This is a genomic window from Emticicia sp. CRIBPO, assembly GCF_009905725.1.
Classification (GTDB): Bacteria; Bacteroidota; Bacteroidia; order Cytophagales; family Spirosomataceae; genus Leadbetterella.
This window is the reverse complement of record NZ_JAAAKV010000003.1, coordinates 115,343-521,865: the sequence shown is the minus strand read 5'-3', so window position 1 is coordinate 521,865 and position 406,523 is coordinate 115,343. Positions and strand designations below refer to the sequence as shown.

329 protein-coding genes and 2 tRNA genes (1 of these 331 cut by a window edge) are annotated in these 406,523 nt (G+C 44.4%); 151 read left to right on the top strand and 180 right to left on the bottom strand.

Translation table 11 applies throughout. The features are described 5' to 3' along the window. Positions 1 to 124 precede the first annotated feature (124 nt). The 6 genes from GVN16_RS09000 to GVN16_RS08975 all read right to left on the bottom strand — a co-directional run bounded on the left by GVN16_RS09000 (position 125) and on the right by GVN16_RS08975 (position 9,065). Positions 125 to 1,888, bottom strand: coding sequence for an ABC transporter ATP-binding protein (locus GVN16_RS09000; protein WP_166563533.1), 1,764 nt, complete (start codon positions 1,886 to 1,888; stop codon positions 125 to 127). Between the two features lie 458 nt (positions 1,889 to 2,346). Further along, positions 2,347 to 3,315, bottom strand: coding sequence for a glycosyltransferase family 2 protein (locus GVN16_RS08995; protein WP_166563532.1), 969 nt, complete (start codon positions 3,313 to 3,315; stop codon positions 2,347 to 2,349). Next, positions 3,315 to 4,607, bottom strand: a complete 1,293-nt coding sequence (gene hemL / locus GVN16_RS08990) for a glutamate-1-semialdehyde 2,1-aminomutase (protein WP_166563531.1) — start codon at positions 4,605 to 4,607, stop codon at positions 3,315 to 3,317. The genes GVN16_RS08995 and hemL overlap by 1 nt, the downstream gene beginning before the upstream one ends. Position 4,608: 1 nt before the next feature. Further along, positions 4,609 to 6,276 carry an ABC transporter substrate-binding protein gene (locus GVN16_RS08985; protein WP_166563530.1) on the bottom strand — a complete coding sequence of 556 codons (1,668 nt, stop codon included), beginning with the start codon at positions 6,274 to 6,276 and terminating at the stop codon, positions 4,609 to 4,611. Positions 6,277 to 6,372: 96 nt separating this feature from the next. Next, positions 6,373 to 8,244 (bottom strand): membrane protein insertase YidC, encoded by a 1,872-nt coding sequence (gene yidC / locus GVN16_RS08980; RefSeq protein ID WP_166563529.1) that lies wholly within the window; start codon positions 8,242 to 8,244, stop codon positions 6,373 to 6,375. Positions 8,245 to 8,327: 83 nt separating this feature from the next. After that, positions 8,328 to 9,065, bottom strand: coding sequence for an RNA methyltransferase (locus GVN16_RS08975; protein WP_166563528.1), 738 nt, complete (start codon positions 9,063 to 9,065; stop codon positions 8,328 to 8,330). Positions 9,066 to 9,112: 47 nt separating this feature from the next. On the opposite strand from GVN16_RS08975, the gene GVN16_RS08970 reads away from it, so the two are divergent. The 6 genes from GVN16_RS08970 (at position 9,113) to secG (ending at position 15,848) form a co-directional block, all read left to right on the top strand. Then, positions 9,113 to 11,647: a BamA/TamA family outer membrane protein gene (locus tag GVN16_RS08970; protein WP_166563527.1), complete on the top strand. Its 2,535-nt coding sequence runs from the start codon at positions 9,113 to 9,115 to the stop codon at positions 11,645 to 11,647. A gap of 95 nt (positions 11,648 to 11,742) precedes the next feature. Then, positions 11,743 to 13,194 (top strand): tRNA (N6-isopentenyl adenosine(37)-C2)-methylthiotransferase MiaB, encoded by a 1,452-nt coding sequence (miaB, locus tag GVN16_RS08965; protein WP_166563526.1) that lies wholly within the window; start codon positions 11,743 to 11,745, stop codon positions 13,192 to 13,194. After that, on the top strand, positions 13,191 to 14,507 hold the full coding sequence (locus GVN16_RS08960) for a sigma 54-interacting transcriptional regulator (protein WP_166563525.1): 1,317 nt from the start codon (positions 13,191 to 13,193) through the stop codon (positions 14,505 to 14,507). Before miaB ends, GVN16_RS08960 begins: the two co-directional genes overlap by 4 nt. Then, positions 14,497 to 15,015 (top strand): LptE family protein, encoded by a 519-nt coding sequence (locus tag GVN16_RS08955; protein WP_166563524.1) that lies wholly within the window; start codon positions 14,497 to 14,499, stop codon positions 15,013 to 15,015. The genes GVN16_RS08960 and GVN16_RS08955 overlap by 11 nt, the downstream gene beginning before the upstream one ends. Further along, positions 15,015 to 15,380, top strand: coding sequence for a hypothetical protein (locus GVN16_RS08950; protein WP_166563523.1), 366 nt, complete (start codon positions 15,015 to 15,017; stop codon positions 15,378 to 15,380). The genes GVN16_RS08955 and GVN16_RS08950 overlap by 1 nt, the downstream gene beginning before the upstream one ends. A 99-nt stretch (positions 15,381 to 15,479) precedes the next feature. Further along, a complete protein-coding gene (secG, locus tag GVN16_RS08945) occupies positions 15,480 to 15,848 on the top strand; it encodes a preprotein translocase subunit SecG (RefSeq protein ID WP_166563522.1) in 369 nt (122 codons plus the stop codon). A gap of 80 nt (positions 15,849 to 15,928) precedes the next feature. Here the strand turns inward: secG and GVN16_RS08940 are convergent, their stop codons facing one another. The 9 genes from GVN16_RS08940 to GVN16_RS08900 form a co-directional block, all read right to left on the bottom strand. Further along, the gene (locus GVN16_RS08940) at positions 15,929 to 16,699 is read right to left on the bottom strand and encodes an oxygenase MpaB family protein (RefSeq protein ID WP_205748815.1); all 771 of its coding nucleotides are present in this window, start codon (positions 16,697 to 16,699) and stop codon (positions 15,929 to 15,931) included. 21 nt (positions 16,700 to 16,720) lie between these two features. Then, the gene (locus GVN16_RS08935) at positions 16,721 to 17,113 is read right to left on the bottom strand and encodes a DUF2809 domain-containing protein (RefSeq protein WP_166563521.1); all 393 of its coding nucleotides are present in this window, start codon (positions 17,111 to 17,113) and stop codon (positions 16,721 to 16,723) included. Between the two features lie 33 nt (positions 17,114 to 17,146). Beyond that, the gene (locus GVN16_RS08930; RefSeq protein ID WP_166563520.1) at positions 17,147 to 17,323 is read right to left on the bottom strand and encodes a hypothetical protein; all 177 of its coding nucleotides are present in this window, start codon (positions 17,321 to 17,323) and stop codon (positions 17,147 to 17,149) included. A gap of 39 nt (positions 17,324 to 17,362) precedes the next feature. Next, positions 17,363 to 17,656 (bottom strand): hypothetical protein, encoded by a 294-nt coding sequence (locus tag GVN16_RS08925; protein WP_166563519.1) that lies wholly within the window; start codon positions 17,654 to 17,656, stop codon positions 17,363 to 17,365. A gap of 156 nt (positions 17,657 to 17,812) precedes the next feature. Then, positions 17,813 to 18,223, bottom strand: a complete 411-nt coding sequence (locus GVN16_RS08920; protein ID WP_166563518.1) for a DUF1761 domain-containing protein — start codon at positions 18,221 to 18,223, stop codon at positions 17,813 to 17,815. A gap of 146 nt (positions 18,224 to 18,369) precedes the next feature. Then, on the bottom strand, positions 18,370 to 18,861 hold the full coding sequence (locus tag GVN16_RS08915; RefSeq protein WP_166563517.1) for a DUF6252 family protein: 492 nt from the start codon (positions 18,859 to 18,861) through the stop codon (positions 18,370 to 18,372). Positions 18,862 to 18,902: 41 nt separating this feature from the next. Continuing rightward, positions 18,903 to 19,667: a ThuA domain-containing protein gene (locus tag GVN16_RS08910; RefSeq protein ID WP_166563516.1), complete on the bottom strand. Its 765-nt coding sequence runs from the start codon at positions 19,665 to 19,667 to the stop codon at positions 18,903 to 18,905. 948 nt (positions 19,668 to 20,615) lie between these two features. Then, positions 20,616 to 22,676: an NAD-dependent DNA ligase LigA gene (gene ligA, locus GVN16_RS08905; protein WP_166563515.1), complete on the bottom strand. Its 2,061-nt coding sequence runs from the start codon at positions 22,674 to 22,676 to the stop codon at positions 20,616 to 20,618. 250 nt (positions 22,677 to 22,926) lie between these two features. Next, positions 22,927 to 23,304 (bottom strand): LytTR family transcriptional regulator DNA-binding domain-containing protein, encoded by a 378-nt coding sequence (locus GVN16_RS08900; protein ID WP_166563514.1) that lies wholly within the window; start codon positions 23,302 to 23,304, stop codon positions 22,927 to 22,929. A 241-nt stretch (positions 23,305 to 23,545) separates the two neighbouring features. Between GVN16_RS08900 and rpe the strand changes: the two genes are divergently transcribed. Continuing rightward, positions 23,546 to 24,199: a ribulose-phosphate 3-epimerase gene (gene rpe, locus GVN16_RS08895; protein ID WP_166563513.1), complete on the top strand. Its 654-nt coding sequence runs from the start codon at positions 23,546 to 23,548 to the stop codon at positions 24,197 to 24,199. A 74-nt stretch (positions 24,200 to 24,273) separates the two neighbouring features. Here the strand turns inward: rpe and GVN16_RS08890 are convergent, their stop codons facing one another. Beyond that, entirely contained in the window at positions 24,274 to 24,675 is a 402-nt protein-coding gene (locus GVN16_RS08890) for a Dabb family protein (protein ID WP_166563512.1), read from the bottom strand. A 646-nt stretch (positions 24,676 to 25,321) separates the two neighbouring features. On the opposite strand from GVN16_RS08890, the gene GVN16_RS08885 reads away from it, so the two are divergent. The 3 genes from GVN16_RS08885 to GVN16_RS08875 all read left to right on the top strand — a co-directional run bounded on the left by GVN16_RS08885 (position 25,322) and on the right by GVN16_RS08875 (position 29,524). Continuing rightward, positions 25,322 to 25,960 carry a gluconate 2-dehydrogenase subunit 3 family protein gene (locus tag GVN16_RS08885; RefSeq protein WP_166563511.1) on the top strand — a complete coding sequence of 213 codons (639 nt, stop codon included), beginning with the start codon at positions 25,322 to 25,324 and terminating at the stop codon, positions 25,958 to 25,960. Between the two features lie 66 nt (positions 25,961 to 26,026). Continuing rightward, a complete protein-coding gene (locus GVN16_RS08880; protein ID WP_166563510.1) occupies positions 26,027 to 27,730 on the top strand; it encodes an FAD-dependent oxidoreductase in 1,704 nt (567 codons plus the stop codon). 84 nt (positions 27,731 to 27,814) lie between these two features. Continuing rightward, positions 27,815 to 29,524, top strand: coding sequence for a GMC oxidoreductase (locus GVN16_RS08875; protein ID WP_166563509.1), 1,710 nt, complete (start codon positions 27,815 to 27,817; stop codon positions 29,522 to 29,524). An 89-nt stretch (positions 29,525 to 29,613) separates the two neighbouring features. Here the strand turns inward: GVN16_RS08875 and GVN16_RS08870 are convergent, their stop codons facing one another. Together GVN16_RS08870 and GVN16_RS08865 are read right to left on the bottom strand one after the other, a co-directional pair. After that, positions 29,614 to 31,377 (bottom strand): RagB/SusD family nutrient uptake outer membrane protein, encoded by a 1,764-nt coding sequence (locus GVN16_RS08870; RefSeq protein ID WP_166563508.1) that lies wholly within the window; start codon positions 31,375 to 31,377, stop codon positions 29,614 to 29,616. 26 nt (positions 31,378 to 31,403) lie between these two features. Continuing rightward, entirely contained in the window at positions 31,404 to 34,658 is a 3,255-nt protein-coding gene (locus tag GVN16_RS08865) for a TonB-dependent receptor (RefSeq protein ID WP_166563507.1), read from the bottom strand. Between the two features lie 221 nt (positions 34,659 to 34,879). Between GVN16_RS08865 and GVN16_RS08860 the strand changes: the two genes are divergently transcribed. Further along, positions 34,880 to 36,586 (top strand): GMC oxidoreductase, encoded by a 1,707-nt coding sequence (locus GVN16_RS08860; RefSeq protein ID WP_166563506.1) that lies wholly within the window; start codon positions 34,880 to 34,882, stop codon positions 36,584 to 36,586. On the opposite strand, the gene GVN16_RS08855 is transcribed toward GVN16_RS08860, so the two are convergent. From GVN16_RS08855 to GVN16_RS08845, 3 genes are all read right to left on the bottom strand, one after another. Further along, positions 36,581 to 36,823, bottom strand: coding sequence for a hypothetical protein (locus GVN16_RS08855; protein ID WP_166563505.1), 243 nt, complete (start codon positions 36,821 to 36,823; stop codon positions 36,581 to 36,583). The two genes, GVN16_RS08860 and GVN16_RS08855, sit on opposite strands and share 6 nt — an antisense overlap. After that, positions 36,820 to 37,476 carry a hypothetical protein gene (locus GVN16_RS08850; protein WP_166563504.1) on the bottom strand — a complete coding sequence of 219 codons (657 nt, stop codon included), beginning with the start codon at positions 37,474 to 37,476 and terminating at the stop codon, positions 36,820 to 36,822. Before GVN16_RS08850 ends, GVN16_RS08855 begins: the two co-directional genes overlap by 4 nt. 167 nt (positions 37,477 to 37,643) lie before the next feature. Then, positions 37,644 to 39,170 carry an aldehyde dehydrogenase family protein gene (locus tag GVN16_RS08845; protein WP_166563503.1) on the bottom strand — a complete coding sequence of 509 codons (1,527 nt, stop codon included), beginning with the start codon at positions 39,168 to 39,170 and terminating at the stop codon, positions 37,644 to 37,646. A gap of 200 nt (positions 39,171 to 39,370) precedes the next feature. Here GVN16_RS08845 and GVN16_RS08840 point away from each other — a divergent pair, with 200 nt between their 5' ends. From GVN16_RS08840 to GVN16_RS08830, 3 genes are all read left to right on the top strand, one after another. Continuing rightward, positions 39,371 to 40,501 carry a P1 family peptidase gene (locus tag GVN16_RS08840; RefSeq protein ID WP_205748824.1) on the top strand — a complete coding sequence of 377 codons (1,131 nt, stop codon included), beginning with the start codon at positions 39,371 to 39,373 and terminating at the stop codon, positions 40,499 to 40,501. A gap of 51 nt (positions 40,502 to 40,552) precedes the next feature. Next, positions 40,553 to 41,539, top strand: coding sequence for a zinc dependent phospholipase C family protein (locus GVN16_RS08835; protein WP_166563501.1), 987 nt, complete (start codon positions 40,553 to 40,555; stop codon positions 41,537 to 41,539). Positions 41,540 to 41,672: 133 nt separating this feature from the next. Further along, positions 41,673 to 42,677: a hypothetical protein gene (locus GVN16_RS08830; RefSeq protein ID WP_166563500.1), complete on the top strand. Its 1,005-nt coding sequence runs from the start codon at positions 41,673 to 41,675 to the stop codon at positions 42,675 to 42,677. Here the strand turns inward: GVN16_RS08830 and GVN16_RS08825 are convergent. The 4 genes from GVN16_RS08825 to GVN16_RS08810 all read right to left on the bottom strand — a co-directional run bounded on the left by GVN16_RS08825 (position 42,674) and on the right by GVN16_RS08810 (position 47,004). Continuing rightward, the gene (locus tag GVN16_RS08825; protein ID WP_166563499.1) at positions 42,674 to 43,507 is read right to left on the bottom strand and encodes a sterol desaturase family protein; all 834 of its coding nucleotides are present in this window, start codon (positions 43,505 to 43,507) and stop codon (positions 42,674 to 42,676) included. The two genes, GVN16_RS08830 and GVN16_RS08825, sit on opposite strands and share 4 nt — an antisense overlap. A gap of 794 nt (positions 43,508 to 44,301) precedes the next feature. Next, the gene (locus tag GVN16_RS08820) at positions 44,302 to 44,931 is read right to left on the bottom strand and encodes a polysaccharide deacetylase family protein (RefSeq protein WP_166563498.1); all 630 of its coding nucleotides are present in this window, start codon (positions 44,929 to 44,931) and stop codon (positions 44,302 to 44,304) included. Further along, complete coding sequence (locus GVN16_RS08815) at positions 44,931 to 46,064, bottom strand: glycosyltransferase (protein ID WP_166563497.1); 1,134 nt, start codon at positions 46,062 to 46,064, stop codon at positions 44,931 to 44,933. Before GVN16_RS08815 ends, GVN16_RS08820 begins: the two co-directional genes overlap by 1 nt. Beyond that, complete coding sequence (locus GVN16_RS08810) at positions 46,057 to 47,004, bottom strand: lysylphosphatidylglycerol synthase domain-containing protein (RefSeq protein ID WP_255490247.1); 948 nt, start codon at positions 47,002 to 47,004, stop codon at positions 46,057 to 46,059. Before GVN16_RS08810 ends, GVN16_RS08815 begins: the two co-directional genes overlap by 8 nt. A gap of 51 nt (positions 47,005 to 47,055) precedes the next feature. Here GVN16_RS08810 and ruvC point away from each other — a divergent pair, with 51 nt between their 5' ends. Beyond that, entirely contained in the window at positions 47,056 to 47,643 is a 588-nt protein-coding gene (ruvC, locus tag GVN16_RS08805) for a crossover junction endodeoxyribonuclease RuvC (RefSeq protein ID WP_166563495.1), read from the top strand. Between the two features lie 279 nt (positions 47,644 to 47,922). Then, on the top strand, positions 47,923 to 49,125 hold the full coding sequence (locus GVN16_RS08800) for an FAD-binding oxidoreductase (RefSeq protein WP_166563494.1): 1,203 nt from the start codon (positions 47,923 to 47,925) through the stop codon (positions 49,123 to 49,125). A gap of 35 nt (positions 49,126 to 49,160) precedes the next feature. Here GVN16_RS08800 and GVN16_RS08795 read toward each other — a convergent pair whose 3' ends face one another. The 3 genes from GVN16_RS08795 to GVN16_RS08785 form a co-directional block, all read right to left on the bottom strand. Continuing rightward, positions 49,161 to 51,611, bottom strand: coding sequence for a TonB-dependent receptor (locus tag GVN16_RS08795; RefSeq protein WP_166563493.1), 2,451 nt, complete (start codon positions 51,609 to 51,611; stop codon positions 49,161 to 49,163). 224 nt (positions 51,612 to 51,835) lie between these two features. Continuing rightward, positions 51,836 to 54,157, bottom strand: a complete 2,322-nt coding sequence (locus GVN16_RS08790) for a M56 family metallopeptidase (protein ID WP_166563492.1) — start codon at positions 54,155 to 54,157, stop codon at positions 51,836 to 51,838. A gap of 6 nt (positions 54,158 to 54,163) precedes the next feature. Beyond that, positions 54,164 to 54,544, bottom strand: coding sequence for a BlaI/MecI/CopY family transcriptional regulator (locus GVN16_RS08785; RefSeq protein ID WP_166563491.1), 381 nt, complete (start codon positions 54,542 to 54,544; stop codon positions 54,164 to 54,166). Positions 54,545 to 54,789: 245 nt separating this feature from the next. On the opposite strand from GVN16_RS08785, the gene ddlA reads away from it, so the two are divergent. From ddlA to GVN16_RS08725, 12 genes are all read left to right on the top strand, one after another. Beyond that, complete coding sequence (ddlA, locus tag GVN16_RS08780; protein WP_166563490.1) at positions 54,790 to 55,884, top strand: D-alanine--D-alanine ligase; 1,095 nt, start codon at positions 54,790 to 54,792, stop codon at positions 55,882 to 55,884. 5 nt (positions 55,885 to 55,889) lie between these two features. Next, positions 55,890 to 56,360: a RidA family protein gene (locus tag GVN16_RS08775; RefSeq protein ID WP_166563489.1), complete on the top strand. Its 471-nt coding sequence runs from the start codon at positions 55,890 to 55,892 to the stop codon at positions 56,358 to 56,360. 269 nt (positions 56,361 to 56,629) lie between these two features. Beyond that, positions 56,630 to 57,172 (top strand): RNA polymerase sigma factor, encoded by a 543-nt coding sequence (locus GVN16_RS08770; protein ID WP_166563488.1) that lies wholly within the window; start codon positions 56,630 to 56,632, stop codon positions 57,170 to 57,172. 4 nt (positions 57,173 to 57,176) lie between these two features. Beyond that, a complete protein-coding gene (locus GVN16_RS08765; protein ID WP_166563487.1) occupies positions 57,177 to 57,506 on the top strand; it encodes a hypothetical protein in 330 nt (109 codons plus the stop codon). Positions 57,507 to 57,654: 148 nt separating this feature from the next. Beyond that, complete coding sequence (locus GVN16_RS08760; protein WP_166563486.1) at positions 57,655 to 57,915, top strand: hypothetical protein; 261 nt, start codon at positions 57,655 to 57,657, stop codon at positions 57,913 to 57,915. Between the two features lie 2 nt (positions 57,916 to 57,917). Then, positions 57,918 to 58,097 (top strand): hypothetical protein, encoded by a 180-nt coding sequence (locus GVN16_RS08755; RefSeq protein WP_166563485.1) that lies wholly within the window; start codon positions 57,918 to 57,920, stop codon positions 58,095 to 58,097. Between the two features lie 35 nt (positions 58,098 to 58,132). Further along, positions 58,133 to 58,552: an Hsp20/alpha crystallin family protein gene (locus GVN16_RS08750; protein ID WP_166563484.1), complete on the top strand. Its 420-nt coding sequence runs from the start codon at positions 58,133 to 58,135 to the stop codon at positions 58,550 to 58,552. 130 nt (positions 58,553 to 58,682) lie between these two features. Next, entirely contained in the window at positions 58,683 to 59,717 is a 1,035-nt protein-coding gene (locus GVN16_RS08745; RefSeq protein ID WP_166563483.1) for an acyltransferase, read from the top strand. An 82-nt stretch (positions 59,718 to 59,799) separates the two neighbouring features. Further along, positions 59,800 to 60,516 carry a DNA alkylation repair protein gene (locus GVN16_RS08740; RefSeq protein ID WP_166563482.1) on the top strand — a complete coding sequence of 239 codons (717 nt, stop codon included), beginning with the start codon at positions 59,800 to 59,802 and terminating at the stop codon, positions 60,514 to 60,516. Beyond that, positions 60,513 to 60,965 (top strand): hypothetical protein, encoded by a 453-nt coding sequence (locus GVN16_RS08735; RefSeq protein ID WP_166563481.1) that lies wholly within the window; start codon positions 60,513 to 60,515, stop codon positions 60,963 to 60,965. The genes GVN16_RS08740 and GVN16_RS08735 overlap by 4 nt, the downstream gene beginning before the upstream one ends. A gap of 4 nt (positions 60,966 to 60,969) precedes the next feature. Beyond that, on the top strand, positions 60,970 to 61,362 hold the full coding sequence (locus GVN16_RS08730) for a hypothetical protein (protein WP_166563480.1): 393 nt from the start codon (positions 60,970 to 60,972) through the stop codon (positions 61,360 to 61,362). A 73-nt stretch (positions 61,363 to 61,435) separates the two neighbouring features. Further along, complete coding sequence (locus GVN16_RS08725; RefSeq protein ID WP_166563479.1) at positions 61,436 to 61,636, top strand: hypothetical protein; 201 nt, start codon at positions 61,436 to 61,438, stop codon at positions 61,634 to 61,636. 224 nt (positions 61,637 to 61,860) lie between these two features. Here GVN16_RS08725 and GVN16_RS08720 read toward each other — a convergent pair whose 3' ends face one another. The 7 genes from GVN16_RS08720 to GVN16_RS08690 form a co-directional block, all read right to left on the bottom strand. Continuing rightward, positions 61,861 to 63,135, bottom strand: a complete 1,275-nt coding sequence (locus tag GVN16_RS08720; RefSeq protein ID WP_166563478.1) for a PAS domain-containing sensor histidine kinase — start codon at positions 63,133 to 63,135, stop codon at positions 61,861 to 61,863. Positions 63,136 to 63,139: 4 nt separating this feature from the next. Then, entirely contained in the window at positions 63,140 to 64,516 is a 1,377-nt protein-coding gene (locus tag GVN16_RS08715) for a sigma-54 dependent transcriptional regulator (RefSeq protein ID WP_166563477.1), read from the bottom strand. A gap of 229 nt (positions 64,517 to 64,745) precedes the next feature. Further along, positions 64,746 to 65,912 (bottom strand): ABC transporter permease, encoded by a 1,167-nt coding sequence (locus GVN16_RS08710; RefSeq protein ID WP_166563476.1) that lies wholly within the window; start codon positions 65,910 to 65,912, stop codon positions 64,746 to 64,748. Positions 65,913 to 65,974: 62 nt separating this feature from the next. Then, a complete protein-coding gene (locus GVN16_RS08705; protein WP_166563475.1) occupies positions 65,975 to 67,219 on the bottom strand; it encodes an ABC transporter permease in 1,245 nt (414 codons plus the stop codon). Positions 67,220 to 67,309: 90 nt separating this feature from the next. Next, positions 67,310 to 67,972: an ABC transporter ATP-binding protein gene (locus GVN16_RS08700; RefSeq protein WP_166563474.1), complete on the bottom strand. Its 663-nt coding sequence runs from the start codon at positions 67,970 to 67,972 to the stop codon at positions 67,310 to 67,312. A 15-nt stretch (positions 67,973 to 67,987) separates the two neighbouring features. Beyond that, on the bottom strand, positions 67,988 to 69,436 hold the full coding sequence (locus GVN16_RS08695; RefSeq protein WP_166563473.1) for a TolC family protein: 1,449 nt from the start codon (positions 69,434 to 69,436) through the stop codon (positions 67,988 to 67,990). A gap of 10 nt (positions 69,437 to 69,446) precedes the next feature. Further along, positions 69,447 to 70,697: an efflux RND transporter periplasmic adaptor subunit gene (locus GVN16_RS08690; protein WP_166563472.1), complete on the bottom strand. Its 1,251-nt coding sequence runs from the start codon at positions 70,695 to 70,697 to the stop codon at positions 69,447 to 69,449. A gap of 263 nt (positions 70,698 to 70,960) precedes the next feature. Here GVN16_RS08690 and GVN16_RS08685 point away from each other — a divergent pair, with 263 nt between their 5' ends. The 4 genes from GVN16_RS08685 to GVN16_RS08670 all read left to right on the top strand — a co-directional run bounded on the left by GVN16_RS08685 (position 70,961) and on the right by GVN16_RS08670 (position 74,329). Beyond that, positions 70,961 to 72,805 (top strand): peptidase M61, encoded by a 1,845-nt coding sequence (locus GVN16_RS08685; RefSeq protein WP_166563471.1) that lies wholly within the window; start codon positions 70,961 to 70,963, stop codon positions 72,803 to 72,805. A gap of 127 nt (positions 72,806 to 72,932) precedes the next feature. Beyond that, the gene (locus GVN16_RS08680; RefSeq protein ID WP_166563470.1) at positions 72,933 to 73,178 is read left to right on the top strand and encodes a hypothetical protein; all 246 of its coding nucleotides are present in this window, start codon (positions 72,933 to 72,935) and stop codon (positions 73,176 to 73,178) included. A 121-nt stretch (positions 73,179 to 73,299) separates the two neighbouring features. Continuing rightward, positions 73,300 to 73,881 (top strand): Panacea domain-containing protein, encoded by a 582-nt coding sequence (locus GVN16_RS08675; RefSeq protein WP_166563469.1) that lies wholly within the window; start codon positions 73,300 to 73,302, stop codon positions 73,879 to 73,881. A 1-nt stretch (position 73,882) separates the two neighbouring features. Beyond that, positions 73,883 to 74,329, top strand: coding sequence for a hypothetical protein (locus GVN16_RS08670; protein ID WP_166563468.1), 447 nt, complete (start codon positions 73,883 to 73,885; stop codon positions 74,327 to 74,329). A 2-nt stretch (positions 74,330 to 74,331) separates the two neighbouring features. Here the strand turns inward: GVN16_RS08670 and GVN16_RS08665 are convergent, their stop codons facing one another. The 5 genes from GVN16_RS08665 to GVN16_RS08645 all read right to left on the bottom strand — a co-directional run bounded on the left by GVN16_RS08665 (position 74,332) and on the right by GVN16_RS08645 (position 84,484). Next, positions 74,332 to 75,654 carry an alpha/beta fold hydrolase gene (locus GVN16_RS08665; protein WP_166563467.1) on the bottom strand — a complete coding sequence of 441 codons (1,323 nt, stop codon included), beginning with the start codon at positions 75,652 to 75,654 and terminating at the stop codon, positions 74,332 to 74,334. 68 nt (positions 75,655 to 75,722) lie between these two features. Further along, the gene (locus tag GVN16_RS08660) at positions 75,723 to 78,167 is read right to left on the bottom strand and encodes an outer membrane beta-barrel protein (protein WP_166563466.1); all 2,445 of its coding nucleotides are present in this window, start codon (positions 78,165 to 78,167) and stop codon (positions 75,723 to 75,725) included. Between the two features lie 14 nt (positions 78,168 to 78,181). Further along, entirely contained in the window at positions 78,182 to 80,617 is a 2,436-nt protein-coding gene (locus GVN16_RS08655) for a TonB-dependent receptor (protein WP_166563465.1), read from the bottom strand. A gap of 93 nt (positions 80,618 to 80,710) precedes the next feature. Beyond that, positions 80,711 to 81,358: a response regulator transcription factor gene (locus tag GVN16_RS08650; RefSeq protein WP_166563464.1), complete on the bottom strand. Its 648-nt coding sequence runs from the start codon at positions 81,356 to 81,358 to the stop codon at positions 80,711 to 80,713. Positions 81,359 to 81,400: 42 nt separating this feature from the next. Next, complete coding sequence (locus tag GVN16_RS08645; RefSeq protein WP_166563463.1) at positions 81,401 to 84,484, bottom strand: sensor histidine kinase; 3,084 nt, start codon at positions 84,482 to 84,484, stop codon at positions 81,401 to 81,403. A 235-nt stretch (positions 84,485 to 84,719) separates the two neighbouring features. On the opposite strand from GVN16_RS08645, the gene GVN16_RS08640 reads away from it, so the two are divergent. Further along, positions 84,720 to 85,901, top strand: coding sequence for a sorbosone dehydrogenase family protein (locus tag GVN16_RS08640; RefSeq protein ID WP_166563462.1), 1,182 nt, complete (start codon positions 84,720 to 84,722; stop codon positions 85,899 to 85,901). Positions 85,902 to 86,090: 189 nt separating this feature from the next. Then, positions 86,091 to 87,281, top strand: coding sequence for a sorbosone dehydrogenase family protein (locus tag GVN16_RS08635; protein WP_229244100.1), 1,191 nt, complete (start codon positions 86,091 to 86,093; stop codon positions 87,279 to 87,281). 54 nt (positions 87,282 to 87,335) lie between these two features. Here the strand turns inward: GVN16_RS08635 and GVN16_RS08630 are convergent, their stop codons facing one another. The 5 genes from GVN16_RS08630 to GVN16_RS08610 form a co-directional block, all read right to left on the bottom strand. Beyond that, positions 87,336 to 88,634, bottom strand: coding sequence for a TolC family protein (locus tag GVN16_RS08630; protein ID WP_166563461.1), 1,299 nt, complete (start codon positions 88,632 to 88,634; stop codon positions 87,336 to 87,338). Positions 88,635 to 88,662: 28 nt separating this feature from the next. Continuing rightward, entirely contained in the window at positions 88,663 to 89,325 is a 663-nt protein-coding gene (locus tag GVN16_RS08625; RefSeq protein WP_166563460.1) for an ABC transporter ATP-binding protein, read from the bottom strand. A gap of 2,023 nt (positions 89,326 to 91,348) precedes the next feature. Beyond that, on the bottom strand, positions 91,349 to 92,122 hold the full coding sequence (locus GVN16_RS08620) for a pentapeptide repeat-containing protein (protein ID WP_166563459.1): 774 nt from the start codon (positions 92,120 to 92,122) through the stop codon (positions 91,349 to 91,351). 21 nt (positions 92,123 to 92,143) lie between these two features. After that, positions 92,144 to 93,178, bottom strand: a complete 1,035-nt coding sequence (locus GVN16_RS08615) for a DUF4097 family beta strand repeat-containing protein (RefSeq protein WP_166563458.1) — start codon at positions 93,176 to 93,178, stop codon at positions 92,144 to 92,146. Between the two features lie 163 nt (positions 93,179 to 93,341). Beyond that, on the bottom strand, positions 93,342 to 95,717 hold the full coding sequence (locus GVN16_RS08610) for an ABC transporter permease (RefSeq protein ID WP_166563457.1): 2,376 nt from the start codon (positions 95,715 to 95,717) through the stop codon (positions 93,342 to 93,344). Between the two features lie 371 nt (positions 95,718 to 96,088). Between GVN16_RS08610 and GVN16_RS08605 the strand changes: the two genes are divergently transcribed. After that, positions 96,089 to 96,880: a PIG-L family deacetylase gene (locus tag GVN16_RS08605; RefSeq protein WP_166563456.1), complete on the top strand. Its 792-nt coding sequence runs from the start codon at positions 96,089 to 96,091 to the stop codon at positions 96,878 to 96,880. Between the two features lie 278 nt (positions 96,881 to 97,158). Next, positions 97,159 to 97,632: a hypothetical protein gene (locus tag GVN16_RS08600; RefSeq protein ID WP_166563455.1), complete on the top strand. Its 474-nt coding sequence runs from the start codon at positions 97,159 to 97,161 to the stop codon at positions 97,630 to 97,632. 57 nt (positions 97,633 to 97,689) lie between these two features. On the opposite strand, the gene GVN16_RS08595 is transcribed toward GVN16_RS08600, so the two are convergent. The 9 genes from GVN16_RS08595 to GVN16_RS08555 form a co-directional block, all read right to left on the bottom strand. Further along, positions 97,690 to 100,128, bottom strand: coding sequence for an ABC transporter permease (locus GVN16_RS08595; RefSeq protein WP_166563454.1), 2,439 nt, complete (start codon positions 100,126 to 100,128; stop codon positions 97,690 to 97,692). A 235-nt stretch (positions 100,129 to 100,363) separates the two neighbouring features. Next, complete coding sequence (locus GVN16_RS08590; protein WP_166563453.1) at positions 100,364 to 102,727, bottom strand: ABC transporter permease; 2,364 nt, start codon at positions 102,725 to 102,727, stop codon at positions 100,364 to 100,366. Between the two features lie 112 nt (positions 102,728 to 102,839). Continuing rightward, entirely contained in the window at positions 102,840 to 105,269 is a 2,430-nt protein-coding gene (locus tag GVN16_RS08585) for an ABC transporter permease (RefSeq protein WP_166563452.1), read from the bottom strand. A gap of 272 nt (positions 105,270 to 105,541) precedes the next feature. Next, positions 105,542 to 108,034, bottom strand: a complete 2,493-nt coding sequence (locus GVN16_RS08580) for a DUF5916 domain-containing protein (protein ID WP_205748814.1) — start codon at positions 108,032 to 108,034, stop codon at positions 105,542 to 105,544. A 378-nt stretch (positions 108,035 to 108,412) separates the two neighbouring features. Then, complete coding sequence (locus GVN16_RS08575) at positions 108,413 to 110,785, bottom strand: ABC transporter permease (RefSeq protein ID WP_166563451.1); 2,373 nt, start codon at positions 110,783 to 110,785, stop codon at positions 108,413 to 108,415. A 260-nt stretch (positions 110,786 to 111,045) separates the two neighbouring features. Then, positions 111,046 to 113,469 carry an ABC transporter permease gene (locus tag GVN16_RS08570; RefSeq protein ID WP_166563450.1) on the bottom strand — a complete coding sequence of 808 codons (2,424 nt, stop codon included), beginning with the start codon at positions 113,467 to 113,469 and terminating at the stop codon, positions 111,046 to 111,048. 241 nt (positions 113,470 to 113,710) lie between these two features. Next, positions 113,711 to 116,119: an ABC transporter permease gene (locus GVN16_RS08565; RefSeq protein WP_166563449.1), complete on the bottom strand. Its 2,409-nt coding sequence runs from the start codon at positions 116,117 to 116,119 to the stop codon at positions 113,711 to 113,713. Between the two features lie 203 nt (positions 116,120 to 116,322). After that, positions 116,323 to 118,776: an ABC transporter permease gene (locus GVN16_RS08560; RefSeq protein ID WP_166563448.1), complete on the bottom strand. Its 2,454-nt coding sequence runs from the start codon at positions 118,774 to 118,776 to the stop codon at positions 116,323 to 116,325. 43 nt (positions 118,777 to 118,819) lie between these two features. Continuing rightward, positions 118,820 to 119,392 (bottom strand): hypothetical protein, encoded by a 573-nt coding sequence (locus tag GVN16_RS08555; protein ID WP_166563447.1) that lies wholly within the window; start codon positions 119,390 to 119,392, stop codon positions 118,820 to 118,822. Between the two features lie 465 nt (positions 119,393 to 119,857). Between GVN16_RS08555 and GVN16_RS08550 the strand changes: the two genes are divergently transcribed. Further along, a complete protein-coding gene (locus GVN16_RS08550; RefSeq protein ID WP_166563446.1) occupies positions 119,858 to 120,916 on the top strand; it encodes a sensor histidine kinase in 1,059 nt (352 codons plus the stop codon). Between the two features lie 117 nt (positions 120,917 to 121,033). Continuing rightward, a complete protein-coding gene (locus GVN16_RS08545) occupies positions 121,034 to 121,669 on the top strand; it encodes a response regulator transcription factor (RefSeq protein ID WP_166563445.1) in 636 nt (211 codons plus the stop codon). Between the two features lie 637 nt (positions 121,670 to 122,306). Here GVN16_RS08545 and GVN16_RS08540 read toward each other — a convergent pair. Further along, entirely contained in the window at positions 122,307 to 122,597 is a 291-nt protein-coding gene (locus GVN16_RS08540) for a hypothetical protein (RefSeq protein ID WP_166563444.1), read from the bottom strand. 27 nt (positions 122,598 to 122,624) lie between these two features. Here GVN16_RS08540 and GVN16_RS08535 point away from each other — a divergent pair, with 27 nt between their 5' ends. Further along, positions 122,625 to 123,296, top strand: a complete 672-nt coding sequence (locus GVN16_RS08535; protein WP_166563443.1) for a C39 family peptidase — start codon at positions 122,625 to 122,627, stop codon at positions 123,294 to 123,296. A 4-nt stretch (positions 123,297 to 123,300) separates the two neighbouring features. Continuing rightward, positions 123,301 to 123,930 carry a hypothetical protein gene (locus GVN16_RS08530; RefSeq protein WP_166563442.1) on the top strand — a complete coding sequence of 210 codons (630 nt, stop codon included), beginning with the start codon at positions 123,301 to 123,303 and terminating at the stop codon, positions 123,928 to 123,930. A 130-nt stretch (positions 123,931 to 124,060) separates the two neighbouring features. Here GVN16_RS08530 and GVN16_RS08525 read toward each other — a convergent pair whose 3' ends face one another. The 4 genes from GVN16_RS08525 to GVN16_RS08510 form a co-directional block, all read right to left on the bottom strand. Beyond that, positions 124,061 to 124,261, bottom strand: coding sequence for a hypothetical protein (locus GVN16_RS08525; RefSeq protein WP_166563441.1), 201 nt, complete (start codon positions 124,259 to 124,261; stop codon positions 124,061 to 124,063). A gap of 268 nt (positions 124,262 to 124,529) precedes the next feature. Next, a complete protein-coding gene (locus tag GVN16_RS08520) occupies positions 124,530 to 125,015 on the bottom strand; it encodes a hypothetical protein (protein ID WP_166563440.1) in 486 nt (161 codons plus the stop codon). 110 nt (positions 125,016 to 125,125) lie between these two features. Continuing rightward, entirely contained in the window at positions 125,126 to 125,542 is a 417-nt protein-coding gene (locus GVN16_RS08515) for an OsmC family peroxiredoxin (RefSeq protein ID WP_166563439.1), read from the bottom strand. 86 nt (positions 125,543 to 125,628) lie between these two features. After that, complete coding sequence (locus tag GVN16_RS08510) at positions 125,629 to 126,483, bottom strand: AraC family transcriptional regulator (RefSeq protein ID WP_166563438.1); 855 nt, start codon at positions 126,481 to 126,483, stop codon at positions 125,629 to 125,631. Positions 126,484 to 126,720: 237 nt separating this feature from the next. On the opposite strand from GVN16_RS08510, the gene GVN16_RS08505 reads away from it, so the two are divergent. From GVN16_RS08505 to GVN16_RS26250, 4 genes are all read left to right on the top strand, one after another. Beyond that, on the top strand, positions 126,721 to 127,110 hold the full coding sequence (locus GVN16_RS08505) for a hypothetical protein (protein ID WP_166563437.1): 390 nt from the start codon (positions 126,721 to 126,723) through the stop codon (positions 127,108 to 127,110). A 107-nt stretch (positions 127,111 to 127,217) separates the two neighbouring features. After that, positions 127,218 to 127,577, top strand: coding sequence for a hypothetical protein (locus tag GVN16_RS08500; RefSeq protein WP_166563436.1), 360 nt, complete (start codon positions 127,218 to 127,220; stop codon positions 127,575 to 127,577). After that, positions 127,574 to 127,963, top strand: a complete 390-nt coding sequence (locus tag GVN16_RS08495) for a hypothetical protein (protein ID WP_166563435.1) — start codon at positions 127,574 to 127,576, stop codon at positions 127,961 to 127,963. The genes GVN16_RS08500 and GVN16_RS08495 overlap by 4 nt, the downstream gene beginning before the upstream one ends. A 216-nt stretch (positions 127,964 to 128,179) precedes the next feature. Next, complete coding sequence (locus tag GVN16_RS26250; RefSeq protein ID WP_166563434.1) at positions 128,180 to 128,917, top strand: collagen-like protein; 738 nt, start codon at positions 128,180 to 128,182, stop codon at positions 128,915 to 128,917. Positions 128,918 to 129,001: 84 nt separating this feature from the next. Here GVN16_RS26250 and GVN16_RS08485 read toward each other — a convergent pair whose 3' ends face one another. The 5 genes from GVN16_RS08485 to GVN16_RS08465 form a co-directional block, all read right to left on the bottom strand. Further along, positions 129,002 to 131,422, bottom strand: a complete 2,421-nt coding sequence (locus tag GVN16_RS08485; RefSeq protein WP_166563433.1) for a TonB-dependent receptor — start codon at positions 131,420 to 131,422, stop codon at positions 129,002 to 129,004. Between the two features lie 823 nt (positions 131,423 to 132,245). Continuing rightward, positions 132,246 to 133,064, bottom strand: coding sequence for a DUF4097 family beta strand repeat-containing protein (locus GVN16_RS08480; protein ID WP_166563432.1), 819 nt, complete (start codon positions 133,062 to 133,064; stop codon positions 132,246 to 132,248). A 5-nt stretch (positions 133,065 to 133,069) separates the two neighbouring features. Continuing rightward, positions 133,070 to 133,936 (bottom strand): hypothetical protein, encoded by an 867-nt coding sequence (locus GVN16_RS08475; protein ID WP_166563431.1) that lies wholly within the window; start codon positions 133,934 to 133,936, stop codon positions 133,070 to 133,072. A 60-nt stretch (positions 133,937 to 133,996) separates the two neighbouring features. Next, positions 133,997 to 134,812 carry a HEAT repeat domain-containing protein gene (locus GVN16_RS08470; protein ID WP_166563430.1) on the bottom strand — a complete coding sequence of 272 codons (816 nt, stop codon included), beginning with the start codon at positions 134,810 to 134,812 and terminating at the stop codon, positions 133,997 to 133,999. A gap of 3 nt (positions 134,813 to 134,815) precedes the next feature. Continuing rightward, positions 134,816 to 135,334 (bottom strand): RNA polymerase sigma factor, encoded by a 519-nt coding sequence (locus tag GVN16_RS08465; protein ID WP_166563550.1) that lies wholly within the window; start codon positions 135,332 to 135,334, stop codon positions 134,816 to 134,818. A gap of 276 nt (positions 135,335 to 135,610) precedes the next feature. Here GVN16_RS08465 and GVN16_RS08460 point away from each other — a divergent pair, with 276 nt between their 5' ends. Then, positions 135,611 to 136,216: a DUF6134 family protein gene (locus tag GVN16_RS08460; protein ID WP_166563429.1), complete on the top strand. Its 606-nt coding sequence runs from the start codon at positions 135,611 to 135,613 to the stop codon at positions 136,214 to 136,216. Positions 136,217 to 136,442: 226 nt separating this feature from the next. Here the strand turns inward: GVN16_RS08460 and GVN16_RS08455 are convergent, their stop codons facing one another. The 11 genes from GVN16_RS08455 to GVN16_RS08405 all read right to left on the bottom strand — a co-directional run bounded on the left by GVN16_RS08455 (position 136,443) and on the right by GVN16_RS08405 (position 162,009). Then, complete coding sequence (locus GVN16_RS08455; RefSeq protein WP_166563428.1) at positions 136,443 to 138,833, bottom strand: ABC transporter permease; 2,391 nt, start codon at positions 138,831 to 138,833, stop codon at positions 136,443 to 136,445. An 86-nt stretch (positions 138,834 to 138,919) separates the two neighbouring features. After that, on the bottom strand, positions 138,920 to 141,292 hold the full coding sequence (locus tag GVN16_RS08450) for an ABC transporter permease (protein ID WP_166563427.1): 2,373 nt from the start codon (positions 141,290 to 141,292) through the stop codon (positions 138,920 to 138,922). Positions 141,293 to 141,310: 18 nt separating this feature from the next. Continuing rightward, a complete protein-coding gene (locus GVN16_RS08445) occupies positions 141,311 to 143,734 on the bottom strand; it encodes an ABC transporter permease (protein ID WP_166563426.1) in 2,424 nt (807 codons plus the stop codon). Positions 143,735 to 143,777: 43 nt separating this feature from the next. Continuing rightward, entirely contained in the window at positions 143,778 to 146,162 is a 2,385-nt protein-coding gene (locus tag GVN16_RS08440; RefSeq protein WP_166563425.1) for an ABC transporter permease, read from the bottom strand. 77 nt (positions 146,163 to 146,239) lie between these two features. Beyond that, positions 146,240 to 148,660 carry an ABC transporter permease gene (locus tag GVN16_RS08435; RefSeq protein ID WP_166563424.1) on the bottom strand — a complete coding sequence of 807 codons (2,421 nt, stop codon included), beginning with the start codon at positions 148,658 to 148,660 and terminating at the stop codon, positions 146,240 to 146,242. Between the two features lie 47 nt (positions 148,661 to 148,707). Further along, entirely contained in the window at positions 148,708 to 151,167 is a 2,460-nt protein-coding gene (locus tag GVN16_RS08430; protein ID WP_166563423.1) for an ABC transporter permease, read from the bottom strand. A 79-nt stretch (positions 151,168 to 151,246) separates the two neighbouring features. Then, on the bottom strand, positions 151,247 to 153,706 hold the full coding sequence (locus GVN16_RS08425; RefSeq protein WP_166563422.1) for an ABC transporter permease: 2,460 nt from the start codon (positions 153,704 to 153,706) through the stop codon (positions 151,247 to 151,249). A 30-nt stretch (positions 153,707 to 153,736) separates the two neighbouring features. After that, entirely contained in the window at positions 153,737 to 156,136 is a 2,400-nt protein-coding gene (locus tag GVN16_RS08420; protein ID WP_166563421.1) for an ABC transporter permease, read from the bottom strand. A gap of 48 nt (positions 156,137 to 156,184) precedes the next feature. Continuing rightward, entirely contained in the window at positions 156,185 to 158,584 is a 2,400-nt protein-coding gene (locus GVN16_RS08415) for an ABC transporter permease (RefSeq protein WP_166563420.1), read from the bottom strand. A gap of 161 nt (positions 158,585 to 158,745) precedes the next feature. Further along, entirely contained in the window at positions 158,746 to 161,145 is a 2,400-nt protein-coding gene (locus GVN16_RS08410) for an ABC transporter permease (RefSeq protein WP_166563419.1), read from the bottom strand. Positions 161,146 to 161,331: 186 nt separating this feature from the next. Further along, positions 161,332 to 162,009, bottom strand: coding sequence for an ABC transporter ATP-binding protein (locus GVN16_RS08405; protein ID WP_166563418.1), 678 nt, complete (start codon positions 162,007 to 162,009; stop codon positions 161,332 to 161,334). Positions 162,010 to 162,133: 124 nt separating this feature from the next. On the opposite strand from GVN16_RS08405, the gene GVN16_RS08400 reads away from it, so the two are divergent. Then, the gene (locus GVN16_RS08400; RefSeq protein WP_166563417.1) at positions 162,134 to 162,496 is read left to right on the top strand and encodes a four helix bundle protein; all 363 of its coding nucleotides are present in this window, start codon (positions 162,134 to 162,136) and stop codon (positions 162,494 to 162,496) included. A gap of 44 nt (positions 162,497 to 162,540) precedes the next feature. On the opposite strand, the gene GVN16_RS08395 is transcribed toward GVN16_RS08400, so the two are convergent. After that, positions 162,541 to 163,788 (bottom strand): efflux RND transporter periplasmic adaptor subunit, encoded by a 1,248-nt coding sequence (locus tag GVN16_RS08395; RefSeq protein WP_166563416.1) that lies wholly within the window; start codon positions 163,786 to 163,788, stop codon positions 162,541 to 162,543. Between the two features lie 288 nt (positions 163,789 to 164,076). Here GVN16_RS08395 and GVN16_RS08390 point away from each other — a divergent pair, with 288 nt between their 5' ends. Both GVN16_RS08390 and GVN16_RS08385 read left to right on the top strand, forming a co-directional pair. Continuing rightward, on the top strand, positions 164,077 to 165,435 hold the full coding sequence (locus tag GVN16_RS08390) for a sigma-54 dependent transcriptional regulator (protein ID WP_166563415.1): 1,359 nt from the start codon (positions 164,077 to 164,079) through the stop codon (positions 165,433 to 165,435). 3 nt (positions 165,436 to 165,438) lie between these two features. Then, positions 165,439 to 166,776: a PAS domain-containing sensor histidine kinase gene (locus tag GVN16_RS08385; RefSeq protein ID WP_166563414.1), complete on the top strand. Its 1,338-nt coding sequence runs from the start codon at positions 165,439 to 165,441 to the stop codon at positions 166,774 to 166,776. On the opposite strand, the gene GVN16_RS08380 is transcribed toward GVN16_RS08385, so the two are convergent. Further along, complete coding sequence (locus GVN16_RS08380; RefSeq protein WP_166563413.1) at positions 166,745 to 167,665, bottom strand: S-adenosyl-l-methionine hydroxide adenosyltransferase family protein; 921 nt, start codon at positions 167,663 to 167,665, stop codon at positions 166,745 to 166,747. The two genes, GVN16_RS08385 and GVN16_RS08380, sit on opposite strands and share 32 nt — an antisense overlap. Positions 167,666 to 167,865: 200 nt before the next feature. On the opposite strand from GVN16_RS08380, the gene GVN16_RS08375 reads away from it, so the two are divergent. Further along, a complete protein-coding gene (locus GVN16_RS08375; protein WP_166563412.1) occupies positions 167,866 to 169,188 on the top strand; it encodes a DUF418 domain-containing protein in 1,323 nt (440 codons plus the stop codon). Positions 169,189 to 169,352: 164 nt separating this feature from the next. Beyond that, positions 169,353 to 172,181, top strand: coding sequence for a T9SS type A sorting domain-containing protein (locus tag GVN16_RS08370; RefSeq protein ID WP_166563411.1), 2,829 nt, complete (start codon positions 169,353 to 169,355; stop codon positions 172,179 to 172,181). Positions 172,182 to 172,235: 54 nt separating this feature from the next. Here GVN16_RS08370 and acs read toward each other — a convergent pair whose 3' ends face one another. Next, complete coding sequence (gene acs, locus GVN16_RS08365) at positions 172,236 to 174,128, bottom strand: acetate--CoA ligase (RefSeq protein WP_166563410.1); 1,893 nt, start codon at positions 174,126 to 174,128, stop codon at positions 172,236 to 172,238. 429 nt (positions 174,129 to 174,557) lie between these two features. Between acs and GVN16_RS08360 the strand changes: the two genes are divergently transcribed. Next, positions 174,558 to 175,796, top strand: a complete 1,239-nt coding sequence (locus tag GVN16_RS08360) for a dicarboxylate/amino acid:cation symporter (RefSeq protein ID WP_166563409.1) — start codon at positions 174,558 to 174,560, stop codon at positions 175,794 to 175,796. A 71-nt stretch (positions 175,797 to 175,867) separates the two neighbouring features. Here GVN16_RS08360 and can read toward each other — a convergent pair whose 3' ends face one another. The 3 genes from can to GVN16_RS08345 form a co-directional block, all read right to left on the bottom strand. After that, entirely contained in the window at positions 175,868 to 176,551 is a 684-nt protein-coding gene (gene can, locus GVN16_RS08355; protein WP_166563408.1) for a carbonate dehydratase, read from the bottom strand. Between the two features lie 11 nt (positions 176,552 to 176,562). Further along, positions 176,563 to 178,095: a SulP family inorganic anion transporter gene (locus GVN16_RS08350; protein ID WP_166563407.1), complete on the bottom strand. Its 1,533-nt coding sequence runs from the start codon at positions 178,093 to 178,095 to the stop codon at positions 176,563 to 176,565. 172 nt (positions 178,096 to 178,267) lie between these two features. Continuing rightward, positions 178,268 to 178,531, bottom strand: a complete 264-nt coding sequence (locus GVN16_RS08345; protein ID WP_166563406.1) for a hypothetical protein — start codon at positions 178,529 to 178,531, stop codon at positions 178,268 to 178,270. 136 nt (positions 178,532 to 178,667) lie between these two features. Here GVN16_RS08345 and GVN16_RS08340 point away from each other — a divergent pair, with 136 nt between their 5' ends. Next, the gene (locus GVN16_RS08340; RefSeq protein WP_166563405.1) at positions 178,668 to 179,885 is read left to right on the top strand and encodes a class I SAM-dependent methyltransferase; all 1,218 of its coding nucleotides are present in this window, start codon (positions 178,668 to 178,670) and stop codon (positions 179,883 to 179,885) included. Between the two features lie 16 nt (positions 179,886 to 179,901). Then, positions 179,902 to 180,771: a hypothetical protein gene (locus GVN16_RS08335; protein WP_166563404.1), complete on the top strand. Its 870-nt coding sequence runs from the start codon at positions 179,902 to 179,904 to the stop codon at positions 180,769 to 180,771. Between the two features lie 24 nt (positions 180,772 to 180,795). Here the strand turns inward: GVN16_RS08335 and dprA are convergent, their stop codons facing one another. The 3 genes from dprA to GVN16_RS08320 form a co-directional block, all read right to left on the bottom strand. Continuing rightward, a complete protein-coding gene (gene dprA / locus GVN16_RS08330) occupies positions 180,796 to 181,905 on the bottom strand; it encodes a DNA-processing protein DprA (RefSeq protein ID WP_166563403.1) in 1,110 nt (369 codons plus the stop codon). Positions 181,906 to 181,911: 6 nt separating this feature from the next. Next, positions 181,912 to 182,223 (bottom strand): MerR family transcriptional regulator, encoded by a 312-nt coding sequence (locus tag GVN16_RS08325; RefSeq protein WP_166563402.1) that lies wholly within the window; start codon positions 182,221 to 182,223, stop codon positions 181,912 to 181,914. Between the two features lie 180 nt (positions 182,224 to 182,403). Next, entirely contained in the window at positions 182,404 to 183,849 is a 1,446-nt protein-coding gene (locus tag GVN16_RS08320; protein WP_166563401.1) for a leucine-rich repeat domain-containing protein, read from the bottom strand. Between the two features lie 158 nt (positions 183,850 to 184,007). Here GVN16_RS08320 and alaS point away from each other — a divergent pair, with 158 nt between their 5' ends. From alaS to GVN16_RS08300, 4 genes are all read left to right on the top strand, one after another. Beyond that, entirely contained in the window at positions 184,008 to 186,680 is a 2,673-nt protein-coding gene (gene alaS, locus GVN16_RS08315) for an alanine--tRNA ligase (protein WP_166563400.1), read from the top strand. Between the two features lie 175 nt (positions 186,681 to 186,855). Then, positions 186,856 to 187,569, top strand: coding sequence for a hypothetical protein (locus GVN16_RS08310; protein ID WP_166563399.1), 714 nt, complete (start codon positions 186,856 to 186,858; stop codon positions 187,567 to 187,569). Between the two features lie 152 nt (positions 187,570 to 187,721). Further along, positions 187,722 to 188,441: a hypothetical protein gene (locus tag GVN16_RS08305; RefSeq protein ID WP_166563398.1), complete on the top strand. Its 720-nt coding sequence runs from the start codon at positions 187,722 to 187,724 to the stop codon at positions 188,439 to 188,441. A gap of 120 nt (positions 188,442 to 188,561) precedes the next feature. Continuing rightward, complete coding sequence (locus tag GVN16_RS08300; RefSeq protein WP_166563397.1) at positions 188,562 to 189,131, top strand: hypothetical protein; 570 nt, start codon at positions 188,562 to 188,564, stop codon at positions 189,129 to 189,131. Positions 189,132 to 189,432: 301 nt separating this feature from the next. Here the strand turns inward: GVN16_RS08300 and GVN16_RS08295 are convergent, their stop codons facing one another. After that, positions 189,433 to 189,981, bottom strand: coding sequence for a hypothetical protein (locus GVN16_RS08295; RefSeq protein WP_166563396.1), 549 nt, complete (start codon positions 189,979 to 189,981; stop codon positions 189,433 to 189,435). Between the two features lie 200 nt (positions 189,982 to 190,181). Continuing rightward, positions 190,182 to 191,420 carry an alkaline phosphatase family protein gene (locus GVN16_RS08290; protein WP_166563395.1) on the bottom strand — a complete coding sequence of 413 codons (1,239 nt, stop codon included), beginning with the start codon at positions 191,418 to 191,420 and terminating at the stop codon, positions 190,182 to 190,184. 195 nt (positions 191,421 to 191,615) lie between these two features. Between GVN16_RS08290 and GVN16_RS08285 the strand changes: the two genes are divergently transcribed. The 12 genes from GVN16_RS08285 to GVN16_RS08230 all read left to right on the top strand — a co-directional run bounded on the left by GVN16_RS08285 (position 191,616) and on the right by GVN16_RS08230 (position 201,137). Further along, positions 191,616 to 191,888 (top strand): hypothetical protein, encoded by a 273-nt coding sequence (locus GVN16_RS08285; RefSeq protein ID WP_166563394.1) that lies wholly within the window; start codon positions 191,616 to 191,618, stop codon positions 191,886 to 191,888. A 6-nt stretch (positions 191,889 to 191,894) separates the two neighbouring features. Beyond that, a complete protein-coding gene (locus GVN16_RS08280) occupies positions 191,895 to 192,206 on the top strand; it encodes a hypothetical protein (RefSeq protein WP_166563393.1) in 312 nt (103 codons plus the stop codon). 4 nt (positions 192,207 to 192,210) lie between these two features. Beyond that, positions 192,211 to 193,005, top strand: coding sequence for a LytTR family DNA-binding domain-containing protein (locus tag GVN16_RS08275; RefSeq protein ID WP_166563392.1), 795 nt, complete (start codon positions 192,211 to 192,213; stop codon positions 193,003 to 193,005). A 98-nt stretch (positions 193,006 to 193,103) separates the two neighbouring features. Further along, on the top strand, positions 193,104 to 193,727 hold the full coding sequence (locus GVN16_RS08270; protein ID WP_166563391.1) for an intradiol ring-cleavage dioxygenase: 624 nt from the start codon (positions 193,104 to 193,106) through the stop codon (positions 193,725 to 193,727). Continuing rightward, positions 193,720 to 194,283 (top strand): YceI family protein, encoded by a 564-nt coding sequence (locus tag GVN16_RS08265; RefSeq protein ID WP_166563390.1) that lies wholly within the window; start codon positions 193,720 to 193,722, stop codon positions 194,281 to 194,283. Before GVN16_RS08270 ends, GVN16_RS08265 begins: the two co-directional genes overlap by 8 nt. A 49-nt stretch (positions 194,284 to 194,332) precedes the next feature. Next, positions 194,333 to 195,400, top strand: a complete 1,068-nt coding sequence (locus GVN16_RS08260) for a winged helix DNA-binding domain-containing protein (protein ID WP_166563389.1) — start codon at positions 194,333 to 194,335, stop codon at positions 195,398 to 195,400. 19 nt (positions 195,401 to 195,419) lie between these two features. Beyond that, positions 195,420 to 196,049, top strand: a complete 630-nt coding sequence (locus GVN16_RS08255) for a hypothetical protein (protein ID WP_166563388.1) — start codon at positions 195,420 to 195,422, stop codon at positions 196,047 to 196,049. A gap of 716 nt (positions 196,050 to 196,765) precedes the next feature. Next, complete coding sequence (locus tag GVN16_RS08250) at positions 196,766 to 197,257, top strand: TlpA family protein disulfide reductase (RefSeq protein ID WP_166563387.1); 492 nt, start codon at positions 196,766 to 196,768, stop codon at positions 197,255 to 197,257. Between the two features lie 5 nt (positions 197,258 to 197,262). Continuing rightward, positions 197,263 to 197,877: a thioredoxin family protein gene (locus tag GVN16_RS08245; RefSeq protein ID WP_166563386.1), complete on the top strand. Its 615-nt coding sequence runs from the start codon at positions 197,263 to 197,265 to the stop codon at positions 197,875 to 197,877. A gap of 179 nt (positions 197,878 to 198,056) precedes the next feature. After that, a complete protein-coding gene (locus GVN16_RS08240) occupies positions 198,057 to 200,132 on the top strand; it encodes a M48 family metallopeptidase (RefSeq protein ID WP_166563385.1) in 2,076 nt (691 codons plus the stop codon). Next, a complete protein-coding gene (locus GVN16_RS08235; protein ID WP_166563384.1) occupies positions 200,110 to 200,403 on the top strand; it encodes a hypothetical protein in 294 nt (97 codons plus the stop codon). The genes GVN16_RS08240 and GVN16_RS08235 overlap by 23 nt, the downstream gene beginning before the upstream one ends. Before the next feature lie 92 nt (positions 200,404 to 200,495). Further along, on the top strand, positions 200,496 to 201,137 hold the full coding sequence (locus GVN16_RS08230; RefSeq protein ID WP_229244097.1) for a YdeI family protein: 642 nt from the start codon (positions 200,496 to 200,498) through the stop codon (positions 201,135 to 201,137). Position 201,138: 1 nt separating this feature from the next. Here the strand turns inward: GVN16_RS08230 and GVN16_RS08225 are convergent, their stop codons facing one another. Genes GVN16_RS08225 through GVN16_RS08205 form a run of 5 tightly spaced genes read right to left on the bottom strand, consistent with a single transcriptional unit; the run spans position 201,139 to position 205,858 of the window. Further along, on the bottom strand, positions 201,139 to 202,026 hold the full coding sequence (locus GVN16_RS08225; RefSeq protein ID WP_166563383.1) for a pirin family protein: 888 nt from the start codon (positions 202,024 to 202,026) through the stop codon (positions 201,139 to 201,141). Between the two features lie 60 nt (positions 202,027 to 202,086). Further along, the gene (locus GVN16_RS08220; RefSeq protein WP_166563382.1) at positions 202,087 to 202,836 is read right to left on the bottom strand and encodes a hypothetical protein; all 750 of its coding nucleotides are present in this window, start codon (positions 202,834 to 202,836) and stop codon (positions 202,087 to 202,089) included. An 18-nt stretch (positions 202,837 to 202,854) separates the two neighbouring features. Further along, on the bottom strand, positions 202,855 to 203,859 hold the full coding sequence (locus GVN16_RS08215) for a bestrophin family protein (protein WP_166563381.1): 1,005 nt from the start codon (positions 203,857 to 203,859) through the stop codon (positions 202,855 to 202,857). Positions 203,860 to 203,861: 2 nt separating this feature from the next. Next, positions 203,862 to 205,472 (bottom strand): Na+/H+ antiporter, encoded by a 1,611-nt coding sequence (locus tag GVN16_RS08210; RefSeq protein WP_166563380.1) that lies wholly within the window; start codon positions 205,470 to 205,472, stop codon positions 203,862 to 203,864. A 26-nt stretch (positions 205,473 to 205,498) separates the two neighbouring features. Continuing rightward, the gene (locus GVN16_RS08205) at positions 205,499 to 205,858 is read right to left on the bottom strand and encodes a DoxX family protein (RefSeq protein ID WP_310587421.1); all 360 of its coding nucleotides are present in this window, start codon (positions 205,856 to 205,858) and stop codon (positions 205,499 to 205,501) included. A 173-nt stretch (positions 205,859 to 206,031) separates the two neighbouring features. Between GVN16_RS08205 and GVN16_RS08200 the strand changes: the two genes are divergently transcribed. The 7 genes from GVN16_RS08200 to GVN16_RS08170 all read left to right on the top strand — a co-directional run bounded on the left by GVN16_RS08200 (position 206,032) and on the right by GVN16_RS08170 (position 212,601). Continuing rightward, positions 206,032 to 206,322: a Dabb family protein gene (locus GVN16_RS08200; protein WP_166563379.1), complete on the top strand. Its 291-nt coding sequence runs from the start codon at positions 206,032 to 206,034 to the stop codon at positions 206,320 to 206,322. Positions 206,323 to 206,351: 29 nt separating this feature from the next. After that, positions 206,352 to 207,989 (top strand): serine hydrolase, encoded by a 1,638-nt coding sequence (locus tag GVN16_RS08195; protein WP_166563378.1) that lies wholly within the window; start codon positions 206,352 to 206,354, stop codon positions 207,987 to 207,989. Positions 207,990 to 208,057: 68 nt separating this feature from the next. Beyond that, the gene (locus GVN16_RS08190; RefSeq protein WP_166563377.1) at positions 208,058 to 209,407 is read left to right on the top strand and encodes a hypothetical protein; all 1,350 of its coding nucleotides are present in this window, start codon (positions 208,058 to 208,060) and stop codon (positions 209,405 to 209,407) included. A gap of 54 nt (positions 209,408 to 209,461) precedes the next feature. Further along, positions 209,462 to 210,292: an alpha/beta hydrolase gene (locus tag GVN16_RS08185; protein ID WP_166563376.1), complete on the top strand. Its 831-nt coding sequence runs from the start codon at positions 209,462 to 209,464 to the stop codon at positions 210,290 to 210,292. 188 nt (positions 210,293 to 210,480) lie between these two features. Then, positions 210,481 to 211,296, top strand: coding sequence for a DUF6597 domain-containing transcriptional factor (locus GVN16_RS08180; RefSeq protein WP_166563375.1), 816 nt, complete (start codon positions 210,481 to 210,483; stop codon positions 211,294 to 211,296). Between the two features lie 92 nt (positions 211,297 to 211,388). Beyond that, the gene (locus tag GVN16_RS08175; protein ID WP_166563374.1) at positions 211,389 to 211,826 is read left to right on the top strand and encodes an ester cyclase; all 438 of its coding nucleotides are present in this window, start codon (positions 211,389 to 211,391) and stop codon (positions 211,824 to 211,826) included. 169 nt (positions 211,827 to 211,995) lie between these two features. Beyond that, positions 211,996 to 212,601, top strand: coding sequence for a DinB family protein (locus tag GVN16_RS08170; protein WP_166563373.1), 606 nt, complete (start codon positions 211,996 to 211,998; stop codon positions 212,599 to 212,601). An 87-nt stretch (positions 212,602 to 212,688) separates the two neighbouring features. Here the strand turns inward: GVN16_RS08170 and GVN16_RS08165 are convergent, their stop codons facing one another. Continuing rightward, positions 212,689 to 213,477: a DUF3575 domain-containing protein gene (locus GVN16_RS08165; protein WP_166563372.1), complete on the bottom strand. Its 789-nt coding sequence runs from the start codon at positions 213,475 to 213,477 to the stop codon at positions 212,689 to 212,691. After that, entirely contained in the window at positions 213,477 to 214,499 is a 1,023-nt protein-coding gene (locus GVN16_RS08160) for a low specificity L-threonine aldolase (protein WP_166563371.1), read from the bottom strand. Before GVN16_RS08160 ends, GVN16_RS08165 begins: the two co-directional genes overlap by 1 nt. Before the next feature lie 78 nt (positions 214,500 to 214,577). Between GVN16_RS08160 and GVN16_RS08155 the strand changes: the two genes are divergently transcribed. The 7 genes from GVN16_RS08155 to GVN16_RS08125 all read left to right on the top strand — a co-directional run bounded on the left by GVN16_RS08155 (position 214,578) and on the right by GVN16_RS08125 (position 222,664). Beyond that, positions 214,578 to 215,048 (top strand): (2Fe-2S)-binding protein, encoded by a 471-nt coding sequence (locus GVN16_RS08155; protein ID WP_166563370.1) that lies wholly within the window; start codon positions 214,578 to 214,580, stop codon positions 215,046 to 215,048. A 24-nt stretch (positions 215,049 to 215,072) separates the two neighbouring features. Continuing rightward, entirely contained in the window at positions 215,073 to 217,232 is a 2,160-nt protein-coding gene (locus GVN16_RS08150; RefSeq protein ID WP_166563369.1) for a molybdopterin cofactor-binding domain-containing protein, read from the top strand. Positions 217,233 to 217,530: 298 nt separating this feature from the next. Further along, positions 217,531 to 218,742 carry a saccharopine dehydrogenase family protein gene (locus tag GVN16_RS08145; protein ID WP_166563368.1) on the top strand — a complete coding sequence of 404 codons (1,212 nt, stop codon included), beginning with the start codon at positions 217,531 to 217,533 and terminating at the stop codon, positions 218,740 to 218,742. Positions 218,743 to 218,920: 178 nt separating this feature from the next. Further along, positions 218,921 to 220,057: a carboxynorspermidine decarboxylase gene (nspC, locus tag GVN16_RS08140; RefSeq protein WP_166563367.1), complete on the top strand. Its 1,137-nt coding sequence runs from the start codon at positions 218,921 to 218,923 to the stop codon at positions 220,055 to 220,057. A 58-nt stretch (positions 220,058 to 220,115) separates the two neighbouring features. Then, the gene (locus GVN16_RS08135) at positions 220,116 to 220,865 is read left to right on the top strand and encodes a hypothetical protein (RefSeq protein WP_166563366.1); all 750 of its coding nucleotides are present in this window, start codon (positions 220,116 to 220,118) and stop codon (positions 220,863 to 220,865) included. A 181-nt stretch (positions 220,866 to 221,046) separates the two neighbouring features. After that, entirely contained in the window at positions 221,047 to 221,784 is a 738-nt protein-coding gene (locus GVN16_RS08130) for a hypothetical protein (RefSeq protein ID WP_166563365.1), read from the top strand. A 133-nt stretch (positions 221,785 to 221,917) separates the two neighbouring features. Further along, positions 221,918 to 222,664 carry a hypothetical protein gene (locus GVN16_RS08125; protein WP_166563364.1) on the top strand — a complete coding sequence of 249 codons (747 nt, stop codon included), beginning with the start codon at positions 221,918 to 221,920 and terminating at the stop codon, positions 222,662 to 222,664. A gap of 44 nt (positions 222,665 to 222,708) precedes the next feature. Here the strand turns inward: GVN16_RS08125 and gpmI are convergent, their stop codons facing one another. Then, the gene (gene gpmI, locus GVN16_RS08120; RefSeq protein ID WP_166563363.1) at positions 222,709 to 224,244 is read right to left on the bottom strand and encodes a 2,3-bisphosphoglycerate-independent phosphoglycerate mutase; all 1,536 of its coding nucleotides are present in this window, start codon (positions 224,242 to 224,244) and stop codon (positions 222,709 to 222,711) included. Positions 224,245 to 224,285: 41 nt separating this feature from the next. Continuing rightward, entirely contained in the window at positions 224,286 to 225,521 is a 1,236-nt protein-coding gene (locus GVN16_RS08115; RefSeq protein ID WP_166563362.1) for a pitrilysin family protein, read from the bottom strand. 111 nt (positions 225,522 to 225,632) lie between these two features. Here GVN16_RS08115 and ispF point away from each other — a divergent pair, with 111 nt between their 5' ends. Together ispF and GVN16_RS08105 are read left to right on the top strand one after the other, a co-directional pair. After that, a complete protein-coding gene (gene ispF / locus GVN16_RS08110; protein ID WP_166563361.1) occupies positions 225,633 to 226,109 on the top strand; it encodes a 2-C-methyl-D-erythritol 2,4-cyclodiphosphate synthase in 477 nt (158 codons plus the stop codon). 104 nt (positions 226,110 to 226,213) lie between these two features. After that, entirely contained in the window at positions 226,214 to 227,362 is a 1,149-nt protein-coding gene (locus GVN16_RS08105) for an amidohydrolase family protein (RefSeq protein WP_166563360.1), read from the top strand. A 112-nt stretch (positions 227,363 to 227,474) separates the two neighbouring features. On the opposite strand, the gene GVN16_RS08100 is transcribed toward GVN16_RS08105, so the two are convergent. Then, positions 227,475 to 228,467, bottom strand: a complete 993-nt coding sequence (locus GVN16_RS08100) for a sterol desaturase family protein (protein WP_166563359.1) — start codon at positions 228,465 to 228,467, stop codon at positions 227,475 to 227,477. 311 nt (positions 228,468 to 228,778) lie between these two features. Here GVN16_RS08100 and GVN16_RS08095 point away from each other — a divergent pair, with 311 nt between their 5' ends. From GVN16_RS08095 to GVN16_RS08080, 4 genes are all read left to right on the top strand, one after another. Next, positions 228,779 to 230,263 carry a xylulokinase gene (locus GVN16_RS08095; RefSeq protein WP_166563358.1) on the top strand — a complete coding sequence of 495 codons (1,485 nt, stop codon included), beginning with the start codon at positions 228,779 to 228,781 and terminating at the stop codon, positions 230,261 to 230,263. A gap of 239 nt (positions 230,264 to 230,502) precedes the next feature. After that, positions 230,503 to 231,927, top strand: coding sequence for an ATP-binding protein (locus tag GVN16_RS08090; RefSeq protein ID WP_166563357.1), 1,425 nt, complete (start codon positions 230,503 to 230,505; stop codon positions 231,925 to 231,927). A gap of 117 nt (positions 231,928 to 232,044) precedes the next feature. Further along, positions 232,045 to 233,316, top strand: a complete 1,272-nt coding sequence (locus GVN16_RS08085) for a DEAD/DEAH box helicase (protein ID WP_166563356.1) — start codon at positions 232,045 to 232,047, stop codon at positions 233,314 to 233,316. 185 nt (positions 233,317 to 233,501) lie between these two features. Next, on the top strand, positions 233,502 to 233,975 hold the full coding sequence (locus tag GVN16_RS08080; RefSeq protein WP_166563355.1) for a hypothetical protein: 474 nt from the start codon (positions 233,502 to 233,504) through the stop codon (positions 233,973 to 233,975). On the opposite strand, the gene purN is transcribed toward GVN16_RS08080, so the two are convergent. Together purN and GVN16_RS08070 are read right to left on the bottom strand one after the other, a co-directional pair. Continuing rightward, positions 233,976 to 234,566, bottom strand: a complete 591-nt coding sequence (gene purN / locus GVN16_RS08075) for a phosphoribosylglycinamide formyltransferase (RefSeq protein ID WP_166563354.1) — start codon at positions 234,564 to 234,566, stop codon at positions 233,976 to 233,978. It lies immediately after the preceding gene. Between the two features lie 10 nt (positions 234,567 to 234,576). Beyond that, positions 234,577 to 235,428, bottom strand: a complete 852-nt coding sequence (locus tag GVN16_RS08070) for a geranylgeranylglycerol-phosphate geranylgeranyltransferase (protein ID WP_229244096.1) — start codon at positions 235,426 to 235,428, stop codon at positions 234,577 to 234,579. Positions 235,429 to 235,561: 133 nt separating this feature from the next. Here GVN16_RS08070 and bshA point away from each other — a divergent pair, with 133 nt between their 5' ends. The 5 genes from bshA to hxpB all read left to right on the top strand — a co-directional run bounded on the left by bshA (position 235,562) and on the right by hxpB (position 241,212). Beyond that, positions 235,562 to 236,707, top strand: a complete 1,146-nt coding sequence (bshA, locus tag GVN16_RS08065) for an N-acetyl-alpha-D-glucosaminyl L-malate synthase BshA (RefSeq protein ID WP_166563353.1) — start codon at positions 235,562 to 235,564, stop codon at positions 236,705 to 236,707. 24 nt (positions 236,708 to 236,731) lie between these two features. Further along, positions 236,732 to 238,048, top strand: a complete 1,317-nt coding sequence (locus GVN16_RS08060; RefSeq protein ID WP_166563352.1) for an NAD(P)/FAD-dependent oxidoreductase — start codon at positions 236,732 to 236,734, stop codon at positions 238,046 to 238,048. Then, the gene (locus tag GVN16_RS08055) at positions 238,045 to 239,826 is read left to right on the top strand and encodes an ABC transporter ATP-binding protein (RefSeq protein ID WP_166563351.1); all 1,782 of its coding nucleotides are present in this window, start codon (positions 238,045 to 238,047) and stop codon (positions 239,824 to 239,826) included. The genes GVN16_RS08060 and GVN16_RS08055 overlap by 4 nt, the downstream gene beginning before the upstream one ends. 146 nt (positions 239,827 to 239,972) lie before the next feature. Then, positions 239,973 to 240,551, top strand: a complete 579-nt coding sequence (locus GVN16_RS08050) for a hypothetical protein (protein ID WP_166563350.1) — start codon at positions 239,973 to 239,975, stop codon at positions 240,549 to 240,551. After that, positions 240,541 to 241,212, top strand: coding sequence for a hexitol phosphatase HxpB (gene hxpB / locus GVN16_RS08045; protein ID WP_310587420.1), 672 nt, complete (start codon positions 240,541 to 240,543; stop codon positions 241,210 to 241,212). Before GVN16_RS08050 ends, hxpB begins: the two co-directional genes overlap by 11 nt. Before the next feature lie 73 nt (positions 241,213 to 241,285). On the opposite strand, the gene GVN16_RS08040 is transcribed toward hxpB, so the two are convergent. Continuing rightward, a complete protein-coding gene (locus tag GVN16_RS08040) occupies positions 241,286 to 241,756 on the bottom strand; it encodes a hypothetical protein (protein WP_166563349.1) in 471 nt (156 codons plus the stop codon). A 245-nt stretch (positions 241,757 to 242,001) separates the two neighbouring features. Then, entirely contained in the window at positions 242,002 to 244,446 is a 2,445-nt protein-coding gene (locus GVN16_RS08035) for an outer membrane beta-barrel family protein (RefSeq protein ID WP_166563348.1), read from the bottom strand. A gap of 301 nt (positions 244,447 to 244,747) precedes the next feature. On the opposite strand from GVN16_RS08035, the gene GVN16_RS08030 reads away from it, so the two are divergent. Beyond that, positions 244,748 to 245,608 carry an SMP-30/gluconolactonase/LRE family protein gene (locus GVN16_RS08030; protein WP_166563347.1) on the top strand — a complete coding sequence of 287 codons (861 nt, stop codon included), beginning with the start codon at positions 244,748 to 244,750 and terminating at the stop codon, positions 245,606 to 245,608. A gap of 8 nt (positions 245,609 to 245,616) precedes the next feature. Then, the gene (locus GVN16_RS08025) at positions 245,617 to 246,612 is read left to right on the top strand and encodes a cyanophycinase (RefSeq protein WP_166563346.1); all 996 of its coding nucleotides are present in this window, start codon (positions 245,617 to 245,619) and stop codon (positions 246,610 to 246,612) included. A gap of 54 nt (positions 246,613 to 246,666) precedes the next feature. On the opposite strand, the gene GVN16_RS08020 is transcribed toward GVN16_RS08025, so the two are convergent. Then, positions 246,667 to 249,315 carry a sodium-translocating pyrophosphatase gene (locus GVN16_RS08020; RefSeq protein WP_166563345.1) on the bottom strand — a complete coding sequence of 883 codons (2,649 nt, stop codon included), beginning with the start codon at positions 249,313 to 249,315 and terminating at the stop codon, positions 246,667 to 246,669. Between the two features lie 363 nt (positions 249,316 to 249,678). Here GVN16_RS08020 and GVN16_RS08015 point away from each other — a divergent pair, with 363 nt between their 5' ends. The 6 genes from GVN16_RS08015 to GVN16_RS07990 are packed head-to-tail and all read left to right on the top strand — an operon-like array spanning position 249,679 to position 256,492. Further along, positions 249,679 to 252,162 carry a PIG-L family deacetylase gene (locus GVN16_RS08015; RefSeq protein WP_166563344.1) on the top strand — a complete coding sequence of 828 codons (2,484 nt, stop codon included), beginning with the start codon at positions 249,679 to 249,681 and terminating at the stop codon, positions 252,160 to 252,162. Continuing rightward, a complete protein-coding gene (locus GVN16_RS08010) occupies positions 252,162 to 253,124 on the top strand; it encodes a VWA domain-containing protein (RefSeq protein ID WP_166563343.1) in 963 nt (320 codons plus the stop codon). The genes GVN16_RS08015 and GVN16_RS08010 overlap by 1 nt, the downstream gene beginning before the upstream one ends. Positions 253,125 to 253,126: 2 nt before the next feature. Further along, positions 253,127 to 253,774 (top strand): tetratricopeptide repeat protein, encoded by a 648-nt coding sequence (locus GVN16_RS08005; protein WP_166563342.1) that lies wholly within the window; start codon positions 253,127 to 253,129, stop codon positions 253,772 to 253,774. 39 nt (positions 253,775 to 253,813) lie between these two features. Next, positions 253,814 to 254,758: a phosphoribosylaminoimidazolesuccinocarboxamide synthase gene (locus GVN16_RS08000; protein ID WP_166563341.1), complete on the top strand. Its 945-nt coding sequence runs from the start codon at positions 253,814 to 253,816 to the stop codon at positions 254,756 to 254,758. A 1-nt stretch (position 254,759) separates the two neighbouring features. Then, positions 254,760 to 256,004, top strand: coding sequence for a pyridoxal phosphate-dependent aminotransferase (locus GVN16_RS07995; protein WP_166563340.1), 1,245 nt, complete (start codon positions 254,760 to 254,762; stop codon positions 256,002 to 256,004). A 2-nt stretch (positions 256,005 to 256,006) separates the two neighbouring features. Beyond that, positions 256,007 to 256,492 (top strand): DUF456 domain-containing protein, encoded by a 486-nt coding sequence (locus GVN16_RS07990; RefSeq protein WP_166563339.1) that lies wholly within the window; start codon positions 256,007 to 256,009, stop codon positions 256,490 to 256,492. Between the two features lie 233 nt (positions 256,493 to 256,725). Here GVN16_RS07990 and GVN16_RS07985 read toward each other — a convergent pair whose 3' ends face one another. The 4 genes from GVN16_RS07985 to GVN16_RS07970 all read right to left on the bottom strand — a co-directional run bounded on the left by GVN16_RS07985 (position 256,726) and on the right by GVN16_RS07970 (position 262,039). Further along, positions 256,726 to 258,483 carry a LysM peptidoglycan-binding domain-containing protein gene (locus tag GVN16_RS07985; protein ID WP_166563338.1) on the bottom strand — a complete coding sequence of 586 codons (1,758 nt, stop codon included), beginning with the start codon at positions 258,481 to 258,483 and terminating at the stop codon, positions 256,726 to 256,728. Positions 258,484 to 258,726: 243 nt separating this feature from the next. Continuing rightward, the gene (gene pgi, locus GVN16_RS07980; RefSeq protein WP_166563337.1) at positions 258,727 to 260,379 is read right to left on the bottom strand and encodes a glucose-6-phosphate isomerase; all 1,653 of its coding nucleotides are present in this window, start codon (positions 260,377 to 260,379) and stop codon (positions 258,727 to 258,729) included. A gap of 83 nt (positions 260,380 to 260,462) precedes the next feature. Beyond that, the gene (locus GVN16_RS07975; protein WP_310587419.1) at positions 260,463 to 261,263 is read right to left on the bottom strand and encodes a GH25 family lysozyme; all 801 of its coding nucleotides are present in this window, start codon (positions 261,261 to 261,263) and stop codon (positions 260,463 to 260,465) included. A 140-nt stretch (positions 261,264 to 261,403) separates the two neighbouring features. Further along, positions 261,404 to 262,039 carry a peroxiredoxin gene (locus tag GVN16_RS07970; protein WP_166563336.1) on the bottom strand — a complete coding sequence of 212 codons (636 nt, stop codon included), beginning with the start codon at positions 262,037 to 262,039 and terminating at the stop codon, positions 261,404 to 261,406. Between the two features lie 325 nt (positions 262,040 to 262,364). Between GVN16_RS07970 and GVN16_RS07965 the strand changes: the two genes are divergently transcribed. The 5 genes from GVN16_RS07965 to GVN16_RS07945 all read left to right on the top strand — a co-directional run bounded on the left by GVN16_RS07965 (position 262,365) and on the right by GVN16_RS07945 (position 265,761). Next, entirely contained in the window at positions 262,365 to 262,991 is a 627-nt protein-coding gene (locus GVN16_RS07965; RefSeq protein WP_166563335.1) for an ABC transporter ATP-binding protein, read from the top strand. A 2-nt stretch (positions 262,992 to 262,993) separates the two neighbouring features. Continuing rightward, positions 262,994 to 264,172, top strand: coding sequence for an ABC transporter permease (locus GVN16_RS07960; protein WP_166563334.1), 1,179 nt, complete (start codon positions 262,994 to 262,996; stop codon positions 264,170 to 264,172). A 42-nt stretch (positions 264,173 to 264,214) separates the two neighbouring features. Then, positions 264,215 to 264,667, top strand: coding sequence for a DUF3299 domain-containing protein (locus GVN16_RS07955; protein ID WP_166563333.1), 453 nt, complete (start codon positions 264,215 to 264,217; stop codon positions 264,665 to 264,667). A gap of 5 nt (positions 264,668 to 264,672) precedes the next feature. After that, the gene (locus GVN16_RS07950) at positions 264,673 to 265,206 is read left to right on the top strand and encodes a hypothetical protein (RefSeq protein WP_166563332.1); all 534 of its coding nucleotides are present in this window, start codon (positions 264,673 to 264,675) and stop codon (positions 265,204 to 265,206) included. 228 nt (positions 265,207 to 265,434) lie between these two features. Continuing rightward, positions 265,435 to 265,761, top strand: coding sequence for a LytTR family DNA-binding domain-containing protein (locus GVN16_RS07945; protein WP_166563331.1), 327 nt, complete (start codon positions 265,435 to 265,437; stop codon positions 265,759 to 265,761). A gap of 32 nt (positions 265,762 to 265,793) precedes the next feature. Here GVN16_RS07945 and GVN16_RS07940 read toward each other — a convergent pair whose 3' ends face one another. From GVN16_RS07940 to GVN16_RS07925, 4 genes are all read right to left on the bottom strand, one after another. Next, positions 265,794 to 267,077 (bottom strand): citrate synthase, encoded by a 1,284-nt coding sequence (locus tag GVN16_RS07940; RefSeq protein WP_166563330.1) that lies wholly within the window; start codon positions 267,075 to 267,077, stop codon positions 265,794 to 265,796. Between the two features lie 317 nt (positions 267,078 to 267,394). Beyond that, positions 267,395 to 268,996 (bottom strand): ThuA domain-containing protein, encoded by a 1,602-nt coding sequence (locus GVN16_RS07935; RefSeq protein WP_166563329.1) that lies wholly within the window; start codon positions 268,994 to 268,996, stop codon positions 267,395 to 267,397. A 51-nt stretch (positions 268,997 to 269,047) separates the two neighbouring features. Then, on the bottom strand, positions 269,048 to 269,977 hold the full coding sequence (gene miaA / locus GVN16_RS07930; protein ID WP_166563328.1) for a tRNA (adenosine(37)-N6)-dimethylallyltransferase MiaA: 930 nt from the start codon (positions 269,975 to 269,977) through the stop codon (positions 269,048 to 269,050). Beyond that, positions 269,974 to 270,804 (bottom strand): hypothetical protein, encoded by an 831-nt coding sequence (locus GVN16_RS07925; protein WP_166563327.1) that lies wholly within the window; start codon positions 270,802 to 270,804, stop codon positions 269,974 to 269,976. The genes miaA and GVN16_RS07925 overlap by 4 nt, the downstream gene beginning before the upstream one ends. 232 nt (positions 270,805 to 271,036) lie before the next feature. Between GVN16_RS07925 and GVN16_RS07920 the strand changes: the two genes are divergently transcribed. Further along, positions 271,037 to 271,651 (top strand): hypothetical protein, encoded by a 615-nt coding sequence (locus GVN16_RS07920; RefSeq protein ID WP_166563326.1) that lies wholly within the window; start codon positions 271,037 to 271,039, stop codon positions 271,649 to 271,651. 47 nt (positions 271,652 to 271,698) lie between these two features. Here the strand turns inward: GVN16_RS07920 and GVN16_RS07915 are convergent, their stop codons facing one another. After that, a complete protein-coding gene (locus GVN16_RS07915; protein ID WP_166563325.1) occupies positions 271,699 to 274,446 on the bottom strand; it encodes a glycoside hydrolase family 2 protein in 2,748 nt (915 codons plus the stop codon). A gap of 469 nt (positions 274,447 to 274,915) precedes the next feature. Between GVN16_RS07915 and GVN16_RS07910 the strand changes: the two genes are divergently transcribed. Next, entirely contained in the window at positions 274,916 to 276,385 is a 1,470-nt protein-coding gene (locus tag GVN16_RS07910; protein ID WP_166563324.1) for a Gfo/Idh/MocA family protein, read from the top strand. 113 nt (positions 276,386 to 276,498) lie between these two features. On the opposite strand, the gene GVN16_RS07905 is transcribed toward GVN16_RS07910, so the two are convergent. Further along, positions 276,499 to 276,915 carry a DUF1801 domain-containing protein gene (locus tag GVN16_RS07905; RefSeq protein ID WP_166563323.1) on the bottom strand — a complete coding sequence of 139 codons (417 nt, stop codon included), beginning with the start codon at positions 276,913 to 276,915 and terminating at the stop codon, positions 276,499 to 276,501. 29 nt (positions 276,916 to 276,944) lie between these two features. Further along, complete coding sequence (locus GVN16_RS07900; protein ID WP_166563322.1) at positions 276,945 to 277,466, bottom strand: DNA-3-methyladenine glycosylase I; 522 nt, start codon at positions 277,464 to 277,466, stop codon at positions 276,945 to 276,947. 80 nt (positions 277,467 to 277,546) lie between these two features. Between GVN16_RS07900 and GVN16_RS07895 the strand changes: the two genes are divergently transcribed. Beyond that, complete coding sequence (locus GVN16_RS07895) at positions 277,547 to 278,707, top strand: iron-containing alcohol dehydrogenase (RefSeq protein WP_166563321.1); 1,161 nt, start codon at positions 277,547 to 277,549, stop codon at positions 278,705 to 278,707. A gap of 30 nt (positions 278,708 to 278,737) precedes the next feature. Here GVN16_RS07895 and GVN16_RS07890 read toward each other — a convergent pair whose 3' ends face one another. Next, positions 278,738 to 279,418, bottom strand: coding sequence for an NUDIX hydrolase (locus GVN16_RS07890; protein ID WP_166563320.1), 681 nt, complete (start codon positions 279,416 to 279,418; stop codon positions 278,738 to 278,740). A gap of 509 nt (positions 279,419 to 279,927) precedes the next feature. On the opposite strand from GVN16_RS07890, the gene GVN16_RS07885 reads away from it, so the two are divergent. Further along, positions 279,928 to 280,305, top strand: coding sequence for a DUF4388 domain-containing protein (locus GVN16_RS07885; protein ID WP_166563319.1), 378 nt, complete (start codon positions 279,928 to 279,930; stop codon positions 280,303 to 280,305). A gap of 127 nt (positions 280,306 to 280,432) precedes the next feature. Here GVN16_RS07885 and GVN16_RS07880 read toward each other — a convergent pair whose 3' ends face one another. Together GVN16_RS07880 and GVN16_RS07875 are read right to left on the bottom strand one after the other, a co-directional pair. Further along, the gene (locus tag GVN16_RS07880) at positions 280,433 to 280,789 is read right to left on the bottom strand and encodes a DUF779 domain-containing protein (RefSeq protein WP_166563318.1); all 357 of its coding nucleotides are present in this window, start codon (positions 280,787 to 280,789) and stop codon (positions 280,433 to 280,435) included. A gap of 48 nt (positions 280,790 to 280,837) precedes the next feature. After that, on the bottom strand, positions 280,838 to 282,361 hold the full coding sequence (locus tag GVN16_RS07875) for an aldehyde dehydrogenase family protein (protein WP_166563317.1): 1,524 nt from the start codon (positions 282,359 to 282,361) through the stop codon (positions 280,838 to 280,840). Between the two features lie 233 nt (positions 282,362 to 282,594). On the opposite strand from GVN16_RS07875, the gene GVN16_RS07870 reads away from it, so the two are divergent. Next, entirely contained in the window at positions 282,595 to 283,521 is a 927-nt protein-coding gene (locus GVN16_RS07870) for an AraC family transcriptional regulator (protein WP_166563316.1), read from the top strand. Here GVN16_RS07870 and GVN16_RS07865 read toward each other — a convergent pair. Then, positions 283,502 to 283,732: a DUF3820 family protein gene (locus GVN16_RS07865; RefSeq protein ID WP_205748812.1), complete on the bottom strand. Its 231-nt coding sequence runs from the start codon at positions 283,730 to 283,732 to the stop codon at positions 283,502 to 283,504. The two genes, GVN16_RS07870 and GVN16_RS07865, sit on opposite strands and share 20 nt — an antisense overlap. A 73-nt stretch (positions 283,733 to 283,805) precedes the next feature. Here GVN16_RS07865 and GVN16_RS07860 point away from each other — a divergent pair, with 73 nt between their 5' ends. Continuing rightward, on the top strand, positions 283,806 to 284,879 hold the full coding sequence (locus tag GVN16_RS07860; protein ID WP_166563315.1) for a Fic family protein: 1,074 nt from the start codon (positions 283,806 to 283,808) through the stop codon (positions 284,877 to 284,879). Positions 284,880 to 284,891: 12 nt separating this feature from the next. Here GVN16_RS07860 and GVN16_RS07855 read toward each other — a convergent pair whose 3' ends face one another. From GVN16_RS07855 to GVN16_RS07780, 16 genes are all read right to left on the bottom strand, one after another. After that, positions 284,892 to 286,136, bottom strand: a complete 1,245-nt coding sequence (locus GVN16_RS07855; protein WP_166563314.1) for a cyclopropane-fatty-acyl-phospholipid synthase family protein — start codon at positions 286,134 to 286,136, stop codon at positions 284,892 to 284,894. A gap of 18 nt (positions 286,137 to 286,154) precedes the next feature. Continuing rightward, on the bottom strand, positions 286,155 to 286,943 hold the full coding sequence (locus tag GVN16_RS07850; RefSeq protein ID WP_166563313.1) for a DUF1365 domain-containing protein: 789 nt from the start codon (positions 286,941 to 286,943) through the stop codon (positions 286,155 to 286,157). Beyond that, positions 286,924 to 288,189, bottom strand: coding sequence for an NAD(P)/FAD-dependent oxidoreductase (locus tag GVN16_RS07845; protein WP_166563312.1), 1,266 nt, complete (start codon positions 288,187 to 288,189; stop codon positions 286,924 to 286,926). The genes GVN16_RS07850 and GVN16_RS07845 overlap by 20 nt, the downstream gene beginning before the upstream one ends. After that, positions 288,177 to 289,289, bottom strand: coding sequence for an alpha/beta hydrolase (locus GVN16_RS07840; protein WP_166563311.1), 1,113 nt, complete (start codon positions 289,287 to 289,289; stop codon positions 288,177 to 288,179). Before GVN16_RS07840 ends, GVN16_RS07845 begins: the two co-directional genes overlap by 13 nt. Beyond that, positions 289,286 to 290,314 carry a cyclopropane-fatty-acyl-phospholipid synthase family protein gene (locus GVN16_RS07835; RefSeq protein WP_166563310.1) on the bottom strand — a complete coding sequence of 343 codons (1,029 nt, stop codon included), beginning with the start codon at positions 290,312 to 290,314 and terminating at the stop codon, positions 289,286 to 289,288. Before GVN16_RS07835 ends, GVN16_RS07840 begins: the two co-directional genes overlap by 4 nt. Positions 290,315 to 290,316: 2 nt before the next feature. Beyond that, positions 290,317 to 291,111 (bottom strand): DUF1295 domain-containing protein, encoded by a 795-nt coding sequence (locus GVN16_RS07830; protein ID WP_166563309.1) that lies wholly within the window; start codon positions 291,109 to 291,111, stop codon positions 290,317 to 290,319. A 3-nt stretch (positions 291,112 to 291,114) separates the two neighbouring features. Then, positions 291,115 to 291,447: a DUF1475 family protein gene (locus GVN16_RS07825; RefSeq protein WP_166563308.1), complete on the bottom strand. Its 333-nt coding sequence runs from the start codon at positions 291,445 to 291,447 to the stop codon at positions 291,115 to 291,117. A gap of 161 nt (positions 291,448 to 291,608) precedes the next feature. Continuing rightward, positions 291,609 to 291,992, bottom strand: coding sequence for a DUF3037 domain-containing protein (locus tag GVN16_RS07820; protein ID WP_166563307.1), 384 nt, complete (start codon positions 291,990 to 291,992; stop codon positions 291,609 to 291,611). After that, positions 291,970 to 292,767 (bottom strand): HipA family kinase, encoded by a 798-nt coding sequence (locus tag GVN16_RS07815; protein WP_166563306.1) that lies wholly within the window; start codon positions 292,765 to 292,767, stop codon positions 291,970 to 291,972. The genes GVN16_RS07820 and GVN16_RS07815 overlap by 23 nt, the downstream gene beginning before the upstream one ends. A gap of 248 nt (positions 292,768 to 293,015) precedes the next feature. Next, a complete protein-coding gene (locus GVN16_RS07810; RefSeq protein ID WP_166563305.1) occupies positions 293,016 to 293,675 on the bottom strand; it encodes a bifunctional 4-hydroxy-2-oxoglutarate aldolase/2-dehydro-3-deoxy-phosphogluconate aldolase in 660 nt (219 codons plus the stop codon). Between the two features lie 67 nt (positions 293,676 to 293,742). Then, positions 293,743 to 294,606 carry an esterase family protein gene (locus GVN16_RS07805; protein ID WP_166563304.1) on the bottom strand — a complete coding sequence of 288 codons (864 nt, stop codon included), beginning with the start codon at positions 294,604 to 294,606 and terminating at the stop codon, positions 293,743 to 293,745. A gap of 25 nt (positions 294,607 to 294,631) precedes the next feature. Further along, positions 294,632 to 294,994 (bottom strand): cupin domain-containing protein, encoded by a 363-nt coding sequence (locus GVN16_RS07800; protein ID WP_166563303.1) that lies wholly within the window; start codon positions 294,992 to 294,994, stop codon positions 294,632 to 294,634. A 20-nt stretch (positions 294,995 to 295,014) separates the two neighbouring features. Next, complete coding sequence (locus GVN16_RS07795; protein WP_166563302.1) at positions 295,015 to 295,485, bottom strand: GNAT family N-acetyltransferase; 471 nt, start codon at positions 295,483 to 295,485, stop codon at positions 295,015 to 295,017. After that, positions 295,482 to 296,117, bottom strand: coding sequence for a LysE family translocator (locus GVN16_RS07790; RefSeq protein ID WP_166563301.1), 636 nt, complete (start codon positions 296,115 to 296,117; stop codon positions 295,482 to 295,484). Before GVN16_RS07790 ends, GVN16_RS07795 begins: the two co-directional genes overlap by 4 nt. 164 nt (positions 296,118 to 296,281) lie before the next feature. Then, positions 296,282 to 297,466: an acyltransferase gene (locus GVN16_RS07785; protein ID WP_166563300.1), complete on the bottom strand. Its 1,185-nt coding sequence runs from the start codon at positions 297,464 to 297,466 to the stop codon at positions 296,282 to 296,284. Positions 297,467 to 297,707: 241 nt separating this feature from the next. Beyond that, complete coding sequence (locus tag GVN16_RS07780; protein ID WP_166563299.1) at positions 297,708 to 299,081, bottom strand: MATE family efflux transporter; 1,374 nt, start codon at positions 299,079 to 299,081, stop codon at positions 297,708 to 297,710. Between the two features lie 335 nt (positions 299,082 to 299,416). Between GVN16_RS07780 and GVN16_RS07775 the strand changes: the two genes are divergently transcribed. From GVN16_RS07775 to GVN16_RS07750, 6 genes are all read left to right on the top strand, one after another. After that, complete coding sequence (locus GVN16_RS07775) at positions 299,417 to 299,977, top strand: AraC family transcriptional regulator (protein ID WP_166563298.1); 561 nt, start codon at positions 299,417 to 299,419, stop codon at positions 299,975 to 299,977. A 119-nt stretch (positions 299,978 to 300,096) separates the two neighbouring features. Beyond that, a complete protein-coding gene (locus tag GVN16_RS07770; RefSeq protein ID WP_166563297.1) occupies positions 300,097 to 300,273 on the top strand; it encodes a hypothetical protein in 177 nt (58 codons plus the stop codon). A gap of 118 nt (positions 300,274 to 300,391) precedes the next feature. Beyond that, positions 300,392 to 300,598, top strand: coding sequence for a hypothetical protein (locus GVN16_RS07765; RefSeq protein ID WP_166563296.1), 207 nt, complete (start codon positions 300,392 to 300,394; stop codon positions 300,596 to 300,598). A 260-nt stretch (positions 300,599 to 300,858) separates the two neighbouring features. Continuing rightward, entirely contained in the window at positions 300,859 to 301,320 is a 462-nt protein-coding gene (locus tag GVN16_RS07760) for a hypothetical protein (RefSeq protein WP_166563295.1), read from the top strand. Positions 301,321 to 301,489: 169 nt separating this feature from the next. Beyond that, complete coding sequence (locus GVN16_RS07755) at positions 301,490 to 301,828, top strand: cupin domain-containing protein (RefSeq protein ID WP_166563294.1); 339 nt, start codon at positions 301,490 to 301,492, stop codon at positions 301,826 to 301,828. 74 nt (positions 301,829 to 301,902) lie between these two features. Further along, on the top strand, positions 301,903 to 302,217 hold the full coding sequence (locus tag GVN16_RS07750) for a BON domain-containing protein (RefSeq protein WP_166563293.1): 315 nt from the start codon (positions 301,903 to 301,905) through the stop codon (positions 302,215 to 302,217). 19 nt (positions 302,218 to 302,236) lie between these two features. On the opposite strand, the gene GVN16_RS07745 is transcribed toward GVN16_RS07750, so the two are convergent. Continuing rightward, positions 302,237 to 302,473, bottom strand: a complete 237-nt coding sequence (locus tag GVN16_RS07745; RefSeq protein ID WP_166563292.1) for a hypothetical protein — start codon at positions 302,471 to 302,473, stop codon at positions 302,237 to 302,239. A 516-nt stretch (positions 302,474 to 302,989) separates the two neighbouring features. On the opposite strand from GVN16_RS07745, the gene GVN16_RS07740 reads away from it, so the two are divergent. The 3 genes from GVN16_RS07740 to GVN16_RS07730 all read left to right on the top strand — a co-directional run bounded on the left by GVN16_RS07740 (position 302,990) and on the right by GVN16_RS07730 (position 306,687). Further along, positions 302,990 to 305,239, top strand: a complete 2,250-nt coding sequence (locus GVN16_RS07740; RefSeq protein ID WP_166563291.1) for an acyl-CoA dehydrogenase — start codon at positions 302,990 to 302,992, stop codon at positions 305,237 to 305,239. A gap of 200 nt (positions 305,240 to 305,439) precedes the next feature. Next, positions 305,440 to 306,477: a hypothetical protein gene (locus GVN16_RS07735; RefSeq protein ID WP_166563290.1), complete on the top strand. Its 1,038-nt coding sequence runs from the start codon at positions 305,440 to 305,442 to the stop codon at positions 306,475 to 306,477. Positions 306,478 to 306,519: 42 nt separating this feature from the next. Then, entirely contained in the window at positions 306,520 to 306,687 is a 168-nt protein-coding gene (locus GVN16_RS07730) for a hypothetical protein (RefSeq protein ID WP_166563289.1), read from the top strand. A gap of 80 nt (positions 306,688 to 306,767) precedes the next feature. Here GVN16_RS07730 and rhuM (GVN16_RS07725) read toward each other — a convergent pair whose 3' ends face one another. Continuing rightward, positions 306,768 to 307,739: a RhuM family protein gene (rhuM, locus tag GVN16_RS07725; RefSeq protein WP_166563288.1), complete on the bottom strand. Its 972-nt coding sequence runs from the start codon at positions 307,737 to 307,739 to the stop codon at positions 306,768 to 306,770. A gap of 42 nt (positions 307,740 to 307,781) precedes the next feature. Beyond that, positions 307,782 to 308,099: a RhuM family protein gene (rhuM, locus tag GVN16_RS26325; protein ID WP_205748811.1), complete on the bottom strand. Its 318-nt coding sequence runs from the start codon at positions 308,097 to 308,099 to the stop codon at positions 307,782 to 307,784. A 304-nt stretch (positions 308,100 to 308,403) separates the two neighbouring features. On the opposite strand from rhuM (GVN16_RS26325), the gene GVN16_RS07715 reads away from it, so the two are divergent. Both GVN16_RS07715 and GVN16_RS07710 read left to right on the top strand, forming a co-directional pair. Continuing rightward, positions 308,404 to 308,730: a helix-turn-helix transcriptional regulator gene (locus GVN16_RS07715; RefSeq protein WP_166563287.1), complete on the top strand. Its 327-nt coding sequence runs from the start codon at positions 308,404 to 308,406 to the stop codon at positions 308,728 to 308,730. Further along, the gene (locus GVN16_RS07710; RefSeq protein WP_166563286.1) at positions 308,727 to 309,239 is read left to right on the top strand and encodes an SRPBCC domain-containing protein; all 513 of its coding nucleotides are present in this window, start codon (positions 308,727 to 308,729) and stop codon (positions 309,237 to 309,239) included. Before GVN16_RS07715 ends, GVN16_RS07710 begins: the two co-directional genes overlap by 4 nt. 120 nt (positions 309,240 to 309,359) lie before the next feature. On the opposite strand, the gene GVN16_RS07705 is transcribed toward GVN16_RS07710, so the two are convergent. Beyond that, a complete protein-coding gene (locus GVN16_RS07705; protein ID WP_166563285.1) occupies positions 309,360 to 309,908 on the bottom strand; it encodes a hypothetical protein in 549 nt (182 codons plus the stop codon). A 55-nt stretch (positions 309,909 to 309,963) separates the two neighbouring features. After that, complete coding sequence (gene mnmE, locus GVN16_RS07700) at positions 309,964 to 311,313, bottom strand: tRNA uridine-5-carboxymethylaminomethyl(34) synthesis GTPase MnmE (protein WP_205748810.1); 1,350 nt, start codon at positions 311,311 to 311,313, stop codon at positions 309,964 to 309,966. A gap of 193 nt (positions 311,314 to 311,506) precedes the next feature. Between mnmE and GVN16_RS07695 the strand changes: the two genes are divergently transcribed. Next, entirely contained in the window at positions 311,507 to 312,877 is a 1,371-nt protein-coding gene (locus GVN16_RS07695; RefSeq protein WP_166563284.1) for an MBOAT family protein, read from the top strand. Further along, the gene (locus GVN16_RS07690; RefSeq protein WP_166563283.1) at positions 312,877 to 313,872 is read left to right on the top strand and encodes a hypothetical protein; all 996 of its coding nucleotides are present in this window, start codon (positions 312,877 to 312,879) and stop codon (positions 313,870 to 313,872) included. The genes GVN16_RS07695 and GVN16_RS07690 overlap by 1 nt, the downstream gene beginning before the upstream one ends. A 7-nt stretch (positions 313,873 to 313,879) precedes the next feature. Here the strand turns inward: GVN16_RS07690 and GVN16_RS07685 are convergent, their stop codons facing one another. The 8 genes from GVN16_RS07685 to GVN16_RS07650 form a co-directional block, all read right to left on the bottom strand. After that, on the bottom strand, positions 313,880 to 315,043 hold the full coding sequence (locus tag GVN16_RS07685) for a glycosyltransferase (RefSeq protein WP_166563282.1): 1,164 nt from the start codon (positions 315,041 to 315,043) through the stop codon (positions 313,880 to 313,882). Positions 315,044 to 315,079: 36 nt separating this feature from the next. Further along, positions 315,080 to 315,154, bottom strand: a tRNA-Val gene (locus tag GVN16_RS07680). 87 nt (positions 315,155 to 315,241) lie between these two features. Continuing rightward, positions 315,242 to 316,546: an MFS transporter gene (locus GVN16_RS07675; protein ID WP_166563281.1), complete on the bottom strand. Its 1,305-nt coding sequence runs from the start codon at positions 316,544 to 316,546 to the stop codon at positions 315,242 to 315,244. A gap of 106 nt (positions 316,547 to 316,652) precedes the next feature. After that, on the bottom strand, positions 316,653 to 317,453 hold the full coding sequence (locus GVN16_RS07670; RefSeq protein ID WP_166563280.1) for a sialate O-acetylesterase: 801 nt from the start codon (positions 317,451 to 317,453) through the stop codon (positions 316,653 to 316,655). A 148-nt stretch (positions 317,454 to 317,601) separates the two neighbouring features. Beyond that, positions 317,602 to 318,321: a DUF937 domain-containing protein gene (locus GVN16_RS26195; RefSeq protein WP_166563279.1), complete on the bottom strand. Its 720-nt coding sequence runs from the start codon at positions 318,319 to 318,321 to the stop codon at positions 317,602 to 317,604. Between the two features lie 176 nt (positions 318,322 to 318,497). Continuing rightward, positions 318,498 to 318,584, bottom strand: a tRNA-Ser gene (locus tag GVN16_RS07660). A 101-nt stretch (positions 318,585 to 318,685) separates the two neighbouring features. Continuing rightward, the gene (locus GVN16_RS07655; RefSeq protein WP_166563278.1) at positions 318,686 to 319,753 is read right to left on the bottom strand and encodes an asparaginase; all 1,068 of its coding nucleotides are present in this window, start codon (positions 319,751 to 319,753) and stop codon (positions 318,686 to 318,688) included. Further along, positions 319,746 to 320,072 carry a tetratricopeptide repeat protein gene (locus tag GVN16_RS07650; protein ID WP_166563277.1) on the bottom strand — a complete coding sequence of 109 codons (327 nt, stop codon included), beginning with the start codon at positions 320,070 to 320,072 and terminating at the stop codon, positions 319,746 to 319,748. Before GVN16_RS07650 ends, GVN16_RS07655 begins: the two co-directional genes overlap by 8 nt. Before the next feature lie 113 nt (positions 320,073 to 320,185). Between GVN16_RS07650 and GVN16_RS07645 the strand changes: the two genes are divergently transcribed. The 10 genes from GVN16_RS07645 (at position 320,186) to GVN16_RS07600 (ending at position 333,029) form a co-directional block, all read left to right on the top strand. Continuing rightward, positions 320,186 to 320,920: an electron transfer flavoprotein subunit beta/FixA family protein gene (locus GVN16_RS07645; protein ID WP_166563276.1), complete on the top strand. Its 735-nt coding sequence runs from the start codon at positions 320,186 to 320,188 to the stop codon at positions 320,918 to 320,920. 37 nt (positions 320,921 to 320,957) lie between these two features. Then, complete coding sequence (locus GVN16_RS07640; RefSeq protein WP_166563275.1) at positions 320,958 to 321,920, top strand: electron transfer flavoprotein subunit alpha/FixB family protein; 963 nt, start codon at positions 320,958 to 320,960, stop codon at positions 321,918 to 321,920. A 208-nt stretch (positions 321,921 to 322,128) separates the two neighbouring features. Then, positions 322,129 to 323,628 carry a DUF1501 domain-containing protein gene (locus GVN16_RS07635; protein WP_166563274.1) on the top strand — a complete coding sequence of 500 codons (1,500 nt, stop codon included), beginning with the start codon at positions 322,129 to 322,131 and terminating at the stop codon, positions 323,626 to 323,628. Positions 323,629 to 323,681: 53 nt separating this feature from the next. Further along, positions 323,682 to 325,751 (top strand): OmpA family protein, encoded by a 2,070-nt coding sequence (locus GVN16_RS07630; protein WP_166563273.1) that lies wholly within the window; start codon positions 323,682 to 323,684, stop codon positions 325,749 to 325,751. Positions 325,752 to 325,873: 122 nt separating this feature from the next. After that, entirely contained in the window at positions 325,874 to 326,833 is a 960-nt protein-coding gene (locus GVN16_RS07625) for a glycosyltransferase family 2 protein (RefSeq protein ID WP_166563272.1), read from the top strand. A 170-nt stretch (positions 326,834 to 327,003) separates the two neighbouring features. Next, entirely contained in the window at positions 327,004 to 328,746 is a 1,743-nt protein-coding gene (locus tag GVN16_RS07620) for a glycosyltransferase family 39 protein (RefSeq protein WP_166563271.1), read from the top strand. A gap of 284 nt (positions 328,747 to 329,030) precedes the next feature. Beyond that, on the top strand, positions 329,031 to 330,773 hold the full coding sequence (locus GVN16_RS07615) for a glycosyltransferase family 39 protein (RefSeq protein ID WP_166563270.1): 1,743 nt from the start codon (positions 329,031 to 329,033) through the stop codon (positions 330,771 to 330,773). 10 nt (positions 330,774 to 330,783) lie between these two features. Beyond that, positions 330,784 to 331,716 (top strand): glycosyltransferase, encoded by a 933-nt coding sequence (locus GVN16_RS07610; protein ID WP_166563269.1) that lies wholly within the window; start codon positions 330,784 to 330,786, stop codon positions 331,714 to 331,716. Between the two features lie 7 nt (positions 331,717 to 331,723). After that, on the top strand, positions 331,724 to 332,845 hold the full coding sequence (locus tag GVN16_RS07605) for an acyltransferase (protein ID WP_166563268.1): 1,122 nt from the start codon (positions 331,724 to 331,726) through the stop codon (positions 332,843 to 332,845). A gap of 1 nt (position 332,846) precedes the next feature. After that, complete coding sequence (locus GVN16_RS07600) at positions 332,847 to 333,029, top strand: hypothetical protein (RefSeq protein ID WP_166563267.1); 183 nt, start codon at positions 332,847 to 332,849, stop codon at positions 333,027 to 333,029. Between the two features lie 4 nt (positions 333,030 to 333,033). Here GVN16_RS07600 and GVN16_RS07595 read toward each other — a convergent pair whose 3' ends face one another. Next, positions 333,034 to 334,488, bottom strand: a complete 1,455-nt coding sequence (locus tag GVN16_RS07595) for a S41 family peptidase (RefSeq protein ID WP_166563266.1) — start codon at positions 334,486 to 334,488, stop codon at positions 333,034 to 333,036. A 155-nt stretch (positions 334,489 to 334,643) separates the two neighbouring features. Between GVN16_RS07595 and nusB the strand changes: the two genes are divergently transcribed. The 6 genes from nusB to GVN16_RS07565 all read left to right on the top strand — a co-directional run bounded on the left by nusB (position 334,644) and on the right by GVN16_RS07565 (position 338,195). Continuing rightward, positions 334,644 to 335,750 carry a transcription antitermination factor NusB gene (gene nusB, locus GVN16_RS07590; RefSeq protein ID WP_229244094.1) on the top strand — a complete coding sequence of 369 codons (1,107 nt, stop codon included), beginning with the start codon at positions 334,644 to 334,646 and terminating at the stop codon, positions 335,748 to 335,750. A gap of 60 nt (positions 335,751 to 335,810) precedes the next feature. Beyond that, entirely contained in the window at positions 335,811 to 336,131 is a 321-nt protein-coding gene (locus GVN16_RS07585) for a YtxH domain-containing protein (RefSeq protein ID WP_166563264.1), read from the top strand. Next, the gene (locus tag GVN16_RS07580) at positions 336,131 to 336,568 is read left to right on the top strand and encodes a DUF1573 domain-containing protein (protein WP_166563263.1); all 438 of its coding nucleotides are present in this window, start codon (positions 336,131 to 336,133) and stop codon (positions 336,566 to 336,568) included. The genes GVN16_RS07585 and GVN16_RS07580 overlap by 1 nt, the downstream gene beginning before the upstream one ends. Positions 336,569 to 336,579: 11 nt before the next feature. After that, on the top strand, positions 336,580 to 336,858 hold the full coding sequence (gene yajC / locus GVN16_RS07575; protein ID WP_166563262.1) for a preprotein translocase subunit YajC: 279 nt from the start codon (positions 336,580 to 336,582) through the stop codon (positions 336,856 to 336,858). 105 nt (positions 336,859 to 336,963) lie between these two features. After that, positions 336,964 to 337,230 (top strand): DUF721 domain-containing protein, encoded by a 267-nt coding sequence (locus tag GVN16_RS07570; protein WP_166563261.1) that lies wholly within the window; start codon positions 336,964 to 336,966, stop codon positions 337,228 to 337,230. A 44-nt stretch (positions 337,231 to 337,274) separates the two neighbouring features. Beyond that, on the top strand, positions 337,275 to 338,195 hold the full coding sequence (locus GVN16_RS07565) for an LD-carboxypeptidase (protein ID WP_166563260.1): 921 nt from the start codon (positions 337,275 to 337,277) through the stop codon (positions 338,193 to 338,195). Between the two features lies 1 nt (position 338,196). Here GVN16_RS07565 and GVN16_RS07560 read toward each other — a convergent pair whose 3' ends face one another. Continuing rightward, positions 338,197 to 338,892, bottom strand: coding sequence for a membrane or secreted protein (locus GVN16_RS07560; RefSeq protein WP_166563259.1), 696 nt, complete (start codon positions 338,890 to 338,892; stop codon positions 338,197 to 338,199). A 512-nt stretch (positions 338,893 to 339,404) separates the two neighbouring features. On the opposite strand from GVN16_RS07560, the gene GVN16_RS07555 reads away from it, so the two are divergent. Both GVN16_RS07555 and GVN16_RS07550 read left to right on the top strand, forming a co-directional pair. Beyond that, on the top strand, positions 339,405 to 347,663 hold the full coding sequence (locus tag GVN16_RS07555) for an immunoglobulin domain-containing protein (RefSeq protein ID WP_166563258.1): 8,259 nt from the start codon (positions 339,405 to 339,407) through the stop codon (positions 347,661 to 347,663). A gap of 26 nt (positions 347,664 to 347,689) precedes the next feature. Beyond that, positions 347,690 to 348,532 (top strand): KilA-N domain-containing protein, encoded by an 843-nt coding sequence (locus tag GVN16_RS07550; RefSeq protein WP_166563542.1) that lies wholly within the window; start codon positions 347,690 to 347,692, stop codon positions 348,530 to 348,532. A 40-nt stretch (positions 348,533 to 348,572) separates the two neighbouring features. Here GVN16_RS07550 and GVN16_RS07545 read toward each other — a convergent pair whose 3' ends face one another. From GVN16_RS07545 to GVN16_RS07520, 6 genes are all read right to left on the bottom strand, one after another. Further along, entirely contained in the window at positions 348,573 to 349,841 is a 1,269-nt protein-coding gene (locus GVN16_RS07545) for a voltage-gated chloride channel family protein (protein ID WP_166563257.1), read from the bottom strand. 124 nt (positions 349,842 to 349,965) lie between these two features. Next, the gene (locus GVN16_RS07540) at positions 349,966 to 353,082 is read right to left on the bottom strand and encodes an efflux RND transporter permease subunit (protein WP_166563256.1); all 3,117 of its coding nucleotides are present in this window, start codon (positions 353,080 to 353,082) and stop codon (positions 349,966 to 349,968) included. A 54-nt stretch (positions 353,083 to 353,136) separates the two neighbouring features. Then, complete coding sequence (locus GVN16_RS07535) at positions 353,137 to 354,219, bottom strand: efflux RND transporter periplasmic adaptor subunit (protein WP_166563255.1); 1,083 nt, start codon at positions 354,217 to 354,219, stop codon at positions 353,137 to 353,139. A gap of 100 nt (positions 354,220 to 354,319) precedes the next feature. Next, positions 354,320 to 355,576, bottom strand: a complete 1,257-nt coding sequence (locus GVN16_RS07530) for a TolC family protein (RefSeq protein ID WP_166563254.1) — start codon at positions 355,574 to 355,576, stop codon at positions 354,320 to 354,322. A 127-nt stretch (positions 355,577 to 355,703) separates the two neighbouring features. Beyond that, on the bottom strand, positions 355,704 to 357,059 hold the full coding sequence (locus GVN16_RS07525) for a HAMP domain-containing sensor histidine kinase (RefSeq protein ID WP_166563253.1): 1,356 nt from the start codon (positions 357,057 to 357,059) through the stop codon (positions 355,704 to 355,706). 53 nt (positions 357,060 to 357,112) lie between these two features. Beyond that, entirely contained in the window at positions 357,113 to 357,796 is a 684-nt protein-coding gene (locus tag GVN16_RS07520; protein WP_166563252.1) for a response regulator transcription factor, read from the bottom strand. A gap of 274 nt (positions 357,797 to 358,070) precedes the next feature. On the opposite strand from GVN16_RS07520, the gene GVN16_RS07515 reads away from it, so the two are divergent. Continuing rightward, complete coding sequence (locus GVN16_RS07515; protein WP_310587422.1) at positions 358,071 to 358,322, top strand: type II toxin-antitoxin system RelE/ParE family toxin; 252 nt, start codon at positions 358,071 to 358,073, stop codon at positions 358,320 to 358,322. Continuing rightward, positions 358,319 to 358,639 (top strand): helix-turn-helix domain-containing protein, encoded by a 321-nt coding sequence (locus GVN16_RS07510; RefSeq protein WP_166563251.1) that lies wholly within the window; start codon positions 358,319 to 358,321, stop codon positions 358,637 to 358,639. The genes GVN16_RS07515 and GVN16_RS07510 overlap by 4 nt, the downstream gene beginning before the upstream one ends. 13 nt (positions 358,640 to 358,652) lie before the next feature. Here GVN16_RS07510 and kbl read toward each other — a convergent pair whose 3' ends face one another. Together kbl and GVN16_RS07500 are read right to left on the bottom strand one after the other, a co-directional pair. Beyond that, positions 358,653 to 359,840, bottom strand: a complete 1,188-nt coding sequence (kbl, locus tag GVN16_RS07505) for a glycine C-acetyltransferase (protein WP_166563250.1) — start codon at positions 359,838 to 359,840, stop codon at positions 358,653 to 358,655. 19 nt (positions 359,841 to 359,859) lie between these two features. Next, complete coding sequence (locus tag GVN16_RS07500; protein WP_166563249.1) at positions 359,860 to 360,819, bottom strand: NAD-dependent epimerase/dehydratase family protein; 960 nt, start codon at positions 360,817 to 360,819, stop codon at positions 359,860 to 359,862. A gap of 208 nt (positions 360,820 to 361,027) precedes the next feature. On the opposite strand from GVN16_RS07500, the gene GVN16_RS07495 reads away from it, so the two are divergent. Further along, positions 361,028 to 361,492 carry an Lrp/AsnC family transcriptional regulator gene (locus GVN16_RS07495; protein ID WP_166563248.1) on the top strand — a complete coding sequence of 155 codons (465 nt, stop codon included), beginning with the start codon at positions 361,028 to 361,030 and terminating at the stop codon, positions 361,490 to 361,492. Between the two features lie 19 nt (positions 361,493 to 361,511). Here the strand turns inward: GVN16_RS07495 and GVN16_RS07490 are convergent, their stop codons facing one another. From GVN16_RS07490 to GVN16_RS07480, 3 genes are all read right to left on the bottom strand, one after another. Further along, on the bottom strand, positions 361,512 to 362,294 hold the full coding sequence (locus tag GVN16_RS07490) for an aminoglycoside 6-adenylyltransferase (protein ID WP_166563247.1): 783 nt from the start codon (positions 362,292 to 362,294) through the stop codon (positions 361,512 to 361,514). A gap of 106 nt (positions 362,295 to 362,400) precedes the next feature. Continuing rightward, positions 362,401 to 363,474, bottom strand: coding sequence for a serine hydrolase (locus tag GVN16_RS07485; RefSeq protein WP_166563246.1), 1,074 nt, complete (start codon positions 363,472 to 363,474; stop codon positions 362,401 to 362,403). A 78-nt stretch (positions 363,475 to 363,552) separates the two neighbouring features. Next, complete coding sequence (locus tag GVN16_RS07480) at positions 363,553 to 366,171, bottom strand: DUF5686 and carboxypeptidase regulatory-like domain-containing protein (protein ID WP_166563245.1); 2,619 nt, start codon at positions 366,169 to 366,171, stop codon at positions 363,553 to 363,555. A 348-nt stretch (positions 366,172 to 366,519) separates the two neighbouring features. Between GVN16_RS07480 and GVN16_RS07475 the strand changes: the two genes are divergently transcribed. Continuing rightward, positions 366,520 to 366,933: a nuclear transport factor 2 family protein gene (locus GVN16_RS07475; protein WP_166563244.1), complete on the top strand. Its 414-nt coding sequence runs from the start codon at positions 366,520 to 366,522 to the stop codon at positions 366,931 to 366,933. A gap of 28 nt (positions 366,934 to 366,961) precedes the next feature. On the opposite strand, the gene GVN16_RS07470 is transcribed toward GVN16_RS07475, so the two are convergent. The 15 genes from GVN16_RS07470 to GVN16_RS07400 form a co-directional block, all read right to left on the bottom strand. Continuing rightward, positions 366,962 to 367,555: a hypothetical protein gene (locus GVN16_RS07470; protein ID WP_166563243.1), complete on the bottom strand. Its 594-nt coding sequence runs from the start codon at positions 367,553 to 367,555 to the stop codon at positions 366,962 to 366,964. Continuing rightward, entirely contained in the window at positions 367,539 to 368,015 is a 477-nt protein-coding gene (locus GVN16_RS07465; protein ID WP_166563242.1) for an RNA polymerase sigma factor, read from the bottom strand. Before GVN16_RS07465 ends, GVN16_RS07470 begins: the two co-directional genes overlap by 17 nt. 7 nt (positions 368,016 to 368,022) lie before the next feature. Then, on the bottom strand, positions 368,023 to 368,853 hold the full coding sequence (locus tag GVN16_RS07460) for an alpha/beta fold hydrolase (protein WP_166563241.1): 831 nt from the start codon (positions 368,851 to 368,853) through the stop codon (positions 368,023 to 368,025). Positions 368,854 to 369,006: 153 nt separating this feature from the next. Then, positions 369,007 to 369,750: an RraA family protein gene (locus tag GVN16_RS07455; RefSeq protein ID WP_166563240.1), complete on the bottom strand. Its 744-nt coding sequence runs from the start codon at positions 369,748 to 369,750 to the stop codon at positions 369,007 to 369,009. A gap of 19 nt (positions 369,751 to 369,769) precedes the next feature. Beyond that, positions 369,770 to 370,615, bottom strand: a complete 846-nt coding sequence (locus GVN16_RS07450) for an SMP-30/gluconolactonase/LRE family protein (protein ID WP_166563239.1) — start codon at positions 370,613 to 370,615, stop codon at positions 369,770 to 369,772. A 1-nt stretch (position 370,616) separates the two neighbouring features. Next, positions 370,617 to 371,903 carry an MFS transporter gene (locus tag GVN16_RS07445; protein ID WP_166563238.1) on the bottom strand — a complete coding sequence of 429 codons (1,287 nt, stop codon included), beginning with the start codon at positions 371,901 to 371,903 and terminating at the stop codon, positions 370,617 to 370,619. Next, complete coding sequence (locus GVN16_RS07440; RefSeq protein ID WP_166563237.1) at positions 371,900 to 374,752, bottom strand: glycoside hydrolase family 2 protein; 2,853 nt, start codon at positions 374,750 to 374,752, stop codon at positions 371,900 to 371,902. Before GVN16_RS07440 ends, GVN16_RS07445 begins: the two co-directional genes overlap by 4 nt. 13 nt (positions 374,753 to 374,765) lie before the next feature. Beyond that, a complete protein-coding gene (locus tag GVN16_RS07435) occupies positions 374,766 to 375,737 on the bottom strand; it encodes a mannonate dehydratase (protein WP_166563236.1) in 972 nt (323 codons plus the stop codon). Positions 375,738 to 375,787: 50 nt separating this feature from the next. After that, positions 375,788 to 376,576: an SDR family NAD(P)-dependent oxidoreductase gene (locus GVN16_RS07430; protein WP_166563235.1), complete on the bottom strand. Its 789-nt coding sequence runs from the start codon at positions 376,574 to 376,576 to the stop codon at positions 375,788 to 375,790. Beyond that, positions 376,557 to 377,303 carry a LamG domain-containing protein gene (locus GVN16_RS07425; protein ID WP_166563234.1) on the bottom strand — a complete coding sequence of 249 codons (747 nt, stop codon included), beginning with the start codon at positions 377,301 to 377,303 and terminating at the stop codon, positions 376,557 to 376,559. The genes GVN16_RS07430 and GVN16_RS07425 overlap by 20 nt, the downstream gene beginning before the upstream one ends. Beyond that, on the bottom strand, positions 377,300 to 378,742 hold the full coding sequence (locus GVN16_RS07420; protein WP_229244093.1) for a hypothetical protein: 1,443 nt from the start codon (positions 378,740 to 378,742) through the stop codon (positions 377,300 to 377,302). Before GVN16_RS07420 ends, GVN16_RS07425 begins: the two co-directional genes overlap by 4 nt. Before the next feature lie 77 nt (positions 378,743 to 378,819). Beyond that, positions 378,820 to 380,277, bottom strand: a complete 1,458-nt coding sequence (locus tag GVN16_RS07415; RefSeq protein WP_166563233.1) for a RagB/SusD family nutrient uptake outer membrane protein — start codon at positions 380,275 to 380,277, stop codon at positions 378,820 to 378,822. Positions 380,278 to 380,305: 28 nt separating this feature from the next. Continuing rightward, positions 380,306 to 383,296 (bottom strand): TonB-dependent receptor, encoded by a 2,991-nt coding sequence (locus tag GVN16_RS07410; RefSeq protein WP_166563232.1) that lies wholly within the window; start codon positions 383,294 to 383,296, stop codon positions 380,306 to 380,308. A gap of 166 nt (positions 383,297 to 383,462) precedes the next feature. After that, entirely contained in the window at positions 383,463 to 384,197 is a 735-nt protein-coding gene (locus GVN16_RS07405; RefSeq protein ID WP_166563231.1) for an IclR family transcriptional regulator, read from the bottom strand. Positions 384,198 to 384,833: 636 nt separating this feature from the next. Further along, positions 384,834 to 385,754 carry a hydroxypyruvate isomerase family protein gene (locus GVN16_RS07400; protein WP_166563230.1) on the bottom strand — a complete coding sequence of 307 codons (921 nt, stop codon included), beginning with the start codon at positions 385,752 to 385,754 and terminating at the stop codon, positions 384,834 to 384,836. A gap of 300 nt (positions 385,755 to 386,054) precedes the next feature. Here GVN16_RS07400 and GVN16_RS07395 point away from each other — a divergent pair, with 300 nt between their 5' ends. Further along, on the top strand, positions 386,055 to 386,663 hold the full coding sequence (locus GVN16_RS07395) for a 2'-5' RNA ligase family protein (RefSeq protein ID WP_166563229.1): 609 nt from the start codon (positions 386,055 to 386,057) through the stop codon (positions 386,661 to 386,663). A gap of 2 nt (positions 386,664 to 386,665) precedes the next feature. On the opposite strand, the gene GVN16_RS07390 is transcribed toward GVN16_RS07395, so the two are convergent. Both GVN16_RS07390 and GVN16_RS07385 read right to left on the bottom strand, forming a co-directional pair. Further along, positions 386,666 to 388,693 (bottom strand): patatin-like phospholipase family protein, encoded by a 2,028-nt coding sequence (locus GVN16_RS07390; protein WP_166563228.1) that lies wholly within the window; start codon positions 388,691 to 388,693, stop codon positions 386,666 to 386,668. A gap of 559 nt (positions 388,694 to 389,252) precedes the next feature. After that, positions 389,253 to 397,895, bottom strand: coding sequence for a GH36-type glycosyl hydrolase domain-containing protein (locus GVN16_RS07385; protein WP_205748809.1), 8,643 nt, complete (start codon positions 397,893 to 397,895; stop codon positions 389,253 to 389,255). A gap of 568 nt (positions 397,896 to 398,463) precedes the next feature. Between GVN16_RS07385 and GVN16_RS07380 the strand changes: the two genes are divergently transcribed. Further along, complete coding sequence (locus GVN16_RS07380; protein WP_166563227.1) at positions 398,464 to 399,054, top strand: O-methyltransferase; 591 nt, start codon at positions 398,464 to 398,466, stop codon at positions 399,052 to 399,054. A gap of 30 nt (positions 399,055 to 399,084) precedes the next feature. Here the strand turns inward: GVN16_RS07380 and GVN16_RS07375 are convergent, their stop codons facing one another. Together GVN16_RS07375 and GVN16_RS07370 are read right to left on the bottom strand one after the other, a co-directional pair. Beyond that, positions 399,085 to 400,506, bottom strand: coding sequence for an RtcB family protein (locus GVN16_RS07375; protein ID WP_166563226.1), 1,422 nt, complete (start codon positions 400,504 to 400,506; stop codon positions 399,085 to 399,087). A 4-nt stretch (positions 400,507 to 400,510) separates the two neighbouring features. Further along, a complete protein-coding gene (locus GVN16_RS07370) occupies positions 400,511 to 401,605 on the bottom strand; it encodes a slipin family protein (protein ID WP_166563225.1) in 1,095 nt (364 codons plus the stop codon). A gap of 790 nt (positions 401,606 to 402,395) precedes the next feature. On the opposite strand from GVN16_RS07370, the gene GVN16_RS07365 reads away from it, so the two are divergent. Beyond that, on the top strand, positions 402,396 to 403,418 hold the full coding sequence (locus GVN16_RS07365; protein ID WP_166563224.1) for a YafY family protein: 1,023 nt from the start codon (positions 402,396 to 402,398) through the stop codon (positions 403,416 to 403,418). Between the two features lie 5 nt (positions 403,419 to 403,423). On the opposite strand, the gene GVN16_RS07360 is transcribed toward GVN16_RS07365, so the two are convergent. From GVN16_RS07360 to GVN16_RS07350, 3 genes are all read right to left on the bottom strand, one after another. After that, complete coding sequence (locus tag GVN16_RS07360) at positions 403,424 to 404,203, bottom strand: TIGR03915 family putative DNA repair protein (RefSeq protein WP_166563223.1); 780 nt, start codon at positions 404,201 to 404,203, stop codon at positions 403,424 to 403,426. Next, the gene (locus tag GVN16_RS07355; protein WP_166563222.1) at positions 404,203 to 405,456 is read right to left on the bottom strand and encodes a putative DNA modification/repair radical SAM protein; all 1,254 of its coding nucleotides are present in this window, start codon (positions 405,454 to 405,456) and stop codon (positions 404,203 to 404,205) included. Before GVN16_RS07355 ends, GVN16_RS07360 begins: the two co-directional genes overlap by 1 nt. Positions 405,457 to 405,667: 211 nt before the next feature. Continuing rightward, positions 405,668 to 406,523: the 3' portion of a two-component regulator propeller domain-containing protein gene (locus GVN16_RS07350; RefSeq protein ID WP_166563221.1), read on the bottom strand. The gene runs 293 nt beyond the window's last position; 856 of the gene's 1,149 nt are visible here — the last part of the coding sequence; its start codon lies beyond the right edge, outside the window; the stop codon is at positions 405,668 to 405,670.

Below are 406,523 nucleotides of genomic sequence, written 5' to 3'. Positions count from 1 at the left end.
CACAGAAATTGATTAACCGGGCGGTTGTTCTAAATATACGGCCGGTTCAATATCATGAGAAAAACTTCAACACAACGGGTTGAAAAAACAATGGGAAGTAAAATTTACGGTACTAAATTCTGCCTTAAACCAAAGCTGAAGCGTACTGTATCTGGTAAAGGTTATTGTAAAATCCGTTCTCGATGGTCAGGAGGTCTTCATGAGATCCTTGTTCAACAATATGACCTTTATCGATCACAATGATCTTATCTGCCTTCTGGATGGTGCTTAAGCGGTGAGCAATCACAATGGCCGTTCTACCTTTCATAAGTTTGTCGATGGCATTCTGGATCATTTCTTCAGATTCGGAATCGATAGAAGACGTGGCTTCGTCGAGTATCATGATTTTCGGGTTCTGAACCAGAGCCCGCACAAAGGAGATCAGCTGGCGTTGCCCTACAGACAAGGTGGCTCCGCGTTCCATCACTTTGTAATCGTAATCGCCCGGCAGCTGCATGATAAAATCATGAACTCCCACAAGTTTAGCGGCCTCAACGACCTGTTCACGGGAAATGGACTCATCGCCCAGCGTGATATTATATTCAATGCTGTCTGAAAACAAAAACACATCCTGCAGCACCATACCGATTTGTTTACGAAGCACCTGCAGATTGTATTCTTTCACCGGAACCCCGTCAATGAGCACTTCGCCTTTGCTGATGTCGTAAAACCTCGGCAGCAGGTTGATGATCGAAGACTTACCCGCTCCGGTAGCTCCCACAAAAGCTATGGTCTCACCTTCTTTAGCTTCGAAGGTAATACCCTTTAAAACATAATTATCGTTGTTATAGGCAAACCACACATTTTCGAAGTTTACTTTTCCTTCGATGTGCCGGGTTACTTCGCCGCCTTCCATTTTATTATCAGAACTGTCCAGGATATCGAGGATCCTCGAAGTACTCACCACCCCCATCTGAAGGGTATTGACGCGGTCAGCGATCATGCGGATCGGCCTGAAAAACTGGTTGATAAACATGATGAAGGCCGTGATGGTACCGTAAGAAGCCTGTTCATTCAGGATTTCTTTGGCTCCGTACCAGACCACGAGTCCGGTACCCAGGGCAGAAATCACATCGGCCACCGGATAATAAACCGAATAGTAGAGGATAGACCTGATATTCTCATCCCTGTGTTTGGCATTGATCTTTTCAAATTTGTCGAATTCAGTTTTCTCCGAATTGAAGATCTGCACAAGGCTCATGCCTGTCAGGTGTTCCTGGACAAAGGTATTGAGATTGGCGACTGCATTTCTGACAAGGTTGAAAGACTTTTTGATCTTCTCCTTAAACACGTATGTACTGATGAGTAAAAGCGGTACTGTAGCAAGGCTGATCAGCGACAAACGCCAGTCCGTATAAAACATAACGGCAATGATCAGAATCAGTTGGAGGATGTCACCGGCAATGGCCGCAAAACCCGAACTGAAAACATCGGAAAGAGTCTCCACATCTGAGATGGTCCTGGTGACCAGGCGGCCGATGGGCGTATCATCAAAAAACTTCAGCTTAAGTTTAACGATCTTTTCATAGACCTGCACGCGGATGTCACGGATCACGTGCTGGCTAAGCCATCCCGCCAGGTAAGTGTTAAAGAAAGCCACTACAGAACTGAAAACGAGCAGCAAAACCATGGCCAGAAGGGCCATAGACAAGCCCTGGTAGTCTCCTTCAGAAACCGGACCATCAATGGCATACTGGATAAGCAATGGCAATAAAGGTGAAGTTACCGCTCCGACGAGAATGGTCAATACCAAAAGGTAAAACCTGAATTCATAGGGTTTGATGAACTTGTAAAGCCTTTTCAGGATAACACTGTCTACAATTTTACCGCTGTACTTTTCTTCTTGCAAAATGAAATATTTGATGAATAATTAAAAAACTAATCCCGGGCTGATTTCGTTCGGAGGCTTCAAAAATATGTTGCTTCTGAAAACGTCTTAAACCGGTAAACCCTGCAAATATAAGCCCAATATACAGAATTTAATATGGATTTTCCTTTGAATTGCGTAGCTAAATGGTTAATTTTGTATTCAAACCTTACCTATGGTTTGATGATGAAAATTTACTGTCCAAAATGTAATTGGAAACCTAAAAAGAGAACTCGCTGGAAGTGCCTTTGCGGATGTGAGTTTGACCCCTTCGAAAACATTTCCAAATGTCCTTCGTGTAATTACTCCCATGAATTTACAGAATGTCTTAACCTGGAATGCGGGAAAATAAGCCCTCATTTAAACTGGTATTCAGGACTGGACAATAACGTCACCAGACTGATCTATGAAGTAAAAATGGGCAAAAAAAATCATTGATTTCAAGCCTTGGACTTGCCTTTAAGGCCCTCACTGATAAAACCGCATCCATAGGCAAACAACTGAATAAAACAGGCAGTTATGCTGAGGAAACCTACTTTCAGGCTGCTGTTCTGAACCGTTGAATGTAAAAAAATAACGAGAAAATAGAACAGGAAAACCGAGACAGAGAGGAAAAATAAGGGTTTATAAACAAAAAACTGGACCGGTATAGAAAATACGAACAGTGTAAATACCAATGGAAAAAGATGCACGATCTTCAGCTCTTTCGGGAAAAACCTTGAGATGTTGATCCTGGCTCTTCCGAAGAAAAATAACTGCTTGTAAAACTGGGTAAAACTCGTTCTTCTTTTGTGGTAAATAAAGGCTTCCGGAATCAACCCAACTTTAAAACCGGCCTCTATCATCCTGATACTGAATTCGATATCCTCCCCCATCCTGGTGATTTTGTAGCCCCCCACTTTGTTCCAGACTTCTCTTGAAAACCCGAAATTGAAGCTCCTGGGATGAAATTGCCCCCCGAGATTGTTCTTTTTACCCCTGATGCCCCCGGTAGTAAATACCGAGGTCATGGCATAATTAACGGCTTTCTGAATGGGTGTAAAGCTTTCGTGGGCTGCATCAGGACCACCATACGCATCCAGGTAATCTGTATTGAGGCGTTGTTCTACTGCTTCAAAATAAGTTTCGGGAATGATGGCGTCTGAGTCGAGCTGCACAAAATAGTCGCCCTTCGCTCTTTCAAAGCCGTAATTGCGGGAAAAACCTTGTCCTGAATTTTCCTTAAAAAAGTAATGCAGCTCAAGCTGGCCTGAAAATGACCTGCAAACGTCCTCACAGGTATTTTTTGAGCCGTCTTCCACAATCAGCACTTCAAAATTCCTGTAGGTTTGCTTAGCCAGGCTTTCAAGTAACTCCCTGACCTCATCGGGGCGGTTGTATACCGGAATAATGACGGAATATTTACGCATTACTTAGTGATAGAAATCAGGCTTTCACGATTAGCCTTCAATATCTTTTTGATGAGTTTATCGTCTATTTTGGTAGAAATAAACAGGGTCTCAAACTGAGAAGGTGCCAGGTAAACGCCTCTGTTCAGCATCTCGTGGAAATACTTTCCGAACAAAGCGGTGTCAGAGGTTTTAGCTGTTTCAAAATCCACCACGTCCACCTCCGTGAAAAACAAACTGTACATAGATCCCACCCAGTTGATGGAATAGTTCAGTCCCAGTTCGAGTAAGGTCCTTCTGATACCGTTAACGATCTCGAAACCGGTTTCATCCAGCTGGGTATAAATATCTTTGTTCTTCTTCAGATGTTTCAACATCGCCAGTCCCGCAGACATGGCAATGGGGTTTCCGGAAAGCGTTCCTGCCTGATAAACAGGGCCCTGGGGAGAAACATAATCCATGATCTCCGTTTTTCCGCCGTAAGCTCCTACAGGCATGCCTCCGCCTATAATCTTGCCGAGGGTCGTCAGATCGGGGGTTACACCAAATCTTTCCTGTGCACCACCCGGTGCAAGCCTGAAACCTGTCATCACCTCATCGAAGATGAAGACGACTCCATGCTGTGTACACAATTCACGAAGTCCTTTCAGATATTCGGGTTTAGGCAAAACGCAACCCATGTTGCCTACGACAGGCTCTATGATCAGAGCGGCGATCTCACCCGGATTGGCTTCCATGATTTTCTTCACGGCTTCCAGGTCGTTGAACGGAGCCAGCAAGGTGTCTTTGGCTGTGGCAGCCGTAACACCGGGGCTATCGGGCGTTCCCATCGTAATGGCTCCGCTACCTGCCGAAATCAGGAATGAGTCACCGTGGCCATGGTAACAGCCTTCAAATTTGACGATCTTATCTCTTTTAGTATATCCTCTTGCTAATCTTATCGCAGACATGGTAGCTTCCGTGCCCGAATTCACCATTCTTACTTTCTCTACCGAAGGCACCATTTCTGCAATCAGATCAGCCATTTCCACTTCTTTCCTGGTAGGTGCCCCGAAAGAAAATGAATTTTTAATCGCTTTTTTTACAGCCTTCTCTACAGGCGGAAAGGCATGACCCAGGATCATCGGACCCCATGAATTGATCATGTCTATGTACTTGTTATGGTCTTCATCAACGAGGTAGGCTCCTTTTGCATTTTTAATGAAGATCGGGTGACCACCCACAGATTTGAACGCTCTGACAGGTGAATTGACACCACCCGGAATATATTCTTTCGCTTTCTCGAATAAATTTTTACTTTTCTTAAGTCCCATTTTATCTGAATATTTCTACAAACTTCCCATCCTCAAACTTAACGATAGGAACAATTTCATTTTCATTTTTATTACCTCTGAAGTCAAACCCTCCCAGCGTAAAATCTTCTGTGTAAGCTTTGGCATCCAGGTTCAGGCTCATAATGTCCTTTCCGTCTTTCAGCATCCTGGCAAAATACAGCACAAGGTCATAACCGGAATAACTGAAGTAAGAAGGCACAGAGCCCATTTTGATCAGGTATTTCTTATTAAAATCAACCACTTCTTTCTTCTCGGAATCCACAAACTCAGGGTAGATAATATTGATGTCCCTCGTCAGGATATCAGGAGATACTTTTTCGAAGTTAAACGCCGAAGAATTACAGATCACCTTGGCCTTGATCTTTTGCTGACCCAAACCCTGTACAAATTTCACCCCCAGGTTATTATCCCCTGAGAAAAACACATGACCCGGAGCCTGCCCGGGTTTGATGGAATTAAAAGTCACAAACTTTTTAATCTCCAATACCTTATATCCTTTTTTCTCCGCTTCTGTTTTGTAGACAAAGGCAAACAGAGAATCTTTTTTTGAAGGGCCGAAATAGATCGACAGGTTTTTATTCAGGTTGCTTTCTTTCACAAACTCAAGTGTCCTCCTGGCCTGCTGGGTATAGGACGGCTGCACCAGGAATATGTTTTTGCTGTCTTTCAGTAAAGAAACATTGTTTGACAAGGGGTGCACCTGGAATATTTTGTGCCTGATGGCAAACTCTACGGCTTCATTGTTAGGCTCAGGATAAAGCGGCCCTACAAACAGGTCGATCTTATTAAAATTGGGGTCTTTTTCCAGTTTTACAAAATCCTCTTTGCGTTTCTCTACATCGAACGCAAACAGCTTGATGTCAATTCCCTCCGCCTTAAGTTCTTCAGCGGCCAGTCTCATCCCGGCATACAGGTCATAGACGTACTGGTTTGTTTTCAGGTTACTTCCCAGCCCGACTTCTTTGATATTGAACGGCAATAAGACTCCGAAGTCTATGACATTATCATCTGAATTGCGTCCTTTTCCTCTTTTGGGTTCTTTTGAATCGTTTCCTGAAGGAGCATTCAATTTAAACCTGTTGGTCAGTACATCTGAAAGCTCAAGATCTGCTTTGGTATTGACCCTTTTCTCCTGGATTCTCTTTACCAGGGTTTTGGCGATAACGACCTGGCCGGGAAACTTACCGTAAAGATCTTTCAGCAATTCCACATTCTTGATGGGAGGTATCGTGGTGTTGATAAGACCTGTCACTGCAGGCTTAAACTGCGGATCCTGGATTCTCTCCAGGCTCTTTATCCCTTCTTCGTAGTAGTTTTCAGAAAGGTTTACTTCCGCGTAAAGCAGATAGGCTTCTTCCATTTTATCCCAGTCAGGAAATCTCTCAAACAATTGTCTTAAGATCACCCTCGACTGGTAATTCTGGCCCAGTTTTTTAGTACTCAATGCATAGTAGTACATCGAGTAAGGTACAACGGGATTATTGTAAGATTTGGAAGTAAGTGGGATCAGTCTGGTGTTGGCAGCTTCATACTGACTGTCAGCAAAAAGTTGGACGGCTTTTTTATATTCTATCAGGTATTTCTCATCGGGCATCTGTCCGAAAACAGCTGAAATACAGATAAAATATAGAATCAACGTTTTTTTCATTGTAGATTATTTTTTTGACTCAAACGTTTGAGTTTATATAAAGATTGAATTTATAAAAAAATGTTCTACAATTAAAGCTTGCAGAACATTTTTGTTTTATTTCTTTTTCGACTTCTTCTTGAGGTCTTCACTTTGCTTTTTCATTTCCTCTGAAGCCTGGAGTTGTTTCTGCAGATACTCCCCGAACTTGTTTCTCTTCTGAGGTTTGGTATGATAAGTCTTTTTATTATTCTCGAGCACTGCCCGGATTTTATCTTCGTCAATAAACTTCCGGACAATCAGCTGCTGACCGATCGTCACAAGGTTGGACACCAGGTAGTAGAAACTCAGGGCTGCCGGGAAGCTGTTCAACACGAAGAAGAACACCAGCGGGAAGATATAAGAAATCTTCTTCATATCTATCGGTCCTGGCTGAGCCGGTGTGATCTGGTTGTTATAATAGGTAAAGGCAAGACTTGAAAGTGTCATCAATACCACGAACAAACTGATGTGATTGCCTATAACAGGAAGGTGTGTAGCCCAGCTGATCGGTGCATCATAAGTAGAAAGGTCGTTGGCCCAAAGGAATGTTTTCTGACGGAACATGATCATGTTCGGGAAGAGGAAGAAAACAGACATCAGGATAGGCATCTGAAGCAACAAAGGCACACAGCCGCTTAACGGGCTGACACCCACCTGCTGATACAGCTTCATGGTTTCCTGCTGAACCTTCACCTGGTCATCTCCCACCCTTTCTTTGATCTCGTTGATCTCAGGGGCAAGTAATCTCATTTTGGCTGAACTCACATACGATTTGTAGATCAACGGCGTCAGAGCGGTTTTGATGATCAGTACCACCAGGATGATCAGCAGACCATAATTGGTAATAAAGCTCTCTACCCACTCAAAAAGCGGCACAAAAACAAAACGGTTGATCGGCTTCACGATGTCGTATCCGAGGTAAACGTTCTTGTGAAATCCGTCGGCCACTTTCAATACCTCTTCATAATCATTCGGTCCGGCATAGAACCTGAAGTTACCTTTGCCTTCAATAATGTTTTTATATGGTAATTCTACTTTCGCTTCAGCAATTTTAACCGTGGTCGAATCTCCAACCGGCGTAGTCAAAGTAAAGCTGGCGTTCTGAAAAGGGGCGTTTTTTGAAACAAACCCGCCTACGAAATATTTTTGTTTGTAAGCAAACCATTTAACCGGCCGCTCTGCTTTTTCTTCTTCATTGTCAACACTACCGAAACCGACGTCTTCAAAATTGTCTTCCGAATCCAGGTAGTTGACCTGGGCAGCCTTCTGGTTTTCAGCGAGGTCGTTTTCCAGTACTTTCAGCTTGTCTTTCCAGTAGAATGAAACCGGCTGGTCGGAAATCAATCCGTGGGTGTTGTTGAATTTCAGGTCATAATCGATAGAGAAGCCTTTGCCCCCCACTGTATATACCTGGTCAACACTTCTGCCGTCTCCAAGGCTCACCGAATATTTAACTTCATATTTACCTTCTCCGTTTACTTTACCTGAAACGGCTGAAGTCTGGTAGTAAAGGCCCTTCAGGTCAATTTTGCCTTTAGGAGTCTGAACTTCCAGTTTCATTTCAGAATTTTCTTCATCAAGAATCACCATCGGTTTACCCGTCTTTTTGGTGTAGTCACCGAAAGTCTGATAATTTTTAAGGGTAATTTTTTTGATCGCTCCACCTTTCGATGAAAAAACGATAATGGCATCTTCGTTTTCAACTGTCACTTCCTGCTCTGTTCCTACTGCTGCTGAAGCGAAATCGCCGAACTGGCTTTTCAGTTTCAAGGTATCCTGAGTAAGAACGGCCGCAGATTTAGCGGTGGACGGGCTGGCTTTTGCAGTTGATTTTTGCTGGGTAGTTTCGGGAGTCGCTGGTGTTCCGGGATTGAAATACATGTATGTCCCGTACATTAAAAACAATAGAACAAAACCTATAATATAATTTTTATCGAATTTTTCCATTTAGGATGATTGGTTATTAAAAATTTCCGCAAAAATCGGAAAAAACTTTTAGTTAAAGTAATTATTATTGAAATTGTTTGCCTTTACTTGTTTCTTTTGAGATTATCCAGCACTATAGCGGTGGCATTGGCCGCATTCAGCGATTCTGCCAGTCCGAACCGTGGAATAGTCACCCGGAAATCTATCCTCTCTTTCATCGCATCCGATATACCGTGAGACTCGCTTCCGATTACTAAATAACCAGAAGGCGGGAAAATAAATTCATGTACATTTTGTCCTTCCAGAAAAGTGCCGGTCAGAGGCAGTTCAATTCCTTCGAAATAAGTCGTCAGCGAAGTGTAATAACAGTGAATCCTTGTAAACGAACCCATCGTGGAAGCAATCACTTTAGGATTATAAAACTCGACGGTTTCTTCCGAACAAACGATGTTTTTCAAACCATACCAGTCGGCCAGCCTGATAATGGTCCCCAGGTTACCGGGATCCCGGATGTCGTCAAGGACCAGGATAATCTCATCTTTGCCACAGTAAACCGGCCTGTTGGGCTTTGATCTGACGACAGCCACCCCCGAAGAATTATTTTTTAAGGTACTGATTTTCCCGATTTCATCCCCGCTTCCTTCTGCCACCTTTACTTTATAACCTGCGGAATCAATTTCTGCCGCAAGTTCCGGAGAACAAAAGACAATTTCGACTTCAAAATCAGAGTTTAATAATTCAAGAATGCTTTTTTCGCCTTCAACCAAAAAACGCTCATTTTCTGTACGGTATTTTTTATTATGCAAAGATTGGACGTATTTTTGCTGTTGCTTTGAGATCATTATACAGTAATTATCAATTACATTTATTTAAAAAAACGGGCAATCCTTTGAATAAAATCATTAAAAATATCCTATTCACTTTTGTGGGAGCCCTTCTGTTTTTCTCTTGTCGATACAACGTCCCGCTCGAAAAAGACGAGTATCTGTTGTGGCGACAGAACTTCAAAGGTAATCAAAAAGTATTAACGGAAGAGCTTGAAACCCTCATTCCTGTTGATCAGAAAGAAAACACCAAGCCTTTTAATCTTCCTTTTACACCCAGGGTCAGGTGGTACAGCTTCGGTAAAAACGTGTTTAACGTTCAGAAACAGGAACGGAAACTCACCCGCCAGCTGACCAGGCTCAACCAGCTTCCACAGACCTTCGAAAGCATCAAGATCACACGTAAAAAACAAAAAATAGAGAAAAAAGTCAGCCGTCTCAATGAAAACCTTAACCAGCAGGTAGCTTGGTTCTGGCGGAATATCGGTGAAATTCCGGCCACCGTCAAGCGGGAAGAAATAGAAGAAACCTCGAAAAAAATAGAGAAATTTCTGATGGACATCGGTTACCGTGAAGCGTCCGTAAATTTCAGGATCGACTCAACAATTTCCAAAAATCCCAGGAAAATCCTGCTCACTTACCAGATCAAAGAAAATGAGCCCTATCTGATTGACTCGGTCATTTATAACATCCCTGACCCACACATCGACAGCCTTATCAGGGCCAATGAAAAAAACAAACTGATACAGCCCGGCAACCGTTTTGACAAACGCCTGGTTGACGCCGAAAGACTCAGAATTGAATCCCTGCTTAAGAATAACGGCTATTATAACTTCTCCGGCATTTACCTTACCCACGGGGCTTCCAACGCCCAGGGAGATTATGAGTTGTTCAAATCACTGAAAAGAGGTAATCTTTATTTTGAGATCAGCAACCCTCCGGGCAGGGACATCCACGAAAAATTTACGGTCAAAGAAGTCGTATTCAAAGCTTTTGACCCTAATGCCACACAAGTCAACCTGCAACCGGACACACTGGTTTACAATGGTATCAGGTTCATCACACTCGACAAAAGAATACCGATTTCGATTGTAAGCAACAGGGTACTGACCCGTGCAGGGAAAGAATACAAAATAGATGACATCATAGAGACACAAAGGCAAATGGGCCTGATGAACCAGTTTGCGTTTGCCAGTTCACAAGTCAAGGTAACTGCCCCCAACAGTCTTTCGCTGGAGTATTTTGCCCCTTTGCTTGAAAAATACACGGTGGGTACATCACCTGGTCTGAACAGTATTTCGAATGACGGGTCCAACTTTTACGGATTCGGTATTCCTGTGTCTCTGACCGTCAGAAACATGCTTAAGCGTCTGGAAGTATTCGAAGGTTCTGTCAAAGCCTCCTATGAAGGCCAGCCCTCACCCCTCATCACCAGCGGTAAGCCGAAAATCAGGGGGAGTCTTGAACTGGGAGCCAACGCCAACCTCTCTTTCCCGACGCTGATTCTGCTACCCCTCAAAAACCAGCTGGTGCATCTGAAAAACCCAAAAACCACCATCGGGCTGGGTTTTAACTATTCAGAACCTTTCTGGGGACAGCGGCTCAACTTCAAGCTGAGTTCAAACTATTCGTTTCAGCCATCAAAATACAGCGTTTTCTATTTCTCGATCCTGGATGCCAACCTGGTCAATACCAACTATTCGGGAAGTCTTGAAGGACGTAATTTTTATAAGAGCCTTGTGGATCAGCAGGCCCTGGGCAACAACCTCAAGGTTACTTTTGACCCCCAGTTTGTATCCAGCATCAACACCAATTTTGTGTTTAACAACCAGGACCTCAGAAAACCTTATGCCACCTCGCGGTTTTTAAGGGTATTCCTTGAATCCGGCGGAACATCCCTCAATTTTCTGAAGAACAAGGAGCGGCTGGGCTTCATCGAGAACCTGTTCCCACTGAGACATGACAATGAGTCTCCGGACAGCGTCCGGGCCTATTTCAGGTTTGTCAAGCTCAACGTTGATTTCCGCAAATATGTGAATGTAAGCCCCTCCAGCAGTCTGGCCTACAGGGTCAACTTCGGGGTAACGAATCCATACGGCCGCAACAAAGCTCTTCCGTATGAAAAGAATTTCTTTGCCGGCGGCAGCAACAGTGTGAGGGCCTGGTCACCCAGGTCATTGGGTGTAGGCTCAGCCAAACCGGACACTACGATTGACGGGAACACGTTTCCGCAACCGGGCGACATCCTGATGGAAGGAAGCGTCGAATACAGGGCTAAAGTGGCCCGTTTTGCGGGTGATATCCAGGTGGCCGCCTTTATTGATGCCGGTAACGTGTGGAAATGGCATGAGGTGAACATCCCTTCCAAAGCCAACAAGGCCAATTTTGATTTCAGCAGGTTCTACAAGGAATTCGCCGTCGGAACAGGACTGGGTCTACGTTGGGACCTCTCTTATTTTCTCTTTCGTTTTGACTGGGGTATCAAAGTCGTTGACCCCTCCAGGGCTGTGGGTGACAGATTTGTCCTGGATGAATTTTCTCTCCGCAGAAAAATGCCTTACGGGCTGCAGTGGAATTTCGGAATCGGCTACCCTTTCTGAGAACTATGTCTTTAAATTTTTAGTTAAATTAACACTGACAATCTGTCAGTTTTGCTTAATTTTGTATTTGAATTAATTATCCGTAAAAATAAGAAATGGGAATAGTTGCCGAATCACTCAAGATCATTAGCGAGGAAGAAAAGAACAGTCTTGATGAACCCATGGTGTCTGTTGACGAGCACAATGCCGGTACAAGAAAATTATATATAGAGAGTTACGGATGCCAGATGAATTTTGCAGACAGTGAAATTGTGGCTTCCATTTTAAGGAATGAGGGTTTCTCAACCACTTCCAACCAGGATGAAGCCGAGCTGATCCTGCTCAACACCTGTGCCATCCGCGACAATGCTGAGCAAAAGGTAAGAAAAAGACTCTCATCGCTGAGTCCGCTGAAGAAAAACAATCCTAATGTCAAAATAGGCGTGCTGGGTTGTATGGCAGAACGCCTGAAGACCAAGCTGCTGGAAGAGGAGAAAATGGTGGATATGGTCGTAGGACCTGACTCTTACCGTGAACTTCCCAACCTGATCGCTGAAGTGGAAGAAGGGCACAAGGCCGTCAACGTATTCCTGTCCAGGGAAGAAACTTATGCCGACATCAGCCCGATCAGGCTGGACTCCAACGGGGTTTCGGCTTTTATTTCGATCATGAGAGGCTGTGATAACATGTGCAGTTTTTGTGTGGTGCCGTATACCCGCGGCCGCGAACGCAGCCGTGACGCCTATACCATTGTCAATGAAGCGGCAGGCTTATTTGAGCAGGGATACCGTGAAGTGACCTTGCTGGGACAAAATGTGGACTCTTATAAATGGGAAAATGCAGACAAAACAGAGAAAGTGAATTTTGCCCGGCTGCTTGAGAAAGTCGCTCTGATCCACCCGGAACTGAGGGTCAGGTTCTCTACCTCACACCCGAAAGACATTACCGACGAAGTGATCTATACCATCAAAAAGTATGATAATGTCTGTAATTACATCCACCTGCCCGCCCAAAGCGGCAGCACCCGTATCCTGGAAATGATGAACAGGACCTATGACAGGGAATGGTACATCAATAAAATTGACAGGATCAGGGAGATTTTAGGAGATAAATGCGGTATTTCGCAGGACATGATCTCCGGCTTTTGTTCTGAAACGGAAGAAGACCACCAGGATAGCTTAAGCCTGATGGATTACGTTAAATTTGACTACGGCTATATGTTCTCATACTCTGAAAGACCAGGAACACCAGCCGCTAAAAAATATGCCGACGATGTTCCGGAAGACGTGAAAAAACGCCGTCTCAACGAAATCATCGCCAAACAGAGAGAACACTCTCACATCAATAATTTAAAAGAAATAGGCAAAGTCCACAGGGTGCTGATTGAAGGGTTTTCCAGGAAATCAGAAGAAGAACTGAAAGGACGAACAGACCAGAATAAAGTGGTGGTTTTCCCGAAATACAATTTCAGAAAGGGAGAATATGTCAATGTTCTGATCACAGCCTGCACCACAGGCACCCTCATCGGTGAAGTGGTGGTAGAAGAAACAGATCTGCAGAAACTATGACAAACAGTGCCGAATTACAATCCGTAAAAAACCGTTTCGGGATCATAGGCAATGCCCCGGCGTTGAACTATGCCCTGAATGTGGCGGTTCAGGTAGCCCCTACCGACCTCACGGTGCTTATCAACGGAGAAAGTGGCAGCGGTAAAGAATCATTCTCCAAAATCATACACGGCCTCAGCCAGAGAAAGCACGGACCTTTCATTGCGATCAACTGCGGGGCCATTCCGGAAGGCACCATCGACTCGGAATTATTCGGGCACGTCAAAGGCTCATTTACCGGTGCTATTGATGACCGTAAAGGTTATTTCGAAACGACCAACGGCGGCACCATATTCCTGGACGAAATCGCTGAAATGCCGATCGGTACACAATCGAGGCTGCTGAGGGTATTGGAAAACGGGGAATACATTCCTGTGGGTTCGTCAAAAGTCAAAACCACCAATGTCAGGGTGGTAGCCGCTACGAATGTCAACCTGATGGGGGCTATTGAAAAAGGATCTTTCAGAGAAGACCTTTACTACAGGCTGAATACCGTGCCGATTGTGGTGCCTCCGCTTCGTGACCGCGGCTTCGACATCGAACTGCTGTTTTTGAAATTCACTTCAGATTTTGCAGAGAAAAACAAGATACAACCAGTAGACCTGACCGAAGATGCCCGTCGCTTGCTGCGGACTTTCCGTTTTCCGGGCAACATCCGTCAGCTGAAAAACATAGCCGAACAGATCACCATCCTGGAACAGGAAAGGATCATCAACCACCAGATCCTCGAAAAATACCTTCCGAAAGAGCAGGCTTCAGGACTTCCCGCCCTGCTGAGAGGCATAGACGGCGGCAAATACAATGATTTTTCAGAAAGGGATATTTTATACAAAGTGTTATTTGACATGAAAAAGGACATGACCGAGCTGAAAAAGCTGGTCTATTCCATCATGCATTCCGGCGGAAATGTCGGGCCGATTATTGAGGCCAACCACGACTTGTTCAAAGACCTCAAAAAAGAAGAAAGTTTTGCCCTGCCTGTCAAAACAGAGGAAACTTATCAGCCCGACCCGGTTTACCCTTCTTATTTGCCGCAGGACTCAGACAATATCCTGACGATCGACGACCTGCAGGAAGACCGTGAAGATATAGAAGACATTACCCATGAAACGGAAGAAGAATCATTATCGCTCGAAAAAAATGAGAAGGAAATGATCATTAAAGCCCTGAGAAAGAATAACTTTAAGAGAAAATATGCGGCCCAGATATTGGGTATATCAGAAAGGACGTTATACAGAAAAATCAAACAATATGACATTGAAGATGAAAAATAGATACCGGGTCCTTTTCTTTTTTCTACTGATATGCGGAAGCCCGGCCATGATCAGTTCCTGTAAGATTTATTCTTTTACGGGAACAACCCTATCAGACGAGCTGAAAACCGTCACCATTCAGAACTTTGTGATGGCTACAGCCGGGGGACCTCAGAACCTTACCCTGAGCTTCAATGAGAAACTGAAAGAATATTACCAGAGAAATACGAGCCTCAAACTCAAGCCTGCTGACGGTGACCTTTTCCTTGAAGGGGCCATTACTGGATACGAAATCACCCCGGTGTCGGCCACAGCCGGTGACAAGGCGGCGATGAACAGGCTCACCATCAAAGTGGAAGTGAGATTCCAGAATAAATTCAGTGAAGAAGAAAATTTCGAGAAGGAGTTTTCATTCTACCAGGACTTTTCGCAGGGACAAACCCTGAGCCAGGTTGAACCGAGCCTGGTACCGAAAATCCTTGATCAGCTGGTTTTGAATATTTTTAACTCAACCGCCGCAACCTGGTAATGGAAGATAAAGAGAAACTTTGGTCGATGCTGAATCCCGAAAAACGGGCTCCGCAAAATGCAGTCAATTTCCTGATAGGACTTTGTCAGAAATATCCTCAGTTCAAAGTTCCTTTTTTTGCCCTTAACAGGCTTCAGGCTGACCTTTTCAACAATGATCTGTGGGTTAAAGCCGATCAGCTGGCTGATAACAACCGGGCCATTGCCCAATTGTTTTTCAGGAAAGCTCCCATGCCCGAGCCGGTGGACATGATATCCGGAAACAAAAAACTGTCATCAGACGAGTTAAAGCTCAGACAGGGCCAGATCATCGAAAAATACATGAGCAACAAGATTTCGTTCACCGAGCCATTTTCAAAAAAATAATTGATAAAAAAAGAAAGAGACACTTATATAATAATTGAAAAATAATGCTATTTTTGCACCTCTTTTGTAAATAGCGATCAATAAAAAACTTAAATAAATATGCTGTTATTAAAAATTATTCTTGTGTTGATGATCATCGTGGCCATTTTGCTTATCGTTATCATTCTGATTCAAAACCCAAAAGGTGGCGGTATTTCTTCTGAATTTGGTGGTGGTGCTACAAGCCAGATGTTTGGTGTTCAGAGAACAGGAGACATTATGGAACAATTGACCTGGGGATTTTTTGCATTTCTTATTGTAGGTGCTTTAGGAACCGGTATCATTTCAAAAATGAACGGCGGTGCAGCTGCGGCTGACAGCGGATTGAACGTTGAACGTGCTACCACTGCTCCGAGTGCATTACCAACAACTACGCCTCCGGCTCAGACAGCTCCGGCTACTCAGCCAGCGACAGTTCCTGCGAAATAATTCAGCAAGACATTCATAAAAAGAGGCCGCTCAATGACTTGAGCGGCCTCTTTTGTTTCCGGAGCTTCTGTTGTTAATAGTCATGAATGATGCTCAGCCAGCCTGTCCAGAGCCATGATCTGCTCCGCATAGCGGGGCGGCAGAAGAAGCTGTTTCAGGAATTTGTCGATCCTTATCTTCTGAGCGTATTTGTAAAGCAGCAGAAAAGGTTTAAGACCCGAGAACTCCCTCAGCCCCAGCAAATGCCTCACATAGGCCGGCACGACCAGCTTCTGCCCTTCGATCAGGATAGCATAGCGAACAAGCCCCAGGTGTTTTTTATATTGCTTGTATAAATCAGCAGTAAAGCCGCTTTTCAGTAGATCCTGACGCATATGATGTTCTCTTGAAAGCAGCCATTCCCGGTAATTCAGGGGCAGGTTTTTAAGGTTCATCCTCAGCCCTACCCTGTTGAACACATCAAAAACTTCCTCTTTTTCAGATTCTTCCAGGTTTCTTTCCAGCAGTTCAAAAGCAGAAATCGAATAATGGATCAGCATAAAAAGTACATCCCGGTATGCCCAGTCCGGAATCTGCATGCCCCGGCTTTGCTCAACAGACTGATGAATGGCCGTGATTTTATCGATGGAATCCAATGCTGTCTTTTCATCTGAGAAGATAATCTTCTGAGCATATACCACCGTGGAAAATAAGCGTCCGAGCGGGTCATTGGGGAGTTTTCCTGTAAAATACAGCCAATCCACAGCTTTGTTTAGGGAAAATTCGGCGGCAGCCCCTCCAAAAATGAAGAGAATGGTATCGGCCTTACCCCAGATTTCACGGACAATTGAGTTTTTACGTACGAAAGTCATGATCATTTAATGTTTATATTGTTAAGACCCTGTCAGGCTTTTTTTAAACCAGGTCTTTCTTTGTTGAAAAAGGAATACCGATAAAATTCCTAAAGTGTAAGCGAGCATATCACGCCAGTCAAATGAACTGCCAAGCACAACGACCAGGATTTTGTATTTTTCAAGACCGGAAAACTTCAGAAAATTGCAGTATTGCAGCAACTCCAGGAAATAAGCAAAGCCCAGGCTTGACCAGATAAGGACGATATCCCGGATATCAAGGAATGATTTCAGGAAAAAATACACGGCAATGACCGCCAGGAAATCACCGAAAAACGGACGGATAACAGCGTCGTGAATAAAAACAGCAATGGCTGCTTCCGTCAAAAACAACAACAAGAAAATAATGAAATACCTGATACGGAATGTAAACATGGGCTACCTTTTTGTTTGAATTACTTTATTGTTTTAATTTAAAATGGCCTTCTCTCTTGCTTCATACAAGCCAATGCCCTGCCTCAATTCTTCCAGATCCAGGTGAATAACCTCTTCAACCTTCCAGTCCCCGACCGGTTTGGTCAATTTCCCGACCCGGTAATGATAAGGCAGTTCAGGCCAGACGTCGGGCGTCCAGATCACAAACATCAGGAAAACAACGGATACAAAAACTGAGAATCCTGCATTTCAGAACATAAAAGCCTGCATTTTCATCTCATCCCCTGCCTCCATTTTGTAACCTAACAAGGCGTGTTTCAGATCATGCGGCTGATACCAGGGTACAAAATCTATTTTCTTTGCGTCCAGCAAATGCCACAAATGTTTGCCTAGTGTGTTTTCAGGTAAAGTCTTTATGTTTTCTTTCAATGCCTTACAATATTGCCTGTCCCCGAAGAGATTAAGCCAGAAGACCCCGAAAGCAAGTTGTGCAGGGAAAATGATTTCATGGGTAACAGATTTCCAGAAGTTGTAGATTTTCATTTTTTTGATTAGTTAAAAAGTACTTTGTTTTACAAAGTAAGTTTTTAAAAATCATCTATCCAAACATTTTGTGGAAAAAATATGAAACTTATTCTCCGGAAACGGAGCGTTTTGAGTTGAGCTGATTCTTGTATGATTTCATTCAAAAGAATGCTCTCACCCTTTCCAAACCGCCAGAATCGCGGAGGTCGCTAAAATACAGAGCAGATACCCTACTGAAATGATCAGGAACAAACGGAACGAAAAAGCCTGGAAAGCATACATCGGCCCGATGATGGCAGCCACAAAGCCCAGCCAGATCAGGATACCGAGCTGAAGACTTTCACCTACGGTCTCATAACCGAGCTTCCTTAAAAGCCACGCCAGTACGAGGGCCATAACGAGATTGCCGAGCAACTGATACGAGGACGCCACAATCGCATTGGGCCCCTGGGCCATTTGTTCCCTGGTCTTACCCAGGTCCTGAATATAGGCTGTTTTAAAAAGTACCGTAAACCAGACAAAACCGATGCCTAAGCTGGCCAGTGCCGATACGATAATAGCGGGGTAATTGAATGAATTTTTCATGGATTTTCATAATAGATTAGTTTTCAATAAGTTAAAAATAATAAACCATGACTTTTCCCACAATAAATCACGAGAAAAATTACTCAGATTGTTGCTGAAAGGCAGCAAAAAACAGGCGATCTCTCCTTAAAGTTACAATCAGACTTTTAAAATATCCGTGTGGACTTTTTTACATCGATATCAAACCGGCCTTCGGTGATTTTTATCTTACGCTTGTTGACATTTCCCTCGACCTCAAATTCAAAAGTTCCTGAAACGATTCCATTGACAGGGTCAATCCGTGTAAAGTTCACACTGCCACTGCCTTGATTGGAGGTAAAATAGTGCCAGAAGTCATTGTCGTAATACACACCAAAAGCCTCTCCTGGCGTATTTTTCAGGGCGTTGTATCCCTTAACTGCCCTGGGAAGGGTAAGCTGGACATGCTCGTTGGTCCCGGCAAGGCTGGTATAAATGAAGATATTGAAGGTGTCTGCCGACAACTGCGAAAAAGTAATGTCAATGGGCCATACCGGCGGAGTTTCGCCCTGCAGGCCATTGGGCTTCCATACCTTTCCGTTGATCTTACATCCGAATGTATTCCGGCCTTCCGTACTTGGTTCGGGCAAAGGGTCTTTACCGCAACTGTTGCAGATCAATCCCGTTATTGTTATAAAAGCAATTATTTTGAGCAGCTGCATTACTTTTTATATTTCAGCACCACATTTTTACCCATGGCATATTGTATCCCTCCCAACAGGTGTTTCATAAACTCCGTATCGGCATAAGCTTCCGGAAAATGACCCAAAGCCGTATAAAATGACCTTCCTCCATCAAATTCATGGTACCAGGCCATAGGATGGCTGACGCCGTTTTCACCCCCTTTGTAGGTGCTTTCATCCACCTTCAGGACCACATGAATATCCGGCTGAATGTCCTTAAAATTGTACAATTCCTCAGTCCGGTTCCAGCGGGCCGGCAGATGCCGGGTTGATGGGTCATTCCGGTCTGTCACCTCAAAAACTGCAGGCTGAGGTGCCGGATGATTGGTAAATGCGGCCCCTAGCAGCTGAAAATACCAGGGCCAGGCTGGTTCTGTGCCCGAAGGCAGGCGATTAAAGGTAGCGGCTGCACAGTGGATACCTACAAATCCGCCGCCTGCCCTGATAAATCGCTCCACGGCTCTCTTGTGCTCAGCATTAAGCGGATTTCCCGAGGTATTGAGAAAGATAATGGCTGCGTATTTCTTCAGGTTGGCATCTGTAAAGTAAAGACTGTCGGTTATGCTGTCAACATCAATATGATTTTCACTTCCGAGTTTCTGAATGGCTTTTACGCCGTCGGGTATAGACTCATGATAGTAGCGGGCGGCCCTGCTGTACAGCAAAACGCGTTTATTGGCAGACTGCCCCCAGACATGCGGCACAAAGGCCAGCAAAAAGAAGGCGAAGGTTATTTTTTTCATATGGTTGAATATACTGATCACCAAATATACGGAACAGCCGTCAAAATCTCAGACATCTCACAAGAAGCTTAACGTCCGCCCTGCCGAAACATTGGATTAAAAAGCAGTATATAAACTTAACCCGGTCTGTATAAAACCAGGAAAAATTAAGGTTGAATAATATTGTCCTGCTGAAAATCCAGACACTCTCCCTGAAAAAACCAGGGGAGTGTCTGATTGATCCCTAAACCCTTAAGAGTTTTCTATTATAAATCTGATTGAATAAATGTTCGTTTTAAATGTGGTTAATATTACTCCTTCTGCCAAGAATAGCGAAAACAAGCAAATACTCCTTTTAAATCATAAATAATAGCCTTTTCATAAAATTCCCTAGGTTAATTAAAGAAGCGTCTATTCACATATCCCCTTCTGAAATTGGCGTTAGTGTGTGGATTTAATCAAATAACTCATGTGTTGATTATCAGATCCATATCTGAAACGCTGACCTGTTTAGCAAGACAAATGTAGATGAATTCAATGCGATCAAAAACACTTATTTTATTTGTAATAATGACACTTCAGTGCAAAGTCGTCAATGCAATCGGGTGAATATTTGTTTTTGTGATCTTTATTAAATTTGCAAATGTTTGCACAACTTAAAGATAATTTGTACTTTTTTTTAATTTTCAAGGGAAGCAAACCAAAAAATTTTACTGTTTTTCATAAGACAGCAACTGATATTTTCTAAAAAACGACGATAATCCGAAAATTAAAGTGCCCTCGTCTGTCATTTTACCGGGTATTTTCCCTCTATTATGTATCCCTTGTTAAGATCCGGCCATAAAAAAAAGAGTGTAACGTGCAGATTTATTGCACCTTACACTCCCCATCCCGGATTCTGATGTCTGGTATCTGTTGTAATCCTATCTCAGCAAGACGGTATTTTTGTACTTTTCTCCGAATCAGGCTTTATGAAACCGGCGGAGTCAGCATTCCTTCAAAATCCGATTCGCTGATCATTTTCACACCCAAGGTTTCAGCTTTGCTGATTTTTGAAGGCCCGGCATTGACTCCGACGATCAGGAAATCCAGTTTCTTGGACACCCCGCTGACCAGTTTTCCTCCGTTGGCTTCTATTTTTTGTTCCAGGGCTTCGCGGCTGTAGTTTTCAAAAGTGCCGCTATACAAGAATGTCTTCCCGTCAAGGGCATTGCCCTCCACCTCCAACGCGACGCTTTCAGACACCATTTGCAACCCGGCCGCTTCCAGCCTTTCCACAAACTGCACATTGGCTTCTTCGCTGAAGTAATCAAGAATACTCTGAGCCACTTTACCTCCGACATCCGGAACGGTCATCAGGGCATCATAAGTCGCCAGTTTTAATTGATTGATATCTTTAAAATAAGCCGCCAGTTTCTGAGCGGTGGTTTCACCCACAAACCGGATGCCTATGGCAAACAGCACCTTACTGAAAGGCTGGCTTTTGGATTTCTCTATGCCGTCCAATATATTCTGTACTGTTTTTTCCTTAAAACTCACCTTCCGCTCTTTCCCGGTCTCTTCATCCACATGTACTTTCTCCAGACCTAAAAGACTGTCGTAATTCAGCCGATACAAGTCCGATGCATCGTCGATCATCCTGTTTTCGATCAGGATTTCTATTTTACCCTCTCCCAGGCTGTCAATGTTCATTGCTTTACGCTGGATAAAATGCTCAATCCGGCCTTTTACCTGGGGCGGGCATGTTTTTTCATTCGGGCAATAATAGGCCGCCTCACCTTCTGTCCTCACCAATCCTGTTCCGCATGACGGGCATGCAGTCGGGAACTGCACTTCCTCCCTGAACAAAGCAGAGGGCCTCGAAGCATCCACACCCGTTACTTTCGGGATGATTTCACCCGCCTTCTCCACAAAAACATAGTCTCCGATACAAAGCCCCAACCTTTTGATTTCATCCGCATTATGTAAGGTAGCCCTTCTGACAGTCGTCATAGAAAGTTCAATGGCCTCCAGTTCTGCCACCGGCGTCACTGCCCCGGTGCGGCCCACCTGGTAGGTCACTCCTTTAAGCAGGGTCGATTTAGATTCTGCTTTGTATTTATAAGCGATCGCCCACCTCGGGCTTTTGGCCGTAAAGCCCAGTTCTTCTCTTTGTCTGTAGGAATTGACCTTGATCACGATTCCGTCAGTGGCACAAGGCAGCGTATGTCTTTTATCACTCCATTCATTGATATACTCTATCACTTCCTGGATCGTATTTACTTTTTTCCAGGACTGAGACACGTTGAATCCCATAGATTTGAGGTCGATCAGGCTTTCTTCATGGGTCTGAAAACGGTCATCCTCACTGATAAACTGGTAGATGAAACAATCCAGGTTCCGGGACGCCACAACACTTGAGTCCTGCATTTTGAAAGTGCCTGATGCCGCATTTCTCGGGTTCGCCAGGGCTGGCTCCCCTATGTCTTCTCTTTCTGCGTTGATTCTCTGGAATTCCTTGTTGGGTAAAAAGCCTTCTCCTCTTATTTCAAAAACGGCTGAGGTCTGTAATTCGGACCTGACTCTTAAAGGCAAAGACCTGATCGTCTTGACATTGGTGGTAATATCATCACCACGCTGCCCGTCTCCCCTGGTCACACCCCTTTTCAGCACCCCGTTTTCGTAAACCATCGAAAGGGAAATACCGTCAAACTTGATTTCACAAATGTACTCGTACGAATCTTTGTCTAGGATTTTGCGGATGCGTTCATCCCAGTCTATCAGCTCCTGTTCACTGTAAGTATTAGACAGTGAAAGCATGGGATACCTGTGGGCCACCGTTTCAAAAGATTTGGTGATGGTACCTCCCACCCTGTGGGTCGGAGAATCTTCCCTGGCCAACTCAGGATATTTCTTTTCAAGCTCTTCGAGTTCTTTGAGCAGGAAATCAAACTCCTGATCTGAGATCAGTGAAACGGCATCCTGGTAATATTTCTGATTGTAATGGTTTAACTGGTCAGAGAGCTCGTCAATTCTTTCTTGAGGGTTCATTTCTTTTACTGATGATAGATTTTAACTCCAAAGTTAATCGTTTGAAATTATTTTTCAGGATTACCATACATAAAAGTTAATAAGCCCCCTTAGCCAAAGCAAAGCTGATTGAGATGGGAAAAATAAGTAGCGTAAGCTGGGGTGTTCTAGCGGAAAGGCGTTCGTCAATAGCAAAAAGCCGGGAAGGGCATTCTCCGGAAACCGGAGAATGCATTGGTCCGTTTCAGGGGTTATCGTGATTTCAACTAATTCAGCAAACCATTTTAAGATCTTCTTTGTCTTTCAAGAAGCTCAGCAATTTCTGACCGCATCTTCTCGACAGCTGAAAGCTTTCGCCGGAAGTAAGAACGGCCCATTTTTTACCTTCCTGATCAATGATCTGATTGATAAAATTCAGGTTGATCAGAAGACCTTTACGCACGAGGAAAAACTCACCTTGCGGCTCAAGTTTCTCACGGTAGTGTTTTAAAGTAAAAGAAGAGCAGATATAACCGTGGTCATGCAATCTGACCATTGAGTAATTTCCGGCAAAGCTCTCGATATATTTGATAGAGCTGGACAGCACCGGCTTTTTACCATAGTTAAATCTCAGGATGTTTCTCGCAGGTAGATTTGTTACATTATTCATAGCGACTCAAAGTTTTTTAGTTAGTTTTCATTTCGATACAAAGTTGAAGAAAAGGCCTCATAGAAATTAGAGTATTTCTACTCGTTTTCTCACGTAGATTTAACTGTTTCTCAAGCTAAAATTATTAAAATAAAAACACCGTAAAGACTGGAATTAGTAGTTGACAGCTTTTATTGAGTGAATGGTTCAAATTGGCAGATAATCGGTAAATGACTACCTTTGTAAAAAAAGCTCAGCACAAATGAATCAAACGATTATCGCTCCATCCGTATTAGCCGCCGATTTTGCCAATTTGCAAAGAGACGTTGAAATGATCAATGCTTCTCAGGCCGATTGGTTTCATATCGATATTATGGATGGGGTATTTGTTCCCAATATTTCATTCGGGATTCCGGTGACAGAAGCCATAAAAAAGCACGCCACCAAACCCCTCGACGTTCACCTGATGATCGTTCAGCCGGAAAAATACATTGAGGCCTTTAAAAAAGCAGGGGCTGATCAGATCACTGTACACTTAGAAGCCTGTCCTCATATACACAGGACCCTGGCCCAGATCAAAGAGGCCGGCTGTAAAGCAGGTGTGGTACTTAATCCCGGTACGCCGGTTTCCCTGCTTGAAGATATCCTGGTTGATTGCGACCTTGTTCTTCTGATGTCTGTTAATCCGGGTTTCGGAGGACAGAAGTTTATCGAAAAGACCTATGATAAGGTAAGAAAGCTGAAAAGCATGATCACTGAACAAAACCTCAGCACCCTCATTGAAATAGACGGCGGTGTAAATCTTGAGACCGGCAAAAAACTGGTAGAAGCAGGGGCGGACGCCCTTGTGGCGGGTAGTTTTGTTTTCTCTTCGGCCAATCCCCTTCAGACCATCGAGGCACTAAAGAATATGTGAGACAAGGTCCTTTAAATACAAAAAAGGCCTGCTTTATTACAAAGCAGGCCTTTTTTTATTCCTGTAGGCCGGTTTTATTTGATCTCCGCCTTCACTTCAAATTCTTTCTCCCACAAATCCTTATGACTGTCCACAAATGATTTGTAAGCAGCACTTTGACGGTATTTCTCAATATCCTCGTCATTTTTAAAGGTAAGATGGTGCATCACATCATAGTCTTTTTTCTGAGGGCTGTCATTTAAAGTAAATCCGGCGGTGTATCCCACGATTTCCTTGCTGTTTCTTTTCAGGTCTTTAAAATCGATCATGTGTTTTTCGATTTTAGCCTGATCTACCTCAGGTTTGAACTTATAACAGATCACCATTTGCTTTTTTGCCGCAGGAGGAGTAAATGCAACACCATATAAAACCATGATTCCGGTAAACACTCCGAAGAGTACGGCAGGAAACAGATAATTCAATAATCTCTTATTCATAAAATTTTTAATTTGTTTTCATTGATACCATAACGAAATAAAATTCTGTTTGGTTTGCAAAATTAAGAAATATTCGTAAATATTTTGCATTTTTTTTATATTATCTTTTAATGATTTTATAAAAATAATATTTCACAGAATATTATTCTGAAATTACTAATTTTCATTTTTAGTTTAATCCCGGATAAAAATGCATTTTCAAACCAAAAATGGCTCATTTTTAAACTTAAAATCTCCGAAAAAATAAAAATTCCCGGATTTGTATTTAATACTTTATCCAAAAATCAGAAAAGTAGCAAAAATGCACCTAAATTAGAATAAGTCTGAATAATGCCTTTCACATAGATTTCTGGAATTTAATTTGGATATTGGTACCCGAAAATAACAGGCAGAAAAGCGATTTTTGAGCTCTCTGCTTTAAGATTATGATATTCAGTAAGTTATATTTTTCAAAATGACCCTGGTTTTTCAGAGCCCGTTCTGTTTCATCTTCTGATCCCGGAATATAATAGGATGAAGAGAAATTCGTTGTTAACTCTGGTATTTCAGGCATGTGATTATTTTCTAAAAACTCCCTGACAAATCATTCTGCCTGAGTGTTTTAACTTATGAAAAATTTTAGTGTCAACCTTAACGTTTTACTACATTGAATAGAAGAGATGCATTACAGAGAGTAGCAGTTCTCATGGGTGGGGCTATTTCAATCCCTACGCTTATTGCCACAATGGAGGGATGTAAATCAAAAACGGCCGCTGAGTCCGGATTTGTCTTATCTAAAGATTATCAGTCCCTGATTGCTGAAATAGCAGAAGTCATTATTCCAAAAACAGATACTCCGGGTGCCAAAGAAGCCGGTGTGGGACCGTTTATTGAAACCATGCTTCGTGATTGTTATTCAGAAATTCAGCAAAACCACTTCCTTAAAGGATTGGAGACTGTTGAAGAAGAATCCAAAAAACTGGGTTCAGGTTTTGTTGCTCTTAAACCCGAGCAAAAAATAGAGGTCATCAAGACGATGCAGACCAAGTCTAACGATGAAGCGGCTAAAAACGAAGAAAAAGCCAAACAGGTAGACGCCGAAACAGGTATTGTTAAAGAAAGTGCAAAAAAGAAAGAAGAAGCGGAAGTTCCTGTTCCATTCTTCAAACTGGCCAAAGAACTGACCCTTTTCGGGTACTTTACTTCTGAGCCGGGAGCTACCAAGGCCCTTGATTTCATCCCGATTCCGGGCAGATATGAAGGTTGTATCAAATTAGAACCAGGCCAGAAAGCGTACGCTCTTTAATCAATTTAACAAAAGTGATTTGTGGATTTCTGTCCGCAACAACCATTTAACCTGTAAAATACTAAAATGAATATTCAAGGAAAAGGAAAAGAACAGATGACCTACGATGCTATCGTGGTAGGTTCGGGGATTTCTGGAGGCTGGTCAGCAAAAGAACTGGCAGAAAAAGGTCTTAAAGTATTAATGCTTGATCGCGGAAGAGACATCGAGCACGTTTCAGGCTACATCACTGCGATGAAAGAGCCGTGGGAATTTACCCACAGAGGAAGAGTAGACAATCAGACTAAAATAGATTACTGGGCGGGTGTAAGAACGGGCTATACTGCCAACGAAGAGCACCGTCATCATTTCGAAAAAGACATTGACCATCCTTATGATGAAACCAGGAGATTTGACTGGATCAGGGGATATCATACCGGAGGCCGCTCACTGATGTGGGGAAGACAAAGCTACCGCTGGAACGAAAGGGATTTCACCGCCAATGCCGAAGACGGACATGGGGTTGACTGGCCTATCCGTTACAAAGACCTTGCTCCGTGGTACGATTACGTCGAAAAATTTGCCGGAATCAGCGGTTCAAGAGACGGACTGGACGTATTACCTGACGGGATATTCCAGCCGGCAATGGAAATGAACTGTGTGGAAAAAGAAGTAAAGAAGGCCGTTGAGAGCAAATTCAAAGGCAGAAATATCACCATCGGACGCGTGGCTCACTTAACTGCCCCTACGCCTGAGCAGGCAGAATTGGGAAGGGCTAACTGCCAGTTCCGTAACCGTTGCATGAGAGGTTGTCCGTACGGTGCTTATTTCAGCACCCAGGCAGCTACACTTCCGGCGGCTAAAAAAACCAATAACTTTACGCTGATCAACGATAAAATCGTTTACCAGGTCATTTTTGATGACGAGAAAAAGAAAGCGGTAGGTGTAAAAGCCATCGATCAGAATACTAAAGAAGAGGTAGAATATTTCGCAAAAATCATCTTCCTGAACGCAAGTGCCATTAACTCGGCATGGATCATGATGCAGTCTAAATCCAAAACCCACCCTAACGGATTGGGTAATGCTTCTGACCAATTGGGCAGAAACATCATGGACCACCACCTTGCAGCCGGAGCAGGAGGAAAATATGAAGGTTTTGAAGACATGTACTATTATGGCAGAAGACCAAATGGTATCTATATCCCGAGATTTGCCAACTGGGGTAGCGATAAGAGAGATTTCGTAAGAGGTTTCGGCTACCAGGGCGGAGCAAGCAGAGGAAGAGGCAACAACGACGGTTTCGGAGCTGACCTTAAAAATGCCAATACCCAGGTAGGTCCGTGGGGCTTCAACATCGGAGGTTTCGGTGAAACTCTGCCGGATGAGAAAAACAGGTTCACCCTGACTGACAAAAAAGACAAGTGGGGACTGCCTATCATCAATTTTGATGCAGCCTGGGGACCTAACGAATACAAAATGAGAGAAGCAATGGTGAACGAAGCGGCCAACATGCTCGAAGCTGCAGGTTTGAAAGACGTCACTATTTATAATGACGCTGAAAAATCTCCGGGTATCGGTATCCACGAAATGGGAACAGCCAGAATGGGTAAAGACCCTAAGACGTCTGTTCTGAACGCCCACAACCAGGTTTGGGGTGCAGAAAACGTTTTCGTGACTGACGGTGCAGCCATGGTTTCTTCTTCTTGTGTCAATCCGTCGCTTACTTACATGGCGTTGTCAGCCAGAGCCGCTGCCTATGCAGTAGATGAATTGAAAAGAATGAACCTTTAATTTTCTGAATTAACTGATTCGAAAAACATAAAAAATGCTCTGAGGTAATCAGGGCATTTTTGCTTTAAAATATTAACCCAAGCTATGCAAATACAAGGAAAATCAAAGGAGCAGATGACCTACGATGCCATCGTCGTCGGCTCGGGCATATCAGGCGGCTGGGCAGCCAAAGAACTGACCGAAAAAGGCTTAAAAGTGCTGATGCTTGACCGTGGCAGGAATATCGAACACATCAAGGATTACACCCATGCCATGAAGGCTCCGTGGGAGTTTCCCCACCACAATGGTAAAATGCCCCTGGAAGAGATGAAAGACTACCCTATCCACGCCAGAACGGGCTTTACGATCACCGAGGCCTCCAAGGATTTCTTTGTGAAAGATGTGGACTACCCCTATCATGAAGAAAAACGCTTCGACTGGATCCGAAGCTGGCAGGTGGGTGGCAAATCGCTGACCTGGGGCCGGGTTGCTTTGCGTTACAGCGACCTCGATTTTGAAGCCAACATCAAGGAGGGCGTCGGAGCCGACTGGCCGATCAGGTACAAGGACATCGCTCCCTGGTATGATTATGCGGAGCGTTTTGCCGGAATTTCGGGAAGCTATGAAGACATCCCGCATCTTCCTAACGGGATATTCCAGAAGCCTTTTGAGCTTACCTGCGTTGAACAGCATCTGAAAGGCGTATTGAAAGAGAAGTTTAAAGACAGACACCTGATACCCCCCAGACAGGCCCACCTTACCGAGCCTACAGAAGAACAAAAGTCACTGGGCAGGGCAAGTTGCCAGTCGAGAGACATGTGCTGGAGAGGCTGCCCGTACGGGGCGTATTTCAGTACCCAGTCGGCGACATTGCCTGCCGCTATGAAAACAGGCAACCTGACCGTAAGGCCATTCTCTATCGTAAGCTCTGTTATATATGATGAACAGAAAGGGAAAGCTTCAGGCGTCAAAGTAATAGACCAGAACACGAAGGAAGAGCTGGAGTTTTTTGCGAAGATCATCTTTGTAAACGCTTCGGCAATGGCCTCCACCTATATTCTGATGAATTCAAAATCAAACCGGTTTCCAAATGGCCTGGGCAACGACAGCGGGGTTTTGGGCCATTATCTGATGGATCACCATTTCTCGGCCGGGGCGTACGCCCGTGTTGAAGGATTCGAAGATCAGTATTATTACGGCAGAAGACCTAATGGTTTCTACATCCCGAGGTTCAGAAATATCGGCGGCGACAAGAGGGATTACCTCAGGGGATTCGGCTATGAAGGTGGCAGCAGCCGCAGACAGCCTGTTTCGGAAGATGGCTTCGGAGCCGATTTCAAAGAAAGAGTAACACATCCGGGCTCATGGCATATGGACCTGGGGGCATTTGCAGAAACTCTCCCCTATTTTGAAAACAAAGTCAGCATCAGCGAAACCCAGAAAGATCAGTGGGGTTTGCCTGTCCTGAGTTTTTCTGCCGAGATCAGGGAGAATGAGATAAAAATGAGAAAAGACATGGCCAATGATGCTGCAGAAATGCTGGAGGCAGGCGGTTATAAAAATGTAACCACTTATGACAACCCTGCAGGATTTGGCAGGTGCATCCATGAGATGGGCACGGCCAGGATGGGGCATACGCCTAAGGAGTCGGTTCTTAACAAGTACAACCAGGTCTGGGGGGCAGAAAATGTTTTTGTGACAGACGGAGCCTCTATGGTGTCTTCCTCCTGCGTAAATCCTTCGTTAACTTACATGGCCCTGACAGCCCGGGCGGCTGATTATGCCGTCAGTGAACTTAAGAAAATGAATCTTTAAGAAACAGAGAAGTTTAACGGAATATAAAAAGATAGAGGCTGCCAAATCAATGACAGCCTCTCTTTTTTGGGTTTTAGGTTATATATATTTTAATAGCCCGGATTCTGAACCAATGTCGGTTTTCCGTCTTTCTGGCTATTGAGGATTTCATCCTGAGGAAGCGGGTAATAGTTATTTTTAGCAGTAAATGTTTTACCGGCCATATAACCCCTCTTACCGAATTTCCTTCCTGAAGGTTCTGTTCCCTGAACCGATTCTTCAGCAATGTATTTGTTCAATACTTTTTCAGCTATGCCCCAGCGAACCAGGTCAAAGAACCTGTGGCCTTCCATGGCGAACTCAAGACGTTGCTCCATGTGAACGGCATTTTTAGCATAGTTAGCTCCTTTAGCAGCAAATGTACCTGCAGGATACGGCTCAACTACATAAGTGACTGATGCATCCTGAACTGAACCGGTTTTAGCACGGTTTCTGATCAGGTTCACATAAGTTTCAGCTGCAGCCAGGTTACCCAATTCAGCTTCACATTCAGCCAGCCAAAGAATAACATGAGACAATTTCAGAAGTCTGAAGTTGTTGTTTACGTTTCTTCTGCTGGTAGAGTGGGTAGTACTTCCTTCCTCACCTGCATAGTACATCCATTTTTTACCTGTGAATGGACCTGCATACACCTGGTCTCTGATCCAGGTTGAACCCGGCATAGGACCCCAGTCAAGGAAGTTAACGCCTCTGCGACCTACTGTCCAGTCTAATCTCGGATCTACCGGCACTGTTTTATCCAATGTAAAGGCAGTAGCGGCAGTGATTCCCTGATCATTCGGAAGATCTACTTTATTGTAAGTATCCAATGAACCGTCAACAGCATCACCGATCATAGGCAGACCATTCTCAGTTTTGAAGGCGTTCACGAGGTTATGAGAAGGCTGGTAGAATCCGCAACATCCTCTGCCCGGTGCAGTTGAAGAATACGGCCAGTTAAGGTTATCACCGGCGTTACCGTTGTTACCGTTGGTACCGTCATTAACAGAGAACTGTACTTCGAAGATCGACTCAGTATTGTTGTTTCCGGCAGTTCTGTAATTGTCATGATAGTTAGCTACCAGTTTTTTGCCAGAATTTTTATATACGTCTTCAAGCAAAGTTTTGGCAGCAGCCCACTTTTTCTGGAACAATAAAGTTTTTGCCAGGTATGTTTTTGCAGCCCACTGTGTAGCTCTTCCTTTCTGAGACTGAACTGCAGGAAGGTTTTTAGCGGCAAAGTCGAAGTCAGCCTCGATGTTAGCCCAGATATCCGTTGTATTCGGTATCTTGGTAGAATTCGGATCTGCAGCGACATAAATTTTCTCATCAATATAAGGCACATTGTTCCATACTTTTTTGGCTTCAAAGTGGTTATGGCCTCTTAAAAAACGAGCTTCGGCAATCACCTGGGTTTTCTCCGCATCGGTCATGTCTTTTACTGCGGCACTGCTCACAATCTGTATAACCTCGTTGGCACGGGCAACCGCGTCATAGTGGTGCCACCATTTACCCAAGAAGTAGGTATTATCAGCCAGCCAGTTGTATTGCTCAATAAAAGACTGCTCAGGTTGGTCACCCGCATCTGTACCTTTCACGGCGTCATCGCTTGAAATACCACCAAAAACATAATTGGAGATGGTTGAAGTACGGCCTGTATTACCTGAACCTACACCGTCCATCAGGGAATAAGCACCGATAAGCAAAGCATTCACACCATTTTTGTTGCTCAGCTGTTCAATGGAAGCCCTACCCTGTGGCTTCACGTCAAAGAAATCATCGGAGCAGGAAAAGCTGAATCCGATTAAGACTATTATTATGAGTATTTTTTTCATTATAAATAAATATTTTTATTTTAAGATTAGAAGCCAAGACGTACTCCGACAAGGTATGATTTCGCTACAGGATATGCTCCTTCATCAATACCCATGTGAATATCCTGGTTATCATTACCCGATCTTCTCAGGTTAATATCAGGATCAAGTCCGGTGTATTTTGTGAATGTGAACAGGTTTTGTCCCTGAACATAAATCTGAGAAGAAGAAAGTCCGATTTTAGATATCCATTTGTTAGGAATGGTATAAGTCAACTGGATGTTCTTGATTCTCATGTACGATCCGTCTTCGATGAAGTAGCTTGAGATCTGCTGGCTGGTGGCATCACCTGAATTCAGACGAGGTAGTTTAGCCACATCTCCCGACTTCTTCCATGAGTTGTACAACATGTCTTTAGACCTGTTACCCTGGAAGGTGTTGAAATCTGTCCAGTATCTCACATAGTTGAAGATCTCATTTCCTTGCGAGCCTTGGGCAAACATTGTCAGATCCCAGTTTTTGTATCCGAAATTAAGGTTGATACCATAAGTGAAATCAGGGTGCGGGTTACCGATGATCGTTCTGTCAGCTGCAGTGATAATACCGTCTCCGTTGATATCCCTGAATTTGAAAGTACCTTCTCTTGTGTAAGTTCCGAACTTAGGAGCTGCATCAGCTTCAGCCTTATCCTTGATAACGCCATCAACGATGTAACCATAGAAACTTGCAATCGGTAAACCTGCTTTGGTAGCAGAAATAGCCGGAAGACGGGTAGTGAAACCGAAGACGGTTGCATTAGGGTCATTGTTCAGTTTCAACACTTCGTTTTTGTAATGTCCGAAACTAACACCTACTGTATAACGGAAATCAGCAATTTTATCTCTGTAATTCAATCCGATATCAAAACCTCTGTTACGTATTTCACCGATGTTGGTGTAAGGAATAGTACCTGTACCGGCTGTTCTAGGGATCTGGATCTGGGTCAACATGTCAGAAGTGATACGGTTATACCAGTCAAACACAAATTCAAGCCTGCTCTTGAACATAACAGCATCAAAACCGATGTTGGTCGAGGTATTGGTTTCCCATTTACCATTGTTGTTACCGAACTGAACAAGGTCAAAACCACCGGTGATAGAAGAACCTGTACCGTTGATGTCATAGGCATTATTCAAAGGATCCGGTGCATAAAGGGTATATGAGTTGTAAACGTTCGGGATCAGCTGGTTACCCGTTTTACCCCAACCTACTCTTACTTTCAGATCATCCACAAACTTCACTTCTTTCATAAAGCTAAGCTCAGTCATACGTAAACCTACAGAGAATGCAGGGAACACCCCGTATCTGTTGGCAGCGGAGAAACGTGAAGAACCGTCACGTCTTAAAGTAAAGTCGGCAAGTACCAGGTCTTTATAGCCGTAGTTGATTTTACCAAACTGAGAGAACAAACGGCTCATGGTAGCACCTCCACCGGCGTTGCTCAATCCTGAAGCAGAACCTGCGTCAAGGTATCTGTAGTCAAGGTCATCAAAAGCAAAACCACTTCTGCTGGCCTGGAAGGCTACAGAGTAAGTACTCACTGCTTCTGTTCCTACCAACACATTGAAGGCGTGATCACCGATGGTTTTGTCATAATTCAATGTATTGAACCAGGTGATGGACTTATCAAAGTTATTGATCACGTTCAAGCTGTTCGCATTTCTTGCTTCAGCAGCTTCAATATCACGGTGGAAATACTCAGATCTGTTGTACTGGTTGTATTCCAGACCGAAACTTGTTCTGGCTTTAAGACCTTTAATGATGTCAATCTCAGCAAAAGCATTACCGAAAGCGTGAGTTCCTTTGGTGATGTTGTCTTTTTCACGATACAAACGGGCAAGCGGGTTAGGAGCATTACCTAAGTTAACCCCTTTACTACCGGCAAAACCATTGTAAGGAGAAGTGTTTGTACCGCCTAAAGCCACAGGACCTCCCGTGATGTCAAATACAGGAATGATAGGGTGAACACGGATCGCAAACATGATCGGGTTCGACTCGTCATTGTTGGTAATACCTTGTCTTTCATCATAGGCGAAAGTAAAGTTCTCACCGATAGTCAGCCTGCCTTTTTTGAAGTCGGTATTGGCTCTTAAAGAGTATCTGTTATACTTGGTGTATTTCAGGATACCGTCCTGCTTGAAATAGTTGGCCGAGATCGCATATTTACCTGAATTGGTTCCTCCGGTTGCACCGATCTGATAGTTCGAAATCGGAGCCGGATCAAAGATAGCATCCTGCCAGTCAGTACCTTCCTTATTAGCCTTGGTAATGTTGAAAGCTGTAGTTCCCAGTTTAGGGTCAGCGATATCATTGGTATAGGTGTAATTGCTCGGTAGAGTACCGTAAACGTTAGGATAGATGTAGTCAGCAATGGTTTGCTCACCGTTTGGTCCGAATTTGTATTGTACGGAAGGAGAAGTCACCGAAGGGTTTTTTCCTGCTCCAAGGTCAGCTTCGTAAAGGTATTGCCCTAACTCCTGGGTGTTAAGAAGGTCAAGCATTTTGCCCGGGGTCTGGGTACCAGTGTAGAAGTCAAACGAAATGTTAGGCTCACCTGCTTTACCTTTTTTGGTGGTGATGATGACTACACCGTTGGCAGCTCTTGCACCATAGATAGAAGCAGCAGAAGCATCTTTCAATACCTGCATCGACTCAATATCATTCGGGTTCAACTGGTTCAGTGTACCCTGAGTAGGCACACCGTCAATAACGTAAAGAGGAGAGTTGTTGTTAATTGAGCCAAATCCACGGATACGAACCATGGTTCCTCCACCCGGAGAGTTGTCATTACCAACCACCACACCTGATGCTCTACCTTGAAGCATCTGGGTAACACTGGCAGCCGGTGTAGCGGTAAGTTCTTTAGGACTTACAACTGTAACCGCACCTGTGATGTCTTTTTTCCTTTGGGTACCATAACCGGTCACAACCACTTCACTTAAAGCTTTTGAATCAGGGGTAAGGGTGATGTTGATTACTGTCTTGTTAGCCACAGCTTCTTCAACGCTCACATAACCGATAGAAGAGAATACCAAAGTTGCACCTGCCGGTACATCGATAGAGTAATTACCATCCGCATTGGCAGAGGTACCTTTTGTGCTGCCTTTAATCAAAATTGTTGCACCTGGCAGACCCGTTCCGGTTTCACCATCAGTGATTTTCCCGGTAACTGTTTTCTGTGCAAAAGAAAGAAATGAACAGAGGAACAGGGAGAGTAGCAATACTCCCTTCCCCATCATTCCTGATGGGTAGTTTTTTTTCATGAGTTTTTTGTTAAAAGGTTAAAAGAATCGGAAGCAATATTAATAAAAAAATTATCTTATATAATTAAAATAAGATAAAATTTTATTAATTGTATATCTGACATTTAATCAATGGCCCAGATGATGTGTAAGTGCCTGAAAATGATTATTTTAATTTCTGATTTTTTTTTGATCAGAATTCATGATATCTTGTCCAAAATAACCTAACTCTAAACAAATTCATGTTTTTAAACGGTAGCGGTGAAACTAAAAATAATTTTGATGCCATTGTTGTCGGCTCCGGAATTTCCGGTGGATGGGCGGCAAAAGAGCTGTCCGAAAAGGGTTTGAAGGTCCTGGTTCTTGAAAGAGGAAGGGCTGTTGAGCACATTACAGACTACCCTACGGCCACCAAAGCACCCTGGGAATTTCCGCACCGGGGACGGATGCCCCTCAAAGATCTCAAAGATTATCCTGTACTTTCAAGGGCCAATAATAAAATCACAGAAGCCACCGCCCACTTCTTTGTCAAGGACATTGATTATCCCTACGTGGAAGAGAAAAGATTCGACTGGATCAGAAGCTGGCAGGAAGGCGGCAAGTCCATTACCTGGGGAAGGATCGCCTTGCGGATGAGTGATATGGATTTTGAGGCCAACGCCAAAGAAGGCATCGCGATAGACTGGCCTATCCGTTATAAAGACCTGCAGCCCTGGTATGATTATGTAGAGAAGTTTGCAGGTATATCAGGCAACAGGGACGGTATCGGGCATTTACCCGACGGTATTTTCCAACCACCCATGCCGCTGAATTGTGTGGAAGAAGCTTTCCGGTCTTCTCTGAAAACGAAGTTTCCGGACAGGCACCTGATCCACGCCAGGCAGGCCCATCTTACCCAACCTACCAAAGAACAAACCGACCTGGGAAGGGCTTCATGCCAGTACAGGAACATGTGCAGCAGGGGCTGCCCTTTCGGTGCCTATTTCAGCAGCCAGGCCGCTACCCTGCCGGCCGCGAAGAAAACTAACAATGTCACTATACGCACAAACGCTATCGTACATTCTGTCATTTATGATTCCAAACTGAAAAAGGCAAGCGGGGTAAGGGTGATTGATCAGCTGACCCATGAGACAATTGAATTTACAGCTAAAATCATCTTTCTGAACGCTTCTGCTTTGGGCTCTACCTATATCATGATGAATTCGATCTCCGACAGATTCCCGAACGGACTGGGTAATGACAGCGGGGTGTTGGGAAAATACCTTATGGATCACCATTTCGGGGTCGGTGCCAAGGGAACTTATGAGGGATTTGAAGACCGCTACTATTACGGCAGAAGACCCAACGGGTTTTATATCCCGAGATTCAGAAACATCGGACCAGAAAAAAGAGACTACCTGAGAGGCTTTGCGTATGAAGGCAACACCAAAAGAGGTTTCGGAGCAGAAACGGAAGGTTTCGGAAAGGAGCTGAAAGAAAGTCATGCCCAGCCGGGCCCATGGACCACACAGCTTTCGGGGTTTGCAGAAACGTTGCCTTACGTGGAGAACCACGTCAGGCTTTCTGCAGATGAGAAAGACAAATGGGGCCTGCCGCAGATGATCATGTCTGCCGAATATAAAGAGAATGAAAGAAAAATGCGGGTCGATATTGAAAATGACGCCGCGGAAATGCTGGAAGCCGGAGGTTTCAAAAACATTTCCACTTTTAACGACTGGAAAGGCTTCGGACTTTGCATCCATGAAATGGGAACGGCCAGAATGGGACATTCGCAGAAAGACTCCATCCTGAACAAAAACAACCAGGTCTGGGGCTGTGAAAATGTCTTTGTGACCGACGGAGCCTGTATGACTTCAGGCTCGGCCGTCAACCCGTCGCTCACCTACATGGCCTTAACAGCCCGTGCCGCTGATTTTGCCGTGAGTGAACTGAAGAAAATGAATTTATGAAGTAAAAATCAAATAAAGACCAAACACAATAAAAGCACCTAAAATAACCAGGAGGATGGTTCCTAAAAGGTTTGTCTTTCTTGTGTTGATCGAATTTCCAGGCATCGGAGCCGGACTGCCGGGATACATCTCATATCCTGAAACCGGTTCTGTCATCCTAGCATCCTCCAGCAAACGGCTCTTCGGAGGTACAGGCTCTCCGGTTTCTTCACTCCCGTTGGTAATGTCTTTACTCATTTTTTTAATGTTAGTTTCACGCTGTCTTTTTTCAATGAATCTCCGGAAAGTACGAACTCACTCTTCCATTTAAGATCAGGAATTTCAAGACTGATATGGATTTGTTCCGTCTTATGATCCTTTTCCCTGATGAAATTGAGCATAAACAGAAAACCTGAAAAGATCAGGATGCTCATGCCGTAAATAAAATATCTCTTAAATTTAAAAAAATGTCTTGCCTTTAAATCATTATTGACCTGATAATTTTCGGCTGAGGCCAGGTATTCGGAAATCAGCCAGTCCGTCAGTTTTTTATCCGCCTCATCCAGGTCTTTGTGATAATCAAGCAGATCGAGCCTGTATTTATCAATCTGCACCGGGCCCGGAATCTCCACGGTCTTAAATCCGGCATCAATATTGGCATAAAACTTAACCGTGTGAAAACCACTGACGATAAAGAGCACAAAACTGATGAAAACCGATGCTAAAAATAAAAAATCCTGAAAAATCCAGCGAGAAAAATCATAGACAGAAACAACATAAAAAAGAATGGAGAACACGCCGGTAAGTAATGCAATAGGAACAGAAATGGCATTGTTAAAATCCTTTCTTCTGTCAATTTCCCGGTAATACAACTCTTTATAGAAAGTGAGGCGTTCTGCAGGTGTTTTCAATGGACTTCAAGTCTGGGTTAAAAGTTTTCTGGCAAACGGCTTATTCTGAATAATTTATCTAAAGTTAAAAAACAATCTTTAAAAAATAAAACAGGATTTCGTAAAAAGTAAAAGGGTCTGAAGCGATGTGCTTCAAACCCCTTTTCAACGCATATTTTTTAAAAAAATCAAAAATCAAATTTGATTCCCTGTGCCAACGGCAGGCTGTTGCCGTAGTTGATCGTATTGGTTTGTCTTCTCATGTAGGCTTTCCAGGCATCTGAACCACTTTCGCGGCCGCCGCCGGTTTCTTTTTCACCACCAAAGGCTCCGCCGATCTCGGCACCGGACGTTCCGATGTTGACATTGGCTATGCCGCAGTCAGACCCCGTCACAGAAAGGAACTGCTCTGTTTCCCGGATATTGAGCGAGAAAATAGCCGAGGAAAGTCCCTGCGGAACGCCGTTCTGAAGCTCAATGGCTTCATCCAGCGTTTTGAATGAAAGGATATACAGAATCGGGGCGAATGTTTCATGACATACCACCGCTGTCTGTGCCTTTGCAGCTATCAGCGTCGGCTCTACATAACAACCGGAAGCCGTGGCATCCGAACTGATCACTTTACCTCCCGACAACACCTCTCCACCCTGGCTGACGGCTTCTTCGATGGCCTTTTTATAGGCCTCCACCGCGTCGGTATCTATCAATGGCCCGACGTGCATGTTCACATCCAAAGGATCACCGATTTTGATCTGACTGTAAGCTGAAACGAGTTTTTGTTTTACTTCTTCTATTATGGTATCCTGGACAATCAGTCTGCGGGTGGTGGTGCAACGCTGACCGGCCGTACCCACCGCCCCGAAAACAACCGCCGGAATGACGAGTTTTAGATCTGCACTTTCTGTCACGATGATGGCGTTATTGCCTCCCAGTTCAAGCAGACTTCTGCCGAGCCTCTCTCCTACTGCCTTACCGACGGCTTTTCCCATCCTTGTGCTTCCTGTGGCAGAAACGAGCGGTATCCTGGTGTCGTTTGAAAACAACTCTCCGATAGTTCTGTCGCCAATGATGACAGACGAAACGCCTTCCGGCACATTATTTTTACGCAAAACTTCCGAGATGATATTCTGACAGGCTATCGCTGACAACGGTGTTTTTTCCGAAGGCTTCCAGATGCAGACGTCGCCGCAAACCCAGCCCAGCATGGTGTTCCATGACCAGACCGCCACCGGGAAATTGAAGGCGGAAATAACACCTACTATTCCGATCGGATGCCATTGTTCATACATCCTGTGAGCGGGTCTTTCGGAGTGCATCGTCAGACCGTACAATTGTCTTGAAAGGCCTACCGCGAAATCACAAATATCGATGATCTCCTGTACCTCACCGAGTCCTTCCTGCAGGCTTTTGCCCATTTCGTAGCTGACCAATTTGCCGAGGGCTTCTTTGTTGGCCCTGAAGGCGTCGCCCATTTGTCTGACGATCTCCCCTCTTTGCGGAGCGGGCTTGGTTCTCCACACTTTAAAGGCTTCCTGTGCTTTGAGCACTACTTTTTCGTAGTCGTCGGCTGAAGCTTGTTTTACTTTTCCGATCACTTTTCCGTCTACCGGCGACCAGGAAGTCAGTTCACTTCCGCTGCCTTCCCAGCTATTTAGTCCGGTGGATACTCCATGATTTGAGGCTTTCAGGCCAAGTTGTTTTAAGATTGACTCCATAATTATATTGATGAACGTTTTTTTACAAAAATAGGAGTTTTAGGCTTATAAAAAATGATTATATTAGCGGAGGATGGAAAAAGGAAAATGGAGGAAAGAGGAAGGAAGGGGTTATCCAATAATCTCACAGGCCGGATTTTATCAGCGGCAGCGACTTACATCAACAGAAACTATTTATTGTAACCATAAATCATTGCATGATGCACAGATTATTACCTGTCTTGCTTTTTGTTTTTTCAGTTCAGACCGTTCATGCTCAGAAAGTGCGGGCGAGGGCTTTAGGCATTGAGCCCGGAATTTTCAAAACAGGTAAGTTAAACACCATTACCGATGTGCCCGGCGTGAAAGTGGGGCATAAAACCCTCGTAGAAGGTGAAACCATCAGGACGGGCGTGACGGCCATTCTGCCGCATGACGGCAATATCTTTCAGAACAAAGTCCCGGCGGCGGTTTATGTAGGCAATGGTTTTGGTAAACTTATGGGTACTACGCAGATTGCGGAGCTCGGGAACATCGAAACACCTATTATATTGACGAGTACTTTGTCTGTGCCCGTAGCAGCACAGGCTGTCATTAAATATACCCTGGGTTTACCTGACAACGCCAACGTAGCTTCCGTCAACCCGGTTATCGGCGAAACCAACGACGGTTTCCTGAACGACAGCCGCAGTTTTCCGATCAAAGAAGAGCATGTACTCGAAGCCATCAGCAAAGCCAAAACAGACAACATTGAAGAAGGTAACGTGGGTGCCGGAACAGGCACCGTATGCTTTGGCTACAAAGGCGGCATCGGCACCTCATCCAGGGTGCTGCCCAAGTCGCTGGGCGGGTACACGGTCGGGGTGATTGTCCAGACCAATTTCGGTGGCGTGCTGACCATAGATGGGGTGAACCTCGCCAAAGAACTGGGCAAATATCCTTTTTACAGGGAAATCCAGAAAGATGCCGACGGCTCCTGCATGATCGTCGTGCTGACCGATGCCCCGCTCTCAGACCGTAACCTCGAAAGACTGGCCAAGCGGGCCTTTATGGGTCTGGCCAAAACCGGCGGCATAGCTTCCAACGGCAGCGGAGATTACGTAGTTGCGGCTTCAACTGCCCCTGAACTGAGGATCAAACACAACCCGGACACCAGGCTGCAATCTGGTGAAGTGCTTCATAATGAAGCAGTGACTCCCCTGTTTGTGGCGGCCATCGAAGCCACCGAAGAAGCCATCATCAATTCACTTTTTATGGCAGAAACCACCACGGCAAAAGGCGGGAAAAAGATCGAAGCCCTGCCTGTTGAAAAAATAAAAGAAATCCTGAAGAAGAATGGAAGGCTAAAATAATTAGTTTTGCGGCGTATATAAGTTTTCACACATTAACTTTTCTGAATCCATATGAAAGGAAAATTCCTTATTCTGACAGCTTTACTTGCATTTTTGATTGCTTCAATGGCCTTCAGGCCCTTCTGGGGATTTTACGCCCACCAGAAAATCACGCGTCTGGCGGTGTTTACGCTGCCTCCAGAACTGGTCGGTTTCTACAAAAAGAACATTGAATACCTGACAGAAAACGCCGTAAATCCTGATAAAAGAAGGTACATCGTCAAAGACGAAGCTCCGAAACATTACATCGACCTTGACATTTACCCTGATTCGGTCAGGAAAAAACTGCCTGGTTTGCTCTGGAATGAGGCCGTTAAAATCTACACTGAAGACACCCTGATGGCGTACGGGATTGTCCCCTGGCAGATCCAGAAAATGAAATATCAGCTGACGGAGGCTTTTACCCAAAAAGACCTGAAGCAGATTCTGAGGATTTCGGCAGACCTGAGCCATTACATCGCAGATGCCAATGTGCCGCTGCACACCACCCACAATTACAACGGTCAGATGACCAACCAGGTGGGTATCCATGCTTTCTGGGAATCGCGGCTTCCCGAGCTTTTCTCTGAAGATTATGATTACTTCACGGGTTCGGCTGAGTACGTTAAAAACCCCTCTAAAAGAGCCTGGAACGCGGTGCTGACAGCCAACGCAGGCCTTGATTCGGTACTTACTTTTGAGAAACAACTGAGCAGCAAAATCCCTGAGGATAAGAAGTTTACCATTGAAGAGCGTAACGGCATCACGGTCAGGAATTACTCCAGGGAGTTTTCGGGAGATTATCACCGGCTATTGCAAAGTCAGGTAGAGCGACAAATGCGGGCGTCCGTCAAAATGATCGGTGATTTCTGGTACACCTGCTGGGTAGATGCCGGGCAGCCTGACCTGGGTGCTTTGCCAAAGTTCACGCCGTCTGAAAAAGAGAACGAAGAAGATAAGGCCCTGATGAAAAGCTGGTTTGACCGGCTGTTGCATGTGCGGAGGGAATCAGATTTTTGACGGGAAACTTGAAAGATAAAGAAATTTAACCTTATATTTATTTCCTTTTAATTTACGTTTGTCAGAAATGATCAGGTCCCTTTTCACCGTTTTTTTATTACTTACTCTGATAAAAACCAATGCACAGTTTGTTTTGGACTTAGTACCCAAAAACAACAGTGAAAAATGCGTGGACTTTTACCTGGCCGAAGTCGTTGACGACCGGCGGTCTGAAGAAGCGGCCCTGGGGTCTATCTACAAACCCAATCTGCAGAAAACCAAAGTGGTATTCCAGGACGGCCCCGAAAAAAGCATCGGCGACTACATCCGGAAAAGCTTCAGACAGGACACCAAGGGCGTACCCGTTCAGGTCAGGATAGATGAATGCTCCATTACCGAAAACCTGTGGGGATCAAGGGAAATCAAAGGAGAAATGAAGCTGGTGATCACCGTATTTTCCATCAAACAGGAAAAATTGATCAAAATATGTGAAGCCCGTTCTAACACCACCTATGAACGTTCTCCTGAGAATGAAATAGAATCACAGTTGTCTGCAGAAATGTCTAAACTCGTCAATTCCGCTTTCGTTTTTGTGATCAGGAACATTGACAAGAATAAGGGCGTGATAGAAGCTTTTGTCAAAGAATCTTATGTGGAGATCCTTCCTTTTTACCAGGCCGAAGATCCCGACACCCTTTATTACCAAAGCCGGAAAGTAAACTGGGATGATTTCAAGGCGGCACCGCGGGCAGGAAGTCAATATGGGGCAGCTATTTTTACCAACTTCGCGATCGACACAAAAATAACGATCAAAGACCGGGTTTTAACTGCCTATGTTCGACCGAAAGTACTGATGGACAAGAACATGTCATGGGCCCGGACAGCAGCAAAAACCATTGACGGACTCAGGCATGAACAGCTGCACTTTGACATCACTTACCTGGTCATGATGGAGTTTCTGAACAAAATAAAAGACTTTAAAGCAGACACAGTAGATGACCTTGGCAGCATGATCCACTTTGAATACCTGGAGTACTACCGCAAAATGAACAAAGTGCAGGAGCGGTACGATAGCGAAACCCGGCACAGCCTCTACCTCAACCAGCAGATCCTGTGGGAAAACAAAATCAATGAACAACTGAAAACCACCAGGCTTTAATTCCCCGTATTTTCTGTCTTTCTGTAAGGCTGGAAAGGGATTTTGAGCAGATTGCCCAGCTGGTCATTCTCTTTAGGGTCCATGTGGGTATCTACCCCGTAAATGATCTTATCCCGCGACAGCGTCCTGAAGGTACCGAAAAGCCTGTCCCAGAACGAAAATATGTTACCATAATTAGAGTCTGTATAAGGCATCACATAATGATGGTGCACCTTGTGCATGTCCGGTGAAATGATGAACCAGCTCAGGAAGTTGTCCAGTTTTTTAGGCAGGACAATATTGGCGTGATTGAACTGCGAAAGCAACACCGACATAGACTGGTACATAAACACCAGCCACATGGGCGTGCCCACAATCAGCACCCCGGCGGTGGTAAACACAAACCTGAAAACACTCTCCCCCGGATGGTGGCGGTTGGCCGAAGTCGTGTCAATCGTGGTATCCGAATGATGGATCAGGTGGAATCTCCACATCCATTTCACTTTATGCTCCGACCAGTGCACAAAATATGCCCCGATGAGGTCAAGCAACAGCAAACCGATGATGGTATAAGCCCACAGCGGCATTTCAGGCAACCATTGCAATATCCCGAAGTTGTTGGCGACGGTCCAGTCCGCTGTTTTGAGCAACAAGAAAGCTAAAGTAAAATTGATGACGATCGTCGTAAGGGTAAAAAAGATGTTGATGCCCGCATGCCTCCACTTCTTATAGCTGAATCGCACCAGCGGAATGGCACTTTCGAGCATCCAGAAAAAGGCGATGCCACCCACCAAAATAGCACTCCTGTGCGAACTGGGAATGTTTTTAAAATATTCTACGATACTTTCCATGCTGATTTCCGGGTCATTGTTGATTAAAAGTAAAAATAATACAAATTTTTAAAAGAACAATGATAGGGAGCAGTTAGCTTTTTAGCGGTTGGCGATTAGCTTGTTTTGCAGTTATTTTAATGTTTTTGTGGGGTGGTGATAGTATCATATGATATTATCATCCTGCTTGCCAAAGTCTCGTAGATAGACATGATCCGCCCGTCTGAGAAGTCAAACGCAAAGTTACATTGAGCTAACGTAAAGTTACGTTGAGCTGACGCAAAGTTACGTTGGGTTAACGCAAAGTTACGTTGAACTAACGCAAAGTTACGTTGTGCTAACGCAAAGTTACGTTGGGCCGACGCAAGATTACGTTGAGCTAACGCAGAGTTACGTTGGGCTAACGTAAAGTTACGTTGGGTTGACGCAAACTTACATTGAGCCGACGTAAAGTTACGTTGGAGCGACGCAAAGTTACGTTGGAGCAACGCAAAGTTACGTTGGGCTGACGCAAAGTTACGTTGGGCCGACGCAAAGTTACGTTGGGCCGACGTAAAGTTACGTTGGGCCGACGCAAAGTTACGTTGGGCTGACGCAAAGTTACGTTGAGCTAACGTAAAGTTACGTTGGAGCAACGTAAAAGGTAAAATCCTGTAAATCCTGCAAATTCTGTAATCCTGTCAAAAAAAGCGTGTAAACCGAACTGTGTCTTCGAGCCTTGGAGGCCATTACTCGCCAATTTTTGGCCACAAAGACACTAAGGCACAAAGGCAATCGACAACGAAAAAAAGTAAGGCAAAGAAATCCATCCACCTTTAATCAATCCCTTCAAAAACAAACCCCCTCCCCGCAAACTCCGATAAAAACCTCTGTAAAACATAAAAGAGATTCTTGCTCGCTTTGAGGCTGTCATGGAAAAGGACTATCGAGCCGCTTCCGGCAGCCCTGATGCTTTTACTCAGACAAGTCTGTTCGTTCAACTCAGCGTTGTAATCCTTCGTCAGCACACTCCACATGATAATCCTGTAATCGTCCAGTAATGGAGCCGCCTGCCTTCTTTTCACCCTGCCATAGGGCGGACGAAAGAGCTTTTTCCGATCCCTTGAATAATATTGATCTATATACTCCTGACACTGCCTGATGTTATCCCAATAAATTTCGTTGTTGTCTGTTTTCCAGCCGTTGAGGTGGTTAAAAGTATGATTCCCGATGCTGTGACCCCGGGCAATCACCTTCTGAAACACCTCCGGGTGCTTCCGGATGTTGTCGCCGATAGAAAAGAACGTGGCCCTGGCATTAAACTCTGCGAGTGTTTCCAGCACAAAATCGGTGATTTCGGGAATAGGCCCGTCGTCAAAAGTCAGGAAAATCTTCTTTTCATCCGTTTTCACTTCCCATTCAAAATGAGGATAGATGAGGGGTAATATTTTGGGGGTCTTTACCATTATTTGAGTTGCCGGTCTTTCCAGGTGTAAGTGTTTCCACCCTGGACAATCAGGCCGAAAAAGAGTACATAAAACGGATAAATCAACTGCGTCAGGGGAATAAACAAAATGCTGCCGTCCTTCTTTAGAAAACGCAAAACAAGAGCGAGGAAAACAAACTCCATCAGCAACCTGAGCAGCACCACTTCAAAATGACCGGTCGCTACCAGGAAAACCGCCGACAGGTTGGCCGCAAAGATAAACACCGCCAGAAAGGCCGGGAGCAAACTCTTATAATGTTTCCATTTACCCGCCCAGCGTTTTCTCTGGCGGTAAAAATGCTGCAGCGTAGGCTGAGATTCGGTCTCGACAATGCACCCCGGCGACTTAAGATAAAACACGCGGTCTTTATAAGCCTTTGCCATTTTATGCATCAGGAACTCATCGTCGCCGGAAGCCAGGTTCTCATTGCCCTTATAACCATCCACTTCATAAAATGCTTTTTTCTGATAGCCGAGGTTCGCCCCGCTGCACATGTTGGGCGTTTTCATGGCCATCGAACAAGCTCCCGAGCCGATCAGCGAAGCAAACTCGACAATCTGCAGCTGGTTCCACAGCTTCGAAAACACGCCCCCATCAGCAGCACTGAAAAAGGTAACCGGAGCTGACAAAAACACCGCGTAAGTGTTCATAAACGCATCCAGATAGGTCTTCAACCAGCTTTCAGGCACTTCACAGTCGCCGTCTGTCGTGACAATAAACTGTCCCTTAGCCTGCCCGACGGCGGTCGAAATGGCTCTTTTCTTGGGTGAAGTATTTTCTTTTTTATCTTCCAGATTAAGGAACACCAGGTTCATGGAAGATTGCCTCTGAAACTCCGTCACCAGGGCGGCTGTACTGTCTGTGCTTTGGTCGTTGACCACCATCACCTCGAAATACCGGTGAGCCAGCGTTTGAGCAGCCAGACCTTTAAGCAATCTGATAATGTTCCTCTCTTCGTTTCTGACGGGAATGATGACCGTGATATACAGCTGTTCTTCCAGGATTTGCTCTCCGGCCGACTTCGAAACATCCGGCATGACCAACCACACGACGATCAGCACGAGCGTAAAGAAAACATACAAAAGCAAAATGTACTCGGCTATGTCAGGCATGTTGTGTCGGTGATTTTAAGGTGGAGATCAGGACGGCTCCGGCCAGAACCGGCAGCAGAATGTTGATGGCCCAGATCAGGAAAGTAGCAAAAGCCACGGCACTGTCAGAAACACCGAACATCCCAAAAAACCAAAGGGCCACGATTTCTCTCAGACTCAGATCGCCCACCACATTCAGGCCTCCACCGACAGTTTTAACCAGAAAGATCAGGTTAACCCCGATAAAAAGCGGAATAAAAGCGAGGTCAAGCCCGCACATCCGGTAAACGAGGATGAACTGCAGCCCGAAAACGAGGTTTCTGAGCAATGAAAGCAGTAATATGTTATAAGTGTCTTTTCCTGACAGATCAGCAATCGAAGCAAAATATTTATTGATTATCCCTTTCAGAAATGCAGGTCTGTTCACAGAACGCAATGAAGCCCTTTTCAGAAGAATGAACAACCCACCCGCAGACGCCAGCACCAGTAAAACCGCCATCAACATCATCCAGGGATTTGATTGGGCAGGATAAATAAAGACGAACATCACCAAGGCCACTGCCCCGAAGAAAATAGCGGCGTAAGTCTGGGTAAAACTATTGAAAAGATTGGCCCCGACGCTTTTCTTTTTGTTTGACGCCTGGAACAGGTAGGCCCTTCCCCAGAAATCACCGATCATTAAAGGTGTAAATATGCCCGCGGCCAGGCCCATCAGCACTCCTTTGAAAGAAGAAGCATAGGTCATTTCTTCGATGTTATCCGTCAACAACTGCCATTTTAGGGCTTCCAGGCCCCAGTTGACCACCATCAGGATCAGGACAATACCGAACCAGGCCAGGTGTAGGGAGTCGGAGAAAAGACCGGATATATTTTGCATTAAGCTCTCCGGATTGATGCCCCTGGATTTAAATTGGGAGAAAAGCGTAAAAAAAATCAAAGCCAAAATGCTTACCTTTACCAACTGGAAAAGTAGAGACTTCGGTTTTTTATATGCTTTCCGGCTTACTTGCAAATGATTAAGAATTTGGAATTGACTACAAAATTAAAGGAAAAAATCATATTAGGCATAGACCCCGGCACAAGAGTCATGGGCTATGGTCTTATATTGGTCAGAGGCAACGCTATTTCCGTCATACAATATGGTGTTTTAAGGCTTGAGAAATACGCTTCCCATGAATTAAAGCTCAAAAAAATATTTGAAAGAATCATACAACTCATTGATGAATACCTGCCCGACGAAATGGCGATTGAAGCTCCTTTTTATGGGGTCAATGTGCAATCAATGCTCAAACTGGGGCGGGCACAGGGCGTAGCGATGGCAGCGGCCTTGTCAAAAGAAATCAGCATTGTGGAATATCTGCCTAAAAAGGTCAAGCAAAGTGTCAGCGGAAACGGGAATGCTACCAAAGAACAGGTGGCTTACATGCTGGAACGACTACTGAATCAGAAACTTGAAACGCAATTCCTGGACGCCACCGATGCCCTGGCCGTGGCGGTCTGTCACTTTATGCACGCCAAAACGAAAGCTCTGACAGGAAATAACTCAAAGAAAAAAGGCTGGGATGCGTTTCTGGGTGAGAATCCGGAGAGGATTAAGTAGCGAGGAAGCCTTAGGCTGTAAGCTGTTAGCAATTAGCTGTTAGCTTCATTGAACACTCCCGGCCCTGAAGAGCCTGTTCACACAAACCGGGCCTTCAGAGTTTATCCCGAGTATCGGGACCCAAAAGTCCTTCGCTTTTTGCCCCGGCTTTCAAACCGGGGAATAGTTTTTTTAATTGGAAGGATAGTTAGTGAGAGAGGAAGTCCATTCTCCCCGTCCGACCTGACGGTCACGCCGGGCTGGCTTTTTCCATTTTCCAATCAAAAAACAACACATCCCATGGACTTAAGATCTGAAAATCCCTTCTGGTTATTGAAAAACGGGTTATTGAATACCTACCCTTCTCTCGAAGAAAACATTGATTGCGAAGTACTGGTGATCGGGGCCGGGATTACCGGGGCTCTGTGCGGTTGGCATCTGGCACAGGCCGGACTCGATGTGGTGCTGGTCGACAGACGTCATGCGGGTTTCGGGAGTACTTCTGCCAGCACTGCTTTACTGCAATATGAGATTGATACCCCGCTGTATGAATTAAGTGAGCTGATCGGTGAGAAAAACGCAGTTAAAAGCTACCTGATGTGCCTCGATGCCATTTATAAAATCAAAGACATAGCAGAACAACTCGGCGATGATACCTTTTGTCTGAAACCCAGTTTCCAATACTCCAGTTTTAAGAAAGACGAGGAAACCACAGAGCAGGAATACAAGATCAGGAAAAAACACGGATTCAAAGCGGATCTGCTGGGCCGGGATGACATCAAAAAAATGTTTGGTTTTGAGTCTGCTAACGGTCTTTATTCGGAGGACGGTGCCCAGGTTGATCCCTTTCACCTGACCTATAAGCTACTGGACGCCATTACCAAAAAAGGCGGAAGGGTGTATGATTCCACCTCAGTGACAACCCTCACCACCGGTGGTAAGTCGGCAGAGCTGATGACCGAACGGGGTAAAAAGATAAAAGCAAAACATGTGGTGATTGCCGCAGGATATGAGTCGCAGCGATACCTGCAGGAAGAAGTGGAAATCCTTAAGTCCAGCTATGTAATTGTGAGTGAGCCCTTTGTGCCTGTCAAAGAATTCTGGCACGAAAACGCCCTGATCTGGGAAACCGCCCATCCTTATCTTTACATGAGAACCACCGACGATCACCGTATTTTAGTGGGTGGCCTGGACGATGATTTCTACAATCCTAAAAAGCGGGACGCCGCCCTGAATAAAAAGAGCAGGCAATTGCACGAAAAGTTCATGAAACTGTTTCCCGGTTCTGTTTTCAAAACAGATTTCAGCTGGGCCGGTACCTTCACTGAAACCAAAGACGGTTTACCCTACATCGGACAGGTCAATTATCTCCCCAATTGCTGGTTTGCTTTAGGGTTCGGCGGAAACGGCATTACTTTCAGTCTGATTGCCGCAGAGATGATTACGGAAGCCATAGTCAAAAACAAAGCGAACATTCCCCCGTTTTTCGGGTTTGACAGATGATCCCGGTTTTGATCCGGAATCATCTACCTCTGAAATCAGTTCTTCACACGATTCTGCTCATCGTCTGCACTACCGCCGCCCTGCCTGGCTTTGGTTTTGAACGATTTGCCGAAACCGTAGGTGAAATTGATGCCCACTACCCTGCTGTCACCGATGTTGTTATAATCAGCGTAGGTGTTTTTCAGGTTATTGATTACCCCTTTATTGATTCTGGTATAAAAGATATCATTGATGGTCAGCTTCACGGTTCCTTTGTCTTTCAAAACTTTCTTCTGTATACCGGCACTCATCTGCCCGAACCCTCCCAGCTTGAACTGGGCGTACACCATACTGCCCCGGTAAAACCCGCTCAGTTCTGCACTCCAGCCGTTTTTAAACTTCAGTTTGTTGTTGATGGAAGCATAACCAAAATTACCGGATGATTCGAGCAATTGTCCGTACAACTGGCTGTTGAAAGTCATGTAGGCATATTGAGCATACACATTGGTGCTCAGCCATTTCGTAAAGTTAATGGTGGCATCCGAACTGAGACTGAAAGTGGTCCCTTTCCCGATGTTACCCGGGCGACTGAAATAGATCCGGTTGTCATCAATCTCGATGGTCTCACCGATGTTGTCCAGGTGTCTGGCATAAGAAAATGTGGTATTCAGAATGCTCTTAAAACTGTGGGTCAGCTCAAGGTTGTGCGAATAACTGGGCTTCAGAAACGGATTACCTGAATAAAACGTGAACTTGTCCAGCGGTCTCACAAACGGGTCAAGGTCCTGGTAATAAGGCCTGTTGATCCTTTTACCGTAAGAGAAGGTCAGCTGATTTCTGGAAGCACTGTCCAGTTTGTAAGATACAAACACGGTCGGAAACAGACTGGTGTACTTCCTGTTGAACTCAGAAGCAGGTTTTTCGGGATTTCCCAGCTGATTACCATCTGAAATGGTATGCTCCAACCTCAGACCTGACTGAAAAGCCAGGCGTTTGAAATTCTTATTGTAGTTCAGATAAGCAGCAGCGATGACCTCTTCGTATTTAAAGTGATTGCTGGTCTGATAATCAGGTTTGGTGACATTTTCTTTGGTGATGAAATAGTCCGCCTTGTTATCGGTGTTGGTCAGACTGGTTTTTACGCCCGCTTCAAACTTCGCATCGCCTTTCAGCGGCAGGGTATAGTCTGATTTGAAAGCATAAATTTTAATGGCCGCAGGGGTGATCCCAGTCAGTTTTTCACGGTCCGTCAGGGTATTTTCAGCGTTGTAGATATAATTCTCAAACGACTGGTCACGGTCGGTGTTGTACACAATATAATCAGCATCAACATTGATGGCCTGGCCGGTACTGTCAAACTGGTGTCTGAAATTGAAGTTGATGCCTTTATTTTTAAAGGTATTGTCCTGGTAATTGTCTGCCAGTACCAGCCCGGTAAGCACGTTCTCTACCGTTCTGAACTCACTCCGGTTGTCGATCTGCTCATTTGAAACACGGTTCAGCCCGTTTAAGACCACACCCCAGGTTGTTTTGTCTGTGGCATAATAATCCATCCCGACTTTGCCGTTAAAAGCCCCGTTGTTGCGGATAATCCATGAATTCTGATAAAAAACCGACTGCGGACTTCCATCCGGAAAGAAATACTTACGGTTGATATCCAGGTCGTTAAAACCCTCCACATAAGAATAACTACCCGTCCCGAAGATGTTGACCTTGTTATACCTGAAGTTAAAGTTAAGACTATGGTTGGTTTTCGGCAGCCTGCCCTGCTGATATCCGGTGTTAATGTTCCCGTTCAACCCCTTGATTTTTGTCTTTTTGGTTTTGATGTTGATGATCCCGGCATTTCCGGCGGCATCGTATTTGGCAGGCGGATTTTCCATGATCTCTATCTGCTCAAGTGTCCCCGCGGGCAAAGATTTCAGATAACTTTCCAGGTCTGAACCGGACAGATAGGTCGGTTTATCATCCACATAAATGACCACGCCCGACTTCCCTTTCAACTGAATGGCTCCGTTCTGGTCTACCGTGATACCCGGTGCACGCTCCAGCACTTCCAGGGCATTGTTTCCGGCGGTTGAAATAAAAGCATCCACATTGATGACCGTCCTGTCGATCTTTCTTTCAACAAAAGGCTTACTGGCCGACACCTTCACTTCTTTGAGTTCTTTTCCGTTGTCCCGGCTCAGCTGGATCACCTGGGTTTCGGTTTGTCCGCTGATGTTCAGCACTTTGCTGAAGTGTTTTTCGTAGCCCATGTTAGTGAGCATCAGCAGGTACTGACCTGCTGCCAGGGCATCGAACTCAAACTTTCCGTCGGCTTCCGTGATCGCGGTCTTGACCATTGCCGAGTCCCTGGCAGTCAGCAGCGACACAATGGCCCCGTCAAAAGGTTTCTTGTTTTCATCCAGCACCTGCCCTTTGACAGAGCCGGTGTTTTGTGCGTTGGTTTCCTGAAAGGAAAAGGTCAGAAGAAGGAGTAATTTTAATAAAAATAGCTTTTTCATAATTGTTAACATTGCGGCTCCGTTGCCGGGGCCTTTCGTGATTTTATAGTTTTTGAATAAGTTTTATGCATACAGCTTCTCAGGGCTGACATGGCTCTGGCTCTTTTTTGCAGGCGTTTCCGGCCTTCAAAAAGGAATACTTTTAATTTCAGAACAGGTGCAAACATTCCTGTGGCCCAGGGGTAGTCAACAGCTTTTTCATTTAACGTTTTATATTATACCTCTTATGGATTGATGATCGTGTAATTGTAATAGACTGCAGATTTCGGGGTTTTGATGTACTTTTCCTTCAGCCTTTTGTGGAGATCCTCCGGCTGCTTTTTGTTATTGACAATCAGCTCATTCGCATCAAGCTTGTAAGACAGCTCCGTCTTGCTTTTGATGGTATTTTCCTTCAACAAGTCTTCAATGACATCGTCGTTCAGTTTCATGACATCAAAGTCTTTGGGAATACTTTCAGACGCAAAACCCGTCTTCTTCCTCACATTACCGTGGGTATCGGTAATGGTGGTCTCAGACATCGATTTTTCAGTTGAGGTAAATAGTTTTAACGGTTCTTTAACTTTATGAGGAAGTGCTCCCATCTTCTCATAATCCGCTTTAGCCAGTGCGGCATGGCTACCGTTTGTGGTTTTACCTGTATAATCATTAGTATAAGGTTTATAATCAGGAGTCTGTGGACTAACCAGCGGCTGCAGGGTTGTATACCGGGCGTTTACAGGTTTGTATTCAGATGCGAGGGCCTTATAATCAGCACGCAACGGGCCAAGCTCTGAAACTTTAGGGTCTAAACCCCCGGGATTTTTCAAAGTGGCATCCGACTGGGCGTTCAGTTTTCTCATGTGATCCGCTTCTTCCTTTTTCAATTCATCCAGGATCTTACGCTCTTCTCCGAACTTCGCTTCCTTTTCCCGGTTATTGGCATTCATTTCCTGGTTAAGCCTGTCCATCATCATCGATATCCTGCTGAGGTATTTCCCGGTTTCTTCTTCAGGCACCGGCTTTCCGTCGATGGTAAATTTCACTACTTTCTGATCCCTGACTTCGACCTCCCAGCCGTCTCTGAAATAAAGCGTAGACTTGCCGTTGACTATGATGCCATCGCTGATTTTCAAGCCCTTATCCGTCATTTCTCCATCACCGCTTGCCTCTGCCCCATCCATCGTCATGATACTGCTTACGCCTTCCGGCTGATATTTTTTTGCTTCAGCAATCAGTTTTCTTACTGTAGGCAGATATGGCTCGCGGTCTTTTCCACTCAGCAACTTACCGTTTACTTTTAACAAACGGATATCCCCTGCCACCTGATAAAGTACCCGCTTGTGTTTGAAGAGGTAATTGACCTCATCTTTGCCCTGGTATTTTCCGGTGAATTGCATGGTGGTACCTTCTCCCACTTCCGCAGGTTTGTAATCACGTGCAAAATAAGGCGAAAGCGTATCGCTGTCCGTAATGGCCTGAGTCAGTTGCTGGTTGATATCTGCAGCCAGCTTTTTTATCGGGGCTTTGATCTCTTCTCCGCCCGAAAAAGCAAACAACAACAGCGTGGAAATAAACAAACTCAGAGATAAAAAAGCCTTTTCAAGTTTATTCAAAGACTTGTTGTTGCTGTAAAGTATGCGTTTGGCCCGGTTCAGCAAGGGTGTTTTCTCATGACCAAAACCCATACTCAGCTGATTAACGGTGAGGTTATACTCCTGGAAAGAAACCAGGGCCCGCACAAACCTGCTTTTGTTCTGAGTGACTGAGATCGCCAGGTCATCACAACAATTTTCCCGCTCTTCCCTGATCAGAGAAGACAACCAGAGCACACCCGGGTTAAAGAAGAAAATCACTTCTCCAAAACATTGGATAAAATTAATGATGTAGTCTTTCCGGCGGATATGGGCCAGTTCATGCAGCAAAATAGCCTCCACCTGGTCGGCAGACATATGACTCAGCATTCCGACCGGCACCAGGATCAGAGGCTTGATAAACCCTGTTACACTGGGCACCGACACCAGTCCGGACTCCATCAGTCTCACATATCTTTTTATCCCTATCAGCTGCCGCAACTCCGACAAACGCGTAATCCATTGTTCGGGCGGCGACTGCGTCCTGTAGTTTCTGAGGCGGTAAATATTCCCTAAATCACGGAGAATGCCGAAGCATTTTACGCTGAAAACCGCAAACCACAATAACACGATGAACACTGCATTGGTATTCAGGAAATCAACAGCCCTTTTGATGTTCCAGGATTGGGTAATGGCTTTTTCAGAAAGAACTTCAATAACAGCCATTTCCTGCTGCACAACATTATTTTCAGAACCCTGCACCAGTTTTGTGGTATTGACAAACCTGTTTTCACCTAATTGATAGAACAACGTCAACCCGGCTGAAATGATAAAACCGAAAAACAGCAGGCAAAGGAGATTATACCTGATTACTGAGGCAGATTTACGGGTGAATAATATCACCAGACCAGCCAGAACGGATAAAACCAGTCCCTGCCACAGAGAGTGGATCAATGTCCAGCTGATGGCTTTGAGTAAATGTTCGTAGTTCATAGCAGGTCAGGCGTTATTTTTGTCAAATTCGTCCAGCAAAGCCCTCAGTTCACTGATTTCTTCTTTCGAAGTCTTCTTGTTGCCCAGCAACTGCATCACGAGGCTGCTTGAAGAGCCGTTGTACATATTATCGACAAACTTTTCGAGCAGGAACTCTTTCGTCTGACCTTCCTCAATCAAAGGAATGTAGATATGTTTCATCTGGCTTTCATCACGGGTCAGCATTTGTTTCTCCGCCATAATCTGCATCAGTTTCAATGTAGAAGTATATTGAACGGCCCTTTTCTGTTCGTTGAGTTTGTCATTGACAAACCGGACGGTCGACGGCCCGTGGTGCCACAGCACCTGCAGGATTTCCAGTTCTGATTTTGTAGGTTCAATTTCCATAATTTGTAGCTTTTTATTTATTAACGAAACAAAGGTAGGAAAAATTTCGTACGAACAAACACCTAGGTTGATTTTTTTTTATTTTTACCGGAGAAAGGAGGATGAAAAAGAAGAAAGAAATATCATGTCCGTTTTCCATTTTCCATTGTCCTTTTCCCCATTCTCCAATATATTTCCACTTACTATTGGAGAATAAATCCCTTCTGTCTTACCTTTAGCGTCAAATAAGCGTAAAACCAATCAAAATGTCTAAAATAAAAGTCGCGATCGTTTTTGGTGGAAAATCCACAGAACATGAGGTTGCCCTGCAATCCGCAAAAAGCATCATCAATGCCATTGACAAACAAAAATATGAGCTATATCTTCTGGGCATAGATAAGTCGGGAAAGTGGCATTTCAATGATCCTGAAAATTATCTCAACAACCCTGACGATCCGAAATTAATACAATTGAATACCTCCGCTCCGGAAGTTATTCTGAGGACTGACGGAAAATCAGCGAACGTTACAGACGCAGCGTCAGGAGCGAAACTCGGGGAAGTGGACGTGGTTTTCCCGGTTATTCACGGGGCCTATGGCGAAGACGGCACCTTACAGGGGGTTTTGAGGGCACTTGAAATTCCTTTTGTGGGCGTCGATATCCTGGCTTCTGCTGTGGGTATGGATAAAGATATAGCCAAGAGACTGTGGAGAGACGCCGGCATTCCGATCGCTCGTTTTTTCACTTATCACAAACATCAGCTGGGCCAGCTGAGCTTCGAAACCGTTTCGGCGGAACTGGGCTTACCCATCTTCGTTAAACCTGCCAACGCCGGTTCGTCTGTGGGTGTAAGCAAGGTAACCGACGCTGCGGGTTATGAGAAAGCTATCAATGAAGCCTTCCAGTATGACCGTAAAATCCTGATTGAGGAAGCCATCGTAGGCAAAGAAGTGGAATGCTCTGTGTTAGGCAATGAAAACCCGAAAGCCTCTGTGATTGGTGAAATCGTGCCAACAAGGGACTTTTATTCTTATGAAGCCAAATATATCGATGCCGACGGAGCAGTCATGAAAATCCCTGCGGACATTACACCTGCCGTAAGTGATGCCCTCAGAGATGCTGCCATCAAAGCATTCTCGGCCATCGGAGGCGAAGGACTTTCCCGTGTCGATTTCTTCCTGAAAGCTGATAATACTTTCGTGCTGAATGAGATCAATACCCTTCCTGGATTCACCAAAATCAGCATGTACCCTAAATTATGGGAAGCAACCGGCCTTAATTACCCCGACCTGATTGACAGCCTGATTGACCTTGCCCTGGACAGACATAAGACCTTGTCGGCTTTGAAAACGGTGAGCTGAAAATTATGAAAACCATATTCCTGCTCCCCCTCTTACTGATCTCCATAACAGGCTTTAGTCAGAAAAAGGCTGAACCTGTCCGTTTCATCAACCCGGCAAAATCTCCGAAACCCAATGGCTATTCCCATGCAGCGGTGATTGACCTGGGCAACAGCTATATGGTGACGATGTCAGGACAGGTGGCACTGGACCAGCAGGGAAACCTTGTGGGTAAAGATGATGTGACCGCCCAAACGCGGCAGGTGTTCATCAACCTGAAAAACATCGTTGAGGAAGCAGGCGGGTCATTGGACAACCTGGTAAAACTTACCTATTTTATCCTTGACGTTTCCCAGATCCAGAAAGTGAGGAACGTCCGGGATGAGTTTATCAATGTACAACATCCTCCGGCCAGTTCCCTGGTAGAAGTGTCGAAACTTTTCCGGGCAGATATCCTGGTCGAGATTGAAGCGACAGCGATTATACCTAAGAAATAAGTAAATGACTGATTCTGAAAGAAGACAAAGTGATGTTAATCTCTGTTTTTTGAAGACGAAACATGAGACGAATAACCTTAAAACGGCCTGACAAAATCAGGCCGTTTTCTTTTGTTATGACCTCTTCCTGAAAATCTGCCAGTAAACATTCAGAATACCCACTCATCTGAAAATCAAATCACTGATAAAAAATCTTTCTACATTTGATCAGGATTTAAAGTAAAAATCCATTTGATTCGTCATCCTTATTTAGTACGAATACCATATTAATGATCGCTCAGAAAAGATTTTCCATTTCAGATACCATCCAGCAATTCGGTAAGAAATTGTTCGGCTTTATCCGTGGAAAAGTCCGGTCAAGAGAAGATGCCGAAGATATCCTGCAGGACGTATGGTACCAGCTCAGCAGTCTGACAGATGCCGAAGAGCTCGAAAACGTCAGTGCCTGGCTCTACAGGGTGGCCAGAAATAAAGTCACCGATAAGTACCGCAAGAAAACCACAGACGCTCTCGACGATTACGAAGACGACGAAGGTCCGGGTTTTAAAGAGATGTTACTCACAGATGAAAGCGAGAGCCCTGAACTGGCCCTTTTCAAAGAACATTTCTGGGAAGAACTCATGAAAGCCCTCGACGAGCTTCCTGAAAAACAGCGGGAGGTTTTTATCCTGAATGAAATAGAAGACCTGACATTGCAGGAAATTGCCGATCAAACCGGTGAAAACCTGAAAACGATCATCAGCCGTAAAGGCTACGCCACCAAACATTTAAGAAACCGGTTGAACTACCTTTACGACGAGCTAAATTTTTAAAATCATGGAAAGAAATTATTTTTATCACCGCAGGAAAAGAAGAGGCTTTTTTGCCTTCTTCATCTTAGCCGCTGTGGCTGTCAGTTCAGCGGCTGTCATGTGGCTGTGGAATGCCATATTACCGGATGTGCTGCATGTAACAAAAATCAATTACTGGCAGGCCCTGGGTATACTGGTGCTGAGCCGGATTCTTTTCGGGGGATTCCGTTTCGGGCCTCCGCGGGGCAGAAGACCGCCGTTCGCCAACCCTGAATTCAGACAGAAATTTATGGACATGAGCCATGAGGAAAGAGCGGCTTTCAAAGAAAAATGGAAAGAGCGTTGCAGAAGATAATTATCAATCAGAGCCATCAGTCACCCGATTGATGGCTTTTTTTATGCCCTCATCCAAAATATTGAAAATAATTTAAAGTAAAATTCCGGCTCACACGTCATCCATTACAGGGACATATTGTCCCGATTAATTTAAAAGAAAAAGCTCAATGACAAATTCAATTTTCAAATCCGTTCTGTTCGGGTTGCTCCTCGGAGCCGCCCTGTTTTTCCTGCCCGTATTTATCCTGGGCATTTTCATTTTCGCGACCATCGCCAGGCTCCTTTTCTTCAGAAGCATGAGAAGAAGGTACTGGGGAGCCTACCAGTTTGCAGACAGGGTCCGTTCTATGTCTGACGAGGAATTCCATCATTTCAGGAATCACGGAGGAAGAAGTAATCATCATCAACCCATAACCATCCATCTGTAATCATGAAAAGAAGACCCAGATTTTTCATCGTATTGGGCGTAGCTGCCCTTACTTTCGGTACGCTGGTGGCCACTTTAGGACCTGCCAGGTTCAATCACCATCTCGGACATCATTTCCGCTCCGGTCATTGTGAAAATACCGACCATAAGCAAGCCGAAAAGCCAGCAAAAGAGCAGTTGTAAGCTCATTATTTATTAACCAATAATCATCAGATAACATGTTTAATCAGCAAAATACAGCCGGCTGTGGTCCGGCATACAGAAGATCTTTCAGAGGTCACCATCCGTTTCATCACTTTTCAGTCATAAAAAGGCCCAAATACAATGTTCCGCTTAATATCACCGACCAGGAAACTGAGTTCGTTGTGCAGGTTTATGCCGTTGGATTTGCTAAAGAAGATATCAAAATAGCTGTCACTGAAGATGTACTTTACATCAGCGGCAGCAAGGAAATTGAGGGCAAACCCGAGTTCAGCTGGCAGGAGTTTCCAGTCAAAAACTTTGAAAGAACACTGAGCCTCAACGGAAAAGTGAAGGTAGAGGAGATTTCTGCCAAAAGTGAAAACGGGATACTCGTCGTCACACTTCCGAAGAACGAAAAAGGCTTGAAAAAGGAACAGACCATTACGGTCAATTAAAACAATTTTCCGCCGGATGAAAAACCTTCACGCTGATGTGCTTTATTTGCATCAGATTAAATCTGTGAGGTAACTAAGACGTACCAGAGATAATCCGGTACGTTTTTTTATTTCTGACCTGTAACAAAGCATGAAGAGACTTCACACGTTGGATTATCTCAGGGGGGCCATCGCCCTCGGAATTATGTCATATCACTATGCTGTCTGGACCAACGGCGTATTTACCGCCGATACCTTCATGGGCAGGCTGGGCATTTACGGTGTGGGCATTTTCTATCTTTTGAGCGGCCTGACCCTCCATTTTGTTTATTACGACAAAACAGAAATCAGCTTCAGAGCCCTCGGAAATTTTTTAAAGAAAAGATTCCTCAGACTTCTCCCCCTGCTTGGCCTGGTCACCCTGATTTCGCTGGTGCTCTATAAAAAAGAATTTGAGGTTCCTGATCTTTTCCTCAACCTCAGCGGGCTTTTTGGCTTTGTCAGATGGGACGTCTATTTCGCGACCGGGGCCTGGTCTATAGGCAATGAATTCGTTTTTTATGCCTTTTTCCCATTCTTCATGATTTTCGCAAAAAACTACAGGGCTTTATTGATTTTATTGTCGGTCGTTTTGTTTTCTCTATATCTGTATTACGCTTTTTATGCCTTAGACAGCCAGGTTGAATTAAGCAACCAATGGAGAATCTATACCAATCCGCTCAACCAGGTTTTCATTTTCATGGCCGGTTTTTTAACAGGTGTATTCCTGAAAGACAGGGAAATAGGCAATACGATAAGCCTTGCCCTGATTTTAATTGGTCTGGTGATTTTTATTTTCTATCCTGCTTCAGGCAATGTTGTTTCTTTGGTTACCGGCCCCGCCCGGCTGGCTTTCACCCTCAGTTGTCTGCTGATTTGCATCGGTTTTTATAAGTTAGACTACACACTGCCCGGTGTGCTGCATCATCCGCTCATATTTCTGGGAGATACCAGTTTCTCTATCTATTTACTCCACCCGATTGTTTACAGGCTCTGCGGAGATTTCCTGATTTACGTGAAAGGATTTTACCCGAAATTCCCGACCCAATACTGGCAGATCGGGGCCATGGCGGTCACATTGCTCGTCAGCTACCTGGTTTATGAATATTTTGAAAAGTTTTTCATGAAATTCGGTCGAAGTAAATGAAATTCTGAGATTTTCTGCCCGATGTCATATCACGTACGTCAACAGGAGCGTATCTTTAACCATTGATTAAAAAGATCTTCAAATGGACAAAGAAATCATTCTCAATCAGCTCAGAAAAGACCTCGAAAGCCAGATTGATTTAAAAATACAGGAAAGCGGCAAAGGCTTTTTCAAGGAAAAAATAAAACTCTACGGCATCAAAACCGGTATTGTGGTTAAAATATCCAAGGAGCATTTCAAGACTGTCAAAAAACAGCCCAAGGCCTTTATCTTCAGCTTATGCGATGATTTATGGGCCTCCGATTATCTCGAAGAATCCATCATTGCCTGCAATTGGTCCTACAGCCTGAAAAAAGACTTTAAACCGGGAGATTTCAAGGTTTTTGAACGCTGGGTTAACGAGGATGTCAACAACTGGGCGTCGTGCGACACCTTGTGTAATCATACCGTCGGTACGTTCCTTGACATGTATCCTGAGTTTTTGTCAGAACTGAAAACCTGGGCGAGATCAGAAAACCGCTGGACAAAACGAGCCGCCGCCGTATCACTGATCATTCCGGGCCGTAATGGCAAGTTCCTGAGCGACATCATCGAAATAGCTGATATTTTACTGCAGGACCCCGACGACCTGGTGCAGAAAGGTTACGGCTGGATGCTGAAAGCCGCCAGCCAGGCTCATGAACAGGAAATTTTTGATTACGTCATGAGCAAAAAGACGGTCATGCCCAGAACCGCTCTGAGGTATGCGATTGAAAAAATGCCGGCTGAACTGAAAACCAAAGCCATGTCAAAGTCATGAAAATGCCGCTGAGTGTTAAATGCCTGATTGCCCTACAACTTTTGCTTGGTCTTGGTGCCATTTATGGTGGTGGCTTGCTGACCTTTGACCCATCGGGAAACATGATCGGCATGCCGGTAAGTCTGCTTCAACACTCGCCCTTCCATAATTTCCTGATCCCCGGCATCATATTGCTGACTTTCCTGGGTTTTATGCCGCTGGGTATTGCCTGGGCCCTGATCACCCGTCAGAAATTTACGCCAGCCGAAAAACTGAATGTTTTTAAAGACAGGCACTGGGCCTGGACCTATTCTCTCTATGCGGGTTTTGCAACCATTATCTGGATCGCCGTGCAACTTTATTTTGTGAGGGAAGCCGGGGTGATTCATGTGGTTTATATTTTCTGGGGTTTGGTGATTCAGATTTTCACGATTTTGCCCAATGTTCAGGCTTATTACTTCAAAAATTAATTTTATGATTAAAAAAATCCCCTTCGAAACGGCGAGAAAAGCCCTGATGGTTATTTTTATATTGGTGGTTATCTTTCACGCTTTTGTGCTGGCGGGGTTGGTGCCCTCTGACATCGTCTGGGGCGGAAAATTTCAGAACCCGGAGGAGCTTAAGCGGTTTGAGGTAGTTTCCATACTCATTAATCTTCTTCTGCTTGGACTTGTGTTTACTCACCCGAAAACTACCAAAGACAGTACACTACGAAAAATCACTACCGGCTTACTCTGGCTGTTTGTAGCCCTGTTTTTCCTGAACACCATAGGCAATCTGTTTGCTGAAAACATACTGGAAACGCTGATTTTCACCCCGGTAACGTTCATTTCGGCTTTGCTTTGCTGGAGGATGGCGGTGAACTGAATTAATCATTAAAGTTTCGAAAGTATCCTTGTATTTATTACTTTTTTGTTTTTTTGTAAAAAAATAAATGTATATGAGTGCAATTGTTTTAGAAGGTAATTCATCACAAAATATTAAGCTTATTATCGCTCTTGCCGAAAAGCTAGGGATAAAAGCACATAAAATAACTGATGCACAATGGGAAGATCATATTCTTGCCACAGAGATAGAAAAGGGGATGAAAACGCAAACTGTTAAAAAAGAAGATGTTTTAAAAGCATTAGGAAAAAAATGAAAATTGCTTTTAAAAATAGTTTCTCTGAACAATCCAACAATTTTGATAATCTGCCTAATCTAAAAAAGTTAAAAGGCTACACATTATTACAGGATACGAACAGGGAACTACCGCATTGGGCTTAAATGGGAGGAAGATGATCAAACATTATATTTTGTAACATTTGACCATCGGAAGGATATTTATAAAAACTTTCCCTGAGACTATACTGACCATTCCTCCAGCTACCAGTTAATCCTGAACACTGTCCAGCCGCCTTCTTCTGTTTTGAGAGAGAAAGTGAATCCGTGGTTCATCAGGATGTCGCGGATAAGTGTGAGGCCGATCCCCTGGCCTTCGGGTTTACTGCTGAAAAACGGAGTAAACAGCCGCTGTTCCACTTCTTCAGGAATAGGGGCTCCGTTGTTCCGGATCAATAGGCTTGTCGTATCTGCTTCCACGATGATTTCCCGGCCGGGAACACAGGCTTCAATGGCATTTTTGATGATATTGACCAAAACCTGCTCCATTTGTTCCGTATCGATCTGCCTGTTCACGTGCTTAGCATTCTTAATTAACGTCAGGTTCAACCCTTTCGCCCGGGCCTGGACGGACATAAGCTGCACGATATTGTCGGTAAGTATAATGACATCTCCGGCCTCTTTGTTAGGCAACGGCAGCCTGACAATGTCTGCAAATCGACGCATAAAATGATTCAGCTTGTCATTCCTTTCAGTAGCAATCGTCAGGGCTTCCGACAGATCTGGATCTTTGACGTGGCTCCTGGTCACATTCAGGATAGAATTCACGGCCCCGATCGAGTTATTGATCTCATGGGCCATCATCCGGATCACCTTTCCGTAGGCTTTCTTCTCAGTTTCCATAATTTCGGCCGTCAGCTCCTCCACCATCAGGAAAGGTCTTGAAAAACCCCTGTCCAGGAAAAACGACCGCTGGATTTTATAAGTTTCAACCCCGTTGATCTGTACCGTTTTTGATTCTCCGTTTTCAACACTTATCAGGTGCGAGACAATCGGATGCTCCACGTTTACAAGTGGTCTGTTCAGAAAAGCATTGTCTTTGAAATGGAAAAGCTCCCTGGCCTTCGGATTCAGGTTGGTGATGTTATTGTCGAAATCCAGGATAATCACTGCAATGGGCGACGCCTGTATCAGTTTGTCCAGGAAATAATGTTGCTCCAGCACCTGCGTTCTTTCGGCTCTCAATTGCTCGATCATGGCATTGTAGACATCAATTAGCTGGTCCATTTCGAGTTTGCCTACTTTCCTGAACTTAACCGTAAAATCGCGGTCACGGATGGCTTCAATGCCGGTCATCAGGAACTTAAGCGGCTGAATAAAGTCATGATAGAGCTGAATCGCAATGAGCAGTGAAATCAGCACCAGCACTTCCGACAGGATAAAATAGAGTTTTTCTTCCTTCAGAAGCCAGAAGATGAGAAAGATGATCACCGCATGAACGATGACTACAAAAGTGATGTATTTGGTTCTGAGTGACAAGAGATTAATTTTCAGGATGATAGGGTATTTCGAACTTTTCGAGTCGCCTGTACAGAGCGAAACGGGTAATGCCGAGTGAACGGGCTACCTTCGAGACTTTGTACTGGTGAAACTCCATCGCTCTTTTGATCATCTGGAATTCCATTTCTTCCAGCGTCATGGTGCCCACTTCCGGCAAGGCTCTCAATGCAGCCGCACTGGTGCCTCCCGTGATGTTCTTTTCAAAATCATGGATCTGCAGTTCATCATCGGGTGTCAGTAAAACCGTTTTCTCCACCAGGTTTTTCAGCTGACGGATGTTGCCCGGCAATGACAAACTCCTGAGCCAGTGAATGGCCTTGGAGCTGATCCGCAGTTGCGGCCTTTCGTAAATTGTTTTAAGATTGTTTACAAACGAAACCGCCAGAGCAGAAATATCTTCAGGCCGCTCTCTCAGAGGCGGAAGTTTAACGGTAATCAGGTTGATCCTGTATAGCAAATCCTCTCTGAAAGTGTTTTTGCTGACCATTTCTTCCAGGTTCCTGTTCGTAGCACAGATGATCCTCACGTCTACCGTCTTGCTTTTGCTGCTTCCAAGAGGCTCAAAAGTACGGTCCTGCAACACCCTCAGCAACTTAACCTGGCTTGACAAATCCAAATCGCCGATTTCGTCCAGGAAAATAGTGCCTTTATTCGCCAGCTCAAACCGGCCAATCCTGTCCGACTTGGCATCGGTAAATGCTCCGCGGGTGTGACCGAAAAGTTCGCTTTCAAATAAAGTGGATGATACCCCTCCGAGGTTGACTTTCACAAACGGCTTGTTTTTACGTTTGCTGTTCTGATGAATGGCCTCTGCAATCAATTCCTTTCCTGTACCGCTTTCTCCCGTAATCAATACCGGAGCCTCGGTCACCGCCACCCTCCCGATCGTCTCCAGGATAGACAGCAACTGAGGGTCCTGCCCTACGATATGGTTAAAATCATATTTCTCATCCAGCTTTTGCCTGTCGGCAGACTGCGGTGTCTGCTGAGACAAATTAAGCGTCGTTTTGATAGATTGCAACAGATAATCATTTTGCCATGGCTTGGTAATGAAATCTTTTGCCCCGATTTTCATCCCTTCTACGGCCAGGTCGATGGTACCCCACCCGGTCAGCAAAATAACCTGAACATTTGGATGAGCCTTACGAATGATTTTCAGGGTTTTCATCCCCTCATCACCCGAGGTCTCTATCGAAAAATTCAGGTCCAGAATAATGAGTTCAGGTTTGTAATCCTGAATGATATCCATAGCCAGCACCGGCGAAGAAGTGGTCTTCACCTGGAAGCCATCCTGTTTCAGCAACAGGGTAAGCGAAGCCTGCACGGCTACATCGTCATCTATGATCAGTATTCTGGACATGTTTTTTAGCTTCAAGCCATAAGCCTTAAGCTGTAAGCTTTTTTTATCAATTAATATTCAACTATTTTATTTCCGGCCCGAAGGCCGGGGCAAAGGGATCAGGGTTTTCTGGCCTGAAGGCCAGGATTTTTCTTATTTGATCAGCCCTATTATTCAATCATCCTTCCTCAACTATCACAACTAAGGAAAAGATCTTATCGCTTATACCTTACCGCTTTTAAGCCAATAATCACTCCTCATGCAATGCCATGGCCGGTTGTATCTTCGCGGCCTGCCGGCTCGGATAATAGGAACAAAGCGTTACGATCAGGAAAATAATAAAGACCGAAAGCAAGATGGCGATGATGTATATCACCGGATCGAGGTCAAAAATACTCATAATCGGAAACTGAACGGCAAACAACAGACCGATAAAAATACCAAAAGCTGCGATTACCCACATTTCACCGACAAATTGGCTTTTAATACTACCTTCGGTAGCTCCGAGTGCCCTCCTTACCCCTATCTCTTCCCTGCGTCTGGCGATGTTGAGATTGAGGATACCAAACAGTCCCATGGCTACATTGATCAGCAAAAATACTGAGATGATCAGGAAAATGATCATCGGCACGAGAGAAAAATTGTGCTGATTTACCCTCTGATCCGACATGTAAGTGACTTCAACGGTCCAGTCTTTCGCCATCGCCCCCAGCTCCCTGATCATTTTTGCCTCAAAATTGGCATCTGTACCCGGCTTTACTTTGGCCAGAATGGTCTTTTCCCAACCACTCTTGCCATCCATCAGCACAAAAATAGCGGGTTTATCAGCAGTATACTCTCCTTTACCTTTAAAATAGTCTACCACACCCACAATCCTCCACTTGTCTTCATTCTCGCTGTCAAATACCTTTCCTACCGGGTTTTCCGTTCCAAATAAGGCGTCTCTCGTGGCCCGGTTGATCACCACCGGCGTATTTTTTGCTACCCTGTCTTCTCTGCCATACCATTTGCCCTGGATCAGGTTCAGACCCAGTGTCTTGGCAAAATGCTCATCCGTGTTATAAATATCAGACATGGTATGAGTTTTCTTGTATGAGATGCCCGTGTTGCTGTTGCTGAACGAGAAAGGGGAATTCCCGGACATCCTGGTGGCCGATTCCACCTCGTTGTAACCGGCCACTTTGCGATACAGCAGGTTCATTTTCCCCGCCACATCAGTAGTGTCCTGGTTGCTGCTGAAGTTTATCGTCCAGATCTTTTCATACTCAAAACCAATGGGTTTGAGATAATTCCCCATATTATAGGTAACGAGGCTCATCACCCCGAACAGCACCAGAAATGAAGCCAGTATCTCGACGATCAGCAGCGTATGGCTCCTTTTTTTATTCCATATCAGTTTAATCAGGTGTCGTATCATGATTCTTTATTTTTAATTAGCGGTTACTCACCGCCAACAGTTAATTTTTTATTTAAAATTTCTTATGCACTTTTGAGGGCATCAATCACCTTCATTTTTGACATCCTGAAAGCCGGCACCACTCCTGACAGCAAACCAAAAACGAAACAGACCACCAGACTGACTCCGAATACATAGAAGTTAATCGTCAGGTCGGCATGCAGTATGAGACCGCTTCCATTGAAAATCATGATGAAAATGAAAGTAAGGATCAGGGCCAGGAACCCGCCTATGAGGGTAATGAAGATGTTCTCTACGATAAACTGCCAGGCGAGAGTCTTCACCGGGGCACCAAATGCCTTTCTTATGCCGATCTCCGAGGCCCTTTCCATAATCCGGCTGACGTTCAGGTTGATCAGGTTGATAGCCGGCAACCCCATAAGCATCAGCATCACCAATGCTACAATGATGTAAAATGTGTTACCGACCGTCGTACGGAGCAGGGGTTTCACCATGTTGTCGACGTATTTTTCTGCGGTTACTTCGAGTACGGAGTATTTAAAGCCGTCTTCATTAGCGGGCAATGGAAACCTGGCAATTACATCATTAAATTCCTCCTGTATTTTCGGCATATCAGATGTGTTCTTTGCCAGCACAATAGCATAGAAGTTCCCTCTGAACCATTTGCTCTGAAAATTACTTTTGGGCATATTGTAAGGAAAAAACACTTCAGAATAGGTCATAAAACGCGTTACAGGGCTTGATTTCACCACGCCGATCACCTTGTACTTCTCATTTTCAATTTCAATGACCTTGCCTACAGCGGGTTCGTTTTCGTTTTCAAAGTACTCTCTCTTGACGAGGTCGGTGATAACCGCTACTTTGTCGCCGTTGGCAATATTCTGTTCGTTAAAGGGCTTCCCTTCCAGGAACTCGAATGTGGCCACTTTCCAGAAATCGGGGTCACAATATTTGGTGCTGACTTTGATCCTCTTCCCGTTAACATAGGTGTTGGCTGCAGTGCTCATCGAACAGATGCCTACTCTTTCCGGGGTTTTGAGCGTTTTAACAAACTGTGTCAGAAATTTGTAGGACATGGGCCCGCTTTGCATCGAGGTCCCGGACGAATCCTGCTGGGTCATGTTCCAGATATAAAGCGATCTTCCTCTGTTTTCTTCAGGATAATGATTCCCGACGAGGTGGTCCAGGAATGAAGTAAGCACCATCAGCACGGTCAGAGTCATGGTAATCCCGAACAGGGTGATAAAGGTATAGAACGGGTGCCTCAGGAGGACTTTCCAGGCGATTTTTATATAATTGAGTATCATAATAGTTAATTTTGAATGATTGAATGACTCAATGACGGAATATCAGGATCCTTTCATTTCTTTTTCAATCCGGTTGAAATTTTATTGTAATCAGGACACCTGTGAGCCGTCAAAGAGGCGGATGAGGCGATGGGTCTTTTTGGCCATGCTTTCATCGTGGGTAACCATGATGATGGTGCTGCCTTCGGCGTTCAACTGAAGCAGGATGTTCAGGATTTCATTTCCCATGGCACTGTCCAGGTTACCTGTCGGCTCATCTGCCAGGATAATTTCCGGATTGCCTACTATGGCTCTTGCAATCGCCACCCTTTGTTTTTGCCCCCCCGAAAGCTGGGTCGGAAAATGCTTCATCCTGTTGCTCAGACCTACTTTTTCAAGGGCTTCGCGGGCAGCGTCCCTGCGGCTTTTGTTGGTTGAAGGCCTGTAAAGCAAAGGTATTTCAACGTTGTCGATCACACTCAGGTCGTTGATCAGGTGAAAACTCTGAAAAATGAAACCGATCTTCTGGTTTCTCAGATGAGCCAGCTCCTTGTCCCTGTATTTCCCGACTTGCTGTCCGCCGATTTCAACGGAGCCGGAAGAGGGCTCATCCAAAAGCCCCATGACATTCAGCAGCGTACTTTTTCCGCATCCAGACGGCCCCATGATAGACACAAAGTCTCCTTTTTTGATGTCGATGTTGATGTTGTTGAGAGCCAGCGTCTCAATCGTACTTGTCCGGTAAACCTTCTCAATGTTTGTTAGCTTTATCATAATTTGTTTATTGTTTTAATTTTTATCCAGAGTCTGATTTGTTTCAAAATCGTAAAGTGTTAAATATCTTAAGGTATAATAGGCCCGCCAGTAATCTCTCAAAGCCACAATATAATCTCTTTTGGCCCTGTCTTTTTCCTGCAGGGCAATACCCAGGTCCGTAATGCTGAGGTCGCTCAGGATAAACCTGTCCTGGGCAATCTGGTACCTCGTGGCAGCTATCTGATCGGTTTCGGCGGTCAGTTTCACCTGGCTCTGCAACATGTCAAACAAAGCCACCTGGGTATAAATTTCCTGCTCAAAAGTCAGTTTTTCCTGCTCCACCGTCTGCCTGGTCAGTTCCAGGTTGGCTTTGGCCGTTTCGGTCCTTGATTTTGACCTGCCCCAGTCCATGATCGGTAAATTGAACTGTATCTCCACAAACTCCCTGTCTTGTGGGTTACGGTAAACATCCAGCGGTCTGTTGCCTCTGTTCGATAAGCCGAAAGCCATGTTCAATGAAGCGTTGAGCCCGTTTTCTGCCTTGGCCTTGTTCAGGTCTCTTTCTGATTCCAGCATCTTCCTGCGGAATGCGATGGCGTCTGCCCGGTTTTTAAAGGCTTCATTAATGGCTTTTCTGACATCTACATTGAACTCCCTGATCTGAAACGGGATAGCGAGGTCCAGCCTTGTCTCGTCCCTGTAACCGATAAAAGACTTCAGCTGCAGCATAGACACCTCCACCTCCTGCCGGGCTGAGGCAAGGTCTTTCTGAGCGTTCAGCACGGTCAGCCTGAGCTGGAGAAGGTCATTCTGCGATATTTTACCCAAAACCAGTCTTTCCTGGGCTATTTTGTAAAGTGTATCGTTGTTTTTGAGGTTCTTTTCTGCAATCTGGTGGTTGACCTGGGCCACCAGCAGGTCAAAATAATAGCTGCTTACATTCATGGCCACCTGTTCCATTGATTCCAGGTAGTTCTGAAGGCTTTCATTATATTTCAGCGGCTCTATCTTCTTGTCCCATCTCATCTGGTTAAACCTGAAAAGGGGTTGAGAAAGCCCGAAAGCGAGAGGAACGCCGTTGTAAAGGGTCGTTTTGCGATCAAAATCATCAAACCTCTGGATCTGCTTTTGCACAAAGACGGTTCCGCCGGTTTTGGAAATACTCTGGCTCAGCGACAGATTCAGAGAAGAGTTGTTGTTGGAGACCGACTGAAAAGCCACGGTTCCGTCCGGTTGTCTTACTTCAATAAATGACCTGGTAAAGCTCGGTAAAGAGCCGTTCAGGCTCAGTTGCGGCTTAAAATCCGACGCGAAAGTCCGCCACCGCCAGTAATCGGTTTGTTTTTGAGTCGAAGCCTGTTTGGAGGCAATCGACTTGTCCCTGGCCATCAAAACGGCTTGTTCCAGGGTAAGTTCATTCTTTTGTGCCTGAGCGAAAGAAATCAGCAGGACCAGGTTAAAAAGGAGATATAGCTTTTTCATAAGGTGTAGGTTATTTCTGGTTTATCCTGATCTCGTTAAGATGCTCAAACTGACTCAGATCCGATACGATCACTTTCTCGCCGGGTTGTAAACCACTTTTGATCTCTACAAAATCAAAGCTTGAAAGTCCGGTTTCCACCTCCCTGCGTTTGCCGACACCGTTTTCCAACACAAATACATAGGTCTTCCTTTTACCATTGAATGCAGGCCCGTTCATCACCCTGACGGCTTTTTCAACCCTCTTCGTAACAATAAACACTTCTACCTTCATATTGGGCCTTAAAGCCGCATTCCTGTTGTCATCCAGCTGGACAGAGAACTGCATGATCCCGTTCTCCACCGAAGGCTTGATCTGGGTAACCATGCCCCTCAGATCGGTTTCATTGATTCTGACGATCACCGGTAAGCCGACTTTCAGCTGGTCTGCATAAACATCCGAGCATGAGCCTTCGATGCGAAAACTGCCCAGATCGGCCAGCCTGGCCAGCATTTCTCCCTCATTGACGGCGGTCCCGATTTTGTCGTTAACCCAGGTCAGCACCCCGGAGCGGTCTGCGACGATGTCTGCCATTTTGAGTTTATGCTCCATTTCTTTCAGGTTCTTGCTTTCGATCTGGGCGTTCAGTTGTGACTCCCTCACATTCGCCCCTACCGATTTACGGTTATAAGCCAGTTCGTTTTCAAGCTGGGCTTTTTCATACTCGGCTATTTTCAGGTTGTTCTCGGCTTTGGTCACATCTTCCTGTGTTCTGCCTCCTACTTTCTGAAGTCTTTTGATATCTTCCAGCTCAGCTTTAAGGCGATTGATAGTCAGCGACTTGATCCTGTCATTTATATCGGCGTCATAAATCTTTTTGTCGAGATCCATCTTCAGTTTATCAACGCTGTTGAGTTTTAAGGCCAGCTGGTCTTTGAGTTTTTCCAGTTCGATTAAAGTAAGCGACTTGTCAAGAGAAACAATAGGCTGCCCCGTTTTCACCTGTGAGCCCGGCGTAAAAAACACCTGTTTGATGCTGGCCCGGATCGGGCTGGTGATGACTTGCTCAAAAGCCGGGATGACCTCACCTGTGGCCGTCAGCGTGTTTTCAACGTTGCCGGTTTCGACTACAGCCACCCTGATTTTTGAAGACTCAACAGAACTCTGAAGTGAATTGCGAAAGTAGTAAATTCCTCCTGCCAGCAGGGCCACGCCGGCTAAACCAACCGCTATGTTTTTTATTTTCTTCCTGTTAATGGTATATTGCGACAATTCTCTGTCCATGGTATCAAAATAGTTTTTTCATCATTTGCGAAGGGATTGTTCCGGTGGTTCCGGACCTGTTCGTCAATAAGTTGTTTCCAAAGGTCGTGCCAACACACAATCTACTCAAAATCAACAAGATACATAAACTACTTAACACCAAAAACGTGCGGTTTCGCACGCCTTGTTTGATATAGAACAGTTTAAAAAAATCTGATAATTACCCCAAAATGGGTGAGTTAAAATTTATATTCATCATTTAATTTTGTAGCATCAATGTTTTTATGAAAAAGCTATTACTTATAATTTTTGCGGGCACGCTGTTTTCAGCCGGTGCACAGGAAAATCAACCGGTACTCCGGTACTCGGTTGATTTGACACAATCTTCCAATGATCAGTTGAGTGTTGAACTGACTTGTCCCTCTTTCAAAAAAAAGGACCTGAAGTTCTTTATTCCCAAAACTGTTCCGGGTACTTATTCAGAAGACGATTATGGTCGTTTTATTGAAGATTTCAAGGCACTGGACAAAAAAGGCAACATTCTCAAAACCAAAAAACTGGATAAAAACGGCTGGCTGATCGAACGTTCGGACAAACTTGTCAAAATCACTTACAGGGTCAATGATACTTTTGATGCTTATGATAAAGCCGACAATACCATTTTTGAGCCCTCCGGCACTTCCATTGAGAAAGACACAGTTTACCTGATCAATAACCACGGATTGTTCGGATATTTTTCGGGGTACGAAAAATCGGCGTACGAAGTGACGATCAAACACACTCCTGATTTTTACGGAAGCACTGCACTCACAGACAGCGACCATTCGAACACGCAGGATGTTTTCCTGACAGATTCCTATAATTTACTGGTAGACAGTCCTATATTGTATTGTAAACCGGACACCACGACGGTCAAAGTAGGCAATACCGATGTCCTGATTTCTGTTTATTCACCTTCCGGCAAGGTTACTTCCAAATTCCTGGCCGAGCAGGTCGATCCTTTACTTCAGGCCCAGGGGAAATACCTTGGAGGCACTCTGCCGGTTGATAAATACGCTTTCCTGGTTTATTTTGACAACAAGCCGGGTTTGTCAGGTTCTGAAGGGGCCCTGGAACATTCATATTCATCCGTTTATTATTTCCAGGAATACCCGCAGGAAGTTTTCGGACCGTATTTTACCGATATTGCCGCTCACGAGTTTTTTCATATCCTGACACCTCTGAACATTCATTCGGAGCAGATTCATGACTTCAATTTCAATTACCCGGAGATGTCGAAGCACCTTTGGCTATATGAAGGCTCCACGGAATACCATGCTCATATTGCCCAGACCAGGTACGGACTGAAATCACCGGAAGAGCTTTATAAAGTGCTGACTGAAAAGATCAACAGCTCTCAGAAGCAGTTTGATGACAGGCTTTCTTTTACTGAAATGAGTAAAGGGGTCCTGAAAAAACACCAGAGTCAGTTTGGTAATGTATACCAGAAAGGAGCCTTGATCTCTTTATGCCTCGATATCCTGCTCAGAGAAGAATCAGGTGGCAAAAAAGGTATCATCGACCTGGTACTTGACCTTTCGAAGAAATTCGGCAAAGACCAGCATTTCCAGGATGATCAGTTGTTTGATGAGATCCAGGCACTGAGCTCACCGGCCATTAAGAACTTCCTGGTGAAATACGTGGAGGGTAGCGAAAAGCTGCCTTTGAAAGAGATATTAAAAAAAGTGGGGCTGGAATACGAAGAAGAAAAAATCATTACGACTTACAACCTCGGCAACATGAGCATGGCTCCTGCCAACGGGAAGTTCAAAGTCATCAATACAGACCAGATGAATGCGGAAGGAAAAGAACTGGGATACCAGGTAGGCGACATCCTTCAGAGCGTCAACGGAGAAGAAATAACGATTCAAAGCTATGCCGAATTCAGAACCAAATGGCTCGAAACCGTCAAAGACGGGGATGATCTGACTGTCGGTGTGCTGAGAAAAAATGAGAACGGCAACGAAGAAACCGTACTGCTTAAAGCGAAAGTGCAGTCATTCAAAGCCATGAGAACAAACGTCATTGCAGAAGATCCAGAGGCTACAGAAGCTCAGGTCAACCTGAGAAAAGCCTGGCTGAATCAATAAAGACAACTAATTATAGTTTAGGTTTTTAATGAAAAATCTCCACCCATTTTGGGTGGATTTTTTTATTTTATACCGCACAGGCTATGTTTAGCCTTACATTTTAAGGTTATTTCCGTATTTTTGCGGCATGTCAAAATGCAGCACAAATAAGCGGGTTTATGCTTCAGAGAGTATCGCCACCGATGCCCTGATTGAAGCCCGCATCCGTTTTGACCACAATACTTCCAAAGCCGTTTACCTTTGTGATGACTGCGGCGGCTGGCATCTCACCTCTCAGGGAGAAATGAATCCCAGGCTCAAAGCTGCCCTCGACAACGGCTCGATCAAAAAAGAAAAGGAGGCTTTTCACTGGCAGAAGAAGTTCAGGTTCTGATGGGGCGGGTATTTTGTTAAATTTTTTGATTGAATTTCCAATCCTGAAAAAAATTAATACATTTGTTGTAAATTAAGATCACATAAACTTTTAGCACTCCATATTTTTAACCTTGGCGACTATGAATTCTGAAGCCGGACAATATCATACTTATTCTAAGGACCAGGTATCTAAAATCGGGAATACCATTATTTATCTTGCCCGGAAAATCAAATCCCCGGCCAAAACTACGATTCTGAAACTGCTGTATATCCTCGACGAAAAATCCATCGAAAAGAGTGGATTACCTTTTCTGAATCTTGAATATAAAGTCTGGAAATTCGGGCCGGTTTCGCAGGATATTTTTGTCGAATTGTCAGACAAGCCCACTTTCCTTAAAGGTTATTTTACCAGGGACGAAACTACCATTGAAGGAAATATCATTCCGGAAAAAGAATTTTGTGACGATGAATTCTCTCAGAATGATTTGGATCTTCTGGACAGTGTAATAGCAGAATTTGGTAACAAAACATCCAAATATCTTGTTGAATACACCCATAAAGAAGGTTCATTGTGGCATACCGCTGCGAAAAAACACGATGTGCTGGACCTGCTCCAAAACGAAAAAATAAACACCACCGACTTCAAAATAGATTTTTCAGAACTCCTTCTTCACGATAAGAAGAAAAAGGGAATCTATGAGGAGTTCTTAGAACACAACTAAAATGCTGCTTGAGGGAAACATTATCCTTTTTAAACCTTTCTATTTCAAAAACGGAACTTACAAACCTAAATTCTTCCTGGTACTTAAACTGGATGGAGATATTAACTTATTAGCTGCACTTCCGAGCAGCAAAGATTATGTTCCTCAATTCTGCGATCATGCCTCAGGCTGTATTGAACTACCGGAATGCGGCTTTAACTGTTACCGGATAGAGAAAGGATTAGAAATCACCACCAACAGGAAGTGTTTTACAAAAGACACCTTTATTTACGGCCATTTACTCGATGACTTTTGCCAGTCAGAACTCCTGGAAAAATACCCGCGGAAAGATATCGATTATGAAGTTTTCGGCACGCTAAACGATGTTGTTTTTGAAGGAATTATTCAATGCCTTCTCAACTCGAAAGTAGTAAAAAAGAAATACCTGAGAATCCTCGGTCGATCTTAAGATCATCTTGATTTAAGCCACTTAACCGTTTCTAAAGCTATCTTTTCATTAAAATTACCTTTCAGATATTCCCGGTCTTTGAAATGCTGATAGGCTTCCTTCCAGTCTTTGCTTTTCATCATAAAATGATCCAGGTCCGGAATTGTCACCTGTTCTGCGTGTCCGGGGTGTGCTTCATTGACAGTTTCCCTGATCATCAGGGGCTCCAGAGGTGAGCATTGCTCATAATCTGCTCCGCCGTGCAGCACCAGCACAGGGCACTTAATCTCCTGCCAGCTTTTAGCGAGGTTAACCGAATCCAGCTGTTGCCAGAATCTCCAGTGCCTCCCCCACATGTTATTGCTGTTTTCCCGATAGTTCAGTTCGCTCTCCACCAGGGCTTTATATTCAGGATTTTCGTGCATCTGGGCAGGTGATTTTTTCAGCACGAAGAATTCATAATAAATCTTCTGAATGCCTTTCATAAACGTCTCCGTCTGCTGATAAGTGAGCCCTTCCATCAAGGGTTTCTGAACCCGGTGCATTTCAGGCAGAAACTCGCTCCAGGGTCTGAACACGCAGGCAAAAACCATCACACCCTTGGGATTGTGCAGCTTTGCCACTTCCGGAGCGATAGTACCTCCCATAGAATGGCCCCAGATGTACAAGCGGGATTTGTCTACGTAAGGCAGGTTTTCCATGTATTTGTACCCGGCATCAAAACTTTCGATATCTGTGGCCAGGTCCACTTCTGTACACGGGGCACAGCCTTCGCTGTCGCCCATCCCTGATTTTTCGATGGTGACTACCGCAAACCCGGCTTCCAGCCAGGCGTTCATCAGTTTACCGTTATAGCTTTGGGAATAACCTTCAATGGACCCGCATCCATATCCCGGTATCAGCAAAATCGCAGGAACATTGGTTTTTCCTTTGGGTTTACGGGTGATGGTCCTCAGATGCCCGTTTTTAAAAGCCACCCAATCATAATCAATATCGGCGATGGCCGAAGTTTCAAAAGGCTTCGGAATGGCTTGGGTTTGAGCTGTTTCTTCCGTATTGTTCCTGAGGTATTTTATCCTGATTCCGTCTTTCTCCCTGATTTTTGCAGCAGCTTTACCCAGGCTTTCCTGGGTGCTTATTGCCTGACCGTTAAGAGATTGCAGAATGTCGCCCTTTTTTATCCGCAAAACAGAAAAGGTGGATTTAGGAGCGACAGAATCTATCACGAAGCCGTTGTCCGCTGGTTTACCGGTTATGCCGATCCAGGCGAGTCTTTTCGGGGTTTGTGCGTTTAATAGGGAGGCGACGGACAAAAGGAACAGTAAAATTACTTTTCCGGGTTTCATAGGTATAATGGGTTTCAGGTTAAAATTCAGTGTTCTCAGCGTTAATCGTCTGATAAAAATAAATAGAATCAGGCAGAAGTCCCTGCCTGAATTCTATTTTTCTCCTCATCCGCACCTCCATTACGTCTTCTTATACCCTGAACGGTCGAGCTTCCGAAATTATAACTGAATGCCACTGTCACGAACCGGCTGTCAAGCCTTCTTCTGAGTTTCATATCCACGTTGGCATACTGAACTGTCATGCGTTGTTTCTGGGTCAGGAAAATATCGTTGGCGTTAAGTCTTAAAGTACCTTTCTTGTTGAAAATTTTCTTCTGAATGCCGGCATTCACCTGGAGTTGTGAGTTGAATACAAAAGTGCCGTACAGTTGTTTGCTGATATAATATCCCCCGAACTCAGCCGTCCAGTCTTTTTTAAGGATCAGGTTATTGCTGGCCTGTATAAAAAATGAACTCTGGCTTCTGTCAAACGACTCCGACTGCACTTTTCCCCAAAGCCTGTCATTCCAGTGATTGAAGAACAGATTGGCTGTCCATTTATTCTTTATAAAATCAACCGGGGCCGAGATATTATATCCCATAGTACGGCCGTCATTGAGATTCAGTTGCGTCTGTGCGGCGACTTTTGTTACGTCATTCTGAGAAAGTACGGTTGATATCGACTTGGTTTCACGGTTCAGGTAAAAATTCACAAATATTTTCTGACTATAGCCGTACGTCAGCTCTGTATTGTAGGAAAATTGCGGCTGCAGATTCGGGTTGCCTTCGCGGTAAGTATAAAGGTCAAGGAAAAACTTAAACGGATTAAGATCCTGGTAATTAGGCCGCTGGATTCTTCTGCCTGTATTGAGGGTAACTGAATGCTTTTTCGCAAAAGTCCTGCTCAGGTAGATGGTCGGAAACAGCTTCAGATAATCTCTCGTAAAAACGGTATCATAAGTCAGCAGGTTACCCTTAAGGTGTGTATATTCACCTCTTAAGCCCAGCTGAACCGTGGTTTTGTTCAGTTCAGTATTGAAATTCAGATAGGCGGCATTGATGTTTTCCTCATACAGAAAATGATTGGTCCGGCTTTGGTCCGCTATTTCACCCTGGTCTGTTTCCAGGTAATATCGGGCGTCACCGTCATTGTCAACAAAACTGGTTTTCAATCCCGCTTCAAACTTCGTTTTCGGCGTCAGCGGATGAACATAATCGGCCTTGAATGACCTGATGTGAATGACAGAAGGGAGGTCTCCCCTGAGGTTATAAGGCGGTATCATTTCTCCTGATCGGGTGTAGGGCGTACTGTTTTCGGAATGCTGGTTCAGATTCTGAAGATAAGCCAGCCAGTCCACATCAAATGTCAGCTCTTTGCCCAGGCTGTCAATGGTATATTTCAGGTTGGCGTTAACGGTATAATTGTTCCATTTGTCCCTGTTGCTCACATCCGAACGGTTTTTCAGCTGAATTTCATCTGAGGCATTCTTTAGGTCGGATAAAGACCAGGTATTGGTGTTAAAATGATTATTGATCAAGCCTATTGACACCCCGGCCACTACCTTTTTATTGAAATAATAATCCCCGGTCAGTTTTGCGTTTTTTGTAAAAAAAGTACTGACAGTGGTGGCTTTCTGATCAAAAAACTGCCTTGTGCTGACCTCCTGTCCGAAATTACGGGTAATGGCGGCCCGGTTTTCTCTTTTGCCCCAGCCTTCCGTCAGGTTGGCTCCCAGGCTGAGTTTATTCTTCCTGTAGTTAAGATTGAACCCGGCATTCTGTCTCAGGTGTAAACCTAAAGCGAGGCTTGTGTTGAAAGAGCCGTTGGTACCGAATCTCTTGTCTTTTTTCATCACCAGGTTGATGATCCCCATGTTTCCGGCGGCATCATATTTGGCGGAAGGATTGGTAATAATCTCTATTTTCTCGATCTGGCTGGCCAGCACTCCCTTCAGGATATTGGCGAGATCTGTGGCAGAAAGATTACTCGGTTTTCCATCCATAAAAATCTGGACGCCTTGTTTTCCATACACCGAAACATTGCCGTCGGCGTCAGTCCTGACGCCCGGAATTTTATCCAGTATCTCCAGGGCATTGTTTCCTGCCATTGAAATATTGCTCTCCACATTCACCACCAGTTTGTCGATTTGCCGCTCAATAAACGGTTTTTTATGGATGACCGTGACTTCATTCAGCTGGTTGACCGACCTGGCGAGCGTGATATTTTTCAGATCTATCACCGGGTTTTCTGCTGAAAGCAAAAAGGCAGGGGATCTGAAAGTCTCAAAACCAACCATTCCTGCTTTTAGAAAATAGGAACCGAAAGGAATTTTAGACAACAGAAACTTCCCGGATTCATCCGAAAATCCGTTTTTGACCAAAGCTGAGTCTTTGGTATGATGTACCGTAATGGAAGTAAATTCCAGGGGTTTACCGTCTTTTTCAGTCACCTGGCCCGAGAGTGTGCCCTCCTGCTGGGCAAAAGCCACGGCAGCAAGCAGCATCAGAAATGTTACATTGAATAGCTTTTTCATATTTTTCGTGTTTATCATCCTACCTGAACCCTTCTTTTTTCTTCTTCAGCTCCGCTGCTGCGTCTTCTTACGGGAGCAACCGTATTTTTCCCGAAACGGTAAGTCAGCGTCACCGTGGCTACGCGGCTGTCACGCTTGCTGACGAAAGTCTCGTTGATGTTCGCAAACTTTGTCCCGCCGCGGGGATAATTCTTCCAGAAAATATCCGATACATTCAACCGGACGGTACCCTGCGATTTCAGGATCTGTTTCTGATATCCCACTGAAAAATTAAAGAAGGGCTGCAGATACGAGATGGTATAAGTTTGCTTATGCAGATAAACTATATTGGCTTCCAGGGTCGATTTTGCAGGCAAAACAAACGAATTGGACGAGTTGATGCTGAACGACGGACTTCCCTGGTTCAGGCTTGCATTGGCTATCACACCTTTGAAATCATTATAAAAGGCATTCAGAGTAGTGTTTGAATTCCACCATTTGCCGATCTTTTTTGAAGCGGAGAATTCAAGGCCGTAATTGTTGGAAGTAGCGATGTTCTTATCTGTCTGGATCGTCACACGGTCAGCGTCATTTTGTAACAATACCGAACCGATGTAATCGGTGGTGCGGTTATAAGACACCGACAAGGTATAAGCCTTATTAAACGTATGAGAAACTTCCGCCGCATAAGTCATCTGGGGCAGCAGGAACGGGTTGCCCTCCTGGTAGGTAGTCGGATCCAGGAAAAACTTAAACGGGTTCAGCTGACGGTAGTTGGGTCTGTCAATCCTCCGGCTGAGCGTCAGGCTGAGGCTGTGCTTTTTTGAATAGTCATAATTGACCGATAAGCTAGGAAAAAACTGCAGGTAATTGCGATGGAAGGCCGAGTCTGTATTGATCTGGTTGCCATTCGCCAGGGTGTGTTCAGCCCTTAATCCAAGCTGCCAGTTGACCTTTTCAGCCTGTGAGATAAAATTCAGATAGGCCGCATTGATGTTTTCATCATATATGAAGTGATTGCTCAGGTTTTTGTTATACTGGTCATTCTCTCCTACCCGGTCAAAAAACTTAATATCGTTATCATTCTTTACAAAACTCGTTTTCAGACCCGTCTCGATCTTATGTTTTTTAGACACGGGCATCACATAATCCGCCTTGAATGACAACAGATTGAGACCGCCTTTCACATCCCCGATCAGGATGGCTCTCCGGAGCAATTCATCTTTGGCATTGAAATAGTCCGTCGTGAAATTCTGGTCGGAAGTATTGAAATACCTGGCATAATCAAAGTCCACTGTGAGCTCCTTGCCGGTAGAGTCAAACGTGTGTTTCAGGTTGGCATTGGCGGCAAAATTATACCAGGAAGACTGCGTGTTATTAACCGTGGCAAAGCTCCCGGTTTTGACCCTTGAGCCGTCCAGCACATCTGTTTTATTGTTCCCACCCGGCGAAAACTCATTGACCAGGCCGCTTACCACCACACCCAGGGTAGTTTTCTTAGTAGCATAATAATCCAGCCCTACCCTCGGAATGAGGCTTTTGACCGGAAAAGAAATGTCATTATTCTGCAAAAACACACCAGTCACTTTGCCGTTCTCAGAGAAATTACGGTCAAGCACCAGGTTATTAAATCCTTTGTTGGCTACGGTATTCAGGTTACCGAAGATATTCAGCTTTTTAGTCCGGTGATTCAGCGTTATTCCGCCGTTCAGTTTATGGTACCTGCCGTGTCCGGCTGAGAGGTTGATGCTGCCGTTCGTGCCCAGGTTTTTCTCTTTTCTCAGCTTGATGTTGATAATGCCCGAGTTGCCTGAAGCGTCGTATTTGGCCGAAGGATTGGCAATCAGTTCCACCTTTTCGATCACATTGGAAGGCAGGCTTCGCAGATACGTAGCGAGGTCGGCAGCAGAAAGCGGAGAAGGCTTGCCGTCAATCATCACAATGACGCCTGAACGCCCCTTGAAAGTAATGCGTCCGTCGGAATCGACAAACAAACCGGGAGATCGCTCCAGCACCTCAATGGCCGTAGCTCCGGCACTCACCAGGCTGTTTTCGACGTTGATGATCACCTTGCCCAGTTCTCTCTCAATAAAGGGCTTGGTGGCCCTCACGGTTACTTCTTTGAGGTTTTTGTCTTCTGTTTTCATCAGCAGGTCGCTGAGATTGACCGTGCTGTTGTTTGTATTGACAAAAAAGGCCGGGGAATAGGTTTTCTGATACCCGATCTGGGAAATGACCACAAAATAATGCCCTTCCGCCACCTTGTCCAATTCAAATCTTCCCTGTGCATCAGTGAGTGTGGCCTTCACAAAAACGGAGTCTGCCGAGCGATGTAAGATGACATTGGCAAACTCCACCATTTTCTGGTCTGAACCCAGCACAGTTCCTTTGACGGTGCCTTCAAATGTAGTCTGGGCGGTTGTACTTATCCACGAAAAGAGTAAGACCCATAAGGGTAATTTTTTAATCATAGCTGTTTCATAATTTATTGAAGCAAAGGTATTTACCCTTACCTCATAAACTATTAACCCAAAATGGGTGATTTGGATGAACGGCAGAACGGATCAGGAAATGTATTTTTCCTTTTTGGCTTTTTCGAGGGCTTCGGCTTTGGAGTGGACTTCGAGTTTCCAGTAGATGTTTTTAATGTGTGTCCTGACGGTTTCTTTTTCGACAAACAGTTCTTCCGCTATGTTGGAATAGCTCTTGCCCTTCGCCAGCAACTCCAGTACCTCGGTTTCCCTGGCCGACAAAGGCGAATGGTGATTTTTCTGAAAGGATGCCACTACTTTCCGGGCAATGTTCGTGCTCATCGGTGCCCCGCCGTTGATGATCTCAAAAATGGCATCACTCAGGTACTGTGAAGGCACGTTTTTGGTCAGATATCCGCCTGCTCCGGCACATAAGGCCTTGAATACCAGGTCGTCGTTTTCATAAACCGTCACCACAATCACCTGTATTTTCGGGTTGATCTTCTTGGCTTTTTCTATGCCTTCGATGCCGTTCATGCCCGGTAATTCGATGTCCATCAGCACCACCTGTGGCTTGTCATTGTTGATATTTTTAAGGAAATCCTCGCAATTGCCATACGTACTGACCACATTGAATTTAGGGGTCTGGTTCAGCAGCACGGAGAATCCTTCCCTGATGATTTCATCGTCTTCAACAAGGCTGATCCTGATAGGATTTATAAGAAAATCTGAGTCTTTCATCTGTTTAATTTTTTTAAAGAAATAAAGATAGTGGTCTTCATTTCATTTGTTTTGTTTAAATGGGGCCCTGAGCATCACTTTCGTCCCTTTGTCCGAATCCAGCGAAAGCACGGACTTTATCCTGTCTGCACGGTTCTTCATATTGGTGAGCCCCAGCCCTTTATTTTCACATCCGGCAAATCCCTTGCCGTTATCTTCCCAGCAGATCAGTACCGAGTCCGTTTCTATTTCAAAACTCAGCTTCACACAGGTGGCTTCCGAGTGTTTCAGGGTGTTCATCACGGCTTCCTTAAAGATCATGACGACATGCCGGCTGGCTCCGGGATTCAGGTTGATTTCACGCATTTTTTCAGAAATGCCTTCGCAATCAAACGTTTTCCCGGAATTATCAAGCACTTCTTCACAAAAATCCTTGATCCGGATCGCCACTTCAAACAAATTATCGTTTTCGGCATTGATCGACCATATAAAATCTTTCGTGCCCTGGTACAGCCTGTTTGAATTATCTGCGATCTTCGTCAGCAAGCTCAGGGCGTCGTCATCTTTTTTCTGATTGATTTTGGCTTTTATCAATTCCGTCAATATCGAAATCCTGGTCAGTGAATTCCCGAACTCATCATGCATGTCCTGTGAAGCGATTTTCCGGACCCTTTCGTTCTCTTCCAGCCTGACGGTCTCCATGGCCACTAAAAACCTGAGCTTGGACTGCAGCCTGTTCCGGTAAAAAAGATAGATGAGAACCGAAACCAGGAGGAACATCAGGGCATAAAAAAGATACGTTCTCCAAAACGGCGGCACAATATGAAGCGGAATCGTCAGGATGTCATGGTCATTCCAGACGTTATTGTTATTAGATGACTTAAGCTCCAGGATGTATTCGCCGTAAGGCAAATCAAAAAACGAAAGCTGACGTTGCTTACCATTGCTTACCCATTGATCGTGAATACCCCTGATCCTGTAGGCATACTCATTTTTTTCTGGGTTGGTAAAGTCGAGAGACGACAACCTGAGCCTGACATTATTCTCATCATAAGGGATTTTCAAAGCCAGCCGGTTGTAAACAAGGCTGTCTATATTCACTTCTTTTTCAGCCAGTTGCAGGGACGAAACCGAGAGTTTCGGAATATGATTATTCTCTATGAATTTATCCGGGTTAAAACTGACCAGGGCGTTTAATCCCCCGAAAAACATTTCGCCTGTACTGCTTTTGGCAAAAGCCCCCGAATTAAACTCATTGCCTCCCAGGCCGTCATTTTCCTGGTAGTTTTTAATGATTCCCGTGGCCGGGTTCAGCACGGCCAGGCCTTTGTTGGTGCTGAACCATAGGTTATTTCCGGCGTCGGTCAGAATCCCGTACACAAATGAATTGGGTAAACCGTTCCTTTCGGTGTAGTGCTTAAACTCTATTTTTCCGTTTACTTTCTCTGCTTTGCTCAGTCCCTTGGTAGTGGCCACCCAGACCTCTTTTTTCGGACTCAGAAATACATCCAGGATGATATTTTCCATCAGGCCTTTAGGATTATCAGGTTTGTACACAAATGCACGGATGATCTTTTTGCCGTCAAATAAGTATAGTCCATGGCTTGTTCCGAGCCAATAGGCATTTTCAGATTCCTGTTCAATATCCCCCACCGTACCGATCTTAAACATTTTCCCTTCAAAAACCACATTCTGGATAATGTCAAACGAGTCATCGGTATTGATCTTCAGAAGATAATCGGACGTGCCGACCCAAATAACCCCGGCCTTGTCTTCAAAGACCTTCATGACCATCGGCATATGCCCGTTGGCGGTTGGGATAGCAAAAGGTTTAAAGGCTTCCCTGGCCCTGTCAAACTGGTACAAACCCTCATTGCTTCCCAGCCACAATCGTCCTTTGCGGTCTTCGAGAATGGACTGGAAGGCATTTCTCTCCGGTCTTTTCGGGTCTGCTATAAACTTTTTGTAACCATCGGCATCTTTATTAAAGCGGAGCAAACCTTCCAGCGTACCGGCCCATACTTCCCCGTTCCGGGCTGCACAAAGGGAGAAGATAGACTTGGAATAAGCCGGTTCATTTTTAAGCAGTTCATGCCAGTGTTTGTAGTTATTTTTGGAACGGCTGAACTGGAAGACCCCGGCTTCGCTGGTTCCTACCCAAACATCGTCATCATTTATTTCTTTGCTTTCATACAGGGTCAGAATCGTTTTCGCTGACAGATTAGGCCTGTCACTTCCCGCTCCAATCCTGTCGAGTTTTTCCGGTGTGCCGTCTTTATTGATTTTATACCTGAATACGCCTTCATTCGTAGACCCAAGCCACAATAACCCGTATTTGTCAATCAGAAGGGTCGTGATCCTTTCCGGAAATGAACCGGCCGGCAAGTTCACTTTGGTGATCACAGACGCCCCTTTTTTAAGGATAAAAAGCTGAAAGCCCGAAACGATCCAAAGGTTCTGCCTGGCATCTTCCTGGCACTTCCTGATCCTGTTTTCTTTGAACTTTATGTCTTCAAACTCGTATTTCCTGTTGCCCGTAATTTCATCATTTTTGTTAAAATTCATCTTGTGAAGACCGGAGGCTTTACAAACCCAATACCCTCCCGACGAACTTTTACCGATATAGTTTACCCTTGATTTAGGATCAGATGGCGGTTCTTTAGGCAAAAGTGAAGCTGAAAGGTATTGATCCCCTTTTTTAGTGACCCTGATGAGGTCGTTGTGCGTTCCTATCAATAAATTCCCGTTCCGAGATTCTGCGATCGTAAACACATAATCGGCCCGTGCTCCTGTGAGTTTAATTCTCTCCACATTTCCTTTTTTAAACGAAAAGCGGTTCAATCCTCTGTTGGTACCTACCCAGATGTCCCGGTTGCTGTCTTCAAAAGTAGTATTGATGATATCGTTCGAGAGGCTTGATTCGTCAAAAGGGTTTCTGACAAACTTTTTAAACTCATAGCCGTCAAATCTGTTGAGCCCGTCCAGGGTGCCAAACCACATCATGCCGTGACTGTCGCGGTTAATGGTCCGGACCTCACTCTGGCTCAGCCCGTCTCCGATAGACCATTGCCTGATGTTATCCGGAACCACTGCATAACAGTACTGCCGGACACACAGCAACAAGAGGACATAAAGGAGTTTTTTCAAAGCTTTTTTCGTCAAAAATAATACTTTTTTTAACTTTTGCTACTCACCCAAAGTGGGTGATATTGGATTGAAAGGAGAAAGGATGAGGGGAGCCGGCCAGGCAGTATGCCGGACGGGAAAAAAGGATGACAGCCTGCCCGGCCCGGATTGACTGAATAAGCGACATTTATTGGTCTTTATGAAAACATACGAAGCTGTTTGCCGTTTAGATAAATATGACCAAAACGTTCTGACCATGAAAAAACTGACACTATTATTCTTATTAAGCCTGCCGCTCAGCAGTTGCAAAGACAAATCCACCGACCCGGAAACAGATCCCGAAACACCGGGAACCACCTTTAAAGGTTTAAAACCGGCTGATGCTTTTCCAAAACTTACTTTTGACATGCCGATAGAATTTACCCACGCAGGCGACGGTACGTCCAAAGTATATGTGGTAGAGCAAAAAGGGATCATCAAAGCATTTGACAACAAAGAAACAGCCGATCAAGCCAGCATTTTCCTGGATATCCGGAGCAAAGTCACTTCGGGCGGAGAGATGGGTTTGCTGGGCCTAGCTTTTCATCCTGATTATAAAAACAACGGTTATTTCTATGTCAACTATAACCGCAGCGAGCCTACCAGGCAAACGGTAATTGCCAGATACAAAGCCACCGGCGGTGTGGCCAATGCCGGCTCTGAAACCATTCTTTTTACGTATGATCAGCCCTATACCAACCATAAAGGAGGTAAAATTGCTTTTGGACCGGATGGCTATCTCTATATAGCAACCGGCGACGGCGGAAGCGGCGGCGATCCGCAAAACAATGCCCAGAACCTCAAAAACCTTCTGGGTAAAATGCTGAGGGTAGACGTAAACGCCACCACCAAAGGCAACTATGGCATCCCGGCTGACAATCCTTTTATAAACAACACAGCTGGCAACAGGGAAGAGATTTTTGCGTATGGTCTTCGTAATCCATGGAAATTCAGCTTCGATCCTGAAACCAAAAACCTTTGGGCCGGAGATGTGGGTCAGAACGAAGTGGAAGAAATTGACATCATTGTAAAAGGGGCTAATTTCGGATGGAAGATCAAGGAAGGTAATGAGTGTTATCAGAACAACGCCAACTGTATCATGTCCAGCCTGATCTCGCCGGTTTTCAGTTATAAACAAGGCAGTGATGGTCGCTCGGTTACAGGCGGAGCCGTTTACAGGGGCAAGAAAATACCTGAACTGGTCGGAAAATATGTATTCGGAGACTATGTGAGCGGTAAAATCTGGGCATTGAATTATGACGGCAAACAGATTGCCACCAAAAGTGACGTGACCATCGACAATGTGAGCACCATTGCGGCATTCGGAGAAGACGCCGATCATGAGCTTTTCCTGATCGATTATTCCGGTGGGAAAATTTATACACTGGTAAAAAAATAATCTGCGGGAGTTGAATCAGAATACAGGATAATCATTTGTATTATAAGCGAATAGCCCTCTAAAAGCGAACAATGAAGACTTTCAGGGGGCTATTCTTTTGTCCCGTTTCAAAAACAGGAGACAAAATACGGGCTTGATAATTAGAAGATTATTGCGGAACTTACCGTAATAAATCTTAAATGATAGTTCATGAAAAAATTCAACCTGGCAATGAGCGTCCTGGCTCTTTCATTCCTGTCTGCCTTCGTTTACAAAAATAAATTTCATCAAACAGAGAGCAGCGTGGCCCCCGGTTATAAAGCAGTTAAGGCTTTTCCTCAGCTTAAATTTGACAATCCTGTCGATTTTACCCATGCCTTTGACGGATCAGACCGGCTTTTTGTCGTAGAACAGGAAGGAGTCATCAAGGTTTTCAGGAATAAACCGGATGTTTCAACGGCTGCCATTTTCCTGGATATTAAAAAGAAAGTACAGTATGGTGGTGAAATGGGACTTCTGGGCCTGGCGTTTCATCCTGATTATGAAAAAAACGGGTACTTCTTTGTAAACTATATCGGAGGCAGGGGCGATAACCGCAAAACGGTGGTTTCCCGCTTCAAAGTGTCTGCCGACAAAACAGTTGCTGATCCTGAAAGCGAAACAATCCTGTTTACTTTTGATGATCCTTACTCCAATCATAACGGCGGGCAGCTGGCTTTCGGGAACGACGGTTTGCTTTACATTTCTACCGGTGATGGCGGCAGCTGGGCCGACCCTCACAATAACTCACAGAACAAAAAGGCCTATCTCGGCAAAATGCTGAGAATAGACGTGAATGCCCGCGACAAAGGGAATTACGGCATTCCTGCAGATAATCCTTATGCAGGCAACAAGGAGGGTTTTGTAGAAGAAATCTATGCCTATGGCCTCAGAAATCCCTGGAGATTCAGTTTTGACCGGACCACCAACACCCTTTGGACCGGAGATGTGGGACAAAACAGTGTGGAAGAAATCGACATCATCGTCAAAGGTGGCAACTACGGCTGGAAAATCATGGAAGCCAATGAATGTTACCACGGCCGCGACAGTAAACCTGATTGCAATACGCCAGGTCTGTTACCTCCTGTCTGGTTCTACAAACAGGGCAGCGATGGCAGGTCAGTGACCGGAGGGTATGTTTACAGGGGAAAAAAATGGCCGGAACTGAAAGGGAAATACATTTTCGGGGATTACGTCAGCGGTAAAATATTTGTACTGGATTATCAGGACGGAAAAGCTACTCCAAGTGCGGTAACCATCAGCGGCACTCCCGCTATCTCGGCATTCGGCGAGGACCTCAATAATGAGTTTTATATCTGTAATCATTCGGATGGGGAGATTTATACACTGGCCAAAAACTGATAAAAAAAGCAGCCCGGTCTTTCCGGGCTGCTTTTATAATGGCTGTGATCTCTCTTACAATGACCAGTTTCCTGAATCAAAGAAATCAAGCAGTTTCTTTTGAAGGAGGTATTGATATTTGGCCTGAACGATCGTTGAATTGGCCCTGTCGTAATTGGTTTTGGCCAGTATGTATTCTATCGTATTGAGGGTTCCTGCATTGATCTGTAACTCTACCGCCTCAAGGTTTTCTTTGTTGATGGCTACCTGCTGCTGAGCCACTTCGTACCTGTCTTTTGCTGCCTGAAATGCCTGCACGGCCAGCTCCACATCCTGTCTCATCAAAAGCTTCGTGGTTTCCAGGCGGTTCTGTGCCAGTTTTTTGCCTACGGTGGCTGTATGGATCGCCGGTTTGGTTTGCAGTCTTCCGAAAATCGGGATATTGACGCCCAGTGAAAACGACCCGCTCCTGGTGGAGTTCAGTTGCTCAAAGAAAGTACCCTCGGGGTTAGACGAGGCATAAAAAGTACCGTAGTCTGCACCGAAGCCTAAGCGGGGAAGGTTTTGTGCCTTGATGGCCTTAACGCGGTAATCGAAACTGTTGATCTCAAAATTAGCAGCTTTTAACTGAGGCAGGCTATTCAGTGCATTCTCATAAACACCCTGTAAAGCCTTTCTGTCTTCAATATTGGAGTTGATAGCTTCAAAAACGACATTGTCATCAGGTTTGGCATTCAGTACCTGGAACAAGGCCAGTCTTAGTGCTTTGTATGCATTTTTGCTGTCGATGAAAGCCAGCTGATCATTACCCAGCTGCGACCTGATCTGAAGCAACTGCGGCTTACCGACTGTTCCGGCATCCACCTGTTTCGATATCCTTTCCATCTGGGCGGTCGAGGTGGCCACCTGTCTTTCTGCGATATCGAGCAGCTCTTTCCCTGCCAGCACTTCAAGATACGCTTTCACGATCCTGGCGGTCAGGTCGTTTTTAGCTATTTCAACATTCAGAATCTGCGATTCTTTCATGGATTCCGCCTGGTTGATCTGGTTTTTTATCCTGAAAAACTGGAATACCGGCATATTCAGACTTACCCCGGCATAGGTCGAATTATAGAGCTGATTGATATAGGTGTTGGTAAACCTGTCAATACTACGTCCGATGTTGGTTCCCTGGTTAATAGAGGCACTCATCTGCGGATAACGAAGGCTTTTGGCCTGCTCTACATCCGCCTGGGAAGACTCAAGGGTCAGTATCCTGTTCTGAATATCAGGATGGTTTTTTATTCCGGTTTCCACACATTCCTGCAAGCTGATGGTTTGGGCGTTACAGAATGAAACCGGCAGAAATGACAGGAAAAAAAATAGCTTTTTCATTTTTTGTTTTTATAGACTTAATACTTCATTAATCAATCCAGCCGTCCTTCAGATTGATGACCCTGTTGCCGTATTCGGCGTTTACTTCGGAGTGGGTTACCTGCACGATCGTGACGTTGTCATTCTCGTTCAGTTCCTTAAACACCTCCATGATTTTTTTGGCATGTTCTGAATGCAGGTTTCCGGTAGGCTCATCGGCAAAAATCACCCTTGGTTCTGTGATGATGGCACGGGCAATACCCACGAGTTGCTGCTGACCTCCTGATAACTGGTTTGGAAAAAGGTCTTTTTTACCTACAATATTGAACCTGTCAAGGATATCCGCCACCTTACTTTTTCTCTCTGAGGAAGAAAGGCCTTTATACAAGAGAGGTGTTTCGATGTTTTCATAAACGGTCAGTTCGTCGATGAGGTGATAGGCCTGGAACACAAAACCGATCTGGGTCCTGTGCAGCTCAGTACGTCTTTTTTCAGAGAGCTTCTGCACCGGATGGTCAAGAAACAGGTATTCGCCTTCAGAAGGCTCTTCCAGCAAGCCAAGGATGTGCAGTAAAGTTGATTTACCCGAGCCTGAAGGCCCCATGATAGAAACAAACTCGCCTTCGTTGATATCCAGGTTGATGTTTCTGAGTACGTATGTTTTGCCGAATCCCGCAGGATAATGTTTTGATACTGAATTTAACTGAATCATTTTTTAGTGTTTTTGAGAATGAAAAGACGTGGTGAAATAAAACATATTATTCTGTTTTTTCAAGTCCGCTGCCCTTTTGATGCTCTTTTATTTAATACCTGTCCCGAGAACTTCCGGAAGTAATTTCACACATCAGGTGTTTCTGTTTTCTGTGCTTCCGTTGTACAGTAAGAATCAAACCCTATGCCAATAATCATAATTTATTTACTATCAACACATTACCTGTTTAAATGAAATATTTTATGTCCGAAATCGGACAGGGTTTGTTCATCGGCGGACAGGCCTGCCCTGTTTCACAAACTCCTCCGTTTCAGTTTTGACAGGATTCCGGGATTGACAGGATATTCCGTCACAGTCCGGATCATAACCCGGCCGAAGCTATCTTATAGCCATTCAAATCCACCTTTGCGAACCCACGATTTAAATCGTGGGCGAGGTGAATCATACTTGCCATCAGGCAAATCATACTTGCCAACACACAAATCATACTCGCCAACACACAAATCATACTCGCCAACACACAAATCATACTTGCCAACACACAAATCATACTTGCCAACACACAAATCATACTCGCCAACACACAAATCATACTTGCCAACACACAAATCATACTTGCAACGAGACAAATCATACTTGCAATGAGGCAAATCATACTTGCAACGAGGCAAATCATACTTGCAACGACACGAATCATACTTGCAACGAGGCAAATCATACTTGCAACGAGGCAAATCATAGTTGCAACGAGACAAATCATACTTGCAACGAGACAAATCATACTTGCAATGAGGCAAATCATACTTGCAACGAGACAAATCATACTTGCAATGAGGCAAATCATAGTTGCTGCGAGACGCTGTCCCGCGTCTCTGACGCACCGGACGGCGTAACGCGGTCTCTGACCGCTCTCAAAAAACAAGACATGATTTTCCCAGCATGTGAACTTACATTTTCCCCATACCGGTCAGAGACCGGGCGACGCCGTCCGGCCCCTGGACAGCATTGCCAACAGAGAAATCTTACTTGCAATGAGGCAAATCATAGTTGCAGCGAGACGCTGTCCCGCGTCTCTGACGCACCGGACGGCGTAACGCGGTCTCTGACCGCTCTCAAAAAACAAGACATGATTTTCCCAGCATGTGAACTTACATTTTCGCCATACCGGTCAGAGACCGGGCGACGCCGTCCGGCGGGTCTGAAGACCCTGGACAGCATTGCCAACAGAGAAATCATAATTACCAACCCACGATTTAAATCGTGGGTAAAGGAAATCGCTTTTGCAGCCGCACAAATCAATCTTCGCGGAGTAGTGCGACCCTGCCAGGGTCGTGTACATGTGGGCCAATTGTTTGCTATAAACATGTGAACCCGTCGGGTTCATTACCGGTTATCAGACCGCTCTCAAAAAACAAGACACGATTTTCCCAGCATGTGAACTTACATTTTCGCCATACCGGTCAGAGACCGGGCGACGCCGTCCGGCGGTCTGAAGACCCTGGACAGCATTGCCAACAGACAAATCTTACTTGCAGCCGCACAAATCAATCTTCGCGGAGTAGTGCGACCCTGTCAGGGTAGTGTACATGTGGGGCCAATTGTTTGCTATAAACAAGTGAACCCCTTGGGTTCATTACCGGTTATCAGATCTTCGATGTTTTATGGCCATGCGTCAATAGACATGTGAATCCTTCGGTTGCATTGCCGGGATTTCATTTACCTTTATCATGAATAGATTATCAGATATTTACAGAGAAATACGACGGTCAAAGACAGGGTGACGCCGACCAGGCGTTTCCGTCCTTGCGTCCCAAACATTGGACAGTACAATGACCCGGAAAGCCCGCCCGACCCGGCGGCCACGTCGGGCGGGGGTCAAATGTTTATAGAAAATTATCAAAATCTACATTTTCCGACCCCAGTGGGGTCGCATGTTCGACGATGATGATGGGATCGCTGAAACAAAAAAAGAGGGCAAAGCCAATGGCTCTGCCCTCTTTGCAATATCATTTTTTCACAATTCTTAATCCATATAACGCTTGCCCTGGGTGTATTTGAAATCGGCAGCGTTTTTAAAACTTGCGTTTACGAAGATGGCTTCGTTGGTGATTTTGGTGTACTTGAAATCTGCGTAGTTGTTAAACTCTGCACTTTTAAAGCTTACCCTGTCACCAAATTTCGCATACTTAAAGTCTGCATAGCCTTCAAAACGGTTTTTGCTGTAAGAAGCGTCCTGATCGTATTTGGCATATTTGAAATTGGCCTCTTTTGCGAACTTGCATTCTCTGAAGTCTACTTTTTCTTCAAAGCTGGCGTATTTGAAATTAGCCACATCCCTGAAGTTCGATCCTTCGAAAGTCACCGTACCGTCAAAATCAGAATACTTGAACTGCATTTCTCCTTCAAAGTTGCAGTTTTTGAAAGCTACCGGTTTTTCGAAATCAGTCGTATACAAAGTATTGTTTCCACCCCAGCTCACTGAAAGGCCACCTGATTTTCTTGATTTTTCGCCTTCTTCGATGCTCTTATACGCTATTACATCGTCTTTAAAAGTACAGTTGACAAACGAAACAGGTACTTCGACAGTGCTTTTGAAACTTTTATTTCCACCGCCTCTGGTTACATCTTTTTTGTTCGAAAGTTCGGTCAGGTCCAGTTCTCCGACAATGACCGCATCATGGATCACCACCTGGTTTTTCTGGTCGATCAGCTGATAAATTTTTTTGGCTGTGATTTGTTCCTGGCCATACACCACCGAGAAACTCATCAGAACGATAGCAAGAGTTAGTTTTTTCATACGTTGAGTTATAGTTTTATATTATCTGCTTATGTTTACATGTCCTGAAGAAGCGGAGATCTTCACATTCTTGCCACCACCGTTGATAGTACCCTGAAGTGTGTTCCTGTCCTTGCGGCCTTCAAAATTAGAAAGGTTTTCAAAGTCAACCTTGTTGCCTCTGATGTCTACATTCAGACCGTCTTTGTTAGAAGGCAGTTTAAGGTTTACTGATCCGGCAGAAGTGTTTAAAGATAAGTTTTCATCCAGTTTCACAATTTCTGCGTTGATACCACCGCCGCTGGTTGAGGCCTTCATGTTGCCGCTTACGCCTTCAAGATTGATTGATCCGCCTGAAGTAGAAACCACTACGTTACCTTTGATACCGTCCACCTCTATACCTCCCCCGCTGGTGGTGGCATCGATCTTACCGGTCAGTTGTTTCAATTTAATACCGCCGCCTGAAGTGACCAGTTTGATGTCGCCGTCACAGCCTTCTGCACGGATACCGCCGCCGCTGGTCTGTACATCTACTTTGTTGTCACAGTTGATCAGCTTGATACCTCCGCCCGAAGTGCTTCCGGTGATGTTTCCGTCAAGGTCAGTCAGTTGCAAACCGCCACCGCTGGTACGGAACTTCAGATTTCCTTTCAGACCGGACAGGTTGATGCCGCCACCTGAGGTATTCAGGTCGGTAGAAGTATTTTTAGGAACAAAAACCTTGAATGTAATGCTCAGGCCTTCTTTCCAGTTCATTTTATTCTCTTTTGCCTTAGCCACACATACGATGGTTGAGCCTTCCTGTTTTACGGATAAAACGTATTTTTCAAGACGTTCGTTGATTTCTTCGTTAGAAATGGTTCTTCCGTTAGAGGAGTTGGAAGGTCTGATGTAAACTTCAACGCGGGACTCGCTGCCGGCTGTGCCGCTTACTGAGATTCCGCCACCTGAGGTAACTATATTAACATCTTTTACTGAAGATGAGGTGAAGGTTTTAACCAGGAATGGTTTTTCGTCTGCAGCAGATGCGTTTAAATACAATAAGGTAACGACAAACGTAAATAATAACTTTTTCATAATTTAAGATTTTTAAAGATTTAAAACAAAGATGTTAAAGCTTGTTAAAAAGTTGCATGACTATTTATATTTTTTATTATTTCTTCTGTAAACGTACCAGGTCCTGAAAATAAAGGACCCGGACAACAGGTCCGGGCACTTTGTGACTCTATATATTCTCTGGTTAATCGGTTCTAAGTGATTTTACAGGATTCATCATCGCGGCTTTAATGGCCTGAAAGCTGACCGTCAGGATGGAAATCAGGATAGCTCCGCCGGCCGACACGGCAAAGAACCACCAGGTTACCTCAATTCTGTAGGCATAGTCCTCCAGCCAGTAATTGCCGGCCAGCCAGGCCAACGGTGAAGCTATGATCAGGGCAATCAGTACCAGCTTGACAAAATCAACGGACAATAAGGTAGAAATGCTAAGGACCGAGGCCCCCAATACTTTCCTGATGCCAATTTCCTTCGTTCTTTTCTGGATGGTCATGGCTGTCAGGCCAAACAACCCGATGCAGGAAATGAATACGGTGATGATCGCGGCCCACGTGATGATCTGTCTCCATCTGAGCTCCTGTTCATAATTATTGACGTTGTCAGCATCCGCAAAAGAGTAATCATACGGACTCAGAGGCATAATTTTCTTTTGAATGGCGGCGAGTTTGCTCATGGTTTCAGGAAGATTTTCCGGCTTGATTTTAATCCATAATTCTCCGTATCCGTAATGAGGGTCAGCCGTAAAGACCAGGGGTTTGATCTTGTCTTTCAGGGAGCCGTAGTGGTAGTCCTTAACCACACCGACTACGGTTTGTTTTTTATTTTTCCACGTAAAATCTATTTGTTTGCCGACGGGATTTTTCCAGCCTGCGGCTTTAACCAGGGCCTCGTTAACCATCACCGACTCGGTTGAATCGGCAGGAAAATCAGGAGAGAAACTCCTTCCGGCCACCAGCCCAATCTGCAGTGTTTTAAGGTAATCAGCGTCAGTTTTGAAATAACCGAACTCTATTTCTTTTCCGTCGACCTGCCCTACTGTGGCGTTCCTGTTTCCGGAGTTTTTTGCTGCCACACTCACTACTGAAGGCACTTTGCTTAATTCATTTTTAAAGAGGTCTATGGTCGATTGTTTTATACCACCTCTCGCGAGGTGCATCACCACCATGTTTTTATCATCATAACCCAGGTCTTTGTGGGTCAGAAAATCAAACTGCCTGTAGATGATGACTGTAGCCACCATGAAAAATCCGGCCAGGGCAAACTGGAAAACCACCAGGCCTTTGGTCAGGAAATTACGCCCCGTAAATCTGAAACGGTCATACAGGGTCTGCACAGGGCTGAATCCGGAAAGAACCAGGGCGGGATAAAACCCGGCCAGACAGGTGGTAACCAGGAATATCAGCACATATCCGCCTATCAGCTGAGCATCCATCAGATAAGACAGGCTCAGTCTTTTATCCGCGAGGTCATTAAATAAAGGGAGCAGCAGCTGGGCAAACAGAAGGGCCAAAACAAAGGAGATCAGGCAAACAAGGGAGGATTCTCCCAAAAACTGGAATATGAGTTGTTTTCTTTCACCGCCAATCGCCTTTCTGAGGCCGATCTCTTTTCCTCTCCGCAACGAATGGGCCACGGTAAGGTTGATAAAATTAATACAGGCAATCAGCAGGATAAAGATGGCGATCGCTGATAATATATAAGAATAGATAGGCTTGCTGGCACTGGTAAGACCACCGTAAAGTTCAGATTCCGATTTGAGGTGAATATCGGTAAACGACTGCAGATCAAAATGATAAACTTCCTTACTGCCATATTCCTTTTTCATTCTTGACAACTCGGCGGCAGCTCTTTTATGAAATACCTGGTCAAGTTTAGGCTGCACTGCAGCTAAATCCGCCTTCGGACTCAGGACAACAAAAGTGTTCAGATAAAACCCGATCCACTCATCGCTGAAATTATCAAAAGGCATCAGGGCCTGAAACTGGATGGAAGAATTGAGGGGCGGGTTGGCAGCGACACCCGTAACAACCTTGTTTTCAAACACTTCTCCCCTTTTCATCTGAAGTATCTTGCCCATCGCATCTGCGGTGCCGAAATACTTAACGGCAGTTTCTTCCGTCAATACAATCCCTCCCGGCTCAGTAAGTGCCGTTTCTGGATTTCCGGCCAGAAGCGGGAAGCTGAAAACAGAAAAGAAGTTGGAATCCACATGCACAATATTCTGGTTATAGTTTTCACCGTCTTTTTTAATGACTGAAAAATCGTCCTGAACCCTGACAAAAGACTCAATTTCGGGAATATCTTCCTGAAACGCGGGTCCGACGGGGCTGTTGGTCGTCTCTCTTTTGGTTGTTTCCTTGTCATTGGTGATCGTAGCCGTTACACGGTAAATCCTGTCTTTTTTCTCATGAAACCGGTCAAAACTGAGTTCATCTTTGGTATAGAGAAAAAGCAGTAGGCAGCAGGTCAGACCCAGGGATAGTCCGGCGATGTTAATCACCGAAACAACGCGATTGCGGAGCAGGTTTCTGAAGGCAATTTTTAAGTAGCTTTGTAACATGACTTGTGATTATTTAATGTCCCGTAATAAAGAAAGAAAGGAAAGGGAACAGATGAATAATATATCATAAAATCCGGCTGTCCGGCCATTCCTTTCGTCTCGAATTAACCCTAAACAATATTTCCTTTCAATGCATAGTCCAATTCTGTGCCAGAAACAATAATACACTAATAATCAACCAACTAAACCATCTTTTACCAGATAATAATGTCCGCTTTCGAACAAATACCGTACAGAAGCGAACAGCGGTACCGTTTGTATTTTACACCTTGAACAGCTTAAAATCTGCACCCGGTCTGTTTTTACTTGATCTGATGTCAATACTTTCCTTTAATTTGTGGTACTTAATTCATTAAAAACATCAATACCCTATGAAGAAGCTCGCATTAACCTTACTCACGCTCCTGTCCCTGATCCCTGCTTTTGCTCAGAATAAGAAGGTTGTCCTGGCCATATTTGCTCATCCGGACGATGAAATAACGGTTTCACCCCTATTGGCTAAACTGGCCAGGGAAGGCTCGGAAGTTTACCTGGCCATCGCTACTGACGGACAAAATGGTGTAACACCCTTTGCCAAAATTCCTGCGGGGGATTCGCTGGCCAGAAAAAGAAAAGAAGAGGCCATTTGTGCTGCAGAAAAGCTGAAAATACATACACCCATTTTCTTCAACCTGGTAGACGGCTCACTTTACGACGCCAAAAATCATCCTTTACTGAAGCAGAAAATACAGGAGACCTTCAAATCACTGAAACCCGACGTGGTACTGACCTGGGGTGCAGAGGGAGGCTACGGCCATCCTGACCATCGTATGGTAAGCAACATGGTCACAGAGGTTTTCCAGGAAGGTTGCGAAAACTGTCCCGCTAAATTGTTCTACGCGGGATTTCCGGTAGAATCCAAAAAAGAGCTGCCGCTTAAAACCCCCGGGGCCATCTGGCTGATGAAGTCCTTCCATTTTGTGCAGGAGAAATACCTGACTTACCAGATCCCTTTTTCTGAAAACGATTTCAAGGCCGCAAGGGAATCATACGCCTGCCATCAATCACAGTACCTTCCCGACACCATCGACGAGATTTTCAAGATCGTAGGGCTGGCTAAAAACAAAACCTACCTGAGACCGTTTGTCAATACCCTGACCTTCTCGGACAACCTCTTCAAATAATTATGACTTCGCAGATACGCATGGCTATGCGTATCTGCGGGATAAAAGTCAGCACATTTACTATAATCATTTACGGCAGGCATTCTGATCGTCGGACGTTGCATGCAAGGTCTCTCCAAATCCTCCAACAATCATCCAATCCCGCCCGGGCAAAGCCCAGGTCGGGCAGGCATTCTATCACTAAATCACTCGTAAAAATCCCCAAATGACCGCTAAATAAAAATGATGATCTGACGGAACACTTTTTTCGTTAGTATCTGTAAATAAACCATAAAACTATGCGAAACATCTTCATTGCTTACATTCTTGTGTTCCTCGTTGCGTATTGTAAATCCGGTGGTCAGGGAGACAAACAGGTCAAAGACACGGTGTTTATCAATACGGATACCCTGCAAATTGATACAACGGCTAAGAAAGTCTACTTTTTCACCAAATATGAGATCAGTAAGACGCCCGTTCCGGAAAATGTGACCCTCAGCTGGCAAAAGCAAAAAGGGGATGAAAGCTACCTTCGCCTGACAGGCATGGGGCATGTTAACCAATATGACGCCACCTATATCATTGACGGTGATGGAAATATGGTTAAAAATGTGGAATTTATTTCCACCCAGCTTGCTTCAACAGATTCCACGGTTATTTCTGCTGAGGCTGAGTTCTTTAAGAATCTCAAAGAAGCCAGGAAAATCCTGATAGGCGACAAGGAAGTGAAGATTCACTGCGGAGAGAAAGAGGTGCTGACTTTTAAAAAATGAGGGATGGTAGGTTCGTGCCTCGAGGCACGAACCTACCATCGAGGCACGAACCCACCATTATTCGCTCTTCAATGATTTGACGGGATTCATCAATGCGGCTTTGACGGACTGGAAACTCACGGTGATGAGAGCAATCGCCACTGATATCAATCCTGCAAGGACAAACATCCACCAGGAAATGGAGATCTTGTTTTCAAAATCCTGGAGCCATTTACCCATCAGATAATAGGCCACCGGGCCGGCAATCAGGATGGCCGCCAACACAAGTTTCACAAAATCTGCAGACAGCAAAGCCGAAAGGTTCAGGACCGAAGCTCCCAGTACTTTCCTGATGCCTATTTCCTTCGTTCTCTGGCGGGCGGTAAAAGTGGCCAGGCCAAACAGTCCAAGGCAGGCAATAAAGATCGTGAGACCTGCAAAAATCTGGTAAAGGAGCGTCATCTGCTGCTCCTGCTGGTAAAAATTCTCGATGTTCTCATCAAAAAAGCTACCGGTGAAAACCACTTCAGGAAAGGAGGCATCGTATTGTTTACGGATATCTTCGACAGATTGCGTCAGGTTTGATGACCCCAGTTTAATAGCCAGTTGCCAGTAATAATCCTTCTTCTGCATGATGATGATGGGCTTTGCCGCTTCTCTGGCCGAATTCGCTTTAAAATCTTTCACAACACCAACAATGGGTTTCCATTGTCCGCCTCCAAGTTTTATGTTCTTTCCAATGGCTTTTTGAGGATCTTTCAGACCAAAACTGTGAAGCAAGGTCTCGTTCACGACATACCCTCGGGTGGTATCTGATGGTTTGTCGGCTTCTCCGGCCAGAAATTCCAGGCCATAAGTTTTGAAATAATCAGGGTCGGCCATTTTTAAAGAAACACTGAAATCCGCATCCTCAGCCCTGTTATCAAAGGCAAAATTACTCGACCAGTTATTGTCGGACGAAGGTTGGTCGGAAGAAAAACTGACTGAACGGATCGCCGGGTTCTTCATCAGCTCATGCTTAAATGATTCAAAACGGCCTGAATATTCAGAATCCAGCGGAACGATATAAACGCCTTCTTTTATAAAGCCAAGATCAAGTTTCTGAATAAAATTCATTTGAGAGACCGTGACGATGGTTCCGATGATCAGAACCTGGGAGATGGCAAACTGGGTTACTATGAGGGCTTTCCTGAGTGAAATCCCCCCGATCGTTTTACCTGATATTTTATTTTTAAGAGCCTCAATGGGCTGAAAACCTGAAACAACCATCGAAGGGTAAAAACCCGCCATAAAACTTACAAAGACCAGGAGTACGGAAATGAACAACCATATCTGGGGATTCAGTAAAATAGGCAGATCGGCGGGCACCTGGGATATCCTGCTCAATAAAGGCAAACTCAGCAGGGCGATAAGAACGCCTAAAACCACGGCTGAAAATACTATAAGAACCGTTTCGGTCATAAACTGGCCCACCAGCTGCCAGCGAAGGCTGCCCAGTGCTTTCCTGACGCCTACTTCCTTCGAACGGCTGACGGATTGTGCCGTGGCCAGGTTGATGAAATTTATACAGGCCATCAAAATAATCAGTGCAGCTATAAGCGACAGGGTCACCAATACACTTTTGTTCACCCTGTGCTCTGAATAATTTTCAAATCTTTCGTCATGGTGCTGATCTGCCAGGGGGCTCAGAAAGTTAAAAACCTTGGTGCCCCTGGCTTCGCCGTCCTGATGTTTATCCGCAAATTGCTGTAAATACCCGTTAAACTGCTTCTCCGAGGCATTTTCAGGGAGTAAGACAAATATCTGATCGTTTGAACTCACCGTTCCCCAGCTGTCAAACCGCCCGAATCCGAACATCAGGAGGTCGGGATTCTTGCGTTTGGTTTCATAAGACACCACGATATCAAGGGGAAAATCAGTATTCAAAGGTATATCATCAAGCACACCCGCTACCTTGACCACTGCTTTATTATTGATCTTAAGGTATTGTCCTACGGCATCTTCCCACTTACCAAAATAGTTCTCAGCCTTCTTTCTGCTTAATACAATGATGTTGGGTTCGGCCAATACTTTGGCATTGCCCTGTAGCCACTTAAAGTCAAACAGATCAAAAAACTCAGGCCCAACCACCATACCGGTGTTGGTTTCCAGGAATTTCTTTTCGTTGGATAGATTGTTAGCGTCCTTACCTAATACGGTGATCTGGGGGTCGATGGTACCAAAAACAGGCACGATCTTCTCAAACTGAGGCACATCCACTTCCAGTGCCGCAATAGCCGGAAGAGGATTACCCGGCGAAAAATTAGAGTTACCGTCTTTACCTTTAACATTCCTGACGACACGGTATATCCGGTCTTTTTTCGCATGGAAATTATCGAAACTTCTTTCATAAGAAATGACGACATACAACAGGATGCACGCAGCTACCCCTATTGAAAGCCCCAGGATGTTCAGGAAAGTATAACTCCTGTTTCTGCTCAGGCTACGCAGTCCGATTTTTAAGTAGTTCTTGATCATTTTCTTGGCTGTTTGGCCCTCAGCATTCAGCGTCCGGCTTTTATTAAAAAATTACTTTATAGCTTTTTATTACCTTTCATTCCACATTCACTCCCGCCCGAACAAAGTTCACGTCGGTCAGGCCCTTCCGAGACAGAGTCTCAGGCCGGGCAGGCATCCTATCAATCTATCGCTCAATCACTCCCGCCCGGGCAAAGCCCAGGTCGGCCATTCATTCATTCTATCATTCTATCATTCACTCACTCCTCAGGCTCTTTGCCGGGTCCATCTGTGCTGCCTGGTAAGTTTTAAGGCCCACGGTAAGGATAGCGATAAAAAACACGGCCACAAAACAGAAAAGAAGCAGACCCGAATTAAGCCCTGTGTGAAAAGTAAACACGTTCAGAAAAGCAAATCCGGCCGCATATCCGAGCGGGAGGGCGATCAGTGCGGCGATCAGCAGCAACTTAAGAAAGCCTCCTGAAAGCAATTTTACAATCTGGCTTACGTCAGCCCCCATCACCTTGCGGATACCGATTTCTTTGGTTCTCTTCTCTGTGCTGTAGGTGACCATGCCCAGCAGTCCCATTACGGCAATGACAAAGGCCACCACTGTGATCATCCCCAGGAATTTCATGTCTTCACCCGGAAAATAACGCTCGTACAGTTCGTCTGAAGACCAGGCAAACACAGCCGCTTCATAGGGGTAAAAATGTTTCCAGACCTTTGTTAACCCTGATTCGAAAGCCGTTTTGGAGACTCCGTCTCCCGTTTTTACTGATAAAATATGAAACCTTGACGGGTTGTACTGCATTACCAGGGGTGCGAGTTCATGATAGTTGGAAAAACAAAAATCCCTGACAACACCCTGCACAATCACCTCAGAGGTTTCGTCCAGGAAAACGGATTTACCGACGGCTTCCTGCGGACTACCCAGGTGAAGAGCTTTGACAGCTCTCTCGTTGAGTACCACAAAACCCGTTGCAGAATCTGAAGTGCTCTCCGGGAGGTTTTCGCCCGACACAAAACTCAGATTCATGTTTTCAACAAAACCCTTGTTCACCGCAAAATAATAAGCCTGGCGGTTTTCATCCCCCTTCTCAGGCTTGATGCGACATTTAGAAGCACCACCTCCAAACGGCCCCGAAGCCGCACCTACCTGCTCCACACCTTTCTGACGGGAGATTTCGTTGGCCAGCAACTGGTAATTATTGTCGGAAAGCGACAGATTAAGGATATTTTTACGGTTGAAATTCTCATTTTCGGTCGCCATATAATCAAACTGGCTGTACATCGTGGTAATGAAGAACATAAAAACCAGCGTCACAACAAACTGGATGACGATGAGGCTTTTCCGGAGACTCAGCTTACCGAAGGTGCGGGGACCGAGTTCGCCTTTCAACACCTGCACAGGCTGAAAAGCCGACAGTATCCTGGCCGGCAAAATTCCCGCTACCGCCCCCGTAAACACGGCAAATCCCAGGAAAATAAGCCACATCAGAAGATTATTGTCCACTTCCCAGGCCAGCCATCCTACATGGATATTCATTTTTAAGAGCTGGAAAGCCAGAAAAGCGATCAGCAAAGCAAAAAGAGCCAGCACCACCGTTTCCGTTAAAAACTGCATGACGAGTTGCCAGCGAACAGCTCCCGTGACTTTTCTTACACCCACTTCCTTTGCCCTGTTCAGCGATTTGGCCAGGGTGAGGTTGACATAATTAAAGCCCGCCAAAAGCATCAGCATAAACGCCATAGAGAAATTGGAAAACAGACTTAAAACCGAATCCACATAAGGATTGTTTTCAAGTCCTTCAAAATCAGGCGAAATATCACTGAGCCGCTGTGGTCTGAACTGGTGGCTGCTTTTCCCGAAACTGACTTCTTTGCGGCTTTTGGCAGCAATTTCAGTTAAGGCACGGTCCAGTACTTCTTTCCCGGCTTTTTTGTCCAGCAACGCAAATGTGAAAGTATCGTAATCCTTCCAGGCAGAAAGCTCATTCTTCTCTTTATGGGTCTGTAAAAACGTGGCCATAGACACCATCACATCGCTCCGGAAGTGTGTGCCCCTGTTTTTAAAAGGCTTCAGAACTCCGGAGATTGTAAATATGCCGAGGTCAGGGTGAGAGATGGTTTTTCCGACAGGATTGGCCGTACCGAAGAATTTCGCAGCCGTTTCATGGGTCAGCACCAGCGTCCGAGGCTCTACCGGGTAGGAACCTTTCTGAAGCGGAAATCCGAAAATCTTAAAGAACTGAGGGTCAACATAAATGCCGTTGACCCGGATAGACTTAAGCCTGTTGTTCAATTCTCCTTCAAAATGCCGGATCACACGGGTAGTCCTTTCGATTCCGGCGTATTCATTTCCCAACTTATCAGAAAGCAAAAAAGGCGAAGCGGCATAAGAAATCTTATCTCCGCCTTCTGTTTTCAGGTCTGTCAGGATCCTGTAAGTCCGCTCGGGATAAGGGTGAAAATTGTCAAATTCAAAGACATTCTGAATCTGAATCAGAGAAATCAGCGAGAACGCCATGGCCAGCCCTAAACCAAAGATATTGATGAAGGAGAACAATTTGTTGTTCCAGAGGCCTCTGAAGGCGATTTTGATGTAGTTTTTTATCATTTTTGCTCCACGCCCCGGGGCGTGGGATTATGGGTTCGGGTCGCTGTACCTTCGTGCCTCGAGGCACGAAGGTACAGCCTCGAGATGCGGCTTCGTGCCTCGAGGCACGAAGTTACTCGCTCTTCAGGGATTTGACCGGATTCATTAAAGCCGCTTTAATGCTTTGAAAACTTATCGTTAAAAAGGCGATTAATATCGAAAACACTCCTACCCCAATCAGCATCCAGAACGAAATGCTGATTTTGTAGGCAAAATCCTGCAGCCAGTAATTCATCACAAAATAAGCAATCGGCGAAGCGATGAAAATGGCAATCAGCACCAGTTTCAGGAAGTCTTTCGACAACAGAGCCGTAATGCTGAAAATACTGGCTCCCAATACTTTCCGGATACCTATTTCTTTGGTTCGTTGCTCTGCGATGTAGGTCACCAAACCGAATAAGCCGAGACAGGCGATGAATATCGTTAAAAAGGCAAATGTCAGAGCTACTTTACCAACCCTTTGCTCAGCCCTGTACATTTCGTCAAAGGCATCGTCCAGGAACCTGTAACTGAAAGGCATTTCCGGGGCCAGGGTATTCCATTTCGCTTCTATTTTCTGAATCAGCCCCGGCACATCAGCCGTGCTCACTCTGAAGGCAGTTTCCCAGTTGTTATTCCCCAGTCTGAAACACAAAGGCCCGACGTTTTTCTTCAGGGATTCGTAATTGAAGTTTTTAACCACCCCGATCACCTCATAAGCCACACTCTGGTTGTTATCGTCCATCGTATAAATGAATTTCCCGATGGGGTCTTTGTGGCCCATGATTTTAGCAGTCGACTCATTGATGATCATCTTGCTGGAATCGGCTCCGAATTCTTTCGAAAAGTTCCTGCCTTTGATCACTTCCATACCCAGGTTCGGAATGTAGTCGTAATCAATTCTCCAGGTCTGCATGTTAAACCCGTTCTTCATGTCCATCACCGGGGTAGTCGAAAAGGTGTTGTCGCTTCTTGAAGAATTGCTGACCGGAAGATATCCTGCAAAAGAACCGCTCTTTACGCCGGCCATTTTCTTGACTTCCTCTTTAAAGACCTCGTCATTGGCCTGAAGGGCATCAGTACCCCTGACCAGCAGCATCTGGTCTTTTTCATACCCTATTTTTGAGTTCTGGATATAGCTGAGCTGCTGATAGATCACGATCGTGCCGATCACAAGAATGATGGAAGTCACAAACTGGAAAGTGACGAGCAGGTTCCTCAGGTTACTTTTTTTGAAGCCCGTCGTGATCTTGCTTTTCAGCACTTCGATCGGCCTGAAAGAAGAAAGGAAAAACGCAGGGTAATAACCCGCCATAAAACCAACCACCAAAGGCAAAAGCAACAAAACAGGTAAAATCTTAGGATCAAGCAGGCTCGTGATCGAAAACTGCTTGGCGGAAATATCATTGAAATACGGAATAGCCAGAACGGTGATCAGTAAGGCAAATGCAAAGCTGATGTAACTCATCAGGCTTGATTCTGCAATAAACTGCCTGATCAGCGTGCCTCTTTCGGTGCCCAGTACTTTACGGATACCCACTTCTTTTGACCTGTTCGCCGACCTTGCGGTCGAAAGGTTCATGAAATTGATACAGGCAATCAAAAGAATGAAAATAGCCACGGCAGAGAAGATGTAGACATACTGCATGCTTCCATTTGGAGAAAGTTCAGCAAATTTATCAGACTTCAGGTGAATATCCGTCAAAGGTATCAGGCTGTATGACAGCTTATTACCGGTTTTTTCAAAGTCCTTCATGGTGTTGATCTGCATGAACTGTTTGGCTTGCGGTAGAATGTACTTCTCCGTAAACGGCTCAAAATTCTTTTCAAATGCCTTATAGTCAACATGATCTTTCAGTAGCAGATAAGTATGGAAATTATGACTCAGGAAATTACCCATCGTATAATTCACATTATCCATCGAAAACAGGAAGTCAAAATTAAAGTGGGAGTTGACCGGCATGTCTTTGATCACGGCCATCACGTTGTATACGGTTTTTTTACCGATGCCTTCTTCTATGCTTTTACCGATAGCGTCTGTCGTTCCGAAATACTTTTTGGCGGCTGTCTCAGATAAAATAACCGAATTAGGTTTATCAAGGGCCGTTTTAGTGTCTCCTGCAATGGAGGGGAAAGTAAATACCTCAAAAAAGGTCGAGTCCACATAAGCGACCTTAGGTTCATTGATGTATTCACTGCCTTTTTTGATGAATTTTGAACCGTCAGAAGCATAAATCCTGGCGTATTGTTCTACCTGCGGGTAATCCTTCTTCAGCGTTGCCCCCATCGGATCTGAAGATACTGCCAGTTTGAGTTCGGTTCCGCCGAACTTGATGTCGGAATGTATCCTGTAAATCCTCGAGGCTTTTTCGTTATAGCGGTCAAAGCTGAGTTCGTCAATCACATACAGCCCTATCAGCATAAAACAGCTCAGGCCGATAGCCAGACCGGCGATGTTAATGAAGGAAAAGGTCTTGTTTTTCAGGAGATTTCTCCAGGCGACTTTCAGGTAATTGCTGATCATAATTTTATAAGAATAAGTGAATAGCTGACTATAGTTGATTTATTACTAACAAACCACATGCCTGAATTCATAAACAGCTGTTTACAAGCATTTTAAAAATAGCAAAAGTTATTAAATGTCCGAAATCGGACACGGGCCTGTACAAAAGCGGACAAGGTTATTATCAATTGAATAACAGCGAATTATCCCTAATCCTGCAAAACAGGTGTATCAAAACAAAAAACGGGAAAATGGATAAACCACTCTCCCGTTTTCAAAACATTGCTGACTCCTTATGATCTGTCCTTTTTCTTCACAAAACTCTTAATCTGAAGATAATCAAGGAAATAAATGACTTTCATTGAAACATTGTTGTTCTGATCCGACTGCAGCGTACTCTGAAGGTTCTCAAAATAAGTATTATTGATTTTAGCCGCATCTGTGAAAGTGGCGTTTTTCCACACCAGGTTAAGGAAACTGCCCGGGGCAAACTGCCAGGTATACACCATGTCGATGTTGAAATAATTGACATTGCGGTTGTAAGCCTCTTCAGGTTTGGCCAGCGGATTTAATCCCCCGGTGTTGTTCAGTGTAAAGTACTCTTTGTTGTTTACTGTACTGGCATAGTGCCTGGCCCTGAAAGTCAGCCCCATTTTATTGGTAAAGTTATATTTCAGGTTCAGGATGTTGTCATAGGTACTGACTTTCCTGATGGCAAAAACAATGTCACCATCCGACTCGATTCCGGTAAAACCAAGACCTCTTGGCCGCGGCTGATAATTAATGGTGTGAGTGATCGAAAACTTGCTGTTAAACCTGTATTTCTGCTGAAGGAATACATCCATCCCGTTGACCCTGTAAAAATTGATAAATACCCTTTCAGCAATTTCGGTATTGAATGAGTACTTCTTAGCCGCATTGGATTCTATCCAGAAACCGGCCATCGCACTTCCGGCTCTTCTGAAAACCATGCCTTCCACCCTTGGTTCATAAAAATCATTCTGAGGCGGGTTATAGTTGAAGAATATACCGGCCCAGTTCAGTTTTTTGGTCTGGGCGTTGATATTCACCTGCAATCTTGACGTCTGGTACTTGGTTTTGATGTCGCCTATCGGAGAAAACAGGGAACTGACATTGGCATTAAAGTTATAGAAAAGCCTGTTGTACCATTTTTTAGGCTCGATGTAGCGGTATCCTACATACAGATAATGATTGATGTAGTTATTGTTCGTAAAATAACCGAGGTCATTGCTGTTAAAACGGGTATCGGTCAATTCCTGGCTGATGTTGTAAACAAACTTCCCGCTGGTTTTACCGAAACCGAAGCTGTGGTTGTAACCGATCCGGTCCTTGCTGTCCGGTTCTTTATAATTCAGACGGCTCAGGGCCACGCTTCCTGTCCAGTTGTAGGTATTTTTCTTGTCAAAGAAATTGAAAAGGGCAGAACTCACATTGGCATTGTAATCCTGGCTTCCCCTGATCACACTCGTATTGATAAAACTCACACTTGAGTTATGCTTCAAAGTCTGGTCTAATACAAAAATATTATAATTCGTCAGGGGATCCGTCTGAACCACCCTTGTATCACCGGTTTCCGTATTCTGGATCACGGCTTCCTGCGAGTGGGTAATGGCATTCAGAAGGCCTATCCCCAGCCCGTTTTTCGATCGTCCGGAGATTTTCGAGGCATTGATCAGTTTCGAAGCATTCGGATTGGTAAGTACCCTTTCATTGGATTTCAGGTCGTCATAAGCCTTGCCGAGGTGAATGGGTGTTCCCCCGATCCGCCTGGAATAAAACAAATTACCTTTGCTGAAAAGCTCTGTTCCTTCGGTAAAAAATGAGCGGTATTCATTGAATTTCACTTCAAACGGCGTCAGGTTCAGCACCTGGTTGTCTGACTGTACCTGCCCGAAATCGGGTATCAGGGTAGCATCCAGCGTAAAGGCCTGGTTAAGTCCCAGTTTCAGGTCCAGTCCGCCCGAAACCTGGCTGGTAAAGTTTTTCTGTCCCGGCGTGTTGACAGGAAAATGATTGCCGTACAAAGAAAAATAAGGCGAGAGCTGCAGCCTCACCGGGGGTTTGATGTCTGCAATGCCTGTCCATAAACCTTCCTGCGTCAGAAACCCGTTTATATTGGGATCAATGGCACTCCAGGTATATTGCTGTTCTGTCTTCCGCCTTCTCCGGGTGATGTTCATCCCCCAGTTCTGGACTTTGTCCTTGCTGAACCTGATGGCTGAGTAAGGCAGGAATATTTCAAACGACCAGCCTTTTTCATGTATCACCACGGCACTTTTCCAGACGGCGTTCCAGCTGAAGTCCTCCCCGCCGTTGTCGCTGTTATAATTGGTCGTCATTTTGGCATCCCACTGCTCACCGAGAGGGGTGACAAAGTATTCAAAACCATTTAACTTGTCATTATACGTATCGAAGATAATCCCGATGTAATCGTTCATCCCGAAACCGTCACGGCCGGCCAGTTCTTTGGAAACACTGTCGGCACTTCGTTCAAAACAGGTACCACCGAAGTAAATACCCTCATCGTCATACATCAGATATGAGTCGGTATGATTGCCTTTTTCTTCCAAACGGCCCACTACAGGGCGAAATTCAACATAATCTGTAATCAAAGGGGCGTCTTTCCAGGCAGCTTCATCGAGTTTACCGTCAATAACGACCTTTTTGTTGGTCCGGTGAGCTGAAACTGATTTGGGAATAATCTGAGCAACAGAGGTCTGGTACGTTAAAAACGCAAGGAGTTTTAAGAGAAATAGTTTTTTCATTTTATAAGTGATAGCTTAAGTGATTTGGGTTCTTCAGGCCCAAATCTATTTCATTTCAGATCTTATTGCACATTAAAATATGTTAATACCGGGAATATTAACAATAATTAGCAACCGGGAATAATCTGTTAATGATGCACAAATTACGTAAAGGTTGCATGGAAATGAAAATTTATTTTTTTTCTGAAGGAGAACGAAGGAAGGAAAACGGAGCAACAGGCGTTAGGCGTTAAGCCCCGATAAATCGGGGCCTAACGCCAGCTCGTCCCGTAGATATACACGGCGGTGCGTATCTGCGGGACGAGCTTACAACAGAGTTTACGTGCACGGTCTCGACAAAAGGCCAACAGCTTAAAGCTCAATGCCTGAAGCTTATAACTATTCGCTTTTCAACGATTCCACCGGATCCATCAGGGCGGCTTTGATGGCCTGGAAACTTACAGTAACCAAAGCAATCACAATGGCCAGTGTCCCGGAAACAGTAAAAGTGGTCCACGAAATATCCGTTTTATACGTAAAATCCTGCAGCCATTTGTCCATCATGTACCAGGCCAGCGGGAAGGCCAGTCCGTTGGCAATCAGCACGAGTTTGATGAAATCTTTGGAAAGCAATACCACCAGGTTACTCACACTGGCACCCAGCACCTTCCTGATGCCGATTTCCTTGGTTTTGATCTCAGCCGTGAAAGTGACAAGTCCGAACAAGCCCATGCAGGCAATAAAAATGGCAAAAGCCGTAAACACCGTAAACATTTTCGACATCCTGATTTCCGTTTTAAATGTCTCGTTAAACGCATCATCAAGGAAATAGTACTCAAAAGGTTTCTCCACCTCATATTTTTTATAAATGGCCTCTATCTTTTCCACTTTGGCTTTCAGGTCTGCTTTAGGGTCGACTTTGGCATAAAGTATCCCTGCAGAACCTTCCCTGGCCAGCAAGTTGGTGGTATCGCCGACCACAAAAAACGCCAGGGGTTCAATTTTCGACTGAAGTGAATTGAAGTGAGCGTCTTTAATGATTCCGCTGACAGACTCTCCTAAAAGTTGCTGTCCAACAGGATTCCCTTTAAAACCCAGGTCAAGAACGGCCTTCTCATTCAGCAGCACCACCCCCCCGTTTTTCCAGGAGTCCGTCTGGGGTTTGGTTTTCCATTCCAGTTGAAATGTCTTGACAAAATTCTGGTCAACACTCATCGACATGAGACCTACATCCTTGTTATTCGTAAAATTCTTGGTGAAATACATGTTATAGCCTTTGAAAATCTCAGTGCTGGCTACGGTTACATCTTCCACCCCGGATTCTTTGGCGATCTCATTGCGTAAAGCGAAAAAATTCTTCCCGGCTGTTTCGCTCAGCGGGATGCTGATGACCTGGTCTTTGTTAAAACCCAGTTTGGTCTGCTGCATAAAATTCAGCTGATCTTTCACAATAAAAGTCGAAATGATCAGGGCTATCGAAACGGTAAACTGAAACACCGTAAAACCTTTCCTGATACCCGATCCTTTCTGCTGGCTCGACAGTCTGCCTTTCAGCACTTCCATCGGTGAAAAACCGGAGAGAATCAGTGCCGGGTAAGAACCCGCAAAAAAAGCACTCAGCAAAAGCAGGCCGAAAATAATGCTGATAAAAAGGGGTGATATCAGGAATGAAGTATCTATGTTAAGGTTGAGTAATTCATAAAACGGCCGCTGGAAAGACTTGGTCATCAGGAAACTCAAAGCGAAGGCAATCAGGCAAACCAGTACCGATTCTACGTAAAACTGCCTGATCAGGCCTCCCCTGCCCGCTCCGGAAACCTTTCTCACTCCAACTTCCTTGGCTCTGAGGGTTGACCTGGCTGTTGTTAAGCTCATGTAATTAAACAAAGCCAGGAAAAGGATCATGACGGCGATACCGGCAAAGATATAGATCAGTCTCGTATTGCCTGAGTCTGAAAAGTTATTGCCCAGGTGAATGGTCGCAAACTGCTCCAGTATGTAATTGGCGGATTCATCAAAAGCCCCGGTTTGTTTTCCGGCAGCCAGGATATTTTTCGTGACTTTGGGAACGGACTTCTCATCATCGAGCAATAAATAAGTATTGAAGATCCCGGCCTTTTCCCACGACATTTTATCACTTTCGCTCAATTGGGGAATGGTGATGGAGGAAGCCAAAAAATCGAAATTAAAGGTCGAGTTTGAAGGAGGGTTTTCTGCCACCCCGGTAATCTCCATCAGGTGTTTGCCTTCGTAAAGCAGGGCTTTGCCGATCGGGTCTTTATCCCCGAAATATTTCTCGGCCATCCTTTCCGAAATGACCATCGTAAAAGGCCTGGTCAGTATTTCATTGACATTACCTTCCTTCAGTTTAAAGCTGAAAACCTTAAAAAATGAAGGGTCGGTGAACATAAAATTAGGTTCATAGAACAATTCGGCACCGGCAGCGGGATTCTTGATCACCACTTTTTTGTAGGCATTTTTTATCCTGACAAAATCTTTCACGCCGGGTGACGACGACTTGATAGCCGGACCGAGCCTGGGCGTAAATGAGTTGAACTGCATTTTCCGGCCATCCATATCCAGCTGGGCCATTATGCGGTAAATCTGCTTATGGTTCTGATGAAACTTATCAAAACTGAACTCGTGCACCACAAACATGAGGATCAGCATCGAGACGGTCATACCGAGAGCCAGACCAAAAATATTGATAAAGCTGTAAACCTTGTTCTTGAACAGGCTTCTGAAGGCGATTTTGATATAATTTTTAATCATGTTTGTTTTGGTTTTAAGCTCTCAGCGGTTAGCTGTCAGCGGTTAGCTGTCAGCTTTGTTTTCTTTCAAGGTATAATTCTGAAATTAGCCTGCCGTCAGCTTTTGGCTTAACTTCGGCTTCAAAGAATGATCGGGCGTCGATCGTGTGGAAAACAGACGTAGCACGTCTTTACCACAAATCCTTCATCACTCCCGCCCGGGCAAAGCCCAGGCCGGGGCATTCAAAATTTATTCAATCATTCTGTCATTCTATCATTCAATCATTCGCTCTTCAACGACTTCACCGGGTTCATCAGGGCGGCTTTGACCGACTGGAAGCTCACGGTACAGAAAGCAATGATCAGGGTCACCACTCCTATGACGGCAAAAACCCACCACGACAACTGCGTTTTGTACTCATAATCCTGCAACCACTTGTTCATCAGGTACCAGGCCACCGGCGAAGCGATGACTATGGCAATCAACACCATCGAAAGGAAGTCTTTTGACAGGAGTCCGACGAGGTTCGGAATGCTGGCTCCCAGCACTTTCCTGATCCCGATTTCCTTGGTTCTCTGGGAGATGATCATGATCGTGATGGCAAACAATCCAAGACAGGATAACAAAATAGTCAGAATGGCAGCACTCATGACGATCTGGGACATCCTTTCTTCTTTTTTATACTGGTTATTCGTGTTTTCATCCAGGAAAGAAGGCATAAATTCAGCTTTCGGGGCTATCTGCTTAAACGCCCTTTCAAGCACTTTCATCGTTTCAGCAGGGCTTTCCGGTGCCACTTTCACAAATATATAGGCTATCCCGAAATCACTCTGAAGGAAATAAGTCATAGGCTCAATCTTCGCTTTAAGTGATTCGAAATGATAATCTTTCACCACACCCACGATGTTTTTACCGAGGCTGTCACCCAGCGGAATGTTTCGTCCGATCGGGTCTTTAAAACCCAGTTGCTTCGCCATGGTTTCGTTGATGACAATTGACCTGTCTTTATCTCCAGCAAACTGCCTTGAAAAATCCCGGCCAGCGATAATCTTCAGGCCGAGGGTTTTGGTATAGTCGTAGTCAATATTCAATCCGTTGGTTTTATAGCTCTTTCCACCCATTTCAAACCCGAAAACCGATTTGTAGCCTGAGCCGTCCTTGCCCCTGCCTATGTTGATGTCAGCTCCCGAGATATCCAGGATTCTTGAATCATTTGCCAGCTCATTCCGCATAAAATCCAGTATTTTTTCGCCGGGAACGCCCACGCCCACGGGAATACTCACCACATGCTCCTTGTCAAAGCCCAGGGGCATATTCTGCAGATAATTGATTTGTTTCCAGATGATCATCGTACAGGTCATCAGCAATATGGCAATACTGAACTGGGCTATGATCAGTGAACTTCTGATCCCTCCGGAACGTGCACTGATTTTCACTTTTCCTTTCAGCACCTCCACGGTGTTAAACTTCGTCACCGACATGGCCGGATAACCACCCGCAATAAAGGTGATCAGCAGAAACCCAAGCACCAGCAGACCTATGACGACAGGGTCCAGCAGGCTTCCGAAACTCAGATGGCTTTTGAACAAGCCGTTGTAGGCAGGCATCAGGCTGGTAGCAATGAGGGTTCCGAGAGCAAAAGCCATCAGGCAGATGATAAACGCCTCGCCCCAGAACTGACCCAGGATCTGGGATTTCAATGCCCCCAGGGCTTTTCTCATCCCTACTTCCCTGGCTCTTGACAACGAACGGGCTATCGACAGATTGATGAAATTAATACAGGCAATAAGAATAACCAGACCGCTGATGATCAGCAGAATGTAAGGATAGGCCGCGTCAATGGCTCCACCGCCCCCTACGTTTTTATTGAAATGCACCTCAGGCAAAGGCAGGAATCTAAGGCTTTTTACCTCCCCTGCTTCGTCAGGCTGTGCCCCGTCTTTTTTAAGCTGCTGAATCGATTCTTTATAATATTTCGCGGTGAAAGTCCTCAGTCTTTTCTCAAAAACATCCTGTTTCACATGGTCTGCCAGCTGAACATAAATATCATGGTAGTCTGAGTCCCACTGATCTTTGGTATTCTGATACTCCGGATTTTTCTCAAATCTCAACAGCATATTGTTATCAATCGTAGAGTTTAGCGGGGCTTTTTCCATGATACCCGTCACCACATAATTCTCAATTTTACCGCCAAAATTAAGGCTGATGGTCTGTCCCATAGCCTCGGCTTCTCCAAAGATTTTTTCGGCCGTTTCCTGGTTCAGCACCACATTATTCACGCCGTCCAGTGCTTTGTCAGCATCGCCTTCTATCATTTTGAAAGAAAACATTTTAAGATAATCCTTATCTACATATTCCAGGTCCTGGTTGATGATCTTTTCGCCTTTCACGACCTGTGTTCCACCTCCCATTAAACGGGTGGCGTACCTGATTTCAGCATCATATTCTGATTTTAAAGCAGGCGTCAGGGGCGTATGCAGGTTGGCTCTGTATTCGACTTTTTCAGGGTGATTGATCTTGAAATAAACCTTAAAAATACGGTCCTTACCGGCCTGGAAATCATCAAAGGTAAACTCAAAATGTGCCGTGAGAAACAACAGGATGGCACACCCGAAGGCAATAGAAAGCCCGAAAATATTAATAAAAGCATAGGACCTGTTTTTCCACAGGTTCCGGAAGGCGATTTTGAGATAGTTTTTAATCATTTCTATTATTTGGAAAAAGGAGGAATGGAAAACGGAAAATGTCATTTTCAAAAACTCTTCCTAATGTTAAAATTCTTTATTTACTCTCCTTGGTAAAAGGAGAACGGAGAAATGGAAAACAATTCCTTTTCTATTACCTCCTCTTTTATCAATTTAATAATCTGTGCACCATGGTTGCATTAAAATCAGACGTAAAACAGTAAGACCGTTCTCCTTTCTCCGTCCTCCTTGTCTCCAGCTCCTAATCGCTCTTCAAAGACTTCACCGGGTTTTCAAGGGCAGCTTTCAGGGTCTGGAACCCTACCAGGAGGGCTACTATCCCTCCGAAAGCCACACCCACTACCGACAGGGTAACCCAGTCGATGTCTACCCTGTAAGCGTAGTTTTTAAGCCATTTCCCTATTAAAGTATAAACCATCGGAAAGGAAACCACTATGGCTATGCCCAGTACGATCATGAATTCTTTCAGGAAAAGCATGATGATACTGCCCCCCGATGCCCCCAGCACTTTCCTGATGCCGAGTTCTTTGGTCCTTCTTGCGATATTCAGCGACACGGTTCCCAAAACACCCAGCAAAACAATCACTATCGAAAGAACGGTAGCCACCTGGGATGCCTTACGAAGCCTGAGTTCTGACTCATACAGCTGCTGAAGGCTGTCATCTATAAATTTATATTCAAACGGTGCACCGGGCATCAATTGATTCCATTTTTTACCGACAGAAGCCAAAGCCGCAGGCAGATCACCTGAACTCAGCCTGATCGACATGTACCGGTAATAGTTGGTACCCATTACATGAAGAAACGCCACAGGACGGATGTTCTGATGCATGGATTCGAAATGAAAATCTTTTACCACGCCATCAATCGTCATCGGGCTGCCGGCAGTCTGCATCCTGATGGTCTGGCCGACGGCCGCTTCAGCATTTTTAAATCCAAGGGCTTTGACGGCTGCTTCATTGAACACCACTTTGTCACGGATTAGAGAATCATTTGCATAGCCGAAGAACTTTCCGGCTACCGTCTTTATCTGGTAGGTCGGGGCAAATTTCTCGTCGGTCTGTAAAACCGGGGCAAAAACCGCCTGGGTCGAGTCCTGGCCTGGCAGATAAAACCCTGCACTGAAGCCTGATCTGCCATTGGGGATTTCGTATGAAAAACTGGCCTCGCTCACTTCAGGCAATGAAGCCAGTTCCTGGCGGATGGTCTCCATTTTACGGGTGCCTTCCGGTGTCCAGTCGCGGGGCACAGGCACAGATAAAACCGATTCTTTGGAATAGCCCAGGTCTTTATTAAAGAAGAAACTGACCTGACGCGAAATGAAAGCAGCACTTCCGAAAACAAACAGAGCGATGGTAAACTGGGATACCACGAGTATCCTTCTGAACAAAACGTTTTCTTTGACGGATCTGAACTTTCCCTTCATGGATTCTATAGAAGGTAAAGAAGATAATATAAAAGCAGGATAAATGCCCGCCAGCACACCGGTAATCAGGGTCAGCACCATCGCTACCCCGATAAAATAAGGAGAACCAGTGAACAGCGAGACGATGGGCTTGCCCAGGACTTCACTGAAAAAGCTCCTGGATGATTCATAAATCACAAAGGAAACCAGTAAGGAAAAAAAGGCTATCAGTACAGATTCTGTCAGAAATTGCCTGATGACCTGGCCTTTTAAGCTCCCCAGAACTTTTCTTACACCGATTTCTTTCAATCTCGAAGATGAACTGCCGATTGAAATATTGACAAAGTTGACGATGGCCATCAGCATGATGAAAAAGGCCACAATACTGAGTGTGGTCACTGTCTTTCTGATCAATCCGTTGTCTGCATCCAGGTAAAGGTCCTGAAGGGACATCAGTTTCACGCTGAGGTTATCACGGACCTGCTCTGAAGCATGGGTATTCATCAGTTGTTTAATGGGCTGATCGAGATCGGCTGGCTTAACTCCCTCCTTAAGTTCGATGTAATTAACCACATATAGATTGTCCCAGCCGTCAAAATTACCACGGTCAAAAAACGCCATGGACGATTCAGACATCAGAATGGGATCATGTTCATGAAACATGTTCAGAATCGAATTGAAGGGCAATTCATCCAGCACACCCGTGATCATAAAATCCCTTTTCTCTCCGGAAAATGAATCTATGGACAAGGTCTGACCCACGACATCGGTTTTACCGAAATACTTATTGGCCGTTTCTGTGGAAATTACGACGGAATTGGGCTGATCAAAAGCTGTTTTTGCATCACCATGCAGCAAAGGAAATCCATACATCCGCAGGATGGTGGAATCTCCGATCTGGATATCTTCCCTGAAGTGGTTATCGCCTTTTGAAACCACGGTCGTAACCGCGTCAAATCGGTAATAATTGCTGACCAGTTCAGGATAAGAAGTTTTGAGAGCTTCGCCCAGGGGAGCAATGGAGGTCTGTTCAAGGCCCATTTCCTTTTTCTTCCATTCTGAGCGGACCATGTATTGGTGATCCTGGTGCTTCAGAGCCGTATTGACCCTGACTTCTGACCAGATATACTGGGTAACCAGCAAGGTAAAAGCCATTCCCACCGATAAACCGAGAATGGTTACCGCTGAGTAAAATTTGCGTTTGGTCAGGTTACGCCAGGCGATTTTAAGATAGTTTAGAATCATTGTTATCTGGAAAAAGGAGACCGGAAAAAGTTTTCGTATCTCTGCTAGTTGTTAAAAATTCTATCGTTCAAATATGGCGATAAGCTCAGACGTTGCATACAACATCCCTACCCAAAATCCAATCAATCATTCAATCCCGCCCGGGGCGAAGCCCAGGTCGGGCAGGCATTCTATCATTCAAAATTCATTCATTCAAAATTCATTCACTCACTCTTAAACGAGTCCACCGGGTTCATCATGGCGGCTTTGACGGCCTGGTAGCCTATCGTAACCAGGGCAATGACAATGGCTCCTGTACCTGCCATCACAAAAATCCACCATTCTATCGTGATTTTATATTTAAAATTATTCAGCCATTCGTTCATAAAATACCAGGCTATCGGGCTGGCTGTCAGCAAAGCGATGAAAACAAGCTTCACAAAGTCCCTTGAAATCAGGGAAGTGATGCCGAAAACTGAAGCTCCGAGCACTTTACGGATACCGATTTCTTTGGTACGCTGCTCGACAGAAAAGGCGATCAGCCCGAACAAACCTAAACACGCCACCGCAATCGACAGGAAGGTAAAAATGCCGAGTACTTTAGCTGTTTTTTCTTCAGAACGGTATAAAGCTTCAAAGTTTTTATCCAGGAAAGAATACGAAAAAGGCACTTCAGGCATAAATTTCTTCCATTTAGCTTCTGCTTTTGCCAGCAGTTTCGCTTCACCACCGGCGGTTGATTTAACCAGCAGATAGTTCTTCGGGGTTTCGTTCATTTTAGAACTCTTATGAAACAATGCAAACGGCGTAATGGCCTCACGGACAGACTGTGCATCAAAATCCTTGACCACTCCAATTACTTTAAACCTGGTATTGTCTCCGCCCGGATACCTGAGATACTGTCCCAGCGGATTTTGCCAGCCTATAGCTTTGACGGCCGTTTCATTCAGGATCACACTCGCTGAATCATTGGTGCCGGTATCAGAAAAGTTTCTCCCCAGCCTGATCCTGACCTGTGTGGTCGGAATAAAGTGTTCATCCACCATATATGAATACAGAGTCAGGTCTTTAGCTACCGGTCTTGTGTCATTTTCAGGTTCGGGTACATAAAAATCTCCGAAAGCACTGCCAGCAGGGATGTCCGTGCTGATAGAAGCATTGACCACCTCCGGTTCTTTGCTGATTTCCTGTCTGAAAGTCTCTTTACCCGGCATATCGAATATATTGGGTAAAATCAGCACATTTTCGTTGACAAAACCCATGTCTTTGTTGCGGGTAAACTGCAGCTGATTGAAAACCACCGTTGAGCAAATGATGAGGGCAATGGAAACCGTAAACTGGAAAACCACCAGTCCGTTTCTCACCAGCCTGCTGCTGAACGAGGTTTTGATATAATTGGCCTTCAGGGTATTGACCGGATTAAAAGAAGTAAGGTAAAATGCCGGGTAACTACCAGAAAGTAAGCCCACAAACACAATGATACCCGCTAAAAGCAAAAGGTTATTCAGCTCAAACACATTTTCAAAAACGAGGCTCTTCCCTGAAATCTGGTTGAAATAAGGGATAAACAAGGAAATGAAGAGCAAGGCCACCAATGTAGCAAGCAGGGTATAAAGGTAAGATTCCGTAAAAAACTGCAGTATGATCCTGGAGCGGTTAGCTCCGAGGGCTTTCTGGATACCCACTTCTTTGGCCCTTTTCACCGAACGGGCGGTGGTCAGGTTCATAAAGTTAATACAGGCCAGTATGATCACAAAAACGGCGATGACCATAAAAATCCTCACTTGCTGAATATCCCCAAGGTTGTCAATGCGTGATTCATAACCTCTCGAATACAGATGAACATCCTTCATAGGTCTGATGGAAAAATTCCATCTGCCGCCTTTTTTAAGGAAAGCTTCAAAGGGCTGACCGATTCTTTCAAAAGCCTCCACTGCATACCGGCTGACCATGCCCGGGAACCTGGTGTTGAGCGATGCTACCTGCTCAGGAGTAATGTTCTTTTTAAGCAGAACATAGGTATCCATCTGCAGCCAAACCCAGCTCCATGAAAAGGCTTCGGTCACCCGCAGGGATTTCATGGGCTTCAAGATCTTAAACTGAATGGAAGTCTGAGCAGGCAATTCTGCCAGTACCCCGGTTATTTTGACGGGATTTCCGTTGAAAAGCAGGATTTTACCGATGGCCGGCTCTGAGGCGAAATATTTCCTGGCCATATCTTCCGTGATTACGGCTGCATCCGGATCTGAAAAGCAGGTCCGGGGGTTACCGGCCAGCATTTTATAATCAAATATCTGCAGGAAATTGGAGTCAACCGCCAGCACTTCCTTTTCGATAAACTGGGTATTTTTAGCAGGGTTGTTGACCACTACCTCGTAAGGTCTGAAAACCCGGGTGAAGGCTTCGATCTCAGGAAACTCCTGTAACATGGTGCTTCCGACCGGTGGCGGGGTGTTGGAAGTCAGGCTTTCGGTCTCCCCCATTTTGGCGTCGAGCGTTACCTGGTAAATGCGGTCTGATTTGCTGAAAGAACGGTCGTAAACCAGCTCATCACGGACATACATGACAATTACCAAGGCTGAGGCAATACCCATGGCAAGTCCGAAAACATTGATGAATGAATACGTCCTGTTTTTCCAAAAATTCCTGATGATGATCTTAAAGTAATTTCTGGCCATGACACTGTTGGTTTTAAAGTAGGTTAACTTTACCCGGTACGGATTAACGCGGCAATCCTATTTCTTTTTCAAACTCTTCTACTATCCTGGCCCTCTTTTGCGGGGTTTCGGCTCCTGAATCTACTGTTTTTTCGGAAATATATTCGACGCCTTCTTTAGAAAAACTGTATTTCATATATAAAACACCGCTCTTAGGGTCAAAACTCACTTCTTTTGAGAAACCCTTGATTTTAGCCTGATTCCTGCTATTTCCGGAGGCATTGGTTCTCTCAAATGACTGGTCAAAATCGTTGTTTACAGAAGATTTCACCACAGGTGGCTTCGACGCGGCCGCATGCCTGGGAGCCTCCGGGGCTACGGGAGGCTCAGGTGCAGAAACACCTGAAATACCTAATTCATTGAGGACTTTACCTTGTAATTCTTCCTTTTCTGCTTTGCTTAAGCCCTCTACATTAAAAGATTTATTGTAATTGACAGGCTTGCCGTTTACAGTACCGTCTATCTGTATATGAAGCGATTTGCCGTTGTCGTTGACAGACTTGCTCAGTGAAACATTCCTTTGAGCCATGCCGGCAAAACTGATCAGGGAAGTGATAATTAAAAGTCCGGTCTTCATTGATGTTAAATTATTTATAAATAGCTTTTTCATAATTCGTGTCGTCTTTTAAATAAGTGCAGGGGTTTTAAACTCCCTGCACTTTATAAGTATTATAGCTTTTCATTCATTTGTATTTCTTTTTATTCAAACGGTATGCCAAAATCACAACATATTGATTATTAATACATTAAAATAATACCTGTTTTCGAAACTGTCCGAAAACGAACACTCCGAGTTCAGCTTCGGACAGTGTCTGATTACACCTATCCGGCAGCAGGTGATCATAAAAAAGGATTTATTTTCCCTGCCAAGTCGTGATTTGAACGCGAATAAGCCGCTTAATTTATGTTGAAAACCCCTGATTGAATAAAAAATCCTGGTGGTTAATGAATAAGCTGACAAAAACTTATTAAACTTAAGCTGATTTTCCAAGCAGGGGCATTTTACCAGGTTGGAAGACGTGACCCAAACCTTAAAAAGAATATGTATAAAATACTCATTTTTATACTTTTCAGCTTACATGCTGTGGCCGGACCCGGTCTCAGTAGGGTATTGGTCAACAACCAGCCTTATGATCTTAAAAAGTCCCCGGTTATTCATCTTGAACCTTCCAATGAACAGCTTTTATTTGAATTTGAACCCTCAAAAGGCGATACCGTATTCTATCATTACAGGCTTGAGGGGCTGCAGTCCAGATGGTTTAAAACTTCGTATCCTGTAGTCAATTTTCAGCACCTGGCTGGTGGTGAATATACTTTCCGTTTCAAATCAGAAAGCGACGGCCTGATGTCGTCGGAAACCAGTGTGCGGATCATCGCCAAGCAGGCTTTTTGGCAAAAATGGTGGTTCTGGCCTCTGATCGCCATTTACGTCATCCTGATTCTCGGAATAGGTATCTATCTGTTTTTCATGTATGACATCCGCCAGAAACTGAGGCTTCACCATGTCAGGAACCAGATTGCTTCTGATTTGCACGACGAAGTAGGTTCCAACCTTAACTCCATCGCTATTTTTGTGGAACTCTTAAGAAAAAAGGTCATGGCAGAAAACCCTGAATTGTTGCCGATCCTGGACAAAATAACCAGCAACTCGGAAGAAACAGTGACTTTGATGAAAGATACCGTCTGGGCTATTAATCCCCTGAACGATTCTACAGAGAAACTCATAGACCGTATGCACTCGTTCGGAGCAGAGATCTTATCCGCCAGAGGCATTGCTTTCGAGTTTGAATCGGAGAAGGACCTGAAGAAGGACATTTTCTCTATGGAACAAAGACGGAATCTCTACCTTGTTTACAAAGAAGCCATCAACAACATCGCCAAGCACTCGTCGGCCAGCCGGGCAAAATGCATGATCACTTATTCAGAAAATGAAGTAAAAGTAGCCATCAGTGATAATGGTAAGGGTTTTGATTTTAAGCAGTCATTTGAAGGCAACGGGCTTAAAAACTTCAAAATCCGCAGTCAGGAAGAGGATTTAAAGGTAAATGTGGAGTCATCTCCCGGAGACGGCACTCAGCTGAATATAACGCTTTATGTTTAGCTTTATCCCCAATATTGGGGATTTACCGGCGTCGGTTTGGGTACTACTTTTACCGTATAATAAAAATACAACATAATGAATGTTAATTAATCATACAGCCGTTAAATTAGACCAATAATGATAAGTATACTCCTTTTTGAAGACAATAAGAACCTGCGGGAAAGTCTTTCGCTCTATCTGGCCGGTACAGACGGATTGTGGCTTTCGGGTGCTTATGCTGATGCGACCGAGGCGGTGAAGTTGGTAAAGAAGTATAAACCCGATGTGGTGCTGATGGACATCCAGATGCCGCACCTGTCCGGAATTGAGGCGATGAGGGCCATCAAAAAGGTGAATCCTGAGGTCAAGGTGCTGATTCAGACTGTTTTTGAAGACGACGATAAGATTTTTGCTGCCATTTGTGCCGGAGCCAACGGGTATATCATCAAAAACCCGAAAGCAGAGACCTACGTACAGGCGGTCACTGATGTATACAACGGAGGGTCACATCTGAGTCCGAGTATAGCGGCCAAGGTGATGAAAATGTTTCAGAACCAGTTTGTGCAAAAAGAGCAGACCTACGTTTCCCTGACCCAACGCGAAAAGGAAGTGCTCCAGTGCATGGTCAAAGGCATGAGTTATAAAATGGTGGCCGATGCCTGTGATATCAGTTTCAATACAGTACACAGTCACGTTAAAAATATTTACGAAAAACTACACGTCAACTCAGCCCCCGAAGCGGTGGTGAAGGCTTTGGAGATGAGGTTGGTCTGAGCAGGTAAATCCCGCGGCCTATAATCAGATTGGCTACGACGAAGGAAAGATTCAGTATAATCAATGAGATTTGAAAGTAATCCGGAGAAGTTTCATACAACTTATATTGAAGCAGCCCCGAAATAAGTGGGAAGACACATCCGATAATAAAACCTGCCGATATCAGGAAAAATGGATTCCTGAATGGTGTTATGTTAAGTTTGAAGAGTTCTTTTCTCATGATGATGATATGCAGGCATATGAAATAGACCTGAATACCAAACCAAGCCTGAGCATCGTATTTTGTCAGGCCGATAAACCAAAAAACGCGTAGAAAAAGGACCACTAAGCCAACAGCAATTATCCAGGGCAATGCTCTTTTCAGCAAAACTATGTTTGTGCTTTTAAATAAAAAATAAGAGACGACTCCAAAAAAATTAGCGTAGTAAAAGGGCGTCAACCAGTAGGAATTCTCATCATAGAAGAAATAAATACAAAAAGTGATCACATCTAACAAAAAACCAACACTAAAATGAAAAAAGAGAATTTGATGGAGGAGAGAAAAACGGCTCCCCTTGAACGCAAAAAGAAGAGGTATCAATGTCGTAAACATCGATACCAAATTACAAACTTCATTGATTTTTGTCCAATTCATATTTCATCCAGGACTCTTGGCTACACCTTGAGGGTTACCACCAATACCTCCACTGTTTTGGCCGTCAAGATAAACAAATATCTGGCCATTTTCAACTGTAATGAAAACTTCGAGCTTGTCATTCGAATAATTGGGAAATTCAGGAACTCCACCCATTTGCTGCAAAACCTCTTCGCGGCTGAAAACATACGAAGTTGTAACTACTTTTTTGCCAAAGAGTCTTCCGATACGGAGATTTTTAAACGCATTGTGCTCGTTACTTAAAAGATTAAGATTCAAGTTTAGATAAGACATGATCGATAAAATTTAAATGTTTAAATAATGAAAATATCGTACACAAAAATACTCTTTTTCCTCGTTTACACGCTATCCCCAATTTTGGGGAGGGGACAGTTACGAGTTATCGAATCCTCATTTTACAAATGTGCTGATCTTGCAAAACTCGACGTCATACCACAAAGGCATCCGCACTGGTGTTTTGCGGCTACAAGCCAGATGGCTCTAACCTATTTTAAGAAGCCCGTAGATTACCAATACAGGATTGCAGAAACCCTTGTAAGTGCTACCAACGTACATAATGATGCCTGCTACACTCAGGCAATCGATATGACAAACATCAGAATTCCTTCGAGTTCAATTGATAATTGGGTCGAATATCTCCAATCTAAAGGGCTACAGAATGCGAGATATCATATTAATATGAATACGAACATTTTGAAAAATCAATTAGACAACTGTAATCCTGTCATAGGCATATTTAATGTTCAGGGAATTAATGATTTTCATGCTATGCTGATCGTTGGGTATATTATAGGAAAAGATAAAGGTTTATTTAGCCTCTTTAAGACATCAAGAACATTCTTTAAAGTGTTGGATCCTTTAGATCCTTGCCAGGGGTGCACCTATTGGATCGAATACGCGAAAGGTGAGTTCAAATCATCCACAATCAACAGAATATATGCAATCAACCAGTCAAGAATGATAACTTTTTAACATTATGAAAATACTACTCCTTTCTATCCTTTTATTTACCTTTTCCGGCAGTTTCGGAAAATCATTTTACGAAAATATAACAGGTAAGGCCAGAAAAGATCTGCAAGAAAGGCTGGGCGACGATGAATTTGCCAGCATGTATTTTATGGCAGATGAGGCTCAACTCAAAATATTGCGTTTATGTCTGAATGACACTTCCCCGGTGGTCATCAAAATAAACGGTCTTAACTACAAGCCAGATACTAGAACCCTGATGCTGGCAACGACAGAGTACCTGGTCATCTTCAGCAATCCGGATGCACCTAAAGAGACAGTCATGATCAGTTATGACAAAAATCTGGTAGCCATAAATGCTGCACCCGGAAGCGGATGTCAGGAACTGCTTTTTGGCCCTGTGCTTCAATTGACAGACCGGAATCTGCAACGCCTCATTGGCAACAGCCCGCAGTACTCAGGGTATGAAATTTTTATTCCTCTAGGCAGCCGGTTCGTACTTAAAGAAAGTCTGTTTTTAGCAACAGAAAATCAAAACAACGTAAAAACCTGGAAAAACCTGGCGACAGGTAAAGTCTTACTATCTTATCCTGATGTCCTAGAGTTTATCGGGCAGCTGGACTTTAGTCAGCAATTTTAGCCTTATCAGACCTTATAGAAATCTCCCTTCCAAATCCCCATCATTGGGGATTTGTTGTTTTATTGGTTCATTTACATAATTGTATGCTTAATGGAAAATAGCATAAAAACCTATCCCCTCACCTTTCAATTCACGGTATTTTGATTTTAAGACCATCCCCACCATACGTCCTTAATTTCAGATAACTGGTGTCAACTAAAATCGTTGGAAGGCCGTTTGAGGTCTCTTTGATGATGGCTTGAGGCTCAGGAGTTTCGTTTTTTGTGCAGGAAGCAATTGCCAGAATTACTGCAACAGCTGCACAGGCAAGGGTTTTAAAGGTTGCTTTCATTTTTTTAAAAATTAAGGATTTACTAATCATAAATTGAAACAGCACATTATAAATCCAATGCTCTGTTTCATTCAAATATCAGTAAAATCCTGACATAAAACAAGTATACGTCAGGGTTTTAAAAGATAAAAAAACAAAGTTTCAAGAAGTCAAACCTTCCTTACAAAGTCCTCTTAATCAGGTATTTTGACTTTATACACTACTGAATTTCGGGTATTATTTCCCTAAATCATATATTATAGAAAAAGACAGTACAGATACTTAACTCTTATCCCTTGTTAATTGCCCGTTGCATCCTGAACTGATAAACTGAACCCGCTACAAAGAGTATAAAAAGGACCAGTAAAGTCTTGGCGATGATAGGATCCGCGGGAGATTCTGCTAACGGATGTCCTATCGGAACTCTCGTAAGTGTTTCGTTGATGGTCGGCACCCATGAAAGGAAAAAGCTGAACGACAGCAGGAAGTTTTCAATATACCTGGCTTTATTGCTTGTCTGCCTTTTTTGAGATAAATAATAAGCTGCAAGCACCAACAATACGATAAACAATGAAAAAACATGCCCCGGGTTGAAACCTCCGTGTTTAGAGATTCCTAACGCCGTAAATGAAGTGATGAGGGTACAATAAAAATAGATCCTACCCGTTAGTCTGCTCAGGTCGATTTTACCATATTTTACCAACGCAACCAGTGCAGCGACAATGGCAGCGATGCCTATCACTGTATGAAAAATGCCTAAGTTTGAGAGTCCCATAGTTTTTGTTTTTTTAAGACCGTTTGTTAAGCATATGTCCGCCGTGCCAACAAGCGGACATATAAACACCATTGAATTTTCTATGGTAAGCTTTTCCCGGCCTTTTTGAGTTAAGATATGAAATGAGCTTCTGAACTGATGGGTACATTCAACGCCTTAGAGATCAAACAATTTTGCTCAGCCCCTTTTGTAACAGCTTCAAATTCGACGGCATCAATACCGGATACTTTGCCCGTGATAGCAAGATGTATGCCTGTAATACCCAAGCCTTCCATCACCAGGGTGGCTTCGGTGCTCAGTGATTCAGGACTCAGGCCTTTTTCTGTAAGAGCATAGCTGACAGCCATGGTGAAGCACCCCGCATGTGCGGCCGCCAGCAGTTCTTCAGGATTGGTACCTTTTTCACCTTCTGCAAAACGGGTTTTAAAACTGTAGTTCGTTTTGTTCAGAATTTCACTTTGGGTGCTTATATCCCCCTTGCCTTCTTTTATGTTGCCTGTCCAGTTTGCTTTTGCAGTACGTTTCATTTTTTTAAATGTAAATGTTTGATTGTCAATATTGACAATGCAAAATTGCATCACAAAAAACGGAAGGGCTTGGCGGATCAGCTCAATTATTTGGCAATTTGGTTCAACCGGTAATGGGTTGGCGTAACATTGAATTTTTCATGAAAACTCCTGGTGAAATTTGCCAGGTCGTTAAATCCGCAATCAAAAGCTATATCTGTGATGCGATTACCGGAAACCAACAGGAGTTCGGCCGCTTTTTCAAGTCTTTTGTTTTTGATATAATTGGCGGGAGAGTCGTTGTAGAGTTTTGTGAATTCCCTCTTAAAGGAGGAAACACTTAGATTGGTCTTACGTGCCAGCTCTTCGATACTCACCTGCGAAAACAAATTAGCTTCAATGATCTGTTTAAAGGTGTAAGTAACCGGAGAGAAAAGTTGCGATAATATGACCTGTACGGTCCCGGCATTTTTTGTTTGTGATAGCAGGAGAATGATTTCTTTCAGTTTTAAAATCAGAATTTCATCATTTATCAAAGATGGGTTTTCAAAATAATACAGCAGGCCTTCCATATATTTCTGAATCAAAAAGTCGTTGCTTATTTTGTCGCTCGACTGATTGGTTACCATATTCCGGGGCGATTGCAGCAATGAAGGAAGTTCTCTTTCATAAATTTTCTTTAAAACATCAGCATGAAAAGTGACAATGACGATTTCACTATTTTCTTTTGAGTCTGATTGGTGAATTTGTTTCCCGGAGTTGATACAATTCAGAAATAAAGAATGGTTGGCAGGAATATCCATGGTTTGACCGTCCATTTCATATTGCATTTCCCCTTTGAGCATATATAAAAAACAAGCCTGTTCTGAAACCGGAAAATTAAATTCAAAAGGCGGGTTTAATGTCCCTCTCTGAACAAACGATTTTCCATACAGATCAATTTTTTTATAGTCAATCATCATTTGCTTCTTAAGTAAAATTGCGGCCAGAGTATTCCCGAGGGACACCACATCCGCATGGCAAATGTACAAAAGTTGACAGAAGCATAAAAATCCAATTCAGCTCTCCGGCAGGATTTTGAGCAGTTCATTGCAAGATTCACACTTATCACATAGCCAGGACACTCCCCAAAATTGGGGATTTGTTGTTTTTACAGACATCCTGATCTTTGGGTATCAATTATTAAAATCAGATACCAGATGAAAACTACCTTTAAATTATTAGCAATCACAGCCATTCTCGCTCTATCATCATGCAAAAAGAAAACCGTCAGTGATCCCTATGCTTTCCTGAAAGGCTCCTGGCGATACTCCAACGGGGCCGAATGTCTTTTTGATGCCGGCACCAAAACTGCCAAGGGAACGAGGGTGCCGGACAATAATGCCGCCTTCAAATTTGTGGTAGGTGAAGACTACTGGAAAAATGTCGTTTCAACCGGAGAGAACACCTGGACATACGACCAGATTGTCAGATTCAGCGACGGCAAAACCGTGGAATACCGCAAAAGTACCCTGTCAAAAAAAGACGAAAATACCTTGAGCATGAGCACACCGGGTCTGAGCGATTCGGAGATGAAGAGGGTAAATTAAGCATTTTATTCTGAATAGTATCACCAGAATTGGGGATACCATGATAACAAAATTTCTAACACCTTTGATTTTAATTATTATGAAACCAAACTTAAAAAAACTAAGAAATGATCATTAACTCCCCAAAATTCGAGGTCAATCTGGGAGGGATAGACCTTACTGCCGAACAGGCAAAATCTCTGGAAAAAGCCATCCAGAATACGACGCTTACTTTTCTGGCTAAGCTGGATGCCGGATTTATGAAAGATGTTTTTGTACTGAAACCTGTGCCGGATGGAGATCCGAATCCACAACCAAGCAAGTTTTTCGCCAGAACTGTGGACAAAAAATGGTGGCTGGGTTATAAGCTCCTGAAACAAGCCCGTGAAAACATGATCGTTCCGACAGATTTCTTTGCTGCGGGAAACGACCTGATTGATGACGGTATAAAATTTAAGCTTGAAAGAGCAGTTTTAAAACAGGCATGAAAACCGGGACACCAATACTCTGCCCGAGTGCCAATCCAAAAGAAGGGGCAATACTTTTGGGGGTAGTTAAGGAAAATGGAGAAGTCTCTATCCTGGAAAACAGACTGGAAATTGATAATGACTTTATTCAAACAGCCTCCGAAGGTAGAGAGCTAACTCATCGTTTCCGTTTTGCAGACACTTGTGCGTCAAAAGGCTGTGCCAACTGGTCAGGAAATCATTGTATGGTACTGGATATTGCCCGTAAATTCTCCAACATTCAGCCAGCATCTTCACTTCCCGATTGTAATATTCGTCCTCAATGCAGGTGGTTCATGCAGGAAGGAGCGGAAGCTTGTAAAATATGCCCCAATATTCAGACAGGGAACATGATAATTGAAGTATAAAAACCGGAGGAGTTAACTTCCCTCCGGATTTTTTTTAAAATCACCTCATCCCCTCCCCTGCTCATTTCATCTGCCGTTACAGGTTAAAATTTACGTTCGGCATGCTTCTTCCAGGTCTTTTAAATGCATGAAGTCGCTTAAAAATCACCCTAATTAGGTATTTCCTTTCTCTGGTATCTTACAGAACTTTGCGAAAAACTAAAACTAATAACAACAATGAAAGCAAAACTATATTCATGCATAGCGGTAATGGTATTGGCCGGAGTGACCTTTTATGCTTGTAAAGGCCCTCAGGGCGACGTTGGCCCGCAAGGAGCTAAGGGTGAAACCGGAGCCCAAGGGCCGGCGGGAGCAGGAGCGACAGGGCCCCAGGGACCGGCAGGCCCGCAAGGCCCTCCGGGTGCACAGGGACAACAAGGCAATGCAGGTCCTCAGGGCCCGGCAGGACCAGTCGGGCCAACAGGGCCACAGGGTCCGGCGGGTACCACAGGAGCAACGGGACCACAGGGGCCACAAGGTCAGACCGGAACGGCAAATGTAATACAGTATAAATTTACCGCCCCCACTAATACCACCAACCCCTATGAGTCACAATATCTTCTGACAGATTTACCTGCCGGCGTTACCACCAATAACTCGCTGGTAATGACGTATGTGCTCCCGCCGGAGACAGACATCGTCAGTGCCAATTGGTGGATAGCACTTCCTTCTTTTCTTCCTACTAATTATACCATCAACAGACCTGGGTTGTACAGTTTCTTTTTTGGAGCCGGGAGTTCGGTTTATATAACACGCCAAAATGTTAACGGCTCGGGAGCATTTGTTTCAGATATTCCAAGATTTGCTGCAAAGATCATTGTAGTTCCTGCAGCCGTGCTAAAAACCGGTCGCTATACTGCAGATTTCTTTCAGGATTACAAACGTGTTCAGGCGGCTTTCAACCTTCCTGATTGATACTGTCACGTGAGTATACTTGTGTTTTAACAAAAAAATCCGGAGAACAAGTCCTCCGGATTTTTTATGGGGTCAGATGGGTTATCACCCGCCCTTGACCCTGTTTTGTTCGTCTTCCGAACCGCTCCTTCTGTCCCTGGCTGCTTTAATCTCGTTGCTGCCAAAACGGTAGTTGAAGTTGACCCTCAGCATCCTTCCTTCAAACTTAAACCTCAGGTCTGTCGCAATTCCGGCATATTCTGAGTGATAACCACCCCTGGCCGTATGCAAAACGTCGCTGAAAGTCAGTTTAAGCGTGGCATTGTCTTTCCAGAACTTCTTTTGTATTCCGGCGTCCATCATCCCCATGCCACTGTTGTAGTCGATGCGGCGATAAGGAGAATTATACCATCCGGATATCTCAAAACTCCAGTTCTTTTTCAGTTTAAAGGTACTCTGGGCATTTCCGTTCAACGCCGTCGTGTGGTTGTCGATCGTCAGGCCATTTTCAAACTCACCTCTCCATTGGTTGTAATATCCGTTCAGACTGACATAGATATTCCACCACTTGGTAAGGTCCGTCGAAAGACTCATGTTGAGGTTTACGCCCTGAGAGTAGTCCATGTTGCGGGCGATGAAATAGGTTCTGCTTTTGTCATAAGGAATACGCAGCCCCACCACTGGAAAACGTGTACGGTAATACCCCAGTGAGGTGGTCAGTTTTCCTTTATAAATATGAGTCAGCTTAAAATTATTGGCGTATTCAGGTCTCAGGAAAGGATTCCCTTTGGAGTAAACCAGCTCATCAATCCGGTATTCAAACGGGTTCAGGTCCTGATAACCCGGACGGTTGATCCTGCGGCTGTAATTAAAATTCAGTGAATGATCTTTAGAGGCTTTGTATGTCAGTGTTCCGCTTGGAAACAGGTTGATATAAGTCGTGTCTACCTTGTCCAGGTCATTGTGTTTGTAGCTGGTCAGGTGTCCGAGTGATTTGGTGCGTTCCATCCTCAGACCAGCCTGTATATCCCATTTTTTATGGAGTGATTTGTTATAATTGACGTATCCTGCATACACCCTTTCAGTGTAGGTAAAATTGTTACTGCGGTCGGTATCCCTGATCTCAACACCGTCTATCTGGTTGAAAAAATCAAAGGTATTATCTGATTTCACATCTGATAATTTAAAGCCGTAGCCCAGTTTTCCTTTTTTGAACGGGTGCTCATAATCTGCCTTAACAGACTGTATGATGATGTCTATCGGGGTTCTGGTAACATAATTTCTTTCGATAGATTCCATGCCGGGGGTATTGAAAGTATATTTATTCGGCTGAAAACTTACCCCCCTGGAATTAAATATCCCGTAATCCGCATCAATGTTCAGCTCCCGGCCTGTGGTGTCGGCATAGCGGTAGTTGAGGTTAAAATTCAGGTTCTTGTTGGTTTCAGGATTGGAAGTACGCGAGTCAAGCACTACCGAGTCAGGCACTGAGGCAAACCTCTTCCCTATCAGGGTCTGGCTTTCACCTCCACCGTTGTGGTTACTTATTCTGCCGTTGGCACTGAAACCGATCGTGTTTTTGGAATTGATAAAATAGTCGGCCCCCACTTTGGCGTTGCTGGACGTATCCCTCCAGATTCCGTTCCAGGTTTTGTCATACTTGATATTGTTCAGTATCTGGTTGTCAAGGGTCTGGTTGTGCCATGCACCCTGATTGTAGCTGTAATTTCCGAAAATGTTGATCTTCTTGTCCCTGTGGTTAAGGTTCAGGGAGGCGTTGTATTTGGGAGAAATCCCGAAGTTACCACCAAGACTTACATTTCCATTGGTACCGATTTTACGGTTTTTCTTCAGGCGGATATTGATGATACCGAGATCTCCCGCCGCATCATATTTGGCAGAAGGGCTCGTGATTACTTCAATGGCTTCAATATCGGCAGAGTTGAGGCTCTTCAGCGTAGAAGCCAGGTCTCTCCCGCTCATCGGGGATGGTCTGCCGTCAATGTAGATCCTTACGCCCGACTTACCGTTGACGAGGATGTTTTCATCCTTGTCAATCTGAACTCCGGGTGCTTTCCGGAGCAATTCAAGGCCATTGGAGCCTGTGGCGTTGATACTTCCTTCCACATTAAAGATGATCTTGTCATGCTGGACTTCAATCAGCGGCTTGGAAGCGACTACCTTGACTTCACCGAGTTGCTGTGCACCTGAACTTAAAATAAACGGCTGAAAATCAATGTCGGCATCCACAATCTCAAAATCAGGAGATTGAAAGGCCGCAAAACCCACCGCGGAAACCTTGATGTAAAACTTACCTTTGGGAATACCTCCCAGCTTAAATCCGCCGCTTTCATTGGCGATGTCCGCCTTCACGAGCGTAGAATCTTTGAAGTTGTGAACCGAAACCGTCGCAAAGGAAACCGCTTCCTTACTTTGACTTTGTACGGTTCCTTTGACACTAAAAGTCTGGGCAAATGTCATGCTGGAAAGGCATGACATCAGAATAATCAGTAAGAGATTTTTCATAATTTTTTTTAAATAGCTTTTTCATAATTTCTATGCCTTCTAGTGATCAGTAAGGTCGGGCAATGTTGCATCAGGTCAAAAAAACATGCTTCATTATAAACCGCTTAACCCTATTGATAAAGTTGTGTTCAAAAAGTGTTGAATCCCTGGTATCATCTCCATTTCCCGGATGAAGATTTCCCCCTTAATTCAACTACGAATTATTTCGTAACAAATATAATACGAAACATTTCGTAGTTCCAATTTTTTCTTCGTTTATTTTACAAATCTCTGTGAAATATTTTTCTGGAATAAGGATCAGCTGCCGGAATGAAGTTCTGCCGTGGGTCATCAAAACCGGAAATCAGGCGGTCAGTGTTTTCATTCACAAAAATAACAGACAACGATTAAGTAAGGCTTTGTAATGACCAATATTAACCCTTTTTAACATTTAATTACATAAGGTTAACCTTCCCGCTCCCGAAACAATGAATTCCTGACTCATCACTTGTTGTTTCCGGCATCTGTAATTTGTGTGGTGTTCCTCTTTTTTATAGCTTTTTCATCATTTCCCCGCCTGAAGTCAATAAGGTTAAAAGAATGTGACGTTAAATCCTCAGGTTCTTCATCAGAAATCCTGTTAACCTTATTGATTTCCCAGGGGGTTTGTTTCAATCAGCATTTTCATTCCCGGATGAAAATCCTATCTTAACCCGATGCGAATTACTTCGCTCATTTTTGTGAATTCCCTTTCACACTAACGCCGATTATTCCGGGTCGAAAACGTAGAACAACTGCAGGTCTCATTTACTTTTTCATTAAGCAAAGCCCCGTCCTTTAAAACTTATTTGCTTTTCCTGATGTAAATATTGCCGTGCATATTTTTCATCATCAGCTCCGGTCCTCCGGCGTTAATTTTGCCATATACCCATTGATCAATATTGACCTTGTAAGTGCCCGGAGAAGAACTCTTGTTTACTTTCGGCTGGTTTCTGTCGATCACGATGTCAAAATCTGTGTAGATCTCTCCGTTATCAGATTTCAGTTTGACATCTGCTTTCAAAGTGGCCGGAAAAGTGATGTCCACGTCCCCGTTCAGGGTAGTAAACGCCATCGGTGCAGTGGCTGTGATGGTCTTGAACGTCGTTTTGATATGTCCGTTGATGGTATTGGCTACCACCGAACCCGAAACACCAGAAAGTGTAATGGCTCCGTTTACATTGGTGACTTCAAGTTCGCCGCTGATATTATCCACCACGATATCGCCGTCATTAATGGTGTGCAATTTTACCGTGGTACTTCCCTGGGGTATTTTGATGGACAGGTTTGTCGGTTTGCTCCAGCCTTCAGAATGAATGGAAACCTTATTGGCTTTTTCTTCTGCCGAAACATTGATACCGTTACCGCTGGAGATCCTTCTCATACCTCCGGAGGTTTCCCTGCCGTCTTCTTTTTTACCATCTGCTTTGGCTGAGGCATCCACAATGATGTCCTTTCCATCATAAAGTGCCACTTTTATAGATCCGGCTATCAGGTTAACATCCAGTGTGAATGGTTTTCCAGGTGTGCTCAGAGGGACAACGAGCTGTTCGGTTTGTGCTGACAAGTTCTGGCATAAAGCCATGGCCATTATCAAAGCCCCTGTGATTCTCAACTTTTTCATATGTTTTATGATTGTTTTTTGATATAAATATTCCCGTTTAACGTTTCAAATTTGTATATTTTGCCACCCTTGCCAATGCGTAGTGAGGTGTCTTTATTCAGCTTGTATACCGTTGCTTTACCGTTTTGCTCTGTGTTTTTAACCACTGCTCCGGGCAGCACTTCTGCATTCTGAAAATCTGTGTAAAACTCTCCATTCATACTTTTCAGCTGGACATCTCCCGAAAAGTCAGCCGGATAAGTGATGTTCATGGTGCCGTTGATCGTATTATAAGTCGATTTTTCAGGCGGCGTGCTGGTATAGGTAACATCCACGTTGCCGTTGACGGTATGCACTTTCGAAGTTCCCTTGGCATTCAGTATGCTGATGGCTCCGTTGACATTGCCCACGTCCAGGCTACCTTCCACGTTCTTCACGCTTACATTTCCCTCATTGATGGTCATCACCCTGAGATTCATCCCGAAAGGCACTTTGACGACAAACTCAAGTTTTACTTTGTAATGCCTGTCTTTTCTTTCATTTCTCCTGTTCCAGTTCATGTTCGGACGTGAATCATACGGTTCTGCCGTGTAAACCACTATACTGTCTGACTTTTCATCGAACTCCAGTCTGAATTCTTTTTTGGCCAGTTCGACCTCTTCGCTGTTTTTGCCGGAAATCGACTTATCGATTTCAATCGTCACTTTGTCTCCCGAATAGCCCTCGACTTTAACCGAGCCAAAAACATTGTAGATGGCCAGGGTACTGCTGGCGGCGGCTGTTTTAAGGCTGAATTCTTTGCTGATGTGCTCCTTAAAATCCTGTGCTTTTGACGTAGTCTGGGCACAAGAGATCACCAATCCCGCTATGCAGGAAATCATTACATTTTTCATAATTTGTTAAGTTTAATTAGCTTTTAGAATATCTGTCAGAGGCCTGTTAAGTCATAAAACTTATATGATCTCGTGAATACTTGATTCGATTTTACTCTTCACAAAACCGTTCAGGTCCTGCTGTTTGAGTAATTTTTTAAGGGGTTTAATGGCTCTTTTCTCCTGTAACTTCACCATTACATCTGCCAGGGCCGACTGTACCAGCGGTGATTCCTGGTGGGTGATAGACTGTACCAGTCCTTCCCTGACCATGGGCTCATTAGCCAGTTTAACGAGGGCTTCGAGGGTCATCAGACGAACGTTGTCGTTGGAGTCATTATTAAGGGTGGTCAGCAAGGCTTCGATGACCTTTTTATCTACTGCCTTGATCTCATTGGTGTAACTCACCGCCCTGATTCTTTCGGTTGCAGACGGGTTTTCAAGCAATGACAACATCATCATCTGTTTCATGTCCTGCACTTCGGACGAGAGGTTCTGTATTTCTTCGTTTTTACCGGATTTCACCAGTTTTTCGTTGACAAAATAACCTAAACCCAAACCAAGCATCAGAATCACGAGGCTGTAAGCCATCTGAAACTTAGGCTGGAAAGACCACATCTGCTGAAATTTCTCCCAAAGTTCTTTTACAACGTTTCTTTTGTCAGCTTCCGAGGCTTTGAAAGTATCAAGCATCGCGTAGAATTTCACCGGTAATGCCGCCGACGGTTCAGGTTCAGGCAACTGCCCCATCATCTCCCATATATGACCCGCCTCGTCACTTTCCTGTCTCATTTCAGCAGACCCGGCAAGGAATTTCTCAAATGCTTCTTTCTCTTTTGCAGTCAGCTCGTTGTTCAGATAACTGATCAGCAGCTCCTTATCTTTTTCACTTTCCATATTCTATTGTTCCAATTTCAGATAAATACTTTTTAATTGCTGGATGGCCCTGTAGACCCTCACTTTTACGTTCCCTTCCGATATTTTGAGAATCCCCGCGATCTCATCATACTTCAGTTCCTGGTAACGGCTCAGGATCAGTACCTCCCTGCTTTCTTCAGGTAAACTGGCAATTGCATTGTTCAGAAGATTGATTTCCTGTTGCTTCTGAATCTCTTCATCTGCCAGTGTGCCCCCTCCTATTCTTGCCTCCACTTCCGATACATCCTGGTGCCTCACCTTGTTCTTTTTGAAATAATCATTGACCACATTCCTGGCCAGATGATACATCCATGTTTTGAATTCACCGTCGCCGGTAAAAGTATTTCTGTACCTGATCATCCGGTAGTATACATTCTGGACCATGTCTTCGCTGGCCTCTTTCTCGCCGGTCATCCGGTAAAGAAAGCCATACAAAGGCCTGTGGTATCGCTCAAAAAGCAGCCCCATTTTGTCCAAATCGCCGGACTTAACTTTTAACATGATGGCATTGTCAGCGAGTGAGTTCAAAAGGACTATTAGTTTTGATATTGATACACCGGAAACCTCAACAGGACGGGAAGGTTACAAAAATATTAAAATATTTTCAAAGGACAGTCAGACAAATACCATAATACACTGAAAACCAACACTATAAATTTATAAAAAACTTTCAATAAAAAATTATATTCCTAAAATCATCTGTAGAAAACGTTGAAATCTTATCTTGCGGGACTTTTCGCCACCGGATAGTATTCACTTAAAACCGCATTTTAAAAAATGAAGAAAATTCTGGTGCCATTTCTGCTCCTTTGCGTAGCTGTTGAAGCTTACGGGCAAACTCCCGTTGAAAAAAGAACCTATAATATTGAAGTGGCTGGTATTACGGTCGGGAAAATGACCGCGACTAAACAAGTCAAAAACGACAAACTAACGGCCTATACCCTCACCAGCGATGTCAAAGTCAATTTCCTGGTGTATGTGCTGCGTATCTTTTACCAGGTCAACACCCTGCAGGGCGAAAACCAGCTCATGAGTGCAAGGGTTGACGCCCATACCAACAAAGGCGATTTCTACACCAAAACCGAAAAGAAGGAAAACGGCTATCATGTGGAGTCTAAACAACATAAATCTGAGATGGATAAGACCATCACCGGAAATATCCATCAGACAGTGGTTAACCTGTTTTTCAGAGAGCCGAATGCCCAGGACATAGCCTATGCCGAATACTACGGCGATTTTTTCAGGATCACCAGGACAGGGGAAGGACGATACACCGCCAAAATGGGTAAATATGAGGACAGCTACTTCTATAAAAACGGTAAACTGCTGAAAATCATCAAGAAGAACCCTGTGAAGGATTTTGTGATGGTTTTGGAGGAATGAAGGAGAAGGGAGGAAAGAAAAAGGGAGAAAGCAGGCACATCTGAGCTGCTATTTTTATTAAGAACCCCGAAGATAAACACGGCTGTGCGTATCTGCGGGGTTCCGGTATTTAAAAAAAAAGCCATTTATTCCTGAATCAGACGTTGCATGCAACGTCTCAATAAAAAATCAGTTTCCGGAGACCGGACATTAACTCATTCAATCATTCATTCAATCACTCATTCATTCAATCACTCTTCAGCGACTTCACCGGATCCATCAGAGAGGCTTTCAGGGCCTGGTATCCTACGGTCAGCACAGCTACCGCCAATGTTCCTGCAATGGTAAGGATGAAGAACCACGGACTGAGACTGATCTGAAACTGGAAGTCTTTCAGCCAGGCACTCATCAGCCACCAGGCCAGCGGACCGGCTGCAATAAAGGCGATCAGCACCAGACGGACGAACTCTTTTCCGAATATCCAGAGAATGTGACTCACCGAACCGCCAAGTACTTTCCGTATGCCAATCTCTTTGGTTTTCTGTGCGACCATGAAGGAAACAAGGCCATATAGCCCGAGACAGCCTATAAAAATAGCGATGAAAGAAAAGACCTGGATCAGCCTGAGCATTGTATCTTCCGTTTCGTAGAATTCTGCGATGTACTGGTCAAGAAACACGTGTTCGTAAATTTCATCAGGATATTTAGCACTCCACATTTTTTCAATTTCGCTCAACGTCGATCTGATGTTTCGGGGATCTACTTTTATGGCGAGGTTTTCTTCCCAGCTGAGGTCGGTGCTGAAACACACGGCGTTGATATCGGCATGGAAAGACAGATCATGAAAGTCTTTGATGACGCCGACGATTTTTCCGACCATGTTACCACCGTCAGCGGCAATGGTTTTGCCCAAAACCTGGTCAGTAGAAGTAAAATTAAGTTTTTTAATAAAGGTTTCATTCACCAGGAACTCCCGTACGGTGTCTGAAGGGAAGACGTTCCTGCCGGCTATCAGTTTCAAACCGAAAGTGGACAAATACCTTTCGTCACCGAACTTCATGCTGGACCTGAATACTTCAGGTTCGGCCCTGTTGTCAAAAACAATTGAATTGTTCCAGTTGGATTGCGAAGAAGGGGCACTGCTACACATTGAGATTTCTTCGACGCCCGGGATACCCGCCAACTGACTTTTCAGGGTTTTAATCTTGGTAAGGGTAGAATCAGACCCCGCAGGCACCATCACAATGGCGTCCTTGTTAAAACCTAAGTCGGATTGTTTGGCATACCGCATTTGTTCGGCGATTACGACCATACCGATAATCAGCACCTGGGAAATAGCGAACTGGGTAATAATCAATGTTCTCCTGGTATTAAAGCCACCGATGTTCTGTTGTGAAAGCTTTCCTTTCAAAGCCATCACCGGCTGAAAACCCGCCAGGATGAGTCCGGGGTAGGATCCCGCAAAAAACACAACGAACAAACACATGCCTGCCACAAACCCCAGCAGCGACCACCCGCCTGAAGAAGCGAAAGTCATCCTGGACTGGAACCACTCATTGACATAAGGTAAAGCCAGTGCTGCGAGGGTCAACGCCCCTGCCACTCCCAGAACCGCGATGATTCCGGTTTCTGAAATAAATTGCCAGAAAAGCTGCGTTCTGACACTTCCGAGTACTTTGCGGACACCTACTTCCTTGGAACGCCTCAGAGCCTGAGCCGTGGCCAGGTTAATGAAGTTGACGCAAGCCGTCACGATCAGGAACAAACCGATGAACGACAAAACCCAGAGATTCTTCTTGTCCATGGCTCCGCCATATTGGGGATTAAAGTGGATATCGGCTAAAGGCTGAAGTTTATAATGGTGTACATTTTTACTGGTAGGGCGGTATTTTTTTACATAAGCAGGCAAGACCCTTTCCACCTGGGCAACACTGATGCCCGGTCGCAGTTTCACATAACATTGCATAGGGCTGGAGATTCCTCCCCAGGAGTCGCTGATAAACCAGGAATTATACGTTTTCAGGGTGAGGAAAGACGCAAATATTTCGGCCCGCCTGTCTGTATTTTCAGGTAGGTTTTTCAGAATGCCGGTTACTTTCAGGGTAACCCTGTTGTCCAGTTTGAAAGACTTATTCATGGCATTCTGCCCTTTAAAGAGCTTTTTTGCCTTGGATTCTGTCAATACAACGGTATTAGGTTCCGTCAGGGCCGTTTTGATATCTCCTTCAATCAGCGGAAAATTAAATATGTCAAAAAACTCAGGCTCAGTAAATGCCACTCCCTCCTCTTCCTTGAATTTGACTACATCCTGCCCCTGACTGACAGTAATGAGCTGATCGTCGAACGTTGCCACCCGGGCCACCTTTTCTCCGAAGGTATGCTCTTCCCTGAATACCTTACCCAAAGGATTGGGCACGGCAAAGGTGTAGTCAATCTGGTCGCGGTGCTGCTCGGTCACAAAACGGTAGATCCTGCCGGAATCTTTATGAAAATTGTCAAAACTCAGGTGATGCCTGACCAGCATAAAAATCAGGATTCCGCAGGTCATACTCAGGGCCAGCCCTGATACATTGATGATGGCATAAGCCCTGTTTTTGCTCAGGGTTCTGAAGGCAATTTTGAGATAGTTTCTTAACATGATGGGTATGAGCTTTTTCTTGGTGATAAAATTTTATTTGCCGGCTTCAAGGCACGAGGGTACTGCCGTGCCTTGAGGCCCAGGGGTTATTCGGATTTGAGGGATTTAACGGGATTCATGGCGGCTGCCCTGAGGGCATGAAAGCTGAGCGTCGCAAAAGCGATCAGGACAGCAAACCCGCCGGAGACAGCAAACACCCACCATTCTATATCAATTTTGTATTCATAGTTCTCCAGGAATTTCTTCATTGCCCAATAGCCCAGGGGTGCTGCAATGACGAAGGCAATTAACACCAGTTTGAGAAAATCTGCCGACAGCAGGGTAAGGATGTTGGTGACGGTTGCCCCCAGGAGTTTCCGGATTCCGATCTCCTTCGTCCTTTGAATCACTACAAATGAGACCAGACCAAACAGCCCCAGACAACCGATAAAAATACCGACGATCGCAAAAAGCTTCAGAAAATTGGCAAGTTTAAGTTCGCTGGTATACGCCGACCTGATGGTGTCGCCGAGGAACCGGTACTTAAAGTAATGGTTGGGAAACTCTGCTTTCCATTCCTTGCTGATAACGTTCAGGGCCTCTTTGCTTTTGTGTGTGTCGATACGGACATTCATCAGTTGGAAATTGCCTTGATGGTAGGCAAAAACATGAGGTATAACCTTATTCTTCAGGTCTTCAGAATGGTAGTCTTTCACCACGCCGACTACGTTCCAGTCTTTTGACCAGAACTTAATCTGTTGCCCCAATACCTGACCCGGATCTCGGAATCCAAGATCACGCATGGCTTTTTCATTGATAATGGCAGAAGAAGATGATGAATCAGCCGCCCTCAGGTTTCGCCCGGCTACTACCGGGATACGATAAAAACCGAAATAGTTTTCATCCACGTGCTGTAATCTGAAAATCTGCTCTCCACCAGGTAAAGCGGGGTGGTTTACGGAGCTCCACCAGTGATTGCGATCGCTGGCCGGGCTTGTTAACCCGAATGAAACCTCCTTTATTTCATGATGACCCAGCAAATGATCTCTTAATCTGTTTCGCATGGCGGTTTCTCCGCGGCGATCGGGTATGCTCACCGTTACGACAGCACTCTGATTAAATCCGAGGTCTTTTTCAGTCATGTATCTGACTTGCTGAATGCCGAATAATGTACAGATAACCAGACCCTGGGCTACCACAAACTGGGTAACGACCAATCCCTGCCTCAGCGAAATGCCCCAGGGCGAAACGGAGCTTATTTTGCTTTTAAACGCTTGAGCGGGCCGCACTCCCGACAACACGAGTCCGGGGTATAATCCGGCGAATAAAGTAACGGCAAGTCCGAGAATCACCAGGAAAAGCACCGTAGAAATATCCCAGACCTCCGAATGGCTCACCCGGGTATTAAGCAGCTGATCAGCCCTGCTGATCAGCCAGGTGCCTAACGTTCCCCCGAAAGCTATCGCGACAAAAACAAGCAGGGCTGTTTCACCCAGAAACTGCAGGATAAGCTGACTTCGGCTGCTTCCCAAAACCTTTCGTACGCCTATTTCCCGGCTGCGTTGGGTAGCCTGGGCTGTGGCAAGATTAATGAAATTAATGCAGGCAATAACAATCAGGAACAAGCCAATGCTGGCCAGTGTATACAACATCCATTCGGGCATATAGTAATTGAACGGATCATTAAAAGCATCAAAATGAGATTTGCTGACTGGCATCATGTCAAAGGACCGGTATTCCGAATCCGCCTGCCTTGTCAGCACCTTTTTAGTCAGTGCAGCTTCTGTTTTTTTAGCATCAGTTCCGGCTTTCAGCATCACATATCCATGCTGAAACGAATCTCCACCACCCCAGTAATCTTCCTGGTAGTGTCCATCCATTCTTTTTTTCGTTTCATAGGAAAGTATGACAGGAAACTGAAAGTCGGAGTTGGCCGGAGCCTTGCTGATCACCCCGCTTACGGTAAGATTCATCGCATTATCCATCTTGATGACCTGTCCCACGGGATCTCCTTTAAAAAAACGACGGGCCGTAGGCTCATCCAATACTACCTGTCCGGGCTTTGTCAGTGAAGTCTGCGGTGATCCGGCAATCCACTTCACATCAATCATTTCCATAAAATCAGGCTCAATGAAGAAAACATAAGGCACGTCAAACAGTTCCCGGCCTGCCTTCAGGGAATTAGGCGGATGCCCGTGTACATTAGCTGATTTTTCAACTCCCGGGATCTCATTTCTGAGGGCATTGATCGCCCCCTGGGGCACATGCGAGCTTACTTCCCCGTATTTATCCACGGCCCTGACACGGTAAAGACGGTCCGCAGCAGCATGATGACGGTCAAAACTATATTCAAACCGCACAATCCAGAACAGCACGATAGCAATACCCAGGCCCAAAGTAAGCCCTGCCAGGTTAATGACAGCGTAACTCTTGTTTCTGACAAGACTACGCCAGGATGTTTTAAAGTAATTAGTTATCATTTTTTTGCTTTTTTTTAGCTACTCGCTCTTGAGCGATTTAACCGGGTTCATCAGGGCCGCTTTCAATGACTGATGGCCTACTGTCAACAATGCAACGCTGATGGCTATTAACCCTGACAGGACAAAGAACCAGACAGACATATCAATTTTATAGGAAAAATTCTTCAGCCATTGACTCATCGCATACCAGGCCAGCGGGAACGCGATAACATTGGCGATAAGAACCAATTTGATGAAGTCTTTGGACAGCAACCCGGTAATACTCCCGGTACTTGCTCCCAGGACCTTCCGGATGCCAATTTCCTTGGTGCGTTGCTCTGCCGAAAATGCAGCAAGACCATATAAACCAAGACAGGCGATCAAAATAGCGATGATGGTAAAATAGATGACAATCTGTGATGTCAGTTGGTCTTTCTCATAGTTTTTCTGGAAGTCCCGGTCCATAAATGAATAGCCAAACGGCAGATCAGCATTGACTTCCTTCCATGATTTTTCAATGGATGAAATAATACCGGCATAATCATCGGTGTTGATAGTAGCTATGGCGTAAGCATATTTATTCCCAAATGACGAGGTCACAAATCCCAAAGGTTTAATGCTCTGATGCAGACTTTGAAAATGAAAATCCTTTATCACCCCCACCACCTGAAGTGTACTTTTCAGGTTATTTAATTCATAATTAATTTTCTTACCAATCGCCGCTGCCGGGGTAAAGCCCAGGGCTTTGACTGCCGTTTCGTTGAGCACGATACCTGCAGAATCTGCTGTGAATTCCCGGGAGAAACTTCTCCCGCTCACCACCTTAAATCCCATGTTCTGAATATAATCGTCATCAACCGTAGAAAGGTTGACGTCGGTTTTGTTCAGCGGCGAACTACCCTCCGGATAAAACAGCATATCTTCTATATTCTCAATGCCGGGATAGGTAGATCCTGCAGTCACTGATTCTACCGTTTTCTGGCTGAGCAGTGCATTTTTAAAGGCCGTATAATTGCCTGCGGCAGACTCACTCGTCAGCGGAATGATGATTCTACGGCTGGCTTCAAACCCTAAAGGTTGATTTTTCAGGTAATTAAGTTGCTTCCAGATGATCAGAGCTCCCAGTATCAGTACAACAGAAACCGTAAACTGAAAGATAACCAGGCCTTTACGCACAAAAAGGGCAGCAAACCCGTTGATAATTTTTCCTTTCAAAACCTCCACCGGCCTGAAAGACGACAAATAAAAAGCCGGATACAGACCTGATAAGACCCCGGTCAGAACAGAAAGTCCTCCCAGCCACAAGAGAAGAGAGGATTCACCGAAAACGCTGAGATTTTTCCCGGTCAGATTATTAAATGGTGGAATGAGGGCTTGCACCAGCAAAAGGGCAATGCCAATGGAAATCAGGCACATCAGCATTGATTCACCCAGAAACTGTGCGATCAGCGATTGTTTACCTGCCCCCATGGCTTTTCTTACTCCCACTTCCCTTGCCCGTTTTTCTGACCGGGCAGTAGAAAGATTCATGAAGTTGATGCAGGCGATTACAAGCAGGAAGGCTGCGATTGATCCGAAAATGTACAAGTAGCTGATATTCCCGTTGGGAGCTACTTCATATTCGACGTCGGAATGCAGGTAGATGTCGGTAACAGGCTGGATAAAGAGGTGTTTCGAAAAGCCAGCTTCCTTCATACTTTTACCGGCCCTTCTTTCGAGAAACGGATCCAGTTTTTTATCAAAAGCCAAAGCATCAGCACCTTCTTTTAACTTCACATAAGTATAAAAAATGCTGTTAGTAGTCCAGCTTTTCCAGCTGTCTATCAGGCTCCCGATATCCGAATTCTTCATAGATATAAAGAAATTGGCGGGTATGTGTGACTTACTTCCGTTATCTCTGAAAACCCCTTTTACAGTGTATGTAAATTCTCCAAAAGGAAGTCCCAGTTTTACGACTTTGTCAAGGGGATTTTCCTTGCCAAAAAGCTTCAAAGCCATTTTTTCAGAAATAACGAGACTGTTGGGTTCACGTAATGCCGAGCGTCCGCTACCGTGTATAAAGTCATACGAAAAAACATTAAAAAAAGAAGCATCGATATAAAAACCACTGGATTCGAAAAAACTCACTTTACGCTTGTCTTTCTGATAGGTCAGCAACATTTTCTCAACCCCGGGAAACCTCAGCATCCGGGTTGATTCTTCAACTTCCGGAAAATCCTCTTTCAATGCAGCAGCCAAAGGGCCGGGTTGTGCCGCCCACTTGTCGGATTTAACGGAGGCCGCCACCCTGAATATCCGGTCAGCACCGCTATGGTGTTTATCATAACCGTTTTCGTCAAAAATATACAGCATTATCAAAAGGCAGGTAGCCAGACCAGCCGACAAGCCAAGGATGTTAATGGCAGAGAACACCTTGTTCTTAACAAGGTTTCTGAAGGCGATTTTGAGATAGTTTCTTAACATGACCTAATCTTTTTACGGTACGGCCGTGCCTCAAGGCACGGGTTTACTCTGATTTGAGGGATTTGACAGGGTTCATCAGGGCCGCCCTGATGGCCTGGAAGCTGGTACTCAGGAAGACAATGACCAGCGACACCACGAAAGTCAGGGCAAAGACACTCCAGCCAATGGATATTTTATAGGTATAATCTTCCAGCCACTTGTTCATTGCATACCAGGCCACAGGAGAGGCCAGTACAAAAGCAATGAAAATAAGCTTCAGAAAATCAACGGATAGCAATTTCACAATACCGGCCACGGAGGCTCCCAGCACTTTCCTGACTCCGATTTCCTTGGTACGTTGCTGAGCCGTAAAGGCAGCAAGACCAAACAAGCCCAGACAGGAAATGAATATGGTCAAAGCGGTGAATATCCCTGTAAGTGAGGCTGTACGTTGCTCGTCCGCAAACTTGGCTTTGTAAGAATCATCCGCAAACGAGTAATCAAAAGGATAGCCGGGATTGTATTTTTTATAGATTTTCTCAGCGATTGCGAGGTTCTGTGCTGTCGTATTACCCGGATTCAAACGTACACTCGCCCACATGTGCGAAACAGGACTTCCCGGGCCTTCGATAATGACAGGATTAACAGATTCATAAGGCGAGGCATAGATAAAGTCCTTTACCACTCCTACTATATGCCTGTCCAGCCTATTGTATTTTATCGTGGTACCAACCGGGTCTTTCAGTCTCATGGCTTTTACGGCGGCTTCGTTTAAAACCACGCCTGTAGAGTCTGTAGGGTATTTGGTCACATCCAGTTCTCTTCCGGCAGCTAACGTAACGCCATTGGTTTTGACAAAATCCTTATCGGCAGCAAACAATACAAATTCCTGGTCTTTGTCTTTCTGGGTACTGCCAGGCCAGGACAAGCCCCACTGCCGCGTATTCAACTGCGTGATCGGGCCCATTGATTTGCTGACGGAAACCACTGCCCCGCTGTTCTCCAGTTCCTGTCTCAGTGCCGTAAGGTTTTTAGCCAGATCGCCGCTCAGATAAGTGAAGATGAGGTTGCTTTTATCGTAACCGTTGCTGCGGTTCTGACCGTAATCAATCTGCCTGTTGATAACCAGTGTGGAAATGATCAGTAAAATAGCGAAAGTAAACTGCATCACTACCAGGCCCTTGCGGGGAGAAAAAGCCGCTTTCACATTTTTAAAAGTGCCTTTCATGACTTTGACAGGCTGAAAACCAGAAAGGTAAAAAGCAGGATAAGCTCCCGCCAGAAGACCGGTCAGTAGGACAAAACCAAGTCCAGAAAGCCAGAAAAGCGATGAGCCGATATTCAATGACAATCGCTTATCCACCAGGTTATTGAAAGCTGGAATGCAAAGGCTGACGATCAGCAAAGCAATCAGACCCGCAAAAAAAGCCAGCAGTACCGACTCACTGATGAACTGAAAAATAAGGCTTGATTTCTGAGCCCCGGCCACCTTGCGGATGCCCACTTCCTTGGCCCTTTTTTCACTTCTGGCCGTGCTCAGGTTCACAAAATTGACACAAGCAATCAGCAGGATAAAGATCGCGATGAGCCCGAACAGTCTCACGGTAATGATCTTTCCGTCCACCAACTGGCCGTTTTCCACTTTAGAATACAAGTGCCACTTATTTGCCGGGAAAAGGAAAATTTCGCGATTCGCCGGATTATCCAGGATGTGAGTCAGGCGGGAAGCGGTGGTCTTCTTAATTTTCTGACTGACCGCATCAGCATCTGCCTTTTCTTTTAAAAGGACATAAGTATAGTAATTGTTCGAATTCCAGTGGTCCATTTCAGACCACCCCAAGGTCATCAGGTAGTTCCAGGGCAGGAAATAGTCAATTCCCGCAAACTGGGAATTATCCGGAATATCCTCTATCACACCTGAAACAGTGAAGTTGTCCTTATGTTCAATCTGTAATGTTTTGCCAAGGGCATCTGCCGTACCAAACATCTTTTCAGCCAGAGACCTGGTGATCACAATGCCATCCAGACTGCCAAGTGCCGATGTTTTATGGCCTGCCGAAAATTTCAGGTCAAAGATGTCCGCAAAACCAGGGTCAACAAAAGCCCCCCTGTTGGTCAGGTGTTTTTCATTGGCAGAAAAGAGAAGATGAACGGGTTTGTATCTTACGGCATCTTCAATGTCGGCATACTCCTGTTTCAGCACCGGAGCCAGGGGCACGGGTGTGGAATCCCAGACAAAAGGCTCGTCGTTGATCACATCCCGGTTAAAAACCTGGTAAATCCTGCCGGTTTTTTCATAAAACCTGTCGAAACTCAATTCACTTTGAATCCAGAGAAAAATCAATACGGCAGCAGCCATTCCGACAGCCAGACCGGCTATATTGATAAAGGCATAACCCTTAGCCCTGCTAAGGTTCCGCCAGGCGATTTTAAGATAATTTCTGATCATGGCCAGCTGTTAGCTTTTGTTTAATAAATTTATTCTGGACGCTTCTGCGGAGTAGGTTGGTGCCGCGAGGCACGGGCCTACTCGGATTTGAGCGATTTAACCGGGTTCATCAGGGCCGCTTTGATGGCCTGGTAACTCACGGTCATTAAAGCCACCAGCACTGCTGACAAGGCCGATCCGGCAAACACCAGCCAGCTGAGGCTGATCTTGTATTCAAAATCCTGCAGCCACTTGTTCATCAGCCAGTAGCCCACCGGGAAAGCAATCAGACAGGCTATCAGTACGAGTTTTATAAAATCTTTTGACAACAGGGCCACAATCTGCGAAACATTAGCCCCCAATACCTTCCGGACACCGATTTCCTTGATCCTCTGTTCGGCAGTGAAAGTAGCCAGACCAAACAAACCAAGACAGGCCACAAAAATGGTAAGACCGGCAAAAATGGTGATGATACTCCCTGTTTTTTGCTCGGAAACAAATGTTTGCTGGAAAAGATCATCCATAAAATCATAGGCAAAAGGCTCCCCGGTTTTAAATTGATTCCATTTATTACCGATATCACTGATCAATACAGGCATATTGTCTGTATTTACCTTTATGATCAGCCCCGGGCTTCTTTCAAGAAACATGGCCAGGGGAGAAATCTGCTCATGAAAAGACTGGAAGTGAAAGTCCTTTACCACACCTATTACTTTGTAAGCCCTGGTCCTGCCTTCATTATTTAAAAAACGATTGATGGTATGCCCGACGGCATTTTTACCCCATCCGAAAATTTTGGCGGTCGTTTCATTGATGATCACACCGCTTGAATCGGTACCGAACGACTTTGAGAAATTCCTTCCTGATACCAGTTTCATTCCCATGGCAGGTACATAATCATAATCAATTCCGTAAACAGTAGTCCTTCTGTTCATATTGACCTCCTGGTCAGGGTAGGTGCCCGACATGCTGTTATAATAGGCTCCCGCCGGAAGATACCCTGAAACAGAAACGCCTTCTATCCTCGGATCTTTCAGCAATTGTTCTTTGAAAACCTCCTGGTTGCCTCCCAGCACACCGGCGCTTCTCAGTACCAGCAGATGATCTTTTTTATAACCTAATTCCTTGTTCTGTATGTAAGAAAGCTGCTGATATACTACCGTCGTTCCGATAATGAGACAAACGGAAATACTGAACTGAAAAACAACAAGGCTGCTTCTCAGACCTATGCTTTTGCCCATGGAGATAAACTTACCTTTCAAAACAGAGACCGGCTTGAATGAAGAGAGGAAAAAGGCCGGGTAACTTCCTGCCAGTACACTGACAAACAGGCCAAACAACAGCAATCCCACCAGTATCTCCGGCTGTGTAATAAAATTGAATACCAGTTCTTTTCCCGAAAGTTCATTGAAGAAAGGCAGCACTGCTTTAACCAGACCCAATGCGATAGCAAGGGCCATGAAGGTTAAGATCAGGGATTCGAGCAAAAACTGACCCACCAACTCCAGTTTAAGGGATCCGAGTACTTTACGGATGCCCACTTCTTTTGCTCTTTTGGATGCTCCGGCAGTAGACAGGTTCATGAAATTAATACACGCAATCAGCAGCATAAAAATGGCTATGGCCCCAAAAATATACACGTACTTGATATTTCCGCCTGCTTCAAGATTTACCGTAAAGTCAGAATAAAGGTGAATTTCCGTCAGTGGCTGCAGATAGAGTCCTACATTATTACCTTTCTTTCTCATTTCCGCCAGGGTTACTCCAAGGGCTTTCTCGATCTGAGGAGCCATATATTTATCGGTAAGCTTAGGCATTTTAGCTTCCAGGTCTTTGTAATTATGACCTTTTTTTAGCAATATGTAGGTAAAGAAATTGGAGTTCATCCAGCTGTCGCTCCGGGCATCGGGCATTCCGGCCATGGAACCGAACAAGTCAAAATGAAAGTGGGAATTGGTAGGTACTTTATCGATCACGCCTGTTACGGTAAATACCTGGTTCCAGTCTTTAAAATCCAGTGTTTTACCAACCGGATCCGCTTTACCGAAATATTTTGCAGCCAGTTCCTGTGTAATAACTACCGTATAAGGCTGATCCAGGGCTGTTTTAACATCCCCTTTGAGCAGGGGTAGTGTGAAAATCCTGAAGAAATTCGGGTCTACATAAGCAAACTTGTCATCCTTAAAAGTATTTTCCTTATAAGTGACCTTAGGAGAGCCGTAATCCCGGAGCCTGGTCGCATCTTCCACTTCAGGGTAATCCGCCATCATGGCAGAAGCCACGGGGGCCATCACTACCGATTCCTTCATGTCTTCCCCGTTCATCTTACCCCTGAAAACCACGCGGGCAATCCTGTCCGCATTTTCGTTAAAGCGGTCATAGCTCAGCTCATGATGCACATACAACATGATAATCAGGCTGGTGGCAATCCCGATAGATAGCCCGAAAATGTTGATAGCAGAAAACGCCTTATTCTTAATAAGGTTTCTGACGGCGATTTTGAAATAGTTCTTTATCATTTTAGCTTTTCATTTATTTCGTCGGTCCGTGCCTCCAGGCATGGACTTTACTCACTTTTAAGCGATTTTACCGGATCTGTCAATGCCGCCTTCATACTCTGGAAACTGATGGTTACGAGAGCGACCACAAAAACGATGATGCCCGCTATACCCAGCATCCACCACCGGATATCAATCCTATAGGCAAAATCCTTGAGCCATTGACTCATCAGGTACCAGCTCAGAGGAGCGGCGATGATCAACGATGCCACCACAAGTTTCATGAAATCAAAGGAGAGCAAACGGACAATGCTGACCACAGATGCTCCCAGCACTTTTCTGACACCGATTTCTTTCAATCTCTGCTGAGCCGTAAAGGTCGTAAGACCCAGCAAGCCAAGGCAAGAGATAATGATAGAAATAACCGTAAAGACATTGACAATGCTTGAGGTACGCTCGTCGGATTTATAGTTACTCTGGAAATCATCATTAACAAAACTGTATTCAAAAGGCTGATCAGGAACCAGGCTTTTCCACTTGCTTTCTATCACCGGTAGGATACCGGCTATGTCCTGTTCCTTTACCTGTACAATCAGGTAATTGAATTCCGTACCCGAGTTTAAGAGGAATGCGTAAGGTTCGATGACTTTGTGAAGGTTTTCGAAATGAAAATCTTTCACCACGCCCACTATTTCCAATGAACTCTGCTCCTCTTCCCCGTTATTGGTAAAGTTGAGTCTCTGCCCAACGGCCTTGTCTGCCGGAATGGCAAATTTTCTGAGGGTAGCTTCATTAACCACTATCTTGTTACTGGTATCTCCGGGAAATTCCGCCGAAAGCATTCTGCCTATCACCAGTTCAAAACCCATGGTTTTCATAAAATCCGGCGAAACCCAGTTGGTTTTAACCATTTTCCCTTCATCAACCGATTGGTCCGGTTTATGCAGGGTCGCATCACTCGGATTAAGAATTCCGGGGTAATATCCTGTTCCGGACGCTCCCGCTACACGATTGTCACGAAGTACTTCATTTCTTAATGCAGTATAAGCTTTTGCTGAAGTTTCGCCTCTGAAGGGAATGACCACTTGCCCGTTCTGCTTAAACCCTAGTGGCGTTTCCTTCATGTATTTCATTTGTTGTTGTATGACGATAGCTCCCACCACCAGCCCAATGGCGATCACAAACTGAAACACCACCAGGCCTTTTCTCAGGACGATAGCGGAAACAGAGTTTTTAAATCTGCCTTTCATCACATCCAGCGGATTAAAGACCGACAAATAAAACGCGGGATAACTACCTGCCAGCAAGCCCGTCAATAAAGCGAGCAATACAAAGGCCAGGCCGATTTCAGGTTTTATCAAGTCTGAGAAGTTCAATAATTTATCTGTCAGATGATTGAATCCCGGTAAAAATACCACCACCAGAATAAGTGAAAAGACCAAAGCCAGGAAAGTAAGCACCATCGATTCACCCAAAAACTGCCATATCAGGCCCCCTCTGTTGGCTCCCAAAACCTTACGAACACCTACCTCAGAAGCCCTCCTCGAGGATCTGGCGGTAGAAAGATTCATGAAATTGATACAGGCAATCAGCAGGGTGAACAGGGCGATAGAACCCAGTACATATAAATAGGTTTTACTGATGGTAGGCGTAACAATCCCGTTGATCTCGCTGAAAAGGTGAATATCAGCCACAGGGAGTAAGTGCATCACTTTCTTGTATCCGCCTGCCTGAATATCTTTCGCGGCATATTTATCAATAAATGCCGGGAATTTCTTCTCCAGCTTAGCTGCATCGGCTTTAGGATTCAGCCTGAGATAGGTATAAAACATATTATTTCCCGAAAAGTCCATCTGGGCATCTCTCAGAAAAGCACCCACCCATCCGGCATTCATTGAAAGGAAAAACCGGGCATCAATGTGTGATCTCTTGCTTTCATCTTTATAAACCCCGGTTACTTTGAAATTCTCATCGTTGCCCGAAGTCCCGCCGATTTTGATCGTCTGATTGATGGCAGAGTTGTCACCAAAAAGCTTGTGGGCCACCTCCTCACATAAAACCACCGAATGGGCATCCATCAGGGCTGTTTTCGGATCTCCCTCCACAAAATCATAAGTAAACACATCAAAGAAAGTAGAATCCACATGATAACCCTTGGTTTCATAGAAGGATACGTTTTTTTGTCCTGCATTCTGAGGTGTGATCAGTGTTTTGCTTTCAAAGAAATTCTGCCACAAACGTGTAGATTGCACCACTTCTTCATACTCATCATTCACCGCCCCGGCATACGGAAAAGGGGCCCTGGGATTTTTTATGATCTCGGCATTGCTCTGTATCCTGTCGCTTCTCAGCAGGTAAATGTCATTGACAAACTCGTGGTGTTTATCAAATGAAACCTCACTCAGGATATAGAGCAGCAGCAACATGCAGCAGGTCATTCCGACAGACAAGCCGAAAATATTGATGGAAGTAAACAGCTTACTCCGAAGCAGGTTCCTCCACGCGATTTTGAAATAGTTTTTTATCATTTTTAGCTTTTCATTTATTTTGTCGGTCCGTGCCTTCAGGCACGGACGTACTTGAGGGCCTGTGCCTCAAGGCACAGGCCTACTCGCTTTTCAGCGATTTTACCGGGTTGCTTAAAGCGGCCTTAATACTTTGGAAACTCACCGTCGCCAGAGCGATCATCACCGCCGCCAGACCAGCCAGAACGAACATCCACCACTGGAGTTCGATATGGTAGGCAAATTCCTGCAGCCATTTGCTTGTTGCCCACCAGGCTACAGGGAAAGCAATGCAATTGGCAATCAACACCAGTTTCAGAAAATCTTTTGAAAGCAAAACCGCCAGGTTCGGAATGCTGGCACCCAGCACTTTTCTGATCCCTATTTCTTTGACCCTTTGCTCAGCTGAGTAAGTGGCCAGGCCGAAAAGTCCCAGGCAGGCAATAAAAATGGTAGCCATCGCCGCCCAGATCAGCATGGATTGGCGGCGGGCATCTTCTGCATAAAACAAGGCCAGCTGCTCATCCAGAAAATGGTACTCAAACAGGTTTTCTCCATCAATCTTTTTCATGATCCCGTCCATCTTTTTTAAGGTGGCATCAATATTCCCTGCTTCCACTCTTGAAGTATAGTAATCAATCGAATGTACCGGGTTCTGCTGATATCCGAGCACCATAGGCCCTATTTTCTCTCTTAAAGTCTGAAAATGAAAGTCCTTGACAATACCGATCACCCTGGCTTTAAACACCTGGTTATCGCGTAAAGGCCTGAAATTTCCGCCCATTGCCCTCATAGGTATCTCAACCACCTGATCTGAAGGCTCGGTGATGTTCAGCATTTTTGCGGCTGTCTCATTAAGCAACACAGAGGATGAATCGGCCTTTCCTGCAAAGTTCTTTCCTTTTACCAGTTCCACTTCGAAGGTCCTGGCGAAATGCTCATCCACACCTAAAAAGTGAGAAGTTTTGAGTTCCTCCGTATTTCCGGCCTGTTTAATTTTCACGGTAGGGATCGTCTTCCACTCACCCGGCACCCTCGAAGTGGTTGAAACCTGTTTAACACCGGGAAGTTTGGCAAATTCTGCTAAAACTACCGGGGCGGCGTCACGGATTTTCCCGCTGTTGATATCCACTACCACCAGTAGATCTTTATTAAAACCAAGGTCTTTGTTGTTGACAAACCGCACCTGCGAAAAAAGGACAATGGTAGCAATGATCATCACCACCGAAACCGTAAACTGGAAGATCACCAGGCCTTTCCGTAGTGAAAAATCAGATTTATTTTGAATTTTAAGGCTCTTTAGTAACAATATGGGACTGAACCTCGACAGCATAAATGCCGGGTATGACCCTGATAACAAACCTGTGGTCAAAGCGGCCACCACCGTGATGAGCCATATTTTATAATCCGTTGTAAAGCCCAGGGAAAGCTCTTTATTGGTAAAATCATTGAAAAACGGAAGGATCAGGTTGACCACCACCACTGCCAGCAGCAATGAAATGAATGTTATCAGCACCGATTCTGCCAGAAATTGAGTAATCAGCTGTCCGCGGAAAGCTCCTACTGCCTTTTTGATGCCTATTTCCTTACTCCGGTTGGAGGCCTTAGCGGTAGTCAGGTTCATATAATTGATACAGGCAATCAGAAGTACAAAAAGGGCTACAATTCCAAAGATTCTGATGTAAAAGACCGATCCTGAGCCGCCTTCTCCTGCATTGGAGTTGGTCGAAAGGTCGCTTATGTTTTCAGAATACAGGTGCATGTCCTGCAATGGCTGCAGCGAAAAAGCCATGGCCACCCCTTGTTCGGGTTTGAAATTGGCATACACCAGGTTTTTCAACTTGGACGATACCCCCTGTGGGTTTGAGTTTTGTTTCAGCAAGGCATACACGGTATAACCGTTGGAAGACCAGTCGGTATTCACATCACTTACATATTCAGCATCCGTAAAATAAGTACTTTCAGAATAAACCGAACTAAAGGTGAAGCTCGAATTTTTTGGGTGGTTTTTAAGCACCGCCGTGATGGTAAACGGCTGTTCCAATCCATCCCATTTCAGGGTTTTTCCGGCCACTTTTGTAGTACCGAAAAGACGCATCGCCAGTTCCTCAACGATAACAATGGAATTAGGTTCTTTTAAAGCTGTTTTGGGACTCCCGTCTACTGCCTGAAAATCAAATATTTCCATCAAACCGTTATTGGCCACCGTGATCATTTCCAGAAATTTCTTCTGGTCAGCCGGATTACCCAGGTTGTCTCTGCCGACGACAGTAACCCTGGCAGTATTTTCAATTTCACCGATGCTTTTCTTCGATTCTTCAGATAATTTATAGCTGACGGCAGCAATGTTCTTATCTTCTGTGGGTGTTTTCCGGTGTTCTATGACCCTGAAAATACGTCCGGCGTTCTGAAACTGCTGGTCGAAGGTAAGTTCATCAAATAAAAATAACCCGATCAGCAAAAAACAGCTCAGGCCAAAAGTAAGGCCGGTGATGTTGAGACCGGTGTAAAGTTTATTCCGCAATAAATTACGGAGGGCGATTTTGAAATAATTTTTTATCATTTTTAGCTTTTCATTTATTTTTTAGTCGGGCTACTCGCTTTTCAGCGATTTTACCGGGTTGGTTAAAGCGGCTTTAATGCTCTGGAAACTTACCGTCATGAAGGCTATCCCTACGGCCAAAGCCCCTGCAAAGGCAAATACGCTCCACCTGATCGGTGTCTTGTAAGCAAAATCTTTGAGCCACCAGTTCATTCCGTACCACGCCAGTGGTGACGCAATAACGATGGCTATGATCACCAATAGTAAAAAGTCTTTCGATAATAATGACACCAGACTGGTGACTGAAGCACCTAATACCTTCCTTACACCAATTTCTTTTATCCTGAGTTCGGCCATAAAAATGGATAAACCCAATAAGCCCAGACAGGAAATGAAAACGGCGATTCCGGCGAAGAAGCCAAAGACCAGTTGCTGCGTTTGTTCACGGGTATACAGCCTTCCGAAACGCTGGTCAAGGAACTCATATTTAAAAGGCGAATCAGGGAAATACTTCTTCCAGACGTCTTCAACCCGGGCCAAAGCCTCGTTGATGTTGCCCCCGGAGATTTGAACGGAAGTCCAGCCAAGGCCCCTCCCGTTCATGAACATGACGATGGGAGCCACTTCCTTGTGGAGAGATTCGAAATGGTAATCTTTGGTCACCCCGATGATCTGACCTGACAATTCACCATAACGGAAGTTTTCTCCGATGGCATTTTCAGGCTTCTGCCAGCCCAGCAGTTTCACCGCCGTTTCGTTCAGGATAAATGCTTTCTCAGTGTCCGACGGAAAGGCCTTCGAGAAATTACGTCCGGATGCCATTTTGATCTTATAGGTAGGAATAAAGTCCTCATCGACCTGGAGCGATTTGATGTTGATATTGGTTTGAGTCATGACCTTGTTCTTCGTCACGTAAGCATTCCATGAGTCCAGGAGGTTGTTTGATGGTATCCTCGAAGACCGTCCCACGCTCTGCACAGCACTGCTTTTCTGCAGTTCCTGTCTTATGGTTTCAAAACCCGTTTGTGTTTCCGGTAAACGAAGAACCACCATCTGGTCTTTTGATAACCCGAGTTTATAGTTCTGAATGTATTCCATCTGGCTGTATACTATGGCTGTACTGATGATCAGCACCACGGCTATTGTAAACTGGGTTACGACCAGCACCTGACGCAGGTTGCCGCTTTTCGCTTTGCCTGTAATCTTGCCTTTCAAAGCCTTTACCGGCTCGAAAGACGTCAGTACAAACGCCGGGTAACTGCCGGCAATCAGGCTGGTTACGACACAAACCACCGCCAGGAAAACAATAAACAAGGGATCGGCCAGGCTGCTGATGCTTAGCTGCTTCTGCGTAATGTCATTAAGAAACGGCAGACAAAACATCATGATAAACAAAGCAATGAGCAAGGACATACCTACGATCAGAAAAGACTCGCTCATAAACTGGTAGATCAGTTGCGACCTTCCAGCCCCGGCCACTTTCCGCATGCCCACTTCTTTCGAACGCTTACCCGAACTGGCCGTAGAAAGGTTCATGTAGTTGATACACGCAATGATCAGGATGAATATCGCAATGGCAGAAAAAAGATATACATACTGGATATCTCCGTTCGACTCAATTTCAGAGTCCAGGTGTGAGTGCAGGTGAATATCTGTCAGTTTCATCAAATCCAGTACCGACCACTCAGAGGCCTTCGGATCTATATGCCTGTTTTGAAAAGCCGGAAATGCGTCAACGATCTTTTTAGGATCCTGACCCTCAGATAAAAGCAGGAAAGTAGAAAATGAATTATTTCCCCAGTTGGTCCTTAACTGCTCCGCTCCGTACACTTTATCATCTGCCAGGGTTGAAAACGAAACCAGGAAATTCGGATGGAAAGTGGATTGCTGCGGAAAAGGCTCAAATACCCCGGTCACCTGATAATCTATCTGATTGTCGAGGCGGATGGTTTTACCCAAAGGGTTCTCTTTTCCGAAATATTTCTCCGCCATAGGCCTGGAAAACATGATGGAGAAGGGATTCTCAAGGGCTTTTTCAGCATTGCCCTGAAGGACATTCACCGTAAAGATCTTAAACAGAGAAGGCTCGGCGGCAAACATCTTTTCTTCCTCAAAAGTCTTTTCCCCGTAACGGACCAGGGCTCCTGTTTCAAGCAGCCTGACCACCTCTTTTACTTCATGAAAATCCTGCCTGATCAAAGGCCCGAAAGGTGGTGCGGCATGACCCAGCCTTAATGAAACCTCCCCTTCTTTCGAAAGGAATGTCCGGGAAAGACGATATATCTGCTCCGCATTGACGTGGTGTTTGTCGTAGCTCAGCTCATCCTTCACATACAAAGCCAGCAAAAGCGAGCAAGCCAGGCCAATGCCTAATCCGGCTACATTAATGGCGGTAAACCCTTTATGGCGGGTGAAATTCCTCCAGGCGATTTTGAAATAATTTTTTATCATTTTTAGCTTTTCATTTTTTTTGTACGTCCGTAACTACAGGCACGGGCTCTACTCGCTTTTCAGGGACTTCACCGGATTCATCAGGGCGGCTTTAATGGCTTGCCAGCTGACCGTCAGCACCGTGATCAGCATCGCCCCGGCTCCTGTCACAGCAAAAACCCACCAGGCAATGTCTGCTTTGTAGACAAAGTCCTCCAGCCAGAATTTCATCGTAAAATAGGCTGCAGGGCTACCAATCATGACAGCCACAAATACGAGTTTCAAAAAGTCTTTGGAGATGAGGTAAGTGATACCTCCCACACTGGCCCCAAGTACTTTCCTGATACCGATCTCTTTGATCCTCTGCTGAATAGAGAAAGTTGCCAGACCCAGCAAACCGAGTGCTGCCAGGAATATGGCCAGGAAGGCAAAAATGCTGAAGGCAGTCCCTGTTCTCATTTCGGTAGTGTACAGGTTGTTGTATTCATCGTCCATAAACCTGTATGAGAACGGATGATGAGGGGCGAGCACCTGCCATTTATCGCGGATGAAGTCAATCGCCTGCGGCATGTTGTTGCCTGACAATTTCACCATAATCACATTCGGATAAGTATCCGGAAAAATAACCAAAGGGGCTATCTTCTGGTGCAATGAAGCAAAGTGGAAGTCTTTAACAACCGCCTTCACTTCGCCGTTTCTGCCTTCACCCAGGTTCATTTTACGTCCTATGGCGTTTTCGTTGGTCCACCCCAGTTTTTTTACCGCCGACTCATTCAGTGTAAAATAATAGTAGTCATTATTGGCATCCTCATTGCCTATCCGGCCCATATCGGCCTTGGTCAGGGGATTGCCTGAAACCAGTTGCAGACTTGCAGTTTCTATAAAATCGTTATCAGCAGGCAAAGCCATGATGTTATTGCTTTTACCGACCGGCATGCCTTCTGTCCAGATAGAATATGATCCGTTAACAGACACCGGGGTCTCATAAGCACCCGAAACACTCAGGACAGACGTACTGGCTTTAAATTCCGATTTGATCGTACTGAGCTGCTTCACAATCTTGCCATCTGTCGGCAATACCAGCACGTGTTCTTTGTTATAACCCAGCTTTTTGTTCTGGATAAAGGCCAGCTGGTTCTTTACAACCAGTGTACCGATGATAAAAAACACCGATATCGAAAACTGGAAAATGATAAGTGTTTTTCTGAGCACCAGTCCTGAAACCGATGTTTTAAATGTCCCCTTCAGCACTTTAAGGGGCTGAAACCCGGAAAGGATCAGGGCAGGATAGCTACCCGCCATCACCGCTATCACCACACAAACGCCGGAGATAAACAGCAGATTCAGAGGAGAAAAAATCACACCCATGGATAAATCCCTTTCCACCAGCCGATTAAAAGGGCCAAGTTCGAAATAAAGCAAGGCAAACGCCAGCAGCAAAGACCCGAAAGTGAGGATCACGGACTCAGAGATAAACTGCCAGAACAGCTGTTTTCTCATCGCCCCGAGTACTTTTCTCATGCCCACTTCCTTAGCCCGCTCTGTAGCTTTGGCGGTCGTAAGGTTCATATAAGTAAAGCACGCTATCCCCAGAATCATCAGGGCAACGGCCAGGAAAATATAAATGTATTTAATGCTCGTATTCGGCTCAAAACTGCTTTCTACCTCAGAATAAAGGTGTACCTTATTGAAAGGCTCCGTATGATAGGTAAGATAATCTCCTGCATTCATCTCATCTTTCGAAAACTGCGAACGCATGTATCCCGGAATTTTAGCTTCCAGGGAATTGAAACTATCTTTGTTTTTCAGCAGCAGGAAAGTAGCCCAGTTGGCATTCCACCAGGTTTCTTCCTTCCTGGCAGCAGGAATAGAAGTAAATGAAGCCAGGAAATCAAACTTGATCTGGGAATTATCAGGACAATCAGCCGCCACTCCGGTCACTGTAAAATCTTTCGTGTCGTTTATCCGGATGATTTTGCCTAAAGGATCCTGATCTCCGAAGTATTTCTTTGCCGTGCTTTCAGACAAAACCACATTGTACGGCCCCTCAAGAGCCTTTGCAGGGTTTCCCTGAAGCAGTTTAAATGAAAAAATATCAAAGAAAGTGGAATCCGCATAGTAGAAATCGGGCTCACTGAATTGCTTCTCACCGTATTTAACCACCAGTTCGCTTTTGTACATCCTGACCCCGTTTTCCACTTCCGGAAATGTCCTTTTAAAAGCCGGGGCCACTTTTGTACCCGTCACATTGATAGAACTGTGACTGTCCCCCATTTTATATTCCATCACCACCCTGGCAATCCTGTCGCCCTTGTCGTGAAACTGGTCATAGCTCAGTTCATAATGGAGATACAATCCGATCAGCATACAAGCCGACAGTCCGACAGATAAACCCAGAATATTGATCAGAGAAAACGTACCGTTCTTGACCAGGTTCCGGAGGGCGATTTTTAAGTAGTTCTTTATCATAATTTTAATGGAAAAAGGAGTAAGGAAAAAGGAAAATGCAATCCTCTTTCCACGATATTCTATTTATTATTTCTCTATTTTATTCTGTATTTAAATTCTTCTTTAGAAAATTAAATCTAATCCACTGTTCTTTTTCCTTTCAAACCTTTTTCATTCTCCTGTTATTCACTCTTCAGCGACGTCACCGGGTTCATCAGTGCTGCTCTTATGCTTTGGAAACTTATCGTAACCAGGGCAATTAAAAGAGCCAATGCACCTCCTGCCACAAACACCCACCACCGGATCGTGATTTTATAGGAGAAGTCCTGCAGCCAGCTGTCGGCAAAATACCAGGCCAGCGGTGAAGCGATCAGGATAGAAATGAGCACCAGTTTCAGGAAGTCAACCGAGAGCAATTGCACAATACCGGCCACAGATGAGCCCAATACTTTGCGGATTCCGATTTCCTTGGTCCTCCGCTCTGCAGAAAACGTGGCAAGACCAAACAGTCCCAGGCATGAGATAAAAGCAGCGATGATAGAGAAGGAATTCAAAAGAGAGGAAGTTCTTTTCTCACTTTTGTACAAAGCATCAAAGCTTTCGTCAAGGAACTTGTATTCCAGAGGCCTCGAAGGCACCAGCTCTGCCCATACTTTCTCGGCTGCTTTGATCGCAGCGGCTTCCTGACCAGGAACAGCCTTCACATACACCCCTCTTCTCCAATCCGGAGCTTCGAAAATAACCAGCGGATCTATTTTTTGTCTTAAACTCTTGTAATGAAAATCTTTTACAACACCAATGACGACCCCTTTCCTGCTTTGAAATTCAAACCTCTGGCCGGCGTATGGTTTTCTGAGTCCCAGTTTTTTAACGGCAGCTTCGTTCAGCACCACATTGTTTAAATCAGCGGTGTTGTTTTCTTCAAACCATCGGCCTTCTGTCATTTTCAGACCAAACATCTTCATATAATTCGGCTCCACTGAAAGCTGACCGACCGTCGGCTGGAAATCTTTCGGTTGTCCGTCCCAGTGCAACGAACCGCTATGAGCACTGTTGATGTTGACAATGTTTCCGTTTGAAGTCGTAACATCAGCAATACTCGACTCCGACTTCAGCCTTTCCTTAATGGTGGCACTTTCCACCTTCGGTTTGAGGTTCCATGGAATCTGGAATTCGAACACATGAGATTTATCATAACCCAGTTTGGCGTTCTGGATGAACTTCATTTGCTGATAGACAATGATCGTAATGATCAGGAAAACAACGGAGACCGTAAACTGCCCGATAACCAGGGTTTTTCTGAAATAACTGTTGCCCGCAGATAATGCTCCCCTGCTGCCTTTCAGCATATTAGACGGTTTAAAAGAACTCAGCAACAAAGAAGGATAGATACCCGTCAGAAGAATAGCCGCCACGGAAGTTCCCAACAACACCGGCCAGACCTGGAAACTCAGCGGATTCAGATAAAATGTTTTACCGGTGATTTCATTAAAAGTTGGAAGAAGAATGAACATCAGCACCAGGGAAACCCCGAAGGCCACAAGACATGTAATGATGGATTCTGTCATGAATTGCTTGAACAAATGAGAGTTTTCTGCCCCGATCAGCTTTTTAACCGTCACTTCTTTGGCCCTGATACTGGCACGGGCAGTAGTGAGGTTTACATAATTGATACAGGCTACCAGGAGTATCACAAGAGCCAGTCCCAGGAAAACATAAGTGGTCCGCAAATCGCCCATATCCGTACCTGATTCTTTTTCAATTCCGTCAAAATGGGTATCGGCCAGCGGTTCCACCTCTAAAGTAATTTCCTTGGCAGGTTTTCCATCTTCATCAACTTTCGCCAGCTGAATCATCCTCGTCAGTTTGTTGCTTAACTTTTTGAGATCAGTGCCTTCTTTATAGACAATGTAAGTCTGATAGTTAAAATTATTCCAGTTGTTATCTCCCTTGTAAATTTCGGGATTGGCCAGATGGGCAGCCAGAGGCACCATAATATCATATTGAAAAGAAGAATTGGCCGGATTGTCTTCATATACTGCTTTTACGGTATAATCGAGAGAGTCAATCCTGATCGTTTTGCCTGTAGCTTTCGCGTCTCCAAACAATTGAATGGCCTTACTCTCAGACATGGCGATACTTCTCAGGTGACTTGTAAAATCTTTAGCTCCGCCATCAACAAACTGATAATCAAACACCTGAAACCAGTTCGAGTCGACGCAAATGGCTTTCTTCTGATTAATCAGTTCATTGTTTACCCTGATAACCAGGCCGTTATAATATGGATTTACCAACCGTGTTACCTCCTCTATTTCGGGCACGGTTTGCGTCTGGGCGGCAAACGGCAGAGGAGTGGCGGCCCAATGCCAGGTCTCTGTTTCGGTGATTTTGTTGTGGGTAATTACCAGGGCAGTCCTGGAAGATTTTTTGTGAAAGGTATCAAAACTGAATTCGTTGTTTACCCACATAAGGATGAGCACCGCGGCGGTCATCCCACCGGCTAAACCAATGATATTAAGGAGTGTGAAAAGCCTGGCATTTACCAGGTTCCTGACCGCGATCTTTATATAATTTTTAAACATAGCATTTTTCGTTTATATGTTTCGGGTATTTTCTAAGGAGGGAGAAAATGTGGAAACCAGGCCATAATGCCTGGATTTTCGGGACACAGAAGATGGCTGCACCAACTCCTGTGTCCTAAATATCAGTTGTTCTGAAAAAAATCCGGTATCGGGGAGAAATACCTGATCAGTTCAGTCATGTAGTTCTTAAACGTGGAAATTCTCTGTTACCACTTTACCATCAAATAAGTTGATGACCCTGTGAGAGAACCCGGCATCATAAGGAGAGTGCGTTACCATCACGATGGTAGTACCCTCATTATTAAGCTCCTGAAGCAATTTCATTACTTCTTCGCCATTGGTAGAGTCAAGGTTACCGGTAGGCTCATCGGCAAGGATCATCTTAGGCTTGGCCACGACGGCACGGGCAATAGCCACACGCTGCTGCTGTCCTCCGGATAGCTGCTGCGGAAAGTGATTACGGCGGTGCATCATGTTCATCCTTTCCAGGGCGATCTCCACTTTCTGTTTCCTTTCGTCGGCAGGTGTTTTCAGGTAAAGCAATGGCAACTCCACGTTTTCATAAACGGTGAGTTCGTCGATCAGGTTAAAGCTCTGGAAAACGAATCCGATAGATCCTTTTCTCAGGCTCGCACGCTGTCTTTCCGACATGTTGGCCACTTCATTACCATAGAAATCATAACTTCCTCCCGAAGGATTGTCGAGGAGACCCAGGATATTCAGAAGCGTAGACTTCCCACATCCGGAAGGACCCATGATGGCCACAAATTCACCATCTTTAATCTCCATAGTTATGCCGTTCAAGGCAGTCGTTTCGACCTCCTCGGTCGTAAAAATCTTCTGAAGGTTTGTTGTTTTTATCATATTTTCTAGCTTTTTAACCTTTAACGGAGAATGGAAAAAGGAACAAGGAAAACGAAAAATATTGTTACCTTTTTTGATTCCTGCGTCTTAATTTTATAAATACTGCTTAACTTTTAATACTTACATGAACAAAATTGAGAAATTCGAAGATCTCTATGTCTGGCAATCAGGTCTTAGCTTATCTATTGAAATCTATAAATCGTTTGCCAACTGTAAAGATCCGAATTTAAAAAATCAGGTACTCAGAGCTGCCGTTTCAATTCCATCCAATATCGCTGAAGGTTTTGAAAGAGGCTACGATGACGAGTTTATCCGTTTCCTTAAAATTGCCAAAGGATCAACCGCCGAACTCAGAACCCAGATCTATATCGCCTCGGCTGTAAATTTCCTGGACAGCGAAACGTCAGAATACCTCATCAACAAAACCTGTCACATATCCTCAATGCTTCAGAAACTCATCAGAACGAGAGAGGAGCATTTCAAATAAAATGACACATTCTCCTTTTTGCCGTCCTCCATTCTCCTTCAAATCTAAAACTCCAGCACCTCATTATCCCCGAAGTTCTCGTACGAACTCGTAATCACCATCTCTCCTACTTCAAGTCCTTCCAGTACTTCGAAATACTCAGGGTTTTTACGGCCCAGGGTGATTTTCCTCTTGCTGGCTTTTTTGCCTGATTTATCTACAACATACACCCAGTTTCCGCCTGTATCAGAGAAGAACCCGCCTACCGGAAGAAGTACTGCTGCTGTGGCCTTACCCAATTCTAGACGAATCGGTGATGACTGACCTCTTTTGATGCCTTCAGGCACACCACCCGCAAAAACCATGTCTACCTGGAAACGTCCGCTTCTGATTTCAGGATATATTTTAGTGATTTCCAGTCTGTATGTTTTTCCGTTATAATCGAATGAACCACCCAACCCGGTAAAGATCCTCGAGTTATAATGCTCATCCACGTCCACCCTCATTTTGAAACCGTTAAGGTCGTCAATTTGTCCGATATTCTGTCCCTGGTTGATGTTCGATCCAACTTCGACGTCAATAGAGGATAAAAGACCGCCCACCGGGGCTTTTACAACCAGGTTCTCGAGTGTTTCACGCCACAACTGCACGTTTTTCTGCGTCCTTTCAAGCGTACCTTCCAGTTGTTTGATCTGCATCACTGAGTTTTCTTCCTGGTATTTCTGCGATTCCGCTTCGATTTCCCTTTGTTTCACCAATCGCTCATAATCCCTTTTGGCTTTCAGGTAATCTGCTTCAGGAATTACTTTATCGCCGTGAAGCCGCTTGTTCCTGTCGTACAGGTCCTTGGCCTGATCTATCTGAAAATCAAGGTCAGACAATGTTTTACGAAGGGTGAATTTCTCCACTTTCAAACGCTGACGGGTATTCTGAAGGTCGTTAACCAGTCGGCTGGCCTCTGTTTCAGACTGAAGAAAATTAAGTTTCAGGTTCTGATTTTCAAGCTTCAGGATCGTCTGCCCCTTAGCCACCATATTTCCGCCGTCCACTACTTTGTCTTTAACATATCCCCCTACAATAGCATCCAATCTGATTGTTTTTAATGGAAGAACCACACCTGTCACCACAATAAACTCATCGAATGTCCCTTTGGTCACTTTCGAAACCGTTGTTTTATCTTTCTCCACGTTAAGCTTTGAGCGTTTATCTGCAAAAGCAAACTGGTACACCAGGAAGCTTAATAACAGTACTCCGCCAACTCCAAGGGTAATTCTTTGTTTATTCCAAAACTTTTTCTGAATTTGTCTGTCCATCTTATTTAATTATGAAAATATCATATTTTAGTTCTGTCAGTTAATTTTCAATTCCTATGCCAAAATCGCAACAATCTAACTATCAGATATTTATATAATGCAATACACATTTCATGTGTCCGTTTTCGGACAAATCTTGTACACTATCGAACATATGCCCAAACACCATTTTAAGGGCATTTTTTAATATACGACTGATAATCAATCTTTTACCCTAAAAATATAATTTTCTCCAGGATCAGGAATAATTTTTGTGCTTTATCCTGGTGTATCAAGAAAGCAGAAAAAATGTCAAAACTATTAATCATTGATGACGATGTTGACGTACTGAGTGCCGCCAAGCTATTTTTGAAGAGGCACTTCGGACAGGTAGACATAGAAAAGAATCCGGAAAAGATCCCCTTTCTGATCACTAACGGCAATTACGATGTCGTGTTGCTAGACATGAACTTTACCCGGGATGTCAATACCGGGAAAGAAGGATTCCAGTGGCTCGACAGGATCCTGGATATCGATCCCCTTATCGCGGTTGTATTGTTTACAGCTTACGGAGATGTTGAAATGGCCGTAAGAGCCATCAAAATGGGGGCTGTTGACTTTGTGCTCAAACCCTGGGACAATGTCAAACTGCTGGAAACCATGAACTCTGCCTTTGAAATCAGGCAGCAAAGAACCGGGAAGACCGTCAAAACCGAGCAAAGCAAGGAAAAGTCCAAAACGCAGGTGATCGGAAAATCCCAGCCCATGCTCAAAATCTTCGAAACCGTTGAACGGGTGGCCTCTACAGATGCCAATATCCTGATCCTCGGCGAAAACGGCACAGGAAAAGACCTCATCGCCAGGATATTACACGAAAATTCAGACCGGGCCAATATGCCTTTCGTGCATGCCGACCTGGGCTCTATTTCTGAAAGCCTGTTTGAGAGTGAGCTCTTCGGCCACGTCAAAGGGGCCTTTACCGATGCCCGGGAAGAACGGACCGGACGTTTTGAAGAAGCCAACGGTGGCACCATTTTCCTCGATGAAATCGGAAATATCCCCTTGTCTTTACAGGCCAAGCTTCTGAATGTGCTGCAAAACCGCAGCGTGACGAAAGTAGGTTCAAACAAGCCTAAAAACATCGACATCCGTTTGATTTGTGCCACCAATGAGCCCATTTATGACCGGGTAAACCAGAAAACTTTCCGTCAGGATTTGCTGTACAGGATCAATACCATCGAAGTAAAGCTGCCGCCCCTGCGTGAAAGAACCGAAGATATTGCCCTGCTGGCCGAGCATTTCCTGAAGATATACAGAAAGAAATACAACCGCCCGGCCAACGCCATCAGCGGAAGCCTGCTGAAACAGCTGCAGCGATACCACTGGTCTGGTAACGTCCGGGAACTGCAGCACGCCATTGAGCGGGCCGTCATTTTATCACAGGGCAACACCCTGCAGGTAGAAGATTTCCATTTTAATGAAGCGGATAATTTCAGGGAAACAGATCAGAATTCAGCCTTTGAAAACACTTATCAGCTCGAAGAAATGGAGAAATCCATGATCCTCAAAGCCTTGAAAAAATACAATGGTAACATCACGGAAGTTTCAAGGGAACTCGGATTGTCCCGCCCGGCGGTTTACAGGAGAATTGAAAAATACGGATTATAAGAAATGAAAAAATACTCCATCATTTTATTATACCGGATTATCTTTCTGATTGTAAGCATTTTGGGATTAACCTGGTTTACGATCCAAATGAAAATGTGGTATTTTGGTATCATCAGCGGAACCATCATCGTGGGTATCCAGACCTATGGGCTGTACCACTACACCCTGAATACCAATCGTAAACTCATCCGTTTCTTTGAATCTATCCAATATTCTGATTTTACGCTTAAATTCCGCTCCGACAATCATATGGGCGAAAGTTTCCAGGACCTCAACAGGCAGCTCAATGATGTCCTCGAGGCCTTCAGACAAGCCCGGGCAGAGCGTGAAGCGAGTTTACATTACATCAACACCATCGTACAGCACGTCAATGTCGGGCTGATCTCCTTCAGTGCCAGCGGCAACATAGAGCTTATCAACAGTGCTGCCTTCAGGATTCTGGGGGTTTACAGACTCAGAAACATATCAGAACTGAACAAAACCCATCCGAACCTGGCCGAAATCCTGAACAACCTCACCGCGGGTGGCAAGTCGCTTTACAGGGCCTCGGAAGAAAACCAGATATCGATCAACTCTACGACCGTCAGCCTGAGAGGCCGGATTGTCAAACTGGTCACTTTCCAGAATATCCAGTCGGAACTCCAGGAAAAAGAGCTGGAAGCCTGGCAAAACCTGACGAAAATCCTTCGTCATGAGATCATGAATTCCATCACGCCGATCGTTTCCCTGATCGACACCATGAAAGACATCATCGAAATGGACCTGTCGGGCAATGAAACCAACAAAGAGGCTATCTATGACCTTCGTGAGGCCCTGCAGACCATCGAAAGCCGCGGAAGGGGGATCATGAGTTTCGTGAACGCTTACCGTGAATTTACCTCCATCCCTACCCCGAAATTCGGAGAGATAGAGATCAAAACCCTGATCAGCGACATTGTTTCACTGATTCAACCGCAATTGAAACAAAACCAGATCACGCTTAAGCTGGAAATTGACGAGCAGCTGCTTATCCTCGCAGACGTGCAGCAAATAGAAATGGTGCTGATCAATATCCTGAGAAATGCCACGGAAGCCCTGGAAAAAACAGAAAAACCTGAGATCATCATCAAGGCTTACACCCTTGACAACCAGAATATTATCCAGATTACAGACAACGGAACCGGTATTGAACACGAGGCTTTGGAAAAGATATTTATTCCTTTCTACACCACCAAAAAAACCGGGTCAGGCATTGGCCTCAGCTTATCCAGACAGATCATGCAGATGAACAAAGGCAACCTGAAAGTGGTATCGGAACTGGGCGAAAGCACTACTTTCCTGATGAATTTCCCTCAGCTGTAATGTCTATCTGCCAGTCAGGACCGCTGAACACGCCGTAGGTTTTAGAGAAATCGCCCATATTGATGCCAAAAGAAAGGTTCATGAGGCTGTTCATGTAGGCCAGGTTTTCGCCTTCTGCCACGTCTCCGAACGAATGGACATAAGGTATGACCAGCTCTGTAACCAGCTTTTTATCCTTAGAAATCTTCACCCTGATCTTTTGTCCGGGCTTTACTTTCAGCTGGTTAAATAACTCCTGGTTCACGTTTGTCCAGACATTTCCATATTGAATATCCAGGACAGGAATGCCCCCGGTGATATGATCTGCAGATAAAACTGCTTTAGGATACACCAGGTGAAGAAGGGATTTTGCCGGCAGCTTTTCGCCCGTTTCTTCAAAAGTCATTACGCCGGATGCCAGTTTTGCACCGGTATAGGCAAAAACATCCCTGCCGTGAAAAGTATAAGACTGATCAGACCCGGGTAGCCGGTTGCTTTTCGATATTTCCCTGACCTCCTCAATACCCTCCCGCTCAGCAATGAGGGTGAATAAGCCGTTATCAGGGCCTACAAAATAATGTCCTTTTCCTGTTTTTAAAACAACGGGCTTACGCTCCGTGCCTACACCCGGATCCACCACACAAACGAAAACCGTTCCTGCTGCCCAGTAAGGAGCCGTCTGGTCGAGCCTGTAAGCCCCTTCCCAGATGTTGAACGCCGGAATTTCGTGCGTAAGATCATGTACCTGCAAATCGCCCGAGACCTGTAAAGCCACCCCTTTCATGGCCGCCACTGCCCCGTCTTTGGTACCAAAATCCGTCAGCAACACCAGGGCTGAATCCTTACGTTCTGCCGGACGGCAGGAAAACAACATATACACTAAAACGGACAGTAAATAAGCTCGTATCATATCTTCATGGTTTTGCTTGCGAAAGTACAAAATCCGGTTGAAAAATACACGTTTTGGCCGGATCATAAAAACGGAGCGTGTACTCCTGAAAAACAGCTGTTTACCGTAAAATAAAATGTTATACGACAGACTGAAAATCACTCTTAAAATTTTTATCTTTAACAAATTTCCCTTTTTTCTATACCCCTAAACTATAGCTTATGAATTCTGCAGACGCTGAAACGGCGGCTATGCCTGTCAGTCAGGCCAATCGCATTCAAATCATCGACATCATCCGCGGATTCGCCTTATTGGGCATCCTGATGATGAATATTCCTTACTTCAGCATGCCGGAGTACTTTTCCGAGCCCTTCAGGACCGACACCACGAGCCTTAATTTCTGGACACATGCCGTAGTAACCGTCCTTTTTGAAGGTAAAATGAGGGCCCTGTTTTCTATGGTCTTCGGGGCCGGAATCCTGCTTTTCACCGCCAAAAAAGAACAGACGAGTAAGTCGGTCACCTGGCTTTTTTACCGCAGGATGTTCTGGCTGGTGTTATTCGGCCTTTTTCATGCCCATGTGATGTTGTGGATGGGCGACATTCTTTATCTTTACGGCGTCTGTGGTATGCTGGTGTTCCTGTTCCGTAAAGTGAAGCCTGTTTACCTGGTCATCGGGGTTCCCCTGGTAGCCATTCTCGGTTTTGTGGCCAGCACCAGTTTTCTCAGGGATTTCCGGGAATCCCGCCTGGCATACCTGGAAGTAAAAAAAGTACAGGACTCAGGCAAAAAACTTACTTCTGCCCAGGAAGAAACCGTTAAAAAATGGAAAGAAAATGAAAAAGAGTTTCTGCCGAACAAAGAGCAGGTCAAAGAAAACACCCGCATCATGAAGTCCGGCTATGCTACCGTCGCCAAAAAGATCCGCAAGATGTCTTTTGACGGTCAGACCAAATACCTTATTTACAGCATATGGGACCCTATTGCCCTGATGTTGCTTGGTATTGCATTGTTTAAATGGGGTTTCTTTAAAGGCGAGTGGCTGCAAAAAAATTATCTTAAAACTGCCCTCATTGGTTATGGTGTTGGCTTACCGCTGGTGATCTGGAATTATTATTATAATTTTGTCCACTTCCCTACCACGGCCTCTTTCATCAGCTATATTGATACCCATGACATCATCTGGATGGATCTTGTTTATCCTGTGCAAAGAATAGCCCTGGTGATGGCCCACGTGGCCCTTTTCATTTTCTGTATAAAAGAAGGTTATTTCAAAAAGGTCTTCAAAGCCCTGGCCGCTGTAGGACAAATGGCTTTTACCAACTACATCATGCATTCGCTGATCTGTACGCTGTTTTTCTTCGGATACGGCCTCAACTATTTTGCAGAGTTACAATACTACCAGCTGTTCTATGTAGTATTCAGCATCTGGGCTTTCCAGCTGATCGTTAGCCCGCTCTGGCTGAAATACTTCCTGTTCGGTCCGCTGGAATGGGTCTGGCGAAGCCTGACGTATTGGAAGGTACAGCCTTTTAAAAGATAATAAAATGCAAAAAAACTCCCCTGCAGCGATGTGGGGGAGTTTTTTATTTAATAATGTCCAAAGTCCGAACCTTTCACATCACAAATTCTTCATTTGCTTTTATACGTATAATCCATTATTATTGTAAGGTTATCCCAATGCCGTAAAATTACTACCCCTTACTCATGCTCAGGACTCTTTTTACTTTTGTTGTCATTTCACTTATTTCATTTTCAGGTTATTCAAACCCCATTTCTTCTACCAAAAATGATTCGGTTGTTGTTCAGCGGAATAATGTCGGGGTGGCGGAAGGTGCCGCTGAGGATGTTTTTGAGTTTGTCGATTTGAAGGATGTATATTGCGATCGAGGACCTCACAAAGTTACCGTCGCTACGAACAAGACCTTTCTTGCCAATAGTATTAGGTTCAATCTGATGCTTCCCAATGGAGAGGTTCCGTTTTCCAGCAATAAAATAGCAATTAAAGAGACTGGTATAATCGAAATCACATTCCAGCTTAATCACGCATACAATGTAAACTATGGAACAGACGTAAGGTTCATTGTTGAAAGTCTTGATAGTAAATTCAAATCCGTTAGTAAACCTGTTATCATACCGATGAGTAGTATTACTCCTGAAACAACAACTCATTGTGAAGGATTTAGCTCTAAATTAAACTTTACCGGAAATTTCCCATATGAAACCATTTCCTGGAGATTTGAGAGCAAAAACGGCACATTATATGTCGGAAATGACCTTAGCGTTGAAGCAAAGGAAGAAGGATATTATTATGCACTAACCCACTTTAAGGGTTGCGTAACATTAAGCCGATCTCAATTTATTTCTAAGAATAAATTACCCTCTGTTTCGCTTAAATATGATCTCAATAACAGTATCTGCAACGACAATCCTGTTCCGGTAATGATCGTTCCCGATGGTAACAGCAAACCATTTCCTTTTACCGAATATCACTTGCTGTTGAATGGCCAACTAATAGAAAAAACGAACGACGATTTTTTTGTCGCCAAAAAACCAGGGAGCTATACTGTCATTCCATTCCAGGGAAAATGTCAGGGTAAATCAGATTCATTAATTATTTCAGGTAATTCATCTATTTCTACACAAATCGAGAATGTTTATGACCACAATATTATTAAGAAGAATAATGTGCTTTTCTCCTGCTCCGGAAACTCGGTCGAACTCAGACAAGTATTTATGAGCAACAATTGGTTTGACTGGTATGCCGGATACTACTCAGCCCCCGAAGAAGAAATCAAATACAAATCTTATTCAGAAGCTTTCCGGAGAGAAAACAATATTTATTTTCAATGGAAAAGGGATGGCGTCGATATCATTGGAGAAAACAACAGGACGATTAAGGTATCACAATCAGGCAAATACACCTTACAGATAAGACAAGGTAGCTGCATTACTAACTCCAATCCCATCGAAATCATCTTCTCGAATAAGATTCAACTTGAGTCTCCACAGAGATATTATCACCCGATTCAGGATCCGAGAACCTATACGAGTTGTGCTGGTCTGTATGTATCAGATATATTTTATCCATATAGATTTTATGAGGATAATAAAATAAAAGTCTATAACAATAATGTAGATATTACCAACGAGCGGTCAGCATCGTATACCTATAGCAAACCAGGGACGTATCAGGCAACTTACAAATTGAATGAGACTTGCTACGTATATTCTGACACTATGACGGTTAAATTTCAGGCTAAGGAAGTCGTACACCCGGTTGAGAAAGTTTATTCATGTAATAACAGCTGGATGCTCCTAACCTGGAGGCACTACGCATCAAAGATAATTTGGAAAAAAGATGGTATTGTCCTACCCTATACAGAAAACGCCCTAACTGTTCAGAACCCTGGATTTTATACTGCCGAAGTCTATTCCGGAGATTGCAAGAATACCTTTCAGTTTCTAACCGAAGTAAACAAGATCGCTGTGCACATCAGGATAAACCAGCCTGACTTTGAAGCTTGTGATGGAGGCTCTCTGCTGTTGAAAGGAATCTATACCGAAGAAAACCAATACTATTCCGGGTTAGGAATTGTTAATTTCAAATTATTCAGAAATGACAGCCTGATTTTACAAAAAGATGGGGCTTATGATGAACCTGACTATCTGTTACCCAACTGGGGAATTCAATATGCAGATTTTTTAGTGGATAAATCAGGCGAATACTCAATCAAAATTAATATCCCTGATTGTGAGACCACCACCAATAAAATCAAAATTGATTTTAAGAAAATAAGCCCTGTAACTGCTCCTGAAATTACCAAACAACCTCAGTGTGTAAATACACTCAAAATTTCTGAAGTCAGTGGTGACCGTTACCGTTGGTATAGAAACAATGAGCTGATAGACCCAATTTACCCGGAACTTAAGGTACCAAGCCCTGGAATATATTTTGCTAAAATAGAACGAGGAGATTGCGTTACATTTACAAGAGAAATGAATATTTACCCTGATTCGCCCTTAACGAGCGGAAATATCTCGGGAGACACATTGGTTGATATCGGAGCCACCGTAAACCTCAAAATGACTTTCACTGGAACTCCTCCGTTCAGCTATAAACTTAGCAACAATGAAGAGGGTATCGCCTCCGCAGGCAATTACTTTCACCCTCTTAAGATACATTCCAATGCCACCTTCAACCTCACATCCGTCAAAAACGTCTGCGGTGAAGGTACCGTCAGCGGCTCTGCCACCATCAAAGTCAACGTCCTCGCCAACGAACCCTCCATCGGGCGGCACATCAGGATTTTCCCGGTGCCAACCACAGGAAGTGTCGAAATTGAATTTGATCAGTTAAACAGGCACGAGCTGAGTTTCCAGGTCATCAATATGTCAGGACAGGTCATTATCAGCGATACCAAACTAAGCGAGCCAAAAAAGAAACTGGATTTGAATCATCTAGTTCCCGGGGAGTACCTTATCAGGATGAATGTAGGGAAAGAGGTGGTTACTAGGAAGATTATCAGGCAATAAAAATACCTCCGGCGGGCAGTCCCACCGGAGGCATTCTCTATAAACTCTGCAATATTACTTTATCGCCCCAGCTTTGATATCTTCTACCACACCCGGATCAAGCAAAGTGGAAATGTCGCCCAGGTTATTGAAGTCTCCTTCAGCCACTTTCCTCAGGATCCTCCTCATGATCTTGCCCGAGCGGGTTTTAGGCAGGCCTGAAACAAATTGTATCTTATCGGGTTTCGCAATCGGCCCGATGATACGGCTTACCGTTGCCAGGATATCCTTCCTGGTCAGTTCAGAATCATGGGAGCTGGCCTCACAAATGACATAGGCGTAAATCCCCTGCCCTTTGATGTCGTGAGGATAACCCACTACGGCAGACTCTACCACCCCTGTGTGCATATTGATCGCATTCTCAACCTCCGCGGTACCGATCCTGTGCCCTGACACGTTGATCACGTCATCTACACGGCCTGTGATGCGGTAATAGCCATCTTCATCACGCATACAACCGTCACCGGTAAAGTACATGTTTTTGTACGTTGAGAAATAAGTGGTGCGGCAACGGTCATGATCACCCCAGGTAGTGCGGATAATGCCCGGCCACGGGAATTTGATACATAAGTTACCATTCACGCCGTTACCCTGTATCTCCTGCCCGTTTTCATCTACCAGCACCGGCTGAACACCCGGCAAAGGCAACGTAGCAAATGAAGGCTTGGTTTTGGTGATATGTGCCAGCGGTGAAATCATGATCCCGGCTGTTTCGGTTTGCCACCAGGTATCCACGATCGGGCAATTGCCTTTTCCTATGTTCTCATTATACCAGTTCCAGGCTTCTTCGTTGATCGGTTCTCCCACAGAACCCAGTACTTTCAGTGAACTCAGGTCTTTATTCTTAAAATACTCAGGCCCGAAACCCATCAGCGAGCGGATGGCCGTAGGGGCGGTATAGAATATGTTTACTTTATGTTTATCAATAATGTCCCAGAAACGCCCTGCGTCAGGATAAGTAGGAATACCTTCAAACAGCACAGAGATCGCTCCCCTCAGCAATGGTCCGTAAACAATGTACGAGTGTCCTGTGATCCAGCCGATATCAGCCGTACAGAAATACACATCACCTGGTTCATACTGGAATACATTCTCAAAGGTATAGGCTGTATACACCATGTAACCACCACAGGTATGTACAACGCCTTTCGGTTTTCCTGTCGAACCGGAAGTATAAAGAATAAACAAAGGATCTTCAGCGTCCATTTCTTCTGCAGGGCATTCTGAAGACACATGTTTCACTTCTTCTTCCCACCAGATGTCACGTCCCTTGATCATCGAAACAGGAGTACGTGTTCTGGTGCTTACGATCACTTTTTCTACCGTCGGGCAGCCAATGAGGGCGTCGTCAACTGTGTCTTTCATAGGGATCTGCTTCGGTCCACGCACAGAACCGTCAGTAGTGATGACCACCTTACAGCCAGCGTCATTGATCCTGTCGGCAATGGACTGGGCAGAAAAACCGCCAAAAACCACCGAGTGGATCGCCCCAACCCTCGCACAGGCCAGAACAGCAATCGCGAGTTCAGGAATCATCGGCATATAAATACAAACGCGATCGCCTTTTACCACGCCGTGTTTTTTCAGCACATTGGCAAACTGACAAACCCGCTCAAAAAGCATTTTGTAGGTCAATGTCGCCGTATCGTCAGATGGATCATTAGGTTCCCAGATGATGGCCGGATGATTCGGCTTTTCTCTCACATGGCGGTCAAGACAGTTTTCTGTAATGTTCATTTTGCCACCAACAAACCACTTCACATTGGGCTCTTCGAAGTTCCAGTCCAATACTTTTTTCCAGGGTTTCTTCCACTCAAAATCCTGGGCTACCTCAGCCCAAAAACCTTCCGGATCGCTAACACTCTGGTCATAAGCGGATTGGTACTCTTCAAAAGTTCTGATTCTCATACGTTTAAATCGGTTCGGTTTTTATTTACTACTGGCCGGAAAATTCACTCCTCCGCCTTTCGAACCAGGCGGAAAATTCCGACAGGCAAAATTATCTTATTTCTTTATATAATGACAAATTATCTACAAAAGATATGATTTAATTTACCTGTTTTTGTCACTTTTTTCGGAATCCGTTTTCCGTGATTCTGCCGTCAGGAAGTGATGGAGGAAGTATTTCTGAAAGGTATTTTTGCAAAATTTCCATTTTCTTCTACCATTTTTCTCTTTTTTAACACCAAATATGACAAAATCAATAATATTATGTTCAAATTCAAACATAATCCCGCAGCTGTTTTGCCTCTTTGTGATTTTTTTATCATTATTGTATAACCTAATCTTTATATTAATTTTACGGATCATCAAATTAAAAATTCAAACCCCAAACGAATGAAACTAAACATTACCTGGAAAATCTTCATCGGCATGACACTCGGCATCATCGTCGGGTATATTCTGAATCAATACTTTGCAGGAGATAAAGAAACCCTCGCAGAATGGGGTAAAAACCTGAATCTACTCAGCAAGATTTTCCTCCGTATGATTAAAATGATTATCGGGCCGCTTATTTTCTCTATTCTGACGGTGGGGATTGCCAAGCTGGGTGATTTTAAACTGGTAGGAAGAATAGGCCTTAAAACCCTCGGATATTTCTATTTTGCAACCATATTGTCTCTTTTAACAGGTCTGATAGCTGTAAACATCCTGAAACCGGGCAGCCAGATGCAGATCCCGCTTCCGGAAGCCGGAGCCGACACCGGGGTAGCTTCTACCAAAATGACGATCGAGAACTTCATCGTGCACCTTTTCCCACAGAGTTTCTTCGAGTCGCTGGCTACCAATGAAATCCTTCAGATCGTTGTTTTCTCTGTCTTTTTCGGGATTGCCACTGCCGCTATCGGCGACCACGGCAAAATCATCATCAGGGGTCTGGATGCCGTCTCTGAAGTCATGTTCAAAATCGTGGAATACGTTATGAAGTTTGCTCCATATGGTGTTTTTGGGGCTGTGGCAGCGGTTATCGCCCAGCAAGGACTCGGTATCCTGAGCGGATACCTTTACCTCATCATATGTTTTTTCATCACCCTCGCGTTTTTCATACTCGTCGTCCTGCCACTCATCTGCATGTTTGTCAAGGTGCCCTACTGGATGCTGCTGAGATACGTTAAAGATGCTTTGTTCTTATCATTCAGTACAGCCAGCTCCGAAGCCTCTATGCCGCTGCAGATCGAGCAATTAAAGAAATTCGGTGTTTCAGAAAGGATCGTAAGCTTTGTTTTACCATTAGGATACTCTTTCAACCTGGACGGTTCAATGATGTACATGACGTTTGCCACCGGCTTCATTGCCCAGACTTATGGCGTTGACCTGAGCATCGGACAGCAGGTAACGATGATGCTTACCCTGCTGATCACCTCCAAAGGTATTGCAGGCGTGCCAAGAGCCTCACTGGTGGTAATTGCCGGTACCATGAGTTTATTCAATCTTCCTGCGGAGGGCCTTATCCTGCTCTTTGCGGTTGACTGGTTGCTTGATATGGGCAGATCGGCTACATCTGTGGCGGGTAATGCCGTGGCTACAGCAGTAGTGGCAAAATGGGAAGGTGAACTTAAATTAGCGGAAAACTAAAATAAACCCTTATAAAAATCAAAAAGCCCGCCTGAAGATTTTCGGGCGGGCTTACTTTTTTATGGCAACAATTATTTCTGATAAACTTCAGCCAGTTTTTCTTCTGCCTGTTTAAGTTTTTCAAAATCGTATCGGTAAACTTTCTCAATGAAATCTGTTTCACCAGGCTGAATTTCAAGAATAGATTTAATCAGACCTGTTTTGAGGTCAAGTACCCATCCGTGAAGGTACGGCATCTGGTTGTTGGCCCAGGCCTTCTGAATGATGGTCGTTTTGGCCAGGTTTCTCACCTGCTCCAGTACATTCAGTTCCACAAGTCTGTCAGCCCTGTCGTTTTCGTCTGCAATGGCTTCCAGTTCATCTTCATATTTGGTATAAACATCCTTGATGTTTCTCAGCCATTTGTTGATCAGACCCAGGTCTTTGTTGGTCATAGAGGCCTTAACCCCTCCGCAACCATAATGACCTACTACCAGTACATGTTTTACCTGGAGTACCTCCACGGCATATTGTAAAACACTCAGCATGTTAAGATCGGTATGAACGACCATGTTGGCTACATTACGGTGTACGAAAACCTCGCCCGGCTGGGTGTTGGTCAGTTCATTGGCCGGGGCACGGCTGTCCGAGCAACCTATCCAAAGGAAGTCAGGCTTCTGCACAGCGGCAAGTTTATTAAAATATTCAGGGTCCTTTTCAACTTTTTCAGCGGCCCACAATTTGTTCTCTAATAATAATTTCTGATATGATTGCATGTTCTTTCTAATTACTTGTTGTTTCTTTTAATTCCTTTTAATTCCACACTTATTCCCTTCGCCACACAGTCCTGTGATACGAAGTCTTCGATAGCCAGATTGATGTCATGATCTATAAAGGTAGCTTTTGTGCCATCAATAATCAAATAATCTCCCTCGTTAACTGTGCTTAAAATTTTAACCAGCTCAGCCCTGTTGTAAAAAAACACGTCCTTGTTCATCTTGAGCAGGATGGTTTTTCCGTCACGGATAGTCGACAATGAAGACTTAAAGTTAGCGTAAATAACATAACCCAGCCCTACCAGTAAACCGATACCAATTCCGGTCAGCAAATCTGTGAATACGATCGCCAGGATGGTTACGACAAATGGTACAAACTGGTCCTGGCCGTCTTTCAGTACTTCCTTAAAGATCGCCGGCTTGGTCAGTTTATAACCTACCATGATCAGTACGGCCGCAAGAGCCGACAACGGAATCAGGTTAAGTACACCAGGGATCAGCAGGGCACAGCCGAAAAGGAGCACCCCGTGAAAGATGGTGGCAAGTTTGGTTTTCCCACCTGCCTGGATATTGGCAGAACTTCTCACCACCACCTGGGTTACCGGAATCCCTCCGATTAATCCTGAAATGATATTAGCTCCACCCTGGGCAAAAAGCTCACGGTTGGTTGGCGTAATACTTTTCTCAGGATCTAATCTGTCGGTAGCCTCCACACAAAGAAGGGTCTCAATACTGGCAATAATCGCTATGACAAAAGCAGTTTTCCAGACGAGGGGGTTAACAAGTGCATTGGAAAAGTCCGGGAAAGTCAAAAAAGAACCGAATTCATGAAGTGAGCTTGCGACTGGTAAACTTACTAGGTGCTCACCGGTTACCCTGAAACCTTCCGCAAAAGCCTGGTTGATCAGAATACCGGCCACCACCACTACCAAGGGCCCCGGGATAAGTGATAGAAATTTATTGTTTTTGATCCATTTTGTGTCCCATACCAGCAGGATAACCATGCAGACCATCCCGATGATCAGGGCAGAAGGAACGAAATAATCCGCGATTTTAAGAAATTCTGAAAAGGTGTTTTCTCCGTCAGCCTGCATGAAGCTGCTGTCACCTTCATGGTCCTGGTCTATACCGAACGCATGAGGAATCTGCTTCAGGATAATGATGATCCCGATCGCTGCCAGCATGCCTTTAATCACTGAAGAGGGAAAATAATAGGCTATTTTACCCGCTCCAACAAAGCCCAGGATAATCTGTATAATACCGCCTATCACCACCGCCACGAGAAACACTTCATAAGTGCCCAGCTCTGTGATGGCGTTCAGAACGATAACGGTCAATCCGGCAGCAGGTCCGCTGACACCCAACGATGAACCGCTGATAAACCCGGCAACGACACCACCCACCATCCCGGCAATGATACCGGAAAACAAAGGAGCTCCCGAGGCGAGTGCCACCCCTAAACAAAGAGGTAAAGCCACCAAAAATACCACAAGTCCGGCAGAAAGATCTTTACTAAGATATTTGAACGAAAATTCTTTTAACATTTTTATATTTATATTTTTGAACTATCTACACCAGAAAATAACAAATGAGTATGATAAAGTATCGGCTGAAAATGGACTTATAACCCAATTCCGCATCAGAAAATCAAATCAAAAATGAATTCCTGAGACGGAAATCATACATTTGTACCAATAAAGAGCGTCTGAAAATAAATCAGATTTCGGGTGGCGGCGAGAAAACAGAAAGATAGAACGGGAAAAATATGACAGGCTTAAAACAAAATACTTTCTGGGACAAAAGCTTTGAGAACAGAAGTGCGAATGGATGGTTGATGCTCAGAAAAACATCGTTGGTTTCAGGTTTGCTTAATTCGTTTGATTTCTCACAGCTGTTATCTCCCTCTTCACAGCAAATTTCAGTTTTAGTCAGGTCAAAAAACTTAGCAAGACCTATTGATTTCAAACTGAATGAAATCATCAGGAAGGCTAGTATTAAGTTTTTAAATTTGACCATAACTTCAGAAAAACGGTTTTAGGCACTCATTTTTAACAAAAATACTAAAAATAAGTTTCCAAAAGATAAAGAAATCATAAAAATAATATTAAAACTCAGAATGTTCAATCAACTTACAGAGGCCAGTAAACTTGCACAAAAAATTAGAATTCAGACGGTTGCGGACTTTATTCTTAAGAATGAATTGAACATTTCGAAGGAAATGTCTGTCATGGTGGCAGAGCAATACATGTTCAGGGAGAAGCTTCAGAGCAAAGTGCCGGAGTGGTTTCAGAACACCGGGGTGCTCGGCCCGAAGAAGGTTTCCATCGAACAGAGCTCGTCTGAATTTACAGCTAAAATCAAAGCGTCTTTTTTCAAAGGAAAATCAGGTATTGACCTCACCGGAGGCATGGGTGTTGACACTTATTTCCTGGCTCGCTCTTTTGACCGCTTTATTTACAATGAAGCCAACCGGGAGCTCGCTGAAATCGTAGCATTCAATTTTGAAAAACTGGGCGTTAAAAATGTTACTTTCAAAAACTCAGATGCCGCTGAGCTTTTCACCCAACTCAATGAGCATTTTGACCTCATTTATCTTGACCCTGCCCGGCGTGATAAAGACAATAAGAAAGTAATCCTGATCGAAGACTGTGAACCTGACCTTATCAGCCTGAAAGATGCCCTTCTGTCGCAATGTGAGTGGTTAATGGTCAAATACTCGCCCTTACTGGACATCAAAAAAGCGATCAGGTCTCTTCAGAATGTTGATAAAATAAAGGTAATTTCAGAGAAAAATGAAGTAAAAGAGCTGGTTTTCATACTTGGGAAAGCAAAAAATGAAGACCCTGAAATTGAATGCATCAACGGCCTTTCATCGGGCGGAACAGAAAGTTTCACTTTTACTTTTCAGGAAGAAACCGATGCTTTTGTAAAATATTCAGGTCCCCTCTCCTATTTATATGAACCCAATGCGTCCATTATGAAGGGCGGGGCTTTCAAATCGGTGGCTCACCGCTTTGGTTTACAGAAACTTTCTCCCAACAGTCACCTTTACACTTCCGGTGAACCGATCGAAGACTTTCCCGGACGAACATTTGTCATCGAAAGCACAGGTAATTTTGACAAGAAGCAGATACTGGCTAAGATTAAAACCGGCAAGGCCAATATCAGTACCAGGAATTTCCCGCTCAAACCCGAAGAGATCAAATCCAAAACAGGATTGAAAGACGGAGGGGATGATTATTTATTCTTTACGCAGGACAACAATAATAAAAAATTAGTACTATTTTGTAAAAAATATCCGGTTCAGGGCCACTCACCATTACCCGGATTATAAATAAATTCTAAAAATTATGAAAACCCAAAAAACAAGAAAAATCCTTTACCTGGCTGCCTTTTTATTTTCAGGCCTGTTTGCAAATGCCCAATCAACTGTGCTTCAAGGGCTTACCCTGATCCAGGACAAACCCACCGACGCTCAGTATGTTTTACTTCATATCGACCAGAAGGATGTCAGTGCGGAAGTCAAAAAATACCTGACAGAATTCGGAAAAGTAGTTGAATCTCCTAAGAATCACTTTAAGGTGGATAATCCGAGGTCTGTAGGAGTTTCTGATCACCTCTCCTCTATCATGGCCAAAGTAGAAGAATACAAGGACCTGACAAAAGTGTACTTCATATTTATGGGGAATGGTAACAAGCCTCTTGAAAAAGCGGAGACAGACGAATACAAATCGGCTCTTTTCGTAGAGAAATTTGGGGTGATGGCTTATAAAAACCTGGAAATCAGGCTTGGAGAACTTGACATCAAACAAGCCGAAGAAAACTACAATGACGCACAGAAAAACGTCAAAAAAATAGAGAAATCCCTGGAATCGAATTTAAAGGACCAGGAAAAGCTGGGCAAAAAACTGGACGCCAGCCCTGAAGCCATGACCAAACTCCTTTCTGAAAAAGAAGAAATCACCAAGAAAATGTATGGTGATAATGAAACGCTGGTGGACAACTCGACCGAGGAAGAACTGAAAAAAGCGGCCCTGAAAAAGGAAAAGGAAATCGTAAAGAATCAGAAAGACAAAGAAAAAACCACCTCAAAGCTTGAAAAGAAAGAAAACGACTTCAACGAGCTTAAAAACAATCTTTTTGAAGCCAAAGCCAGGCTTAAAAACGCGGAGGTTATCCTCGACAACAAAAAATCAAACCTGAGGGTTTTGACCAAATAAAACAGATTCCTTCAGGCTGACGCCTTATTTCAGCCTGAAGGTTTTTCCTGCACTCTGGCTTACAATATCCATAAATTCGAGGTTGAGCAAAACCGAAGCAAGCCTGTTCAGCGGAATCTGTGACTGCCAGCTCAGGTCGTCAATCAGGCATTCTTTTTTCTGCATCAGGATACTGATGACGGCACTCTCATCTTCTGTAAATAAGCTCATGTCCAATTCTCTTCCGGCTTGTCGGGAACAATTCTCTTTTCCTCCGAGCCATTGCATGTTCTCTGCCAGTTGATCAACACCTGTAAAGACGATGGCTTTATTGGATTGAATCAAACCGTTGGTCCCCTCTGCATATTTATGAAAGATGCTTCCCGGAACAGCAAAAACTTCGCGGTGATAATTATTGGCAATCTCGGCTGTCACCATGGCCCCACCCCTTTTACCCGATTCCACAATGATCAGCACATCGCTCAGGGCCGCAATGATCCTGTTTCTGGCCAGGAAAAGTGAGGCCACAGGCAGCGTTCCCACCGGGTTTTCAGAAATCAAAAGGCCGTTACCCAGCATTTCAACAGCACTTTTCTTATGAGAGGAGGGGTAAATAATGTCAAGGCCATTGGCCAGCACACCTATCGTAGACATCTGGTTTTTGAGAGCAGCCCTGTGGGCACTGATGTCAATTCCGTAAGCCAGTCCGCTGATGATCTGAACATCAAACGGCTGCAAAGCCGCCACAATAGACTCTGTAGCCTGCCGGCCGTAATCACTGGCCTGACGGGTGCCTACGATCCCGACGGTCCTTTTGTGATGCAGTGACCCGTTACCTTTGACATACATCAAAGGCGGGGCATCATACAGATTTTTAAACCTGGCCGGATAGTCTTCGTCTTTAAAACTGACTACTTTTACACCTGCTTTGACAGAATTGTTCAGGATGTCTTCTGCTTCCGTAAAGACGTTTTCCTGGTGCAGGATATTCTCGGTAAGGATTTTACCTAGTCCCGGTACTTTCAATAATTTCTCTTTACGGGCTGAAAATACCTGGGAAGCAGATCCGAAGGTATTAACGAGGTGACGAAACAAAACGCCACCGATACCATCCACCCGGGTGAGGGCAATGGTACAGATTTCTTCTGTTGGCATGGATGTTCAATTTTCTATACTATTTTTCAATAGTTCAAGTGTGATTCTGATGTCTTTTAATTTCTGAATAAGTTCTGTGTTATGATCTGCTTTTACCTCTTTGGTTTTCAGCTTTTCTTTGGCTCCTTCAATCGTGTATTTCTCTTCCTCAATCAGTCTGAGAATCTGGTCCAGCTTTTCAATGTCTTTATGGGTATACTTCTTAACCCGGCCTACAGTATTGATTTTCAGGCCGAATTCTTTCACATAATGTCTTATCTGGGATTCGTTCACTCCAAAATGCTTTGCGACTTCTTCCGTTGAATAAAACAATTTCATGGGTACCTGATTGATTTTTGTTCAAATCTACAATTAAATACATATGTTATGCAATTATAGAATAACAAATCTATCAGCAGAGAAACATGACAATGCCTTCCCAACAAATCAGGATCAAATGTACGTCTAATCAAAAGACGATACATCAAAACCTCCATATTGCTAAATTATTCGGCAGTTTCACCGTTTTGCCGCCACCGATTTTTTCTCCAGCTCAGTAATCAGCTCCTTTAATTTAACTGATTTTGATTTATCACCGTTAAACTCATTGGCATTCATAAACACCGATTTCAGTTTCGGAAGCTGTAACAAACCCTGCGGCACTTCGTTCATTTTATTAAAAGAAAAGTCAAATTCTTCCAGTTCCGGGAGGGGTCCCATGCCTGCCGGGTAATCTGTAAACTCATTGTAACCAATATCCAGCAATTTCAATCCTGATGGTAGCTCAGGTAACCTGTCCAGCTTATTATGGTGGGCATAAAGTTTTTTTAGATTTTTAAGTCTGCCGATTTCGTCCGGGAGTTTCCAGAGTTGATTATTCGAAATCGCCAGGGTATTCAGTCTCTTTAATTTCCCGATCTCAGCCGGAACGAACTTAAGCCGGTTATGATAAATATCCAGGGTTTCCACCCATTTCAATTTCCCGATGCTTGGAGGCAATCCCGGAATCCGGCAATGATAAAGGTTAATATTTTTTGCCCTTCTTATTTTTCTTAAATTGCTCTTTTCAAAATTTACCATCGGATTATGAGCAAACCAGGCATACTCGAGTCTCCTGCCGGCTTTTATCCCCTCAGGAATCTTTGCCAACCGGTTATTCATCATTTTGATCATCGTCATTTTACGATATTTACCAAATTCAACCGAAACGTCAACCAGGTCATTTTCACTCAGGTCAATTCCCTTCAGCTTTCTGAGTTTTCCAGGCTTAGCACGAAACTCCGACAGGTAATTTTTTGAAAGATCCAGGAATTTCAGGTTTTTAAAACGGAAAATGACAGGAGGCACTTCCTTCAGCATCAACCCTGAAAAGTTTAATGCTATGACGGTGTCAGGCCTGGTGGTTCTTTGTGCTTCTTCCACTGTCGAAATAATTCTTTTATCCGTGCTCCTAATAAACATTCCTTTAGGGAACAAACTGATATCAAATTGATAGGCATAATCAACCTCCATCGACGGTGTGGTTTCACGGACCATCCTGCCAAGTACTCTCATCAGTTTTTCCTCCTTTTCTGTGGTCAGCTCAACAGCCTCGTTTACCATCGTCGTCCCTGTGAACGTCATTTTATTGGTTTCAAAAAAGCAGTAGTCCGTCTTTTTCTCCGGGCCAACCAGGAAAGTAATGATCAAACGACAATTCTGCTCCATGTCTCCGAAGTCAAGCTGCTCTTCATAAGCATACAATTTAAAAAGTCGCGTCAGCCGGTATTGCTCGCGGGCTTCGGCCACACGCATCGTTTCTCCACTGCCGAAAAGTCTCGAACGGTCTTCTAAAGTCGGGCTCCTATACTCCTCGCTTACACTGAGGATCAGGCTGTCTTTCTCGGTGGCGTGAAATATCCTCTGCTGCGAATAAGCCGTAAAACAGATAAGCAGGCTTACCAGGATTAAAGTAAAGTGTTTCATAGTATTGATATTCGTTTGACCAAACTTACAACTAAAAAATTAGTTACCAAAGATTATTGCCATTTCTATTCTTAAAATTTTCCATAAACCATTGTTTTCAACTATTTTTGCAAACTTCTTTCGGGAAATATTTATTCTTAAACGATTTAATCCAGATTATGACCTCTCATCAGATACGTAAAGCTTTTTTAGATTTTTTCATTTCTAAAGGACACCTTATCGTGCCTTCGGCTCCGCTTGTCGCCAAAAACGACCCCACCCTGATGTTCAACAACTCAGGAATGGCCCAGTTCAAAGATTTCTTCCTGGGAAACGGAACGCCTCCAAGCTCAAGAATCGCCGATACGCAAAAATGTCTGAGGGTAAGTGGAAAGCACAATGACCTGGAAGAAGTGGGTTTTGATACCTACCACCACACCATGTTTGAGATGCTGGGCAACTGGTCGTTTGGAGATTATTTCAAAAAAGAGGCCCTTGAGTGGTCATGGGAATTGTTGACGGAAGTTTACAAATTACCTAAAGAGCGTATTTATGTATCTGTCTTTGAAGGAGACGAAAAAGACGGCGTGCCTTTTGACCAGGAAGCTTTTGACATCTGGAAGAACATCCTGGGTGACGACAGCCGCATCATCATGGGGAACAAAAAAGACAATTTCTGGGAAATGGGTGATGTAGGACCTTGCGGCCCTTGTTCAGAAATCCATATTGACCTCAGAGACCAGGCTGACGTAGACGCTGTTTCAGGAAAAACACTGGTGAATGCCGATCATCCGCAGGTCATCGAAATCTGGAACAATGTATTCATGCAGTTTGAGCGTAAGGCTGACGGCTCATTGCTTCCGTTGCCGGCCCGCCACGTGGATACAGGTATGGGCTTCGAGCGTCTTTGTATGGCCATCCAGGGCAAACAATCGAATTATGATACTGACATATTCCAGAATACTATCCAGGTGCTGGAAACCATGTCGGGTAAAAAATACGGCGAAAACGGCACACTCAGGTCTGACAATTACGTCGACGTAGCCATGCGTGTGATTGCCGATCACCTCAGGGCGGTTTCATTTGCGATCGCAGATGGTCAGCTGCCATCCAACGCCAAGGCCGGTTACGTGATCCGCAGGATTCTCCGCAGGGCGGTGCGTTATGGTTATTCTTACCTTAACTTCAGAGAGCCGTTCATGTCCAAACTGGTGCCGGTGCTGGCCCTTCAGTTCAAAGACGTCTTCCCTGAGCTTCAGGCACAGGTAGAGTTTGTGTCGAAAGTAGTGGAAGAAGAGGAAAAAACATTCCTGAGAACCCTTGAACTGGGACTAAAAAGACTGGACCTCATTTTTGATGAATTAAAAGACAATAAAGTAATAGACGGTGTTACGGTTTTCGAACTGTCCGACACTTTCGGTTTCCCGGTTGACCTGACCGCCCTGATCGCCAGGGAAAAAGGCTTTAGTATTGACGAGGAAGGCTTCAAAAAAGCACTGACCGAGCAGAAAGAAAGAAGCCGTAAGGATGCCACCAAAGAAGCAGCCGACTGGATTGACCTGGGCGACATCGACGGGGTTGAGTTCCTCGGCTATGATTTTGCCGAATCGGATTCGCAACTGGTCAAATACCGCAAGGTGAAAACCAAGGCGGGCGAGGAGTTCCACCTCGTATTAGACCGTACTCCTTTCTATGCCGAAATGGGTGGACAGGTGGGTGACACCGGTGTTTTTGAGCTGGATTATGACGGCCAGACCATCACCATCCCGATCAGTGACACCAAAAAGGAAAATGACCTGTTCCTTCATATCACTACGGACAAAATCGTGGGTTCATTGCTCGAAAATGCAACTGAACCTTTGGCGGTTAAGGCTAAAATAGACAATTTCAGACACCAGGATATTAAAAAGAACCACTCTGCCACTCACCTGATGCTGGCCGGAATGAGACAAGTCCTGGGTTCTCATATCATACAACGCGGTTCTTATCAGAATGATGAGGTAACCCGTTTTGACTTTTCTCACTTCTCAAAAGTGACCGACGAGGAATTGCAGCAGATTGAAGATATCGTCAACGAAAAAATCAGGCTGAACATCGCCCTGGATGAAAAACGCAATGTCCCGATCGATGAAGCCCTTAAACTGGGAGCAACGGCCACTTTTGGCGAAAAATACGGCGATTTTGTAAGGGTCATTACTTTTGAGCCTGGTTTCTCTGTTGAGCTTTGCGGTGGTACACACGTAGGGGCTACCGGCGAGATCGGTTTGTTCAAATTCATTTCTGAAGGTTCTGTTTCTGCAGGGGTAAGACGTGTGGAAGCTGTTACCGGCAAAAAAGCCCTCGAACTGATGCGTGAACAGCAAACCGTGCTGGATACACTCAAACAATTGCTGAAGGGTGCTACTGATTTACCTAAAGCCGTTGAATCACTGATCGAGGAGAAAAACGCCTTACAAAAGAAAATTGAAGTGCTGGAAAATGAAAAACTCCAGGTCATCAAAAAAGAACTTCTGGAAAAAGTGGAAGCCGTCGGAGATGTCAACGTACTGGCTGTGAATGTCAGCCTGCCGTCTGCAGATGCTCTGAAGCAACTGGCATATGAACTGAAAGCAAAACTTGAAAACGCCTATATCGTGATCGGCACCGTTATCAATGAAAAACCCCAGCTGGCCGTCATGATCGACGAGGAAATCATGAAAGCGAAAGGCCTTCATGCAGGCAATATTGTCAAGGAAGCGGCCAAAGAAATGAAAGGCGGAGGAGGCGGACAGCCTCACTTTGCTACAGCCGGAGGAAATGACGCCTCAGGAGTAGACAAGGCGATTGCCAAAGCCAAAAGCTTCGTTATTTAACACACATTTCCGGCTTTGCCTGATAATATCGGGCAAAGCCGGTTATACAATATCACACTTCCCCCATCGTTTTAGGACAAACCGGCCACGATCAGCACATTAAATCCCGGTTCAGAAAGCAACTAAACCTGCTTTTGAGAGTACAATAAAATATACATCCAAACCACGTAAAACAATGAAAAAACCAACTTTCAGACTGCTTGCACTGGCCTGTGCACTTCTTTCAGGCTGCAATCCCAATTATTACATTCCGAATACTCAGAACGCACCTCTGATCAGTGCCAAAGGAGAAACCAACCTGACGGTTTCCGGCAATGCCAACCAGGTGGAATTCCAGGGGGCCTATGGAGCAGGAAACAATTTTGCGATCCAGCTTAACGGCGGGTTGATGAGACCCAAGGACCAGGAGAATGGAGACGGAGGTTCAGGAAAATTTGTAGAGGCCGGTTTGGGGTATTTTAAACCCCTGCAAAACAACTTCGTGTTTGAAACTTACGGATTATTCGGACTGGGGTCTGTTGAAAATCATTTTCCATCCGCTACCACCGCCACCATCAATTCCGGAAAAATCTCCGCCAATTTAATGCGATACGGTATACAGCCCGTGATAGGTTATAAATCAAAGTACTTCTCTGTGGCAGGATCAGCCAGGGTGGTTAACCTGAACTATTCCAACATTTCAGGCAATCTCATTTATCAGAATGAAGATCAAAGGACTTACCTCGAAAATCACAAGTCTAATTTCCTGATCGAACCTGCCCTGACACTGAGAGGTGGTATAGAAAAGGTAAAAATCCAGTTGCAGTTTGTCAAAAGCCTTAACCTTTCCGACAGTGATTTCAAACAGGATTCAGAGATGATGACAGTGGGCCTCAACTTTAAATTTTAATTCAGAATTTGTTAAAGTACCATTAATATACTAGCTTGAATCCTAGAAAAAGGAATACCTGTTTCTGCATCGCTCCGGACAGGCATGCAGAAACAGGTAACATATGCCGTAGCTCACAAACCTTTAAACCACTGATATAAAATAAGTTAACCATGAAAAATCCAGGTATCAAACTACTCGCCATAGCCTGTACCCTTATTTCAGGCTGTCAGCCTAATTATTACATTCCGAATACCCAGAATGTGCCTTTGCTTACTTCCAAAGGCGAAACCAGTCTGACGCTTTCCGGGAACACCAACCAGGTAGAGTTTCTGGGAGCCTACGCCGCAGGCAACCACTTCGGCATTCAGCTCAACGGCGGCCTTATTAAACCCTTCAACCAGAACAAGGAAGCCGGGGGTTCCGGCAAACTGATAGAAGCTGGCCTGGGTTATTTCAAAGAGATGGAAAACAACCTTGTTTTTGAAACCTACGGGCTGTTTGGCCTTGGTTCTGTTGAAAACCATTTCCCTTCTTCCAAATCCTCCGCCACCACTGATCAGGAGACCATTTCCGCCGGCCTGAGAAGATTTGGTGTGCAGCCGGTATTAGGTTTTAAAACAAAATATTTTCAGATAGCCGGGTCTGCAAGACTTGTAAACCTCAGTTATTACAATATTTCCGGCAATCACGTTTATGAAAATGAGCTTCAGACGACCTATCTTGAAAAGAACCGGTCAAGTTTCCTGATAGAACCTGCCGTCACCGTAAAAGGGGGTGTCGAAAATGTTAAATTCCAGTTTCAGCTGGCTTCCAGTGCGAACACGACCAACAGTGACTTCAGGCAGGACAATTTTCTGCTGACCTTAGGACTCAACTTTAATTTTAAATGAAGGAATTCACAGGAAAGCAGGCCTGATGTTTTCATGAACTTATAAAATCCGGAACAAAGACTTAAAAAGATTGTTACTTTAATAAACAAACCATTCAAATACTTTTAAACCATCATACGTATGAAAAACACAATGCTTACCTTTTCCTTCCTGCTTATTACAGCTATTTCTTTTGCCCAGGACAAAAAAATGGACCTGAGAATCGGTTACGGAGTAGTAACGGTGCCACAGATCGTTGAAGGACTCTCAACAGTGCTGGCTACCGGGCTTGTGCCGGGAGGATATTCATCCGTAGACATGTCCGGTTCAGGAGCATTAAACGGCAGCCTGCTCTTTTTCCCGGAAAAACGATTTTCCATGGGCATAGACATGGTAATGGAGAAAAACAAATCTACCTACAGCTATTCCAACGGCAGTAAATCTACTTTGAAGAATTCCTGGTGGACTTTTATGGCCCGGGGAGACTACAAGTATACCAAAGAAGATAATTTTGTCAAGCTCTATGCATCAGCATCGGCCGGAGCATCTTTACTCAGTTCAAAAGGCAGCGGAAAAAAGGATAAGAATACGACTTTTGCCTTCCATGTGACCCCTATCGGTGTCAGAATGGGCAGAAGTTTCGCTTTTTACGCTGAAGGCGGTTTTGGATTCAAGGGACTTTTAAATGCGGGGCTTTCAGCTCAGCTGTGAAAAAGATAATTTTAACTTTTGTTCCTTATCGTCGAAAAACTTTGGAGAGATGTTTAATTCTACTAACCTTCTCTCTTATTATTAAAAAAATAAGTTGAAAGAACTCAACCTTTTTAAGAGTAGGATTCTTTCAACTTATGTGTAATACTATTGTGAATAAATCAGATATTTATTGTCTTTGTTAATTGTCAGATACTTGGTTTAATAATACCTTTTATGTTGTGAGGAAATCTTCAACTTGCAAAACCAGCAGAGAAAATTCAAACATTAATTGGTTCGTCTTCAATAACTTTATAGGTCATTATTTTTTGATTCTATAAAAATCTTCTCCCCATTCTTTATACAGTTCATTATAATTCATTATTCCATAACCCGGACTTTCCATCTTTATAAAACTTATTTTGGTAATAAATTCAAAAATATTATCCGCTAAAAACTTATATCTTTTCCCGTCAGAAAATAAATTCAAATTTTCGAGGTAAATAATGTCATTATTTTCAGAGTTAATTCCAACCAGAAGATTTTTATTCGATCCGCACTCACCAATTGGCCAAAAATCATTTCGACACAAATCATCTTTCTCGTATGAATTATCTGCCAAAGTAATGCTCTCTTCTATAGACAAAAAGTAATCTAAAGTAAATGAGTATTCAGTTTCTATTTGTTGATTTAATATTCCGGCAACTTGATTTATCTGAGTGAGTAAAACGCCTGGTACATGTAGTCTATTAATTCCCACTTCAAATGTTGAGTAAAAGCATTTATACAAAATAGGAAGTCTTGAATCTTCAAACTTTAAAAACTCTTTTCGAGTTCTCAGAACGTCAAACCCTCTTATTATTTCTCCCATTTTCAACCTAGTTATAAGAACGTAAATAAACAATTTAAAACATTTGATTAGTATTTTCTTAGACATATCTGTCCTCCAGCTACTACAGAGCTGTTGAAAAACTCCATTATTATTTTGTTAGAGAGTAATTACGCACGTTTGGAATCTCTATGAGGTCAAAACACATACCCTCATCAAAAATCTTATTACGCTCCATTCATTTATTTCTTCAATACAATCCAGCGGTTTACCATATTGTCTTTGCCTTCTATTACTACCTTATAAAACTCAGAAGGTTTGTTTCTGACATCAATCAGCAGCTGTCTCTGACTCGCAGGCACCTCTCCTACCAGCTCATATTTGTCCTTGCCGCCCGTTTCAAACAAGTTCGTCGTACTTAACCAGACTTTTACATTTCCGGAGGACTGCATGGGCTGCCAGGTAAGATCAAGGTGATCTTTGATCAGGTTTAGTTTGGGATTGACCACTGAAACAGGCCCCGTCATCGGCACACCATCTACTTCTTCCAATGTTTCTTTGGGAATATTAATGCCCAGAAATCTCGCCATGGTAGGCATAATGTCCACAATCCAGGGTTCGTAATATTTCACATAATCATTCAGGATATCTTTGCTGATCACCATCCAGGTACTTCTCTGGCGGTCGGTATGCCCTCCATGATTCATCCCGGTCTTTTCGTCACGGCCGTGATCGGTGGTGATCACCAGCAACCAGTCTTCTTTAAAGTTTTTCTCCCTGTATTGAATCGCTTCGTAGAGTTTACCCATCTGGGTGTCCAGAATTTCAACGGCTTTGTAGTATTCCGGGCTGTCCCCGAATTTATGGCCGAGATCATCAGTGTACTCCAGATACACCCATGAAAGGTCAGGTGACTCCGTTCTGATTCCCTTTACCGCCTCACTGATGACTTTCTCATCGATCTGGTTCATGAATTTTCTGTCCTTGTCATGAGGAAAAGTCAGGGTATCCAGTTCATAGCCGTCGGCATGAAAATCCACTTTAATATTTCCGGCAGCAGGCAAACCTTCAGCCACCAGCTTGGTCCGGTTATCCAGCCAGCTCGAATATACCGCGGTCTTTTTTGAAGGATTGGTCTCTTTTATGACCCTGAAAATGTTTTTATAGTGATAATTCGGATCTTTAATGGCATTATCAGGAATGTTGTGCTTGTTATACCAAACCCCGGTGATCAGGCTGTTGTAACCCACTGCTGAGATGGTAGGCGTCTGAGAATACGCTCCTTTTTCGCCACCTACATGCATCCTGGTGTATTTACCGCCGGCAATGATCTTATCTATATGAGGAGTGTTCAGCTTTTCGATCACATCGGCAGCAATACCGTCGGCAATCACAAAAACCACTTTTTTAGTTCTGCCGGACTGGGCATGTAGTAAACTGATATTTAAAAGCAGGCAAACAAGAAAACTAATTTTTTTCATCAGGTTGGATAAAGACAGATTTAATTATGCTTCAAAGTTAGAGTTTTAATATTATCACAACATTAATTCGGGCAAAATAAAAGTTACTCCCGTATATTTTACCGCAAAGCCCTTCCTGTTATCCGGATACTTGTTTTTTAAGGAACAAAGTTTTAAGTTTGAGTATATATAAATCACTCATTAAATCTTACTGAAATGAAAAAATATCACGGCTTACTCATCGTCTTTTTCTGTGTATTCTTATTGGCGTCCTGTGTTCCTGACGAGTCGACTCCTCATGAATACGGATTTTTCGGAGGGCTTGTCCACGGACTGGTTTTTCCTTTTGCTCTTTTCGCTAAACTTTTCGGGTTAAAATACGGCATTTATGCCTTCAACAACAGCGGCTTCTTCTACTGGCTGGGCTACATTATCGGCGTGGGCGGTCTTGGAGGTGGTGGCGGTATTTTTGCCAGACGTGGAAAATAATGACTTATGACAACGGAGGAACAACACTATATAACATTAGGAAATGAACAAAAGGGTGCCGAACAAAGTCAGATGTTCGGCAAACCTTGTTTTAAAGTGAACGGAAAAGCTTTCATTTCTCTGTTTAACAACACGATGGTCTTTAAACTGAACGGGGAAGCCCATCGCGAAGCCCTGAGCCTTGACAAATCCGTCCTTTTTGACCCGTCCGGCAAAAACCGCCCTATGAAAGAATGGGTACAGGTAGATGCCAGTGATCAGGACAAATGGAGAGCGTTTACAGAAGCGGCGTTTGAGTATGTAAAAACATTGAAATAGACTTATGAATAACCCGATGATGACCATTTCCCAGCTGCTGGAAAAGAAAAAGCTTTTCCTACTGGTCATTGCTCTGTCCGTTTTAGTACTCATGGGTATTGCCCAGGATTACCTGGAGGCTTCTTTTCATCAATATTCCTTTTACATTTCCGAGTCTTTGCTGTTTAAAAGTTTCTGGTTGTTTTTCATCCCGGTCGCCTGGTTTTTCACCCGGTTTGAATACCTGCTAAGCAACAAATGGTATCTGAGACTCCTTACGGTTTTCCTGCTGAGCCTGGCCCATGTGATTCTTTTTGCCCTGACCCTCCATTTCATGTCGGCTCTCAGTCTGCCCCATACCTACAGTTTTATCTGGGCGGTAAAAAAGACCATTGCCGAAGATGTCTATAAATACATCGCCTTCTACGGATTATTGGTTTACTGGAACAGCCGGAATCAAACTGTCGCCGCTGCTCCTGTATCCGAAGCCGGGTATGAAAAGGTCCTCCTCATCGCCAGCGGCAAGAAAAACATCACCGTCCCGGTTTCAGAAATCACCTGTATTGTTTCCGACAGTCCTTACATCGCGGTTTATACCAGGCATGAAAAGCACCTGTACAATTCGAGTCTGAAAGAGCTGATGCTTAAACTGGATCCCGTAGTTTTTATCAAGGTCCACCGTTCTTCTATTGTCAACATCCGGCAGGTTGTTTCTTTCAAATCCCGTTTAAACGGTGACTATGACATTGAACTGAAAAACGGGAAGACCGTCAGAATGAGCCGCAGTTTCAGCAAGGATTTCAGGCAACGGTTTCAATAGTCCACGACTCAGGGTATTTGCTACCCGTCTCAGCCTTTTTCTTAAATACGACATTGATTTTCAGCATAGTTTTGAGGTACAAAAATTTCAGAACAGATATGAAAACCATTTGCTTATTGATGACAGGCCTCCTGCTTTCTGCCGCCTGCAGTCATTCCCAAAACCCGGTCCGGAAAAAAGTGGGTGGCCCCTGTGAGGGCTGTGAAGCCATTTACGAATACGGTCAGAAAAAACTCAGCCCTGCAGACACGCTTCCTGATTATACAGAAAAAGGGATCCAACTCAAAATTACCGGAAAAGTCTTCCTGAAAGACGGCAAAACACCCGCCCGCGATGTTATCCTCTATATCTATCATACCGATCAGGCCGGGTTGTATACTGCCCGTAACCAGGAAAAAGGCTGGGGCAAAAGACACGGATCGCTCAGGGGCTGGATCAGGACGGATGCCTCAGGTCAGTACACCTTTTATACCCTGAGGCCAGTGGCTTATCCTGACAGAAGTGAGCCGGAACATATCCATCTTACCGTAAAGGAACCGGGTAAGAACGAGTATTATCTTGACGATTTCCTTTTTGAGAACGATCCACTCCTTACCGCTGCCAAAAAGGCAAAACTGAAAAACCGTGGCGGTTCGGGTATCACGATCCCTGAAAAAGTGAACGATTACTTCCTGATCAAAAGAAACATCATCCTTGGCCTAAATATCCCTGATTATGAATAAGCCATTAGCATTTCTCAGCTGGCTTTTGTTTTTCCTGCCAATGAGTACTCAGGCTCAGCAAAGGCCTCTGAGCACATCAGCCTCCGTCATCAGATGGAAAGGCACCAAACTGGCCGGAACAGGTAAACACGAAGGTACTCTGGCCCTTAAATCAGGATATCTGACTTTTAAGGAAGATAAACTGACCGGCGGAAAGTTTATTGCGGATATGAATTCCATCAGGATCACCGACATCCCGCCGGACGACTACATCCCGATCCGTAACCTGACCGATCATTTGAAAAGCGATTTCGAAACAGGAAAATACCCGGAGGCAGTGTTTCAGATCACTCAAACTACTTATGCAGGTCAGAACAAAATAAAAGTCAGTGGCAACCTGACCATCAGGTCTGTGACAAAAAAGATCGATTTTACTATTAATGAGTTGACAAAAAGCCATTACGCTGACACCATCCGCATCAACCGGGCTGACTGGGGCATTGGTGAAAAAGGCAGCTGGCTGGAGAAAAAACTGGTTGATCAGGAAATTGAATTACAAATCTCCGTCAAATTATAGGTCAATTAATGGCTCTGCTGTACATTTGATTTATGAATGACGGAGAACTATGACGCATTACGAAATCCTGAGCCACAGGTTACTGAATCAACAGATTATCAGCACAAAATTTACAAAACCGGAAGAAATCGTCCGGTGGATGGTAGCGATGCAGTCGCAGGAATATGCCATGGCTAAATGGGCAATAGGACTTCGCCTGCCTGGATTTAATGATGCGGATATTGAGCAGGTATTCAATGAAGGTAAAATCCTGAGAACCCACCTGATGCGTCCCACCTGGCATTTTGTGGCTCCGGAAGACATCCGGTGGCTGCTGGCCCTGACTGCCCCCAGGGTATCGGCCATCAATAATTACCAGTATAAAAAAGAAGGCCTGGACGCGTCGGTCTTTAAAAAATGTAATGAGGTTGTCGTCAAAAGCCTGGAAGGAGGAAAGTTCCTGATCAGGAACGACATCAAGGCGGAATTGAGCAAAAACGGCATCGAAGCAGACGGGGTAAGACTGACCGGCATTATGATGCAGGCAGAACTTGAAGGACTGATCTGTAGCGGTCCGCGGTCCGGAAAACAATTTACCTATGCCTTGCTGGAAGAACGCGTACCGGCTGTGCCTCCGATGACCAGGGAAGAAGCCCTTCATCAGTTTCTGAACCGTTACTTTGTGACCCGCGGCCCTGCTACGATCCAGGACTTCTGTTACTGGTCAGGATTAAGCCTTACTGAGGCCCGTGCCGGATTGCCTGAGCTCTCCAAAGACTTTGAAAAAAGGCAGATTGATGGCCTGGAGTACATTTTTCTTCCTCAGGATATTTCCGTTGTTCCTAAAACATTGCCTACTTTCCTGATGCCTGATTACGATGAGTATGGCATGTCATATAAAAACAAAGAAGCCATCACCGACAGTGAAATTTCTAAAAAGCAGATTTCTGAAATCTCTTCTTCTTATCACATGATCATTTCTGAAGGAAAACTGGCAGGCACCTGGCAAAAAGCAAAGAAGGGTAAAAGTCTTGAAGTCGAAACCTCGCCTTACACCCCGCTGATTAAAAGGAAGGAAGCATCGCTGAAAAAAGCGGTGCTGAAGTTCAAAGCATTTTCACAAAACACTACAGATTAAAATATTCACTGATACCAACATGAACATTGAAAGTCAGCTGGCCAGCTCACTGGGCCGCAGAGACGAGGTTCCGAACCAGGAACTTGCCGCAAAAATAGCTGCTCAATCCGACACCGGGGCTGTAAAAGAACTCATTGACCTGCTGAAACACAAAAATAAAGACATTCAGAATGACGCCATCAAGGTCCTATATGAAACCGGGACGCTGAACCCCTCGTTGCTTTCTCCTTACTCCGGCATCTTTCTGGGCTTATTAAAGTCTAAAAACAACCGCCTGCAATGGGGTGCCATGACAGCCCTGCAAACCATCACACTTCAAAACCCGGAACTGATTTTTGAATCGTTGCCTGAAATCATCCTGGCTGCCAACAGCGGTTCGGTCATTACGAAAGATTATGCCGTCAATATCCTGATCGACTTGTGCTCACTGGAAAAATACCACTCAGATGCCTTTGAGTTGTTAAAAGAACAGCTTCTGACGAGTCCGGTCAATCAGCTTCCGATGTACGCCGAACGGGCTTTGCCTTTTATCACTAAGGCCACCAAAGAGCGTTTTATACAAACCCTGACTTCTAGAATCTCCGATATAGATAAGGAAAGTAAACAGAAAAGGGTGATCAAAGTGATTAAAAAGGCTCAGTCGATCTGAACCCCGGTTTATTTTGAATGCTATACGCAAGACACAAGGGTTATTCATTTTATAACCCTATTCAAAAAAAATTGTAGAAAAAGAAGAAATACACTGCATTTTCAAGGATAAAGCCTCAAAAAAGCCAATCGAAAAGAATTTGGCCCTTAACTTTGTGCCAATAACTTCAAAAACAAACATAGCCATGGAAGGTGGAAGAATCCGTTCTTCCCGCCGTTATTTCAGTTCGCAAAAACCTGATGTCTCAGGTTTAATATCCTGATATGAAGTTAAAAGACATTTTCAGCTGTAATGGCTGAATGAAAATAAAGATTTTTAAAATCTTTGGTTTAAGCTCTTTTCTTTGACCTTAGCGGTAAAGGAAAATTGCAAAACAGACAACGACCCGGTTTCCGGGGACTTTGTTTAAAAAGAAAACATTTTGAGCCGGGAATCCATCTTCCGGGCTTCAAAATGTATTCAGTTTTACGTATTACTTACATACACCCGCAACTACCGAAACCTGGATTCGTCCAAAAAGCATCAGACCTGTTAACTCTTCGAGTTTGAAAGAGTTAAAAGGTTAAAAGAGCACACTCCCCCGGTTTCCGGGGGAAGTGTTTTATCTGAACCTCCCAAATTTCTTCTTCCCCATACTTCGTATTCAGAGCATAATTATTGTTGATTGTGGTCGTTATTTTTTAAATTTCGTCTTAAAACCAATCTTTTCCGGAGAAATGATAAAATCAAAATGGATCGTCGCTTTTATACTGAGTCTTTTTGTGATGCCGGTAGCATCGGCCCAAAGTGTGAAGGCAATCAAATTTGATGAGCTGGAGAAAATGCTGAAAAGGGACGATGACACCCTGAGAATAGTGAATTTCTGGGCTACCTGGTGTGCTCCCTGTGTCAAAGAGCTTCCTTATTTTGAAAGACTGAACAGCACCTACAAAACTGAAAAAATCAGGGTTATTCTCGTAAGCATGGATTATTTCAGTGATTTGAACAGCAAACTGAAACCCTTTGTGGCTAAAAATAAGATCAGGTCAAAAGTGGTTTTGCTCAATGAACCGGAGCTTGAAAGCTGGGTAGACAAGCTTACCCCTGAATGGCCGGGAGCTGTGCCGATGACGCTGATACTGAACAATCAGAAAAAGCTCAGGCATTTTATAGAAAAACCATTGAATGAGACAGAATTGAATTTACTCGTTAAACAATATAAACAATGAAATTTATGAAAAAGACCATGTCTGCCATGGCCGTTTTAGTGGCCTTGTTGACGATGAGCCTCGGATTTCCGGCAGGAGGTTACAAAATCGGAGATTATGTAAAGGATTTTGAACTGAAAAACGTTGACGGCAAAAAAGTGTCAATGGGCATGAACAAAGAGGTAAAAGGCTATATCATTACTTTCACCTGCAATACCTGCCCTGTGGCAAAAGCCTACGAAGACCGCATCATTGACCTTCACAAAAAGTTTGAAAGCAAAGGTTTTCCGGTGATAGCTATCCAGGCCAACGACGGAGAACGCTCTCCCGGCGACTCCTACACGGCCATGCAGCAAAGAGCAAAGGCCAAAAACTACGGTTTCCCTTATCTGATAGACGAGAGTCAGGAAATTGTGAAAGCATTCGGAGCAACCAACACTCCTCATACTTTCCTGGTTAAAAAGGAAAGCAACGGGTTTAAACTGGTTTATGCCGGAGCCATTGACAACAACTCACAGGATGGGGCCGCGGCCACAAAAAAGTACATTGAAACAGCGATAGAAGAAATCATTGCCAACAAAGAGGTTTCTACACCCTCTGTCAGGGCAGTGGGTTGTGGTATCAAGTGGAAAAGTGTGTGATCAACTTCCTTTGCGTTAAAAATATGAATAGCCGGGTGATTTACCCGGCTATTTTTGTTAAAATATACATGGACAAATTAGAATCCCTGTTAACCCCCAATATTCATGAATAAAAAATGCCTGACTCTTCGTATATTAAAATTTTGATTTTATTTTAGAGCCAAAATAATCATTAATGTATGGAACAAAGAACTGCTGCAATTTCAGAAAATTTCAAAAAAATGACTTTTAAAGCCATTGGGGCAATTATTTTTTTCATACTTACCTATTTATTGCTTGTTACTGCTGCAATTCTGCTTACAGGTCTTTTCGGTTTTGCAGGAGGTGTAATTATCGCGGCAAAGGTGACCGGCATAACATTAATGATCGGAGCCGGCCTGATCAGCATGGGGCTTTTGATTATAATATTTCTGATCAAATTCATTTTTAAAAGACATACCAACGATATTTCTCATCTGACTGAAATCAATCGGGAAGAACAGCCTGAACTTTTCGGATTCATTGAATCTATCGTAAAGGAAGTAAAGACTGACTTTCCGAAAAAAATTTATTTGTCGCCTGAGGTTAATGCTTCGGTTTTTTATGATTCCAGTTTCTGGAGTATGTTTTTCCCGATAAGGAAAAACCTTCAGATCGGATTGGGGCTGGTCAATGTCACCACTGTTAGCGAATTCAAAGCTATTCTTGCTCACGAATTCGGGCACTTTTCACAGCGTACCATGAAAGTCGGCAGTTATGTTTACAATGTCAACATGGTGATTCATAATATGCTGTATGACAACGACTCTTTTGAAAACCTGGCGGGAAAATGGGCCGGCATCAACAGTTATTTCAATTTTTTTATCGGCCTTGCCATGAAGATTCTCAAGGGCATTCAAAAAATTCTCCAGAAGGTTTATGAAATAGTCAATATAAGCTATATGGCATTATCAAGGGAAATGGAGTTTCACGCCGACGAAGTAGCTGCTTGCGTGGCGGGATCAAAGCCTTTAGTTACATCGCTCCTGAGACTTGATATCGCTGATCATTCCTACAACGAAGTAATTAACTATTATAACGGTAAAATCAGTGAATCGGTAATTACAAAAAACATTTTCAGTCATCAGAAACTTGTATTGAATTTTCTCGCCAAAGAAAATAATCTCCCCCTCCAGCATGACCTGCCGCAGGTGACTTCGGACATTCTCGGCAAGTTTGATAAATCAAAATTGGTCATCAAAAACCAGTGGGCCTCACACCCGGGGACTGACGACCGGGTAAAAGAGCTTGAAAGACTGAATATTCCCGAACGCCATCCGGATACAAGACCGGCCTCAGTATTGTTTCAAAATATCGAATATATCCAGGCTCTGATTACTGAAAAGTTATTTCAAAATGTCGATTACACGGAAAAAGTAACTTATGACAACCACGAAATATTCGAACAGGATTTTGTCCGGCAATTCAGAGAAAACGGTTTTGAGCCTGTTTACAATGGTTATTATGACAACAAAGATATTCCTGACCTGAATCTGGAAGAAATCATCAGTAATATATCTGATCATAAAAAAGATGCCAGAGAACTCTTCAGTGATGAAAATACAGATTTGTCTGCTACTGAAATTTCGTTGGAAAGAGATGTTTCCGTTCTCAGGCAAATACAGTCCGGTGAATATAAAATCAAAACCTTTGATTACGATGGAGTTAAATACAACGCAGGAGAGGCCGGAAACCTCATTTCACGACTTGAAAAAGAATTAACTGGCATCAAAGAGACTGTCAGAAAACTTGATGAAGATATCTTTATATACTTCTATCACCTGTCTGAGCAGCAATCTTTGTCAAGGGAATTGCTCTCAAAGTATCAGGACCTAAAAGACCTGAATGCAGACCTTGAAAGGAAATATCAGGTTTATTCCAATATTATGGATCACACCCATTTTATGAGTGTTACTACCTCTTTTTCAAAAATCGAGGAAGGGATTACCGATATGAAAACTCCGGAAGAGGATTTAAAGAAAGAAATCAGAAAAATGCTTGACGCAGACATGTCTTATTCGATAAATGATACTGTAAAAAGTACTTTAAACGATTATCTTTCCAAAGAACGGGTCTATTTTGAAGATGAAAACTATGATAATGACGCCACTTCGAAATTATTTGAATGTATAAATATTTATCGTTACCTGATTTTTAACCAAATTTACATTGCAAAGAAAGATTTACTTGATTTTCAATCTAAGCTGAAAAATAATGCTGCATCATCGACTGACTAAAAATTATACTTTTGCTTTCGAAAAGGAAGGAAAAAAGATCAGGCTGGTCATTCTTGATCAGGACGATGAACAGGCCTGCAGAAGAGAATCAGGGAAAAAGCTGCTGGATTTTCTCAGTATGGATGAATCCCAGGCTTTCAAAGGACGGCTGCGTCTTCTGAAACAAGGAGAAGAAGTCAGTATTTTTTTGAAGGATGAGTGTATCGGAATCGTAAGCCGGACTGACTTTAGCAGGAGTCTTGAGTTATTGAGAACGAGTACTTCACATTAATCACTCCCCGTTCCTGTTCTCCGCTTTTCCGGCCGGTATACTTTTCGTTATGCAGATAGCGTATCTGGATAACGAAACTAAAGTTAATCTGAATGTCTCTGAAAAAACCTGAATCACCAATGAAACACCCCGGCATAGACGCCTATATCCTGAAAGCTGCACCATTTGCCAAACCCATACTGGAATACCTGAGAGAGCTGGTGCACGCCAATTGCCCTGAAGTGACAGAAACCATCAAATGGGGATTCCCGCATTTTGAGTATAATAAAAAGATCCTGTGCAGCATGGCGGCATTCAAGGCCCATTGCTCGTTTGGGTTCTGGAATGCCAAAGACATGAATGATCCCGAAAATATCCTGGAAGACGTAGGCAAGACATCAATGGGACACCTGGGAAGAATTACGGCCATAGAAGACCTCCCCTCTCCGGAGATCCTCTCCCGGTATATCAGGCATGCGATGGAAACCAACAGCACCCTTAAAACTGAAAAGCCTAAAACATCGGTACCCGCAGCCTCCAGAACATTGGTCATTCCCGATGATCTGACAGAAGAACTGGCCCGGAATGAAGAGGCAGCAGCCACTTTCTCAAATTTCAGCTATTCCAACAAGAAGGATTACGTCGACTGGATAACCGAAGCCAAATCACAAGATACCCGCAAAAAGAGGCTTCTTCAGGCCATCGAATGGATGGCTGAAGGCAAAATCAGGAACTGGAAGTACGTCAGGAAATAAGTTATTTCTGAGGTAAAACAGGCGGTGGTAACGGCACAAAATCAGTTTCACCTTCAATTTTCGGGAAAGTCTGTTCCAGCCATTTGGTCTTGGCATCTTCGATCAGTTCGCGGCTGGTAGCTACAAAGTTCCAGAAAATCAACCGCTCCTCAGGAAAAGGCTCCCCTCCGAAAATGTAAATGGTGGTATTGGCCAGCATGGTAAATTCACACAAGGTACTGTCTTTCGCCACCAGTATTCTTTTAGGCTCAAAAACAGCCCCTTCACTTTCAATCCCCCCTTCAAGGATATACAAAGCCGATTCCCCGAAAAGGTGATCTCCCAGCTTTACGGTCTGCTGCCCTGTACTTTTCAGTTCAAGCAGGTATAAAGGACTATAGACGGGTACAGGCGAAGTATGTCCGAGGACAGTTCCCGCAATGAGTTTATACGCAATACCCTCTTCTTCCCAGGCAGGAATTTCTTCTTCATCAGCATGAAAAAACGAAGGCTCCATCTGTTCAAGGTCCTTAGGCAGGGCAATCCAGATCTGAAGGCCGTGAAGCATTTTTTCTGAGTGTCTGAGATACTCAGGGGTCCTTTCAGAATGCACAATGCCTTTTCCGGCGGTCATCCAGTTGACCTGTCCGGGTTTGATTTCCACCGAAGTGCCCAGAGTATCCTTGTGCATCATGTTGCCCTCAAAAAGAAAAGTAAGGGTCGACAAACCGATATGCGGATGCGGAGCCACATCAATGTTCTGGTGGTCATTCATTTGAGCAGGGCCCATATGGTCAATAAAAATGAACGGCCCCACCATTCTTTTGCCTCTGAAAGGCAGGAGACGCCCCACCATGAAATTGCCGATGTTGTGCGGCCTTTCTTCTATAATAAGATTGATATTAGACATATTTTAATTCGGTAAGATCGGAAATAAATAAAACCGCCAATCTGAAAGAATGATTCCGTTTCAGACGGGTTGATGTTCATAGAATTCCTTCATCATGCTCGTTCTTTCGTTGGTCTGCAGATCCAGGTACTCAAACCGTTTGTAGGAACAGAATGAACCCATATCCTTATCTCCGTTGATAAAAATACCTCCGATCAGGATCACATGCCTGCAGGGATAGCTGGTCTTTGCTACCAGTTCCTGTATTCTTTCGTCAATCGCCTCATACATCACTTCAGTAGCTTCAAACACCTGGTTTTCGGCCCGGATGATCCTGTCAGCCTGCCTCAGAAATATCTGCTCAATGGTATTCATCTGGTAGTCCATGTCTGACATGTGGCCCTCCACGATCTCATTGGCCAGCAATTTAGCCAGAGCCCCCCTGGCCGCACCGCAGCAGGCAGAATTGGCCGATTGCCCTATCCGGCTGATCTCCCCTATTTTTCCATCATGGGTAATGCCGATGTGAGGAGCATAAAAAACCACGACGGCACCGTCTTCAGGCACATGGTGGGCGAAGGCGTTCATACCGGTTATCCCGGCAAAAGGAAAGCCGTTCAGACCACCCATGCTGAAAGGACCGAGCATTTCATAAGCCCTGGGAGGGTATTGGATAGAATTGACATCATCACAACACATGGAGTCGGCATGCATCAGCTGGTGGGTTTTATAGCCCAGGAGATGCTCTACCACATCCAGGAATTTGTTGACGGTATCAATGGTGGTTTCGGCATTCGGGTAAAATTTTCTTACAGTTTCAATTGGATTCATGATTTTATCATTTAAGTTTTACATCAGGATATTGTGGCTGGGGGTAATGGCCGGAGGAAGGTCTTTTTCATCCAGCATTTCACGGAGGTCTATTTCGATGGTCCTGCTCATAGAGGTAATGGGGACGTCATTGGCACCGCCCTCAAACGGATTTTCGGTGCTCTCCCCCACTTTCTCCATCGAGGTGAACACCCATGAAACCACGACACTGAACGGAATGGTAAGCCAGACAAAGTGGTCTCCCAGCTTCTGAAACTCGTTGAGCATTCCAAACGGCAGCATGATCACAAAAAGCCAGATAAAAAAGAGATTGATGCTGGCAAATTGTCTCGGATAAGGAAAATTCTTGATCCTTTCGCTTTTGCCCTGCTCGGCAATGAGGGCTACCAGGATATTCTCCAGCTCCACATAATTCAGTAACTCCACATAACCGTGCTCTTTCAGGCTTTTGAGGTGTCCGGATTGCAACGCCATGATCTGAACTGCCCTGTTCTTTTTGCTGAGTACATAATCAGCTTCTTCAGCGGTCAGAAACTTTCTGAGTTCTTCTTCCAGCTTGCCGTCTCTTTCGGCTACGGTATAAAACTTCCTGTATTCTTTGAAATAGCTTTTCTCAAGATTCTCCCAGCTGCGAGGTTCGCGGAGCTGATACCTGAGGGCTGTCAGCCAGGCACAGTGTCTGTAGATCAGCTGTCTGTGAATCTCTGCCGCCTCCTTATCCGGCAGGCTTCCTGCCGTAAAATCCCTTGACATAATGCCCCAGGACCTGCTGAGGTTAACAATCGCTCCCCATATCTGGCGGGCTTCCCACAGCCGGTTGTACGTTTGTGTGTTCTTAAATCCGACAATAAAGGCAGCGGCGGTACCGATCAGGGCAATAGGCACCCACGGAATAGCCAGCCATTTGATATCCAGAACCTGGTAAAGCACCGTGGGGATCAACGCCAGTACGATCAGCGTGTAAATGTCCCGTCTTGTCCAGATCAGGAACTCACTCAGTTTATAATGATTTCCGGTATTCATGCTTAATGTTGGGTTTGAGTGTTTTTGGCTTCGTCAAGATCGAGGTAAGCCTCCTGTTTACGGATCTCTTCATCCGAAAACTCTTTTGATTTCTTCAGTCTGAACAATTCCTTTCTTTTTACCTGGTACAGATCGGCCAGTACCCGGTTATAAACCTCAAGTTCCTGTTTGTCTTTGTCTTCACACTCCAGTGACTCCAGCCACTGACTCGTGCTTGAAATATCATCTTCCAGGTCCTTTTTAAGAAACCTTACCAGCTCATTTTCTTCAATTTCACCGGCATAGTGTTCTGTAAGTCTCGCTAAAGCCGCTTTTTTCAGTTTCAGTTGAATCCCGGCCTCCTGTTCTTCTTCGGGAATAACATCATCAATCTCGACAATGCCAAGCCATTTGATCAGGAACGGAAGCGTTAAACCCTGAAAAACCAGTGTAACCAGGATCACTATAAAGGTAATAACGAGAATAAGGTTACGATGAGGAAAGGGCTGTCCGTTATTCAGTAATACAGGGACAGACAAAGCAGAAGCCAGTGAAACCACGCCACGCATACCGGCCCAGCCCACCACTGTCGGGGCTTTCCAGGTAGGATTTTTATGGTCCATTCTCACTACCTGTCCGAACCATTTCGGCACATAGGCAATCGGGAACACCCACAACATCCTGACCACAATGGCCACGAGGCTGATGATCAGTCCGTAACCGATGGCCTCTCCGACAGAATATCCGCCGAGGTCCGCCACAATCACCGGAAGTTCAAGTCCGATCAGGATAAACACCAGTCCGTTCAATACAAATATGGTAGTAGACCAGACTCCGTAGGCCTGCAGCCGTGTTGAGCCGCTGGTCAGTATTTCATGCGACCGGTATGACAAAAACAAACCTCCGCTCACCACCGCCATAACTCCTGAAAAATGAAATTGCTCAGCGGCCATGTACATAAAATACGGCGTCATCAGCGTCAGGGCCGTATCAATATTGGAGGTGGTCGGGAAAAACCGGTGAATGACATAAACAATATGGGCCACCACCAGGCCGATGACAATACCCATGGCAGACACTACGAAAAAATCCGAAACAGCAGCCTGCAATGAAAACTGACCTGTGATAACCGCCGCCAGGGCAAACCGGAAGACGATCAGACTGGAAGCATCATTGACCAGGCTCTCCCCTTCCAGAATGGTCACTACCCTTTTAGGTACTTTGACATTCTTCAAAACCGAAGTAGCCGCCACAGCATCGGGCGGAGAAATGATCCCTCCCAGTAAAAAGCCAAGGGCCATTGTAAAGCCGGGAATCAGCTGAACCGATACAAATGCCACCACCAGTGAAGTGATAATCACCAGGCCGAACGCCAGCATACCAATCGGGCGTCTCCATTCCCAGAAATCACCCCAGGAAGTAAACCAGGCCGCTTCGTACAAAAGTGGCGGCAGGAAAATAAGGAAGATCAGCTCCGGATCAATACTGACAAGCGGCATGCCGGGGGTAAAACCGATTGCCAAACCTGCCAGAACCAGCAAAATAGGATAAGAAACCTTGATTTTCTGCCCTATCATGATGAGCATGAAAACAATAAAAAGTAAAAACAGTATCAGCAGTAAATTGTGATGCATAATTCAGGATTAAAATAAGTATACAATCAGGACTGTCTGGTCAAAGGATGCTGCAGGTAAATGATCACAAGAGACAAAAACAAAAAAGGCAGTTCAACGGCCACCCCTTTTAAGTCTTTGTGGGTCAGATGCAATGCCATGATAAAAAGTATACCACAGGCGGTGATGAAGTTGCCCCATAAAAATGTCTGTGGTATAAGTGTCAGGACAGCCCCTGAAATGGTAAGGCCACCCAACACCATCACTCCGTTTTTCTGTATGTCCCATTTGCCGAACATAGTGAGCATTTCAGGTTTTCCCGAAGCCATGGCCCAGCCTTGTCTGAGTCCCATATAAACTGCGAAGATGATCAGAATTGCGTTGATGATTTTTAGTATATTTTCCACGGGCTCAGGTGTTTTAGTTTTCGAAAATACAAATAATCTGAAATTTTCATAAAACCTGGCCGGATTAATTTTAAAATTCGAAGATTACCGGTGAAAATACATCTGATTAAAAGCGGGAAGGCATTGATTTTGACACTAAAATAGAGTAGGTTTGATAAAAAAACGATTAAACGATGATACGCCATTCCGTCATTTTAAAACTTAAACATACCCTTGGCTCACAGGAAGAACAACAGTTTTTTGACGAAGTCAGGAAACTGGAAGCCATTCCGGGGGTTAAAAACTTCGAGATACTGAGACAAACCAGCCCGAAAAGCCCTTTCGATTTTGGTATTTCCATGGAATTCGACAACCAGGAGCTATACGATGGCTATTCCAGCCACCCTGACCATGTATATTTTGTAGAGCAATTCTGGAAAAATGAAGTCACTGATTTCCAGGAAATTGATTATATTCCTTATTGAATCACATCAATAACCTTAAAACCAAGCCCATGAAAAAAATCCCTTACTTGTTTATTCTCCTGTTTTATTCACAATTGTTGTTTGCCCAAAGCAAGGAGTCCGTAAAATTCGATCAGCTGCTTGATGAAAAATTCGGAAAAGCACCGTCAGGAGCCACTGCCCTGGTCGCTAAAAACGGCCAGATCATTTATAAAAAAGCCTTAGGTAAAGCCAACATTGAACTGGACATCCCCATGAAAACGGACCATGTTTTCAGGATCGGCTCCATCACCAAGCAGTTTACGGCGGTAGCTATTCTGCAACTCATGGAGCAGGGAAAACTGTCTCTTCAGGACGAAATCACCAAATTTCTGCCGGACTACCCTACCCAGGGCCATAAAATCACCATTGAGCATTTACTGACCCACACTTCAGGCATTAAAAGCTATACCGGCATGAAGGAGTTTATGGACCTGATGCGTAAAGACATGGAACCGCAGGAGCTCATCAATGTTTTCAAAGATCAGCCGATGGAATTCACCCCGGGAACAAAGTGGAAATACAACAACTCAGGCTATTTTTTACTGGGGTATATCATCGAAAAGGTTTCAGGGAAAACCTATCCCGAATATCTGGAAGAAGTATTTTTCAAGCCCTTGGGCATGACGAACTCTTATTACGGAGACAATGACAGGATCATCAGAAACCGTGCTTCCGGATATGACCCGGGCGAAAACGGTGTCAATAACTCCGCTTTTCTGAGCATGAAACTGCCTTATGCGGCCGGTTCGATCATGTCTACCGTTGAAGACCTTTTCAAATGGAATAAGGCCGTTCATGCCTACAAACTGGTCAAAAAAGAAACCCTTCAGCAAGCCTTTAAAAAATACAGACTGGTGGATGGGAAAGATACCAGCTATGGCTACGGCTGGTCTTTAAGCGACATCCAGGGAAGCCCGACCATTGAACACGGTGGCGGTATCAACGGTTTTCTGACCAATGGTATTTATCTGCCACAGGAAGATGTTTTTGTAGCCGTATTCTCCAATTCTACGGGCGTTTCGCCCGACGATGTTTCCATCAGAATCGCAGCAGCCGCTATCGGAAAACCCTATGAAAATAAGGAAATCAGCGTATCTGAATCTGTTCTGAAAGGTTATGAAGGTGTTTTTGTCAATGAAGAAGGGGCAAAAAGGACCATCACTTTTGAAGATAAAAAACTGTATTCCCAGAGAGCAGGAAACCCTAAGTTCCGGATCAAGGCTTATGAAAAAGATAAGTTCTTTTTTGATGATGCTTTTACAAAACTGGAGTTCAGATATGATGATAAAGGAAAAGTGAACAAGGTCATTTCCACTGACCGTGGCTCACAAACGGTATGGAATCTGACGAACGAGAGCACAGCCGCTCCTGCTGAAATAAAGGTAGAGGAAGAAGTATTAAAAACTTACGCCGGCGGTTACGAGCTCGCTCCCGGGTTTGTTCTGACCATTACCAGTGAGGGCTCACGGCTCTTCGGGCAAGCCACAGGCCAGGGGAAAAACGAATTGTTTGCCGAATCTCCGACGAAGTTCTTTCTGAAAGTAGTGGACGCCAAAGTGGAGTTTTTTAAAGATGCTGCAGGGAAAACCGAAAAACTGATCCTGTACCAGGGGGGCAGGCAGATGGAAGGGAAAAAAGTAAAATAAACCCTTACCTTTGAAAAAGTGACCTTTTTGTAAAAATTACGTTTAAAGCGGACCATAATCAACAGGCTATGAAGTACTCTTCTTTTTCACGTCTTTGTATAGCGGCCTTGCTGTCTGCAGGGCTCCTGAATTCCTGTTCGAAAAAGGAAGTCTTAGCAGACGAATCCAGTTTCGGTTTGATCCAGGATAAAATTCTGACGACAAGCTGTGCCGTATCCGGTTGTCATTTGTCGGCAAATGACGCCACTTTTTCACAGCATGGCTTAATACTGGCCAAAGGCAAAGCCTATCAGAATCTTTTCGGGGTTGATCCGAAAAACGCGAATGCAAAACAGGACGGTTTGAAACTGGTAAAAGCCTTCAACTCACTTGGAAGCCTTTTGTATCATAAACTGAACTATGACGATAGTCACCATGCCGCCAAAAGCTACGGCATTGCCATGCCCTTAGGGAAAAGTCCGCTTACGGTCGGACAGGTCGAGTTCATCAGGCGATGGATTGAAGCCGGGGCTCCTGAAAAAGAAAACGTAGCGGATGCCGGCTTACTCGATGACAAAACGCCCTCTGTCGTAACGCCTTTTGCAGCCTTGACTCCCCCCGCCGAAGGAAGCGGCTTCCAGATGAGACTCGAGCCTTTTGAAGTAGCTCCTGATTTTGAGCGTGAATTTTTCGTAAGAAAACCTTTGGGTAATACCGAAACGGTTTACATCAACAGGATACAGCTGAGGATGCGGCCCGGCAGTCACCATTTTATTCTTTACGGTTTCAGAGACCAGAACAACCTGGCCCCGCTGAACACCATCCGTGACCTCCGCAACCCCGACAAAACCATCAGCCTGGCCACGGCATTGCAGATGAGCAACCATGTGTTCAATTTCGGAGGCAGTGAAGCCAACATGGATTACACTTTTCCGGAAGGCACAGCTGTTGAACTACCCGCCAATACCACTTTTGATATGAACTCCCATTATTTCAATAAAGGCATCAGCCCGCTGTTGGGAGAGATATACGTTAATTTATTCAGCACCAAGAAAGAAAATGTGGTTCATGCTCTGAAAGTGCTGGATCTTGGAAACAAAAACCTGACTATCCTGCCGAAACAAAAAACCATCATTTCAAAGGATTTCAGTTTCAACAAGGACGTGAAAATCGTCATGTTGTTCTCACATACCCACAAAATGGGTGAAAAGTTTGAAATTCTGGTCAAAGGCGGAGCGAGAAACGGAGAAGTGGTCTATACCTCCACCGATTGGGAACACCCCGCCAAAATCAACTACAGTCCTTACATTTCGCTCAGAAAAGGGGAAGGCCTCACCTCCAGGATCACCTATAATAACCAGACAGACAAAACCGTTAATTTCGGTCTGACGACAGAAGATGAAATGGGCATTATTTTCGGATATTATTATGAAGAATAAATTTGTTACTTTAGCACTCAACCCTGTCAAAGCCAACATTCAAACCTTATTCCTATGACCCATTCGTCATTTACCCGGACAGATTCAAAAAACAGGAAAATCTTTTATCAGAAATGGATTCCTGAACCACCATGGTCAGGTATGATCGCCCTGGTGCATGGCTTGGGTGAACACAGCGGGCGTTATGGTCACATGGCAGAATATTTCGGTCGTCATGGCCTGGGAATAGTTGCCGTGGACACTTACGGTCACGGACAAACAGAAGGAAAACATGGTCATGCCGATTCAATGGAATCCTATATGGATCAGATCAGCGATTTACTAAAAATTGCAAAAGATGAAGCCCCGGGCAAACCTGTTTTTCTGTATGGTCACAGCATGGGAGGCAACCTCGTCCTGAACTATTTATTCAGACACAAACCCGTTATCAGCGGCGTTATTGCTTCCGCCCCGGCGGTGCGTCCGGGTTTCAGTCCTTCAAAACTATTACTGGCCATCGGCCGTATCGGAAGGATGATCGCCCCCTCACTGACACAACCGAACTCGCTTGACCTTAATAACCTTTCTCATGACGCGGAAGTCATCGAAAAATACAAATCAGATCCTTTGGTCCATAACCAGGTTTCGGGTGTTGTCGGCCTGGGCATTATCGAATGGGGTGAATGGCTGCTGGCCAACGCACACCAGGCTACTGTACCGCTGCTGATCATGCACGGATCTGAAGACCAGCTGACCCATTACGAAACCAGCAAGGAATTCGCCTCGCAGCTGTCTGGCGATGTGACATTCAAAACATGGGAAGGTTTCTATCACGAAATCCACAATGAGCCTGAAAAACAGCAGGTGTTTGATTACACCCTGGATTGGATCAGGGAGCATTCCTGATCCAGCACATCCGTTCCTGAGAACCGTTTAATAAATTTCCACACCAACTGTCCTGCTAAACCATTGTTTATCAGACTAAAAACGACTACTTTTAACATGAGCAGGCTGCCCGTTTCAGATTGACGCCTCCCGTCCTATCCTGAAATAAGCCCTGACATGAAACCGTTTTTGATCAGAACTGAAGCATCATGATTTACAGGAAGATTACCCCGTCACCTTTGTTGACTTCTTATGTAGAATGTTTTTACATCTGGGAATCTGACGTTATGCTCAGCTCTGACATCCTCATTGAATCTCCTCCGACCGGGTACACATCCATGGTCTTCAATTATGGCACTGCCCACAGAATCATCAACAATAAATACAAATCTCAATTCACCCCTGCAGCCTTCATTTCCGGACAATCCACCAGACGCTATCAGTTGCAGATCGGCGGTAAGCTGGGCATGATCGGGGTCGTGTTCAAACCCTCCGCCCTGAACACCCTTTTCGGTATTCCCATGTTTGAAATAACCGACGAGCGGGTTGAAATCAGCCAGGTTTTAGGCAGAGAGGGCTCAGAGCTCTATGAAAGGATACTTGAGAGCGGCACAATTCAGATGAAAGTGGATTGTGTAGAACAATTTCTCCTGCGAAAAGTCAGCCAGAACAAGTCGCCCTTTGATAAAAATGACTTTGTATCCAATCTTATTTTCGAGAAAAAAGGAGTGATTTCCCTGAAAGAACTGCAGGACGACCTGTTCATTTGCAGGAGACAATTTCAGCGTCAGTTTCTCAGAAAAGTCGGCGTCAGTCCGAAGTATTTTGCGAGAATCAGCAGAATCAGCAATCTGTGTGCACTAATGGCCAGGAAAAACTGGAAAATAGAAGACTGGCATGACCTGGTTCTGCAATACGGTTATTACGACCAGTCTCATTTTATCAGGGAATTTACCGAATTTATGGATGAAGTGCCTTCAGTATATGTTAAAAGCAACACCGAACTGGCCAACTACCTGAGATAAAAGTCGTTTTTTTACAATGGAGGGTCCTTCCTTCTTTCTAGTTTTGTCTATCGGGATTTAACAATCCTCATTCAATTTAAAAATATTAAAAAATGGAAACTTTAAAGAAAAACACCCTCAAAGATCCCGTCAGAAAAGGAACATGCATTGAATTTTTCTCCGCCTACCAGGACCTTGAAATTGAAAGAATGATCCACCTGGCCACACCTCAGGCCACTGTCTGGTTTAAGCCGCTCGGCGAGGACGGAAAAGGTTTACTCAGGGTATTCGGCAGAGATGTCTGGACCCTTCTGATCAGCTGTTTCCCTGACCTTGACAACACAATAGACATGCTCAGCACCGATGGTGACGAAATCACCTGCAAGGTCTCTATTTTTGGCACCCAGGCCAGTGAGTTCATGGGCCTGCCGTCTAAAGGCCTGCGTTTTGAAAGCGATCATATTTTTGTTTTCCGGTTTAACGATTCGGACGAAATCACTGATCTGACGATAGACTGGGATCTTACAAACTTTATAAAACAGCTGTCCTGAGCCATCGGGCTCTTCTGATTTTCTCCTCGTATTTTAACAGAAACTCCCTTCACAGATATCCAGCTGCGACAGGAAACCTTTTGCCTTTTTCAAACCCGGATCCAAACGGGCTGAAACCGGAGTAACCCTTCCGGAAAACGCCTGGGAAGGATTCTTAAAATAAATCAAAATGAAAAAAATATCGTTTTTGAGTCTTTGTATCTGTTTTGTATTCAGCATTTCTGCCGGGGCACAGGAAAAACTCTGGACAGAAGAAGACCGGAAGTACACCCTTGACAACCTGAAACGGACCAGGGATGAGCTGGTCAAAGAAACTGAAAACCTGAGTCCCGAACAATGGTCCTTCAGGGAATCACCAGACCGCTGGTCCATCGGTGAAGTGGTAGAACACCTGGCATTATGGGAAGTCATCTGGTGGAGGGAAGTGGTTATGGGTTTCAGCAACAAACCCACTCCCGAACTGGGAAAAACCAGCAGACCCGACAGCTATTACCATGAATTCATCATGGAAGACGCCCCTCACAATTCCTCCCTGAACACAAGGCCCACAGGCTACATCAAAGGAAAAGACAACCTCACTTTCTTCCTGCGGGGCCGGGCGATAGCCATAGATTTGATAGAAACCACGAAAAACGACCTCAGAGCCCATTACGAACTGACGAACACCCCTAACCCAAGGAACATGCACCAGGTGCTGATCTACCAGTGGGGCCATGTGGACAGGCACCTGCGGCAAATCCGCAAAGTAAAAGCCCACGCCAATTATCCGAAATGACGGAAGGTCTGAATAAAAAAGAGATTCACACTCGGGTGTGAATCTCTTCATATGTTGCTCTATACAGTTAAATTCAATAAGACGAGATCAGAAATAATAAAACAAATTCAGTCCAAGCCCTCTCAAACCGAAGTAAGGCACTTTTTTAACTGATTTTATATCTGCCTGTTCATCACCTACAGAAACCCCGTAAAGGCTCTGGTCCAGTTTAAAACGTTCAATCACACTTTGCCTTAGATAGGCTTTTTCATCTTCGGTCAGTTCACCCAAAAGCGAGCTGATGGCTTCTGCTTTCACATCCCTGGCTTTCCCGATATGAGGGCCAATGATCACAAAATCAACGCCAAACCTGTTCCATCTGAACTGCCGTCCGATCAATATTCCGCCTGACATTGTTTTGATGTTGAAGTCCACGGGAGCCTTAAATTCAAACTCGTCACCGCGAATCTTTGCTTTCAGTGAAGCAGGAACCGTCATGTCAAAATTTTCCATTTGCCCGAAAACCGAGACAAAAAAACGGGAAGGTTTGTTGCCGATATAATAACGAAGCTCGGGCGAAAAACCCTTCACCCCAATCTGGGCCTGGTCTATAAAAATATATTCAAAATCAACGCCTGTAAGACCCAGCCCCCGGCTTTTGGCCAGCCTGTCCATCTGCTCTGAGAACAGAAATCCGGATTTCTGTCTGTAAAACCCGGTCAGCGTAAAGCTCAGGTGTTTTGAAAGTCCTTTTTCAAGTTGTACAGAGTAGATTTTAGTGGCTGCAGCAGCCAGGTTGACTTTGATAGCGTCATTATGTATTTCCTTGTTTTGAGAAAAACACAAAGTATACCCCAATAAAGCGGGCATCAGAAACGAAAAAACCTTTAATTTCATCAAAAAGCTTGTTTTAAAACCTGTGTCAAATGTGTCAGCTGATCATCATCAAAATCCAGATGAGTAACCATTCTGACAAGGTTTTTGCCAAAAGTGACCATGTGGACGTTGTGCGATTTCATTACTGAAACGAACTCATTAGGTGAAATCGTTTGTACAGGCTCAAAAATTATAATATTAGTGTCAATCGGATAGACATTTCTGATGTAGCTTTTCCCGGACAGCTCCTTTCCGATCACCTTTGCTCTTTCGTGGTCTTGTTTCAATCTCTCGACGTGATGATCCAGGGCATAGATGCCCGCAGCAGCCAGAAATCCGGCCTGACGCCAGCCTCCGCCCATCGATTTCCTGAATCTCCTGGCTTTCCTGATCATCTCGTGAGTACCCAGCAATAACGACCCCACAGGACATCCCAGTCCTTTGGAAAGGCAGATTGATATGGAATCAAAGGTTTTCCCATATTGCAGGGGAGTTTCGCCTGTTTCAACCAAGGCATTAAACAACCTGGCCCCATCAAGGTGAAAAACCAGGCCGTTTTGCTGACAAACCTCTTTAATGTCATCAAAATCACTGAAGTTATAAAAAGCCCCGCCTCCTTTGTTCATCGTATTTTCAACAGAAACCATGGAACTTACCGGCAAATGAATGTCTTCCGGATTATTAATGGCGTCCTTCACCTGGGCAGCATTGATACGCCCCCGGTCACCGGACAGAAGTTTCACGGAAGAAAACGAATTCGAAGCCACTCCTCCGCCTTCATACAAATAGATATGTGACAATTCGTCACAAATCACTTCACTGCCCGGAAAAGTATGTACTTTAATGGCCAGCTGGTTGGTCATCGTGCCCGAAGCACAAAAAAGGGCCGATTCCATGCCGAAGAGCCGTGCGGCTTTTTCCTCAAGTTGATTGACCGCAGGATCATCTCCAAAAACATCGTCTCCTACAGTGGCTGCCATCATAGCTTCAAGCATCCCGGCAGTGGGTTTTGTGACCGTGTCACTTCGTAAATCAATCCTCATGAGTCAGTTTAAAATAAATTCCAAATTTAGAGAGTAATTGTCCAAAATTCGTATTTTTGGTAAAGTTTAATCATCATCATGGCAGCATACACCCTTAATATTAACAAAAAGAAGACAAAAATCGATGCCGAACCCGATATGCCCCTGCTTTGGGTCATCAGGGACGTAGCCGGTTTGAAAGGCACCAAGTTTGGCTGTGGCATGGCCCAATGCGGGGCATGTACCGTACACATGGACGGTCAGGCCGTAAGGTCCTGCCAGATCCCTGTTTCTACAATCTCCAAAAAGGCTGAGATAACCACCATTGAAGGCATCAGTGAGGCCGGAACGCTTCACATTATCCAGCAGGCCTGGATAGAAGAACAGGTTCCCCAGTGCGGTTATTGCCAGTCGGGACAGATCATGTCGGCATTGGCATTACTGAAAACCAATCCTGAGCCTTCAGATGAAGACATCAAAGGATTTATGAGCGGCAATTTATGCCGTTGCGGTACCTATGAGCGTATCAACAAAGCCATCAAAAAGGCTGCGAAAAACCTGAAAGCCTGAAATTAAACTATTAAACACGGAATCATGAGCAATAATATACAAAGGAGAGACTTCCTCAAAAGCCTCGGTCTGGCCGGTATCGGCTTAGGCATCGGCATTGACGGTTTCTCAAAAACCTCTTCACTCGTCAAAGTAAAACCGGCGTTCTTCTCTCTTGAGATCAACCCGTTCATCATCATAGATAACACCGGAAAAATCACCCTGGTAAACAGCCGCCCCGATATGGGACAGGGTTCAACCCAGGCAGTGCCTTCGCTTCTGGCAGAAGAACTGGAAGTAAGCCTTGACCAGGTAACGATCATCCAGTCTGACGGACGCAGTAAATACGGCAGCCAGCTGTCGGGAGGAAGCAGTTCGGTCAGAGGACTGTGGATGCCCCTCAGGAAAGCAGGAGCCGCTGCCCGTGAACTGCTGATCAAAGCCGCTGCTGAAACCTGGAAAGCTCCGGCATCAGAATGTTATGCAGAAGCCGGAAAAATCATACACAAGCCCTCAGGTAAAAGCCTGGGCTACGGACAACTGGCCGATCTGGCCGCGACCTTCGAGATCCCGAAAAATCCGAAGCTCAAAGACCCCAAAGATTTCAAAATCCTTGGAAAATACAACGCCCGTCTGGATGTACCGGACAGGGTGAGCGGCAAGGCCGTTTATGGCATTGATGTGGAAATTCCGGGGATGGTGTACGCCAAAATGGTGCATTCTCCTAAAATCCATGAGACCATCGTCAGCATTGATGACACCGAAGCGAAGAAAGTAAAAGGCGTTTTACAGGTGATGAAATCCGAAAGGGCGATGCCGCATACCAGGTCTGAAGCGGTCGCTGTGGTAGCCTCCAATTACTGGGCAGCCTTGAAAGGAGCCAAAGCCCTCAAAGTAGAATGGAAAGCCGGCACAAGCACCCTGAATCAGAATTCAGCAGATTACTTTGCGAAAATGTACGAAGAGGCTAAAAAACCGGGCATCAACCACGAAGAAAAAGGAGATTTTGATGCGGTTTACCATGCCGGCGAAAAGAAACTGGAGGCCATTTACGAAACACCTTTCCTGGCTCACGCCCCGATAGAACCTGAAAACGCCACGGTTCATGTCAAAGAAGACGGCAGCGTCGAAATCTGGGCCCCTGTTCAAGGACCGGACGGCACTCTGGCAGAAGTTTCAGGATACCTGAACATACCTGCCGATAAAATCAAAGTCAATGTAACCCTTCTCGGAGGAGCTTTCGGCCGTAAGGCTTATCTTGATTTTGTACTGGAAGCCTGTGATATTTCCAAAAAAATTAATAAACCGGTCAAACTGATCTGGTCAAGGGAAGATGATATCTCCCAAGGGCCTTACCGCCCGGCTATGCTGAGCAAAATGCAGGGTGTACTCGGAAAGAACGGAAGCCCTCAGGCATTACACCATCAGGCCGTCGGAGAATCTATCCTCGGCCAGGTTTTCCAGGGACTGCAGCCTACCCAGGCCGATCCGTGGCTGGGTGAAGAACTGAGCCAGGAAAACCACAAATATGGCTTTCCTGTTCATAAAATGTCTTATTCAAGGGTAAAAACGACCATCCCCATCGTCTGGTGGAGATCTGTGTATGCGTCCAATTTCGGCTGGGGCCAGGAATGTTTCATTGACGAAATGGCTCATCAGGCAGGAAAAAACCCGCTGGCTTTCAGACTGGACCTGCTCAGAGATGCCCCGAGATTTAAAGGTGTGCTCCAGATGCTGGCTGAAAAAAGCAATTGGAATGAAAAGTTACCCGAAGGCAAAGCGAAAGGGCTGGCCATTTTCAGGTCCTTTGACTCCATTTCAGCCGCCTGTGTATTTGTTTCCAAAAAAGACCAGTCCGTAAAAATAGACAAAGTCATTTCGGTGATTGACTGCGGTATGTTTGTCAACCCTGACAATGTAAAAGCCCAAACGGAAGGGAATATAGTGATGGGATTATCTGCGGCCATCAAAGGCGGTATCACCTTCGAGAACGAGACATGTGTCCAGAGCAACTTCCATGACTACCTGATACTCAGGAACAATGAGATGCCTGAAATAGAAACCTATGCGGTAATAAACGAGGAAAAACCCGGCGGCGTCGGCGAACCCGGCCTACCTCCTATTGCTCCTGCACTAGGAAACGCTATATTTGCTTTAACAGGTAAGAGGATACGTAAACTGCCCCTGAACCTTGATGAGGTGTAGAATTTATAAAGAGAGGATGATGACGATCGCTACCAGGAAAAACAGTATAATCTCAAAATTTTGAATTATACCTTTGCTCAACTTTACCATTTTTAATTTTGTTTATAACGCTTATAGAACAAAAATAACACCATTTAATAATTATTTCAAAATTATTTTCCATTTTTAATGAAAATTTATTAATACAATAAAACGAAAGGTAGCAAAAATGTAATTTTACGAGGTTATCCAAAATTAATACCGCAGATTAGTATCTATTTATTAATTTTGCCACTCAATCAAATTATCATTCATATTAATGTCAAAGGTTTTAATTATTGGTGCCGGAGGTGTCGGAACGGTCGTTGCCCACAAATGTGCCCTGAACTCCGGAGTTTTCACCGGAATCATGCTGGCCAGTCGCACACAATCTAAATGTGATAAAATCGCTGCAGATATAAAGGAGATGCATAATGTCGACATCCAGACAGCTAAAGTCGATGCCGACAATGTGCCCGAGCTGGTTGCCCTCATCAAAAGCTTCGGTCCGGAAATGATCATCAATGTGGCCCTGCCTTACCAGGACCTGACCATTATGGACGCTTGTCTTGAAACAGGCGTACATTACCTGGACACCGCCAACTACGAACCCAAAGATGTAGCGAAGTTTGAATACAGCTGGCAATGGGCTTACCAGGAGAGGTTCAAGGAAGCCGGCCTGATGGCTTTGCTGGGTTGTGGTTTTGACCCGGGTGTCACCCAGGTTTATACCGCTTATGCCAACAAGCACTATTTTGACGAAATGCACTACCTGGATATCATTGATTGCAATGCCGGAGATCATGGTAAAGCTTTTGCAACCAATTTTAACCCGGAAATCAATATCAGGGAAATTACCCAGCCCGGCAGATACTGGGAGAACGGCGAGTGGGTTGAAATCCCGGCCATGTCTATCCATAAACCGATAGACTACCCGAATATCGGCCCAAAAGAGTCTTATGTCCTTTATCATGAAGAACTGGAATCGCTGGTTAAGAACTTCCCGACCCTGAAAAGAGCCAGGTTCTGGATGACTTTCGGGCAAGCCTACATCACTCACCTGCAGGTGCTTGAAAATGTGGGAATGACCAGCATCGCCCCTATTAAATTCCAGGGTATGGATGTGGTTCCTCTTGAGTTTTTGAAAGCCGTATTGCCTCCGCCTGAGTCATTGGGTGAGAATTATACCGGACAGACCTCTATCGGATGCCAGATCAAAGGAATCAAAGACGGAAAAGACAGGACTTATTATGTCTGGAACAACTGCGATCATGCTGAGGCCTACAAAGAGGTCCGCTCACAGGCGGTTTCTTATACCACAGGTGTGCCGGCTATGATTGGTGCCATGCTGATGCTGACCAATCCTGAATGGAAAAAACCGGGCGTCTACAATGTGGAAGAGCTTAATCCGGATCCATTCATGGAGCTTCTCAACATCCACGGCCTGCCATGGAACGAAAAAGTAGACATTGAGTTACCTCACGAATATTAAGAAGAAAGAGACGCCTCCGGGCGTTTCTTTTTTATATAAGTTGCTAGCTTTAAATCCGGTAACGGGGAATTCTCTAATAGCGTTACTTTGAAGTGAAGGAGCCCCTTGGCGGGATTTACATTTATTTCATGATTCCATTTCAGCTTTTTACTAACTTTGCACAAATTTTCAAAAACATATGGCAATCGACTTCTCACAAATACCTTCTCCTTGTTATGTTCTGGAGGAAAAACTATTAAAAAGAAATCTGACACTACTGAACGACGTACAAACCAGGTCAGGAGCAGAAATCATTCTCGCTTTGAAAGGTTTTTCGATGTACAGCACTTTTCCGTTGGTAAAAAAATACCTTTCGGGTGCTACCGCCAGTTCATTAAATGAAGCCAGGCTGATTTTTGAAGAAATGAAGTGTTTTGCCCACACTTACGCCCCGGCTTACAAACCGGAAGAATTCGATGAGCTTTTGAGTTACAGTTCTCATATTACTTTCAATTCGCTTTCCCAACTGAATCAATTCAGAAAACAGACAGAAAGCTACGAAAGAAAGATCTCCATAGGCCTGAGGGTCAACCCACAATATGCTGAAGTAGAGACCGACATGTATAATCCGTGCATTGTCGGATCAAGACTGGGCATCACCCGTGAAGCTTTGGGAGATACGCTGCCTGAAGGCGTTGAAGGCCTCCATTTTCATACGATGTGTGAAAACGACTCATTTGTACTGGAACGCACACTGGTGCATGTCGAAGAAAAATTCGGAGATCTGCTGCACCAGGTCAAATGGCTCAACATGGGTGGCGGACACCTGATGACCAGGGCCGGATACGATCACGACCACCTGATCGCACAGGTAAAAAGATTAAAAGAAACCTACAACCTGGATATCATCATGGAGCCGGGCTCTGCCATCGCCTGGCAGACAGGCTACCTGTCCTCAAAAGTGCTGGACATCGTAGATGCCCAGGGTGTTGATGTGGCCATCCTTGATGTATCTTTTGCGGCCCACATGCCGGATACCCTTGAAATGCCCTACAAACCAAAAGTATGGGGGGCTACGGATGCCGTAGCGGGAAAACCGACATACAGACTGGGAGGTATGACCTGTCTGGCCGGGGACTACCTTGGTGATTATTCTTTTGAAAAGCCGCTTCAGATCGGAGATACCTTGATTTTCGACGACATGATCCATTATACCATGGTCAAAACCACCACTTTCAACGGGGTTGGGCTGCCATCTATCGGGGTATGGCGTGAAGATGAGAGCTTTGAGCTTTTGAAAAGCTTTGGTTACGAAACATTTAAGGACAGAATATAGGATTTTACAGGCTTTTTATGTAACTTTGACAACATCACTTATGTTTACCAAAGTTAAAATGAAAAAGCCAGTCATTTTAATCCTCCTATTTGTGTCATATGGTGAGCTGACGGCCCAGAATGACCCCACTACCTATTTTATTGACAGGATGAGCGTGTCATCGTCTAACTCCAGGATAGATGTGAATGCAAAGGGTGATACCGTCCTGATTTCGGAGTTCGACTCAAAAAACATAAAGAACCAGAGTCACCAGGACTTTACGAAAATATATAAAGGGACACCCTATTTCAAAAACAAATGGTTTATCGGGCAGATGCGACTCAAGGACGGCGAGGTTATCAAAGGTAATATGGCTTTTAACCTGGTCAGCAATGTCGTTCACTTTACCCCGTTTTACACTGCCGAAGCCACTGAGCTCCGTCCTGAGGAGATTATCCTGGATGGCCATGTCCTGAGAAAACAGAAAGATTTTTTCAGCAACGCCATGGATTATTATTATGAGATCGTTTACCATGAAAAGAGCCTGATACTGAGCCGGCCGGTTTGCCGCTACCAACCCAAGAGCCAGGCACAGACAACAGGCTATGAGCCTACCGGCGATAACTTTGAGGGGTACTTTGAAAAAACAGAGCAGTTGTTTTTCGGTTCGGATGACAAACTGATTTTAATAAAATCAAATGCCAGGTTCTATGATATTTTCGGGCTTCACAAGAAAGCCATACAGAGTTATGTTATTGATAACAAACTGAATATCAAATTAAAACCGGATATCCTGAAGATCTTCAGGTATTATGATTCTCTGCTCTGAAACGTAAATCCGGCGTAGAAAAAAAAACCGGATTCTTCTTAAAACCGGATCAATCCGAATTGTAAGCTGCACCTGAATTACTTCGTATATTAATTTCCAAAAACACAGGATAGGATTTTATTGATTTTTTATATAAATTTGATCATTACCTTTTCACATCAATCTTTAACCGGAGTTAACAATGAAATATTTAGTCACTTCAGTCCTTATATGCGGGTCACTCTCAGGGCTGATGGCCCAAAGTAGTACATCCCCTTCTTTTGTCAAACAAGCGGATGTGCTCTACAATTCCAGAATTGAAACTAATGCCAGCGGGGATACCGTATTGATTTCTGAACTGAAAACGAGAAACAAGAATCAGCAGGAATTTATCAAAGTACATAAAGGAACGCCTTATTTTAAAAATAAATGGTTTAACGGGAAGATGCGGCTCAAAAACGGGGAGGTTATCAAAGGCAACATGGCTTTCGACCTTGTCAATAATGTTGTTCATTTTACCCCCTTCCGGATTGATGAGGCCACCGAGGTCCGTCCGGAAGAAATTATACTGGATGATCACGTTTTGAAAAGACAGGATGATACGTTCAGGAATGCCATGAATTATTATTATGAGGTCGTTTACAATGAAAAGAGCCTGATACTAAGCCGGCCGGTCTGCCGTTACCGGCCAAAAACCTATGCCCCGAAAACAGGTTATGAACCTGAAGGTGACGATATCGAAGGGTATTTTGAAAAATCGGAGAGCCTCTTTTTTGCCCAGGGTGATAAGCTGGTATTGATAAGGCCAAACGGGAAGTTCTACGAAATGTTCAGTGACCATAAACAGGACATCATAAATTACGTTTCCAATAACAAACTGAATCTCAAATCAAAGTCTGATATTCTCAGGATCATCAGGTACTATGATTCGATCATCTGAAGTGAAAATCCGGGATATTTGCTGTACGTGACTCGCTTCGTATATTAATTTATTGAACAAGTATAGGATTTTATTTATTTTTTATATAAACTTGACAAATCGTTTTCACATCAATCTTTAACCGGAGTCAACAATGAAATATTTAATCACTTTTCTATTAGCCTATACTTCACTTTCCGCAGTGAAAGCTCAGGATTACTTAGATGTTGCTTTTATCCGCAATGCCAATGTACTCTACAGCTCCAGGATTGAAACCAATGCCAACGGTGATACCGTTTTGGTTTCACAACTCAAAACAAAGAACAAGAGCCAGCTGGAATTTATTAAAGTAAACAAAGGGACTCCTTATTTCAAAAACAAATGGTTTACCGGTGAGATACCCCTCCAGAACGGGAAATCCATCAAAGGCAACATCGCTTTTGACCTGGTCAATAATGTTGTTCATTTCACTCCTCTTCATCTTGATAAAACCACTGAGATTCATCCGAAAATGATTGTTCTGGATGACCATGTTTTAAGAAAAGAAAATGAAAACTACACCAATGCGATGAACTATTACTATGAGACCGTTTATGATGGGAAAAGCGTGGTATTGAGTCGTCCGGTTTGCCGCTACAGACCTAAAAGTTATGCCCAGAAAACGGGATATGAACTTAAGGGGGATGGTATGGAAGGATTTTTTGAAAAATCAGAGGACCTTTTTCTCGCTTCAGGCAATAAACTCATTTTAATCCGGTCAAATGCTAAATTCTATGACATTTTTGATGGCTATAAGGAAGCCATCCAGGATTACGTTTGCGAAAACAAACTGGATATCAGGTCAAAACCGGATATTCTCAAAGCCATCAGATATTACGATTCGATCAATATAGAACAGTAAAGGGAGCAGAAGCTCCCTTTATTTTTATTAAAAACACTGCGTTTTTAAACCAATACATTTCCCGTCATTTCTTCAGGAATAGCCAGACCCATGATTTTAAGGATCGTAGGAGCCACATCACCGAGTTTACCTGATTTAGGCTGATAAACTTCGTCCTTGTCTACCACAATAAACGGCACCAGGTTCAATGAGTGAGCCGTATTAACTGATTTATCATCATTGATCATATAATCAGCATTACCGTGGTCGGCAATCACAATAGAAGTGTAACCGTTTTCAAGCCCTGCTTCTACCACATCTTTCAGACAACCGTCTACTGTTTCAACAGCCTTAACGACCGCACTGAATACGCCCGTATGGCCCACCATGTCAGGATTGGCGAAATTAAGGCAGACAAAATCCACTTCCTGCTTTTTCAGCTCCGGAACCAGGTTATCCGCAAGGCTTCTGGCAGCCATTTCAGGTTTCAGGTCATAAGTAGCCACGTCTTTTGGTGACGGCGACAATAACCTGCTTTCACCCACAAATTCGCTCTCTCGTCCTCCCGAGAAGAAGAAGGTAACATGCGGATACTTTTCGGTTTCAGCACTTCTGATCTGCTTTTTACCGGCCTTTTCAAGTACTTCGCCTAATGTATTGTTCAGGTTGTCTTTGTCATAAATGACATGAACATTTCTGTATGTTTCGTCATAATTGGTCATCGTCACATAATAGAGATCCAGGGCTTCCATTTCCTGTTCAGGGAAATTCTTCTGGGTAAGTGCTTCCGTGATTTCACGTCCTCTGTCTGTTCTGAAATTGAAACACATCACCACATCACCTGCCTCTATTTTAGCTATAGGAGCCCCGTTTTCAATTACTACGATCGGTTTAAGGAATTCATCGGTTACATTGGCGTCATACGATTGCTGAATGGTCGCCCCGATCTGATCTGCCGTTACGCTCACTTCACCGATGCCTTTTACCATGGCATCATACGCCAGTTTTACCCTGTCCCAACGCTTATCGCGGTCCATGGCATAATAACGGCCCGTCAGTGAAGCAATCTTGCCACCCGTCTGGTTCAGGCTACTCTGAAGGTCTTCGATAAATGCTTTTCCTGATTTAGGATCACAATCACGGCCATCCAGGAAGGCATGTACAAAAACATCCTTTACTCCGGCTTCGGCAGCTATTTTGCACAGGCCTTTCACATGGTCAATGTGAGAGTGCACTCCACCATCTGAAGTAAGTCCTATAAAGTGGACTTTCTTACTGTTGGCTTTGGCATATTCCAGTGCTTCTGTCAGGACAGGCTCTTTAGCGAGCAAGCCTTCTTCGACAGCCACATTTATTTTTTCAAGTTCCTGGTAAACCACCCTTCCGGCACCCAGGTTGGTATGACCCACCTCAGAGTTCCCCATTTGCCCATTTGGCAAACCTACAGCCCTGCCACAGGCTTCAAGGGTGGCATTAGGATAAGTAGCCACCAAATGTCTGAAATAAGGTACATTGGCCGCCTCAATGGCCGAACGCCATTCTTCACCTGGTTTCGGGATTCCCCAACCATCTAAAATGATTAATATTACTTTCTTACTCAATGTTTTATAAATTAAAATGATTACAAAATTAAAAATCTGTTTTAAACCGCCCTGTAATACATCGTAGAGCAGTTTTCTTTTCTCAGTACTTCAGCAGAGGCTTCAAAAAGGGAGGCCGTCGTTACTGTTCGTATTTTCTTCATGTCTTCATTGACCCACTCCACATTACCTGCATTGGCTGCAAACGCGATATTCATGGCCCTGTTTAGCAATTCGACTTCTGAAAAAGCGATGGTGGACTCTGCCTGGTTTTTCACCTTCTCCAGTTCCTTTTCCTCAAGCGGGCTGGAAATCAATTCTTCCAGGATTTCCTGTATGGCCTGATCACCGGTTTCAATACTGACGCCTTCGTTCAGGTTACCACTGACCACAAATAAACCCGGGTCGAGCGACGAGGTCACATAAGCGGAAATATTGTTAAAAAGCTTCCTTTCCTTGACCAGCTGCTGGTGCAGCCGGGCAGATTTACCTCTGCCCAGTACATCTGAGATCAGGTCGACTTCCTGGAAACCTTCTTCGTATCTTCCCTGGGTATGATAAGCCTTGTAAAGAGCGTTCAACGGCACATGGGCTTCTGTTTCCAGGAACCTCGCCTGCGTTTGCCTGATTTCCTGCGGCAATTTCCTGGTTTTTCTTTCCCGGCTTGGAATATCCCCGAACCACTTCTCACTCAGGGCTTTTACCTGCTTCACCGTGACATCACCCGCTACTACCAAAACAGCATTATTAGGCGAATAGTGCTTAAAAAAGAAAGATCTTACATCCTCCATCGTAGCCTCTTCTATGTGCGAAATCTCCTTGCCGATGGTCGCCCACTTATAAGGATGTACCTCATAAGTCAGGGGCCTGAGTTTTAACCAGACGTCGCCATATGGTTGACTGAGATATCTTTGTTTGAATTCTTCGATGACTACTTTCCGCTGAACTTCCAGCACTTTCGGGTCGAAAGACAGGCTGAGCATGCGGTCTGATTCCAGCCAGAAAGCTGTTTCAATATTGGCAGACGGCAACGTAATATAATAATTGGTAATGTCGGGTGAGGTGAAGGCGTTGTTTTCCCCTCCTACCCTTTGCAGGGGCTCGTCGTAGCTCGGAATATTCACCGAACCTCCGAACATCAGGTGTTCAAACAGGTGAGCAAACCCGGTTTTATCTTCGTCTTCGTCTCTGGAACCTACATTATAACAAATATTAAAAGCGGCCATGGGAGTGGTTTTGTCTTCATGGACATATACTTTCAATCCGTTATCCAACACAAAATGCTCATAATGTATCATAAAGGGCGGTTTTGTTTTGCTTTAACCCGGAATACATTTGCTCCAAGGTTGGGCAAAGTTAAGGTTTTATCCTGTTTTTGGTTAATTTTGCACCACAGAAAATTTAAAAATATGAACATAAGAATTGGACATGGCTATGATGTACATCAGCTGGCAGAAGGTTACGAATTGAGTTTGGGCGGTATTAAAATCCCTCATACGGTCGGCTCGGTAGGTCATTCTGATGCCGATGTCCTGTTGCATGCCATTTGCGACGCACTTCTCGGAGCTGCAGCATTAGGAGATATCGGAAAACACTTCAAAAACACAGATCCTCAATGGAAAGGCATCGACAGTAAAATCCTCCTGAAAAAAGTGTGTGAGATGATCGGAGAACTGGGTTATAAGATCTCGAACATTGATTCGACCCTCATCCTGGAATCACCCAAAATCGGAAAATACGTGCCTGAAATGAAAAAGGCTATCGCTGAAGTTACCGGACTGACCGAAGGCGACATATCCATTAAAGCCACCACTTCTGAGACCATGGGCTTTGTGGGCAGAGGCGAAGGGCTTGAAGCTCACGCAGTTTGCCTGATTTTTAAGTAATTCATCTTTGAAAATGGCCGTAAAGTCGAAAAATTTTCTTCTTTTCAGTTAATAAGATTATATTTATCTGGATAAAAAGCTATCCTTAACCAAAACCTTGATCAATGAAAACAAAGTTTCTGCTCTCTTCTGCTCTTCTCTTATCCCTGAATGCCTCTTTTGCCCAGCAAATTGCGATTGGTGACAACAAAGGTGTCGTAAGTTTTGAAGAATATGACCCCAAATCGACTTTAGTAGTAGAGAAACATGTGCTTACAAAAGCCAAGTTTCCCTTTATTGATGTGCATAATCATCAGTACTCCATGCAGGACGGCAAACCGGTGCTGGATAAGCTGATACAAGACATGAATGCCCTCAATATGGGAGTTATGGTGAACCTCAGCGGAAGGGGGTTCGGGCAGGACGTGAACAAGCAAACGGAGGTGCTGGTCAAAAACATCAACGGAGCCAAAGAAAACTATCCTAAAAGATTCGCGGTATTTACCAATATTGATTTCTCGAAAATCAACGAGCCCAACTGGACCAGAGATGCGGTAAAGCTGCTGGAAGAAGATGTGAAAGTAAGAGGAGCCAACGGCCTTAAGATATTCAAAAACCTGGGATTTAATGTCCGCAACACCGACGGCAGCATCATCAGGGTGGATGATCCGAGGATAGACCCGATCTGGGCCAAAGCAGGTGAACTGGGCATCCCGGTGCTGATCCATACCGCTGACCCGGCTCCGTTCTGGAATCCGCTGGACCGTTTCAACGAAAGATGGCTGGAACTTAAAACGCACCCGGGCAGAAAAAAGGATACCGAAAAAGGGGATTATTCATGGGAGCAACTGATTGAACAGCAGCACAATGTATTCAGAAAACATAAGAAAACCGTTTTCATCAACGCCCACATGGGCTGGTATCCGAACGATCTCAAAAAACTGGACAGTCTTTTAACTGCCCTGCCTAACATGTATGTGGAAATCGGTGCGGTGATTGCGGAGTTGGGAAGACAACCCCGCTCGGCCAATAAATTCTTCACCAAATGGCAGGACCGTATCCTGTTCGGAAAAGATTCGTGGGTGCCTTCTGAGTATGTGACTTATTTCAGGGTACTGGAAACCGAAGATGAATATTTCGAATATCACAAAAAATACCACGCTTTCTGGCCGATGTACGGCATAGGGCTTTCTGATCCTGTCCTGAAGAAAGTATACTACAAAAATGCATTGAAGATCATTCCGGGACTAGACAAGAGCCAGTTTCCTGATTGAACGGCCATTTACGGTTTGTAATTCAAAAAGAAAGAGACGTTGCAAACAACGTCTCTTTCTTTTTGATACCGCAGATACGCACGGCCACCGAAAATTTATATCCTTCTCATTATCAACTCCTTTGCACGGATCCGATATACTCTTCCCTGACCACCCTGGCCGTTTTGTGATCGCCGGTATGACTCCATCCGGGAGGCATAAAAACGTATAAAATTTTGCTCTTCAGGTCGGGGGCATTAGCGATATCATTGCCTAAGGCCATAAATTCGCCAAAATAGACATCAAAAAAATTATTCGGATTCATTTCCCTCGTAATACCATATTCAATCTGCATGTCCCTTTTTTCTTCCTGGTAAGTTTTAAATACCCTGTCCCAGATGTTCAGCAGGTTACAGAAATTGGTATCCATATATAACGGATTTTTTGCGTGATGAACCCTGTGATGAGAGGGTGTTAAAATGACTTTACCTACAAAACCAAAGCGGGCATCTTTGATCAGATCCTCACCGGCATGGATGAAATTACCCCAGGTGCCGTCAACAAACATAATAAAAGCCAGGAGGACCGGGTTAACCCCCAACAGTATACAGACAGTGGTCCGGATGGCATCAGCATAGGGAGCTTCTAAAAAGAAATGGGCAAAAGAAACAGACAGGTTCATATGCTGAGGAGCGTGGTGCGTAGAATGTAAACACCAGAATATCCGCACTTTATGACCAAAGTAATGGTAAATAAAATGCCCGAATTCCCAGACAATATAGCCGTAAATCAACCAGTACCATGTAAAACTGGTTTCGATGATCGCATATTCCAAAAACAGGTTGGTACAGATAGCGACCATCCCGATGGAGATAAAACTTCTGATAAAACCGTTCACAAAAAAAATCAGGAAAGTCATAAAGTACTTCCCCTTTTTGAATTTGTTGTTCAGTATCGTTTTGATCAGTTCAATGACCAGCAGAAACGGAACAATGGGATAAATAAGATTGGAGAACCCTTTAATAGTCTTCAACGAGCTGTAATCTCCGGACTGGTATAGCTTGATTAATCCCCCAAGACCTAAGAAAGAAATAAGCCAATCATAAATTCCCTGTAAAATCTCCATTATTTTAAACTTGATAACTGTTTTAGTATTCTGTTATTTTGCGTTTGAAAATACGAAAAAAAATATATTTACTAAATATTTTTATATTTCAGCAACTATTGAACTCGCATTGTGAAGCTTGTTAATTTTCATAAAGTTCTTACTGACAGGCTATTTATTTCATAAAACCAATAAAAACAGGCGACAAAAAAGTAAGATCAGTACACGGCACACAGCCCCACCCGGCGGAGGAAAAAAGTGTACTATTGACAATTAAAAAACTGTGCTTATATTTACAGCCTGATTCCAATTGAATAGTTTAAAAATACAATATGTTATTACTAGGTCTTGACATAGGGACGTCTTCTATCAAAGCATCGATTGTGGATGCCCAAACCAAACAGGTGGTGAGTTCTGCTCAGTATCCTGACATTGAAACATCGATTTCTTCACCTCAGCCGGGTTGGGCCGAGCAGGACCCCGAAATGTGGTGGGCGAATGTTCAGAAAGCCATTGAAAGAGTCAATGCTTCAGGCAAGTTTGACCCTAAAGACATTGCTTCAATAGGCATCTCTTACCAGATGCATGGCCTGGTAATGGTCGACAAAAACAAAAAAGTACTCAGACCTTCTATCATCTGGTGTGACAGCCGTGCGGTAGAAATCGGGAATAAAGCTTTTGAAGCCATCGGGGCTGAAAAAGCATTGAGTCATTTACTTAACTCTCCGGGAAACTTTACCGCCTCCAAACTGGCGTGGGTAAAGGCCAATGAGCCGCAGATTTTCGACCAGGCCTATAAAATTATGCTCCCGGGCGATTACATCAGCATGATGCTTACCGGAGAGATCACGGCTTCTAATTCAGGTCTTTCTGAAGGTATTTTCTGGGACTTTGTTACCAATTCTGTTTCTGAGGATGTGCTGAAACATTACGGTTTCAGCAGAGACCTTATTCCTGAAATAAAACCTGTATTCTCTAATCATGGCGAGGTTACTTCCGATATTGCTTCTCAACTGGGCTTAAAAGCAGGTATTCCCGTAGCCTATAAAGCCGGTGACCAGCCTAATAACGCCTTGTCACTTAATGTACTCAACCCCGGTGAAATTGCGGCCACTGCCGGAACATCAGGCGTGGTTTATGCGGTAAGTGACCAGGTTTCATATGATCCGCAGTCGAGAATCAACTCTTTTGCTCACGTCAACCACCAGCAGGACGACCAAACCAGGGTCGGGATCCTGCTTTGTATCAACGGCACTGGGATTCTGAACCGCTGGGTGAAAGAAAATGTGGCTAAAAACCTGAGTTATCAGGAAATGAACGCCAAAGCTTCTGAGATCGCTGTAGGCAGCCAGGGACTCAGCATCCTGCCTTTTGGAAATGGGGCCGAGAGAATGCTGAGCAACAAACTGATCGGCTCAAACATCATCGGGCTTGATTTCAACACCCATGCTGATGCTCATATTTACAGAGCAGCCCAGGAAGGCATCGCTTTCTCTTTAAAGTATGGTTTCGACATGATGCAAAACAACGGCGTAGAACCTAAAGTGATCCGTGCCGGACAAGCCAACATGTTTTTAAGCAGTGTTTTCAGTGAATCACTGGTCAATTCCACCCAAACGCCTGTCGAGCTATACGATACCGACGGAGCCAAAGGTGCGGCCCTGGGTGGTGGATATGGTGCTGGGCTTTTTGCCTCACTTTCAGAAACCATGCACGGACTGACCCTCCTCAAAACCATTGAGCCGGATCCTGCACAGGCAGGTGCTTATGCAGCTGCTTACGACCTGTGGAAAAACGAGCTGGAAAAACTGATCTGATTTTACCCTTACCAATATGCATAGGAAGCCCCGGATGGAACATTCCGGGGTTTTCTTTTTTTTAGCCGTAAAGCGTTTAGCTTACTTGCTGCTAATTCTGAGAATTTACCGGAACAAAGCCAATCGCAAAATAAGAGTAAGAAAAAAAGCAAAAATAGCTTATTTTCAAAAAAAATACAAAATAAGATCAATTGATTAATCTTATTTTGTATTTTTGTGCATTATTAATAATAATCACAATGTCTATTCATCCTTTTTCAGAGGAACAAATCACTCAAAGGCTTTTATTTGACAATCCCTGGTGGAGTAAAAATGATGTGGATTCATTTTACAGCAAAATGAAGAAACGCCTTTATTTCGATTTATTCATGAAACTGGTCAGTCAACGCGACATTAACAGGGCCGTAGTCCTCATGGGCCCAAGAAGAGTAGGCAAAACCGTCTTACTATTCCACACTATTCAAAAGCTGATTGACTCCGGCGTTGATTCGAAAAAGATCATTTACCTTTCTGTTGAAACTCCTATTTATAACCGGCTTCCGCTGGAAAGCCTGTTTAATCTAGCGAGGAAAGCACTGAAAGATGAGTCTTATGAAGACTATTATGTTTTTTTTGACGAAATCCAATATCTCAAAGAATGGGAAATCCACTTAAAAACACTGGTCGATTCTTTTAAAACCACCCGTTTCGTAGTTTCCGGCTCTGCAGCTGCTGCTCTTAAACTGAAAAGTGATGAATCGGGAGCAGGAAGGTTTACTGATTTTGCTTTACCTCCGCTTACTTTTCACGAATACATCCATTTACTAGACCTTGAAGGACTGATCATACCAAGCAAAAAAGTCTGGAACGGGACCGAAAGAAATTTCTACAATACTTTTGATATCAACCAATTAAATGATCATTTTATCCGGTACATAAATTTTGGAGGCTACCCTGAAGTAATTTTTTCAGCATCAATGCAGGAAGATGCCGGACGTTATATCAGAAATGACATTGTCGATAAAGTCCTGTTGAGAGACCTGCCCAGCCTTTACGGCATAAGCGATGTCCAGGAATTAAACTCCCTTTTTACCACTATTGCGTACAATTCCGGAGGAGAATTCAGCCTGGAGGAGCTGAATCAATCGTCGCATGTAGAAAAAAACACCATAAAAAGATATCTTCAGTATCTCGAAGCAGCGTTTCTTATCCAGATCATTCATAAAATTGACCAGAATGCGAAAAACTTCAAAAGAGTAAGTCATTTCAAAATATACCTGACTAATCCATCTTTACGAAGTGCTTTATTCTCTCCAATTTCAATAACTGACCCTTTGATTGGTAATATGGTAGAAACTGCCGTTTTTTCCCAATGGCAGCACCGTTCCGATACTTACATTCACTATGCAAGGTGGGCAAAAGGCGAAGTGGATATTGTGGGCCTGAATCAAAGGCAAAAACCTGCATTTGCTATTGAAATTAAATGGAGTAACCGATATTTTGAAAAACCTGCTGATTTAAAAAGCCTGCTAAGCTTTCTCAAAGAAAATCATCTTAAAGAAGCTATCGTCACTACCATTGACAAAACCGGAAGAAAAGACTGGCAAGACCTGGCATTGGAGTATATACCGGCCAGCTTGTACGCCTATACCTTAGGCAGAAACGCTGTAGAAATGAAAAAATAAAAACCGTTTCCGGATTCGGCTTTCTCTCATTTTGAAGCTCTGATAAGGAGATTACGGTAAATAAATCCTAACTTGCAGGATATTTCCGGAAATAGAAGCGGAAACAAAACAATATTTATGTCATTCGAATCACTACAAATCATTCCTTCTATCCTTAAATCACTGGAAGAAGAAGGATATTCCACACCAACGCCCATTCAGGAACAAGCCATACCGATTGTACTGGAAAGAAAAGACTTGTTAGGATGTGCCCAAACCGGGACAGGTAAAACAGCGGCTTTTGCCATCCCGATTTTACAGATATTATCAGAAAACAAGACCAACGAGAAGAAAAGAAAAATCAGGAGCCTTATTCTGACGCCAACCAGGGAGCTTGCTATCCAGATTGCAGAAAGTTTCAAAGCCTATGGCCGTCATACCAACCTCCACTGCACCGTTATTTTCGGAGGTGTTAATCAAAACAAGCAGACAGCTTCCCTTACCGGAGGTACAGACATTCTGATCGCTACGCCGGGACGACTGCTGGACTTAATGAATCAGGGTTTTGTAAGACTTGCCGATATAGAGATTTTTGTGTTGGATGAAGCCGACAGAATGCTCGACATGGGTTTTATTCATGACATCAAAAGAGTACTGAAAGTGTTGCCGCCCAAAAGACAGTCGCTGTTCTTTTCGGCTACCATGCCTCCTACCATTCTCCAGCTGGCCGGTACCATCCTTCAATATCCTGAAAAAGTGGAAGTAACCCCGGTTTCTTCAACTGCCGAAACCATCAATCAGTCGATTTACTTTGTAGATAAAGGCAATAAAAACGCTCTTTTACTCCATATCCTGGAAGACAAAGGTATCAAAACAGCTTTGGTATTTACACGCACCAAACACGGTGCCGACAAAATAGTGAAGGTTTTGGTTAAAAATAACATCACGGCCGAAGCCATTCATGGCAACAAGGCACAAAATGCCCGTCAGCGGGCTTTATCCAACTTTAAGGCACAAACCACCAGGGTTCTGGTGGCGACAGATATTGCCGCCAGGGGTATTGACGTAGACGAACTGGAGTATGTTATTAACTTTGATCTGCCCAATATTGCCGAAACGTATGTTCACCGTATAGGAAGAACAGGAAGAGCCGGAGCCAATGGTTCTGCTTACTCCTTTTGTGATGCCGAAGAAAAAGAATTCCTCAGAGACATTGAGAAGCTGATTTCCCGCAAGATCCCTGTGGTTACAGACCACCCTTATCCATTGCTGAATGACAACGTAGTGGCCGAAAAACCATCTCAGAGAGGCGGATCAGGACATCAGAGACCTTCATTTCCTAAAAAACCAACCCAGTCGTCTTCCGAAAACAAGGGAAAGAGGCCGTGGTTTGAAAGAGGCAGAAAATAATACGTTTTATAAGGGCGGGGCAACGGCTCTGCCTTTATAAAACCCACTCCTATACACAGCAGATATGGTTTTCGCCAGATTTGGTACGGCTTAATAAGAAAACGGGGTATATTCGAAAAGAGGGCGTTTTAATTCGCTTTTTTTTGTAATTTAGCCCGAAGTAACCCTACTTAAAAAGCCTTTTCATGAAAACCAGTAAAATAAAAGCCCTTTTACTCCTTATTTTTATTATCCTTACGTTTTACTACTTTGGTGCAAACGCCACGTACTTTTTCGGAGGCTATGAGTCATGGAAAGAAGTCGGAGCAGCAGAATTTGTCGCTTTTCATGAATTGCAGTATAACCTGGTTTACAATACTATTTTCCTGCCGTTTATATTCCTTACTTCACTGAACCTGGCCCTGATTTTCTTCAGGCCTTCTTATGTGAACCTTGGTCTTCTGCTGATCTCGCTGGCCTTCTGTGCCTGTGACTGGCTGGCTACCTATTACTGGCAGATGCCGTTGTATGACCAGCTAGCCAAAGCCCGCAGCCTGACCCTCATTGAAGAGCTCGTTAAGACGGATATCATCAGGTTTTCTGCCAATTCGGTGCAGTTTTTGTCTGTGGTATTTATGTTGTGGAAAATACTTTCGCAGCTGTCTCCTAAAAAGAGGTAATTATTCGGCAAGCCCAAGGTCCAGTTCCCAGTTGACTACCTTATCGATGATGACCGGAAAATGTTCATATTCCAGCAAATGGATTTTCTGAGCGACGGTCTCGGCGGTGTCATTTTCATCAACGGCACAACTGGCCTGGAAAATAACCTTGCCTTCGTCATATTTTTCGTCGACCATATGGATGGTAATTCCCGATTCTTTTTCGCGGTTATCTACCACTGCCTGGTGCACGTGATGCCCCCACATGCCTTTTCCGCCGTATTTCGGTAATAAGGCCGGGTGAATATTGATGATCCTGTTATGATACGCCCTGATGATATTCTGAGGCACCAGCCATAAAAAGCCGGCCAATATCACCCAGTCAACGGCCTGATACCGGAGAATTTCAACAATCTTATCGGTTTGTGTAAAAGTCTTCCTGTCAAAAATCAGGGTAGGCACACCCAATCTTCTTCCTCTTTCGATCACCCCGGCCTGAGGATTATTGGTAAGAATCATTACCACCTCAACCCCGCCTTTTTTTTCAAAATACTCTATGATCCTTTCTGCATTGCTTCCTGAACCTGAAGCAAAAATTACAATTCTTACCATTATTCTATTTTTAAACAGCCACCATGCTGACTATACCTATGATCATGATCCATTTACAGAGTTTACTTAAATCCGCAAAATGAGATTTTCTGTCGGCTCTGACCAATGCAAAAAACAAATATACTATCAAGGACCCCGGAAAAACAAAGATCATCATCAGTCTGGGGTTATGAAGGTAGGCCCCCATCAGAAAAACAATACAGACAAACGCTACGATGATCAGGTAAAGCAGTCTTTTGGTTTTCCTTACGCCCCATAAAATCGGCAGGGTTTTACAGCCATGGGCTTCGTCCCCTTTCATGTCCTCAATGTCTTTAATGATTTCCCTGATCAGTGAAATAGAGAAGGCAAAAATGGCATATATATTGATCAGTAACTCATTTTGTTTATAAAATACGGAGATCACGATCAGCGAAGCTCCCGTTAACCCTGCCACCAGGAAATTACCGATAAAGGCCTTTTTCTTATAAAAAGAGGCATAATACCACAATAAACTCACCGCCAGGATATTGATGATCAGAACTTTCCAGCCTAAGAAAAGTCCTATAAAAATCCCCATGCCGTTCAGCGTCTGATGGGTCAGTATGGCCGCTCTCCTGGTGATTTTACGGCCGATAATAACAGATTCCGGCTTATTGATCAGGTCAATTTTGACATCAAAGTAATCATTAATAATATAACCCGCAGAAGCGATCAGCAAGGTAGCCAGACTGATGGCCGCCTGGTAAGGATCAAGAATGTAAGATTTCCACTCAGCCGGCGGGCCAACCAGAAATATCCTGGCCATGTATTGCGTAAATACAATGATCAGGAGATTTAGCCACCGGATAAGGCTTAAGAACGCACGGATGTTTTGGATCAATCGGCTTATTTTTAGATCAAAATTACAAAAAACTTCTATCCAAACGAACAATTATAAGTATCCCTCCACATTTGGAATCATTTATTCTATTTTTGATGTTATTGAAGTATAATAAATAAAAGAAAAGTCTTCCATGAAAATAGGAATCGTTTGCTATCCAACCTTCGGGGGCAGCGGAGTTGTCGCCACCGAATTAGGTAAAGCTCTGGCAAAAAAAGGACACCAGGTCCATTTTATCACATATTCGCAACCCATGAGGTTAGACTTTTTTAACGAAAACATATTTTATCATGAAGTAAACATTTCCTCTTATCCTCTTTTTCAATACCCTCCATACGAATCGGCACTGGCCGGTAAAATGGTCGATGTCGTCAAATATGAAAAGCTGGACCTGCTTCATGTGCACTATGCCATCCCTCATGCCAGTTCGGCATTTTTAGCCAAGCAGATATTAAAATCGGAAGGCATTGACATTCCGGTCATTACTACCCTGCACGGCACTGACATTTCGGTAGTGGGCAAAGACAGCACTTACAAACCTGTCATTACATTCAGTATCAATAATTCCGATGGCGTCACTTCTGTCTCAGATGATCTGAGAAAAGAAACCTATGACACCTTCGACATCAGGACGGAAATAGAGGTCATTCCAAATTTCGTGGACCTTGAACGTTTCCATAAACAGGAAAAAGAGCACTTCAAAAGGTTCATTTGTCCCAACGGTGAAAAACTGATCGTACACACTTCCAACTTCAGAAAAGTAAAAAGAATTGACGATATCATTTACGCTTTCAGCAAAATCAAGAAACATGTTCCTTCCAAGCTGCTCCTTGTAGGCGACGGCCCGGAGCGTCCGGCCATGGAAAAACTATGCCGTGACCTTGATATTTGTGATGAAACCAGATTTATTGGTAAATTGGACGCGATTGAAGAAGTATTGTCGGTAGCCGACCTGTTTTTCATGCCGTCTGAAAAAGAAAGTTTTGGTCTGGCCGCCCTGGAAGCCATGGCCTGCCAGGTACCGGTGATCTCAACCAACACAGGTGGATTGCCAGAATTAAACGTCAATGGGGTTACGGGCTTTATGAGCAACGTCGGCGATGTGGATGACATGGTTAAAAATGCCTTGTACATCCTGGATGACGAAAACCTGGAGACTTTCAAACTTAATGCTCTTAAAAGGGCACAGGAATTTGATATTGAGGTGATTGTACCTCATTATGTAAGATATTACCAACAGGTAATTGACAAAACCAAAGAATTACAGCTGATCAGCTGATCCGCTGCTTAAACGTTTACCACTATGTCAGCAAATATTCCGGAAACCTCACAAAAACGTGTCGTTATTGTAGGTGCGGGCTTTGGAGGCCTGGCTTTGGCTCAGGATCTGAGCAAAAAGGATCTACAGGTAGTATTGATCGATAAAAATAATTTCCACCAGTTTCAGCCCTTGTTTTACCAGGTGGCTATGGCTGGCCTGGAACCGAGTTCCATCGCTTTTCCGCTGAGAAAGGTTTTCCATAACAGGAAAAACGTACACATCAGGATTACAGCTGTTGAAAAAGTAGATACAGATAACAAAATCATTTACACCGGTCTCGGTGACATGACTTACGACTATCTCGTCCTTTCAATGGGTGCGAATACCAATTTCTTCGGAATGGAAAACATCATCAATAATGCCATCCCGATGAAGTCTATTGCTGAGGCCATCTACCTGAGAAACCGTGTGCTTCAGAACTTCGAAGATGCCCTGACCGAGAATGATAAAGGCAAAAGAGCGGGCTTAATGACCATCGTCGTAGTCGGCGGCGGGCCAACGGGGGTTGAAGTTTCCGGTACACTCGCAGAAATGAAGAAGCTTATCCTTCCCAAGGATTATCCTGAGCTCAATTTCGATGAGATGAAAATTTATCTTTTCGAGTCTTCTCCCAAAGTCCTGGAAGTGATGTCAGACAATGCCGCATCCAAAAGCCGGGAGTATCTTGAGCACCTGGGCGTTAACCTGAGGCTGGGAGAAAGGATCGTCGATTTTGACGGAGAATACGCCTATACCAGCAACGGCGACAAGATCAGGACCAACAACCTGGTTTGGGCGGCGGGTGTCATCAGTAACAAAATTGAAGGTTTTGCTCCGGAATTATTCGGAAGAGGACGCAGGATGCTGGTCAATGAATTCAGCCAGGTCAATGGCTTTGATAACATTTTTGCTCTGGGTGATATGGCTCTCATGGCCACTGATGAATATCCCAACGGCCACCCGCAGGTAGCCCAGCCGGCTATTCAGCAGGGTAAACTACTGGCTAAAAACCTGTTACGCATCATCAAAGGCGAAACGCCGAAACCTTTCAGGTATAAGGACCTTGGTTCAATGGCTACCGTAGGAAGGCACTTAGCAGTAGTTGATCTTCCTTTCTGGAAATTCCAGGGCATTTTTGCCTGGTACGTCTGGATGTTTGTCCATCTCATGTCTATTCTAGGTGTTAAAAACAAAGTGCTTATATTTGTGAACTGGTTATGGAATTATATCACTTATGACCAATCGCTGAGGCTGATCATCAAACCAAAAGTCATTAAAGCCAAACCAGACCTGATTCCGGAAGAAAACACCATTTCATGAAGCACCTTGCTCATTTAAACAAATACCTTGTCAAATATAAATGGTACCTGATCTGGGGTACCATTTTCACGATCATATCCAATCTTTTCGGAATTATCCCGGCACAAGTCGTGAGGCATGCCCTCGACATGGTCAGGGATAACATCGATGTTTATTTCCTGTTTGAAGGCAGCCGTCTTCAAACCGAAATGTACAGCGTCTTCGCTTTCAGCATTGCCCTGTTTGGCGGCCTCATCCTGGCCATGGCCATCCTGAAGGGCATTTTCCTGTTTGCGGTCAGACAAACGCTTATCGTCATGTCCAGGCACATAGAATATGACCTGAAAAATGAGATTTATGAGCACTATCAGACCTTGCCCCTGAGTTTTTACCGCAAAAACAGCACCGGTGACCTGATGGCCAGGATCTCTGAAGATGTCGGTAAAGTAAGGATGTACATCGGGCCCTCGATCATGTATTTGCTGAACATGGCCGTCCTGGTCATCCTGATCCTGACTTACATGTTTACGGTCAATGCCCGGCTTACCTGGTGGGTTTTGCTGCCTATGCCGTTTTTGTCCCTGTGTATTTTCCTGGTGAGCAGTATTGTCAACAAACGCTCTGAACAGATACAGAAAAGCCTTTCCGATCTTTCTACTTTTGTGCAGGAAGCTTTTTCCGGTATCAGGGTCTTAAAAGCCTTTGCAAAAGAGGATGACTCACTGAAGAAATTCAGGGCAGAAAGCAATTATTTTAAAGAGAAATCATTGGACCTGACCAAGGTGGATGCTTTGTTTTCGCCCACTACCATGTTCCTTATCGGGCTCAGTACTGTCATATGTGTTTTTGTCGGTGGTCAGGAAGTCATTAACGGCACGCTCACGCCCGGAAACATCACGGAGTTCATCATGTATGTTTTTATGCTGACCTGGCCGCTTATTGCCCTCGGATGGACCACCAGCCAGATACAGAGGGCGGCAGCTTCACAGAAAAGAATCAATGAGTTCCTTTACATCAAAAACGACATCGTTTCTGATAAAAAATTCCAAACAGAAATAAAAGGAAATTTAAGCATAAAAGATATCAATTTCACTTATCCTGACTCGGGTATTCACGCCCTGAAAGACTTTTCTGTCCAACTGGATCCGGGAGAATCACTGGCCATTATCGGGTCAACGGGATCGGGTAAAAGCACCATTGCCAATCTTCTGCTCAGGATGTACGATGCTGATTCCGGGGAGATTAAGATTGACGGTGTTCCTGTCAGAGATTACGATATCCAATACCTGAGAAGTCAGATCGGGTATGTTCCGCAGGATGTCTTTTTGTTTTCAGATACCATCAGGAATAACATTAAATTCGGATCACCGGAAATGTCTGACGACCAGATAGACCAGGCAGCGAAAGACGCAGATCTTTATCACAATATCCAGGGTTTTGAAGAAGGATTTGAGACCAGGATCGGAGAACGCGGGGTAACGCTCTCGGGCGGACAAAAGCAGCGTTTGTCGATCGCCAGGGCTATCATCAGGGAGCCTAAACTATTGATTCTTGATGACTGTCTTTCTGCGGTGGATACCAATACCGAGAACATTATCCTTAACAATCTGCAGAGAATTATGCAGGGCAGGACCTCCATCCTGATTTCCCACAGGATTTCAACCGCCAAACTGGCTGACAAAATTGTCGTTCTTGACGAGGGCCGGATGATTGAGTACGGCACCCATGCTTCACTGATGGAAGCTAACGGTTCGTATAAAGAATTGTTTGACAAACAGTTAAGCTCTGAAGAGGTTTAAATAAAAGCTTAAAAGGTTTTGGGGCATTTTTTTCCTTTTTTTTGAAAAATAATCCCAAATACGGCGTATAGTTTCTTTTTAATATACGAATTGACTGCTATTTTTGTGCAGTTTACTTTAGTACGTATATCTCTAATTACAAAATTATGCCCAAAAAACTACCCTTTTTTGTTATTATCTGCTTTTGTTTTAATTCCGTTTACGCCCAGCTTGATTTTAAGATTAACGCCTTTGGTTTAGCCAACAAAAAAATTGAAGCCTCTGTGGAAGCCGGACACGATAAGTTAGGCCTTGAGCTGACGCTGGGATACAGCTACAAACCCTGGGCTGATGGTGTGAGCGTAAATGAAGAAGATGTGTCTATCAAAAGATCAGGTATCCTCCTGGGTTTCAGACCCAATTTTTATGTCAAACCTAAAACTACTTTAAACGGGTTTTATGTCAGTCCGTACACTTATTACAGACGTCTTGTGCTTAAATTTGAAGAACCTTCTGTTCACAACAGAGCAACAGCCGGTCTTATTCTTGGACTGAAAGGACGTATCTATGACGATTTCAGTTTTCATACGGAAGCAGGTCTCGGATATAACTTTATTTACAAGTATCATAATAAAGTAACAGGCGAAAAAGAAAATTGGGAAGAAAGTATTCCTATCTTTGGAAACTTAACAAAAATTGACATTCCGATCAGGGTGTCGGTCATTTACAGAATCGGTGAAAGATAATCAGTTACTGAACGAAGTATTAAAAGATATAAAGGCCATCATATTTGATATGGATGGCCTTTTAGTTGATTCAGAGCCTCATTGGCAGCAAGCTGAAATGGAGGTTTTCAAAAGAGTGGGCGTAGAACTGAGCCTGGAAGACTGCATCAAAACCACGGGTCTTCCGACCAGGGATGTTTTACATTACTGGTTTGAGCAAAGCCCGTGGAAAGGAAAGAGCATTCCTGAGGTGGAACATGAGCTATTCGAAGAAATAAGCAGGCTGCTGAAACTGCACGCTGCGGCCATGCCGGGTGTTTATGAAACAGTTAAAATGGCTAAGGAAAAAGGCCTGAAAATCGGTCTGGCCTCAGCCTCTCCCCTTTTCCTGATCGAAATCGTACTGGAGAAACTGGACCTCAGGCATGAGTTTGATTTTTATCATTCCGCCACACTCGAAAAAAACAACAAACCTCACCCGGACGTGTACCTTACCGTAGCCAGGCATTTGCACATTCCCATTACAGAATGCCTTATCCTCGAAGATTCCTATAATGGTATCAAAGGCGGAAAAGCTTCCGGAGCAAGGGTCGTGGCCGTGCCTGATGCCCATGTTTTTGATGATCTGAAGTTCGACCTCGCAGATTTCAAGATCAGAAGCCTGATTGAATTAAGCAATTGACTCAACAGAATAAAAAAGAATAGACGGCCAAAATGACCGTCTATTAAAAACATACCAAAACTATACTCTCACTTTAAAATCTTCTTCTGCCGTAACGATCATCATTGCTCTGACGATCTCTGTCTCTCAGATCCTTGCTGATCATATGATTAAGGGCATTTAAATCTTCTGTTAATTCTCTTGCTTCGTGTTTTGTCAGACGACCGTTACGCAAATAACGATTCTCTTTTCTTTCAATCTGTTCAGCAAACACCAGCAGTTTTTTAGCCTCATTTGAAGTAATCAAACCTCTTGAAATCCCGTCGGCGATACGGTCTCTTGACTGGCGTTGGAAAGAGTTAATGGCAACAGAACCTCTTCCGCCTCTGATCATATTCCAGTTGTTGTCATATCCCCATGATTCTCCGCGGCGGGTTTCATAAGTATTACGGGTGTTACGGTTGTCGTAACGGTCGTTGTCACGATCATATCCGGATTTCCATTGGGCAAATGAGGTGGTTAAACTTAAACCAATAAAACCGGCAACTAACATTAACTTTTTCATGATTGATATTTATTTAAATGTTAAAACTCTTTTAATCTTGTAATTTGTCTATTAGATGCAGATACAGGATCAAAGGTTTAGCAGCAATATTGTTAATGACTGTTAATGCTAAAAATTAAATTATTTATTGAAAAAACAACATTTATTATCTGTTGATTATCAGTCGGGTGACTAATCAGTAAAATAAAAAGAGGTGCCCTGCCTCAAGCAGAACACCTCTCTGTGTCTCAGTATATCTTTTTGAATTATTGCTCTACCGTCAGTTTTTTAGCTTTTGAAGCTGACTTCGTTTCATTAATCCTGTAGTTAAGTGTCAGGTTGACCTGGCGTCTGCGGTATTGCGAGCGACCTTCCGTATAAAAATTATCCCCTTCGTTGATACTTCTGAAAACCCTGGTATTGAAAATATCCATGACGTTCAGGTTCAGGGTGCCTTTCCCCTTCAGGATATCCTTGCTGGCAGATAAGTCAAAGTAGTACAAAGCCAGCCTTTTCCCCTGGGCTGTTTTCTGAGGTGCTTCATAATTACCTCTCAGCTGTACATCGAGGTTTTTAGGCAATATAAAACGGGAAGTTTGTCTGACAAACCAGCTGTAAGTTTGTCTCTTGTATAATTCACTGATGTTGCTGCCGTCAATCTGTGCCTGGAAGAAGTTGAAGTTCAGGTCCAGTTTCCACCATTTGAACGGAGAATACTGGCTCGAGAATTCCGTTCCGAATGCTTTTTCGCCATTCAGATTCTGAGGCAGGGTTCTTGAATTTCCGGCCTCATCTACCGTTCTGATTCTTTCTATCTTGCCTTTGGTGTCTCTGTAATAAACAGACGAACCTAATGAGCCCTTTTCAAAATATTTGATGTGCCCGATCTCAAACACATCGCTGAATTCAGGATTCAGGTCCGGGTTACCACCCGCAAAGTTCCGGCTGTCGGAAAAAGTAAAGAACGGACTCAGGTCATTATAGAACGGTCTTCTTACCCTGCGGCTGTAACTCAGCTGTATGGCGTTTTGTTTTGGCAGCTCGTAACTCACGTGGGCACTCGGAAACAGGTTGAAGTAATTCCTCGGGTTTACCTCGTTCGTCGTTCTGAGGGTGGTTTTCACATCCGTCCATTCCGCCCTTACCCCTGCCTGGTAGGATATTTTATTGGTTTTATTCCCTAAAATACCGTAGGCAGCGTGGATATTCTCATCATAGATAAAGTAGTTGACCAAACCCGGAATCGGCACCCACTGGCCCTCACTGTTCTTGTTGTTGACCACATAATCATTGACCATGTCTCTGAAACTGCTTCTTAGCCCGGTTTCAAACTTACCTTCTTTACCGATCGGCTGCACATAATCCACCTGGAAAAGCAGTTGTTTCTCGAATTCATCATTCAAAGAGTTCTGAAGGATTGATTTCGACGGATCCGGCACTCCTGCAGCAGATTCAAATCTTTGTGTAAATAACTGGTCGGAAGTTTCCCAGTTGTCCAGGAAACGCACTTCGGCATTAAACTCCTGGCCTTTGCGGTCAAATGTTCTTTTATAACTCAAAACGTATTCAGAATTAGGCTCCGTTTCTTTTTCGTCCTGTCTTCTGAAAGTCGTTCCTTTGAAATTCTGCAGGTTAAAGAGGTAATCCTCATAACGAATGTGGGTTTCCCTGGTCGCTTTGCTTCTTCTGTATAAATAAGAAGCGGTCAGAATGCTCTTTTCACTGAAGAAATAATCCAGTCCTCCACGGATATTGGTATTGAACCCTTCCACCGTACCGTCATTATTTTGTTTTAAAATAGAGGTCGTGTCATTATTATATACTTCCTGGTAGATAGAGCCGATCCCCGGCTGAATCCTGTAGGCCAGGCTGTAGTTGATGAAGAAATTTACTTTACGGTGTCTGTAATTAAGGTTAGCCGCTCCGCCGTAGTTGACCGGATGTCCTGTGATGATCTCCACAGAACCGTTAAATCCTTCTTTTCTTTCTTTTTTAAGGACAATATTGATGATCCCGGCCATACCCTCGGCTTCATACCTGGCTGAAGGATTGGTGATGATTTCAACACGCTCAATCATACTCGCCTGAAGCTGCTGCAATCCTCCACCGCCCTTGAAACTCACTAATCCGGATGGTTTTCCGTCAATCAGGATACGAACATTGTCACTTCCTCTGAGTTTGATGCCGCCGTCGGGATCTACCGACACCGAAGGAATGTTCATCAATATATCCGAAGCTGATCCGCCGGCATTGGCCAGATCTTTTCCTACGTTGAATATTCTTTTGTCAAGTGACAGTTCCATAGAACTCTTCTCAGCCTGCACCACTACCTCATCCAGGGCGTTGGCAGATGATTCCAGTTTCAGTGATCCCAACTGATGTACACTTGCTTCTTTTGAGATAACAAAAACGGGAGTTTTAAGGGTTTTATAGCCCATGTATTCAATCTCTGCGTAAAAGCTGCCATATGGTGTTTCAATGGAAAACTCACCGTTTTCAGCGGAGATGTTACCTGTCGCCAGGGTTTTGTCAGCAGATTTAAAGATACGGATGCTTGAAAAACTAAGAGCGGCCCCGGTCTGGCTGTCTTCCACTTTACCCTTCAGAAAGCCCTTCCCTGCAGATTGTGCGATAGTCATGTGGATATTCAGGAATAATAAAGACAGCATCATTACTCCGGATAATCGCCTTACCTTAATTTCAAATTTCATTATGTTATACTTTGATTGAATAAATCGGAAATTCTTCCAGAAACATGGGCAGATTACCTCCCCAAAAGGGTGGTTCAGAATATCATAACAGGTCTGAATAGAATAATTCTACAAAAATATATGTTTTTGAGCATAATCCATCACTATGATAGATTTACTTGTCTACTCAATCTCTGTCTTCATCTACCAGCTGATTAAGGATGATACCCTATAATAATTTAATGTCCGCTAAACCGGTAAAGCGTCGCCTTATTTTTTATATTTACTGCCTTAAACGCATTTTCAACCAAAACAAAATATCATGAGACCTGCAAAAAAACTGACAGCGTTTGCATTTTCCGCCTTGTTAATCTTAAGCATTTTGCCTTCTTCAGGACAACTAAAACTGACCAAAGTCTGGGAAACCGATACTACGCTGACCACCCCTGAATCGGTGTTTTACAATGAAAAGGATAAAACCATTTATATCTCTTGCATCAACGGCTCTCCAAACGCCCAGAATCACAACAGTTTCGTTTCGAAAATTGATGTGAACGGTAAAATCACCACACTCAAACTGACCGAAGGCCTCAGCTCTACCAAGGGAATAGCCGTGATGGGCAACAAACTGTACGTTTCAGAGCTGCTGAAACTGGTGGAAATTGATCTGAAGTCCGGAAAAGTACTTAATAAATACGATGTCCCTGAAGCTGCGTTCCTTAACGACGTATCAGTTGATGAGGTTAACAAAGTGGTTTATTTTACAGACATGCGTTCTACCCCAGCCAGATTGTGGAAACTTGAAAAGGGAAAAATCATCAAAGTAGCCGAAGGAGCCCCTCTAAGTACCCCAAATGGTGTATTCTATGAAAAAGGCAAACTGATCGTAGGAAACGGCGACGGAAAAGTGCTGGCTTATGACCTGAAAACTGCGAATTATACCACGGTGGCTTCGGGAATGCAAGGCATAGACGGCATTGTTCCGGACGGAAAAGGTGGTTATTTTGCGTCTGAGTGGAGAGGGAAAGTATGGCATGTGTCTCCTGCCGGTGAAATTCAGTTGTTGTTGGACTTTGTCAACGAAAAAGTGAATACGGCTGACATCGACTACATTCCGTCGAAAAAACTTCTGGTGATTCCGACATTCCTTAAAAACAAAGTGCTCGCTTATCGTGTAGACTGATCTTAATATTGAGAAATTTTCTGAAATTATCCCTGCTGCTGACCTTTTTACACGGTTCAACAGCCTATAAACCTGAAATCCAGCCTTACGATTCGTGGATCACGGGTGATCCGGCAGATGTAAAAACGAATCACAAAGGGGGTACTATCCTGATGGGTGGGAGCACTGATGTGGACGAAGCCCACGCCTGGATGCTGCAAAACGCCGATGGCGGCGATGTGGTCGTCATCAGAGCCTCAGGTAAAGATGGTTACAACAAATACCTGTTCAACCTGGGCAAGGTGAATTCTGTTGAAACGCTGATGGTCAACAGCAGGGAAATTGCAGACCTGGATGAGATCGCTGAGAAAGTGAGAAATGCAGAAGCAATTTTCATCGCAGGCGGCGACCAGGGAAATTATGTCAGGTTCTGGAACAACACAAAATTATCCAAGGCCCTCGATTACCTGATCAATGAGAAAAAAGTGACCGTAGGCGGCACCAGTGCAGGATGTGCCATCATGGGCAAACTCTACTTCGGTGCTATGGAAGGATCCGTAACTTCAGAAGAGGCTCTCAGTGATCCGCTGCACCCAGCCATCATCATCGGCAGAAATGACTTCCTGGATGTCAGACCACTTAAAAACACCATCACTGATACCCATTATGATGCCAGAAACAGGATAGGAAGGCACATCGTGTTTATGGCCAGGACGTTAAACGACTGGAAAGTAAAAGCCCGGGGTATCGGTGTCAGCGAAAAAACAGCGGTTTGTGTTGATCCGAAAGGCGTTTCAAAAATCTTCGGGTCGGGAGTTGCGTATTTTTTAAGTGTCAACAAAGGACTTTCAGAACCTTGTCAGAAAAACAAACCTCTAAACTGGCCTGACGGGGTAAAATCAACCGAAATAAAAGGCAGCAAAAGCGGAGAGAACACTTTTGATCTAAAAAAATGGAAACCCGTTTCCGGCACATCGGCGTCTCATATTTATGCTGTTGAATCGGGAGTTCTGAAAAAGATATAAAACAAAAGCCCCGGCCAGAACTGACCGGGGCTTTCTGCTATAAAAAGTAAATCCTTATTTCTTTCTTACACTCACAGCGATACGACGGTTCTGAACACGTCCTTCTTCTGTATCGTTGCTCGCTACCGGATGCTTGTCTCCGTATCCTTCAGACTCCAGCCTGCTCTCTTCAATGCCCATGCCTAAAAGAGCCGATTTAACCGCAGCAGCCCTATCAGAAGACAATTTAAGGTTCGCAGCAGCCTCTCCCGTATTGTCAGTATACCCACCGATTTTAATGGCTACAGCAGGATAAGCTTTCAATATTTCTGCAATATTTTTAACCTCAACCAAAGTATTTTCATCGATTTTAGCACTGCCTGAAGCAAAGTTAAGGTTCACGAAGTTGAACCAGTTTTCTTTTCCTGCTTCAGCATTTTCATCTTCAATGAATTTGATCAGCTGATCTTCGATACCACCTTCCATGAAGTTAAGGTCTACACCTGAAGAAAGTTTCTTAGTCAGGTTAGCAGGCATTACTTCTGTTACAGCTACTACTTCTTCAACCACTTCCGGAGCAGAAGATGTCACTGCGATGTAAGGAGCGATAACCAGTGAAACGATCGACATCAGTTTGATCAGGATGTTCATTGAAGGTCCTGAAGTATCTTTAAACGGATCACCTACGGTATCACCAGTCACTGAAGCCTTATGTGGTTCAGATTTTTTGTAGTACATCTGACCATCGATCAAAACTCCTTTTTCAAATGATTTTTTGGCGTTGTCCCATGCACCACCGGCATTAGACTGGAACATACCCATCAATACCCCTGAAACCGTTACACCGGCCAGCAAACCACCCAGGATTTCAGCTGAGCTCGTTTCTGCGAAAACACCTTTGAAACCGAAACCAACCAGAACAGGCACGATCAAAGCAATGGCACCCGGAAGGATCATTTGCTTGATAGAGGCTTTAGTAGAGATTTCCACACATTTTTCATACTCAGGCTGAGCCTTGTATTCCATGATACCAGGAATCTCTCTGAACTGGCGACGAACTTCATTCACCATTTCCATAGCGGCTTTACCTACTGCTGAGATACAAAGGGCTGAGAAAATGAAAGGAATCATGCCACCGACAAACAAACCTGCCAGAACAGGAGCTTTGTAAATATCAATAGCACTGATACCCGCAATACCTACAAAAGCGGCAAAAAGAGCCAGCGAAGTAAGGGCAGCAGAGGCAATCGCAAAACCTTTACCGGTAGCTGCAGTGGTATTACCAACCGCATCCAGGTTATCTGTTCTTTCACGGACTTCAGGAGGCAACTGAGACATCTCGGCAATACCACCGGCGTTATCCGCGATAGGTCCGAAAGCATCAATAGCCAATTGCATGGCCGTAGTAGCCATCATACCGGCCGCAGCGATAGAAACACCATAAAGACCGGCAAAGCTGTAAGAGAAGATGATACCGGCCGCTAAAACAAGAATAGGAAGCACGGTAGACTCCATACCAACCGCAAGACCGCCGATGATGTTCGTCGCATGTCCTGTACCAGACTTCTGGATGATAGAATTTACCGGACGCTTGCCCATAGCTGTGTAGTATTCTGTGATGATAGACATCAGGGCTCCTACGATCAGACCGACAACAATGGCTCCGAAAACACCATTCGAAGTAAATTCAAACCCTCTCAGGTTCAATGTTTCAGGAAGAATATTTTTAACAAGGAAATAACAGGCAATCAAAGTAATGATGATAGAGGCCCAGTTACCCAGGTTAAGGGCACTTTGTACAGAAGACGTTTCGTTTTTGATCCTTACGAAGAAAGTACTGACCAATGAAGCCAGAAGACCTACACCTGCAATCAGCATCGGCAACAATACCGGAGAGAATCCGCCATAATTATCTGTCACGCTGATTTCCTGACCCAATACCATGGTTGCCAGGATAGTAGCTACATAAGATCCGAAAAGGTCAGCTCCCATACCGGCCACGTCACCCACGTTATCACCCACGTTATCCGCGATGGTGGCAGGGTTACGGACGTCATCTTCAGGAATACCCGCTTCTACTTTACCCACAAGGTCAGCTCCAACATCGGCAGCTTTGGTGTAGATACCACCACCCACACGGGCAAAAAGGGCGATTGATTCTGCTCCCAGAGAGAATCCGGCCAATACCTCGATGGCTTTTCTCATTTCGTCAGAAGTCAGTGCCTGGCCCTGAGCGAAGAGGTTGTAAAATAATATGAATAATCCACCCAAACCTAAAATAGCAAGGCCGGCAACACCCATACCCATCACAGCTCCACCGGTGAATGACACATTCAGGGCTTTGGCTAATGACGTACGGGCTGCATGAGCAGTTCTTACGTTGGCTTTTGTAGCAACTTTCATCCCTACATAACCTGCAAACGCAGAAAAAACTGCTCCGATCAAAAAGGCCACAGCGATGATCGGTGAAGAATGGATCGGATTTTCGACAGTACCTTCATCCATACCCAACCAGGCAAGGATAAGGGCGGTTGGAAGAGCAAACATGGCCAAAACCCGCCATTCTGCTTTTAAAAATGCAATCGCTCCGTCAGCGATGTATCCTGAGAGGCGTTGCATGTTTTCGTCCCCGGCTTCCTGACGCGACACCCAGGAAAATTTCCAGGCGGTGTACAACAACCCGATTATCCCGAAGGCAGGAACTAAGTAAACAATTGAATTCATAAGGTTTATGTTATTTTGGTTTTTTTAAGATTAACAAATTTTAGATTTTCGCAAATTTATGATTCCGGGACACAATTAAAAAGTATTATTCAATAAAAACTAAAAAAAAGATAATTTTCTGTTTTTCTCCAGAGCAATCATTCGTCTTTCAGGGCAATTCAGACCGCAATAATGGCAAAAAAACAGGCAAATGGCGAATGCAGTGCCTAAGTCCCGGCAGATCAGGATTTACAGAGCGGAGTATTATATTTTCTCAATCGCAAAATACTTGCTATTTTGCCTCGCGATTGAACTAAAACCCGCTGATATAAGTAATAAAATGTAAACCTTACTCATTATAACTAAAAGTATTGTCAAAGAAACATGAAAAAACAACTCTTCCTTAGCCTGATTTTCATTTTTGCCTTCAGTTATTCAGAAGCCCAGACCAAAGCACAAAGCAGCAGTGAAATCCTGCAGGGACTTAACAGACTCAAAGTGGTCGGCAACGCCATGTACCTGGCCGCCCACCCCGATGATGAAAACACCCTGCTCATTGCCTGGTTATCAAAAGAAAAAAACGTCAGAACAGCTTATATGTCAATGACCAGGGGCGATGGCGGACAAAACCTGATCGGAACAGAACAGGGGGCTTATACCGGGATTTTAAGAACCCACGAGTTGCTTGAGGCAAGGAAAGTAGACGGAGGAGAGCAATATTTTTCCAGGGCCATTGATTTCGGATTTACCAAAAAAACCGAAGAAGCCCTGAGCACCTGGGGGCATGACAAAGTCCTGGAAGACGTGGTATGGAGGATCCGGAAATTCAAACCGGATGTAATCATCAACCGTTTTCCGCCGGATGAAAGAGCAGGTCACGGTCATCACTCCGCATCAGCAGTTCTTTCGGCCGAAGCTTTTGATCAGGCCGCCGACCCGACCAAATTTCCGGAACAGCTGAAATTTGTAGAACCATGGCAGGCCAAACGTGTGGTCTGGAATTCATTCAGCCGTGGCTTTACCAACAATGCCCCGGAAGCTGAAAGTTTCATTAAACTCTCGTTGGGCGACTACAATGCCCTGCTGGGTAAATCTTATCCGGAAATCGCCGCTGAAGCCCGCAGCATGCACAAAAGCCAGGGCTTCGGTTCTGCTAAAGTCCGCAACGAAAGATTTGATTATGCGATACATATCAAGGGGGAGCCTGCTAAAAATGACCTTTTTGACGGCGTTGACCTGACCTGGAACAGGATTCCGGGAGGCGGAAAAATCGATAAGGCCATCTCTGAAGTGATTGCTGCCTATAATATTTCAAACCCCTCACTGAGTCTTCCCGGGCTACTCAAGATCAGGGAGATGATGGACCAGCTACCGGAATCGATCTATAAAACCAATAAAAAAGAAGAGCTGGACCAGCTGATCATTGCCACGGCCGGTATATTCTATGAAGCCAATCCGACTGCGTACTCGATTTATCCTGGTGAAAAATTCAAGGGCTTTGCTTCTTTCATCAAACGCAGCGATGCGGCTGTGGTGGTTAATAAAATCTCGATCAACGGCCTTGTTAAAAAAGATATGGTACTTAACACCACCCTTTCGAATAACAAACTGCTGGAAATTCCTTTTGAAGCAATATTGCCGGCTTCAGCTCCGATTACACAACCTTACTGGCTGGTAAAAGAGCCTGAAAAAGGATTTTATAAAGTAGATGATCAGCAGCTGGTCGGGTTACCGATGAAACCTGATAACATCAATTGTACCTTTGATGTGACAATCCTTGGTCAGGCTTTCAGCTTCACCACCCCACTGAGATTTAAGTATGTGGAACCGTCGATCGGAGAAATCTACAGGTATTTTGAAGTCAGGCCTGAAGTGATGGTAACCCCCGAGCAAAAGGTTTACACATTTGCTGACAATACCCCTCAGCAGGTTTCTGTCATTGTGAAAGCGGGCAAACCTAATCTTAAGGCATCTGTTAAACTGCAGTTGGGTGCCGGCTGGAAATCCTCTCCGGCTGAAATCCCTGTGGAACTGACAGACAAGAACCAGGAGAAAATAATTACCTTCTCAGTCACTCCCCCGGCCACGGCTTCGGAAATTGACCTGAAAGCTGTTGCAGTCACTTCCAGCGGAACTTACGACAGGGGCATTAAGAACATCAAATACGAGCATATTCCTGAGCTTAACCTTTATCCTTTAGCCACAGCCAAAGCGGTGAGAATAGACCTGAAGAAAAAAGGCACCAAAATAGGCTACATCGCCGGAGCCGGTGATGAAGTGCCGGATGCTCTCAGACAGATCGGCTACGAAGTCGTCAAACTCAACAACGACAATATCAATAAAAACCTGGCCCAATATGACGCCATCCTGATTGGTGTAAGGGCCTATAACACTGAAGACTGGCTGGTCAACTCCTTCGAAACCCTTATGAAATACGTGGAAAACGGAGGCAACGTGATTACCCAGTACCAGACCCAGGCGTTTTATGGCACGGTTAAAACCAAAAACCTGGGACCGCATCCTTTCACCATCGGAAGAGGACGTGTAACAGACGAAAATGCAGAGATCAAAATATTGAACCCGGCACATCCCCTGCTTAACTACCCGAACAAAATCGGTCCGGCCGATTTCAAAGGATGGGTGCAGGAAAGGGGCTTATACTATGCTGACCAGTGGTCTGACAAGTACACCACCATACTGGGCATGCACGATGAAGGTGAGGAAGACCTGGAAGGATCGCTTCTTTATACACCTTATGGCAAAGGCCACTATGTATTTACCGCGTTATCATTTTTCAGACAGCTGCCGGCGGGTGTGCCCGGGGCTTTCAGACTAATGGCTAACCTGATTTCAACCGGCAAAAAATAATGAACTGGAGTAAAACCTTTTCATCCACAGAGTACCTCTTTATTATCATTTTCATCGTGGTGTATCTCATCTATTTCCTGAGGGTGTTTCTCATCTCAAGGAAGTTGAATACAGCAGGGGGCTCTGTGCTGATTAAGTTTTTCTTACGTGCCAGTTATTTTACCTTATTGATACTCGCCCTGCTGGGACCAAGTTTCGGAATTACTGAAACCGAAGCCCGGAGCACCGGAAAGGACATCTACATTGTGCTGGATTTGTCCAATTCCATGAACAGCAACGACGTGCAGCCCTCAAGACTGGACAAGATAAAAATTGAGATCAATAACCTCATCGATCAGTTTAAAACGGACCGGATAGGCCTGATTGTCTTTGGCAGTGAGGCTTATCTGAATACTCCGCTGACCTACGATCTCGAAGCCCTAAAAATTGATATCAGGTCTATCAATACCACTGTTTTGCCTACTAACGGCACTGATTTTAATGCGGCTTTCGAACTCGTTAACAATAAACTGGATAACCTGACCTCAGAAACAGACCGGTCAAAAGTGATACTCCTGGTTACCGACGGCGAAGACTTCGGCAATCTCGACAACCAATGGTTTAAAATCCTGAAAAACAAGAATGTAAAGTCAATGGTTTTGGGGGTAGGAACCGTTGAGGGAGGTAAAATACCCATGAACGGAGGATTCAGGAAGGATGAGTTCGGGATAGAGGTCATCACGCGTCTGAACCTGCAGAACCTCAAAGAACTGGCCACCAAATTAGGAGGAGAGTACTTCCTGATCAACAACCAGACCAATCAGTTGCCCCAGCTCATTGAAAAGCTCAACCTGATACAGGAAGAGAAAATAGACATGAGAAAAGTGATGGTGGCCAACAATAAATACCAGTATTTCTTAATTTTGGCGTTATTACTCATTACGTTTGATTTTCTGATCACCATCAATATCATTAAGCTCTAAAAGTGTTTCAATATATTTTCTATATCATCAATCTGCTGGTCAACTTTCAGTATCTCACCAATATTGAAGAAAAGAACATGCTGAAAGCTGAGTTCAGAAAGAGCTTTGTTCAGAAGGATTATCAGAGGGCCATCATTAAATACAAAGAACTGGAAGACATCAGTTTCCTGATTGAGCCTGAAATGAGAATCAATGTAGCCAATGCGTATTTCCTGATAGGAGATACCATCAATGCCAGGAAAAACTATGGTAAAACACTGGGGCTTGGCGGCTCATCCATTCAATCTGCCAGCCTGAATCAGCTGGGAATCATTGCGGCACAATCAGGCGACAGCCTCAAAGCCCTCGAATATTTTAAACAGGCCATAGAAGTAGAACCTGAAAACAATCCGGCCAGGTATAATTTCGAATACATCAGAAAAAAATACGCTCCGCCCAGCCCGCCGCCCCCGTCTGCTTCTGAAGAACAGCAGATAAGCCAGGGTAAAGTAGAATCGTCGGAAGAAAAAAAGGACGTGCTGGACCCTTATAACCAGGCTAAAATATCCAAGGAAAAAGCCCTGCAGTTGCTGGATAACCTGAAAAACAGCGAGAATAAAAAATTCAAAAAAACGAAAAATAGTCCTTCGAAAATTACAAAAGATTGGTAATTAAACCGAACTTTGCAAAAAATACACCTAAAGTTTTCAATGAGCAGCTTAAAAGAGACCAGTTTTAATTTCCCCGGCCAGCAAGGTTTATATAAAGGTAAAGTCCGTGATGTATATGATTTTGGTGATAAAATCCTGATGATCGCCTCCGACAGAATTTCTGCGTTTGATGTGGTTTTACCCAGAGCTATCCCCTGCAAAGGTCAGGTACTCAACCAGATCGCATCCAAATATCTGAAAGCCACGAGAGATATTGTTCCCAACTGGCTGCTTGAAACTCCTGACCCGAACGTCTCTTTTGGCATCAAGTGCACCACTTTCCCTGTTGAAATGGTGGTCAGAGGTTACCTGGTAGGCCATGCCTGGAGAGAGTACAAATCAGGTAAAAGATCGGTTTGCGGCGTAACGTTGCCGGAAGGACTCAAAGAAAACGACAAGTTTCCGACGCCTATCATCACTCCCACTACCAAGGCTCATGAAGGACATGATGAGGACATTTCAAGGGAAGAAATTATAGCCAGAGGAATTGTAGAAGAAGAAAAATATAAACAACTGGAAGCTTACGCTCTTCAGCTGTTTGCAAGGGGAACTGAGATCGCTGCCAAGAATGGCCTGATTTTAGTAGATACCAAATATGAATTCGGAGAAAAAGACGGTGTCATTTACCTGATCGACGAAGTGCATACACCGGATTCGTCCAGGTATTTTTATGCTGAAAACTATGAGTACAACCAGGAAAACCAGTTGCCTCAGAAACAACTTTCGAAAGAATTTGTGAGAGAGTGGCTGATTGCCAATAATTTCCAGGGCAAGGAAGGGCAAACCGTACCTGAAATGACCGACGAAAAGGTTGAAGAGATAAGTAAGCGATATATTGAACTTTTCGAGAATGTTATGGGCGAAAAGTTTGTTCCTGAAAATGATACGGATATAACGGAAAGGATTGATAAAAACATAAAAAGCTTCCTTGAAAAGCAAAAATAACATGTCAAAACAATTTTTAAAAAGCGACAGGCTCAATAATCTGAGCTACGCTATCAGAGGCCCGGTTTTTGAAAAAGCTCAGCAGCTAGAAGCCATGGGTCAGAAAATCATCAATCTTAACATCGGCAATCCCGCCCCGTTCGGATTTGATGTCCCTGATGAAATTGTTCATGACATGATCCTTAACCTGAGAAACGCCCAGGGCTATTCTCACCATCTTGGCATTTTCTCTGCCAGAAAAGCTATTCAGCACTATACCCAGCAAATCGGTATCAAAGACGTTCAGTTTGAAGATATTTTTGTGGGCAACGGCGTCAGTGAGCTGATCGTCATGACCATGCAGGCCTTGCTGAATCAGGGCGACGAAATACTGATCCCCTCACCGGATTACCCGCTCTGGACCACAGCCGTAGGCTTGTCGGGCGGTAAACCTGTACATTATATATGTGACGAGGAATCCGACTGGAATCCTGATATCCAGGACATGGAAAGCAAGATAACTTCCAAGACCAAAGCCATCGTCATCATCAATCCGAACAACCCTACCGGGGCGGTTTACGAGAAAGATGTATTGAAGCAAATCGTAAAACTGGCCGAAAAACATAACCTGATCATATTCTCAGATGAGATTTATGATAAAATCCTGTATGACGGCAACGTTCATGTTCCTATAGCCACCCTTTCGGAAGACGTGTTTTTCATGACTTTCGGGGGCATCTCCAAAAACTACCGTGCGGCAGGTTTCAGAGGCGGCTGGGTGATCCCGAGCGGGGCCAAGCACCGTGCCAAGTCTTTCCTTGAGGGCCTCAACCTACTGGCCAGCATGAGGTTATGTGCCAATGTACCAACCCAATACGCCATTCAGACCGCTTTAGGCGGATATCAGAGTATCAATGACCTGGTGGCTGAAAACGGCAGACTGAGAAAACAAAGAGACCTGGTGCATTACAAACTGACGGATATTCCGGGAATTACCTGTGTCAAGCCCAAAGGCTCGCTGTATGTCTTCCCGAAAATAGATCTTAAGAAATTCAACCTGGTAGATGATGAACAGTTTGTGCTGGACTTACTGACAGAGCAAAAGGTCTTCGTGGTCTCAGGGAAAGGATTCAACTATCCTGACAAGTCTCACTTCAGGGTGGTATTTTTGCCGGATACCGACACGCTCGAACTGGCTACCAACCGCATCGGAGAATTCCTGAATGAAAAAAGGATCAAATCGACGCCGATCCTGCAGGAAGCCTGATTATGGAAGTAGTCCTGCTTATTCTTGGCATTGCCTGCCTGCTTATCGGGCTGGCAGGAGCTGTTTTACCTCTGCCCGGACCACCTCTGAGTTTCGGAGGCATTCTCTTACTTCATTTTTCTGATTACGCACAGTTCTCTGACAATTTGCTGTTCTGGCTGGGGGCTGCCACAGTCCTGATCACTGTTCTGGACTACTACGTACCCATCTGGGGCACCAAAAAGTTCGGAGGCAGCAAATATGGCGTAACAGGCTCATTCATCGGTATGCTGGCCGGGCTTTTCATGGGACCGTTCGGTATTTTCATCGGGGCTTTTGCCGGGGCATTCCTGGGTGAGATGCTCAATGAAAACAACTTCAACAAGGCCTTTAAAGCCGCCCTGGGAAGCTTCATCGGCTTTTTGGTGGGTATATTCGCCAAAGTGACCTTATGCCTGGTCATGATCTTCTACGCCGGTTCTCAGCTCTACAATCATTTTAACTCCTGAGTTTTTTTGTGATTTGTTTATGATGCAAATCCATCTTTGAGGTTGTATACGACGTTTGCTATCCATGATCAGCACTATTTTGTAATTGACATCCAAAATTTATTCCATGACATGACACCAATCATCCTTTTCCCTTCCTCCTTTTTTCCTTTCTCCATCCCAAAAAAATTAGCCCCGGCCAATGACCAGGGCTAATCGAGCTATCGAGTGAATCTATACTACTTATTACTATCTTAAATGGGCTTAACCCTGATCCTGTCTCCGATCTCGATTGTATTCGATTTCAGGTTATTAAGCTTATATAATTTCTCTACACTTACCTTGTAATTGACCGATATCCGGTATAAGGTTTCTCCCTGCTTTACAATATGATAAATATATCCATCGCTGATTTCTGATCCGGGAATATCTTCTTCAATCACTTTCTTCGGCTCAGGTTTTTTTTCAGCTACCGTGGGTTTAACCTCTTTTTTAGGCTCCTGTTTTATCACCGTGACCGTTTCTTCAGTCTTTGGTTTTTCTACAGGTTTGACCTCTTTCGGAGTTTCTTTAACTACCTCTATGACTTTTTGATCTGCCGGTTTCTGCTCAACGGGCTTCACCTCCGCAGGCTTCTGTGCTTCAGACACCAGTTTTTCTACCGGAATCACCTGCTCCTGCTCTGCAGCAGCCACCACTTCTTCCTCAGGGAAAGTAATCTCTTCTTTCGGCAGCTCCACGTGCTCTACCGGCCTTTTCTTCGATCTTTTCTTTTGTAACCAGATCACCCTTCCGTGCTGAAGCCTTTGTACGGCATCCATACGGTTAAAATCCAGCAGGGTCGACATTTTCACGCCATAAAGCTGAGAAATGTACCAGATCGTCTCTCCTTCCTTTACTATATGAAAAGGAATTTTGGCCTTTCCGTTCTTTTCCTGGAGGTAATACACCTGCCCTACCGTAGTGACGTCTTTCTCCGTCATTTCATTGTAGTCAAGAAATTTCTTCAGGCTCAGATCAGATTTATAGGCTAGTGTCACATGACTGTCACAAAAATCAGCCCTGATCCCCTTTTTATCATTGATCTTATAAAACACCCCGCCTTTTCCTTTTGAATAAGCCGGTGTTTCTTTCAAAACCGGGAAACCTGATTCGTATCCTGATATGCCCAGATTCCGGGACAATTCGGATAGTTTCCTGATCTCATGATATCTTGACGATGGGATCACTACGATAACCGTCGATTTGCGATCCGGCACAAGATTAACCTTCAGCCATTTATTACTTTCGACCAGGTCTTTGGGCTCTACCTGCAGATCAGCCCCGATAAGATTCAGGCTTTTGCCTTTTCCATAGGGGTACTCGTAAACGATCCTGTGTACCTCAGGCCTGAAACCCGGCCAGTCACGTTCCATCACCCATTTAAAGGCCAGAAAATGTATTAAAGAACTATATGCCGGCGAATCCAGTACGATAAACTTATTGCCGTTCCATTTCTTTCCTATGTCCAGAGTTTTGATGACGCTCCTGTCTGCTATGTGAGCAAAAAGAGCAGAACCCCAGCTGTTATAAAGGATATTATTACGTTTTAAACTCACCAGGGCACCGGCCGTGGCCAGCGTAAGGTGTTTTCTTTCATCTACAATGCGGTTGATTTCCAGATCGACATCCAATGCCTTGGCATTGTCCATACACCAGAAAATACCCGGCTCCAATACGGAAACCAAACCTACACTTTTCTGAAATTTTGAATAGACACTTAAAAACTTAAAATCCTCAGGCACGCCGGCATTCCTGATCATAGGATCAATAACGGGCAGATACAAAGATAGTTTTTCTAAATAGTCTTGCTTAATGTGGGGATTCTTGTCTAAATAAGCAATTTCCTGACTGAGCAAATATCTGGCAACATCTGATAACTGAAAAGTTACATCAACAAACCTGATTTCATAAGGTGTTTTCGGCTCAATAGCAACCGGTTGACTTTTAACTTCCGAATGAACTCCAAACATGATAACAAATCCGGCGAAAAACAGCCGGAATGTTATACCAAATTTTATATTAAGGAATGCACGTAAGTCCATTTTTATAACTCCACTCAAACCGTTCATTTGACTAAAATCATCAAACTGATTTGATAGTTCAAACTTAATTTATTGAATTTATATTTCCAAGTAAAAAATCAAAAAATTTAATAAATATTATCTTTTCAATAATTACTGAAAGATTCATATAAAAAAAATAGGCTTAAAAGCCTATTTTCTCCATTTCTTGTAGGTATTGATCAGGCCGTTGGTCGAGCTGTCATGTCCTGAAACCACTTCTTCATCCTGAAGTTCCGGATAAATTTTATTGGCCAGTTGTTTTCCAAGCTCCACACCCCATTGATCAAAGCTGAAAATGTTCCAGATCACACCCTGCACAAAAATCTTGTGCTCATACATGGCGATCAGACTGCCGAGTACTTTCGGCGTGATTTTCTTCACCAGGATTGAGTTGGTTGGTCTGTTACCGGTAAATACTTTATAAGCCTTTAAAAATTCGATTTCTGAATCTGATTTTCCGGCTTTTTTAAACTCTGCCACCACTTCTTCTTCTGATTTTCCGTTCATCAGAGCTTCTGTCTGTGCAAAGAAATTCGACAACAACATTTTATGGTGGTCACCGATCGGATTATGTGAAACCGCCGGGGCAATAAAATCACAAGGGATCAGTTTGGTGCCCTGGTGTATCAGCTGGTAAAAAGCATGCTGACCGTTGGTGCCCGGCTCGCCCCAGATGATCGGACCTGTCTGATAATCAACGGTCTTTCCCGATCGATCTACATACTTACCGTTAGATTCCATGTCTCCCTGCTGAAAATAGGCCGCAAAACGATGCAGATACTGATCATAAGGAAGGATGGCATGGGTTTGTGCATCAAAGAAATTATTATACCAGATGCCCAGCAGACCCAGCAAAACCGGGATGTTCTTTTTAAACGGCGTATTTTTAAAATGAAGGTCCATTTCATGGGCTCCCTGCAATACCTGCACATATTTGTCATAACCCACAAAACAGGCGATAGACAAACCGATAGCACTCCAGAGCGAATACCTGCCCCCTACCCAATCCCAGAAACCGAACATATTCTGGGTATCGATGCCAAATTTAGCCACCCCGTCAGCATTGGTCGAGATAGCCACAAAGTGTTTTTTCACAAATTCAGCGTCAACGGCTTTCTCAAGGAACCAGGTTCTGGCCGAAACCGCATTAGCCATGGTTTCCTGTGTGGTGAAAGTTTTTGAAGCCACCATAAACAAGGTGGTTTCCGGGTTAAGGCCTTTCAGAGCCTCGACGATATGCGTGCCGTCCACATTAGATACAAAATGAACAGAAAGGCCTTTTTTGGCATAAGCTTTCAGGGCTTCTGTGACCATTACAGGACCCAGGTCAGAGCCGCCGATACCGATATTGACAATATCAGTGATGGCTTTACCGGTATAACCTTTCCACTGGCCTGAACGGATAGACTCACTGAAATTCTTCACCTTATCCAGCACCTCATTCACATCAGGCATTACGTCTTTTCCATCTACCAGAACCGGGGTGTTCGACCTGTTTCTGAGGGCAGTGTGCAATACGGCACGGCCTTCAGTGGCATTGATTTCATCACCGGAAAACATTTTTTCAATGGCATCCGACAACTGACATTCTTCAGCCAGCTCAGTCAGGTAAGACAAAGTACGTCCCGTGATATTATTCTTGGAGTAATCAAGGAGTATATCATTGAATTTCAATGAAAATTTAGAAAATCTCTTCGGATCTTCCGCAAAGAGTTCTTTTAGTGGTTTCTTTGAAATAGTCTTATAGTGACTCTTCAGTTTTTTAAACGACTTGGTTTCCGAAAAACTTATGGAATGCAGCATTCTTGAAGGGGTATATTGTAATTATTAAATGTTCAGAAATATCTATTAAAATTATATTTTCAGAATTTACTGAAAATAATATACTAAAATCTCAGTTTATCCAGCTTGAAATCGGAGCCCAGAAATACATTGAAATCCACGTGTCCGTTGATGCCGTCCAGTTTTCCGGTACAGGAGTGTTGCCACAACACGATTTCACCGTCATCATACCCTTCCAGGTCACCCGAATCATACTGCGATATCCACAGGGGATAATCCTTGAAATTATCTTCGATGTATTGGTTATATATAAATCTGTTGGTATAAATAATCGGCTTGATTCCATAATGCGACTCAATGGTGTTCAGCCAGATCCTGACGTTCTCTACCATATTTTCACGCTCCTTTTTGGTCTTCCCGTTGATCTCAAAATCAAGGACGGGGATCAGGTCCCCTTCTTCATGTTTGGCTTTCAGTATAAAATTGAGGGCCTGGAGTTTCGGGTCAGAATAGGGCACAAAAAAGTGATAGGCTCCACGGATAAATCCATGTTTTTTTGCCTGCTTCCAGTTCATGTCAAAATACCTGTCCTGAAGATCTGTGCCCTCTGTAGCTTTGATGAAGGCGAATTTGATATAAGCGTTGTTTTTCTGGGTCTTTTTGACTTTTGCCCAGTCTATCAGTCCATTGTGGTGAGAAACATCGATGCCGTGTATCTGGTGCTTGAGCGGGAGGCTAATCTCGTAAGTATCAACAAATTTCCAGCCTTGTCCATCACTGACAAATATAGGATACATGACTATGATACCCGAAAAGACTAAGAGATACCACAGCCTCCAATGGAAAATCCAGTTGAGCCATTTGTGGTACCATTTCGAATATTTTCTGCTGTAGGAATTCCGCACGGAGAAAATCTTTTTTGGCAAAAATACGATTCTTAAATCGCATTGCAATAAATAAATAATACAAAAACCGGTCGTTCAGAAAAAGTGCCTGTAAAACCCTGGCAATTTCCAATTTCTAAACGACCGGCCCTTTGATTTTATTACTTATTCGGCTGAGGAGTGTACCTCAGATACGGCTTAACGATCTTAACGCCTTTCGGGAATTTGGCGATCGCATCTTCCGTTGAAACTGCCGGCACCACGATAGCATCGTCGCCATCCTGCCAGTCAGCAGGGGTAGCTACTGAATAGTTGGCCGTTAGCTGAAGAGAATCTATAACCCTTAACAATTCCTGGAAATTACGACCTGTTGAAGCCGGGTAAGTCAATGTCAGTTTTACTTTTTTATCTGGTCCGATGATGAACACCGAACGAACTGTCGCTTTTTCAGAAGCATTCGGGTGAATCATATCATAAAGAGTGGCTACGTTGCGGTCCTGATCAGCAATGATCGGGAAATTCATCTTCACACCGTTCACTTCTTCGATATCCGGAACCCATCTGTTATGTGAATCCAGGTCATCTACTGAAACAGCTATTACTTTAACGCCTTTCTTTTCGAATTCGCCTTTCAAAAGAGCGGTTTTACCCAACTCCGTAGTACAAACAGGGGTAAAATCTGCAGGGTGCGAAAATAACAACCCCCAGCTGTTGCCTAACCATTCGTGAAAACTGATAGGCCCCTGAGTAGTTTCGGCCTGAAAATCCGGTGCAATATCTCCTAATCTGAGTGACATATGTTAAAAATTTTAAATGTTTATACCTATACTAGTCTACAAATCTAGTAGGAAATTGGTTCCGGTCAAAATTATCTTCTGTAAAACTTTATAAAGGGGCTGGATGACCAGGAGCTCTTTAACCTACTGTTTATCAGCCTTAAAGATCGGGGAAAGAATCAACCAAAAAAAGCAAAAGAAAATAAATATTAATCCACAGTTTAAGCCGGCTTCTGAGCTGTTTTAACCTGCCGGTCCAGCACAAAGCACATATATTACAAACTTTAAATTCGAAACCCTTCAAAATCTGGCAATACCTCGTATTTTTGTAAAAACTTCATTCTGAATGCTCAATACCCATAAATTAGTTTTCGGATATTCCCGGGATAAAAGTTTCGAATTTCCGGACATCCATTGCAAAAAAGGAGAAACCTGCCTGATTCTGGGCAACTCAGGTACCGGAAAAACGACACTTCTGAACCTCATCGGTCTTCTGCTCAAGCCCACTTCAGGCGAAATCAACCTTGACGGACAAAGTACCGTATCGCTTTCAGCCAAAGAAATGATCGCCTTCAGGGCCAATAATATTGGTATTATTTACCAGAAATCGCATTTTGTCAACTCATTGAATGTGGCAGACAACCTGGTGCTGGCCAATTACCTGGCAGGCAAAGAACAAAACACAGCCCGTGCCCGGGACTTATCCCAAGCCCTGGGTTTTGAAGAGCTGCTTTCTAAACCGATCCAGTTTCTGAGTGGCGGTGAGCAGCAGAGGGTCAGTATAGCCCGTTCGGTCATGAATGCCCCTAAACTTATTCTTGCGGATGAGCCGACCTCCAACCTGGATGATGAAAACTGCGGGAAAGTGATTACCCTGCTGGAAAGTCAGGCCCGTAACATCGGGGCAGCTTTACTGATTGTGACCCATGACCAAAGGCTGAAATCAAAATTTACTAATCAGATCACCCTATAACGATGCTTTTAAAAATAGTTTGGAAAAATATAGCCGCCAAGAAACTCAACAGTTTTCTGTGCATTCTGCTGATGATGTTCGGGATCGCCATCATTTCCCTGATCATGGTGCTGGGCAAACAAATCGAAGAGAAATTCACGAAAAATATTACAGGAATCGACATGGTAGTCGGGGCAAAAGGAAGCCCGCTGCAGCTGATTCTTTCCGGAATTTACCAGATAGACTCCCCTACCGGGAATGTGCCGCTGGAAGACGTGCAGAAACTGACGTCAAACCCGCTGGTTAAGGAGATGATCCCGCTCTCCATGGGTGACAATCACAAAGGTTACAGGATTGTCGGCACCAACAGCAAATACCTTAAAAATTTCAATGCGGTGTTTGCAGAAGGCAAAACATTCTCAGGCGACTTTGAGGCGGTTATCGGCTCCAATACAGCCGCGAACACCGGGTTAAAACTTGGAGATACCTTCAGCGGCTCACACGGACTGGAAAGTGACGGGGATGTGCATGACCACAAGAAATACAAAGTAGTCGGTGTTCTTCAGCAGAACAACTCTGTGATAGATAACCTGGTGATCACCAACCTGGGCAGTGTGTGGGCCATCCATGAGCATGGAGAGGAAGACACCCTGGCCAAAAAAGAAATCACCTGTGCCCTGATCAAATTCAGATCACCGCTGGGGCTGATGACTTTACCCAGAAACATCAACCAGAATACGGTGATGCAGGCGGCCTTACCGGCTATTGAGATCAACCGCCTGTTTGAACTCATGGGCGTAGGCTTTGACACCCTGAAAATCCTGGCTGTGGTTATCATGGTCATTTCGGGCATCAGCGTATTTGTGACACTCTACAATTCACTTAAGGAAAGAAAATATGAAATGGCCCTCATGCTGTCAATGGGTGCCCAAAGATTCAAATTATTCATGATGCTGTTGCTTGAAGGGATATTTTTAAGCCTTACAGGATTCCTTCTGGGAATTATTGTGAGCCGTATCGGCGTTCTTATCCTGTCGGGCCAGCTGAATAAAAACTATCATTATTCATTAAATCAGCTTTCTCTGCAAAGCGAGGAAATATTTCTTTTGATCGGTGCGTTAATTGTAGGTATTTTTGCAGCTGGTATTCCGTCGCTGGGTGTGTACAGAATTAACATTTCGAAAACCCTGGCGGAAGATTAAAAAGACATCATCAGACCGGACTGCCGGATTAAATTTATAAATATGAAAAACAAAATTGTACGTTTCGGATTGGTTCTTTTCTTAATTCCTGCTTTGGCGTTCACGATGGTCGTTGACCCGGTAAAGATCACCTGGGAAAACCTGAGGGATGTTACCTTCAAGAAAAAATGGAATGCAGATGAAGGGATGTTCATCCTTGAACCCCAGTTCGGAGCTAAAGTTTCGGCTCTAAAAGGCAAAGAAGTGGTTTTGACCGGCTATATGATCCCGGTTGACATCGACGCCAATTATTATGTATTGTCAGCGAATCCTTTTGCCTCATGCTTCTTCTGCGGCCAGGCCGGACCGGAATCTGTGGTGTCTGTCAAATTTAAGAAAGTAAGCAAACGTTTTAATACCGATGACCGGGTAACGATCAAAGGGCTTTTCCGTCTCAATGCTGATGACATCAATGATTTGAATTACATTATAGATCAGGCGGTTGCCGAAATTTGAAAATTATGAAAAAAATTACCTTGACCTCTGCCATTGTTTTAATCACTGTGGCCTCCTCTTTCGCACAATATGAAAAAAACTGGGCTTTGGGACTGAGGGTTGGTGAACCGCTGGGACTTAACATCCGGAAATATTTCAGTTTCGGGGAGAGGGCCTTTGATGTCAACATCGGTACATACGGGTTTATGTACGGCAGGGTCAGATCTTATAACAAAGACATTATTTATAACGGAGCCGGTCTGATGTTCCAGGGCATTTACTCCTGGCACACTGAGTTGTTCAACAGCGAGAAATTCCACGGCTATTATGGATTCGGAGGGCAAATCAACTCCCGGAACCGGCCCCTGGAAATCGGCAGCAGGGATTCTTTCAAAGTTATTTCTGTAGGGCCGGCTGCTGCTGCAGGTATAGAATTTGCACTCCCTCAAAACGACCTTGCTATTTTTCTGGACGCGGGTGGTTATTTAGAGATTGCTCCAAAACCTTTCTTCCTTAATCCGCAGATCAGTGCCGGTTTAAGGGTGAACCTCGTTAAATAAAACACTTCCGGGCCGTTATCACGTTGATACGGCCTGGTTTTTAAACATCTTCCAACTTAAAAATTTCTTCCCTATGGCAGGCGTCAACCACATGACCGGCCTTTTTTCACCCCTCATTTCGGTCTTCAGAAAAATAATCGGAAAAATATATTTTCGTTTACAACTCTTTTGTGCCTACGGGGGTCTATAACATAAATCGATTCACATTTTTTATAATACCTTTTAACTATGAATACAAAAGTACATTTGGTTGGGAGAAAGAGTGTTTCACCTGACAGAGTCATTTTGCTGAAAGCAGAAGCAAATTATACCGAAGTATTTCTCATCGACGGAGAAAGTATCGTTCTATCCAAAACACTTAAAGAACTTGAGAAGAGATTTGTAAATTTTTCTTTCTTCAGGACGCATAAGTCCTACCTGATCAACCTTAACTATATCGAACGTTTTTGTCCCAATGAGAGCCAGGAGATTGGTTTGAGGAATAACCTGATTGTAGAGTTAAGCAGAAGGAGAAGAAGCGAATTTATCAGCTTTTACAGAAAAAACAGGGTATAAAAAAAGGCTCCTTTCGGGGAGCCTTTTTTTTATTATCTTTTTTCCAACGGAACGAAATCTCTGACTTCAGGACCAGTGTATATCTGCCTTGGACGGCCGATCGGCTGATTCTGATCTCTCATTTCAAGCCACTGAGCAATCCAGCCCGGCAGACGTCCGATGGCGAACATTACCGTAAACATGTTGGTCGGGATACCCAAAGCTCTGTAGATGATACCAGAGTAGAAATCTACGTTAGGATATAATTTACGAGATACGAAATAATCGTCTTTCAATGCTGCTTCTTCGAGGCCTCTGGCGATGTCCAGCACAGGATCATTCACTCCCAGTTTAGCCAATACGTCATCAGCTGCTTTTTTGATGATTTTCGCACGAGGATCAAAGTTTTTGTAAACCCTGTGTCCGAAACCGAATAATCTGAAGCCTGAAGACTTATCTTTCGCTTTGTCGATATATTTCTGAACATTGCCGCCATCTGCCTTGATTTCTTCAAGCATCTCGATTACCTCCTGGTTGGCACCTCCGTGAAGCGGGCCCCAAAGAGCTGAAATACCGGCTGAAATAGATGAGTAGATGTTAGCTTTTGATGAACCTACCAGTCTTACGGTAGAAGTTGAACAGTTTTGCTCGTGGTCTGCATGCAGGATCAGCAGTTTATTGATGGCAGCAGAAACTACCGGATCAATTTTATAGTCCTCTACAGGCAGGGCAAACATCATCTGAAGGAAGTTGGAACAATAATCCAGGTTGTTTTTAGGATAATTGATCGGGTGCCCCTGCGACTTCTTATAGCACCATGTAGCGATGGTAGGGAATTTAGCCAGTAACCTGATGATATGAAGGTCGGTAGTGTCCGGCGATTTCTCATCAAAAGAATCAGGATAAAAACCACTCATGGCACTCACCAGTGAAGACATGATCCCCATCGGGTGGGCATTTACCGGGAAGCCGTCAAAGATCTTACGCATATCTTCGTTGACCATCGTATGCTTGGTGATCTTGCCTACGAAATTGTCGTACTGCTCCTGGTTAGGAAGCTCTCCGTAAATCAGAAGGTAAGCCACTCCAAGAAAATCAGCCTTATCGGCAAGATCCTCGATAGAATAACCCCTGTATCTCAGGATGCCCTCTTCTCCGTCAAGAAATGTAATTGAACTGGTGGTTGAACCCGTATTTTTGAAGCCTTCGTCAATCGTTATATAACCTGTTTTTGCTCTTAGACTGGAGATGTCAATTGCCTTCTCTTTTTCTGAGCCCTCGATCACAGGAAATTCATATTCTTTGCCTTCAATTAGTAATTTTGCTGACTCGGCCATATAAAAATATTATTTTGTGTTCTTTATATATTATTAATGAAAATTCCGTGTTTTGAACCGCTAAAATAATAAAAATAGTGCAAAAATCAAATAAATAGAATACTTATATCTAAAAAAGCACCGTAAAAAAGTCCATTTTTACCCTGCTTATCTTACCTGATTTTTTTATTTAACTGATTATTAATCAATTATTATTTTAAGGCTTTTAAATGTTAACATATTAAAAACAGAAACCTGCTCTAAAACGCAAGTTCAAATGTAATATATGCCTGTTTATAAAACCTACAGAATCTGAAAAAAGTTTAATGCCGGCCCTGTTACTTCTTCTTTTTTAAGGGCTCAGTCTCTATATTCAGCAAAACAGCGTCTGTCTGACCTGACGCATTTTTCACTTCAAGCGTCACTTTACTGACACCCGGTTTTCTGAAAATAAAAACAGGGTTCTGTACCGATGAAGAATCTTTTTCCGAGAACCTCCATTTATAGCTTAAGGCCTGGTTCTGAAGGTCATGCGACTGGTCGGCTTTAAAACTGACCTTCAACGGCACACTTCCTTTCTGCACATCGGCGGATGCCCTGGCAACAGGTGGAAAAACACCATCCGGGGCATAAACCACTTTCCTGACACCATCTGTTTCAAGCAGGTACAGCTCGCCGTTCAGGCCTATTTCCAGGTCTTTGATTTTATTGATTTTTTTTGAGGTCAGAAACGGTTCCACGTTCAAAAGCTCTCCTCCTCCACCCCGTGTCTCTGCCAGAATTCCCTTGTAGTCGTCATATCTGAAGGTCTTATTCTGATAATATACAGGAAGCCTGACGGCAGATGATTCATAAAGTTCTGGGTGGTAAACGGCCTTACCGGTCATCCCTGGGGTAGCCTGTGTTCCGAAATCGATGATCTCAAAACTCTTGTTGTCCGACATTTTCATCCTTTTGATAGCAACCGAGCCGTCGACAGGCTGGCCGTAAAAATAGATGTAACCGTTGGTTTCAAATTCCGGATCAAAGGAAAAATCAATATGACCTTTCAGCACCGGAAAACTGCCCAGCTCTGTCAGCGACTTGTACTCAAGGTCGTAAACCGACAAACGGCCGTCTGAAAACAGAATAAACATTTGCTTTTTCGGGTTGATCTTTATGGCTACCGGATCGCTGAGTTGCTCCAGCACCTGGTAGATGCCGAAATGTTTATCTTCCGGAATTTCGTCCATGACTGAAGAAGCAAAATCAGGGAGTTTTGAGGAAGAAATTTCCTGCAAACCCGAAAAAATATGATCTATAAAAGCCTGGGTTTTAAAGGCCTGGGGTGTTCCGCCGAATGAAGTATAAAAAGTCTTGTTGCCCAGCCCGGAGAATCCGTACCAGGAACAAACCCTGCCGCCAAGGTCAATCAATACAGGTTTACTTTCGATTCCGGTGTTTTCAAATAACAAGGGCTGATCGTTCAGCTTCCAGAGGGGCGGCAAGTTGATTTTTCCGATAAAGGCATTGGTGATGATATCGTATTGAGCCGGGGTTTCCGGCTGGACAGATTTCAGCCCGGCATTGATCAGTTTCTGATACCAAAGCCAGTTGTAGGAAGATTCGGCCGCTTTATGAATCCCAAGAAACCCTCCTCCGGCTTTAAAAAACCTCAGTAAGACAGATGATTGCCTGAAATCGAGGAGATTGGCACTGGAGTTCAGAAACATCACGGCATGAAACCCTCCGAGTTTTTCTGTATTAAAATCAGAAGGCTGTGTTGTAAAAGTAAGCTCAACCTGGTATCGGGCAGCGTTGGCAGTCAGGGCTTCAATGGCTGCCTGGTTGGCTTCAGCCAGGTCGCCTGCAGAGTTGCTGAACACCATTACTTTTTGCTGAGCAAAGGCAAAAGCATGAAATAAGAGCAAGGTCAGTATGTAAATCCCTGATTTTATCATAATTAGGATTTCCCGGCTAAAGGTACCGGTTAGGATAGATTCAATGGTTGATCATCTAAATGATCCGGAAATATAATTCAGAATTTCGGTTTCAGACAAATTTTCGTCAAACCATTTGATAATAAATCCTTTTTTTTCCATACTCCGGAAGAAAGTCATCTGCCTTTTCGCAAACCGGTGGATCTCCGTTTCCAGCCGGGACACCATGGTTTCATAATCCAATTCGCCGGTCAGAAACTGTGTAATGAGCTTATATTCAAGGCCATAATAAATCAACGTTTCAGGCGAAAGCCCGTTGGCGAGCAAGCTTTCCACTTCACCGGTCATGTTTTGCTGCTCCAGTCTGAACCTGAGCCTCTCACTGATCCTTTTCCTCCTGACTTCCACAGAGGGATTAAGGCCGTATATCCGGTAATTAACAGGCATACGCTGAACTGACGCTTCAAAGTCAGGGTGGTTCTTCAAATATTCGTTCATTTCAATGCCCCTGATGATTCTTTTCCTGGTTGAAGTATCCACCTGTATCTGCTGGTCTACAGATAATTTTTGCAGCAACTTCTCCGTATCAAGCCCCTCCAGGTTCTTCCTCAGTGTTTCGTCAACAGGGATCTGCACCTGGTCAAATGCCGACAAAACACTCTGGATATAGAGGCCTGAACCTCCGCAAAGTATCGGCACAGTGTTCTTACTTCTGATGTCCTGGTAAACTTCAAAAAAATCCGACTGAAACCTGGCCAGGTTATATTTTTCTCCCGCTTCGCAGATGTTGATCAGGTGATAAGGAATATCTTTGCCGTCCAGGTGATATTCAGAAAGATCTTTGCCTGTACCGATATCCATGTTTTTATAAACCTGGCGGCTATCTGCACTGATGATTTCTCCGTTTATGAGAGAAGCAAGCTGCGTAGCCAACCGGGTCTTCCCCGAGGCCGTTGGCCCCAGGATGACGATCAGATCCGGTTTATTTTCGCTTTCTTTCAAAATTCAAGGATGAGTTTAAGACTTCCGCTGTTATAAATATCACCATTTTCAGAACGTTCTCTTTCATTGTTTTCATTCAACCTGAAAGAAATGGGCGGGAGAATCTCCGTCATTTTAAAACCCATCTTTTGGTAGGTTGAGCCGTCAGACCAGTCGGCGTCAGCATAGGTCATGACATTCCCACTCTTTTTTTCTTTCATAAAATGATTCAAAAGCTTGTTCAGCCCTCCTACTACTGAGAAGTTCATCGCCGTTCCAAACCTGATCATTTCGTAGGAATCCACTATTCTATCGTCAAGGTAGAATTTTTTAGGGTTTGAAAATGTCATGACTGCCACGAGGGTTTCTTCCCGGCTTAAATCAAAATCATGGCTCAGCCCCGCGAATAAACGGTAATATCTCTGAGGAACAAACAATCCGTATTTGACCTTACTGCTGACATAACCCTGAAGATGGTTTTTATCCAGAAATGCCTGAGCTTCAACCTTGTCAATCCTCCTGACCTGGCATACCCTGCCCGGCAGTTTTTGATTTCGCCCGGACAAAGAAGTCAGCCGTGAGCAGATCACAGCCTTTTTGTACAACCACTGGTCTTCCCAGATCCTGACAACTCTGAATCCTTTAGCTCTTAAAGCGAAAAGGCTCCTTTGATGCTCTTGAATAGGATGAATGAGATGCGGCCTGAACAGCTCAATGACCAGTTGATGGGATCTGACAAAAATAAAGTCCCGCTCCGGAATATCAGGGTAGCCGGGATCCTCCATTGACGAAACCTCGACTCCAATGGATTTCAGAAAATCAGCTATTTCAAATTTAAAATCGGGCAACAGGATGATAAATTAAACATTTTGAAAAGCCTTAACCTTCACAAAATAAATATATTAGAATTATTTAAGGCCGGTTTTTGTTCTATCAGCAGATTCTGGCAAAAATATTGTTCTATAATTTTGATAAGAATAATTTTTCGACGGAAATTGCGTTTTCAATGATAGAAATGTTTATTCGAAACTTTATATCGGCACAAAGATAAAACTTAAGATTTCTATCCGGGTAATCAATATGAAAAAGACAAAAGTATTTATTCTTGCATTATTTGCGGCCATCCCGGCAACCCTTTACGGGCAGTCAAAGGAATACCTGGTGGAAGATGCTAACCAGTATTTTAAATCGGGCAGGTATTGGGATGCTTTTTTTCTTTACAGAGACATCGCCAAAACCCCTGATTATCAAGGCAATTACGAAATCGAGAATCAAATCAAGAACAGCTCAAGGGCCATGTATCTCTGGAAAAAAACGGAGGATTTCAGGGTCATTAAAAAATACGATCTGGCTAAACAAAACCTTTCAGAACTGATCAGGATCAATCCTTATGATCCGAACCGCGGGCAGTTACCGAGAATCACACTGGAACAAGCTTCGGAACTGCATAAAATGGCCTGGAAACAGCGTACCTATGAGGCAACCAATGAAATGCTGGCAAAAGCCATCAGCTTGTATCACCTCGCCATGACCGAGGGCTTAAAAGACGAATCGGTGCAGACCTTGATCAGGCAGGCAGAATCTTCGATGGAAAAGTCGGGGATACAGGTTAAACAGCCTACTTCTTACGGTATAAACAATAACACGGGCCCTCAACCGGAAAGAACGAGGTCTGTTGAAATCATAAAGAATTAAAAAAAGAGGCACGGTCTGAAACCGTGCCTCTTTGCTTTCAAGGTCTGTTAGTATTGAATCACCACGCTTGGATTCACTGGATATCTTCCGAAATCTTCTCCGTAAATTGCTATTCCCCCCTGAGCTTCTGTCTCCAGTCTCAATTTAAGATAACCTTGTCCGGCTGATTTTTTAAGTTCACCTTTCGATACAGGAATTTTGATCAGGTAACCGTATGAACCGGCCTCTCTCAGTTTCTTGTCCTGCAGCTGATTATGCCACGACAACACACCCCTGTGATCCGCAGGGTCGTCTTCCAGGGTTACCGTCTTCACTTTTTTACCATTGACAGACACCGTCACCACAGAAGGGAACAAGGTTTCATCTGTCATCGGATAAGAGTTCGGATTAAGGTGAGGTGACACTTTTGCCCCTCTCATATAATCCTGGCCCACCACGAATTCCTTGTCTTTGTCTTTTTCAAACAATTCTTTGGCAGACGCTTCTACCAATATATAGGCTTGTTTGATACCTCCCGTTTTCACAACGGAAGTCACCGGGATCTGATATTCAAAAAATCCTTTTCCGGCTCCGTTCACTTTCTTGCCGTCCAACACCTCCCAGTTTTTCAAAGACCACCTGGCTTCTGTAAAATCTTTCGGTTTCACTTCCAGGATCACTGTTTTTTCTTTGTTTTTAGGAGAATCTACGATAAAGTGCATAAAGTTATGATGCAGTTCTTTTCCGGTGAGGTCTTTCAGTCTCAGTTTGACAATACCAATTCCGGCGATATCAGGCACGTTAAATTTAAAAGATTCGAGGGTTTTCTGCATCCATGGCTGATAGTCAAACGGTATTTTACCGGATGTGATGGCCTGGTTTTCACCTGTCTTGTCTGTAAATTCGATTTCATATTCAATCACCAGTTTGTTGTCCTGAACCTGCTTGCCCGACATCACCGAAATGATCAGGGGCACTTCAAGTTCAGCTCCTCCCTTAACGGTTTTCGAGATGTCATTGCCTGTAGAAAGGTAGAAATCAGAGTGGAAATCACGGTCGGTCATACCCGGCATGATCTCTTTCAAACCTGTGAATTTCATGGTTCTGTCAAATCTCCAGTAACCGTTCCATTCGTTGATGACGTCATGATGCTCTGTATACAACCATCCGGCCACTTTCGGGTATTTCCTGAAGGTGTTCAGCATCCTGTGATAATCCCAGCTCCAATCCACATCGCCCGTGCTTCCTTCATAGCCCCAGACATTACCGCATTCGGAGTTGATATTGGGCTGATTACCTTGCTTGAAGTTTTTCTCGAAATTGAACGTACTGCCGTCGAAGGTGTTCTTATCCATGTTCTTTAAATAATTCTCCCACTCCCAGCCAGGTAAATACTCATGCCATGAATTGATGTCAGTCTCCGTATGGCCTCTGCCGCAACAGATAGAGTTATCTTCCACCAACCTGGTCTGATCCAGTGATTTAGCCAGATAGTACATAGAAGCCACCCAGTTGTGCGTTTTCGGCAGATATTCTGCTTTCATTTTGCCGTCCGGCTGAGCTACCTGTGTGGTCAGACCCCAGGTTTCGTTGAACACGATCCATGAGAAAATAGCCGGGTGATTATAGTCCCTCTTGATCATTTCCCTCAGCGTAAACTCGGCTTCTTTCTGCATTTTTTCATCAGGCTCTCCCCATGAGTTAGGCAAATCGGCCATTACCAGGAGACCCAGCTTATCTGCCCAGTACAGTTTTCTCGGGATATCGGCTTTGATGTGGGTCCTCAGGCCGTTTAGTCCAAGGTCTTTACAAAGCTGAATTTCCCTTTTCATAAACTCATCTGTTGGGAAAGTATAGAAACCTTCCGGGTGATATGACTGGTCCAGGGTAAGCTGAACATACACCGGCTGGTTATTCAGGGCAATATAAGGGTAGTTGGTATTCGGCAGTTTGACTACCGATATTTTCCTCATACCAAAATATGATTTAACCACATCGTCGTTGATGGTCACTTCTGCCTCATACAGATAAGGATCTTCAAGTGTCCATAACTTCGGGTCCGGGATGTCAATCTCCAGTTCGGTCTTGTTATTTCCTTTTTTAACCAGGCCTTTTGCGGTAATGGTTGATCCCGGTGTTTTGATCCTTACCTCCACATCCGTATTGGCCTCGATATCTTCTCCGAGGTAAATCCGGGCCTTTACCTTATTCTTATCTATGTCCGGTGAAAAATGAATGGCATCAGCATACGTTTTCCCCCTGGCTTCAAGATAGACGGTTTGCCAAAGGCCACGGGCATTGCCATAACCCTGCTTACCATATAATGCAAATTCTCTTCTTTTATCATCAACTCTGATCACCAGGTTCTGTTGGGTATCATACTTAAGATACTGGGTCAGTTCAAACGAAAACGGTGTGTACCCGCCCTGGTGTTTACCCAGTAAAACGCCATCAAGCCATACGGTGGTTTCCCAGTCTGATGCACCAATGGTCACAAAGGTTCTTTTCTTGTCCCATGACTTCGGAACTGAAATTGTCTTTTTGTACCAGGCATAGTCAGCTTCATTTTTTACGCCTGACAATTGTGATCCCCACGGAAAGGGTACATTGATTTTTTTTGAGAATTTAGCATTCCCTTTCTGCCAGTCTTTGGATTGACCGACCTGTAAACTGTCAAATTCAAAATCCCATTGTCCGTTCAGGTTCACCCAGTCAGTTCTTTCAAAATCAGGGCGGGGATGTTCAGGTAGTGGAATAGTTTGAGCGAAAACTCCTGTCAGACAAAAACAGAGGATTGCTATCAGGCATTTTTTCATAAAGAGAATCAGGTTTAAACGGTTGAATAATTTATAGGAAACTTTTAATCCCGACAAAAATATAAGGAAAAAGCATTCTTTGTATATTTCAATTTTACAATGAAAAAATTAAATTTCAGAAGTTATTTCCCGGAATACACAAAAATGGGTTTATCCTTAGAAGACAAACATTTGCACACATTTGCACAAATCGGCCCGGCAGCGTCATTTTTACCTGAAAAGTGCCAATAAAGAAGGTATATAGATCAAAATCAGTTCGGTATGTTAAACGGATAGCCTGAAATAACGAATTAACAGTAATTTAAAGACATAAATCGCAGACGCCGGCAATCACCCGCATACATTTACTAAACCGTTGCTGCAGACACCTGCAGGATGTGTTTGTTTTCTAATTTATATTGTAAAAAATTTTAAAATATTAACATAAAAAAGTATTATTGTACCAATTATTATTCAATCAAATATCTCTATGGAAAAACAAACACCTGATAACAGTAGAAGAGATTTTATTAAGACCGGTTTATTCGCTGCCGGCTCATTTTTTATAGTTCCCCGCCACGTCCTTGGCAAAGGTTTCAAGGCTCCGAGCGACAAGCTCAACCTGGCCTCTATCGGTGCCGGAGGAAAAGGTTTCGGTGATATCAGCAATGCCTGGAATAACGGAGCCGAAAACGTGGTTGCCCTGTGTGATGTTGACACCAACCAGGCTGCAAGAGCTATAAAAAAATTCCCTAACGCCAAAGTTTTCAGCGATTTCAGGGTGATGTTTGAGCAGATGAAAGGAGATATTGATGCAGTGACTATTTCAACTCCCGATCACGTTCACGGTATTGCAGCCATGACCGCCATGCAGGCCGGAAAACACGTTTATGTTCAAAAACCTCTAACCCATAATATTTACGAAACCCGTCAGTTGACTGAAGCTGCCCGTAAATACAAACTGGTAACCCAAATGGGTAACCAGGGTGCTTCAAACCCGGGTCAGCAACAAATGATCGAGTGGTTCAACAAAGGACTTATCGGTACCGTTGACACCGTTTATGTATGGACCAACCGCCCGGTATGGCCGCAAGGTATCCCTGTTCCGACCGGAAAACCAGAGCTTCCGCCTTCAATGAGCAAAGAAAACTGGGATCTTTTTATCGGACCTGCTGATTATGTGGATTACCACCCGTTATATCACCCGTTCAAATGGAGAGGCTGGTGGAACTTCGGTACCGGTGCTCTTGGCGATATGGGCTGTCACCTGATTGACCCACCGTTCAGAGTACTTGAACTTGGCTATCCAACTGAAGTGGAATGTAGTGTAGGACAGGTATTTACCAAAGACTGGCAGCCGGAATTCATCCCTGAAGGATGTCCTCCGTCGTCACATGTACAGTTGAAGTTCCCTGCGAGCAAAAAGAACAAAAAAGAAATCAAAATGATCTGGTCGGACGGTGGTATCAGACCATTCCACCCGGATCTTATCCCTGCTGACGAATCTATCGGAGAAGAAGGCAGTGCCAACGGTGTAATGATGATCGGTTCTAAAGGTATCATGACGTGCGGTACTTACGGTCTGGTTCCTAAAGTTTACCTTAACAAAGGCGGTAAACTTGAAATGCCGAAGGATTATAAAACCAAGAACAAAAACGAAACGCTTCCTGAATACGGTCACCAGACTTCATGGGTTGAAGCAATCAAAGATGGTTTCGGTAACTCAAAACACAAAGCCCTGACGTCATCATTTGATTATTCAGGTCCTCTTACTGAGACGGTATTGATGGGTAACCTGGCGATCAGAAGCTACGGCTTAAGAACTGCGGCAGGTAACGGCTTCAAATATGACGGACGTAAGAAGTTGCTTTGGGATGGCACGAACATGAAGATCACGAACTTCGACGATGCCAACCAGTTTGTCAACAGAAACTACCGTGAGGGTTGGAAGTTGATCTGATGAAGGTAAACGGAGAAAGGACGACGGAGAAAGGACAATTACTATAATTATATCTATTTCCAACTCCGGACCAATTTATAACGAAAAAAGCCGGCTAAGCCGGCTTTTTTCGTTTATCCGCATTTATCAGATTCGCTTTTAAATCCTATGGAAATCATCTGCCTGAGAATTTCCGGGTCGGCGTCGCTCAGTTTATTCAGATACAGACACGAAACCGCCTTTTTATGTTTGCCGAGCCTCGACAGCAAATCCTCGTATTCAGGATAATCAGAAGAGAGGTACAATGACAAGCTTTGTTTACGGGGGGAAAAGCCAGCTTTGGGCATATCGCCTTCCCAGCCGCTTTCATATTTATAATGGGTGGTCCCGAAACCGATAATCGCCGGCCCCCACATGACCGCTTCTTCGCCGGTTACTTCCCTGAAAATACGGATCAGTTCTTTTGCATCCGATTTTCTCCGTTCGTTTTCCAGTTTATCAATAAATTCGTCCGGGCTGACCGCAGTAGGTTTGGTTTGTATATCTGCCATAGCTGTTTATTTTTAATCTGATATCAGTGTTACAATTTCATGGTTTTAAAATAAATCTCACAGTCAGGGTCATGGGCTCCAGGGAGATACCCGATGCTCATCAGAAATGAATTGACAATTTCTCCTCCGGTAAATTTAAACTTCTTCTTAAATATTTTCACCCATTCTTCTTTAGTAAGCGGGTGAAGATCGTCTATCCAGTTTTTAAAAGAACCGAATTCTTCCTGCAGACCTTTGATGACTTTGGCGTTGTGAATTGCAGCTCCGATTTTCAGCTTATTCCGGATGATGGACGAATCCTGCATCAGACGTTCAAAGTCGTAAGCTTCATAGGTTGAAATAATATCAATATCGAAGTTGTCATAGGCTTTTCTGAATCCTTCTTTCTTTTTAAGAATAATCTCCCAGGAAATGCCCGCCTGGTTGATTTCCAGGATTAACCTGCCGAACAACTCATTGTCTGCTTCTAACGGAAAGCCATACTCAGTATCATGATACACTTTGTGGACGTTGTCCTCCGGTAAGTTTTTACAGAAAATACAATAGCTCATCTCACTATAATTAACTGATTATTTAATAAACCAAAGCGGTCTTAAACATGTTGAATGGATATAAATATAAATTTAACGATATGTTTTCAAATTTTGCTTATTATAATCCCGTAAAAATTCTTTTCGGCAAAGGGCAGATCTCTGTGCTTCCCAAACAGATACCTGCTGATGCCAGGATATTGCTTACTTACGGGGGCGGCAGCATTTTCAAAAACGGGGTCTACGACCAGGTCATCAAGGCTTTAAAAGGATACACTATTATAGAGTTCGGAGGTATTGAAGCTAACCCATATTTCGAGACCCTGATGAAGGCTGTAGAGCTGGGAAGATCCGAAAAGGTTGATTTCATTCTCGCTGTAGGTGGTGGTTCTGTATTGGACGGTTCAAAGTTCATAGCAGCAGCCATTCCTTTCGAGGGCGGTGATGAATGGACCAATATTGTCCTGAACAAAACAAAATATAGCAAGGCCCTTGCCCTGGGCTCTGTTCTGACCTTGCCGGCTACTGGCTCTGAAATGAACCCGGTGGCGGTGATCTCCAAAATGGACACCCACGAAAAAAGAGGCATGAGCAATCCGCTACTGTTCCCGAAGTTTTCTGTACTGGACCCTGAAACGACTTTCTCACTGCCGGAAAAACAGGTTGCGAACGGCCTTGCAGATGCTTTTACACATGTGATGGAACAATACCTGACCTATCCCGTTAATGCGGAAATCCAGGACAGATTTGCAGAATCGATCATGAAAACGCTGATAGAAACAGCTCCGAAAACCATTCAGAACCCGGAAGACTATGAGTCAAGGGCCAATTTTATGTGGGCTGCCACCGTGGCACTTAACGGCTGGATTAACCTGGGGACACCCACAGACTGGGCTACGCACCAGATCGGGCATGAGCTGACAGCCTTTCACGGCATCGACCACGCCAGAACCCTTGCTGTGGTATTACCGCATCTGCTTTCGTTCAAAAAAGAAGATAAAAAAGGTAAACTGATTCAATACGCCAGAAGAGTCTGGGACCTGAGCGGATCTGATGATGAACTGGCCGAAGCCGCTATTCAAAAAACGATTGAATTCTATGAAACCCTGGGTCTTCCGACCAGGGCCTCTCATTATGGCATAGACCAGGAGAGTATTCTGAAGATAAAAGACCGTTTTGCTAAAAGAGGCATGAAGTTCGGAGAGCATGCTGATATCGGCCCGGATGAAGTGGAAAAGATACTTCAGATGAGTATTGCATAAAATAAAAGAGGCCCGGAAGAGGGCCTTTTTTTATGATTTAAGTTTTTTCAGTGAAGCCCAGTCTTCCACATAAGTCAGGTAGAGGTAATCAAGCAGCAGACCGTTGGTATTGTTAATCAGCCTGTGGCCTTCCTCAAACGGAAAAACATGGGTGGTAATCCGCTCAAATTCATAATCTGTTCCCATATTTTTATCCTCGAAAGCCTGTATTTCTTCAGAAGGCAGCTCTATTTCACAAAAATATAAATACATGGCCTCGTCACTGGTTCCTGTGCTGGGAAAAAGCCTTTTATCAGGAGAAAGGTTAATTAACTGGCTTTCTGTAATGTGAATGCCCGTTTCTTCGCGGACTTCCTGAACGGCGATCTCAAGCGGCGTCTGTGTGCCGTCGACCATACCCGCCGGATGCTCATAAGTGTAGCCGCCTTCCGCGATTCTCCGCTGCTTCACCAAAAGAAGATACTTCTGAGCTGTCGCCCTGTCAATCAAAACCACCAAAACACACACCACCTCGCCTTTCAGAAAACATATCGGAGGAATCTTGTCCCCTTCCGGAGTCTCCGCGTCCAGCATCAGGAGTGAGAAAAGCACTTCTCCGTTGTATCTTTTCCTGCTGTACACCTCTTCAATGTTATTGATTTTAAGTCCGTTACCCAGGATGTTCTTTTTCCAGAGTTTGAATTTATGGGCATCTTCCAGTTTTTCTTCCATGCTAATTATGAAATCTTTAATTGATCAGGAAGCAAGTTAAGGAGATCAGGGTTTTAAATCATTATTCCCGAGCCTCAAATTGTTATAAAAATCGGATAAAGTTCCCCCGATATTCCGTAAAAACATGTTCAGGATATCTGAAAAGCTAAACCCACAAAATCTACCATATAACTATTCTAATAATGATTTTACCTATCTGATTTCCTTATCCTATGAAAATATAAAAACTGTACTATTCCGGGAAATGGCCCTTTTAAATATACCATTGCATCTTTTGAACGACTTGTTGCACTATTCCCATAACCATGGTATTTTTTCAAGATTAACGTAGGATCGTGGAATGAACTTTCATTTGACCACTGTTTTATAGTTGACACGTATTCAATATCTTATGTAAGTTTGCATCAACAAAGGTTTTCAGAGGAACAAAAATTAAGCGGTGTTAAACCAAGAATTTTAAAGTTAAATTTCTATTAATTTTTCCAAAAGAAAACAAAACAAAGAAAATTATGAAAAAATCATTTTTAGTAATCGCAGTCCTGATGGGAGTATCAGCTGCAAACGTAAGCGTAGCAAACAACGGTCTTAAAATTGTAGATCTTTCAGCAAGCATTAACAGCGACCTGAACGTTAAAACATTAGACGGTTTGAAATTCAAATTGACAGTAGACAATCTTCAGGGTAAATCATATATATCTATCAAAAATTCAGGCGGAGAAATCCTTCACACTGAATATGTAAACAAAACTGAAGTTTTCAGTAAAGTTTATGATTTATCAAGTCTTCCGGACGGAAACTACACTTTTGTAGTAAACACCGGAAAAGAAACTATTGAGAAACCTTTCGAAATTGCGACGGAAGTGAAGCGTACTGCCACTCCTAAATAATTAAGAAAGATCAACGACAGATATTTTATCTGTCAGATTCTTCACAAAAACCTTTGTAAAACCCCGCAGTCAATGATTGCGGGGTTTTGTTTTTTCAGTGAGCCAATCATTTGAAAATCGTGGGGTTTTATCCTTCCAGCTCAACGGACTCCTGCTCAGAAAACAACCTGGATTTAATCACAAACCTGAGTCCCATCGGAATCTCCAATGAGAAACTCGCCCCTCTTCCTTTTACCACGTCTACTGTCAGCTGGGTGTGTTTCCAGTACTCAAACTGGTCATTAGACATGTAGAAGTCGCATCCGTGTATATTTCCTAGCAGCTTATCCGTTTCGTTGATCATCAACTCCCCTACCTCAAAACACATAGGAGATGATCCGTCACAACAACCGCCGCTCTGATGAAACATCAGCGGCCCGTTTTCTTCCCTCAGTTTGTCTATTACTTCTGCCGCAGCTTCTGTGACCAATACCCTATTTACCATATTTTATGTAACCAGGGGAGCGTCACCACTCCCCTGCTTGTTTAATTCTTAGAAAAACCCCAGTTTGTTCTTATCGTACGAAATCAGCATGTTTTTGGCCTGACGATAATGTGCCAGCATCATTTTGTGTGTTTCCCTGCCGATACCTGATTTTTTATACCCTCCGAACGGTGCGTGAGCCGGGTAGGCATGATAGCAATTGACCCAGACCCTGCCTGCTTTGATGGCCCTTGAAACCTGGTAAGCCTGGTGGGTGTCTCTTGTCCAGACCCCTGCCCCAAGTCCGTATAAGGTATCGTTTGCGATCTCAATCGCTTCTTCTTCCGTTTTGAAAGTAGTAACGCAAACCACCGGTCCGAAAATCTCTTCCTGGAAAATTCTCATTTTGTTGTTTCCCCTGAAGATGGTCGGCTGGATATAATACCCACCTTCGAGTCCTTCGTTGTAGGCGGCAGCTCCCCCTGTGAGCACTTCTGCTCCTTCTTCCTTACCGATTTCGATGTAGTTCAGTATTTTCTCATACTGGTCATTGGAAGCCTGGGCACCCATCATGGTCTGAGGATCAAGCGGATGGCCTAATCTGACGGCTTTAACCCTCTCTACTACCCGCTCAATGAAGGCATCATAAATAGACTCATCCACGAGGATTCTTGAAGGACAGGTGCAGATTTCACCCTGGTTAAGGGCAAACATGGAAGCACCTTCAAGGCACTTATCAAAAAACGCGTCATCAGCATCCATCACACTTTTGAAGAATATATTCGGCGATTTACCTCCCAGTTCCAGTGTTACCGGAATGATGTTTTTAGAGGCGTATTGCATGATCAGCTGACCTGTGGTAGTTTCGCCTGTAAAAGCTATTTTATTAATCCTCGGGCTTGAGGCAAGGGGTTTGCCGGCCTCAATTCCGAATCCGTTGACGATATTCAATACACCCGCAGGCAGTACGTCCTGGATCAGTTCTGCCAGCACAAGTATGCTCACAGGGGTTTGCTCAGCGGGTTTCAGCACCACGCAGTTGCCTGCGGCCAGTGCCGGGGCAATTTTCCAGGTGGCCATCAGGATCGGAAAATTCCACGGGATGATCTGACCTACCACACCCAGGGGCTCAAGGATGGTCAGAGAAACAGTATTGGCATCCAGTTCCGAAGCGGCTCCTTCTTCTGCCCTGATGACTCCGGCAAAATACCTGAAATGATCGATAGCCAGAGGCAAATCGGCGGCACGGGTCTCACGGATCGCTTTTCCGTTGTCCCAGGTTTCAACCCTGGCCAGCAGCTCAAGATTTTTCTCCAGGATATCCGCAATTTTCAAAAGGATATTGCTCCTTTCAGTGGCTGATGAAGTGTTCCATTTTGGTGCGGCCTGCCATGCGGCATCTATCGCCAGGTTAATATCTTCTTCTGTTGACCTGGCCACCTGGGTAAATATTGCCCCGTCAACGGGAGATACATTTTCAAAATACTGGCCTTTGACAGGAGCTACCCATTTACCACCAATGAAGTTTTCATATTGTGTTTTAAAAGATGGTTTTTGTACCAAATTCTCAACATCCATTGCTACTGATGACATATTTCAAATGATTTTAAGATTGATAAATTAATTTGATACAAACAAATCCATATATATTCATATTTTGTAGCACATTTCTCTACAGCTGTTTCATTTTCCTGCATTGTGATTGAACATTTCTTCAAGTGTGTTGAACGATCCTACTTTTTTACAGCCAATCCTGAATTTATTTAGTACAATTTTTTGATAATATATTTATAAACAGTAAGTTTAATATCAATAACAAGGTAGCTATGATAGACTTAAACAGGGATTTTTATAACAACCGTAAACTGGAGAACCTGGTAGAAAACAGGACTATCCATACCCTGAACCATGCTGAACTGAATATTTTTGAGACGCATAAAAGAGCAGAGCAGGTTTACCTCAAGTTCAGCGAGCCTGTGCTGGCGAGTATGATCAAAGGTAAAAAAGTGATGCACCTTAACGACATTCAGCCCTTCGGATTTCTGCCTGGGGAATCGGTTGTCCTGCCGTCTAATGAAGTCATGAGAATCGACTTCCCTGAAGCTGGTGAGCAAAACCCCACGCAATGCCTTGCCCTGGCTTTTTCGGATTCAAAACTGAAGCAGATTGTGGATGTGATGAATGAAAGGTCACCGAAGTCAAACGGGGAACTGTGGAATATGACGGATTATAACTTCCACTTTACCAACGACATAGCCATCACCCAGATATTGCAGCGGCTTATCTTCATTTTTACAGAGAATCATCCCTCCAAGGATATTTTTTCGGATTTCCTGATACAGGAACTGATCATCAGGATTTTACAGACTGAGAACAAAAGCATGATCCTGAAAAAATCAGAAGCGGAGCATAACAGCGAAAGACTGACTTTTGTGATCAACTATATCAGGAATAATATTACGGAGCACCTGAGCATAGAACACCTGAGTGAGAAAGTTTACATGAGTGAATCCAATTTTTACAGAATTTTCAAAAACGAACTGGGGTCTTCTCCCAATGATTTTATTATTGAAGAACGGCTCAAAATAGCCGAAAGCTTACTGAAAGACCCTAAAAGCAGTGTTAAAGAAGCCTATCTCGCGAGCGGATTCAACAGCTTTTCTTACTTCTGCAGAATTTTCAAGAAAAAGAAAAAAATATCACCCAGCGAATATAAAGATCAGGCCACCCGGTTTAAGGGTTTAGCTTTTTGAGTTTCCAGATGATCTCTTCTAGACCATTGATTTTTATTTCATATACTGTAGACAGCTGCATTCCCAGTTTTCCGGGAGGAAAACCGCCCTGCCTGCTAAACCACTCCAGGTAACTTACCGGTAAATCACACAATTTGGTGCCTTTGTATTTTCCGAAAGGCATCTGTACTTTAATTATCTCCAGTAAAATCTCTTTGTTAATATTATCCATTGAACAAATATGAGAAAAAATTGTAAATCCAAAAAATATGACTAATTTTGTCATGATAATATATATCAAAAATATGGAAGATAATCTGGGGAAAGCTCTGAAGGCCTTCAGGAAAGAAAAGAAACTGACGATCGTTGAGGTCAGTGGCCTGACCGGTATTGACCAGGCCCTGCTCTCCAAATACGAAAACAGCAAAAGAACGCCTTCCGAAAACCACCTGAAAAAGATTGCGAGTGGCTTGGAGGTGGATATTGAGGAGCTTAACAAATACCTGCTTGTTGAAAAAATCGTCAATCTGGTCAGATATGAAGCTAATTTCCAATCGGTTATGATGGTGGCTGAGGCCCGGGTCGAATATTTAAGATCGCAGGACGTGTTTGATGTTCCCAAACTTACCCTGGACCAACAACATGAACTATGGCTGATTGACAACCTGAAAGAAAAGTGGCAGAGCGAAAAGCCGCTGAAAGGAATTCAGCTGCAAAAAATGCAGGAATACTTCAACATCAAATATACCTATGACAGTAACCGGATAGAAGGCAATACCTTAAGCCTGCAGGAAACCCAACTCGTTATCAATAAGGGGTTTACTATCAGTGGAAAGTCTATGAAGGAGCATCTGGAAGCCATTAACCATGCTGAAGCCATTGATTTTATGATTGACATGGTGTCCGGTCGTGAAGAAATAAACAAGAGAAACCTCCTGGATATTCACCGGCTTGTGCTGAAAAGTATTGATACTGAAAACGCCGGAAAATACAGGACTGTGCCGGTGATGATTTCAGGCAGTGAACATGTTCCTCCACAACCTTACCTGATAGAAAAAATGATGGAAGATTATTTCAACCATTACGAAAAACAGAAGAAAATCATGCATCCAGTCATTCTTGCGGCTGAAATGCATGAGCGGCTGGTAAGTATCCACCCGTTTATTGACGGGAACGGGCGTACTTCCAGACTTCTGATGAATTTCATCCTGCTAAAAAACGGATATACCGTAGCGATACTTAAAGGCGACCAGGAATCCAGAATAGCATATTACAAAGCCCTGGAAAAGGTACAGACAGATAACGATCCCTCTGCGTTTTATGACATTATCATCAAATGCACACTGGATTCGCTGAAAGAGCATCTCAAGATGGTTTAAGAGCCCTGCCCTTTACCGGGAAGTGGTATTGGGTCTGGCATAAACCAGCTGCATGACATTGATGTTTCGCATCGCAAAGGCGGCTTCGCAATAGCATAAATAATAATTCCATTTGCGGGCGAATGCTTCATCGAAGCCTATTTTGTTAATTTCCTGCCAATTCCTGGCAAATTGTTTCCTCCACTCTGACAGCGTTGCGGCATAATCCAATCCAAGGTCTTTAAGATCAACCAGGGTAAGATCCCCGGTTTTATTCACGGCTTTGTTCATCGCTCCTACAGAAGGCAGCAAAGAGCCGGGGAAAATGTGTTTCTGTATCCAGTCGACTCCTTTCCTGAGGCTGTCGTAGCGGGAATCAGGACAGGTAATGGCCTGAATGGCCAACAATCCGTTCTTTTTCAGGAGTTCGTTGCACTTTTTAAAATAGCCCTGAAGAAACTCATGCCCTACCGCTTCAATCATTTCAATGGAAACGATCTTGTCGAAAACCCCGGTCATGGTACGATAATCCTGCATCAATACGGTGATTTTATCAGACAGTCCTTCTGATTTGATTCTATCCTGAGCGAGGTTAAACTGTTCCTGCGAAATGGTGAGGGTTGTGACCCTGCATCCATAGTTTTTAGCCATATAAATGGCATTACCGCCCCATCCGCTCCCGATTTCAAGCACATGGTCTTTGGATTGGAGGTTCAACTGACGACACAGTCTTTCATATTTTGCCTCCTGGGCCTGCTCCAATGTCATCCCCTCTCTGACAAAATAAGCGGATGAATAGGTCATAGTAGCGTCCAGGAACAATGAGAAGAAGTCATTATTAAGGTCATAATGGGCGGCGATATTCTTTCTTGATCCCGAAATCGTATTGCTGTTCTTAAGATGAGAAACCTTATTGATCAGTTTCAGCAGGTTAAGGCCCAGGGATTTAACGCGGCTGCCGGAAACTCCGGGTGTTTTTTCAATGTTCAGCATAAACCATTTCAACACGTGGGTGATGTTATCGGTATCCCAGTCTCCGTCTACGTAGGCTTCACCGAAACCGATATCTCCGTACAAAATGACTCTTTTAAAAAAGTCTGTATTATTTATCCTGATATGAGCAGATACACTGCCTTCTCCGTTGCCAAAAGTCTGCGTTTCACCATCGGGAAACGTCACTTCAAGTCTGCCATAGGGCATGGCTGACAATAAATTAATTATCGTTTTTTCGAAAAATCCTCTCCGGGTAGAGACCAGTACTGTAGATGCGGTTGCCATGATCAATGCTGTTATATTTTACCTCAATTCATATTTTTTATATACGTCTTTTTGCAAATTCTGGTTTTCCGATTTCTTGTGATAGGGTATTTTTTTTAGCCACAGCAACATGGCCTGCCAATGAATCAGAAAGATTATTTTGAGGGTGATGAATGGAAAACGAATGCTGTAGAGCAACAAATTACTGTTAGTCAGCGGCTTCGCATTACCGGTGAGCGTACTGGAGAAAAAACGCCTCCCGCCCTGATAGTCATCAATTTTTATTCTCAGCTTTTCTCCGGGGAGCGGCAAATCGAAGTCAAAATCGGTATCGTGGTCAATAAAGGGGGAAACATAAAAGAATTTCTTTGTTTCGAGACGAAATTTGTTGCCCGATAAATGTTCTTTTCCTGCCAGGTATGGTTTCATTTCTCCAAAAGTATTATGAACCTCCGCCACGCAGCAAACGGGCTGATTATCCTGGTCAAAGCAAAAGTAAAAAGACACTGGATTAAAGTTATAACCCAGCACGTTCATATTAGTGAGCAACATTACCCGGCCTTTACCCAGGTCAATATTATTCGCAGCCAGATAGCCCAGCAATTGTTCTTTCGTGGTTTTTGAATCGTTTTCAGTCAGCTGCAGGTGTTCTTTATCTCTGAAACTGAAAAAATTGAAACGGTTGAGGCTGAACATCCACAGCTTTTTTTGCAGCATGCCCAGTTCATCCAGGTCAACATAAAACATGTAGACACCATAATGAAACCGGTGTTCCCTGGGAGAGTACCGGTGATGCATGACCCTGGCCTTATAGAGACAACTGTTCATCTTTCAGTGTTTTACAAAGCTGCACGGCACTGGCATAGGCATCCTCATGAAAACCGTATCTGAAATAGCTGCCGCAGAAATAAATGGGGCCGTTTTCATTCAACGTGTATAATTCTTTCTGAGCGGCTACTGCGGGGACATCAAAAAGCGGGTGTTCATATGCTATTTCACGGATGACTTTTGATTCGTCGATGCTTCCCGGCACGGCATTGATAGATACGAAATAATTCTTTTTTTCAGAAACGCCCTGGAGTCTGTTCATCCAGTAAATCGTGCTGGGCATCAGCTTTTCGTCTTTCTCCTCCACACGGTAATTCCAACTGCTCCATACCTTCCTGTTTACGGGCATTACTGACTCATCCGTGTGAACCGTAGCCAGGTTTTTCTGGTATTTGAATGCCCTCAGCAGTTGTTTTTCCGACTCTGTAGGATGAGCAAGCATATTCAGTGCCTGATCGGCATGACTGGCGAAAATGACTTTATCAAAGAATCCGGGTTCACCGTTCCGGGAGTAAACAATGGCTTTCCCGGCTCTACGTTCTACTTTAAAAACAGCATTCCCCACCTGTATCCTGTCTTTGAACGGTTTGATCAGCAGCTCTTTATATGACTGACTGCCTTTGTGCAAAGTATACCACTGGTGCTGGGTATCCAACCCTAAAAAACCATGATTTTTAAAGAATCTGATCAGTGTTACCGCGGGAAAATCAAGCATAGACTCCATCGGGGCTGACCAAACAGCCGCACTCATCGGAATGAGGTATTTCCAGAGCATATCTTCGCTGAAACCGAATTCATCAATGAAATCTCTCAGAGAATGATTTTCATACGCCGGATTGTGAATGATTCTGACTGCGTCTTTATTGAACCTCGAAATCTGCAGCAACATCCTGATGTAAGACAGGTTCACGATATTTCTCTTCTGGGCAAATAACCCTGCTATTCCTGATCCGCAGTACTCCAGACCTGAGGGCAGGTATTGTACACTAAAAGACATGTCCGATTTCTTCACCGGGGCATTGATTTCTTTAAACAACCTGCATAAATTCGGGTAGGTCTCATAATTGAATACCATAAAGCCTGTATCCATGTGTACTTCACCGTCGCCCTCTGCTACGGTGATGGTGTTGGTATGGCCGCCGATGTAGTCATTCTGCTCGTAAATTGTCAGGTCATACTGATCTTTCAATAAATGAGCACAACCCATTCCGGCGATGCCTGTTCCGATGATGGCTATTTTTTCCATGTTACTGAATTGATAAAGTTTTCTACTGCCCTGGTGGTAAGCTGACCATAGGGACCATTAATGTTATAATCACAGCCATGCGTGGCAAGAGGAAGCTTAAGGAAATAGTTTCTGACACCTGCTTCGTTGAGTTTTTTACGGAGGCGGTGTCCGTGATCGAAAGAAACGAGCGGGTCGTTTGTTCCGTGAATAATGAGTGTCGGAGGAGCGTTTTTACTGACATATTCGCAGGCTGAACTCTCTTTGAATTTACCAGGGACTTCATTGTAATTTCCTCCAAAGTAGTTTTTATATATTTTGTCGGTGTCAAGCACCCATTTGTTTACTTTTATTTGTCCTCCCCACACCATATCAGCCGGGCCATAAAAAGAAATAACGCCTTTTACTCCTGGAATGGATTGGCTGTAGGCCGCAGTGAGGCCAATCTGAGCTCCGGCTGAACGCCCCAGGATGACTATGGAGGTGGTGTCAATATTCAGTTTTCCGGCGTTCTTCTTCAGAAAATCAATGGCCTGACGGGTATCTTCCACAGGTGCGGGAGATTTATATTCAGGAGCAAGCCGGTAATTGATAGCGGCCACATGATAGCCTTTCCATGACAGATAGGTGTTCAATTCAGGTAATTGCCGGCTGTCGCCACTTTGCCATGACCCGCCATGAATAACGAGGATTAAAGGTGAAGGTTCTGACGAAATGGAGCGGTAAAAATCCAGGGTCAGTTCGGGAGTTTGTTTGTAAACCATGGATTCGAACTTATCATTCGGAGCCCTGGAAAACATCCTCGTCAGGCTGATGGATGATTCTCCGGATTTTGAAGGAAAAACCTTTTTCATTTCAGTATAGATTGTGGAAGCTCCCCACAAACTCACGAATAAAGGAAGTGTGAAAAAAATCAGACTGCTGAAACTCAGGATAAGCACCAGACCCTGGTATTTTGAAACCCACAGGCCTGAAACGAAACCGAAAAGTGAAAGCCCTATGAAAATGAAAGGAAAACTGGTGATGGCCACATCTGCCAGCCACAAAAAATAAACCGGTGCCCTGAAGATGACCATCAGGGACAGCAGAAACAAAATGGCAGCATAAACCAGTTTAATCATTTCTTATTAAATAAATAGTGACTTACGATCCACTCTTCGCCGTTTCTGTAATTCCAGAGCTCAGCACAGGACATGTAGAAAATCCTCCAGTAAACCCACCATTTTGTCGCGTTTCCGGCACCGTAAGTAGCGGCAAACAAAGGCATGATTTCTTTTTTGTGCTGATCCATGTTCTTCAGCCAGGCCTCCGAGGTCCTGGCATAATGTGTACCGTCAAGCTGCCAGTGGTTTTCGATGCTGAGGTCTTCATTGAAGTATAAAAGAAGATCGTCACTGGGCATTATTCCTCCGCTGAAGAAATATTTGCTCATCCAGTCAGTTTCGTCCACTACTTCATACTTATAAGCGAGTGTTCTGTGGGTGAAAATGTGTACAAACAGTTTTCCCTCGGCATTTAACCAGGAAGCCACTTTTTTCATCAGCAACCTGTAATTTCTCATGTGCTCAAACATTTCCACAGAAACTACGCGGTCAAAAGTCTGCTCAGTATCAAACTCATTCATATCTGCCGTCACTACTGTCAGGTTATCCAGTTTTAACTCAGCGGCTCTTTCATCGATGAATATCTTCTGTGTCCTGGAATTGGAGACCACCGTAAAGCGGCTTTCAGGGTATCTTGCCGCCATAAAAAGGGACAGCGAGCCCCAACCGCAACCCAGCTCAAGGACATTTTGCCCATCGATCAGCCCGGCTCTTTCGCAGGTTAACCGCAACATATCTTCTTCTGAAGTATCCAGATCAACCACCCCATCACGCCAGTATCCGCAACTGTATTTCAGGTTTTTGCCGAGACAATACTGATAAAAGGAAGTCGGCACTTCATAATGCTGCTCATTGGCATCTGCTGTGTTAATAGCGATCGGTGAGTTTTTCAGTTCATCGACCAGCTTCATAAAGTGCTTTTGCTGCAATTCGGCATTAGCCTGATGTTCATCTCTCAGTCGTTGTCTGAGAAACTTCCGGATTCCTGCCCTGATCAGGAAGTCGGGAATCATGTCTTTTTCTAACCAAGTGTTATACCACATCTTTATTTATTTTTAGTTTTAAACCACGGAATAAAAGGACTCGTAGTCTGCTGATATACTTCGTAGGCTTTGCCCTTGCTCCTGAGCGACTGCTCTTCCGTCAAAGGAATTCCTGTTACTTTGAATAAGAGATAAGCAATTGATAACGGGCTTATTATCGCTAACCAGCCAAAAGGAGATGCCAAAGCGAAAATAAAAACACTTACCCAGATCATCAGCTGAAAAAAGTAATTGGGGTGCCTGGAATAATACCAGAGACCTTTGTCACAAACTTTCCCTGCATTGGACTTATCTTTCTTAAAATGAGCCAGTTGCCAATCAGCTACGGCTTCGCCGGTCACAGACACCAACCAAAGACCTGCCCCAAGCCATTCGATCCGGCTGATCTCCTGACTTTTATTCAGGGAAATGATGAAAAAAGGAATACAAAGCCAGATGTTGCTCAAACCCTGGGCCTGAAAAAACAGGAAGAATTTCAGATGAATATTTTCAGCCCATTCTTTACGTAATTGTTTATAACGCCCCTCTTCTTCCTGAATGTGGGAGAATATCCTGCCGGTCAGATGCCAGCCCAAACGCAAACTCCACAAAGCTGAAAGGAAAAACACCAGGCTTTTCCTGGTAGCCAGCCCATCGGCCATAAAGAATATGAATACAGCAACGATCAGGAAATTAAAGGCCCAGAAAGCATCTACAATACTATAGTTTTTAAGTTTTGTGGCCCATACCCAGGCAAGGGCCATCACCAGGCAGACGATGACCAAAGATTGTAGCGGTAAGGCAATCAGCTTGTTCATTTTTTAATTCTTTTGGGTAAACACAGCTTTAAGAGGCTTGCCGTCTTTGATATTCAGCAACTGGATCAATACGTAAGTGCAGGTAGCGATACTTCCCAAAACGCAGAACAATGTGATCCAGACGGCCTTTTTCCAGAGTCTGGATTCTTTGTAACACACCCAGGTACTCAAGACAAGGACATTGGCGTAAAAATCCCAGAGAGTCGCTCTCATCCAGGGGATACTCCCGAGATAATCCCATTCTTTAAAGAGGCTGCTTTCGAGAGAAGTGGTGATGACGACATAAGTAATAAACAGAGTCATCACCCCAAAGAGGGTTATCAGAAATAATCTCACGTCTTTTATGGTTTAGAGTTTGGAGTCAATAAACATGTTGTGCAAGCATTTCTGGCCTGTCTGAAACCGGCATAAAACCCCTTGCTGCTTTACATACGAAGAAATAATAAATGCGGATTAAAAAGTATGGATTTTCTTGAAAAAGAAGAGAATGAGGATTACTAAAGCACCAGCTCTTTGAACAGCTGGTCCAGTTTGTGTTTGGGATCTTTACAAAAACCGGGGTGTACTTTCGACATCTGAACCACCGTACTACGGGTAGCAGTAAGCCAGCGGAACCTGGAAGCGAGCGGCAACTGAGCAATCTGACCGCCCTCTTTGCCCCCTTTGCAGATCAATTTGATGGCCTGCAGGTATTTTTCGTATTCTTCCACGTCGTCTTTTGCAGAGAAAATCCTGAGGCGTTCGAGGTCAAGTTCTGTAACCGCATGAAGAAAAAACTGTGACGGGCAGTACAATATCACACCGACGTTGAGGAATTCCTCCCGCTCCACCCTTGGCACCACCCTGATGACGGCATATTCATATAAGTGACTCTCTTGCATGCTGTGCTTGTTTTACAAAATGATCAGATATAGAAATACGGGTATTCAGAAAACGGGCATATACCTGCCTGCGAACAAACGGCAACTCTTCAAGGGATTCATCTTCCAGCCATTGGTCAGGCACCAAAGCCACAATAGAATTGATCAGGTCGGGAGTCAGAATGCTTTTGAATTTGATATTGACCGCTTCCAATTCAGAAGCATAGGGTAGTAAAACATGATCTTTGACCTGGGCGAAGGCTCTTTTGGATTGTTCTTCCCAATTGTCCCACGAATGATGAAAATAAAGGGAGGCTCCGTGGTCAATCAACCAGAGTTCTTTGTGCCAGAAAAGCATATTGGTGTTGCGTGCCGTGCGGTCCACATTGGTAAGCAGGCAGTCGAGCCAGACAATCTGCGAAGCCAGCAAGGGGTCAATTTTATAAACCACAGGGTCAAAAGTAATGGCTCCTGACAGGTAATGCATGGCCAGGTTAAGGCCTTTGCTGGATTGCAGCAAATCCTGGATTTCTTCATCGGCTTCTGAGCGGCCAAAGGCCTCATCCAGGTTAGCAAAGACGATTTCCGGAATTCTCAGTCCCAGGGCTCTGGCAATTTCTCCGCCTATCAGCTCGGCAATCAGGGCCTTAACACCCTGCCCTGCCCCTCTGAATTTAAGAACATACAAAAACTCATCATCGGCTTCTGCCAGGGCAGGCAAAGAGCCCCCCTCACGAAGCGGAGTGACATATCTTGTTACATTGACGGTCCTGAGCCTGTTATCCTGGTGTTCCATAACCTGTTGCCGCAGCCTGACGCTTCACTGATAACCAGGTGGTTAAAGATTTATTCAGAAATGACGGCGTATTTTTTCGAAAATTAATAAAAAATTGACGGAGTTGCAGGTAAAAAATGGAAATAAGAAATGGGATGTATTATACTCGCCGGCTTAAAAACAGAATTGTGAAACGCGTAAGATTATCAATATATCCATTATTAAAGAGTCAAATTTTTCAACACAGTCGCTTCACGAACATTATCATTTTACCCGATCAATTCCAAAGCCTCCTTCACATGCTGATATATCTGTTCATAATTCTTTTCAGACATTAATTTCTCAGTCACCAGCCAGCTTCCTCCTACAGCAATCACATTTTTCAGACCTGTGTATTCCCTTATATTTCCGGGATTTACCCCTCCCATAGGAATAAATTTTAAATTCAACTGGGCATAAGGTCCTTTCATGGCATTCAGAAACGAGATGCCTCCGACCTGTCCGGCAGGAAACAGCTTTAAGACACTATAGCCCATTTCATAGGAAAGTTCTATTTCAGAGGGTGTCATAACTCCGGGGATAAATGGAAAATCATGATCGAGTGCCGCCCGGCCTACCGAAGGATTAAAACCCGGACTTAAGCCGAATTCGGCTCCGGCGTCTATCGCCTGCCGGATCTGTTCCGGCTTGAGCAACGTCCCCGCTCCTACTTTCATCTCCGGGAAATTGTTCCTGATAGCGGTAATGGCTTTTTCAGCTTCATTGGTACGGAAAGGAACTTCCATTACTTTTAATCCCGCCTTCAGCAGTGCTTCTGCAACAGGTAGAGCATGTGAGGCATCCGCGAAAGTGATGGCGGGTAATAGCTTTGATTTTAAAACTTCCTGAAAATATATTTCTTTGTTGTTATCCATCTGTAAGTTCTTCAATATTTTAAGTAATCTCCGGGGAGGGTATTGTATCCATCCATAATCCGGTTTCAACAATCCGGACTTTTCAGGATCCCCTGAAAGACGCTGAAACAAAAGAAAGCACGGTTGGCAGGGCTGTCCGCCAGTAAGTCCAGGTATGCCCGCCCTCTCTTATTCTAAACTCGTGTGGTATTTCCTTTTTACGCATGGCAATGTGAATCAGGGAATTCATTTCAAACAGGAAATCGTCGTCCCCACAGTCAATATACCATCTGATGGCTTTTTTCTGAGCATCCGGCATATTATTAACCAGGATGAGGGCATTCTGGGTTTCGTAGTATTTTTTTACTTCCTCTTCTGTAGCATCAGGGATGGTCCTTTTTAACCTGACATCCGCGTCTTTCAGATCCACGGGTCCGGCAGAGGCACTCAGCGGGCAGGCCGTCGAAAACAATTCAGGATGACGAAGGGCATACATAAATGTACCACCTCCACCCATAGAAAGCCCGGCAATGGCCCTGTAGAGCTTTTCAGGCTTGGTTCTGTAAGTTTTTTCGATGAATGGCATGAATTCCTTAAAGAAAAAATCTTCGTAATTCCATTTTCCACGTACATCATTGAAATAGCCGCGAACACCGGTATTGGCGTCGGGCATCACGATGATCATCGAGGCCGAAGTACCATCCGCAATGGCTTTATCAGCGATTTGTTTTACCTCACCAAACTGTACCCAACCCGTCTGATCATCGCCTCCTCCGTGCAGAAGATACAACACCGGGTAATTTCTCTTTGAAGTTTCGTAATCAGCGGGTAGATAAACGGCATATTTACGGTCTCCGTTTAAAATTTTGCTGGGAAGCGTCAGGTTGTCATAAACCTTGCCCTGCTGGGCAGAAGCCATTCCTGCAAAAGAAAAGGCAATCAGCCATTGAAGAAAAAAGTTTCTCATCGTTTTATTATATAGGGTTGAATAATCAGATCCTGTCAAGTACCTCTTTGGTCAGTTCTTTGTCTTCAGAGTCGCCGGTGTTGAGTGTGGTTGCCGGTTCAAAAAGCATGATCGAAACTTCCTCTTCAGCCACAGGTCTGTGCTCGACTCCTCTTGGGACCACAATGAACTCATTTTCACTTATCTCAACGGTTTTATCACGGAATTCCATCTTAAAATCGCCTTTGAGCACCAAAAACATTTCGTCTTCATGGTCATGCTTGTGCCACACAAATTCTCCTTTGAACTTGACCAGTTTTACATGCTGACCGTTTAATTCACCCACCACTTTCGGGCTCCAGTATTCAGAGAACAAAGCGAGCTTTTCCGCAATATTTACTTTTTCCATTTTATATTCTTTTGATTGATTTAATGATCGTTTAATCCCAGTCGCATTTCTAACAAATTGCCCTTGAAACCTGCTTTTTCGTAAGCCTTCCTGGCCATGACATTGTCTTCATAAACCTCAAGCCTGATTTCTTTGATGCCCTGACTCAAAGCCCACTGCTTTAGAGATTCGAGGATCAGGCGGTTAATGCCCTTTCCACGATGCTCGGGTTTTACATACATAAATCCGAGATAGGCATAGTGGCTGTGCTGCAGATAATCCTGTGCCTTTCTGATCAGTGCATAGCCCGAACCCAAGACCTCCTGGTCAATTTCAGCGACTACCAGTTCGGCATCAGGCCTGGCTATCAGTTGCACGAGGTCGTAATAATGGATTTCACCTTCTTTTAAGGTACTGTCAAAAGGACGCTCTGCGGCTATAATACCTCTTTCAAATGCCAAAAGTATCTCCAGGTCTGTTTCCGAAGCGGTTCTTATCAGGATGTTTTTCATTTTTGGTCAGTCACAGCTACTTTGATCCCAAGCCCGATTAAACTGAGCCCACAGATCTTATTGATATAGGAAGACGCTTTTTTATTGTTTTTCAGCCTGGCAAAAATAGCTGAGGCAAAGATCGCCAGGATCAGACACCAGGCTGTACCCGTGGCTATAAAGGTGGCTCCCAGCGTTAAAAACGGCGAGACGGTATTTTTCAAAGTCGGATCAATGAACTGAGGCAGAAAAGCGATAAAGAACAGGGCCACTTTGGGATTCAGGATATTGGTCAGGATGGCATCCCGGTATATTTTCCAGTAGTCGGTTTTGTTTTCAACACTTACATCATCCGTATTCAGCTGCGACTTGTCCGTCAGCATTTTGTACCCGATATAAAGTAAATAAGCTGCCCCGGCATATTTAATAATGTTAAACAGAAGTATCGATTTCGCAATGATCAGCGAAAGTCCGAAAGCGGCCAGGATGGTATGTACAATGCTGCCGGTACCGATGCCTAAAGCGGAGACGATTCCGGCTTTTCTGCCTTGTCCGATGCTCCTGGACAAGATAAAAACAGTGTCGTTTCCGGGGGTCAGGTTTAACAGAATGCCTGTCAGCAGGAACGTTTCAAAATGTATAATCCCGTTCATTTACTTTGATAATTTTATTCAGGCTCCATTAGAATGGTGTTTCGGCACCCATTTATCCGGAGTCATCAATGTCCGTTAAGGATGAAAAATGATATCCATCCCCTAAAGTTATATTTTAGTCCTGAAAATTCTTCTATTTTCTTTATTTATCAACATTTCAGGTTTTAAAGATATCTTTTTACAATACTGAATTTCCTGAGAAGAAAACTCACACCCCAGCTCATGCCCAGGGCGACGGCAAACACGATCACAAACTTCAGGAAGGCGGTGATCTGAACATCAAGCAACAAGAACTGAGTCCAGGTAACAAAAATATAATGAACCAGGTAAATCAGGTAGGCGTTTTCGACCAGCGAGTCCCACCACCTTGCTCCGGTTTGAACAAACTTCCTGAAAACCGTAATAAAAGCCAGTGTACTCAATGTGCAGGAGGCTACATAAACCGAGTAATAGATCATCCAGGCATTGAATACCTTCAGTTTGTTTTCCACCACCAATTTGCGGAGAGGTTCATAAATCCCGTTCAATGTCAATAAAGTATAAACGATGACGGCCAGCAAAGCCCAGAGCCACCACAACTTTACCAGGGATGAATCTACCGAAAAAATCCTGGTGTTAAAATCAGCATTTCCTATCACTACCCCTAAGAGAAAATAACCGAAATACAACAAAATACGGCTCAGCTGAAAATCGAAGGGTCCATATCCCGTCCAGGTGCCGGCTCCTATCCGGTGAGCCACCGGAACGTACAATAACCAGGTAAAACCCAGCATCAGTAAAAAGAACAGGAAAGGCTTTTGTTGCCATCCGGAAAGCAATTCTCCGCTTTTCCGGATAAAACCCGCAGCAAACTTATGAATAAACACAAACAAAAGATTAAAGACAAACAGCACCCAGATAAACCAGGGCGGGCCTACCGGCCATTGTTCTGTGGTAAAAAAGTCTTTTACATAGGCCGCAAAATCGGTATTTTCATGGGCCACATAGTAAGAAGGAAAATAAGCCATGAGCATGAAGAAAGTGCCAAGAAATAAAAATGGGATAAACAGGCGGAAGACCCTGTCCTTAATAAACGTCAGCGTTCCTTTTTTGAGGATGCTTTTTGTGAGAAACAGTCCTCCGATCAGAAACATCAGCGACATAAAGAAAACATCATTAAAATTCTCAAAGATATCGAGTCCAATCCACCTTTTCCCGTCTACAATGGCGTGTGTTGAATTGATGTATGCTACTTTGTCAAATCTGGCAAAAGTCGTGTAGGCCAATGAAGAGTGATGGGCCACCACAAGGACGGTCAAGGCAGACCTCAGATAGTCTACCCATAAATTTCTGTTTGTTTTCTCAGGCATTTTCTTCTTAATAATTTGTAATAGCTTCAAAACCTCATCAGAAGGCCTGGGTTTAACTGTTTTATGACTAATTGCTTAAAGAAAGGGCAATGGAAAAACCAGCATCAGCTTTTCATCCATAACAGGGTAAGTCTCAGGTTGAATTCGGTTCTGTCCTTAAAATTAGGCAATTTTATCCAGCCTTAAAACATGATTATTCCGTCATGATGAGAAGATAACCGGGAACTAGAACATTTCTTCCTCATTTGTGAGCCAGAATCACCGCGGGATCGTAAAATCTTTCCTTATAAAATGAGGTATATACGCCCATAAAAAGCAACGTGAGTATTTCTGCCAGCGAACGTGACAACCACACGCCATCCAGACCCATCTCAAAATACCCGGGTAAAACAAGCAGCAGGGTCACCACCAGTACCAGGCCTTTCAGCACGGTAATCAGGGTCGAGGCCACTACTTTCTTAATATTCTGGAGATAGGCCGATAAAATATAGTTGGGTCCCGCGGCAATAAAAAGGATAAAATAAAGCGAGGTGGCTCTTTCGGCCATGGCCACAAAAGCCGCGGATTCTTCCCCTGAAAAAACTTTTACCAGCAAACCTGGAATAAAAAATCCGAGACCGGCAATCACCAAACCAAGGCCAAAACTAAAGGCCACGGCAAACCTGAAAATGCCCAGCACCCGGTGTGGCAGCCCTGCTCCGATATTATAGGACATCACGGGCATAGCGGCGATCATAGCAGCCGTGAGCGGCCTCAGAAAAATAAAGCTCAGGTAATTGATCAGCCCGAATGCCGAAACCGCCAAAGGGCCGTAAGGCACAATGTTGTGATTGATAAGCAATAAACCCGTAGAAAAAGAAATTTCAGAGGCAAAAGAAGGCAAGCCGAAACTTAAGAGGGTTTTCCATTCTCCGAACCTGAGCGTAAACCTGAAACGATCAAAACCAAAATGGGTCTTGCCCTTCTGAATGTAAAAGAACAAATACAAAAGTGATCCCAGCATTGAAAAGAAAGTAGCCACTGCTGCTCCTTTTACGCCCCAGCCCAGGCCGATGATAAAAACGAGATCCAGAAGGATATTTAAGCTTACTGCCACTACCGAAGCATTTCTCGAAATTTTCGGACCGTTGTCATTACTGATAAAATTGCCCCAGATCATTCTTAAAAAGAAAAACGGAATACCCGCCAATTGCCAGAGCATGTAATCTGTGGTGCTTCTGAGCAACAAAGCATTCTCTTTTCCGGCCAGAAATCCGGCCAGCGGCCCGATCATGAAGATACTCATCAGCGAAATACTGACGCCGGCCGTCAGAGCAAGGGTAGTCGCAAACTGGAAAATCTGTTGTGAGTCCTCGTATTTCCTGGCCCCGATACTCTTACCCATCATAATACCTCCGCCAATCATAATAGGTAAACTTAGGGCAATAAATACGGTCACCACCGGACCATACAAACCGACAGCCGCCAGACCCTCTTTTCCTACCTGCTGACCTAGAATAACCCCGTTGATAACCTGATGCAAGGTTACAGAAAGAATACTGATCAATGCCGGGCCGTAATATTTAAAAAACAGGGTTTTGACCGGGGCTTCCCTCAGTTGATTGGCAGTATCCATAAGAAGTTTTTGAAATGAGGGGCAAAGTTAGGGTTAAACCCTGATTATTTGATAAACAACTCAAAGAATTGCACTTGAATCATCATGCATCGCGAAGTTCCACAGAATCTGGTTCTTAGCAGAAAGTTAATCATTCGTTTAGCTGTAAAACCGGATAAATTGCTTAACTTGTACTGTTATTAAAAATCAGTCAAACTATATCAGAACTGATTCATATTTCTCGCGAAAGTAAATCAATCTTACAAAGACATCCATACTGATCATTGCCTATTCTCTTTTATAGCTTTTCTTATAAAAAATTCTTTTTGATACTTCCGGTTTAAAACACTTTACCTATGAAAATCTATATTAAGTATATGGTAAGTACCCGTTGCAAAATGATCGTCAAGTCTGAACTTGACAAGCTTGGTTTAAGCTACGGAAATGTTGAACTGGGAGAGGCTGAGATAAAAGAACAGGTCTCTGCAGAGCAATTTGAAAAACTGAAAGCCGGACTGATCAGATCAGGACTTGAGCTGATGGACGACAAGAAAGCTATGCTGATTGAAAAAATAAAGAACGTCATTATTGAAATGGTGCACTATTCAGACGAGCTTCCGAAAATAAAAAACTCCGATTTTATAAGCACTAAACTGAATCACGACTACACCTATCTGGCCAATCTTTTTTCAGAAGCAACGGGTACGACCATCGAACATTACATCATCAGCCACAAGATAGAGCGGGTAAAAGAACTGATCATTTATGACGAACTGAACCTGACTGAAATAGCCTGGAAACTTCACTACAGCAGTGTGGCCCATCTGTCCAATCAGTTTAAAAAGGTGACCGGACTTACTCCGTCCTTCTACAAAAAACTAAAAGACAAAAGACGCATATCGCTTGAAAATGTGTGAATAATGTAACATATATCGAATATTGTGTAACATTTTCCTTCTCGTTAGCCTCATCTTTGTAAAGTAATCGTTCCCGAAATTACTTCCATCAAGCTTTTGAAACTTAATGCCATCAAACAATGAAAAATTTTACCAACGCCATTATCCGGTTGAATTCCGAGTTGATTCTTTCCAAAAGCAGTCATAAAATGACAAAGGTAAGACTCATCAAAGCCATTCTTCACGATTTTAATACCTCCAAACCTCAAAAGGTAAAACCAAAACATCATGGTTTGCAAAATGCGATAGTGATGTAGTTAACCATTTGATTATTCCAGTCATAAAAGCACCACATTTTGATGGTGCTGTTTATTATCTTTTTTCGATTCACCGTATTATTTTTTGCTTATCCCGATATTTTAAAGATTAAAAAACATGAAAGAGACAGAACGCAATACTGTACCGGCTAACCCGCTTGCTCTGATTCATGACAGCCATGCCACGGCAATAATGGCTTTACCTATTCCCGTTGAGCCCTTCACTATTTTAAAAAAACTGAATCCGTTATTCGGAAAACTGACTTCCGAAGGAAAAGAATTTCTGTTAAGACTTCAGGGATTTATAGAAAAGGGATCTTCCTGATCGCACAAATCCGTTTGCCGTTTCATCAAAATCCGGGTTTCGAATAATTTAATTCGTTAGCTGGAAAGTTATGATAGAATATGGCCGGACCGAATCACATCAGGCCTATGAAACAGCTCCTGACAAACCGGCATTCTGAACTTCGTCAAGCACAACCAGCATCATTAATGTGTGAATTTTACAACTCTTTTTGATTATTATGTAAGGCTTTTGATGAATAACAGACCGATCTTTGTATCAGAAACCAAATGCACAACTTTATGAACAGAATGTGTCTTATTACTGTACGTAATTCTATCCGCAAAGCACGGTTTATCTTTGTGCTTTTTCTTGTTGCTTTAACATGGAGTTCCTGTCAGAAAAAGATACATTTTCTGCCCTCTTCACAGGTTCCCGGGGCCAGGGGATTTGTTACCGTCAAAATCGATAAAGCCCATAATTATACCTTCAAAATTAAACTATCAAAACTGGAAGAAGCGTCTGAAGTCAGGACTCCAAAAGTAAATTACATAGTGTGGATGGAGAGTCATCAGCACGCCATCAAAAAAATGGGGAAACTCTCCACCTACATCCATTATGTATCTAAAAACCTGAACGCTTCTTTTGAAACCCTTACCGAACTCAAACCGGTCAGGATTTTCATTACTGCAGAGACGGCTCCTGTCACTCAAAACAGGGAAGCGAGTGTAATTCTGACGACGGAGAGTTTCAAAATACCCTGATCAGAAAATAATAAAAAATAATAGATGGAAAAAATTGACTACTATTGATTAGTTAAAAGTCTGATACTCTGAATCAGGTCGTTCCGGCTCCAAAAAACGGGATTTCGAAAGATTTTATTGAATTCTGATAACTTATAAATTATTTTCTAAACATTGTCTGATCAATAATATGGATATCAACGAAATCGAAAAATCAAAAATACACATCACTGTAGAAATCATAGAATATGTTCCCAATTCAGTTGTCATCAAAACCATATTGAAAAAATCTACAGGCAACATCAGCGTCATGTCATTTGACAGCGGCGAAGGATTGACTGAAAAAACCACACCCTTTGACACCTATGTACAGGTCATAGAAGGAAAAGCGGAGATCGTGATCAGTGGAAAGTCCAACCTTCTTCTGACGGGGCAATCCATCATCATCCCGGCCCATGAATCTAATTATGTAAAACCAAACGGCAGATTCAAGATGATCATGACCGTTATCAAAAGCGGTTATGAGTGATCCCTCCTGAACCTGGTTCAGGGGAATATAAAAAAAACGGTTAAAATGACTAAACCGCAACTTTGGATAAAAACATGAACAATAAGTTTGTATTCTTCAAACCCGGCCATCCTGAAAGCCAGTTGAGGGTTGCCTATACTATAAGGAAGATAGAAATCCTGCAGTTGAAATGCATAAAAAAAGACAAAGCATTGGCTAAAACAGTAGCCGGTGCCTTGCTTACCCACTGGAAAATAACCGGGGAAAGTATCGCCGTAAAGGTAAAAAACGGATGTGTAAGCCTGGAAGGAAAAGTATTGAGTTCTCATGAGAAAGAAGTCATAATGGCCGGAATACTTAGGATCACAGGCGTCAGAAAAATTTCAGACAACATAGCCGCAGAAAACTAACCGATAAGCCTGTTTTCAGTCATTCTTTTGCCTCAGGTAACCAGGCGTTTCTCATAAAATGTGGAGATTGAAGCTGAGGTTCGAAATAGCCTGCGTGACGGGTTTTCCCGATCAGATCATGCTTATTTTCAGGATGGGCTGGCTTGGTCAGAGGCTCATTCTTTTTCTTCATCTGATGAAAAGAAATAATCCCTGCAACTGCCACGATTTCAAAAAAGAAGTGCCTGGTAAGAAATTTTAATACTTTCGGATTCATTTAATTTTGTTTGATGTGTGTGAAACATATCGCTGCAAATATCAGTTTTTTTTCCCAATATCAGATTACATAATTCGGGATTAATTTTACATCTTTCACACATTTACAGGTGATACCATAGACGTTGGTCCGCAAAAGATAACTGCGTTTTTGCCCGTTGCGTGTATGATTTTGACTGATTAAATGGCGTTCTGATGAAGTTGTCCGTTTTTTTTTCTGATATATTCAGGCACCCTTTTTCACTCCTTGAACTATCATAATTCGGAAATCCTGCTGACAGAAAAAGGTCTTCATTCTCCTCATCTTCTAATTCCTCAAAGTATCGGAAAACACCCCGATACTTTTTTGTATGTCAGTTCATTAAGTCAAAAACGGCACAACATCCGGCTATACTTCCTGACTCATGAGCCCTTTCCTTTTATTTCGATCCGTTTGTGCTCATCACTTTTTTGCCCTATATTGTAATAAATAGCCTGAAAAGGCATCTTTTTTCAACCTTATAGTTCTACGACCGACATGAAAAACCTTAAAACAAATGCCTTCCTCCCTCTTTTTTACCTGGTCTGGTCCGATGACCTTTTAACACAGAAAGAACTCCTTACTTTACAGGAATTTATCCGCTCTCAGGTCTGGCTTTCTGAGGAAGAAAAACAATCGCTGGTTTCCGGAATTGAGATTGCCACGCCGCCGTCCCGCAAACAAATTGCGGACTGGAAAAAAGAAATTGAAGAGGTGGTCTCAGGAGCAGACTCTCTTTTTGATATCTCGCTGGCCCTTTCAAAAAATGACGAAACGGTAAAAGAACATAAAACCGCATTTGAACAACTGGAAAACGATCTCGGTATCCTGGGCGAAGAAGCCATCGGAGTTTTCAAAAGCAAAGCGGACACGTTTACTTCGAAACATAAAACCAGCAGCGGCTTTGATGTAAGCAAGCTGACTGCTATCCTGGACGGTGAGCAGGCCCCGATCATCAACAGGGTGAAATCAATCCTGATCCGACCAGAATTTGCTTATGAAAACTCTACAGATATAGGGGTTTACCGCAGCAAAGTCTACGAATGGTGCAAAATTCTGGCTTCAGAAAACCTGGGCAACATGGCTTATCCCAAAGCTTACGGTGGTGGCGAAAACATGGCAGATTACTTCGCCATCATGGAAACCCTCAGCTACCATGACCTGAGCCTTGTCATCAAATTCGGTGTGCAGTTTGGCCTCTGGGGCATGAGCGTACAATCATTAGGCACAGAAAAACACCATAAAAAATACCTCGAAGACATAGGATCTTTAAAATTGCCGGGGTGTTTTGCCATGACAGAAACCCACCACGGATCCAATGTTAAAGGGCTCGAAACCACCGCCACTTACAATTATCAGGACCAGACCTTTGTCATTCATACGCCTCATGAAAATGCTCAGAAAGAATACATCGGCAATGCCGCCCTGCATGGCCAGATGGCCACGGTCTTTGCCCGCCTGATCATAGATGAAAAGGATTACGGCATCAACGCTTTCGTGGTTCCGCTTCGTGATGCAAAAGGCAAGGCACTTAAAGGAGTTACTATTGGCGACTGCGGTCAAAAAATGGGACTAAACGGGGTTGATAACGGCACCATCCGTTTTGACCAGGTCATTATTCCTAAAGAAAATATGCTGGACAGGTTTGCGTCTGTAAGTAACGAAGGAGCATTTGAAAGTCCGATCCCGAGCGATAACAGGCGTTTCTTTACCATGCTCGGCACCCTTGTCGGTGGCAGGATCGGCATACCCCGTTCAGCTTTGGCTGCAGCCAGATCAGGACTCAGCATAGCCATTATTTACGGCGACCAACGCAGGCAGTTCGGCCCGGAAGGCGGCTCCGAAGTACCCGTATTGAACTATCGCATCCACCAGAGAAGACTTATGCCGCTACTGGCAAAAACTTATGCCTTCCATTTTGCCCTGCAATATCTGACCGGCAGGTTTATCGCTAGAAACGAAGATGAAATGCAGGAAATCGAAGCACTGGCAGCCGGTTTGAAATCATCTGCCACCTGGCATACCAGGGACACATTGCAGGAGTGCCGCGAGGCCTGTGGCGGCAAAGGCTATTTGTCAGAAAACCGTATTGATGCCCTTAAAAACGATACTGAAATATACACGACCTTTGAAGGCGATAATACTGTACTTATGCAGCTGGTGGCCAAAAACCGCCTGGCAGAATTCAGAAAATCATTCGGTCACATGGACGCCATGGGCTTGATCAGTTATGTCTACGAAAATGCCAGAACTGTCGTTTCAGAAAAAAATCCGATTGTCACCAGGAAAACCGACGATGCCCATCTGCTCGATGACCAGTTTCTTCTGCAATCTTTCCAATACCGTGAAAAAACGACTCTGGCTTCAGCAGCCAAACGCCTCAAAAAACTCATCGACAGCGGGCTTGATGCTTATGATGCCTTTAATGTGGCTCAGCATCAGATGATAGACGTGGCTCAGGCTTACATTGACCGGGTGGTGCTCGAACAATTTCAGCTGGCGATCAGATCCGTAGGTGATCAGAAATGCCGGTCAACCCTGAGCAAGCTGAGTCATTTGTACGCCCTGTCCCAGATCGAGAAAAATAAAGGATGGTACCTGGAAGACGGCTACATGGAAGCGGTAAAAACCAAAGCCATCCGCAAAATGGTGAATCAGCTTTGCTGGGAAATCAGGGAAGACGCAGTTCCCCTGGTAGAAGCCTTTGCCATACCTGAAAGCTGCCTCGGGGCTGAAATTCTGACATAAAAGATTAACGCTGTGCAGTCTCATTTTCAATGTGTTGCCGGCCGGCGTAGGGAATAGAATTTTAGAGCAATGGGATATTCCCGATTATCCTCCTTATGCCGACTTCCTTCAACATCCCACCCTGATTATACCCCGGAAAACCGGGGTCTGATATTTTCTGTGGTAATTATAAATAGTTTTAAATCAAAACACACATGGCCATGGAAAAGAAAGAGAGAGAGCAGCAACAAAACAATGAAAATAAACCGGATAACCATCAGGCTACCAGGCCGTTCGGACAACGGACCACACCACAGGAGCTTGAAGATGCTCAATACCACAAAGATCCGGATTACACAGAGAAGGAAAAGAAGGAGCTTTATGAACAAAAAATCAGTCCTTCCGAAAAAAGAACCAAAGATGCCCCTGAAGAGGCTGACCCGGAGGATATAACCGACCCGTATGTCGAATCCGCCGACCTCGAAACCAATGGGCCGCTTTACGACGCCAAAATATCGTTTAACAAAGAAGAAAATGGTCAGGATCTATTCGATGAAGAAAATTCGAGGTATGAAGGTCAGTCAGATAATGAAGATGGTTCACCGCCCTATTACGAAGAACAAGGCATAGCTGACGATGAAAAGTTACATGTCTACAATGAGACTCTCGAATCATATGAAGAAAAGGTCTTGTCTGAAGTAGAACGGTTGAAAAAAGAGCAAACAGCAGCAAATGACGGTGTAGCAGAGCCTTATAAAGAAGCTGAAGAGGATGATATTCAGGCGGATGAGAATGTGTCAATTGACAATCGTGATCAGGAGCTTACTGAGGCTTCGGAGTCTTCCGGCGAAAATTTGCCCCATTCCGATGAAGAACCGCCGGAGGAGAAACCGAATGATGACATAAAAGACCCTCAGCTATCGCCGGTAGAGGATGAACCTATTGATGAAAATACTTTATCGGCCCATCCTGATCAGGGCTTCCGCGAAAGGGAAAAACCTTTTGGCGAAAATTCACCTTCTTATTCGGATTCAGAAGAAAAACGGCCGGACGAACAAACACCCGCTGATAATGACGTAGCAGAATATTACAAGGAGCCTATAGAAGATGATCCAACCGATAAGGATACCTCGCCTTCTGTCGGAGATCCGGGGTATGACGATACCCCGCAACCTTTTGGTGAAACTTCACCGTTTTACCCGGGTTCGGAAGAAAAATGGTTAATCAGCCAACCGGCAGCCAATGATGTTGTATCATAAGCCATCGGAGATGATCTGGCGATTGAAAACAGATCGAAGGCCGTGGATGATCCCACATATGATGACATGCCACGGCCTTTCGGTAAAGAACACTCTTCTTACGTACTGGAAGATGACCTGGCTAACGCTGTCGAGGTGGCTGATGATGGATACGCTGCACAAATGGTTCAGAAACAGCAAGCTCCGAAAGAAGAAAAAGCAGGGGTATAATTTTAAATTTGTCAAAGACAATGATACGGTCCTTTATGATTTTTCATTTAGCCTGAGAGATTTATGCTGATCAGGTCAATCTATTGGTTGCGGTTAAGTACGCTGATGATCAGCCGCTTGACCGTTTCCATTTCTTCCGGTTTACTGGCCGCCACAAACAAGGTCAGGCTGGCGAGAGCTTCATTACTCAGTATCAGTCCGCCATGCCTGGTGGTCAATAAGCTGTTTTCTTTCAGGAAAAGCAGAAAACAAGCTGCCGCAATTCTCTTATTTCCATCCACAAATGAATGGTTCTTAATAACGAGGTAAAGCAAAGTAGCAGCTTTTTCTTCCAGCGTCGGATAAAAATCTTCTTCATCAAAACCTTTGCTGATCTGGATCACAGAGCTTTGAAAACCTTCATCTTTTTCTTTTCCAAAAATACCCGAATCAAAGTCCGCTTTCATCATATGGATGATCTGTTGATAGTCTTCTATCGATGGATAACGGGCTTTTTGTGTGCTGGTACCTTTCTGATCCAGGCTTTCGTGATCATAGTCATCCAGTAGTTCAAGCCCTTTGGCAAACTGTGAAAGCCACAAATTGTCCTGACTATCCACTTTTTCCTCAATTGCCCGGCTAAGTATCCTGATACCGTCTTTGAGAATGTGAATTTCCTGTTTCTTTTGTGCCAGTCTTTTTTCGTTGATAGCATAACCCTGGATCAGATAATCTTTGAGGCGTTGGGTGGCCCATTGACGGAATTGAGTGGCTCTGCTTGAATTCACCCTATAACCTATTGATAATATCATATCTAAATTATAGACATCTAATTTCCGGCTTACCTTTCGCAACCCTTCAAACTGAACTATTTCCATTTTGGAAACAGTTAAATCAGCCTTCAGCTCTCCATCTTTATAAATATTCTTAGTATGCTTGTTAATAGCCGGAATCTCAGTACCAAATAGAGAAGCTATTTGCTTTTGAGTCAACCAAATAGTTTCTTCCCTGAATTTAACTTCAATCTGGGTCTGGCCATCATTACTTTGATAAATTTCAATCTGGTTTTCCATTGTGTTTCATTTTTTTGTTGTAAAAATTCTTTTTGATTTCTTTTAGTTATTCGGGTTTCTTACTGTTTTTGGACCAGTCGTTTTTCGTTGATGGCATAACCCCGGATCAGATGATCTTTGGAGGCGTTGAGTGGCCCAGATTCGAAATTGGGTACCCTGAAATGATTTTACCCTGTACCCTACTGAAATAATCGTATCGAGATTATAAAACGTTATTAAACGGTTTACTTTCCTCTTTCCTTCGGCTTGAACCATCAAGTATTCCTTGACAGTTCCATGTTCCTCTAGTTCTCCTTCTTTATAGATATTATTAATATACAAGCTAATATTTTGTTTCGTTGCACTAAACAACACGGCCATCTGCACTTGAGACAGTCAAACAGTTTCATTATCCAACGTTACCTGAATCTGAGTTTTCCCGTCCGGGCTTTGATAAATTTCAATCTGGTTTTCCATTGTGTTTCAAAAGTTATTGTGAATTCCGGTCATAAAAGTAGTATTTCCGTAACCAATCACCACATATTGTTACAGAATGCTAAAATTTCTACCATCACACCTTAACCTCACCCTGCATCCTATACTTTTTATTGATAAAAAAAATCAGGAAAAAATTTGTGCAAGCAAATACTTGCATATATATTTGCAAGCAAAACCTTGCATAATAATGAAAATCAAACGGGATGCCTTCCATGCTATTGCCGATCCGACACGAAGAGGGATCATAGAAATGCTGACGCAACAACCCCTGCACCTTAATGCCATCGCTGAAAACTTTGATGTCAGCCGCCAGGCAGTATCATTGCATGTGAAGGTGTTACAGGAATGCGGGCTTATTGTGATCAAAAAACAAGGCAGGGAAAGATATTGCGAAGCTCAACTCGACAAACTCAATGAAGTAAGCGACTGGGTAGCTCAGCAAAAACAATTCTGGACAGTGAAATTTAACGCTCTTGATACATATCTGAACAAAATTCAAACCAACGAAAAATGAATAAGCAACAAACCAACGAACATCAGAACTTCAGTTTCACTTATGAGTTCAATGCACCTAAAGCACTCGTCTTCAACGCCTTCAGTACAGCCGAAGCACTGAATGAATGGTGGGGCCCTGCAGAAACGGTCAACAGTACCATCAAACTTGATTTTACACCCGGCGGTATTTTCCATTTTAAAATGGACTACCAGGGCCATGCCAGCTACGGTCGCTTTCTATTCGGGCAGATCAACCCCTACGACCTGTTGGAGTTCAGCAATGCCTTTGCCGATGAAAACGCTAATGTCATCAAGGCTCCGTTTGAAGTGAACCTACCACTTGAGATTTTCTACAGGCTCACTTTTACGGAGAACAACGGCAAAACCACCTTGTTCATGACCGGCGAACCTTTAAACGGCAGCGACGATGAAATAGCCGGATTTAACTCTATCGCTGACAGCATGCAGGAAGGCTTCGGAGCTACGTTTGACAAGTTGGTGGTTTATTTGGAGAGAGTGCAGGGTTGAACTTTGCATAAATAGAGTCCTTGAATTTAATCAAATATTAGTGTAATAGCTTATGACAGGTTGCTCATCAGAATATTTTTCAGGTTGATGAGCACCTTCCTTAATAACTCATTGACTCAACTAGTAAAAAATACGATCTTTATCTACAATCCTCTTCGGTTTTCCTAAAAAGCTAATTCCTCCTTCTGGGAATGGCGTATATTTTAACTTTAAATTCAGATTATCACCTTCATATTTTACGGTGACTATTCCATGAGGAATTCTCATATCAGATTCTTTGAATTGATCGAAATCAAAGTCCCTAAAAACCCATATCCATCCTTGGTATGGATATTTTCCATCAATTATATAATCCCCCTCACGCAATCCCCTTTTACTACTATAAAGTTCTATCCTCATCAAATCTCCTTTTTTTGAGAACCAGTTGTCAGGTCGGCCATTCAAACCCACTTCTTTATTTTTAAAAATAAAGACATATTTAGCTTGATCCCAGTTTGCATCCATGTAAGATATCTGATATGCTTCATCTATGTCCAATGTATCATCTTCATATATAAAAGTATTTTCAATGATTAACATTTCATTTTCTTCTTCCTTTTCCGGAAGAACTTTCTTGCAATTAGCTAAAGCTAAAGAAAACGCAATAGCAATCAGAAAAATGTTTTTCATAGTCATTTATTAATCGATCAGGTGAAAAAGGTATTTTAATAGTCAAGCATCTAAATCACTTCCCAATACAAAACTTCCCAAAAATATTCGCCAGCAGATCATCCGTAGTAATCGTGCCGGTGATCTCACCGAGGTGATGCAGCGATAGGCGGATGTCCTGGGCCAGGAAGTCGCCGGTGATGCCGCTGCCGAGGCCTGAAAGTACTTCGTCAAGGGCTTCATTGGCTTTCGTCAGGTGGGTGTAGTGGCGAAGGTTGGTAACGGTGGTGTCTGAACTCTTCACATTTTTGACCCTCGACACGATATGCTTCTTCAATTCCTCAATACCGATGCCTTTTTTGGCTGAAATCCTGATTTCACCTTCCGTTGTTATTTTCTCTGCTCCCGGAATGAGGTCTATCTTGTTTTTTACCCAGATGATTTCCTTGGCCTCGTGCACTTCCTGCTCCAGGTTTTCAAGGAACGCCCTGTCTTCTTCATTGTCATGCAGCATGATCAGGATATCAGCACTTTGCATGGCTTTCCTGGACCGTTCAATCCCGATGGCCTCTACCACGTCTTTAGTTTCACGGATACCGGCCGTATCGATAAACCTGAACTTCATGCCGTCAATAAACATCACGTCTTCGATGACGTCACGGGTCGTTCCGGCAATTTCGGTAACAATGGCTTTTTCTTCATTCAGAAGGGTATTCAGCAAGGTGGACTTGCCGGCATTGGGTGCTCCGATAATGGCTACCGGCACGCCTTGTTTAATCGCATTGCCGCTTTCAAACGAATCGATCAAAGGGATCAGCTGTCCCTGTATGTCATAAATCAGTTTTCTCAAATCATCGCGGTCGGCAAACTCCACGTCTTCTTCACCGAAATCAAGCTCCAGCTCAACCAGGCTGGCAAAGTGTATGAGTTCTTCTCTCAGTGTCGAAAGCTTGCGGGAAAAACCTCCCCGCATCTGGTTCATGGCGGCTTTGTGAGCGGCTTCTGAATCTGCAGCAATCAGGTCGGCAACCGCCTCGGCCTGCACCAGGTCAAACTGCCCGTTGAGAAAAGCCCTCTGGGTAAACTCTCCCGGCTTGGCCATTTCACAGCCGTTTTTGACCAGCAGCTTAAGTATATAGCGGATAATATAATCACTTCCATGGGTCGAAATCTCTACCGTATCTTCTTTGGTGAAGGATTTCGGAGACCGGAACACACTGATCAGTACCTCATCCACGATCTTCTCCCCATCACGTATCGTCCCGAAATGGATGGTGTTCCCTTTGGCCTGGCTCAGGTCCTTGCCTTTAAAAATCTGGTTGACGATCCTGAAAGTGTCTGCTCCGGACACCCTGATAACGGCAATGGCTCCAACTCCCGGGGCCGTAGCCAAAGCACAGATGGTTTCCTGATGGATAATGGACATGGTTCAGTTTAAGTGATTATTTCGTGGCTCATAAACGCATAAAATCTCATGCAAAATTAGTTTAATTTTCAGTAAAAAAACGGAATTATTGAGAGAGGCAGACTCAGTCAAAAAAATATTTGCTATTTTTGGTACTTTATCGCAGAATCCAGACGATAAATTCATTAAAACTGAAACCATTTAGAACCCGGGAATGCTTTTTAACTCCTTACAATTCGTCTTCTTTTTCATAGTTGTTACAATACTCTACTTTGCTCTCAGACAAAGAGGGAGAGTCTGGTTGTTGCTCCTGGCGAGTTGTTATTTCTACATGGCATTCAAGCCAGTCTATATTCTTATCCTCCTGGTTACCATTCTTATCGACTACTTCGCGGGGATCTGGATTGAAAAAAGCGAAGGGAAAAAGCGAAAGTGGCTGTTGATTCTGAGTCTCATTACGAACATCGGGTTTCTTGCTTTTTTTAAATACTTTAACTTCATCCTCAGCATTTTCGGTTGGGAAAATCCTATCGAAAACTATCCGACAGAGCTGCCGATTGGCTTGTCGTTTCATACGTTCCAGGCCATGAGTTACACAATTGAGGTATATCGCCGCAATCAGAAAACGGAGAAAGATTTCATCATATATTCTCTTTACGTGATGTTTTATCCTCAGTTGGTGGCCGGTCCGATCGAAAGGCCGCAGAACCTGCTATGGCAATTTCATTCTTTCTTTAAATATAACTTCGACAACATCAAGGAAGGCCTTATCCGTGTGGCCTGGGGGATGTTCAAAAAGGTGGTGATTGCCGACAGACTCGCGATGATGGTAGATTATTGTTTTGATAACCCATCCTCGCACTCCGGACTGACTTTGCTGATTGCTACTATTTTCTTTTCTATCTATATTTATTGTGATTTTTCAGGATATTCAGATATCGCCATCGGCACAGCCAGGGTGATGGGATTCAAACTCATGGAAAACTTCGAGGCTCCCTACCTCTCCAAAAGCATTTCAGAATTCTGGAAAAGATGGCACATTTCATTATCAGGCTGGTTCAGGGATTACCTCTACATTCCACTGGGAGGAAACCGGTCGGGAGAGTTTAGACTTTACCTCAACGTTTTTATCGTTTTTATGGTCAGCGGCTTGTGGCACGGAGCTGCCTGGACTTACATCATCTGGGGCTCATTGCACGGCATTTACCAGATCATGGCCAGGTTCAGGGACAAGTACCTGCCTTTCAAACTACCCGCCATGCCGGTCCTGTCGATGATATTTACTTTTATACTCGTATCCATCACCTGGGTGTTTTTCAGGGCAAGGGGCGTTCACAATGCCAAAACTATCCTCACCAGGATTTTTACGATGGACGTCACTGAAGGGTTTACGATGCCGTTCAGCACAACAGAATTTGTATTTTGCTGGATCTTGATTCTTTTCCTCTTCCTGAAAGATATTTATGCCAGGACCATCTCCACAGAAAACACACCGATGTTCTATCTTAAGTTCTGCGGACTGGTGCTGGCCTGTTATTTCCTGGGTGTTTTTAATGCTAACCAGTTTATTTATTTCCAATTCTGATGAGAACCTGGCTGAGATACATACTGATTCTTGTTTTCGGACTGCTGTGGTTCGCGGGTTGTTCTACGGACTTTGCGAAATTGTTGTATAAAAACGACATCATCCATGATGACTACCGCTACGGTGATCTGTACCGTTTATCCAACCTGCCGCAGTTTAAAGTGCCGATAGAGAAATGTGCGGTTCCGAAAAGTGAGAGATCAAAAAACATTCAACTGGTTTTAGCCGGAGACAGCTTTACGGAAGAGGGCAGAATTGAACAGGACCATTTCGATGTAAAGGTTTTTGACCGCACCAAGGTTTTTGCTCCATATGAAGTAAAGAAGCAGGATGGCTTAAAAAGAATCCTTATCATAGAAACCACTGAAAGGCACTTCAGAGAACGTTTTACAAAACCCTGGGACCAGGTAAAACTGGTAAACCACCCGGTAACAGAGCGTAAAAAGGAATTTAAATGGACAACCGATGACTTGCTTGAGCTCAGGATTCCCTACGAAACCGAACGGCATGAGGCTGTTTTATTCAGTTCGGACCTTATGCTGATGTTTAAAGAATGGAAAGCCATGCTGAACTACAGGATTTTTGACCGGGTCAGTGAAAACGTAAAACTGAGTTCGGACGGGAAAAACATTTTTTACGGTGTGGATTCCAAACCCGGCATCAGTTCGTGTTTTGATAAAATTGAAGATAAAGAGATTAATCAGTTGGTAAACAATGTCAACACTACTTATGCCCTTTACAGGAAAATAGGTTTTGATGAAGTTTACCTGAGCATTATCCCCAATAAAACCTCTATACTCGGGCAGGACCTGGGGGTTTATAACCACCTCGTACAAAGAATTCAAAGCCATCCGGCCCTGCAGATGCCACACATCGATATGCTGAAGCCTTTGCAGAAAGGTGGTGAAAAGCTGTTTGACAAAGGTGATTCCCACTGGAATTGTGAAGGAAAACAAATCTGGATAAATGAAGTAAACAGGCTATTGGTAAAATAAGTCGGCTTTACAGATCCAGTAGGGTTTTCACATAAGCTTCGCGGTCATGGGCCTTGTAATAAGCCTGACCATCGATCTGCCTGTTTTGAGGGCCGGCAAGGAAATACAATATCTTTTCTTTGATCCCGGAAATAGAATACGGATCGACCAGCTCCCCTAATTTATATTTTTCGGTCAGCTCAGCTACAATACCGAAATCAGAAACAATACTCGGTTTATTATACTTAGCCGCTGTGCCGATGATCCCGCTTGAGCCAAAGAAATTGATGTTCATCCTGAGGCTGACATCACATTGCTCAAAAACCGACTCCATCTCACTGTCACTCACAAACTGATCGTTCATCACCACCTGGTATGCTTTCTCCTGTTTGAATTCACTGGTCAGTATTTTCTGAAAACCAGGAGCAAATTTTCCGATAATCAGCAGACAGACTTTCTCTGCATCCTTATCCTCCAGGGTATTGAGGGCCCTGATGATATTCTGCACATTCTTACGCTCGTCAATATATCCGAAAAGCAGGAATACGACCCTCCCCTCTTCAATATCATAGGCTTTTCTGACGTTAAACCCGGCATCATGAGGATAATCAAACACAGGATCAGGCAGATAAAAAAAGCGTTGGTGACAACGGTGATTCATCTGGTCTACCACCTTATTATCATTCAGAACAAACACTTTCTGAAGATTCCTGTTTCTCAGTGCCGACCTGATCAGCACTTCCTTCTGAATCATCCAGAGCTTGTGTTTCAGTACGTCTTTGATGGTATTGTGCTCGGGAAGCGACCTGCAATGTGGCCTGAACCAAATGCCGCTGATCTCAAAAGGACTGGCTTTTCTACCCAATGCCACCTGGTACAAATCGAGCTCCATCAGTATCAGGCGGTCAATTTCCAACCGGCTGCAGTAAGCAGAAATAAACTGCCATTGGAGGGATGATTTCTTCAGCAATTTGGATTCCAGGTCAGAAGCCGATTGCTCTGCATCTGTGAGACAGATGATCCTGATGTTTTCTTTTGCCGGATTTTTCAATACGAATTCCGGGGATTTATTGACCAGGAAGTAAAACGAATGAGGGTAATTTTCTTCTGAAAGGTAATCAATGATGTTCTGAACAAAACCGTATTTATGTCCGTCCAGTTTGATATTGAGGTCCGCAATCAGGTAATTCATATGATCATCGACAGTAAAAGCAGAAAGATGAAAGAGTAGGACGTAGCGGATTCGAACCGCTGACCTTCGCCCTGTCAAGGCGACGCTCTAAACCAACTGAGCTAACATCCTTTGAATCGTAAAGGACTGCAAAATTAATGGAGAAATCTAAAACTGCAACCCTGCTCCTGAAAATATCCTTACTTTTCAGAGCATTCTTCAATCCCTGTATACATGCTTAGACGGAATTTTGATCAGGATAATAAAGCCTATCACAAATAAAACGAGGATAAACAAGACCGAATATCTCATATTTCCCGTGACCTGGATGATAAACCCGAAAATAAAAGTCCCGATCGAAATGGCCAGTTTTTCTGTGACATCATAAAAACTGAAATAGGCGGCGGTGTTGTCTGTGTTTTCAGGAATCAGCTTGGCGAAGGTAGACCTCGATAACGACTGTATCCCGCCCATTACCAGACCCACAACAGCAGCAATCACATAAAACTGCCCGGTAGTAGTCGTAAAATAAGCAGCCAGGGGAACAGTTGACCAGATCAGGATTTCAATTCTCAGTGCGATGGTGTTCCCGAACTTTTCAGAAAGGTAGGAAGCAAGATAAGACCCGGGAATGGCCACCAGCTGAATCAGCAGAAGCGTGATGATCAGACCGTCTCTCGGGATGTTAAGCTCTTTATCAGCAAAAATCGTGGCAATGTAAATAACTGTCATCACGCCCATGTCATAGACAAAAAAGGCCATAAGGAATTTTTTAAGCAGATTGCGTTCCTTTATCTCGTTGAAAGTCTTCTTAAGCTCACCAAAGCCTTTGATCAGCCACCTGGAATTGAAGTTTTTAGGCTGGTCTTTAGGCAAAACATAAAAAGGAATCTGGGCAAACAAGGCCCACCAGATACCCACCGTCAGAAAGGCAATCCTGGAAGTAAACCCTGATTTGGAATCTTCCGCCGTCAATCCCAGCCATTCCGGCTTCATGATCATCAGCAGGTTAAACACCAGTAATAGCACGCTACCGATGTAACCAAATGCAAATCCCCTGGCACTCAGCTGGTCATACTTGTCTTCTGTGGCGATCTGTGGTAAAAATGAGTTATAAAACACAAGGCTTCCACCCCATCCGATGATGGATAAACCAAACGCAATCACGATGCTGGTAACATTCCCTTTATTGAAAAAGAAAAAATAGGCACATGAGGCCGCCCCCAGGTAACAGAATATCTTCATAAACAGCTTCTTACGACCGCTGTAATCAGCAATACCGCTCAGAATCGGATTAAGAATAACCAGGAGAATAGAGGCAATAGAAATGGTATAACTGTATAAAACGTCATTATTGACCTCAAAACCGAAGAATTTGATCAGATCACCGCCTTGCTCATTGACCGCGTTGGCGTGGTAATAAATCGGGAAAATAACGGTAATGATAACGAGATTATGAACGGAGTTGGCCCAGTCGTACATGCACCAGGCATTCCAGACCTTCTTGATATTTTTTACTTCCATTTTGGGATAAGGCTTATTTTTAGGGTAACCATTACAGCAAAAATAGTAATTTGAGGGGAAGTTTCAATAGTGGTGTCTAAAATAAAAGATACTGTACACCCCAGCCCTATTTCTTAAGTCTTTCAGCAACAATCCTGTAACCCAGGGCGTACCTTTTTCCCAGCTCACGTAGAGACGCTGTGTCGAAATGAGTAGCATCGCCTTTGTCTGTCAGGCCGGATGAGGACACGCAATAAACGTTCGTTTTTTTGCTGGCTATGCGGTGAAAAATCTCATTGATCCGAAGGCCTTCTTTATTTTTCTCCTGGGAGGTATAAAATGTCCCCAGTTCTCCTGTGATTACAGGAATTTTATCCAGGTTGACGTCCAGGTCCCTGGACAAATGACGAAGAAGGGCATAGAACTTCTCTTCATAAAGGGCTGCAGCACGCTCGTTAGAATCAGATTCACCCTGGTGCCATAAAATCCCTTTGAGTTGACCTGATTTCAAGGCCAGCACCGCCCTTTTGACGGCGTCATCATATGGCATCGTTCCAGTGGCTTTGTCTGTAGCCCCCGGCATCCAGGCATCAATAGAACTTCCGCCCACGGCACATGGAATAAGACCTATTTTACGGGGCGATGTTTTTAACAGGTCTGATGCAAAAGAAAATGCCAGTCCTGCACCCGCCACAGGTTTGTCAAAATGAAGGGGTTCTGTCGCAATGACCCACTCATTGTTTTTATTGAGAACCCATATACTGTCGGATTTTACGGGCAGACTGTCAAGTTTACCTCTGCCAGCCATATTAGATTGCCCTATAAGAAGAAAAAGATCAAGGCCTTGTTTTGTATCCTGCCGCTGAGTCTGACTCACTCCGCTATTGACACATAAAATTATCAGAAGATAAAAATACAGACCTTTCATTGCTTGATTAATTGTTTTCTTCCATGATCGCCGAAACTGCTTCCTGGATGATCAGATGCATTTTCAGAGGTTATTCCTATTGACTCATAAATATAAAATTCCCCGGGATGCCTGATTCAGAACCTTCCCGGGGAATAAATCATATTGTTTATTTTCCAAACAAACCAGCCAGAGAGTCAAGCACATTGCCACCTTGAGCAGGATTGCTTTTCTGCTTGAAAAACTCACCCGCAAGATCAGCCAAAACTCCTAAACCACCTCCGGCTGACGGAGATTCCTGCTGCTGTTGACCGCCTCCGAGAACATTACCGAGCAGGCCACCGATCAGATCACCGGCACCGCCGCTTTGTTGTCCGCCGCCCAGTAAACTACCGATCAGGTCTCCGGCACCACCACCCTGCTGGCCGCCACCCAAAAGACCGCCTATCAGGTCACCAATTCCGCCGCCTGAAGACTGAGCCTGTTTCTGCTGACCCAGGTAGCCCATCACCACCGGAGCCAAAACCGACAGGACACTGCCTATCTGTCCTGAAGAAAGTCCTGTTTTTTGGGAAAGGTTATCAGTTACATAGCCCGTGTTGTTTCCGAAGATGTGTCCTACGATCTTGTTGCCGTCATCGGCCACTCCTCCTGAGAACAGGCCGCCCAGATTATCTAAAAGGCCTCCTCCGGAATGCTGGTCAAGAGCATTGTCGATATTGGCCGCCTGGCCTTTGTTTTTGGCATTATAATTCAATGCTGCAATCATCAGCGGAACGGCCGCCGACACGATCCATTTGGCTTTGCTTTCTTCAATGCCAAGTGTTTTGGCAACGGTAGAACTGACTACTGAGCCAATTCCTCCACCGATTAAATCTGTGATGTTCATACTATTGGGTTTATATAAAAATTAAGTGAATTGAAAATACGCCTCACCCAGAGACATAATCACCGTGAAATAATAAAAAAATTTTAATATTATTCGGGAATAATCCATTATTTTCTTCCGGCTCATACATTTGAAATAAAAAAAGCGTAAACCATATGCATGATCTACGCTTTCAGCAGAGAGGAAGAGATTCGAACTCTCGATACAGTTACCCGCATACTACCTTTCCAGGGTAGCTCCTTCAACCACTCGGACACCTCTCTGTTTCAGACTGCAAAATAAGGCAAAATATCGGGCAACAAAAAATTAATTTTCAAAAATCCTGACACAAACCTTACTTAACACCATTTTAAAATCAGTTCCTTTATATCAAATCCATTTCACCGGCCAGTGGTGTTTCCAGCAATATTTTCACTTTTTCTATGTCCGGTTCAGTGCCCAGAAGGAACATCATTTTGGTAATCGCGGCCTCGGTGGTAATGTCTTTGCCCGAAATCACCCCGATTTCCTGCAGCCCCCTGCTGGTTTCATATTTACCCTGGATCACCCTTCCGCCGGTACATTGCGACACATTCATGATCACTATCCCCTGCTCTGTGGCCTTTCTCAGCTCATCAAGAAACCAAGGTTTTGAAGGGGCATTGCCCGCTCCGAAAGTTTCCATCACCACTCCTTTCAGATGGCTCAGTTTAAAAAAGTGGCTGACCACCTCCGCACTCATTCCCGGAAAAATCTTCAATATGGCCACATGCGGATTCATCTGCTCATGGACTTTCAGCGGCAGATCCGGTAAATAAGGGCGGATGTAAGGAAATTTAAAATCTATCGTCACCCCCACATCGGCCAGAAACGGGTAATTTTCCGAATTAAAGGCATCAAACTGTGAACTTTCCTGTTTTTTAGCCCGGTTTCCCCTGATCAGCCTCCCGTTAAAATAAATGGATACTTCCGGCACAATGGTCCGGCCGTCGATGCTCGAAGAGGCTATCTCCAGGGCTGTAATCAGGTTTTCACGGGCATCAGTTCTTGCCAGACCTATCGGCAATTGTGCTCCGGTAAATATAACCGGCTTGCTGAGGTTTTCCAGCAGGAAACTCAGGGCCGAGGCCGAGTATGCCATGGTATCAGTGCCATGCAGAATCACAAACCCGTCGAAAAGGTCGTAGCGGTCACGGATGATCGCTGCCAGCTCAAGCCAGATCTCGGTGGAGACATTCGAAGAATCGATCGGTTCAGGCAAAGCCAGGATACTTAATTCAAAATCCAGCCGTTGTATTTCAGGAAGGTTGTTGAGTATCTGGTTGAAATTAAAAGGAACCAGGCTTTTGACCGTGTTATCGTAAACCATCCCGAAAGTGCCGCCTGTATAGATCAGAAGTATCTTTTTTGAGTTCTGATTGATATTAAAAGTGTTGATCTGATAGTTAATCATCTGTTTCGTCTTTGAATTGCTGGTAGGCTCCTTTGAGCTCTTTGAGTGTTTTGAGATTATTCAGTTTTTCAGCCAGCTGAATTCCTTGGAGATAAAGAGCCTCCGCTTTTTGATTTTCATCCTGCTCAAAAAAGAAACCGGCAGCATGATAATAAGCGGGAAGGTACTCCGGAAAAAGCTCCAGCAGGTCAGAAAAGTACCTTTCAGCGGCTGTTTTGTCCGTTTTTTGATACTCAAGAGCCAGGGCATAATAGTTGAACGGGTCCTCCGGATTTTCCTTCAGATCATCCAGTAAAAATTTTAAACGTTCTGCTTGCATACTATTTTATTAGCTTTTACATTTGTAATTGTTATGCTTGCATAACAATTTTCTTTTCAGTGCAACTGTGTTTGCAAATATCAACATTAATCAAAACATAACCATATTATACAATGAAAATACTCGTTTGTATATCCTCAGTCCCAGATACAACCTCCAAAATTTCATTTACCGACGGAGATACCCAATTCAACAAAACCGGTATCCAATACATCATCGGGCCGTATGACGATTACGCCCTGGCCAGAGCCGTTGAACTCAAAGAAAGTTTAGGCGGAACGGTTACGGTGCTTAATGTAGGCCTGGCTGATGCAGAACCACAGATCCGTAAAGCACTGGCCATTGGGGCTGATGATGCGATCAGGGTAGATGTGGAGCCTACCGATTCTTATTTTGTGGCTGAGCAGATTGCCCGGATCGCGAAGGCTGAAAACTATGACCTGATCCTGATGGGCCGCGAAACCACTGATTACAATTCAGGTGTGGTGCATGGCATCGTAGGTGAATTGCTGGGAGTGGCTTCTTTTTCTCCGGTAATGGAACTGAGCATTGAAGGCAACCATGCCAAAATGACCCGTGAAATTGAAGGTGGGAAAGAGAAACTGGAAGCGAGCTTACCGCTGGTACTGGGATGTCAGGAGCCCATTGCTGAATGGAAAATCCCGAACATGAGAGGAATCATGACCGCCAGGACAAAACCTTTGAAAGTGGTAGCCCCAAGTGGTGAATCACTGACTTCGATAGACAAATACAATCTTCCTCCGGCCAAAGGAGCAGTTAAAATGATCCCTGCAGAAGATGCCGGGCAATTGATCAGATTGCTGCAAACGGAAGCCAAAGTATTGTAATCAGTTAAATTATCCGGAATCAAAAAACAAAAAGATCATGTCAGTATTAGTTTATATAGAATTAGCTGAAGGCAGCATCAAAAAAACATCATTTGAGGCCATATTTTATGCTTCAAAAGTAGCAGAAATGACCGGTGGATCAGTGACGGCACTGGCTATCGGAGAGGCATCTGCTGCCGAACTGGGCAAAGCCGGAAACTACGGAGCAGCCAAAGTGCTGCACGCAGGAGACAGCAGCTTGTTTCAGTCGAACATTATCGCTTATTCAAAAGTATTGCTGGAAGCGGTCAGCAAAACCGGGGCAAAAATCATCGTGACCGCCAAGTCTTCACTGGCTGACGCCGTGACGGCCCGTGCAGCCGGAGCCCTGAAAGCAGGTGTGGTGGGTAATGTCACAGAACTTCCTGATCTTTCGTCAGGATTTAAGGTCAAAAGAAGCATTTTCTCCGGAAAAGCTTTTGCCCTTACCCAGATCAGCAGCGACATCAAGGTCATTGCGATCAAGAAGAATGCCATTTCAACTGTAGAAACTTCGTCAGAAGCTGCTGTTGAGAGTTTCAGCATTTCATTGGATGCTTCGGTATTTGATGCCAAGGTAACTGAGACGGTAAAAGCATCAGGAGCTGTTTCGTTGCCTGAAGCCGACCTTGTGGTGTCGGGAGGAAGAGGAATGAAAGGCCCTGAACACTGGCAGCCACTCCTTGACCTGGCCGAAGCCCTGGGAGCAGCAACCGCTTGTTCGAAGCCGGTTTCTGACCTTGACTGGAGACCTCATCATGAGCACGTAGGACAAACGGGGGTTAAAGTAGCCCCTAATCTTTATATCGCCTGTGGTATTTCAGGAGCTATTCAGCACCTTGCGGGGGTTAACTCGTCAAAGGTGATCGTTGTCATCAACAAAGACCCTGAAGCTCCGTTCTTTAAGGCAGCCGATTATGGTATTGTAGGTGATGTATTTGACGTTTTGCCAAAACTTACAGCTGCTGTTAAAGCATTGTAAAATAAGCAATTACACTTTATTAACATCAAAAAAAACAGTTTATTAACTATAGAGGTAAAAGAGGGTAAAAAAGGTGTTGCCGTTTCGGCGGCACCTTTTTCTTTGTATGCCAGGGGACCGGGTTTTTAAAATATTTTTCAATTATTGGCCTTTAAAAACCGTTATTTTCTGCAAAATCGTTAAATTGGATTTTTATTCAACTAACAAAATGCAGAAACTCCTCAGAGAATTTGAATTGGCCAGACTAGAAGCTGAGACCAGAAGGCACTTCCTTAAAAAGTGTACGACAGGTTTGGGAGCCATGGCTTTAAATTCGATGATCCTTTCGGGCTGCGAAAGTCCGGCCAAATCTGCCGTTTCAGGCGACCCGAACCACCTGGCGGGCATTGATCCGACACTGCCTAAAGCCCCTCATTTTCCGTCCAAAGCCAAGAGAGTCATTTATATTCATATGGCCGGGGCTCCTTCCCAGCTTGAATTGTTTGATTATAAACCTGAACTGATCAAGTATGACGGGGTAGACTGCCCCAAGGAATTCCTGGAAGGAAAAAAGTTTGCCTTCATCAGGGGTGTTCCTAAAATGCTGGGCTCTATTGCCAATTTCAGCCAGCATGGCCGCTCAGGAGCGTGGATTTCGGATTTTATGCCCTATCTGCCTGAAATGGCCGATGATCTGACCTTCCTGAAGGCGATGTACACCGACCAGTTTAATCATGCCCCGGCACAGCTCATGATGCACACCGGAAGCCCGAGATTAGGCCGGCCAAGCCTGGGATCATGGTCTATTTATGGTCTGGGCAGTGAAAATCAGAACCTTCCGGGCTTTATTGTACTGGCTTCAGGCGGTAAAAGTCCGGATGCAGGAAAAAGTGTCTGGGGCAGTGGGTTTCTCCCCTCTATTTACCAGGGGGTTCAATGCAGAACCGGGGCAGATCCGGTTTTATATGTTTCCAATCCGGACGGTTTGTCAACCGATATCCGTAAAAATACGATTTCGGCAATCAACGAAATCAACAAAAAACAATACGAAGAAGTGAAAGATCCTGAGATACTGACCAGGATCTCACAATACGAAATGGCCTTCAAAATGCAGATGTCTGTACCCGAAGTGATGGACATCAGCAGAGAACCGGAATGGGTCAGAGAAATGTACGGAGCGGAAGTAGGAGCCGCTTCTTTTAATAACAATTGCCTTTTAGCCAGGAGGTTAGTAGAAAGTGGCGTGAGATTTGTACAGTTATTTCACTGGGGCTGGGATTCGCATGGAACGGACAAGAACCTTTCGCTTGACGGCGGCTTTAAAGACCTCTGCTCTGTTACCGACAAAGGAGTAACGGCTTTGCTCAAAGACCTTAAAATGAGCGGATTACTTGACGAAACACTGGTAGTCTGGGGAGGAGAATTCGGCCGGACACCGATGCAGGAAAACCGCGACGGGCAAACCCTGGCGTTCAAAGGCCGTGATCACCACCTGGAGGCATTTACGGTCTGGATGGCCGGTGCAGGACTCAAAAAAGGCGTGAGTATCGGTGAAACGGACGAACTTGGCTATAATGGAGTCAAAGACAGGACCCACGTGCATGATTTACAAGCCACCATTCTGAACCTGATGGGCTTTGACCATGAGAAACTGACTTATAATTTCCAGGGCAGGCCGTTCAGACTCACGGATGTCGGAGGCAAGGTCATTGATAAGATATTGGTATAATTTACCACACAAAACACTATAAATAGGTAACCCAAAAGAAGATTTTTGATTAAATGTTAAGGATTATTATTTTATTGTTGATAGTCACCGGTCAGGACGCTTTTTCCCAGGAAGTGCTTTGGGCAAGTAAGGTTTTAGAAAAATCCTCTGAAACTGCTGATGACAACTATAGTCCTAAACATCAGGCCGTTCAGATATTAGGCAGACCCAACGTACTTCCCCAGACCATCAGCTCGCCCTGTGCATGGCGGCCTACCGGGTCAAATTTTGGAGAAGATTACATTAAAGTGGGTTTTGAAAAAGGTACAAAAGTAAAGCAGATCGCCATTGCTGAAAACGTCAATCCAGGGGCCATAGGGAGGATTTTCGGGTACAACAGCAAAAACGAAGAATTCCTGCTTTATCAGAATGCAGAAGACGAGCCCAAATCAAGCGGCCGGCTCTGGAATATCAGCATTCCCGAAACAGATTTTGAGGTAGTAGCTCTTAAGATATTGGTGGTACATTCTATCAAAAAGGGATTTAAGGAATATGACGCTATAGGCATTTCCGGTTCAGACTCCCCTATCCGGGCCACCATCAACATTGCAGAGAAGATCCCCGAAAAACTGGAAAAAGAAAACCTGGGGACCAATGTCAATTCAAAATTTGGCGAAGTGGCCCCTATTGTTGCCCCGGATGGTAAAACGCTGTTTTTTACCCGTTTAAACCACCCCAATAACATTACCGAAAAAACCGGGAAACAAGATAAGAATGCAGAAATAGCCCAGGACATCTGGTTTTCAAAACTGGCCAAAAACGGTACCTGGGAACCGGCTGAAAACATCGGTCAGCCCATCAATAACTCCTCCAATAACGCAGCCGCGACGATATCGGCAGACGGCAAGAGTCTTTTTGTACTGAATGTTTACCTGCCCAACGGGAAATTCATTGCCGGCTTGTCCAGATCGACCAGGAAAGCCAATAAATGGAGTATGCCTGAACAGATCATTATCGAAGATTTCCAGGCCCTGGATGTGTATGACGAAAGATTAAGGATTAAAAAAACCGATACCGAATATGCCATCAGCTCAGATGAAAGTATCCTGATCATGGGATTGAGAAGGATGCAGTCTTTTGGAGACAAAGACCTGTATGTTTCGTTCAAAAAACCAGATGGAAGCTACTCCAAACCTCAGAATCTCGGCCCTGATGTCAATTCAGCGGCCAGTGAAGGTTCCCCGTTTTTAGCAGCAGACAATAAAACCTTGTATTTCAATTCCAAAGGGCATTCAGGCTACGGCGACGCTGATATATTTGTCAGCACCCGGCTGGACGACACCTGGAAAAACTGGACTACCCCGGTAAACCTGGGTCCCCAGATCAATTCACCGCAATGGGACGGCTATATTACCATCCCTGCATCAGGAGAATTCGCCTATCTCAGTTCGTCCAAAAACTCGATCGGCGGTGAAGATATATTCAGGGTCAAGCTTTTTCCTTCCATCAAACCGGAGCCGCTGGCGATGCTGAATTTCCAGTTTGCAGACATGATGGGTGGCACGGCCCTTCAACCCAAAGTAAGCCTTATGAGCTCCGATGTCAAGGCAGACTCGCTTTTATGGTCGTATGACGAAGATCTTCATGAATATAAATCCATCTTAAAACTAGGTGAAAAATATACCTTAAAAGCCTCTTTGCCAGGGTATGTGGATGTACTCGAAATCATGGACCTTTCAAAAGAAAAGGCCTACATGGAAATAAAGAAGACTTTCAACATGATGCCCCTGAAAACCGGCCAGAAGATGATTCTTCAGAACCTGTTTTTTGATCAGGGGAAATTTGAAATCAGGGAAGATTCCTACGCCGAACTGACCCGCATCATCGGCTTCATGCAGGAAAACCCTACAATTGAGATATTGCTCGAAGGACACACTGATAACCAGGGAGATATCATGCTCAACATCAAGCTGGCTGAAAACCGTGTCAAGGCAGTCAAATCCTATCTTGTAGAGAAAGGAGACATAGCCGAAAGCAGGATCAGCATCAAATCCTGGGGCCCTACCCGGCCGCTGAACAGCAACTCAACAGACGAATCCAGAAAGAAAAATCGGAGAGTTGAGTTCACCATTACGAAAATGTAGCTATTTTTGCGTACCTTAATTCATTGCATCATAGTTACTAAAACTCATCTGATAGTCAAAATGATCAAAGTCCATTTCAATTTAATAAAATTCAAAACGGCCATAGCCTCAATTTCCAATAAATGAATTCAAAACTTTTATTGATAGTACCTTGCTACAACGAGCAGGAGGTTTTAGAAAAAACCTACGAACGACTTAACAATTACATCCAGCAACTTGTTGATAAAAATCTGTTGTCTGATACCAGTAAAATCTGTTTTGTAAATGACGGAAGCCGTGACAGGACCTGGCAGATGATCGAAGAACTCTGCCGCAAAAACTCCAGGATTACCGGGATTAAATTCTCAAGGAACTTCGGCCATCAAAGTGCCATTCTTGCGGGACTACTCGAAAATGTAAACCAATACGATTGTTATATCACGATTGACGCAGATCTTCAGGACGACATCGAGGCCATTGGTATGATGGTTGAAAAATACCAGGAAGGGGCCTCAGTGGTTTACGGGGTCAGGAACGACCGTACTTCAGACTCCTGGTTCAAGAGGTTTACCGCGGAAAGTTTTTACAAAATCATGCAGAAAATGGGCGTACCTGTCATTTTTAACCACGCTGATTTCCGTTTGATTGACAACAATGTCCTGGTCGAGCTTGACAATTACCGTGAAGTTAACATGTTTATCAGGGGAATTATCCCGACGATAGGGTTCAAATCTGAAAATGTCTACTACAAAAGAGCCGAGCGTGAAGCGGGCGAAAGCAAGTATCCGATCAAAAAAATGATCTCTTTCGCCTGGGGAGGCGTTACTTCTTTCTCTACTTTCCCGATGCGTATGGTCCTTTGGTTCGGGTTCTTTAACTTCTTTGTGGCATTCGGCATCGGGCTTTTCGTACTTATCAGCAAATTTACAGGATTCACTGTGGCGGGCTGGACTTCCATAGTGCTGCCCATGGCATTTTTCAGCGGTTCCAACATGATCGCTATCGGACTTATAGGCGAATACATCGGTAAGATTTACCAGGAAGTAAAAGCCCGTCCGAGATATATTATCGAGAAATTTACGGAAACTCCCGGCAAGTCCTGAATTTCCCCGGCAATAAAAAAATAACCCAAAAAATATAATAATTACCGTTCTCTGGTCGTGGTATGTATTCAGTACGTTTAAAAGCATCGATAATCGGAGGCTTCCGGTTATTACTGCTTTCATTATAAACCCTTAATCATCCATAAAACCTGTAAAACATAATACCAGTTATGTCAATACTTAAAAATGTTAAATCCAGCTATTTTTTAGCATTGTTTTTATTCGCCGCCTTTTTTTTAAGAATTACCAACATCAACGAAAGAGGTTTAGCCGGAGATGAAAAATACAGTTTGTTTGTCAGCCAGTTCATTGTTTATGATGGTAATAATCAGTTAAATTCCGTCCGCAAACCCCATAATGAAGCCTTTACCCCCAAAGAATTCTGGAGTAAAAAAGGCACAAAAGATTTCCTAGAAGCCATCGCCCGGCTCGACAACGGAAACGGAGCCCTGTATCTCCTGGTTTTACGCGGATGGACTAAAATGGTAGGCACCACCGACGGCTGGATAAGACTGCTGCCCGTCATATTTAACCTCGCTACCATTCCCCTGATATTCCATTTTGTAAGGTTTCACTTCAGAAGCAGGAATGTAGCTCTTATAGCCTCCTTCCTGGCCACCATATCACCTTTTTTTATAGTTTACTCCCAGGTCAACAGGACTTATACACTGCTCTTTTTCCTGGCCCTGCTGTCCACGCATTTGTTCCTTCTGACGATAGACAAGCTGAAGGACGGCGGAAAAGCCACCAGTTGGCTCATTTTATATGGCTTCAGCGTGTCGGCATGCCTGTTTTGCCATGTAGCTATTTTTCCTTTGTTTTTTATACACGGACTTCACCTGATGCTTTTCCACAGAGACCTCAGGACCATTGCTTTTTTTACAGCGGCTATGCTCATTCCTGTTGCGACGATGTCGTCATGGCTGGTGCTTGACGGTGGAAAATACATGTACAAATTTGTCAAAAACAGCACAGATACCTATAATCAGCTTGCAGAAACAGCCCCTAATGATTTTCTGTCCAAATCCACCCCAAAAAATATCGCCTTACAGATCCGGCATGTGATATCCTTGATGTTTATTTCTGCGGAAGGTTTGTACAGAAATACAGTAGGTATGGTCAACATTCTCTTATCCATAACCGCTGCCGGTATTGCTGTTCTTGTTTTTAACCTGAGAAAACTTACTGCTGCTCAGAAAACAGTGATCATTCTCGTAGCCACTGTGGCTCTCTTCTCGTTTATTACGATCAATAAATTTCACTTTCTGATACTTTCATTTAACCTGACTTTACCGCTCATCTGCTTCAGGTACATCAGGACCCAGTCAGATCCGGATTTAAAGCCCAAGCTGGTATTTCTGGCTTTACTGTCCTTCATTTCTATCATATCATTGGTCGGATTCGCGTTAATGGATGGCAACACCTTCAGGATCATCACCAGGTATCCTGGCTATGCCTACAGTTTTAATCTTTGCCTGCTGGCCCTTATTATCAACTGGGTTTATATTTCGAAACCGGACTATTCTGCACTTTTCTGGACCTCCCTGGCACTACAGTTGTCAAATATAGTGTCCGTTATCTCTTCTGTTTATGACGACAGGGCACCGCACTATTTTGCAGAATACGGTGAACCGAGGATGAAAAACCCTTACATCACCATATCGAAATTCATCCGGAACAATTATGCCAAAAACGATACCATTTTCTATCCGTCGCATGGTACTTTCATCAATGATGCCGGAAAGATAACCCCGTCGGTCGTAGATGCCCAGCTTGTAAACATCTACCTCCCGAAAAACGCCGATTATATTCAGAAAATCGATTATCACGAAAAAAACAAAGTCATTCTGAAGAAATCCGATGGCAAAAGGATTGTTATTTTTGATTTTAAAGACTCCAGATACAGATACTGACAACCAACCTTAACCCATGTATTCTCTTCATGGGTAAAAAAACATAAGCGATCAGCTTTTTTATGCTTATCTCCCACATTTACAGCAGACTGCAGAATCTGCTGTAAATGTCTTTTTTTTGTTGTTTCCGTCAAGTTTATTAATTTTACCGCCGCAGGATGAGTTATATCGTTCCGGCTGTAACGTAAATCTCGCATGATTCAAACGACGCTTACAGACCAGGGCACCCGGTTAGCGAAATCCTGCACCCTAAAAAACAGACCCAAACTGACGATTATTAAGAGATGAAACAAAATTACCTGTTGGTTCTTCTGCTTCTGTTTGCATTTGGATTGAGAGTGTTCAATCTTGATAAGTACGGACTATATATCGATGAAAAATTCACCATTCTGAATGCCCACGGTATCTGTGTCGGGGGGATCAATCAGCCGGAAGTAATCTATCAGAAATATTTCACTCCCAGAGATTTCTGGCAACCTAAAACCTCAGAAGATTTTTTCAATGCCGTAGCCAGGTCCGATTTCGGGACGCACATCGTTTATAATTATGTATTAAACACCTGGGTAAAGGTTTTCGGCATTTCGGATTTCTCCCTGAGATTCCCCAGCGTTATCTTCAATGTTGCTTTGATCGCATTGGTGTACTACATTGTCAGGAAGTATCTTAAAGACACCAAAACGGCTCTGTTCGCCGCTCTTTTACTCGCTATTGAACCTCTTAACATTGCCCTGAGTCATTTTGCGAGGAGTTATACCCTGTCGTTTCTTCTGCTGATGGCCAGCACTTATTTTTTCATAGAGATCATACGTTATCCGAAAATCGATAAAAGAAAATACCTGCTGGTCGTTGTTTACGGCTTACTCGTTACCCTAAGCCTCCTTAATCACTATCTGAATTTCCTGGTACCTGTCTGTCATGTGGTTGTGTTTCTTATTTACGAAAGAAGGATCAAAAACTGGGTGCTGATGAGCCTGGCGGCCGCCTTTACAGGAGGCGTCATGTTTTGGTGGTTTACAGCCGGGGGCGGGCAGTGGTCTATGCAGTTTCTTAAAGATAAAAACGCCCTTCACCTGAAACTGGCCACCCTTCATCCTGATGAAAATCCGATGGCGGGCACGGTCGATCCAAGCACGTTCAAGAACGTTTCCATGAAAACCCTGCCCCTGTTTTTCGACCTGAACCCAGTGTCAAACGGTCTTTTCAAGGCCATAATGGGCATAAAGAACCTGGTTATTTTATCCGTTATATTCATTTTCTTTATCGTCGGAATCAGGAACGTGGAGGCTAAAAAATATACTGTTTCAGGTGCCTCTTTGCTGATTATTTTAGCCTTATCGTGGCTGTACACCGGAAAAAAATCCGGGATTCTGCTGAGTCTGCTGATCTACTTCCTGCTTTATCTCTTTGTCCGGTGGTGGCGGATCCGGCATAAGTCTTTGAGCCTGGAAGCCAGATCATTGATCATCATTTCTTTCATGATGATGTTTCTTCCGCTGATTTATATTGTAGCGGACGCCTTTAAAAGCGGTCATACCACTAGTTTGTCCCAGCGTTATATCGGGTTTTCCATCCCTTTTGTAGCCATCATCCTTGCCGTAGGCATTTCAGAACTGACTACACAGCCCCGCCTGATCCGGTATTTCATGTATGCGATCATGGCCTACCAGGGCATTAACCTGTATCATGAGCTGAAAGATCTGTATGAAGACAGATCTCCCAAGTATACTTTTGTCGCAAACCCCAGGATTCCTAATCCTTATAAAAGCATCGCCGACCAGATCATGAGCCGATATGTTAAAGGTGATACTGTACTTATTCCTTCAAAAAATGAAACGATTTACTCATCCGTCCTGAAGAAAAATGAAATTGACTTTAATGATGCCCAGAACCTGAACGTTTATTTCCCGAAAGATTCAGACATCCCGGAGAGGATTGATATAAATGAACATAATAAGTTTTATGTCGTTCACCGTGACGGCACAAAAGAGCTGATATTCGATATGCAAGGAACCAAATACCGGTATTAATATTTAACCCATGACCAAAAATATAAAAGTAGTGATTCCGGTCTTCAACGACTGGGAGGCTTTAAAGCTTTTACTGGAAAATACCCGGCAGTTATATACCAATACCGATATCAGGTTGAGCTTCCTGATCGTTAATGACAGTTCCACACTGCCTTATCACCCTTCGGCCTTCAAAGATTTTCCGGTTGAAGTCATTCACCTGATCAGGAACATCGGTCACCAAAGGGCCATAGCCATAGGACTTTCTTACCTGGCCCATAACGATGGCTATGACAAGGTGATCGTGATGGACGGCGACGGAGAAGATAAGCCTGAGGACATTGCCAAACTGGTGGCCCGGTCGGATCAGCAGCACGAGCACATTATTTTTGCAGAAAGAAGCAAGAGATCGGAAGGCCCGACCTTCAGAATCTTCTATTTTTTTTACCGCCTGGTCTTTAAGATGCTGACGGGTAAAGCCATCACTTTCGGGAATTTTTGCATTATCCCCGAAAACAAGGTTAAAAAAACAGCCTTCGTTTCAGAAATCTGGAACAATTTCCCGGGCGGCGTTATCCGGTCCAGGCTGCTTTATTCCTCTGTCCCCATCAACCGCGGCAAGCGACTGGCAGGTAAATCAAAAATGAACTTTGTTTCCCTCATTTTACATGGCCTGAGTGCCGTTTCCGTGCTTTTTGACACTGCCGCCGTCAGAATATTGATTTTTGTTTCGATTATGATAGGTTGCTCGGCGGTCGGGACTATCATCGTGCTTTATCTCAAATTTATCGCTAATGAAGCCACTCCTGGCTGGGCCTCGTCATTGATCCTGGCTTTTTTCACCATTTCATTACAAGGGTTTTTTATATCACTTTTTATCCTTTTCAATGTTTTGAATACCCGTACAAGCAATAATTTTATACCTTTGGAGGAATATGGCAGATACATAGATTACATTGAATAAAAATAACTTGAACAACAACTCTTACATAAAATCTCTCGACGGTGTTCGTTTCTGGGCCGTTTCTCTTGTTTTAGCAGATCACTGGTCAGGTGATAAACTGGGTTTCCCGGCTGGTTATCTGGGCGTTTGCCTCTTCTTCGTTCTGAGTGGATTTCTCATCACCGGCATCCTCATGGACGCCAAAAAGAAAGATGAAAACCTGGGCAGGGCCCATGGTTTCTCACTGAAACAATTTTATATCAGAAGAACCCTCCGGATTTTCCCGCTGTATTATATTACGCTTGCTGTGCTGTTTTTACTCAATATTCCGCCGGTGAGAGAAAAATTCTGGTGGCTGGTCACTTACATGACCAATAACTACATGGCCATTTATCAAACCTGGATGGGCTCAGTCGACCACCTCTGGTCTCTGGCTGTGGAAGAACAGTTCTATATTTTCTTCCCGTTCCTGGTCCTGTTTTTACCTCTTGGTAAAATTAGGAACGTACTGGTCTTTTTTATTCCGCTGGCCATCGGCCTCAGATTATATTTATTTCTTCATCAGGCTTCCTGGATCAGCTCTTATGTATTGATGCCCACCTGCCTTGATGCCTTTGGCCTGGGAGGCTTGCTGGCGTACTGGAGAAAGACCGGCAATGATAAAATGCTCAGCCTTTTCAAAAGCAACATCTACCTGGCTATCAGCCTTTTGATTTATATTTTCGTGGTACTTCTTTACAGAAATCAGGGGACCAACCATAATTTCTACGATATGGTTGTTTTAAGATTCGCTGAGGCTCTTTTTTCGGTTTTCCTGATCGGAAGGCTGTTATTTATCGACAGAGCAGCCTCAAAAGATACTTTTTTCAAGTATTTTTCTGAAAACAACGTAGCCGTTTATATCGGAAAAATAAGTTATGGTGTTTATCTTCTTCATAACTTTGTTTTCAATGAATACCACAGCGGGGCAAACCATCCGACAAGAAAACTGCTGGAACATTTAGGGGCTGTCTGGCCGGGATTCGGTACAGGAAATCTCGTGATCCTGAAAATAATTTTACTCTATGTCATTACCATCGCCATTGCTTCGCTTTCATGGTATGCCATCGAAAGGCCTGTTAATCGTTTAAAAGACAAATTCGGATACTGATATGAGTTTTGAAGAATACCTTGTTCAGAAGAAAATCAACGGAGAAGTTTTCCGCGAAAAGAAACCTGCCCTTTATGCAGAATGGAAGACTTTATTTGAGCAAGTCCATCCGGAAAGCTTTACTCTTCAAAAGAAATTTCTGATCAACAACATCCGCAGGGAATTCCTGCTTCCGGCACAGTAAGCCTTTATAAGTTACTTGCCCTGATCATATTGACTGTAAACTTCAATACGGTGTCTTCCCTTTTGAGGAAATCGTTAAAGCCATACCCAACATAGTAATCAGGTTCGATAAAAAAGCCTTTGATCCTGCCTTTGGGCTGGGCATGAACGATCTTATAAAGCGGCATATGGATTTTAATCCTTGAGTTCGGAAGCTTGAAATTGTCCCATTCTCCTGCAAAACTACCCCAGTTGGCTCCACCGGGCCTTGTCCCGATAAAAGTACCCAGGTTCATGTCATAGGCCAGTCCAAGTGTAAAAGTAGTAGCTGAATAAGAGCCTCCGTCCATCAAAAAATACAATTTGCCATCAAAATGGTTTTCCTTGTAAGGCTTGTGTTTTTTCGGATTCCGGTTCACAAGGTAGCGGTGGCGGCTGTCAAGCTTCCTGAATAAAAAGGAGGCAACAATTGGCGGACCAATGGTATAAAAAGGGAAGAGTTTGTTAAAGGCTTTCCTCCTGAACATCATCGTGTCGATCAGCTTGAAAGGTTCCGGCGAAATATACTTCATCAGTCTTGATATATTGGGAATATACCCTCCCCCATTCCCCCGTAAATCAATAATAAGATGCTTAATGCCCGTTTTCTCAATCGCCACAAAACGTTTTCTCAGCTCTTTTTTAAACCGGCTTTGGGTAAGGTCGAAATACTTTCCTTTGAGCGTAAAAGAACTGATGTCCAGCCGGGCCACCTTGTTGAGTGAATCCAGGATAACAAAGTCAAAGTTCTTCCTCAGGGCGTTTTTGTAGCGTTCCGACAAGGTTTTCAGCAATATCTTATTGGTTTCCATCGCTATTTTCCTGACAAAAACAGTATCATTGGCAGGTAGTCTGTAACTTACCGAAACACTGTCCGGCATACCATAATACCTCAGATAATAGGAGGCAAAGGCCTTTTCCGCATAATATTCCTTACTGGTCTCATTGCCGTTATCCGTACCGTAAAGGGTCTGAAGGTTCCTATAAATGTCAATCACCGGCTCCTGGTTTATCCTGACAATTTCGGACGTCCGGATGATGGTGGTATCGGAGCTGCCATTTAAGTGAACAAAAAAACGGTCTCCGAACCGGCGGACAATCAGCGGAAATACTTTCGGGTTTTTGCCATACTTATTTTTAGGAAAATCAAAACTCGTGTGCAGGTCTTTAATATCGGTAATCATGGGAGCCATTCCTGTAAAAAAGTCTTTAAAATCTGTCTCTTTTTCAAAGTCGCGGTTCAATTGCTGAAAATGTTCCTCGTACTTCAGACTGTCATTGTAACGGTACAAACCGGGGTGCAATAGCTGAAGCCTGTCTTTAAGATACCTCAGATCTTCCTTCATCTGTTCGGGTTTCAGTTTCACCTGGGCACTCACCGGAAAAACAAGAATACAGAGCAAAAACAGTGGGAAGGCCTTCTTTAAATTGTACAATTTCATTGAGTTACAGGGAATCTGATGGTATATTTTTGAAAATTACGTATTGATTTTTAAATATCCTCGAAAAAAAAAACTTCTTTTACTATCTTTGTGGTCTAAAACAATTCGTTCTTTGAACGCGTATGCTTAACAGACGCCTAATTCGTATTCGAGCCATGCAAGCCCTTTATGCTTATGAAAAAGCTAAAGGTGCCAATTTCCTTCTTGCTCAGGACATCATTGAGGAGTGCTTCGCTCCCGATCTCAACTCCATGGAAAAACAGGATAAATCCAGACTTCAGGGTTTATCAAAACTAGCCCAGAACATCTTCCAGGATGAAAATTCCTTAAAACCTTCCAACGAAGAGTTTGATGCTCCGTCAGAAGTGACTGCAGCTTTGAAAAAAGCCAGGGATTTTTTCAAGATCAAAAACAAAAAAGACTATGACAATTATAGCCTTCAATGCATCATGGATGCGGAGAAAGTCTATGATCACTATCTGTCATTGCTTAATCTTTTGATTCTGATTGCTAAAAAACATGACCAGCCAGGTAAAGACCCCGGCTATTCTGGATTACATAAGAACAAAATCATCAAGGCTTTAACTGAGTCCAAAGAGCTGGAAACCCTTACATTGAAAAGAGGGGCCAACTGGGAGAAAGACCAGGTGTTTATCAACAAGTTTTTTAACGAAGCCATTAAAAACAACGCTAAAGTTGTTGAATATTCAGCCAAAGTAAATCATACAGCCGAAGAAGACCTGGCCATCATTAAATACCTGGTTAAGAATGTTCTGCTTAAACATGAGCTGGCTTCTGAACATTTTGAGAAAGTCGACATTTACTGGTCTGAAGACAGAGATATCCTGAGATCAATGATCACGCACACCTTGCAGGATTTTCCGGATATTCAGCACATAGATATTCAAAAACTGGATGAGACCTGGGACGACAGCAGGGAATTCCTGACCACCCTTTTCAGACAAACCATCCTTAAAGACGACGAACTCCTGGAGTATCTTGTGCCGGTATTGAAAAACTGGGACTTTGACAGGATTTCTGAAACAGACCGTATCCTCCTTAAAATGGGGATCATAGAAATGATCAATTATCCGGCTATTCCGGTCAAAGTGACGATCAACGAAATCATTGAAATATCCAAGAATTTCAGCACCCCGAAAAGCGGCCAGTTCGTGAACGGGATCCTTGACACGGTGTCCAAAAACCTGGTAAAAGATGGCATCATCAAAAAGTCAGGAAGAGGAATGCTGGATAATAAATAAGAGAAAATGGTTTGGCTTTAATTTTTTTTGAGATAATTTTATTGAAAATTTATAGATATTATGAGTAATTCTTCAAAATCATTTTTTGCATTTTTAGCCGGTTTGGCAGCAGGTACGGCCATTGGAATCTTATTCGCCCCCGAAAAAGGTGAAGTGACCAGAGAAAAACTTGGTTCAAAACTTTCCCAATACAGAGAACAGCTTGAAGCTTTTATTGCTGACCTGATCGAAAGAGGCGACGAAGTGGCTCTTGAAATGGCAGGCGGAGACAGCCAGGCTAAGGTTGAAGGACAAAAAGTGGTCAATGAAGCCCGTCAGAAAGCCGAAAAGCTTCTGGAAGACGTAGAAAACCTGATGACCCAAATCAAATCCAAGGCCTGATGAAGCAATTGCTGATTTCTGCAGGTTTATTAGCGGGCATCGCAGGTATTGGTTGCTCAGGCTCCGATTCTGCCAAAGACAAAAACGCGTCAGCGATGTCTGATTCTGCCAAAATAGAGTTCGGAGAAATTTCCCATAACTTTGGAGAAATTAAGGAAGGTGAAGTCGTGTCGACCGTATACAAATTTAAAAATACGGGAACCAGGCCACTTGAAATCCTTGATGTGCAGGTCTCATGTGGCTGTACAGTGGCGGAGAAACCTGAGAAGCCCGTAGGTGTAGGCCAGACGGGTGAAATCAAAGTCAATTTCAACAGCGAAGGCAAGCCGGGAGTGAACAAGAAATACGTTAATGTCATTTCTAACGCCTCCAACTCTAATGTCGCCCTGAGTTTCAGCGTGATCGTTAATATGAAAGAAGAAGTTAAAACAAATTAATCTTAAAAAATATGGTACTCTTACAAGCAGGTGGAAGCAACTACAGCTTTTTAATTCTAATGGGCGGTATGTTTGTTGTCATGTATTTTTTCATGATCAGACCACAGCAGAAAAAACAAAAAGATCAGCAGAAAATGGTTGATGAATTAAAGCCTGGCGATGAGGTAATCACAGCAGGTGGATTGCATGGAAAAGTTTTGACAAACGACGAAACCACCATCACGATATCAGCCGGAGGCGGAGCAAGATTAACTTTCGAAAAATCTTCGATTTCTAAGAAAAAAGCCTAATATTTTTTAGTAAATTTAGGGTAATGTTCATAACGGGCATTACCCTTTATTTTTTAATCCTGAGATAAATTGTCATACACTGCCCGAAATACAAAATCGATACCCATGAAAGATGCTTTTGAATCTTTCCTGAAAACTTTTAACTTAAAATCCAAGTTCAACGAGTCGTACCTGGTCACTTACTGGGAAAAAATCATGGGGCCTTCCATTGCCGGAAGAACCGAAAAAATCTACATCAGCAAAGGTGTCCTCTTCCTTCAGATCACCTCCGCCCCCCTGAGACAGGAATTAATTCTGGCGAAATCCAAACTCATCAAAATGCTCAATGAAGAAATTGGTGAAAATGTTATCAATGAAGTAGTCTTTATCTGATTCTTTTGCTTTATTTTTAATTTTCAGATAAAAATCCTGTTTCCATGATCAGCAAAATACCACTTGCTCCTCCGTTTTTAAACAGAAATGATACCATTGCCATTTCGGCCATGGCCAGTAAATTAGACAGGTCGTCGATTGATGAGGCGATCAGGATATTTACAGAAGACTGGGGCCTGAGGGTGGTTACCGGCCACACAGTTGGAAGTTCATATTATAACTTTTCCGATACTGACAATGCCAGGCTCTCTGAATTACAGGGTTTTCTGAATGATCCTGAAATCAAAGCGGTATTTTCTGCCAGAGGTGGCTACGGGTCATCCAGGATCATCGACAGGCTTGACTTTACTGCCTTTTATAATTCTCCGAAATGGGTCATTGGTTTTTCAGACATTACCGCCCTGCACCTTGAAATTCAGTCAATTGGCTTTCAGAGTATCCACGGCCCGATGCCCAAGACAATGGGCTTTGACAGTTTTTCAAATGAAACATTGAAAAAAGCTCTTTTCGGAGAAAATCTTAATTATCAGTTCTCCTCTGATGCTCCCAACAGAACCGGTGAGGGCACCGGGCAGGTCACAGGCGGAAATCTGTGCATGCTGGCTCATTCTATCGGCTCAAAGTCAGACAGGACCTATGATGGGAAAATATTGCTGCTTGAAGATATTTCCGAATACCTGTACAACATTGACCGGATGATGGTTCAACTGAAAAGGGCAAAAAAACTGGACAAACTGGCCGGTCTGATCATCGGTGACTTTTCAGATTGCAAAGACAATGATGAACCTTTCGGTAAAAATGCCCGCGAGATTATTCTGGAACATACGGAAGGGCTTGATTTCCCCATTGCTTTTGGCTTCCCGTTCGGCCATGAAAAGAAAAACCATGCCCTGAGGCTCGGAGAAATCATGCACCTCAATACAGAAGCCAGTCAAAGCACACTTTCTTCAACCCTGATCGCCTGATTTACTTCGGTACCTGTTTCGTCCAGACTTCTTTGATAGGGCTTCCCTGCGAGCTTTTACCGGAATGTATCCATTCGTTTCCTTTGACTTCTGCATTAAAAGAAAGACTGGCCCCTACCCTGGTGCTGTCTTTCGGGAAATATTCGATGGTTTCTGTGTATTTTCCGTCTTTTAACGTGTAGGTTCCTCCCCCTGTACCAAAAAGCTCTTTACTCATCGGATTGATGGCAAACCACTGGAACCGGGTGCCTGTAATCATTTTAAGCGTTTTTCTGGGGCCGCCCTGCATCTGGTTGATCTGACCGTCTTCGCCGGCCCTTCCGGTGATTCTCCACAGCCCGGCCAGGGCAGTTTCCGACCCGTTGTCTGCTCTTTCAAATTTAGCTCCGTCAAACTCCAGGCTTTTTTTCTTTGTCTTCAGGATATAGGTCTGACTGGTCCCCACCATAGCCACGCTGGCGGTGTTGAACTCAACATCTATCGTCACCTGATCTCCGTTCAGCATATATTTCCCACCCCAGGTGTTCTCAAATTTCTTATTGGTCAGGTCATAGGAGGTGACGACGAGATAGTCCTCATTAGCGAGTATAACGGCCATGTTATTGTCACTTTTCAATTCCCATGCCCCTTTGATATTTTGTGCGTTGGCCAGGAAATTCATGCACAAAAAAGTACAGATCATTACTATTTTTTTCATTGTTGCTCCGGGTTAATAAGACTTAAAACGAACCGATCAATAAATAAGTTACTTATTATCAGCAAAAAAACCGTTTTTAATCATCCTAAAAAAACTCATTTACGTAAATATAATATACCCTGAAAAAATTCAGGTGTTTTAACTTTTTAAATTGCGTATTTCTACTCTAAAAAAAAATCTTAATACGCTGTTACTTTGTAATCGAAACCCCGTCTAAATATTATGAGAGATCTACTACTAATAGAATCATTTGAAGAACTAGGTTATTCATTTGGTCATATGATATCACTTGTTATTCTCCCGATTCTCTTGATTCTGGGATGTTATGAAATATATCTCCTGAAAAAAGCGAAGGAGAAAAAGAATTTTTATTACAATAAAAGAAACTAAATCAATCTTTTGTTTAGGTTAATTTAATGGTTAGGGCTAGATACAAAAAACCGGTGATATCACCGGTTTTTTTGTTTAAGTAGAGACTCCTCTTTTTTCGCACAATAAACACACAAAGTAAAATGAATAGACTTTACGTCCACATCGTTTGGTTATTTCTTGTATTACACCACGTGTCGGCTCAGACCGGCACTTCTATGTTTTTTACGTCAAACCTGACAGCAGACAAAACCTACATCTGCCCCGGCGGCTCTGTAAAATTATCTGCAGCAGTCAGCGGTGCAGCTTATTTTCAGTTCCAGTTTAAAGAAGCCGGGCAGTCCTGGCAGGAGGTATCCGGGGCATCCGGCGATCCGAAAGCCACTTCCGGAAACATCTCCCTGGACTTGTCAGACGTCAATTCGCTCAAGGCTTACCGGGTGATGATCACGGATTCAAGCTCTTCTGACACCCTTTTCAGCAATGAATCAGCCATTTTTGCTCAGAAAACCGAAATCAGTATCCAGCCGCAGTCGCTCACCCAATGTAATGGCTCGGGTGTTGAGTTCAGGGCTTCTGCCAGCAGTTCCGGGCCATTGACGTACCAGTGGCAGATCCTTAAAAACGGCGGATTCACGGATCTGGCCACAAGTTCAAAAATTCCGGACGTCAATTCCGGAAACCTGAAGGTCAACAGCCTGACCAATGCTGAACACGGGAGTGTCTATCGTTGCAGGATAACCGATCAGGGTGGGTGTACCACCTATACCCATGAAGCCGGTCTGTTTGTAAACCAACTCAGCACCACCATTCAGCCCACCTTATCACACCAGTTTTGTGAAGGAGACAATGCTGAATTTTTCCCGGCTTCTGTCGATGGAGAAGTGCTGTCTTACCAATGGCTGATGAAATCCGGGGGTTCTTCTTACAATGCCCTGACCGAATCGGACCGTTTCATAGGTGTCAACAATGAAAAACTGACAGTCAAAGGTATTCTGCCGTCAGAAAACGCCTTCCAGGTAAAAGTTAATTTTAAAAATGTGCTGCAGGGGCCCGGAGGCAACCTGACAGAAGGTACGTGTTTAAAAACGGCAGCCAGAACAGCCTACGTCATTAACCCAAGACCTGAAATGCCTGCGGCCATCAGTCCTGTCGAACGCTGTGGTCCCGGCACCATTCATGCGGCTGTTCAAGGCACTTCTGCTTCCTTTTTCTGGTATGACAATCCTTCCGGGCCTCCTTTGGCATCATCCGTTTCAGCATTTGACAGCCCTGTAATCAACACCTCCAACACGTTTTATGTAAGCAGTAAAGATGATAAAGGCTGCGAAAGCCTGAAGCGTGAATTCAACGCTATGGTTCACACCCGCCCCGCGATAAATATGAAAACAGACTATGAGGCCTGCCCGGGTTCTGAAAATGTGTTTTTGGAGTTCAATACTGTAACCGGCTCTCCTGCTATATTCAGTTTCACACCAGGTGAACAGAAACTTACCGGCTTTAATACTGTAGTGAACCAGGCTTTTACAGAGGCCTCTCCTTTACCGGTTTCCCTTCCTGTTGCGAAAACTCCGGGAGATTACAATTTCTATTTTCAATTGAAGGATCCTGCCACTCAATGTACCTCAGACAGCCTTAAAGTTCATATTAAAATAAATGACAAGCCTTTTGTTACCAAGAATCCGCTGTCACAAACCCTGTGTGAAGAAAATACTCTGAAATTAACAGTAGAGGTGTCTGGTGGCGGCCAGATAAGATATCAATGGATGAAAGACAACCAGAATATAGCAGGGCAAAACTCTTCTGAGCTGATCATTCATGCCGTTCAGCTGCAGGACGCCGGGCAGTACCGGTGTGAGGTCAGCTCAGATTGCGGATCTGACACATCCGGGGTTGCGGTGATCAAAGTGTTGCCAAAAATTCAGATACATAAGCACCCTCAGGATCAGCAGGCATGTGAAGGAGGCAATGTGGCTTTCAATATCAATGCCACAGGAAGTGTCGCTTTACATTATCAATGGATGAAAAACGGACAAGCCATCGGAACCGACACCACAGAGTTGGTTTTGGGTAATCTCGCTTTTGCAGATAACAACGCCGAGGTATGGTGTGAAATCAAAGATGCCTGCGACCAGGTTTTCAGGACCAACCCGGCCAGAATAAGCGTTTTGAAACTTCCGGAACCTCCCGGGATATCCGGAAAAAGTGGTTATTGTAAAGGTGAAAAAACAGAAGCCCTTACCGCTATTCCGGCAGAAGGTAATCTTCTTAAATGGTATACCTCCGGCGACCAGGGTTCACCGGCGAGTGAAACACCATTTACTCCGGATTCTCAAACTGCTGGTAAGCAATATTATTTTGTGAGTCAGACTGATCTGCATCAATGCGAAAGTAAAAAGGCCGGAATTGAAATAACCATATCAGCACCGCTGACGGTTAAAATCAACCCTTCCATCAGTGCTTTGTGTGCGACCGGTAATCTGAACCGGAAAGCTCAACTGTTCGCGGAGATCAATACAGAAACAGGCCATCAGAAGCCTCCCATTTATTCCTGGAAATCCGATTCATTATTAGTCAATGATCAGAATACAGGGAAAATCAGCATCAATACCCCGGGAAAATACGAAGTGACTGTAAAACAAGGCTTCTGTACTGCCAATGCCGAGATTCAACTTAATAGTATCCACCCGGAACTTAACACTTTACCACTGGTTTCTGATACTGAGGTTTGTCCGGGCGGAACAGCCACACTTACGGCCTCCGGCGGAGAATCCTTCAGATGGTGGGATTCAGAAACAGGTAACAACCATGTATCTGAACAAAACCCTTTTATGGTATCTCACAATCTGACACCGTCTGCTTTTTATGTTTCTTACGTCAAAACATCAGATAATGTAACTTGCGAAGGCCCAAGGAAAAAGGTAAGTATCGGTATTATCCCTCACTTGAACTTAAGCATCGCCCTTGAAAAAGTAAGCTGCCCAGACAAATCAGACGGAAAGATAAGCATCAAAACCTTGTCAGGAAAAGCACCGTTTATGTTCAGTATCAATTCAGGATTATTTAAAAATGACGGAGAGTTTACAGGATTAATCACCGGTAATTACCAGGTGAGTGTCAAAGATTCCAATAGTTGCATTACAACAAAAGACACCACATTAACCGCAAATCCGTTGCCCGAAATACAGACACAGCCGTTGTCACAAGCCGATTGCAAAGGCAATGCTGTCGATTTTACGATTGTTGCAAGCGGTTATACTTCCTTGCAATGGCAGAAAAAACTTCCGGGTGGCTCCTTTGAGGATATTCCGGGAGAAAATCAAAATAAGTTGAAAATCAGCCAGGTGGGTTCTGAGATTAACCCCGAACAAACCATTTTCAGGGTCGTACTTTTTACGAGCCATTGCCAGATTTTTTCCGAAGAGGCAAAATTATCGGTCAATTCCATCACCGGAACCCTCACTGCAAAAACCGTTTGTGAAGGGACAGGCACTGAATTCAACCTGAATGCATTGACCATATCCGGAAAAGCAGAGTCTTATCTATGGCAGTTCAGAGCCGGAACATCAGGAAGCTGGGAAAACATCGACCAGGCAAATCAACCTACCCTGAACATCCAGAACTGTAAGATTACCCACCAGGGATATTACCGTTGCAGGATCATTTTTGATAACGGAAATGGAAGTACCTGTACGGCTTATTCATCCACAAACGGCACGAAACTTACAGTTATTGCTTCCTATGTCCCGGTCTTGAGCAATGATACGACCCTTTGCTCTCCACAGGAAATTCAGCTTAACGCTGGCAATTGCCCTGGTAAAATTGTTTGGTCAACCAATGACACCGGCCCCTTGATTAAAGTTACTCCGAAAGATTCTGTCAACCAGTACACGGCCTCTTGCGAAATAAACGGATGTACGACAGCAGCAAATGATCAGGTAATTGTCAGAGTTCTCAGCATCGGGTTAAATGCTCCAGTCATCAGCCTGGAAGCCAGTCAGGTTTGCAAAGGTGAGCCTTTCAGGCTTTCTGCCAGTGCCTGCCAGGGTAAAATAGTCTGGAGTAACGGACTGGAAGGTCAAATCGTTGAAATAAAAACCGATGTACCTCTTGATATATATGCTCATTGTCACCAGGAAGGATGTATATCAGGGAGGAGTAACGTGCTGAACTTGATTCCTCCCGCAGACCTGAAACCCGGTGAAATTTCAGGTTCAAATGCTGTCAACTGTGCCGGATTTAATCCACCGGAAATTACCAATGTGGTTTCACCTGCCGGAGGAAAAAATCAAAGTATTTCATGGGAGCTGAGCGAAACCTGTGTCACCGAAGGTGCAGACTGGAAAGAAATAGCCGGGGCACATAACCTTACTTTCAACCCGGCAGCACTGACTAAAACCACCTGCTATCGCCGCAAAGTGGCGGACTCCTGTCATTCTGTGGTTTATTCAAATTTTGTCAAAGTCCTTATTCAGCCTGACCCGGTGCTAAAAACCGAAGCTTCCAAAGCGGAAGTTTGTGCGGATGAGCCGGTTAACTTAAAAACGATCATCTCAGGAGGGACAGGTAATTGTCAGATCAGCTGGCAAATGAACGAGAAATCGGGTTCAGAATCTTCTTCTTACTGGGTAGCCATCCCCGGAACGGATTCTGTTTTGAACTTTTCAGACTGGAAAAACTCCGGCCAGACCGTTTACTTCCGTTCGGTTTATGTTTGTGAACTGAGCAGTTGTAATAAAAGTACCTCCCCATCCGTAGGGGTTTATGTCAGGCCTTCAATAGATTTTAGTCTGAATGTTCAGGACACCGCCCTCTGTTCAGGTAATTTCGTCGATCTCAAAGCCAATAATTGTGGAGGTCAGATCAGGTGGTCAACCGGCGACTCTACGCTCCAGATCAGGGTATATCCCACTTCTGATCAAACCTACAAGGCTGTTTGCAGCTCTATATGTGGTGAGAAAACGCTGAGTGTTCTGATTAAAGTGATTGAAGGAGTAGCTCCACCTGTTAACACTACTCCAACGAGCGTCATTCAGCCCGCACCACTGCACTTTTCGGGGACCGGGCAAAATCTTCGCTGGTATACCTCCGAAACAGATATGACAGGTTTTACAAATGCCCCTTTGCATACAGCACCCGGGGTCTTCAGCTACTGGCTGAGTCAGACCATTGGAGAATGCCAAAGCCCCAAAATTAAAATTACGGCTGCACTTTATCCGGTCTTGTCTGTTATTCAGCAACCTTCCGATCAGCTCAACTGCGAAGGAAACATGGTCACGTTTAAAACTACTGCTGAAGGTGCCGCAAAGCTGGTGTATCAATGGCAAAGAAAACGGCCGGGTGAAAATGAATTCGTATCCCTGACCGATGAGATGCCGAATATCAAACTTTCCAATACTTCCGGCTTAAAGGTTTATTCTACCGGCAACAAAGAAAACCCCGATTTAAGTCAATACAGGTGTATAATTACCGATTCAGTTTCACAGATCATCACTGCTGCGGCCATTTTAAAAGTAAACGGCCTGACGGGAAACTTCCCCGATTTTAAAATCTGTACCGGAAAATCATTTTCATTGGATCTGAAAAATCATTTTGTAGTGACCGGGTCTGTAAAATCCTACCAATGGCAGTACCGTTACGGGTCGGCTGATGACTGGCAGAATATGAAAGATGATGACAATATCAGCGGTGCACAAACCGATAAACTCACCTATAAGGAAATCAGGTCATGGGATGCTCCGAGATACAGATGTCAGGTTATTTTTAGTTCAGATGGGTTGGAATGTATTGAAAATACAGATCAATCTACCCTTACGATCGGAGCATATCCACCCGACCCGGTTAGTCACACATTCGATTTTTGCCAGTACGAAAAAATCAGCAAACTTGATGTCCAGATACAGGCCGACAGTGACCCGATCTGGTATGGTCATGAAAATGATGTGACCGGAACGGACAAAATGCCCCTGATCAATACAAACTTTGCTGGGGAACAGGTTTTCTATTTAAGCCAGGTTAACAATGCTGGTTGCCAGAGCCATAAAGCCCTGATCAGAATCAATGTTCACCAGGAACCTTCCGCTCCTAAAAATACCACCCCTGCCTATATTTATGAAGGCCAGAATCTCATTTTCTCTGCCGAAGGAGAGAATCTTAAATGGTTTACTTCGAAAACAGGCAAGACTTTTCAATCCAACGCACCAATCTATCAGGCCGCAAAAACTTACAGGCATTTTGTTTCGCAAACCAGTTCGTATAACTGTGAAAGTGAGCGGACTGAAATAACAGCCATCATTAAACCGTCGCTGGGATTTGCCACCCAGCCCAAGGATCAGACAGACTGCGATGGCAACAGCGTGACTTTTACGGCCAAAACAAAAGGGGAAGAAGAAGTAAGCTACCAATGGCAGAGAAAACGCCCGGGAGAGGCTGTTTTTTCAGATATGCCTGGTGAAAATCTGAAAGATCTGAAAATACTCAAAATCGGCAACGATGAAAACCCGCATCTGAGCCTGTATCGGTGCTATATCAAAGATTCGCGGCTGGACGGCATGTCAAATGAAGTCGTTCTCAAGGTAAATGAAATAAAGGGCACCCAAGTGCCCGTCGAAGTCTGCGACAATCAGTACCTGAACATAGATACCGCTAAACTGGGGATTATCGGAGAACCCAAACTGGTAGAATGGCAAAAGAAAGAAGGTTCAACCTATAAAACGATCTTCAGTACTCAAGGGTTAAGCCTGAATGAATTCCTTAAAACAAGTGATCAGGGTGATTACAGGTTGAAAATCAATTTTAAGATAGATGAGAAAAGCACCTGCAGCAGGAACACCAACACTTTCAGAATAAAAGTAAATCCTGCCCCTGAAGCTCCGAACGAAGGGGCTATCGAAGTATGTCAGTTTGAAAAACCGGATAAAATCCAGAAGATAATGTTTGCAGACAGCAATAAACTGGCTTGGTACCTAAACGAAACAGATACTTTAGAAAGGTGGAATATTCCTTCGGTAAACATGGATTCTGTCTACAGGAGTGCCCATTACCTATCCTTAAGCAATAGCTTTGGATGTGAAAGTAAACGGACCAGGATTGAAATTAACGTTAAACCGTCTCCAAAAGCTCCCAAAGTTAGTGAGGAATTCACCTATTGCCTGTTTTCGGTAAACGAAGCCATAAAAGCGGAGTCTGAACTTCCTGTGCTGTGGTATTCAGACACTTCTGGTACCGTTGCAAAAGGATCCCTGATTTTACCTGAGACCAGCAAAGAAGGGAAATTTACTTATGCGATTGTATCGAAAGACAGCATTAACGGATGTGAAAGCAAGAGGCAGCTGATAATCGTAAATGTTGAACCATGTTACTACCAGTTCCCTCAAACCAACACAGGTGAATGTCAGGAAATCAGGCTTGATAAGGTGGCCGGCAAAGACTGGCATTATTTAATTGATCCGAATGCCAGAATTGTGGCAGCCATTCATCCTGAGGGGCAAAACCTTGAACAGGTGACCCTGAGTTTTACCCACCCGGATAATCAGAACTATTTCGAGACGGATCATGGCACCAGGTACGTTCCGCGTTACTATCATTTTAAATCTTCTTCACAGGCTGTACTTTCAAAGCCTGTTAAAATACGGTTATTTATATCTGATAATGAAATTTCAGATTACCCTTCCGGTTTATCCTCAGAGGAGCAATCCAGGTTATCGATCGTCAACTACATCGGCGTGAATGAAGATTGTCAGCTGAAAAACAACGACAATTTCGAGCTTGGAGAAAGTACAGTGCTAAAGGACCGACCGCTTATCGAAAGCATCGGCGGGAATTTTTCAATGGTAGAATTTTCTACTTTCAGTCTTGGCGAATTCGGTGCGACAGAAAATATTTTTTCTGAATCCAACTTAAAAGGAGGTATTAATGAAAAAAATAAAACTGAACTTTCGCTGAATAAAATCAATGAAGTAAGGCCATTAAAATACCTGGTATACAAAAGTAATGATCAGATCAAATGGACAAAACTCGGTGAAATGAGTTCAGAAAACACTTTGAACGACCCGATTCCGTATGCGAATCAGACCCACTATCAGCTATTTTTTACGGATCAGGATGGTACAAGGAAAGCCCTGAATACCATTTCAGTGAAAACAGCGGAAAGCAAACCTGTTTGTTTTGTATTTCCTAACCCGGTTGAAAGTACAGACAAAATCAATCTTTACCTGAACAACTTTGAAACTACCAGCCTTAAAATCAATGATGCCCTGGGAAGAGACATTCCTGTTGATCACTTCAACCCTGTCGAAAGTTACCAGCAGATAAAACTAAAGAATGAGCTTGTTTCCGGTGTCTACATTGTTACGGCCTTGAACAAAGAAGGAAAGAAGTGTCAGGCGAAGTTTGTGAAGTAATAAATCCATATCTAACTTATTTAAAAATGTCCAGAATACACGTAGAGGGTATTGATATCAATATAGAATCAAATGGCAGTTTCGATTTTATTTCCTTGACTGACATGGCTAAAAGCCAGCATGAGAATATTATCATCACAAAATGGTTAAGCCTGAAAAATACCATTGAATATCTGGGAGAATGGGAAATCCTGTATAATGAGAATTTTAATTATACCGAATTCGGTATAATTAAAAATACCTCAGGTGGAAACAATTTTGTCCTTTCCATAAAAGAATGGGTCTCCAGAACGAATGCCATCGGGATAAACGGAAAAACCGGAAGATATGGAGGAACATATGCTCACAAAGACCTGGCATTCCATTTTGGAATGTGGATTAGTCCAAGATTCCAATTATTACTTGTAAAAGAATTTCAAAGGTTAAAAGAACTGGAACAAAATCAAAAGGGATCAGAATGGAACTACAGAAGATTTCTGGCAAAAGCCAATTATAGAATACATACTGATGCTATTAAAGATTATATCATACCCGCTTTAAACTTGAATCGGGACCTTGAGTGGCTCATTTATGCAGATGAAGCAGATATACTTAATCTGGCTCTCTTTGGTTTTACAGCTAAAGAATGGAGAGAACAAAATCCTGAATTTGCTGCCAGAAACTTAAACGTGAGAGATTTTGCCGACGTTCACCAATTGCTCGTTTTAAGCAATTTAGAAAACATCAATGCTCTCTTAATTCAACATGAGGTCGACAAACTGAAAAGATTAAAAGTATTGAGAAAAAATGCCGAAAATCAATTAAAATCATTAAAAAACTCTTCTTATTATGAGAATCTGGTACAAAACCCTTCCCGCAGATCTGAATAATAGGAGCGTGTATTTTTTTAACTCTTTAAATAATAAATCATCAAAAATCCACCAAACCATTCTTACTGTTCCCCGTGATCTGTGAAGAATAAATCCCGGCTTTACCTGAAAACAAATAGGCCATCAGACAAGCTATCGCAACGAAAACACCACACTCTGCCCCAAACAATTCCATCCCCAGGAAGATGGAGGCAATCGGCGTGTTGGTAGCTCCACAGAAAACAGCCACAAAGCCCATACCGGCCAGCAAAGCTAATGGCAAAGGAATAAAAAATGCCAGGGCATTGCCTAACACCGCTCCGATAAAGAATAAAGGCGTGACTTCTCCTCCTTTAAATCCGGCACCCAGTGTGACGGCTGTCAGGAGTATCTTAATAACAAAATCATAAGACGGCAATTCAAGGTAAAAAGAGTCGACAATCACAGGAATACCCAGTCCGATGTACCTCGTAGTCCCCATTAAGTAGACCGCAGTGGCTATAATCACCCCTCCGGCCACAGGCCGTAAGGGCGGAAAAGAGATTTTACTTTTGAATATTCTTTTGAAAAAATCAGTGGTCCTGACAAAAAGAAGTGAGCAGACGCCGAAAATAACTCCCGCCAGCAAAGTCCATAGAAACAGCTCTGGTTTCATTTCAGGAACAAGCGGTATAGAATAACGGGTGTGACCGATATGCCAGAACCTGCAGGTGTAGTCAGCAATAACTGCAGCGAGTACCGACGGTAAAATGGCTTCGTGTCTGAGCTTTCCGATGATCATAACCTCCAAAGCAAAAATTGCTCCGGCCAGTGGTGTCCCGAAAACCGAAGCAAAACCGGCACTGATCCCTGTAATCAACAACAATTGGCGATCCGTTTGTTTCAGTTTGAACAGCCCCGTAAACTGATCCGCTATGGCACCGCCCATCTGAACGGCCGTACCTTCACGACCCGCCGAGCCTCCAAAAAAATGCGAAATCAAAGTGCTGGCCAATACCAGCGGAGCCATTTTAAAAGGAATGGTCTCTTTGGGTGTATTGATCTCTTCCAGTATCAGATTATTCCCTTTTTCTACCTCCGGCCCGATATAATGATAGATTAATCCGGAAACCAGGCCTCCCAGAGGCAAAAGCCAGATAATCCACACATGGGCTTCACGCCACTGCGTAGCCCAATCAAGTGCCCACAGGAAAAATGCAGACGCCGAACCTGATAAAAAACCAATAATCCCGGCAATTCCCAGCCACCTGGAAAAGAACTTCAGCGAAGAAAGTACATCGGTTTCCGACCAGTTGATATTGATTATCTTTTTGAATTTATTCTCCGGCATCTATTCCTTTTTTGTGCCTCTAAATTAAAACAATCCCTCCTGCTTAACAAATAAGACAAGCATATACAAAAAAAGAAACACCGAAGCGATGTTTCTTTTAAGGCATTATTTACTCTAATTTAAACTAAACTAAACCCTTTTGAGACTTTCGTTCTCTAATATGTAACGCTTTGTGGTAGATGATCGGAAAAACAAGTAAAGTGAAAATGGTAGCCGTCACCAAGCCTCCGATAATGACGATGGCCAGTGGTTTCTGACTTTCTGAGCCGATACCGGTACTTAATGCAGCAGGTAAAAGACCCAGGGCAGCCATCATCGCGGTCATCACTACCGGTCTGGTACGAACCCTGACGGCATTGCGGATGGCCTGCCCGAGATCACCCTTCAGGGCTTTGGCCTGGTTATGAAACTCAGAGATCAGGATGACACCGTTCTGGACGCATATCCCGAAAAGGGCGATAAACCCCACTCCCGCCGATATACCAAAGTTGATACCCGTAATATGCAAGGCCAGAATCCCCCCGATAATGGAGAACGGCACATTGATTAAGACATATCCGGCGTCTTTCGCATTACCAAACATGATAAAGAGTAAGACAAATATCAAAACAAGACTGACGGGAACAACCTGACCCAGACGGCTGGTGGCCCTCACCTGGTTCTCAAACTCTCCGGCCCATCCGATGCTGTAGCCTTCAGGCAACTTGATATTCTTAGTTACTATCGCCTGTGCTTCAGCAATGGTGCTTCCGAGGTCACGCTCACGGACAGAGAATTTCACCCCGATAAACCTTTTGGTGTTGTCCCTGTAAATAAAAGCAGGTCCGGTATTTTTTTCCAGTGTGGCGATTTCCTTCAAGGGTATCTTGGTGCCTTTTATTGTAGGAATCATCAGCATCATGATGTCGTCCTCATTTTTCCGGTATTCTTTGTCATACCTGATCCTGATGTCGAATTTCATCTCGCCTTCATATTTTGAAGTCGCAGTTTTACCCCCTATCGCCATTTCAATTACCGCCTGGGCATCTGCTTTGGTTACTCCGTAAATCGCCATTTTTTCTTCATCCAGCTGCACGCTGATGTCCGGCTGGCCGAGGTTTCTCAGGATACCGATGTCTTTGATACCTTCCACATGCTTGATCTGTTCCAGCACCTGGTTGGCTATTTCATCCAGTTTGTTAAGGTCATCCCCAAAGATCTTGACCGCATTTGATGCATTCATCCCGGCTACAGCCTCCGCCACGTTATCGATAATAGGCTGCGAATAGTTATAGTTAATCCCCTGGTAACGTTTGAGTTTCTTGTCCATTTCCTCTACCAGGCCGTCCATCGATATCTTTCTCCCCCACTCTTCCTTCGGCTTAAGGTTGACCTGCATCTGTACATAGTAAAACCCGCTCGGATCGGTACCGTCATTACTTCGGCCCACCTGTGACAGTACTCCGTTTACTTCCGGAAATGTATTCAGTTCTTTTCTGAGCACCGTCACCATTTTGACGGTTTCATTCAGTGAAGTACTCATCGGCAGTTTGGCTTCCACCCACAACGCTCCCTCGTTCAGTGGCGGCAAAAACTCTGACCCCAGCCACCTGGTGGAAAAGATTGTCGCTGCAAAAACAACTCCTGAGATAATGAAGGTAAGCCGTTTGTTTCTGAATGTCCATCCAAAAGCCCCCTCGACCGACCTGTTGATAAAATCAATGAAGAAATTATGTTTTTCTTTTACGTTCTTGTTAAGCAGAATAGAACTCAGAACCGGCACCAGCGTTAACGTGAAAATCAGGGCACCTAACAAGGCAAAACCCAATGTAAAAGCCAGTGGCGAGAACATTTTACCTTCTACTTTCTGAAAAGCGAAAATCGGAAGCAAGGCTGAAATGATGATCAGCTTGGAAAAAAAGATGGCCTTACCCATTTCCGAGCCGGTCTTTTTGATCAGGCTCATCTTAGCCAGCTTATTGAATTTCTCCATGCCGACCTGATGTGCCCTGCGGTCAAGGGCAACAAACAGGCCTTCGACCATCACCACCGCTCCATCGATGATGATCCCGAAATCGACAGCCCCGAGGGAGAGTAAGTTGGCACTCATCCCCTTGAGCTTCAGACACAGAAAGGCAAACAATAATGACAATGGAATGATAATGGAAACGATGACCGTCGTTCGCCAGTCGGCCATAAAAATAAAGACAATGACCGTTACAAGGATGATCCCCTCCAGCAGGTTGTGCATCACGGTACTTGTACAATACTGCATCAGTACGTCACGGTCATAAAACGGCACCATTTTCACATCAGAAGGCAATACCTTGGTATTCAGCTCTTCTATTTTTGCTTTTACACGGCTAAGCACTTCACTTGGATTCTCGCCTTTACGCATAACGATGATCCCTTCCACTACGTCATCGTCGCCATCCAGACCCACCTGTCCTACCCTGGGCTGGCTGCTCTCAATGACGCTGGCTACGTTTTTAACCAGCAAGGGGTTGCCATTATATATCTCTACGATCGTATTCTCAATGTCCTGGATATTATTGTAAAGCCCGATACCCCTCACTACATAAGCCTGTCCGTTTTTCTCAATCACATCTCCCCCGACGTTCAGGTTTGATTTGGAAACGGCCTCAAACAATTCAAGCGGCGTAATTTCATACTTCTGAAGTTTAACCGGATCTATAGCCACTTCATAGGTTTTTTCCTGCCCGCCAAAAGCCACTACGTCAGCCACACCCGGTACGGCCCTGATCTGGCGGTCAATGGTCCAGTTCTGAAGGGTGAGAAGCTCTTTTGAGTCTCTCTGGGCACTTTTTAAAGTATATCTGAATATTTCACCCGTTGGCCCGTAAGGTGGCTGCACGTCAGGTTCGACCCCATCGGGGAGCTGCACATTCCTGAGCTGGTTATTGACCTGCTGCCGGGCAAAAAAGTCGTCTACATCATCCTCAAAAATGATCTTGATCACCGAAAGACCAAACATCGTCACACTTCTGACATTGGTTTTCCGCTGCACGCTGTTCATCGCAATTTCGATAGGGGTCGTCACAAACCGCTCCACACTCTCCGCACTCCTGCCGTTCCATTCCGTCACCACAATGATCTGGGTGTTGGTTACATCCGGAAAAGCCTCAATCGGTATGTTGACATAACTGACCACTCCGCTGATCACCAGGATTCCTACCCAGAAGAAGGTAAAAAACCGGTTTTTCAACGAAAAGGAAAGAATATTTTTGATGAATTTATTCATTACAATTTATCGTTTTAATGTTTTGGTGATTAACAATCTCGTTCTCTTTATGCCTTAATCATTTAAGGCGTCGTAGATAAAAATCCCGTTCTTTGAAATCACCTTTTCTCCTTCTTTAAGACCCGAACTCACGTAAATCTGATCCCCTACCTGTCTGTAAACCTCAATTCTGCGGGTTTCTACATTGTAGCGGTCCTTAAACACCATCACCCAGTTTTTATTCTTTTCGAAAATGACTGCCGAAGCCGGAATGGCAATCATCTGCTGATTTTCTGAGAACCGCACAGTTACCGTCGCATTCATCTCGGGCTTTAATTTAAATGAAGCATTCGGAATCCTTACCCGCACTTTCATGGCCTTGGTATCAGGATCAATGGTGTTAAAGATCTTGTCGATTTTGCCGATGTATTTTTCATCCGGGAAACTTAGCGTACTCACTTCAGCTTCGTAACCGATCTCCACCTTCGAAATGTCGCTTTCGTTGACATTGGCCATGGCCCATACCTCATTGATCTCTGCAATGGAGAACAATACATCTGATTTATCGGCCCTCAACTGCTCATTGGAACTGATGTCTTTGTGCACAATAAAACCGCTGATCGGAGCTGTAATGTTGAAGGTGGAGCCGCTCTGAAGATTATAAATGCTGTACACTTCATTGATACGCGAGAGTTCGGTCTTGCTTTTTTCCAGGGCTTTTTCCGCGGCCACCACATCCTTTTCCGAAGACAACTTACCTGCATACATGTCTTTGGCTACCTGCAGGTTCTTTTCAGACACCGCCACATCACTTATCGCATCCTGCTTCTCTTTCTGGAACTCGGCCACCTCACTACTTTTTACCACTGCCAAAACCTGTCCTTTTTTTACGTAATCACCCAATTCAACGTTGATTTTGATAACGTTACCCCCCACAATAGAATAAACCTGTGCTGTTTTGTTATTATCCGGTTCGATTTTCCCGAAAAACCTGATTTCGTTTTTTACGTCTTTGGTCGAGGTGGTGTAAAACTCACACCGGGCCAACATGGTATCGCTCATGCTGAAAGCTACTTTGGTATCATCATCCTTAGGTTTCTTTTTGCAGGCACCCACGGCTACCAATAGAATAAATGAACAAAAAATAATCTGTTTCATGTGTTTTTTAATTTAAATCAGAGTAAAAAAACTTCTGCCTTATGATCTTAATTCTCTCCGAAAACTTTTATGATGTAAATTTTCATGGCTGTAAAGTGTGTCAGAATACCTGTTTTCCTGTACTCAGGTTGAGCTGTTCGGCGGAAGTGGCCAGATTGATCTTTATTTTGGCAATTTCGGCCAGGGCATCATTATAAGCTTCGAAGAAATCGACAAACTCTATCATGCTTACATTGCCTTTTTTAAAGTTTTCGGTAATTCCTGCCAGGGTCAGATCAAAATCTTCATTATAAAGTTTTTTGTATTTCTGGTATTCTTCCAGGCTTTGAATAAACTGGGCATGATAGTTATGAATTTCCGCCAGCAACTGGGCTTTAAAAGCTTCAGTAGTGTATTCCTGTTGTTTTTTCATGATCATGGCTGACTTTATATTCCCCTGGTTCTTATTCCAGACCGGGATCGGGATACTGACACCCACATTCACCTGGTTTCTGAATGCACCACTCCTCTGGTCATATGATGTAAAAACATTGATATCAGGTTTGGCCATGGTTTTCTGAAACTGGAAATACTGTTCTGCCAGGGTCACGTTCTGTTGCGTAATCAGGTAGTCAGGACGGTTCTGGAAGGCCAGCTCGTTCAATTGTGCAACCCCCACTTCTTTACTGAATTGCTCAATATTGGTATCAGGAATATTGGGAATAACAAAACTGTCTGTCTGAAGAATAGTTTTCACTTTCGCCATCTCGCCGAAATACTCTTTCAATGCCTCCGCCTTATTGTTGTTCAGGTTCAGATAGACGCCTTTCAGTCTGACCATGTCTTTCAGCGGTATGTTCCCTTTTTTCACCTGGGTGTCATACGCCGACAAGATGGTTTCGAGTAGTTCCAACTGTTTATTATACTTGTTGATCAGGAAGGTCTGCTGGTTGAGAAAATACAGGCTGGTATGAAGCTGAAATTTTAGTTGTCTGATCATATCCTGGAATTCAAGTTCGGCTATTTTTACATTGGTAGACGCCAGTTCGATCTGGGCTTTTCTTTTTCCGCCTAACAAGATGAGTTGCTCAAGCTGAAAAAATTTCTGTCCTGACTTCCCTAAATGAGCCACTTTGCTGTTTTCAGGGTCAATCGCATTGAAATCTCCTGTAAAAACAGGATTGGGATAAAGTCCGGCCTGTATGATCTGGGCCCTTTGTGCGTCTATGTTCATGGATGACGCCAACAGATTGTAGTTATTCTTCAGAAAAAGTCCGTCGGCGTCCTGAACTGAGATCCGGAGGGTGTCTGAGGATGCTCTTGCCAAGAAAGATGAGAAAATGACGGAAATGAAAACAATTCCTTTTACCGGGTTCATAAGTGACGTTTTTGTTTCGGGAGCAAAATTGCCTCAATGCACCTTAAAAACGCCTTAATTCGGATAAATTTTCGCTTAAATAGCCCTGTGCCTCGAGGCACGGGGCTACAATTTAAATGGCACGGGGTTACAATTTTAAACGGAAAATATTTTTGGTTTTCCGCTGGCTTTCGTACTCGATTATACCGTGATGTAAATCAACAATCTTGCTGATCAGCACCAGCCCCAGCCCGAAGCCTCTTTTCCCCTGGCTGTTTTCGCCTCTGAAAAAATGCTGGAACATGTATTGTTTCTCATTTTCTTCGATCACTTTGCCTTTGTTAATGAATTCGATCAGCAGTTTATCCTTTTCTTTATGGATTTTGATCTCGGCACTTTTGTTCTGACTATAATTAATGCAATTGGTCACGAGGTTGACCATCGCGAGTCTCAAAAGCCTGTTATTACCGCTGATGGTCAGGTCTTCTTCTGATTCTATCGTGTCGTCGATATCGATCTGAAAATTAAAGTCTTCATTGATAATTTTGATTTCTTCCACCACATCAAAAATCAGTTCATCTATTCTTACCTGTTCCACATCGACCTTATTGCCGGTCTCCACTTTGGATATTTCCAATAAGGCATTGATGATATCACTCAGGTTTTTAGTATCTTCCTTTTGATTTTTTAGCCATTCTTTTAACCTGGACGGGTCATGCTCCTGCTCCATTTTCTCAAAATTAGTCACCAAAATGGCTATCGGAGTCTTCAGTTCATGAGAAATATGGTGGATGGCGTGCTTCTGAAAGGAAAAAGAATCATTGAGCCTTTTCATCAGTTCATTAAACCTGGTCGCCAGAAGCTGTATCTCATCCCTGCTGTTAGGAATCGTAATATAACTATTCTGAGAATCAAGGTCAATGCCTTTGAGTTCAGCCGCAATGTTGATAATCGGTCTGGATATCTGCCTGGAAAGGAAAAAAGAAGAAAGCAGGATCACTGAAGTGACCACTATAAAAATAAAAATGAGCACATATTTGAGATAATCCAGTTTCGAAAAACCGAGAATATCATACGCTTTGGCGATTCCGTAATACTTTTGTCCACGCAGTTCAAACAAAATCCCCACCACATCATATCCGTCTTCTGTAAATTCAATAGACGGCTTATTGCTGCTCAATTGCTCCAGAACACTGTTCGGAAATTTGATTTTCGTATCATCAATACTTGAGTAAATCATTTTCCTGTTCGAGTCAAAAATCAGGATCTTCTCTTTATAAAGACTGTTGATCGTAAATTCATCCAGCGACTGCAATATATCCCGGTCTATCTGCTTCACTTCCAGCAAAAACTTCAAAGTGGTGATGGTCTTGTCCCTGATGACCTGCTGAAATTCTTCGGACCGGTAATTGGAGAACAGGTTGTAGATCAGAAGAAAGGTAAACCCGAATCCTGTGATGGAAAGGATGGAGAAATTGACGAGTATTTTTTGCCGGATGCTCATGGGTTGTTAATAATCGTTCTGCTGGCTTAATTGTATATTTGAAAGAATCCGCACTATTCCAGGTCCAGAAAATATCCGTATCCGATCTTGGTTTTGATGAGATTGCTGCCGAAGGGTTTATCAATTTTCTTTCTCAGGAAATTGATATACACCTCTATCGTATTGGTATTGGCATCAAACGAGCCACCCCAGATTTCCCTGATCAGCTCTTTTTTACTGACCATAGCCCCTTTGGCCAGGGCCAGTTTTAGTAATATCTGGTATTCACGAGGTGTCAGTATGATCTCGAGATCACTCCTTTTGACCGTTTTGGATTTTTGATTGATCACAATATCCAGCACCTCCACCGATTCTTTCAATTCCTGCGAAACAGCCCCCTGGCTCCTGTTGATCAGCGATTTCACCCTCATCAGCAGCTCTTTCATGTAGAAAGGTTTGGTCAGGTAATCATCAGCTCCGCTGTCGTATCCCTGTACTTTGTCTTCCAGTTCATCAAAAGCCGTCAGCATGATCACCGGGGTAGAGGTATTGATCTGTCTGAAACTTTTAGCGATCTCATATCCGTTTTTAAGGGGTAAATTGACATCCAGGATCACACAATCGAAGCTCTCTTTCCTGAGGAATTTCTCTGCAATATTACCATCGTAAGCGACTTCAACCGTAAACCCTTCCATCAGGAAAGCATCTTTGATGTTCTGGTTCATGGTAGCGTCATCTTCTACAAGAAGTATTTTCATAAGCTTTGTTCCGGCGGGATATTTTTGCAAATAAAAGGTTTATGCTTCAAAGTAGAGCATTTATCTGAAGCAATTTTGTCAAATAACAGAATTCAATCACAATTTCCAGTTCGTGATTTTTTAAGAAAAAAAGTACATAATGTTTCAAAATTTAGAAACTATATATATCTTTGAGCAAAAAGATCAGTGCACTATTTTCACACAAGATTTCTAGAAGAAGCGGAAAGGTTTATTGAGAAACTTGAAGCTAAAGCAGTAAAAAAAATATTGTAATATTGATATTGCCGAACAAACAAACGATCCCAGACTTTTCAAAAAGTTACAAAATGATATCTGGGAATTCAGGATAAATCATGCCGGAATGCAAATCAGGTTTCTTGCATTTTGGGACAAATCAAATAATAAAGATACGCTGGTTTTGGCAACTCACGGCTTTATAAAGAAAATGGACAAGGTTCATAAAAATGAAATCGAACGGGCTGAAAGAATCAGGATTATTTACTTCGAAAACAAAAGACAGCTATGAAAGAATTAAAATCGTCATCACTTTCAGAAATGAAGGATAAGTATATTGGCAAAATAGGAACTCCTGAAAGAGATGCATATGAATATGAATTGAATATGGAGCTTTTAGGAAGAATGATTAAAACCGTTCGCCAGGAAAGGAATCTGACTCAGGAACAATTAGGCGAATTAGTAGGTGTGCAAAAGTCTCAGATTTCTAAACTCGAAAGCAGTGCCAACAGTGCTACTATTGACACCATCCTGAAAGTTTTTAAAGCCTTAAAAGCTGAAATTCATTTTAATGTAAGTCTTGAAAATCAGTATTTAAGGCTTGTATAAAAAAGGGTGATTCTCAAATCACCCCTAATGCTTTTCCTACTTTCGTAAAGGCCGCTACGGCTTTCTCCAGATGTACCCTTTCATGTCCCGCAGACACCTGCACCCTGATCCGGGCTTTGTCTTTCGGCACCACAGGATAAAAGAATCCAATGACATAAATGCCTTCGTCCAGCAATTTTGCAGCAAATTCCTGGGCCAGTTTGGCATCATAAAGCATCACAGGCACAATCGGGTGCTCGCCCGGAACGATATCAAAACCTGCGGCAGTCATCGCCTCACGGAAGTAAACGGTATTCGCTTCCAGTTTATCTCTCAAAGCTGTTGAAGAGCTCAATAAATCAAGTACCCTGATAGATGCACCCACGATAGACGGTGCCAGGGTGTTGGAGAACAGATACGGTCTCGAACGCTGACGCAGCATGTCCACAATTTCTTTTCTGGCTGCGGTGAATCCACCCGAGGCTCCGCCCAGGGCTTTTCCGTAAGTACCGGTAATGATGTCGACTCGTCCCATCACATTCCTGAATTCATGGGTTCCTCTTCCGGTTTTCCCGATAAATCCGGATGCGTGACACTCATCAATCATCACCATGGCATCGTACTTATCGGCCAGGTCACAGATCTGGTCGAGTTTAGCGATCGTGCCATCCATAGAAAACACTCCGTCCGTCACAATCAGTTTCCTGCGGCTGCCTGAAGCGGCTTTCAACTGCTCTTCCAGGTCGGCCATGTTGTTGTTTTTATATCTGAAACGTTTGGCTTTGCATAACCTGATGCCGTCAATGATCGAAGCGTGGTTCAGTTCATCAGAAATAATGGCGTCTTCCTCATTGAGCAAGGGCTCAAAAACACCTCCATTGGCATCAAAAGCTGCCGCATACAAGATACAATCTTCTGTTCCCAAAAACTCAGCTGTTTTTCTTTCCAGTTCTTTGTGAATATCCTGTGTTCCGCAGATAAATCTCACAGAAGACATCCCGAAACCGTGTGAACGGATGGTTTCAATACCTGCTTCGATAACTTCCGGATGAGAAGACAAACCAAGATAGTTGTTCGCACAAAAATTAAGCACTTCTTTACCGTTCTGGGTAACAATTTCGGCAGCCTGAGGGGTCGTGATAATCCGCTCAGATTTGTAAAGCCCTGCTTCACGGATATCGCTCAGTTCTTTCTGGAGTTGATCTTTAATATTTCCGTACATAATGTTTTATATTTTATGGTTAAGCATGAGCGTGCAACTGATATTTTTCGTTCAGGTGCTCAATCATGGTTTTGGTCATTTTTGTCAAATCGTACTCAGGGTTCCAGCCCCAGTCCAGACGGGCCATGGCATCATCAATGCTCTTAGGCCATGAATCTGCAATCTTCTGTCTGAAATCCGGCTGATAACTTACACTAAAGTCCGGATAAATTTTCAGAATTTCAGCGGTAATTTCTTCCGGAGAAAAACTTACGCCTGAAAGGTTATAGGAGGTCCTGATGCTGATCTGTTTCTCAGGGGCTTCCATCAGGTTAACCGTTGCTCTCAAAGCATCGTCAATGTAGATCATCGGTAACGTAGAATCCTCTCTCAGGAAGCAGGTAAATGCCTCGTTTAACACCGCTTTGTGATAGATATCTACCGCATAGTCCGTTGTTCCGCCGCCCGGCATCGACTGGTAACTGATGATCCCAGGGTACCTTAAAGACCTGATATCCAAACCATAGCGAATATGATAATAGTTCGACCAGTTCTCTGAAGCAGCCTTGCTCAGGCCATAAGCCGTAGTAGGCATCAGGTACGACCACTGATCAGCCTTTTCACGATTGACATGTTCTCCGAAAACTGCGATAGAGCTTGGGAAAAATATCTTTTTCACATGATGAGCCCTTGAAACCTCCAGGATGTTGAAATAAGTCTGAGTATTGAGGTCCCAGGTAGATAGAGGATCATTTTCGCCTTTGGCAGAGAGGATAGCAGCCAGGTGATAAATCTGGGTTATCTTATATTTCCTGACGATTCCGGCCAGTTTTACGGCGTCTGTTACGTCAAGTTGCTCAAATCTGCACGGACACTGCTCAGGTTCTCTCAAATCAGAGGCAATGACGTGGTTTTCACCATAAATATCACATAAATAATGAACCAGTGCTGAGCCGACCTGCCCGTTAGAGCCAATGATGAGAATGTTATCAATAGCCATTTTGTAAAGAAGTTTGTTGATGAAATAAATTCCCGGTATTCAATGAATACGCTAAAGCATTATTTACTTACAAAAGTAGAATATATAATAAAATAAATCAATATTTAACAAAAAATAAGCAAATATTCTTGTAAAATTAAATTATAACCAATAATATTACTGAAACAAATTATCTAAGATTATCAATAACAGAAAATATTACTGAAAGATGGAAAGTTTGGACGAAACCGATAAAAGCATCCTGAGGATTTTACAGAAAGATGCCAAGAAAACCACAAAGGAAATTGCCTCAGAACTGAACCTCACGGTCTCGCCGGTTTACGAAAGGATCAGAAAACTGGAAACTTCCGGCTTCATCAGCCGCTATGTGGCGATTCTTGATGCCAAAATGCTTGACCGGAAAATTACCACCATCTGCCAGGTGTCCATGCGATATCATAACGAAGCATTCATAGATAATTTTGTACGGGAAATCCAGAATTTTGAAGAGGTGCAGGAATGCTACCACATGGCGGGCCAGGTAGATTTCTTCCTGAAGATCAATGTCAGGAGCCTGGAAGAGTACCATGATTTTGTGCGGTACAAATTATCAAAAATTGACAACATCGGTGTTTTGAACAGCACATTTGTGCTTAAAGAGATCAAACATACTTCTGAGTTGTACTTCGATTAAGTCATTGATTAAGAACAGGTCATACCCTGTTCTTAATCTCTCTGAAATAGGCCATACATTTTTCTTCCGTCTCTTTTCTGAGAACAATGCTCTCCGGAAACAGTTCTTTCCGCAGCTCCAGATAAAGTACAATCATTTTTTCAAGACTGCCGGTAACGGAAGCCTTGTCATAAGAAGCGACGGTTTCTTTCAGTTTTTCAAAATCAGAAGCCTCAAGGCCGGTTTCTACTTTTCTCAATGCCCTTGGCAAACGCCCGTTTTTGATTTGTAAAAGTGATGAAATGACTATTACCCGTAAAAACGAAGTAAAATCGAGGGCCTCGAAAAGCTCTCCCCTACCGATTTTCAGGGTAGCATAATGGATCCAGGTCCAGAAACGGTCTTCGATCCACTGGTAATCCGGATAAGGGTAATGATATGGGGTACTTTCTAGAACGGCCGTCATTTGCCCGTCGCGTTCCCATAACACAACCGGGTTTTCCACCCGTTCGGAAAACTCATCTATGGTCAGAAATTTAATATCAACATGCAGAAGCGGGTCGTCATAAAGGCAGATCAGCAAACGGCGTTCGCCGACGTGTTCCCCCGTAAAGCCATTGAGCAGATTTCCGAGTTGTCCGGCATAATGCAGCATTTTATCAGCATCCGGGGCTATTTTATGGGTGGTGATCAACACCAGGTCAAGATCGGAAAACTCGTCCATGCTTTGATCAATGAATGATCCGCCTGCGGCTAAACCGATAACCTGTTCGTCTGTTTTGATTTTTTCAACAACCTGATTGATAAACTTCTGATGTACCATAATTTTATTTTTTGTTGTGTCCTGACCGGAGGAGAGGACAATAAATTATTACAGGACATTTTTTCAGAGCCCAAAGTTCCTGAGAAAGACGACTTTCAGAAAAATATTAATGACCACAGGCCTCCGCTATTTTTTCAGCGAGACCCAGCATGTTGTTTTCATCCGGTTTGTTACGGTTGGTGAGCAGGATAATACTGAATTCTGAAGTCGGAATCCGGTAGAAGACGTTCCTGAAACTGGTGGTGCTCCCGGTATGATACACCACTTTTTCTCCTTTTTTGGTAGTGGTTAAATGCCAGCCAAAACCATAATCAACGGCTTTTCCTTCATTGGTTTTATTGGGACTAAACGCCAGTTGAATCACTCCGTTGGGCAGTATTTTATCGGTGTAAAGGCTTTGGTCCCACAGGTAAAGGTCGTTGGTACTCGAATAAATACCCCCATCGCCCAACACGGCACTGGTCGAGCTCTGGTCTCTTCGCACCCACTGCTCTTCTTTGTTTTTGCTGTAGCCAAATGCCCTGTGCTTTACTTCAGAAATCCCTTTTTCGTAGGCAATGGTATTCTTCATACCCAGCGGCTTGAAAATATTCGCTTTCAGAAAACCGGCGTATGTCTGTCCTGAATATTTCTCAATAATGAGAGCCAGCAAAGCATAGGCGGTATTGCTGTAACGGTATTGTTCTCCCGGGGCAAAATAGCCTTTATCCAGTTTTCTGACGATACCAAGCACCCCCTGGTCTTTAATCTGGTTCACCATCGCCGAATCCGGCACATAGTCTTCATAATCCTCGATGCCGGAGGTATGGTTCAGGAGGTGTTTAACGGTAATGTTTTTTCCATAGACAGGAAAGCCTTCAAAAATATCGGTCAATGTATGGTCCAGTGTAAATTTTCCCCGCTGAATGAGCAGCAGCACGGCTGTGGCAGTAAACTGTTTGGTGACAGACGCCAGTCTGAAATTGTGTTCGGGTCTTACCTTTACCTGTTTTTCAAGGTCAGCCATCCCGTAGGTTTTCTGATAAATGACCTTGCCTTTTTTAATAATGGCTAATGAAGCCCCCGGTGTGTTATCGCCGGTGTAGGCTTCGAGAATCGCATCAACTTCTTTGAATTGCTGGGCATGGGAACTTGTAACGAAAATCATCATAAACAGGCAAAAGACCAGGTGTTTTTTCATAAGGAATCAGTAAATTCTGCTGAATTTAAACAAATTTCCGTTTCAAGCAGACCCGGAACGGGAATATTCCACAAAAAATCAGAAAGTAGCCCCGATTTGCCATCCCCAACGCTGAAATTTGCCTTGCTCGAAGCTTGTAATAACCTCCACCCTGACAATTTTACCGATGCCGTCAATGCCGTAACCCAATTCTACATAGTTCTTTTTAATGGGAGAATTCAGGTAGTTGACAAACAAATCCTCCTTCAATCCATACATCCTGGCTAAAGTTGACTGGGTAATCAGGAGGCTCTTAAATTCGTTGATTACATGGGCTTTGAGAAAAGCCCCCTTCGTGCTGTATTTATAATAACTGTCGGAACTCAGCTGAATGGGCAGATTGGTATTCAGCTGGCGGTAATACGCAAACACATGATCCGGCCGGCTACCGTCCGTGGTCAGGTTAATGCTGTTAAGGTGTTTCATGTCCATCAGGTAGACTCTTCTGTCGTTGACAAAATCTCCGGCTTCGATGAAATAATTCAGCTTTCCGGCCCAGCGGGTATTGATCTGCTGTGCGGCTGAAAGACTCAGAAAATCGTAATCAACACCATTCATTCCTTTGCGATAGGTGGCCGTAAAAGCAGGCCAGTCGCTTCCCTGGTATATTTTCCGGCCGTTATACAGCCTGTACCTGAGCCCGGGCTGCCATTTAACCACGGTGCTCCAGACGGCGGACTGGTGTCTTGAAAATACACTATCCTCCAATTCAAAATTGACAGGAATATTGGAAGTGAACTTCTTATTTCTGATCCATATCCGGCTGCTGTCCTGAAGGTTGACCAGAGGCGACCTGCCGGCCAGCTCAAGATCGGTCATGAAGCTGAATTTCCTGTCTTTTTCAAACAGATACCCGATATGAAAATAGTCTTTCATATAAATTTTGGAGATGTTCAGCCCGAAAAAAGTGGTCAGGGTATTGAGGTCGTCCCCGATACCGCCTGCCCCGTCGAACTGAGCTTTGTAACTTCCGGCACCCAGCAGCAACCCTTGTCCTTTTTTCATGACTTTACCTTCTGCCCTCCCCTGCCATCTACGCAAGCCGACAGCATACCTCAAATCCGTCGCCACACTGTAAGTCAGGGCAGCAGGTACCTGGTCTGATTTCCTCTTTTGCAAAGTGAGGCCGAGATTAGCCGTCATGCCCTCCACCGTATTGTAGTTGAGCCCGATCAGGGGAATAAATGGCGGTTTATATTTCAAGAACAGCCCTCCACCGGTTTTATCTGCAGATTTCAGTTTAAAATCATGTCCGAAGGCAAACTTCTTCCAGTTTTTTTTCAGCGAGTCTTTCTCCAGGCTATCCTTTTTTTCTATTCTGATCACTTTCAGGCTGTCCGTAAACCGGTAGCCTCTTGCTTCATGGGCAGTCAGCGGAATGGTCCTTGCCTCGTTCCAGAAAGCAGCTGACCGGCTATTGGCCAAAGAATCCACCACCAATGAATCCTGCCTGGTGAGCAGTTTGTTTTCCCTTTCTTTTTTCTCCTCTTTTTCCAGGCTTTTCATCAGTTTGTTCATCTCTTTCACAGAAAATTCTTTCTGAACTTCCAGAATTTCACCCGAGGTTTTTCCTTTAGGGAGCGTTCCGGTGGTAACAGTCCCCTGCGACTTTTCGTCTATTATTTTAACCTCTTTTACGAGCCTGGGATTGACCTCCAGGAGCGTATATTCAGGACTAACCTGCGACTGTGCCTGGAAATCAAACCCGAATATTTTGCCGGAAAGCTCCAGTTTCTGATTAACAGGCATCCAGACGCCTTTTGAAGGGGCATACAGCTGATTGATCTTGTATTTCATCCCGGAAAGTACCGTTTCCACATCGGCACTGTGTATGTTCCACTGGTCTTCAATGATATAAATGACGCCTCTCCAGACGCCTGGTCCGTAATTTTTCGGAATCACACTGATCCGGTTGACGGTCACGCCCCGGTCTTCGAAATAGCCCAGATACTCAAAATTATAATAGGAAAAAGCGGAAGGCGACAGCGGGGAAATAATGTCATCGGACATCACCGGCTCGTAGAAATTGATCAGGTAAAAATCATCAGAAGTAGAAATAACATTGTCAATACTGCTTGATTTCTTCGCGATGACCCTTGTAAACCGTTTATTCGGCTGTTTAAAAGAAAAGACAAGTTTCGACTCCGAAATGACAGGAATACCGATAAGGATGCCCTCTTTGGCCAGTTCTTTCCTGGCAATCGCAGGAATATTGTTAAGCAAAAGAGTGTTTTTTATGTAGGTGTTGGTTTCATAAGCCGTTACCTGCAGGTTATGTATCTTACTTTTGGCAATAGCCTTTCTCATGATGGCGTTGGCCGGGTCTTCATTGCCTTTCTGCACCTTCACCTCCGCCAGGTTAAAACTTTGTTCTTCCATGGTCACGTCCTGCTTCACGTTTTCATCTGCAATCGTCACCGTTTTGGTCAGGGTTTTGTATCCCAGAAACTGGAAAACGAGCTCATACTGACCGGGTGATAAACTTAAAGTGTATACTCCGTCCGCGTTGGCCATGGTGCCGGTAGTTGTCCCTCTGATGATCACGGAAGTGTAAGGCAGGCGTTCGCCTCTTGTATTTTTGACGATTCCGGAAACATTGGCGGCATAAGCACCGGTGAAAAAGACAGAAAAAACAAGGGCAAAGAAATATCTGAACATAAGGAAATATTAAAATTGGGTCAATTTAGAAAATTGTTCAGGTTCTTTCACATAAAAATTAAGATCATAACAGCTTTTCTGATACAATAACCCATTAACGCGGCCTGATGTTGCCCGGGCCCTGAATATTAACCGGCATAAGCCATAAAACGTAAAAATAATTCAGAAAAAACCTGCCGTTCCAAACGTTTTATTTCTTTCCGGAATCACTAAAAACTTGTCAGTCACAAACATTTTCAAACTACAAAATCAGGTCAAACAACCCCGGAAAATAACTTTTTGTCCTTTTCATTCTACCCAAAATAAGGTTTTATTTATCTTTGTATGACACCATCATTCTTTAACAGCATGAAAACTTCAAATCAGGAATTAATCAACCGGTTTTTTGAAGGGTATGTCAAGCGGGACTTTGATCTCATCAGAAAAGTGATGCCGGAAGAAGTCAACTGGAGCTTTCCAGGTAACCATCCTTTCTCAGGAATTAAAAAAGGTGTGGATGAAGTAATTGCTTTTTTTGACGCCATGGGCAGTGTGATGGGCAAGTCCAATCCTACAGTCACCAAGCTGGTCGACGGCTCGGAAGGTGACTACATCATCGAATGTCACCATATTTCTACCAATCGTGAGGACGGCCACAATATCGACCATTATATCTGCGTACTCTGGACTTTCTGTGACGATCTGATTGTTTCTGGCAAGCACTTTTTCAGTGATCCTGATGCTGCCAGTGCGTTTTTCAGTAAAACAGCCGTCGAAGCATGAAAACACTGTACATTGCCGCAGGACTTCTTTAATCTGTTATCTGCTGATTGATTTCCTCCAGTTCTGAGATCATCTTATTGAGCTTGTCGGATTGCTTTTTAGCGGTTTTAGGCTTCAGATAGAGCCAGTTAAAACCCATCCAGCCGATAGTGACGGCGTAGCAGACCGTTGCCCATACCCAGGTCATTCTCATCGCAAACTCATACATATAAAGCAGCACCCCGGCAGAAATCAGGAAGAAATAGATATTCATAAAGATCTTATGCATAAAATCCTGCCCTTTTTTGAAACGGATCATCTGGTCCAGGAAATCGGCATTACTGCTTTGCTCCCGGCTTTTGTAAAGCGGCTGAAGAATCCCCGCTGTAGCAAGCACGAAGGCCAGAATTCCGGTAAGGGTCACAATGATCCCTATCCTGGTAGTGATCATCTTCGGATCAATGTTCATCCAGATGTACACGATAAATACCCCTGTGGCCAGACAAATTAAATTGGCAAGTAAGAGTTTGCTTCTCATTTTGTTTCTGAGACCCACCGCCTTACTGATCAGTACGCCGGGGTCCGGTTTTTCTGGAGCAGGTTGCTGGCTCCAGAGTGACTTAAAATCATCTATATTGCTCATAATGCTTGAATTTTTCGCTTAGTTTTTCTTTGATTCTGTGTAATTTAACCCGGACATTGGCTTCTGAAATACCGACAATTTCTGCAATTTCAGTCTGTTTCATTTCTTCCATTTCGAGGGAAATGATGATTCTTTCCATCTCTTTCAATTCCGAAATACACTGATACAGAAACGCGATCTTTTTGTCGTCTGTTACTTCAGTTTTCTCCTGTAAATGTTCCGGCATTTCCGCTTTCGGCATTCGCTTCTGTTTTTCGATCTGCCTCAGGCACTGGTTGGAAGCAATCCTGAAAATCCAGGTACCGATACCTGATTCATTCCTGAATCCCGGCAAATTCTGCCAGACCTTGATGAATGTCTCCTGCGTGATGTCTTTGGCCCAGTCGTGGTCATTGACATACCCCATACAAATCCTGAAAACCCTCGGCCAGTAAGCCTGATATATCTCTTCGAATGTCATCAGTTGCTTATTTTCTGATAAAGTTAGTCAATCGGTCATCAAACCACTCTTTATCGTCATACATAATAAAGTGAAGCCCCTTGGTGGCATATTCCAGCCTGGCTGTTTTCAGGTTTTTATATTGTCCTTCAATGCCGGGCTTGAAATTCACGAAGTAGGATTCGAGCAAAACCAGCACCGGACAGGTGATTTCCGAAATCCGCTCACGGAGGTCCGTATTGCTGAAGTCGCAAAACATCCCGGCGAAGGTTTTCCGGTCCGATTTCACGGTCCAGCCGATCACCAGGTCGTCCTTATCGCGGCTGCTCATCATCCTGGGTATGCCGGCCTTTTGCATCTGGAGAAACTGCTCGTCGCTCATGGTCGTGATCTGGCTTACAGCCGGTGAACAATCCAAAGCCGGATTGGATTTAAAACCAGGATCCATCATGGCAGCAAGACAGGGAAGAGCATCCACCACCACCACACCGCCGGCCAGGTCAGGGTAATCTGCAGCGACAGCCATGGCCAGTACGCCTCCCATGCTGTGACCTACGATGACAGGCTTACTGATTTTCTGCGACTGTATGTAGGAAGCAATCTGTGTTTTCCAACCTTCAAAAGTCGGGGATTGCTCAGCAGGCACCCCGGCAAAACCCGGCATGGTGAGGCTGATGCAGGTATAATCTTTTTCAAAATTGGCGATAGTAGCGTTCCAGACCTCATCTGAACAGGCAAATCCCGGAATAAAAATCAGGGTCTGGGCTCCCTTGCCGGTAGTTCTTACCTTAAAGTTTTGTGCGAATGCTCCGAAGAGGGATAAAATAACCAGCAGTGCTGTCAATCTGACTTTTTTCATATCATTTTTCGTTTTAATTGCCCGTTAGATACGGGCTTTCGAAAAATGTTACACTTTTTCAGAAATTTCTTTCATGCATCAGAAATTAAAAAGACAACACACTGACTATAAAAATATTACAAAAAAAACCGGGTTTCCCCGGTTTTCTGATGCTTAAAAATATCCTCCTTTTTCTGTAATGTCCTGGATGGATTCGCCGGCATTGACCCAACTGAAAATCTTTTTCTCATTTTCAAGAATTTCCTCCGCTCTGAGCAGCACTTCATAGGCTATCTGTCTCGGCACCACCAAAACCCCATCGATATCCCCTAAAACCACATCCCCGGGTTTTACGGTGGCATCGCCCAATTGGAGTGTGGTCTGGTAATGGGTGATCAGGCAGCGGCCCAGGCTTCCGTTTGACACCCGGTATTTATAAAACAAAGGAAATTCTGCTTCCAGAATCTGGTGTGTATCGCGGATCCCCCCATCAATACAGGCGGCTTTTACTTTTTTACCCTTGGCAGTAGCCGTCATCACCCCACCCCACAAAGTTGCCTTGGTGTCGTTGGTCGTATCCCAGATCACAAAGGAATCTTCGTGCATGGCATCCAGCATTTCGGTGCGGTATTCCATTTCGCCCCTGATCATGGCATTCGGGGCACTTTTAACCGTAAAAGCAAAACCTGCGATCGTCCGGTATTCTCTTAAGGGCACAATGTGGCCCGGCAAAGCCTGGTTCAGGAGGCAAAACTCCCGCATAACGTCATTGACAGCCCCTGTATAAAGCTGCTCAAACCGGTGAAGAAGTTCTTTGTCCGGTATAGGAAAAGTAACATCGGGTATGCTTTCTCTCGTTTCAATCAACCGTTCCAGGTTCATCATCCCTACCTCTTTTTTATACTGATCTACGCTCATAACTGTTTATTTTTAATGTTTAATTTCTGTTTAATAAGGCCAGGCCTCTTTTATCTGTTTTTATACTCAATAATTTTCCCTGTTCAGCTTCAGTGACCACCAGGCCCAGGTCACCATCAACATCGAATGCACAGTTGGTTGGATTCTTCCCCGGCAGACTTATTTCTTCTGTAAGATGCCCTTCAGGATTAATAACCGCTATTTTCCCTGTTCCGTAAACTGCCACATAGAGGTTGCCTTGTTCATCCAAAGCCATCCCGTCAGGACCACCCGGGCCGTCGGGACCTTTTATGTCAGCAAACACCTCCGGGTTGTTCCAGGTCAGGTTTTCTGCATCCCAGTCGCCCACCCAGACCCTGTGCTGATAGGTTTCGGCGATATATAACTTATCCCCCTCCGCATTAAAAGCCAGTCCGTTGGGAAAAAACAGGTGATAAGCAATGATTTTAACCTGATCGTTTTTATCCAGGACGCAGACATATCCCGTCGGCTCTTTTCTTGAATTACCCGGACAGGTAAAAACCAGGTTGCCCTTCCCGTCAAAAGCCAGGTCGTTCGGTTGATTCAGCGGTTCATTGCCGACATGAGCGGCCATCGTCCGGGTTTCGCCTGTTTCAGGATCAAAACGGCGGATTTCGTTATTGACCGAATCACAAAACCAGATTTTTCCTTCTGTTTCTATTGCAATTCCGTTGGGACCACCTCCGACGCAGAATCTGTTCAATGCCCCGTTTTTCAATCGCACCAGGCTTTCTCCTTTCAGTTCCACCAGCCAGAGACTTCCGTCGGGAGCAAACGCAGGGCCTTCCGGAAACCTGAGGCCTTCTGCCAGCACCTGAATTCCTTCTTTTATCAATGTTTCCATATTATTGACTGATTATCGTTGCTTCCCTGTCCATTCTGAAAAACCAGACCAATGCCATCCCTATAAAACCTCCTCCCAGAACATAGACCACCGAAAGCAGCGACAAACCCATAGAAAGACCTATGGAAGGTTTTAAAATACCGAGTATCAGGGGTGATGAAGCCCCCGTGATGAAAGCACAGGCCAGCATCAGTCCGTAAGACGACGACCTGATGGCCGGGCTGACCACCTCGTAAAGCGACGCCACAATATTGGAATCATACCATCCCCTGAAAACCCCGAACAAAAACATGGCTATATAAAGCAAAGTCAGATCGTCTGCTGAGCCCATGATATAAATGAAGGGAGCCCCCAGCAGTAAACCGAACATCTGAAGCATCAGACGACTCTGAGGGCCTCTTTTCAGCGTAAAATAATCTGCCAGCTTAGCCCCGGACAACACTCCCGCAAACGCCCCGATGTGGTGATAGAAAAGGGACGAAAACCCCGCTTCAGAAAGCGACATCCCGAATTTCTGTACCATAAACATCGGCATCCAGGTCAGATAGCCGACATTGACAAACACCATGCAGGCGAAGGCCAGGGTGAGCAAAACTACCGTCGGTTTTTTAATGATGATCTTGGCGGTCGCTGCTATTTCTTTTCTTATTTCAGCGGACGAAGCATGGGTGACGATCTTCGCCGGGGCGTCTTTCTGTACCCTCAGAAAAAAAACGGCAGCCAGCAAAACACCCAGGCCTCCGAAGAGGTAAAAGGCGGCTTCCCATCCATAGTTTTCACCGATATAGCCGGCAATCAACCCACTCAGGATGATGCCGAAATAAACGGCCGTCTGATGAATGGACAAGGCCAGTGAACGGTTTTTCTCATGGTGCTCACTGAGCAGGGCATTGGCCGAAGGGGCATAAAACGCCTCTCCGCCACCTGTGGCTATTCCCCTGAGCAGGATAAACTGAACCAGGCTGGCACATAGTCCTGTGGCCAGTGTGGCCAGCGACCAGAACAGGAGACTGAAGCCTACAATGTTCTTCTTAGAAAAAATATCCCCGAAAAACCCGGCAACAGGCACCAGTAATCCATAGGTACAGACCAAAGCCGAGGCAATCAACCCCAGTTCGGCGTCAGTCAGTGAAAGGTCTTTCTGGATCAGCGGCAGCACCACATTGAAAATCTGGCGGTCGGCCTGGTTCAGGAAAAATGCTCCCCACAGCAGTGCCAGCAGTTCCCAGCGGTACCAGCCCGAAGCGGTTTTCTTTATTTCTGCGATATGTTCTTCAGCTATCTTCATAATTTAACTTCTGCTTTCGGGGCATTCCAGGCCGACACACTGATGATGGCCGAGGGCTTATTCTCCGGCTCTCTCCATAACACGTCCGTTGTAATCTCTTTTGATTCGCCGGGAGCCAGCCACTCATAATTCGAACTGGCCACCATGGCCCTTTTGGTTCCGGTAATGTCCAGCTTGGTCATGAAAGCGGGAACTTTACCCGTATTGGTCACTTTAACTTTGATGACACTATTCTGAGCATCTTTATCCTGCTTACTGATCAGGATCAATGACAGTTTCGCCGATGTTTTTGCTACCGTCGGTTTCAGCCACGGACCTTTGTCCAATGATATCCAGTTGATCGGTGTCGTGGTATATTCCTTATAAAAAGCCGGGTCTTCCATCCTGGAGATAACCCTCGGATAGTAAAATGACCTTGAAATCAACTTCCCTGAAGCATCTTTCAGCTCTGTAAGGACAAACAGAAAACGATCACGGTAATCTTCCGGAATTTTGAAAGAAGCAACTTCGTAAGCATTGGTAACCGACGGTCCGGCAGCCACACCCACCGTTTTCTGAAATTGTGCCAGCGAAGTAAACCCGTCATCAAATACCTGGACCGACACCTTGGCCGCTGTCAGGCCAGTGGGTAATGAATGGGTAATTTTCACCGGCAGTTGAATGGTTTCCCCTGATTTCCAGAGCAATCTCGGGATATCCACCGCTACGTGGGTCGGCTCGTAAGTTCTTTTGAGGAAATAGTAGGGAGCCGCAGCATTACCGAACCAATCCATCAGCTGGATAGCGATCACAGGCCAGTGGCGTTTGAACACCCAGGGCATCAGTCCGGTCGTAACGGGATAATTGCCCTGCACCTTTTCGGAAAAGACCTGGTAAAACTCCCCTGCCCCGATTTGCGACGCCTCAGCAATCTCGTCGATCGACGGATCTTTCATGTCCGAAATATGCGAAGCACGGCTCAGCATCCTCGGCACACGGCCCGGGCCATATTCTGTAAAATGATGTACAAAATCCGGGTGGTTGTTCCTGAAGTCCTTGTCCCACATTTTGCCGAGGTCAAAAAACTCTTTGTTGTCCACCGTTTCATAAAACACGCCTGCCTCAGGAATAGAGTGCATCCCCGTCTCGGAAATAAACGGTGCTTTAGCATAGCTTTTATTGTACCAGACCGGGTCCATGTCCGGGTAAACGTGGATGGCTCCGTGATCAGGAGTCGTTCTTTTGAATGAACGGCTCGGGTCAAAAATCTTCAGATTTCTCTCCAGGATACCGATCGATGTGGCATTGCCGTAAGAGTAAGCGTTGAATTCATTTCCTCCGCACAAGATCGCCAGCGAGGGGTGATTTCTCAGTCTCAGGATGTTCTGGACCACCTGGGCCTCCCAGATGTCCTGCGGATAATCCGGTGTATCCTGGTTTCCGATCGGGAAATCCTGCCAGACCATCAGTCCGAGTTCATCGCATAAATCATAAAAATGTTTGGTTTCGAGTATGCCGCCACCCCAGATCCTGATCAGCTGCACACCCATATTCTTAGCCGCCTGCAAAGTCCAGCGGTACCTTTCCTTGTTCAGGTCGAGCAGGATGTCCTGCGGAGTGAAGTTCATCCCTTTGACAAACAATTTCTGCCCGTTGATCACAAATTGCCAGTCGTCCCAGCGGTCGCGGGTTCTCGGACCGGCAGAAGTAATATATTCGATGGTCCTTATCCCGTGGTTGAATTTTATCTCATCCACCACTCTCTGGTCCTGTATCAGCCTGATATGGGCCACATACATATCAGGATTTCCGAGCCCGTTAGGGTTCCAGAGCTTAGGATTGGTCAATACGATATCTTTTTCAAGCCAGTTTCTGCCTTTGGTCAGATCGGCTTTCCAGCTCTTTTTCAGAGCAGATTTACCGTTCAGGGTAAGTTCAAATTCCACGGCATAGTTGCCCGTTACCTTTTCAAACTTTTGCCCGAAATTATCCGGATGATCCAGCTGGGCGTTGGTCCATGGATGCATTTTCAGACCGGATGAGGTCTCATTTGCCATGATTTCCAGCGATAAATGCATGTTGGCCGACGTATTTTTCTGTATGGATTGAGTAGTGAGAAACGGTCTTTCCAGGTGGATTTTCGGCACCACCTCCAGGCGAACGCCCTGCCACATGCCTACACTGAAAAACGGTTCTCCGCCTGTACCGCCCGAAATCGCCCAGGGCTTGATGATCTTGCCTGTAGCCCGCGGATTGAACCCGGTTTGTTTGGAGAAATCCCGGTCGCCGTTAGCGGTAATCGGCAGCTTTTCAAACGCTGTCGCCTTGTTTCCCCAGTTACCAGCTTTTACCTCCACCACTATTTCATTTTTAGCTTTCAGGTATTTACTGATTTCTATGGTCGGGCCGCCAAACATGCCTTCATGCACACCGATCAGCGAGTCATTGACCCACACTTTGGAAAAATAATCCAGTCCTTCAAAACATAGAAACACGTAAGAATCCGCTGCTTTTGCAGGCAAATCGAAGGATTTTGTGTAATACCAGGCCTTCTCATCCACCCAGGCATACTGCAGGGCATTTTTGTTGTAATAAGGATGAGGCAGCTTCCCGGCTTTAAAATAAGACCATTGGATGGAGTTAGGAACGGAAGTTTTAAAGGCGTCTTTGATGCCCGATAAGTCTTTCAGCGAGGTGACAGGCTGATCCATGTGTCCCAGGGTCCAGCCTTCGCCGGATAAGTCGACCTGCTGTGTCCCGGATCTTTCCGTTACGCGGTAGGGTTGCCACAATTTTGCCGGACCGGCAGTCTGGGCCAGCACCGTTTGCTGAAATAATAAACCTAAAAATATCAGTCGGAGTAAATTCATGTTTTCAATAATTTTAATGGTTGATTTTCAATGCATCCATGATGCCTTTCATATATCCTATCCCAAAAAGATTCCCTTTCATTTCGTAGCCGTGCTGCTGGTTTGATTCTCCGGCCATGGTCGGCACATGGTCTGACCGCAGCGGTCCGTCAAAACCCACCTCCTGGTAAGCCCTGAACATGTCTACCATGTCCGTAGGGCCGTTGTCATGAAAAGTCTCCCTGAATTGCTCCGGACCACCTTCCACATCACGGATATGGACAAAAAACAGCTTACCCGCCTTCCCGAATTCATGGATCAGGCTTCTGACATCCTCGCCCATGGTGGTGTAGGTTCCCTGGCAAAAGGTCAGGCCGTGCGATAGACTGTCTGCCAGGCTCAGGGCTTTTCTTGCGGCTTCTGCACTGATAAAAATCCGGCCTATACCCCTCAGGGTAGGTACCGGTGGGTCATCAGGGTGCATGGCCAGCTTAACACCCGCTTTTTCTGCCGCAGGCAATACTTTTTTCAGGAAATAAGCGTAATTCTCCCAGATCTTTTCTGCAGGAATTTCTCCGTGAACCGTCAGCGGCAACTTTTCAGCTTCCCTGGCATCAAAGCCTGACACCATCGCTCCGCCCCGTTCTTCCATGTGCGTGTTGGTCCTGAACCAGCCTGAAGCCATAAAATTGTAGCAAAGCAGACGGATGTCCAGTTTACCCATATTTTCAAGCATCTGAGCGTATTTATCAAGGTCTTCGTCGCGTCCATCCAGCCCCAATTTAATCCGGGTCATGTCAAACTGGTCACCTTCCATCCCGATGAGGTCAAATCCGTTTTCAGCAAAAATCGCTTTCGAACGTTTCAGGGCTTCAAAGTCATAAGGGGGCAAATCGCCCGTTAATTCGGGTGCCAGCTTGGCAATGGCATGACTGATGCCCATCTGCCTGGCCAGCACCCATTTCTCGTCCGGTTTATTTCCAAAGAACAGGAAGGAAAGTTTCATCTTAACGGTCTTAAAAAAAGAATTATAGGTTGAATAATAAATGTTTCTGATCAGGATTGGTAGGGTTTCGGCTTGTCGTATCCCCGCATGAGCAGCAGTCCGCCATCCAGCGTAATGGTTGCCCCGGTCATATAACTTCCGGAGGCTACAAGATCGACAATAACCGAAGCCACTTCCTCCGCTTTACCGAACCTGCCCATGGCTATGCCTTCGTTGACTTCCTTTAAAAACACCGGGCTTTGCCTGGCCGCCAGCGTCATATCGGTTTCAATGGCACCCACCGCGATTGTATTGACTTTGATCTGATGCGGGGCCAATTCCAGGGCGACGCCTTTCATCAGCGTATCCAGTGCGTTTTTTGAGGCTCCGTAAGCACTTTGTCCCACACCAGGACGGAGGCCGTTGACGGAAGTGACACTGTAGATACTCCCCTCCGTCTGAGATTCCACCATGTAGCGGCTGATGGTCTGGGTCAGGAACAAAGCTCCTTTATAATTGATATTCAGAAAGGTATCCACATCCTCTTCCGTAAAATCAAGGAAGTGTTTTTTATAGGAAACCCCGGCGTTATTCACCAGGATATCGATGCCTCCCATGGTTTCCCAGGCCTGGTGACCAAGCTGAATGGCCTGTGTGGTGTCGCCCAGGTCAGCCTGAAATACAAAGGCTTTCCCTTTCATTGATTCGATTTCCAACTGCAAGGCTTCAGCTTCGGCCTTGTTCTCAAGGTAGTGAATGCCCACCATGGCCCCTTCTCCAGCCAATTGCAAGGCAATCGCCCGGCCGATTCCCCGGGAAGCTCCCGTCACCAGGGCTTTTTTATGCTCCAATCTTTTCATTACTGAGCTGTTTAATATTTGCTATCTCATGTTCACTTAATGCCCGGTCAAAAACCGCCAGTCCGCCGATCTGACCACAGAAGAAATTACCCATTTCGCCGAGGCGATGCACCCCGCCAACCGTAAAGTCAGCACCGTTTTCGCCTGCGTCAAATATTCCTTCTTCATAAATATAGGGATTTCTGCCGGGTCTGTAATCAGGTTTTCCGTCCAGGAACGAGCAGATTTGGTATCCGTCATAGGTGAACCCAACGAAGGCCCAATCCTCATGAGGTACCTTGTTTTGACCGATGGAAGCGTCCATGCACCATTTTTCACCGGGTGTCGGTCCGCCCACACCTGAAATATGCCCTGCCACCTGGTCGCTGCTTTCGTGGATCCAGAGGTTAAGAAAAAGACAATACTGGCGTTTCTTTTCAGACTCCAGCCACATCCCTGCAATGGCTTCGCACTCGCCGGGAATGATGGTTTTACGGTCCCGCTTAACCCAGGCCAGTACGGTTATTTGTGCTTTTTTCCCATGAATATTCAGTCCGGGGCAATCTGCCCTCGGAACAGAAAGATACTGTCCTTCTTCCAGCCGTACGGAGTATCCGGAAACCGGCCCTTCTTGCAGAATTTGCACACCATCCCCTTTCAGTTCATAGGCATATCTCCCTGAAGACCTCAGAGAGCCTTCTCTGAAATCCCAGAAACACAGCAGGTCCGGGTAATCAGTTATCTTCATTTCACAGTCAATTTAATAACCCCGGAACGCTTAAACTCAGGCAGGTTGACCTGGTTATTCTTTAACTTTAAAGTCTGCCCGGTGTCCTCCCATGGGTTATAAACTGAGGCATTTTTCACCTTAACTTCAAACGGCAGTTTAAAAGATTTTCCTTTGATCGTCTGAGGTTTAAGGCCCTCATTCAACTCAGATTGCCAGGTATTGGCTTTGTCGCGAAACCAGACCAAAACGTGTTTTTTACCCTTTAATCCATAGATAGTCAGTTCACCATGCCTGACTTCGAAAGGTTCAAATGCTTCCTTCCCGGGGTCAATGCCTTCGATAGCTTTATTGAAACGGGCCAGGTGATACCATAAGTCGTGCTTATCGATGTAGTAATCCCAATGCCAGCTCTGACCGGGACCCGCAGCTCCCGCGAAAAACGCAGCAAACAGATAATCATGCAGCATCATCCCCTCAGTGTCTTTCGGATACAGCAGCGAAGGACCTGCATGATGAGGTTCAACAGCACCTACTTCAGAAAGAATGACGGGTTTGATTTCGCCGAAACCACGGAGTGTGCTCACAGCGTCGTAAGCCAGCACATCCACAGCCCCGCGGGTGACAGGCAAGGCCCCACCCTGGTCCAGGTAGCGGTGCACCTGGGCAATTTCATTATCCGGAATCACAGAATAATCGTGATAAAGCCCCTTGGCCTGTTCCGTATCAAAGCTACCCAGACTCTGCATCGCCAGGTGATTGGGAAAACGTTTCTTTAACTCAGGAAGCATTGCCTTTGTCCAGTCCAGTATGATTTTCCGGTCCGATACTTTGACGGCATTGATTTCATTCCAAAGCTCCCAGCCAAAAACACCGGGGTGGTCCTTATATCTTTTCGCGAAAAAATCCACCCTTTTGAGAAACAGGTCTTTCCCTTTCTGAGAGGTAAAATATTCGTCCATTGTCGACAAAGGGCCTCCGTTTCCGGTATAATAAATGGGTTTATCAAACGGCACCGAACCCGCAAACATCGCCGGACGGTTGGTCAGGTCCCGGAAGTTTTCAAGACAAAACTTAACTTTGATATTGTATTTACCCGCTATTTCCAGGATTTTGTCTATTCTCCGGGCGATGACCTCATCGTACTCGCCTGCTTTTTTATGTTCTACCTCAAACATAGGGGCACTCAGCCAAACACGGGTAAAATTGCCACCGTTTTCACCCAGTTTTGTGAGGTAATGTTCCATTTTCATAATAACGGAATCTTCACTGCTGACAAACCTCGGCCAGCAGATGTTGATCCCCACCGGGATGTACGCTTTTCCGTCACTTAACTCCAGGTAGCGTGGATTTTCTGCACTTACTTTAACAAAAACATTGGATTGGGCAATACCAGGCCTGATCAGTCCCAGCAGCAGGCCGGCTATCAGCAGCCATTTTCTCTTGTTAAAATTCTTCATTGTTTTCATTTTAATTTTTCAAAATAAGGCAGCCGGACCTGTACCCGGCCGCCCATTCTACTTTCTCATTTAACCAATCAATAACCCGGATTCTGATCTGCTTTCGGATCAAGAGCGGTATTATAATTCAACTCTCCCACTGGTATCGGCCACAAAAAGTGCTTGTCAGCCACGTCTTTTCCCACTGCATTTTTGATGATCTGTTTTACTTTTTCTTTGCCCAGCCTTTTCAGGTCCAGCCATCTTTTGGCCTCATACTGGGTTTCATAACCTCTTTCTTTCAATACGAGATCATTAAAAGTATTCGTATTAAAATCCGAAAGTTTAAAATCAACTTCAGAAACGGCCGTGGCAGATTTGCCATAAGCCCTGCGATGCACCTGGTTCAGGGCGTCGAGGCCTGCGGCGGTCGGTCCGTTACCAGCCCTGTTGGATGCTTCCGCAAACAACAGCAGCACGTCGGCGTAGCGATACAAAGGCAGGTCGTTTCCTGCAGCGTCCTGACCGGGAGCCAGCGGATCCGAGAATTTCTTGTTCAGCAAACTGAAATCACCCAGACCGATGTTCCAGGAATACCAGTTATAGCTTTTTCTCAGGTCTTTTTCGTCCCAGGCGGCTATTACCGAATTTCCTTTCGAATCAGATGAATGTCCGTAGAAACCACCCGCACCATGCAGTTTTGAACCCGGATGATGGGCAAACATCGCGAAATACATGCCCTGACCCGCCAGTCTTGTAAACTTCAGGTAAAAAATTTCTTCAGAAGAACTGATCACCGTCGGCCCGAAAACCTTTTCAAAATCATTGGCAACGGTCACCGGAACCAACGAAAACTTGCCGGATTTGATCACTTCATCAGCTTTGGAAGCCGCTTCGGCGTATTTATTCTGATAAAAATACACATCTGCCAGTAGCGTCTTAGCAGCCCATTTCGACGGACGACCCGATTGTGCGGGCTTATCCAAAAGGCCTTCTTCAGCTACTTTAAGATCCGCGATAATCTGGTCAAAGATCTGAGCTTCTGCCGTTCTTTTGATATTCGGTTCATTCAGATTGGCTTCTGTTCTGAGCGGAACGGCTCCCCAGTTTCTCACCAGATGAAAATAAGCCAAAGCACGCAGAAACTTTGCTTCTGCCACATACTTATCCACATCGGCCTTCGAGATTTTCGTTCCTGCAGGGGCTTTCTGAATCACCAGGTTGGCGTTCCTGATGCTGAGGTATAACTGCGTCCACATACCGGATACCCTGGTAATGTTGGTACTGTTCAGGCCCTGAAAATCGGACAGGATAGCATAACTGCTGCCCGGACGGCCATAGCTGTAATCTGTATACGCCTCCAGCTGGGCAGCATATTCCCCGCCGAGTCCGCTGGCAGAGTTTCGCAGCGGAGCGTAAACGGCGTTCACGGCGGTCTCTACCTCACCGGCCGTATTATAAAAGGTTTCTACCGCCACCGCTTTCGGGGCTTCCTTCAGGATGTCTTCGCAGCCAGTCAGGAATAAAACCGGGAGTAAAAAAAATATCTTCTTCATTTCAATGTCGTTTAATTTTTTATTGTGATCAGAAACCAAGTCTTAAACCGGCAGTAACAGACTTCGAAGTCGGATAACTGAAGTGGTCAATGCCCTGTCCGATAGAGTTGGCACCGCCCTGTGAATTCACCTCGGGGTCCCACCATGAATATTTCGTAAAAGTCAGCAGGTTCTGACCACTCACGTACACCTGTGCCGAACGCATCCAGTTGACTTTCATGGCTTGCAAAGGCAGATTATAGGCCAGCTGAATATTACGAAGGCGGACAAACGACCCGTCTTCAATCAGGCGGCTGGAATAATTATAAGAGTTGGTTGCGGAAATCACCGGGTATTTGGCATTCGGGTTTGAAGTGGTCCAGTGGTCGTTCATCACCGCCCTCGGCATATTCAATCCGTAACCGTAATCCAGGGTATTGCTCACCGAACTGATGTTCAGCAGGTCATTTCCCTGAGTGCCTTGTAAAAACAGGGTCAGCTCAAAACCTTTGTATGACATTGCCGAGTTTACACCGAAGATAAAGTCAGGGTTCGGATTACCGATGATGGTTTTATCCAGTTGATTGATCGCCCCGTCGCCGTTCAGGTCTTCATATACTTCCCTGCCTGCTTCGTTGTATCCTTTGGCTTTGTACCCGTAAAACACGCTCATCGGTTCGCCTTCTCTCAATAAACTGGTGGCGTCATTGATCAGTGTTACGGCCAGACTTCCGCCTAAAATATCCTTACCACCATACAGTTTGACGACTTTGTTCCTGTTAAATGAAATGTTTGCCCCCAAATCCCACTTAAACGGCTTTTCTATGATGCGGGCATCGGCTGAAATCTCAAAACCTTTGTTCTGTATCTGTCCGACATTCTGTACCGTGCTGGTAAATCCGAAACTGGAAGGTAATTCGACAGTATTCAGCAAATCACGCGTGTTTTTGATATAATAATCCAATGATAACCTGTAACGGTTGTTGCTGAATCCCGCGTCGATACCGAAGTCAGCCTGCTCGGTGGTTTCCCATTTCAGGTTGCCCGGCAAACGTGTACCCGGAGCAAAGGTGTTGTAAAGGGCATCATCAAAAACCGTTTTACCAGATGAAAGGTTGTTCAATGTCGCGTAAGCCCCGATGGCCTGGCTGCCGGTAAGTCCCCAGCTGGCTCTCACTTTTACATCAGAGATATAGGACACATCTTTCAGGAAATCTTCTTCCGAAACCCTCCAGGCCAAAGCTCCCGACGGGAAATAACCCCATTTATTGCCTTCACTGTATTTCGAAGAGCCGTCTGCCCTGAAACTCACGGTGGCCAGGTATTTACTGTCATAACTGTAGTTGACCCTGCCCAGGTAAGACAAAAGCGTACTCAATGAATAACCGGAACTCGGAATGCCCGGTGTAATGGCGGAACCAAGGTTATAAGACTCAGGAATATTGCTCAGAAAACCAACGCCCGAACCTCCCAGTGATGTATTCTTGAAATCCTGGTAAGTCATCCCGGCCACGGCCGAAATGTTGTGTTTAGCTGCCAGTGTTTTGGTATAACTGATCGTGTTCTCACTCAGCATACTTCTGCCCTGAGACGCCGAAACAAAGGCCGAACCCTGTGAATTGATAAAATTAGTCGTAGTATAGCCATCATTGCGGTCGTCACTGTTTTCAATACCCCCGGCTATTTTGATGGTCAGTCCTTCAAACGGCCTGTAGATCAGGGCCAGGTTTGCCAGAACCCTGTTGGCGTCCACTTTATCTGAACTTTCATTGATAAAATTCAGCGGGTTGATCAGTACATTGGAGATAAAAGGATAGGCTGTTGCCAATACCCTGTAGCTGCCGTCGGCATTATACGGTGTCAAAGTCGGAGGAGCAGAAATGGCCGCGGCAATCAGTGAGTTCCCCCTGTTGCTTCCGCTGCTGTTCTGGCGGGCGGTTTTGATATTGGTCAGTGTCGCACTGTAATTCACACTGAACTTCTTGCTCACATCCGTCATCACGTTGGCACGGAGTGAATATCTTCTGTAATCGCTGCCGTGGATGATGCCCTGCTGGTCGAAAATACTGCCGCCCAGTGAAAATTTCGTCTTGTCATTTCCACCGCTGACGGTCAGGTTATGGGTATGCATCGGTGCTTTTTTGAATACCAGGTCCTGCCAGTCAAAACCATTACCGAAGCTATTGATCTGATCCTGTGTAAAATACGGGGCCTTCTTATCATTGGCCGCCTGCTCGTTATAAAAATTAGCGTATTCTGTAGCATTCATCAGGTCCATTTTTTTGCGGAGCGACTGCATGCTATAGCTGCCTTCATAATCTACCATGATTTTACCGGCTTTGCCTTGTTTGGTGGTGATCAACACCACGCCGTTGGCCCCACGTGAGCCGTAAATGGCCGTAGCAGAAGCATCCTTCAATATTTCTATCGATTCAATATCCGAATTGTTGATGATCGTCGGGTTACTGCCCGAAGTCGGGAAACCGTCTACCACATACAATGGCTCATTACTGCCCTGCACTGAGTTCGTCCCTCTGATCCTCACACTGATGCTGGCACCCGGAGCCCCGGTATTCTGGGTCACCTGCACGCCCGGAGCCCTGCCCGAAAGGGCCTGCAGCACATTGGTGGCCGGAAACGCATTGATTTCTTTTCCTTTGACAGAAGACAGGGAGCCGGTCAGGTCACTTTTTTTAACGGTGCCATACCCTACCACCACGACCTCATCCAGCGATTTGGCATCGCTTGACAAAACCACATCGATCACAGATTGGGTGCCTACCACCACTTCCTGTGTATTAAATCCTACAAAACTGAAGACCAGCACCGCAGCCTGATCAGCTACTGAAAGCTCGTAACCTCCGTTCACATTGGTTACAGCACCTTTAAGAGAACCCTTGATGGTCACATTCACGCCCGGAAGCCCTCCTCCTTCCGTGTCTCTGACACTTCCGGTGACTTTCCGTTCCTGGGCCTGCAGTTGCTGACAAAGAGCCAGCAGCAAAACCAGTAACATGCTTGAGTAATTTTTACATTTCATACTTTTAATTTAAGATTGAATTTTATAATATAAAATTAGATTTTATTATGATACAATTATAAATGCTAATTGATTAATAAACAAATTTTATCTTAAAATAATCATAGAAAAAAAATGCACCGGCAGACGAGTCTACCGGTGCACAAAGTTTCTTTATTATAGTATATCAGATACGTTTTGAAATGTCTGATGCTCCTTTTACCAGCTGTTTGATGATGTCGGTTTTATCGGCATTCATGAAGCGGTACTCGGGCATGTATATACTGAGGCTGGCAATTACCTTGGCGTCTTTATAGACCGGCACGGCAATACCCACGACCTGTTTTCTCACACTGGTCTGGATGGCATAGCCCTGTTTTTTGATGACCTCTACCAGCGACCTGAACTTCTCATGGGTATCGGCTTCTGGCCAGATATCGGTGGAAGGCAGGCCGTATTTTTCGGTATACCGCTCCAGTTCATTTTCAGAGAACATGGCTACAATCAGCCTTCCTGAAGCAGAATCATAGATATTTTTCTCAACGGCGGTCCGTACCTGGAGGTCCTGGTCGGCGAAAGTCCGGTAAATGGCGACACGGAGATTTCCGTTGATCACCGCCAGCAGGAAGTTCTCATTCAGCCGTTCGGTCAGATCATCCATCACAGGTTTGGAGGCGTCGATGAGGTGCTTCCGGTAGTTTTCGTTTTCAGTAAGGGCGTAAGATTTTATACTGAGCAGATAACCTTTCTTGGTGCCCACCTGTTCCACATACTGTCTGCCCACGAGGGTTTTCAGAATGTTCGCACAGGTGCCGTGGTTGAGCTCCAGTTTGTCGGCAATTTCACTGAGTGTTTTAGGTCTTTCGGGGTCAACGGCAATGTACTCGAGGATGTCCAGTGCCCGGTTAATGACTTGTATCATGATATGGAAATTAATTTTACAATGTAAAAATAGGAAATTTTTATTTATCACAAACAAAAATTTCCTATCCTCTATTTAAATTACTTTCCGATGTATTTTCTCAGGCCGTCGGACGACAGGAAGCTTTCTTTTTCCCTTCTCCTTTTGTCCTTTCTCGGCATTTAAGTGCACTGCCCCAGAATTACCCATATAATAATAAAGACGATGACGGTACCGAAACATCCGCCACCCAGTTTTTTAGCTCCGTAACCTGCGATTAGACCTCTGAATAGATTGTTCATAGCTGAAGATTTAATTGTTTTGATAAAGATACTGTTTGAAGAGGTAATAAAAAAATTGTTCCATGGGGAAAAGAGCGTTGGGTTATCGGCTGTTTAGCTGTTAGCCTTTAGCTATTAGCTTTGATTTTTGCATGGATTGTGAAAATTGTTGCCATCAAGTCCCGGCCCCGTTTTACGGGGCAAGTTCTGAAGGCACGGGGCAAAAAGTGAGAGGGCGTGGGCCTGAAAGCCCGTTTGTTTTCGATTAATCGAAAAAAGAGCATGGGTGGATCTGTCGATCCATCCACGCTCCTTAAATCTATATGCTAACGGCTAACACCTAATGGCTAGTTGCCATCAACCAAACAGCCATCACCTACACCTCGAAACTATCCGACTCCTGGTAGGCTTTGATCAGAGCCAGTTCGCCTTCTTTGCCGGGTTTGGCATTGCCGTGCTCCATCCCCCAGATAAATGATTTCCCTTCGGCTTTTTGTTTGTTAAAGCAATGCTTGAATATGTTCTTATAATTGATCTCCCCGGTGGTCGGCTCTTTACGGCCCGGGTTGTCACCGATCTGGAAATACGCAATCTCGCTCCAGGTCCAGTCGATGTGCGGGATAATGTGACCTTCGTTTTTCTGCATGTGGTAGATATCAAACAATATCTTACATGAAGGACTGTTCACACCACGGCAGATTTCATAAGTCTGGTCGGAAGTACGAAGGAACAGGTTAGGAGAATCGCTCAGCGGCTCCAGTACCATCACGATGCCGTGTGGTTCCAGTATTTCAGCTCCTCTTCTCAGGGCATCGATCACATGACCGGTTTGCACACCGATCGGCAGGTTTCTTTCAAAATCACCCGGAACGACGGTTACAAATTTGGCGTTGCAACGCTTGGCAACTTCCACCGCATTTTTACAGCCGTTCAGGAATATATCAATGTATTCTTTTTTCCCGGCAGCCAGGGTATTGGCTCCGTTTCCTCCTTTATCTACTACAAAAACGCCCATTTCCATACCCAGTTTAGCCAGGGTCTCTCCTATTTTGGTCTGTACCTCTACCGGACGCTTCGTCATGCCGTTGTCTTCCAGGGCCATGAAACCGTTGTCGGCCATGAATTTCAGCTGGTCTACCAGGTCTTCACCTGCCAGGTTTTTGAACATGCCGAAGTGCGGAGCATATTTGAGTTTAAAATTGTTTTTTTCAGGAGCTTGAGCATAGCTTTCGGCAAAAGGCATGGCGGCAGTTCCGGCCACAGCGAGGCTATTTCTCAGGAAATTTCTACGTTTCATGATCTGATGATTTGATTTGGTTGAATAAAGCCTAAAATAAATAGAAAATGGTGAGAGTTGAAAGGGATTTCGGCTTTAAAGCTATCGGCAGCTAGCTTTTAGCTGGTTTTGGGTGAAAGCGATGAAACTGAACCTGGTAAACACTTACATTAAATGTTAAATATTTAACAAACCCCAAAAAAGCTAAATAAATTAGCTGGAATTCAGCAAATTAATTAGCATATTTGAATCCGCTTCTGTAATTGCCATTCAGCTTATCGGTCTGATCTGAAAATTGTACTAAAAAACGCTGTCATTATAATGGAAATTGATGTAGAAGTTGAGGTATTTGAGTATGAATATCTGCTGATTATTGAACCTAAGGAGGTGAAACAGCAGATTCAGGCATTTAAGGAGCAGTTTAAGAGTTACGGCTTTAAAAATGCCCAGATAACACCTGCCCATATCACCGTCATGTATTTTCTGAGGTATGAGACTTACGAGCATGCCATCATGAAAAAACTGAAACAGATGGCTGCCGTCACCAGGCCTTTTGAGGTGCAGTTAAACGGATTCGGGAATTTCGAAAGCACTACCTCCACCGTCTATATCAATATCACCACCGCAGACCCTATTCTGAACATTGTCGAACGCAAGAAAAGGGAGATCAATCCGCTGGTGAAAGGCTCCAAGGAGGCCAAACCTTATTATGACTCCAAACCTCATATCACCGTAGCCCGCGGGCTGGCGTCGGAACAGCTGCAGCAGGTATGGCCGGATTGGCGTAAAGAATCATTTGAAGCCAGTTTTACGGCACACGAGATGGTCCTGCTGAAAAAAGCTCCGGGTGGCACCTACAAAGAAAGGGCAAGGTTTCCGTTCAAAGGTGAAGACCCGGGCCAGTTTGTCCAGATGAGCCTGTTCGGCTGACCTTACCTCAGCCCTTTGAAATCTTTGAAGTTATAGCTGAAATGCTTCAGTTCTTCAAGATACGCGGGGTTCATCCCGAATTTAACGATGTTCTCTTTAAACAACCAGAAAGGGTCCTGGTTAAACGCCGCATAATCCCGCTGAAGTTTGAACTGAAGATCATCTACCAGTGCCCTCGCTTCGGGCGTCAGCTGTGAATAATACGAAGGATTATTCCCTTTGTCGACAGTCTTCATACGCAGAATATATTCCAGTAAATTATAACAGGTGGTAAAATGTCCGCAGGCAATCAATGCAGGCAACACTTCCTTTTCACTGTTTTTCTTATCAAACCAGAGCGTCGTTCCCATCTCAAAGGCGGCCTGTGCCACATCCTGCAGTGTTTTAGCGGGTGTCAGCTGAGCTTCGTCATTTTTCACCCTGTAGAGATCATTGGCATAGGCCAGGTCATACACGTGATTGGTTTTAATCCTGAACTTATATTTTTTATTCTTTGAATCAGGATCATCCTGATCAAAAACCATATTGTACAGCAGAAATCTGATCCGCTTCAGAAAAACATCCGAATTGAGTGTCAGTACCGAATTAAAACGCTCTTTAAGCATCACCAGGATGATCATCACAGGGGTGGCTCCGAAATGTTGGAAAAGCTGCTCCACGATTCTGGGCGAGAAGTTCTTGTCCAGGTCGAGACCGGTTTTGTTGTTTACTTTGCCTTTGATAAACTGCTTCAGGGTCAGGATAATGGTGAATACCAGGGCTGAAACCAGGATAAGGGCAGAACTTGCAAACGCCACAACCCAATTAAGCCAGCTGTGCTCCTGACGATTCATAAGCCAGCCGAAAAGACCAACTCCGGCTATCCCTGCGATTCCCAGCAAACCGGATATAAACAAAATATTGTTAATACTGATCCCTTTTACCCCGGCGTAAGGGTTGTTATCCTTATTCAGCACATAAGGCTCCATGAAATGGCTCCCGACGTCGTTGATCAGCATCAGGTCAAAAGGTTTAAAGTCGGTCCTGCCATCCAGCCTCCTGTCGTGGGCCTGCATGAGGCTTTCCAGGGCCTGGTTGTCGGTGATACCGCCATCCATCATGCCAAAGTTAAAATTCTTATTCTTCTCTACACCCGCAAAAGCCTTTTCGATTTCCAGAATTCCTTTTCCTGCTGAAGCTGAAATAATCTCATCTACTTTTTTCTCTCCGAAGAGCCTCACAAGTTCAGGTCTGCTTAATTCCTGGAGACGGACATACATGCCCTTGACCAGCTCTTCGGAGGTCAGTTCTCCTGAAGGAAGATCTTCCAATTGTTTGCCCGCAGGTTCCTCCTGTGGAGAATAGGTAAAATCATCCGGGAAAATAATGGGCTCAAATCCACCCGGAAAACAGGAAGAAGCCGCAAGTAAATCCGCGATCTTTAATCTTTTGGCCGTTTCAAAAGGCAGGTTGACATAAGAATTCCCGAATCTGAACCCTCTGTCTTCCCTGAACTTCGCATCAAACTTCAATTTTATATTCTGACGGAACAGGAGGCCTTTATAAAACTCTGTCGTATTAAAACATACTTCTTCAAGATGGGTCGGTGAGTCTGAACGGTACAATTCCCCGAGAACAGCCCCGTCAAACAGTTTTTCATTATAAACCAGCGAAAAAGCATTGATCAGGTTTCGTCTTTTATCTTTCCGCTTCACCCATTCTTTATCATTGTTCAGTTTGTCAAGCACGGTGTCCAGCAGGTCCGTCTCTTTCAGATTCTCATACAAACCTTTGAAAAAAGAAGGGAAACTATGATCCTGCTTCACGCTGCTAAGGGCATAGCAGGCATTGGTGATCGTGCCACCGGAGGCTGATGAAATAAAAGTTACCTTGCCCAGCAGGTTTTCAGCCCGGTTGTTTTCAAGCTGATACAAATAACCCATGACACCCAGACTGAATGAGGCGGCACGGAAGCCTCCGCCGGAAAAAGCCAGGGCTATGTTTTCAAAAGGCGTCGGCTGCAGGCCGGCCAACTCTGTATTTTCTTCCATTTTATTTTTGTTTAATAATAGTCGGGAATGTTTCCGGCAACGCCACTTTTGAGACACCGCAGAATCATTAAACAAATTTAAACTTTTATATACGAAAACAAAACCGTGAAAACACCCTAAATTAAAATTCTCTTTAACGGTCAGCGAACCGTCGTTTCATTGCTCTCACTGAAGCAGAAAAACAGCATTAAAAGATGGATATCCTTCATTAATCCCTTTCATTCATCCGGGAGCGGGTTTCAACTGAATCTTACCTAGGTTACCAGTCAAAAAAGAGTTAACTTACAGAAAATCAAAAAATTATGGCCAAAGAAAAGACGGTTCAGAAAGGGGAAAAGAAAGACGCCCAGAAAAGTCTGCTTGAAAAAAGAGCAGATAAAAAAGCAAAAAGAGACAGTAAGGGCAAGGATGAATAACCGGCACAGCATGTCATACGTTTTAATCTCATGCAACTGTTTCTTACGCTAACTTTCCACCATAGAAAAATGACCTGGTCATTTGTTCTGTCGTATTATTGAAAAAGCCCTCCACTGAAATAATGTGAAGGGCTTTTCCTTTTTTAACCCAGTGAAATGTGAATTTCTACCCGGTGCTCTTTTCCGTCGTCGACCAGCGGGAAAGCATCTCCTTTCCCTTCCTGGTCATCTGCTTTCCACCAGGATGGAGCCTCTTCCTGGAAGACGGTGATTTTGTATACCGCGTTTCCGTAGCGATAGTTGATCTTCACAGAAGGCCAATTCTCCGGAAAACAAGGTTTAAACTTCAGGTTACCGTTTTGCAGTTCAAGCCCCAGCAGCGATCCGATGATGAACTGGTACATCCATCCGGCGGAACCGGTGTACCAGGTCCAGCCTCCCCTGCCCCGGTGCGACTCGTTGGCATAAACATCCGCCGCCATCACATAAGGTTCTACTTTATAGATGTTTTTATCGGCCTCGTTCGCTGAATGATTGACAGGCTGAATCATGCTGAACAATTCCCAGACCCGCTCCCTGTCGCCCAAAGCTGCAAAAGCCATCAAAGCCCAGATAGCCGCATGGGAATATTGCCCGCCGTTTTCACGCACACCCGGCACATAGCCCTGGATGTAGCCCGGATTAGGCCCTGAGCCGTCAAAAGGCGGATCAAGTAATTGTATCAGCTTAAGATCACGGTTCACCAGGTACTTGTTCAGTGAATCCATGGCAATATTTTTACGGGCATCACTGCCGGCTCCTGACAATACCGACCAGCTTTGGGCGATGGCGTCAATCCGGCATTCTTCGTTTTCTTTCGATCCCAAGGGTGTACCATCATCAAACCATGCCCTTTTATACCACTCACCATCCCAGGCCGAAGTTTCAATATTGGTCTGTAATATAGCCGCTTCGCTGATACAGGTGCGGGCAAACAGCTCGTCATCATTACCTTGTGCAATTTCAGAGAACTTTATCAGCACGTCATACAGGAAGAATCCCAGCCAGACACTTTCACCCTGGCCTTTTACACCGACCTGGTCCATGCCGTCATTCCAGTCACCGGAACCGATCAGGGGCAGGCCTCTCTTGCCGTAATTCAAACTATGCATAATGGCCCTGACACAGTGATCGTATAAAGTGCCGCTTTCATTTCCGCTGATCGGAAGGTCATAAAGCGACTCTTCTCCCGGCTGTAAAAGCCTGCTTTCGAGGTACGACACCTGCACGTCCAGGATGTCCTTATCTCCTGTGGCCTTCACGTATCTTGACACCACAAAAGGCAGCCAGAGCAAATCATCTGAACACAAGGTTCTCACCCCGCGGCCTTCAGGCGGGTGCCACCAGTGCTGCACATCGCCTTCTTTAAACTGCCTTGACGCACTGAGCAATATCTGGTCCCTGGTAAGCTGCGGCCTGGCGTGCAGCAAGGCCAGCACATCCTGCAGCTGATCCCTGAAGCCAAAGGCTCCGCCTGACTGATAGAAACCACTTCTGGCAAAAATCCGGCAGGCTACGTTCTGATAAGTCAGCCAGCCGTTGGCCAGGAGGTTGAGCGACTGATCCGGTGTTTCCACCTGAACCGCCCCTGTCAGCTCTTTCCAATAAGCTTTGACGTCTTCCAGTGCCTGCATCACAGCCTCTTTTTCTGAGAATTTCAGCAACAGGGCCCGGGCTTCGCGGCCGTTCTCCTCACTGCCGATCTGGAATATAATTTCTTTTTCTTCGCCCTCGAGCAAATCAAATTTGACCTGTAAAGCCGCACAAGTGTCCATTCCGGCTCCGGTTCTTCCTGCCAGCCTCCGGCGGTACATGGCCTGCGGATTGTTCAGATTGCGGTTACGGCCTATAAACTCAGACCGGTCCGCCGTAAAGCTCAGGTTACCCGCATCGGTGGTTTTGAAGAAAGTAACCCGGTCGGTAAAGGCTGTATTGTAGCGGTTTCTGAACATCAGAGCTCCCGTAGGACCATCATGCTCGGACAGGATATGCATGTTGGTTTTAGACCGGACATCTCCGAGAATGATCTCGAGGAAACCGGTAGCAGAGAATTTACGCTCCCTGCCTGATTGATTCCTGATTTTAAGAACGATGAATTTAACCGGCGAGGTCTTATCCACAAACGTGCACATTTCACTGAAAATACCCTGTTCTGTATGCTCAAAAACTGTATACCCGAAACCATGGGTAGTGACATACGGAGCAGAGCCTTTGGAAGGAAACGGTGAAGGCGACCAGAAACTTCCGGTGTCTTCATCTCTCAGATAGAAGGCCTCTCCGCCTGCATCACTCACCGGATCGTTGCTCCAGGGCGTAATCCGGTATTCGTGGGCGTTGATGGCCCAGGTGTAGGAAGATCCGCTTTCCGAGATAACCGATCCGAAGTTCAGGTTACCCACCACATTCACCCAGGGTGCAGGAGTGGTAGTCTTCTGATCAATGAAGATCTTATATTCCGTTCCATCCGGCGAAAACCCTCCGGTGCCGTTATAAAACTGCAGGTCTTTGGGCAAGGACACAGGCGACGACTCAGGCTGGGTTATCTGCAGCACCTTAGGTTCAAGCAACAGCGGCAAAGGCCTTCCCGAAGAAAGTTTATTGACCTGCTCAACGAGTGTGCCCCTGTCGTCCTGGATAATCACCCTGGCCACACTCTCAAACAGGAGGCGGTCTTCGGGTGACAGCTGGTCGGCAGATTTGACGAAAATACTGCCGGGTTTATTGTAGACCTGGTGGCTCGTCGATTCGGCTGAAATGAGCCCTAGTATCTGCTCCTGCAGGTCTTGTCTGTAAGAACCATGGTTATCATTCCAGATGACCAGGTCCACTGCCAGGCCTTTCAGACGCCAGTAGGCATGGGCCTGTACCATCTGTTTGACCAAGTCTATATTCTCCGTATCATAAATATGCAGCAACACTATCGGAATATCACCGGAAACCGAATGACTCCAGAGTCCGGACTGTCCCCGGTAATTATTAAGAATGACGGCAGGATCAGCCCTCAAAACAGGATTGGCATAAATGACAGAAGCTGCCAGGCGGTCATACAACTGTGCATCCGCATCCGTGGCATTGATCTGCCTCAGCAACACCTGCGAGTGTGTCCAGGACAATTCGAAAGCCCGTTTTTTGAGGTGACGATCCAGGTATTTGTGCAACAGGTTCAGACAGCCTTCTTTGGTTTCGCTGATGCCGTAAATCAAATCGATGGTAGTCGCCTGGTTAGGTTTTACGGCGATGCGGTAACGGATGGAAAGAATAGGATCAAGTACAGAGCCCTGTTTTCCGGATAATTTATCCTGCTCCATAGCCTGCGGACGAGCCAGGGTTTTGCCACGCCCTGTAAACTGCATCCGGTCCGTTTCATACGACACGCCCTCCACTTCACCCCCACGCACATCCATGAGGTGGAACATCCACGGCGGGGTTTCGCCTTCAGACCTCGGCCGGCGGGTACAAAGAATGGCATTATGTTCTTCAAGAATCTCAGTCTGTACGAAAAGATTGCTGAATGCCGGGTGGGCCTCATCCGAAGCCTGGCTTGCCATGACAATCTCAGCATAACTCGTTATCTCGAGTATTTTCGTCGATTGCGTCTTGTTTTTGATCCTTACCCGTCTCATTTCGGTATCATCTTCCGGAGAAATCACGATCTCTGTTTTGGTCTCAATCCCGAAATCCTCACGATGGAACTCCGCATGTCCCTGGAAGAAAAGGGCTTCATAAGACTTCGCCACTTTTAAAGTAGGCTGATGGGTGTTGGACCAGAAATTACCGGTATTGACATCTTTGATATAGCAGAAAATGCCGCGGTTATCCTGGGTGGTATCTTCCCGCCATCTTGTTACCACAATATCCTTCCAGCGGCTGTATCCTCCACCTGAGTTGGTCACCATCACCTGGTAACGGCCGTTGCTGAGCAACTGGATTTCCGGTATCTGGGTATTCGGTGTCGGGATGTTCCTGATCTGCAATTCGGTAGTTTCGGTATGAGATTCCGAAATATCAGCCGTATGAGCATAGAAAACGGTGGTTCTCGGGATCCTTTCCTGCAGCAGCAAGATAGTGGCCTGAAAACGCAATTCAGCCATAAACCTCTGCTGCATAGGCTTGTTCAGCAATAAATAAGCCAGTGACAATAAGCCCATGCCCTGGTGGTGCACCATAAATGAGTTAATAATCGTGTGGGTCTTACCCCTCGGCAACCTGGCAGGTGTGTAATCAATGGCTTCATAAAAACCGTATTCCCCCTCAAAACCTTTTTCAGATAAATGCTGTAAATTGACGCAGGCCTGATCAGGTGAAACCATCAGGGCCATCATAGAAGCATAGGGAGCTATGACAAGATCTTCTTCCAGACCTCTCTTGAGGCCAAGCCCCGGCACACCAAAGGCCCGGTATTGATAGTTGAGGCTGGCGTCAACCATGTTATAAGCCGACTCAGAAATACCCCAGGGCACGCCCCGTTGTCCTGCGTAGTCAATCTGCCTTTTGACGGTGGCCTTGTTGGTTTGATGCAGCAGGGTATTTTCATACACCGGCATCACCAGCTGTGGCATCAGGTATTCAAACATAGTACCGCTCCACGACAACAGGATGGGATCCCCGCCGGAATCGGTCAGCAACCTGCCCAGGGCAAACCAGCTTTCCTGGGGCAGTTTTCCCTGTGCTATGGCTACAAAAATACCCAGACGGGCTTCAGAAGCCAGTAAGTCATAAAAACTATCGTCGCGTCTGAGTTCATCTACATTAAAGCCGATCCTGAGCAGACTGGTGGTGTTATCATAAAGAAAATCATATTCCATATCACTCAGTTCCTCACACTGAGCCGCCAGTTGCTGAGAAAGTATGATCCGCTGATTGGCTACCATATTACCGGCCTTTAAGCATTCTTTTAAGGACTCGGGCAGGTCATTGCCGTTTTCATATATGCCCTGAACAGACATCAGGGAGGGTATTTCATCAAAAGGCAGGGAAGCTGTAAACTGCCCGTGTTCACTCAGCCACGGCACAAGGTCTATCAGGTCCTGCCGGATATGCTCAATCTGAAGCGACAATTTTTTAGTCCACTGATAGGCCTCCGGTTCTTTTCCGGACATGTGCAGGGACAGTTCTTTCCCGGTTTCTGCAAGTTCATTCAGGTGTCCCCAGATTTTTTTCAGGGAATTCATTTCCGACAGTGCTGTCTGACAGGCAGCTGTCATTTTGTCCATCAGTTTAGACGGGCGGTCTTTCGATAATTCCCTGACGATCTCGACAGTGGTGAGAATCCCTTCAAAGGTTTTTCTGTCGACCACAGGATCATGAGGCAGAGACAGCAGCCCTTGACGCAGGGTGAGCAGGTGACCGGCCAGGTTACCGCTATCCACAGTAGAAACATACCTCGGATGCAAAGGCGACAGTGTTTGTGTGTCGTACCAGTTATAAAAATGCCCTTTGTAACGCTCCATGATCATCATGGTTTGCAGGGAGTTGTTGCATCTCGACAAAAGCTCAGCTCCGCCAATGTACCCGAAATCATACGCCGCCAGGTTGGAGAGCAATGACATGCCGAGGTTGGTCGGTGATGTCCGGTGGGCTATGACAGGGTGAGGTTGCTCCTGGAAATTATCAGGCGGCAGCCAGTTTTCAGTTTCGTTGACAAAGGTTTCGAAATAAGCCCAGGTTTTGCGGGAAAGCCTGTTCAGGTACGACACCTGCAGCTCGTTTAAGCCCGAACTTTTTTCTTTTTCCGGCAAGCTGAGTTTCCAGGCAATGCCCGGCCCTATAAACCATAATATCAGGATAGGGAAAGCCACAATCAGGGCTTCCGGGCGGTATCTCCAGAATAAGTAAGCACAAACCAGGGCCAATAACGGGGTAATGATCATGGTTCCGAAAACACCCCAGATGCCGTTGTTACTTGTTCCGGAAGTGGTGGCCGAAGGCACCCACTCCAGCAGTTTTCTCCTGCTGATGAGCATTCTCCAGTTAGCCTGAATGACCGCGTGGGTATATTTATAAGCTTCATAAGGCAACACGGCCATATCAAACATGAACCTGATCAGTACATTTCTGACATATTTAACAATGTCTTTTAAGTGAGCCCTGAAACTCATGTCCTCCGGCTTGTGGATCAGCTGCCAGGTGGCGTCGATCATTACCGGCAGCAGGACAATGAACGTCACCGCCAGCGTCCAGAACCAGGGCATCGGCAGGATGGTCCATCCCGCCAGTAAAACCAGGATCAAGGACAAAGGAATCAGGCTCCTTCTGAGGTTATCCAGGATTTTCCAACGGGATAAGGCCGAAAGTTTATTCAGGGTCAGCTTACCGTTGCTCTTTGATACAAAAGGAAATATCCATGCCGCTATCTGCCAGTCGCCCCTGATCCACCGGTGGCGGCGTTTTACGTCCGCCTCGTACCTCGAAGGGTTCTCTTCATAAACCAGCACATCACTCAGCAAACCCGAGCGGGTATAACAACCCTCCACCAGGTCATGACTCAGTATCCGGTTTTCAGGAAAAGTATCGTGCAATACCTCCTCAAACACACTGACATCATAAATCCCTTTTCCTATATAAGAGCCTTCACCAAACAAATCCTGGTATACATCTGAAGACACCTGGGTATACGGGTCAATCCCCGCTACATCACCCTGCATCCTGAGGTACAATGAAATATCAGACTGGGGAATAGAAGAGGCCAGGCGTGGCTGCAGTATCCCGTAACCCTCCGTTACCCGTTTCAATTGCGGATCATATACCGCCTGATTGAGGGGGTGGGCCATCGTAGCCACAAACTTCCAGACAGAATCTCTCGGCAACTGGGTATCTGAATCCAGGGTAATCACATATTTAACCCGGTGCAGAATTTCGTATTCACCTGTAATCAGGGAAAACTCTCCTTCACTTTTCTGTAGTATAAGAGCGTTCAAAGCAGATAGCTTACCTCTTTTACGCTCATAACCCATCCATTTATTCTCTTTTGGGTTCCATTTCCGGGGTCTGTGAAAAAGGAAAAATATATCAGTATCCGATTGTTTGTATTTCAGATTTAAGGCCTCTATGCTGGCCGAAGCGAGTTCTAATAATTCTTCATCTTCCGGCGTGTGTTCGGTAGCCGAGTCAAGAAAATCCGTCAGTAAGCCATAATGTACATTCTCTACTTTATTGGCCAGAAAACGGATCTCAAGGGCTTCCACCAGTTCTTCAATGTATTTCTTACCGGCCAGCATGGTCGGTACCACCACCAGTGTCCTGCATTCTACCGGGATGCCCTCTGAGAAATCCATCCGGGGCAGCAAAGTGGGTTTGACCACGATCGTCGCGATCCAGTTGACCAGCGAAACCGACAGCTGTGACGAAGCCAAAGCCGAAACCAGGGCCACTCCTGCCAGTATCTTCCACCCGAACGCCCCGTTCTGATAGGCCTGCCAGGTCATGATACCGGAGGCAGACAAAGTAAGAAGAGTAATAGAAAAAAGAAATAAGAACAGCGGCATTCCGGCTGCTATGCGTGACCATTTTTGCCCGACAGTGAACTTCCTTTGTGTGATTTTTTCAATTTCGGCCAGGCCCTTATCGACCAGGTAATACCCCACATGGGCGTATTTTGAAGAAGATTGGGTGCCGTTGGGGTGACTTTCGGCCAGTTCAACGACTTTATAGGCTACTTCTGTTTCAGAATACTCCGAAGCCTTGGCAATCGATTCAATGATATGACGGTATTTATCCCTGGTAGCAAAATCCATCAAAGGATAGATGCCCGCTTTTTCTTTTCTCAGCACCCGCTCTACCGTACTGAGTGATTCCACGAAGTCCCTCCAGTCGGTCGCCTCCAGGAAACGCAGGGTACCGATGCTGTTCCGGACCGAAACCTGGTCGGCTGCCTGTTTCTGGTTTTCCTGGTGCACCAGGTCTTCGCTGTTGATGCCCATACCGGACAATTGCTGCTCCATCCATCTCAGGGGCAAGGCCAGTACAGGTCCTTTGCCTTGCAGTTTTCTCGTAAATCCCGCCACAAACGGGCTGGCTAGGATCGGTTTCGACCTGGCCATATCTGCTGTGATCAGGATCAGGTCGTTGGGAGCTTCCTGGGCAACGGCAATCATTTTATCAGCCCAGTAATCGGCCAGGTTGTGGTCAATCATGTCCAGGGCTATCTTTCCGGCCACCCTTCTCAGGTTCTCGATGACCGCTAACCGGAGCATGATGGGCAAAGCCCACAATTCGCCCAAAGTCAACTCTTTATGCGTCTGATAGGCGGCTATAAAACTGCTTAAACTTCTGATGTCCACCCGGCCGTCGCTGTGCGAAATGATTTCGAGTACGATATCATAAACCCTTGGCATACCGGCTGAAGTACCCGAGGAAAGATAAGGCAGGGCCTCACTGTACCCCTTGGGCAGGTGCCTCCTTGCGATAACAATCTGTTCTTCAATGAGATAGAAATTATCCAGAAGCCATTCTGCAGCCGGAGTAATGGCCTTTCCTGTGCGGATGCTGTCGACAAGGAGGTTGCGGACTTCCAGCAAGGTATCCTCATTATCTTCGAGCCTTTTAAGCAGTTTGTCGGGCGATTTTCCGGTCAGTAGTTTGTGCGAGTTGGCCAGGACCTTCCCGTGTTTGTCCATTTGTTCTGAATTGTAAAGTTCAGACCTGAACGGCTCTTCATTTTTTTGGTTCCGAAATGCATTATCCCCTTGAAAATAGTCTCTCAGGTGGGACAGCATGTCTATAATTGTGCCGGTTTTTACCTTCATCATAGCTATAAAATTATAAAATAGAAAAAAACGAGTGCAGCAAAGCCTTATATTGGCCAGCCTCAGAATTTTAGATGAAGGGATGGAGTCAGAGAGAAAGAATGCTGGAAATTGTTCAGATTAAACTGTACACGCTAAGCTGTCCGGTATTTATGTTTTGGTGAAGATAACAAAAATTCCCCGATTTGCGACAATCCAATGTACATAACGGGCGATTTAGCGTACGTAAGGGTAGTTTTCATCCGGCTCATAATTTAACAATGGTTTAACCTGAACGATAAAAAAATCAATCCCCAAATCGCCCCATTCTACCCGGAAAGCGGACTACAACCCTTAAATAACTGATAATCAACACAAAAACCAGAACCTGCTATTTTCGTACCTTCCGTCACCCTTTCATATATGGACATATAGGGGAATAAATGCCACACTACGGCCAACTTCAGGCATGGATGATGCCCCACGGGCTCTTTTTCAACCCTTTATAAAAGCGAAAACGTTTTTCACTTTTGATTTCCATGGCGATATTTGTCGAGAAACAGATTCTCAAGAAATTTAAAATGGATACCCTATGTTCAACGAAATCCCTGATGAATTAAAGGGAAGAATGCTTTTCCTGGAAAAAGCAGACCGGCTGGACCGCACCGACGGAACACCCAGGGCAAAACGCCTGCGTCAGATTACGGAAGACACCGGGAAGTTCCTGTCTATCCTGGCCGTGAACCTTCCTGAAGGCGAGATTATTGAAATCGGAACCTCCGCCGGTTACTCCACCCTCTGGCTGGCCCTCGCAGCCAGAGAAACAGGGAGAAAAGTAAAAACCTTTGAAATAGACCCGGAAAAAGTAAAACTGGCCCGCGAAACTTTTGGACTCTCAGGGTTGGAAGAACACATTGAGTTAATTGAAGGAGACTTTTTCAACTACTCAGCTCAGCTTGGCCCGATAGCCTTCTGTTTCCTGGACGCCGAAAAAGAAATCTACGAAAAATGCTTTGCGGCAATTGCAGACAAGATGGTCAGAAACGGTCTGATCGTAGCCGACAACGCCACAGACCAGTACGAAGGTATCAAACCCATGATCGACCGTGCCCTCGAAGACGAAAGGTTTGATTGTGTGACCGTGCCGGTGGGGAACGGGGAGTTTGTTTGCAGGAGGAAGTAAAAAAGAGGAGCATCTTATGCCCCTCTTCTGTTAATCTTCGCGACTTCCGTCGTCAGCCATCCTGACCATCTTCGGGGTAAATTCTGCCACTACATCTACCAGGTCAGTCTGAGAGGCCATCACCGCATGAATGTCTTTGTAAGCCATCGGAGCTTCATCTCTGCCCGCTCCGATAAGCATGACGCCATGATCTTGCAATACCTTGTTCATTTCGGCCTTCGTAATAGAGTTAACCGCCCTGGTTCTGCTCATCTGTCTTCCTGCTCCATGTGAAGCAGAATTGATGGACTGAAATTCACCTTTACCTCTGACCAGGAAGCCCGGTGCCGTCATTGATCCGGGAATAATTCCCAAAACGCCTTTTCCGGCAGGCGTCGCCCCTTTTCGGTGCACCATTACTTCTTCGCCATTCCAGGTTTCTTTCCAGGCGAAATTATGATGGTTTTCTACTTTTGCTATCACATCAGCACCAATGGATGCTGCTATTTTCTGATGGATAACCTCGTGACAGGCAGAGGCATACTCTCCTGCCAGATTCATGGCCAGCCAATATTCCTGGCCTTCCGCAGTATTCATATCCAGATAAGCCAGATTGACTGCTTCCTTCGGTAGTTTACAAAGCATTTTAGCCAGTTTGGTATAATATCCGGCAATCATAGCCCCCAAACCTCTTGAACCTGAATGCGTCAACAAAGCCAGGTATTTCCCTTTTTCAATCCCTAAGACCTCATCTTTTTCTTTAAATTCAATGAGTCCGAATTCCACAAAGTGATTTCCTCCGCCTGAACTTCCCAGCTGCACCCAGGCCCTGTCTTTTAATCTGGCAATAAACGGGTTTATCTGAAAGGTACCACTGGAAAGTACTTCATGATCGGCTTTATACTGACCTCTGAAACCATTCCCTGCTCCGAAATTCGTATTGGCAATCAGTTCGCGTCTGTATTGATCCTTATTTTCAACAAAGTGGCTTTCCGGAATATCATAGATTGACAAAGCCATTCTGCACCCGATATCGACACCCACCCCGTAAGGAATTATAGCATTCCTGGTAGCCAAAACACCGCCTATCGGCAATCCGTAGCCATGGTGAGCATCGGGCATCAAAGCACCTGCTACCGAAACAGGAAGTTTCATAGCTACAGACATTTGCCTTAAGGCACCTTCTTCAATCTGCTCTTTACCATAGATCGAATAAGGTTCCGGATGCTCCTTCAAAACTATTTCATCCGGTATTTTCTCAGATTCTATGATCATTTCGGCAAGTCCGGCCAGGACTTTGTCTTCCAGGTAATCCTCCGGATTTTGTTTTACCTTGTTCAGCAAGGCCAGAATTTCCGGTTTTTCCATTTCAGAAAAATGGTTGACGACTATTTTCAGGGCCATTCCCAGGGCCGCATTTTCTTTGAACCCGGAAACGATCAGGTCGTTTCCGGTTATAGTATTTGTATTCATCTGATTACTTGATAAAAATCTGTTTTAACTGATCCACGATCTGCCCGCCACCTGAAAGTGTAATGTTATTGATTTTCTCCGCGATTTTCTCTACATACTCCATTTCTTTCAGCTTGAAAAGCATCTCATTTTCTTCCAGCAATTTTGCTGTGTTCAACAAGCTCCTGGTTGACGCAGTTTCTTCTCTCCTGGTGATGATATTGGCCTGGGCTTTCTTTTCAGCGATCAGCACCTGGTTCATGATTGCTTTCACTTCACCCGGCAAAATAATGTCTTTTGCACCACAGTACAGCAACTGAACACCCAATGCTTTGGCCTTATCCACTGTGTTTTCCATGATGTAAGTTGCAATCTTGTCTTTGCTATCCATCAGTTCATCCAGGGTCATTCTTCCTACAAATTCTCTCAAGGCCAGCTGCATGAGCATATACAGTTGTTTTTCATACTCTTTGTTTTCAAACAATGCCTTTACGATGTCTTCCACTTTGTATTGTACCGAAAAATTGATTCTCAGCTGGGCTTTATCACGGGTAAGAATTTCCTGCCCCGCCACTTCCATGGTCAACTGCCTCATGTCTGCTTTGGCGACCTGGATGGAAATACTGTTTTTCCACCAGGTGTAAGTTCCCCCATCCAATACCTTATCCAGTTTACCGTCAATGATCAGCAAAGCTTTCTCAAACGATTCTACTTTCTGTACCCGCACGAATGCATTTAAAGGGGCTTTCTCCAACAGGTTTTTATCAACCGATGTTTCGATTTCAATGTTTGCCGTGTTGACTTTGATAAATCCATATCTGACGAGACCTTTCCAGAATAAATATTTACCGGAAGTCAGCACCTGTCTGAACTTATCTTCCTGGTAAACTAAAACCAGTTCATGATCAGCCACGTCCACTACGTCCACCGACTTAGTCATATCTTCATGCTGAAGCAGCACATTAATGTCTATATCCGTAATAAAAGGCTTCGACAAGTCATATATTAAAGCTTGTTCGCCCCAGTTAATCCAGTACTTTCCCTCTCCCAGCACTTTTCTTAAAGCTCCGTTTTTAAATACCAATCCTTTCTGATTGATGTTAATAGTAATTCTTTTCATGATCTTCATTATTAAATATTAAAAAAATGGCACCGTACCTTGCTTTTTGCCGCTCCAAACGGAAATAAAAGAAAGTCTGAAAGTCCGGCAGATCCTTTGCTGACTTTCTCCTGCTTATCCCACCCGGGCGGGAAACGAACAGAGTGGGCCACAATGTTTCTTTCAGACTTCATTCCTGTGTTTTACCTGCTAAGTTTCTTGCAGCATGCAACATTCTGTTGCTAGAGCTCAGGCACGGTACCGGCGGGCATTTGAAAAGTCGCCATTCTTTGTTTTGTGGGTCAGTTGACCCGGAGCAACAGCCATTTTGCATTTTCATTGTATAAATGAAAGCAGGATTCGAACCTGCATAGTTGGGGCTTGCTCTGCCTGTTGAGCTACCCTTTTCAGGGGCGGGACTCGAACCCGCACCACAGCCATTTTAAGACAATATTTTCACCCACCTGGCCAGCATATTGATATGTACACATTCAATACTATGCAGTTCTGCAGAAACTGACATCCGGGGCTGGTCTGGCTCAATACTGCCATCCTCTTTTTCAGAGAATATCTTTAAACACCCTGCGTTATATTTTAAAGAACTTCATATCTTATCGATGATGCAAAGTTGCAACCCTACCTACGCAGTCTAATTACGCAGATAAAATAATTTCAAAAATATTTATTAACTATATAACTATAAGTCATTTATGATGAATAATAATTTCAAAATGGATTGAAATCATTAGAACCACGCATTTATATTGCGTAATAAATTCTTATATTGGCAATCAAAACGTCGAACAGAACCATGGCAATCAACAAACTGGCCCTGATCCGGTACAAAACGATAGACAAATGCCTCCTTAACCGTTACAGAAAATGGACGCTTGAAGACCTTATCACAAAGGTATCTGAGGCTTTATATGAATATGAAGGCATTGAAAACGGGGTCAGCAAGCGGACTATCCAGGCAGACATCCAGTTGATGCGTAGTGACAAGCTGGGTTACAATGCTCCTATTGTGGTGATCAACCGGAAGTTTTACACTTATGAAGATCCGTCTTACAGCATCAGTCATTCCAGGCTGACAGATGTTGACATCGATAAAATGAACGAGATCGTTAGTGTTCTGAAGCAGATGAGCGGATTTGACTATTTTGACGAGATGAACGACATAGTAACCAGGCTTGAAAATTCATTGCGTAAGTCTTCTACCAACGGGCAGAGTTACATACAGTTAGAAGGCAATCACTTGCTCAAAGGCATCAACCTGATCAGCCCCTTGTACCAGGCCATTCTGAAGAAAATCCCTTTGCTGATCACCTACAAATCTTTCAAATCCGGAGAAGCACGCCAGGCGGTCTACTATCCTTATTTACTAAAGGAATACCGTAACCGCTGGTTTCTGATCTGTAAACCCAAAAAAGCTAACACACTTCAAACCCTCGCCCTTGACAGGATCGAGGATTTTATGGAAATGCAGCCCAAAGACTTTGTGCCCTATGAAGGCATTGATTTTGACCGCTATTATTCAGATACCCTTGGCGTAACAAAAACGGAAAAAGACAGGCCACACAAAGTAATTCTCTGGGTCAACAGGCAAAATGCCCCTTACGTGCTGACAAAACCTCTCCATGGGTCTCAGCAGGTATTGAAAGAAGAGGATAATGGCATTTTAATCCGTATTGATGTAGTCCTTAATTTTGAACTCGAGCGTGAGATCCTGGGCTTCGGAGAATGCATGAAAGTTCTGGCTCCCAGGCTTCTGACAAAAAAAATAAACGCCCGGATAAAAAAAATGCACCAGATGTACGAGGAAAAAGACTCTTAATAAGGTCAAACCCGCAAATCATCCTCCTTCTCTACCAGATACCGCCAGTACCGTTTCGGGACGTGCTGGATGTGGAGTTTCATATTTTTACGTTCTTTGATGTTAGTGCTTTTGAAATATTCTTTCCAGAGGGTGGTGTAGAGTTCTTCCTTTTCGTCCATGGCGATGGTTACCTGTGATTGTTCCGGAGAGGCCTCCGGTTTAAAATCGAAAGTGACCTCGTGCACATGGTGCAGATCATAGTGAATGCCGTATTTCCGTCGTTCGTCGTAGATGACCCAGACCTGGTCGGCGTACCTGTCTTTAAAATGTTTCAGTATGAGTGGCAGAACATTGTAATCAGGACTTACCACAGCGAAAAACAAACCGTTGCCACTTTTCTGAAACCGGATAAAGGCTTCCATCCGGTGTTTTTCCCGGTGCACTTTTTGTGCCATCTGACTGACGGCCAGCACATGTGAATTCCCGAAGTTATTGGCATAACCCGCGGGTTGATTGAAAACATACAGGGCGTAATCAAAAAGGTGTTGGAAAATTTCAGCACTTTCAGATAAAAAGGCACTGTAAAACTGCTTCCGGGCGTCTTTTCCTCCTTTGGTCTTTAAACCTTCCCATACCCGTTCCGCTTTGGCTTTATCGGCGGTTACCCTTACCGTTTCGCTGAACATATCCTGCTCAAAGTGCTCTCCACACACCAGTTTTACCTGCCTGTGCTTTCTGCCGAAAGATTCAAAAACAGCTGTCAGCAGGCCGGAAAATGTTCCGTCAAAAACATAAATTACCATCAGAAAAGGCTTAGTTGATTGGTGGGTTGTCTGGCATATTTGCTTTTACTGTTCTGAAGAATCATCCGCCGCAGCACATGAGGCTCCTTTTCGTTCAACTGAAACGGGCTGTCCGCACAGCGGATAAAATACTGGGCTTTGTTATAAGAAATCCCCAGGTTTTTCAGCTGATAAATGTGCAGTTTCCCATACTGCCGTGCAGCAATCACTTTTTGGGCTGACCGCAGGCCGATGCCAGGCACCCTGAGGATCATCGCATAATCGGCAGTATTGATGTCCACCGGAAACGCCTGTGGATTTCTTAAAGCCCAGCTTAGTTTCGGATCAATTTCCATGTCGAGATGAGGGTGCTGGTCGTTCAGGATTTCTTTCACATCAAATTTATAAAACCGCATGAGCCAGTCAGTCTGGTACAACCTGTTCTCTCGGATCAGCGAAGGCTGTGTGCCGATCACAGGCATCCGGCTGTCGTGGCTGATCGGGATATAGGCACTGTAATAAACGCGTTTTAATGAAAAGGCTTTGTAATAGGCATCGGCCGTACCCATGATGTCTTTGTCGGACTCAGGAGTGGCTCCCACCACCATCTGGGTACTCTGGCCTGCCGGGACAAACTTAGGAACACTTTTGATGATTTTCTTTTCATCTGCATACTGGATAAACTTATTCCTGATCACGCCGAGCTCTTTCTTCACTTCTTCATGTGATTTTTCCGGAGCCAGCATTTTAAGCCCCAGCTCAGTGGGCATTTCAAGATTAATGCTCATCCTGTCGGCATATAATCCGGCCTCCGTCACCATTTCTTCGCTGGCACCGGGAATGGTCTTGAGATGAATGTACCCGTTAAAGTTCTCCTCCAGGCGTAGTTTCTTCACAATCTTCAACATCCGCTCCATCGTGAAATCGGCGTTCTTAAAAATGCCGGAACTGAGAAACAGGCCTTCGATGTAATTCCTCCGGTAAAAATTCATGGTGAGCTCCACGACTTCTTCCACCGTAAAAGCAGCCCGTTTGATGTCATTGCTGCTTCGTGACACACAAAAGGCACAATCATAAATACAGTGATTGGTCAGCAATATCTTCAGAAGCGACACGCAGCGACCATCTTCTGTATAGCTGTGGCAGATACCAGAACCTGTGTCCCCTATCCCCTTGCTGGTGTTTTTCCGGTCACTGCCGCTGGACGAACAGGACACATCGTATTTGGCCGCATCGGCCAGTATCTGCAGTTTTTCTCTTATTCTCTCAGACATCTTTCCCCTCCGTTTAAAAACATGGCAATCAATGGTTTCCGCCGTTTCTGACCTGTGGAAGTCCGGCGAAAACCTTTACAATAATTGCCGTTTTTGAAGAAAAATAGACATTAAAATTGAGAATTATACAAATGTTAGCAATCTGATTTTTTTAAAACTTTTCTCAGAAAAATCAGTTGAGAAGCGATTTGCGGATTTGCTATTTTCAGGATTATTCTGAAAACCGGGTAAAGGTTTTGCCGTCATACCGGCACAAACCCATGTCCCTGCTGCCTATCCACAGGTGGCCGGCCTTATCTTCCAGAATACACCAGATGGCGTTATTGACCAGGCCGTCTTTGACTGTAAAGTTTTTAAATGATTTCTTTTGCCCTGCTTTTTCTTCCAGGTGGCCGTCGTAAAGCCACAGACCACCTTTTTCGTTTTCAGGAACATTGGCTTTCTCGGCGGCAAACCATATATTCCCCGATTTATCTTCCATAAGAGTCCCCGCTCCGTTCTCACTCAGTCCTTCTTTCTCTGTAAAATTGACAAAGGTTTTCTGCTGACCGGCTTTTTCATTCAGCCGGACGTCATAAAATGCCAGCCCGTGGAACCGGCAGGCCAACCATAAATTCCCTTTTTTATCTTCTAAAATGGACCTGATCCAGCCATCGCCGTTGGGCTTAAAACGGGTCAGGGATTTTCCGTCGAAAAGACATAAACCCTCACTCTCTGCCACACCCGATCCAAGCCAGATATTGCCGTTTTTATCCTGCAGCATGCATTGTACCGACTTCAGTCCGAGGCCTTCCTTATTGATGATCGTATGGTCATCCAGAAAACGGGTAAAAGTTTTCTGATTATAGCAATAAAGACCAAAGTCTGTACCGAACCAGAGTTTCCCGCTTTTGTCCTGCATGATGCTCCACACGGCATTCTTCGCAGACGGGTTATCCGGTGAATTATTGGTTTGAAAATAGCTGCCGGTCATCGCAGGAATCGAGACACGGGCAAAAGCTTTGCCGTCATAACGGCAAATCCCGTCTGCTGTGCCGAACCAGATGTTACCGTTTTTATCCTCCAGA

Bases quoted from the DNA above. Each gene is read 5' to 3' on its own strand.
- GVN16_RS08425 (WP_166563422.1), bottom strand. From the start codon at position 153,706: ATGATAAAAAATTATTTCAAAATCGCCCTCCGTAATTTATTGCGGAAT.
- GVN16_RS07480 (WP_166563245.1), bottom strand. From the start codon at position 366,171: ATGTTCAGATATTTCTTTGCCCTTGTTTTTTCTGTCTTTTTCACCGGT.
- GVN16_RS08590 (WP_166563453.1), bottom strand. From the start codon at position 102,727: ATGATAAAAAACTACATCAAAATCGCCTTCAGAGGCCTCTGGAACAAC.
- GVN16_RS07670 (WP_166563280.1), bottom strand. From the start codon at position 317,453: ATGAAAGGTCTGTATTTTTATCTTCTGATAATTTTATGTGTCAATAGC.
- GVN16_RS08755 (WP_166563485.1), top strand. From the start codon at position 57,918: ATGAAAAGAAGACCCAGATTTTTCATCGTATTGGGCGTAGCTGCCCTT.
- GVN16_RS08535 (WP_166563443.1), top strand. From the start codon at position 122,625: ATGAAAATATCGTACACAAAAATACTCTTTTTCCTCGTTTACACGCTA.
- GVN16_RS07915 (WP_166563325.1), bottom strand. From the start codon at position 274,446: ATGAAAAAATGCCTGATAGCAATCCTCTGTTTTTGTCTGACAGGAGTT.
- GVN16_RS07375 (WP_166563226.1), bottom strand. From the start codon at position 400,506: ATGAATACAAATACTATAACCGGAAACGACCTGATCGTTTCCGGGTTC.
- GVN16_RS08420 (WP_166563421.1), bottom strand. From the start codon at position 156,136: ATGATAAAAAATTATTTCAAAATCGCCTGGAGGAATTTCACCCGCCAT.
- GVN16_RS08135 (WP_166563366.1), top strand. From the start codon at position 220,116: ATGAAAAAGCCAGTCATTTTAATCCTCCTATTTGTGTCATATGGTGAG.
- GVN16_RS08860 (WP_166563506.1), top strand. From the start codon at position 34,880: ATGTTTTTAAACGGTAGCGGTGAAACTAAAAATAATTTTGATGCCATT.
- GVN16_RS07895 (WP_166563321.1), top strand. From the start codon at position 277,547: ATGTTTTCAAATTTTGCTTATTATAATCCCGTAAAAATTCTTTTCGGC.
- GVN16_RS08170 (WP_166563373.1), top strand. From the start codon at position 211,996: ATGAAAAAAATATCGTTTTTGAGTCTTTGTATCTGTTTTGTATTCAGC.
- GVN16_RS08635 (WP_229244100.1), top strand. From the start codon at position 86,091: ATGAAAAAATTCAACCTGGCAATGAGCGTCCTGGCTCTTTCATTCCTG.
- GVN16_RS07840 (WP_166563311.1), bottom strand. From the start codon at position 289,289: ATGATTAAACTGGTTTATGCTGCCATTTTGTTTCTGCTGTCCCTGATG.
- GVN16_RS08130 (WP_166563365.1), top strand. From the start codon at position 221,047: ATGAAATATTTAGTCACTTCAGTCCTTATATGCGGGTCACTCTCAGGG.
- GVN16_RS07650 (WP_166563277.1), bottom strand. From the start codon at position 320,072: ATGCAAGCAGAACGTTTAAAATTTTTACTGGATGATCTGAAGGAAAAT.
- GVN16_RS08505 (WP_166563437.1), top strand. From the start codon at position 126,721: ATGAAAACTACCTTTAAATTATTAGCAATCACAGCCATTCTCGCTCTA.
- GVN16_RS08325 (WP_166563402.1), bottom strand. From the start codon at position 182,223: ATGAAATTGTTTTATTCAACGGAAGAAGTCGCAAAGCATTTTGGAGTG.
- GVN16_RS07710 (WP_166563286.1), top strand. From the start codon at position 308,727: ATGAATAAGCAACAAACCAACGAACATCAGAACTTCAGTTTCACTTAT.
- GVN16_RS07440 (WP_166563237.1), bottom strand. From the start codon at position 374,752: ATGAATTTACTCCGACTGATATTTTTAGGTTTATTATTTCAGCAAACG.
- GVN16_RS08525 (WP_166563441.1), bottom strand. From the start codon at position 124,261: ATGAAAGCAACCTTTAAAACCCTTGCCTGTGCAGCTGTTGCAGTAATT.
- GVN16_RS07530 (WP_166563254.1), bottom strand. From the start codon at position 355,576: ATGAACCCGGTAAAAGGAATTGTTTTCATTTCCGTCATTTTCTCATCT.
- GVN16_RS08900 (WP_166563514.1), bottom strand. From the start codon at position 23,304: ATGAATAATGTAACAAATCTACCTGCGAGAAACATCCTGAGATTTAAC.
- GVN16_RS08340 (WP_166563405.1), top strand. From the start codon at position 178,668: ATGTTCAATCAACTTACAGAGGCCAGTAAACTTGCACAAAAAATTAGA.
- GVN16_RS08100 (WP_166563359.1), bottom strand. From the start codon at position 228,467: ATGGAGATTTTACAGGGAATTTATGATTGGCTTATTTCTTTCTTAGGT.
- GVN16_RS07455 (WP_166563240.1), bottom strand. From the start codon at position 369,750: ATGAGCGTAGATCAGTATAAAAAAGAGGTAGGGATGATGAACCTGGAA.
- GVN16_RS08940 (WP_205748815.1), bottom strand. From the start codon at position 16,699: ATGACTTTCGTACGTAAAAACTCAATTGTCCGTGAAATCTGGGGTAAG.
- GVN16_RS08580 (WP_205748814.1), bottom strand. From the start codon at position 108,034: ATGAAAAAACTATTTCTCTTAAAACTCCTTGCGTTTTTAACGTACCAG.
- GVN16_RS08510 (WP_166563438.1), bottom strand. From the start codon at position 126,483: ATGATGATTGACTATAAAAAAATTGATCTGTATGGAAAATCGTTTGTT.
- GVN16_RS07600 (WP_166563267.1), top strand. From the start codon at position 332,847: ATGAGTTTTGAAGAATACCTTGTTCAGAAGAAAATCAACGGAGAAGTT.
- GVN16_RS08745 (WP_166563483.1), top strand. From the start codon at position 58,683: ATGAAGAGACTTCACACGTTGGATTATCTCAGGGGGGCCATCGCCCTC.
- ligA (WP_166563515.1), bottom strand. From the start codon at position 22,676: ATGAACCCTCAAGAAAGAATTGACGAGCTCTCTGACCAGTTAAACCAT.
- GVN16_RS07945 (WP_166563331.1), top strand. From the start codon at position 265,435: ATGAATACAAAAGTACATTTGGTTGGGAGAAAGAGTGTTTCACCTGAC.
- GVN16_RS08220 (WP_166563382.1), bottom strand. From the start codon at position 202,836: ATGAATCCAATTGAAACTGTAAGAAAATTTTACCCGAATGCCGAAACC.
- GVN16_RS08880 (WP_166563510.1), top strand. From the start codon at position 26,027: ATGAATATTCAAGGAAAAGGAAAAGAACAGATGACCTACGATGCTATC.
- GVN16_RS26250 (WP_166563434.1), top strand. From the start codon at position 128,180: ATGAAAGCAAAACTATATTCATGCATAGCGGTAATGGTATTGGCCGGA.
- GVN16_RS07855 (WP_166563314.1), bottom strand. From the start codon at position 286,136: ATGGCAACCGCATCTACAGTACTGGTCTCTACCCGGAGAGGATTTTTC.
- GVN16_RS07950 (WP_166563332.1), top strand. From the start codon at position 264,673: ATGAAAAAAATTACCTTGACCTCTGCCATTGTTTTAATCACTGTGGCC.
- GVN16_RS08770 (WP_166563488.1), top strand. From the start codon at position 56,630: ATGATCGCTCAGAAAAGATTTTCCATTTCAGATACCATCCAGCAATTC.
- GVN16_RS07490 (WP_166563247.1), bottom strand. From the start codon at position 362,294: ATGGTACATCAGAAGTTTATCAATCAGGTTGTTGAAAAAATCAAAACA.
- GVN16_RS07775 (WP_166563298.1), top strand. From the start codon at position 299,417: ATGAAAATCTATATTAAGTATATGGTAAGTACCCGTTGCAAAATGATC.
- GVN16_RS08405 (WP_166563418.1), bottom strand. From the start codon at position 162,009: ATGATAAAAACAACAAACCTTCAGAAGATTTTTACGACCGAGGAGGTC.
- GVN16_RS07555 (WP_166563258.1), top strand. From the start codon at position 339,405: ATGAATAGACTTTACGTCCACATCGTTTGGTTATTTCTTGTATTACAC.
- GVN16_RS08995 (WP_166563532.1), bottom strand. From the start codon at position 3,315: ATGCGTAAATATTCCGTCATTATTCCGGTATACAACCGCCCCGATGAG.
- GVN16_RS07390 (WP_166563228.1), bottom strand. From the start codon at position 388,693: ATGGAAGAAAATACAGAGTTGGCCGGCCTGCAGCCGACGCCTTTTGAA.
- GVN16_RS08985 (WP_166563530.1), bottom strand. From the start codon at position 6,276: ATGAAAAAAACGTTGATTCTATATTTTATCTGTATTTCAGCTGTTTTC.
- yidC (WP_166563529.1), bottom strand. From the start codon at position 8,244: ATGGAAAAATTCGATAAAAATTATATTATAGGTTTTGTTCTATTGTTT.
- GVN16_RS08310 (WP_166563399.1), top strand. From the start codon at position 186,856: ATGAAAAAACCAACTTTCAGACTGCTTGCACTGGCCTGTGCACTTCTT.
- GVN16_RS07765 (WP_166563296.1), top strand. From the start codon at position 300,392: ATGAAAGAGACAGAACGCAATACTGTACCGGCTAACCCGCTTGCTCTG.
- GVN16_RS08450 (WP_166563427.1), bottom strand. From the start codon at position 141,292: ATGATAACTAATTACTTTAAAACATCCTGGCGTAGTCTTGTCAGAAAC.
- GVN16_RS08190 (WP_166563377.1), top strand. From the start codon at position 208,058: ATGAAGTACTCTTCTTTTTCACGTCTTTGTATAGCGGCCTTGCTGTCT.
- GVN16_RS07465 (WP_166563242.1), bottom strand. From the start codon at position 368,015: ATGACATTCGAAGAGATATATCAGGCTTACTGGCCGAGGGTTTTCAGG.
- GVN16_RS07415 (WP_166563233.1), bottom strand. From the start codon at position 380,277: ATGAAGAAGATATTTTTTTTACTCCCGGTTTTATTCCTGACTGGCTGC.
- GVN16_RS08665 (WP_166563467.1), bottom strand. From the start codon at position 75,654: ATGAAACCCGGAAAAGTAATTTTACTGTTCCTTTTGTCCGTCGCCTCC.
- GVN16_RS08710 (WP_166563476.1), bottom strand. From the start codon at position 65,912: ATGATACGACACCTGATTAAACTGATATGGAATAAAAAAAGGAGCCAT.
- GVN16_RS08740 (WP_166563482.1), top strand. From the start codon at position 59,800: ATGGACAAAGAAATCATTCTCAATCAGCTCAGAAAAGACCTCGAAAGC.
- GVN16_RS07685 (WP_166563282.1), bottom strand. From the start codon at position 315,043: ATGAATTACCTGATTGCGGACCTCAATATCAAACTGGACGGACATAAA.
- GVN16_RS07745 (WP_166563292.1), bottom strand. From the start codon at position 302,473: ATGAATCCGAAAGTATTAAAATTTCTTACCAGGCACTTCTTTTTTGAA.
- GVN16_RS08270 (WP_166563391.1), top strand. From the start codon at position 193,104: ATGAAAACCATTTGCTTATTGATGACAGGCCTCCTGCTTTCTGCCGCC.
- GVN16_RS07960 (WP_166563334.1), top strand. From the start codon at position 262,994: ATGCTTTTAAAAATAGTTTGGAAAAATATAGCCGCCAAGAAACTCAAC.
- GVN16_RS08195 (WP_166563378.1), top strand. From the start codon at position 206,352: ATGAAAAAAATCCCTTACTTGTTTATTCTCCTGTTTTATTCACAATTG.
- GVN16_RS08920 (WP_166563518.1), bottom strand. From the start codon at position 18,223: ATGAAAAATTCATTCAATTACCCCGCTATTATCGTATCGGCACTGGCC.
- GVN16_RS08055 (WP_166563351.1), top strand. From the start codon at position 238,045: ATGAAGCACCTTGCTCATTTAAACAAATACCTTGTCAAATATAAATGG.
- GVN16_RS07445 (WP_166563238.1), bottom strand. From the start codon at position 371,903: ATGAAGATAGCTGAAGAACATATCGCAGAAATAAAGAAAACCGCTTCG.
- dprA (WP_166563403.1), bottom strand. From the start codon at position 181,905: ATGCCAACAGAAGAAATCTGTACCATTGCCCTCACCCGGGTGGATGGT.
- pgi (WP_166563337.1), bottom strand. From the start codon at position 260,379: ATGCTGCATTCCATAAGTTTTTCGGAAACCAAGTCGTTTAAAAAACTG.
- GVN16_RS07365 (WP_166563224.1), top strand. From the start codon at position 402,396: ATGGCAATCAACAAACTGGCCCTGATCCGGTACAAAACGATAGACAAA.
- GVN16_RS07815 (WP_166563306.1), bottom strand. From the start codon at position 292,767: ATGGAACACCAGGATAACAGGCTCAGGACCGTCAATGTAACAAGATAT.
- GVN16_RS08935 (WP_166563521.1), bottom strand. From the start codon at position 17,113: ATGTTTACATTCCGTATCAGGTATTTCATTATTTTCTTGTTGTTGTTT.
- GVN16_RS08040 (WP_166563349.1), bottom strand. From the start codon at position 241,756: ATGAAAAAGTTAATGTTAGTTGCCGGTTTTATTGGTTTAAGTTTAACC.
- GVN16_RS08950 (WP_166563523.1), top strand. From the start codon at position 15,015: ATGGAAGATAAAGAGAAACTTTGGTCGATGCTGAATCCCGAAAAACGG.
- GVN16_RS08320 (WP_166563401.1), bottom strand. From the start codon at position 183,849: ATGAAACACTTTACTTTAATCCTGGTAAGCCTGCTTATCTGTTTTACG.
- GVN16_RS07865 (WP_205748812.1), bottom strand. From the start codon at position 283,732: ATGGATAATATTAACAAAGAGATTTTACTGGAGATAATTAAAGTACAG.
- rhuM (WP_205748811.1), bottom strand. From the start codon at position 308,099: ATGGCCGTGTTGTTTAGTGCAACGAAACAAAATATTAGCTTGTATATT.
- GVN16_RS08235 (WP_166563384.1), top strand. From the start codon at position 200,110: ATGCTGCATCATCGACTGACTAAAAATTATACTTTTGCTTTCGAAAAG.
- GVN16_RS07485 (WP_166563246.1), bottom strand. From the start codon at position 363,474: ATGAAAAAACACCTGGTCTTTTGCCTGTTTATGATGATTTTCGTTACA.
- GVN16_RS07540 (WP_166563256.1), bottom strand. From the start codon at position 353,082: ATGAATAAATTCATCAAAAATATTCTTTCCTTTTCGTTGAAAAACCGG.
- GVN16_RS08445 (WP_166563426.1), bottom strand. From the start codon at position 143,734: ATGTTAAGAAACTATCTCAAAATCGCCTTCAGAAACCTTGTTAAGAAC.
- GVN16_RS08670 (WP_166563468.1), top strand. From the start codon at position 73,883: ATGCTGCTTGAGGGAAACATTATCCTTTTTAAACCTTTCTATTTCAAA.
- GVN16_RS07675 (WP_166563281.1), bottom strand. From the start codon at position 316,546: ATGGAAGTAAAAAATATCAAGAAGGTCTGGAATGCCTGGTGCATGTAC.
- GVN16_RS08305 (WP_166563398.1), top strand. From the start codon at position 187,722: ATGAAAAATCCAGGTATCAAACTACTCGCCATAGCCTGTACCCTTATT.
- GVN16_RS08215 (WP_166563381.1), bottom strand. From the start codon at position 203,859: ATGAATACCGGAAATCATTATAAACTGAGTGAGTTCCTGATCTGGACA.
- GVN16_RS08625 (WP_166563460.1), bottom strand. From the start codon at position 89,325: ATGATTCAGTTAAATTCAGTATCAAAACATTATCCTGCGGGATTCGGC.
- GVN16_RS08370 (WP_166563411.1), top strand. From the start codon at position 169,353: ATGCTCAGGACTCTTTTTACTTTTGTTGTCATTTCACTTATTTCATTT.
- GVN16_RS08485 (WP_166563433.1), bottom strand. From the start codon at position 131,422: ATGAAAAATCTCTTACTGATTATTCTGATGTCATGCCTTTCCAGCATG.
- GVN16_RS08790 (WP_166563492.1), bottom strand. From the start codon at position 54,157: ATGAACTACGAACATTTACTCAAAGCCATCAGCTGGACATTGATCCAC.
- GVN16_RS07585 (WP_166563264.1), top strand. From the start codon at position 335,811: ATGAGTAATTCTTCAAAATCATTTTTTGCATTTTTAGCCGGTTTGGCA.
- GVN16_RS07835 (WP_166563310.1), bottom strand. From the start codon at position 290,314: ATGTGGTATAACACTTGGTTAGAAAAAGACATGATTCCCGACTTCCTG.
- GVN16_RS08280 (WP_166563393.1), top strand. From the start codon at position 191,895: ATGACAACGGAGGAACAACACTATATAACATTAGGAAATGAACAAAAG.
- GVN16_RS07965 (WP_166563335.1), top strand. From the start codon at position 262,365: ATGCTCAATACCCATAAATTAGTTTTCGGATATTCCCGGGATAAAAGT.
- GVN16_RS07610 (WP_166563269.1), top strand. From the start codon at position 330,784: ATGACCAAAAATATAAAAGTAGTGATTCCGGTCTTCAACGACTGGGAG.
- GVN16_RS08465 (WP_166563550.1), bottom strand. From the start codon at position 135,334: ATGTTAAAAGTTAAGTCCGGCGATTTGGACAAAATGGGGCTGCTTTTT.
- GVN16_RS07395 (WP_166563229.1), top strand. From the start codon at position 386,055: ATGGAAATTGATGTAGAAGTTGAGGTATTTGAGTATGAATATCTGCTG.
- GVN16_RS07405 (WP_166563231.1), bottom strand. From the start codon at position 384,197: ATGATACAAGTCATTAACCGGGCACTGGACATCCTCGAGTACATTGCC.
- GVN16_RS07615 (WP_166563270.1), top strand. From the start codon at position 329,031: ATGAAACAAAATTACCTGTTGGTTCTTCTGCTTCTGTTTGCATTTGGA.
- GVN16_RS08255 (WP_166563388.1), top strand. From the start codon at position 195,420: ATGAACATTGAAAGTCAGCTGGCCAGCTCACTGGGCCGCAGAGACGAG.
- GVN16_RS08185 (WP_166563376.1), top strand. From the start codon at position 209,462: ATGACCCATTCGTCATTTACCCGGACAGATTCAAAAAACAGGAAAATC.
- nspC (WP_166563367.1), top strand. From the start codon at position 218,921: ATGGCAATCGACTTCTCACAAATACCTTCTCCTTGTTATGTTCTGGAG.
- GVN16_RS08495 (WP_166563435.1), top strand. From the start codon at position 127,574: ATGAAAACCGGGACACCAATACTCTGCCCGAGTGCCAATCCAAAAGAA.
- GVN16_RS07470 (WP_166563243.1), bottom strand. From the start codon at position 367,555: ATGAGCAATATAGATGATTTTAAGTCACTCTGGAGCCAGCAACCTGCT.
- GVN16_RS07830 (WP_166563309.1), bottom strand. From the start codon at position 291,111: ATGAACAAGCTGATTGCCTTACCGCTACAATCTTTGGTCATCGTCTGC.
- GVN16_RS07525 (WP_166563253.1), bottom strand. From the start codon at position 357,059: ATGAGCATCCGGCAAAAAATACTCGTCAATTTCTCCATCCTTTCCATC.
- GVN16_RS08245 (WP_166563386.1), top strand. From the start codon at position 197,263: ATGAAAAAGACCATGTCTGCCATGGCCGTTTTAGTGGCCTTGTTGACG.
- bshA (WP_166563353.1), top strand. From the start codon at position 235,562: ATGAAAATAGGAATCGTTTGCTATCCAACCTTCGGGGGCAGCGGAGTT.
- GVN16_RS08595 (WP_166563454.1), bottom strand. From the start codon at position 100,128: ATGATCAAGAACTACTTAAAAATCGGACTGCGTAGCCTGAGCAGAAAC.
- GVN16_RS07750 (WP_166563293.1), top strand. From the start codon at position 301,903: ATGAACAATAAGTTTGTATTCTTCAAACCCGGCCATCCTGAAAGCCAG.
- GVN16_RS08400 (WP_166563417.1), top strand. From the start codon at position 162,134: ATGAACAAAATTGAGAAATTCGAAGATCTCTATGTCTGGCAATCAGGT.
- GVN16_RS07770 (WP_166563297.1), top strand. From the start codon at position 300,097: ATGAAAAATTTTACCAACGCCATTATCCGGTTGAATTCCGAGTTGATT.
- GVN16_RS08930 (WP_166563520.1), bottom strand. From the start codon at position 17,323: ATGTTTGTGATCTGGACGCCCGACGTCTGGCCTGAACTGCCTTATCAT.
- GVN16_RS08250 (WP_166563387.1), top strand. From the start codon at position 196,766: ATGATAAAATCAAAATGGATCGTCGCTTTTATACTGAGTCTTTTTGTG.
- GVN16_RS07510 (WP_166563251.1), top strand. From the start codon at position 358,319: ATGAAAGAATTAAAATCGTCATCACTTTCAGAAATGAAGGATAAGTAT.
- GVN16_RS07990 (WP_166563339.1), top strand. From the start codon at position 256,007: ATGGAAGTAGTCCTGCTTATTCTTGGCATTGCCTGCCTGCTTATCGGG.
- GVN16_RS07820 (WP_166563307.1), bottom strand. From the start codon at position 291,992: ATGCAAGAGAGTCACTTATATGAATATGCCGTCATCAGGGTGGTGCCA.
- GVN16_RS08800 (WP_166563494.1), top strand. From the start codon at position 47,923: ATGGACTTAAGATCTGAAAATCCCTTCTGGTTATTGAAAAACGGGTTA.
- GVN16_RS08020 (WP_166563345.1), bottom strand. From the start codon at position 249,315: ATGAATTCAATTGTTTACTTAGTTCCTGCCTTCGGGATAATCGGGTTG.
- GVN16_RS07970 (WP_166563336.1), bottom strand. From the start codon at position 262,039: ATGTCACTCAGATTAGGAGATATTGCACCGGATTTTCAGGCCGAAACT.
- GVN16_RS07910 (WP_166563324.1), top strand. From the start codon at position 274,916: ATGGAAAAACAAACACCTGATAACAGTAGAAGAGATTTTATTAAGACC.
- GVN16_RS08410 (WP_166563419.1), bottom strand. From the start codon at position 161,145: ATGTTTAAAAATTATATAAAGATCGCGGTCAGGAACCTGGTAAATGCC.
- GVN16_RS07715 (WP_166563287.1), top strand. From the start codon at position 308,404: ATGAAAATCAAACGGGATGCCTTCCATGCTATTGCCGATCCGACACGA.
- GVN16_RS08035 (WP_166563348.1), bottom strand. From the start codon at position 244,446: ATGAAATTTGAAATTAAGGTAAGGCGATTATCCGGAGTAATGATGCTG.
- GVN16_RS08890 (WP_166563512.1), bottom strand. From the start codon at position 24,675: ATGAATAAGAGATTATTGAATTATCTGTTTCCTGCCGTACTCTTCGGA.
- GVN16_RS07860 (WP_166563315.1), top strand. From the start codon at position 283,806: ATGGAAGATAATCTGGGGAAAGCTCTGAAGGCCTTCAGGAAAGAAAAG.
- kbl (WP_166563250.1), bottom strand. From the start codon at position 359,840: ATGTACGGAAATATTAAAGATCAACTCCAGAAAGAACTGAGCGATATC.
- GVN16_RS08085 (WP_166563356.1), top strand. From the start codon at position 232,045: ATGTCATTCGAATCACTACAAATCATTCCTTCTATCCTTAAATCACTG.
- GVN16_RS08825 (WP_166563499.1), bottom strand. From the start codon at position 43,507: ATGGAAAGTATCGTAGAATATTTTAAAAACATTCCCAGTTCGCACAGG.
- GVN16_RS08735 (WP_166563481.1), top strand. From the start codon at position 60,513: ATGAAAATGCCGCTGAGTGTTAAATGCCTGATTGCCCTACAACTTTTG.
- GVN16_RS07620 (WP_166563271.1), top strand. From the start codon at position 327,004: ATGTCAATACTTAAAAATGTTAAATCCAGCTATTTTTTAGCATTGTTT.
- GVN16_RS07885 (WP_166563319.1), top strand. From the start codon at position 279,928: ATGAAAAAATCATTTTTAGTAATCGCAGTCCTGATGGGAGTATCAGCT.
- GVN16_RS07805 (WP_166563304.1), bottom strand. From the start codon at position 294,606: ATGAGAAACTTTTTTCTTCAATGGCTGATTGCCTTTTCTTTTGCAGGA.
- GVN16_RS08520 (WP_166563440.1), bottom strand. From the start codon at position 125,015: ATGGGACTCTCAAACTTAGGCATTTTTCATACAGTGATAGGCATCGCT.
- GVN16_RS07635 (WP_166563274.1), top strand. From the start codon at position 322,129: ATGCAGAAACTCCTCAGAGAATTTGAATTGGCCAGACTAGAAGCTGAG.
- GVN16_RS07435 (WP_166563236.1), bottom strand. From the start codon at position 375,737: ATGAAACTTTCCTTCCTGTTCTTTGGAAATAAACCGGACGAGAAATGG.
- GVN16_RS08300 (WP_166563397.1), top strand. From the start codon at position 188,562: ATGAAAAACACAATGCTTACCTTTTCCTTCCTGCTTATTACAGCTATT.
- GVN16_RS08835 (WP_166563501.1), top strand. From the start codon at position 40,553: ATGAAAGGAAAATTCCTTATTCTGACAGCTTTACTTGCATTTTTGATT.
- GVN16_RS08360 (WP_166563409.1), top strand. From the start codon at position 174,558: ATGAAACTAAACATTACCTGGAAAATCTTCATCGGCATGACACTCGGC.
- GVN16_RS08430 (WP_166563423.1), bottom strand. From the start codon at position 151,167: ATGATAAAAAACTATTTCAAAATCGCGTGGAGGAACCTGCTTCGGAGT.
- yajC (WP_166563262.1), top strand. From the start codon at position 336,580: ATGGTACTCTTACAAGCAGGTGGAAGCAACTACAGCTTTTTAATTCTA.
- GVN16_RS08380 (WP_166563413.1), bottom strand. From the start codon at position 167,665: ATGATACGAGCTTATTTACTGTCCGTTTTAGTGTATATGTTGTTTTCC.
- GVN16_RS08690 (WP_166563472.1), bottom strand. From the start codon at position 70,697: ATGGACAGAGAATTGTCGCAATATACCATTAACAGGAAGAAAATAAAA.
- GVN16_RS08925 (WP_166563519.1), bottom strand. From the start codon at position 17,656: ATGAAAATCTACAACTTCTGGAAATCTGTTACCCATGAAATCATTTTC.
- GVN16_RS08260 (WP_166563389.1), top strand. From the start codon at position 194,333: ATGACGCATTACGAAATCCTGAGCCACAGGTTACTGAATCAACAGATT.
- GVN16_RS08715 (WP_166563477.1), bottom strand. From the start codon at position 64,516: ATGTCCAGAATACTGATCATAGATGACGATGTAGCCGTGCAGGCTTCG.
- GVN16_RS07360 (WP_166563223.1), bottom strand. From the start codon at position 404,203: ATGGTAATTTATGTTTTTGACGGAACATTTTCCGGCCTGCTGACAGCT.
- GVN16_RS08210 (WP_166563380.1), bottom strand. From the start codon at position 205,472: ATGCATCACAATTTACTGCTGATACTGTTTTTACTTTTTATTGTTTTC.
- GVN16_RS08225 (WP_166563383.1), bottom strand. From the start codon at position 202,026: ATGTCTAATATCAATCTTATTATAGAAGAAAGGCCGCACAACATCGGC.
- GVN16_RS08630 (WP_166563461.1), bottom strand. From the start codon at position 88,634: ATGAAAAAGCTATTTTTTTTCCTGTCATTTCTGCCGGTTTCATTCTGT.
- GVN16_RS07475 (WP_166563244.1), top strand. From the start codon at position 366,520: ATGAAAACTTCAAATCAGGAATTAATCAACCGGTTTTTTGAAGGGTAT.
- GVN16_RS08265 (WP_166563390.1), top strand. From the start codon at position 193,720: ATGAATAAGCCATTAGCATTTCTCAGCTGGCTTTTGTTTTTCCTGCCA.
- GVN16_RS07580 (WP_166563263.1), top strand. From the start codon at position 336,131: ATGAAGCAATTGCTGATTTCTGCAGGTTTATTAGCGGGCATCGCAGGT.
- alaS (WP_166563400.1), top strand. From the start codon at position 184,008: ATGACCTCTCATCAGATACGTAAAGCTTTTTTAGATTTTTTCATTTCT.
- GVN16_RS07640 (WP_166563275.1), top strand. From the start codon at position 320,958: ATGTCAGTATTAGTTTATATAGAATTAGCTGAAGGCAGCATCAAAAAA.
- GVN16_RS07400 (WP_166563230.1), bottom strand. From the start codon at position 385,754: ATGAAACGTAGAAATTTCCTGAGAAATAGCCTCGCTGTGGCCGGAACT.
- GVN16_RS08200 (WP_166563379.1), top strand. From the start codon at position 206,032: ATGATACGCCATTCCGTCATTTTAAAACTTAAACATACCCTTGGCTCA.
- GVN16_RS07755 (WP_166563294.1), top strand. From the start codon at position 301,490: ATGGATATCAACGAAATCGAAAAATCAAAAATACACATCACTGTAGAA.
- GVN16_RS08870 (WP_166563508.1), bottom strand. From the start codon at position 31,377: ATGAAAAAAATACTCATAATAATAGTCTTAATCGGATTCAGCTTTTCC.
- GVN16_RS08750 (WP_166563484.1), top strand. From the start codon at position 58,133: ATGTTTAATCAGCAAAATACAGCCGGCTGTGGTCCGGCATACAGAAGA.
- GVN16_RS08765 (WP_166563487.1), top strand. From the start codon at position 57,177: ATGGAAAGAAATTATTTTTATCACCGCAGGAAAAGAAGAGGCTTTTTT.
- acs (WP_166563410.1), bottom strand. From the start codon at position 174,128: ATGAGAATCAGAACTTTTGAAGAGTACCAATCCGCTTATGACCAGAGT.
- GVN16_RS08455 (WP_166563428.1), bottom strand. From the start codon at position 138,833: ATGTTAAGAAACTATCTCAAAATTGCCTTCAGAACCCTGAGCAAAAAC.
- GVN16_RS07425 (WP_166563234.1), bottom strand. From the start codon at position 377,303: ATGAAGATAACTGATTACCCGGACCTGCTGTGTTTCTGGGATTTCAGA.
- GVN16_RS08460 (WP_166563429.1), top strand. From the start codon at position 135,611: ATGAAGAAAATTCTGGTGCCATTTCTGCTCCTTTGCGTAGCTGTTGAA.
- GVN16_RS08795 (WP_166563493.1), bottom strand. From the start codon at position 51,611: ATGAAAAAGCTATTTTTATTAAAATTACTCCTTCTTCTGACCTTTTCC.
- GVN16_RS08640 (WP_166563462.1), top strand. From the start codon at position 84,720: ATGAAAAAACTGACACTATTATTCTTATTAAGCCTGCCGCTCAGCAGT.
- GVN16_RS07430 (WP_166563235.1), bottom strand. From the start codon at position 376,576: ATGAAAAGATTGGAGCATAAAAAAGCCCTGGTGACGGGAGCTTCCCGG.
- GVN16_RS07645 (WP_166563276.1), top strand. From the start codon at position 320,186: ATGAAAATACTCGTTTGTATATCCTCAGTCCCAGATACAACCTCCAAA.
- GVN16_RS08010 (WP_166563343.1), top strand. From the start codon at position 252,162: ATGAACTGGAGTAAAACCTTTTCATCCACAGAGTACCTCTTTATTATC.
- GVN16_RS08240 (WP_166563385.1), top strand. From the start codon at position 198,057: ATGGAACAAAGAACTGCTGCAATTTCAGAAAATTTCAAAAAAATGACT.
- GVN16_RS26195 (WP_166563279.1), bottom strand. From the start codon at position 318,321: ATGAACATCACAGATTTAATCGGTGGAGGAATTGGCTCAGTAGTCAGT.
- GVN16_RS08550 (WP_166563446.1), top strand. From the start codon at position 119,858: ATGTATAAAATACTCATTTTTATACTTTTCAGCTTACATGCTGTGGCC.
- GVN16_RS08175 (WP_166563374.1), top strand. From the start codon at position 211,389: ATGGAAACTTTAAAGAAAAACACCCTCAAAGATCCCGTCAGAAAAGGA.
- GVN16_RS08960 (WP_166563525.1), top strand. From the start codon at position 13,191: ATGACAAACAGTGCCGAATTACAATCCGTAAAAAACCGTTTCGGGATC.
- GVN16_RS08155 (WP_166563370.1), top strand. From the start codon at position 214,578: ATGGCAGCATACACCCTTAATATTAACAAAAAGAAGACAAAAATCGAT.
- GVN16_RS08600 (WP_166563455.1), top strand. From the start codon at position 97,159: ATGCGAAACATCTTCATTGCTTACATTCTTGTGTTCCTCGTTGCGTAT.
- GVN16_RS07550 (WP_166563542.1), top strand. From the start codon at position 347,690: ATGTCCAGAATACACGTAGAGGGTATTGATATCAATATAGAATCAAAT.
- GVN16_RS07940 (WP_166563330.1), bottom strand. From the start codon at position 267,077: ATGGCCGAGTCAGCAAAATTACTAATTGAAGGCAAAGAATATGAATTT.
- GVN16_RS08730 (WP_166563480.1), top strand. From the start codon at position 60,970: ATGATTAAAAAAATCCCCTTCGAAACGGCGAGAAAAGCCCTGATGGTT.
- GVN16_RS08865 (WP_166563507.1), bottom strand. From the start codon at position 34,658: ATGAAAAAAAACTACCCATCAGGAATGATGGGGAAGGGAGTATTGCTA.
- ruvC (WP_166563495.1), top strand. From the start codon at position 47,056: ATGATTAAGAATTTGGAATTGACTACAAAATTAAAGGAAAAAATCATA.
- hemL (WP_166563531.1), bottom strand. From the start codon at position 4,607: ATGGGACTTAAGAAAAGTAAAAATTTATTCGAGAAAGCGAAAGAATAT.
- GVN16_RS08650 (WP_166563464.1), bottom strand. From the start codon at position 81,358: ATGAAAGACTCAGATTTTCTTATAAATCCTATCAGGATCAGCCTTGTT.
- GVN16_RS07460 (WP_166563241.1), bottom strand. From the start codon at position 368,853: ATGAAAAAAGTCAGATTGACAGCACTGCTGGTTATTTTATCCCTCTTC.
- GVN16_RS07985 (WP_166563338.1), bottom strand. From the start codon at position 258,483: ATGTTTGGAGTTCATTCGGAAGTTAAAAGTCAACCGGTTGCTATTGAG.
- GVN16_RS07875 (WP_166563317.1), bottom strand. From the start codon at position 282,361: ATGTCATCAGTAGCAATGGATGTTGAGAATTTGGTACAAAAACCATCT.
- GVN16_RS08700 (WP_166563474.1), bottom strand. From the start codon at position 67,972: ATGATAAAGCTAACAAACATTGAGAAGGTTTACCGGACAAGTACGATT.
- GVN16_RS07625 (WP_166563272.1), top strand. From the start codon at position 325,874: ATGAATTCAAAACTTTTATTGATAGTACCTTGCTACAACGAGCAGGAG.
- rpe (WP_166563513.1), top strand. From the start codon at position 23,546: ATGAATCAAACGATTATCGCTCCATCCGTATTAGCCGCCGATTTTGCC.
- can (WP_166563408.1), bottom strand. From the start codon at position 176,551: ATGCAATCATATCAGAAATTATTATTAGAGAACAAATTGTGGGCCGCT.
- GVN16_RS07780 (WP_166563299.1), bottom strand. From the start codon at position 299,081: ATGGATACTGCCAATCAACTGAGGGAAGCCCCGGTCAAAACCCTGTTT.
- GVN16_RS07870 (WP_166563316.1), top strand. From the start codon at position 282,595: ATGATAGACTTAAACAGGGATTTTTATAACAACCGTAAACTGGAGAAC.
- GVN16_RS08815 (WP_166563497.1), bottom strand. From the start codon at position 46,064: ATGCCTGACATAGCCGAGTACATTTTGCTTTTGTATGTTTTCTTTACG.
- GVN16_RS07890 (WP_166563320.1), bottom strand. From the start codon at position 279,418: ATGGAAGAAAAACTGGAAGATGCCCATAAATTCAAACTCTGGAAAAAG.
- GVN16_RS08395 (WP_166563416.1), bottom strand. From the start codon at position 163,788: ATGGACAGACAAATTCAGAAAAAGTTTTGGAATAAACAAAGAATTACC.
- GVN16_RS07740 (WP_166563291.1), top strand. From the start codon at position 302,990: ATGAAAAACCTTAAAACAAATGCCTTCCTCCCTCTTTTTTACCTGGTC.
- purN (WP_166563354.1), bottom strand. From the start codon at position 234,566: ATGGTAAGAATTGTAATTTTTGCTTCAGGTTCAGGAAGCAATGCAGAA.
- GVN16_RS08090 (WP_166563357.1), top strand. From the start codon at position 230,503: ATGTCTATTCATCCTTTTTCAGAGGAACAAATCACTCAAAGGCTTTTA.
- GVN16_RS08530 (WP_166563442.1), top strand. From the start codon at position 123,301: ATGAAAATACTACTCCTTTCTATCCTTTTATTTACCTTTTCCGGCAGT.
- GVN16_RS08165 (WP_166563372.1), bottom strand. From the start codon at position 213,477: ATGAAATTAAAGGTTTTTTCGTTTCTGATGCCCGCTTTATTGGGGTAT.
- GVN16_RS08285 (WP_166563394.1), top strand. From the start codon at position 191,616: ATGAAAAAATATCACGGCTTACTCATCGTCTTTTTCTGTGTATTCTTA.
- GVN16_RS07795 (WP_166563302.1), bottom strand. From the start codon at position 295,485: ATGAAAAACATCCTGATAAGAACCGCTTCGGAAACAGACCTGGAGATA.
- GVN16_RS08515 (WP_166563439.1), bottom strand. From the start codon at position 125,542: ATGAAACGTACTGCAAAAGCAAACTGGACAGGCAACATAAAAGAAGGC.
- GVN16_RS07760 (WP_166563295.1), top strand. From the start codon at position 300,859: ATGAACAGAATGTGTCTTATTACTGTACGTAATTCTATCCGCAAAGCA.
- GVN16_RS08275 (WP_166563392.1), top strand. From the start codon at position 192,211: ATGAATAACCCGATGATGACCATTTCCCAGCTGCTGGAAAAGAAAAAG.
- GVN16_RS07850 (WP_166563313.1), bottom strand. From the start codon at position 286,943: ATGAACAGTTGTCTCTATAAGGCCAGGGTCATGCATCACCGGTACTCT.
- GVN16_RS08290 (WP_166563395.1), bottom strand. From the start codon at position 191,420: ATGAAAAAAATTAGTTTTCTTGTTTGCCTGCTTTTAAATATCAGTTTA.
- GVN16_RS08875 (WP_166563509.1), top strand. From the start codon at position 27,815: ATGCAAATACAAGGAAAATCAAAGGAGCAGATGACCTACGATGCCATC.
- GVN16_RS08480 (WP_166563432.1), bottom strand. From the start codon at position 133,064: ATGAAAAAGTTGAGAATCACAGGGGCTTTGATAATGGCCATGGCTTTA.
- GVN16_RS07410 (WP_166563232.1), bottom strand. From the start codon at position 383,296: ATGAAATGTAAAAATTACTCAAGCATGTTACTGGTTTTGCTGCTGGCT.
- GVN16_RS08610 (WP_166563457.1), bottom strand. From the start codon at position 95,717: ATGTTACAAAGCTACTTAAAAATTGCCTTCAGAAACCTGCTCCGCAAT.
- GVN16_RS07785 (WP_166563300.1), bottom strand. From the start codon at position 297,466: ATGCCTGAGAAAACAAACAGAAATTTATGGGTAGACTATCTGAGGTCT.
- GVN16_RS08230 (WP_229244097.1), top strand. From the start codon at position 200,496: ATGTCTCTGAAAAAACCTGAATCACCAATGAAACACCCCGGCATAGAC.
- GVN16_RS07495 (WP_166563248.1), top strand. From the start codon at position 361,028: ATGGAAAGTTTGGACGAAACCGATAAAAGCATCCTGAGGATTTTACAG.
- GVN16_RS07900 (WP_166563322.1), bottom strand. From the start codon at position 277,466: ATGAGCTATTGTATTTTCTGTAAAAACTTACCGGAGGACAACGTCCAC.
- GVN16_RS08955 (WP_166563524.1), top strand. From the start codon at position 14,497: ATGAAAAATAGATACCGGGTCCTTTTCTTTTTTCTACTGATATGCGGA.
- GVN16_RS08500 (WP_166563436.1), top strand. From the start codon at position 127,218: ATGATCATTAACTCCCCAAAATTCGAGGTCAATCTGGGAGGGATAGAC.
- GVN16_RS08115 (WP_166563362.1), bottom strand. From the start codon at position 225,521: ATGATACATTATGAGCATTTTGTGTTGGATAACGGATTGAAAGTATAT.
- GVN16_RS08015 (WP_166563344.1), top strand. From the start codon at position 249,679: ATGAAAAAACAACTCTTCCTTAGCCTGATTTTCATTTTTGCCTTCAGT.
- GVN16_RS08385 (WP_166563414.1), top strand. From the start codon at position 165,439: ATGAAAAAATACTCCATCATTTTATTATACCGGATTATCTTTCTGATT.
- GVN16_RS08705 (WP_166563475.1), bottom strand. From the start codon at position 67,219: ATGATACTCAATTATATAAAAATCGCCTGGAAAGTCCTCCTGAGGCAC.
- GVN16_RS08060 (WP_166563352.1), top strand. From the start codon at position 236,732: ATGTCAGCAAATATTCCGGAAACCTCACAAAAACGTGTCGTTATTGTA.
- GVN16_RS08680 (WP_166563470.1), top strand. From the start codon at position 72,933: ATGTCAAAATGCAGCACAAATAAGCGGGTTTATGCTTCAGAGAGTATC.
- GVN16_RS07355 (WP_166563222.1), bottom strand. From the start codon at position 405,456: ATGTCTGAGAGAATAAGAGAAAAACTGCAGATACTGGCCGATGCGGCC.
- GVN16_RS08555 (WP_166563447.1), bottom strand. From the start codon at position 119,392: ATGAAGACCGGACTTTTAATTATCACTTCCCTGATCAGTTTTGCCGGC.
- GVN16_RS08845 (WP_166563503.1), bottom strand. From the start codon at position 39,170: ATGGAGTCAATCTTAAAACAACTTGGCCTGAAAGCCTCAAATCATGGA.
- GVN16_RS08125 (WP_166563364.1), top strand. From the start codon at position 221,918: ATGAAATATTTAATCACTTTTCTATTAGCCTATACTTCACTTTCCGCA.
- GVN16_RS07955 (WP_166563333.1), top strand. From the start codon at position 264,215: ATGAAAAACAAAATTGTACGTTTCGGATTGGTTCTTTTCTTAATTCCT.
- GVN16_RS08475 (WP_166563431.1), bottom strand. From the start codon at position 133,936: ATGAAAAATGTAATGATTTCCTGCATAGCGGGATTGGTGATCTCTTGT.
- GVN16_RS08180 (WP_166563375.1), top strand. From the start codon at position 210,481: ATGATTTACAGGAAGATTACCCCGTCACCTTTGTTGACTTCTTATGTA.
- GVN16_RS08855 (WP_166563505.1), bottom strand. From the start codon at position 36,823: ATGAGTAAAGACATTACCAACGGGAGTGAAGAAACCGGAGAGCCTGTA.
- GVN16_RS08685 (WP_166563471.1), top strand. From the start codon at position 70,961: ATGAAAAAGCTATTACTTATAATTTTTGCGGGCACGCTGTTTTCAGCC.
- ispF (WP_166563361.1), top strand. From the start codon at position 225,633: ATGAACATAAGAATTGGACATGGCTATGATGTACATCAGCTGGCAGAA.
- GVN16_RS07595 (WP_166563266.1), bottom strand. From the start codon at position 334,488: ATGAAATTGTACAATTTAAAGAAGGCCTTCCCACTGTTTTTGCTCTGT.
- GVN16_RS07370 (WP_166563225.1), bottom strand. From the start codon at position 401,605: ATGAAAAGAATTACTATTAACATCAATCAGAAAGGATTGGTATTTAAA.
- rhuM (WP_166563288.1), bottom strand. From the start codon at position 307,739: ATGGAAAACCAGATTGAAATTTATCAAAGTAATGATGGCCAGACCCAG.
- GVN16_RS07845 (WP_166563312.1), bottom strand. From the start codon at position 288,189: ATGGAAAAAATAGCCATCATCGGAACAGGCATCGCCGGAATGGGTTGT.
- GVN16_RS08105 (WP_166563360.1), top strand. From the start codon at position 226,214: ATGAAAACAAAGTTTCTGCTCTCTTCTGCTCTTCTCTTATCCCTGAAT.
- GVN16_RS08695 (WP_166563473.1), bottom strand. From the start codon at position 69,436: ATGAAAAAGCTATATCTCCTTTTTAACCTGGTCCTGCTGATTTCTTTC.
- GVN16_RS08435 (WP_166563424.1), bottom strand. From the start codon at position 148,660: ATGATAAAGAACTATTTCAAAATCGCCGTCAGAAACCTTATTAAGAAT.
- GVN16_RS07570 (WP_166563261.1), top strand. From the start codon at position 336,964: ATGAAAGATGCTTTTGAATCTTTCCTGAAAACTTTTAACTTAAAATCC.
- GVN16_RS08000 (WP_166563341.1), top strand. From the start codon at position 253,814: ATGAGCAGCTTAAAAGAGACCAGTTTTAATTTCCCCGGCCAGCAAGGT.
- GVN16_RS08345 (WP_166563406.1), bottom strand. From the start codon at position 178,531: ATGATTTCATTCAGTTTGAAATCAATAGGTCTTGCTAAGTTTTTTGAC.
- GVN16_RS08390 (WP_166563415.1), top strand. From the start codon at position 164,077: ATGTCAAAACTATTAATCATTGATGACGATGTTGACGTACTGAGTGCC.
- GVN16_RS08030 (WP_166563347.1), top strand. From the start codon at position 244,748: ATGAGACCTGCAAAAAAACTGACAGCGTTTGCATTTTCCGCCTTGTTA.
- GVN16_RS07905 (WP_166563323.1), bottom strand. From the start codon at position 276,915: ATGGCAGATATACAAACCAAACCTACTGCGGTCAGCCCGGACGAATTT.
- GVN16_RS08440 (WP_166563425.1), bottom strand. From the start codon at position 146,162: ATGATCAGAAATTATCTTAAAATCGCCTGGCGGAACCTTAGCAGGGCT.
- GVN16_RS07385 (WP_205748809.1), bottom strand. From the start codon at position 397,895: ATGATGAAGGTAAAAACCGGCACAATTATAGACATGCTGTCCCACCTG.
- ddlA (WP_166563490.1), top strand. From the start codon at position 54,790: ATGTCTAAAATAAAAGTCGCGATCGTTTTTGGTGGAAAATCCACAGAA.
- GVN16_RS08080 (WP_166563355.1), top strand. From the start codon at position 233,502: ATGAAAACCAGTAAAATAAAAGCCCTTTTACTCCTTATTTTTATTATC.
- GVN16_RS08415 (WP_166563420.1), bottom strand. From the start codon at position 158,584: ATGATAAAGAACTACTTAAAAATCGCCCTCCGGAACCTGGTCAAGAAC.
- GVN16_RS07535 (WP_166563255.1), bottom strand. From the start codon at position 354,219: ATGAAACAGATTATTTTTTGTTCATTTATTCTATTGGTAGCCGTGGGT.
- GVN16_RS07655 (WP_166563278.1), bottom strand. From the start codon at position 319,753: ATGATTAACTATCAGATCAACACTTTTAATATCAATCAGAACTCAAAA.
- GVN16_RS08840 (WP_205748824.1), top strand. From the start codon at position 39,371: ATGCACAGATTATTACCTGTCTTGCTTTTTGTTTTTTCAGTTCAGACC.
- GVN16_RS08975 (WP_166563528.1), bottom strand. From the start codon at position 9,065: ATGATCTCAAAGCAACAGCAAAAATACGTCCAATCTTTGCATAATAAA.
- GVN16_RS08565 (WP_166563449.1), bottom strand. From the start codon at position 116,119: ATGATTCTAAACTATCTTAAAATCGCCTGGCGTAACCTGACCAAACGC.
- GVN16_RS08150 (WP_166563369.1), top strand. From the start codon at position 215,073: ATGAGCAATAATATACAAAGGAGAGACTTCCTCAAAAGCCTCGGTCTG.
- GVN16_RS08605 (WP_166563456.1), top strand. From the start codon at position 96,089: ATGAAGAAGCTCGCATTAACCTTACTCACGCTCCTGTCCCTGATCCCT.
- GVN16_RS07705 (WP_166563285.1), bottom strand. From the start codon at position 309,908: ATGAAAAACATTTTTCTGATTGCTATTGCGTTTTCTTTAGCTTTAGCT.
- GVN16_RS07500 (WP_166563249.1), bottom strand. From the start codon at position 360,819: ATGGCTATTGATAACATTCTCATCATTGGCTCTAACGGGCAGGTCGGC.
- GVN16_RS08470 (WP_166563430.1), bottom strand. From the start codon at position 134,812: ATGGAAAGTGAAAAAGATAAGGAGCTGCTGATCAGTTATCTGAACAAC.
- GVN16_RS08545 (WP_166563445.1), top strand. From the start codon at position 121,034: ATGATAAGTATACTCCTTTTTGAAGACAATAAGAACCTGCGGGAAAGT.
- GVN16_RS08725 (WP_166563479.1), top strand. From the start codon at position 61,436: ATGAGTGCAATTGTTTTAGAAGGTAATTCATCACAAAATATTAAGCTT.
- GVN16_RS08660 (WP_166563466.1), bottom strand. From the start codon at position 78,167: ATGAAAAAGCTATTCAATGTAACATTTCTGATGCTGCTTGCTGCCGTG.
- GVN16_RS08295 (WP_166563396.1), bottom strand. From the start codon at position 189,981: ATGGGAGAAATAATAAGAGGGTTTGACGTTCTGAGAACTCGAAAAGAG.
- GVN16_RS08910 (WP_166563516.1), bottom strand. From the start codon at position 19,667: ATGAAAAAAATAACCTTCGCCTTCTTTTTGCTGGCCTTTGTGCCGCAT.
- GVN16_RS07695 (WP_166563284.1), top strand. From the start codon at position 311,507: ATGCTTTTTAACTCCTTACAATTCGTCTTCTTTTTCATAGTTGTTACA.
- GVN16_RS08335 (WP_166563404.1), top strand. From the start codon at position 179,902: ATGAAAACCCAAAAAACAAGAAAAATCCTTTACCTGGCTGCCTTTTTA.
- GVN16_RS07420 (WP_229244093.1), bottom strand. From the start codon at position 378,742: ATGAAGAATTTTAACAAGAGAAAATGGCTGCTGATAGCCGGCCTGCTG.
- GVN16_RS08615 (WP_166563458.1), bottom strand. From the start codon at position 93,178: ATGAAAAAGTTATTATTTACGTTTGTCGTTACCTTATTGTATTTAAAC.
- miaB (WP_166563526.1), top strand. From the start codon at position 11,743: ATGGGAATAGTTGCCGAATCACTCAAGATCATTAGCGAGGAAGAAAAG.
- GVN16_RS08540 (WP_166563444.1), bottom strand. From the start codon at position 122,597: ATGTCTTATCTAAACTTGAATCTTAATCTTTTAAGTAACGAGCACAAT.
- GVN16_RS08620 (WP_166563459.1), bottom strand. From the start codon at position 92,122: ATGAAAAAACTAACTCTTGCTATCGTTCTGATGAGTTTCTCGGTGGTG.
- GVN16_RS07880 (WP_166563318.1), bottom strand. From the start codon at position 280,789: ATGGTAAATAGGGTATTGGTCACAGAAGCTGCGGCAGAAGTAATAGAC.
- GVN16_RS08050 (WP_166563350.1), top strand. From the start codon at position 239,973: ATGCCCAAAAAACTACCCTTTTTTGTTATTATCTGCTTTTGTTTTAAT.
- GVN16_RS07920 (WP_166563326.1), top strand. From the start codon at position 271,037: ATGAAAAAGACAAAAGTATTTATTCTTGCATTATTTGCGGCCATCCCG.
- GVN16_RS08570 (WP_166563450.1), bottom strand. From the start codon at position 113,469: ATGATTAAAAACTATCTCAAAATCGCCTTCCGGAACCTGTGGAAAAAC.
- GVN16_RS08760 (WP_166563486.1), top strand. From the start codon at position 57,655: ATGACAAATTCAATTTTCAAATCCGTTCTGTTCGGGTTGCTCCTCGGA.
- GVN16_RS08820 (WP_166563498.1), bottom strand. From the start codon at position 44,931: ATGGTAAAGACCCCCAAAATATTACCCCTCATCTATCCTCATTTTGAA.
- GVN16_RS07735 (WP_166563290.1), top strand. From the start codon at position 305,440: ATGGAAAAGAAAGAGAGAGAGCAGCAACAAAACAATGAAAATAAACCG.
- GVN16_RS08375 (WP_166563412.1), top strand. From the start codon at position 167,866: ATGAATTCTGCAGACGCTGAAACGGCGGCTATGCCTGTCAGTCAGGCC.
- GVN16_RS08585 (WP_166563452.1), bottom strand. From the start codon at position 105,269: ATGATCAGCAATTACCTGAAAGTCGCCTGGAGAAATCTCCTGAAAAAC.
- GVN16_RS07690 (WP_166563283.1), top strand. From the start codon at position 312,877: ATGAGAACCTGGCTGAGATACATACTGATTCTTGTTTTCGGACTGCTG.
- GVN16_RS08655 (WP_166563465.1), bottom strand. From the start codon at position 80,617: ATGATTAAAAAATTACCCTTATGGGTCTTACTCTTTTCGTGGATAAGT.
- GVN16_RS08575 (WP_166563451.1), bottom strand. From the start codon at position 110,785: ATGATTAAAAATTATATCAAAATCGCCTTCAGAAGCCTGTTCAAGAAC.
- GVN16_RS08350 (WP_166563407.1), bottom strand. From the start codon at position 178,095: ATGTTAAAAGAATTTTCGTTCAAATATCTTAGTAAAGATCTTTCTGCC.
- GVN16_RS07380 (WP_166563227.1), top strand. From the start codon at position 398,464: ATGTTCAACGAAATCCCTGATGAATTAAAGGGAAGAATGCTTTTCCTG.
- GVN16_RS08785 (WP_166563491.1), bottom strand. From the start codon at position 54,544: ATGGAAATTGAACCTACAAAATCAGAACTGGAAATCCTGCAGGTGCTG.
- GVN16_RS07565 (WP_166563260.1), top strand. From the start codon at position 337,275: ATGATCAGCAAAATACCACTTGCTCCTCCGTTTTTAAACAGAAATGAT.
- secG (WP_166563522.1), top strand. From the start codon at position 15,480: ATGCTGTTATTAAAAATTATTCTTGTGTTGATGATCATCGTGGCCATT.
- GVN16_RS07800 (WP_166563303.1), bottom strand. From the start codon at position 294,994: ATGGAAAAAGTAAATATTGCGGAAAAGCTCGCTTTGTTCTCTGAATAC.
- GVN16_RS08145 (WP_166563368.1), top strand. From the start codon at position 217,531: ATGTCAAAGGTTTTAATTATTGGTGCCGGAGGTGTCGGAACGGTCGTT.
- GVN16_RS08775 (WP_166563489.1), top strand. From the start codon at position 55,890: ATGAAAACCATATTCCTGCTCCCCCTCTTACTGATCTCCATAACAGGC.
- GVN16_RS08160 (WP_166563371.1), bottom strand. From the start codon at position 214,499: ATGAGGATTGATTTACGAAGTGACACGGTCACAAAACCCACTGCCGGG.
- GVN16_RS08675 (WP_166563469.1), top strand. From the start codon at position 73,300: ATGAATTCTGAAGCCGGACAATATCATACTTATTCTAAGGACCAGGTA.
- GVN16_RS07545 (WP_166563257.1), bottom strand. From the start codon at position 349,841: ATGCCGGAGAATAAATTCAAAAAGATAATCAATATCAACTGGTCGGAA.
- GVN16_RS07995 (WP_166563340.1), top strand. From the start codon at position 254,760: ATGTCAAAACAATTTTTAAAAAGCGACAGGCTCAATAATCTGAGCTAC.
- GVN16_RS07630 (WP_166563273.1), top strand. From the start codon at position 323,682: ATGTTAAGGATTATTATTTTATTGTTGATAGTCACCGGTCAGGACGCT.
- nusB (WP_229244094.1), top strand. From the start codon at position 334,644: ATGCAAGCCCTTTATGCTTATGAAAAAGCTAAAGGTGCCAATTTCCTT.
- GVN16_RS07560 (WP_166563259.1), bottom strand. From the start codon at position 338,892: ATGAAAAAAATAGTAATGATCTGTACTTTTTTGTGCATGAATTTCCTG.
- GVN16_RS07935 (WP_166563329.1), bottom strand. From the start codon at position 268,996: ATGATAAAATCAGGGATTTACATACTGACCTTGCTCTTATTTCATGCT.
- GVN16_RS08560 (WP_166563448.1), bottom strand. From the start codon at position 118,776: ATGGCCAGAAATTACTTTAAGATCATCATCAGGAATTTTTGGAAAAAC.
- GVN16_RS07450 (WP_166563239.1), bottom strand. From the start codon at position 370,615: ATGGAAACATTGATAAAAGAAGGAATTCAGGTGCTGGCAGAAGGCCTC.
- GVN16_RS08095 (WP_166563358.1), top strand. From the start codon at position 228,779: ATGTTATTACTAGGTCTTGACATAGGGACGTCTTCTATCAAAGCATCG.
- GVN16_RS07790 (WP_166563301.1), bottom strand. From the start codon at position 296,117: ATGAACGGGATTATACATTTTGAAACGTTCCTGCTGACAGGCATTCTG.
- mnmE (WP_205748810.1), bottom strand. From the start codon at position 311,313: ATGTCCATTATCCATCAGGAAACCATCTGTGCTTTGGCTACGGCCCCG.
- GVN16_RS07520 (WP_166563252.1), bottom strand. From the start codon at position 357,796: ATGAAAATACTTCTTGTAGAAGATGACGCTACCATGAACCAGAACATC.